At 65.4% G+C, this 455,095-nt stretch carries 402 protein-coding genes, 3 tRNA genes, 4 pseudogenes and 1 riboswitch (2 of these 410 only partly in view); of the genes and pseudogenes, 211 read left to right on the top strand and 198 right to left on the bottom strand.

What is annotated here, in order from left to right:
- From ACOEQ1_RS11820 to phnG, 11 genes are all read right to left on the bottom strand, one after another.
- On the bottom strand, window positions 1-167 hold the start of the coding sequence (locus ACOEQ1_RS11820; protein WP_419759450.1) for a phosphate-starvation-inducible PsiE family protein. Its footprint begins 364 nt before the window's first position; the window shows 167 of its 531 coding nt (coding positions 1-167); its start codon is at window positions 165-167; its stop codon lies beyond the left edge, outside the window.
- 74 nt (window positions 168-241) lie between these two features.
- Window positions 242-1,252 carry an alpha/beta fold hydrolase gene (locus ACOEQ1_RS11815; protein WP_419759449.1) on the bottom strand — a complete coding sequence of 337 codons (1,011 nt, stop codon included), beginning with the start codon at window positions 1,250-1,252 and terminating at the stop codon, window positions 242-244.
- Between the two features lie 85 nt (window positions 1,253-1,337).
- The gene (locus ACOEQ1_RS11810) at window positions 1,338-2,267 is read right to left on the bottom strand and encodes an alpha/beta hydrolase (protein WP_419759448.1); all 930 of its coding nucleotides are present in this window, start codon (window positions 2,265-2,267) and stop codon (window positions 1,338-1,340) included.
- 30 nt (window positions 2,268-2,297) lie between these two features.
- Entirely contained in the window at window positions 2,298-2,855 is a 558-nt protein-coding gene (phnN, locus tag ACOEQ1_RS11805; protein WP_419759447.1) for a phosphonate metabolism protein/1,5-bisphosphokinase (PRPP-forming) PhnN, read from the bottom strand.
- Window positions 2,852-4,003 carry an alpha-D-ribose 1-methylphosphonate 5-triphosphate diphosphatase gene (locus tag ACOEQ1_RS11800; protein WP_419759446.1) on the bottom strand — a complete coding sequence of 384 codons (1,152 nt, stop codon included), beginning with the start codon at window positions 4,001-4,003 and terminating at the stop codon, window positions 2,852-2,854. Before ACOEQ1_RS11800 ends, phnN begins: the two co-directional genes overlap by 4 nt.
- Complete coding sequence (gene phnL, locus ACOEQ1_RS11795) at window positions 4,000-4,701, bottom strand: phosphonate C-P lyase system protein PhnL (protein ID WP_419759445.1); 702 nt, start codon at window positions 4,699-4,701, stop codon at window positions 4,000-4,002. Before phnL ends, ACOEQ1_RS11800 begins: the two co-directional genes overlap by 4 nt.
- Window positions 4,698-5,501: a phosphonate C-P lyase system protein PhnK gene (gene phnK, locus ACOEQ1_RS11790; protein ID WP_419759444.1), complete on the bottom strand. Its 804-nt coding sequence runs from the start codon at window positions 5,499-5,501 to the stop codon at window positions 4,698-4,700. Before phnK ends, phnL begins: the two co-directional genes overlap by 4 nt.
- Complete coding sequence (locus tag ACOEQ1_RS11785) at window positions 5,498-6,349, bottom strand: alpha-D-ribose 1-methylphosphonate 5-phosphate C-P-lyase PhnJ (protein ID WP_419759443.1); 852 nt, start codon at window positions 6,347-6,349, stop codon at window positions 5,498-5,500. The genes phnK and ACOEQ1_RS11785 overlap by 4 nt, the downstream gene beginning before the upstream one ends.
- Window positions 6,346-7,449, bottom strand: a complete 1,104-nt coding sequence (locus tag ACOEQ1_RS11780; RefSeq protein ID WP_419759442.1) for a carbon-phosphorus lyase complex subunit PhnI — start codon at window positions 7,447-7,449, stop codon at window positions 6,346-6,348. Before ACOEQ1_RS11780 ends, ACOEQ1_RS11785 begins: the two co-directional genes overlap by 4 nt.
- 2 nt (window positions 7,450-7,451) lie before the next feature.
- Entirely contained in the window at window positions 7,452-8,024 is a 573-nt protein-coding gene (gene phnH / locus ACOEQ1_RS11775) for a phosphonate C-P lyase system protein PhnH (RefSeq protein ID WP_419759441.1), read from the bottom strand.
- Window positions 8,021-8,497, bottom strand: a complete 477-nt coding sequence (gene phnG, locus ACOEQ1_RS11770; protein ID WP_419759440.1) for a phosphonate C-P lyase system protein PhnG — start codon at window positions 8,495-8,497, stop codon at window positions 8,021-8,023. Before phnG ends, phnH begins: the two co-directional genes overlap by 4 nt.
- 105 nt (window positions 8,498-8,602) lie before the next feature.
- Here phnG and ACOEQ1_RS11765 point away from each other — a divergent pair, with 105 nt between their 5' ends.
- Window positions 8,603-9,742: an alpha-D-ribose 1-methylphosphonate 5-triphosphate diphosphatase gene (locus ACOEQ1_RS11765; protein ID WP_419759439.1), complete on the top strand. Its 1,140-nt coding sequence runs from the start codon at window positions 8,603-8,605 to the stop codon at window positions 9,740-9,742.
- A 10-nt stretch (window positions 9,743-9,752) separates the two neighbouring features.
- On the opposite strand, the gene phnE is transcribed toward ACOEQ1_RS11765, so the two are convergent.
- The 4 genes from phnE to ACOEQ1_RS11745 form a co-directional block, all read right to left on the bottom strand.
- A complete protein-coding gene (gene phnE, locus ACOEQ1_RS11760) occupies window positions 9,753-10,583 on the bottom strand; it encodes a phosphonate ABC transporter, permease protein PhnE (RefSeq protein ID WP_419759438.1) in 831 nt (276 codons plus the stop codon).
- Complete coding sequence (locus ACOEQ1_RS11755) at window positions 10,580-11,347, bottom strand: phosphonate ABC transporter ATP-binding protein (protein WP_419759437.1); 768 nt, start codon at window positions 11,345-11,347, stop codon at window positions 10,580-10,582. Before ACOEQ1_RS11755 ends, phnE begins: the two co-directional genes overlap by 4 nt.
- Window positions 11,344-12,252, bottom strand: coding sequence for a phosphate/phosphite/phosphonate ABC transporter substrate-binding protein (locus tag ACOEQ1_RS11750; protein WP_419759436.1), 909 nt, complete (start codon window positions 12,250-12,252; stop codon window positions 11,344-11,346). Before ACOEQ1_RS11750 ends, ACOEQ1_RS11755 begins: the two co-directional genes overlap by 4 nt.
- A 145-nt stretch (window positions 12,253-12,397) precedes the next feature.
- Window positions 12,398-12,979, bottom strand: coding sequence for a TMEM175 family protein (locus ACOEQ1_RS11745; protein ID WP_419759435.1), 582 nt, complete (start codon window positions 12,977-12,979; stop codon window positions 12,398-12,400).
- A gap of 137 nt (window positions 12,980-13,116) precedes the next feature.
- Between ACOEQ1_RS11745 and ACOEQ1_RS11740 the strand changes: the two genes are divergently transcribed.
- Window positions 13,117-13,620 carry a GAF domain-containing protein gene (locus ACOEQ1_RS11740; protein WP_419759434.1) on the top strand — a complete coding sequence of 168 codons (504 nt, stop codon included), beginning with the start codon at window positions 13,117-13,119 and terminating at the stop codon, window positions 13,618-13,620.
- 180 nt (window positions 13,621-13,800) lie between these two features.
- Here the strand turns inward: ACOEQ1_RS11740 and ACOEQ1_RS11735 are convergent, their stop codons facing one another.
- Entirely contained in the window at window positions 13,801-15,627 is a 1,827-nt protein-coding gene (locus ACOEQ1_RS11735; RefSeq protein ID WP_419759433.1) for a methyl-accepting chemotaxis protein, read from the bottom strand.
- Window positions 15,628-15,971: 344 nt separating this feature from the next.
- Entirely contained in the window at window positions 15,972-18,236 is a 2,265-nt protein-coding gene (locus ACOEQ1_RS11730; protein ID WP_419759432.1) for a methyl-accepting chemotaxis protein, read from the bottom strand.
- 155 nt (window positions 18,237-18,391) lie between these two features.
- Between ACOEQ1_RS11730 and ACOEQ1_RS11725 the strand changes: the two genes are divergently transcribed.
- Window positions 18,392-18,847 carry a YbaK/EbsC family protein gene (locus tag ACOEQ1_RS11725; protein WP_419759431.1) on the top strand — a complete coding sequence of 152 codons (456 nt, stop codon included), beginning with the start codon at window positions 18,392-18,394 and terminating at the stop codon, window positions 18,845-18,847.
- A gap of 17 nt (window positions 18,848-18,864) precedes the next feature.
- Here the strand turns inward: ACOEQ1_RS11725 and ACOEQ1_RS11720 are convergent, their stop codons facing one another.
- The 3 genes from ACOEQ1_RS11720 to ACOEQ1_RS11710 all read right to left on the bottom strand — a co-directional run bounded on the left by ACOEQ1_RS11720 (window position 18,865) and on the right by ACOEQ1_RS11710 (window position 21,657).
- Entirely contained in the window at window positions 18,865-19,899 is a 1,035-nt protein-coding gene (locus ACOEQ1_RS11720; RefSeq protein WP_419759430.1) for a trans-3-hydroxy-L-proline dehydratase, read from the bottom strand.
- Between the two features lies 1 nt (window position 19,900).
- A complete protein-coding gene (locus tag ACOEQ1_RS11715; RefSeq protein WP_419759429.1) occupies window positions 19,901-21,007 on the bottom strand; it encodes a cis-3-hydroxy-L-proline dehydratase in 1,107 nt (368 codons plus the stop codon).
- Window positions 21,008-21,129: 122 nt separating this feature from the next.
- Window positions 21,130-21,657, bottom strand: a complete 528-nt coding sequence (locus ACOEQ1_RS11710) for a GFA family protein (RefSeq protein WP_419759428.1) — start codon at window positions 21,655-21,657, stop codon at window positions 21,130-21,132.
- Window positions 21,658-21,803: 146 nt separating this feature from the next.
- Window positions 21,804-21,964, top strand: a riboswitch (TPP riboswitch).
- A 68-nt stretch (window positions 21,965-22,032) separates the two neighbouring features.
- Here ACOEQ1_RS11710 and thiC point away from each other — a divergent pair.
- Both thiC and ACOEQ1_RS11700 read left to right on the top strand, forming a co-directional pair.
- Window positions 22,033-23,859, top strand: a complete 1,827-nt coding sequence (thiC, locus tag ACOEQ1_RS11705) for a phosphomethylpyrimidine synthase ThiC (protein WP_419759427.1) — start codon at window positions 22,033-22,035, stop codon at window positions 23,857-23,859.
- A 41-nt stretch (window positions 23,860-23,900) separates the two neighbouring features.
- On the top strand, window positions 23,901-24,689 hold the full coding sequence (locus ACOEQ1_RS11700; RefSeq protein ID WP_419760686.1) for a methyltransferase domain-containing protein: 789 nt from the start codon (window positions 23,901-23,903) through the stop codon (window positions 24,687-24,689).
- 38 nt (window positions 24,690-24,727) lie between these two features.
- On the opposite strand, the gene ACOEQ1_RS11695 is transcribed toward ACOEQ1_RS11700, so the two are convergent.
- Complete coding sequence (locus ACOEQ1_RS11695) at window positions 24,728-26,335, bottom strand: L-lactate permease (protein WP_419759426.1); 1,608 nt, start codon at window positions 26,333-26,335, stop codon at window positions 24,728-24,730.
- A gap of 182 nt (window positions 26,336-26,517) precedes the next feature.
- Here ACOEQ1_RS11695 and ACOEQ1_RS11690 point away from each other — a divergent pair, with 182 nt between their 5' ends.
- The 3 genes from ACOEQ1_RS11690 (at window position 26,518) to ACOEQ1_RS11680 (ending at window position 28,920) form a co-directional block, all read left to right on the top strand.
- Window positions 26,518-27,156: a TetR/AcrR family transcriptional regulator gene (locus ACOEQ1_RS11690; RefSeq protein WP_419759425.1), complete on the top strand. Its 639-nt coding sequence runs from the start codon at window positions 26,518-26,520 to the stop codon at window positions 27,154-27,156.
- A gap of 60 nt (window positions 27,157-27,216) precedes the next feature.
- Window positions 27,217-27,786 (top strand): DUF2852 domain-containing protein, encoded by a 570-nt coding sequence (locus ACOEQ1_RS11685; RefSeq protein ID WP_419759424.1) that lies wholly within the window; start codon window positions 27,217-27,219, stop codon window positions 27,784-27,786.
- Window positions 27,787-28,017: 231 nt separating this feature from the next.
- The gene (locus ACOEQ1_RS11680; protein WP_419759423.1) at window positions 28,018-28,920 is read left to right on the top strand and encodes an alpha/beta fold hydrolase; all 903 of its coding nucleotides are present in this window, start codon (window positions 28,018-28,020) and stop codon (window positions 28,918-28,920) included.
- Between the two features lie 34 nt (window positions 28,921-28,954).
- On the opposite strand, the gene ACOEQ1_RS11675 is transcribed toward ACOEQ1_RS11680, so the two are convergent.
- From ACOEQ1_RS11675 to ACOEQ1_RS11630, 10 genes are all read right to left on the bottom strand, one after another.
- Window positions 28,955-29,449, bottom strand: coding sequence for a chemotaxis protein CheW (locus tag ACOEQ1_RS11675; RefSeq protein WP_419759422.1), 495 nt, complete (start codon window positions 29,447-29,449; stop codon window positions 28,955-28,957).
- Between the two features lie 145 nt (window positions 29,450-29,594).
- Entirely contained in the window at window positions 29,595-29,945 is a 351-nt protein-coding gene (locus ACOEQ1_RS11670) for a hypothetical protein (protein ID WP_419759421.1), read from the bottom strand.
- A gap of 14 nt (window positions 29,946-29,959) precedes the next feature.
- A complete protein-coding gene (locus tag ACOEQ1_RS11665; RefSeq protein ID WP_419759420.1) occupies window positions 29,960-30,535 on the bottom strand; it encodes a chemotaxis protein CheD in 576 nt (191 codons plus the stop codon).
- Window positions 30,532-31,566, bottom strand: a complete 1,035-nt coding sequence (locus ACOEQ1_RS11660; RefSeq protein ID WP_419759419.1) for a protein-glutamate methylesterase/protein-glutamine glutaminase — start codon at window positions 31,564-31,566, stop codon at window positions 30,532-30,534. Before ACOEQ1_RS11660 ends, ACOEQ1_RS11665 begins: the two co-directional genes overlap by 4 nt.
- Window positions 31,563-32,435 (bottom strand): CheR family methyltransferase, encoded by an 873-nt coding sequence (locus ACOEQ1_RS11655; RefSeq protein ID WP_419759418.1) that lies wholly within the window; start codon window positions 32,433-32,435, stop codon window positions 31,563-31,565. The genes ACOEQ1_RS11660 and ACOEQ1_RS11655 overlap by 4 nt, the downstream gene beginning before the upstream one ends.
- A complete protein-coding gene (locus ACOEQ1_RS11650; RefSeq protein WP_419759417.1) occupies window positions 32,432-32,893 on the bottom strand; it encodes a chemotaxis protein CheW in 462 nt (153 codons plus the stop codon). The genes ACOEQ1_RS11655 and ACOEQ1_RS11650 overlap by 4 nt, the downstream gene beginning before the upstream one ends.
- Before the next feature lie 12 nt (window positions 32,894-32,905).
- Window positions 32,906-35,017: a chemotaxis protein CheA gene (locus ACOEQ1_RS11645; protein ID WP_419759416.1), complete on the bottom strand. Its 2,112-nt coding sequence runs from the start codon at window positions 35,015-35,017 to the stop codon at window positions 32,906-32,908.
- Between the two features lie 15 nt (window positions 35,018-35,032).
- The gene (locus tag ACOEQ1_RS11640; RefSeq protein WP_419759415.1) at window positions 35,033-35,398 is read right to left on the bottom strand and encodes a response regulator; all 366 of its coding nucleotides are present in this window, start codon (window positions 35,396-35,398) and stop codon (window positions 35,033-35,035) included.
- A 5-nt stretch (window positions 35,399-35,403) separates the two neighbouring features.
- The gene (locus ACOEQ1_RS11635; protein ID WP_419759414.1) at window positions 35,404-35,772 is read right to left on the bottom strand and encodes an STAS domain-containing protein; all 369 of its coding nucleotides are present in this window, start codon (window positions 35,770-35,772) and stop codon (window positions 35,404-35,406) included.
- A 274-nt stretch (window positions 35,773-36,046) separates the two neighbouring features.
- Window positions 36,047-36,418 carry a response regulator gene (locus ACOEQ1_RS11630; protein ID WP_419759413.1) on the bottom strand — a complete coding sequence of 124 codons (372 nt, stop codon included), beginning with the start codon at window positions 36,416-36,418 and terminating at the stop codon, window positions 36,047-36,049.
- A 394-nt stretch (window positions 36,419-36,812) separates the two neighbouring features.
- Between ACOEQ1_RS11630 and ACOEQ1_RS11625 the strand changes: the two genes are divergently transcribed.
- A complete protein-coding gene (locus ACOEQ1_RS11625; RefSeq protein WP_419759412.1) occupies window positions 36,813-38,024 on the top strand; it encodes a flagellar motor switch protein FliM in 1,212 nt (403 codons plus the stop codon).
- Window positions 38,025-38,069: 45 nt separating this feature from the next.
- Here ACOEQ1_RS11625 and ACOEQ1_RS11620 read toward each other — a convergent pair whose 3' ends face one another.
- The 19 genes from ACOEQ1_RS11620 to ACOEQ1_RS11530 form a co-directional block, all read right to left on the bottom strand.
- Window positions 38,070-38,534 (bottom strand): hypothetical protein, encoded by a 465-nt coding sequence (locus ACOEQ1_RS11620; RefSeq protein ID WP_419759411.1) that lies wholly within the window; start codon window positions 38,532-38,534, stop codon window positions 38,070-38,072.
- Entirely contained in the window at window positions 38,531-38,827 is a 297-nt protein-coding gene (gene flgM / locus ACOEQ1_RS11615; RefSeq protein ID WP_419759410.1) for a flagellar biosynthesis anti-sigma factor FlgM, read from the bottom strand. The genes ACOEQ1_RS11620 and flgM overlap by 4 nt, the downstream gene beginning before the upstream one ends.
- Window positions 38,824-39,210 carry a flagellar protein FliS gene (locus ACOEQ1_RS11610; RefSeq protein WP_419759409.1) on the bottom strand — a complete coding sequence of 129 codons (387 nt, stop codon included), beginning with the start codon at window positions 39,208-39,210 and terminating at the stop codon, window positions 38,824-38,826. Before ACOEQ1_RS11610 ends, flgM begins: the two co-directional genes overlap by 4 nt.
- A gap of 11 nt (window positions 39,211-39,221) precedes the next feature.
- Complete coding sequence (fliD, locus tag ACOEQ1_RS11605) at window positions 39,222-40,622, bottom strand: flagellar filament capping protein FliD (RefSeq protein ID WP_419759408.1); 1,401 nt, start codon at window positions 40,620-40,622, stop codon at window positions 39,222-39,224.
- Window positions 40,623-40,726: 104 nt separating this feature from the next.
- Window positions 40,727-42,235, bottom strand: a complete 1,509-nt coding sequence (locus ACOEQ1_RS11600) for a flagellin (RefSeq protein ID WP_419759407.1) — start codon at window positions 42,233-42,235, stop codon at window positions 40,727-40,729.
- A gap of 75 nt (window positions 42,236-42,310) precedes the next feature.
- Window positions 42,311-43,021 carry a flagellar basal body P-ring formation chaperone FlgA gene (gene flgA / locus ACOEQ1_RS11595; protein WP_419759406.1) on the bottom strand — a complete coding sequence of 237 codons (711 nt, stop codon included), beginning with the start codon at window positions 43,019-43,021 and terminating at the stop codon, window positions 42,311-42,313.
- Between the two features lie 28 nt (window positions 43,022-43,049).
- A complete protein-coding gene (locus ACOEQ1_RS11590; RefSeq protein WP_419759405.1) occupies window positions 43,050-46,487 on the bottom strand; it encodes a hypothetical protein in 3,438 nt (1,145 codons plus the stop codon).
- A 10-nt stretch (window positions 46,488-46,497) separates the two neighbouring features.
- The gene (gene flgL / locus ACOEQ1_RS11585) at window positions 46,498-47,718 is read right to left on the bottom strand and encodes a flagellar hook-associated protein FlgL (RefSeq protein ID WP_419759404.1); all 1,221 of its coding nucleotides are present in this window, start codon (window positions 47,716-47,718) and stop codon (window positions 46,498-46,500) included.
- Window positions 47,719-47,806: 88 nt separating this feature from the next.
- The gene (locus ACOEQ1_RS11580) at window positions 47,807-48,235 is read right to left on the bottom strand and encodes a hypothetical protein (protein ID WP_419759403.1); all 429 of its coding nucleotides are present in this window, start codon (window positions 48,233-48,235) and stop codon (window positions 47,807-47,809) included.
- Window positions 48,232-49,602, bottom strand: a complete 1,371-nt coding sequence (locus ACOEQ1_RS11575; RefSeq protein WP_419759402.1) for a FliI/YscN family ATPase — start codon at window positions 49,600-49,602, stop codon at window positions 48,232-48,234. Before ACOEQ1_RS11575 ends, ACOEQ1_RS11580 begins: the two co-directional genes overlap by 4 nt.
- Entirely contained in the window at window positions 49,599-50,282 is a 684-nt protein-coding gene (locus tag ACOEQ1_RS11570) for a FliH/SctL family protein (protein WP_419759401.1), read from the bottom strand. Before ACOEQ1_RS11570 ends, ACOEQ1_RS11575 begins: the two co-directional genes overlap by 4 nt.
- Window positions 50,279-50,539, bottom strand: a complete 261-nt coding sequence (locus tag ACOEQ1_RS11565) for a hypothetical protein (protein WP_419759400.1) — start codon at window positions 50,537-50,539, stop codon at window positions 50,279-50,281. Before ACOEQ1_RS11565 ends, ACOEQ1_RS11570 begins: the two co-directional genes overlap by 4 nt.
- 38 nt (window positions 50,540-50,577) lie before the next feature.
- A complete protein-coding gene (locus ACOEQ1_RS11560) occupies window positions 50,578-51,516 on the bottom strand; it encodes a flagellar motor protein MotB (RefSeq protein ID WP_419759399.1) in 939 nt (312 codons plus the stop codon).
- Window positions 51,513-52,316, bottom strand: coding sequence for a MotA/TolQ/ExbB proton channel family protein (locus ACOEQ1_RS11555; RefSeq protein WP_419759398.1), 804 nt, complete (start codon window positions 52,314-52,316; stop codon window positions 51,513-51,515). Before ACOEQ1_RS11555 ends, ACOEQ1_RS11560 begins: the two co-directional genes overlap by 4 nt.
- Complete coding sequence (locus tag ACOEQ1_RS11550) at window positions 52,304-52,882, bottom strand: sigma-70 family RNA polymerase sigma factor (RefSeq protein ID WP_419759397.1); 579 nt, start codon at window positions 52,880-52,882, stop codon at window positions 52,304-52,306. Before ACOEQ1_RS11550 ends, ACOEQ1_RS11555 begins: the two co-directional genes overlap by 13 nt.
- Window positions 52,875-54,980, bottom strand: a complete 2,106-nt coding sequence (locus ACOEQ1_RS11545) for a flagellar biosynthesis protein FlhA (protein ID WP_419759396.1) — start codon at window positions 54,978-54,980, stop codon at window positions 52,875-52,877. Before ACOEQ1_RS11545 ends, ACOEQ1_RS11550 begins: the two co-directional genes overlap by 8 nt.
- Complete coding sequence (locus ACOEQ1_RS11540) at window positions 54,973-55,236, bottom strand: flagellar biosynthetic protein FliQ (protein ID WP_419759395.1); 264 nt, start codon at window positions 55,234-55,236, stop codon at window positions 54,973-54,975. Before ACOEQ1_RS11540 ends, ACOEQ1_RS11545 begins: the two co-directional genes overlap by 8 nt.
- Window positions 55,233-55,592: a FliM/FliN family flagellar motor switch protein gene (locus ACOEQ1_RS11535; RefSeq protein ID WP_419759394.1), complete on the bottom strand. Its 360-nt coding sequence runs from the start codon at window positions 55,590-55,592 to the stop codon at window positions 55,233-55,235. Before ACOEQ1_RS11535 ends, ACOEQ1_RS11540 begins: the two co-directional genes overlap by 4 nt.
- Before the next feature lie 33 nt (window positions 55,593-55,625).
- Entirely contained in the window at window positions 55,626-56,081 is a 456-nt protein-coding gene (locus tag ACOEQ1_RS11530; RefSeq protein ID WP_419759393.1) for a flagellar hook-length control protein FliK, read from the bottom strand.
- Here ACOEQ1_RS11530 and ACOEQ1_RS11525 point away from each other — a divergent pair.
- Window positions 56,080-56,451: a hypothetical protein gene (locus ACOEQ1_RS11525; RefSeq protein WP_419759392.1), complete on the top strand. Its 372-nt coding sequence runs from the start codon at window positions 56,080-56,082 to the stop codon at window positions 56,449-56,451. The two genes, ACOEQ1_RS11530 and ACOEQ1_RS11525, sit on opposite strands and share 2 nt — an antisense overlap.
- 903 nt (window positions 56,452-57,354) lie before the next feature.
- On the top strand, window positions 57,355-57,786 hold the full coding sequence (locus ACOEQ1_RS11520; RefSeq protein ID WP_419759391.1) for a hypothetical protein: 432 nt from the start codon (window positions 57,355-57,357) through the stop codon (window positions 57,784-57,786).
- Between the two features lie 724 nt (window positions 57,787-58,510).
- Here ACOEQ1_RS11520 and ACOEQ1_RS11515 read toward each other — a convergent pair.
- From ACOEQ1_RS11515 to ACOEQ1_RS11505, 3 genes are read right to left on the bottom strand one after another with little or no spacing between them, the layout of a single operon-like run.
- Window positions 58,511-59,509, bottom strand: coding sequence for a flagellar motor switch protein FliG (locus ACOEQ1_RS11515; protein ID WP_419759390.1), 999 nt, complete (start codon window positions 59,507-59,509; stop codon window positions 58,511-58,513).
- A 7-nt stretch (window positions 59,510-59,516) separates the two neighbouring features.
- Window positions 59,517-61,076: a flagellar M-ring protein FliF C-terminal domain-containing protein gene (locus ACOEQ1_RS11510; protein ID WP_419759389.1), complete on the bottom strand. Its 1,560-nt coding sequence runs from the start codon at window positions 61,074-61,076 to the stop codon at window positions 59,517-59,519.
- Window positions 61,076-61,378 (bottom strand): flagellar hook-basal body complex protein FliE, encoded by a 303-nt coding sequence (locus tag ACOEQ1_RS11505; protein ID WP_419759388.1) that lies wholly within the window; start codon window positions 61,376-61,378, stop codon window positions 61,076-61,078. Before ACOEQ1_RS11505 ends, ACOEQ1_RS11510 begins: the two co-directional genes overlap by 1 nt.
- Before the next feature lie 350 nt (window positions 61,379-61,728).
- Here ACOEQ1_RS11505 and ACOEQ1_RS11500 point away from each other — a divergent pair, with 350 nt between their 5' ends.
- From ACOEQ1_RS11500 to ACOEQ1_RS11410, 19 genes are all read left to right on the top strand, one after another.
- Window positions 61,729-62,091 carry a flagellar basal body rod protein FlgB gene (locus ACOEQ1_RS11500; RefSeq protein WP_419759387.1) on the top strand — a complete coding sequence of 121 codons (363 nt, stop codon included), beginning with the start codon at window positions 61,729-61,731 and terminating at the stop codon, window positions 62,089-62,091.
- A gap of 1 nt (window position 62,092) precedes the next feature.
- Entirely contained in the window at window positions 62,093-62,566 is a 474-nt protein-coding gene (gene flgC / locus ACOEQ1_RS11495; protein ID WP_419759386.1) for a flagellar basal body rod protein FlgC, read from the top strand.
- Complete coding sequence (locus tag ACOEQ1_RS11490) at window positions 62,566-63,273, top strand: flagellar hook assembly protein FlgD (protein WP_419759385.1); 708 nt, start codon at window positions 62,566-62,568, stop codon at window positions 63,271-63,273. Before flgC ends, ACOEQ1_RS11490 begins: the two co-directional genes overlap by 1 nt.
- Complete coding sequence (locus ACOEQ1_RS11485; RefSeq protein ID WP_419759384.1) at window positions 63,270-64,682, top strand: flagellar hook protein FlgE; 1,413 nt, start codon at window positions 63,270-63,272, stop codon at window positions 64,680-64,682. Before ACOEQ1_RS11490 ends, ACOEQ1_RS11485 begins: the two co-directional genes overlap by 4 nt.
- 3 nt (window positions 64,683-64,685) lie before the next feature.
- On the top strand, window positions 64,686-65,429 hold the full coding sequence (locus ACOEQ1_RS11480; RefSeq protein WP_419759383.1) for a flagellar hook-basal body complex protein: 744 nt from the start codon (window positions 64,686-64,688) through the stop codon (window positions 65,427-65,429).
- Between the two features lie 9 nt (window positions 65,430-65,438).
- Complete coding sequence (flgG, locus tag ACOEQ1_RS11475) at window positions 65,439-66,230, top strand: flagellar basal-body rod protein FlgG (protein ID WP_419759382.1); 792 nt, start codon at window positions 65,439-65,441, stop codon at window positions 66,228-66,230.
- Entirely contained in the window at window positions 66,227-66,937 is a 711-nt protein-coding gene (locus ACOEQ1_RS11470; protein WP_419759381.1) for a flagellar basal body L-ring protein FlgH, read from the top strand. Before flgG ends, ACOEQ1_RS11470 begins: the two co-directional genes overlap by 4 nt.
- The gene (gene flgI / locus ACOEQ1_RS11465) at window positions 66,901-68,022 is read left to right on the top strand and encodes a flagellar basal body P-ring protein FlgI (RefSeq protein WP_419760685.1); all 1,122 of its coding nucleotides are present in this window, start codon (window positions 66,901-66,903) and stop codon (window positions 68,020-68,022) included. The genes ACOEQ1_RS11470 and flgI overlap by 37 nt, the downstream gene beginning before the upstream one ends.
- Entirely contained in the window at window positions 68,022-68,903 is an 882-nt protein-coding gene (locus ACOEQ1_RS11460; RefSeq protein WP_419759380.1) for a glycoside hydrolase family 73 protein, read from the top strand. Before flgI ends, ACOEQ1_RS11460 begins: the two co-directional genes overlap by 1 nt.
- Before the next feature lie 64 nt (window positions 68,904-68,967).
- Window positions 68,968-70,923 (top strand): FlgK family flagellar hook-associated protein, encoded by a 1,956-nt coding sequence (locus ACOEQ1_RS11455; protein WP_419759379.1) that lies wholly within the window; start codon window positions 68,968-68,970, stop codon window positions 70,921-70,923.
- 82 nt (window positions 70,924-71,005) lie between these two features.
- Window positions 71,006-71,485, top strand: coding sequence for a flagellar basal body-associated FliL family protein (locus ACOEQ1_RS11450; protein ID WP_419759378.1), 480 nt, complete (start codon window positions 71,006-71,008; stop codon window positions 71,483-71,485).
- A 2-nt stretch (window positions 71,486-71,487) separates the two neighbouring features.
- Window positions 71,488-71,793 carry a flagellar biosynthetic protein FliO gene (locus ACOEQ1_RS11445; RefSeq protein ID WP_419759377.1) on the top strand — a complete coding sequence of 102 codons (306 nt, stop codon included), beginning with the start codon at window positions 71,488-71,490 and terminating at the stop codon, window positions 71,791-71,793.
- Window positions 71,790-72,554: a flagellar type III secretion system pore protein FliP gene (gene fliP / locus ACOEQ1_RS11440; RefSeq protein ID WP_419759376.1), complete on the top strand. Its 765-nt coding sequence runs from the start codon at window positions 71,790-71,792 to the stop codon at window positions 72,552-72,554. Before ACOEQ1_RS11445 ends, fliP begins: the two co-directional genes overlap by 4 nt.
- Before the next feature lie 6 nt (window positions 72,555-72,560).
- Window positions 72,561-72,836 (top strand): flagellar biosynthetic protein FliQ, encoded by a 276-nt coding sequence (locus ACOEQ1_RS11435; protein WP_419759375.1) that lies wholly within the window; start codon window positions 72,561-72,563, stop codon window positions 72,834-72,836.
- Entirely contained in the window at window positions 72,827-73,594 is a 768-nt protein-coding gene (locus tag ACOEQ1_RS11430; RefSeq protein WP_419759374.1) for a flagellar biosynthetic protein FliR, read from the top strand. Before ACOEQ1_RS11435 ends, ACOEQ1_RS11430 begins: the two co-directional genes overlap by 10 nt.
- Window positions 73,587-74,708, top strand: coding sequence for an EscU/YscU/HrcU family type III secretion system export apparatus switch protein (locus ACOEQ1_RS11425; RefSeq protein ID WP_419759373.1), 1,122 nt, complete (start codon window positions 73,587-73,589; stop codon window positions 74,706-74,708). Before ACOEQ1_RS11430 ends, ACOEQ1_RS11425 begins: the two co-directional genes overlap by 8 nt.
- 488 nt (window positions 74,709-75,196) lie before the next feature.
- A complete protein-coding gene (locus ACOEQ1_RS11420) occupies window positions 75,197-76,492 on the top strand; it encodes a hypothetical protein (protein ID WP_419759372.1) in 1,296 nt (431 codons plus the stop codon).
- Entirely contained in the window at window positions 76,489-76,833 is a 345-nt protein-coding gene (locus ACOEQ1_RS11415) for a hypothetical protein (RefSeq protein ID WP_419759371.1), read from the top strand. Before ACOEQ1_RS11420 ends, ACOEQ1_RS11415 begins: the two co-directional genes overlap by 4 nt.
- 152 nt (window positions 76,834-76,985) lie before the next feature.
- Window positions 76,986-78,014 carry an NAD-dependent epimerase/dehydratase family protein gene (locus tag ACOEQ1_RS11410; RefSeq protein ID WP_419759370.1) on the top strand — a complete coding sequence of 343 codons (1,029 nt, stop codon included), beginning with the start codon at window positions 76,986-76,988 and terminating at the stop codon, window positions 78,012-78,014.
- Window positions 78,015-78,064: 50 nt separating this feature from the next.
- Here ACOEQ1_RS11410 and ACOEQ1_RS11405 read toward each other — a convergent pair whose 3' ends face one another.
- Window positions 78,065-79,102 (bottom strand): LysR substrate-binding domain-containing protein, encoded by a 1,038-nt coding sequence (locus ACOEQ1_RS11405; RefSeq protein ID WP_419759369.1) that lies wholly within the window; start codon window positions 79,100-79,102, stop codon window positions 78,065-78,067.
- Window positions 79,103-79,974: 872 nt separating this feature from the next.
- Here ACOEQ1_RS11405 and ACOEQ1_RS11400 point away from each other — a divergent pair.
- The 4 genes from ACOEQ1_RS11400 (at window position 79,975) to ACOEQ1_RS11385 (ending at window position 84,367) form a co-directional block, all read left to right on the top strand.
- Entirely contained in the window at window positions 79,975-80,739 is a 765-nt protein-coding gene (locus ACOEQ1_RS11400; RefSeq protein ID WP_419759368.1) for a LuxR C-terminal-related transcriptional regulator, read from the top strand.
- A gap of 404 nt (window positions 80,740-81,143) precedes the next feature.
- The gene (locus tag ACOEQ1_RS11395) at window positions 81,144-81,866 is read left to right on the top strand and encodes a LuxR C-terminal-related transcriptional regulator (protein WP_419759367.1); all 723 of its coding nucleotides are present in this window, start codon (window positions 81,144-81,146) and stop codon (window positions 81,864-81,866) included.
- A 625-nt stretch (window positions 81,867-82,491) separates the two neighbouring features.
- Window positions 82,492-83,238 carry a LuxR C-terminal-related transcriptional regulator gene (locus ACOEQ1_RS11390; RefSeq protein ID WP_419759366.1) on the top strand — a complete coding sequence of 249 codons (747 nt, stop codon included), beginning with the start codon at window positions 82,492-82,494 and terminating at the stop codon, window positions 83,236-83,238.
- Window positions 83,225-84,367 carry a glycosyltransferase family 4 protein gene (locus ACOEQ1_RS11385; protein WP_419759365.1) on the top strand — a complete coding sequence of 381 codons (1,143 nt, stop codon included), beginning with the start codon at window positions 83,225-83,227 and terminating at the stop codon, window positions 84,365-84,367. The genes ACOEQ1_RS11390 and ACOEQ1_RS11385 overlap by 14 nt, the downstream gene beginning before the upstream one ends.
- A 22-nt stretch (window positions 84,368-84,389) precedes the next feature.
- On the opposite strand, the gene ACOEQ1_RS11380 is transcribed toward ACOEQ1_RS11385, so the two are convergent.
- Entirely contained in the window at window positions 84,390-85,262 is an 873-nt protein-coding gene (locus tag ACOEQ1_RS11380) for a glycosyltransferase family 2 protein (RefSeq protein ID WP_419759364.1), read from the bottom strand.
- Window positions 85,263-85,554: 292 nt separating this feature from the next.
- Here ACOEQ1_RS11380 and ACOEQ1_RS11375 point away from each other — a divergent pair, with 292 nt between their 5' ends.
- The 5 genes from ACOEQ1_RS11375 to ACOEQ1_RS11355 all read left to right on the top strand — a co-directional run bounded on the left by ACOEQ1_RS11375 (window position 85,555) and on the right by ACOEQ1_RS11355 (window position 91,766).
- Window positions 85,555-87,765: a GumC family protein gene (locus ACOEQ1_RS11375; RefSeq protein ID WP_419759363.1), complete on the top strand. Its 2,211-nt coding sequence runs from the start codon at window positions 85,555-85,557 to the stop codon at window positions 87,763-87,765.
- Between the two features lie 6 nt (window positions 87,766-87,771).
- Window positions 87,772-89,238 (top strand): hypothetical protein, encoded by a 1,467-nt coding sequence (locus ACOEQ1_RS11370; RefSeq protein ID WP_419759362.1) that lies wholly within the window; start codon window positions 87,772-87,774, stop codon window positions 89,236-89,238.
- The gene (locus ACOEQ1_RS11365) at window positions 89,235-90,326 is read left to right on the top strand and encodes a glycosyltransferase family 4 protein (RefSeq protein ID WP_419759361.1); all 1,092 of its coding nucleotides are present in this window, start codon (window positions 89,235-89,237) and stop codon (window positions 90,324-90,326) included. The genes ACOEQ1_RS11370 and ACOEQ1_RS11365 overlap by 4 nt, the downstream gene beginning before the upstream one ends.
- Window positions 90,326-91,099 carry a transglycosylase SLT domain-containing protein gene (locus tag ACOEQ1_RS11360; RefSeq protein WP_419759360.1) on the top strand — a complete coding sequence of 258 codons (774 nt, stop codon included), beginning with the start codon at window positions 90,326-90,328 and terminating at the stop codon, window positions 91,097-91,099. The genes ACOEQ1_RS11365 and ACOEQ1_RS11360 overlap by 1 nt, the downstream gene beginning before the upstream one ends.
- A 64-nt stretch (window positions 91,100-91,163) precedes the next feature.
- Complete coding sequence (locus tag ACOEQ1_RS11355) at window positions 91,164-91,766, top strand: polysaccharide biosynthesis/export family protein (RefSeq protein WP_419759359.1); 603 nt, start codon at window positions 91,164-91,166, stop codon at window positions 91,764-91,766.
- A gap of 189 nt (window positions 91,767-91,955) precedes the next feature.
- Here ACOEQ1_RS11355 and ACOEQ1_RS11350 read toward each other — a convergent pair whose 3' ends face one another.
- Window positions 91,956-93,317: an outer membrane beta-barrel protein gene (locus ACOEQ1_RS11350; RefSeq protein ID WP_419759358.1), complete on the bottom strand. Its 1,362-nt coding sequence runs from the start codon at window positions 93,315-93,317 to the stop codon at window positions 91,956-91,958.
- 930 nt (window positions 93,318-94,247) lie between these two features.
- Between ACOEQ1_RS11350 and ACOEQ1_RS11345 the strand changes: the two genes are divergently transcribed.
- From ACOEQ1_RS11345 to ACOEQ1_RS11335, 3 genes are all read left to right on the top strand, one after another.
- Window positions 94,248-95,618, top strand: a complete 1,371-nt coding sequence (locus ACOEQ1_RS11345) for an exopolysaccharide biosynthesis polyprenyl glycosylphosphotransferase (protein WP_419759357.1) — start codon at window positions 94,248-94,250, stop codon at window positions 95,616-95,618.
- A 29-nt stretch (window positions 95,619-95,647) separates the two neighbouring features.
- Window positions 95,648-96,940, top strand: coding sequence for a hypothetical protein (locus ACOEQ1_RS11340; protein ID WP_419759356.1), 1,293 nt, complete (start codon window positions 95,648-95,650; stop codon window positions 96,938-96,940).
- A gap of 230 nt (window positions 96,941-97,170) precedes the next feature.
- Window positions 97,171-97,572, top strand: a complete 402-nt coding sequence (locus tag ACOEQ1_RS11335; RefSeq protein WP_419759355.1) for a helix-turn-helix transcriptional regulator — start codon at window positions 97,171-97,173, stop codon at window positions 97,570-97,572.
- A 57-nt stretch (window positions 97,573-97,629) separates the two neighbouring features.
- On the opposite strand, the gene glf is transcribed toward ACOEQ1_RS11335, so the two are convergent.
- Window positions 97,630-98,832: a UDP-galactopyranose mutase gene (glf, locus tag ACOEQ1_RS11330; RefSeq protein ID WP_419759354.1), complete on the bottom strand. Its 1,203-nt coding sequence runs from the start codon at window positions 98,830-98,832 to the stop codon at window positions 97,630-97,632.
- 417 nt (window positions 98,833-99,249) lie between these two features.
- Between glf and ACOEQ1_RS11325 the strand changes: the two genes are divergently transcribed.
- Window positions 99,250-100,584 (top strand): oligosaccharide flippase family protein, encoded by a 1,335-nt coding sequence (locus ACOEQ1_RS11325; RefSeq protein ID WP_419759353.1) that lies wholly within the window; start codon window positions 99,250-99,252, stop codon window positions 100,582-100,584.
- A gap of 457 nt (window positions 100,585-101,041) precedes the next feature.
- On the opposite strand, the gene ACOEQ1_RS11320 is transcribed toward ACOEQ1_RS11325, so the two are convergent.
- Entirely contained in the window at window positions 101,042-102,259 is a 1,218-nt protein-coding gene (locus tag ACOEQ1_RS11320; RefSeq protein WP_419759352.1) for a glycosyltransferase, read from the bottom strand.
- 394 nt (window positions 102,260-102,653) lie between these two features.
- Between ACOEQ1_RS11320 and ACOEQ1_RS11315 the strand changes: the two genes are divergently transcribed.
- A complete protein-coding gene (locus ACOEQ1_RS11315; protein WP_419759351.1) occupies window positions 102,654-103,595 on the top strand; it encodes a hypothetical protein in 942 nt (313 codons plus the stop codon).
- On the opposite strand, the gene galE is transcribed toward ACOEQ1_RS11315, so the two are convergent.
- A complete protein-coding gene (gene galE / locus ACOEQ1_RS11310; protein WP_419759350.1) occupies window positions 103,563-104,585 on the bottom strand; it encodes a UDP-glucose 4-epimerase GalE in 1,023 nt (340 codons plus the stop codon). The two genes, ACOEQ1_RS11315 and galE, sit on opposite strands and share 33 nt — an antisense overlap.
- Window positions 104,586-104,716: 131 nt before the next feature.
- Between galE and ACOEQ1_RS11305 the strand changes: the two genes are divergently transcribed.
- Window positions 104,717-105,388, top strand: a complete 672-nt coding sequence (locus ACOEQ1_RS11305) for a cysteine hydrolase family protein (RefSeq protein ID WP_419759349.1) — start codon at window positions 104,717-104,719, stop codon at window positions 105,386-105,388.
- Here the strand turns inward: ACOEQ1_RS11305 and ACOEQ1_RS11300 are convergent.
- From ACOEQ1_RS11300 to ACOEQ1_RS11290, 3 genes are all read right to left on the bottom strand, one after another.
- Window positions 105,385-107,052, bottom strand: a complete 1,668-nt coding sequence (locus ACOEQ1_RS11300) for a VRR-NUC domain-containing protein (protein WP_419759348.1) — start codon at window positions 107,050-107,052, stop codon at window positions 105,385-105,387. The genes ACOEQ1_RS11305 and ACOEQ1_RS11300 overlap by 4 nt on opposite strands.
- 294 nt (window positions 107,053-107,346) lie before the next feature.
- Entirely contained in the window at window positions 107,347-108,441 is a 1,095-nt protein-coding gene (locus ACOEQ1_RS11295; RefSeq protein WP_419759347.1) for an NAD(P)/FAD-dependent oxidoreductase, read from the bottom strand.
- 40 nt (window positions 108,442-108,481) lie between these two features.
- Complete coding sequence (locus ACOEQ1_RS11290) at window positions 108,482-108,751, bottom strand: HU family DNA-binding protein (protein ID WP_419759346.1); 270 nt, start codon at window positions 108,749-108,751, stop codon at window positions 108,482-108,484.
- Window positions 108,752-109,310: 559 nt separating this feature from the next.
- Here ACOEQ1_RS11290 and ACOEQ1_RS11285 point away from each other — a divergent pair.
- From ACOEQ1_RS11285 to ACOEQ1_RS11240, 10 genes are all read left to right on the top strand, one after another.
- A complete protein-coding gene (locus ACOEQ1_RS11285; protein WP_419759345.1) occupies window positions 109,311-110,333 on the top strand; it encodes a dihydroxyacetone kinase subunit DhaK in 1,023 nt (340 codons plus the stop codon).
- Window positions 110,330-110,983: a dihydroxyacetone kinase subunit DhaL gene (gene dhaL / locus ACOEQ1_RS11280; RefSeq protein ID WP_419759344.1), complete on the top strand. Its 654-nt coding sequence runs from the start codon at window positions 110,330-110,332 to the stop codon at window positions 110,981-110,983. The genes ACOEQ1_RS11285 and dhaL overlap by 4 nt, the downstream gene beginning before the upstream one ends.
- Window positions 110,984-111,045: 62 nt before the next feature.
- Window positions 111,046-112,149 (top strand): MDR/zinc-dependent alcohol dehydrogenase-like family protein, encoded by a 1,104-nt coding sequence (locus ACOEQ1_RS11275; protein ID WP_419759343.1) that lies wholly within the window; start codon window positions 111,046-111,048, stop codon window positions 112,147-112,149.
- A 27-nt stretch (window positions 112,150-112,176) separates the two neighbouring features.
- Complete coding sequence (locus ACOEQ1_RS11270; RefSeq protein WP_419759342.1) at window positions 112,177-113,205, top strand: sugar-binding transcriptional regulator; 1,029 nt, start codon at window positions 112,177-112,179, stop codon at window positions 113,203-113,205.
- A 33-nt stretch (window positions 113,206-113,238) separates the two neighbouring features.
- A complete protein-coding gene (locus ACOEQ1_RS11265) occupies window positions 113,239-113,895 on the top strand; it encodes a DUF2291 family protein (RefSeq protein WP_419759341.1) in 657 nt (218 codons plus the stop codon).
- A gap of 2 nt (window positions 113,896-113,897) precedes the next feature.
- Window positions 113,898-115,421: a sugar ABC transporter ATP-binding protein gene (locus tag ACOEQ1_RS11260; protein ID WP_419759340.1), complete on the top strand. Its 1,524-nt coding sequence runs from the start codon at window positions 113,898-113,900 to the stop codon at window positions 115,419-115,421.
- Window positions 115,421-116,587 carry an ABC transporter permease gene (locus ACOEQ1_RS11255; protein ID WP_419759339.1) on the top strand — a complete coding sequence of 389 codons (1,167 nt, stop codon included), beginning with the start codon at window positions 115,421-115,423 and terminating at the stop codon, window positions 116,585-116,587. The genes ACOEQ1_RS11260 and ACOEQ1_RS11255 overlap by 1 nt, the downstream gene beginning before the upstream one ends.
- A 35-nt stretch (window positions 116,588-116,622) precedes the next feature.
- A complete protein-coding gene (locus tag ACOEQ1_RS11250) occupies window positions 116,623-117,585 on the top strand; it encodes a D-ribose ABC transporter substrate-binding protein (RefSeq protein ID WP_419759338.1) in 963 nt (320 codons plus the stop codon).
- 54 nt (window positions 117,586-117,639) lie between these two features.
- The gene (locus ACOEQ1_RS11245) at window positions 117,640-119,283 is read left to right on the top strand and encodes a dihydroxyacetone kinase family protein (RefSeq protein ID WP_419759337.1); all 1,644 of its coding nucleotides are present in this window, start codon (window positions 117,640-117,642) and stop codon (window positions 119,281-119,283) included.
- A gap of 83 nt (window positions 119,284-119,366) precedes the next feature.
- The gene (locus tag ACOEQ1_RS11240) at window positions 119,367-119,840 is read left to right on the top strand and encodes a ribose-5-phosphate isomerase (RefSeq protein ID WP_419759336.1); all 474 of its coding nucleotides are present in this window, start codon (window positions 119,367-119,369) and stop codon (window positions 119,838-119,840) included.
- 114 nt (window positions 119,841-119,954) lie between these two features.
- Here ACOEQ1_RS11240 and ACOEQ1_RS11235 read toward each other — a convergent pair whose 3' ends face one another.
- Complete coding sequence (locus ACOEQ1_RS11235; protein ID WP_419759335.1) at window positions 119,955-120,464, bottom strand: molybdopterin-dependent oxidoreductase; 510 nt, start codon at window positions 120,462-120,464, stop codon at window positions 119,955-119,957.
- Window positions 120,465-120,825: 361 nt separating this feature from the next.
- Between ACOEQ1_RS11235 and ACOEQ1_RS11230 the strand changes: the two genes are divergently transcribed.
- The 10 genes from ACOEQ1_RS11230 to ACOEQ1_RS11185 all read left to right on the top strand — a co-directional run bounded on the left by ACOEQ1_RS11230 (window position 120,826) and on the right by ACOEQ1_RS11185 (window position 133,498).
- Window positions 120,826-121,395, top strand: coding sequence for a class I SAM-dependent methyltransferase (locus ACOEQ1_RS11230; RefSeq protein WP_419759334.1), 570 nt, complete (start codon window positions 120,826-120,828; stop codon window positions 121,393-121,395).
- 503 nt (window positions 121,396-121,898) lie between these two features.
- Window positions 121,899-124,382: a putative bifunctional diguanylate cyclase/phosphodiesterase gene (locus ACOEQ1_RS11225; protein WP_419759333.1), complete on the top strand. Its 2,484-nt coding sequence runs from the start codon at window positions 121,899-121,901 to the stop codon at window positions 124,380-124,382.
- A gap of 112 nt (window positions 124,383-124,494) precedes the next feature.
- Window positions 124,495-125,475, top strand: coding sequence for an aldo/keto reductase (locus ACOEQ1_RS11220; RefSeq protein ID WP_419759332.1), 981 nt, complete (start codon window positions 124,495-124,497; stop codon window positions 125,473-125,475).
- Between the two features lie 76 nt (window positions 125,476-125,551).
- On the top strand, window positions 125,552-126,082 hold the full coding sequence (locus tag ACOEQ1_RS11215; protein WP_419759331.1) for a (2Fe-2S)-binding protein: 531 nt from the start codon (window positions 125,552-125,554) through the stop codon (window positions 126,080-126,082).
- Window positions 126,079-129,594, top strand: a complete 3,516-nt coding sequence (locus ACOEQ1_RS11210; protein WP_419759330.1) for a molybdopterin cofactor-binding domain-containing protein — start codon at window positions 126,079-126,081, stop codon at window positions 129,592-129,594. The genes ACOEQ1_RS11215 and ACOEQ1_RS11210 overlap by 4 nt, the downstream gene beginning before the upstream one ends.
- 17 nt (window positions 129,595-129,611) lie before the next feature.
- Window positions 129,612-131,066, top strand: coding sequence for a 6-hydroxynicotinate reductase (locus tag ACOEQ1_RS11205; RefSeq protein ID WP_419759329.1), 1,455 nt, complete (start codon window positions 129,612-129,614; stop codon window positions 131,064-131,066).
- Window positions 131,063-131,959: a UPF0280 family protein gene (locus tag ACOEQ1_RS11200; protein WP_419759328.1), complete on the top strand. Its 897-nt coding sequence runs from the start codon at window positions 131,063-131,065 to the stop codon at window positions 131,957-131,959. The genes ACOEQ1_RS11205 and ACOEQ1_RS11200 overlap by 4 nt, the downstream gene beginning before the upstream one ends.
- Window positions 131,926-132,510, top strand: coding sequence for an amino acid synthesis family protein (locus ACOEQ1_RS11195; protein WP_419759327.1), 585 nt, complete (start codon window positions 131,926-131,928; stop codon window positions 132,508-132,510). Before ACOEQ1_RS11200 ends, ACOEQ1_RS11195 begins: the two co-directional genes overlap by 34 nt.
- Window positions 132,507-133,085, top strand: coding sequence for an amino acid synthesis family protein (locus ACOEQ1_RS11190; RefSeq protein WP_419759326.1), 579 nt, complete (start codon window positions 132,507-132,509; stop codon window positions 133,083-133,085). The genes ACOEQ1_RS11195 and ACOEQ1_RS11190 overlap by 4 nt, the downstream gene beginning before the upstream one ends.
- Complete coding sequence (locus ACOEQ1_RS11185) at window positions 133,085-133,498, top strand: MarR family winged helix-turn-helix transcriptional regulator (RefSeq protein WP_419759325.1); 414 nt, start codon at window positions 133,085-133,087, stop codon at window positions 133,496-133,498. The genes ACOEQ1_RS11190 and ACOEQ1_RS11185 overlap by 1 nt, the downstream gene beginning before the upstream one ends.
- On the opposite strand, the gene ACOEQ1_RS11180 is transcribed toward ACOEQ1_RS11185, so the two are convergent.
- A complete protein-coding gene (locus tag ACOEQ1_RS11180) occupies window positions 133,495-134,391 on the bottom strand; it encodes a LysR family transcriptional regulator (RefSeq protein WP_419759324.1) in 897 nt (298 codons plus the stop codon). The genes ACOEQ1_RS11185 and ACOEQ1_RS11180 overlap by 4 nt on opposite strands.
- Window positions 134,392-134,489: 98 nt before the next feature.
- On the opposite strand from ACOEQ1_RS11180, the gene ACOEQ1_RS11175 reads away from it, so the two are divergent.
- Entirely contained in the window at window positions 134,490-135,320 is an 831-nt protein-coding gene (locus tag ACOEQ1_RS11175) for an SDR family oxidoreductase (protein WP_419759323.1), read from the top strand.
- A 7-nt stretch (window positions 135,321-135,327) separates the two neighbouring features.
- Here the strand turns inward: ACOEQ1_RS11175 and ACOEQ1_RS11170 are convergent, their stop codons facing one another.
- Complete coding sequence (locus ACOEQ1_RS11170) at window positions 135,328-136,284, bottom strand: fumarylacetoacetate hydrolase family protein (protein WP_419759322.1); 957 nt, start codon at window positions 136,282-136,284, stop codon at window positions 135,328-135,330.
- A 13-nt stretch (window positions 136,285-136,297) separates the two neighbouring features.
- On the bottom strand, window positions 136,298-136,513 hold the full coding sequence (locus ACOEQ1_RS11165; protein ID WP_419759321.1) for a hypothetical protein: 216 nt from the start codon (window positions 136,511-136,513) through the stop codon (window positions 136,298-136,300).
- A 142-nt stretch (window positions 136,514-136,655) separates the two neighbouring features.
- On the opposite strand from ACOEQ1_RS11165, the gene ACOEQ1_RS11160 reads away from it, so the two are divergent.
- From ACOEQ1_RS11160 to ACOEQ1_RS11130, 7 genes are all read left to right on the top strand, one after another.
- Entirely contained in the window at window positions 136,656-137,648 is a 993-nt protein-coding gene (locus ACOEQ1_RS11160; protein ID WP_419759320.1) for a sugar phosphate isomerase/epimerase family protein, read from the top strand.
- A 20-nt stretch (window positions 137,649-137,668) separates the two neighbouring features.
- Window positions 137,669-138,538: a MurR/RpiR family transcriptional regulator gene (locus ACOEQ1_RS11155; protein WP_419760684.1), complete on the top strand. Its 870-nt coding sequence runs from the start codon at window positions 137,669-137,671 to the stop codon at window positions 138,536-138,538.
- Window positions 138,535-139,464 carry a PfkB family carbohydrate kinase gene (locus ACOEQ1_RS11150; RefSeq protein ID WP_419759319.1) on the top strand — a complete coding sequence of 310 codons (930 nt, stop codon included), beginning with the start codon at window positions 138,535-138,537 and terminating at the stop codon, window positions 139,462-139,464. Before ACOEQ1_RS11155 ends, ACOEQ1_RS11150 begins: the two co-directional genes overlap by 4 nt.
- 67 nt (window positions 139,465-139,531) lie before the next feature.
- Window positions 139,532-140,557 carry a substrate-binding domain-containing protein gene (locus ACOEQ1_RS11145; protein ID WP_419759318.1) on the top strand — a complete coding sequence of 342 codons (1,026 nt, stop codon included), beginning with the start codon at window positions 139,532-139,534 and terminating at the stop codon, window positions 140,555-140,557.
- A gap of 69 nt (window positions 140,558-140,626) precedes the next feature.
- Window positions 140,627-142,111, top strand: coding sequence for a sugar ABC transporter ATP-binding protein (locus ACOEQ1_RS11140; RefSeq protein WP_419759317.1), 1,485 nt, complete (start codon window positions 140,627-140,629; stop codon window positions 142,109-142,111).
- The gene (locus ACOEQ1_RS11135; RefSeq protein ID WP_419759316.1) at window positions 142,104-143,102 is read left to right on the top strand and encodes an ABC transporter permease; all 999 of its coding nucleotides are present in this window, start codon (window positions 142,104-142,106) and stop codon (window positions 143,100-143,102) included. Before ACOEQ1_RS11140 ends, ACOEQ1_RS11135 begins: the two co-directional genes overlap by 8 nt.
- Complete coding sequence (locus ACOEQ1_RS11130; RefSeq protein WP_419759315.1) at window positions 143,099-144,148, top strand: ABC transporter permease; 1,050 nt, start codon at window positions 143,099-143,101, stop codon at window positions 144,146-144,148. Before ACOEQ1_RS11135 ends, ACOEQ1_RS11130 begins: the two co-directional genes overlap by 4 nt.
- Window positions 144,149-144,463: 315 nt before the next feature.
- On the opposite strand, the gene ACOEQ1_RS11125 is transcribed toward ACOEQ1_RS11130, so the two are convergent.
- From ACOEQ1_RS11125 to ACOEQ1_RS11095, 7 genes are all read right to left on the bottom strand, one after another.
- Window positions 144,464-145,867 carry an amidase gene (locus ACOEQ1_RS11125; RefSeq protein ID WP_419759314.1) on the bottom strand — a complete coding sequence of 468 codons (1,404 nt, stop codon included), beginning with the start codon at window positions 145,865-145,867 and terminating at the stop codon, window positions 144,464-144,466.
- Between the two features lie 294 nt (window positions 145,868-146,161).
- On the bottom strand, window positions 146,162-147,583 hold the full coding sequence (gene glgA / locus ACOEQ1_RS11120) for a glycogen synthase GlgA (RefSeq protein ID WP_419760683.1): 1,422 nt from the start codon (window positions 147,581-147,583) through the stop codon (window positions 146,162-146,164).
- A gap of 5 nt (window positions 147,584-147,588) precedes the next feature.
- A complete protein-coding gene (glgC, locus tag ACOEQ1_RS11115) occupies window positions 147,589-148,860 on the bottom strand; it encodes a glucose-1-phosphate adenylyltransferase (RefSeq protein ID WP_419759313.1) in 1,272 nt (423 codons plus the stop codon).
- 95 nt (window positions 148,861-148,955) lie between these two features.
- Window positions 148,956-149,567, bottom strand: a complete 612-nt coding sequence (locus ACOEQ1_RS11110; protein WP_419759312.1) for a lipocalin family protein — start codon at window positions 149,565-149,567, stop codon at window positions 148,956-148,958.
- Between the two features lie 25 nt (window positions 149,568-149,592).
- Entirely contained in the window at window positions 149,593-150,624 is a 1,032-nt protein-coding gene (locus ACOEQ1_RS11105; protein WP_419759311.1) for a sugar-binding transcriptional regulator, read from the bottom strand.
- Window positions 150,625-150,887: 263 nt separating this feature from the next.
- Window positions 150,888-152,336, bottom strand: coding sequence for a class I SAM-dependent methyltransferase (locus tag ACOEQ1_RS11100; RefSeq protein WP_419759310.1), 1,449 nt, complete (start codon window positions 152,334-152,336; stop codon window positions 150,888-150,890).
- Between the two features lie 39 nt (window positions 152,337-152,375).
- Window positions 152,376-153,821 (bottom strand): NAD(P)-binding domain-containing protein, encoded by a 1,446-nt coding sequence (locus ACOEQ1_RS11095; RefSeq protein ID WP_419759309.1) that lies wholly within the window; start codon window positions 153,819-153,821, stop codon window positions 152,376-152,378.
- Window positions 153,822-154,020: 199 nt separating this feature from the next.
- Between ACOEQ1_RS11095 and ACOEQ1_RS11090 the strand changes: the two genes are divergently transcribed.
- Window positions 154,021-155,523: an alkaline phosphatase family protein gene (locus ACOEQ1_RS11090; protein WP_419759308.1), complete on the top strand. Its 1,503-nt coding sequence runs from the start codon at window positions 154,021-154,023 to the stop codon at window positions 155,521-155,523.
- On the opposite strand, the gene treY is transcribed toward ACOEQ1_RS11090, so the two are convergent.
- Window positions 155,501-158,080 carry a malto-oligosyltrehalose synthase gene (gene treY / locus ACOEQ1_RS11085; protein ID WP_419759307.1) on the bottom strand — a complete coding sequence of 860 codons (2,580 nt, stop codon included), beginning with the start codon at window positions 158,078-158,080 and terminating at the stop codon, window positions 155,501-155,503. The genes ACOEQ1_RS11090 and treY overlap by 23 nt on opposite strands.
- A gap of 444 nt (window positions 158,081-158,524) precedes the next feature.
- Here treY and ACOEQ1_RS11080 point away from each other — a divergent pair, with 444 nt between their 5' ends.
- The 5 genes from ACOEQ1_RS11080 to ACOEQ1_RS11060 all read left to right on the top strand — a co-directional run bounded on the left by ACOEQ1_RS11080 (window position 158,525) and on the right by ACOEQ1_RS11060 (window position 170,295).
- Window positions 158,525-161,026, top strand: coding sequence for a glycogen/starch/alpha-glucan phosphorylase (locus ACOEQ1_RS11080; RefSeq protein ID WP_419759306.1), 2,502 nt, complete (start codon window positions 158,525-158,527; stop codon window positions 161,024-161,026).
- An 8-nt stretch (window positions 161,027-161,034) separates the two neighbouring features.
- Window positions 161,035-163,266 (top strand): 1,4-alpha-glucan branching protein GlgB, encoded by a 2,232-nt coding sequence (glgB, locus tag ACOEQ1_RS11075; RefSeq protein ID WP_419759305.1) that lies wholly within the window; start codon window positions 161,035-161,037, stop codon window positions 163,264-163,266.
- A 90-nt stretch (window positions 163,267-163,356) separates the two neighbouring features.
- Window positions 163,357-164,838 carry a glycogen synthase GlgA gene (glgA, locus tag ACOEQ1_RS11070; RefSeq protein WP_419760682.1) on the top strand — a complete coding sequence of 494 codons (1,482 nt, stop codon included), beginning with the start codon at window positions 163,357-163,359 and terminating at the stop codon, window positions 164,836-164,838.
- Window positions 164,835-169,124 (top strand): glycogen debranching protein GlgX, encoded by a 4,290-nt coding sequence (glgX, locus tag ACOEQ1_RS11065; protein ID WP_419759304.1) that lies wholly within the window; start codon window positions 164,835-164,837, stop codon window positions 169,122-169,124. The genes glgA (ACOEQ1_RS11070) and glgX overlap by 4 nt, the downstream gene beginning before the upstream one ends.
- Window positions 169,125-169,230: 106 nt before the next feature.
- The gene (locus ACOEQ1_RS11060) at window positions 169,231-170,295 is read left to right on the top strand and encodes a lipid A deacylase LpxR family protein (RefSeq protein WP_419759303.1); all 1,065 of its coding nucleotides are present in this window, start codon (window positions 169,231-169,233) and stop codon (window positions 170,293-170,295) included.
- A 3-nt stretch (window positions 170,296-170,298) separates the two neighbouring features.
- Here ACOEQ1_RS11060 and ACOEQ1_RS11055 read toward each other — a convergent pair whose 3' ends face one another.
- Window positions 170,299-170,994, bottom strand: coding sequence for a uracil-DNA glycosylase (locus tag ACOEQ1_RS11055; RefSeq protein WP_419759302.1), 696 nt, complete (start codon window positions 170,992-170,994; stop codon window positions 170,299-170,301).
- A gap of 100 nt (window positions 170,995-171,094) precedes the next feature.
- Here ACOEQ1_RS11055 and folK point away from each other — a divergent pair, with 100 nt between their 5' ends.
- The 4 genes from folK to acpS all read left to right on the top strand — a co-directional run bounded on the left by folK (window position 171,095) and on the right by acpS (window position 174,844).
- Window positions 171,095-171,607: a 2-amino-4-hydroxy-6-hydroxymethyldihydropteridine diphosphokinase gene (gene folK / locus ACOEQ1_RS11050; RefSeq protein ID WP_419759301.1), complete on the top strand. Its 513-nt coding sequence runs from the start codon at window positions 171,095-171,097 to the stop codon at window positions 171,605-171,607.
- A 109-nt stretch (window positions 171,608-171,716) separates the two neighbouring features.
- A complete protein-coding gene (rpoZ, locus tag ACOEQ1_RS11045; protein ID WP_419759300.1) occupies window positions 171,717-172,121 on the top strand; it encodes a DNA-directed RNA polymerase subunit omega in 405 nt (134 codons plus the stop codon).
- Window positions 172,122-172,127: 6 nt separating this feature from the next.
- Window positions 172,128-174,440 (top strand): RelA/SpoT family protein, encoded by a 2,313-nt coding sequence (locus tag ACOEQ1_RS11040; RefSeq protein ID WP_419759299.1) that lies wholly within the window; start codon window positions 172,128-172,130, stop codon window positions 174,438-174,440.
- Window positions 174,440-174,844, top strand: coding sequence for a holo-ACP synthase (gene acpS, locus ACOEQ1_RS11035; protein ID WP_419759298.1), 405 nt, complete (start codon window positions 174,440-174,442; stop codon window positions 174,842-174,844). The genes ACOEQ1_RS11040 and acpS overlap by 1 nt, the downstream gene beginning before the upstream one ends.
- Here the strand turns inward: acpS and ACOEQ1_RS11030 are convergent.
- The 3 genes from ACOEQ1_RS11030 to ACOEQ1_RS11020 form a co-directional block, all read right to left on the bottom strand.
- Window positions 174,841-176,319: an FAD-dependent monooxygenase gene (locus ACOEQ1_RS11030; RefSeq protein WP_419759297.1), complete on the bottom strand. Its 1,479-nt coding sequence runs from the start codon at window positions 176,317-176,319 to the stop codon at window positions 174,841-174,843. The two genes, acpS and ACOEQ1_RS11030, sit on opposite strands and share 4 nt — an antisense overlap.
- A 75-nt stretch (window positions 176,320-176,394) precedes the next feature.
- Window positions 176,395-177,861 carry a diguanylate cyclase domain-containing protein gene (locus ACOEQ1_RS11025; RefSeq protein WP_419759296.1) on the bottom strand — a complete coding sequence of 489 codons (1,467 nt, stop codon included), beginning with the start codon at window positions 177,859-177,861 and terminating at the stop codon, window positions 176,395-176,397.
- Window positions 177,862-177,880: 19 nt separating this feature from the next.
- The gene (locus tag ACOEQ1_RS11020) at window positions 177,881-178,771 is read right to left on the bottom strand and encodes a sulfotransferase family protein (RefSeq protein ID WP_419759295.1); all 891 of its coding nucleotides are present in this window, start codon (window positions 178,769-178,771) and stop codon (window positions 177,881-177,883) included.
- 79 nt (window positions 178,772-178,850) lie between these two features.
- Here ACOEQ1_RS11020 and ACOEQ1_RS11015 point away from each other — a divergent pair, with 79 nt between their 5' ends.
- Window positions 178,851-180,548, top strand: coding sequence for a thiamine pyrophosphate-binding protein (locus ACOEQ1_RS11015; protein ID WP_419759294.1), 1,698 nt, complete (start codon window positions 178,851-178,853; stop codon window positions 180,546-180,548).
- Window positions 180,549-180,596: 48 nt separating this feature from the next.
- Here the strand turns inward: ACOEQ1_RS11015 and ACOEQ1_RS11010 are convergent, their stop codons facing one another.
- The 3 genes from ACOEQ1_RS11010 to ACOEQ1_RS11000 all read right to left on the bottom strand — a co-directional run bounded on the left by ACOEQ1_RS11010 (window position 180,597) and on the right by ACOEQ1_RS11000 (window position 184,979).
- Window positions 180,597-181,613 (bottom strand): fatty acid desaturase family protein, encoded by a 1,017-nt coding sequence (locus ACOEQ1_RS11010; RefSeq protein ID WP_419759293.1) that lies wholly within the window; start codon window positions 181,611-181,613, stop codon window positions 180,597-180,599.
- Window positions 181,614-181,779: 166 nt separating this feature from the next.
- The gene (locus ACOEQ1_RS11005; RefSeq protein ID WP_419759292.1) at window positions 181,780-182,457 is read right to left on the bottom strand and encodes an SIMPL domain-containing protein; all 678 of its coding nucleotides are present in this window, start codon (window positions 182,455-182,457) and stop codon (window positions 181,780-181,782) included.
- Between the two features lie 14 nt (window positions 182,458-182,471).
- Window positions 182,472-184,979: a GcvT family protein gene (locus tag ACOEQ1_RS11000; RefSeq protein WP_419759291.1), complete on the bottom strand. Its 2,508-nt coding sequence runs from the start codon at window positions 184,977-184,979 to the stop codon at window positions 182,472-182,474.
- A 181-nt stretch (window positions 184,980-185,160) separates the two neighbouring features.
- Between ACOEQ1_RS11000 and ACOEQ1_RS10995 the strand changes: the two genes are divergently transcribed.
- On the top strand, window positions 185,161-185,640 hold the full coding sequence (locus ACOEQ1_RS10995) for a hypothetical protein (RefSeq protein WP_419759290.1): 480 nt from the start codon (window positions 185,161-185,163) through the stop codon (window positions 185,638-185,640).
- On the opposite strand, the gene ACOEQ1_RS10990 is transcribed toward ACOEQ1_RS10995, so the two are convergent.
- The 16 genes from ACOEQ1_RS10990 to tpiA all read right to left on the bottom strand — a co-directional run bounded on the left by ACOEQ1_RS10990 (window position 185,535) and on the right by tpiA (window position 200,908).
- Entirely contained in the window at window positions 185,535-187,007 is a 1,473-nt protein-coding gene (locus ACOEQ1_RS10990) for an amidase (RefSeq protein WP_419759289.1), read from the bottom strand. The genes ACOEQ1_RS10995 and ACOEQ1_RS10990 overlap by 106 nt on opposite strands.
- Window positions 187,008-187,083: 76 nt before the next feature.
- Entirely contained in the window at window positions 187,084-188,715 is a 1,632-nt protein-coding gene (locus ACOEQ1_RS10985) for a CTP synthase (protein ID WP_419759288.1), read from the bottom strand.
- 73 nt (window positions 188,716-188,788) lie between these two features.
- A complete protein-coding gene (gene secG / locus ACOEQ1_RS10980; RefSeq protein WP_419759287.1) occupies window positions 188,789-189,157 on the bottom strand; it encodes a preprotein translocase subunit SecG in 369 nt (122 codons plus the stop codon).
- 89 nt (window positions 189,158-189,246) lie between these two features.
- The gene (dksA, locus tag ACOEQ1_RS10975) at window positions 189,247-189,660 is read right to left on the bottom strand and encodes an RNA polymerase-binding protein DksA (RefSeq protein WP_419760681.1); all 414 of its coding nucleotides are present in this window, start codon (window positions 189,658-189,660) and stop codon (window positions 189,247-189,249) included.
- 173 nt (window positions 189,661-189,833) lie between these two features.
- Window positions 189,834-190,802, bottom strand: a complete 969-nt coding sequence (locus ACOEQ1_RS10970) for a carbohydrate kinase family protein (protein WP_419759286.1) — start codon at window positions 190,800-190,802, stop codon at window positions 189,834-189,836.
- A 68-nt stretch (window positions 190,803-190,870) separates the two neighbouring features.
- Window positions 190,871-191,818, bottom strand: coding sequence for a 2-hydroxyacid dehydrogenase (locus tag ACOEQ1_RS10965; RefSeq protein WP_419759285.1), 948 nt, complete (start codon window positions 191,816-191,818; stop codon window positions 190,871-190,873).
- A gap of 6 nt (window positions 191,819-191,824) precedes the next feature.
- A complete protein-coding gene (locus ACOEQ1_RS10960) occupies window positions 191,825-192,730 on the bottom strand; it encodes a glycosyltransferase (protein ID WP_419759284.1) in 906 nt (301 codons plus the stop codon).
- A gap of 14 nt (window positions 192,731-192,744) precedes the next feature.
- The gene (gene grxD, locus ACOEQ1_RS10955; protein ID WP_419759283.1) at window positions 192,745-193,086 is read right to left on the bottom strand and encodes a Grx4 family monothiol glutaredoxin; all 342 of its coding nucleotides are present in this window, start codon (window positions 193,084-193,086) and stop codon (window positions 192,745-192,747) included.
- A gap of 10 nt (window positions 193,087-193,096) precedes the next feature.
- Window positions 193,097-193,330 carry a BolA family protein gene (locus ACOEQ1_RS10950; protein ID WP_419759282.1) on the bottom strand — a complete coding sequence of 78 codons (234 nt, stop codon included), beginning with the start codon at window positions 193,328-193,330 and terminating at the stop codon, window positions 193,097-193,099.
- 25 nt (window positions 193,331-193,355) lie between these two features.
- Window positions 193,356-195,545, bottom strand: a complete 2,190-nt coding sequence (purL, locus tag ACOEQ1_RS10945; RefSeq protein WP_419759281.1) for a phosphoribosylformylglycinamidine synthase subunit PurL — start codon at window positions 195,543-195,545, stop codon at window positions 193,356-193,358.
- A complete protein-coding gene (gene purQ, locus ACOEQ1_RS10940) occupies window positions 195,542-196,237 on the bottom strand; it encodes a phosphoribosylformylglycinamidine synthase subunit PurQ (protein WP_419760680.1) in 696 nt (231 codons plus the stop codon). The genes purL and purQ overlap by 4 nt, the downstream gene beginning before the upstream one ends.
- A 16-nt stretch (window positions 196,238-196,253) precedes the next feature.
- Window positions 196,254-196,397 carry a hypothetical protein gene (locus ACOEQ1_RS10935; RefSeq protein ID WP_419759280.1) on the bottom strand — a complete coding sequence of 48 codons (144 nt, stop codon included), beginning with the start codon at window positions 196,395-196,397 and terminating at the stop codon, window positions 196,254-196,256.
- 18 nt (window positions 196,398-196,415) lie between these two features.
- Window positions 196,416-198,872: a putative bifunctional diguanylate cyclase/phosphodiesterase gene (locus ACOEQ1_RS10930; protein ID WP_419759279.1), complete on the bottom strand. Its 2,457-nt coding sequence runs from the start codon at window positions 198,870-198,872 to the stop codon at window positions 196,416-196,418.
- Window positions 198,873-198,978: 106 nt separating this feature from the next.
- Complete coding sequence (gene purS, locus ACOEQ1_RS10925; RefSeq protein WP_419759278.1) at window positions 198,979-199,218, bottom strand: phosphoribosylformylglycinamidine synthase subunit PurS; 240 nt, start codon at window positions 199,216-199,218, stop codon at window positions 198,979-198,981.
- Entirely contained in the window at window positions 199,215-199,979 is a 765-nt protein-coding gene (purC, locus tag ACOEQ1_RS10920; RefSeq protein WP_419759277.1) for a phosphoribosylaminoimidazolesuccinocarboxamide synthase, read from the bottom strand. The genes purS and purC overlap by 4 nt, the downstream gene beginning before the upstream one ends.
- Window positions 199,980-200,182: 203 nt before the next feature.
- On the bottom strand, window positions 200,183-200,908 hold the full coding sequence (gene tpiA / locus ACOEQ1_RS10915) for a triose-phosphate isomerase (protein ID WP_419759276.1): 726 nt from the start codon (window positions 200,906-200,908) through the stop codon (window positions 200,183-200,185).
- Between the two features lie 130 nt (window positions 200,909-201,038).
- Here tpiA and ACOEQ1_RS10910 point away from each other — a divergent pair, with 130 nt between their 5' ends.
- The 6 genes from ACOEQ1_RS10910 (at window position 201,039) to ACOEQ1_RS10885 (ending at window position 209,220) form a co-directional block, all read left to right on the top strand.
- Window positions 201,039-202,946, top strand: a complete 1,908-nt coding sequence (locus ACOEQ1_RS10910; RefSeq protein ID WP_419759275.1) for a peptidylprolyl isomerase — start codon at window positions 201,039-201,041, stop codon at window positions 202,944-202,946.
- Between the two features lie 28 nt (window positions 202,947-202,974).
- Window positions 202,975-204,495, top strand: coding sequence for an anthranilate synthase component I (gene trpE / locus ACOEQ1_RS10905; RefSeq protein ID WP_419759274.1), 1,521 nt, complete (start codon window positions 202,975-202,977; stop codon window positions 204,493-204,495).
- 198 nt (window positions 204,496-204,693) lie between these two features.
- Complete coding sequence (locus ACOEQ1_RS10900) at window positions 204,694-205,503, top strand: transglutaminase-like domain-containing protein (protein WP_419759273.1); 810 nt, start codon at window positions 204,694-204,696, stop codon at window positions 205,501-205,503.
- 87 nt (window positions 205,504-205,590) lie between these two features.
- Window positions 205,591-206,697 (top strand): GlxA family transcriptional regulator, encoded by a 1,107-nt coding sequence (locus ACOEQ1_RS10895; protein WP_419759272.1) that lies wholly within the window; start codon window positions 205,591-205,593, stop codon window positions 206,695-206,697.
- 40 nt (window positions 206,698-206,737) lie between these two features.
- Window positions 206,738-208,081, top strand: coding sequence for an aromatic ring-hydroxylating oxygenase subunit alpha (locus ACOEQ1_RS10890; protein ID WP_419759271.1), 1,344 nt, complete (start codon window positions 206,738-206,740; stop codon window positions 208,079-208,081).
- Window positions 208,081-209,220 carry a 2Fe-2S iron-sulfur cluster-binding protein gene (locus ACOEQ1_RS10885; protein WP_419759270.1) on the top strand — a complete coding sequence of 380 codons (1,140 nt, stop codon included), beginning with the start codon at window positions 208,081-208,083 and terminating at the stop codon, window positions 209,218-209,220. Before ACOEQ1_RS10890 ends, ACOEQ1_RS10885 begins: the two co-directional genes overlap by 1 nt.
- A 14-nt stretch (window positions 209,221-209,234) precedes the next feature.
- Here ACOEQ1_RS10885 and ACOEQ1_RS10880 read toward each other — a convergent pair whose 3' ends face one another.
- The 3 genes from ACOEQ1_RS10880 to ACOEQ1_RS10870 all read right to left on the bottom strand — a co-directional run bounded on the left by ACOEQ1_RS10880 (window position 209,235) and on the right by ACOEQ1_RS10870 (window position 213,095).
- Entirely contained in the window at window positions 209,235-211,265 is a 2,031-nt protein-coding gene (locus ACOEQ1_RS10880) for an ATP-binding protein (protein WP_419759269.1), read from the bottom strand.
- A gap of 43 nt (window positions 211,266-211,308) precedes the next feature.
- Window positions 211,309-212,121: an alpha/beta fold hydrolase gene (locus ACOEQ1_RS10875; RefSeq protein ID WP_419759268.1), complete on the bottom strand. Its 813-nt coding sequence runs from the start codon at window positions 212,119-212,121 to the stop codon at window positions 211,309-211,311.
- Window positions 212,122-212,246: 125 nt separating this feature from the next.
- Entirely contained in the window at window positions 212,247-213,095 is an 849-nt protein-coding gene (locus ACOEQ1_RS10870; protein ID WP_419759267.1) for an oxidoreductase, read from the bottom strand.
- A 179-nt stretch (window positions 213,096-213,274) separates the two neighbouring features.
- On the opposite strand from ACOEQ1_RS10870, the gene ACOEQ1_RS10865 reads away from it, so the two are divergent.
- The 3 genes from ACOEQ1_RS10865 (at window position 213,275) to ACOEQ1_RS10855 (ending at window position 216,092) form a co-directional block, all read left to right on the top strand.
- Window positions 213,275-214,216 carry an AEC family transporter gene (locus ACOEQ1_RS10865; protein WP_419759266.1) on the top strand — a complete coding sequence of 314 codons (942 nt, stop codon included), beginning with the start codon at window positions 213,275-213,277 and terminating at the stop codon, window positions 214,214-214,216.
- Between the two features lie 125 nt (window positions 214,217-214,341).
- Window positions 214,342-214,635 carry a hypothetical protein gene (locus tag ACOEQ1_RS10860; RefSeq protein ID WP_419759265.1) on the top strand — a complete coding sequence of 98 codons (294 nt, stop codon included), beginning with the start codon at window positions 214,342-214,344 and terminating at the stop codon, window positions 214,633-214,635.
- A 512-nt stretch (window positions 214,636-215,147) separates the two neighbouring features.
- Window positions 215,148-216,092: an acetamidase/formamidase family protein gene (locus tag ACOEQ1_RS10855; protein WP_419759264.1), complete on the top strand. Its 945-nt coding sequence runs from the start codon at window positions 215,148-215,150 to the stop codon at window positions 216,090-216,092.
- A gap of 36 nt (window positions 216,093-216,128) precedes the next feature.
- Here ACOEQ1_RS10855 and ACOEQ1_RS10850 read toward each other — a convergent pair whose 3' ends face one another.
- Window positions 216,129-216,797: a peroxiredoxin-like family protein gene (locus ACOEQ1_RS10850; RefSeq protein WP_419759263.1), complete on the bottom strand. Its 669-nt coding sequence runs from the start codon at window positions 216,795-216,797 to the stop codon at window positions 216,129-216,131.
- 144 nt (window positions 216,798-216,941) lie between these two features.
- Here ACOEQ1_RS10850 and ACOEQ1_RS10845 point away from each other — a divergent pair, with 144 nt between their 5' ends.
- Window positions 216,942-217,865: a LysR substrate-binding domain-containing protein gene (locus ACOEQ1_RS10845; protein ID WP_419759262.1), complete on the top strand. Its 924-nt coding sequence runs from the start codon at window positions 216,942-216,944 to the stop codon at window positions 217,863-217,865.
- A gap of 118 nt (window positions 217,866-217,983) precedes the next feature.
- The gene (locus tag ACOEQ1_RS10840; RefSeq protein ID WP_419759261.1) at window positions 217,984-218,652 is read left to right on the top strand and encodes a DsbA family oxidoreductase; all 669 of its coding nucleotides are present in this window, start codon (window positions 217,984-217,986) and stop codon (window positions 218,650-218,652) included.
- A gap of 9 nt (window positions 218,653-218,661) precedes the next feature.
- Here ACOEQ1_RS10840 and ACOEQ1_RS10835 read toward each other — a convergent pair whose 3' ends face one another.
- The gene (locus ACOEQ1_RS10835) at window positions 218,662-218,874 is read right to left on the bottom strand and encodes a hypothetical protein (protein WP_419759260.1); all 213 of its coding nucleotides are present in this window, start codon (window positions 218,872-218,874) and stop codon (window positions 218,662-218,664) included.
- A 79-nt stretch (window positions 218,875-218,953) separates the two neighbouring features.
- Here ACOEQ1_RS10835 and ACOEQ1_RS10830 point away from each other — a divergent pair, with 79 nt between their 5' ends.
- Entirely contained in the window at window positions 218,954-219,292 is a 339-nt protein-coding gene (locus ACOEQ1_RS10830; RefSeq protein ID WP_419759259.1) for a DUF1491 family protein, read from the top strand.
- Between the two features lie 48 nt (window positions 219,293-219,340).
- On the opposite strand, the gene ACOEQ1_RS10825 is transcribed toward ACOEQ1_RS10830, so the two are convergent.
- Together ACOEQ1_RS10825 and hemF are read right to left on the bottom strand one after the other, a co-directional pair.
- The gene (locus ACOEQ1_RS10825; protein WP_419759258.1) at window positions 219,341-221,356 is read right to left on the bottom strand and encodes a beta strand repeat-containing protein; all 2,016 of its coding nucleotides are present in this window, start codon (window positions 221,354-221,356) and stop codon (window positions 219,341-219,343) included.
- 200 nt (window positions 221,357-221,556) lie between these two features.
- Window positions 221,557-222,435, bottom strand: a complete 879-nt coding sequence (gene hemF / locus ACOEQ1_RS10820) for an oxygen-dependent coproporphyrinogen oxidase (protein WP_419759257.1) — start codon at window positions 222,433-222,435, stop codon at window positions 221,557-221,559.
- 113 nt (window positions 222,436-222,548) lie between these two features.
- Between hemF and ACOEQ1_RS10815 the strand changes: the two genes are divergently transcribed.
- The 5 genes from ACOEQ1_RS10815 (at window position 222,549) to ACOEQ1_RS10795 (ending at window position 228,427) form a co-directional block, all read left to right on the top strand.
- Window positions 222,549-223,457: an S-methyl-5'-thioadenosine phosphorylase gene (locus ACOEQ1_RS10815; RefSeq protein WP_419759256.1), complete on the top strand. Its 909-nt coding sequence runs from the start codon at window positions 222,549-222,551 to the stop codon at window positions 223,455-223,457.
- A gap of 46 nt (window positions 223,458-223,503) precedes the next feature.
- Complete coding sequence (locus ACOEQ1_RS10810) at window positions 223,504-225,168, top strand: Na+/H+ antiporter (protein ID WP_419759255.1); 1,665 nt, start codon at window positions 223,504-223,506, stop codon at window positions 225,166-225,168.
- A 366-nt stretch (window positions 225,169-225,534) separates the two neighbouring features.
- On the top strand, window positions 225,535-227,229 hold the full coding sequence (gene leuA / locus ACOEQ1_RS10805) for a 2-isopropylmalate synthase (protein ID WP_419759254.1): 1,695 nt from the start codon (window positions 225,535-225,537) through the stop codon (window positions 227,227-227,229).
- On the top strand, window positions 227,226-227,996 hold the full coding sequence (locus ACOEQ1_RS10800; RefSeq protein WP_419759253.1) for a methyltransferase domain-containing protein: 771 nt from the start codon (window positions 227,226-227,228) through the stop codon (window positions 227,994-227,996). The genes leuA and ACOEQ1_RS10800 overlap by 4 nt, the downstream gene beginning before the upstream one ends.
- Window positions 227,997-228,220: 224 nt before the next feature.
- Window positions 228,221-228,427 carry a hypothetical protein gene (locus ACOEQ1_RS10795; RefSeq protein WP_419759252.1) on the top strand — a complete coding sequence of 69 codons (207 nt, stop codon included), beginning with the start codon at window positions 228,221-228,223 and terminating at the stop codon, window positions 228,425-228,427.
- Window positions 228,428-228,693: 266 nt separating this feature from the next.
- Here ACOEQ1_RS10795 and ACOEQ1_RS10790 read toward each other — a convergent pair whose 3' ends face one another.
- Window positions 228,694-229,068, bottom strand: coding sequence for a hypothetical protein (locus tag ACOEQ1_RS10790; protein WP_419759251.1), 375 nt, complete (start codon window positions 229,066-229,068; stop codon window positions 228,694-228,696).
- Window positions 229,069-229,484: 416 nt separating this feature from the next.
- On the opposite strand from ACOEQ1_RS10790, the gene pdhA reads away from it, so the two are divergent.
- From pdhA to ACOEQ1_RS10750, 8 genes are all read left to right on the top strand, one after another.
- Window positions 229,485-230,444: a pyruvate dehydrogenase (acetyl-transferring) E1 component subunit alpha gene (pdhA, locus tag ACOEQ1_RS10785; protein WP_419759250.1), complete on the top strand. Its 960-nt coding sequence runs from the start codon at window positions 229,485-229,487 to the stop codon at window positions 230,442-230,444.
- A gap of 5 nt (window positions 230,445-230,449) precedes the next feature.
- Entirely contained in the window at window positions 230,450-231,808 is a 1,359-nt protein-coding gene (locus ACOEQ1_RS10780; protein WP_419759249.1) for a pyruvate dehydrogenase complex E1 component subunit beta, read from the top strand.
- A 12-nt stretch (window positions 231,809-231,820) separates the two neighbouring features.
- Window positions 231,821-233,146 carry a pyruvate dehydrogenase complex dihydrolipoamide acetyltransferase gene (locus ACOEQ1_RS10775; protein WP_419759248.1) on the top strand — a complete coding sequence of 442 codons (1,326 nt, stop codon included), beginning with the start codon at window positions 231,821-231,823 and terminating at the stop codon, window positions 233,144-233,146.
- Between the two features lie 19 nt (window positions 233,147-233,165).
- A complete protein-coding gene (locus tag ACOEQ1_RS10770; RefSeq protein ID WP_419759247.1) occupies window positions 233,166-233,654 on the top strand; it encodes an N-acetyltransferase family protein in 489 nt (162 codons plus the stop codon).
- Between the two features lie 18 nt (window positions 233,655-233,672).
- The gene (lpdA, locus tag ACOEQ1_RS10765) at window positions 233,673-235,070 is read left to right on the top strand and encodes a dihydrolipoyl dehydrogenase (protein WP_419759246.1); all 1,398 of its coding nucleotides are present in this window, start codon (window positions 233,673-233,675) and stop codon (window positions 235,068-235,070) included.
- Between the two features lie 142 nt (window positions 235,071-235,212).
- Window positions 235,213-236,181, top strand: a complete 969-nt coding sequence (gene lipA, locus ACOEQ1_RS10760) for a lipoyl synthase (RefSeq protein ID WP_419759245.1) — start codon at window positions 235,213-235,215, stop codon at window positions 236,179-236,181.
- On the top strand, window positions 236,181-236,654 hold the full coding sequence (locus tag ACOEQ1_RS10755) for a type II toxin-antitoxin system RatA family toxin (protein WP_419759244.1): 474 nt from the start codon (window positions 236,181-236,183) through the stop codon (window positions 236,652-236,654). The genes lipA and ACOEQ1_RS10755 overlap by 1 nt, the downstream gene beginning before the upstream one ends.
- A gap of 66 nt (window positions 236,655-236,720) precedes the next feature.
- Entirely contained in the window at window positions 236,721-237,074 is a 354-nt protein-coding gene (locus tag ACOEQ1_RS10750) for a hypothetical protein (protein WP_419759243.1), read from the top strand.
- Window positions 237,075-237,171: 97 nt separating this feature from the next.
- Here ACOEQ1_RS10750 and ACOEQ1_RS10745 read toward each other — a convergent pair whose 3' ends face one another.
- A complete protein-coding gene (locus tag ACOEQ1_RS10745) occupies window positions 237,172-237,306 on the bottom strand; it encodes a hypothetical protein (protein WP_419759242.1) in 135 nt (44 codons plus the stop codon).
- Between the two features lie 31 nt (window positions 237,307-237,337).
- Window positions 237,338-238,660: an energy transducer TonB gene (locus tag ACOEQ1_RS10740; protein WP_419759241.1), complete on the bottom strand. Its 1,323-nt coding sequence runs from the start codon at window positions 238,658-238,660 to the stop codon at window positions 237,338-237,340.
- Window positions 238,661-238,817: 157 nt separating this feature from the next.
- Between ACOEQ1_RS10740 and ACOEQ1_RS10735 the strand changes: the two genes are divergently transcribed.
- Together ACOEQ1_RS10735 and eutC are read left to right on the top strand one after the other, a co-directional pair.
- Window positions 238,818-240,194 (top strand): ethanolamine ammonia-lyase subunit EutB, encoded by a 1,377-nt coding sequence (locus tag ACOEQ1_RS10735; protein WP_419759240.1) that lies wholly within the window; start codon window positions 238,818-238,820, stop codon window positions 240,192-240,194.
- A 7-nt stretch (window positions 240,195-240,201) separates the two neighbouring features.
- Window positions 240,202-240,981: an ethanolamine ammonia-lyase subunit EutC gene (eutC, locus tag ACOEQ1_RS10730; protein ID WP_419759239.1), complete on the top strand. Its 780-nt coding sequence runs from the start codon at window positions 240,202-240,204 to the stop codon at window positions 240,979-240,981.
- Here eutC and ACOEQ1_RS10725 read toward each other — a convergent pair.
- The 10 genes and pseudogenes from ACOEQ1_RS10725 to ACOEQ1_RS10680 form a co-directional block, all read right to left on the bottom strand.
- Entirely contained in the window at window positions 240,978-242,684 is a 1,707-nt protein-coding gene (locus tag ACOEQ1_RS10725) for an EAL domain-containing protein (protein ID WP_419759238.1), read from the bottom strand. The genes eutC and ACOEQ1_RS10725 overlap by 4 nt on opposite strands.
- 171 nt (window positions 242,685-242,855) lie before the next feature.
- Entirely contained in the window at window positions 242,856-243,746 is an 891-nt protein-coding gene (locus ACOEQ1_RS10720; RefSeq protein WP_419759237.1) for a Pnap_2097 family protein, read from the bottom strand.
- Window positions 243,746-245,020 carry an MSMEG_0569 family flavin-dependent oxidoreductase gene (locus tag ACOEQ1_RS10715; RefSeq protein WP_419759236.1) on the bottom strand — a complete coding sequence of 425 codons (1,275 nt, stop codon included), beginning with the start codon at window positions 245,018-245,020 and terminating at the stop codon, window positions 243,746-243,748. Before ACOEQ1_RS10715 ends, ACOEQ1_RS10720 begins: the two co-directional genes overlap by 1 nt.
- 5 nt (window positions 245,021-245,025) lie before the next feature.
- Window positions 245,026-245,313 (bottom strand): MSMEG_0570 family nitrogen starvation response protein, encoded by a 288-nt coding sequence (locus ACOEQ1_RS10710; protein WP_419759235.1) that lies wholly within the window; start codon window positions 245,311-245,313, stop codon window positions 245,026-245,028.
- On the bottom strand, window positions 245,306-246,454 hold the full coding sequence (locus ACOEQ1_RS10705) for an MSMEG_0565 family glycosyltransferase (protein ID WP_419759234.1): 1,149 nt from the start codon (window positions 246,452-246,454) through the stop codon (window positions 245,306-245,308). Before ACOEQ1_RS10705 ends, ACOEQ1_RS10710 begins: the two co-directional genes overlap by 8 nt.
- An 8-nt stretch (window positions 246,455-246,462) precedes the next feature.
- A complete protein-coding gene (locus tag ACOEQ1_RS10700; RefSeq protein ID WP_419759233.1) occupies window positions 246,463-247,425 on the bottom strand; it encodes a sll0787 family AIR synthase-like protein in 963 nt (320 codons plus the stop codon).
- Entirely contained in the window at window positions 247,425-247,964 is a 540-nt protein-coding gene (locus ACOEQ1_RS10695) for an MSMEG_0567/Sll0786 family nitrogen starvation N-acetyltransferase (RefSeq protein ID WP_419760679.1), read from the bottom strand. Before ACOEQ1_RS10695 ends, ACOEQ1_RS10700 begins: the two co-directional genes overlap by 1 nt.
- Complete coding sequence (locus ACOEQ1_RS10690) at window positions 247,964-249,067, bottom strand: MSMEG_0568 family radical SAM protein (protein WP_419759232.1); 1,104 nt, start codon at window positions 249,065-249,067, stop codon at window positions 247,964-247,966. Before ACOEQ1_RS10690 ends, ACOEQ1_RS10695 begins: the two co-directional genes overlap by 1 nt.
- Before the next feature lie 11 nt (window positions 249,068-249,078).
- Window positions 249,079-250,065 (bottom strand): annotated as a pseudogene (locus tag ACOEQ1_RS10685) (Nit6803 family nitrilase); the annotation flags it as partial.
- A gap of 31 nt (window positions 250,066-250,096) precedes the next feature.
- Complete coding sequence (locus ACOEQ1_RS10680; protein WP_419759231.1) at window positions 250,097-250,579, bottom strand: MSMEG_0572/Sll0783 family nitrogen starvation response protein; 483 nt, start codon at window positions 250,577-250,579, stop codon at window positions 250,097-250,099.
- Window positions 250,580-251,004: 425 nt separating this feature from the next.
- On the opposite strand from ACOEQ1_RS10680, the gene ACOEQ1_RS10675 reads away from it, so the two are divergent.
- Complete coding sequence (locus ACOEQ1_RS10675; protein WP_419759230.1) at window positions 251,005-252,387, top strand: PLP-dependent aminotransferase family protein; 1,383 nt, start codon at window positions 251,005-251,007, stop codon at window positions 252,385-252,387.
- Between the two features lie 81 nt (window positions 252,388-252,468).
- Here ACOEQ1_RS10675 and ACOEQ1_RS10670 read toward each other — a convergent pair whose 3' ends face one another.
- Together ACOEQ1_RS10670 and ACOEQ1_RS10665 are read right to left on the bottom strand one after the other, a co-directional pair.
- A complete protein-coding gene (locus tag ACOEQ1_RS10670) occupies window positions 252,469-254,460 on the bottom strand; it encodes a TonB-dependent receptor plug domain-containing protein (protein ID WP_419759229.1) in 1,992 nt (663 codons plus the stop codon).
- 36 nt (window positions 254,461-254,496) lie between these two features.
- Window positions 254,497-255,045: a hypothetical protein gene (locus ACOEQ1_RS10665; protein WP_419759228.1), complete on the bottom strand. Its 549-nt coding sequence runs from the start codon at window positions 255,043-255,045 to the stop codon at window positions 254,497-254,499.
- Between the two features lie 460 nt (window positions 255,046-255,505).
- Here ACOEQ1_RS10665 and ACOEQ1_RS10660 point away from each other — a divergent pair, with 460 nt between their 5' ends.
- A complete protein-coding gene (locus ACOEQ1_RS10660) occupies window positions 255,506-257,461 on the top strand; it encodes a methyl-accepting chemotaxis protein (RefSeq protein WP_419759227.1) in 1,956 nt (651 codons plus the stop codon).
- A 102-nt stretch (window positions 257,462-257,563) separates the two neighbouring features.
- Here ACOEQ1_RS10660 and ACOEQ1_RS10655 read toward each other — a convergent pair whose 3' ends face one another.
- From ACOEQ1_RS10655 to ACOEQ1_RS10630, 6 genes are all read right to left on the bottom strand, one after another.
- Complete coding sequence (locus ACOEQ1_RS10655) at window positions 257,564-258,562, bottom strand: ABC transporter ATP-binding protein (RefSeq protein WP_419759226.1); 999 nt, start codon at window positions 258,560-258,562, stop codon at window positions 257,564-257,566.
- Complete coding sequence (locus ACOEQ1_RS10650) at window positions 258,555-259,553, bottom strand: ABC transporter ATP-binding protein (RefSeq protein WP_419759225.1); 999 nt, start codon at window positions 259,551-259,553, stop codon at window positions 258,555-258,557. The genes ACOEQ1_RS10655 and ACOEQ1_RS10650 overlap by 8 nt, the downstream gene beginning before the upstream one ends.
- Window positions 259,534-260,451, bottom strand: a complete 918-nt coding sequence (locus ACOEQ1_RS10645; RefSeq protein ID WP_419759224.1) for an ABC transporter permease — start codon at window positions 260,449-260,451, stop codon at window positions 259,534-259,536. The genes ACOEQ1_RS10650 and ACOEQ1_RS10645 overlap by 20 nt, the downstream gene beginning before the upstream one ends.
- Entirely contained in the window at window positions 260,448-261,431 is a 984-nt protein-coding gene (locus tag ACOEQ1_RS10640; protein WP_419759223.1) for an ABC transporter permease, read from the bottom strand. The genes ACOEQ1_RS10645 and ACOEQ1_RS10640 overlap by 4 nt, the downstream gene beginning before the upstream one ends.
- Before the next feature lie 76 nt (window positions 261,432-261,507).
- Complete coding sequence (locus ACOEQ1_RS10635; protein ID WP_419759222.1) at window positions 261,508-263,178, bottom strand: ABC transporter substrate-binding protein; 1,671 nt, start codon at window positions 263,176-263,178, stop codon at window positions 261,508-261,510.
- Between the two features lie 35 nt (window positions 263,179-263,213).
- A complete protein-coding gene (locus ACOEQ1_RS10630) occupies window positions 263,214-264,002 on the bottom strand; it encodes an SDR family NAD(P)-dependent oxidoreductase (protein WP_419759221.1) in 789 nt (262 codons plus the stop codon).
- A gap of 139 nt (window positions 264,003-264,141) precedes the next feature.
- On the opposite strand from ACOEQ1_RS10630, the gene ACOEQ1_RS10625 reads away from it, so the two are divergent.
- The 3 genes from ACOEQ1_RS10625 to ACOEQ1_RS10615 are packed head-to-tail and all read left to right on the top strand — an operon-like array spanning window position 264,142 to window position 267,372.
- A complete protein-coding gene (locus ACOEQ1_RS10625; protein ID WP_419759220.1) occupies window positions 264,142-264,996 on the top strand; it encodes a DeoR/GlpR family DNA-binding transcription regulator in 855 nt (284 codons plus the stop codon).
- A 24-nt stretch (window positions 264,997-265,020) separates the two neighbouring features.
- Window positions 265,021-265,818 (top strand): BtpA/SgcQ family protein, encoded by a 798-nt coding sequence (locus ACOEQ1_RS10620; protein WP_419759219.1) that lies wholly within the window; start codon window positions 265,021-265,023, stop codon window positions 265,816-265,818.
- 12 nt (window positions 265,819-265,830) lie between these two features.
- A complete protein-coding gene (locus ACOEQ1_RS10615; protein WP_419759218.1) occupies window positions 265,831-267,372 on the top strand; it encodes an FGGY-family carbohydrate kinase in 1,542 nt (513 codons plus the stop codon).
- Here ACOEQ1_RS10615 and ACOEQ1_RS10610 read toward each other — a convergent pair.
- Complete coding sequence (locus tag ACOEQ1_RS10610) at window positions 267,324-267,917, bottom strand: helix-turn-helix domain-containing protein (protein WP_419759217.1); 594 nt, start codon at window positions 267,915-267,917, stop codon at window positions 267,324-267,326. The two genes, ACOEQ1_RS10615 and ACOEQ1_RS10610, sit on opposite strands and share 49 nt — an antisense overlap.
- Before the next feature lie 328 nt (window positions 267,918-268,245).
- On the opposite strand from ACOEQ1_RS10610, the gene ACOEQ1_RS10605 reads away from it, so the two are divergent.
- The 13 genes and pseudogenes from ACOEQ1_RS10605 to ACOEQ1_RS10545 all read left to right on the top strand — a co-directional run bounded on the left by ACOEQ1_RS10605 (window position 268,246) and on the right by ACOEQ1_RS10545 (window position 280,930).
- A complete protein-coding gene (locus ACOEQ1_RS10605; protein ID WP_419759216.1) occupies window positions 268,246-269,829 on the top strand; it encodes an ABC transporter substrate-binding protein in 1,584 nt (527 codons plus the stop codon).
- A gap of 9 nt (window positions 269,830-269,838) precedes the next feature.
- The gene (locus ACOEQ1_RS10600; RefSeq protein ID WP_419759215.1) at window positions 269,839-270,171 is read left to right on the top strand and encodes a hypothetical protein; all 333 of its coding nucleotides are present in this window, start codon (window positions 269,839-269,841) and stop codon (window positions 270,169-270,171) included.
- A complete protein-coding gene (locus ACOEQ1_RS10595) occupies window positions 270,168-270,782 on the top strand; it encodes an ABC transporter permease (protein ID WP_419759214.1) in 615 nt (204 codons plus the stop codon). Before ACOEQ1_RS10600 ends, ACOEQ1_RS10595 begins: the two co-directional genes overlap by 4 nt.
- Window positions 270,779-271,594, top strand: a complete 816-nt coding sequence (locus ACOEQ1_RS10590) for an ABC transporter permease (RefSeq protein WP_419759213.1) — start codon at window positions 270,779-270,781, stop codon at window positions 271,592-271,594. The genes ACOEQ1_RS10595 and ACOEQ1_RS10590 overlap by 4 nt, the downstream gene beginning before the upstream one ends.
- Window positions 271,595-272,581, top strand: coding sequence for an ABC transporter ATP-binding protein (locus ACOEQ1_RS10585; RefSeq protein ID WP_419759212.1), 987 nt, complete (start codon window positions 271,595-271,597; stop codon window positions 272,579-272,581).
- 69 nt (window positions 272,582-272,650) lie between these two features.
- Window positions 272,651-273,352: pseudogene (locus ACOEQ1_RS10580) on the top strand (ATP-binding cassette domain-containing protein); the annotation flags it as partial.
- Window positions 273,295-273,573, top strand: coding sequence for an oligopeptide/dipeptide ABC transporter ATP-binding protein (locus ACOEQ1_RS10575; protein WP_419760678.1), 279 nt, complete (start codon window positions 273,295-273,297; stop codon window positions 273,571-273,573). The pseudogene ACOEQ1_RS10580 and the gene ACOEQ1_RS10575, both read left to right, overlap by 58 nt.
- A complete protein-coding gene (locus ACOEQ1_RS10570; RefSeq protein WP_419759211.1) occupies window positions 273,563-274,819 on the top strand; it encodes an NAD(P)/FAD-dependent oxidoreductase in 1,257 nt (418 codons plus the stop codon). The genes ACOEQ1_RS10575 and ACOEQ1_RS10570 overlap by 11 nt, the downstream gene beginning before the upstream one ends.
- Before the next feature lie 22 nt (window positions 274,820-274,841).
- Window positions 274,842-276,245, top strand: coding sequence for an amidase (locus tag ACOEQ1_RS10565; RefSeq protein ID WP_419759210.1), 1,404 nt, complete (start codon window positions 274,842-274,844; stop codon window positions 276,243-276,245).
- 12 nt (window positions 276,246-276,257) lie between these two features.
- The gene (locus ACOEQ1_RS10560) at window positions 276,258-277,544 is read left to right on the top strand and encodes a C69 family dipeptidase (protein ID WP_419759209.1); all 1,287 of its coding nucleotides are present in this window, start codon (window positions 276,258-276,260) and stop codon (window positions 277,542-277,544) included.
- A complete protein-coding gene (locus ACOEQ1_RS10555; RefSeq protein ID WP_419759208.1) occupies window positions 277,541-278,359 on the top strand; it encodes a M55 family metallopeptidase in 819 nt (272 codons plus the stop codon). Before ACOEQ1_RS10560 ends, ACOEQ1_RS10555 begins: the two co-directional genes overlap by 4 nt.
- 19 nt (window positions 278,360-278,378) lie before the next feature.
- Entirely contained in the window at window positions 278,379-279,197 is an 819-nt protein-coding gene (locus ACOEQ1_RS10550; protein ID WP_419759207.1) for a M55 family metallopeptidase, read from the top strand.
- 116 nt (window positions 279,198-279,313) lie between these two features.
- Window positions 279,314-280,930, top strand: coding sequence for a carboxylesterase/lipase family protein (locus ACOEQ1_RS10545; RefSeq protein ID WP_419759206.1), 1,617 nt, complete (start codon window positions 279,314-279,316; stop codon window positions 280,928-280,930).
- Between the two features lie 4 nt (window positions 280,931-280,934).
- On the opposite strand, the gene ACOEQ1_RS10540 is transcribed toward ACOEQ1_RS10545, so the two are convergent.
- Entirely contained in the window at window positions 280,935-281,255 is a 321-nt protein-coding gene (locus tag ACOEQ1_RS10540) for a cupin domain-containing protein (RefSeq protein WP_419759205.1), read from the bottom strand.
- A 59-nt stretch (window positions 281,256-281,314) separates the two neighbouring features.
- Complete coding sequence (locus ACOEQ1_RS10535; protein ID WP_419759204.1) at window positions 281,315-281,743, bottom strand: organic hydroperoxide resistance protein; 429 nt, start codon at window positions 281,741-281,743, stop codon at window positions 281,315-281,317.
- A 354-nt stretch (window positions 281,744-282,097) separates the two neighbouring features.
- Here ACOEQ1_RS10535 and ACOEQ1_RS10530 point away from each other — a divergent pair, with 354 nt between their 5' ends.
- The 3 genes from ACOEQ1_RS10530 to ACOEQ1_RS10520 are packed head-to-tail and all read left to right on the top strand — an operon-like array spanning window position 282,098 to window position 285,426.
- The gene (locus tag ACOEQ1_RS10530) at window positions 282,098-283,459 is read left to right on the top strand and encodes an efflux RND transporter periplasmic adaptor subunit (protein ID WP_419759203.1); all 1,362 of its coding nucleotides are present in this window, start codon (window positions 282,098-282,100) and stop codon (window positions 283,457-283,459) included.
- Entirely contained in the window at window positions 283,456-285,063 is a 1,608-nt protein-coding gene (locus tag ACOEQ1_RS10525) for a DHA2 family efflux MFS transporter permease subunit (RefSeq protein WP_419759202.1), read from the top strand. The genes ACOEQ1_RS10530 and ACOEQ1_RS10525 overlap by 4 nt, the downstream gene beginning before the upstream one ends.
- A gap of 54 nt (window positions 285,064-285,117) precedes the next feature.
- On the top strand, window positions 285,118-285,426 hold the full coding sequence (locus ACOEQ1_RS10520) for a hypothetical protein (RefSeq protein ID WP_419759201.1): 309 nt from the start codon (window positions 285,118-285,120) through the stop codon (window positions 285,424-285,426).
- On the opposite strand, the gene prfB is transcribed toward ACOEQ1_RS10520, so the two are convergent.
- From prfB to ACOEQ1_RS10505, 3 genes are all read right to left on the bottom strand, one after another.
- Window positions 285,423-286,554, bottom strand: a protein-coding gene (prfB, locus tag ACOEQ1_RS10515; protein WP_419759200.1) for a peptide chain release factor 2 whose coding sequence is annotated in 2 segments (ribosomal slippage) — window positions 285,423-286,484 and window positions 286,486-286,554 — 1,131 coding nt in all. Because the reading frame shifts where the segments join, the coding sequence is not laid out codon by codon here. The genes ACOEQ1_RS10520 and prfB overlap by 4 nt on opposite strands.
- Before the next feature lie 6 nt (window positions 286,555-286,560).
- Window positions 286,561-289,212 carry a penicillin-binding protein 1A gene (locus ACOEQ1_RS10510; protein WP_419759199.1) on the bottom strand — a complete coding sequence of 884 codons (2,652 nt, stop codon included), beginning with the start codon at window positions 289,210-289,212 and terminating at the stop codon, window positions 286,561-286,563.
- Between the two features lie 112 nt (window positions 289,213-289,324).
- Window positions 289,325-290,008: an N-acetylmuramoyl-L-alanine amidase family protein gene (locus tag ACOEQ1_RS10505; protein ID WP_419759198.1), complete on the bottom strand. Its 684-nt coding sequence runs from the start codon at window positions 290,006-290,008 to the stop codon at window positions 289,325-289,327.
- 790 nt (window positions 290,009-290,798) lie between these two features.
- Between ACOEQ1_RS10505 and ACOEQ1_RS10500 the strand changes: the two genes are divergently transcribed.
- The 5 genes from ACOEQ1_RS10500 to ACOEQ1_RS10480 all read left to right on the top strand — a co-directional run bounded on the left by ACOEQ1_RS10500 (window position 290,799) and on the right by ACOEQ1_RS10480 (window position 299,140).
- Window positions 290,799-294,347: an Rne/Rng family ribonuclease gene (locus ACOEQ1_RS10500; RefSeq protein WP_419759197.1), complete on the top strand. Its 3,549-nt coding sequence runs from the start codon at window positions 290,799-290,801 to the stop codon at window positions 294,345-294,347.
- Window positions 294,348-294,792: 445 nt separating this feature from the next.
- On the top strand, window positions 294,793-295,854 hold the full coding sequence (locus ACOEQ1_RS10495; RefSeq protein ID WP_419759196.1) for an acyltransferase family protein: 1,062 nt from the start codon (window positions 294,793-294,795) through the stop codon (window positions 295,852-295,854).
- A gap of 35 nt (window positions 295,855-295,889) precedes the next feature.
- Window positions 295,890-297,203 carry a proline--tRNA ligase gene (proS, locus tag ACOEQ1_RS10490; protein ID WP_419759195.1) on the top strand — a complete coding sequence of 438 codons (1,314 nt, stop codon included), beginning with the start codon at window positions 295,890-295,892 and terminating at the stop codon, window positions 297,201-297,203.
- A gap of 10 nt (window positions 297,204-297,213) precedes the next feature.
- On the top strand, window positions 297,214-298,467 hold the full coding sequence (locus ACOEQ1_RS10485; RefSeq protein ID WP_419759194.1) for a lipoprotein-releasing ABC transporter permease subunit: 1,254 nt from the start codon (window positions 297,214-297,216) through the stop codon (window positions 298,465-298,467).
- Window positions 298,460-299,140, top strand: a complete 681-nt coding sequence (locus ACOEQ1_RS10480) for an ABC transporter ATP-binding protein (protein WP_419759193.1) — start codon at window positions 298,460-298,462, stop codon at window positions 299,138-299,140. Before ACOEQ1_RS10485 ends, ACOEQ1_RS10480 begins: the two co-directional genes overlap by 8 nt.
- Before the next feature lie 202 nt (window positions 299,141-299,342).
- On the opposite strand, the gene ACOEQ1_RS10475 is transcribed toward ACOEQ1_RS10480, so the two are convergent.
- On the bottom strand, window positions 299,343-299,588 hold the full coding sequence (locus ACOEQ1_RS10475) for a hypothetical protein (RefSeq protein ID WP_419759192.1): 246 nt from the start codon (window positions 299,586-299,588) through the stop codon (window positions 299,343-299,345).
- Between the two features lie 195 nt (window positions 299,589-299,783).
- Between ACOEQ1_RS10475 and dnaE the strand changes: the two genes are divergently transcribed.
- The 3 genes from dnaE to ACOEQ1_RS10460 all read left to right on the top strand — a co-directional run bounded on the left by dnaE (window position 299,784) and on the right by ACOEQ1_RS10460 (window position 304,650).
- On the top strand, window positions 299,784-303,209 hold the full coding sequence (gene dnaE / locus ACOEQ1_RS10470) for a DNA polymerase III subunit alpha (protein ID WP_419759191.1): 3,426 nt from the start codon (window positions 299,784-299,786) through the stop codon (window positions 303,207-303,209).
- Window positions 303,210-303,448: 239 nt separating this feature from the next.
- The gene (locus tag ACOEQ1_RS10465) at window positions 303,449-303,934 is read left to right on the top strand and encodes a hypothetical protein (RefSeq protein ID WP_419759190.1); all 486 of its coding nucleotides are present in this window, start codon (window positions 303,449-303,451) and stop codon (window positions 303,932-303,934) included.
- A gap of 74 nt (window positions 303,935-304,008) precedes the next feature.
- On the top strand, window positions 304,009-304,650 hold the full coding sequence (locus tag ACOEQ1_RS10460) for a hypothetical protein (protein ID WP_419759189.1): 642 nt from the start codon (window positions 304,009-304,011) through the stop codon (window positions 304,648-304,650).
- 246 nt (window positions 304,651-304,896) lie between these two features.
- On the opposite strand, the gene ACOEQ1_RS10455 is transcribed toward ACOEQ1_RS10460, so the two are convergent.
- The 3 genes from ACOEQ1_RS10455 to ACOEQ1_RS10445 all read right to left on the bottom strand — a co-directional run bounded on the left by ACOEQ1_RS10455 (window position 304,897) and on the right by ACOEQ1_RS10445 (window position 306,536).
- Window positions 304,897-305,202 (bottom strand): type II toxin-antitoxin system RelE/ParE family toxin, encoded by a 306-nt coding sequence (locus ACOEQ1_RS10455; protein WP_419759188.1) that lies wholly within the window; start codon window positions 305,200-305,202, stop codon window positions 304,897-304,899.
- Complete coding sequence (locus ACOEQ1_RS10450; protein WP_419759187.1) at window positions 305,199-305,465, bottom strand: ribbon-helix-helix domain-containing protein; 267 nt, start codon at window positions 305,463-305,465, stop codon at window positions 305,199-305,201. The genes ACOEQ1_RS10455 and ACOEQ1_RS10450 overlap by 4 nt, the downstream gene beginning before the upstream one ends.
- Before the next feature lie 180 nt (window positions 305,466-305,645).
- A complete protein-coding gene (locus ACOEQ1_RS10445) occupies window positions 305,646-306,536 on the bottom strand; it encodes a LysR family transcriptional regulator (RefSeq protein WP_419759186.1) in 891 nt (296 codons plus the stop codon).
- Between the two features lie 95 nt (window positions 306,537-306,631).
- Between ACOEQ1_RS10445 and ACOEQ1_RS10440 the strand changes: the two genes are divergently transcribed.
- Window positions 306,632-307,426, top strand: a complete 795-nt coding sequence (locus ACOEQ1_RS10440; RefSeq protein ID WP_419759185.1) for an SDR family NAD(P)-dependent oxidoreductase — start codon at window positions 306,632-306,634, stop codon at window positions 307,424-307,426.
- A 232-nt stretch (window positions 307,427-307,658) separates the two neighbouring features.
- Here the strand turns inward: ACOEQ1_RS10440 and ACOEQ1_RS10435 are convergent, their stop codons facing one another.
- The 7 genes from ACOEQ1_RS10435 to ACOEQ1_RS10405 all read right to left on the bottom strand — a co-directional run bounded on the left by ACOEQ1_RS10435 (window position 307,659) and on the right by ACOEQ1_RS10405 (window position 314,140).
- Window positions 307,659-307,895: a CsbD family protein gene (locus ACOEQ1_RS10435; RefSeq protein WP_419759184.1), complete on the bottom strand. Its 237-nt coding sequence runs from the start codon at window positions 307,893-307,895 to the stop codon at window positions 307,659-307,661.
- 69 nt (window positions 307,896-307,964) lie between these two features.
- Window positions 307,965-309,398, bottom strand: coding sequence for a cryptochrome/photolyase family protein (locus ACOEQ1_RS10430; RefSeq protein ID WP_419759183.1), 1,434 nt, complete (start codon window positions 309,396-309,398; stop codon window positions 307,965-307,967).
- 264 nt (window positions 309,399-309,662) lie between these two features.
- Entirely contained in the window at window positions 309,663-309,851 is a 189-nt protein-coding gene (locus ACOEQ1_RS10425) for a hypothetical protein (protein WP_419759182.1), read from the bottom strand.
- A gap of 115 nt (window positions 309,852-309,966) precedes the next feature.
- A complete protein-coding gene (locus ACOEQ1_RS10420; protein ID WP_419759181.1) occupies window positions 309,967-310,725 on the bottom strand; it encodes an SDR family oxidoreductase in 759 nt (252 codons plus the stop codon).
- Between the two features lie 24 nt (window positions 310,726-310,749).
- The gene (locus tag ACOEQ1_RS10415; RefSeq protein ID WP_419759180.1) at window positions 310,750-311,736 is read right to left on the bottom strand and encodes an aldo/keto reductase; all 987 of its coding nucleotides are present in this window, start codon (window positions 311,734-311,736) and stop codon (window positions 310,750-310,752) included.
- A gap of 93 nt (window positions 311,737-311,829) precedes the next feature.
- Window positions 311,830-312,756: a LysR family transcriptional regulator gene (locus tag ACOEQ1_RS10410; RefSeq protein WP_419759179.1), complete on the bottom strand. Its 927-nt coding sequence runs from the start codon at window positions 312,754-312,756 to the stop codon at window positions 311,830-311,832.
- 127 nt (window positions 312,757-312,883) lie between these two features.
- Complete coding sequence (locus ACOEQ1_RS10405; RefSeq protein ID WP_419759178.1) at window positions 312,884-314,140, bottom strand: PA0069 family radical SAM protein; 1,257 nt, start codon at window positions 314,138-314,140, stop codon at window positions 312,884-312,886.
- Window positions 314,141-314,456: 316 nt separating this feature from the next.
- Between ACOEQ1_RS10405 and ACOEQ1_RS10400 the strand changes: the two genes are divergently transcribed.
- The 4 genes from ACOEQ1_RS10400 to ACOEQ1_RS10385 are packed head-to-tail and all read left to right on the top strand — an operon-like array spanning window position 314,457 to window position 318,551.
- A complete protein-coding gene (locus tag ACOEQ1_RS10400; RefSeq protein WP_419759177.1) occupies window positions 314,457-315,596 on the top strand; it encodes an ABC transporter substrate-binding protein in 1,140 nt (379 codons plus the stop codon).
- 39 nt (window positions 315,597-315,635) lie between these two features.
- Window positions 315,636-316,592 carry an ABC transporter permease gene (locus ACOEQ1_RS10395; protein ID WP_419759176.1) on the top strand — a complete coding sequence of 319 codons (957 nt, stop codon included), beginning with the start codon at window positions 315,636-315,638 and terminating at the stop codon, window positions 316,590-316,592.
- A 16-nt stretch (window positions 316,593-316,608) separates the two neighbouring features.
- Window positions 316,609-317,463 (top strand): ABC transporter permease, encoded by an 855-nt coding sequence (locus ACOEQ1_RS10390; protein ID WP_419759175.1) that lies wholly within the window; start codon window positions 316,609-316,611, stop codon window positions 317,461-317,463.
- Entirely contained in the window at window positions 317,463-318,551 is a 1,089-nt protein-coding gene (locus tag ACOEQ1_RS10385; RefSeq protein ID WP_419759174.1) for an ABC transporter ATP-binding protein, read from the top strand. Before ACOEQ1_RS10390 ends, ACOEQ1_RS10385 begins: the two co-directional genes overlap by 1 nt.
- A 15-nt stretch (window positions 318,552-318,566) precedes the next feature.
- On the opposite strand, the gene ACOEQ1_RS10380 is transcribed toward ACOEQ1_RS10385, so the two are convergent.
- Window positions 318,567-319,217: an endonuclease/exonuclease/phosphatase family protein gene (locus ACOEQ1_RS10380; protein ID WP_419759173.1), complete on the bottom strand. Its 651-nt coding sequence runs from the start codon at window positions 319,215-319,217 to the stop codon at window positions 318,567-318,569.
- 158 nt (window positions 319,218-319,375) lie between these two features.
- Here ACOEQ1_RS10380 and cysE point away from each other — a divergent pair, with 158 nt between their 5' ends.
- From cysE to ACOEQ1_RS10345, 7 genes are all read left to right on the top strand, one after another.
- Window positions 319,376-320,239, top strand: coding sequence for a serine O-acetyltransferase (gene cysE, locus ACOEQ1_RS10375; RefSeq protein WP_419759172.1), 864 nt, complete (start codon window positions 319,376-319,378; stop codon window positions 320,237-320,239).
- A 1-nt stretch (window position 320,240) separates the two neighbouring features.
- Window positions 320,241-321,173: a cysteine synthase A gene (gene cysK, locus ACOEQ1_RS10370; RefSeq protein WP_419759171.1), complete on the top strand. Its 933-nt coding sequence runs from the start codon at window positions 320,241-320,243 to the stop codon at window positions 321,171-321,173.
- Window positions 321,174-321,188: 15 nt separating this feature from the next.
- Complete coding sequence (locus ACOEQ1_RS10365) at window positions 321,189-322,358, top strand: iron-containing alcohol dehydrogenase (protein WP_419759170.1); 1,170 nt, start codon at window positions 321,189-321,191, stop codon at window positions 322,356-322,358.
- 131 nt (window positions 322,359-322,489) lie between these two features.
- A complete protein-coding gene (locus tag ACOEQ1_RS10360; protein ID WP_419759169.1) occupies window positions 322,490-323,506 on the top strand; it encodes a sugar ABC transporter substrate-binding protein in 1,017 nt (338 codons plus the stop codon).
- Window positions 323,507-323,524: 18 nt separating this feature from the next.
- Window positions 323,525-325,012 (top strand): sugar ABC transporter ATP-binding protein, encoded by a 1,488-nt coding sequence (locus ACOEQ1_RS10355; RefSeq protein ID WP_419759168.1) that lies wholly within the window; start codon window positions 323,525-323,527, stop codon window positions 325,010-325,012.
- Window positions 325,013-325,032: 20 nt separating this feature from the next.
- Complete coding sequence (locus tag ACOEQ1_RS10350) at window positions 325,033-326,019, top strand: ABC transporter permease (RefSeq protein ID WP_419759167.1); 987 nt, start codon at window positions 325,033-325,035, stop codon at window positions 326,017-326,019.
- Window positions 326,020-326,092: 73 nt separating this feature from the next.
- Window positions 326,093-326,782 (top strand): cysteine hydrolase family protein, encoded by a 690-nt coding sequence (locus tag ACOEQ1_RS10345; RefSeq protein ID WP_419759166.1) that lies wholly within the window; start codon window positions 326,093-326,095, stop codon window positions 326,780-326,782.
- Window positions 326,783-326,850: 68 nt separating this feature from the next.
- On the opposite strand, the gene ACOEQ1_RS10340 is transcribed toward ACOEQ1_RS10345, so the two are convergent.
- On the bottom strand, window positions 326,851-327,786 hold the full coding sequence (locus ACOEQ1_RS10340) for a hypothetical protein (protein ID WP_419759165.1): 936 nt from the start codon (window positions 327,784-327,786) through the stop codon (window positions 326,851-326,853).
- Between the two features lie 292 nt (window positions 327,787-328,078).
- Here ACOEQ1_RS10340 and ACOEQ1_RS10335 point away from each other — a divergent pair, with 292 nt between their 5' ends.
- Entirely contained in the window at window positions 328,079-329,308 is a 1,230-nt protein-coding gene (locus ACOEQ1_RS10335) for a putative DNA modification/repair radical SAM protein (protein ID WP_419759164.1), read from the top strand.
- On the top strand, window positions 329,305-330,783 hold the full coding sequence (locus ACOEQ1_RS10330; RefSeq protein WP_419759163.1) for a UdgX family uracil-DNA binding protein: 1,479 nt from the start codon (window positions 329,305-329,307) through the stop codon (window positions 330,781-330,783). Before ACOEQ1_RS10335 ends, ACOEQ1_RS10330 begins: the two co-directional genes overlap by 4 nt.
- A 45-nt stretch (window positions 330,784-330,828) precedes the next feature.
- Here the strand turns inward: ACOEQ1_RS10330 and ACOEQ1_RS10325 are convergent, their stop codons facing one another.
- Window positions 330,829-331,215: a response regulator gene (locus tag ACOEQ1_RS10325; RefSeq protein ID WP_419759162.1), complete on the bottom strand. Its 387-nt coding sequence runs from the start codon at window positions 331,213-331,215 to the stop codon at window positions 330,829-330,831.
- A 284-nt stretch (window positions 331,216-331,499) separates the two neighbouring features.
- Window positions 331,500-332,819, bottom strand: a complete 1,320-nt coding sequence (locus ACOEQ1_RS10320; RefSeq protein ID WP_419759161.1) for an AGE family epimerase/isomerase — start codon at window positions 332,817-332,819, stop codon at window positions 331,500-331,502.
- Between the two features lie 154 nt (window positions 332,820-332,973).
- Here ACOEQ1_RS10320 and ACOEQ1_RS10315 point away from each other — a divergent pair, with 154 nt between their 5' ends.
- The 3 genes from ACOEQ1_RS10315 to ACOEQ1_RS10305 all read left to right on the top strand — a co-directional run bounded on the left by ACOEQ1_RS10315 (window position 332,974) and on the right by ACOEQ1_RS10305 (window position 335,194).
- On the top strand, window positions 332,974-333,648 hold the full coding sequence (locus ACOEQ1_RS10315) for a DUF1345 domain-containing protein (RefSeq protein ID WP_419759160.1): 675 nt from the start codon (window positions 332,974-332,976) through the stop codon (window positions 333,646-333,648).
- Between the two features lie 188 nt (window positions 333,649-333,836).
- Window positions 333,837-334,013, top strand: coding sequence for a hypothetical protein (locus tag ACOEQ1_RS10310; protein WP_419759159.1), 177 nt, complete (start codon window positions 333,837-333,839; stop codon window positions 334,011-334,013).
- 101 nt (window positions 334,014-334,114) lie between these two features.
- Window positions 334,115-335,194 carry an AI-2E family transporter gene (locus ACOEQ1_RS10305; RefSeq protein ID WP_419759158.1) on the top strand — a complete coding sequence of 360 codons (1,080 nt, stop codon included), beginning with the start codon at window positions 334,115-334,117 and terminating at the stop codon, window positions 335,192-335,194.
- A 75-nt stretch (window positions 335,195-335,269) separates the two neighbouring features.
- Here the strand turns inward: ACOEQ1_RS10305 and ACOEQ1_RS10300 are convergent, their stop codons facing one another.
- Window positions 335,270-337,921, bottom strand: coding sequence for a glycosyltransferase (locus tag ACOEQ1_RS10300; protein ID WP_419759157.1), 2,652 nt, complete (start codon window positions 337,919-337,921; stop codon window positions 335,270-335,272).
- Window positions 337,922-338,052: 131 nt separating this feature from the next.
- The gene (locus ACOEQ1_RS10295) at window positions 338,053-339,783 is read right to left on the bottom strand and encodes a Hint domain-containing protein (RefSeq protein ID WP_419759156.1); all 1,731 of its coding nucleotides are present in this window, start codon (window positions 339,781-339,783) and stop codon (window positions 338,053-338,055) included.
- A 268-nt stretch (window positions 339,784-340,051) separates the two neighbouring features.
- Here ACOEQ1_RS10295 and ACOEQ1_RS10290 point away from each other — a divergent pair, with 268 nt between their 5' ends.
- From ACOEQ1_RS10290 to ACOEQ1_RS10265, 6 genes and pseudogenes are all read left to right on the top strand, one after another.
- Entirely contained in the window at window positions 340,052-341,005 is a 954-nt protein-coding gene (locus tag ACOEQ1_RS10290; RefSeq protein ID WP_419759155.1) for a hypothetical protein, read from the top strand.
- 674 nt (window positions 341,006-341,679) lie between these two features.
- On the top strand, window positions 341,680-343,482 hold the full coding sequence (locus tag ACOEQ1_RS10285) for a cation:proton antiporter (protein WP_419759154.1): 1,803 nt from the start codon (window positions 341,680-341,682) through the stop codon (window positions 343,480-343,482).
- A gap of 24 nt (window positions 343,483-343,506) precedes the next feature.
- Window positions 343,507-343,773, top strand: a pseudogene (locus ACOEQ1_RS10280) (DUF2721 domain-containing protein); the annotation flags it as partial.
- Between the two features lie 619 nt (window positions 343,774-344,392).
- Complete coding sequence (locus tag ACOEQ1_RS10275; protein WP_419759153.1) at window positions 344,393-344,683, top strand: hypothetical protein; 291 nt, start codon at window positions 344,393-344,395, stop codon at window positions 344,681-344,683.
- Window positions 344,684-345,203: 520 nt separating this feature from the next.
- On the top strand, window positions 345,204-345,857 hold the full coding sequence (locus tag ACOEQ1_RS10270) for a hypothetical protein (RefSeq protein ID WP_419759152.1): 654 nt from the start codon (window positions 345,204-345,206) through the stop codon (window positions 345,855-345,857).
- A gap of 360 nt (window positions 345,858-346,217) precedes the next feature.
- On the top strand, window positions 346,218-346,601 hold the full coding sequence (locus ACOEQ1_RS10265; RefSeq protein WP_419759151.1) for a transketolase-like TK C-terminal-containing protein: 384 nt from the start codon (window positions 346,218-346,220) through the stop codon (window positions 346,599-346,601).
- Between the two features lie 77 nt (window positions 346,602-346,678).
- Here the strand turns inward: ACOEQ1_RS10265 and ACOEQ1_RS10260 are convergent, their stop codons facing one another.
- From ACOEQ1_RS10260 to ACOEQ1_RS10250, 3 genes are all read right to left on the bottom strand, one after another.
- A complete protein-coding gene (locus ACOEQ1_RS10260; RefSeq protein WP_419759150.1) occupies window positions 346,679-347,560 on the bottom strand; it encodes a LysR family transcriptional regulator in 882 nt (293 codons plus the stop codon).
- A gap of 583 nt (window positions 347,561-348,143) precedes the next feature.
- Complete coding sequence (locus ACOEQ1_RS10255) at window positions 348,144-348,527, bottom strand: nuclear transport factor 2 family protein (protein ID WP_419759149.1); 384 nt, start codon at window positions 348,525-348,527, stop codon at window positions 348,144-348,146.
- Window positions 348,528-348,616: 89 nt separating this feature from the next.
- Window positions 348,617-349,477: an alpha/beta fold hydrolase gene (locus ACOEQ1_RS10250; RefSeq protein ID WP_419759148.1), complete on the bottom strand. Its 861-nt coding sequence runs from the start codon at window positions 349,475-349,477 to the stop codon at window positions 348,617-348,619.
- A gap of 411 nt (window positions 349,478-349,888) precedes the next feature.
- Here ACOEQ1_RS10250 and ACOEQ1_RS10245 point away from each other — a divergent pair, with 411 nt between their 5' ends.
- Both ACOEQ1_RS10245 and ACOEQ1_RS10240 read left to right on the top strand, forming a co-directional pair.
- Window positions 349,889-350,563: a DUF7002 family protein gene (locus ACOEQ1_RS10245; RefSeq protein WP_419759147.1), complete on the top strand. Its 675-nt coding sequence runs from the start codon at window positions 349,889-349,891 to the stop codon at window positions 350,561-350,563.
- Window positions 350,564-350,747: 184 nt separating this feature from the next.
- The gene (locus ACOEQ1_RS10240) at window positions 350,748-351,134 is read left to right on the top strand and encodes a nuclear transport factor 2 family protein (protein ID WP_419759146.1); all 387 of its coding nucleotides are present in this window, start codon (window positions 350,748-350,750) and stop codon (window positions 351,132-351,134) included.
- Window positions 351,135-351,509: 375 nt separating this feature from the next.
- Here the strand turns inward: ACOEQ1_RS10240 and ACOEQ1_RS10235 are convergent, their stop codons facing one another.
- From ACOEQ1_RS10235 to ACOEQ1_RS10225, 3 genes are all read right to left on the bottom strand, one after another.
- Window positions 351,510-352,448 (bottom strand): alpha/beta fold hydrolase, encoded by a 939-nt coding sequence (locus ACOEQ1_RS10235; protein ID WP_419759145.1) that lies wholly within the window; start codon window positions 352,446-352,448, stop codon window positions 351,510-351,512.
- A gap of 48 nt (window positions 352,449-352,496) precedes the next feature.
- Complete coding sequence (locus tag ACOEQ1_RS10230; protein ID WP_419759144.1) at window positions 352,497-353,303, bottom strand: MOSC domain-containing protein; 807 nt, start codon at window positions 353,301-353,303, stop codon at window positions 352,497-352,499.
- A gap of 137 nt (window positions 353,304-353,440) precedes the next feature.
- On the bottom strand, window positions 353,441-354,373 hold the full coding sequence (locus tag ACOEQ1_RS10225; RefSeq protein WP_419759143.1) for an alpha/beta fold hydrolase: 933 nt from the start codon (window positions 354,371-354,373) through the stop codon (window positions 353,441-353,443).
- 523 nt (window positions 354,374-354,896) lie between these two features.
- On the opposite strand from ACOEQ1_RS10225, the gene ACOEQ1_RS10220 reads away from it, so the two are divergent.
- Window positions 354,897-355,802, top strand: coding sequence for a LysR family transcriptional regulator (locus ACOEQ1_RS10220; RefSeq protein WP_419759142.1), 906 nt, complete (start codon window positions 354,897-354,899; stop codon window positions 355,800-355,802).
- Window positions 355,803-355,883: 81 nt separating this feature from the next.
- On the opposite strand, the gene ACOEQ1_RS10215 is transcribed toward ACOEQ1_RS10220, so the two are convergent.
- Together ACOEQ1_RS10215 and ACOEQ1_RS10210 are read right to left on the bottom strand one after the other, a co-directional pair.
- Window positions 355,884-356,156 (bottom strand): hypothetical protein, encoded by a 273-nt coding sequence (locus ACOEQ1_RS10215; protein WP_419759141.1) that lies wholly within the window; start codon window positions 356,154-356,156, stop codon window positions 355,884-355,886.
- Window positions 356,157-356,191: 35 nt separating this feature from the next.
- Complete coding sequence (locus tag ACOEQ1_RS10210; protein ID WP_419759140.1) at window positions 356,192-357,157, bottom strand: hypothetical protein; 966 nt, start codon at window positions 357,155-357,157, stop codon at window positions 356,192-356,194.
- A gap of 391 nt (window positions 357,158-357,548) precedes the next feature.
- On the opposite strand from ACOEQ1_RS10210, the gene ACOEQ1_RS10205 reads away from it, so the two are divergent.
- Window positions 357,549-358,091, top strand: a complete 543-nt coding sequence (locus ACOEQ1_RS10205; RefSeq protein WP_419759139.1) for a fasciclin domain-containing protein — start codon at window positions 357,549-357,551, stop codon at window positions 358,089-358,091.
- Window positions 358,092-358,321: 230 nt separating this feature from the next.
- Here the strand turns inward: ACOEQ1_RS10205 and ACOEQ1_RS10200 are convergent, their stop codons facing one another.
- From ACOEQ1_RS10200 to ACOEQ1_RS10170, 7 genes are all read right to left on the bottom strand, one after another.
- Window positions 358,322-358,885 carry a hypothetical protein gene (locus ACOEQ1_RS10200; RefSeq protein ID WP_419759138.1) on the bottom strand — a complete coding sequence of 188 codons (564 nt, stop codon included), beginning with the start codon at window positions 358,883-358,885 and terminating at the stop codon, window positions 358,322-358,324.
- A complete protein-coding gene (locus ACOEQ1_RS10195; RefSeq protein ID WP_419759137.1) occupies window positions 358,882-360,417 on the bottom strand; it encodes a TolC family protein in 1,536 nt (511 codons plus the stop codon). Before ACOEQ1_RS10195 ends, ACOEQ1_RS10200 begins: the two co-directional genes overlap by 4 nt.
- Window positions 360,410-362,569, bottom strand: a complete 2,160-nt coding sequence (locus tag ACOEQ1_RS10190; RefSeq protein ID WP_419759136.1) for an FUSC family protein — start codon at window positions 362,567-362,569, stop codon at window positions 360,410-360,412. Before ACOEQ1_RS10190 ends, ACOEQ1_RS10195 begins: the two co-directional genes overlap by 8 nt.
- Complete coding sequence (gene mdtN, locus ACOEQ1_RS10185; RefSeq protein ID WP_419759135.1) at window positions 362,566-363,591, bottom strand: multidrug transporter subunit MdtN; 1,026 nt, start codon at window positions 363,589-363,591, stop codon at window positions 362,566-362,568. Before mdtN ends, ACOEQ1_RS10190 begins: the two co-directional genes overlap by 4 nt.
- Window positions 363,592-363,604: 13 nt before the next feature.
- Window positions 363,605-363,853 carry a YtcA family lipoprotein gene (locus ACOEQ1_RS10180; protein ID WP_419759134.1) on the bottom strand — a complete coding sequence of 83 codons (249 nt, stop codon included), beginning with the start codon at window positions 363,851-363,853 and terminating at the stop codon, window positions 363,605-363,607.
- Window positions 363,854-364,314: 461 nt separating this feature from the next.
- A complete protein-coding gene (locus ACOEQ1_RS10175) occupies window positions 364,315-367,422 on the bottom strand; it encodes an ATP-binding protein (protein ID WP_419759133.1) in 3,108 nt (1,035 codons plus the stop codon).
- Window positions 367,423-367,448: 26 nt separating this feature from the next.
- A complete protein-coding gene (locus tag ACOEQ1_RS10170) occupies window positions 367,449-369,074 on the bottom strand; it encodes a LuxR C-terminal-related transcriptional regulator (protein ID WP_419759132.1) in 1,626 nt (541 codons plus the stop codon).
- A gap of 294 nt (window positions 369,075-369,368) precedes the next feature.
- On the opposite strand from ACOEQ1_RS10170, the gene ACOEQ1_RS10165 reads away from it, so the two are divergent.
- On the top strand, window positions 369,369-369,803 hold the full coding sequence (locus ACOEQ1_RS10165; RefSeq protein WP_419759131.1) for a MucR family transcriptional regulator: 435 nt from the start codon (window positions 369,369-369,371) through the stop codon (window positions 369,801-369,803).
- A 147-nt stretch (window positions 369,804-369,950) separates the two neighbouring features.
- Here the strand turns inward: ACOEQ1_RS10165 and ACOEQ1_RS10160 are convergent, their stop codons facing one another.
- From ACOEQ1_RS10160 to ACOEQ1_RS10135, 6 genes are all read right to left on the bottom strand, one after another.
- Window positions 369,951-370,784, bottom strand: coding sequence for a carbohydrate ABC transporter permease (locus tag ACOEQ1_RS10160; RefSeq protein ID WP_419759130.1), 834 nt, complete (start codon window positions 370,782-370,784; stop codon window positions 369,951-369,953).
- A 5-nt stretch (window positions 370,785-370,789) separates the two neighbouring features.
- Window positions 370,790-371,713: a carbohydrate ABC transporter permease gene (locus ACOEQ1_RS10155; protein WP_419759129.1), complete on the bottom strand. Its 924-nt coding sequence runs from the start codon at window positions 371,711-371,713 to the stop codon at window positions 370,790-370,792.
- A gap of 6 nt (window positions 371,714-371,719) precedes the next feature.
- Window positions 371,720-373,024: an ABC transporter substrate-binding protein gene (locus ACOEQ1_RS10150; RefSeq protein ID WP_419759128.1), complete on the bottom strand. Its 1,305-nt coding sequence runs from the start codon at window positions 373,022-373,024 to the stop codon at window positions 371,720-371,722.
- Between the two features lie 20 nt (window positions 373,025-373,044).
- Window positions 373,045-374,232, bottom strand: coding sequence for an aminotransferase class I/II-fold pyridoxal phosphate-dependent enzyme (locus tag ACOEQ1_RS10145; protein WP_419759127.1), 1,188 nt, complete (start codon window positions 374,230-374,232; stop codon window positions 373,045-373,047).
- Window positions 374,225-374,935 carry a FadR/GntR family transcriptional regulator gene (locus ACOEQ1_RS10140; protein WP_419760677.1) on the bottom strand — a complete coding sequence of 237 codons (711 nt, stop codon included), beginning with the start codon at window positions 374,933-374,935 and terminating at the stop codon, window positions 374,225-374,227. Before ACOEQ1_RS10140 ends, ACOEQ1_RS10145 begins: the two co-directional genes overlap by 8 nt.
- Before the next feature lie 468 nt (window positions 374,936-375,403).
- Complete coding sequence (locus tag ACOEQ1_RS10135) at window positions 375,404-376,240, bottom strand: phosphoenolpyruvate hydrolase family protein (RefSeq protein ID WP_419759126.1); 837 nt, start codon at window positions 376,238-376,240, stop codon at window positions 375,404-375,406.
- Between the two features lie 308 nt (window positions 376,241-376,548).
- On the opposite strand from ACOEQ1_RS10135, the gene ACOEQ1_RS10130 reads away from it, so the two are divergent.
- The 4 genes from ACOEQ1_RS10130 to ACOEQ1_RS10115 all read left to right on the top strand — a co-directional run bounded on the left by ACOEQ1_RS10130 (window position 376,549) and on the right by ACOEQ1_RS10115 (window position 380,975).
- Window positions 376,549-377,124: a TetR/AcrR family transcriptional regulator gene (locus tag ACOEQ1_RS10130; protein ID WP_419759125.1), complete on the top strand. Its 576-nt coding sequence runs from the start codon at window positions 376,549-376,551 to the stop codon at window positions 377,122-377,124.
- 263 nt (window positions 377,125-377,387) lie between these two features.
- Window positions 377,388-378,947, top strand: a complete 1,560-nt coding sequence (locus ACOEQ1_RS10125) for a sugar ABC transporter ATP-binding protein (RefSeq protein WP_419759124.1) — start codon at window positions 377,388-377,390, stop codon at window positions 378,945-378,947.
- On the top strand, window positions 378,944-379,960 hold the full coding sequence (locus ACOEQ1_RS10120; RefSeq protein WP_419759123.1) for an ABC transporter permease: 1,017 nt from the start codon (window positions 378,944-378,946) through the stop codon (window positions 379,958-379,960). The genes ACOEQ1_RS10125 and ACOEQ1_RS10120 overlap by 4 nt, the downstream gene beginning before the upstream one ends.
- 67 nt (window positions 379,961-380,027) lie before the next feature.
- Window positions 380,028-380,975, top strand: a complete 948-nt coding sequence (locus tag ACOEQ1_RS10115; RefSeq protein ID WP_419759122.1) for a substrate-binding domain-containing protein — start codon at window positions 380,028-380,030, stop codon at window positions 380,973-380,975.
- A gap of 497 nt (window positions 380,976-381,472) precedes the next feature.
- Here ACOEQ1_RS10115 and ACOEQ1_RS10110 read toward each other — a convergent pair whose 3' ends face one another.
- From ACOEQ1_RS10110 to glpX, 4 genes are all read right to left on the bottom strand, one after another.
- Window positions 381,473-382,387: an acyltransferase family protein gene (locus tag ACOEQ1_RS10110; protein ID WP_419759121.1), complete on the bottom strand. Its 915-nt coding sequence runs from the start codon at window positions 382,385-382,387 to the stop codon at window positions 381,473-381,475.
- 794 nt (window positions 382,388-383,181) lie between these two features.
- Window positions 383,182-383,257: transfer RNA gene (locus ACOEQ1_RS10105), tRNA-Glu, on the bottom strand.
- 136 nt (window positions 383,258-383,393) lie between these two features.
- Window positions 383,394-385,154, bottom strand: coding sequence for a single-stranded-DNA-specific exonuclease RecJ (gene recJ, locus ACOEQ1_RS10100; protein ID WP_419759120.1), 1,761 nt, complete (start codon window positions 385,152-385,154; stop codon window positions 383,394-383,396).
- A gap of 100 nt (window positions 385,155-385,254) precedes the next feature.
- Window positions 385,255-386,241: a class II fructose-bisphosphatase gene (gene glpX / locus ACOEQ1_RS10095; RefSeq protein WP_419759119.1), complete on the bottom strand. Its 987-nt coding sequence runs from the start codon at window positions 386,239-386,241 to the stop codon at window positions 385,255-385,257.
- Between the two features lie 290 nt (window positions 386,242-386,531).
- On the opposite strand from glpX, the gene ACOEQ1_RS10090 reads away from it, so the two are divergent.
- Window positions 386,532-388,373: a methyl-accepting chemotaxis protein gene (locus ACOEQ1_RS10090; RefSeq protein ID WP_419759118.1), complete on the top strand. Its 1,842-nt coding sequence runs from the start codon at window positions 386,532-386,534 to the stop codon at window positions 388,371-388,373.
- Window positions 388,374-388,470: 97 nt separating this feature from the next.
- Here the strand turns inward: ACOEQ1_RS10090 and ACOEQ1_RS10085 are convergent, their stop codons facing one another.
- From ACOEQ1_RS10085 to ACOEQ1_RS10070, 4 genes are all read right to left on the bottom strand, one after another.
- The gene (locus ACOEQ1_RS10085) at window positions 388,471-389,301 is read right to left on the bottom strand and encodes a hypothetical protein (protein ID WP_419759117.1); all 831 of its coding nucleotides are present in this window, start codon (window positions 389,299-389,301) and stop codon (window positions 388,471-388,473) included.
- A 586-nt stretch (window positions 389,302-389,887) separates the two neighbouring features.
- A complete protein-coding gene (locus ACOEQ1_RS10080; protein ID WP_419759116.1) occupies window positions 389,888-391,180 on the bottom strand; it encodes a homoserine dehydrogenase in 1,293 nt (430 codons plus the stop codon).
- Window positions 391,177-392,436, bottom strand: a complete 1,260-nt coding sequence (locus tag ACOEQ1_RS10075) for an LL-diaminopimelate aminotransferase (RefSeq protein WP_419759115.1) — start codon at window positions 392,434-392,436, stop codon at window positions 391,177-391,179. The genes ACOEQ1_RS10080 and ACOEQ1_RS10075 overlap by 4 nt, the downstream gene beginning before the upstream one ends.
- 95 nt (window positions 392,437-392,531) lie before the next feature.
- Window positions 392,532-393,740, bottom strand: coding sequence for a hypothetical protein (locus tag ACOEQ1_RS10070; RefSeq protein WP_419759114.1), 1,209 nt, complete (start codon window positions 393,738-393,740; stop codon window positions 392,532-392,534).
- A gap of 121 nt (window positions 393,741-393,861) precedes the next feature.
- On the opposite strand from ACOEQ1_RS10070, the pseudogene ACOEQ1_RS10065 reads away from it, so the two are divergent.
- From ACOEQ1_RS10065 to ACOEQ1_RS10025, 9 genes and pseudogenes are all read left to right on the top strand, one after another.
- A pseudogene (locus ACOEQ1_RS10065) lies at window positions 393,862-395,666 on the top strand (PHA/PHB synthase family protein).
- A 19-nt stretch (window positions 395,667-395,685) separates the two neighbouring features.
- Window positions 395,686-396,999, top strand: a complete 1,314-nt coding sequence (locus ACOEQ1_RS10060; RefSeq protein WP_419759113.1) for a DNA recombination protein RmuC — start codon at window positions 395,686-395,688, stop codon at window positions 396,997-396,999.
- Between the two features lie 120 nt (window positions 397,000-397,119).
- Window positions 397,120-401,001 (top strand): glycosyltransferase, encoded by a 3,882-nt coding sequence (locus ACOEQ1_RS10055; protein WP_419759112.1) that lies wholly within the window; start codon window positions 397,120-397,122, stop codon window positions 400,999-401,001.
- 417 nt (window positions 401,002-401,418) lie between these two features.
- Window positions 401,419-402,219 (top strand): hypothetical protein, encoded by an 801-nt coding sequence (locus ACOEQ1_RS10050; RefSeq protein WP_419759111.1) that lies wholly within the window; start codon window positions 401,419-401,421, stop codon window positions 402,217-402,219.
- A 107-nt stretch (window positions 402,220-402,326) separates the two neighbouring features.
- The gene (locus ACOEQ1_RS10045; protein WP_419759110.1) at window positions 402,327-402,566 is read left to right on the top strand and encodes a DUF2188 domain-containing protein; all 240 of its coding nucleotides are present in this window, start codon (window positions 402,327-402,329) and stop codon (window positions 402,564-402,566) included.
- Between the two features lie 115 nt (window positions 402,567-402,681).
- Window positions 402,682-403,845 (top strand): DNA-methyltransferase, encoded by a 1,164-nt coding sequence (locus tag ACOEQ1_RS10040; RefSeq protein ID WP_419759109.1) that lies wholly within the window; start codon window positions 402,682-402,684, stop codon window positions 403,843-403,845.
- Between the two features lie 629 nt (window positions 403,846-404,474).
- Window positions 404,475-404,837, top strand: coding sequence for a DOPA 4,5-dioxygenase family protein (locus ACOEQ1_RS10035; RefSeq protein WP_419759108.1), 363 nt, complete (start codon window positions 404,475-404,477; stop codon window positions 404,835-404,837).
- 74 nt (window positions 404,838-404,911) lie between these two features.
- A complete protein-coding gene (locus ACOEQ1_RS10030; protein WP_419759107.1) occupies window positions 404,912-405,637 on the top strand; it encodes a glucosamine-6-phosphate deaminase in 726 nt (241 codons plus the stop codon).
- On the top strand, window positions 405,634-406,119 hold the full coding sequence (locus ACOEQ1_RS10025; RefSeq protein ID WP_419759106.1) for a hypothetical protein: 486 nt from the start codon (window positions 405,634-405,636) through the stop codon (window positions 406,117-406,119). Before ACOEQ1_RS10030 ends, ACOEQ1_RS10025 begins: the two co-directional genes overlap by 4 nt.
- Window positions 406,120-406,159: 40 nt before the next feature.
- Here the strand turns inward: ACOEQ1_RS10025 and ACOEQ1_RS10020 are convergent, their stop codons facing one another.
- The 4 genes from ACOEQ1_RS10020 to vapB all read right to left on the bottom strand — a co-directional run bounded on the left by ACOEQ1_RS10020 (window position 406,160) and on the right by vapB (window position 408,209).
- A complete protein-coding gene (locus ACOEQ1_RS10020; RefSeq protein WP_419759105.1) occupies window positions 406,160-406,609 on the bottom strand; it encodes a hypothetical protein in 450 nt (149 codons plus the stop codon).
- Window positions 406,610-406,640: 31 nt separating this feature from the next.
- Window positions 406,641-407,192 (bottom strand): HPP family protein, encoded by a 552-nt coding sequence (locus ACOEQ1_RS10015; RefSeq protein WP_419759104.1) that lies wholly within the window; start codon window positions 407,190-407,192, stop codon window positions 406,641-406,643.
- A gap of 388 nt (window positions 407,193-407,580) precedes the next feature.
- Window positions 407,581-407,985, bottom strand: coding sequence for a tRNA(fMet)-specific endonuclease VapC (gene vapC / locus ACOEQ1_RS10010; protein ID WP_419759103.1), 405 nt, complete (start codon window positions 407,983-407,985; stop codon window positions 407,581-407,583).
- Window positions 407,985-408,209, bottom strand: a complete 225-nt coding sequence (vapB, locus tag ACOEQ1_RS10005) for a type II toxin-antitoxin system VapB family antitoxin (RefSeq protein WP_419759102.1) — start codon at window positions 408,207-408,209, stop codon at window positions 407,985-407,987. The genes vapC and vapB overlap by 1 nt, the downstream gene beginning before the upstream one ends.
- Window positions 408,210-408,755: 546 nt before the next feature.
- Between vapB and ACOEQ1_RS10000 the strand changes: the two genes are divergently transcribed.
- A complete protein-coding gene (locus ACOEQ1_RS10000; protein WP_419759101.1) occupies window positions 408,756-409,649 on the top strand; it encodes a hypothetical protein in 894 nt (297 codons plus the stop codon).
- Window positions 409,650-409,830: 181 nt separating this feature from the next.
- Here ACOEQ1_RS10000 and ACOEQ1_RS09995 read toward each other — a convergent pair whose 3' ends face one another.
- From ACOEQ1_RS09995 to ACOEQ1_RS09980, 4 genes are all read right to left on the bottom strand, one after another.
- Window positions 409,831-411,246, bottom strand: a complete 1,416-nt coding sequence (locus ACOEQ1_RS09995; protein ID WP_419759100.1) for an aspartate aminotransferase family protein — start codon at window positions 411,244-411,246, stop codon at window positions 409,831-409,833.
- A 9-nt stretch (window positions 411,247-411,255) separates the two neighbouring features.
- Entirely contained in the window at window positions 411,256-412,062 is an 807-nt protein-coding gene (gene phnX / locus ACOEQ1_RS09990) for a phosphonoacetaldehyde hydrolase (RefSeq protein WP_419759099.1), read from the bottom strand.
- Window positions 412,059-413,177, bottom strand: coding sequence for a TIGR03364 family FAD-dependent oxidoreductase (locus tag ACOEQ1_RS09985; RefSeq protein WP_419759098.1), 1,119 nt, complete (start codon window positions 413,175-413,177; stop codon window positions 412,059-412,061). The genes phnX and ACOEQ1_RS09985 overlap by 4 nt, the downstream gene beginning before the upstream one ends.
- 40 nt (window positions 413,178-413,217) lie before the next feature.
- Window positions 413,218-413,304 (bottom strand) — tRNA-Leu (locus tag ACOEQ1_RS09980).
- 152 nt (window positions 413,305-413,456) lie between these two features.
- Here ACOEQ1_RS09980 and ACOEQ1_RS09975 point away from each other — a divergent pair.
- From ACOEQ1_RS09975 to ACOEQ1_RS09960, 4 genes are all read left to right on the top strand, one after another.
- Window positions 413,457-414,398 carry a complex I NDUFA9 subunit family protein gene (locus tag ACOEQ1_RS09975; protein ID WP_419759097.1) on the top strand — a complete coding sequence of 314 codons (942 nt, stop codon included), beginning with the start codon at window positions 413,457-413,459 and terminating at the stop codon, window positions 414,396-414,398.
- A gap of 191 nt (window positions 414,399-414,589) precedes the next feature.
- Window positions 414,590-414,817, top strand: coding sequence for a hypothetical protein (locus ACOEQ1_RS09970; protein ID WP_419759096.1), 228 nt, complete (start codon window positions 414,590-414,592; stop codon window positions 414,815-414,817).
- An 88-nt stretch (window positions 414,818-414,905) separates the two neighbouring features.
- Window positions 414,906-416,093, top strand: coding sequence for a multidrug effflux MFS transporter (locus ACOEQ1_RS09965; protein ID WP_419759095.1), 1,188 nt, complete (start codon window positions 414,906-414,908; stop codon window positions 416,091-416,093).
- 188 nt (window positions 416,094-416,281) lie between these two features.
- On the top strand, window positions 416,282-416,779 hold the full coding sequence (locus tag ACOEQ1_RS09960) for a ferritin-like domain-containing protein (RefSeq protein ID WP_419759094.1): 498 nt from the start codon (window positions 416,282-416,284) through the stop codon (window positions 416,777-416,779).
- Window positions 416,780-416,835: 56 nt separating this feature from the next.
- On the opposite strand, the gene ACOEQ1_RS09955 is transcribed toward ACOEQ1_RS09960, so the two are convergent.
- Together ACOEQ1_RS09955 and ACOEQ1_RS09950 are read right to left on the bottom strand one after the other, a co-directional pair.
- Entirely contained in the window at window positions 416,836-417,126 is a 291-nt protein-coding gene (locus tag ACOEQ1_RS09955; RefSeq protein WP_419759093.1) for a hypothetical protein, read from the bottom strand.
- 188 nt (window positions 417,127-417,314) lie between these two features.
- Window positions 417,315-417,388, bottom strand: a tRNA-Gln gene (locus ACOEQ1_RS09950).
- A 126-nt stretch (window positions 417,389-417,514) separates the two neighbouring features.
- Here ACOEQ1_RS09950 and ACOEQ1_RS09945 point away from each other — a divergent pair.
- The 7 genes from ACOEQ1_RS09945 (at window position 417,515) to ACOEQ1_RS09915 (ending at window position 428,040) form a co-directional block, all read left to right on the top strand.
- Window positions 417,515-419,011, top strand: a complete 1,497-nt coding sequence (locus tag ACOEQ1_RS09945; protein ID WP_419759092.1) for a PfkB family carbohydrate kinase — start codon at window positions 417,515-417,517, stop codon at window positions 419,009-419,011.
- 13 nt (window positions 419,012-419,024) lie between these two features.
- The gene (locus ACOEQ1_RS09940; RefSeq protein WP_419759091.1) at window positions 419,025-421,175 is read left to right on the top strand and encodes a malate synthase G; all 2,151 of its coding nucleotides are present in this window, start codon (window positions 419,025-419,027) and stop codon (window positions 421,173-421,175) included.
- A 130-nt stretch (window positions 421,176-421,305) separates the two neighbouring features.
- Window positions 421,306-423,135, top strand: coding sequence for a methyl-accepting chemotaxis protein (locus ACOEQ1_RS09935; RefSeq protein WP_419759090.1), 1,830 nt, complete (start codon window positions 421,306-421,308; stop codon window positions 423,133-423,135).
- A 106-nt stretch (window positions 423,136-423,241) separates the two neighbouring features.
- Entirely contained in the window at window positions 423,242-424,741 is a 1,500-nt protein-coding gene (locus ACOEQ1_RS09930; RefSeq protein ID WP_419759089.1) for an ABC transporter substrate-binding protein, read from the top strand.
- Between the two features lie 61 nt (window positions 424,742-424,802).
- Window positions 424,803-425,750 (top strand): ABC transporter permease, encoded by a 948-nt coding sequence (locus ACOEQ1_RS09925; RefSeq protein WP_419759088.1) that lies wholly within the window; start codon window positions 424,803-424,805, stop codon window positions 425,748-425,750.
- Window positions 425,747-426,559, top strand: coding sequence for an ABC transporter permease (locus ACOEQ1_RS09920; RefSeq protein WP_419759087.1), 813 nt, complete (start codon window positions 425,747-425,749; stop codon window positions 426,557-426,559). Before ACOEQ1_RS09925 ends, ACOEQ1_RS09920 begins: the two co-directional genes overlap by 4 nt.
- Window positions 426,556-428,040 carry an amidase gene (locus ACOEQ1_RS09915; RefSeq protein WP_419759086.1) on the top strand — a complete coding sequence of 495 codons (1,485 nt, stop codon included), beginning with the start codon at window positions 426,556-426,558 and terminating at the stop codon, window positions 428,038-428,040. The genes ACOEQ1_RS09920 and ACOEQ1_RS09915 overlap by 4 nt, the downstream gene beginning before the upstream one ends.
- Here ACOEQ1_RS09915 and ACOEQ1_RS09910 read toward each other — a convergent pair.
- The 3 genes from ACOEQ1_RS09910 to ACOEQ1_RS09900 all read right to left on the bottom strand — a co-directional run bounded on the left by ACOEQ1_RS09910 (window position 428,033) and on the right by ACOEQ1_RS09900 (window position 431,224).
- Entirely contained in the window at window positions 428,033-429,034 is a 1,002-nt protein-coding gene (locus ACOEQ1_RS09910) for a P1 family peptidase (protein WP_419759085.1), read from the bottom strand. The genes ACOEQ1_RS09915 and ACOEQ1_RS09910 overlap by 8 nt on opposite strands.
- Window positions 429,034-429,942 carry an agmatinase gene (gene speB, locus ACOEQ1_RS09905; protein WP_419759084.1) on the bottom strand — a complete coding sequence of 303 codons (909 nt, stop codon included), beginning with the start codon at window positions 429,940-429,942 and terminating at the stop codon, window positions 429,034-429,036. Before speB ends, ACOEQ1_RS09910 begins: the two co-directional genes overlap by 1 nt.
- Window positions 429,943-430,090: 148 nt before the next feature.
- A complete protein-coding gene (locus ACOEQ1_RS09900; RefSeq protein WP_419759083.1) occupies window positions 430,091-431,224 on the bottom strand; it encodes a Hint domain-containing protein in 1,134 nt (377 codons plus the stop codon).
- A 400-nt stretch (window positions 431,225-431,624) separates the two neighbouring features.
- Here ACOEQ1_RS09900 and mutS point away from each other — a divergent pair, with 400 nt between their 5' ends.
- The 4 genes from mutS (at window position 431,625) to ACOEQ1_RS09880 (ending at window position 438,547) form a co-directional block, all read left to right on the top strand.
- Complete coding sequence (gene mutS, locus ACOEQ1_RS09895; protein ID WP_419759082.1) at window positions 431,625-434,318, top strand: DNA mismatch repair protein MutS; 2,694 nt, start codon at window positions 431,625-431,627, stop codon at window positions 434,316-434,318.
- Window positions 434,319-434,320: 2 nt separating this feature from the next.
- Window positions 434,321-437,107 (top strand): [protein-PII] uridylyltransferase, encoded by a 2,787-nt coding sequence (locus ACOEQ1_RS09890; RefSeq protein WP_419759081.1) that lies wholly within the window; start codon window positions 434,321-434,323, stop codon window positions 437,105-437,107.
- A 25-nt stretch (window positions 437,108-437,132) separates the two neighbouring features.
- Window positions 437,133-438,008: an SMP-30/gluconolactonase/LRE family protein gene (locus tag ACOEQ1_RS09885; protein ID WP_419759080.1), complete on the top strand. Its 876-nt coding sequence runs from the start codon at window positions 437,133-437,135 to the stop codon at window positions 438,006-438,008.
- 152 nt (window positions 438,009-438,160) lie between these two features.
- The gene (locus tag ACOEQ1_RS09880) at window positions 438,161-438,547 is read left to right on the top strand and encodes a hypothetical protein (RefSeq protein ID WP_419759079.1); all 387 of its coding nucleotides are present in this window, start codon (window positions 438,161-438,163) and stop codon (window positions 438,545-438,547) included.
- 23 nt (window positions 438,548-438,570) lie between these two features.
- On the opposite strand, the gene ACOEQ1_RS09875 is transcribed toward ACOEQ1_RS09880, so the two are convergent.
- From ACOEQ1_RS09875 to ACOEQ1_RS09865, 3 genes are all read right to left on the bottom strand, one after another.
- Window positions 438,571-439,131: a GNAT family N-acetyltransferase gene (locus tag ACOEQ1_RS09875; RefSeq protein WP_419759078.1), complete on the bottom strand. Its 561-nt coding sequence runs from the start codon at window positions 439,129-439,131 to the stop codon at window positions 438,571-438,573.
- Between the two features lie 63 nt (window positions 439,132-439,194).
- Window positions 439,195-439,809, bottom strand: coding sequence for a 30S ribosomal protein S4 (rpsD, locus tag ACOEQ1_RS09870; protein WP_419759077.1), 615 nt, complete (start codon window positions 439,807-439,809; stop codon window positions 439,195-439,197).
- Window positions 439,810-440,086: 277 nt separating this feature from the next.
- On the bottom strand, window positions 440,087-440,815 hold the full coding sequence (locus ACOEQ1_RS09865) for an orotate phosphoribosyltransferase (protein WP_419759076.1): 729 nt from the start codon (window positions 440,813-440,815) through the stop codon (window positions 440,087-440,089).
- Between the two features lie 201 nt (window positions 440,816-441,016).
- On the opposite strand from ACOEQ1_RS09865, the gene ACOEQ1_RS09860 reads away from it, so the two are divergent.
- Together ACOEQ1_RS09860 and ACOEQ1_RS09855 are read left to right on the top strand one after the other, a co-directional pair.
- On the top strand, window positions 441,017-441,256 hold the full coding sequence (locus ACOEQ1_RS09860; RefSeq protein ID WP_419759075.1) for a hypothetical protein: 240 nt from the start codon (window positions 441,017-441,019) through the stop codon (window positions 441,254-441,256).
- A 20-nt stretch (window positions 441,257-441,276) separates the two neighbouring features.
- Window positions 441,277-442,152 carry a glycerophosphodiester phosphodiesterase gene (locus ACOEQ1_RS09855; RefSeq protein WP_419759074.1) on the top strand — a complete coding sequence of 292 codons (876 nt, stop codon included), beginning with the start codon at window positions 441,277-441,279 and terminating at the stop codon, window positions 442,150-442,152.
- A gap of 96 nt (window positions 442,153-442,248) precedes the next feature.
- Here the strand turns inward: ACOEQ1_RS09855 and gltA are convergent, their stop codons facing one another.
- From gltA to ACOEQ1_RS09840, 3 genes are all read right to left on the bottom strand, one after another.
- Window positions 442,249-443,556, bottom strand: a complete 1,308-nt coding sequence (gene gltA / locus ACOEQ1_RS09850) for a citrate synthase (RefSeq protein ID WP_419759073.1) — start codon at window positions 443,554-443,556, stop codon at window positions 442,249-442,251.
- Window positions 443,557-443,776: 220 nt separating this feature from the next.
- Entirely contained in the window at window positions 443,777-445,351 is a 1,575-nt protein-coding gene (locus tag ACOEQ1_RS09845) for a CHAD domain-containing protein (protein ID WP_419759072.1), read from the bottom strand.
- A complete protein-coding gene (locus ACOEQ1_RS09840; RefSeq protein WP_419759071.1) occupies window positions 445,351-445,881 on the bottom strand; it encodes a SixA phosphatase family protein in 531 nt (176 codons plus the stop codon). Before ACOEQ1_RS09840 ends, ACOEQ1_RS09845 begins: the two co-directional genes overlap by 1 nt.
- Window positions 445,882-446,189: 308 nt before the next feature.
- Between ACOEQ1_RS09840 and ACOEQ1_RS09835 the strand changes: the two genes are divergently transcribed.
- The 4 genes from ACOEQ1_RS09835 (at window position 446,190) to ACOEQ1_RS09820 (ending at window position 449,419) form a co-directional block, all read left to right on the top strand.
- On the top strand, window positions 446,190-446,891 hold the full coding sequence (locus ACOEQ1_RS09835; RefSeq protein WP_419759070.1) for a DUF6134 family protein: 702 nt from the start codon (window positions 446,190-446,192) through the stop codon (window positions 446,889-446,891).
- A 9-nt stretch (window positions 446,892-446,900) separates the two neighbouring features.
- The gene (locus tag ACOEQ1_RS09830) at window positions 446,901-447,566 is read left to right on the top strand and encodes an MBL fold metallo-hydrolase (RefSeq protein WP_419759069.1); all 666 of its coding nucleotides are present in this window, start codon (window positions 446,901-446,903) and stop codon (window positions 447,564-447,566) included.
- Window positions 447,563-448,024, top strand: coding sequence for a cupin domain-containing protein (locus ACOEQ1_RS09825; protein ID WP_419759068.1), 462 nt, complete (start codon window positions 447,563-447,565; stop codon window positions 448,022-448,024). The genes ACOEQ1_RS09830 and ACOEQ1_RS09825 overlap by 4 nt, the downstream gene beginning before the upstream one ends.
- Window positions 448,025-448,192: 168 nt before the next feature.
- Window positions 448,193-449,419, top strand: coding sequence for an MFS transporter (locus ACOEQ1_RS09820; RefSeq protein ID WP_419759067.1), 1,227 nt, complete (start codon window positions 448,193-448,195; stop codon window positions 449,417-449,419).
- Window positions 449,420-449,434: 15 nt separating this feature from the next.
- On the opposite strand, the gene ACOEQ1_RS09815 is transcribed toward ACOEQ1_RS09820, so the two are convergent.
- Both ACOEQ1_RS09815 and ACOEQ1_RS09810 read right to left on the bottom strand, forming a co-directional pair.
- The gene (locus ACOEQ1_RS09815; protein ID WP_419759066.1) at window positions 449,435-450,181 is read right to left on the bottom strand and encodes a sensor histidine kinase; all 747 of its coding nucleotides are present in this window, start codon (window positions 450,179-450,181) and stop codon (window positions 449,435-449,437) included.
- Window positions 450,178-451,116, bottom strand: coding sequence for a patatin-like phospholipase family protein (locus tag ACOEQ1_RS09810; RefSeq protein ID WP_419759065.1), 939 nt, complete (start codon window positions 451,114-451,116; stop codon window positions 450,178-450,180). Before ACOEQ1_RS09810 ends, ACOEQ1_RS09815 begins: the two co-directional genes overlap by 4 nt.
- 224 nt (window positions 451,117-451,340) lie before the next feature.
- Here ACOEQ1_RS09810 and rpmH point away from each other — a divergent pair, with 224 nt between their 5' ends.
- The 6 genes in view from rpmH to argB are tightly spaced (at most 43 nt apart) and all read left to right on the top strand, a layout consistent with a single transcriptional unit that may run on beyond the window.
- Window positions 451,341-451,475 carry a 50S ribosomal protein L34 gene (rpmH, locus tag ACOEQ1_RS09805; RefSeq protein WP_419759064.1) on the top strand — a complete coding sequence of 45 codons (135 nt, stop codon included), beginning with the start codon at window positions 451,341-451,343 and terminating at the stop codon, window positions 451,473-451,475.
- Between the two features lie 43 nt (window positions 451,476-451,518).
- Window positions 451,519-451,911, top strand: coding sequence for a ribonuclease P protein component (gene rnpA, locus ACOEQ1_RS09800; RefSeq protein ID WP_419759063.1), 393 nt, complete (start codon window positions 451,519-451,521; stop codon window positions 451,909-451,911).
- A 5-nt stretch (window positions 451,912-451,916) separates the two neighbouring features.
- Window positions 451,917-452,231 carry a membrane protein insertion efficiency factor YidD gene (gene yidD, locus ACOEQ1_RS09795; RefSeq protein ID WP_419760676.1) on the top strand — a complete coding sequence of 105 codons (315 nt, stop codon included), beginning with the start codon at window positions 451,917-451,919 and terminating at the stop codon, window positions 452,229-452,231.
- Complete coding sequence (yidC, locus tag ACOEQ1_RS09790; protein ID WP_419759062.1) at window positions 452,231-454,027, top strand: membrane protein insertase YidC; 1,797 nt, start codon at window positions 452,231-452,233, stop codon at window positions 454,025-454,027. The genes yidD and yidC overlap by 1 nt, the downstream gene beginning before the upstream one ends.
- 11 nt (window positions 454,028-454,038) lie before the next feature.
- Window positions 454,039-454,722: a ribosome biogenesis GTP-binding protein YihA/YsxC gene (yihA, locus tag ACOEQ1_RS09785; RefSeq protein ID WP_419759061.1), complete on the top strand. Its 684-nt coding sequence runs from the start codon at window positions 454,039-454,041 to the stop codon at window positions 454,720-454,722.
- 29 nt (window positions 454,723-454,751) lie between these two features.
- Window positions 454,752-455,095: the beginning of an acetylglutamate kinase gene (argB, locus tag ACOEQ1_RS09780; RefSeq protein ID WP_419759060.1), read on the top strand. It continues 559 nt past the right edge of the window; only the first 344 of its 903 coding nucleotides appear in the window; its start codon is at window positions 454,752-454,754; its stop codon lies beyond the right edge, outside the window.

Here is a 455,095-nt window from a genome sequence, read left to right as displayed (position 1 = left end):
AGGTGATAGGTGGCGAAGCCGATCAGCACCACGATGATGACCGTGAGGATCAACATGACGATGTGCTCGAAGGTCTCGTAAAGCGAGGACCCGATGAACCGGCGCAGGCTTGGGCCCATCTTCCCGAGGCTGAGGTTCACGGGATTAGCTTCCAAGTTGGGTTTCATGGCGGCGCGACCTCCTCAGGGCCCACGACACTCGGGGCCCCGCTCCTCAAGATCGGCTTATCCGCCAGGAGTGTTCAGCGGTCGAGCCAGGCTCGCACCTCGCTCTTCAGGAAAGCATAGTCCTCGGGAATTTTGGCCGGCGCGCCGGCGACATGCCCCCAGATGCTGGGGATCGGCCGGAGCTCTCCGGCTTTCAGATGGCGTAGCTCGTCCGCGTTGTCGGCGACCGGGAAATAAAGGTCGGTTTCGCCCGGCATCAGAAGCACCCGCGCCCGGATCGCGCCGAGCGCCGCAAAAAGGTCGCCGTGGTAGAGGTCGTTGGCGCTGATGTCGCCCGCGTACCAGGTGCGGAGCTGGGCGTAGAGGTCGGCGGCCGCGAGCGTGAAGCCGGGCCCCCAGTGATTGTCGAGGAACTCGTCGAGCGTCGTGGCGCCGGTGCTGCTGAGATGAAGCCCCGCGCGGTACCAGTCCTGGCTCATCGCCCAGCCGGCATAGTTGCGCGTGAAGGCGCGGCGGGCGGCGAGAGGCTCGGCCGAGAAACGGCCTCCCCCGAGATGCTCGGGCGCGGCCTCCAGCACCGCCAGCAAGGAAAGTAGGAAGACCTGATTGTGCGGAGAGGTCTTGGCGCTGCCGCAAACCACGATGGCACGCGCGACGGCCTCGGGTGCCAGCGCCGCCCAGTGGTAGGCCTGCTGTGCACCCATCGAGAAGCCATAGACGGCGGCCACCTGCTCGACGCCGAAAACTTCCCGCAGCAGGCGCCGCTGCGCGAGGACATTGTCGGCGCTGGTCACGAGGCCAGGATAATCGGGCGTGTTCGACGGGCTTGAGGAGAGGCCGTTCCCGAACATGTCCGGGATCAAGATGAACCACCGGTCCGGGTCGAGGAGGCTGTCGGGTCCGATCGCCCACTCCAGCCCCGGATGCTGCGCGCCGTAGCTTGTGGGATACACAACCACGTTGTCGCGCGCTGGCGACAGCGTTCCGTGCGCCTTCCACGACAGCTTCGCGTCGGGAATCCGCTCGCCGGACTGAAGCGCGAGATCGCCGAGGGCGAGTATGCCGCTTTGCGTGGGCCAGCTCATGGGCGCTCCTGTTCTTCCGGTGAATAGTCGCGGGAAGCATCGCCCGAAACTTGGGCGAGGGTCCAGTGCTGGAAGAGCCCGGCGGCTAGGTCGCGCCGCTCAGCGTAGTCATCCAGGTGGCGTAGAGCGCAGGCCATGCCGCCACCTCACTCCCGACGGCACCGAGACCCCAGCCGTGGCCGCCCTGCCGGAAGATGTGCATCTCCGGTCGCGCGCTGACCCGCCGGAGGGCTTGAAACATCAGGATGCTGTTTTCGACGGGCGAAACCGGGTCATCCGATGCCTGTGCGAGAAAAACCGGCGGGCAGCCCGATGTGACTTGCCGCTCGACCGAATAGGCCGCGCAGGCAGCGCTGGATGCGCCCTTTCCGAGGAGACGCCGGAAGGACTGCGTGCCGTTCCAGGGCGGCATCATGGTGAGCACGGGATAGATCAGGGCCGCGAAGCTGGGCAGAGGTGACAGCGCATCTGCCGCATCGACCGGCGCATAGGTGCCGGGAGCGGCACCCACGGCCGTCATTCCCGCCAGATGGCCGCCCGCGGAAAAGCCGAGGAAGCCGAGGCGATCGCCAGAGAAGCCAAGGCGGCCGGCCTCTGCGCGCGCCACCCGGAACGCTCGCTTTCCATCGGCAAAGGGAGCGTCCCGAGGCCAGCCGTCATCCGGAAGACGGTAGATCAGCTCGAAGGCAGTGACGCCCTGGCCGGCCAGCCAGCGGGCAGTCGGGCCGCTCTCGGACCGGCGGTCGATCGTGTGATAGCCGCCGCCACCGGCGACGATCACCGCCGTGCCGTTCGGTTGCGCCGCACGATGAAGAATAAGCCTTGGCGTCCGGACATCCATGACCTGTCCCTGACGCCCTGCATGTTCGGTCGCCGTGGGGCCGGTGCCGCCGTCAGGAGGCGAGGCGGGCCACAATGGGATGTCCTCGGGCGCCGCCTCGGCCCGCGTCATCATCATAGGGCTTGCAAGCAGGCTGGCGACGAGCGGAATTGCATCGCGGCGGAACACGGCCATAGGGATGCTCCCATATCCGGGCAGGCCGGCCTACTCGGCGTGATCCTCGACCGTCACGCTCAGCAGGAAGTCGGCGAAAGCCTCGATGCCATCCGCCACCGTGCCGTCGTTCACGATGGTGAACACCGGGAGCCCCTGCGGGATGGGAATGTCCCGCAGGAGGCGCGCGGTGACCTGTCCGGGCGCCTCCCGCGCGCGCTTGCGCAAGCGGATGGCGCGGACCCAGTCGGACACCGTGATCTCAATCACGAGCGTCGGAAACTGCGCGGCGGCCTCGGCCAGCACGGCCCGGGAAACATTGGCCACGACCACCCGGCCAGCATTCACCTCCTCGGCGATGTCGGCGGGGATCCCATACTGCAGGCCATGAGCCTCCCAGTGGAGCGCGAAGCCGCCGGAGTCGCGGCGGGCTGCGAAAGCCGGCTCATCGGCCACGACCTCGTGGTCCTCCGCCGCCTCCGGACGCGTCACTATCCGGCGGACGAAGCGAAAACGGGGATCATCGATGAGAGCCCTGGCCGCACCTGCCATCAATGTGTCCTTGCCGGAGCCGGATGGCCCGACCACCAGCACCAGAAGGCCGGTCATGCGACTCGGCGGCCTTGGCGCCAGACGGCCAATGGTGCCGTCAGCCCCTCATGACGCCGCGCGCGCAGCAGGTCCGCGCGCAAGCCGACGGCGAGGCGTCCGCGATCGGTAAGCCCCGCAAGCCGGGCCGGACCCGAGGTGACAAGCGCCACAGCGCGCGGCACCGGGAGGCCGGCATCGGCGGCGGCGAAGGCCGCCTCGATCATGGCTGGCGGCACGTAATCCGAAGCGAGGGCATCGACCGCGCCCGCCGCCAGCAGATCGGCCGCCGAGACGTTCCCGGAATGCGAGCCGCCGCGCACGATGTTGGGGGCGCCCGCAATCACAGCCATACCCCGCGCCTTGGCCGCCCGCGCCGCCGCGAGCCGCACCGGGAATTCGCTGATCGTGATGCCGTCGGCATGATTCTCCTCCACCTCTTCCAGCGTCTCGTCGTCATGGCTCGCCAGAACGATGGCGCGCCCGCTTTCACGTGACGAACGGACCATCTCCAGCAGCCGGCGGCGCTGCGGCGTGCGGAGTTCGAGCCGTCTCGCCTGCAGCTCGGCGATCTGGACATCGATCTCGGCCAGTTGCAGCCCGTCTACCCCCTTACGCAGCCGGAAGCGATTCAGATCAGCATATTGGCCAATACCCGGAGTGTGATCCATGAGGCTGACCATGCGGGTCAGCGGATGCGGGATAACCGTTTCGACCAGGCCAAGCATGTTCTCTGCGGGCATCTCACACCGCAGATGCAGGAAGTGGTCGGATTTGAAGAGACCCGACGCCGCCAGCACGGTGAGGTCGGCGACCCCCTCGCGGAAGGTCCTCACCCGGTCGTCGATGTCGAAGTTGAGGTTGCCGACGCAGAGCGCGTCGAAAACGGTGGTGACCCCCGCCGCCGCGCACTGGCCGTCATGGGCGAGGAAGGCGGAGCGGGAGGGCCAGCGCGCGCCGGGCCGGGGCTGCACCTGACGCTCGAGATTGTCGGTGTGGAGGTCGACGATGCCGGGCATCAGGATGTCGCCATCGAGATCATCGGCGCCGAGGGCGCTGGTGCGGCCGTCGGCGATGTCGGCGATCAGCCCGTCCCGGATGACGAGCGTGCCGCGTACAATCCGGTCGTCGAGGACGAGATCGGCGTTGGTGAGGATCGTCTCGCTCATGCCGCTAGTCTGATCGGGGTCAGCTGGAACAGCCGGTCGGCTATCGCGTCACGCGTCGGCGCGTCGTGCACGATGCCGAGGATGGCGGTGCCGGCGGCCTTCGCCTCCTGGACCAGAGCCACCACCGCGTCGCGGTTTGCGGCGTCGAGCGATGCGGTCGGCTCGTCGAGCAGCAGGATCGGGTGACCGCCGATGAAGCCGCGCGCGAGGTTGACGCGCTGCTGCTCGCCGCCCGAGAAGGTCGCCGGCGGCAAAGCATGCAGCGGCTCCGGCAGGTTCAGCCGCATCAGCATTTCGCGTGCGCGGGCGAGTGCCTCCTCATGGGACGTGCCGCGGAGGGTCAGCGCTTCGGCGACGATCTCCAGTGTGGACACGCGGGGCACGACGCGGAGGAACTGGCTGACGTAGCCGAGCGTCTCCCGCCGCACTTCCAGCACGAGGCGCGGGTCGGCGTTTGCGAGATCCACCCAGGTGTCGCGGTGCCGGACGAGGATGTGGCCGGTCTCCGCACGGTAATTGCCGTAGAGGCTGCGCATGAGGGTGGACTTGCCGGTGCCCGACGGGCCGGAGAGCACGACGCACTCGCCTGCCGCGATGGCGATGTCAACGTCGCGCAGCACCGGAATGCGAGCGCCGTCCTGCAGGTGCAGAGTAAAGGATTTGGACAGACCCTCGGTCCGCAGCATCGTCGTTGTCATGCCTGCAAAACCGAGCTCACGAGAAGCTGTGTATAGGGATGCTGCGGATCGTCCAAGACCTGGTCGGTGAGCCCGGATTCGACGACCTGACCGTGCCGCATCACGAGTATCCGTCCGGCAAGCAGCCGCGCGACCGCGATGTCGTGGGTCACGAGCACCATGGCGATACCCAGCCGCCCCACCAGCGAGCGGATGAGGTCGAGCAGGCGCGCCTGAACCGAGACATCCAGCCCGCCGGTCGGCTCGTCCATGAAGACGAGGCGCGGGTGGGTGGCGAGCGTGCGGGCGATCTGCAGGCGTTGCAGCATGCCGCCCGAGAAGGTGCGCGGGAGGTCGTCGATCCGGTCGGGGCTGATCTCGACCTGCCGCAACCAATCAATCGCGTTGTCGCGAATCGAGCCGTAGTGCCGTGCGCCCTGTGCCATCAGGCGCTCGCCGACATTGCCCCCCGCCGACACGCCCATACGCAGCGCGTCGCGCGGATTCTGATGGACGAAGCCCCAGTCGGAGCGGTGCAGCGCCCGCAACTGCGGGGCGGGCATGGCATGGACATCGTGCAGGGCGTGCTCGGGATCGCGGTAGAGAACCTGCCCGGCGTCGGGACGGACGCGTCCGGAGAGGACGTTGAGCAGGGTCGTCTTGCCGGAGCCGCTCTCGCCTACGATGGCGAGAACCTCGCCGGGCCAGAGCATGGCGTTCACCCCGTCCAAGGCGTGGATAGAGCCGAAGGAGAGGCGGAGGTCATGAGCCTCGAGCAGGGGCGCGTCGGCCAGGCCTCTCTTGGTCAAGGTGGGGCTCATGCGGCTTCTCCCGCGCGCTCGGCGGTCTCGCGCCGTCCGGCGCAGTAGTCGGTGTCCGAGCAGACGAACATGCGGCCGCCGCGATCGTCGGTGACGACCTCGTCGAGGTAGCTGTCGCGGGCCCCACAGAGCGAGCAGGCGTGGGGAGCGCGCACGAGCCGGAAGGGATGGTCGTCGAAATCGAGCGGCCGCACCGAAGTATAGGGCGGGATCGCGTAGATGCGCTTCTCGCGCCCGGCGCCGAACAGCTGCAGCGCCGGCATCCGGTTCATCTTCGGCGTGTCGAAGGCCGGGATGGGCGAGGGCGACATCAGGTAGCGCCCGTTCACCATCACCGGGTAGTCGTAGCTGATCGCGACATGCCCGAAACGCGCGATGTCCTCGTAGAGCTTCACGTGCATGAGGCCGTATTCAGCAAGCGCGTGCATCTGGCGGGTCTCGGCGCGGCTCGACTCGAGCTTGGAAAGCGGCTCCGGCATCGGCACCTGATAGACGAGGATCTGGTCGGCCCGCAAAGGCGTCTCGGGAATCCGGTGGCGGGTCTGGATGATGGTCGCCTCGGTGGTGCGGGTCGTGGTTTCGATGCCGGCCGTGCGGGCGAAGAAGCGCCGGATGGACACCGCGTTGGTGGTGTCGTCGGCGCCCTGGTCGATGACCTTGAGCACGTCCTCCGGCCCGAGGATCGCCGCCGTCACCTGGATGCCGCCCGTGCCCCAGCCGTAGGGCAACGGCATCTCCCGCCCGCCGAACGGCACCTGATGCCCGGGGATCGCAATCGCCTTGAGGATCGCGCGGCGGATCATCCGCTTCGTCTGTTCGTCCAGATAGGCGAAGTTGTAGCCGCTCATGGCGTCTCTCCTTCAGCTCCGTCGACGGACGTGCCTGCCGTTTCGCGCATGCGCCTAATCGTTTCGAGCTCACTTTGGAAGTCGACGTAGTGGGGCAGCTTGAGGTGCTCGACGAAGCCGGTCGCCTCGATGTTGTCGCTGTGGGACAGCACGAATTCGATGTTCTGCGCCGGGGCGGTCAGGTCCTCGCCAAGCTCCCCCGCGCGCATGGCGCGGTCGACGAGCGCCATGCCCATGGCCTTGCGCTCGCCGTGGCCGAAGCAGAGGCCGTAGCCGCGCGTGAACTGAGCAGGCTCGGTCTTCGAACCGCCGAACTGGTTCACCATCTCGCACTCGGTCAGGGCGATGCGGCCGATCTCGATCGGAAAACCGAGTTCCGGCGGCACGATCTCCACCGCGACGCTGCCGGCGCGGATTTCGCCGACGAAGGGATGCGTGTTGCCGTAGCCGCGCTGAGTGGAATAGCCGAGGGCGAGGAGGAACCCTTCGTCGCCACGCGCGAGCGCCTGCAGGCGCACATCACGCTCCGCCGGGAAGGCGAGGGGCTCGCGCGTCAGATCGCCGGGCGTCACGTCGCTCGGCTCCTCGGCGGCCATGAGCCCTTCCTGATCGAGCAAATCCATCACGCGGGGCATCAAGGATGCATCAACCGCCGGGGGAGAAGGGACGGACGGCGACGGTTCATGGCCTTCGGCGGCCAGCGAGAAGTCGAGCAGGCGGTGGGTGTAGTCATAGGTGGGCCCCAGCACCTGCCCGCCCGGCAGATCCTTGTAGATGGCCGAGATGCGGCGGCGGATGAGCATCGCGGATGTTTCGACCGGAAGCGAGGCTGCGAACCGGGGCAGGGTGGTCCGGTAGGCGCGCACCAGGAAAGCGGCCTCGATGAGATCGCCCTGCGCCTGCTTGACGGCGAGCGCCGCGAGATCCGGGTCGTAGCAGGCGCCCTCCGCCATCACCCGGTCGACCGCCCGGCCAAGTTGCCCGGCGATCTGGGCGGTGCCGATTTCAGGAACCGAGGGATCCCCGCGCCGGTCGCGCGCGAGCCACTCGTGAGCGGCGTCGATCGCACGCTCCCCGCCTTTGACGGCGACATAAGCCATTGTTAGCCCTCTCCGATCCTCACGCTGCGCGGGAGAGCCAGGAAGGCGCCCCCGGCGCAGAGCAAAAGGTCCACGCCGCGCGGGAAAAGCCGGTGATTGCCCTCCCACTGCGTAACAAAATCCGCCGGCAGGCCTTGCGGCGCAATGACGGCCGGCGCTTCGAGCCCCGGGCCATAAAGCGTCAGCCGGGGACCGTCCACCAGCGCCGGCACCTGTACAATGACAGTGGCGGCGTTTTCCGGCGCGGCGTCGGTGCCGGCGAAGACATCCGCAAGCGGCGGCAGCGTGGTCACGCAAACGAAAGCAGCCTCGCCGAGGCTGGGGGCGCGAACGACGCCCGCATGGAAGGCGAGCCAGTCCCAGCTCGGCGACAACGCCTCGTCCAGCCAGAGCGTGACATCGGCATCCACGAGCGTCAGCAGCACGGAGGCGGTCGCCGGGTCGAGCGGCGGTGCGGCGATGCTGTGGGACATCGCGACGATCCGGCCGGGGCGGGACATCGCGCTCAGAACCGAGCGGAAACAGGCTTGCGCCTCGGTCACCGGGTCGGTGAAGCCGGGTTTGTCGAGGGTCATGAGCGCATCGTCGCCAGGGTGAAGAAATCGACGCGCGTCGCTTCCGCCTTGGCATGCAAATCGGCATCGGCGGCGGCCAGCGCGGCGGCGAGCGGCAGGATGACAGCCTGCTCCAAAGCCGGACCTTCCTCGGGATCCTGCAACGCGGCATCGAGGCTGGCCACGAGTTCCGCCTTCCGGGGATCGCGGCCCGCGATATAGGCGTGGCCGATACGGCCGCCCTCGTTGTGGACGGTGCAGCGCGTGACGGTCATCTCGCCGAGATTGAAGGGCGCCCCGCTGCCGCCGGCGCGGCCCTGCACCATGACGAGCCCGGTCTCGGGACCACGCAACCGGCGATGAGCGGGCAATGGACCCTGCGCCGACAATCGCGCCTCGATTGCGGTCCTCTCGGCGCGCGCAAGGATGGCGAGCCATTTCTGGCGGCGATCCTGAAGGCCGCCTGGAAGGGTGGAATGCTCTGGATTGGACATCGTCACCTGATATTCATCTAGATGTCTGGACTGTAGAAGTGATTGGTTTAGTGTCAATTGCATTCGGCACAGGGCCGCTGCACGGACACGAACGGGAGTTACAGAATGAGCGTGAACTTGATAGGCGGTCGAACTTTGCTTCCCGACGACGGCATCGTCTTGGCAGACATCTATACAACTGACACGCTGATCGGGCAGAGCAACAGCGATGGGCGGCAGTTCGACGCATCGGGGCTTATCGTGCTGCCGGGCATCGTCGATCTGCATGGCGATGCGTTCGAGCGGCAGGTGCAGCCTCGCCCTGGCGTCGACTTCCCGATGAACCTGGCGGTGACTGAAACCGAGGCGCAGCTTCTCGCCAACGGCATCACCACCGCCTTCCATGGCGTGACGCTCTCCTGGGAGCCGGGTCTGCGGAGCGCGCGCGCCTTCTCGGCTCTGCTCGCGGCGCTCGCGGCGAACCGCCCGAGCCAGCTTTGCGACATGCGGGTGCATCTGCGCTGGGAGGCGTTCAATCTCGAGGCGCTGGATATGGCGCTCGCCGCGATCGCCGAGGGCGAGGTCCATCTGCTGGCCTTCAACGACCATACTCCCTCCATCCTGAGGAAGATGGCCGATCCGATCACGGGGGCGAAATACAGCGACCGCGCCGGGATGAGCCTGGAGGATTTCCGCACCCTCGCGACCGGTGTCGCTGCCCGCGCCGCCGAGGTGCCGGCGGCAGCCGATCGTATCGCCGCCGCCGCGCGTGCCAAAGGGATCCCGATGGCGAGCCATGACGATGTGAGCCCCGAGAGCCGGGCGACGTTCCGGGCAGAAGGCGCCCGCATCTCCGACTTCCCGATGAACGAGCCGACGGCCCGCGCCGCGACCGAGGCCGGCGACTGGGTGGTGATGGGAAGCCCCAACGTCGTGCGCGGCGGCTCGCATATGGGCTGGGCCTCGGCGGCCAGCATGGTGGAGGCCGGGCTCTGCCAGATCCTCACCAGCGACTATTTCTATCCGGCGTTGCTGCGGGCGGCGTTTATCCTGGGCGAACGCGAGGGTGGGCTGGCGCGCAGCTGGGACCTCATCTCCGCCAACCCGGCGGCGGCGGCGGGCCTCCACGATCGCGGCCGCATCGAACCCGGACGCCGCGCCGATCTGGTGGTGGTGGCGGAGAGCCCGCAGCCGCATGTCGTTGCCACCATCGCGGGCGGGCGGATCGCCTATCTTTCCGCCGAAGGCGCGTCCCGCCTGCATTGATCGGGCGCCCTCAGGCGATCCGCTGCCGGAGCCAGGCGGAAATGCGCTCGGCACCCATGACGATGATGAAGGTGATCACGAGCAGCATGGAGACGGTTCGGTACTGGAAGAGGTTCATGGCGGTCAGAAGCTGGAAGCCGATGCCGCCGGCGCCCACGAAGCCGAGGATGAGGGACGAGCGGATGTTTTCGTCGAGCCGGTAGAGCGTGATGCCGAGCAACGAAGGCAGCACGCTTGGCACCACGGCATGGGTGAAGACGGCGAGGCGGCCGGCGCCCGTCATGGTCAGCGCCTCGACGGGGCCCATGTCCATGTCCTCGATGACCTCCGAGAACAGGCGGCCCATCATGCCAACGCTGTGCACCACGATGGCGAGCGCGCCCGGGAAGGGGCCTAGCCCGACTGCGGTGACGAAGATGAGCGCCCAGACGAGATCGGGCACCACGCGGCAGAGCGCGATGAGCACGCGCGTCGCATAGTAGAAAGGACGGGCGGGCGTCGTGTTCCGGGCGGCGAGGAGGGCCACCGGCAAGGCGAAGATCACCGCGACGCTGGTGCCGAAGAGCCCCATGTCGATGGTTTCGAGCGCCGGCTCCAGCGCGCCGGGCAGCTGGGAGAAGTCGGGTGGCCAGGCGCGATGCAGGATGTCGGCGATGCCTGCCGCGCCGGTGATGAGGTCCTGCGGCCGGGCCTGGACCACCACCGCCGCTTGAATGAAGAGGGCGATGCCGAGGAAGATCAGCACGAAGGAGAGGGCGCCGCGACGCTTCGGCGTGCCGTCGCCGCGCGACCCCGCGCCTGGTGAAGGCGAGGGCGCAGTCTTGATCGCGATCCCGTTCATGCGGCGAGCGCCTCCGGCGTCTTGACGTAGAGGCCGGCGACCTCGGTCTCCTGCACTTCGGCGGGCTTGGTGTCGAAGCGGATGCGGCCATCCTTCATGCCGAGAATACGGTCGGCAAAGCGGCGCGCCAGTTCCGGCTGATGCAGCACGCAGAGCACGCCGAGCCCGTCCTCATGCGCGAGATGCCGGAGCAGGCCCATGAGTTCCTCGGCGGCATCGGGATCGAGGCTCGCCACGGGCTCGTCGGCGAGCAAGGCGAGGGGCCGTTGCGCGAGCGCGCGGGCCACCGAAACGCGCTGCGCCTGACCGCCGGATAGCGTGCCGGCGCGCTGCTCGGCAAAAGCGGTGAGGCCAACCTGGTTGAGGCATGTCATCGCGAAGGGGCGCTCGCTCTCGGGCAGACGGCCGAGGGTGACGGCGAGACCGCGATGGCGGCCCAGCGTGCCGGTGATGACATTGGCGATGACGCTGCGGCGGCGCACGAGGTGGGCGTTCTGGAAGACCATGCCGAGCGCCATGCGGGCATCGGCGAGTTCCCGGCCTGCGAGGCCGCTGATCCGGCGGCCGGCAACCTGGATGTTGCCGGCGGTCGGCGTCAGCATCCCCGCGATGCAGCGGAGCATGGTGGACTTGCCGCAACCATTGGCGCCGAGGATGACGACGAGCTCTCCGGCCGCCAGGCTGAGGCTTGTATCCGTCAAGGCCATGCGCCCCGTGGGGTAGCGCATGGCCAGGTTGGACACTGCGATGAGCGGTTCGCTCATGAACCCATCTTGGAGAGGTTCAGGTGCAGCACCGACACGAGGCTGCGGATGCCGTCGTAGTCGGCGTCCTTCGCCGGAATGTAGCCCTTGCCGTGCAGGCCGATGATCTTGGCTTCATCGGGCGGGATGCTGCTGAGGTCGAGATGCGCGAGCACCTCGGAAAGTTTCGCCTTGAAGGCGGGCGGCAGGTTGCCGCGCACGACGATCGGATCCTGCGGGATCGGCTGGCTGGTCCAGAGGGTGACGAAGTCCTTCGGGTTGTAGATGCCCGCGACCTGCGCCGAGGCGATCTCGGGGCTGTTCATCTCGCCAGCCTGAACCTTGTGGTTCAGCAGAGCTTCGTAGCTGGCGGTGTGACTGCCGGCGTAGATGGCCTTCACGCCGTGATCGGGGTCGATGCCGGCCGATTTCAGCGCGTAGGCGGGAAAGAGATGGCCGGAGGTGGAGGCCGGATCCGAATAGGCGAAGGTATGGCCGGCGACGCCCTTGAGCGTGGTGATGCCCGAGCCGGGCCAGGTCACGATGCTGGCGGTGTAGGTGTCGGGCGTGCCGTCGGCTTTGGCGTAGGTCGCGACCGCCTGAGCGTCGGCGATCTGGTGGGCGAGAACGTAGCTCAGCGGGCCGAACTCGGCGGCATCGATCTTGCCCGCGCGCATAGCCTCGATCGTCGCCGTGTAGCTCGTGCCGATCTCGACATCGACCGGGCAGCCGAGCTTCGCGCTGATCAGATGGCCGATCTTGTGATACAGCGGCACGAAGCCAGCCGAGGCGTCGGAGGGGATGACGCCGTAGTGCAGCGCGCCGTGTGGGCAGTCGTTGGCGGCCAGAGCGGCGCTGCCCGTACCGATAAGGGCCGTGAAGCCGATGAGCGCCTGAATGGCGGCTCCCTTTAAGAGCTTGCGCATTTGAGAGTTCCTTCGCGATTGCCGTGGCGACCTCGCCCGGCGCGTGACGCGAGGGTCTAACGCACACCGCCCCGGTAACTTTTGACATCTAGATGAATTTGGGATGACCAAACCAAGTCGCTTGTCACGCGCGGGCCCGTCGGGGTTAGTCGTCCTTGGGCATCGCCGCTTCGATCCGCCGGTCGGGCAGCAGCCACATCAGGGCGACCAGGCCGTACACCGCCTGGCTGACGCCGGTGTCGACGAAGGCGATGCCGATGCCCAGCAGGTAGAACAGCGGCGCCAGCTTGCCCTTGAGGTCCCGGCCGATGGCCGCCGCGAGCGGGGACCCTTTGCCCTGAGCCGAGATGATGGCGGTCTGCATGATGTACCAGGCGAGCGCGGGCATCAGCAGCGACACGCCGTAGACGGCGGTCGGGGCGGCGGCCTCCGGATGGATGCCCAGCCAGCCCGTCGCGAACGGGATCAGCGACAGCCAGAAGAGCAGGTTGAGATTGGCCCAGAGAATTCCGCCGGTGACGCGCGGAACCAGCTTGAAGAAGTGGTGGTGGTTGTTCCAGTAGATCGCGACATAGATGAAGCTCAGTGCATAGGCGAGCAGCTTCGGACCAACCGGGAGCAGCCCGGCAAGGGACGCGCCCTGCGGGGCCCTGAGGTCGAGAACCATGATGGTAATGATGACGGCGATAACGCCATCGGTGAAGGCCGTGAGCCGCTCGCTTCCCATTGCGGCACTATTGCTCTCCAGAGTGAGAGGCTCAAGCGCCGCGCGCGGCAGCCAGATTTCGACAGTCCGTTCACGGACCCGAAAGTATAAATTAAAGGCTTCTCTGTAATTTGGTTCCGCATTGCCAGGAGCAGAGGATGTCCGAGACCAAGTCTACCGAGGCGGAACGAATAGAGCAGCTTCATCAGCTTGGGTTGCTCGATACGAGCGACGAGACGCGGTTCCGGTGCTGTGTCGTGGAGGCGCTCAAAATCTTCCCGGGCGCCACGATTGCCGCCGTAACGATGGTCGATGTCGACCGGCAATGGTCCAAGAGTATCATCGGGTCAGACGTGAGGGAAAGCCCGCGCAGTTCCTCATTCTGTTCGCATACGATCGAAGGTTCCGGGGTGATGGTCGTCGAGGATGCAAGCGTCGACCCGCGTTTCATCGCGAACCCCTGGGTCACCGGCACGTCCCACCTGCGGTTTTACGCGGGTGTGAAGCTGGTCCACCGGGTCGGCGCGCTGTGCGTGATGTCGGACGTGCCGCGGCGAGCCACAAAGGCTGAGGTCGGAAAGCTGCTGACGCTGGCACGCTTCGTCGATATCCAGCTGCTCGCATTCGGAACATTGCATAACCTCGGGGCTGCTTCAGCCTGAGGGATCCGGTTGAGGGCGACCGCCGGTTATTACGTGCCGATTGGCGGCCGGCGTCTAAGCCTGCGTCTGCGGTTGAAAATCCGGCACGGGAGGATGCCGATCAGGCGTCCGTCTCTTGTCGCGGCGCGTTGCCCGGCAGAGGGCGCGTCTGCCCTTACCGTGCAGCGTGGAACACCGTTGTCAGGCCAACTTCAGCATCGCCCGGTTGCCGGGCGGACGGCTGATCCTCGCCGGGGAGCCGGCCGCTTCAGTGCGAAACTGTTTTGTAAGCTCGACAAGTTCGGCGGTCTCCTGGTCGAGCGCATGGCTTGCCGCAGTGCTCTCCTCGACCATCGCATTGTTCTGCTGGGTGACGCGGTCCATGTGATTGACGGCGGCATTCACTTCGTGAAGGCCGGTGGCCTGCTCCTGCGCCGACTGCGCCATCTCGGTGACGGAGATCGTGATGTCCGAAACCTGCGAGACGATCCGGTCGAGCGACTTGCTGGCCTCGCCGACGAGATCGACGCCGATGCCCACTTCGCCAGTGGATGTCGCGATCAACGTCTTGATCTGCTTGGCTGCTGCCGCCGAGCGCTGGGCAAGCGCCCTCACCTCGCTCGCCACGACCGCAAATCCGCGACCCGAATCCCCGGCGCGCGCCGCCTCGACGCCGGCATTCAATGCCAGCAGATTTGTCTGGAAGGCGATTTCGTCGATCACGCCGATGATCTGGCCGATCTCGCTGGATGACCGCTCGATGTTGCCCATGGCGCCCGTCGCCTTCCTCACGACCTCACCGGTTTGCTGCGCGTCCGTTTTGGTGCGCGCAACGACGAGGCTGACCTTCATCGCGCTCTCGGCGGTTTTGCGAACCGTGGTGGTGAGCTGCTCCAGAGCCGCCGCACTTTCTTCCAGGCTCGCGGCCTGTTGCTCCGTCCGCTTGCTCAGATCATCCGCGCCCTGTGCGATCGCGGTACTGCCGTGGCTGATGGACCCGGTGATGGCGACGATGTTGCGCACCAACGTGGCAAGCTGCTCCATGGCGCCGTTGAAATCGTGCCGGAGCTTCTCGTACGCGTCGGGCAGCATGGTCGTCAGACGGAATGCGAGGTCGCCACTGGAAAGCGCCTCCAACCCCTTGCCGATCGAGCCCACGACCATCGTGGCGGCCGCCGCCTCGGTATCGCGCCGCACCTGTTCGTCTTCGATCGCGCGGCGAGCGCTCGCTTCGCGCTGCTCAAGCTCAAGCGCCCGCGCCCGCAACGCATTGTCCTTGAAGACCTGCACCGCCTTGGCCATGGCGCCGACCTCGTCGGTGCGATCCTGCCCGGTGATCGTCGTCGTCAGGTTGCCCTGCGCCAGCTCCCGCATGCTGTTCGAGAAATTCGTCAGCAGTTTGGAGAGCGACCGGCGGGTGAGGAGGGCAAGCACAAGGAAGATCACGAAGATCGGCAGGAAAATCGACCCGAGCCAGATGGCGCGGCTGATGAGCGCGTCATTGATGTCATTGGTATAGAGGCCGGTGCCGACCACCCAATGCCACTCCGGTATCTCCATCCCGAACGATGCCTTGGGCTGCGGCGTGCCGCCCGGCACCTTGGGGAAGTAATAGAAATGGAGAGCCGGCGCACCGGCCATCGCCACAGCGATGAGGGGCGCGAAGATGGGCGTGCCGAACGGGTCCTTGAGATCAAGCTCGTTCTTGCCGATCAGCGCCTTGTTCGGATGCGTAATCATCACGCCCTTGTCGGTGATGACGAAATAGTAGTTCACTCCGTCGTAACGAATGGCGCTCAAGGCGGCTAACGCTTCATGCTGCGCCGTCGCAACGGGCATGGCGCCGCTCTCGGCCTGCTGCGTGAAGGCTTTGACGATCGTGGCGCCAACCTGCGTCAGGTGCCGCACCTCATCCTGTCGCGCCTGCTGCGCCTGCCCGTAGGCACCGTACAGGGTCAGCGCCATGCCGCAGACGGCGAGGAGCACACCCGACAACGCGATGAACGTGAATTGACGTGAGATGGACATGGCGCCCAGCGCCGTCCAGTGTCGCGCGCGGCCAGGAATTCGATCGGATGCCGTTGCCATATTCAGCCTTCGTCGGTGCAATGTGGAGACGCCATCCGGCCAAAAGCAAAGGCAGCCGCGCAGGCCTTGGACACAAATTGACTTGAACCGCTTTAAATCCGGTTAAGAGAGAGATCGTCAGCGCCTTGTCCGCTCGCCGAGGCAGAACCGAGCCCTCGAACGCTCGACAGCGTCCTGCGCGCTCAGATCGAGAAGCCTGTCCGTCCGGACAAGGGGGACAATCTGCTGTTGGAGCCGTGGCGACGCGTCGCCGGCTACGCTGTGACCAAACGCGGATCGTGTGGTCATACGACCTTCAGCATCGCCCGCTTACCGGACGGGCGGCTGATCGTCCTCGCCGGGGAGCCGGCGGCTTCAGTGCGAAACTGCTGCGTAAGCTCGACAAGCTCGGCGGTCTCCTGGTCGAGTGCGTGGCTCGCGGCCGAGCTTTCCTCGACCATGGCGGCGTTCTGTTGGGTGACGCGGTCCATATGGTTGACGGCAGCGTTCACCTCATGAAGTCCGGTCGCCTGCTCCTGCGCCGACTGCGCCATCTCGGTGACCGATACCGTGATGTCCGAAACCTGCGAGACGATCCGGTCCAGCGCCTTGCCGGCTTCATCAACCAGACCGACGCCTATGCCAACTTCGCCGGTCGATGTCGCGATCAGTGTCTTGATCTGCTTGGCCGCTGCCGCCGAGCGCTGCGCGAGCGCCCTCACCTCACTTGCCACGACCGCAAAACCACGCCCCGCGTCGCCGGCGCGTGCGGCCTCAACTCCGGCATTGAGAGCCAGCAGGTTCGTCTGGAAGGCGATCTCATCGATCACGCCTATGATCTGGCCGATCTCCTGTGACGATCGCTCGATGTTGCCCATGGCTGCCGTCGCCTTCTGCACGATCTCGCCCGAATGCTGCGCGTCCACCTTGGTGCGGGCGACTACGAGGCTGACCTTCATCGCGTTCTCGGCAGTCCTACGAACAGTGGTGGTCAGCTGCTCCAGAGCCGCGGCGCTTTGTTCGAGACTGCCCGCCTGTTGCTCGCTTCGTTTGCTCAAATCTGACGCCCCGCGCGCAATCTCTGTGCTCCCGGAGTTGATCGACGCGGTGATGATGACGATCTTGCGCACAAGATCAGCGACGTGCTCCATGGCGGCGTTGAAATCGACCCTGAGCTTCTCGTAGTCTTCCGGAAGCGCCGTGTTCAGACGGAAGTTAAGGTCGCCATCCGAGAGCGCCTCCAACCCTCTGCCGATCGAGCTGACGACCATCGCCGCCGCGTTCAGCGCCTCGGCACGGTCACGATCGTTACGAGCCCGCGCGGCGTCAGCCAGCTGGCGATCGGCCTCTGCGCGAAGCTCATTCTTTCGCTTCTCGATCAAGGCGTCGCGAAACTTTGCGAAGGCCCTTGCCAAGCCGCCAGCCGGGCCGCTGAGTTCAGCGCCCGGAAGGACATAGGTGTCGTCTCCTCCCGCCAGCCGGGCAAGCGCCGTCGCCGCGCGGGCAACGAGACGCGCATTCCGATCAATCAGCCAAATGACGAGAACCGCAACAAGCGTCAGTAAAACGACAACCGAGTATGCGCCGACCTCGAACGTTTGCGCCGCGCGAACATCTGCGCGCTTGTAGTAGGCCGCATTCGGAACCTCTGCCCAAAGGCTCCACTGCGCTCTGGGGTCGTGGATCGGGAGCGGAAAAACCTCGGAGTAGATCAGGCGCGGATCGGGTTCCGCATGGCGGGCATAGTTCCGCGCGGCCGCGTCGAGCACTTCACGGGGCGACAGCAGAAACTCGTTATAGGTTGGGCTGACCAACGCGAAGCCGCGGATTGGGAGCACAGCGCGGACCGCCTTGAGGCGGATGATCGCCGAGACGGTCCCTTTCAGGCGACCATCCGGTGCGAAGAACGGAACCGAGAAGACCATGCCGGTCCTGTCGCTATCGTTGAGGGTCGAGTTATAGACCGTGTTGTCACAGGTGACGACCTGTCCGCCGGAGATCATCGGAACGTCGACGCCGTGCGTCGACGCCATTGTCGGTGTGTGGACAGCGAACCACGTCATCTGGTGGCGCAGGAGATGGTACTCGTAGATCTCCGCTTCAAAACGTTTTACAATTGTGCCGCCACCCGCATCGTCCGCTATCAGATCGTCAAAGCTGATGATCGGCTTTTCGGGGGCGCTCGTGGCGGGATCGATCAGATCAGCGTTGAGCGAGCGCGGAACGATGTAGACTTCCGAAATTGCCACGCTGCTGGCGAGGTTGTTGTAAAGCTCCTGTATGGTCGATGTTGAGTCCTGAGTAAGTGTCGTGCCCTCGCGGTCGACGCTGCGAACACTCGGCAAACGGCTGATGGTTCGAATATTGTGATAGATATCTTCGAACTGATTTTGCGCGAGATTGGCTGCGGCCAGCGTCGCCGCGTGCGACTCAAGCCGGAAACGATCCTTCGCGGAACCGTAATCGATCGCCGCCTTCTGCCGAACGGCAAACAGGCCCAGCAGACAGATAACAGCAGTAACCAGATAGGCTTGCGTGCTTCGTCTTTTAGCAAAGCGACCGAGTGCCAACGCGAGTCTCCTCTGAGCGGGGTCAACACGTTGACAATGCCGTTCCGGATCACCAGTTCGTTACTATTACGCTGAAGCTGGTTAACGCCGCGTGAAGTCGCTTCGCCAGCGAAAGCGTCGTTCCGGACTGGGAACTGTCGAGGAGAGTCATGCCCATGAGCCTTGAGTCGGTCCGCGCCTTTCTGGCCGCAAACGCTCCCGATATCGCCATCATCGAGTTGGAAAGCAGCACCGCCACGGTCGCGCTCGCCGCCGAAGGGCACGGCGTGCTGCCCGCGCAGATTGCGAAAACCCTCTCGCTGCGGGTCGGTGAGCGCAACCTGCTGGTGGTCACGCGGGGCGACGCTCGGCTCGACAACCGGAAGGCGAAGGCGGCCTTTGGCGGCAAGCCGCGCATGCTGAGCGCCGAGGAAGTGGTGGCCGTCACCGGACACCCGGTCGGCGGGGTTTGTCCGTTCGGATTGGCGACACCGCTCGCCGTCTACTGCGACATCTCGCTGAGAGCGTTCGACGAGGTGGTGCCTGCGGCAGGCTCCACGCATAGCGCGGTGCGGATCGACCCGGTCCGGATGGCCGAACTGGTCGGCGCCGAGTGGGTCGACGTGTGCTAGGAAGCCGCCTGAGCGGCTTACCGGGCGATGCGCGGCCAGGTGTCGGACAGGCGGTAGCCGGTGGGCCAGGGATCGTCCGGGTCCAGCATCTCCTGCCGCGTGCCCGTGACCCAGGCACGCCCAGAGACCGAGGGGATGATCGCGCGGCGGCCGGCGAGCATGGTCGCCTCCTCGATGCGGCAGGCGAACTCGGAGCCGATGATCGAGCGGGCGAGATAGCGGTCGCCCACGGCCATCTCGCCGCGCGCCTCCAGTACCGCCATGCGCGCCGAACAGCCGGTGCCGGTGGGCGAGCGGTCGATCTTGCCGGGCTGGATGACGACGGCATTCGCGCCTGTCAGCACATCTCCCTCGCGACGGACCGGGAGCGCGATCTGGCAGAAGGAGATGTGGTTCCACTCCGCGTTCACGGGGTGGGTGAAGCCCAGCTGCTCGTTCGCCGCCTTGGTGATGCGGATGCCGGCCTGGGCGATGTCGTGCGCCTCGTCGGGCACAATGGCGAACCCTAGCGCCGCGGCGTCCGCGATGACGAAACTGTCGCCGCCATAGGCGGTGTCGACCGTCAAGGTGCCGAGGCCCTCGACCTCAATGTTGGCACCCAGCCGGTCGGCGAAGCTCGGCACGTTGCGGACGGTGATGCGCTCGGCCTTCCCGTTGCGGCAGAGCGCGGTGACCTCCACCGTGCCGCCCGGCGCCTCCAGCACGAGGCGCGTCTCCGGCTCGACCATGGGGATGATGCCGGTGTCGAGCAGCACCGTCGCCACACAGATGGAGTTGGAGCCGGACATCGGCGGCGTGTCCTCGGGCTCCATGATGATGAAGCCCATCTGGGCGCGCGGATCCTTGGGCGGCACCAGCAGGTTGACGTGACGGAAGACGCCGCCGCGCGGCTCGTTGAGCACGAAGCGGCGGAGCGTCTCGTCCTGGGCGATGAACCGCGACTGCGCCCAGAGCGTGTCGCCGGGCGGCGGCGCGACACCGCCGACGATCACGTCGCCGACCTCGCCCTCGGCGTGGCAGCCGACGATGTGGATGATCTTGGTCGTTCGCATCTCAGCCGCCGATGCTCAGGGCCGGCGCGCCGAAACTTTCGATCAAGGGTGTGACGCCGAGGCCGGGCGCATCGGAGGCGGTCATGAAGCCATCGAGGCGGCGCGGCGCACCCGTCGCGATGTCCCGCGTGCCGTAGCTGTTGAAGTCGGTGGCGGAGAAGCAGAACTCAGCCGGGGTCGAGCGAGCGAGGTGGGCGATGGTCGCGGTCACGATGTCGCCGCCCCAGGTGTCCTCGATGGTCATCGGGATGCCGCTCTCGACGCAGAGGTCGCGGATGAGCCGCGCCTTGGTCAGGCCGCCGACCTTGGAGATCTTGAGGTTGATGATGTCCATCGCATCCTCGGCGAGGCCGCGAAGCAGGGCTTCAACGTCGGTGATGACCTCGTCGAGCACGAAAGGCAGCGCCGTGCGGCGGCGCACCGACAGGCACTCCTCGAAGGAGGGGCAGGGCTGCTCGATGTAGACATCGAGGTCGGATACCGCCGCGACCACGCGCGCGGCCTCGGCCCGCGTCCAGCCGGTGTTCGCGTCCGCCACCAGCACGTCGCTGGGGTGGAGGATGTCCCGGCAGGCGATGATGCGGGCGATGTCCTCGTCGGCATTGCCACCGACCTTGAGCTGGAACTTGGTGTAGCCCTCGGCCCGGTAGCCGGCGACGGCGCGCGCCATCTGCTCGGGCGGCTGCTGGGAGATGGCGCGGTAGAGCGCGACCCGATCCTGGGCCGCGCCGCCGAGCAGCGCATGGACGGGCAAGCCGGCGACCTTGCCCAGAATGTCCCAGCAGGCGATGTCGATGGGCGCCTTGACGAAGGCGTGGCCCTTGAGGGCGGCGTCCATGCGGCGGTTCATCTCGCCGAGGTTCGTGGGGTCGAGGCCGATGAGCTTCGGCGCGATCTCGGCAAGGCCCGCACGGACGCCGGCGCCGTAGGCGGGGAGGTAGGCGGAGCCGAGCGGGCAGCACTCGGCATAGCCCGTCACGCCGTCATCGGTTTCCACCGCGACCACGGTCGCATCGAAGACCTCGACGAAGTTCCCGTTGGACCAGCTGTAGCGGCCCTCCTTCAGGGGCAGGTCGACCTGCCAAGCCTTGATGGCGGTGATCTTCATGTCTTGGTCTTTCCTCGTTGGCACTAACCGAGCGGTGGGGCGGGCGGGGACAACGCACTCCCGCGTTGCGCCGCCGTTCGCTAGGTCAAACCTTCCACACAAAGCGCCTTGGGGGGAACCGTCTACGCGCCAGGCCGGATCCCGCTGCTCGCGAAGGCCTGACGGATCGGACCCGGATCATCGAATTCGGTCTCGTAGCTGAACTGAAGCTGCTTCAGCGCCCAAGGCAGCGCGCTGCGGGTGAAGATCTGGGCGATCGGCCTGAACCACCGATGATCGTCGAGCGAGCCTGGCCTGACGATGGTGAAGGCGGCGGCGCTGTCCGCCTCGGTGTAAAGCCAGGTCGCGCAGGCGGCGCAGGTGAACTGCCGGCTCTCCTTGCCGCTGCCGCCGGTCTTGCTCCAGCAGCGAAGCGCATCGCGCCCATCCGTGATGACGTGGCCGCCTCTCGGCACGACCATGCCCAGAGAGAACGCGCTTGCCGAAAGGTGCTGACAGTCGGTGCAGTGGCAAGCCAGCGTGAAAACCGGCGCCTCCGTCACGCGGTAACGCACGCGGCCGCAGCGGCACCCGCCAGGCTGAGGCAGGGGGAAGCCTCGTTCGCGGTTCGTGGCGTGCAGAGCGGCGGCGACGCGAACGGCTTCGGCCATGGCTTGATCCTCATAAGGCTCACGCGACAGCAGATGCCGTCCGGCGGAGGATTTAAAACCGGGCTCGCCGCTTCTTGTCGGGCGTTGCACCGGTTCGTGTGACCGATTGGCGCCGGTTGACAGGGAGCGCGCCCAGCCGCAATGCTGGCTTCACCAAGGGGAGCCCCGGCAAGGGGCTGAGATACCGCTAGGTCATCTTTGGATGACGCGGCGCGGTGACCCTGCCGGCAACAGGCCTCTCGCGAGGCGCTGTCCGGGGAACCTGATCCGGATCATGCCGGCGGAGGGACTGGTACGGAAGAGGTCCCCGCTGCGGTTTTCAGGGGCTCCGCGTTCTTCCGCCCCCATCTCCTGTGCCCGGCGAGGAGATGTGCAATGCCCGATAACCTTTCCGCCCCCATTCCCGTCACCGTCACGACCGGCGCAATCACCGGCTCGCGAAAGTGCTATTCCGCGCCGGACGGCTTTCCCGGTCTGCGGGTGCCCTACCGCGAAATCGCGCTCGATCCGTCGGCCCGGGAAGAGCCAGTGCGGGTCTATGACACCTCCGGCCCATTTACCGATCCCGAGACGACGATCGACCTCGCCGCGGGCTTGCCCTCGGTCCGCGGGGACTGGATCGCGCGGCGCGGCTTCACGACCGTCACCCCGCGCGTGGTCCAGCCCGGGGATAATGGCTTCGTGTCTCCGGCCGGCCTCGTTCAGCCTTGTCCCGCAGAGCGCGCCGTGCTCGCCGGCGTCGATGGCCTGATGGTGACGCAGATTGAGTTCGCCCGCGCCGGCATCATCACCGAGGAGATGCGCTACGTCGCCCATCGCGAGAACCTGGGCCGCGTCAAGGCCGCCGAAGGCGCCGCCGAACGCCGCGCCGATGGCGAGGACTTCGGCGCCAGCATCCCGGACTTCATCACGCCCGAATTCGTGGCGGAGGAGATTGCCGCCGGTCGTGCCATCATTCCGGCCAATATCAATCATCCGGAGCTTGAGCCCGTCATCATCGGGCGCAACTTTCTGGTCAAGGTGAACGCCAACATCGGCAATTCCGCCGTCACCTCCTCGGTCGCGAACGAGGTCGAGAAGCTGGTCTGGGCGACGCGCTGGGGCGCCGACACGGTCATGGACCTGTCAACGGGGCGCAACATCCACAACATCCGCGGCTGGATCCTCCGCAACGCCGCCGTGCCCATCGGCACCGTGCCGATCTACCAGGCGCTCGAGAAGGTCGGCGGCGAGCCCGAGAAGCTGACCTGGGACATCTTCCGCGACACCCTCATCGAGCAGGCGGAGCAGGGCGTCGACTACTTCACCATCCATGCCGGCGTGCGCCTGCAGCATGTGCCGCTGACGGCGCGGCGCGTCACCGGGATCGTCTCTCGGGGCGGCTCGATCATGGCGCGCTGGTGCCTCGCGCATCATCGGGAGAGCTTCCTCTACGAGCACTTCGGCGAAATCTGCGACATCATGCGCCGCTACGACGTGTCCTTCTCGCTGGGCGACGGCCTGCGTCCGGGATCGATCGCCGACGCCAACGACGCGGCCCAGTTCGCGGAGCTGGAGACGCTGGGCGAGCTGACGAGGATCGCCTGGGCGCGCGGTTGCCAGGTCATGATCGAGGGGCCGGGCCATGTGCCGATGCACAAGATCAAGGTGAACGTGGAGAAGCAGCTGCGCGAATGCGGCGAGGCGCCGTTCTACACGCTCGGGCCGCTGACGACCGACATCGCGCCGGGCTACGACCACATCACCTCGGCGATCGGCGCCGCGATGATCGGCTGGTTCGGGACAGCGATGCTCTGCTACGTCACGCCGAAGGAGCATCTCGGCCTGCCGGACCGCGACGACGTGAAGACCGGCGTCATCACCTACCGCATCGCCGCACACGCGGCCGATCTCGCCAAGGGACATCCGGCGGCGCGGCTACGGGACGACGCGATCAGCCGGGCACGGTTCGAGTTCCGCTGGCAGGACCAGTTCAACCTCGCGCTCGACCCCGACACGGCACGCTCCTTCCATGACGAGACGATGCCCAAGGAGGCGCACAAGACCGCGCATTTCTGCTCGATGTGCGGGCCGAAATTCTGCTCGATGCGCATCTCCCACGATCTGCGCGCGGATGCCGCGCGGATTGCAGGAATGGAGGGGAAGAGCGAGGAGTTCCGGGCGAGCGGCCACGTGCTCTACGTGCCGGCGCCCGCGGAATAGCGTAGTCTCATCCGCTTATGGCGGTGAGGTTTGGCGTGACGATGATAATCGAGGCGGTGCCTTTTCAGCCCAGGCGTTTCCGGACGGCGGCCCACCACTACCTCGCCGGCCGGCCGGGCTACGCTCCACGCGCCATCGAGCGCGTCATCCAGCTGTGCGAAGTGACGCGCGAAGATCGGGTGCTCGATCTCGGCTGCGGGCCCGGCCAACTGGCGCGCGCCTTCGCGCCCTTCGTCAGCGAAGTGGTCGGCATCGATCCTGAGCCGGAGATGCTGCGGCTCGCGCGCGGGGGCGGCCCCGAAAATGCGTTGTGGATCGAGGCAAGTTCCTACGACATCGGACCTCACCTCGGCCGCTTCGGTCTGGTCACGATGGGGCGGTCCTTTCACTGGATGGACCGGGTCGACACGCTGCGGAGACTGGATGAGATCGTGGAGCCGGACGGATCGGTGGTTCTGTTCCGGGATAGCCATCCGGACGTGCCCGAGAACGCTTGGCGCAAAGAATACAGCGCCGTGATCGAGCGCTATGCCGAGGACGAGGAACGCCAGCGCCGGCGAGGGCCCGGGTGGATATCCCATACCGCATTGCTGCTGAGGTCCGCGTTTTGCCGGATCGAAGAGATATCGGTGATCGAACGTCGCCGGCTGACCGCGGCGGGTCTGCTGAACCGGGCGTTATCGATGTCCTCCACCTCACGCGGGCGGCTCGGCACGCGGGCGGACGACCTCCTGCGGGAACTGACCGACCTCATCGGGCGGCTGGCTCCCTCAGGGAACCTGGGCGAGGTGGTGGCGACGACCGCGCTGATGGCCCGTCGCCCCGGGTAGATGTCTCCGACCAGAGCCGCCCGCCAAGCCGTCAGGTGCTAGTGGCCTGGAATCATCCACGGCAGGACGTACTGCTGCAGCAACGCCAGGATGCCGACGAGCAGCGTCAGGAAGACGCTGTGCTTGAAGGTTCGCCTGAAGACCGTGCCCTCCTGGCCGACGAGATCGGTCACGGAAACGCCGGTGGCGATGTTCTGCGGCGAGATCATCTTGCCCATGACGCCGCCCGACGAGTTGGTCGCCGCGAACAGCACCGGGTTGAGCCCCAGCTGATTGGCGGCGACGACCTGGAGGTTGCCGAAGAGCGCGTTGCCGGAGGTATCCGAACCCGAGAGAAAAACCGCGATCCAGCCGAGGAAGGCGGAGGCGATGGGAAACAGGATGCCGCCGAGCGAGGCGACCGCCTTGCCGAGCGTGTAGGTCATGCCGCCGTAGTTCATCACGTAGGCGAGGGCGATGATGAAGGCGACGGTGACGATGGCGAAGCGCAGCTGCACGAAGGTGCGGAGGAAACAGCTCAAGAAGTCTCTCAGACTGACGCGGAGGAGGAGCGCCGTGAGCACCGCCGATACGAAGATTGCGGTGCCGGTCGCAAGCGGCTGGAAGTCCCAGACCGCGCCATAGGGCTTGTTGTAGAGCGTGATGAAGACCGCGTTGTTGAGGCCCGGCCAAGGGATTTTATGCTCGGCAATGGCGAAGATCTTGAAGCTCGTCCAGACAATGACGACCGCCGAGACCAGCGCCCAGGGAAGCCAGCCCTGCCAGCCCGAGATCGTCGACAGGCGGCCCTGCGCGGAATCCAGGTGCTTCATCGCAAAGCGCGGATCGGGGACCGGACGCCACACCTGGAGGAACCCGATCGACAGGATGAGCGATACCAACGAGGCGAGGACGTCCGTCAGCCGGTAGTCGATGAAGTTCGCGGTGATGAACTGCGTGATCGCAAAACTCCCGCCGGCGACGAAGAGAAAAGGCGCCAGCGCGCGCAGGGACCGCATGCCGCCAAACACGAACATGACATAAAAAGGCAGGAAAAATGCAAAGAGCGGCAACTGGCGCCCGACCATCTGTGCGAGCGTCACATCGTGCAGATGGGTGACGGTGCCGAGGACCGTGACGGGCACGCCGAGCGCTCCGAAGGCCACCGGCGCGGTGTCGAAGATCAGCGTGTATGTCAGAGCCTCGAGCGGCGCCCAGCCGATCATGATGAGGACGGAGGAGATGATCGCGATCGGCGTTCCGAAGCCGGCGATGCCCTCCAGCAGGGCGCCGAAGCAGAAGCCCAGCACGATGAGCACGACGCGCCGGTCGTCGGGGAGATGCTCCAGGATCCAGTCCCGGAAGGCGTCGAAGCGGCCGGAGACGACAGCGACGTTGTAGATCGTGAGGGCGGCGACGACGATCCACATGATCGGCCAGAGGGCGAAAACGCCGCCGGCGACCGCGGCGTCGATCGCGATGCCCGCGGGCACGTGCCAACCGATGATCGCGACGAGCAGGCCAACCACGAGACCCGCCAGAGCCGCCTGCCAGCCGGGACGGCGCAGCACGCCGAGCAGCACCAGCACGACGATGATCGGCAACGCGCCTATGACGAAAGACAAGCCAAGGCTGCCGCCGATGGGTGTCAGCAACTGGTGGAACATCTGCGGCTCGTCTCCTCGGCTGCCGCATCCGGATCGGCGCGACTCTTCTTGGGGCTCACGGCGTGCGCCTGGAGCGACGATACAGACTGCCGCCCACTCCGCAAGCGCATGCGCAAGGATTGCGTGCGCGGGACGTGGATGTGGGGGATGTAAAACTCCTTCACATGGCTTAAGCGCATTCCATGAGCTGGACCGGACAGAAGCGCGGCTACCACCACGGCAACCTGCGCGAGGCGCTGGTGGAAGCCGCGATCGCGCTGATCGCCGAGAGCGGCCCGGCCGGGTTCACCATCGCGGAGGCAGCGCGCCGGGCCGGGGTCAGCCCCGCCGCCCCCTATCGCCACTTCCGCGATGCCGAGGCGCTGGTGGCGGAAGTAGCCCTGCGCGGCTTCGATGCGCTTAGCCTGCGCCTTGCCCAGGCCTGGCGGGACGGCAAGCCCGAGCCGATCCAGGCGTTCGAGGATATCGGCCGCGCCTACCTCATCTTCGCGCGCACCGAGCCGGCCTTCTACGCCGCGATGTTCGAAGCGAGGATCAATGCGGAGGCACATCCCGGCTTGCTGACCGCCAGCGAGCGCGCCTTCTCCGTGTTGCGCGGCGCCGCCGAGACAATTGCTTCGGCGGCTCCCAAACCGGGGCGTCCCCCCGCCCTGATGGTGGCGCTGCACGTCTGGGCGATGGCGCATGGCATCGCATCGCTCTTTGGACGGGGGGACGCCGGCCGGCGCAAACTGCCGATGTCGCCGGAAGACCTGCTGGAGGCGGGCGTGCTGCTTTATCTCCAGAGCCTGGGCCTGGCAGGAAGCACGCATTCCCCTTGACGAAAATCCGCCGCCCGCCTTAGATGTAAATGTGACTTACATTCACATAGGGAAACCAAGATGTCCGGCGCGGCTAATCAAGGGGCCTACGGTCAGTCAGGAATGGGTCAACCAGGAATAGGCCGGGGGCCATGGGGCGGCCGGCGGTCGCCAGGCGGCCCGGCGTTCGAGGATGGAGAGCGGTTCGGCGGCTCCGGGCCGGGGCAGGATTATTTCGGACTGTGGTCGATCTCGCGACCGCTGCTCATCGCGGCCACGATCACGGGCTTTATCGTCTGGTGGCCGGTGGGCCTGGCGCTGCTTTTCGTGACAATCTGGAACAGGAAGATCGGGCGATACATGTTTGGACGTGAACGAGCGGGGCAAGGCTTCGCGAACTTCGCCGGTTGCGGCAGTTGGGGTGGGCGCCGAGGCGGGTGGGGCTCACGGTCATCGCAGTCCAGCGGCAACCGGGCCTTCGATGAGTATCGGGCCGATACTCTGCGTCGACTGGAAGAGGAACAGGGTGAGTTCGCCCAGTTCCTGGATCGCTTGCGTTTCGCGAAGGACAAGGCGGAATTCGACCAGTTCATGGCCGAGCGCCGGCCACGGCCCTCGCAACCCGAGCCCAACCGCACTCCGGAAGGCTAAGAAACCGGGCCGGATGAAGAAGGTTACCTGACCTTCATCCGGCCAACGGCTCTGTGACAGTTTCGTGTCATGTTCGTGCTTTCCGAAATGGCTGCCCGATGGTAGCCATGACGGACGATGATTAACTACAACCGTCAAGATGATCCGGCCCCCAGCAACGCGAGTATCCGGGGCCCGCACATTTCCCCTCCACAGAAGAAACGGCGATCCCTCGGCAAGCATCGGGCGTTGGTGCCGCGCGCCATGGGCGGCACCTTCCAGATGGCGGATGGAGCCAGTCTTCCTTATCGCGAATGGCTGCCGGCGGGTGAACCCGCGACGGTCGTGCTCGCGCTCCACGGCATCAATGACAGTGCCGACGCATGGGAGGCGCCCTCGTCGCAACTCGTGGATGCCGGGATAGCCTTGATCGCACCCGATCAGCGCGGCTTCGGCGCGGCCGCCGGCCGAGGGCGCTGGCACGGGACCGATGTCATGGTAACCGATGCCTTGACCATGGTGACACAGATGCGCGTCCGGTTTCCATGCGCCCGGCTGTTCCTGGCCGGCGAAAGCATGGGTGCGGCCGTGTTGATGGTGCTGGCCGCTCGGCACGAGGGCCTGGACGTGGATGGCTATATCCTCAGTGCACCTGCCGTTTGGGGAAGGCGAGAGATGGCGGCGGCCTATCGTCTGTCGCTGTGGTGGGCGAACAAGACCGTGCCATGGCTTCGGTTGAGCGCGCATCGCCTCGGCATCAAACCGACTGATAATCACGCGGCCCTCCGGCGGGTGCATCCCGAAGTCCGGCGCCAGTCGGCCAGCATCACGGTATTGAACGGCCTGACGGATCTTATGGATGCGGCCCTCGCAACGGCGGGCCAACGGCGGGCTCCGACGTTGTTCCTCTACGGCGGCAAGGATCAGCTGGTTCCGAAGAGAGCGATGGCTGCCTGCTGGACCCGCGAACGTGCGGCAAACGAGTGCGAACAGTCTTTCGCCTTCTACCCCGATGGCTATCACCTTTTGCAGCGGGATGTGGCTGGCGCGGTCGTCACCCGGGATGTCGTGCATTGGCTTGGCAACCCGGCAAAGCCGCTGCCTTCCGGTGCGGATCATCACGCGGCCCATTGGCTGGACGCCCAGGCCGCGTAGGATCCTCCACAGCGATCGGCGCTGCGTTTTTGGCTCAGGCGTTTTCGAGTTCGAGACGCATCGCCGGTTCCTGCGGCATGACCATCGGCAGAGATAGGATGCCGATGATCCGCTCGTTGATCATGATCAAGCTCTCGACATAGGCGCGGGATGTCGCGTCCCCGGTGTCGGGCGTCATCTGCCGCATATCCTCAGTCACGGTGATGATGTCCGATACGGCGTCGACGAGGAGCCCAGCCACCTTGTCGCCCATTTCTATGACCACAACGACCGATGCAGCGGTTGGATCACGGGTCTGTAGCCCCAGGCGCACAGCGAGGTCGATGATGGCCAGAACGCTGCCCCTGAGATTGATCATGCCCTTGATATAGGACGGAGCATGGGGGAGGGGCGTGGAGGCGATCCATCCACGGATCTCCCGGATCGCCATGATCGTCATGGCGAATTCCTGGTCGCCCACGCGTACGGACAGAAGTTGATTACCCCTGTCCACTGCGGTGCTCGGAGCTCCATAAGTCAATGCCGGCATCAGAAAGCCCCCAATGGCTGATCGCGTGCAAAACGATCAAACTTTATGCATAGATTGAGTTGCCGACACCTTAAAGCAGAGGTGACATCAACCGGAATCCGGATCATGGCGGCTGCACAGGATTGCAGCTTCCAATTGTCGGTTGCTAAAAAAGATCGACATCGCCTGAGTCGCAGTAGGCCGGCATCTGCTCCTCCGAACCCGTCAGACGCTGAGCCAAAGCAGAAAGCTTGACCTCGCTCAAGGCAGAGGACGAGTTGACCAGGCAGGTCTCCGGTATGGAGAGGTTGAGCGAGAAGACGAAGGCCGAGATCGCCGTAAGCCTCTGCGACATCAGGTCGAGCGTCTGCACATTCCTGACGTAGTCGGCGTTCTTGGCGATCTCGTACATCGCTGGGCTGAGCGTGGTCTGTAGCTCGTCCAGTTCTATGCCGAGATCGGAAATTTCCTCGGCAATGGCGTCGAGGATGTTAACGAGTGGTGTCGAGTGATTCATGAATGCGGCTTTCGCTAAAACAGTTCGACTGCACCCGTCTGGGCAGGCGGCTTCGACGCCGAGACCTGGAACTCGGTCTGGAAAACGGTGAGCGTGTCCGGCCGGAGAAGAACCTGCCGTGCGCGCCCCCCGACTGGCCAAAATTGAATGCGGCGGCCCTGGTTGCCGCGTAGGCTTCCACCCACGACCGGAATACCCTCGGCCTTGAGAAAACGCTCGGCGAAGGTAGCGTTCATCTCCCCGATATCGGTCAGGCCGCGGATCATCCGCCCGCCGCCGAACAACTTGGCCTGCAGGCTCTCCCGCCGCGCGCCACGCCGCAACAGGGCGTTGACGAGAAGTTCCATCGCATGAACTCCGTAGCGCGCGGAACTTCCACCCGCATTGGCCTCCGGAACCTGATTGTCTTCTCCCGGCAGCAGGAAATGGTTCATGCCGCCAAGGCGACGGACAGGATCCCACATGCAGGCAGCGATGCAGGATCCAAGGATCGTTGTCAGCATGGCCTTGGGATCGTTCTCGACGTGCTGTTCACCTTGCACGACATGGATGCGAACGGAGCCCGCAGCATCGGCTTCGAGTTGGCTCATGCGCGTTGCATCGAGGTTTGATGGACATTGGCTAGCCGGACCAGCGCCTCGCCGATCCGCTCGAGCGACAACTGCTTCGACACCGCGCCTATCTCGTACGCGACCCTCGGCATGCCATAGACCACGGAACTCTGTTCGTCCTGCCCGATCGTCTCTGCGCCCGCCTGGCGAAGTGCGAGCAGACCTTCAGCGCCGTCACGCCCCATGCCCGTCAGGATCACGCCGATCGAGCGGCTGCCGACAGCACGCAGGACGGACCTGAACATGACGTCGACGGAAGGGCGGTGGCCATTGACCTTCGGACCGTCGCTGAGACGGCAGCGGTAGGTGCCTGCACCGCTCACCTCGAGATGAAAGTCGCCGGGTGCCAGATATATACGCCCGGCCTCCATCGGCGCTCCCTCCGTGGCTTCGGAAACCGATGCCGCACAGAGGTTGTTCAACCGCGAGGCGAAGCTGCGGGTGAACGTCGCCGGCATGTGCTGGCTGATGACCGTCGGCGGGCAGTTCGGCGGGAACTGCGACAAAATGGCGATGAGAGCCTCCACGCCGCCGGTCGACGCGCCGATCGCGATGATCCGGTCATCGGGCATGAACGATGCGTCGGCTCCTCGTCTCACCGTGTCCTGACGGCGGGACCGGCGACGGGAGTTCGCCGCCGCCTTCACCTTTTCGACAAGCGTGTCGAAATCATCCGACGAGCCGCCGGTGGGCTTGGCGATGCAATCGAACGCGCCGATCTCGAGCGCTTTCAAGCTCACATCGGCGCCGCGTTGCGTCAGCGTCGAGATCATGATCACGGGTGTTGGGCGGAGACGCATTATTTTGTCGAGAAACTCAATCCCATCCATGTTCGGCATCTCGATGTCCAGCGTGATGACATCGGGGTTCAGCTTCTTGATGGCCTGCCGGGCGTCGTGCGGATCGGAAGCCTGACCTACGACCTCAATCATGGGATCGGCCCGCAGCCGGGCTGTGATCAGACCCCGCATGGTGGCGGAGTCATCGACAACGAGAACACGAATTGTCATGATGCGGAGGCCCCTCGCGCGATGGAACGATAGGTCGTGACGCCATCGCTGCGCAGCATCTGCTCGGCAGACCCCGATATACGCTCCGAGTGTCCAATGTAGAGTGCAGCACCCGGTTCAAGTAACGGCACGAAGCGGCTCCAGACTTTGGCCTGCGTCTCGGCGTCGAAGTAGATGACGACGTTGCGGCAGAAGATGGCGTGGAAGAGCCCCTGCATCGGCCAGTTCCCGATCAGGTTGAGCTTGCGGAACGTGACGAGTGCACGCAGCTCCTCGTTGGCGCGGACCGAGCCAGACCCCGCGTTGACGAACCACTTGGCACGCAGGGCTGTGGACACAGACTCCATGGCCTGCTCGGGATAAACGGCTTCCTGCCCCTCGCGGAGGATGTTCGGATCGATGTCGCTCGCGAGTATTTTCACATCGTAACGCCCGGCATCAGGCATGAGGGAAAGAATGCTCATTCCGATGGAGTAGGGTTCCTGACCGCTGGAGCAGGCAGCGGACCAGATCCGTACGCGACCGCCCTGCTTGGCTTTCTGCAGAAGCGGCGGCAGAACCGAAGTCTTGAGATGCTCGAAATGATGCGGCTCGCGAAAGAACCGGGTCACGTTGGTCGTCAGCGCGGCGATCATCGCCTGCCGCTCAACCCCACCATCATGGCCCGTAACGAGCTCGCAATACTCCTGGAAACTGTCCAGACCCAGCACGCGCAGCCGCTTGGCGAGGCGCGAATAGACGAGGTGTCCCTTGTTGTCTCCGAGAGCGATCCCGGCTTCATCGTGAATGATTTTGGCAATGGTGTTGAAGTCGGCGGCGCTGAGGTGGAATTCCCCGTCCGTGACTGCGTTCCCCTGCGATCCCATCATGCGGCCGCGGCGTCAGGCGGTAGGACATTATCGAGCGCGATAAGACTGATCATGCGACCTTCCACCGGAATGAGGCCGCGCAGGAAGCTCGTCACTGTTTCCGAAGCGATGTCCGGCGTTGGCTGGATCTTGTCGCTATTGAGGGTCAGAATGTCCGAGACGGCATCGACCAGCAGGCCGATCTGCTTCTGCTTGACCTGCACCACGATGATGACGTTGCGCGCCGTCGGTTCTGTCGCGGGCAGACCGAGCCGCACCGCGAAGTCGATGATGGGCAGCACGGCGCCGCGAAGGTTGATCACGCCACGGATGTAACGGGGCGCCTTGGGAAGCTTCGTCGCGGAAGTCCAGCCGCGGATTTCTCGCACCGACATGATGTTGATGCTGAACTCCTGGCGGCCCACGCGGAACGCGATGAGCTCCCGGATTTCGGAATTGGCGTTGATCACGTCGGTCACGATGCGCTCCGCCTAAAGGGCTTGTAGACTGGATCGGGAAAAGTCCGTCCGCGCCGAGTCCCGCGTCACGGAGACGATGGCGTCGACATCGAGAATGAGCGCCACATGGCCGTCGCCCATCACGGTTGCCGCAGCAATGCCGTAAACCGCCCGATAGTTGGCTTCGATGCTCTTGATGACGACCTGCCTCTGCCCCTGGATTTCATCCACCAGCAGAATGGCGCGGCTGCCGCCCTCGCTTTCCACAAGAAGAGCCACCGATTGCTCGGGCACGCTGCTCCTCTGTCCGAACTCCAGAACCTCGGCGACATCGACGATCGGAACGTAGCCGCCGCGCAAGGCAAGAACGGAGGTGCGACTGTCGAGCGGGTAGATGTCCGCGGTATTGGGCCGCAGCGTTTCCAGCACGGCGCCAAGCGGGATGATGAGCGTCTGCTCGCTTGTTCTGACGACCATCCCATCGAGCACCGCCAAGGTCAGCGGCAGGCTGAGCGTGAAGGTGGAGCCCTGCCCCGGACGCGAGGCGATCGTGATGCGCCCACCCATGGCCTGAACCGAGCGTCGCACAACATCCATGCCGACGCCACGGCCTGAAATGGATGAAACGGTGTCGGCGGTCGAGAAGCCCGGCAGGAAGATCAGATTGTCGATCTCGTCATCGGTGAGCGGCGCATCCGCGCTGACCAGACCACGCTCGATCGCCTTGGCGCGCACCCGCGGACGGTTGATGCCCGCCCCGTCATCGGCCACTTCGATCACGATGCGGCCCGAACGATGAAGCGCCACGAGCCGGACCAGCCCCTCGGCCGGCTTGCCCACCGTGACCCTGTCCGCCGGTGATTCCAGCCCATGGTCGATCGCGTTGCGGATCATATGGGTCAGCGGGTCGGAGATCCGCTCGATGACGGTCTTGTCGACCTCGGTGCCTTCGCCCTCCATGACCAGGCGAACCTGTTTGCCGGTCTGGATCGCGAGTTCCCGCACCAGGCGCGGCATGCGCTGGAAGACCGAGCGGACCGGCTGGGCGCGGATTGCCATGACGCTGTCCTGGATCTCGCGCGTCAACGCCTCGAGCTCCTCCAGGGCCATGGCGACGGCCGAGGTGCGGGCGAGGCCGGCTTCCAGCACGCGCTGGCTCAGCATGGCCTCGGTGATGACCAACTCGCCTACCAGATCGATCATACGATCGACGCGGTCGAGATCGACACGGATGGTGGCGCTGACCGACGATGAATTCTCGGCCTGGGCCGCCATGACATCGACGGGATGAGGGGCGGCTGCAGTCTCGGCCTCCGGGTGCGCCAGCGTCTCCTCCGGCTTGATCCTGACCGGCGGGATTGCGGGCGCGACCTCCTCAGCCACGGGCTCAGGCGCCGGATCGTCGAAAAAGTTGAACTCGGGACGCTCGAAAACAACAAGTTCGCAGTCGTCCTCGACAAATTCGAAGATCTCGCGAACCGCAGCGGCATCCCGGTCGGTCGTCAGCGTAATCGTCCAGGTGAGATAGGCGCCCTCCGGGTCAAGATCGCTGAGGCCGGGCAGCTGGCTGGTATCGATCTCGACTTCCGCTTCACCCAACCTCAACAGCTCGCGGAGAAGCAGCGCCGTTTCGTTGCCCTTAGCGTAGAGAGCCGCGTTCGGCGTCAACCGGACGATCCAGGTGCGCTTCGGCGTTTCCGGAGCGATCGGGGGTGGCGGGGCCGCGGGCGGGGGAGCGGCCGCCGCAGGCTTTGCACCACCGCTCGCGGCGAGGGCGGCGAACTCGGCCACCAGACCCTGCGTGCGGCTCTCAGGAACAGTTTCGCCTTTACGGGCGGCCTTCACCAAATCCATCAGGACATCGGCCGCCCGCAACAGCAGCGCCATAACGTGCGGCTCGGCCTGCATCTTGCCGCTGCGAATGGCGTCGAGACTGGTCTCAAATACGTGCGCGAAACGTACGAGACCATCAAGCGCAAAAATGCCAGCGCCACCCTTGATCGAATGGACGGCGCGGAAGACGGCGTTGACTGTCTCCGCATCCTTGGTCCCGGCCTGCATCTTGAGCAGTCCGGATTCGAGTTCCCCAAGCTGCTCTTCGCATTCCTGGAAGAAGACCTCGCGAATCTCCGCCATCGGGTCCATTGATCTGGCCTCTCCTTAGGACGCGACGCGGCGGATGGCATCCACCAGCTTTACGGGATCGAACGGCTTGACGATCCAGCCCGTTGCGCCGGCGGCCTTGGCGCGGCTTTTCTTCTCCGCATCCGCCTCCGTCGTCAGCACCAGAACAGGCATGCCGCGCTTGTCGACATCGCGCCGCACGGCCTCGATGAAGCCGAACCCATCAAGGCGCGGCATATTGATGTCAGTGACAACCACATCCGGCGTCTCGGTCTTCAGAACCTCCAGGCCGTCGATGCCGTCCTCCGCCTGCAGAACCCGGAAGCCGGCAGCAACCAAGGAATGCTTGAGCATGTCGCGCATAGTGCGGGAGTCATCAACGGTGAGAACGGTGAGGGCCACTGGCGTTATTCCTCTCGATAGTTCAGTGCAAGCGGCGTCAAGCCAAAGGTGCCAAGCACCGCCGTGAGTTCCGACGATACGTCGTCAAGCATGAAATCCTGCCGGTCCTCAGCCCAGGCGGTCCGCGCCGCGATCAAAATCTGCAGACAGAGGCCGCCCAGCCGTTCGACCCGGCTTGCATCGACGCGCAATGCGGTTCCCCGCCGCCCGACAAACTGTTCCCGGAGCGAAGATGCTACCTTGAGATCCAGCACCGACGGAAGCTGATAAGTTTCTATAAGCTTTCTCCACAATACCCGACCTCGACTGCAGATCGGCAAGCAGCCGCTCCGACGCGACGTCACTCTATTCGTCGTGAGGAGAAGTGATTTCATGCTCCGCCTCAGTCATCGCTTTATACTTTGCTTGTTCCTAATTTTTTCTGAAGCGAGGACAGCGGATTCGTCGAGCCTCGCTATGAGGGGCTGGGACCTGGTGCCCGCATCGATCAACGCATCGTCGATCCGTCGTTTGGCCCGGTCATACCGGGAACGATCCAGAGCCATTTGAAGGGTGGCAACACCGCTTGCTGCCGGTCCGGCAGCTTGGCATCAACGGCGTTCCGAATCCGAGGAAAAGCGAACGCGAGGAAGCGTTCCCGCGCGATCGCTATTTGGTGGGAAGCAGCTGCTTGACGACATAGAGAAGCTGGTTCGGCTGAGGCGGCTTGGTGAGCCAGCCGGAGGCGCCAGCAGCACGGGCCTCATCGCGCTTGCGTCCGTCCGAGTCACCGCTGAGAACGATGATAGGGGTGAATTTCGTTGCGGCCGATTTGCGGGCTTCCTTGATGAACTCGATCCCGTCCATCTCCGGCATGTTGAGGTCAGTCAGAATGACCGTTGGCTTGAGGCCGTTGGTAAGCTCGACTATCCCCTCCTTGCCGTTGCCGGCCGTGGTGACCTCATAACCGGCTTTTGCCAGAATTTGGGCGAGGTTCATCACCATTGCTGGCGAATCGTCTAGGATCAGTATCATCGCCATTGGCTTGGTGCCTCTTTACCGCTGTTTCAAAGCCTCAGCGCGGCAGCTGCTGACGCCGTGCTAGTTACATCATTAATTGTGAAAATACTGTGCCGGTGATCCGGAGAATTAAGCAGACTCATTTTTGAGAGTCCATTAATTTTCGCTAACGCAATATAAATTGCGTCGGGGCAACGTTAGGATCTCGTTCATACGATCATGGTAACCGATAGGAGCACGATATTTCCGCTGCGAGATAAGCTTTTGCAGCGGTGAACGTGCCAAACCGTCCTGACAGTTTCTGATGAAGTCAGTCCAGACTTCGCAGCTACGACAGGTCCGCATATGAGGGCGAAGACAGCCATCATATCTTCGCCTTGTCCCAACGCGTGCAGCCGGGAGGCAGTCAACCAACATGGCGTTTCTTACCGACTTAGCCGAAATGACCGACATCGATTTACTGGACTCGGCGCGGACGCCCCAGCTCCGGTCAACCCTGATGGAGGGGCTTTCCGATCCGATCATGCGCAAGATCGCGTACACGCTCTCGCAGCGGATGCGGTGCCCGGTGCAAGTTCTCAGCTGCATCAACGGCGTGATCAGCCATGACTCTGCGCTCTCAGCGCTGCCGGACCTGATGCTGGCCGCTATCATCGAGCTCAAGCCGCTGCACAGCCGCATCATCATCGCGGTCGAGGGCGACCTCGTCGGCGCCGTCGTCGACGCCATGTTCGGAGCGACGAGTTCGGATGACCTTACGCGGCGGGAGCTTTCAACGATGGAGCAACGCATAGGCAAGCAGATGATCGAACTGACCATCGCCGGCCTGTCGGAAGTCCTGAACAGCTTCATGCCTCTGCAATGGACGATCCTGCAGTACGAGATGGCAGTGGGGATGCTGGCCATCGCAGACCATGGAGACTGGATGATCTCGACTACCGGCATCTTCGAGACGTCGCTTGGCATCGGGTCGATCCGCGTCATCGTTCCCTATGCGGCCTTCGAGCCCTTCGAGGCCCGGGTGAACATGCAGACTTGGCTGCTCGGTCAATCCATGGTGGACAACCGGTGGGCCGCAACCATGGAGCAACTTGTCGGAGCGACGCATGTCGATGTGCAGTTCGATGTCATGCGCGGGCACGTGCCGATCGGGTTGGTGGACCGTATGACGATCGGTCAGATCTTGCCGCTGTTCATCCTGCCACAGGCCATCGGCTTCGCAGGCGGCATCGATCTGTTCTACGCCGATTACGGTCAGAGCGATGGCTTCGTCTGCTGCCGCCCGAGCGTATCCACCTCCGGTGAGAGTCTGCTGACAAGATTGCCGCGCGAAACGGAAGCGAAGCCTGCCACCGCCCTCGACAAGCGGCGCTCGGCAAACGCGACAACCGGAGACTTCCGCGCCTCGGTCATCGACCGTGTGCGCGTCGGCCTGACGGTTCGTCTTGGCTGCACCAGCCTGTCGGTTGCCGCTCTGTCGGAACTGCGTATCGGCGAGGTCATCCGTCTCGAACAGACGCTTGAAGAGCCCCTCACGATCACAGTGGGTGGTGACGTGCTGGGCTATGGTCAGGTGGTTTCTCTTCCGGGCCAGCGCTGCGGTATCAAGGTGACAGGTCTTGCCTGAAGCGTCGCGCCGCCGGAAGTGTTGGGGGGGGGGGAGCACGGCCAGTCAGGCTGCTGCGATCAGCCGCCCGTTTCCGGCCACACCAAGGGCGTGAAGTGTCCGAAGCGACGCACTCAACCCCCGGACAAGACCTTGGGCGCGACGGTGGCTCGCTTCGTTGCGCTGGGCGAACCGCCTAAGCGCCGACCGGAAGGTGTCGACCGCCGCCGCTACCACCGCCTGATCCGCGCGGCGTAGCCGGTGCGCCGCATCCTGCAGCCGGACTGCGCCAGCTGCCTCCAACGCCAGTGTGATCCGCCGGAAGGTAGGTTCCGCCATGAACAGCGACATTTCCATGGCCTTGGCCGCATCGGCAATTGCATGGGGAGGCCCGGTTAGCACCAGAGCATCGAGAGCCTCGAGGCTGCGCTCAAGGTCGGCGACCGCCGCCATGCCACCCTCCAGGGCGTCGCTGAACCCAGCGAACTCCTGACGGTCAGCGCCAGTTTCCACATCGATGTCCGTCATCATGAGCGTGTTTCCGTATTGGCGGCGAGGATCGATGCCGCAAGGGTTTCTGGAGACACCTCGTAAGTGCCCGCGCCCATCTGCGCCTTCAGGGATTCGACGGCGCTGTGGTCTACGCCCGAAGCTGTACGCGCAGCCTCAAGAAGATCCGCAGAGATTTGGGCATCGGAGGTCAGCGTGACCTCTTCGCCCGCCGGGACGGCGGCGGCCGTGGATTCCGGAGGCTTGGTGACGGACGACAAGGCCGTGTCGGGCAAGGACCGGCTTTGCAAATAGGAGCTGATAGGGCTCGTCATCGAGGGGTTGCTCCATGTTTCGAAAGGTTAAGAAATTCTTTATCGATCGTTTGCAGCGCCTTGTCGTAGTCGTCAAGCGCGGCGCAGTCGTTCCTGACATTGGCTTTCCACAGGCAGAACCGAAGCCTGTTGTAGATGCTCATCATGGCAGGCCCGAGTGTCGTTCCAGGACTCGTATCCAGGATGCCGGACATGATCGTCAGCAGGCGGTCCGCGCTCAGGATCATATTGGCTTTCAGAAGCGTGTCGCCCGCTTCTATCGCCGCCTTCGCATGCTGCCCGTAGAGCCTCAGGCTCAGCCATCCTGGCCGCAGCCATCCGATGCCGGGCTCGCCGTCGAACAGGCCGGCGCGATATCCGGCGGTGAGATCTACTTCAAACATGACGTTGCTCCCTAGCCGCTACCGGACGATGACGGGTTCGTAATGAGACCGAGGTAGTCCTCGGTGATCGAGGCGTTCTGCGCCGTGGACTCTGCCCTCGCATATTCCGCGACCAGAATTTGGAGAGCCTGGTTGTTGTCCTTCGTGATTCTCGCGACCTCGGACGTGACCGAGGCGATGTCGGCGTTCAGCGCGGAGGTCTGGGCGCCGAGCGCACCGCCGGTCGTGCTGTTGGCGCTGCCCAGCGCACCGTTCGTGATGCCCTTCAGCGTCGCGTAGATGTTGGCGACCAGCTTGTCGACCGCCGCCGGATTTTTGGCGTAGGCGGTGTTGAAGGTGGAGCCGCTGAAGGTAACGGCGCCTGCACTGCTGATCGTCAGCCCGATGCTGTTCGCGCTGACGCCGCTCGCGTACGCGCCGCTCACCGCCGTCAACAACTGGCTCTGCAGGCTGGTGGCGGTGAAGTTGCCGATCAACGGGCCGACCTTGGCCGCGGTGCTGCCGGAGGCGCTGGCCGATTTGACGGCCGGCTGATACTTGATCTCGCTCGTGATCCCGGCGATCGCTGAATTCAATGACGATACCACCGAGGAGAATGCCGCGGTGATCCCGGCGGTCGAGTTGCTGACCTTGATGGTGGTGCCGGTGGGGCTGGAGGCGGCGAGGTTGAACGTCAGCCCGGTGACCGCGCTGCTCAGACTGTTGGTGTTGTGCGTCACCGGAACGCCGTTGATGTCGAGGGCAGCGTTCTGCGCGAGCGAGGTATTGGTGAAAGACCCGCTGGGGAGCGCCGGCGGCGTCGGGATCGAGGCCGACGGCGAATAGGAGAAGCGTGCGAGGCCTCCCGTGCCGGAGACCTTGAAGGCCTGGGAACTTCCGGTCGCGCTGCTCTGCAGAACCAGCCGCCCTCCGCCCTGCGTCTTCACCACACTCGCCTCGACGCCGCCGCCGGCTGCGTTGATGGCCTTGGCGACGCCGCTCGCGGTCAGGCTGCCGGTGCCGACATGCACAGACTCGGTCTTTCCGTTCTGCACGAAGGTCAGGGAACCGGCGCTCGCGCCGACGTTGGCACTGCTGGTCAGGATTCCCGAGTAGATGATCTGCGGCTTCGCCAGGACGACGTCGGTGATGTTGTAGGTGCCGACGGCCGCGCTGTTGGCGACGGTCGCGGTGGCGACGCCGCTGCTGGTGGAGGTCGCCGAGCGGCTGTTGAGGGACGCAAGATCGTCGATGCCCGCGAGTGCGCTCGAAAGCGACGATACCTTGCCTTTGATCGCGCCCCAGGCGGAGATATCGGCCTTGTCCGCGGTCTGCTGATTGGTGAGCACCGTGATCGGCGCGTTCAGCCGGGCCTGATCCTGGGCGAGCTGGCTCTGGATGCCGGCGGAACTCAACGAACTGATCGTGCTCATGATGACACCCAAACAAATTCATTCCGGAGCGACCGGCGGAGGACCGCCGGCCGGCCAGATCTTCAGTTCCGGCCGCCGGCGACGCCGCCGGCCGGGTCTTGGCTTTAGCCGAGCAGCGAGAGGTAGGACTGCTGCAGCGTCGTCGAGTCTTTCAGAGCCGCCACGCCGGCCTGCGCCTGGATCTGCGATTCCGTCAGCGAGTTGCTGACCTGCGGGATGTTCGCATCAGCGACCACGCCCAGTGCCGTGTTCACGTTCTGGCTGGTGGTGTTGAGGTTGTTGATGGTCGCTTCGAGCCGCTGCTGAACGGCGCCGATCTGACCGGCCTGGTTGTTCAGACCCTGCAGAGCGAACTTCACCACGTTGATGGCGGTGTTCGCGCCAGCCGTCGTCGTCACGTTGATGTCGGCGAGTGAGGTGAGCGTGGACGCCTTCGTGAGCCCGACTGCGCTGCCGTTGTTGAGACCGAAGGCAGCGCTGGACTGGAAATGCACGGTGCCCTGGATAAGGCCGATCTGACCCGCGGCGGTGCCGAAGGTCGTGGCCGTCTTCTGGACGGTCGCGCCGGCAGCGAGCGAGCCTGACGCCGCAGCGGCGCCCGAGGCGGTCAGGATGATGTTCTTGCCGTTGGCCTGCGTCAGGGTCAGCGTGCCGGTGGTTGAGTTGGAGCTGCCGGTATACGTGGCCGAGATGCCGGTGATGTTCGTGTCGCCGTTGACCTGAGCCGCCACGGCGGAGAGGGTCGAGGCGTTCACGGTTGTATTGTCGGCCGTGCCGCCGCTGCCGGCGATCTTGAACTTGAAGCCGTTGGTGCCGCCGGTAGCGGTCAACGTGCTGGTGTTGGTCGCCGAGGCGGTCAGGCTGGTGCCGGCCGTCTTGTTGATCGAGCTGGCGACGTTGTAGGCGGAGCCCGACTGGGTGATGGCGACGCTGCCGGTCACGCCGTTCGTGCCGGTGTACTGGACGGTCTTGGCGGAGTATGCGCCGACTGAGCCTGCCGTGAGCTTGGCCGCGCTGGCGCCGCTCGACAGAACGCCGCCTGCCGTGGTTGAGGTGCCGGTGTAGATGCCGCCGGCTGAAGCCTTCGACTGGTTCAGGCCGAGCGAGTTGGCGCTCGTGTTCTCGATGGAAAGGCTGATGGTCTGGCCCTCGTTGGCGCCGACCTGGAACTGTGTGCCCGAGAAGCTGCCGTTCAAGAGGTTGATGTTGTTGAACTGGGTTTGCGTAGAGATCGTCGTGATCTGGCTGGCGAGCTGAGTGACCACGTTCTGCAGCGACTCGGACTCGGATGGGTCGTTCGTGCCGTTGGCGGCCTGAACGGCAATGGAGTTCAGCGACTGCGAGACGCTGATCTGCTGCTGGATGGCTCCGTCGGCGACGCTGAGCAGGCTGTTGCTCTCGTTCGCGTTCGATGTCGCCTGGACCAGCCCGTTCTCCTGCGAGGTGAAGCCCTGGGCCGTGATGTAGCCGGCGGGATTGTCCTGAGGAGAATTGATCGCCAGGCCGCTCGACAGCTCCTGCTCGAGGTTGTTGTTCGTGGTCGAGGTATTGCTGATGGAATTGAGGGCGTCGAGAGCGCCCTGGTTGGTCAGAATGGATCCTACGGCGGACATCTTCAGCTCCTTGGTTGTGGTTGCCGTGGAGGTTTATTCGCAGCGTTGACGGAGACTTTGCCAACGGGAAGCAAATTAGGACCCCAGCTGCACCAGCGCCCCGGACCGGGTGACGACGGCAGGAAAACGTCGTCCGCTCGACGGGTTGGTGACGATGATGGTGTCGCCGAGACGGCCAGGCTGCTCCGCAGTGCCCGTGATCGAGATGTCGACGCCGCCGCTCCTCGCATCCACGGTGATGGATTGCCCCGCTTGCACGACGAGCGGCTCCTCAATGCTGCTCCCGGTCAGGATCGCGCCGAGCGGAAGGGACATCACGGCCGTGGCGCCCACAGCATCCTCAGCCTGATAGAAGACGCTGCGGCCGGCATAGAGCGATATCGGCTCGTCCCGCAGGGCGAGATCACCGCTCTCCAGGGTTTGTCCGGCCGTGATCGGCCGGGACGCAACGACGACCGCCATGTGAGCGTCGACCGTCACGCTCACGTAAAGGATCCAGACTGGAGCGCCGCAATGAGCTGTGGCCTGGAGATACGGCAGGGTCCCGGTAACCGTCACCGTGAGAGGGCTGGTGCAGGCCCGCATGTAACGCGCACCCAGCACCGGCCCGAGGGCAATGGTGGCGTTGGCGGGTGCCGTGGCAGCGACGGCGCGCCGGACGGCATCGGCGACGGGCGCCGGATCCTGCTGGGCCGCCCGCCCAGGCTGCGGGGCCAGAAGGACTGCCACACCCGCCAAAGCGGCAAAGTGCCGGACACCGGGCCGGACACGCCCGGCTTGTCTCATCCGGCCGCTCTCCGTTCCATCCGCCCGTTCATTCGGCCGCTCGTTGAGTGGCCACTTGTTCGGGTGGAAGTTCGGCCCAGGCCGGCGGCCCTTCCTCGATCGAAGGCAGAGCCAGACAGGCTTCGCGGCTCTGCTTGCCACGTTGAAGTGTTCCGGGGAGGTCGCCCAGAGCCTGCTTGATCGCCCGCTGCCAGGCCGCGAGGCGGTTCGGCAGCACGACGGCGGCCAGTGGTTCCGGCACGTCGAGCCGGTCGTCGACCAGCAGGTGGCAACCGACGGCCGCGGCCATCAACGCCTTGTAGTGATCGGCGTCGGTCTGCCGATCCGCCGGCCGCACCAGGATATGCGGTGCGAGGCCTGCGAGTTCGGCCGCCCAGCCCTGCTCCGTCGGAGGCGGCCGGAGCCGCGTGACGGCGCCCTCATAGGCGCCGCCCGGACGCTCGACGATGATCCAGAGCGCGTCCGCCATCGTCTCGTTAATGAGGTCGGGCAGCCAAGCCGGCTCGAAGCCTTCGTCGATCCAGAGAATACGCGGACGGGTGTTGATCCCGCCGCCGATGGTCAACTCCGACCAGACCGGCCGCGACAGCGCCGGCCGCCAGAGCGGCACATAGCTGCCAGGCGGAAGGAGCTTGCGGACCTGGGCCACCAGCGCGGGGGAGGTTCCATAAACCTGCGTGGCTGCGGCGAGAGCGGCTTTCGCTTCAGGCTTGGGCGTATTCGAGACGATGGCGATGTAGGGGTCCATGTGCGGCAAGGCAGCTGTTTCCGGGTTCAGCCTGATCCAGGAGGTCGGCGCACGGCGGCCGATCTCTGCCGCGGTGACGTTTTCCGGCGCCCAGCTGGCTTCGACGACGCCCATGGCGCGCAGCGCCCTGGCGCCATTGATCGCGCCCATGGCGAGTTCCGCCGGTCCGGTGAGCAACAGGCTCCGGGGATCGGCGGGAGCCGCCCGCACCAGCCCGAGCCGTGGCTCGGCCTGAAGGATATCGCCGCGCAGCGACAGGGCCGGGTGATGGAAAGGATCCTGCCAGGAAAGGGCGCGGGCGGCATCGCTGCCCGTCCTGAACAGGCACTCGGCGTCGAGGCGGAGCAGCCCCGCGTTCATCAGGAAGGACACGTCCGGTGTCCACACCACGGCGCCGCCGGCAGCTCGAAGCTGACCGCAGATGTCGATCCAGAGCGCATCGCCCGAGAGGCTGGGAATGATGCAGGCGGCAAGCGCGCCGCGGCGGCCGATGAGCCCAGGAGGCGCCACGGCGCTGACTTCCTGATCGACGACCAGCCACCCGCCCGGCCCCGGATCATCCATGAAGTGGCCAGTCCCCATGCGCGCCTGCGCGCCGATGACGATGGGTCCCTGAACCACGAAACGCGCCTTGTCCTGCGCCGCGGCCACCATGGTGCGGGCTCCGGCCAGCGCCACGCGCGGGTCGGCAAGCCGCTGGCGCAACGCCGCCTGCCAATCCGGCGTCACCGACTTGCCACGCGCGTCGACGATCGCGATGTGCTCGGTCGTGGCCAGCAGGATCGCCGCGCGCAAGGCGTCGCCGGTCTGGATGCCAATCTCGGGAGGGACCGCCAGCACCTTGTTCTGCAGCGTCTCGGCCTTGGCGATGACCTGGCTCAGGTAGGTTGTCAGCTGCGGGGATAAATCGGCGCCTGCCAGGATGATCGGCCCGCTCAGAACGCTCGTGCCCAGCAGGTCGCGGAGCCAGCCGTCGAGTTGCGGCACGTCGGCGCCGTCGCAGAGCAGGATGACAGATGTGCCGGGATCCTCTGTCTCGCGCAGGTGGCGATAGAGGCCGAGATGCTGGCGCGGCTCCACCTTCGCCGGGATGCCGGACCGGTCGAGATGGCCCGCGATGGCTTCGGCCGCACGCTGGATAAAGACGGTCGAGGGAATATTGTCGCGCCGGCTGAGGCTCGTGCGCGTGAACAACGTCTCCGGCAGGCGCGTGATCCGTGCTCCTGCCTCGGCGAGGCGTAGCTGATAATCATATTCCTCGGCGCCCGCCAAGGCCGCGTCGAAGCCGCCAAGCCGGAGCAGCGTCTCCGCGCGATACCAGACCCAGTCGCCGAGGAAGGGCGCCTGGCGCAGGCGCGTCACGTCCCAGGCCGGCTTGTGGCGGATCCAATCGCCGCCGTCGCGCGGCACGACCTCGTCGCAATAGATGAGGTCGGCCAGGCTGCCAGCGGCTTCCAAGGCGAAACGAAGAACCGCGTCCTTCGCCACCCCGTCGCCCGCGTTGAGGATGGCGACGTAATCGGCGCGAGTGGCGGCGAGCGCCACTTCCTCGCAAAGGGCGCGGGTGAGGGCGCCGGATTCGGAGGAGACACGGATCACCGTGTGCTCCGGGATCTCCACCGGATCACTGGTGATGATGCGGATGCTGTCGGGCGCATGCCATTGCTCGCTGAGCGCCTGCAGCGTGTCATTGACCGCATGGGCGCGGTTGGGTGGTGCGGCGATGAGGATGGCCAGGCTGGGAAGCGCGCCCGCAGCCGTGCGCAGAGCCTGCAGCCGGTTGCGGGCGCCACTGTCGAGGCGCTCCGCCGGGCGTCCACCCGCCACGGTATCAGACTCTCCGGGACCGGCCGACTTGATGACGGTGGCGAGCCAGGGCAGCACAGCGCCGCGGCTGAGGCCGAGCTCCTCGACAAAACTGGTCAGCTCCTTGGTGGTGACACCGAGATCGTCCCAGGTGCCGGGCGAGAAGTCCCGGTCCTGGATCACCTGCCACATCGTCTCCACCAGCCTGTGCAGAGGCCTGAGCAGATCCTTGGTAGAAACGGGCGCGCTGCGGTCGAGCTGGGAGGTGAGGAAGGCGCTCGCGTCGCGCAGGCCGTTTGGCACGCGGCGGCTGAGGTCGATGCCAAGTTCCTGCTCGATCCGCCTGATCTCGATGGTGGGCTGGCTGAGCAGGTCCTTGTAGGTCAGCCAGGTGCGGGTCAGCCCGCGGGCGCAGCCCTCGGCCGAGACCAGATAGGAGGCCCAGAGCAGGAGCGCGTGCGCCCGCGAGAGGCCGTTCTTCTTCTGCTGGCTGGCGGCGACCGTCCATGGATCGCGGCAGATGTGGATCACGCGGACCTGCTGGTCGGCCTGACGCGCCGCGCGCTCGTAGATGGGGAAGAGGCGGCACATGTGCGGGTGCTTGACCGCCCAGATCGCCTCCTGGCCGAATCGGCGGCGCAGGATCTCCCCGAGGCGCGAGAGGAAGGGCGCCATGTCGGCGCGTTCCCACCAGCCGTGCTCGAGGTTGCGCACATCCTGCCACTCGACGCGCAGCCGGTTGAACAGTTCGGAATCGAACTCGATGAGCTCCGGAATTTCATAGAATCCGAGAGGGTTATGCTCGTTGGCATCGGCGTCGTTGTGCAAGACGACACCGAGACGCTGGAGCGTCCCCGACAGGGCCGAGGTGCCGCTGCGGTAATAGCCGACGACGAATATGGCGTCCGACAAGGCGACCCCCTTAAAGATACTTGAAAAGGCTTAGGCTCTGTGCAGCGCTGAAAGCTTTCTCGGCGGCCTCGACCGCGCTGATCGTTTCGTCGAGCGTCGTGATCGCCACCGGCTGGTTGACCGCGATGCTGTTCTGCACGGTGGCGGCGAGCGCCGTCTGTTGATTGGCATCGCTCCTGCCGGCATTGCTGATGGCCTGCAGGGTCACGCCGTTCTGAGCCTGAGCGACGAGGAGCGCCTGCTGGTATTGAGCGAGCGTCGAGAGGTCGCCGTTGATCGTCTGCGTTGTAAGCGCATCGCTAGAGGGCGAGCCCGCGCTCGCGCCCAGTGTGACCGCGAGGTTCTGCAGCAGCGCGAAAACGGTCTGCGGCCGGCTCGGGCTGATCGTGAAGCTGTCGCCGGCGGCGGGGACGCCGTTCAGCAGAAAATCCTGGCCAGCCAACTCGATCGTCGTGCCGGTGGCAGCCTCGGGCGGCACGTTGCCCGTTGCTATGGTGTTGCCGCTCTGGCTGGCGGTGTAGGTGAGGTTGCCGACCCCGCTGCTCGCGAAGCTTATCGTGATTGGCGCGTTGCCGGTCTGGAAGGCGGCGGCGGTGGCGGGCGTCAGGACGCCTTCCGACAGCAAGGTTCCGTCCCCGGTGTTGCTGGCACCCGCTGAAACCGTGCTGTAGCCGTCGCCCGCGAGAGCGCTCGTGAACACCTCGCCGTTGGCGACGCTCGAGGATGTCGTATCCGGAGAGACCTGCGACTGGCTCTGCCCGGCATCGCCGAGATACACGACGTTGCCTGCACTGTCGGTCTGGAACGGCGTGAGGTTGGTGCGCGTGCCGCCGAAGAGATAATTGCCGTCCGGAGCCGTCGTGTTGGCGAGCCCCAGCAGCTGCTGCGCGGCCGAGCTGATCTGCGTCGACAGTGTCTGCAACTCCTTCGGGCTGGTCGCACCATTCAGACTTTGCTCGATGATCGACTGGACGTTGTTGTACAGCGTGGAGACGGCGGAGTAGGTGCTGGTGACGCTGTCGAGCTGGGTCGTGATCGAATTCTGCGTTGCGCTGTCGTTGTCGAGGCCGCTGATCTGATCGCTGGCGATCGTCGCGACTTCGAAGGCGGCCGGATTCTGTTCCGGCGTCTGCACCGCGTAGCCGGTGGAGATCTCCTCCTCCAGAGTGTTGATCAGCGAATCCTGTGAGGCGATGCTTGCGGTGAAGTTCGTGTAAAGGGAAGCGCTCATCCTTGGGTGTCCTGCGCGAAATGATAGTCAGTAAGAATAAACGGCTTCGTTTGAAGCCGTCCCGCGCCGTCGCTTTGACGGGCCTCGGTCACGCCGACCGCCAAGGTTTCGGCGGCGTCGGTGGCTGCGCGCGCTCCAGCCGCTGGGCGGTCGTCCGCTCATCCGCACGGACGACCGCCTGCTTTGCCGCCTCCAGAGCGCGCCGGCGTTCCTTTGCCTCCACGAAGCTCTGTTGCGCGATTTCGAGTTGTTGGTTGGCTTGACGCTCCGTCTGCTCAATCTGCTGTTCCGCCCGGGCCGAGGCACCAACGAAATCAGCTGCGCGCTTCGCCGCTCCGGCCTCGAGCACGGAGCCGCTGCGCCAGCTCTGCCGCAGCTTTTCCTGGTAGGAGGCGAGCAAACGGCGCTGTCTGGCGACCTGCTCCAGCGTCCTGGTGTGCCGTACGATTTCGTGCAGCCACTTTGTCTCGCCGATCTCGGCGATGAGGTCGAGCCGTTCGATCATGCGGGTCTTCACGGCGCTATGTCCGCCATCGCCGCTTCCAGCAAGGCGCGGCTCGCACCCAGTGAAACCGCCTCATGCGCACTCTGCCGCACGACCCGGTCCATCGCTGGGGCGCGCCGGATCGCCTCGTCGAGCAATGGATCGCGGCCGGGCGCGTAGGCCCCGAGGTCGATAAGGTCCTGCTTTTCCTGCCGCCGCGCCCAAAGCATACGGAAGCGCGAGGCGAGGCGATGATGCGCGGGGCCAACCAGCCCAGGCATCGGCCGCGACAATGACGCCGAGACATCGATGGGCGGATATTGTGCCGCCTCCGCCAGGCTTCGCGACAGCACGATGTGTCCATCCAGCACCGAACGCGCGGTGTCCGCGACCGGGTCCGCGACATGGTCGTCGCCTTCGACCAGAACCGTATAGATGGCGGTGATGGAGCCCTGACCGTCATGGCCATTGCCGGCACGCTCGACATAGGCCGCAAGAGCGCCGAACACCGAGGGCGGATAGCCCTTGGTGGCTGGCGGCTCACCGACGGCGAGGCCGATCTCGCGCAGCGCCATCGCGACGCGCGTCAGGCTGTCGATCACCAGCAGGACATGATGCCCCTGCTGACGCCAGTATTCGGCGATCGCGGCGGCGCGGTAGGCCCCGTGCAAACGGCCGAGCGCGGTATCGTCGGCGGCCGAGGCCACGACCACGCTACGGTTGCGCGCCGGACCGATATGGTCCTCGACGAATTCACGGATCTCGCGGCCGCGCTCCCCGATCATGCCGACAACGACCATGTCGGCCCGGGCATGTTGCGCCATCATCCCCAACAGCGTGGTCTTGCCGACGCCGCTGCCCGCGAAGAGGCCGATCCGCATGCCGCGCCCCATGGTCGCGAGCGCGTTGATCGCGGACACCCCGACGTCGAAGGGCATGGTGATGCGGGCGCGGTTCATCGGGTTGATCGGCAGCCCGAACAGCGGCCAGGAATGGGTCAGATCGGGCACCGGGCCGCCATCGAGCGGCATGCCCCGCGCGTCGATGACGCGTCCGAGCAGCGCATCGCCCACAAGCGGCGAAGGGGCCCGGCTTTCCACATGCACACGGGCGCCACGCATCACGCCGCGTGTGCCCTGCTCCGGCATGACGAGCAGCGACCCTGCATCGAAGCCGACGACCTCCGCAGCGCGCTGCTCCGAACCTTCGGTTTCAATCAGGCAGCGCGACCCGATCGGCGCCCGGATGCCGCTGGCATGCAGGATCTCGCCGTTGGAGCGCACGATGCGGCCGTAACGGCAGACGGGATCCGAGGACAAAGCCTCTCCGACGCGGACGGCGGCGGCGGCACGCAAACCTTCCACCGTGAGCATGCCGCCTGCCGGCGGTGGCGTGATCATGCCGCCTGCCGGCGGTGGCCGTCCTCCTGGTCGAGCCCCAGTGTCGTCCTGACGGTCGCCAGCCGGCTTTCGATCGTCGCATCCCACTCGACCTTGTCGATCGGGTCCCCGTCCGCGTCGATCAGCTCGACGATGGTGCCGCCGCGCGTGATCTGCGCATCCGGCAGAAGATGGGCGTGCTCGATCATCGTGCAGGGCGCGAGCAGCGCATGATCCTCCGGATGCAACCGGATGACGATGCTCTGATGTGCGGCCCGCGTGCGGGCCGCTTCCGCCACGAGACGATCGACCAGAGGCTTGATGCTCTCGGGGCGCAGCTCGATCTCCAGGCCGACGATGTGCCGCGCCAGAACGAAAGCAAGTTCCGTCACCAGCTCCGCGATTGCCTCCTCCTTCTGTGCGAGGGGCGCGATGAGCTGTTGCCATGCAGCATCCAGTGCCGTGACGGCCAACGCGATGGCCGCTTCTTGGGACGCCTGCGCCGCCTGCGCGATGCGATGCGCCTCGGCCTCGCCACGGGCCCGGCCCTCGGCTTGGGCTTCGGCTCGCAGCCGGTCGACCTCGCGCACAATCCGGGCGTCTGCGTCCGCCTCGACCGCGGCGAGGCTCAACGCAGCGGGTAGTTGCGAAGCGGCAACTACGGCTTCGCTCGCCACCTTCCTGACGACGACGAAGCTCAACGAGGGTCCTCGGCCTTGGGGGCCTGGCGCGGCACGCCCTGCAGCAGCAGTGAAATCCCGAGCTTTATCAAAGGTAGCAGGAAGGCGAGGGCGGCGCGGGCCAGGATCGCGATCGTCAAGGCGCCGAGCACCCAGATGATCGTGGAGGACAGCGTAAATCCAGCCGGCTGGTTGTCCGCCGCCCAGAGAATGGCCGCGGCGACCATCAATGGGCCGGGACGGACCAGCCGCTGCGCATTGCGTTGACCCGACGACATTCTCTGACCATTGCTTGCCATGTGGCGCTCTCGTTTTCCTAGGGGTTCTTGACGTCAGGGGCACGAATAACGATGACGACGCGCCGGTTCTTCGAACGGCCGGCTGCCGTTGAATTTTCGGCGATCGGCGCATACTGGCCGAAACCTTCGGCCGCCAGCCTTCTGCCATCGAGACCCTGTTCCACGAAGAGTTCGGTGACGCTGACGGCTCGCTCGACGGAGAGCGACCAGTTCGACGGAAACTGCGCCGTACGTATCGGCTGATTATCTGTGTGACCATCCAGGTGAATGGTGAAAGGCTCGGGCAGCGTATTCAGGCTTGTAGAAACGTGAGCGAGAAGCTTGGACGCCGCCGGCAGCAGAGTAGCTCGCCCGCTGTTAAATAAGACCGAAGCTTCGAGGCTGATTGTGAGCGTCAGCGGCGTGCTGTCGATCGTCACCTCGTGCTTGCTGATCTGGGTCTGCAGAAGGGCTTCCAGCTGCTCGCGGACCCGTTCCAGAGACATCGCCTCCGCAGCAAGCTGCTGCGACAGCTGATAATTCAACGGTGGCTGAGGCGGCAGCGGAACCGGCGGCGGCGTGGCCGGCGTCGCCGGCGCGGCCGGTTGATGGACCACCTCCTGAACCTTGCGCGGCGACAGGTTGGGTTGGGCCTGCGGCGCCGGCCGCGTATTGAGCTTCGGCAGATGCGGGACCTGCGGCGCCGGATGTTCCAGGGGCTTGGGAACCGGCGAGGGTTGATGGTGCATGATGCCCTGCTCGGAAGAGTGCAACTGGATAACGCTCGGCGATGAACCGCGGAACGCCGCAACCAGGCTGCGCACCTCCTCCTGCATCTTGAATTTGTTCTGCGTCGAAGAGGCGTAGAGGACAACGAACAGAGCCAGAAGCAGCGTCATGAGGTCGGCATAGCTGATCACCCAGCGTTCATGGTTCGGCTTCTTCTTCTCCTCTGGGCCGCCATGTCCCGAGCTCATGCCGCCTGTCCGGCCGCTTCACCGAGCTTGCCTTCACTGCCGGCGTCCGCGGCCTTCGGCTTGCTTTCGGTCAGGAAGCTCTGCAGGTTCTGGCGAATGAGAGTTCCGGATTTTCCTTCTGATAACAACACGAACCCTTGAACGACGATCTGTCGATCGCGGTTGCGGGCGGCCGCCGCGCTGGCGATGCGTGCGCCAAGCGGAAGGAAGACGAGGTTGGCGGCACCGACACCGTAGATGGTTGCGGTGAAGGCAGTGGCGATACCCGGCCCAAGCTCCGCCGGATGATCCAGCCGCTGCATGACGGCGATGAGGCCAAGAACCGCCCCGAGCACGCCGATTGTGGGCGTGTAGCCGCCGGCGGCTTCCCAGACATCGGCGCCGATCATGTCCTGACGGTAGGCGTTGTCGGAGAGAATGCCGAAGATCGAGCGGAGGTCATCCTGGCTCGTGTTGTCGATGATCATCTGCAAGCCTTTCTTCTGAAAGGCATCGGTGGTCGAGCCGAGTACGGACTCCAGGGATAGGGACCCCTGGCTGCGGGCGAGATTTGACCAGTCGGCCACCTGGTTGATGAAGAGGGCAATGTTCGACGGCGGCGGCTTGACAAGCGTGATGATGGCCTTGACCGCCTGCAGCATAGCCTTGGGGCCATACTGGGTAATGATGGATCCAAAGGTTCCCCCGAGGACGATCATGGCCGAACCCGCGCTGAGCAGCGAAGTGATGCTGTCGCCGCCAGTGATCACGCTGAGGATAATGAACCCGATCGAAATCAGGACACCAATTACTGCGGACACTGGACAGTCTCTCCCTTCATGAGCTCGGTTAGGCGCACAGCCATGATATCAAGTGCACGCTTTCGAATTCGCGAAGCATAACCTTCACTGATCGCAAGGATGGCGGCGATTTCACGGTTGTTCATCTCGTCGTAGAAATGCAGCGCCAACACCCGGTATTCGAGCGGCGGCAGGCACTGTAACGCGACGACCAGCAGCTTTTTGTTGTCCGATCGCGTGAGCTGCGTGAATGGATCTTCGGGCGAGTCGCCGCTGATCAAGGCGGCCGTGTCGATCTTGTCTCCGTCGAACGGCGCCTCTCCGCGTTGCAGCGCGCCTTCGCGGCGCAGCCCGTCGATCATGGCGCCACGGATGCGCCGGCTGCAGAAGGCCTGAAAGTCGACGCCGCGCGTGCTGTCGAACCTCTGCAGCGCCTCAAGCATTCCGACGGCCCCGAGTTGCAGCAGTTCATCAACATCGGCCCACGGCATCCGCGACTTCAGCATCAGCGCGGTCCGCTTGATCCAGCTGCCGTAGAGCTTGCGAAGTTCCACATCATCCGGCTTCTTTTCCTTGATCTCAGACATCGTTCTGCCCCGGCGCCGCGTTGTAGACGACCTGCAGGGGCATGCTCTCGGGGATCTCTTCGAGCGCGACGACAGGGATGATGGAACCGATGATCCGCGCCACTGCCCGGCGCAGCCCACCCTGGATGACGAGCACCGGCTTGCGTCCTCGCGCCTTCATTGCACGAACGGCCTGTTCCGCCGCCTGCCGGAGGTGCGTCGCCGTATCGGCCTCGATTTCCTGGCCGATGCCGGACTCGCGCCCCGCGCGCAGGCTCTTGCTCACCAGCTCTTCGAGCCGGTGCTCGAGGACCGCCACGCGCAGCGTCGCGTCATTGCCGATGAACGGGGTCACGAGGTAGCGGCCGACGCGCAGCCTGACTGCCGCCAGCAGACGCTCGACATCCTTGTTCGAGCCGTCGGAGGCATCGACGAGCGCTTCCGCGATGCGCTCGAAGTCGCGGATGGAGACTTCTTCCGCGAGCAGCGCCTGCAGCACCTGGCGGATGATGCCGACCGGGAGGTTGGTCCGAAGATCTTCGGCCAGACGTGGCGTTGTTTCGGCAAGGCGGGTGATCAACCCCTCGACCTGGGACCGCCCGAGCAGTTCCGCTCCGTGCCGCTTGAGGAGCTCCGCGAAATGCGTGGCGACGGCGCTCGGCGCGTCCACCACCGTGTAGCCGCGCTCCTCGGCCAGCGGGATGGCGGTCTGTGCGATCCAGACGGCGGCCTGTCCGAAGGCAGGGTCGCGGACCGGCCGCCCAGCCGTCAGCTTTTCGGTCACCAGCGGGCCTTCCAGAGCGAGCCATTGGCCAGGCCAGACATCCCCCTGGCCCACGACCGCACCACGCAACGTGAAGCGGTAGCCGTGCGCCGAGACCTCGCTGCTGTCCCGGATGTGCACCGGGGGCACCAGGAACCCCATCGTGCGGCCGTAGCGCTGGCGCACCGCTGTCAGCCGGTTGAGCAGCTTTCCTTCTCCTGGCGAAACCATGGGCGTGAGCGCGTAGCCGATGCTCATGCCGACGGGATCGACGCCGGTGACATCGGCGATCGCGTCGGCCTTCGGTTCGGCCGCGGCGCCGGGCTTGCCCTGTCCGTCCGCCTGTCCCACCGGCGCGGCGCTGTCCAGCTGTGGCTCACGTTGCCACAGGCGCCAGGCGCTTATGCCGAGTGCGGCGGTGATGATCAGGAAGGGCAGGTGGGCCATGCCCGGCATCAATCCGATCGCGCCGGTGATGGCGGCGGCGATGGCCAGCGCTTGCGGATAGCGGCTGATCTGGGCCTTGATCTGCTGGCCGAGATTATCGGTGGAGGCGACGCGGGTGACAACCAATCCGGCGGCGATCGAGATGGTCAGCGACGGGATCTGTGCCGCGAGGCCGTCGCCCACTGTCAGCAAGGTATAGGTGCGCGCCGCGTCCGCCAGCGGCAGGCCGGCCTGCAGCGTGCCGATGATAAGGCCACCCAGCATGTTGATGGCAAGAATGATCATGGCCGCCACCACGTCTCCGCGGACGAACTTCGATGCGCCGTCCATGGCGCCGAAAAAATCTGCCTCGCGCCGGAGGCTATCGCGCCTTTTCTCGGCCGCTTGCGGCGTCAACATTCCGGCGTTGATCTCTGCATCGATCGCGAGCTGCCGCCCGGGCAGGCTGTCGAGCATGAACCGGGCGCTGACTTCGGCGACGCGGCTGGCGCCTTTCGTTACGACAACGAAGTTGATTATGATGAGGATGACAAAAACAATGCCGCCGACAACGTAGTTGCCGCCGACCGCGAACTGTCCGAAAGACTCGATGACGCGGCCAGCGGCACCCGGTCCATTCGAGCCGTTGAGCAGGATGGCACGTGCGGTTGCGACGTTGAGCGCGAGGCGCATGAGGGTGGTGGCGAGAAGCACCGACGGGAAGGCCGAGAACTCGGCCGGGGACGCGATATAGAGGCTCGCGCCCAGGATCACGAGACCGGCTGAAATATTCAGCGCGAAGAGGAACGAAATTGCTGCCGGCGGCAGCGGCACGACGAGCATCACCAGAACGAGCACAATGACGATCGGGCCAGAGAGCTCGCCGACGCTCAAGCCTCTCGGGCGTCCGAGTGCGATTGCGTCAGCCATGGATAAGGCTCGGGATCGCAAGGATCAGACGGGCTGTGTAGCGGTCGATGCCGCTCATGAGGAAAGGGCCGGCGACCGTCGTGAGCGCGGCGAGGCCTGCCATCTTGAAGATGAAGGGTATCGCCGCCTCCCGCATCTGCGTCGCGGTCTGCAGTATGCCGATACTCACGCCGATCAGCAGCATCAGCAGCATGATCGGTCCGCAAAGCTGTCCGAAGGCCAGCCAGGCGCCGATGCTGAGGCCGGACGAACTCATGCGCCCTCCTCCGCGGGCTGATCCGATTCTTCGGCGAGGGCGATGACGCGAACGCCGTATCGCTCCTGGGCCACCGAGACGACTTCGCCCGAGGCCAGGCGCTGCCCATTGGCAAAGATGCCGAAGGTCTCGCCGACAACTTTGTCGAGTCCGATCACCTGACCCTTGCGAAGGTTTTTGAGGTCCTTCACCGAGACGGTCGTGCGGCCGAGTTCCACTGTCAGCACGACGGGAAGACGTTCCACGATCTGACGGGTGGAAATCGCCATCGCTTCGCTGGCGACTGCCTGCAGCTGTTCGAGTTCGACGCGTTCGCCCGCGGATGTCTCCGGGGAAGGAGTCTGCGCAGCCGGCATTCAAGGCGTCCTTTCGTGGAATGGCAGCATGGGTCAGGCAACGGCGCGTGCCCCCCGGATTGCTGTTTCGGCGAGCGTGGGGTCGGCCAGCGCTAGTTCGGCCGGTGCGGCCGCCGTGACCCGGCTGGTGGTGCCGGGCTGGGGCTGCGGATTGCCGCCGCTCGCCCCGCCGCCGGCGCCTCCACTGGCGCCGCCGCCAATCTGGACCTGGCCGAGGGTCAGGCCGGACGTGGCCATTGCCTGACGCAGGTCTCCGAGCCCGCTCTGCAAAAGATGCGCGGTCTGCGCGATCGCCGGGACGAACAGCACGTTGACGTTCGAGTTGCCGCCGAGCGCCAGGTGGACCGAAACGGTGCCCAGGCCGGGAGGGTCAAGGCGAAGCACGAGGCTCGACTGGCCGCTACGGCACATGGCGATGATTGAGGCGGCCATCGCGTCCGGTGTCGCGGGCACGGAGGCATGGGGAGTGGCCGTCGTGGCTGCAGACATGATTGGGCCGCCGCCGGCCGAGGTCGCGGCCCCGCTTGCCAGGGCGCCGGCGGTCGCGCCGATCGCGGGCGGGAGCGTGGCCGCGACCACAACGCCCGTAACAGCGGGCGCGCTGGTAGAAGAAGCACTGCCTGGCGTCACTGTTCCGGCTAGAGCGGCTTTGCTCACCACCGGAGTGGAGGTGAGTGAACTGGTCGCACCAGGAAGCGGTGGTGACGCCGTCGCAGCCGGCGTCCGCGGCGGATCGGCCAGGCCTTTTGTCGGCGCGGCTGCGCTCCCGCTCGCGACGGTTTTGGCGGCTCCGGAGGACGCCGTTACGCCTGTCGTCTCTATGCTCAGAGGCACGGCGCTCTGCGGCCCCGTTCCCTGAGGCCCCATGCCCTGAGGCCCCGTGCCCTGAGGCCATGTGCCCTGAGGCCCTGGTCTGAAAGTTCCTGCGCTGGCAGGTGGCGTGGACGCATCTGCAAAAGGTGCGGAAACAGCTGCGATGATTGTCCCTGCGTCTACCGCGACGGCTAGGGTGGCGATGGCTTGTTGGCTGCTCGCGCCGCCCGTCTCGGCCTGCGCTCCGTTAGCCGGGATCAAAGCCGGGGAACCGTTTCCCAGCGCCGGTGGGGCGTCCGTGGTGTTCGCGGGAGTGGGATGGCCGGCCGCATTCCCAGGCGCATGTTCGGGCAATGGAGCGGCGCTTGCCTTAATGATGTGTTCCGGTGCTGGACTTGTGGAAGGCGCAGCCGCATGGACCGTCGCATCGTCGGGCTGCAGGGCCGGCGCCGTTATCGTGCCTGGACGACTTGTCGGCGCCGTCGATGGCAGAGGGGCGACGACAGTGGCGAATGAGTTCTCGGTTGGTGCCTGAGCCGTGCTTCTGTCGTCACGATCGGCACCAGCGCGTGCCCCCGCCTGTCCGGTCGCTGGCGCCTGAGACGACGTGACATCGGCTGCGGCAACGGACGGCGATACTCCGGCTGATCTGGCAGGCGGCGCCGTACCGGGAGGTGAGGGCGCAGAGGCGATCGCTGGCGGCTCGGCTGAGGGCCCCGGTTGCTCCGCGGTTGGAAGCGCGCGCTTGTGCGGTTCCAAGGTCGAAACGGACTGAACAAGCCCAAGCGGGCGGTCCATCCCCGCCGCCGGCGACGGGGATTGAGACGGCGTGCCGAAGGAGGCTGAGCCGCGACTTTCGGCCCAGGCTTCGAAAGGCCGCGCAGCCTGCGTGGTGGCGACAGGATGGCCGCCCCCAACCACACGGGGCTGTGGCTCAATGGCGGCCAGGTTGCCTCGTCTCGCCGCGCCGAGCGTCGGAGGGCGTGCGGCGGCACTGGCGGGAGCGGTTGGCGCGCTGCTGACGCCGGACGTTGTTGCCGGCGCCGGGCTGGTCGCAGCGGTCGATGACAGGTCCGCCGCGGTGTCGGTTAGCGTCGGCGCGGCGGCGCTAACCGTAGCGGTCATCGCGTCGCCGGAGCCGGACATCACTGTGGGCGCGCTCTGTGGCGGGTGGTCTCCGCCGGTCGATGACGTGGCCGCCGGAAACGGGGATGCGCCGGCATTATCGGCAGGCGGTGTCGTCATTGTCCCGCCGTTGCCCCCCGTTGCCGATGAGCCCGCGATTGACTGCGTCAGGAGCCCAGCGGGCGCCGAGATGGCCGCCAGGACCGTTACGGTTGGTGAGGCGGCTGGTTGCTCCAGAGGCGCGTGCTGCGGTTGAACTGCAGGCACCACCATGGCCGCGGCTGCTGGCTGAGGTGCCGGGGTGCCGGCGGCACTGGCTTGCTGCATGCGTGCGGTCATGGTCTTGCGGCCGGTGGCGCCGGTTTTCGCCGAAGGCACGGCGTCCTTGGCAGCCGACTGCCGGTTGGCCGTATGGCTGCGGCCGAGGGGCCCAGGCGCCTGGTCCGCGTCCGATCTTGCGGGCAACGCAGTCTGAGGCACCAAGGCCGTCCGTGGCGCGGCATCGTCTTTTGGAGACAGGTCTGCAGCCGGTAGCGCGATCTTCCCGCTTTGGAAGGCGCCTGTCGCTCCGCGGCTGGATGCTGAGGAGGCATCTTTCGCGGCGACGCCGGACATCGGCTGCTGTGACGGCAAAATGAGTGGGCTTGTAGCGTCATCCGCCTCGGCCGGGGTTTGGATGTCGGCGTTTCCGGAGCCGGCGTCGACGGTAGCGGCTATCGTCCCTGAGACCTCCGCCGCGGCCCCGGTGCCGGCATCGGCAACCGGAGCTTCGTCGCCGGACGCGATGCTTGCGTGTTCCCGCCCGACGATCGGGATAGACTGCGCCGTCGGCGCCGGATTGCCTGTCCGCTGTCCCTGTGGCGCCTCTGCGCCGGACATTGCCTCCGCCCATTCCGCACTTGCAGTCGTAGGCAAACGATGGGCGTGCGCGGTGACGTGGCCGGCGGCAGTCGTGGAGCCCTGTCTGAGAAGCGGGTCCATCAGATAAGCTCTTCAGTCGAGTTGATAACAATACGACCTTCCCCCGCAAGGCGGAGTGCGGCTGCGACAACCTCGTTCTGAGCCGCCAGCGCCTCCGACCTTCGCAAGGGCGGCCCGTTGGTCAGCTCCTCCTTCATCAGATCCACCGTGCGGCTGGACATGTTGGTGAAGAATTTCGTGCGGACCGTCTCGTCCACGAGACGAAGTGCGGCGATGAGCCGGTCGCTCGGAACTTCGCGCAACAGCACCTGAATGGACCGGTCGCTGAGCTTGCTGAGATCAATGAAGGTAAAGAGGTTTTCGCGGATTTTGTCGGCGGTCTCGTTGTCGCGCTCCTCGATCGCGCTCAGCATCCGGTCCGAAAGGCCGGTCTGAAGGAGATTGAGAATGTCGGCCGCGTGACGCGCGCCACCGAGGTTGGCGAGCTGCCGTCCACCGCCTGCATTGCTGGCCATGATTTCGCCGATCATCTCGCGTAGCTCCTTCACCGCACCAGGTGACACCGCGTCGAGCAGGGTGAACCGATACAGGGCACTCGCCGCCAGCGGCTCCGGAAGGTACGAGAGCATCGACGCTCCGGTCTCGTGCGGAACATGCGCAAGCAACAGGGCAATCGTCTGCGGCCGCTCCGTCGACATCTGGATCGCCAACGTTTGCGGGTCGATCTTATGAAAGGGCGACTGCCGGTCCGTCTTGCTCAGCGCATCGATGATAAGGCGTGCCTGCGTCTCACCGAGGGCGGATGTGAGCACCTGCGTGATGAATTTCATCCCGTCTTCGCCGATGTCGGATACGCCGAAATCCTTGGCGAAGCTGGTAATGACATCCTGCCGTAGGTCGTAAGAAAGCTTGGGCAGCGTCGTCATTGCTACAGAAATCTTGGTGATCGCCTGCTCATCCATCTGGCGCAGAATGTCGATTGCGAGCCCCTCGCCCAACTCACGCAGAACGAGGGCAGCGCGCTCTGCGCCACTCAGCGGTCTTTCGGCGGGTGTCATGTTGCGATCACTCAAGTTCGTCCACCCAACTCTGCAAAAGCCTTGCTACACCAGGAATATTCTTTGCTGCCTGCTCACGCAGGGAATGAAATTCTAGCGGCGGCGGCAGCTCAGCCGTGAGGTTGACCGCAGCCGGCCGCGGCGCGGGAACAGCGATGACCCGGCGGGGGATTGCCATCGTGCTGATGCGCCGGCCCATAGGCAGGGCGGCTCCAAAGAGCAGGGCAATGGCCGCCAGAACTTCGAGGATCGCATGGGAAAGCGGACCCAGCGCCTGTTGAATCAAAGTCTGCCCCAGGCCCGGCGGTTGAGCGAAGGGTGCGGCGAGAACGGTAACGGTGACATGCGGGTAGGAAAACGCGCCGGCGATGGCGGCCTTCACCTGGTCGATCGTCATGCCGCGCAAAGCCGCTTTGTCCAAAACCGCCGAGATGGCAATCGCTTTGACCGACCAATCAGGCATGGTCATGTCGCGGTCGCTCTGGTCGGTGAGATACGTCTGGCTGGCGTTGCTGCTGCTGCGCTGCGGCTGTGGTTGCGCCGGTGTGGCGGACGGTGCCGGTGCGGCGCCTGTGCCGCCAGCTCCCGCGCCGGTCGTACCCGGCGCCGGAGCGGGCGGCACCGCCGCCGTGGTCGCGGCCGGCGGCTCGTTCGAGAGCGCGCCCGGTATGCCCATGGCCGAGGACTGAGTGCCCGTCTGCGTGCTCTGGCTGCGGTCCTGATGCGAGATGATCTGATTAGGGCCGTAGCTGATCTGGTGGACCTGCTCATGCGTGAAATCGAGATCGGCGGAGGCACCGACACGAAAATGCCCCATTCCGACGAGCGGGAGCAGCAAAGTTGTCACCCGCGCAACGGCGAGATTCTCGATCGTGCTGATCTCGGCGAACTGAGAACCGATCGTCAGCTGGCTCCCGGTAGGGAAGACCTTCGTTCCGGATGTGGTCGTGACCGTCACTTGCGGCGTCTGCAGTCCCGGCACCGCGCCGGCGACAAGGCTTGCAATTGCAGGGCCGTCAGACATCGCATCGACGTCCTTGGCCGCTATGATGACCGAAGCGGTCGACTTCGGCTGATCAGCGAGAAACGGTGTATCCTGCGGCATGGCCAGAAATACCTGCGCCGAACTGATCCCGGAGAGACTATCGATGGATTGCTCGAGAGACGCCTCTAGCGCCTGATCCGCCATTGTCGTCTGTGCGAGGTCCGACGCCGTCATCGGCGCGTTTTCTACCTTGTCCCAGCCATTCGTAGCGGTCGTGCCGGGAACTTGCGCCGCGCCGAGCTGCAACCGCGCAGCGGCCAACTGCGACTGCGGCACAAGGATTACATCGCCGGCCGCCTGAAGCTGATAGGGAATGCCCAGCTTCTGTAGCTGGGCGATGACGGCCCCACCATCCGCCGGCGACAAACCTTCTTCGAGCGCGACATAAGGCGGAGCCCCCGTCTCCAGATAAAGCGCGACGCCGAGGGAAAGACCGATGACCCCGGCGGCAGCCCACCCCACTGTCGGAACGCGGGCAAGCTGCCCACGCCCTGCGCTCAAATATTTCTGCCAGTCAGGCATCAGAACTGCATGCTCATGACTGATTGGTAAGCAGCAACGACCTCATTGCGGACCGCAACCGTGGCGTTCCAGGCAACCTCGGCCCGGTCGCTGGTAACCAGCGCATGGCCGAGCGTCGCACCCGGGGCGCCGACGGTGTAGCCCGATTCAGCCGCCGACGCCGCGCTTTGCGTATCACTGACGCCGCGCAACGCCGTATCTATGAGGCTGAGGAAGTTACCGGAGCCGGGCGAGGACGCAGCCGAGGCCCCCGCGGTATCGGGGAAGAGGGACTGGACAGACGTTAATGCACTGACCGCCATGTAGGATCACCCATAACGATGTGAGTAGAAGGAACAGATCCCGGCCGCGCTCGCTGCGAATGCCGTGATCTTGGCTGTGTACGCTGGTGTACCTAACGCGACATGAACCGTTCTAATTTGCTCAAGATGCCGATCGCGCCGGCCATCTCCCCATAGCCCGGCAAAGATTAACAAAACGTTTTGAATGAAACTTCATCACAAATCAGTTGCGATGATTGGGGACTTCACCTGTCCACAATGATGATGAATGACAATTAGTGTTTTATAAAGCACACCACTGTTACTAGCAGCTTCAATGAGTTTGGCTGGACGAACGGGTTTGATGGATCTGAAGCGGGGGCAGGGCGAGAATGCAGGTGGGATTTCTTAATTTCTATGGCTCGGTTCTTGATGTGGCGCAGCAGCGGGCGGCACTGATCGCGAACAACATCGCGAATTCGGATACGCCGGGCTTCAAGGCGCAGGACATACCGTTCGATATGGCGATGAGTGCCGAGCTGGCGTCATCTCCGGACGCGGATGCCATAGCGGCGGCGGCGCCCGGTTATCGGGCCGACGATACGGTGGCATTGGACGGCAACGATGTCGCGCCTGACAATGAACGGCTGGAAGCGGCGGAGAATGGTGAACGCATGATCGGAGCCACGACCTTTCTGCACCAGTCGACAGCGGATCTGGTAACAGCCTTGCGGCCGAACCCGAGCGGGAGCTGACATGGCCGATATATTTTCGATCGTTGGCAGTGCACTCGACGCGCAGAACACGCGGATGGGCGTCATCGCCTCCAATCTCGCCAATGCCGATTCCGTCACGCCTCCCGGTGGCACCCCTTATCGAGCGCATGAAGTGGTGTTTCAGCCGACGCCATTGGATGGTCCCAATGGAGAGGACGCGGATAGCGGCCAGATCGCGACAGACAGCTCCAGCCCCGATGCGGCGTCCGCCGCGCCGGATCTCGGCGTTCGCGTCGTCGGGACGGTCCTGAGCAATGCAACGCCCGCCAAAAATTACAATCCCGGCAGCCCTTACGCCGACGCCACTGGCTACGTCACCGGCTCCAATGTTTCGCAAGTGGGGCAGATGGTCGATCTGATCGACGCATCCAACAGCTACGGAGCGGCCGTTGCGGTTCTGCAGCAGGCAGGACGCGTCGATCAACAGATGCTCTCAAGCTTCGAGGTTTCCTGATGACCAACCTTGCCGTTCCAGCTTCAACCGCCTCCGTATCGGCCGCAGCCTCGACGACGGCGGGCACCGGCGCCACGACCTCCGGGACCACGGGTAGCGCGGGATCCGCGGCGGCGCTGACGCAGACCGACTTCATCCAGCTTCTGACAGCTCAGCTGAAATATCAGTCGCCGACAAACCCAGCCGATCCGACGCAGCTTGCCTCCGAATTTGCTCAGATCTCCACGGTCAACGGGATCAATCAGCTCAACACCACGGTGAGCGGCATCGAGACCGGCGGCGCAGCGTCCCAGCTCGCGCAGGCTTCGTCTTTGGTCGGGAAACAGGTGACGGTCGCGGGCAACGACCTGATCCCGAATAGCGCGGGGGTGGCGACCGGCGCCTTCAGCCTCGCCAGCGCCGCCCAGAACGCGACGGTCACCATTCTGTCGCCGTCGGGCATCGTCGCCGGCACGAAGCAACTCGGTCCTCTGGCTGCCGGCCAGAACAGCTTTACCTGGGGCAACGGCACAGCCGGCACACATTACACCTATCAGGTCACTGCGAACGGCACCTCCGGTGCCGCAGTCTCGGTGACGCCTTCCACCGTCTACACCGTCGACGGCGTCAATGTGTCGGACGGCACGCAGACCTTCAGCGTGCAAGGCACATCGACCGCCGTCCCCGTCTCATCCATTCAATCGGTTCTTGGAGGCACCACGTCATGAGCATTAACACGGCAGCTGCGGGTCTGACCGCCGCACAGACTGGACTTAACGCGACATCGAACGATCTCGCTAATGCGAGCACCGACGGTTTCAAGAGCCAGTCGCAGTTGTTCGCGGATGTCTACGCCGCCAACCAATCGGGCGTCCCCGGGATCGGCGTGCAGTCTGCAGGATTAGACTCGAACCTCACCCAAGGCAGTCAGGTCGCCACCGGTAATTCTCTCGATGCCCTGGTTCAGGGCAGCGGCCTTTTCGTCATCAACAACAACGGCGAGCAGCAGTACACCCGGGACGGCGCCTTTCAGCTGAACTCGTCCGGCAACCTGGTGACGACGGCCGGGAACCATGTGCAGGGCTATCCGACGAACAGCACGGGGACCGTCACCGGCGGCCTCGGGCCGATCACGGTCAATACAGGCGCCCTTGCGGCCAAGCCCTCGGCGAGCGTCGGCGTCGTGACCAACCTCAACTCCGGCGATGCGATCATCGCCGCCGCAGCGGCCCCGTCTTACACCACGACTGGCTATGCAACCTCGACGGCGGCCAATTCAGGCGCCTCGAGCGCGGGCAGTCCGGCGGCCGGCACGTTCAACGAAGCGACCTCCGCCGTTGCCTATGATTCCCAGGGGAACGCGAATTCGGTCAATCTCTATTACACGCAGACCGCGGCGAACTCCTGGAATGTCTACGCCCTGCCTGCGACATCGACCGGATCCTCCGTCGGTGTCAGCGCAACCGTGGGCGCGGCACCGTCGGCGCCATCGGCGTCCAACGACGTTTCGGTGTCCAGCCCGAACCCACCCACGGCGGTCGGCCAGGCGGTCACCACCACGACGACGCCACTTCTGCTGACGACGCTCACGTTCAACTCGGCCGGAACTCTGGCATCGAGCAGCAATGCCGACACAACGGCGGGCGCGGGCGTGTATACGGCGCCCATGACCGTCAACTGGGGCAACGGCACCGCAAACTCGACGCTCACCTTCGACTTCAGCGGCTCCACGCTCGGTTCGCAGAACTTCGCAATCGCCGGAACGACGAACGACGGTTACTCTCCCGGGAACTACACAGGGACGACCATCGCCTCGACCGGCGCGGTGACCGCGAATTACAGCAACGGCCAAACTTCGGTCGCCGGTAAGCTCGCAATCGCGAACTTCATCAATCAGGAGGGTCTCCAGTCGATCTCCGGCAATCTCTATGCCCAAAGCACGAGCTCGGGCACGCCGGTCATCGACACGCCGGGCGCGGGGCAGGCGGGCACAATTCTGAGCGGCAATCTTGAACAGTCGAACGTGTCGACCTCGACCGCTCTCGTCGATCTCATCCAGTATCAGCAGGCCTACGAAGCGAACGCGACGACAATCCAGACGGAGCAGACCGACTTCACCAGGCTGTCGCAGATCTAAGCCATGAGCATTGACGCCTTCTACACGACGATGGCCGGTCTGCAGGCCGTGGGCGCTCGGATGGAGGCTTTGTCCTCCAACCTCGCCAACCTGCAGACGCCTGGCTACTCTGCCGTGCAGGCGCTCACGGAGGCCGCGCCCTATGCAGGTGGCGCGGCGCCTGCGGGGGCGGACGTGGTGGCGCTGACGCCCGGCGCCGACACCAAGGCAGGACCGCTGACGCATACCGGGAACCCGATGGACGTCGGCCTGACCGGTAACGCCTGGCTCGAGGTTCAAACCGCGAATGGGCCGGCGCTGACGCGCAATGGCGCCGTGCAGGTTACCTCGGACGGCATTCTTGCCGACAGCGATGGCAACCCCGTGATGAGCGTCGGCGGCAGTCCCATCAGCCTGCCAAAGCTGTCGAGTCTCTCGATCGGCTCGGATGGAACCATCTCCGGCGTGCCGGCGTCTCAACCGGGCGCGCAGTCGCAGACCTATGGCCAGATCAACCTTGTGGCGACCCCGTCTGCTGCGATGACCTCGCTGGGTGGATCGCTATTCGCGCCGGCCGATCCGAACGCGCTCCAGCAGTCGCAGAACGGGTCCGTCAGCCAGGGATACCTGAACGCGAGCAACGTGAACCCGACCAGCGAGATGGTCGAACTGGTCGATGCAAGCAGATCCTACCAGCTTCAGACGGAGTTGATGAAGGCTCAATCCGGCAACGGGCAGCAGCTGAATACTTTTCTGGCGCAAGGATAGGGACGATCGATGGATCACGCACTCGACACGATGGCGACGGGCCTTCAGGCCAGCCAGACGATGATGGACACGATCGCGGACAATCTGGCGAACGTCAACACGACAGGCTTCAAGTCCGAAATGCCGCAGTTCCAGACGCTGCTGTATCAGGATGGCATCCAGCCCGGCGCTCAGTCCACAGGGCAGACGCAGTACCCGTCCGGCCTCGAACTCGGAACGGGCGTCAAGACGGCCGCTATCTCGGATGTGCTGACGCAAGGGTCGCTCACCAACACCGGCAATCCGCTCAACATGGCGATCAACGGCTCGGGCTATTTCCAGGTCGTGCTGCCAAACGGCAACACCGCCTATACCCGTGACGGCAGTTTCCAGCTCAACTCCAACGGGCAGCTCGTGACCTCGAGCGGCTACCAGGTGCTGCCGAACATATCCATCGCGGCCAATGCGACCAGCGTGACGATCGGAACCGATGGGACAGTATCGGTGACGCTGCCTGGGTCGCAGAAGGCCAATCAGGTGGGGCAGGTGCAGCTCGCAAACTTCGTCAACCCTCAGGGCCTTCAGCCGCTGGGCGACAATCTTCTCGAGAACACATCATCCAGCGGTGCGGCCATCAGCGGGGCGCCGCAGACCAACGGGCTAGGCTCGGTGAACCAGAACTATCTGGAATCGTCGAACGTGGATGTCGTGCAGTCCATGGTCAGCATGATTGCGGCGGAACGCGCCTACCAGCTTGGTACGCAGGTTGTGTCTGCGGTGGACAATCAGCTGAACTACCTGGCGCAGGCGGCGCAGGCGTGATCCTGACCGGCAGCATCGCAAGCTGGCGCAGCGTGGGCGGCATCGTCTGCCTGGGCCTTCTCGGTGGCTGCGCGACGAAGGCGCCGGGCTCGCAGGCGCTCGTGCCCGCTTCCGTCTTCCCGATTTCGGTGTCGCGCGGTCCCACCGCCGAAGATGGCTCGGTGTTTCCCTCGGCAAGCTCGGGTTCCATCTACGAACCGAAGCGAGACTGGCGGGCAGGGGATCTCGTCGCGATCGATATCGTTACCAGCACGACCGCAGTCAACAACGATGCGGCCTCGCTCAAGCGCGAAGGCACGATCGCCAACAGCGTGACCAGCTTCTTCGGCGTTCCGCTGAATTTCGGAAGCCTCGCCGGAACACCGTTCTCGCCGACGATCAACACGTCATCAAGCAACGCATACGACGGAACCGGAAGCGAAACCGCCTCGAATAACATCACCGGTGAGGTCGAAGCGGTTGTGACGAGAGTCGATCCCAACGGTACTCTGGCTCTCGAAGGCCGAACGAACGTCAACGTGAACGGTAACGTCAACGCGATTGTCGTGACCGGCTACGCCAGTCCGGATGATATCACGGCCAACGCCACCATAAGTTCCAACAACGTCGCCGACATGAACGTTCAGTATGTCGGCAATGGTCCCATCAACGATGCGCATCGGGTGCCGCTATTACAACAAATCCTCGCCAAAATCTGGCCGTTCTAGCTCTCCTGGGGCTGATCGTCCTCGCGCCGGCCACGCCACGCGCGGCAGAGTCGACGACGATCGGCGGCCTGGTCACTGTGGCAGGAGCGCCGGCGAACCAGCTCTACGGGTACGGGCTGGTCGTCGGCCTGCCTGGAACCGGTGATCAGACAACGGAGGTGCCCTACACGGAGCAGAGCATCCTCAATATGCTGCGCAACATGGGGATCACATTGACCAACGTGTCCTTCATGCAGCCGAACGATGTTGCATCGGTGATGGTGACAGCGGAGGTCCCACCGTTCTCAGCCGCCGGTCAGCGCGTGGATGCGATCGTCTCCGCTGTCGGCAATGCCAGTTCTCTGGCTGGTGGCGTACTGCTGCCGACGCCATTGCGAGGCGGCAACGGGCAGGTTTTCGGTCAGGCCCAAGGCCCCTTGCTGGTCAGCGGTTTTGCCGTGAGCGCGGGCGGGAGTTCGCAGACCACGAACATCCCGACCGTCGGCTCCTTGCCAAGCGGCGTCATCCTCTCGGTCGCCATCCCAGCAAGCTTCTCGCAGGATGGCATGACCCGGCTCATGGTCAACACGCCGAGCTACCAGGGGGCGCAGCAGATCGCCGACGTCATCGACCGGACCTACGGTCCCGCTGCCGCCTCCGCCGTAACGCCGGGCGAGGTCGATCTTCCCGGTGGTGGCACCAACTCGGTCCGCTTCATGGCGGGAGTGCTCTCGCTGCCGATCATCCCCGCCGATCAGGAACCAACGATCGTGGTCGACGCGCAGAGCGGCACGATCGTCATGAATGCGGGAGTCGAGCTTGGGCCGGCCGTCGTGTCGCACGGCAACCTCACCGTCAGCATTCAAACGATCAACGGGGTAAGCCAGCCGGCGCCCTTCAGCAGTGGCGTGACGGCAGGCGTTCAGAACACGGTTGTGAGCGCGAAGCAGGGCAAGGCGGACGTGATCTATCTGCCGCACCGGGCAACTTTGGCAGAGGTCGCGCAGGCCCTCGACGCCGTGGGTGCGACGCCCGCGGATCTGGTGGCGATCGTGCAGGCGCTCAAACTTGCCGGTGCCATCACCGGTGTCGTGAAGGTGATCTGATGACGGTCCAGGCTTTGAATGCCGCAGCCGCTCAGGAGGCACGCCCGAGCGGCGGGAGCGAGGTCCGGAAGATGGAAGGGCTGATGTGGTACAACATGCTCTCCGAAATGAACAAGAATGGGCTCGATGCCGATACTCTCGGGGCCGGCTCGGATGCCTACCAAAGTCTGTTCTCATGGGACATCGCTGAACATGACTTTGGAAAATATGACACCGGGCTCACCTCGGCAACGCTGCGCCAGATCGGCGGCCGCGCGTCATCGCCGCCGGCCTTGGCAGGGGCCGGTCCGTCCCCGGCGGATGCAACCGCGGTGGCGGGCGGGCCTGCCGCGGCGATACCTGCCGGCGCGGCCAGCGGACCAGACGACGCCGCCGGTAGCGAGGCGAGCGGCGCCGCGAGCAGCGCAGTGCTTGTGGCGCATGCGGCCGAGCTTGCGCGATCCATCTGGCCTGCCATTCGGGTCGCAGCGTCCGTTCTCGGCGTGCCGCCCGTAGGTCTTCTCGCGCAAGCGGCGTTGGAGACGGGCTGGGGGAGCGCCGTGCCCGGCAACAACATGTTCGGCATCAAGGCGGCGGCCGGCCAAGCCTCCACGGTCCAGGCCACACACGAAATGATAAATGGGTCATTGGTGCCGCGAACCGCGAGTTTCCGCGATTACAGCACGCCCGCAGCCTGCGTCACGGATTACATCCGGCTCATCCAGTCGAATTTTCAAAATGTTGTCGGCCACGGGTCGGTCACGAGTTTTGCCAATGCGTTGCAGGCGGGCGGTTTCGCCACGGACAGCAACTATGCGTCAAAGATTATCATGATATCGCAGTCTCCGATGATGGAGCAGATGCTTCAGGCGGTCGGCGCGGAGACCGCACCCGCCGACTGATGATGAAGACAAGCTCCTAGCTCTTCCTTCGAATAGCACTTCAGCAGGCAACAGGGTCTTATAGATGAGTGGGTTGGTCGGAGCTGTTAACACTGCCCTAGCGGGCATCGAAGCATTTGTAGACGGCATCAGCACTGTTTCAGAGAACATTGCCAATCAGACCACGCCCGGCTATGCCGAGGAAAATCTCGATCTTACGACCGTGGATGACGGCACCTCGGGTTCGTCCGGCGACGGCGTGCAGGGCCAGGTGACGCGGGTGGCTGACGGGTTTGCCGCCGGCGTGCTGCGCACGGCCAACAGCGCCAGTTCGGCTGCAAGCACAACGTCAGATTCGCTAAGCAACATTTCGGATGCGCTCGGGAATAACGGCGACGTGCAGAGTGCCGCGAACCAGTTCTTTCTCGATGTCGGAACCTTGGCTGCAAATCCGACCAGCGATGCACAGCAGCAGACCGTGATCTCGGATGCCACGTCGGTAACGGGCGCTTTTCGAAGCGCTGCGAGTTCCATCACAGCGGTCCAGACCGGCGCCACGACCGCGCTCGGCGACGAGGTCAGCACAGCCAACAATCTTCTCGGTCAGTTGCAGGCCATCAATCAGGGCCTCGTCGACAGCCCCAACAACGTGAGCCTGCTCGATCAGCAGGAGGCGGCACTGGCGTCCCTATCGAACGTGCTGTCGGTCAATATCGTGCCGATTGGCTCGGATGGCGCGGTTTTGCTGGCCAGTGGCGGCACCGTGCTGCTCGATCAGGCCGGTGCGCAGTCCCTGGTGCTGACAGGCGGCAGCAAGTCCGTGGCGCCGACGGTCACCGTCGGCAAAAGCGGCGTGAAACTGCCCTTGGCCGGGAGCGACGGCGAGATCGGCGGCAACCTTCAGACCTGGCAGTCGGGCGCCGCCGCCTTGCACAGCTTGGATGCGCTCGCGGGTATCTTTGCGTCGCAGACCAACACGGCTCAGGCGCAGGGCCTTACGACCGCGGGTGCGCAAGGGTCCGATCTTTTCTCGGTGCCCGCTCCGACTGCGACGGCTAGCAGCGCCAACACAGGCAGCGCTTCGTTGACCGCCACGATCAGCGATGCCGGTGCGCTACCGACCGATGGCGGCCCATTCCTCTTGAGCTACTCCGGCGCACCGGGCTGGAACGCGGAGGACGAGGCGACCGGCAAAAGCTACAATGTCACCTCCGCCGGCAGCAACGTCTCCTTCGCCGGTCTCAGTGTCGCGGTCGCGGGAACACCGCAGGCGGGCGACAGCTTCGTTGTGGAGCCGGCTCCGGGAGCAGCCACTAGGATTTCGGTCACCACTTCCCTGGGAAGTTCGGTAGCGGCCGCTGACCCCTATGCCGCTACACCAGGCTCGCTGCAGCCTGATGGATCGATCGCAGACACGAATGCAGGCTCTATCGTGGCCGGTACAGCCAGCGTCACCGGCACGCCGGTGGCCGGAGCCACTGTTGTCCCAGCCGGCAGCTACGGGCAGTCACTGCAAGTCGTCTTCACCTCCGGCACGGCCTACAACATAACGACGACAGCCGATCCGACGACGATCATTGCCAGCGGGACTCTATCCGGCAGCGGCGGCGCCGCGACGATCGCCATCGCCTATCCCACAACGGGAAGTGCCAGCGGGACCTATTGGGAACTGCCGATTTCCGGCGCGCCGGCAACGGGAGATACGCTGACGCTCACGGCAGGCGGTAGTGGAAGCGGCAGCAATGCCACGCGGATCCAGGCGTTGTGGACGACGACGGCCTCCACCACCGCCGGCACGCTGCAGGAGGCGGTCGTCGGTCTCGGGACCTCGCTCGGCGCCAATGCGCAGCAGGCAAAGGACCTTGCGACCGGCACATCCTCACAGGTTACAACGGCAACGACCAACCTGCAGACGCTTGCCGGGGTTTCGCTCAATCAACAGGCTGTGCTGCTGACGCAATACCAGCAGGCATTTCAGGCGGCAGCGCAGGTGATCACGAGCGCCAAGGCGATGTTCGAGTCTCTGCTTCAGGCCGTTTAGCGGTGACACCCAGAATGCGCGGTCAAAACGGCGGCTTTCGTCGCACGCTTGTCATGTTCCGATCCGAAGGTCGTAAAGTCTGATGGTCAAAATTCTGCTGATCGTTCTCATCGTTATACTCGCAATCGCCGCCAGTGTTGGTGGCACGCTGGGCGTGACCGAATATCTGCATCATGCCAGCCCGACCGTCGCCTCCGGCCAAGCGCCCAAGCCACCACCGCCCAAGCCCGTCTTCTTCGCGACGCTGGCCGACGTGACGGTGAGCATACCGCCCCAGGCCGGGACCGCGGCCACTTCGTATGTCGATTTTTCCGTGCAGTTCTCCACCCTTGATCAGGCGGCCCTCGTGACGTTCGAGGAACTTCAGCCGATTATCAAGGCCGCGGTCATCACTCTTCTAATGAACGAAACCAGCCAGAGTCTGCAGGATCCGCAGACGCGGGTCGATCTGACAAAGAGCTGTTTGCATATCGCAAATGAAGTGCTGGACCGCAATGCGAGTTACACCCCGGCCAATCCGTTCGCCTCTGCCTACATCACCAATCTTGTCGTGCAGGATTGACGATGAGCCCAGTGGGCGGCATGTCGGAACTTGTCTCGGTCGTCTTTTCGCTGGTCGTCATTCTGGCGTTCCTGCTGACTGCGGCTTACCTCGCGCGCCGGTGGCGGGTCACAGGCCGTATCGGTAGCCAAAGCGGTTCGGCCCCGATTAGGATCGTTGCATCGCAGGCGGTGGGGTGGCAGTCGAGCCTGCAAATCGTGGAAGCTGACGGGCAGCGTTTTCTTATTGCAGCAGGACGCGGCGGAGTTACTTCCATTGGCCGCCTTACGCCGAGCGGCAGCGAGCGCAAATCGGGATCCGGCACGTGAGGAGCCGCCGCCGCACCATCTCGGCCTTCATTGTCACGTTAAGCCTTTGCCTACCTGCGGCCGCCCATGGCCAAGCCGCGGACGGCCTCGCCCTGCTGAGCGCAGCGCCCGCCCATGGCGGCGACGTCTACTCGCTGAACGTGGAAACACTCCTGCTGATCACGGGCCTTGCCTTCCTCCCCGGCATCCTTCTGTTGATGACCGCCTTCACCCGCATCATCATCGTTCTGGCGGTGCTGCGGCAAGCGCTTGGGTTGCAGACGACGCCCCCCAACATGGTGCTGGCGGCGCTGGCCTTGGCATTGACCATGTTCGTCATGCGCGGCGTGATCCAGCAGGAACAGGACAAAGCGATCCAGCCCTATCTCGCCGGGCAGATCAGCTTCCAGAGCGCGGTCGCGGCGGCGGAGCCACCGATCCAGGGCTTCATGCTTGCGCAGACCAGACGGGACGCATTGCATCTTTTCGTCGACCTCAGCGGCAGCCACTACAACTCTCCTCAGGATGTACCGCTGACAGTGCTGGTGCCGGCATTCGCCACCTCGGAACTGGAGACCGCGTTCCAGATCGGTTTCCTCATCTACATCCCCTTTGTCCTTATTGATCTTGCCGTGGCTTCGGTCCTCATGTCCCTCGGCATGATCATGGTGTCGCCGACGCTCATCTCGCTGCCGCTGAAACTGCTGATGTTCGTCTCGATCCATGGGTGGGTTCTGGTACTCGGTTCCGTCGCGAATAGCTTTGTTCATGCGGGAGCGTGACTGCGCATGCCGCTCTATCTGAAGCTGCTCCATGCCGCGCTTGCCACAGAGGTCGAGGCGGTGCTGCCGATCATTATGCTACTACTCATCGTCGGCGTGACGACGGCTACGCTGCAAGCGATCTTTCAGATGGAAGACACAGCGCTCAACCTGTTGCCGAAGACGGTCGTTATGATTCTCATCGGTATCTTCGGCGGCTTCGGCGCCCTCGACCTGTTTAAATCGCTCATCGTCGCCTGGATCGGCAATGTGGGCTTGCTCGTTCATCAATCGTGGTCGTAACCGACGGCCAGGTGCTGACCTGGCTCGGGCGCTTCGTCTGGCCTTTCCTGCGCATAACCGGGCTCTTTCTGACCGCCCCTTTTTTTGGTTCTGCGCTCATACCCATGCGGGTCAAGGCAATCCTGGCGGCCGTTTTAGCCGGAGCCCTTGCGTTCTGGCTGCCCAATCTGCCGGCTTTCCCGGGTGACCCGATCACTGCGGTCTACCAGGGCATCATCCAGATCGGTTTCGGAGCGGCCATCGGCGCGGTCATGCAGATTGTGGTTGCATCGATCGCAAGCCTCGGCGAAATCGCGGGCCTCGCCATGGGATTGAGCTTCGCCGAACTGCAGTTTCAGGATGTACCGGGCGAGACGCAGGTTCTCTACGACATCATGTCGTGGGCGGCTCTCATGGGCTTCATCGCGGTCGGCGGTCCGATCTGGCTCTTCGCGGCGATCGCCCATTCTTTCCAGGGCGGCACCGCCGGTCTGGGTGCGGCGGCGCTGCCGGCCTTGCTTGCATTCGGCAGCTCCGTCGTCACGACGGCGGTCATGCTGGCAGTTCCCGTGATGGCGATCTCGCTCGCCATCAACGTGACCGTCGGCCTGCTCACGGTGTTCTCGCCCCAGCTGAATTTGTTGACTATCGGCTTTCCTCTCCTGATCCTCGGCGGGTTGTCCATCCTCACCGCCTCGCTGGGCGATCTGCCGGGCAGCATCGAGCATCTGCTCAATACGGCAGTCCGAACCATCGCGATCATGGTGCCGATTGGCTGAAGGTTCGGACGACCACGATAAGAAGCACGCGCCGACCGAGAGGCGGCTGCGCCAGGCTGCCGAGCGCGGCGACGTGGCTCGCTCCACGGATCTGCCGAAAGCCGCTGCCATCGTTCTGGTGACAACCATTGGTCTGAACGCGGCCGCCGATTTCGGCAGTCGTCTGGAGAATATCTGTGCAACGGCACTGACGCTTTCGGGAACCGGTGACATATCTCTGGCCTCTGTCTCGAGCCAAGCTTTCATCATCGAGACGGCACCGCTACTCGTCCTAATCGGGGCACTGTCAGCGCTTGTCGGCGTTCTGTTCGGCGGCTGGACGTTCTCCGTCACCGCCTTGATGCCGGACTTCTCGAAGCTGTCGCCTTCTCATGGGCTGGGCCAGCTCTTTTCCGTATCCGGTTTCACCGACACGCTGAAATCCATGGCCAAGTTCCTCATCATCGGCGGCGTCGGTGAAACCACGATCCGCAACAATTGGTATGCATTTGCCGCTCTCGGCATGCCGGTGCAATCCTCCATCGGCGCGATGACCGCTCTCTGTCTGCATATCCTCGCCAATATCTGCGCCGCCATCATCGGCATCGCGGGGGTCGATATGGGCGTGCAGTTCTGGCTGCATCGTCGGCGACACCGGATGTCCGACCAGGAAATGCGTGACGAAATTAAGGAGGTTGTCGGCAACCCGCAGGTCAGGCAACGCCAGCGTGCCATCGCTAGACGGATGGCGCGGTCACGCCAGATGCGACGGGTTCCGGAAGCCTCCGTCATCATCACCAATCCAACCCACTTTGCGGTTGCCATCCGCTTCCGGCGTGGGGTTGATCCCGCACCAATTCTTTTGGCGAAAGGGGCGGGACTGCTGGCCGCCGAGATCATAACGCAAGCGCGGAGCCATGGCATTCCCATCGTCGAAGCGCCGCCGGTAGCCCGCGCGATCTACCGTTACGTGGAGCCCGATGACCCTATCCCGGTGGCCCTCTACCGAGCCTGCGCTGAAATCCTCGCCTATGTCTGGCGACTACAGCAATGGCGAGCGTCACGTGAGACGCGGCAGAAGCCCCACTTGCCGAAAATTTCTTCTTTTGAGATCGGACATAGAACAAGTGACTGAGAAAATCCCGAATATACTGATGAACACGAGAGAGTTCGAGAGCAACGGATGGCAGCGTTAAGCAAGTCTTACCTGTGACCAAACGTCCTGCAGATTGTCTCTTTTAGCTGGCATGCGTTCAGGGAGCAGATCATGGGAGTAGTACGGAAGTCGTCAACCGGCCAGAGAGGGCGTCCAGCGAAAGCTGCAGTAGTCTCTCCGAACAGACCAGACCCGGAGGTCGTGGGGAAGGAAAGTCTTATTAGCTGCACTGATGACGATGCGCTGCATGAGGAGGGTCAGGAGGTGATCCGCGGCCGCCGCCTGCGGCAGGGCGTGGCACAGTTTCCGATGCAGATTCTGGTCCCGGAGGAGACGCGGGAGGCACTTCGTCAACGGTCGGAGGATACCGGTGCGTCGATTCGTCATATCATCCTGCGATCGCTTGCGGCAGATGGCTTCCCTGTGCCCAGGCTGACGCGCCGACGCAGCTGATGCAGCAGCATAGCTTGGCGGTCGCGGCCTTTCTTGACCGCTTGCGGTCCGAGCCGCAGCACCTGGAGTCCCTGCTGGGGCTTGGATCACTTGCATTGGCGGCCGGGCGGCGCGATGCGGCTCGGACGCTTTTTGCGCGGGCGACGCAGCATCACCCGAAGGATTTGGCTCCCTGCGTGACGCTCGGGAACATGGCATTGGAGGATGGCGAGGCCGGAACGGCCCGCAGCCATTTCGAGGCAGCCCTTGCCACGGATGCGGCGTGCATCGAAGCGGCGCAAGGCATGGCGCGCACGCTGGCGATGTTGGGCGAGCACGCTGAGGCGGAGCGGTTCTGGCGCGCCGGCTTCGTTGGCCATGCCGTGGCTCCTCGGCGGCATCGTGGTACAGGGCTGGCGCAAGAGGTGCTATATCTTGCCTCCGCTCGCGGCGGAAACGTGCGCCTGTGGCCCTGGCTCGACGACCACCGTGCTGCAGTGACGGTCATCTACACCGACTACGCCGATCTCTCCGCTCGCCTGCCGCACCATGACTTCGTCGTCAATGCAATCGGCGATGCTGACGCTGCGCCTCCAGCGCTGGTGAATGCAGAATATCTGGTCTCGACGACCGCTAAACCCGTCATCAACCACCCGGCCCGGGTCAGGCGGACGGGGCGCTGTAATCTTGGCAGTCTCTGCCGGGATATCGACGGTCTGGTGGCGCCGCTTATCCGGAGGATGGAGCGCGCCGCCATTCAACCGGTACAGTCCCGGGAGTTCCCCTTGCTCGTTCGTTCGGCAGGATTTCACACCGGGCGGCATTTCCATCTCGTCGAAACACAGGATGACTTCGCGGGCGCGGTGGAGAGCATGCCGGGCGATGAGCTTTTCCTCATCCAGCCGCTGGATGCGCGCGGGGCGGACGGCAAGGTGCGCAAATATCGTGTCATGTTCGTGCGCGGCCGAATTTATCCGTGGCATTTAGCAATTTCTTCAGATTGGAAGGTGCATTATTTCTCTGCGGACATGGCGGAGCATGAAGCCTACCGTCAGGAAGAAAGTGGCTTTCTCAATGATATGTCAAATGTCCTTGGGAAGCGGGCGATGGCTGCGCTTGAACGCCTCGGACAGCGGATGGGCCTCGACTACGCCGGTGTGGATTTCGCTCTGGCGCCTGATGGGTCTGTTCTGGTCTTCGAGGCCAACGCAGCGATGACCATAAACGATCCTCCACCAGATGCGATGTGGGACTATCGGCGATCAGCGGCCGCGGCGGTTCAGAAGGCAGTGACCCGGATGCTGGCCGGAATAGAGGGAGACGAGCCGTGAAGAGATCAGGCGCCGCGTTTTTAAGTGTCTTTGTCGGTGTGCTAACGGCCCACAATGCATATGCTCTTGAAAGCATGACCTGCGGACAGGCGATTGCGCTGGTAGCAAACCATCCCAGTATCGAATCTACCAGCATTATCAGCTCGGTTGTCGACCAGTGGGAGGCGATGGACCGAAGGACGGCCGCTGGGGGCCATACGCCGATCGCGCAGCAGATGCTCACGTCACCCGAGGCAATCAACGCCCTCAGTGGACAATGTATCGCCAATCCAAGTCAGACTTTGGGCGCGGCCGCCGCGCAGGTGTATCGCGTGGCGCGGGAGCAGCTCGACGGGTTCTAGTAGCCGATGGAGCTGCTTGTCTTGAACCGGCTGATTATCCTCTTCTTTCGTTCTTGCCTTCGATTGCCCCCATGACGTGGCCGGGGTAGACGCGATCAGCGCGGGCGCTCATCGTGCGCCGTCACCGCGTCATAAGCGGCCGGAGCATCGCCATGACTTTACTCGTCACCGGAGCCACCGGCTTCGTCATGAGCGTGTTTGCCCGCCACTGGCTGGAGACCTATCCAACCGAGCATCTCGTGGCGCTGGATCTGGCGCCCATGGACGCTGCCGCCCAGCGATATTTCGCGCCGGTCGCCGACCGGCTGACCACGATCGTGGCCGATGTCACCCAGCCGGAGACGTGGCGGCCTACCCTCGAGGCCCATACCGTCACCTATGTCGTTCATGGTGCGAGTGTGACGCCCATCTCCCGCGGGACAGTGGCGGAAGCAAAGCGGGAGCCGGAATCCGAGGCCCCGGCTCGCATAATCGACGTGAACATCATGGGCACAGTGGCCATGCTGGAGTGGGCTCGCAGCCTGCGGAGCCTCCGTCGCTTCGTCTATGTCAGCTCCGGTTCGGTCTACAAGCATCACGGGCCGGATCGCCCCGGGGAACCGCTGCCCGAAGACGGCTACGTCATGCCCCGTCGCCTCTACGGCATTGCGAAGCTGGCTTCCGAACTGATCGCTGAGCGCTACGGCGATATGTTCGGGTTCTCGGCGGCGTCGGTGCGGCTTTCCTCGGTTTACGGACCGATGGACCGGGAAACCGGCAGCCGGAACTTCCGTCACGTCCCGAACCGGATCGCCCATAAGGCGCTCGGTGGCGACCCGGTGGTGCGGGTCAACACGATGGATGGAGTTGGCGACTACATCCAGGCGGAGGATGTGGCCTCGGGCATCGCAGGGCTGCTTAAGGCGCCGCTGCTGCGCTTCGGCACCTATAATATTGCGGCGGGCGAAACCACGACGGTGGGCGACATCGCATCCTGGGCAGCGGAGCGTGTGCCAGGCTTCAAAGCCGAAGTCGTCCCGGCAGCGCATGCTGACATCGTCCAGGATGCGGCGCTTACCGGCGGAATGTGGGGTGCCTACGATATTTCCCGGATTCTGGCCGATACAGGTTGGAAGCCAAGACCGACGCGCGAAGCGTTTCTCGCCTACATGGATTGGCTAAGCGCAGAGACGGCCAGATAAGGTCGCCGCGGCCGGCGCTTTGCCGTCGCCTGCCGCCATGCACTACTCGATCAATGGGACGGCCCGGCGCCGGGCTCGCCTTCAAGGGCGTGGCTACCCTTGGCGAGCAGCCAGTTTCGGAACAACCGTGCTTGCCGCTTCAGAGGATGATCGCTGGGTGTGATGAGGTGGAACATCCCCGGCGTCGCCAAGCCCGGCATGAACGGCCTTACAAGCCGCCCCTGCTGAAGCAACGGCAAGACCAGCGCAGAGTGACCCAGCGCGACCCCGATGCCCTGCTCTGCCATGACAAGAGTTGTCACTCCCGAGTCGGCCTGCAGCAGCCTGGCCCCGTCGGGCAAGACCGCGCCCGCCACATGGAACCACTCGCTCCAGCCGTGACGGTGCCCGGTGACATGCAGAAGGCGCTGATGCAGCAGGTCGCACGGCTGCCGCAGAGCCTGGCTCAGGCTCGGATGGCAAACCGGGAAGACAGTTCCGCCCACGAGCACGGTTGCGTCGACGCCTCCCATCTGCGTGCTCTCGTACCGAACCTCCATGTCAGCCGTGCTCCAGTCGTTGTCGATGCCGCCGATCGCTACGGAGACCTGGAGCAAGATGTCAGGATAGGCACCGAGGAAGTCCTGCAATCGCGGAGCCAGCCAACAGTCGATGAAGCCTGGGTCGGCGCGTAGACGCACCGAGCCTTCGCGGCCTGCACCGAATAGATCCGAGGTGCCGGCGCGCAGCCGCTCGAGGCTTTCACGAACGACGGGAAGATAGGCTTCGCCGGCATCCGTAAGCCGCACCGCTTTGGAAAGCCGGAGAAACAACGGCTCACCCAGTTCCTGTTCCAGCAGGCGAACATGTTGACTGATAGCCGCTTGTGTAAGCGCCAGTTCCTGAGCCGCTTGAGTAAAGCTCAACAGTCGAGCTGAAGCCTCAAAGCTTCTAATCCAGTTAAGGTTGAGGGAGCGCCTCGGCATCGCCCGACCAAGTGTTGTTTGTTTGTTACGCCCGTCAGGATTTCCAGATGCGTTTCTCAGGCTAAAAAAGGAGCAAGCCGAGCGCCAGGACTTCGCTTCGAAATGCGGAACGGCGTCCGCCACGCGCGCGACACTGCAAGGACCTTCAACTTCTGCGAGGGAGGGATCAAGAACAAGGCGCGCCTGTCTCGCACATTGGCGCCGTCGTAATGTCGCAACTGCTGCAACGCCACGAATTGGTGCCGCGCGAGCGACGTTGTTCCAGCACTGACCAAAAGGACGTAGCAGATGACGAGCAAGCTGCGACCTTCGACGCGCTTAGCGGACGATCGGATCGGTCACGCGCAACCGCCGCGCACAGAATTCCCGACGAGACAGACTGACCTCACGGATTCTTGATATAAGGCCGCGTCGGCCGGTTTGACCTCGCCTGACTGCCCGCCCGCAGACGCAACTAGGTCAGTTCTGGCGTTGATACGTCTAAGCCATGCCGCATAAGCTCGCGAGTTCGTGATACCAGATTTGAGACGCCGCTACCCTAAAGAGGGGCGCCTTAACACGGAGATATCACAGTTCGATCCAACCAATTGTAAAACATCAAATTACGTATAGCTGACAACCGCTGCTTTAGCCTGCCGAACCTGGATGATTGACCCGGTGTCATCTGCATCAGCCGCCGGCTGCTACGCCCAAGGGTGTAGTCAGCATTACCGTTCCGAACATTGAAGGAGCCATTCAGTTGATTTGTGCATCCCATAGGACCGGATAAACGTGCGGTTAACTCCTGAGGTGCCGACCGGCATCTTAAGGACGAGGTAATCAAGATAGCGTGTTTTGCGGAAATAGCCCCAAATGAGGCTTCCGAATGACATACCAAGCGTTGAGGAAGGAGGTTCATTGGAACCGATCTACACCAACAAGCTAGGTGAAACTGAGTACGGGGCAGCATCGAGCTTGCCGTTCAGTCTAGGGATCCGAGTGTTGTGAGTTCTAAAATGGCCCATACCACAGCTACCCTGAGCCCTCCACCGAGACTGACAAACGCGCCTGCCGAAGCGGCCCGCACGTCGGGCGAACTCTGCATTGGCTGGATCGATGTTTCTCAGCTGACGCGAGAGTGTCTGACGAGTTCGGTTGCCAGGCTGCAGCCGCTTTTCGTGATCATTCCGTTCGAGTCGGTCCGGGACTGCGCAAAGCACACGGGTAGAGCGATCGACCTGATCGTGTACCACTCGCATGAGAATGACGCGGACACCGATTGGCTCGAGGACATCGCCGCTCTGCGGGAGGCCTTCACCTCGGTTCAGATCGTCGTCCTCTCTGATGTTTCCGCGATCGAGCCGGCGATTGTCCGCGAGGTTCTTAATCGTGGAGCGTCCGGTTTCGTGATGACCGACAGCACGAGCCTGCAGATGGTCGTCTCCGCAATCAGCCTCGTGGGGTCCGGGGGCACTTTCGTGCCGAGAGACTTTCTCTTCATGGACCGGGAGCCGGCGCCGTCTACGGTCTCGCGTCCTCTGTCGGAGGTTGGGCGTCTGACGCAGCGTGAGATCGCTGTCCTCGCGCTGATGAAGCATGGGAAGCCGAACAAGATCATCGCTCATGAACTCGGCATGAGTGCGAGCACCGTGAAGGTGCATGTCCGGCACATCATGCGGAAGATGGGTGCCGCCAACCGCACTCAGGCGGCGCTCAATGCGGACCGGCTTCTCGGTATAGCCGGTGACACCGGTGACCGGTTGCGCGGGCAAGGGGCGTGACGCGAGGAACAGAAAATCCTCGCACTGTTCTGCCTATTATCGAAGCTTACAAAGTGGGACTGCAGATCGCGATGTGCAGGCATCCGGGAAGCTGTGCTGATCGCGCTGCGTCCACGCGCGTCGAGGCAGCTTTAGGTGGCGCGTCATCCTTCGATCAGTTGAGCCCGCCAAATCGGACTTACGCTCATCCACTTAATCCCCTCAGCCTTCCTCGGTAGTTCTTTGCAAAAAAGGTTTAAGTTCCAAATTTGATTAGTAACCGTGACGAAGTTCGAATTATTTATACTGCAAGCATTCCTACGGAGGCTGGATAGATGGATCAGACGTTTCCCGTTGTTAACCATGACTTTTACCACGCTGACAAATTGGCAAGGAGCCATTCGCGTGAGGAAGCAGGCTTTGCCGTGGAGCGTAGGCCCGAGTCCGGTTCCACAACCGGCTACTCGGAAGATTCGGATCTCGGCGCTCTTCGCATCGCCTGGATCGATAGCTACGCGCTCACCCGGGATTGCATCTTGCGCGCGATCCTGGAGTTGCAGCCGACGTTGAAGGTGTCTCCGTTCATCTCCGTGGCCGAGTTCGTTCGTACGGGTAATGACGGGTTCGACCTCATCATTTTCTATTCTCATGCCTCGTATGACATTTGCCTGCAGGAGATTGCGGCGATCCGCCAGGCGCTCGAGGCCGCACCGCTGATCATGCTGTCGGACCTGGAAGACAGTCATCAGCTAAACACCATCCGCGGGGCACTGCGGGCCGGCGCGAACGGGTTCATCTCGACCCGGAGCACCGGTCTTGCCATGACCCTGTCGGCGATCCGGTTCGTGCAGGCGGGCGGTACGTTTGCACCGCTGGAAATGCTCCTTTCGGATGCGAGCGCACCCCCTGCGGGTCAGCCGGTCGCCGCTTCACCCTATCGGCTGACCACGCGGCAGAAGGCGGTCCTGGCACAACTTCAGCAGGGCAAGGCCAACAAGATCATCGCGCACGAGCTTGGCATGAGCGAGAGCACGGCGAAGGTTCATATCCGCAATATCATGCGAAAGATGGGTGCGACCAACCGGACACAGGCAGCGTTCAACGCGCTGAAGCTCTGTTCGGAGCGTGGTGAAGCCGTAGCCATGTAAGGCCGTGGCCACTCCATGATCCGCTACATATGGAGAGAGGCGGTCGCTGCGTGTCCGACCGCTTCCTTCGCGTAGCCTGAAACACGCCGACGAGCTTGAAGTACATCCTGCCTTTCGCGAGGCAGCAACGTCGGATTTAATAGCTGCCTGCGCTATGTTTCTGCGCTTGGCGCGCGTCTGACGTGTGCGCGCCCCATCCTCTTCCTCGTGTTGTTTGCGTTTATTGTCTCCCCACGAGCCAGTCCGGGGGAGAACGCCAGGCATTGCTGCACGGTTAGCCAAGTCGACAGCCGATCGCAGTAACTCATCTGATCGAGCGGAGGACTATTGATCTAGCTATAGTGTGTATGCGTCCAGCCGTTGGCGTTCTGTACAAAACGTAATAGGCAAGCGGCACATATCAGCGAAGGCAGCCGAATGGTTGGCGTTGTCACAGTCGGAAACGGCTCACTGAGATCCGGGCTGGGACCTGCGAATAGCACCCAGACTCACCCTGGCGGTTCGATCTCGTGAAGGATCGGCGGTCCAATATCGTGAAGGATCAAGCAGTTGCCGATCGGCAAAGTTTTATGGCTCTGGCGCTAGGCCATCCAGCTATACTGCGCCTGAAGGGCGGACGATCCTGATGAGTGACGAGATTCGCGTAGCCTGGATTGATAGCCATCGCCTCATTCGCGAATGCATGAGCGCGGCGCTCGCCGCGACCCATCCGTCCTTGACGCTCGCCGGTTACGAGAGCGTCGAGGAATGCGTCAGTGGAAGCGTCGGTGCCACGGTCGATCTCGTTGTCTATCATGTCCACGATCTCGGCTCTGGATTGGTTGACGAGGTTTCGGCGCTGCAGCAGGCCGTGGACGGCCGGCCGATCGTCCTCCTGTCGGATGCCGAGGATGCCAACCAGATCGCCGCCATCCGGGACGCGCTGAAAAGCGGCGCCAACGGCTATGTGTCGACGCGGACCAGCACGATTTCCATGGCGGTCGCTTCGCTGCTGTTCGTGCAGGCCGGGGGTACCTTTGCTCCACTCGAGCTTTTGCTGAGCGAAGAGGCGGCTGGGTCGGCCGTGCGGGAGCAACTGCCGTCCGACCGGTTGACCGACCGTCAGATGACGGTGCTCGCGCAGGTCAAGCAGGGCAAGGCAAACAAGACGATCGCGCGCGACCTCGGCATGAGCGAGAGCGCTGTCAAAGTGCATATTCGGAGCATCATGCGGAAAATGGGTGCGGCCAACCGCACGCAGGCCGCGTTCGCTTCGATCGAAGGCCTTGGCCACGATGACCCCGCGGTGAAGCAGGCTGCGGATCTTGCCGGTAGGGCGTCTCTGACCTCCGGCGCGCCGGATCAGGAGAGCGACGAACGTGACCCCGGCTAGCCTGAAGCAATCGCTGCGCTCGACCTACTTGCTGGGCAGCGCGCTTCTGACGCGGCAGCTGCTCGCCGGCTCCTCCGGCGCGCGGCGCTTCGACCGGATCGTCATCGTTGCAGCGTTGGCCAAGCACAACGGCATCAGCCGAGGCGCCGTGCTGCAGTGGCAGGCATTGCGGAGCCTCGGGGTCGAGGCGGATCTTGTCGATGCAACACCGGCGCTTCGCAATCCGCTGTTCCGCGTCAAGCACGAGGCTGGCTCGGCCTACATCTTCCATTCAGGTGGGCCGCAGACGGCCAGCCTGATCGGCAGTGTGCTGCCTGCCGCCGCTCGCGCCTACCGTATCGGCTACTGGGCGTGGGAACTGCCCGATCCGCCGCAGGATTGGCGAAACTGCGACCGGACAGTCGACGAGGTCTGGACGCCCAGCCGCTTCTCCCGCGATAGCCTGACGCGGTTGTTGCGGAAGCCGGTCGAGGTCGTGCCGCACTATCTGCCGACCGAGGCTCGCCGTTACCGCGACGTCAACGGCCGGTTCACCGTCCTGGCTATGGCGGACACCCGCTCGAGCCTGGCGCGCAAGAACCCGGCCGGCGCCGTCCGCGCCTTCGCCGAGGCTTTCGGCGAAGGGCCCGCAGCGCGCTTGTTGCTCAAGCTTACCGGCCCGGATGACGCCGTCGCGGCGTTCAAGGCATCGCTCGGTGGTCTCGCGTCGCACGGCAATATCGAGATCATCCGGGACCACCTGGACGATGCGGGGTTGTCAGCGCTCTACGCCCAGGCCGACGTACTCCTGTCGCTGCATCGCGCCGAGGGCTTCGGTCTGCCCATGCTGGAGGCGCTGGCCCGGGGCATTCCCGTGGTGGCGACCGCCTGGTCCGGCAATACGGATTTCACCGGCAATGGCAACGGCGTGGACGTGCCGTACCGGCTTGTCCCGGTTGAGGATCCGGCCGCGATCTACAGCGGCAGCAACTGGGCGGAGCCGGACATCACCGCCGCGGCCGCCGGGTTGCGCCGGCTCGCCGACGACACGGCGTTCTACGACCAACTGGCCGAGCAAGCTTATCGCGGCGTCTCCACCGCGAGCAGGCAATTCCCGCTGACCACGCGGCGGGCCGCTTCGGCGGCCTGAAGGCCGCCTTCAAAACGAAACGTCAGAGCTCGAGTACACGCTCAGGCGCCATACGCTTGCGGATGAGGTCCGCCATCGCGAGCAAATTACCGCGCAGCCGGCCGCGCCGGTCGACATACGGCTCCGGCCGCGGTGCATGCACGATGTTCATCGCCACGTTGCGCCCGATATGTTCCAGCGCGCGCAAGACCGGGTAGCCCGAGCGCTTGCCGGCGAGATAGAGCGGATTGGCGACCTGGGAGTAACCCAGGCGCACGCCGGAATTGCGCCCTTGCTTGACGCCAAGATGAATGCCGAACGCCGCATTAACCTTCACGACATTTCCGAAGGCGGCGAGACGGCGCGACAGGTCGACATCCTCCTGCCAGCCGTAAAGCGGCAGCCGCTCATCGAATAGAAGGCCGTGCTGCCGCATCGTTGTCAGGCGGACCGCCATGTTGCAGCCGTAACCCGAGAATACCGGCGTGATGTCGGCTCTGGCCGGACGCGGAGCGCGGAGGCTCTCTTTCGCCTCCGTGATTGCAAGGCCAGGACCGCCTATACCATCCTGAAGCACCAGACCGGTGGCAACCACGGTTGCGGGGTCGTCGGTCATGTGTTTCTCGATAGCCGCCAAGTAATGCGGATCCGGCAGAAAGTCATCGTCGAAGAACAACATGATGTCTGCGTCCGGCGCCGCCGCGATCAGCGCGTTGCGCTGCGCCGGAAGACCGGGTTTCGCCAGAAGAACTTCGGTCGCGCCGATGTCGGCCGCGCCGGTTACGTCGCCTTCCTTCGTCCCGCACACGAGAACGCGATCCGCCTGCCGGGTTTGCAACGCGAGCGCGCGCAAGGTCTCCCGCAGGATAGGAGCGCGTCCGACGGTCGGGATGCCGATGACGATATTGAGCGTCATGGAAACACTCCTTTTGCCAGAGTCGGAGCCGAAGACTTTGCTGCGGCGAGACTGTATTGCGGGCTTGTTGGCTAGGGTCCGGCCATTGGCAAGTCGATCTAGCCAAATGGGTTAATTCAGGCGGGGCAACCCTTCAACCACAGGTATGAACCAGCCCTGGCCGGCGGAAATGCTAAGACCCGTCATCATCCGCCGTGATCGAACGGGCGGTCAGTTTGAGGTATATCGGCTTATGCGTGATGAACAGTTTCAGCGGCCGCAAGAAGTGACGCGTCCACGGACCGTTGATCTAATGAGCGGCCCTCTCGATCCCACGGCTGCGGTGGAACCCATCGCCGTTCCCATCAGCCGCTTGCTATCTACTCTGCGCCGCCACCTCTGGGTTCTTCTGCTGACCGTCGTCGTCGTTGTCGGAGCGACCGCGTTCGTCCTGCAGGGCATGCCGAAGCAATACACGGCACAGGCGGCTCTCATTATTGAGCCGCAACGAACACAGGTGAGCGACCTGCAGGCGATCTCCTCCGACACCGAGAACGACAGCACCTTGATGCGGACGCAAATCGGCATTCTCAGCTCGCCCGCGCTTGCGCTCGGCGTCGTCGAGGCGCTGCATCTGACGACGCTCCCCGATTTCACGCCCGGCGGTGGTCTCAAGGCGACCATCACCGAGTGGCTGGAGAAGCATCACGTCATTGACGCGCCGGACACGGCTCCGCTGACCGAGGCGGATCGCGCCAACATCGCGGCCGGCATTCTCAGCAACAAGCTGACCTTCTCCAATGATCCGGAGTCTCGTCTGCTCGGCATCGCGGTGAGCACCCGCAGCCCTGTCCTCAGTGCGCGCATCGCCAACGAGGTTGCCCGGCAATACCTCGCCTTCAAGGTGCAGGAGAAGTTCGCGGCAATGCAGCGCGCCCATGATTGGCTTCAGGGGCAGGTCGCATCCCTTGCGGCTCAGGTTAAGACCGATGACGCCGCGGTTGAGGCGTATCGTCTTTCGCATGGCCTCGGCGAGGAACTTCCCGATCAGGCCGGCAATGCCGGCGGCACCGGGCAGGTGCAGACGGTCAACCGTCAGCAGCTGGATGACATCAGCACGCAGCTCATCAGCGTCTCGCGTGATCTCACCGAGAAAGAGGGCGAGCTTGACCAGGCGAAGGTCGCGCTGACTGGCGCCACGTCGACGAACGATCTGCCGGCCGTGCTGGCCTCTCCGATGGTCGCGCAACTGCTTGACGAGGCAACTCAGGCTTCGGGCCGCGCGGCGGAGCTGGCCAACACGGAAGGACCTGGCAATCCGGAGCTGGCATCGGCCCGGGCGCGCGCCGCTGAACTTGAAGCCCGCGCTCGTGGCCAGATGGGGAACGTCGCCCGCAGCCTGCAGGTGGAAGTGGACGCGGAGCGTGTGCAGCAGGCGGCGTTGCAGCACCAGATGCAGCAGCTTCGTGGCGCCGTCAGCGGCGAGAATGCCGCCGAACTCGGGCTCAGCACGCTTGAGACCCAGGCGCGGGCCACCCGCAACATCTACGAGAGCTTCCTCAGCCGGGCGGCGCAGCTCGCCAACGTCGCCGGAATTCAGGAGGCCGACGCCTCGCTCGTTTCCAGCGCTGAAGTCCCGCTTGGGCCGTCCGCTCCTCAGCCGGTGCGCCTGCTTGCCATCGCCGGCGCTCTGTCGGTCGTGTTGGGTGGCGTGTTTGCGGTTCTGCTGGAGCGGCTCCGTGGCGGCTTCAGCATGCCCGAGCAGATCGAGAGCGTGGTCGGGCTGCCGCTCGTTGGCATGTTGCCGCGGGTCAGGCAGACGCGCATCGGGCGCCGCCGCGGTGGCCGCGCCGAGATCGCGATGACCGCTTCGCTCGACCGCCTGCGTGGACAGATGCGCGTCCTCGGGGAGGCGCGGCCGCGGCTCCTGATGGTCACCTCCGCGCTGCCGCAAGAGGGCAAGTCCGTCTTCTCGGTGGAGCTTGCGCGTAATATGGCCGCCGCCGGCTGGCGCGTGCTGCTGCTCGAATGCGACTTCTGCTGCCCTTCGCTGGCCGGGTATCTGGGCGTGCCGTCCGGCCCGGGTCTCTGCGAAATCCTGTCGGGCACGGCGCTCGGCGCCACCGAGAGCCTCATCCGGCGCCCGGTGAGCAACCTCGACGTGATCCTCGCGGGCAAGATGCGGGGCGATAGTCAGGAGATGCTGGCATCCCGGCGGATGAGCGCGCTGCTCGACGATGTGCGTCAGCGCTACGATGTCGTCATCATGGACACGCCGCCTGTCCTGCCGGTCGCGGATGCGCTGGTTCTCGGGCGGCTCGCGGATGCGACCATCGCCGTGGTTCATTGGGAGAAGACGCCGCGGGATGCCGTGATGAACACCGTCCGGTTGCTGCGCAACAGCGGCTCCTCGGTCATGGGCCTGGTCATGACACGGGTCGACATGCGCAAGGCTTCGATGGGTGGCGGTCGCATGTCCTATGCCTTCCGGCATTACGACGGCTACCACGCGGCGCGCGCCTGATCCCTCATGAGTGTCACCGTTCTTGGCCTGATCCTGTTGCCGCTCAGCCTGTTCTGGGCTGGCAACCCCATCCGGCTGCTGCAGCTTGCGATCGTCGCCGCGATCTTCGAAGCGGGAGCCGCCCTGGTTCTGGGCGGCAGCTTCGGGCTGCAGCCGGCGATGGTCCCCGGCCTCCTCTTCGTGATGTATGTGGTCGCGCAATACGCCGTCGGCATGCGCTACCCGGGCGAGGGACGCGTGTTCTGGGCACTGACGCCGCTCTTTGCCCTGCTCGGCTACGCGCTGCTGTCGATCTTCGTGCTGCCGCAGGCTTTCGAGGGCCGCGTGATGGTCTGGCCGCAACGGCCCGACCTCATCGATCCCGGCTACGTGCCGCTGGCCTTCACCTCCGGCAACGTGACCCAGTCCCTCTACCTGGCACTGAACGTCATCGTCGCGACCTGCGCGGCCCTCGTGGTCACCCGCGTGGCGATTCCCTATCGTTCCCTGCTCAAGGCCTACCTGGTGGGTGGCTACCTCGCGGTCGGGCTGGCCTTCTGGCAGTTCGCCTATCGCGTCGCCGGCGTCTGGTTCCCGACCGAGGTGATCCAGTCCAACCCAAGCTGGGCGATCGTCAAGCAGTCGATCGGGCCGGTTCCCCGCATCCAGGGCACCTTCTCGGAACCCGCGGCGCTCGCCTTCTATCTCTCTGGCCTGTTCTTCTGCTGTCTTTGGCTGAACGCCCAGGGCTATCGCATCATGCGGGTGAAGCTCCTGCTCGGCCTCGCCATTCTGGCCATGCTCTGTTCGACTTCGACCACGGGTTTGGCGACACTGGCCGCCGGCATCCCGCTGGTGATGATCTTCGCGGCCCTGCGCGGCGACACCGCCGCCGTCGGACGGCTGATGAGGACGACGGCCGCCATTCTGGTCGCCGGGGCGGTCATCATCGGGCCGATCTTCGTCCTCAAGCCCTCGTTGCAGAATTCGGTGGAGCAGGTCGTCGCGTCGACCATGTCGAAGGGCGACAGCCAGTCATACGAGCAGCGGAGCGGGCTCGATGCCGCAGCGGTCGCGACCGTGGGTCAGACGGACGGCCTCGGCGTCGGCTGGGGCAGCTTCCGCGCTTCCAGCCTGATCCCGAGCTTGCTCGCCAACGCCGGCATCTTCGGCGTCGCCATGGTCGCCTGGCTCGTCTGGCGCATGACGGCGCTCGTCAACTCGGCGGGACGGCGCGCGCCGGGCCACCCTGGGCGCATCGTCGTCGACGGCTTCATCGCGGCCATCTGCGGGCAGCTTGCCGCGGCCTTGCTGTCGTCGCCCACGATCGGCTCGCTCGCCTTCTTTCTCCAGCTGGGCTGCGCCACGGGCGTGGCCGCGCGCATGGCCAGTGAGGCGCGGCCGGCCCAGGCACGGCCGGCCCAGGCGCGGCCGGCTGAAGCGCGGTCGACTCCCATCCACAGCCCTGAAACCCAGAGGGGTCAGCTCGCATGATGACGGGACCAGTCTTCGTCAATGGTCGTTTTCTCTCGCAGCCCGTCACTGGCGTGCAGCGCTTTTCCTCCGAGATCGTCGGCGCCATCGACGCGCTGATGGCGCAGGGCGAGTGGCCGGAGACATCCTTGCTGACCCCCCACCTTGACGGAGAACGGCCGTCCAAGCCGGCCGGTGCCTCCGGACGCCTGAGCGAACGCGCCGTAGGCGACAGGCATGGCCATCTCTGGGAGCAGTTCGATCTGCCTCGGGCAGCGCGCGGCGGCGTTCTGGTGAGCCTCGGCAACACGGCGCCGCTGCTGGCGGGGCGCGGGCAGGTGGTGGTGATCCACGATGCCGGCGTGTTCGACACCCCCGGCTCCTACTCCTGGAAGTTCCGCCTCTGGTACAAGGGCCTGCAGCGCGGGCTGGCGACGGCGGGGGCGCAGATCGCCACCGTCTCCGAATTCTCCCGACAGCGCATCGCCACTTGCCTCGGCATCGATCCTGCCCGTATTTCCGTCATCTACGAAGGGGCCGACCACATCCTGCGCACACCTGCCGACCCGGAGACGCTCGCGCGCCACAACCTGCGCGCCGGAGAATACATGCTCGTCGTCGGCAGTCGCGTGGCGCACAAGAACCTCGCGGCCTTGTCCGAGGTAGCGCAAGCCTTAGAGCGCCGGGGCATGGTCATCGCGATCGCCGGCGGCGGCAACAAGGAGGTGTTCCAGGCGACCGGCGACGTGTCGGCCGCGCGACGACTCGGCCGGACCACGGATGGGGAGTTGCGCGCGCTTTACGAGAACGCCGCGTGCCTGCTGTTTCCGTCCCGCTACGAAGGCTTTGGCCTGCCTCCGGTGGAGGCGATGGCCTGCGGTTGCCCCGTCATCGCCTCCCGCGGCGGCGCGGTGGAGGAGGTCTGCGGAGACAGCGCCCTCTATTTCGATACAGATGTGCCGCAGTCGGTCACGCTGGCCGTCGAGCGCCTGCTGGATGAGCCTGGACTTGCCGAAGACCTGCGGGCACGGGGCGCGCAGCGGGCCGGTTCGTTGAGTTGGGTGGCTTCCGCACGGAAGCTTGGGGATGTCGTGCGGGGGCTATCGTGATGAAGCGGTTACTGATCGGGCTATTCCTTGGGGCAGCCGCAAGCGTGGCGGCCGCCGGTGGTGCCTCTGCGGCTGGCAAGGGCAATCGAGGCGGCTTCTGCGGCGAAGCCATCCAGGCGGCTCAGGAGCGCCACGTGGTGCCCGATGGCTTGCTATTCGCCATCGGTCAGGTCGAGTCTGGCCGCTTGGACCCGGTCACGCATCGCGTGGTGCCATGGCCTTGGACGGTCCAGGCGCAGAACCAGAGCTACTACTTCGACACGAAAGCGCAGGCGGTAGCGTGGGTCCAGGCGGCTGAGGCGCGCAACATCCTCTCCATCGACGTGGGATGCATGCAGATCAATCTGATGTATCACCCGGCCGCGTTCCAGAACCTGGACGAGGCTTTCGACCCCAGCGCGAACGCGGATTACGCGGCCCGCTTCCTGGTGTCGCTCCACGGCGCGACCGGGGACTGGCAGAAGGCGGCAGGCCTCTATCATTCGCAAACGCTAGCCCTTGCCATTCCCTACGCACAGAAGGTCGAGGAGGCGTTGACCGGGAAATTGCCGCCCGCCATGGCGCCGGCCGCTCCGAAACCGACCATGCTGACGATGCTGCAGGCAGCATGGGGCGCCACGCTCGACAACCCGCCGGCCATAAATCCGGCCGCAGCTCCGAGCCTGTCTCCCGAGGTGACACTGAGCGTTTTGGCGCCGCCGCCGCGGCGGTTCAGCCGGTTTCGCCGCTCGCGCATCCGGCAGTCGCCGGTTCTACTGAGTTATGAGCATTGACAGGTCTTGAAAACCGAACAGATTACAGTCGAGTGATCGTTCCTACACACTAGCGGTGGTCGTAATGACAATTCTGCGTACCTTTACCGGCAATCTTCTTTTCGCCCGGAGGCGAAGGTCAGCGGCGATTGCTTTCGCCGCATGTCTTTCGCTCTCGGCCTGCGAGCCTGGCTCAAGCCTGCCTCCTTTGCCCGAGACCGCCGCTACCCCGTATACGCTTGGGCCTGGGGAAACGGTGCGGGTCGTGGTCTTTGGACAGACCCAGCTGACTGGCGAGTTCATCGTCAGCGATCGCGGATTCGTCTCCATACCTTTGCTAGGCGACGTTCCCGCAAACAACGAGACGGCTGATCAGCTTGCTCAAACCATCTCGAGCGAGCTCGTGGACAAGAAGCTGCTTCTCAACCCGAGCGTTTCGGTGGAGGTGGTCAAGTATCGCCCGGTCTTCATCCTCGGCGAAGTACAGAAGCCCGGTCAGTATCCGTATGAGCCAGGGATGACTGCACTCACCCTGGCGGCGATCGCCGGTGGATTCACCTACCGCGCACAAACAGGATATGTGTCCGTTCTGCGCAAGACCGACGGCCACGTCGTCGAAGGGCGTGCGCCGCGCGGCGAGGAAATCCAGCCGGGCGATGTGGTAACGGTCTACGAGCGTTACTTCTGAGGATTTAAAGCCAGCCGGAAACCGCTTGATCGGTTTCCGGCAGGCTGGTTCCGCCGCGCGGCGGAACCAGCCTGTCGTACATGAGTTGATAGCTAGCGGGTTGTCGCGCGCTCCGTGTGCACTGCCGGCTGTTAGGTTACGAGTCGTAGCGCCCGCACACTACACCCGATCTCTCGACCCGATCTGGGCTTACAGGCCGAGATGCAGGCTGAGCAGCAGTATGTTCTGGGTGTAGGCGCCGCTTAGGCCGGTGATGCCTTCGTTGTTGAAGTTACCCTCGTTGCTGCCGGGCGACGCCTGATTGGTGTAATCGTCATTCACCGAAAGCCGGACGTTCTGGTTGAGCAGCCACGTCACGCCACCCCCGACCGTTTCGTTGTTCTGCGAGCTGCCCTGGATGTAGTCCGCATTCTGAAATCCAGCCCGACCTTCGAGCAGGACATTGCGCAGCAGCTCATAGTCGAGGATGAGGTTCACCTGACTGAGCACGAAGCCGCTGTCGCCCGTGGTATCCGTGTCCTGAACGCTGCGGGTTGCACTGCCTGTCACTGTCAGCACGCCGGTCGGTGTGTAGACGACATCGGCTGAGACGATGGGTGCCGTATAGGTGCCGTATTGCGAGGCTGTGAAGTGCGTGCTCTCGACACCGACGAGCAGACTATAGCGCCAGATCGCTTCCGACTGATAATCGAGCCCCGCCAGGAACAGTACGCTGCTCGAGTTATTGCTTACCTGGCCCGGCTGCTGATCGATGTAGTCCGAGCTTGTGCCGCGCGCTACGAACAACAAGCCGGCCGCGCCGGTCAGTTCATATCGTGTGACGACGCCGCCGGCGATGACGTTTCGGTTGAGATTGGTCTGGCTGATCTTGGTTCCACCAGCCGTGATAGGACCGAAACGATAGGCGCTGAGGTCGAGCGTCGGCGTTACTGCGAACCGCCCCAAGTTGAAGCTATAGCTAAGCTCCCCGGTATCCGTCGTATCGAGCGCGGGGATTGAGGATTGCTGAAAACCGATGGTCGTGCCGAGCTGATTGTAGCTGGAATGGGAATAGCTGGCTGTAAGCTCACTGTCGCCGATCGTGTAGCCCCCACCGAGGCCGACGTTCCAATTGGTGTAGCTTTCGCTCGGAAGCGCGAAGAACTGCGTGCGGTCGACGCCGGCGGACGCGTTGAGGCTGTTCCGATCCCAGTCGGAGCCAGCCGAGATGCTGGCCGCGGTGTCGGAGCCCCAACTGCCACCGCCCGAACCGGAGGTGCCGTTGACGTTCGTATTATCGAAAATCGACTGGTCGAGGTCCGGACGAACGGTGAAGGAGCCGAGCTGGACGCCCTGCTCCTGATACCCCGAACGGATACGGGACAGAACCGTCACACCCAAATCCTGATCGTAGCCCGAGATGCCGACCGGGAAATAAGCGTTCGAGGTTGTCTGCGCCTTGGCCGGGCTGGCGTAGGCCAGCACCGCGGCCGTACACAGGAGGGCCCATTTCCAATTGGGACATCCTCCACGCAACCTGCGGTCGAACTGTAGCGACAGAGTCTGTCTCAAAGGCTGATCCGTCCGAGCGCCGGCGTTGCAAATATGGTCCAGGTTCGCCATCCTGAAGTCCGTAAGTATGGGCGGCAGCCCCCCCCGCGAACTTCCCCCGGCGCGAAGATCCCTAAAACGAGGGTCCATGCGAGGCGAAGCCACGGTCACGAGCTACACGAGCAAATGACTGATTTCAATGTGCCTTTTGATTTTGAAGTTGGCAATGCCCTGACCGCGCACGGTATCAGCCGTTTACCCTGGCCCATGAGTGGCGACATCCCGATACTCTCAACCTTCTGCTGCAGCGCCTAAGCCCACGTCAACCCGGAAGTGGCACTGAGCAAGCAGCCCTCAGTGCCAGTCCATCGAGGTCTGAAGATTACCCCCGAGTCATCTAACCCTAGCGGGTAAAGAGGGATTCTAGCAAGAACCGCGGGCGGCCGGTTGCCTGATCGATGGTCAACGGGTGGAAGCTCCGCCACCGAATCAATCCTGATAGGGAGGTCTGCCCACCTAGGCAGGGATGATCGGGCCTTGGCACTTTCCGACATCAGCCGGAGGATCGGTTACGCGCAAAACATGATCCGCAATGATGAAAAGTAGGATCTCTTTTCATCGCCCGACTTAGTTCGGTTGTATTGCGACTGCCTTCCGGACACGGCGAAATTCGCCTCGTTTCTAATCTTCTCGTTCCCGGAGTACTGCCAAGGGCGCTTAGTCATCATCCGTTACGCGCAAAAATTAGCGTTTTCACTCAACCGGGTGCGTCCGAACTGCGACATCTCCGCGGTGGTGCAGCGCAACTAAAAATCTCCCCACGCAGTTGATTGTCGTTGGGAGAGTGCGTTGGCAGTACCGAAGAGTCATGACGTTGCTGAAGCTATGGCGGCGGTTCGGCAGGATGCTCGGTCGAGGCGACAGGATGCCCGGTCAAAGCCGGCCCCGGGCGTGTCGCCCATCACCTGTATGGTTTCCATCCTCGCCGCCGACTTCTTTGCTGTCGGGCTTGCCGCCGCGCTCGTGTTGAGCGGCTTCAATCTCCTGCCCGGAGGAGCGCGGCTGGCCAGCGCCACGAACGGCCTCCACGACGTGGCGATTCTCTTCGGGGCAACGGTGACCTACCTCGCGATCAAGGGTCGCTACACCGATCGCATCCCGTTCTGGGCGGAAGTGCAGCTCATGTTCGGGGCGAGCTTCTGGGCATTTCTTGCCGAGGCCCTGGTCGGCGGCTTGAACCACGACTTCCTGGCTCGCCTGCCGGCCATGCTGACCATGATGCTTTTCCCGATCATGGCAACGATCGGAAACGCCGTCGCCAAGTATCTCCTTGTGCAGGTCGGTGCATGGCGGCTTTCCGTCGTCCTGGTGGGCGGCGGCGAGGGTGCCATCGCGGTCGAGGCTGCCTTGGCCTCCGATCCCGGCCTCGGTTACGCCGTAGTCGGACGGGTCGAGCCGCAGGCTCTGGTGGTCCGGCAGGAGGGTCCGCGCCTCTGGCCGCTGCTCGAGCGCTTTAACGGCGACCGTATTCTTTTGGCGCTCGATGGTGACCGCGCGCTTCAGCGCCAGTTGATCGAGTGCGCCTTGCGGGAGCGCGTTCCCTTCGCAATCGCACCGGAGCCGCATGCATTCCCGGCGTTCGGCTGGCAGGCGACGCGTTTCTTCAGTCATGATGTCGTCATGCTCTCTGCCCGGGACGGGATGTCCCGGCACGCCTCCCAGGTCCTCAAGAGCGTGATCGACGTTGCTGCCGCGGCCGTCCTGCTCCTTTTGTCGAGCCCCGTGTTCCTGCTCGTCGCCCTGATGAACCTCGGCAGCGGTGGGCCGATGTTCTTCGCTCATCGGCGCATTGGCATCGGCGGCAAGCCGTTCTACTGCCTGAAGTTCCGCACGATGGTCATCAACGGCGACCAGATGCTGAAGGAAGCGCTGGAGCGCGATCCGGCCCTCGCCGCGGAATGGCATGCGACGCAGAAGCTGAAAAACGATCCGCGGGTTACGTCCATCGGCAAGTTCCTGCGCAAGACGAGCCTCGACGAGCTGCCTCAGCTGATCAACGTTCTACTGCGGCAGATGAGCCTGGTGGGGCCCCGCCCGATCGTGGAGAGCGAAGTGCGCTTCTACGGAGAGGACATCGCCCACTACTATAATACGCGCCCCGGCGTGACAGGGCTGTGGCAGGTCAGCGGGCGGAGCAACACCTCGTACACCCGCCGCGTCCAGCTCGATGTCTGGTACGTCAACAACTGGACGGTGTGGCTGGACATCGCGGTCCTTCTGAAGACACTCCCGGCTGTGTTGGGACGTACTGGCGCCCATTGAGGGTGGTCCGCCTTAGACGCCTCGGACGCTTGGTCTGTGCGCTGGCCTTCCTTCTCCTGCCGGAGGGAGCCAGCGCCGCGGGCGAGACGAGGCCCGTGTTCACGCGGTCGGTCAGTGCCGCGACGTTCCTGAATTCCCTCGGCGTGAATACCCATGTCGATCAGGGTTACAACTCGACAAGCTATATCGACCCGCTGCGCTACCTCGGCATCCGCGAGGTCCGGGATGGTGAGCGTCACGCCGACGGCGAGGTTGCCATCGCAAAGGCGACCGGGGTCCATTTTGTTATAAACGGCGGCGGTGATCTCGAAGGACTCGTCGCCTCAGCCGCGGTTCTGGCGAAGGCGGGGGCACTCCTGGCGGTCGAAGGGCCCAATGAGCCCAACAACTTTCCCATCACCTACAAGGGCGAGCAGGGCGGAGGCTCGGGACATAGTTGGTACGCCGTCGGAGCTTTCCAGGCGGCCTTGTACTCCAGCATGAAGGCCAGCCCGCTGCTGGCGCCCTATCCCGTTTTCGGAGTGTCGGAGACCGGGGCCGAGACGGATGATGTCGGCCTGCAGTATCGGACGGTGCCTGCGGGTGGCGGCACGGTATTCCCGCCAGGAACCCGGTTTTCCGATGCTGTAAACATCCACAACTACGTCTCCGGAGTTCATGGAGGGTACGGCGACAACCAGGCGTGGAGTGCGGCGGACCCCATCCTGAACGGGCGCTGGGACGGCCTGTATGGTAATTGCGGCCTAACCTGGTTCAGGCATTTCCAGGGATACAAGATCGCACGCCTGGTTAGCGTGCCGAAGGTCACTACCGAAACGGGATGGGATTCCGTTTCCGATCCGGGAGGCGAAACGGTTCAAGGCAAGGTGCTGACCAATACCTACCTGGCTCAGTTCAAGCGCGGCTGGCGCTATACCTTCATCTATGAATTGCGCGACGGAGAGGGCGGGCAAGGCCACCAGGGCCTTTATCATGACGAAACGCCTAAACCGGCGGCGGTCGACATCCATAACCTCACAACGATCCTCGCGGATGACAAGGCGCTTCCTCACCCGGGCGGGCTTAGCTACGCGCTGCAGAACCAGCCGCCGACAGTTCACGACCTCCTGCTGCAAAAGAGCGACGGGGAGTTCGATCTGGTCGTCTGGGACGAGCGGGTGCATGGATCCGACCCCGTGACAATCACGTTCGGCAGCGTTCATCGCACCGTCGCAACCTACGATATCACTGCGGGAACCAACCCCCTCGAAACCCTCCAGGGCGCCAGCCGGGTTCAGCTGTCGCTCTCCGATCACGCGGTCATTATAGCATTGCTGAACTGACGGGCGGTCGGGTCCTTGGCCAATACTTGCTTGGCGCGGCCATTTGTCTCGTTTAAATCATCTAACGCCGAAGTTGCGGCTTCGTCACTTTTAGGTGGCAATTTGAGCACGATTGTGACATGTGTAGCGAGGCGTAACTACGAGCCTTCCTGGATGGATCGGATCTATAGGATGTTTCAGACGTGATGAACGCTCCGCCTCATCCCGCTGACTTCCTTAATGAAGTGCTCATGCCTGCAACCGGGCGGAGCGACGGGGAAGTGGCCCGGCTTCTCGGCATCTCATTGCAGGTCTTCTACACGATCCTGACCCGCGAGAAACCGATCTCGGCGAGCACAGCCGGAATGCTCGGCCGTCTGTTCAAAACCGGCGACGAGTTTTGGCTCAAGATGCAGGCTGACTACGATCGTTTTGTCGGGCCACAGAACCTGGTGGATGCCCGCGCAATTCCGGCCGAGGCTTCCGCTCGGCCCGCATCCCTCGGACAAGGGATGGCCATGCGGCGTCTGGCCAAGTCTTCGCCGGCTAGCGTTCCAGACGCGGTGGAACTTCCGGCGAGCGACTTCCCGCCGCATGACGTGGCCTCATGGGGCCGGCCTGTCGACGGGGACGGGCGCACCAGCATCGGCTGAGCGCCGCCTCCTGGGCTCAGGCCAAGGAAGAGGCGCGCCCCGACCGCGAGTATTGGGTCAACTCGGCGCGCGGTTGGTGCTCCCGGCGGCGACAGGACCTGCAGCGGTATTGAAGCGGGGCTTGATCGCTCTCTCGAAGATCGAGAGGGCGGCGCCGATGGCCTGATGCATATCCAGATAGCGATAGGTCCCGAGCCTGCCCCCGAAGACCACCTTGGTCTCGGCATCCGCCAATGCCTGATATTTCTCATACATATCCTTATCCCCCTCTCGGCCGATCGGGTAATAGGGCTCGTCCTGAGCGCCGGCGAAGCGCGAATACTCCCGGAAGATGACTGTCTTGTCCTCGGCGTATTGCCGCTCCGGGTGCATGTGCCGGAATTCGAGAATGCGCGTGAAGGGCACGGTCTCATCCGCATAGTTGATGACGGGAGCGCCCTGGAAATCCTTCTGGGCAAGAACCTCTCGTTCGAAGTCGACCGTGCGCCATCCCAGCTCGCCAAACCGGTAGTCGAAGTAGCGGTCGATGGGACCGCTGTAGAAGATCAACTTACCCATTGCCTCGATCTCGGCGCGGAGGGTGAAGAAATCCGTGTCCAGCATGACCTGGATGTCGTCGCTGGCCAGCATGCGGTCGAAGATCCGGGCATAGCCATCTGTGGGTAGGCCTTCATGACGATCCTCGAAGTAGCGGGTGTCGAAGGTCAACCGAACGGGCAGCCGGGTTATGATCGTCTCCGGCAGGTCGCGCGGGTCCGTCTGCCACTGCTTGATGGTGTAGCCGCGAATGAAGGCCTCGTAGAGCGGCCGGCCGATCAGCGATATGGCCTTTTCTTCAAGATTGCGGGGGGCGCGGCCCGCCATCTCCGCACGCTGCCCCTCGATCAGGGCCCGGGCTTCGGCAGGCGTCATGTACTTGCCAAAAAACTGGCAGATCGTGAGCAGGTTGATCGGCATCGCGAAAACCTGGTCGCGATGCACCGACAGCACGCGATGCTTGTAGTCGGTGAAGCTCGTAAAACGGTTGATGTAGTTCCACACATCCTTGTTGCCGGTGTGGAAAAGGTGGGCGCCGTACTTGTGGACCTCGATGCCGGTGTCGGGGTCGGGCTCCGAATAGGAGTTGCCGCCGGCATGTGACCGGCGTTCGATGATGACACTGCGGAGACCGAGCTCGGAACTGCAGCGTTCGGCGATGACGGCGCCTGAAAAGCCGGAACCGACGATCACTACGTCGCAGTCGCGGATCAGATCGAGCATAGGCATTCACTCCACGGAACAAGTTGAGGTGACTTCTGTTCAGGCGGGCCTACGAAGCACGGGTCGTCAAAAAAGACGAGTATTTTTCGTCCATCGCCCCGCGCTACGCCGGGCTCCATCGAACCTATCGGAGTTCCGGCGATTCCTTGCATCACGACCTCATTTTACTCGGATAGACGGCGCAGTTTTCCTGGGAGCGGCAACGGCGGCCTTTCGGTGCGCGAGGCTGTCGTCTGGTGCCGTCCCGCGGCAGAGAGAACGGCGCCGGTTTCGCCCGTTCTCTCACCTATTCAGCTGAGAGAACCGCTCCAATGAGGTACTTCTTAGCCGAACTTGACGCTCCTATAGCCTTCGACGGTGCGAATGGCGACCCAGCCGTTCATGGCGAGGCTCCTAGAGCCATTCCACGAGGTAATGATGCCTGATCCGTCTTCCGCGAAAGGGTTCCTCCGGAATCTTGCGTCTACGACCGTCTTCCAGGCGAGCGGCTACATCCTGGCCCTGATCAACGTGCCATACCTCACACGCATGCTCGGCGTGGCGGATTACGGCGTGCTGGCCTTCGTGATCAGCATCAACGCCTACCTTTTCCTGGTCATCGACTGGGGCTTCTCGCTCGGCTCGACCCGTGACATCGCTCAGGCCAATGGCGACATCGCGACGATCCGGCGCATCTTCTGGCAGACTATGGCCGCCAAGGCCCTGCTGTCTCTTGGCGCGACCTTGGTGCTCATCGCGGTCATCGGCCTGCATCGGGTGCCGAGCCCGATCTACCTCCTGCTGCCGGGGATTTTGAACATCGTCGGCGCGGTCTTCAGCGTCGACTGGCTTATGCAGGGCCTCGAGCGGATGGCGCTGTTTACGTTGTACTCGGTTGGCGGACGCGCCCTCGGCGTTGTCCTGACCTTCGTTCTGGTGCATGGACCTGCCGACACCTGGATCGCCTGCGCCTTGCAGGGTGTTGGTTCGATCGCCGGCGGCCTTGCGGGGTTCTTCATAGCCTGCAGGGTCCTCGACATGGGCAAACCGCAGCTGCACATCGGCGCCGCGGCCCGTCAGATCTGGGACTACCGGCACTACTTCCTGTCGCAGAGCAGTTGGATCGCCTACTCCACCGCGGCGCCGCTATTTCTCACCTTCGCCTCAGGTGCCACGGCAGTCGGCCTCTTCGCCGGCGCCGACCGCATCGCCCGCATCGTCATGGCGCTCATCGTGCCGCTCAGCATGGTCATGTATCCGCGGGTCAACGCCCTCATGGCCCGCTCGCGTGAAGCGGCGGCCCGTGTCGCCGGGCCGTTCCTGGCGGTCCAGATCATGTTCGCCCTGCTGCTCACCGTAGTCTTCTTCTTCGGCGCCGTCCCGATCGTCACGCTGGTCCTCGGCCCGCGCTTCAGTGAATCGGCGGAGGTCCTGCGCTGGCTTTCGGCCTTGCCGCTGCTGACCGGCGTGGCGGGGACGCTCTCTCGCCAGTTCCTCATTCCCCTGGGCTGGAATCGCGCGGTTTCCCGGATCACGCTGGTCTGCACGGCGATCTATCTTGTGCTGCTGGCGGTGTTCTGTCGCGCCCTGGGAGCGCCGGGCGCCGCCATCGCCCTTATCCTCACGGAAGCCATCCACTGCGCGGCGTTTTTAATCTTCCTGTACAGGAATGAGCGCGTGTTCACGACCAATGCGTTCCGTGCGGTGACGAAGACGCCTCGGCAGGTTGTGGATGTTTTCGGAAGCCTGGTCGTCAGGCTTCGTTCAAGCTGACGACCCCCAGCCCCTCACCAGAAGCTACGTTCGAGCTGACGACCCCCAGCCGCTCACCAGGGGGTGCGTTCGAGCCGACCACCCCAAGCCGCTCATTAGGTTGTGCGTTCAAGCTGACCACCCCCAGCCGCTCACCAGGGGGTGCGTTCAAGCTGACGACCCCCAGCCGCTTGTCGGGCTGGGTTCAAGCTGACCACCCCCAGCCGCTCGCGCGGCTACGTTGCTAGATAGTAACGCCAAGCAGCCGCCGCGCAGCATCCGAGCGGGTAAGGGAGGCGGTGGCCGGGCTGGGTTTGATCTGGCGGAGTGGCCAAGCGCTCTAAGGCGCGCGCCTTTAACCGGCTGCAGTTTCCTGCAGCCGGCCTGCCTTTGTATGGCTAGCGTCTAGTGATATGGATTGAGCCTGGAAGATGGGGTCGGAGGCGCCCCAGTCGGGGCGCCTCCGCACGGCGCGGCTTCAGCCGAGCGCGATCTCGACGAAGTTGCGGATCTCTGTGCGGAACCGAGACCGCGAGAACCGCAGCGCGTTGATCCGGCAAGCGTCCGGGGTGATCGTCTGACGAATGCGGTCGAAGCGCGACAGCGCGTCCAGCACGGAGTCCACCTCCTGGCGATCGAACAGAACACCGGTCGGAGAGGCGCCTTCAGCATCGATAATGTCCGTGACACCGCCGCGACCGAACGCGATCACAGGCGTGCCGCACGCTTGCGCTTCCACCATCGTAATGCCGAAATCCTCTTCGGCGGCGAACAGCGCCGCGCGCGCGCGCTGCATAAGATCGATAAGCTCGGATTTTGCGACTTTGCCACGGAACTCGATGTTCGGCGCACCACCGGCGGCTGCGCGCACGCGAGCGGCTTCCGGTCCGTCACCGACCACGATCAGCTTGCGGTCCGGCTGCATGCGGAAGCTCTCGACGATGAGGTCCGCGCGCTTGTAGGGCACGAGGCGTCCCGGGAGCAGGTAGAAGTCATCCTTCTTGGAGCCCAGGCCAAAACGGTCGAGATCGACCGGCGGGTGGATGATGGTCGCATCCCGGCCATAGGCCTTCTTGAGACGGCGTCCGATATAGCCGGAGTTGGCGATGAAGTAGTCGACATGCTGGGCGGTTGACACGTCCCATTGCCGAAGCCGCCCGAACAGCCAGCGGATATACAGCGCCTTCAAGCCCCAGTTGAGGCCCGACTGCTTCAGATACTGGTGTTGCAGATCCCAGATATAACGCATCGGCGAATGGACGTAGCTGATGTGGATCTGGTCCGGTCCTGTCACCACGCCCTTCGCAACCGCGTGGTTGCTGGAAATGATAACGTCGTAACCGGACATGTCGAACTGCTCGACCGCCAGCGGCATCAGCCCGAGATAGCTGCGGAACATACGCTTCGCACCGGGCAGACGTTGAATGAACGACGTCTTGACCGGCCGTCCCTGCAAAAACTGCCGATCCTCCGGCTTCAGGAAATCCACGACCGCGAAGATGTCGGCGTCCGGGAAGCAAAGCAGCAGTTGCTCGAGCACACTTTCCGAACCTGCGAAGGTTTCGAGCCAGTCATGAACGATCGCGACCCGCTTCCCACGCAAACGGGACGGCGCATATTCTTGTCTGACGGAGGCGCTCACGGTGGCGAGAGGCCCGGGCACAAGATCAACAGGCTCTGCCTCGACACACGACATTTCGAAATCCTTCATCACCGTACTGGCGATATTTGTGCAACGCGAAATTATGGCAGCACCGTTAAGATGCGATGGTGGCTTTAAGACGTACACCTGTCTCCACGCCGTCGACGTGTCCGAGTGTGCGGGCTAAATCACGCAAGAAGTTTCGCGCTCAAAGCGCCGGAGCCTCAACTGCCAAAAGTGGATAATGGCTCTACTTCGAAAGGATGAAACCTCAAGGCAACTTGCCAAGTCATTGTGCTGCATTGCGAAAGAAGTTGCCGAGAAAGAGGATGCAGCACACCGCGATCCCGTCGGGAATACGGAAATGACCCATGTGTGCAGGATGAAGATGTCGGCTTTGGAAGATTCCGCTGCAGCGATCGCTTTCCGGCAGCCAAAGGCGCCGGCGGTGCGTCCATCCCTCTCATCCCGGGCCTATGGTTTGCTGAAGGGAGGCGTGGTCGCAGCCCAGACCTATTCTAAGCTGAATGACCGCTTCACCTTCGACGATCGCCGGACGGGCGCGCGCACTGTGGTCGCCATGTTGGCAGGCTACAAGGAGGACCTTTGGCCATTGGTCCTTCCGCGGCTCAAGGCGGCACTGCCTGAGGCCGATGTCTGCCTCATCTCCCCTGGGCTGCGCCATCAGGCTCTGTCGGAGCTTTGCGCCAGGGAAGGGTGGAGCTATCTCAGCACGGCGACCAACGATGTTTCGCTGGCGCAGAACGTTTGCTTCCGCCTGCACGACCGGGCCAAGATGATCGTGAAGCTCGACGAGGACATGTTCGTCCTGCCGAACACGATCACGGATCTCCTGGCCGAGTACAGGCGGATCAAGATCGAAGGCACGGTCGATCCAGGACTGGTTGCGCCGATGATCCCGCTCAACGGCTTCTGCTACCGCTATCTCCTCGAGATGCTCGGTCTTCTCGAGGAGTATGAGGCGACGTTCGGCACGGCCCGGATTGCGACGGCGGGGCTTCCTCTGCATAAAAGCCCCGCAGCGGCACGGTGGATCTGGGAGCGCACGGCGCCGCTGGAGGGCCTCGCCGCGCGTCTTCAGGGCATGAAGCGCCGGGAGCTGTTAAGCCCCATTCAGTTCAGCATCGGGATCATCGCCTTCGAGCGCGAGTTCTGGGAGCAGATCGGTTATTTCGCTGTTCCCCGGCACAAGCACGTGGCGAAGATGAGCACGCTCGGCGGTGATGAAGCCTGCCTCTGCGCGGCTGCGATGGTGCATTCGCGTCCGATCGTTGTGACAACGGCAGTCGTCGCCGGCCACTTCTCCTTCGGTCCGCAGTATTCGGCGATGCGCGATCTACTTTGCAGCAATCCGGAGATCTTCGCCTGACGGCCCGTAGCCGCCGGGATGAGCCTCCCGCCAGCGGAATGCGGTCTCGACGACCTCATCCACATCCGTGAAGCGAGGCGCCCAGCCCGTATCGGTGCGCAGCGCCTCGGCGCCGGCAATCAGCATGGGGGCGTCGCCCATCCGGCGCGGCCCCAGCTCGGCCGGCACCGGCCGCCCCGCGATCCGGCCGACGGCCTCCGTGATCTCCTTCACTGAGTAGCCACGGCCCGTGCCGACATTGTAGCGCACGCTGCGATCGTTGAGTTGACCGAGCACCCGGATGTGCGCGTCCGCGAGGTCGGTGACATGCACGTAGTCGCGGATGCAGGTCCCGTCGGGCGTCGCATAGTCAGTGCCGAAGATCGCGAGCGGCGGTCGCCGGCCCAGGACCGCATCGATGGCGAGCGGGATGAGGTGGGTTTCAGGGTCATGATCCTCGCCCAGACGGCCTTGCGGGTCGGCGCCCGCCGCATTGAAGTAGCGCAGGCACGCGCTTCGCAGGCCGTGGATCTCGTTCGCCCAGAACAGCGCGCGTTCGATCATGAACTTGCTCTCGCCGTAGGGTGAGGCCGGATCGACCCGCACCCCCTCGTCGATCGGCATCCGTTCCGGCGTCCCGAACAGGTTGGCGGTGGAGGACAGCACGAAACGCGGCACCTGATGACGCACGCAGGCCTCGATGAGCCGGATGCCGTTCACGCCGTTCTCGAGCAGGTATTTGAACGGGAGCCGCACGCTCTCGCCGACCAGTGAGAGGGCGGCGAAATGGAACACGGCGTCCCAAGGTCCGGCGCCGACGACGCTGTCCATCGCGGCCTGGTCGGCAAGGTCGCCGACGACGAGTTGCGCGCCTGGCAGCACCGCTGCCCGATGGCCGATCGAAAGGTTGTCGAAGACGACGACCTCGGCATCGCGCTCCAGCAGAGCGGCAACGATATGGCTGCCGACGAAGCCGGCGCCGCCTGTCACAAGATAACGTGCTCGAGGCATGGACGCGGTCACCTGTTCGCTATGGGCAGACGTCAGGAGGCGACCTCTACAGTTCCGCGCCTCGGCCAGTCAACGCTTGCGTCGAAAGGCAAGCTCGTCAAAAACTTCCATCAGCTGAGAGGGCAGAGGATATGATCAAGGCCGACCCCTACGACTGGCCCTTCGACGGCGTGATGACCCCGGCGGATACCGCGCTCATCATTATCGACATGCAGACGGACTTCTGCGGCGAGGGTGGCTACGTCGACGCCATGGGCTATGACATCGGGCTCACGCGCGCGCCTATCGCGCCGATTGCCAGCGTTCTCGCGGCAATGCGCTCCGGCGGCTATCACATTTTCCACACGCGGGAAGGCCATCGGCCTGATCTCGCTGATCTCCCGGCCAACAAGCGCTGGCGGTCCCGCCAGATCGGTGCGGGCATCGGCGACCCTGGCCCCTGTGGCCGCATCCTCGTGCGCGGCGAGCCCGGCTGGGAGATAATACCCGAACTGGCGCCCGTTGCGGACGAACCGATCATCGACAAGCCCGGGAAAGGCAGCTTCTACGCCACCGACCTCGAGCTGCTGCTGCGCATCCGTGGAATACGCAATTTAATTCTGACCGGCATTACCACCGACGTCTGCGTCCACACCACGATGCGGGACGCCAACGACCGTGGTTTCGAATGCCTGCTGCTTGAGGACTGCTGCGCCGCGACCGACCGCGCCAATCACGATCATGCCATCAGGATGATCAAGATGCAGGGCGGCGTCTTCGGCTCGGTTTCCAACTCCGGCGCCGTCCTCGCAAGCCTCGCCTAAGCTCGCTGGACGCGGTCCAGCGATACGGCGATGCCCGACGCGTCGAGGAACCTGAGCCATTGGTACTGCGCGGCCGAAAGCTGGTCGTTCTCGGACTTGACCTCGACGAACCGGTAGTCGGTGTCGGTCCATAGGAACAAGTCGGGGAAGCCCCTCGACCGGCCTTTGGTGTCCTGCGCGAACCGGCGCAGCACCGCGCTTAGCCCAGTCGCGGGCAGGCGGTCGATGACGATGCGGATCAGCGCCAGCAGATCTCCATGCCAGGACACGAACGGGTTCGCGATCCCACGCTTCTCGTCATGGTGCTTCGCCATAACCGCGAAGCTCCCAGCCGGGTCATCCAGCAAGGCGAGCCGGCCCTCGATGCGCGCCTTTCGCCGCTCGTAAAATTCCGGAGCATGAAGATCGGCAGGGGCGAATTGCAGCGGCGAGTGGAACGCGCCGACATCCGGATCGTAGATGATGTCCCAAAGCAGCAGACCGAAGATCGCGTTCCAGAGCCAGTTCTCGGAATGCACCCCATTCCACCCGGCCTGGCGGTAGTGCCCAAGTGTCGCGGTTTCAACAGTGAGCCCAGCCTCCTCCAGCATGATGCGAGGGCTGTTCTGCTGATATTGCCGCGCCTCGCTGCGTCGGCTGGTTTTCGCGAGCCGTGCCAGAAGTTGGCGCGCCACATAGGCCTCCTCGCCATCGGCCCCGTCGGCCGCCATCGTCTGGAGCAGCCCGATCGCCTCGTCGCGCTGGCCCTCCTTGAGCAGCAGGCGCGCCCTCCGTTCCCGCGCGGGCGGCGCGGGGCTCGTGGCGTAGACGCTGAGCGCCTCCGCAATCGCGCCGTCACGCTCCAGACGCCGGCCGAGCCGATCCACCAGACGATCGAATGTCGTCACGCCAGCGGCCAGCGCCGAACGGTCGATCGCCTGGGCATGCCACCAATGCCACGTCTCCATAATGGGCTGAGCGTCCCGCAAGGCGCGGAATTCCTCGTAGAGACGGGCCATGCGGTAGGCGTCCAGGGCGGCCTGCCGCGTTTCAAATTGCGCGCGGAGCTTATGCGGCTCCACGATCTCGGTCACGAAGTGACCAAGTTCACGGGTCACAAAGTCGGAGAGGTTGTCGCGCAACTCACCGAAGAACAGAAAGCGGAGGAACGGCCAAGGGTCACGCTCCGGCAGACGCAGCACAGGATTCCGGGAAAGCAGCCCCGCGAGCCACTCGGCGCCGCCCTCCCATGTCTGCAACCATACGAGGAGGTCCGCCTTCCGAGCCGGGCCCGGCCGCCGGTGCCCAGCCAAGCTCGCCCGGAGTTCGGCGAGCGTGAAACAGCCGTACAGCCTTGGACTGAATGCCGCTGACAGGCTCGACTCGCAGGGCACGAGAAGGTCTTGCGCCACAAGGTCCGCGACGGCGGTGTCGAGCGCCGGGATCTCCGGGTAGGAGAGGCGGTCGCGCCGGAAGCAGGGACCTTTGCGGTTCACAAGCCTCGCATAGAGCATCTGCGCCGGCGGCCGGAGCGTCTCGATACGGCTGATATGCGCGTGCTCCGCCGGGTCGAGGAGAAAGCCGTAGCGCTGGCGGACCGCCTCGAGCACCTGCCGGAAATGGTCGAGATAATAGGCGGTGCCGTCAGTCGTTTGCGGAGGTGACGAGATCAGCATGAGGCGCATCGTAATCGCCGCACTTAAAAGAGAAAAGCCAAGCACTTCTTCCTGCAAACTCCTGCAAGCACACGCGCATGATCCTTAGGCCCCGGCCCACTCTCTTCGGCTTGCTCTTCATCCTGCGGGGCCCGATCATCACCGCAACTCCCGGCAGAGGAGACAACCCAACGCCAGCTCGTGTTGCGCTCAATCGCCTTCGCCCATGCGGTGCGGGCGCAATTGCGCGGCGAGGATTTTGCCACGGCGGCCGGGTGGCTGCGCGCTGAGGGCCAAGACGCCGCTGCCGCTGCTGCCGCAGGATTACGTGCTGCTCTGATCCTGCGCGGCGAACCGGCCCATGCCATAGGGGGCGAGAAGCGGGTTGCGCTGCCCGGTCAGCAATTCCTCGGCGGCGAATTGTCCGATGGCTGGCGCAAGCGTAATCCCGGAGTGGGTGACGGCTGCATAGAGGCCCAGTAACCCGGCGGTGCGTCCGACCGCCGGAAAACCATCCCGCGGGATCGACCGGTAGGCGACGGCGTGGGTTCCCGGCGCCAGCGTCGACCCGGTGTCGACCATGCCTTTTACGGCCGCGAACAACTCCGAGGCGCTTTCGTCGACGCGGCCCTCCGCCTGACCGTCCTCAATTTCGCCGACCGCGAGGAACCGCCCCTCCGTTGTCTGCCGCAGTTCCATTGTCGGCGTGATGAGAAGGCCGTTCAGGGTCGGGGGATGCGGCGCCGTCGCCACGACGAGCCCGGGAGAGGTCCGCATCGGCAAGGACACGTCCGCGGTTGCCAGAATACGGGATGAACCGACGCCGCCCGCCACCACGACCTCATCGGCCTGAAGCAGTCCGCTATCGGTATCGACGCCCGTCACTCGGTTCCCGGCGCAGATGAGCGAGCGGACACGCCGGTGCGCTATAACTGTCGCGCCCAGGTGCTGCGCGCCGGCGAGAATTGCTTGCGCGGCGACGAGCGGTTCGACCACGCCTTCCTCAGCAACATGGACTGCCATTTCAGGCGGCGAAACGAGATGCGGTTCGATCGCCGCCGCTTCGGCGCGGGAGACGCTTCGGACGCCATAGCCCCAGGCGCCGTGCTCCGCGGCAAATGCTTCGAGTTCAGCCGGTGGCCGACCCCAGAACAGGCTGCCGGTTCGGGCGAGGCCAACGCCTGGGACTGCGGCCGCAAGCCGATGCCATTCCTGCATGGCATGCCGCCGAAGCCGGAAGTATGGCTCGGGATTCCCGAAGCTCGCATTGATCCAGGCCCAGGAGACCCGGGTCGCGATGCCGCCCGGCTCCTGCGCGTCCAGGACAGTCACCCGCGCGCCGGCTTCGGCGAGATGCCAGGCGACGGAAGCGCCGATGATCCCGGCACCGACGACGATGACATGGCGCCGGCTTTTCATGGCGCCGTCAAATTACTGGCGATTCGAGGATGCTGATGGTTCAGACATCTTTCTTGAGCGACGGGCTGGCCTTGAAGCGGACCGTCTTGCCGGCCTTCACCTTGACCGGTTCGCCCGTGCGCGGATTGAGTGCCTTCCGTGCCTTGGTCTTACGAACAGTGAAGGTGCCAAAAGACGGAAGCGTAAATCCGCCTGTCGTCTTCAGCTCATGAACGATCGCGTCGATCAATGACGCAGCGGCACGATTAGCGGCGACGCCCGTGCATTCTAGCGAGTCTTGAAGAACCGAAGCGATAAAGGCTTTACTCATAACTGGATTCCTGAAGCATGGGGGTCTGCCGCCCCTAATGCAGTTCGTTCGCAGTTGCAAGCCCCGCGATCATCTTCATTCTTTCCAGAACTGTCTGCCGTTTAAGCTTTAAATTCTATAAGTCGATTTGTGCCAATGCCTATCAGCATGTTATGCAGCCTTCCCAGAAGAGGCCGGTATCAAGCCGGCTCAAAAGCTCCGCTTCGTCAGGTTGTCCGGTCAATAACGCCCCGACGAGCGCGAAGCAGGCGCCCAGCGAAACAAATCCCTGGCTTTGTCATTATCATGTAAATGTGAAGAGCGAAAATTCAGCCGGGTGCTCATTAGATCGCGGTAGAACGGCTTCATGAGCAGTCGCTCGGCGTTAATCCAGCTCCGATTACACCGATAACCGGATTTTACGGGGAAAACCGGCTCCCTCGCCAAATTGCGACAATCTTTCGCCGTTCGACGCGGCTGCGCCGTTGCTCGCGGCCATTGACAATTGCTCCGGTGGGGACAACATTCGGCCAACAAGAAGAACCGTTGGGAGCGACATCATGAAGGATAGCCGCAGCGCATGCCGAGGCCTGCTGTCGTGAACAGGATCATCAACGATCCGGAGCAGGTGGCAGACGAGGCCATCCGAGGCGTCCTTCTGGCCTACCCCGACATTCTGATGCCGACCGAGCATCCTCGTGTCCTCCGCGCCGCGAAACATCGCGGAGCGGGCAAAGTTGGTATCGTTACGGGCGGCGGTTCCGGCCACGAGCCCGCTTTTCTCGGCTTTGTCGGCGCTGGGCTCTGCGATGCGGTTGCGTGCGGTGAGATCTTTGCGTCGCCCACTGCCAAAAGCTTCCATGAGGCCTTCAAGGCGGCTGATCAAGGCGCGGGCGTCGCCTGTCTCTACGGCAACTATGCCGGGGACAACATGAACGTGAAGATGGCGATGAAGCTTGCGGCAAAGGACGGGCTCACCATCCGCACCGTCGTCGCCAATGACGATGTTGCTTCTGCGCCGCGCACCGAGCGCGAGAAACGCCGCGGAGTCGCAGGCGAAATCATCATGTGGAAGGCCGCGGGCGCCTGCGCCGACGAGGGCGGGACGCTGGACGAGGTGATCGCCGTCGCCCAGAAGGCGATCGACAACACCGGCAGCGTTGGCATCGGTCTCTCCGCCTGCACAATTCCGGCGGCGGGCAAGCCCAACTTCACCATCGCGCCGGGCATGATGGAAGTCGGCATCGGCCACCATGGCGAGCCCGGCGTTGCCGTCATGCCCATCCAGTCTGCCCATGACATGGCGAGCCTCATGATGGAGCGAATTCTAGAAGACACAGGTATCGCCGGCGGCGAGGATGTCGCCGTGCTCATCTCCGGTCTCGGCGCCACGCCGATCATGGAAACATACATACTCTATGGACATGTCGACGCCATCCTGCGCGAGCGCGGCATCACCGCGCGCCATCGCTTCGTCGGCAACTACTTTACGTCGCTCGAAATGATGGGTGCCTCCATCACCGTTACCCGCCTCGATGCAGAACTTGACCGGCTGCTGGCGACGCCTGCGCATTCCCTCGGCCTCACGGTCATTGCGCGATGAGCCGCGATAGCGTCAGCCTCGTCGAGGCCGGACCAATTCTATTCGATCTTGTGGATGTCATCGTGCGCGAGCAAGGCAAGCTCAGCGAAATCGACGGCCAGACCGGTGATGGCGATCACGGCGTCAACATGGGCAAGGGCTTTCGCATGGCGGGCGAACGCCTTCGCGCCATGGGCGACTTTACTCTGCCGCAGGGGCTGGCGACGCTGGGCGACACGCTGTTGAGCGACATCGGTGGGTCGATGGGACCGCTCTACGGCACCTTCTTCACCGATATGGCCGAGGTGCTGGACAACACGGACAGGCTGGATGCGGCGCATTTCTCCGGCATGCTGAAGGCCGGCCTCGCCGCGGTGCAGGGCCTGGGCGAAGCCAAGCCGGGTGATAAGACGCTCGTCGATGTGCTCGTCCCGGCCGGCGAGGCGTTCGATGCATCGCATGGCGGCAGCGAGACGTTTGCGGAGTCGCTTCTGGCGATGAAGACCGCCGCCGAAGCCGGGCTTGAAGCCACACGCGGCATGATTGCCAAAGTTGGCCGTGCGAGCCGGCTTGGTGAGCGGTCTCGGGGGACATTGGACGCGGGTGCCGCCTCCTGCACCATGATCCTGTCGGCGCTCGCTGATGGGCTTGTTCAGCGTTTGAGCGCCTAAGCGGATCGTTCTCGCAAAAAGAACCGACGGAACATTCGAACAATACAAGGGAGTCCCGCTCGATGAGCAGCACGACACTCCGTAACGATCTCCCGGCGACGATGGATGCCGTCGTTGCCTACGCACCGGGTGACTACCGCTTCGAGCAGGTCGAGGTTCCTCGCGCCGGGCCTGACGACATCATCATCGAAGTCGAAGCTGTCGGCATCTGCGCCGGCGACATCAAGTGCTACCAGGGGGCGCCGTCCTTCTGGGGCGACGACAAGGGTCAGCCGAAATACGTCAAGGCGCCGATGATCCCGGGCCACGAATTTCTCGGCCGCGCGGTGGAGGTCGGCGAGAACATCGAGCGCGCCGGCCGCTTCAAGGTCGGCGACCGGCTCATCTCCGAGCAGATCGTGCCATGCGAGAACTGCCGATACTGCGGGCGCGGCGAATACTGGATGTGCGAGAAGCACGACCTCTATGGTTTCCAGAACAACGTGAACGGCGCCATGGCCCGCTACATGCGGTTCCCGAAGACCTCGCGAACCTACCATGTGCCGGAGGGCCTCGCTCTTGACGCTGCGGCGCTCATCGAGCCATTCGCCTGCTCCGTCCACGCCGTCAACCGGGCCAAGATCGAACTCGACGACATCGTGGTGCTGGCGGGCGCCGGCACGCTCGGCCTCGGCATGGTCGGCGCCGCGCGGCTGAAGAACCCGACCAAGCTCATTGTGCTCGACACCAAGCCCGACCGGCTGGCGCTCGCCAAGAAGTTTGGCGCGGATCTGGTGATGAACCCGCTCGAGGAGGATGTCGTCGCCCGCGTGAAGGAGATGACGGAAGGCTACGGTTGCGATGTCTATATCGAGGCGACCGGCCATCCCTCCAGCGTGCGGCAAGGCCTGCAGATGATCCGCAAGCTCGGCCGCTTCGTCGAGTTCAGCGTCTTCGGCGAGGAGGTAACCGCCGATTGGAGCATCATCGGCGACCGCAAGCACCTCGACATCTATGGCGCGCATCTCGGGCCCTACTGTTACCCGTTCACGATCGCTGCCATCGCCGACGGCCGTTTGCCGACGGAGGGTGTCGTCACCCATACGCTGCCTCTGAAGGACTTCCAGAAGGGCTTCGACCTGATGAAGAAGGGCGAGAACTCGATCAAGACGATCCTGATACCATAGGCCGGGGATCGGCCGGGGCGCGGACAGATGGTGCAGACGGCACGACGGCCCTGGCAGCCGCCGCGGCTCGATGAGCTGAAGGATGCGGAGCTCGATATCATCGCCGATATCGCGGGTCTCTATTATGCTGATCAGGTCACGCAGGAGGAGCTGTCCCACAAGTTCGGGATGTCGCGGGCCAAGATCGGCCGTCTGCTCAAACGGGCACGCGAGGAGGGCATCGTCGAGATTACGGTGCGGCCGCATCCGGGAGTGGCTGCCAAGATCGAGCAGGAGTTCATCCGGCGCTTCGGCATCGAACGCCTGATCGTGGCGGTCGATCATCGGGACCAGGAGACCCAGCGTGTTGCCTTGGCAAGCCTCGTTGGAGTCTATCTGAACCGGCAGCTGCAGGATGGCATGATTGTCGCTGTCGGAATGGGGCGAAACATCGGGGCGGTCGCCGATGGTCTCGTGTCGCCGAACCAGCGCGCGGTCACCTTCGTTTCGGCCATCGGCGGTTCGCTGCGGGCGGGCGAATTCATGAACCCGGACCATATCTGCCGCCGCCTCGCCGCCCGCTTCGGGGGCGAAAGCGAGACGCTGTATGCACCGGCGCTCGTCGACAATCCGGAATCGCGCCTGGCGCTGATGCAGAATGAGACTGTGCGGCAAACGCTGGATCGAGCCCGGAGGGCCGACATCGCACTCATCGGTGTGGGTGATCTCAGCGAAGACAGCAACATGGTCCGGATGGGCTGGTTCACGCCCAAGGAAGTCACCGAGGCAAGGCTCTCCGGCACGATTGGCGACATGATGGGGTATGATTTCTTCGACATTCAGGGGCGGCCGAGCAGCCTCGGGATGCAGGGCCGCATCATCGGTCTGACCACCCCGGAACTGCGACGTATCCCTAACGTCATCGCGGTGGCGAGCGAAAACACCAAGGCAGCGGGCATCCTGGGCGCGCTGCGTACGAGCACCATCAACACTCTGGCGACCAGCCTCAGCAACGCCCACACGCTGTTGGGCCTGGACGATGCAACGCGGCTCCAGCGCCCGACCGCTCTCAACTAGCCTATCCAACAGCAAGCGACAGGTCGTCCTTTCATGAGTACATCGGTGGCTACCGACACGCGCAGGCAGGCCAAGCCCAAGCTTCGGGCTGTATGGGCGGCGGTTGCCGTCATCGTGCTTCTCGTGGCGATGGGCTTGAATACAAAGGTTGTCAGCCTCCGCTCGCAGGTCGCGGCCCAGCCCGGCGCCTTCGATCCCGCCGCCTATGGCGAGGCCGAGTTCCCTAAGATCCAGTCGCTGATCGAAAGCCACGCCGTCGATGCCGCAACCTTGGCCGCCGCCATCGCCAAGGACTCCGCGGCCGCGGGAACCAAATATGGCGTTCCTGGCGAGATCGGGCCTGAGTTCTCGGTCAAGTTCACCGGGGTCGCGGGCAAGGCGATGTTCGGCGTCTACACGATCAACGTTCCCGGCGTCTCGCCGGGGGTCACGGTGCGGGTGCAGACGGGGCCGGCGATCAACGGGACCGATGTGCGCGACGCCACCGGCACCATCAACTTCGGCCAGTTCACAAATCAGATCGACTACCAGAATGCCGGTTCCGCACTCAACAACGAGATCAAGAGCCAGGTTCTGGCGAAGGTCGATACCGCCAAGCTGACCGGCAAGACCGTCTCGGTCGTCGGCGCCTTCCAGCTCGTCGTACCGAATAGCTGGCTCATCACCCCGGTCAAGCTGCAGGTGCAATGAGCATGTTGCCAACCGCCCCGGATGCCGTCCTCTCGGCGCGCAACATCACCAAGATCTACGGCAGCACGCACGCGCTGAAGGGCGTCAACTTCGATATCCATCGTGGCAAGGTCACGACGCTTTTCGGCGAGAACGGCGCCGGGAAGTCGACGCTCATGAAAATTCTCTCAGGTGTGGCGACCCCGACCGCCGGCACCATCCTGCTGGACGGAGAGGTGGTGAGCTTCGCCAGCGCCGCCGAGGCGAGGGATCGCGGTATCTCGATCATCCATCAGGAGCTGAGCCTCGCGCCAAACCTCAGCGTCCGCGACAACATCTTCATGGGGCGCGAACTCCGCACCCCGACGGGGATCGACTTTGCCGAGGAAGCCCGTCAGGCCCGCGCGCTGATGACGGATCTCGAGGAGGCGATCGACCCGATGACGCTCGTCGAGGATCTGCGCCTCGGCCAGCAGCAGATCGTCGAAATCGCCCGCGCCCTGTCGGTCAACTCGCGCATTCTCATCATGGACGAGCCGACCTCGGCCCTCAGCGCCTCCGAGGTCGAGGTGCTGTTTCGGGTCATCCGCGACCTCACCAGCCGCGGCGTTTCGATCGTCTATATCTCGCACCATCTCGAAGAGGCGTTGCAGATCACCGACTATGCCGTGGTGCTGCGGGATGGCGCGATGACGGCCAATGCCGAGGCGCGCGATATCGACCTCGAATGGATCGTCCGCAACATGGTGGGCGAGAACTTCGATCTCGGTTCCCCGCCTACCGGCTATGCCTTCGGCGAGGTCGCACTCTCGGTGCGGGATGTGAGTGTCGCCGATGCGTCCGGTGGCGAGAGTTTTGTCGTCGACCGCATGTCGCTCGATGTTCGCGCGGGCGAGATCGTCTGCATCTACGGGTTGATGGGCGCTGGCCGCACCGAGCTTCTGGAATGCGTCGCCGGACGGGTGCCGATGGCGGGCGGCCAGGTTCTGCTCGAAGGCGAGGACGTGTCACGCCTCAGCATCGCGGACCGCATTGCGAAAGGCCTCGCGTTGGTCCCCGAGGATCGGCAGCGGGACGGTCTGGTGCAGACGATGTCGGTCGGCGAAAACCTGTCGCTCGCCAGTATCGGCGCGTTCGCAAGACGATTGCTGCTTTCGCCCGCGCGGGAAAAGAGGATGGTCACGGAGACGATCCGCAGCGTTCACGTGAAGACGGCGGGCGGCGACGCGCCGATCGGCTCGCTGTCGGGCGGCAACCAGCAGAAGGTCGTCATCGGCAAGATGCTGACGACAGGTCCGCGCGTCATCCTGCTCGACGAACCCAGCCGCGGCATCGACATCGGAGCCAAGGGCGAGGTCTTCCGCCTGCTCGCCGAGCGCGCGGCGCGCGGCCTCGCCGTCATTTTTTCGACTTCGGAAGTCGCCGAGTGCCTGAGCATCGCGCATCGCATCATCGTCATGCGCCGCGGCCGGATTTCGGCGCAGTTCGGGTCCAACGTCACCAAAGAGGAAATCATGGCCGCCTCCGGCGAAGCCGTGATCGCCTGATGAGCAAGAAGAGCGGAGTTCCCCCGACCATGGCCGAAACCAGCGGCAATCTGACTGGCTCTCGCCCGGCGGCGCTCAGCGAGGGATTCGAACTGGGCCGGCTGTTGCTGAAGGGCCGCGCGTTTTTCGCGCTCATCGCCATCATCATCGTCTTCTCGATCCTGTCGCCGTATTACTTCTCGCTGAGCAACTTCCTCACGATGTCGTCGCATGTGGCGATCTTCGGGATTCTCGCGATCGGCATGCTGCTCGTCATCCTCAATGGCGGCATCGATCTGTCGGTCGGGTCGACGCTCGGCTTCTCCGGCGTCGTCGCCGGCTTCCTGATGCAAGGCGTCACGCTCAAGGCTTTCGGTGTCGTGCTCTACCCATCCGTCTGGGTGGTCGTGGTGCTCGCGGTCGCGCTCGGCGGATTTGTAGGCCTCGTCAATGGCGTGCTCATCGCGCGCTTCAAGGTGCCGGCCTTCGTCGCGACCCTCGGCGTGATGTATGTCGTGCGCGGTCTGGCGCTGCTCATGACGAACGGCCTCACCTACAACAACCTCGGTGGACAGGCGGATCGTGGGAACACCGGGTTCAACTGGCTCGGCTTCAACCGTCTCTTTGACGTCCCGATCGGTGTCGTTGTCATGATCGTCATCGCGGGCGCCGGGAGCCTCGTGTTGAACCGCACCGCCTTCGGCCGCTGGCTCTACGCGTCCGGCGGTAACGAACGCGCAGCCGAGCTTTCCGGTGTGCCGGTGAAGATGGTGCAGGTTCTGGTCTATGTCTGCTCCGGCATGTGCGCGGCCGCCGCCGGGCTCATCCTGGACAGCCAGCTCACCTCAGCGGGCCCCACCGCCGGCACGTCCTACGAACTGACAGCGATCGCCGCCGTGGTCGTGGGCGGTGCCGCCCTCACCGGTGGCCGCGGCAATATCCGCGGCACGCTGCTCGGCGCCTTCGTCATCGGCTTCCTCTCGGACGGGCTCGTCATCATCGGAATCTCGTCCTACTGGCAGACGGTTTTCACCGGCGGGGTCATCGTGCTCGCGGTGCTGCTCAACGCCGTTCAATATCGCCGCCGCGTCAAGCGCCCTGGCGCTGCCGACGGCCAATCGCCTTCTCAGGTAACGGGGGGCCGCGCGACGATCGCCGAGCCCGCGCGTGAGAGGACTGCCGGGTGACCGGTCTCAAAGACTCATTCAGAGGGAAACGACCTATGTCCAACAAGACGAGACGTCTCTTGCTCGCGGCCTGTGCGATGGCACTTCCGCTGGTTGGCGGCGTCACCACGCGGGCCTCCGCTGCCGGCGGCCTGATCTCGATTATCGTCAATGATCCGGCAAACGCCTACTGGTACACCGAGGGCAAGGTTGCCGCCGCCGAAGCTGAGAAGCTCGGCTACAAGGCGACCGTCGGCGCCTCCAAAGGCGATACGAACACCGAGAGCAACCTCATCGACACCGCGATCACCAACAAGTCCGTGGCGATCATCCTCGACCCCGCCAATGCGAGCGGCTCGATCGGTGCCGTCAAGAAGGCCGTCGCCGCGAACATCCCTGTTTTCCTGGTCAACGCCGAGATCAACCAGCAGGGTCTGGCCAAGGCTCAGCTTGTTTCCAACAACGCGCAGGGCGCGGCGCTCGGCGCCGAGGAATGGGTGAAGGACGTCGGCCAGCAGGGCAACTACGTCGAACTGCTCGGCAACCCGGCCGACAACAACGCGGCCACGCGCTCCAACGGCTACGAGACGGTGCTGAGCCAGTATCCAGGCCTCGTGAAGGTCGGCTCGCAGGTGGCGAACTGGGACCGGACCCAGGGCCACGACAAGATGCAGAGCCTGTTGCAGGCGCACCCGAACATCATCGGCGTCATCAGCGGCAACGACGAGATGGCGCTGGGGGCAATCGCGGCGCTGAAAGAAGCCGGCAAGCTGTCGGGCATCAAGGTCGGTGGTTTCGACGGTTCGCCTGATGCCGTCGCTGCTATCAAAGCCGGCGAGCTGCAGTACACCGTTCTCCAGCCGGTGGCGGTCTTCGCGGCAAAGGCGGTGGACGAGGCGGACTCTTATCTGAAAACCGGCAAGACGGGTGCCGCGAGCGAGAAGCAGCTTTTCGATTGCGTGCTCCTCACCAAGGCTAATGTCGGTGACTACACGGCGCCGTTCACGCTCAAGCAGTAATGACGATCGGGGGGAGTGTCCGAGCGGGCACTTCCTCCTTAGGTTCATATAACGATGACTCATCTTCTTGACGCGCCCGAGGCGTTCGCAGAGCAAGCCCTTCAGGGCTTCTGCGCCATCCATCCGCGGCTGGTGCGCGCCGTCCCCGGGGGTGTTCTGCGCGCCACGGCAACACCCGCGGGCAAGGTCGCCGTCGTCATCGGCGGCGGCAGCGGTCATTACCCGGCCTTTGCCGGCTACGTCGGGCCCGGCTTTGCCGATGCCGCCGTCGCCGGCGATGTCTTCGCCTCGCCATCGACGCGGCTGGTGCACGATGTCGCCGCCCGCGCCCATCGCGGTGGCGGCATTCTCCTGGGTTTCGGCAACTACGCCGGCGACGTGCTGAACTTCGGTGCCGCCGCCGAACGGCTGCGTAGCGAGGGCATCGACGTCCGCGTGCTGCCGGTGACCGATGACATCGCAAGCGCCGCCACCCACGAGATCGCGCGCCGCCGCGGCGTGGCCGGCGACGTGGCTGTATTCAAGATCGCAGGCGCCGCCGCCGAGGCGGGCCTCAGCCTCGACGCCGTCGAGCTTGTCGCGCGGGCTGCGAACGACCGCACGCGGTCCTTTGGCGTGGCTTTCGGCGGCTGCACTTTGCCGGGAGCGGCGGGGCCCCTGTTTGCGGTCCCCGGCGGCCAGATGGGGATTGGCCTGGGCATTCATGGCGAGCCCGGCATCGGCGAGAGCCCCATCGTCCCGGCGTCCGAACTCGCGGCGCTGCTCGTGCGCCGGCTTCTGGAAGAGGCGCCCGAGGGCGCAGGCTCGCGTGTTGCCGTGATCCTCAACGGTTTGGGCAGCACCAAGCAGGAGGAGCTGTTCGTGCTCTGGGGCTCGGTCGCGGCGGAACTGCGAGAGGCTGGCCTTACCGCCGTCGCGCCTCTTGTGGGCGAGTATGTGACCAGCCTCGACATGGAGGGCTGCTCGCTGACCTTCACTTGGCTCGACGACGCGCTGGAAGCCTTCTGGCTTGCGCCTTGTGACACGGCGGCGCTCCGCATCGGTGCGGTAGGTGAGGTCGCGCCTGCCGAAGAGACCGAAGCCGAGCGGGGTTTGGCCGGCCCGTCCAGCCTCCCGCTTTGGCCTGCCGCTTCGCCGCAGTCGCAGGCGAGCGGACGGATCATCGCGGGCGGGTTCGCCCGTCTGGCCGCGGCGTTGAAGGAGGCCGAGGCCGATCTTGGCCGCATCGACGCCCAGGCCGGCGACGGCGACCACGGACAAGGAATGGCGCGAGGCTCGGCGGCCGCGGCGGCGGCGGCGCAGGCGGCCTCCAAGGCGGGCGCGGGTGCGGCTAGCGTTCTCGCGGCAGGGGCAAATGCCTGGGCCGACCGTGCCGGCGGCACTTCCGGGGCAATATGGGGTTTGGGGCTACTCGCCGCCGCCCGGGCCCTGAGCGACACTGCAAGTGTGACTGCCGATCGGGTGAGGCTCGCGGCCGAGCAGGCGTTGGAAAGCGTCATGACCATCGGAGGCGCTAAACCCGGCGACAAGACGCTGGTCGATGCCTTAGCGCCCTTCGTGGCCAGCCTGTCGGCGGAAACCTCGGCGGGCTGCGGCGCTGCCTTGGCTTGGCGCCGGTCGGCCGAAGTGGCTGCGAATGCGGCTGAGGCCACGGCGCAGCTGCGGCCGAGGCTGGGGCGCGCGCGTCCCCTTGGCTGAGCGCAGCATCGGCCATCCGGATGCCGGTGCCGTTTCCTTCGCCCTCTGCGCCCGGGTGCTGTCTAACCTACAAGGAGAGACCCATGACTGAGTCGAAATTCACCATCGTGATCGGTTGCGACGACGCCGGAACCCGGATGAGGGACGTGCTGGCGAGCGATCTACGCCACGACGAACGGGTCGCCGAGGTCATCGACGTTGGTGTGGCCGCAAACGAGACGACGGCTTATCCCCACATCGCGGTAACGGCGGCTCGCATGGTGGCCGAGGGCCGCGCGGATCGGGCCTTGCTGATCTGCGGCACAGGCCTCGGCGTCGCCATCAGCGCCAACAAGGTGCCCGGCATCCGCGCCGTGACGGCCCATGACGTTTATTCGGTCCAGCGCGCCATTCTCAGCAACGATGCCCAGGTGTTGTGCATGGGCGAGCGGGTCATCGGCCTTGAACTGGCTCGTGCATTGGTCAAGGAATGGCTGTCGCACCGGTTCGATCCGAAGTCGTCGTCGGCTGCCAAGGTCGCGGCGATCAGTGCTTATGAGGCGACGCAGCCGCAATAAGCGACCCGACGGCTTCCATGCTGGCGGTGACCCTATGGCGGCTGCGCCTGCCTGGGCTACGCGCGGCAGGCGGCTGTGACGGGCGCCCGGGCGGGACGCTCGACGGCGAGCCGGTCAGGTGATGACCATGCTCTGCATTTGCCAGATGCACCGGGCATACATGTCGTTCTTCAGCCATTCATGATGCTTGGAGAAGTTGTACATGACGAAGAGGGGGCCGTAATGGGCCACCGGCATGTATTGTCCATTCATCTTCGTCGCGAGCAACGGACCGTCCTCCGACATATCGCCTAGCGGTATTTCGACGACGTAGTCGTTGAGGGCGTAGGCGAGGGCCGTCTTTCCGTGGCCCCCCACCCTCTGCAACAGTTTCGTGAACAACACCCCGGTGAAGTCCGCCCGCGGGGTCCAGGGATTGGCCGTCGTAAACCCGTCCTGAGCAACCGCTTCGAGCGTGGCCATATCGAAAGCGACCTTGCTGCCCATGTTGTGGGCCGTGATCTTTCCCGAAATCGTTAGGATGATCGGCCCTTTAGGAACCGGGACAGGGGCGACGCTGTCGGCGAACGCGCTTGGACGCCCGACCGCCATCGCGGCTCCGGCAATGCCGATGCCGGCAATCACCTGACGGCGTCCTAAGCTAGCTACTCCAACCATTCATTCCTCGCTCTGTCTCACTAATGACCGATACCGTTCGGCTCTGGGATGACATGGCCGCGCTGCCGTTCTATACCCCACCCTGACCTAATGGAGTATAAAATTCTGAATGGTTATGACAGAATGCAAGATTTGTGGAGGATCAAGCAGATCTTTCGCAACGGTGTCGTCCGGGAAGCATTGCAATCTTCAGCTCCCGCCTCCCGGGACTTCGTCTGGCGAGCCCGTCGAGTATTTCCGGTGTGAAGATTGCAGTTTCATCTTTACATCCTTTCTGGATACTTGGTCCGCTGAAGAATTGAAGCGAAAGATTTACAATGAAGATTATGTGAAGTTCGATCCCCTCTATCCCAGGATCAGGCCGCAGAACAATGCCCGCTTTCTGAGGGCTGTGCTGGAGCAATCTTTCCTTTCAGGAAAGCGCCCCAAGGTGCTGGACTACGGTGCCGGGAACGGGCTGCTTTCCCGGTTGGTCTCGGGTGATTTCCCAATCGAAAACTACGACGCGCTCAACCCTGACTTCAACATCCTTCCGTGCGGCCCGGTCGACGTGATCTTTAGCGCCGAGGTGGTTGAACACATGCCTTTCCCAAAGGTGTTCGTTGAAGACTGGAGCGCCTGCCTCGCCCCGGCCGGCTGCGTCATATTCTCGACGAAGCTTCAGCCCGACGACATCGATGTCATTCGTGGAGACTGGTGGTATGCCGGGCCACGAAATGGACACGTCAGTCTGTTTTCCCAGAAAAGCCTGCGTAACCTCTGCGCGCTTGCCGGCCTGCGTTTCGAAAGCATTACGGAGGACTGGCATATCGCCTTCAAGGGGCCGCATCCCAGGGTCGAGGTGGAAACTCTACGGGATAACGTCGCACTGCTGCCGACGGGGTTCATCATGGTGTGACCCCTGCGTTGCGGAACCAGGGGCGGCGCAGGTGCGGCTGGCTCCGCAACGCAGGGGTCATGCACTCAACGATTGCCACCGAAAGTAGCAGTCTTCGGGGGTGCGCCTACCATGAGCTGCTCGCTTTAAGGTGCCGTTACCGGTTCCGACTGCATAAATGACCTAGCGGGAGCCGTGAAGAACTCCCTCGGCCGTCTGATTAAGCGTAGAGCGCGGGTCCCGCCGCAGTACAACCCTTGGCTCACCGGGTAGATTGTATAAAACATTGACTGGAGGCGCGCGCCCTGCCTACTCCGAAGGGTGTAGCTGTCGTCACCCTCCTCTGCGGGAGGGTTGGCAAACGTCGAGAGAGGTCGCGCGGCATGGGTGGGGCGGCGGAGTTTTTCCGGACCCGGTTGGAGAAACGGTTCGCACCAGTGTTTGCCTTGCCGTCAGTTACGTCTTGCGCCGGACGGTCGTGCTCCTGTAGGCGGCCCGCAGCCGGCGCACGAACGTCTTAGTTGATGTCGCGGCGAAGCAAGACCACCCGCGAACTCAGGCGCGAAGCCAGACTTCCGCTATTTGCCGTCCTGCTGCTGTTCGCCATCGCCGCGGCTTCTACGTCGTTCCTGACCATTCAGCAGGACACGACGGTCAACCGGCTCGCGAGCTACGACGATGCCTTTGACGCCGGGCAGGGGGCGATCGAGCTCCTGCGCCTGCAGGACGCCGTGGGCGCGTTCGCCCTTAACCGGCCGGACGCCTCGGCAAGTATCGTCGCGCTTCGCTACGAGATCCTCCAGAACCGTCTGGACGTGCTCAACCGGCCGTCCTTCCTCCGCTTCATCTCCGGCCATGTCGAGACGGACGGCGTCGTCCAGGTGCTCACGCAGAACGTCGACGCGATCGGGCCCCTGCTTCCGAAGCTCGGACAGGCCGGCGTCGCGGACCAGATCGGCGACCTGCTCGCCCCGCTCGATGCCGGGATGACGCGGCTGACCGCCGTCACCAGCACGCTCGTCAGCAATCAGATTGAATGGGATCAGGACCGGCTCAGGCGGCTCCATTTCATCTCCTCCGCAGTCAACTTCGGCCTGATCGCGATCGGCGTTCTCCTGATCATCCTGTTGCTCCGCGACAACCGGCTGATGCTGAGAGCCAACGAGAGGCTCACCGCGCTGGCGGATGATCTGCGCCGCACAAGTTCCGCGCTGAGCACGGCCCACGCCGCCGTCGCTGCTGCGAACGAGAGCCTGGCTATGCAGAACGCGACGCTGCGCGGGCGCGACGAGGCCCTGCGGATCCAGAACGCCCGCTTCGATGCTGCCCTGAACAACATGTCGCAGGGTCTGCTGATGGCAGGCGACGACCGGCGGCTGATCGTCTGCAACAAGCGGTTCCGCGAGATGTTCGGGCTGCGGCCGCAGGAGGTCGAGCCAGGAGCCGGGCTGGACGAGCTCCTCCATGTGACGATGGAGCGGCAGGCGCAACCGCTGTTGTTGATCAGCGAAATACATCAGCGCCTGTCCGGCATCTGGTCCGCGGGGGAAGGCGGGCAGTTCTATGCCGAGACCGATCACGCCTCGATCCAGGTCGTCTATGTGCCGATGTCGGAAGGTGGCTGGGTCGTCACCTACGAAGACATCAGCGAACGCCGCAAGGTCGAGGCCAACACGGAGTATCTGGCGCACCACGATGTCCTGACCGGTCTTCCCAACCGGCTCGCCTTCACCTTGCGGCTGAACCATCTTCTCGCCAACCGGGTCAACCGGCGGCGTTTCGCGCTTCTGTTCGTCGATGTCGACGACTTCAAGGACGTGAACGACACGCTCGGACATCTCGCCGGGGACATGCTTCTGGTCACGATCGCGCAGCGTCTGAGAGCGTCGGTGCGGGAGGAGGACCTCGTCGCCCGCCTGGGCGGCGACGAATTCGCCATCCTGCAGATGATGCCGCGGGACCGGACCGATACTCTGGCCCTGGCGCAACGTCTCGTCGATAGCATCGACCAGCCCTATGACCTTGAGGGGCGCCGTATATCCTCGAGCATCAGCCTCGGCATCGCGGTCGAGGACGAGGGGACGACCGACGCCGAGCATCTTTTCCGCAACGCGGACATGGCGCTCTACCGGGCGAAGGCCGCCGGCCGCAACACATGGCAGTTCTTCGAGCCGGAGATGCAGCAGGAGGTGCAGACGCGCAGCACCATCACCGCCGATCTGCGCACGGCGCTCAAGGAGGATCAGTTCGAGATTTTCTACCAGCCGGTTGTCCAGGCGGAGACGGGGGAGCTCGTCCAGTTCGAGGGCTTGCTGCGCTGGAACCACCACAGCCTCGGCAGTGTCGCGCCGGGGCGTTTCATCCCTATCGCGGAGGAAAGCCGGCTGATCGTGCCCATCGGCGAGATGGTCCTGCGGCGGGCCTGCGCCGAAGCGACGCGTTGGCCCTGTCAGGTAAGGCTTGCCGTCAACCTCTCGCCCGTGCAGTTCGCCGGGCGCGGGCTGGTCGGGATCGTCGAGTCTGCCCTGAATGACGCAGGGCTCGATCCATCCAGGCTGGAGCTTGAAATCACGGAAGGGGCTCTGCTCCGCGACAGCGAGCAGGTGTCGGTGGTTCTTCGGCAACTCAGGTCGCTTGGCGTCACCATCGCGCTCGATGATTTCGGAACCGGATACGCATCGCTCAGCTATCTGCGGCAGTTGCCCTTCGACAAGATCAAGATCGACCGGTCGTTCATCATGGGTCTGAACAAGAAGGACGATGCGATGCCGATCATCGAGGCGGTAGTGTCGCTGGCCCGGAACCTCAGCATGACGACGACGGCCGAGGGCGTCGAAACCGAGGAACAGTGGCGGTTGCTGGCCGCGATGGGATGCACCTACGTGCAGGGATATCTGTTCGATCGCCCCCAGTCGGCGGCCAGTGTCCGGCACAAGATCGCGACCGGCGAATACATCGTGCCGAGCCTTCCGGCCTCGGAAGAGCCCGTCGGCCTTGGTATCCGTTAGGCGGCCCAGAACACTCTACTGTGTCCCTGCGCGAGTGGCGCGCCGGTGATGGGCAGGGTTATGGTCCCTGCGGCCGCACGGATCAGGGCAAGGCCGCTACAGGAGACAATCAATGGATTATGTGAAACTAGGCCGGACCGGCCTCGATGTGTCGCGCATCTGTCTCGGCTGCATGAGCTACGGCATCTCGGAGCGCGGCAACCATCTCTGGACGCTGAGCGAGGAGGACAGCCGCCCCTTCATCAGGAAGGCGCTTGAGGGAGGCATCAACTTCTTCGACACCGCCAACGTCTACTCGGACGGCACCAGCGAGGAGATCGTCGGCCGCGCGCTGAAGGACTTCTCGACGCGGGACGAGGTTGTCATCGCCACCAAGGTTCATGGCCGCATGCGGCCGGGGCCGAACGGCGCCGGGCTCTCGCGCCGTGCCATCATGAGCGAGATCGACGCCAGTCTGCGCCGCCTCGGCGTCGAATACGTCGACCTGTACCAGATCCATCGCTGGGACCCGGCAACGCCGATCGAGGAAACAATGGAGGCGCTGCACGACGTGGTGAAGGCCGGGAAGGCGCGCTACATCGGCGCCTCCTCGATGTACGCGTGGCAGTTCGCCCAGGCGCTTGCCGTCGCCGAGCGTCATGGCTGGACGCGCTTCGTCAGCATGCAGAACTACGTCAATCTTCTTTATCGGGAGGAGGAGCGCGAGATGCTGCCGCTTTGCCGGAAGGAGGGGATAGGCGTGATCCCGTGGAGCCCTCTGGCGCGGGGCAGACTTACCCGTGACTGGGATGACCGCAGCGCGCGCTCGGAGACCGACGAGTTCGGCAAGACGCTCTATGCGAAGACCGCCGATGCCGACCGGGCCGTGGTGGAGCGGGTCGCCGCCCTGGCGTCCGAGCGTGGCGTTTCCCGGGCTCAGATCGCGCTCGCCTGGTTGCTCGGCAAGCCGGGCATCACGGCGCCGATCGTCGGCGCCACGAAGCTGAACCAGCTCACCGAGGCCTTGGCGGCGGTCGAGATCAAGCTCTCCCCAGCCGAAGTGGCACAGCTTGAGGAGCCTTACGTCCCGCATGCCGTGGCCGGCTTCTCATAAACCTGAAACCCGTTGACAGCGGGGCGCCGCCGCACCCAAAGTCGTATGTGTACAAACGATCGGATGTCGGCGCGCGATGGGTCTGGAAGGCCAGCACCTGACAGGCGAGGGGCTCAAGGGCGTCGGGCAGGCGCATTCGTCCGCGCGCCTGCTTAGCCTCCGCGTCAACGGCGGGACCCACTCTCTCGACATCGCGCCCGAGACGCCGCTCCTGTTCGTTCTCCGCAACGATCTCGCCCTCAATGGCCCGAAATACGGCTGCGGCCTCGGCGAGTGCGGTGCCTGCACAGTTCTCATCGACGGGGTTGCGGCGCGATCCTGCTGCATCCCCGTCGGCATCGTCGGCGAGCGAGAGATCACGACGCTCGAAGGCCTCGGCACCCCCGAGCGTCCTCACCCGGTGCAGGCCGCCTTCATCGCCGAGCAGGGCGCGCAATGCGGGTACTGCCTCAACGGGATGATCATGACGGTCGCCGCACTGCTGCGGCGTGATCCTCACCCGGCCGAGGCCGCCATCGCCCAGGCGCTCCGCTACAACCTCTGCCGCTGCGGCGCGCATGTCGAGATCATGCGCGCGGCGGTGCGAGCGGCGGCGGCGGCGGCATGAGCGCCACGACCCAGGACTACCTGAGCCGCCCCGACCAGCTGCTGGTCGTCCGCGACATACCCGGCCCCGTGGCCTTGGAAATCTTCGTCATCGTCGGTGCCGATGGCCGCGTCACGGCCTTCAACGGTCATGTCGATCTTGGCACCGGCATCGGCACCGCGCTCGGCCAGATCGTCGCCGAGGAACTCGATGTCCCGTTCGACCGCGTGACGGTGGTGCTGGGCGACACGGGGCGCACCCCCAACCAGGGGCCGACCATCGCCAGCGAGACTATCCAGGTGACAGCCAAGCCATTGCGTCAGGCGGCGGCTACGGCGCGGCAGGCGCTGACCGCTCTCGCGGCCGAGCGCCTCAGCCTGCCCGCGGCCGACCTCCGCATCGAGAACGGCGTGGTGATCGCGCCGCCGCCTGACAACCGCGCGCTCTCCTTCGGCGAACTCGTCGCCGGCGAGCGCCTGATCGTCCGCATCGACCCGGACGCGCCGCTGAAGCCGGCCGAGGGCTACCGGATCGTCGGCCAGCCTGTTCCGCGCGTCGATCTGCCGGCGAAAGCGACCGGCGGCCTCGTCTATGTCCATGACATGCGGGTGCCCGGGATGCTGCACGGACGCGTCGTCCGCCCGCCCTACGCCGGGCTCGATGCTGGGCCTTTTGTCGGCACCAGCCTCGTCGCTGTCGACGAGGCGTCCATCGCCGGCATTCCCGGTGTCGTCGCCACCGTCGTCATCGGCGATTTCATCGGGATAGTCGCCGAGCGGGAGGAGCAGGCGGCGCTCGCCGCAGAGCGGTTGCGGGTTACCTGGAAGCCGACGCCGGCGCTGCCGGACCTCACCGATATCCCGACCGCGCTCCGCGCCAACCCGAGCACGCCGCGCGAGCTTCTGCACCGGGGCGATGTCGATGCCGCCCGTGCGGGCGCGGCAGTGCCGATGGACCGCACCTATATCTGGCCCTACCACCTGCACGGCTCGATCGGGCCGTCGTGCTCGCTCGCGGATTACAGGCCGGAGGGGCTGACGCTCTGGTCCGGCACCCAGAACCCGCACATGCTGCGGGCCGATGTCGCCCGGCTGCTCGGCATGGACGAGGCCGCCATCACCATCATCCGCATGGAGGCCGCCGGCTGCTATGGCCGCAACTGTGCCGACGATGTCGGTGGCGACGCCGCGCTGTTGTCCCGCGCCGTCGGGCGTCCGGTGCGCGTACAACTCACCCGCGAGCAGGAAACCGCCTGGGAGCCGAAGGGCACGGCTCAGCTCATGGAGGTCCGTGGCGGGTTGACCGCGCAGGGCGATGTCGCCGCGTACGACTTCTCCGTGCGTTACCCGTCGAACGGAGCGCCGCTGCTGGCCTCGCTGCTGACGGGCGCCATCCCGCCGGTCCCGATGGTCTTCGAGATGGGCGACCGCACCGCGATCCCGCCCTACAGCTACGACACCATCCGGGTCACCGCGCACGACATGCCGCCCATCGTCCGCGCTTCCTGGCTGCGCGGCGTCTCCTCGATGCCCAATAGTTTCGCCCACGAATCCTGGATCGACGAGGCGGCGGCCGAGGCCCATGTCGATCCCATCGAATACCGGCTGCGCTATCTGCATGACCCGCGCGCCGTCGATCTCGTGCACGCCATGGCCGATCGGGTCGGCTGGGTGCCGCATACCGAACCCGGAAGCCTGGGCGGCGAGGGCGATATCCTGCGAGGCCGCGGCTTCGCCTACGCCGTTTACGTGCACGGCAAGTTCCCCGGCGTTCCCGCCGCCTGGTCGGCCTGGGTCGCCGATGTCGAGGTCAACAAGACCACCGGCGATGTCGCTCTGACGCGCGTCACCGTCGGGCAGGATTCCGGGCTGATGATCAATCCCGCCGGGGTCCAGCACCAGATCCACGGCAACGTCATCCAGTCCGTCAGCCGCGTGCTGAAGGAGCAAGTGACCTTCACCTCGACCGCCGTCGCGACGAAGGAATGGGGCGGCTACCCCATCATCACCTTCCCCGAGGTGCCGCCCATCGACGTGATGATGGTCCCGCGCCAGGACCAGCCGCCGCTGGGTGTGGGCGAGTCCGCCTCCGTGCCGAGTGCCGCCGCCATCGCCAACGCGATCTATGACGCCACCGGCGTGCGCTTCCGTGAGCTGCCGTTCACGCCGGAGCGCGTCCGTGCCGGGCTCCAGGCCGCCGGTATCGCGCCTCCCGCCGAGGCGCCCCCAGTCAAACGCAGGCGCGGCTTCTGGGCTGGTCTCGGCCTCGGCATCGCAGGGATGATGACGCTCGCGGTGACGGCAATGCCCTGGCGGCCGTCGATCAGCGCCGTTTCCCCGCCCGATCCGACGCTCTACTCCGCCGCCACCATCGCGCGGGGCCGGATGCTGGCGGCGCTCGGCGATTGCGCGGTCTGCCATACTGCACCGGGTGGCCAGCCTTACGCCGGCGGGTTGGGTATCGAGACCGATTTCGGCACGGTGTACAGCCGCAACATCACGCCGGACGTGGAGACCGGGATCGGCGCATGGTCCTACGCGGCCTTCGAGCGCGCCATGCGCCATGGCATCAGCCGCAGCGGGCGGCATCTCTACCCGGTCTTCCCCTATACCGACTTCACCCGCACATCGGATGACGACCTGCAGGCGCTCTATGCTTACCTCATGTCTCGTCCCGCCGTTCGCTTCGTGCCGGCAAAGACCGATCTCGCTTTCCCCTTCAACCTCTGGCCGCTCATGGCGAGCTGGAACGTCTTGTTCCACCGCCCCGGCGCCTATCAACCCGATCCGGCCCGCTCGCCCCTGTGGAACCGGGGCGCCTATCTGGTGGAGGGGCTCGGCCATTGCGGCGGCTGCCACACGCCGCGCAACGGTCTCGGCGCCGAATCCGCATCCCGCGCCTTCGCGGGTGGCTGGGCCGAGGGCTGGGAAGCGCCGCCGCTCAACGGCCTCTCGCACGCCCCTATCCCGTGGTCTGAGGCCGAACTCTACACCTATCTCCGCACCGGCTACTCGGCGCTGCACGGTCCGGCGGCCGGTTCGATGGGACCGGTGGTGCGCGAGATGGCGGCGCTGCCCGACGCCGACCTCCGCGCGATGGCGCACTACCTCGCCTCACTGGGTCCGGCCGTGACGCCCGAGACCGAGTCGCGGCTTGCCACCGCAATCACGGCGCGGACGCCGGACGCCATGCTGGCCTCGGCGGGGTCGGGCGCGCGCATCTATCAGGGTGCCTGCGCCGCCTGTCATGAACCGGGGGCTCTGCCGCAATTCGGCGTGCAGCCTAACCTCGCCTTCAACACAAACCTGCAAAGCGCCCACCCGGATAATCTCATCCGCACCATCCTGGGCGGCATTCAGGCCCCGGCGCGGGACGAACTCGGCGCGATGCCCGGCTTCGCGAACTCTCTGAACGACGACCAGATCGCCGACCTCGTGGGCTTCCTTCGCCGCCACTACGCCCCCAACCAGCAGGCTTGGGCCGACCTGCCGCAGACGGTCGCGCGCCTCCGCAACGCAGGGTCAGGCTCATGAACGCGAATGGAACGCCCATGGCTGATCCGACGGCTACCGTCCGTTGCGATGCCTGCCCGGTGATGTGCAACATCCGCCCAGGCCTCACCGGCGCCTGCGACCGCTACGCCAATGCAGACGGCGAACTCGTGCGCGTCGATCCCCTCGTGCTGCTGGAACGGACGATGGCGCAAGGCGGCCCGCTCGTCGCATTCCAGAGCCAGCCGGATTGGGACGGCCAACTCGTGCGCGGCGCAGAGACTTTCGTCACCGCCATCGGCGCGGGCACGACCTACCCGGACTACAAGCCCGCACCCTTCATCGTCTCCACCGAGGTCGATGGCGTCGACATGGTCACCGTCGTGACCGAGGGCGTGTTCAGCTATTGCGGCGTCAAGGTGAAGATCGATACGGACCGGCATCTGGGGCCGGAGCGCGCCCTCGTGCGCGCCCAGGGCGAGCCCGTCGGCCATGTGACGACGGGCGAATACGGCTCGCAGATGCTGTCGCTCGGCGGCGTCGGGCACCTCACCGGCGGCACCAAGAAGGAGGGCCGCGTCACCTGTGAAACGCTGCTCGCACTCTCCAACGCGCAACCGGTCGAACTGGCGATCGATGACGGTGCAACCGTCATCGTGCGGGCGGGCGCCGCGCCGATCGTCAACGGCGTCGCCGAGACGAAGATGCGGGTGGGCTGCGGCTCGGCCACCATCGGCATCTTCGCGCCGCAATGGCTCGGAAAGGTCGATGAGGTCGTGGTGGTCGACGACCACATCACCGGCGTGCTGTCGGAGCATCAGGCCGGCAAGCTGCTCGATATCCCGCCGACCGGCATCCGCATGCGCGGACGGCGCTCGACGCCGGGGCGCTACTTCCAGGTGGCGCATCCCGGCACCGGCTGGGGCGGCACCGACATCTCCGATCCGCTCTCCATCCTCGACCCATTCGACCCGAAACATGCGCGGCCCGGCCTCACCATGCTCATGGTGAGCACCACTGGCGAGCATGCCGGCTATTACGAACTCGATGAGGCCCTGCGCCCGGTAGCGCGGCCGTTGCCAACACTGCTTGCAGACTCCGTCGCGCGCATCTCCGAGAACTGCGAGCCCGCCCTGTGCAGCGTCGTCTTCATCGGCGGCGCCGGCGGCTCGCTCCGCGCGGGCGTCACCGACAATCCCGTGCGCCTCACGCGGTCGGTGTCGCACGGCGTGACGCGGCTGACCTGTGGTGGCGCGCCGGTCTATCTCTGGCCGGGCGGCGGCATCACCTTCATGGTCGATGTGACGCGGCTTCCGGAGAACGCCTTCGGCTACGTGCCGACGCCCGCCCTCGTGGCGCCGATCGAGTTCACCATGCCCCTGGCGCAGTACAAAGCGATGGGCGGCTACATGGATCATGTGCGGCCGGCGGCCTCGCTCGATCCTGCCGCACCGCATCGCCGGTTGGGTGCCGATCCGGATAATCCCTGGCCGCTGACGCCTCTGTCGCCATGAGGGGCGTTCGAGCATCGGCGCAGTTGCTGCCGGGAGCGTCGCCGCGTCTCCATCTACAAGACGGCCCGATCGACATCATCCTCCTCGCCGACGGTGCCGCCGACGCGGTCGACGCTGCGTATCGTGCCGCCAGCGACAGCTTCGCCGCCATCCTCGACGAGCTCTGCGCCGAACTGCCGCTTCTGCGCGCACCGGCAGGGTTCGGCTCGCCGTGGCCAAGCGGCCCTATCGCGCGGCGCATGCGCGCGGCGGTCGAGCCCCTGGCGCGGTTCGGCTTCATCACGCCCATGGCGGCGGTCGCCGGAGCCGTCGCGGAGGAAGTCCTCGCCGCGATGCTCGAAGAGGCGCCGTTGCTGCGAGCCGCCGTTAACAACGGCGGCGACATCGCGCTCCATCTGGCGCCGGGCCAGAGCATCCGCATCGGCATGGTCGCACGGCCCGAACTTGGCGCCGTCGATCTTTTCGGCAGCCTCACCATCAGCCACGGGGACCGGGTGCGCGGCCTGGCCACCAGCGGCCGCCATGGGCGCAGCTTCTCGCTCGGCATCGCCGATGCGGTGACGGTCCTCGCCCCGACTGCGGCCGCCGCCGACGCCGCCGCGACCGTCATCGCCAACGCCGTCGATCTGCCCGGCCACCCCGGCGTTCGCCGCTGCCCGGCGCAGGAGCTCCAGCCCGACAGCGACCTTGGCGAAATGCCCGTCACCCGCGACGTGTCGCCCCTGACCGCTGCCGAGATCGATACCGCCTTGACGAGCGGGTTACGCCGCGCCGAGCAACTCCGCGCCGAGGGGCTGATCGTCGGCGCCGCACTGCATCTTCAGGGCGAGACAAGAACACTGTGGAAGGGAACGAACCCATGCCTGACATCGAACTTCGCAAGCGCCTGCTGACGGTCGAGGAGATCTTCCACGAGGGCGGCCCCGTCGCCTCCGTGCCGCTCCGGCGCGCGGCGGCCATCAGCGTGATCGCCAACCCCTTCGCCGGCCGCTACGTCGAGGACATCGCCTTCTTCATGAAGACCCTGGAGCCGCTCGGCCTGGACATGGCGCAGCGTCTGGTGGCCGCGCTCGGCGGCGACCCCTCGGTGGTGCAGGGCTACGGCAAGGGCGCCATCGTCGGCGCGGCGGGCGAGCTGGAGCATGGCGCGCTCTGGCATGCGCCGGGCGGATACGGCATGCGGGCGGTGCTGGGCGACGCCAAGGCCATCGTCGCTTCGGCCAAGAAGGTCGGCGGACCCGGCACCCGGCTGGACGTGCCGGTGACCCACATCAACGCCTCCTACGTCCGCAGCCATTTCGACGCGATGGAAGTCGGCGTGCCGGATGGGCCGCGCGCCGACGAACTCGCCTTCGTGCTCGTCATGACGACCGGCCCGCGCATCCACGCCCGCATGGGCGGTCTTGCCGCTGCCGACATCCGTGGCGAGGACGGGTTGCGATGAAGCTCCGCAAGCTCGTCACCATCACGGACGAGGTTCTGGTCGAGATGGGCCAGCCGGTCGCGCCGCCCACCCGCCGCGCGGCGGCGATAGCGGTCATCGCCAATCCCTTCGCCGGCCGTTTCGAGGCCGATCTTTCCGTCCTCACCGATATCGGCGCAGCGCTTGGAGAGCTTCTGACGCAGCGTGCGGTGGCGGCGCTGGGCATCGCGCCCGAGGCCGTCGAGAGCTACGGCAAGGCGGCGATCGTCGGCGAGGCGGGCGAGATCGAGCATGCGGCGGCGATCCTGCATCCAAAGCTGGGTGCGCCGATGCGCGCGGTGCTGGGTGGCGGTGCGGCTCTGGTGCCGTCGGCCAAGAAGCGCGGAGGCATGGGCGGGGTCATCGACGTTCCGCTCGGACATCGCAACGCGGCTTATGTCCGCAGCCACTTCGACGCGATGGCGGTCACCATCGCGGATGCGCCGCGTGCGGACGAAATTCTCGTGGCGGTGGTGGTGACCGACAGTGGCCGGCCGCTGGCCCGCGTCGGCGGATTGTCGAAGACGGAGATCGTCGGCCAGGATGGGCTGCGCTAGTGACAAGCTACGTGCTGGACGACCAGATCGGCTTCCTGTTGCGGCAGGTCACCCAGCGCCACACGACGATCTTCTCGCAGCTGATGGGCGACGGGCTGACGCCCATGCAATGGGCGGTGCTCGCCAAGCTGCTCGAGATCGGACGGACGTCGCAGACGGCGCTAGGTCGCGCCGTTTACATGGACGCGGCGACGGTGAAGGGCACGGTCGATCGTCTTGTGGTGCGAGGTCTGGTTCTAAGGCTCCAGGACGCGGAGGACCGGCGCAAGCTGATCGTCGATCTGACGGAGCAGGGGCGGGAGACGACGCTCCGCAATCTTGATGCGGCGGGCGCGATCACCCGTGAGACCTTGGCGCCTCTGGACGACGAGGAGGCCGGGCAGCTTTTCGCGCTGCTGGGAAAGATGCGTTAGTCTCTTGCTGTGCCCTTCAGCACGTCGATGAAGGCGCGGAGAGCCGCTGGCACGTGACGGTTGCCGGGATAATACAGCGCGAGACCCGGAAAAGGCGGACACCAATCCGGCAGCACCCGGACAAGCCGGCTGGAGCGCAAACCCTCTTGCGCGAAGGCTTCCGGGACGTAGGCAATGCCAAGGCCGTCCATCGCCCCCTGCACCATGAGGTCGTTGTCGTCCAGCGTCAGCAGGCCGGGCGGGTCGATCACGAGCTCCTCACCCCGCCTGTTGAACTCCCAACGATAGCGTTTTCCGCTCGGCAATCGTTGGCGGATGCAGCGGTGTTGGTGGAGATCGTCGGGCGTCTTCAACGGTGGGCTGTCCATCAGGTAAGCCGGAGACGCGATCGCAACGAAACGCGCATCGCCACCAAATCGCACAGCCACCATGTCGCGCGGGATCGTCTCGTAAAGCCTTACTCCGGCATCGAACTTCTCCGCCACGATATCGACGAGCCGTCCATCTGATACGAGATCCAGCTCCACACGGGGATGGCGGGCGAGAAACTCAGGCACGACCTGACGAAGCAGGAAATGCGCCGGCCCCTTGCTGGCGTTGATCCGCAACGTGCCGCTCGCCTCGCCCCGCTCTCCGGCGACCTCATCCAAAGCAGCGTTAAGCCCTCTCAAGATTGGCGCAAGCCGCTCCAGAAGCCTTGATCCGGCATCCGTCAGCGAGACGCTGCGGGTCGTTCGATTGAACAAGCGGACGCCCAGGCGCTTTTCGAGTCCGCTGACGGTATGGCTGAGCGTAGAGCGTGAGCACCCGATCGTGTCGGCGGCCTTCTGGAAGCTCAGATGGTGCGCGAGGGCTGCAGAGGCCTCAAGCTCGTTTAGCGTCGGTTTCACCATTGGTGAATAGTTCCACACTAGGCTGGTTGAACTTCAGCTTCTTATAGCACCAATCTCTTTTGCTTATGTGCAGGGAGCACAGCAACAGGACCGTTCCCATGAAAAAGACCTGGTTCATTTCCGGCGCCTCCTCCGGCCTGGGGCGCGAGATGACGCGCCAGCTTCTGGCGCGTGGCGATGTCGTTATCGGAACGGCACGCCGCGAGGGCGCGCTGACGGATCTCAAGCAAGATCACGGCGACAGTCTCCATGTCCTCAAGCTTGAACTTACGGATACCGAAAGCATCCGTGCCGCCATCGACAAAGGATTCAGCCTGGGCACCATCGACGTCGTCGTCAGCAACGCCGGCTATGGACTTGTGGGCGCCGCCGAGGAACTGACGGACACGCAGATCGATCAGCAGATCGCGACCAATCTCGTCGGTTCCATCCAACTTATTCGGGCCGCATTGCCCCATCTGCGGGCACAGGGCGGCGGCCGCATCCTTCAGGTGTCATCGGAGGGCGGTCAGATCGCCTACCCCAACTTCAGCCTCTACCACGCAACGAAATGGGGCATAGAAGGCTTCATCGAAGCCGTCTCACAGGAGGTCGCGTCGTTCGGCATCGATTTCATCATCGCCGAACCGGGGCCTACCGTCACGAACTTCAGGAATGGCTGCGTCGTGGCGGAACCCATGGCCGTCTATGGCGATACGCCTGCGGGCGATGTTCGTCGGGCAATCAGCAGCGGCGCTTTCGTGCTCGCGGGTGATGCCGCACGCACCGCGGCTGCCATGATCGCCGCGGCTGACGAAACGATCCCGGCGCTACGGCTCGCGCTCGGGAGCAGCGCATTCAACTCGATATCGAAAGCCCTGGGGCAGCGGCTCGCCTCTGTCGAGGGCCAGCGTGAGATCGCTTATTCCGCAGATCGGTCCGGCGTATAGCCCGTGCTCAACTCGCCTCCAACAAGCCCCGCCCAGCGAGGTTCCGCATCAACGCGCCGATCCCGAACACCCAAGGCGCGGCTTCCTCGGCATAGGTTACGATATTCACCAGCGTCCCGAGCGGTGCCGCCGCGATCTCCACCCGGTCGCCTGTCTTGTGCGTGAAACCCTGGCCGGGCTGGTCGCGATCCTGAACCGGCGCGAACAACGTGCCCAGAAACAGCACGAACCCGTCCGGATACTGGTGATGCCGCCCAATCGTATGCTGCACCAGCTCCGTCGGGTCGCGGCTGATCTCCCGCATCGAGCTTGACCCCTCAAGCACATAGCCATCGTCCGCGCCGCTGACCTTCAGCGATAGTTCGAGGCCGCGGACATCGTCCAGCGTGAACGACGCATCGAACAGCCGGATGAACGGCCCGATGGTGGAGGAGGCGTTGTTGTCCTTCGCCTTGCCAAGCAACAGCGCGCTGCGCCCCTCGATATCGCGCAGGTTTACGTCGTTGCCGAGCGTCGCGCCGAGGATCTCGCCACGGCTGTTGACCACCACCACCGCTTCCGGCTCTGGATTGTTCCAGACCGACTTGCGCAGGATCCCGATCTCGGCGCCGAGCCCGACGGACGACATGACCGGCGCCTTCGTGAAGACCTCCGCATCCGGGCCTATGCCGACTTCGAGATACTGAGACCAATAGCCGGCCTCCATCAGCACCTCCTTCGCGTGCGCGGCTTCGGGCGAGCCCGGCTTGAGGTCGCGCAACTGCCCACCCACGGCGTTACCGATCTGCTCGCGGATGGCTGCCGCCGCCCGGAAGTCGCCCCGCGCCCGTTCCTCGATCACGCGCTCCACCATGGATCGGGCGAAGGTCACGCCGCAGGCCTTCACCGCCTGCAGATCGCAGGGTGCCAGCAGATGCGGCTGGTCATGCCGCCGCGCCATGCTGTTTTCCAGCACCTCGGCCACGGGCCAGCTCCGCTCAGCCGGAACGGCCTCGAAGAGCCGCCACCGGATCCGCGCCTTCCAGAAGCGCCGAGACCGTTGGGCCCGCGCCCGTCACATCGACCAGCACATCGCCGCGCAGGTGCACGATGCAGGGACCGCCGACAGCGGGGTCGAAGACCCGGCCGATCAATGTCGCGCGCTCCCGATCCTTGGGCAAAAGATTCTGGGGCAGAAGGTCTTCGTAGGTCATGGCGGCTGTCTCCCTGTAGGCCGAGCTTGGGAGGCGTCGCCGCTTCTGGCAAGACCGCAGAAGTTCACTTTACTTTCGGTCTCCGTTGAGTAAAGTCGCAGCAAGGCCGGACCTCAAGATCGGCCAAGGGAGATGTCGTCTCGTGCTGTTCGCGACACGCCTCAACTCGTTTGCATCGCGGCCTGAGCTGTACTGGCCAGCCGGATCGGGCAAACCCGGCACGCGCCAGCTCATGGCGCGTGCCGCCACGGTCGAGGGATTATCCGGCGTCGACCTCAACTATCCCGACCATCTCGGCAGCGGGCCGCCTGGTGAGGTGGCAAAGCAGGCCGCCGATCTCGGCCTCGCCCTCAACGGTTTCGCCATGCGCTACTACGGCGACCCGGCGTACAAAGCGGGCGCCTTCACCAATCCGGACCCTATGGTAAGGCGGCGCGCCATCGACCTCACGAAGCGCGGTCTCGACGCGCTGGCCCAATGCGGCGGAAATCTGATGACCGTCTGGCTCGGGCAGGATGGCTTCGACCATGCCTTCGCCGCCGATTATGGTCAGCTTTGGGCGCTCGAGATCGCTGGGCTCGCCGAGGTCGCGGCCCACAATCCGCAGATTGCCGTCAGCATCGAATACAAGCCCGACGAGCCCCGTGCCCATGCGCTGCTCGCCGATATCGGCACGACCTTGCTCGCCATCCGCGAGATCGGGCTACCCAACATCGGCGTCACGCTCGACTTCGCCCATGTGCTCTATGCGGGCGAACAGCCGGCGTGTTCGGCGGCTCTCGTGGCGCGTCATTGCCGCCTGCTCGGCGTCCATTTGAACGACGGCTACGGCAAGCGCGACGACGGGCTGATGGTCGGCGCCGTCCACACTGTCCAGACCATCGAGCTGCTGCGCCAGATCCGGCGCGACGGCTACGAGGGCGCCATCTATTTCGACACTTTCCCGGACATCAGCGGCCTCGACCCGGTCGCCGAATGTTCGGCCAACATTGCGACCGTCCGCGGCATGCTGACCGTCGTCGACCGTCTCGAGGCCGATAACCGTCTCCCGGAGGTGCTCAACCGGCAGGATGCGGTGGCGGGACAACGCATCATCCAGGAGGCGCTGCTCGGCCCATCGCGCGCCCCTCCTTGAACGGCCATCCGTTGAACCAGATGTCGCTCCGCGATCCGCGGCAGATCGGCCCGGCGATCCGCTCTCGCCTGCCGGAACTGACGGCGTTGGAGACGCGCATCGTCGACCTCATGCTGACCGACCGTCGCTTCAACGCCGAGACTGCCTTGGCCGATGTGGCCCGGGATGCCGCCGTCTCCGAGGCCATGGTGGTGAAACTCGCCAAGAAGCTCGGCTTTGCCGGCTTCCGGGAGATGCGTAGCCAAATCGCCGCCTATAACGAGCTGCCGACCGCCGAACTTCACGAGCAGCTCATGGCGGGCGACGATGCCGCCACAATCCTCAAGAAGGTCTTCCGCACCGCCGTGCAGGCGCTGGAGGAGACGCTCGCCATCCTCGATGTCGGCGCTTTCACCGCTGCCACCGATCTGCTGGCCGGTGCCCGGCAGCGGGATTTTTACGGCCTCGGCGGCTCGGCGCAGATCGCCCGTGATGTGGCGCACAAGTTCCTGCGCGTCGGCGTGCGCGCGGCGGTCTTCGACGACACCCATATGATGCGCATGTCGGCGTCGCTGCTCGCTCCTGGGGACGTGGCCGTCGGCTTCTCGCACTCGGGGGAAACCGAGGCGATCATCCGCGCCATCGCGCTGGCCCGAGCGAATGGCGCCGGCACCATCGTCATCACAAACCACGCGGCCTCCCGCCTCGCGCGTATGGCCGAAGTGGTGCTCGCGTCCACGGCCCAGGGCTCGCCGCTGACGGGGGAGAATGCGGCGGCGCGCATTGCCCAGCTCAACATCCTCGACGCGCTCTTCGTGGCCGTCGCCCAGCGCGATCTGACAACCACCGAGGCCAATCTGCGGCGCACGATGGCATCCGTCTCCCCGTCGCGCGGGCGGCACGCGACATGAGCGGGCACCCGGTGGACGTTGTGGTTTTCGGCAGCCTGCATCTGGACATCATGGTCCAGGCCCCGGGCCGGCCACGGCTTGGCGAGACCATGGTCGGGCAGGGCTGGTCGCTGAAGGAGGGCGGGAAGGGCGGCAACCAGGCGGTGGAGGCCGCGCGCCACGGCGCCCGCACCGGCATGATCGGCGCCGTCGGCGAGGATGACTTCGGCCGCCGGCTCATCGGGCACCTCCAGCAGCAGGGGGTGGACACGCAGGCGGTGCGGGTCGTGCCCGGTGCTTCCTCCGGCGTGAGCGTGGCGCTGGTCGAGCCGCATGGCGACTACGGCGCCGTCATCGTCTCCGGCGTGAATCTGTCGCTCGGAGGCGAAGCGGTGGCGGCGGCGGCAGCGCTCATCGGTGGCGCGCATTGGCTGCTGCTGCAGAATGAGGTGCCGGAGGCGGCCAATGTCGCAGCGGCCGAGGCGGCGCGTTCGGGTGGCGCGCGCGTCATTCTCAATGCCGCGCCGATGCGGGAGCTGCCGCTGGCGTTGCTCACGCGGGTCGACATTCTCGTCGTCAATGCGGTGGAGGCCGAGGCGCTCTGCGGTTCTCCGGTGGAGAGCGCGGCGGGCGCCGCTCATGCGGCTCGCGCGCTGCTTGGCTTGGTGCCCTGCGTGATCGTCACGGCCGGCGGTCATGGTCTGGCTATCGCGGAGCGGGATGGCGCGCATGCCACTGTCCCGGCGCATGATGTTGTGGTTTGTTCCACTCATGGCGCGGGAGACGCCTTCGCCGGTGCCCTCGGCGCCCGTCTGGCCGCCGGAGACCCTTTGCGCGACGCGGCGCGGTATGCGAATGCCGCGGCTGCACTTGTGGTGGCGACGCCGCCCGAGGAGCGCGCCGGGCTGGGGCCGCAGGCGGTCGAACGATTGTTGGCGGAGGTGTGACGACAGAGAAACTTCCGTGCCTGGACAAGATAAAAAGATCGCAACGATCACACAGGGAAGCCAAGTTATGAAGACAATCATCGAAATGCCGATCAGCCGTCGCCGCGCGGCGGGAATTCTGGGTGCCGGCGCTCTCGCCGCCGCCGGCGTGCCGCGCCTCGCGCGTGCGGCTGCCGAGAAGAACATGACCACCGTCGTCAAGATCCAGGGCGTGCCGTGGTTCAACTTCCTCAACGAGGGCCTCGTCGAGGGCGGGCAGAAGTTCGGCATCAACACGTCGATGGTAGGGCCGGTCAACGTCGATCCCGCGCAGCAGGTTCGCCTCGTCGAGGACCAGATCGCCAAGAAGGTCGATGTGCTGGGCCTCGTGCCGCTCGACGTGAAGGTGCTGGCCCCGGTGCTGGCGCGCGCGCAGCAGGCAGGCATCATCGTCATCACCCAGGAAGGCCCCAACCAGGACGGCCGCACCTGGGATGTCGAGCTGCTCGATTCCACCGTCTTCGGCGAGATGCAGATGAAGGCGCTCGCCGGCGACATGGGCGAGAAGGGCGAATACGTCATCTATGTCGGCACGTTGACGACGCCGCTGCACAACAAGTGGGCCGATGCGGCGATTGCCTACCAGCTCAAGAACTATCCGAACATGAAGCTGGCGACGTCGCGTTTCCCGGGCGCCGATGAGATCGACACCTCGGAGCAGGTGACGTCCCAGGTCATCGAGGCCTATCCGAATGTTCGCGGCATTCTGGGCTTCGGCTCCAACGGGCCGATCGGCGCCGGCAACATCATTCGCCAGAAGCACCTGCAGCATAAGATTTCGATCGTCGGCACGATCATCCCGTCGCAGGGCAAGCCGCTGATCGAGGCGGGCGTTATCCGCCAGGGCTTCCTGTGGAGCCCGAAGGATGCCGGCTACGCGATGGTCGCCGTCGCCAGCCTTGTGCTGACGGGCGCCAAGATCGAGACGGGTATCGAGATCCCGGGCATGGGCAAGGCGACGGTGGATGCGCCGAACAAGCTCATCAGCGTCGACCGTATCCTTTCCTTCGACAAATCGAACATCAACCAGATCATTGCCCAGACCGGGCTCTGAAACCGGGCTTTGATGGTGAAACAGCGAGGGCGGATCATGCCGCCCTCGCTCGACATGAGGGCCTGACGCTTGCCCATTTTCATCGAGATGACCGGCATCTCCAAGCATTTCGGCGGCGTTACGGCGCTGGCGGATGTTGATCTGACCATCGACGCCGGCGAGGTGCATTGCCTCGCCGGCGAGAACGGTTCCGGCAAGTCGACGCTGATCAAGATCATCTCGGGCGTGCAGCCGCCCGATTCCGGTGGCGTCATCATGATCGACGGTGTGGAATATCCGCATCTGACGCCGTCCGACAGTACGCGCATCGGTATTCAGGTCATCTACCAGGATTTGTCGCTGTTCCCCGATCTTACGGTCGCCGAGAACATCGCCTTCGCCCAGCATCTGAACGGGCTGCATGGGGTCAATCGCCGTCGCATCCGCGCCACGGCTGTGGCCGCCATCGAGCGCATCGGCGTGTCGCTCGACCCCGAGGCGAAGGTCGGCGACCTCTCCATCGCCCAGCGCCAGCTCGTCGCCATCTGCCGTGCGCTGGCGGCCGAGGCGCGGCTTGTCATCATGGATGAGCCGACGGCCTCGTTGACCCGCACCGAGGTCGACACGCTGCTCGGCATTACCCGCGAACTGAAGCGGCGCGGCATCGCCGTTGTCTTCGTCAGTCATCGCCTCGACGAGGTGCTGGAGATCGCGGAGCGCGTCACGGTGTTGCGCGACGGGCGCAAGCTTGGCACCTGGGACGCGCAGGAGATGACGCCGCGCCGGCTGGGCTCGCTGATGACCGGCCATGAATTCGACTACAAAATCGCGGTGCCGGATCTCTCAGCCGCGCCCGTGGTGCTCTCCGTGCGGAATCTTTCGCGGACGGGAGATTTCGAGGATATCAGCCTCGACCTCCGCCAGGGCGAGATTCTCGGCGTCATCGGGCTGCTGGGTTCGGGCCGCACCGAGCTTGCGTTGTCGCTGTTCGGCATGCGGCCGCCCGACAGCGGCGAAATCCGACTCAACGGCTCGCCGGTTGCCCTGCACTCCAACCGCGCGGCGATCGACCAGGGCATCGCCTACGTGTCCGAGGACCGGCTTTCGCTCGGGCTGGTCTTGGAGCAGCCGATCGCCTCCAACATCGTGCTTTCGATCCTCGAGAAGCTCGCGGGGCCGCTCGGCCTGTTGCGCATGGACCAGAAGCGGAGCGCGGTCGCGGACTGGATCGAGCAACTCGGCATCAAGGTGTCCGACCCCGAGAACCCGGTGCGCACCCTCTCCGGCGGCAACCAGCAGCGCGTGGTGCTCGCCAAGTGGCTGGCGACGCAGCCGCGCGTGCTCATCCTCGACAGCCCGACGGTCGGCGTCGACATCAACGCCAAGGACGGCATCTACGCCATCGTCAAGCGGCTGGCGGCGAGTGGCATGGCGGTGATGATGATCTCGGACGAAATTCCCGAGGTGCTGTATCATTCGCACCGCATCCTGGTGATGCATGGCGGGCGTCTCCGCGGCGAGTTCCAGCCCGCGCAGATCTCCGAAACCGCTCTGCGGGAGGCCATCGATGCCTAAGATGTTCAGCGGTCTTCTGCACAGCCATGAGGGCAAGCTCCTGCTTGTCGTCGTCGCGCTCGTCGTTTTCCTGTCCATGACGACGCGGTCATTCCTCACTGCCCAGAACATGCTTGATCTGCTCACCTCGTACGCCTTCTCGGGCATGTTGGCGGCGGGGCTGCTGGTCGTGCTCATCGCTGGCGGGATCGACATCTCCTTCACCGCCACGGCCTCGGTCGCGCAGTACATCGCGATGACCGTCGCCAACCACTACAACGTCGGCTGGATCGAGGTCATCGCCATCTCGGCCGTCATCGGCATCGCGTGTGGGCTGCTCAACGCGCTGCTCATCGGCACGCTCGGTCTCTCCAGCATCATCGTCACCATCGCAACGCTCAACGTGTTCTTCGGTCTGCTCATGTTCTTCACGCACGGCAACGAGATCTTCCAGTTGCCGGACTGGTTCGTGAACGGAGCGAACTGGGTCGTCTATACGGACGCGCAGCAGAACCCGTACGTGTTCAACCTGCAGATGATCGGGCTCATCGGCGCATTCGTGGTGACCGCCGTTCTGCTCACCCGCACCAATATCGGGCGTCAGATCTATGCGCTCGGCAGCAACGTGGAGGCGGCCAAGCGCGTCGGCATCCGGGTCTTCCGTCTCAACCTGCTCGTCTATGGTTACATGGGGTTCGTCGCCGGCATGGCCTCGCTGATCCAGGCGCAGTATGCGCAGTCGGTCTCGCCCAACGCGCTGGTGGGTCGCGAACTCGATGTGCTGGCCGCCGTCGTGTTGGGCGGCGCGAGCCTCACCGGCGGCGTCGGGACCGTCTTCGGCACCATTCTCGGCGTCATGCTGCTCGCCTTCCTGCAGAACGGGCTGCTGCTGCTCGGCGTGCAGTCCTACTGGTCGCAATGCTTCACGGGCGCCGTCATCCTCATCGCGGTGAGTGCGCTCGCGGTCGAGCGGCAGCGTCATCGCGCTTCGGCGCGGAGGGTCATGGCATGAATTCGGAAGCTATTACCCGCGCCCCGCCTCCGGCGCCGGTCAAGACGGGCGTGAGACGCGTCGCGCTGAGCCCGGTGCTGCTGCGGCTCCTGACGTTGCTCGCCGCGTTGCTGGTGCTTTTCGCGTTGCTGCTCGGCGACAGGCTGTTCAACGGAGCAGCCGTCCGCTCGATGGCGTTCCAGTTGCCGGAGCTCGGCGTGCTCTCGCTCGCCATGATGATCCCGCTGCTGTCGGGCGGCCTCGATCTCTCGATCATCGCGACCGCGAACCTCTCGGCCCTCGCCGCCGCCTACGTCTTCACCCATTTCGGCCTGAGCGGCGGCGGCGCGAGCATGTTGGCGTGGCACATCGCGGCGCTGGCGGCGGCCTTCTGCGTCGCGGGCGCAATCGGCCTGCTGAATGGTGTGGTGATCGCCTATCTCGGCGTCTCGCCCATTCTGGCGACGCTCGGCACCATGACGATGGTGAAGGGCATCGCCATCGGCCTCACCCATGGCGGCGTCATCGCCGGGTTCCCGCCCTTCATGGTGTTCATCGGCAACGGCTCGGTGTTCAGCGTGCCGATGGTGGTCATCGTCTTCGTGCTGGTGGCGATCCCGGTGGGGGTGCTGCTGACGCGCACGCCCTTCGGCAATATCGTGGCGATGCTGGGCTCGAACCTGCAGGCGGTGCGGTATTCCGGCATCGACACCCGCCGCGTTCTGGTGAAGGTCTACATGCTGTCGGCAGGTCTGTCGGCAATCGCTGGCCTGCTCATGATGGCGCGGTTCAACTCGGCCAACGCCGCCTATGGCGAGAGCTATCTTCTCATCACGATCCTGGCGGCGGTGCTGGGCGGCATCGACCCTGCCGGCGGCTTCGGCAAGGTCAGCGGCTTGGTGTTGTCGCTGGTCATTCTGCAGCTGGTGTCGACGGCGGCCAACCTGCTCAACATCAGCCAGTTCCTGAGTTTAGCGTTGTGGGGTGCGATTTTGTTGAGCGTGGCCGGCGTCGGCCGCACCTGGGCCTGGCTGAGGCCCTACCTGCCGGCGCGCGCAGGAAGGTAATAGGTGCTTTCGGAACCTTTGCTGAGATCGTGATCTGGCGGCTGCCGCGCAATCAGAGCCATGACCAGCGGCGAGCGGCGATTTCCCGCGCCGTCGCATCGGGAGTCGCCGAGCCGGCTGCCCGGATCGATTTCGACCGGCTGGAGGACGCCTGGAAGCTGATCTCCGACAAGCGCTGGGGGATCATCCAGGCAATGACCGGAGTGGGGCCGCTGTCGATCCGCGAAATCGCGCGCCGTGTCGGGCGCGACGTGCGGGCGGTCCACAATCCAGCTCGACTTTACCTTCGCCGCCCGCCAGCTCGCGTAGGTCGCATCAAGCCGCCAATGCCGGCCGGCGCGTGTGCCAGTCGGTCACCGCCTGGAAGGCATAGCCTGCGCGGCACAGCAGGTCCTCGGCGCAATGGCGGCTCACAAGCTGCATGCTCAGCGGCATCCCTTGCCTGTCGATCCCGTTCGGCAGCGTGATCGTCGGGCTCCCGGAGAAATTGAACGGCGCCGTGAAGCGCAAAATCCGCAGCAGCAGATTCGGGTCCTTTCCATACTCCCCCATCTTGGCGAGGCTCGGCGTCGGCACCGGCATCGTCGGCACCAGGATGAGGTCGACATCCTCGAACACGTCCTTCAGCGCACCGGAAAACGCGAGCCGCTCGTGGTAGATCTCACCGAGTTCCAGACCGCTCACCGCATGCCCCTGCTCGATGAGCGCCGCCAGATCCGGCCCGTATTCGGCGCTCCGCTCCGGATAGGTGCCTCGGTGCGCCAGCGCCGTTTCGACCGAGCAGAACGGGATCCAGCCGCGCACGAGCTTGTCGGTCGGCGGGAAGGCGATCTCCCGGATGCGCGCGCCGAGGCTCACCAGCACCCGCTCGGCTTCGGCAACGGCGGCTACGACCTCCGGGTCGATCTCGTCGCTGATGAAGCGGCGGTCGATGCCGATCGTCACGCCGCGGATCGTGTCGCCGATCCACCCGAGGTAGTTCGGCACCGGGTTCTGCAACGTCGTCGGGTCCGTGGGGTCGGCGCCCGCGATCACCCCCAGCAGGGCCGCGCAGTCGGCAGCGCTCCGCGCCATCGGGCCGACATGGTCGAGCGAGGCGGCGAGCGGGAAGACTCCGTGCCGGCTGACGCGGCCCCATGTCGGCTTGATGCCCGTCAGGCCGCAGGTCGCCGAGGGAAAGCGGATGGAGCCGCCGGTATCCGACCCGAGCGACCCGAAACAAAACCCGGCGGCGGTCGCGACACCCGAGCCGGTCGAGGACGAGCCGACCCAATGCGTCTTGCTCCAGGGGTTGAGCGGGCCGGGGTTGTCGGGATGGTGGCTCGTATAGGCGCCCTCGGTCATGCCGAGCTTGCCGAGGATCACGGCGCCGCCTTGTTCCAGCCGGTCCACCACGGTCGCGTTGTGATCGGGCGTCCAGTCCCTGAAGATCGCGGTGCCGGCGCCAGTCGGGGCAAAACTCGTGTTGCACAGATCCTTCACGGCGATCGGCACGCCATGCAGCGGGCCGCGCCAGATGCCCTGCGCTGTTTCGCGGTCGGCCGCCTCGGCCCGCGCCATGGCCCGCTCCGCCAGCACCGTCGTGTAGCTGCGATAGGTGCTGTCGAGCGCCGCGATCCTGTCGAGCGTCGCCTGCGTCGCGGCTAGGGACGTTACCTCACGCCGGCGGATCCGGTCGGAGATCGACGTAAGCTGCTCGAAGGCAATAGGGTCCGGCATAGGCTTCTCCTGGCAGGCGCTGGCGCTCCATCCTGGATGAGGTCTCATCGCGCCGCAAGAAACCGCCACACGAACCACCGGATGCGTTGGTTCGTCCGCCGCCTCCGTGGAGAGCACTGGCTCTTGCCGCGATACCGGTCGGGGCATCTCCAACAGGCGCGCGGCACCAACTCAACGTCTTCGTCAGCAACCTGCTCAAGCCGTAATCCAGAACACCGGGAGCTGTCGTCCGGGAGCCGCATGCGCGCCACGGTGGCGGGGACATCGCCAGGGTCGTGGTGCGGCTGAAGTAGCCTACACCAGCTCGCGAAACAGCGCGGCGTATTGCGCCGCCGACCGCGCCCAGCCGACTTCCGCCTTCATCGCGTTCCGCTGCATCCTTTCCCAGGCCTCGAGGTCCTCCCAAACCGTCGCCACGCGCTCCAACGCGAGGTCGAGCGACACCCTATCGGCCGCGGGCATCTGGAAGCCGGTCGCAACTTCCGCCGCAAGGGCCGCCTCGTTGGCGTCGATCACAGTGTCGGCCAATCCGCCCACCCGCGTCACCACCGGGAGGCAGCCGTAGCGCATCGCGCAGAGTTGGGTCAGTCCACAGGGCTCGAAGCGGGACGGGATGAGCAGGGCGTCCGTTCCGGCGTAGATCAGGTGGGCGAGGTTCTCGTCATAGCCGAGGACGAGCCCCATCTCGCCCGGCCGCGCCGCGGCCTGGATTGCCTGTTCCAGCTCCGGCTGCCCCGCGCCCAGGATGACGATGCCAGCGCCAAGGCGCCTCAGGGTCGGCAGGCTTGCCGGTAGCAGGTCGAGCCCCTTCTGCGTCGTCAGCCGGCTGACCACGCCGAACAGCAGCGCGTCCGGCTTCAGCCCGAACCGCGCACATAGCGCCGCCTTGTTCGCCTCTCGCTTCTCCAGCGTCTTGCGTGTGAAGGTCTGCGTCAGCGCCGTGTCTTTCCCCGGGTTCCACACGGTCGTGTCGATCCCGTTGAGGATGCCGCGAAGATCCGACCCGCGCGAGCGCAGCAGGCCGTCCATCCCGACGCCCCCCTCCTGCGTGCAGATCTCGCGGGCGTAGGTGGGCGATACCGTCGTCACGCGTTCGGCGAGCCGCACCCCGGCCTTGAGGGTGCCGATTCCACCCCAGAACTCGACACCATCAATGGTGTAGGACGACCAGGGCAGGCCGAGCGCGGGCAGCAGCGCCGCCGGGAAACGGCCGCTGAAGGCGAGGTTATGGATCGTCATCACAAACGGCGCGGCGCGGCCTTCTGTGAAGCGCAGATAGGCGGGCACGAGCCCCGCCTGCCAGTCATGCCCATGCACCACATCGGGCTGCCAGCCGGGGATCAGGCCGCGGACGAGGTCCGCGCCCACCCGCGCCAGCGCCGCGAAGCGCTGGGCGTTGTCGGGCCAGTCCGCGCCGCGATCGTCGAGATACGGGTTGCCGGGGCGCCCATAGAGATGCGGCGCGTCGATGGCGATGATCCGCGCGTCGCCCGCCCGGCCGCTCACCAGCGTCGCCGGGCCGCCGAAAAGGTCGTCGATCGTCCGCACAGGCTCCGCTGAGGTGAGCCCCGCCAGCACCGCCGGATAGCCCGGCAGCAGCGTGGTCACCGTCACATTTTCCTCCGCCAGCGCGCCGGGCAGGGCGCCGGCGACATCGGCAAGCCCCCCGGTCTTGATGAGCGGATAGAACTCGGAGGTGACGGCCAGGACCTGCAGCTTGCTCATCGTTCGAGAGCGTCGATCATCGGCTGGGTGATGAGGCAGATGCCCGACGCCGAGCGCCGGAACCGCCTTGCGTCAAGCTCCGGGTCCTGGCCGACAACCAACCCCTCCGGGATGTTTACTGCGGCGTCGACGATGACATTGGTGAGGTGCACGTTGCGCGCGATGTTGGCGTATGGCAGCACGACGCCGCCGTCGATCGTCGAGAAGGAGTTGGCGCGCACCCCGGTGAACAGGAGCGATCGCCTGACCCGCGAGCCCGACACGATGCAGCCGCCCGAGACGAGTGACGCGACCGCCTCGCCGCGGCGTTCCCCCACGTCATGGACGAACTTCGCCGGCGGCGTCAGTTCGGCGTAGCTCCAGATCGGCCAGCTTGCGTCATAGAGGTCGAGCGGCGGCACCACGTCGGTGAGGTCGATGTTCGCCTGCCAGTAGGCGTCGATCGTGCCGACATCCCGCCAGTAGGTCTCGGACTGCGCATCCGTCCGCACACACGAGGCGTTGAAGCGGTGAGCGTAGGCGCGGCCGTGCTCGACCAGGTACGGAATGATGTCCTTGCCGAAATCCCGGCTCGAGTTTTCGTCCGCCGCGTCCCGCCGCAGCTGCTCGAACAGAAACCGGGTCCTGAAGACATAGATGCCCATGCTCGCGAAGCACATCGCCGGGTTGTCCGGCATGGTCGGCGGGTCCTTCGGCTTTTCGAGGAAGGAAATGATCCGGTCGTCGCCATCGACACCCACAACGCCGAAGGCCGAGGCGTCGGCCTTGGGCACTTCCAGGCAGGCGACCGTCACATCCGCGTTGTTGTCCTCATGCTCCTGCAGCATGGGCTCGTAGTCCATCTTGTAGACGTGATCGCCCGCGAGGATCACAATGTGCTCCGGCGGCCCGTAGCTTTCGATGATGTCGATGTTCTGGAACACGGCGTCGGCGGTGCCGGCATACCATTGTGTCTCGCTCACGCGCTGGCTGGCGGGCAGGATGTCGAAGCTTTCGTTCCGTTCGGGGCGGAGAAAGTCCCAGCCGCGCTGCATGTGGCGGATCAGGCTGTGCGCCTTGTATTGCGTTGCAACGGCGATACGGCGGATGCCGGAATTGAGCGCGTTGGACAGCGCGAAGTCGATGATGCGGGATTTGCAGCCGAAGTAGACGGCAGGTTTGGCCCGCCGGTCCGTCATTTCCATCAGCCGGCTGCCGCGCCCGCCTGCCAGGACGTAGGCCATGGCAGTACGCGATAAAGGCGATACCGGCTTTACCTTCTCGAGCATTTTCTATTCCTCCCCTTACGCCAGCTTAATGTGTGTAAGGGAACAGAAGGCTGCATGCAGCGCAAGCATGGCTCCGGAGGGGTCCGATAGCCCGATCAGCCAGGGGGCTGCTGCGTCAGATGGAGTATCGCGGTGTCATAGCCGAGGCCTCCCACGCGCTCGATCAGCATGGCCTGGACATCGGTTTCCGGCACCGGCGCGCGGGTCAGGATCCACAGGTAGCGCCGCGACCCTTCGCCGACGATGGACCAGCTGTAGTCATCGGCGTGGTCGAGCACCCAGTAGTTGCCGATGAAGAACGGACCGAAGAAGGCGACCTTGAGGCGGGCGTCGCCGGAACCAGGCACCACCCGCGCGCGCGCCTCCGCCCAGCGCAGCCGGCCCGTCGGGCTGCCTCTCCGGCTCGCGTTGACGACCCGGATCAGCCCGTCCGGCCTCAGCGAATACTCCGCCGTCGCGCCCTCGTCGTCGTGCTCGAACCAGGTGTCGTAGCGCGCGAACTCGTACCACTTGCCGAGATAGCGCCCGAGGTCGACGCTTTTGGCCGGCACGGGCGGCGGCAACTTTCGCGACGGCGGGCGGCGGTTCGATCGCCGAATGCTGCTGACGACACCGAGCCCCGCAATGAGCAAGGCGAGCGCGGCCACAGTGAGTTTCGAGGTCCTGCGGGTGGCCGCGGCCCGCGGCGCTGCGGACCCGCCCATCATACGGAAGCTCGCATTTGGCACTCCATCATGCCGGGCCGCAGCGCCTCGCCAGCACCTGCGCGGTATCGCCGTCGATAATGAGGCCGCGAATGAGGCCGCTGCTCAGCACTGCCTGGATGGCGTCGATCTTCTCCAGCCCGCCGCTGAGCAGGACGATGTCGCGGCCTCGGATGGCCTCGATGTCCACGGCGATGGCGCGGCTGTTGATGGCGTGGTCGATGGGGCGGCCATCCCGGGCGAACAGCTTGCCGAGCGTGTCGCAGACCGCGCCGCTATCGCGTGCCGTCTGCAACTCTTCGGCGGTGATCATGTCCTGTGTGCGCAGCGATGAATGCTCGGTCAGTTCACCGATGCTGACGATGTAGAGATCGGCGGTGCGGGCGATGCTGAGCGCGTCGGCGACCGTCCGCTGAGACATCAGCACGTCGCGGTCGGCTTCGGAATCGGCGATGAACGGCACCGGCAGGAAATGGCCTTCGCCGCCGGTCCGCGCGGCGAGAGCCTGCACGACCTCGAACGGGTTGGAGGCGGAGTTCCGCGTCAGCGAGCCCATCAGCGAGACGAACCGCGCCTCCGGGTTACGCACGCCGGAGAGGTGGAGCGCGACCTGCTCGATGGTGCGCCCCCAGCTCACCCCCACCGTGATCGGCCCCTGGGAGAGCTTGCCGCGGAGGAAATTGGCGCCGGCGCTGCCGACGGCGCGGCGGCTGATCATGCCCTGCGCGGTCGCGAGCGAGGGATTGGAGCCGATGTCGTCGAACCCGATCCGCGGCGTCGCCAAGCAAAAATCGAGTCCGTAATAATGCGCGATATCGTGCTCGGTCTGCAGTTCACGGGCGCTGTCGTGCTGGATCGTAATGCTCACCAGACCGCGCTCTCGCGCCTCTGCCAGCAGCCGGTTGACCCGCGTGCGATGCAGACCAAGCCGTGCGGCGGTTTCCTCCTGGTTAAGCCCGGCCATGTAATACAGCCATGCGGTCCGCACGATGAGGGAGTCGTCCGACTCATGAGCCAGATTAACGGTCAGAGGCACTGACTTGGAACTATCGCTTTTCATTCTACCTGCTTTCCTGAACTGGCCGCGAGCGGCGCCGCAATGAGCTTATCTGGCTGAGCTAGGAAGCTGTCCCGGTGCCTCATCCCGCCGCGGCAGCGGGCAAACTTGGTCGCCCCGCGCAGGCGTCCGCATCGTGGCATCGCCGCCACAAATGCGCAACGCGTTAACCCCAGCCTTGGAGTTCAGCCGCAAGCTATCCGGTTTTGGAAGTCCGGGAGCGCCGCAAAACGCCGGACTTCGGCGCTTCGACGCTGCGGCGAACGTCAATGCCGGCGTGACCGGATGCCAAAACCGCCGCGTGATGCTGCCGGCCCCGTTTTCACGGCGGCGAGCGGTTCGGCGGCGGCAAGCAGATCGGCCATCTGGCCGTCCCGCAGACCGATTTCAGCCTGAAGCCGGACGGCTTCGGCCCGGCCCTCCTCGCGGATCGACTTCGCATCCGCCCGCGCCGCCGCCAGATTGCCCCGGAGGACATCGATCTCGGTCCGCTGGCGCCCGAGCTCTCCGGCATCCTTCAGCATTTGCGCCTCGAGGCGGCCGATCGCGTTGTCCCGTTCGCCGATCTGCCGCTCGCGGTCCCGCACGTCCGCCTCCAGCCGGTCCGACTGATCCCGCAGTTCCGCCTCGAGCCGAGCCACCTGATCCCGGGCATCCGCCTCCAGCCGGACGAATTTCTCAGCTGCGGCCGCGTCCAGCCGGCCAGCCTGGCGCCGGACATCGTCGAGCGTTGCCTTCGCCTCGTGCAGCGCCGAGCGGAGGCTGGTGATCGTGGCCTCCTGCGCCGGCAGGCGCTGTTCCGCCTGCGCCTTCTCCGCCAGCAAGGCGTCCCGGTGGCTCAGAACTTCGCTGAGGCTCCGGCGCAGGTCCTCCACGAGTGCGTCGCGCCCTGATGCCTCCCGCCGCAAACGCTGCTCATGCCGCGCGGTCTCGGCCAGCGCGCAATCCAGCGCATGCACGCGTCCGAGGGTCGCAAACCGGTCGCGAAGGACGGCCGCGGCCGGTGACGTTCCGATCGTGCAAAGGCGGCGGAGCGCCGGCGGCGTCTCGCGGCCGACCGCCAGAACCCCGAGCCCGTGGCCATGCAGGAAAGCGAACGATGGGAATTGCCCCTCGAGTTCGGCCCAGAAGCGCGCAACGCCGAAGCCTCGCTCCAGCACGTTGATGTCGTGAAACAGCACGACCGCCCGTGTCGAGAGCTTCGGCAGCCATCCCTCGAAGTCCTGGCGGACGGCGTCGTAGCTGTGAAACCCGTCGATATGCAGCAGGTCGACGGAGCCATCGGCGATCACGTCGCGGGCCTCGCTGAATGTCATCCGCAGCAGTTCGGAGAAGGCGCTGTAGCGGCCGTCGTGAAACTCGCGAAGCTCGGTGTAGACGCGCCCGTCGTAGTGGCCGGCGTGATCGTCTCCCGCCCAGCTGTCGACGGCATAGCAGCGCGCGGCCAGTCTCTCCTGCAGGACGGTCTCGCAGAAGGCGGCATAGGAGACGCCGTTATGGGTGCCGAGTTCGACGATCAGCGCCGGCCGCGTGGCCGCGACGAGCCATTGCGCGAAGGGCACATGGGCATGCCAGGCGCTCGCTATGCCAGATCGCGCCTGGGGGCGGAAAAGCGGCCCAAGGCTGCTATCCGCCAGCAAGGCGAGGGCTATGTCACCGTCTTCATCGTCCGCCTGCTCGGGTTCGCCCGCCGCTACACCCGCGTCCGTCCGCACTCGCGCATCCTCCGTCGCGTTAATGTTCCGACGGTAGATTTATTCTGCTGCCGTAGCAAGTTTGCTCAGGGGCTCGCCGATGCCTCCGTCGGGCCAGGAGGCGGCTGTGAGTTCATGTTCGTCGTAGCGCAGCAGGCTGAGGTAGTGCGTCTCGGCGTCTTCAAGGAAGAAGTCGCGGGAGATCGCGTCCACCAGCCGGCGCACGCCGAATTTCAGCCCGCTGATGGAGGCGCCCGAAAGGCCCATGCTGGGTGTCGCGCCGAAGGTGAAGTTGTGCAGGTTGGCGAGCCCCGGGGCCGTGCCCGGCTCGCGTTCGGTGAAGGCGAAGCTGCGCGCGAGGTAGGGGTAGGAGGCGAGGGTCGCGTTCTCCTCGCCTGGTGGCGGGGTGAAGCGGTCTCCCCACTGGGCAATGAAGGGGGCGAAGGCGCTAAGCTCCGGTCTGCGCGCCGGGTCCAGCACGAAGCCGGCGCCGATGATGACGTAGTCGAAGGCCAACTCGCCTGCAGGCGTGGTGATACGGATCTCGTCGCCCTCCATGCGCGCCCCCGTCCAGGCCGTTCCGGGATGGGCGGAGAATTGCGGGAAGGCCGCGCAGCGCGCGACCGTATCGGGCGGCGGCGGTTGGTTCATCGTGAAGATATGGCGCATGAAGCGCCAGCGCATGAGGTCGGGCAGGTCGGCGAACTGTCCGAGGAAGCCTGCGGATTCCATCCAGCGGTAGGGGTTCACCCGCGGCAGCAGCTTCCTGCGCACGCAGAGCTGGACACGCCCGGCGCCGGCTTCGAGAGCGGTCGCCGCGTTGTCGAAGGCGGAGGCGCCGGCTCCCAGCACGCCGATGCGCTTGCCGGCCAAAGCCTGGAAGTCGATCGTTTCCGAGGTATGGCCCCACCGTTCGCGGGGCAGATTGTTCTCGATGAAGTCCGGAATGTGCCAGCTCCCACTGCCGGCAATGCCGGTCGCGAGCACGATCTTCCGCGCGAGCAGCACCTCGCCGTTATCGAGCGTCGCGGCCAGCAACGTGCCATGGGGCTCGATCGCCACGACGCCGGTCCCGTTCCGCACAGGCAGGTCGAGCACGTGGCGATACCAGTTGAGATAGTCCTGCCAGCGTTCGCGGGGGATTTTGCCGAGCCCCTCCCAAGCGGCCGCGCCGAAGCGCGCCTCGTACCAGGCGCGGGGGGTGAGGCTGCCGATGCCGAGATCAGGTCCGCAGACGTGCTTCGGCGTACGCAGCGTGATCATGCGGGCGAAGGTGGTCCATACGCCCTCCTCGCCGCGCGCGGCGCGATCGACGACCAGGATGTTGGTGATCTTTTCGCGGAGGAGTGCGAAGGCGGTGGCGAGGCCGCCTTGGCCCGCGCCGACGATGAGCACGTCGAGCACCGTCTTTCCATCGTGGAGGCGCGCGGGCACCCAGGGGTGCGCGGGGTAGTCGAGGCAGGCGAGATCGGCATGGACGCGCGTTTCGAGGTCCGTCAGCGTCATGAGCGCACCTTGGGGGAGGGGAGAGACACCGGTCATCGTGGAACGATGCTGCCTTGTGCGCTGCGGTGCAAGCAACAGCTGACGACCGCCGTCGCCTAACGATCCGCCGCGTGTCCGCACACGACCGCCGACGGCAACGGCCTGGACTAGCCGGGCGCGCGCCCAGCCCTAAATCTGGTGCGGAATATCAGGAGCCGTCATGCCGCAAACCAGCGACGATGCCACGCCCGGCCGCCCGATCGAGCATGTCGTGGTGCTCATGCTGGAGAACCGCTCCTTCGACACGATGCTGGGCTGGCTCTACCCGGGCCGCGAGGATTTCGACGGACTGACGGGGAAGGAGGCCAACCCCTGGCACCGTCCCTCCGAGAAAGTCATGGTGCCGGTGTGGTCCGATCCGGGCCTCAGCCGCGCGCGGGCGGCCGGTCCCGATCCCGACCCGGGAGAACTCTTTCATGACATGGAGGAGCAGTTCTTCGGCGCCTCGGGCATGACGCCGGACGGGCAGGGACACGGGCCGCCGACGATGGACGGGTTCGTCGACAACTACATGCGCCAGTCCCGCAGCCCGGACGACGCCACTCCCGATCCGGCGGCGATCATGCAGTGCCACACGCCGACGCAACTGCCGGTGCTCAGCGAGCTTGCCCGTTCCTTTGGCGTCTCGGACCGGTGGTTCGCCTCGGCGCCCTGCCAGACCTGGCCCAACCGGTTTTTCGTCCACACCGGCACCGCGGGCGGTTGGGTCAACAACGATCCGCCGCATTTCCCCTACCGGATGCCGAGCCTGTTCCAACGCATGTCCGAGCGCGATCAGGACTGGGCGGTCTACTTCCACGATCTGCCGAACACCGCGCTGCTCACGGACATCTGGAAGCGCCTGCCGACGCTCAACTTCCGCCTCTACGAGCATGAATTCGAGCAGGACGCCCGAAACGGCATCCTGCCCGCCTACACGTTCATCGAGCCGCGCTACTTCGTCAGCCGTTTCCGGTCCAAGGTTCCGAACGACCAGCACCCGCCGACCAACCTCATCCACGCAGAGCAGCTTATCGCCGACACCTACAACGCGCTGCGCCAGGGGCCGAAGTGGACCAAGACCCTGTTCATCATTGTCTACGACGAGCACGGCGGCACCTTCGACCATGTCCCGCCGCCGGCGGCGACGCCCCCCGGGCCGCCCTACCCCGAGGGCTTCACCTTCAACCGCTTTGGCGCCCGCGTGCCGGCCGTCATCATCTCGCCGCTCATACCGCCGGGGAGCATCATCCGTCCGCCACCTCCGGCGGATCAGGCCGATGTCGAGGGTCAGGCGACCTCACCGGAGGGCACGCCGTTCGACCACACCTCCATCATCAAGACGGTGCAGGAGTTGTTCGATCTAGGGCCGCCGCTGACCGCCCGCGTCGCCGCCGCGCCATCCCTGCTGCCGGCGCTCAGCTCCGACGCTCCGCTGAACATGGGACCGGAGCGCATCGTCTTCGTGCCGGCGCCTCCCACGCCCGACGAGGTGACCCGGCTTCGCAAGACGGACAACGCCGACGGCCTGCAGTTCAGCATGAGCGGCGTGGCGGCGACGGTGCTTGGCACCATCGCGCGCATATCGGCTCATTTCCGCCACGGGGTGCGGCGGACGGGCCATCGGGCTGGCTTCGTCCGCCCCCGTCAGCGCAGACCGTTCAGGACCGGGTTGCCACGATGAACGGAAAGGAGGGATCGACGCTGGTGACGCCTTCCGTCGAGGCGTCCGTCAACACGGACCTCCACTGGCCGCCGGCGGGCGCCTTTGGCAGGCTTGGCCAGTTTCCGGTCGCGAGCTTGGCCGTCGGCACCACGACCAGCAGCGCCGCCTGGCCGTCGCTACGGGTAAAGCCGAGCCAGCCTTGGCCGAGTTGCAGCGGTGTGTAGTCGCCCTTCGTGAATAGCCCGGGCTGCTCGGTCCGCAGCTTGAGCAGCCGGTGGGTGACGCCGAGCTTGGCGGTGCCCTGGTCATCCCTGGTCAGTTCCGGCGCGGGGCTTCCGGCCAACGCGGCTGCCCGCGCTGCGTAGTCCACGGGGCGGCGGTTGTCGGGGTCGACGAGGCTGAAATCCCAGAACTCCGTGCCCTGGTAGATGTCCGGGTTGCCGGGCAGCGTGATCTGCAGGATCGTCTGGGCGATCGCCTCGACGCGGCCGAGGTGATCGAGCCCCGCCACCACTTCTTGCAGCTCGCGGCGGAACTCAGCCGACCCTTCATCCTCGATCAGTGCGCGGGCAAAGTTCTGAACCGCGTTTTCGTAGGGCTCGTTCGGGTTGTCCCAAAACGTCCGGCGTTTTGCCTCGCGCATCGCCTTGTTCAGGTATTCCGCCATCCGCTCCGTCGAGATCGGCCAGGTGCCGGCGAGCGTCTGGTAGATCAGCCACTCGTCGATGATGTCCGGCGCGGCCTCGTTGCCGCCATTCGCGGCCATGCTCTCCCGCAGCGGCGCGTTCATCTCGTGCCATGTCTCGAAGCGCGCGATCCAAGCCTCCGCATCGTGAGAGATGGCGTTGATCCGCGCCCGCGTCTCCGGTCCACGCTTGGTGTCGTGCGTCGCGAGCGGGATGAGGTCCTGCCGGCCCTCGGCCGCGCGCTCCGCGAACACGGCGTGGAACTCCGCGGTGTCGCGCCAGGGGTGGGCGAGGTCGCCGCCGACTTCATTGACCGAGGTCAGCGCGACGCTGCGATAGAACTCTGTGTCCTCCAGCCCCTTGGCCATGGCGGGGCTGCTGAGCTGCTGGAAGCGCCGCATGAACTCCTCGCCGGGCGAACCCGGGGTCGTCTCCGCCAGCCGTGCAACCAGCCGGCGCGCCGCCTCGGCGACCCAGGGATTGTCGCGCGCCGCCACGCGCTCGAGCGTCGTCTCCCACAGAGCGTGGTCCGCCGGGTCGCCAGCCGTGTTGGGCCCGTAGCTGCGATAGACCGGGAAGCGGATGAGCAAGGCGAGCACCGTCTCCCGCAGCGTGCCTGCATTGAACTCCATGTCGGCAGGCGACTCATGACAGAGGGCGAGCGCCAGCTGGGTGAGCTTCTCGACCTCGCCCATGAAGCTGTTTCGCAGCACGAAGGACTTGGCTGTGGCGAGACGGGTCTCGAGATCCGGGTCCAGCACATGCTGATCCGAGAGGTAGCGGTCGAGCGTCTGCCAGCCGTCGTGGTTCACGAAGAGGCCATTGATGTCGTCCAGCCGCTCGTAGCCGGTGGTGCCGGTGATCGGCCAGGGGCGGAGCGGCTCGCCCAGCCCGAGGATTTTCTCCACCACCAGGATGGCGTCCGGTCCCGCCTCCTCCCGAAGCTTGGTGCAATAGCCGGTAGGGTCGGCCAGCCCGTCGACATGGTCGACGCGCAGCCCATCCACCAGGCCTTCCCGCAGCAGGCGCAGCGGCACCGCATGGATGAGATCGAAAACCGCCGGATCTTCGATCCGCACGCCGATGAGGCCCGAGATGTTGAAGAATCGGCGATAGGTGAGGCTGTCGTTCTCGATGCGCCAGTGCCCGACGCGCCAGTGTTGGCGGCGCAGCACGGCGGTCACATCCATCCGCGACAATGCCCCATCAACCAGAGCGCGCTTGCCGGCGTCAATCGCGCTCAGCGCCGAGCGGGCTTCCGCGATCGCCTCCGATCTGACCGGCTGCTTCTCCTCGAACGCCTCCCACCGATGGCTCAGGCCGGCGAGCGAGCCCTCGTCGCGCTCATCCGCCATCTGCAGGGCGGCGGCCACAGTTTCAGGACGCAGCGGCCAGGTGTTGTCGAAGTAGGCGGCGACGAAGCGCCCGGCGGACCAGTCGGCCTTCAGCTTGATCTCGCCGTCGGCGATCGCCTGATGCAGCGTCTTGCCGAGCGCCGCAAGGACGACCGGTCCTTTCGCCCAGTCGATGTCGAACACCTTGCCGGCCGGACCTTGGGGGCCGAACTCCAGCGCCTCCATCCAGAGGGGGTTGGCGCTGTCCACCGCGAGGTGGTTCGGCACGATGTCGAGGATGACCCCGAGGCCGTTCGCCCGGCAAGTCTCGGCAAGCTCCGTGAAGCCTTCCTCACCGCCAAGCTCGGGGTCGATGCGGCTGGGGTCGGTGCCGTCGTAGCCATGGGTCGAGCCGGCCCGCGACATCAGGATCGGCGATGCGTAGAGGTGGCTGATCCCCAGGCGGGCGAGGTAGGGCACCTGCGCGCGGGCGTCGGCGAAGGTGAAGTCGCGGTGGAACTGCAGTCGATAGGTCGCGCGGAGAGGGACGGCCATGGCAGGATCTTTCAGATGACGGGGCGGGTCGCGGCGAGCGGCGAGAGGGAGAAGCGGCTTGAGACGCCTCTTAGTTGGGACCTTGCGCCATTTGGTCCAGAGATGTCCGCGCCTTGGCCGCGCGGTTACTCAGTTCGTGAGGTTGGCGTTTTCCGGTTGAGCGCACTCCGCGCGGGAGGCCGCGCCGTGCGCCTGTCGCCACATCATCGTCACGGGCGGCTCGCCGAAAGGCTCTTTTCATCGCGTGGGAACCTGCGCAAGCTACACGCCCGCGTGAGCCTTGCCGCTTGATCGTGCCCCTCAGTCTATGACAGGACCGGAACCGCCGGACAAAGGCCAGCATTCGCCCGTTGGCGGCCTAGCCGCTGACCTCCCAATTGCTGAACGGCCCGATTGCTGAACGGCCTAATTGCTGTACGGACTAAGTCCGCTGAGGAGAGACCAATGACGCTCGAGGATGAAGGCCCGGCCGCCAGCAACGGACCGGAAGAGGAAAGTCCGGCTCAGGTGCGTTCGCGCGATGTGGCCGCCATGCGGGAGAGCATCGAGCAGAAGCTCTACTATCAGGTCGGCAAGAACCGCATCGCCGCCAACAACCGCGACTGGTACGTGTCCACCGCGCTTGCCGTGCGGGACCGCGTGGTCGACGGCTGGCATCGCAGCACCGACACGACCTATGCCTCCGGCGCCAAGCGGGTCTATTACCTGTCGCTCGAATTCCTCATCGGCCGCCAGCTGCGGGACAATCTCTCGAACCTCGGCCTGTATGAGACCGTCCGTGCGGCGCTCGAGGAACTCGGCGTCGATTTCGACGCCATCCGCGCCATGGAGCCCGATGCCGCCCTCGGCAACGGCGGCCTTGGACGGCTCGCGGCCTGCTACCTCGAGAGCATGTCGAGCCTCAAAATCCCCGCCATCGGCTACGGCATCCGCTACGACCACGGCCTTTTCCGCCAGATCGTGAAGAACGGATTCCAGCAGGAATACCCCGAGGATTGGCTAGAACTTGGCAACCCCTGGCAGTTCGAGCGGCCCGAGATCACCTTCGTGATCGGCTTCGGCGGGGCGGTCGAGATGGTGTCGGAAAACGACTCCCTGGTGGAGCACGTCTGGCACCCGGCCGAACGTGTTTCCGCCATCGCCTATGACATCCCGATCGTCGGCTGGCGGGGCCGCCACGTCAACGCGCTGCGTCTGTGGTCGGCCCGCGCCGTGGACCCCATCCGCCTCGACGCCTTCAACCTCGGCGACCACGTCGGCGCCATCAGCGAGCGGGCGAGGGTCGAGGCCATCTCCCGTGTCCTCTACCCCAGCGACGAGACCCCGGCCGGGCAGGAGCTGCGCCTGCGGCAGGAGTATTTCTTCGCCGCCGCCAGCCTGCAGGACCTCATTCGCCGGCACCTGAAGTCCTTCAAGACGATCGAGAGCCTGCCCGACAAGGCGGCCATCCAGCTCAACGACACGCACCCGTCGATCGCGGTGATCGAGCTCATGCGCATCCTCGTCGATGTTCATAAGGTCGGCTGGGAGGAGGCGTGGTCCATCACCCGCAGGACGTTCTGCTACACCAACCACACCCTGCTGCCCGAGGCGCTGGAGACCTGGCCGGTGCCGCTGATGGAGCGGCTGCTGCCGCGCCACATGCAGATCATCTACCTGCTCAACCTCATGTTCCTCGACGAGGTGAAGCACAAATACCCCGACGACGTGAGCTTGATGACGAGCCTCTCTCTCGTGGACGAGACCCATGGCCGCCGCGTCCGCATGGGCAACATCGCCTTCCTGGGCTCGCACAGCATCAACGGCGTGTCGGCGCTCCACACCGACCTCATGCGGCGCACCGTGTTCCGCGACTTCAATGCCATGTTCCCCGACCGCATCAACAACAAGACCAACGGCATCACCTTCCGCCGCTGGCTCTACCAGTCCAATCCCGGGCTCACGGCTCTGCTGGTGGAGACGGTCGGTCCCGAAATTCTCGACGATGCGAACCAGTTCGCAAAGCTCGCGAGCTTCGCCGATGACGCGGCCTTCCAGGACCGGTTCGCCGCCGTCAAGCAGGAGAACAAGCAGGCGCTCGCGCGTCTGGTCCGGGAGCGTCTCGGCGTCCGGCTCGATCCGCAGGCCATGTTCGATGTGCAGATCAAGCGCATCCACGAGTACAAGCGCCAGCTGCTGAATATCCTGGAGACCATCGCGCTCTACAACGCGATCCGCGCCCAGCCGATGCGGGACTGGATTCCACGCGTGAAGATTTTCGCCGGCAAGGCGGCGCCGAGCTACCGCCGCGCCAAGCTCATCATCAAGCTCGCCCACGACGTGTCGCGGGTCATCAACAGCGACCCGACCCTGCGCGACGCGCTCAAGGTCGTGTTCCTGCCCAACTACAACGTCAGTCTGGCGGAGGTGGTGATCCCCGCCGCCGACCTGTCCGAGCAAATCTCGACCGCGGGCATGGAAGCCTCGGGCACCGGCAACATGAAGTTCGCCCTCAACGGGGCGCTGACCATCGGCACCCTGGACGGCGCCAACGTCGAGATGCTTGAACGGGTGGGTTCGGACAATATCTTCATCTTCGGGATGACGACGGAAGAGGTGGAGGCCCGGCGGCGGCAGACGATCGACAGTTCGGACGTGATCGAGCGGTCGAGCGTGCTGCAGGAGGTGCTGACGGCGGTGGAAAACGGGAACTTCAGCCCGGACGATCCAGGCCGCTACCGCGATCTCATCGAAGCCATCCGCTATCACGACTACTTCATGGTCGCGGCCGATTTCGACGCCTACTACCAGCGCCAGCGGGAGGTCGCGTCGACATGGCGGCGCGGCGCCGATTGGCGTCGTTCGGCTGTCCTCAACACGGCCGGCATGGGTTTCTTCTCCTCGGATCGGTCGATCCGTGAATACGCCTCCGAGCTTTGGAATGTGCCGACATGGCCGAACCGGTGACCGACTAAGTGGCGACGATCGAACGGGGGCTGAGGCGCGTACTCGACTGGCGGGTTCCGGGCTCCGATCTCAGCGCGATTATCGGTGCGCGCCACGGCGATCCCTTCAGCGTGCTTGGCCTGCACATGACGGATGCGGGCCTCGCCGTGCGCGCTTTCGTGCCGCATGCCGAGACGCTCGATGTGGTCACGACGGAGGGCGAACTCCTCGGCGCGCTGACCCGCAAGCACAGCCACGGCTTCTTCGAGGGCCTGGTCACGGGTTTGTCGCTCGGGGAACTCTACAAGCTGCGGGCACGGAATGCTGGCGGCACCTGGGAGTTTTACGACCCCTACGCCTTCGGGCCGGTGCTCGGGCCGGTCGACGACTACCTCTTCGCAGAGGGCACCCATCAGCGCGTTCATGAGCGTCTCGGGGCCCATATCATCACCCATGCCGGCGTGCCTGGCGTCCACTTCGCCGTGTGGGCTCCGAACGCCCGGCGCGTCGCCGTCGTCGGCGACTTCAACGGCTGGGATGGCCGCCGCCACCAGATGCGCCGCCGCCTCGGCGTAGGCATCTGGGAAATTTTCGCCCCCGAGGTGCCGGAGGGTGCCGCCTATAAATACGAGATCGTCGGACCGCAGGGCGAACTTCTGCCGCTGAAGGCCGATCCGGTCGGGTTCTCGGCCGAGTTGCGGCCCTCCACCGCCTCGCTCACAGCGCGCATCGATACCTTTGTCTGGAACGATACGGCGCATCTTGAGCGGCGTGCCGAGGGCGATCCGCGCCGCAAGCCGATGGCGATCTACGAGGTGCATCTCGGCTCCTGGCAGCGCGGCGACGGCAACCGGTTCCTGACCTATGACGAGCTGGCCGACCGGCTCATTCCCTATGCGGAATGGATGGGCTTCACCCATCTGCAGCTGATGCCGATCAGCGAGCATCCGCTCGACATCTCCTGGGGCTACCAGCCCATCGGCATGTTCGCGCCGACGAAGCGCTTCGGCGATCCGTCGGCCTTCGCCCGTTTCATCGACCGCGCCCACGGCGCCGGGTTGAGCGTGTTGCTCGATTGGGTGCCGGCGCATTTCCCGGTCGATGCGCATGGGCTGGCCCGCTTCGACGGCACCCACCTCTACGAGCACGAGGACCCGCGCCGCGGCTTCCATCCCGACTGGAACACGGCGATCTACAACTTCAGCCGGCGCGAGGTGTCCGCGACCCTCGTCTCCAACGCGATGTACTGGTTCGACGTTTTCCATGTCGACGGGCTGCGTGTCGACGCCGTCGCCTCGATGCTCTACCTCGACTACTCGCGGAAGCCGGACGAATGGATCCCCAACGAGGACGGCTCGAACGACAACCGGGAGGCGGTCGCCTTCCTGCGCCGCGTCAACGAGTTATCTTACGCGACGCATCCGGGCACGACGATGATCGCCGAGGAATCAACCGCCTGGAAGGGCGTCTCGGCGCCGACCTATGCCGGCGGGCTCGGCTTCGGCTTCAAGTGGAACATGGGCTGGATGCACGACACCCTGGACTACATGGCCGAGGACCCGGTGCATCGGCAGTGGCACCACGACCGCATGACCTTCGGCATGGTGTATGCCTACACCGAGAACTTCGTGCTGCCGCTCTCACACGACGAGGTCGTGCACGGCAAAAAGTCCATCCTCGGCCGCATGCCGGGAGACGACTGGCAGCGTTTCGCGAACCTTCGCGCCTATTACGGCTTCATGTGGGGGCAGCCCGGCAAGAAGCTCCTGTTCATGGGACAGGAGTTCGCCCAGGAGCATGAATGGAAATCCGACTACAGTCTCGACTGGCATCTGGCCGATCAGGGCGGCTTCCACTCCGGCGTGCAGTCTCTGGTCCGCGACCTCAACCACTTGTACCGCGATCATCTCGCACTGCATCGCAGGGACTGCGAGCCCGAGGGGTTCCAGTGGATCGTGAACGAGGACCGGGCTCAGTCGGTGTTCGCCTGGCTGCGCTGGGGCGGCGAAGCGGCAATCCCGCCCGTTGCCGTGGTTTCTCATTTCACCCCGGTGCTGCGCGAGGGTTACCGCATCGGCTTGCCTTTCGCCGGGCGGTGGCGCGAGATCCTGAACACCGATGCGGGCGTCTACGGCGGCGGCGGGCAGGGTAACCGCGGCGTGATCTGGGCCGAACCCATTCCATGCCACGGTTTTCCGGCCTCCGCCGTCATCACCGTGCCGCCCTTGGCGACGCTTTTTGCCGAATATGATCCAGCTTAAAGCCACAGAGGATTCCCGGTCCTTTTCTGCGGGAAAGGACGACTTTCGTTCCGTGGTCATCATGTCAGAATCGAGGGACCGGTGAAGCCGATAGCCGTTCTCTCGGTCGTCTCGGAGATTTATCCGCTTATCAAGACCGGCGGCTTGGCCGACGTCGCGGGTTCGCTTCCGGCTTTCCTCAAGCCCGAGGGCATCGCGATCACCACGCTCGTCCCGGGCTATCCGCGGCTTCTCGCGAAGCTTGGCAAGGCGGAGGCGATCCACAGCTTCCCGGATCTCTTCGGCGGCCCGGCGCGGCTGTTGCGGGCGGAGGTTCGCGGGCTCGACCTGTTGGTGATCGACGCGCCGCATCTCTATGACCGTCCCGGCACGCCGTATCTCACGCCCGAGGGCGAGAACTGGCCCGACAATCCCATCCGGTTCGCGGCCCTCAGCGCTGTCGGCGCGGCCCTCGGGCTCGGCGAGGTGGCGGCCTACTGTCCCGATGTCGTCCACGCCCATGACTGGCAGGCCGGGCTGACGCCTGCTTACTTGCATTACCGCAGTGCCGGCCGCCCGCGCGCCGCGACGGTGATGACGATCCACAACCTCGCCTTCCAGGGCCAGTACGGTCCCGAGCTTCTCCCGGTCCTCGGACTGCCGCCGGAATCCATGGGTTTCGATGGCGTCGAGTATTACGGCGGCATCGGGTTCCTCAAGGCGGGCCTCCAGTTCGCCGATCGCATCACGACCGTTTCCCCGAAATACGCCGAGGAAATCTGCACGCTCGAAGGCGGCATGGGCCTTGGCGGCCTGTTGCGGGAACGTATCGGCGACCTGCAGGGGATCCTGAACGGCATCGACGAAAGCGTCTGGGATCCGTCCGAGGACGAATTGATTGCCGCGAAGTTCGATCGGCTGCATATCAAGCCGCGCCGTATCAACAAGCTCAGGCTGCAACGCCGGGTCGGTCTGCGAGAGGATACGGATGTGTTGCTGCTCGGCGTCGTCAGCCGGCTGACCTGGCAGAAGGGCATCGACATCCTGCTGGATGCCTTGCCCCTCGTCCTCGGCACCGGCGCGCAGGTGGCGATCATCGGCCAGGGCGACCGCGCCATGGAGCGGTCGGTCCGCGATGCCGTCGCGGCCTATCCGGGCCGGGTCGGCTGCGTCATCGGCTACGACGAGGAACTCGGCCATCTGATGCAGGCGGGCGCGGACGCGCTGCTGCTGCCTTCGCGCTTCGAGCCCTGCGGCCTCACCCAGCTCTACGCCCTCCGCTACGGCTGCGTGCCCGTCGTCGCGCGGGTCGGCGGCCTCTCCGACACGGTCATCGACGCCAACGAGATGGCGCGCGCCGAGGGTATCGGCACCGGCATCCAGTTTCATCCGCCGACCGTCGAGATGCTGGAAGCGGCGGTCCTCCGCGTGGCCGCCCTGTGGCGGAAGCCAGCCCTCTGGCGTCGCATCCAGCGCAACGGCATGCGCACGGACGTGTCCTGGCGGCGCTCCGCCCGCCTCTACGCCGAGCTTTATCGGGAGCTTACCGAAGGCCCATCTACCGCCGCGACGCCTCTCGCGCTGCGCGCATGAGCCGGAGACGCGTCACCAGCGGCAGGCCCGAGCCCCTCGGCGTGACGCTCGATGCCGACGGCATCAACATCGGCGTGTTCTCCGCCCATGCGACGGCGATCGAGCTCTGCCTGTTCGACGAGGCGGGCAACGTCGAAACCGACCGTATCCTGCTGCCCGCGCGCAGTTCCGACGTGTTCCACGGCCACATCGGCGGCATCGCGGCCGGCACCCGCTACGGTTTGCGCGCCTACGGACCTTGGGCGCCGAGGGAAGGCCATCGCTTCAACCCGTCCAAGCTGCTCATCGACCCCTACGCCACCGCACTCGACCGGCCTTTCGTGTTGCACTCCTCGATGTTCGACTGGCCGCCCGGGACGGAGATGTTCGCGGCCCCTAATCAGGCCGACAGCGCGCCCTTCATGCCGAAGGCGATCGTCGAGCCGCCGGGGGCGCTCCAGCCTGAGTCCGATGTTCGTCTGCCTCCGGTGCCGGAAGCGGGGCAGGTCATCTACGAGATGCATGTGCGCGGCTTCTCCAAGCTGCGGGCGGACATCCCGGAGCCCCTGCGCGGCACCTACGCGGCGCTGACCGAGCCTCCGTTGCTCGACTACCTGCGCGGCCTCGGCGTCGGCGCGGTGGAGTTCATGCCGTCCTCGGCCTGGCTCGACGAGCGTCATCTGCCGCCGCTCGGCCTCACCAACTACTGGGGCTACAACCCCGTCGCCTACATGGCGCCCGATCCGCGGCTGGCCCCCGGCGGTTTCGCCGAGATCCGCGCCGCCACGGATGCGCTGCGGGCCTCGGGCATCGGCGCGATCCTCGACGTGGTCTACAACCACACGGGCGAGGGGGACATGATGGGCCCCACCGTCTCGTTCCGCGGGCTCGATCATCGCAGCTACTACAGGCTCGACCCGCAAAATCCGGCAGTAATGGTCAACGTCACCGGCTGCGGCAACACGCTGGCCGTCGATCATCCCATGGTGCTCCGGCTGGTGATGGACTCGTTGCGTCTATGGGCGCGGCGGGCGGGCCTCTCCGGCTTCCGGTTCGACCTCGCCGCGACCATCGCGCGGAACCCGTCCGAGTATGACGTGCGGGCGCCGTTCCTTCAGGCTGTGGCGCAGGACCCGGAGCTGCGCGATCTCTCGATGATCGCCGAGCCGTGGGACATCGGCATGGGCGGCTATCAGCTGGGCCGGTTCCCGCCGCCCTGGACCGAGTGGAACGACCGCTACCGGGACACCATGCGGCGCTTCTGGCGCGGCGACGGCGGCATCATCGGGGAGGTGGCGACCCGCTTCGCCGGCTCCTCCGATCTCTTCGGCGGGACACCGGGCGCGGTGACCCGCAGCGTCAACTTCATCACCGCGCATGACGGTTTCACCCTCGCCGACCTCGTCTCCTATTCCGTGAAACACAACGCGGCGAACGGCGAGAACAACCACGACGGCACGACCGACAACATCTCCTGGAACCACTACATCGAGGGGCCGAGCGATGACCCGGCCATCGTCGCCGCGCGTCAGGGGGAAGTGCGCGCCATGCTCGCCACCCTGATGTTGTCGCGCGGGGTGCCGATGCTGGCGGCGGGCGATGAGCTGGGCCGCAGCCAGGGTGGCAACAACAATGCCTACGCCCAGGATACGCCCGTCTCCTGGATGGACTGGGCAGCCGTGGACCATGACCTCGCGGCATTCGCCAGCCGCCTCATCCTTGCCCGGCGAGCCTGCCCGGCGCTGGCCGATCTTTCCCACCTCACCGGCCAGCCGGTGGACGGCTCCCTGCGTCCCGACGTGGTGTGGCGCCGGCCAGATGGCCGCGCGATGGAATGGGGCGACTGGAACAGCGCCGAGAACCGCACGCTGATCGCCGATCTCTATCGTTCGCCGGCTGAGGGCGCCGCCGCCGGTAGCCGCGCGCTCGTCGTGCTCCATGCCGGTTGGGCGGGCTTCCGGCTGACCCTGCCGGAGACCCGCCCGGGACAGACCTGGCGGCGGGTGATCGACAGCGCCGCGCCCGCCGCCGAGCCTGCCGTGACGCAGGGTGTCGTCGATGTCGCGCCGCGCAGCGCGATGCTGTTCGTGGGCGAGTTCGCGCTTGCGGTGCCGGCGGTCATTCCCGAGGGCGGCGTCGCTATTTCGGGCACCGACGCCTCGGCCCGGCTGGCGCGGCTGGCAGAGGCTGCCGGGCTCGGCCATGACTGGTGGGACATCTCCGGCGTCAATCACGTCGTCCCCGACGACAGCAAGCGCGCTTTGCTGCGCGCCATGCGGCTCCCGGCCGATACATCGGCCGACATCGATGCCAGCCTGTACAGCCTCAGTCTCACCGGCGTCTTTGCGGCCCTGCCGCCGAGCCTCGTGGTGACCGAAGGAAACCTCATCGGCCTGCCCATCGGCCCCGATCTGAATCTTATCGGCCGCGCGATCGCGCTCGACGTGTTCCGGCAGGATGGCAGCCGCGATCGCCTCGTGGTCACGCCGCAAACCGGCGCGCTCGGTATCGCGACGGCGCCGGACGGACGCACCGCCACCATCCGCACGGTCACGCTCCCCGCGCAGCCTCCCGGGCGGCATCGCATCGTCTGCCAGGACGGACCGACGCCGGTGACGTGTCTGCTGACGGTCGCGCCCGCGCGCTGCTACCTGCCGCCGGGGCTGGGTCATGGCGGCCGCAGGTTCGGCCTGGCCGCGCATCTCTATACCCTGCGCCGGGCCGGGGATCAGGGCATCGGCGACTTCTCGACGCTCGCCGCGATCAGCGCGCTCACGGCGGACGAGGGCGGCGCCATCATCGGCCTCAACCCGCTGCACGCGCTTTTCCCCGAGAACCGCGAGCACGCCAGCCCTTACTCGCCCTCCGACCGTCGCTTCCTCGACCCGATCTACGTCGATGTCGCAAATATTCCTTTCCTCGCCGACCGGCCCGAGGTCCGGGCCGCCCTGGCGGCCGAGGCGCCGGCCTTCGCCGACCTGCGGCGGATGAGCGCCGTCGACTACCCTGCCGTCTGGGCGTCCAAGCGTCGCGTGCTGGCGGCGGCGGCGGCGGCAATGTCCGCTCTGCCCGCTGGCCATCCGGCCGTCGTCGCCTTCGGGCAATTCGTGGCAGAGGGTGGCGACAGCCTGCAGCGCTTCGCGACGTTCGAGGCGATCAGCGCTGCTTACCCAAAAGGCTCCTGGCGCGATTGGCCCGAGATTTTCCGCGCGCCTGACAGTGCGCCGGTGCGGGATTTTGCGGCCGGAAACGCAGCCGCCGTGCGCCTCTCGGGTTTCATGCAATGGGTCGCCGATCATCAACTCGCCGAGGCCGATGCCAGCGCGCGGTCCGCTGGCCTCAGCCTCGGCTTCTACCGCGATCTCGCGGTCGGCACGGCGCCCGTCGGTGCCGAGGCCTGGTCGGAGCAGGACCTGCTGATGACCGGCGTTTCCATTGGCGCGCCGCCCGATCCATTCTCGATGGAGGGGCAGAAATGGGGCCTGCCGCCGCCCAACCCGGTTGCCATGATCGCCGAGGGCTTCGCCGGTTTCGGCGCCCTGTTGCGCGCCAACATGCGCCATGCCGGGGCGCTGCGGATCGACCACGTGCTCGGCCTCAACCGCCTGTTCCTCATCCCCGACGGCGCCCGCGCGACCGAGGGCGCCTATCTCGCCTATCCGCGATCGGACCTGCTCGGCATCACCGCGCTCGAAAGCCAGGCGGCGGAGTGCCTTGTGGTCGGTGAGGACCTTGGCACCGTCCCCGACGGCGTGCGCGCCGCGATGGAGGCGCATGGCCTGCTCTCCTACCGCGTGCTGTGGTTCGAGCGTGACGGCGAAGCCTTTCGTCCGCCGTCCGCCTATCCGGGCCTTGCCGCCGCCTGCGTCTCGACCCACGACCTGCCGACCCTCGCCGGCTGGTGGATCGGGGCGGATATCGATGAGCGGTTGGTGCTTGGCCTGTCGGATGCGGCCGAGGCGGCGGCGGGCCATGCGGCGCGGCGGCGGGAAAAGGACGGCATGCTGGCCGCCCTCGCGGGTCAGGGGCTGATCGCCTCCGTGACGGCCTACGATCCGGAGGCGCCGCTCGCTCCGGCGCTCGCCGGTGCCATCCACGCCTTCATCAGCGCGACGCCGTGCCTGCTGGACCTCGTGCAGGCGGACGACCTCGCAGCCGAGACGGTGGCGGTCAATCTGCCCGGCACCGACGCCGAGCGCGCGAACTGGCGCCGCCGTATCGGCATCGAGGCTTCGGCTCTATGGGGCACCCCAATCGGAACCGCCGTTCTCGAAGCCGTAGGTGAGCGTTCACGCACGGTTTCGTGAACGGACAGATACAAATCGGCCAATTACCTTTCAGTTTCCTAATTTTCCTTCATTATCCGGGCTGTCCGCCTTGTCTTGGACAAGCCCTCGCGCTGAAAGACATCTGATGACGAAACGCATTTCTTCAGCGCGGTCGCCTCTACGCCGCCGTGTCGCCTGGCTTGGCGGTGCCGTGGCGCTGGGAACTGCCTGGGCGGCGCCCGGTGCTCAAGCGCAAACGGCCGCTCTGCCGCCGCCGGATGACGGCAGCATCTACACGATCCGTCTCGAAAACGATGTGACCGGCGATACCGACGAATACTACACGAGCGGCGAGCAGGTCGGCTGGACCGGGCCTACCGGCGAGGTTCCGGATTTCATCGCCAATGCCGGTCACGCGATCCTCGGCGCGGGCGACCAGCGCCTCAGCATCGACATCAGTCAGTCGATCTACACGCCGTCCAACACGCAGATCAATCCGCCCGATCCAAACGATCGTCCCTATGCCGCCACCTTGCTTCTCACCGGCCAGCTCATCCAGGACACCGACCTTTACCGGACACGCGTCGGTGTTCAGGCGGGTGTGCTCGGTCCGGATGCCGGAGGCGAGATCGTGCAGAACAGCTTCCATTCCGTCATCGGCAATACAAGCAACAAGGGCTGGGACGACCAGCTCGATAACCGGCCCGAGCTCAACTTCTTCGTCGACCGGACCTACCGGCTGCCGCTCGTCAATCTGGTCAACCTGCCATTCCTGAACACGGCGCCGGTCGGCATCGACGTGCTGCCGGACGTTACCGGCTTCGTCGGCACCGAGCAGATCTATGCTCAGGCGGGGGCCATTTTGCGCCTTGGCCAAGGGCTTCAGGATGATTTCGGCGCCGGCAAAATCATGCCCGGCACGAGCGGCGGCGACGCCTACAACCCTGATTCCGGGTTTGCCTGGTACGCGTTCACCGGGGTGGATGGGCAGGCCGTCGCCTACAACACGCTGCTCGCCGGCAATTCCTTTTCCAACAGCGGCCCGAGCGTCGGCACGAAGCACATCGTGGGCGAGTTCGAGGCGGGTCTCGCGATCATCTGGCACGGCGTCCGGATAACCGCCACGCAGACCTGGCAGAGCCACGAGTTCACCAGCCAGCAGGGTGGCTGGTTCGACTACGGGTCGGTCGCGGTCTCCGCCCGCTTCTAACTGTTACGCGGCAGGTTCCTGCGCGCGAGCGCAAACCTCCCGCATCACGGCGTTGAACATGGCGTCCGTCAGCCGGCCGGTATTCGTGTTGTAGCGCGACACGTGATAGCTGTCGCAGAGCAGCAGCCCATCCGGCAGTTCGTGGATCGCGCCGTGGCGGAAACGCACGTGGCTCTGCGGGATGCCGCAGGCCTTCAGCACCGCGGCATGGGCCAGCACGCCGAGCGCCAGCGCGACCCGCAGGTTGGGCATCCGCTGCAGTTCCTTTGTCAGGAAGCGGTTGCACGTCTTGGTTTCGGCCGGCGTCGGCAGGTTGGCCGGCGGCACGCAGCGCACCGCGTTGACGATGCGGCATCCGGTGAGGACGAGGCCGTCATCCGGACGCGCCTCATACGTCCCCTGCGCGAGGCCGAACTCGATCAGCGTCTTGTAAAGCAGAAGCCCCGCATGGTCGCCGGTGAACGGCCGCCCGGTCCGATTCGCGCCGCGCACGCCCGGCGCCATGCCGATAACGACGACCGGCGCGTCGATGGGGCCAAAGCTCGGCACCGGCGCGTTGAACCAATCGGGGTTCGCGGCCCGGTTGGCGTGCCGATACTCCACCAGCCGCGGACAAAGCGGGCAGTCGGGGGTGGGCGTGGCGGGGTCGACCGCCGCTGCGGTCAGGCTCTCGGTGCTCATCGCGTTCTGCATACCCATGCGTATCTTCCTGCTCGTCGCCTCGCCGGCATGGGCACGCGGGATGGGGAGCGCCCTTTTCAGCCTTGCGCCCGCGCCGAGGCCAGGGCAGGGAGCGCCCATGATCCTCATCGCCTTCGGCGCCAACCTGCCCGGACCCGACGGCTCTCCGCCGCAGGAGACCTGCCTGCGCGCAATCCCCGCCATCGCCGCCATCCCGGGGCTCGCCCTCGCTTCGGTGTCGCCCCTCTATATATCGGCGCCGGTGCCGATATCTGACCAGCCGCCCTACATCAATGGCGTCCTCCGTGCCGAAGGCGTGATCGACCCCGCGGAGCTGCTCGCCCGGCTGCTGGAGATCGAGAGCCAATTCGGCCGCCGGCGCACCGGCCTCAACGCCGCCCGCAGCCTCGATCTCGACATCATCGCGATGGGGCCCGTGGGGGATCTGGTTCGCGCCGCGCCCGATCCTGTCCTGCCGCATCCGAGGGCGCACGAGCGCGCCTTCGTCCTGATACCTCTTGCCGATATCGCGCCCGAGTGGCGCCACCCGATACTTGGTCGGACGGCGGCGGAGCTGGCGGCGGCACTCCCGCCTCAGCCGATCGAGCGGGCGGACCGGCCGGCCCGCTGACCGGGCGTGGTCCGCGAGCCAGCCATGCCGCCTCGCGGAAATCCTTGCGTCACCGGGTGGGAGCGGCTAGCTACCGCGTTCACTCATCTTTCACGGGGAGATTGAGCGGATGGCGCGTGTCACCGTTGAAGATTGTATTGTCCAAGTACCGAACCGCTTTGAACTGGTGCTGCTCGCAGCCCAGCGGGCCCGGAACATCGCTCGCGGCGAGGAGCTCACGCTCGATCGGGACAACGACAAGAATGCCGTCGTAGCACTGCGCGAGGTCGCCGAGGAAAGGGTCGATCTCGACCGGCTGGAGGCCGATCTGGTGCGCTCGCTCTCCCGCGCGCCCGAGCCGGAGCCGGCCGACGAGGAGGTCATGGACCTCATCCCGACCGACCAGAACATCTTCGGGTTGCAGGATGTTTCGGCGGACGAGGAGACAGCCGCCATGTCGGGCCGGGACGATCCGTCGCTGACCGATCTGGAAGCGGCGATCGAAGCCGAACTCGGCGGTCGCGGCCGGCGCTAAGCCGCCATGGTGACTGGACGACGGGAACACGCCGTCCATCGCCTGTCCGGCCCTGCCCGCGCGCCCGATGGGGCGGCGTCCCGTCAAAGCCTGGCCGAAGTGCTTGGCGCTCTTCCGTTCGCCGATCGCGAGCGGGAGCTGACGCGCCGGGTCACATCCTATGACCCGCGCGCCGACACCACCCTGATCGACGCCGCCTACGTGCTCGCCTCGGACGCCCACGCCCGGCAGCTGCGCGACAACGGCGACCCCTACATCACCCATCCGCTGGCGGTCGCCGAGATCCTCGCCGGCTACAGGCTCGACATCGGCAGCATCGTCACCGGTCTGCTGCACGACACGATCGAGGATACCGGAACCAAGCTTCCCGAGATCGAGCGGCGCTTCGGTCAGGACGTTGCCGGGCTGGTCGATGGCGTGACCAAGCTCACCCGGCTCGAATTGCAGTCGGACCGCACCAAGCAGGCCGAAAACTTCCGCAAGCTCGTTCTCGCCCTCAGCCGCGACATCCGCGTGCTCCTCGTCAAGCTCGCGGACCGGCTGCACAACATGCGGACGCTTCATTTCGTCGAGAATGAGGATCGCCGGCAGCGCATCGCGCGCGAGACGATGGAGATCTACGCGCCGCTTGCAGGCCGTATCGGCATGGACGCGATCAAGAGCGAGCTGCAGAGCCTGTCCTTCGCGCAGTTGGAGCCGGAGGCGTTCGACAGCATCCAGGCGCGGCTGAACTTCCTGCGCGGCCAGGGCGCCGACATCATCGAGGAGGTGCGGCAGGAACTCATCCGCGTCTGCCGCGCCGCCGGGCTGGACGGTATCGAGGTCACCGGGCGCGAGAAGTCGCCCTACTCGATCTGGGAGAAGATCCAGCACCGGAACATCGCCTACGAGCAGCTGTCGGACATCATGGCCTTCCGCGTGCTCGTGCCGACGCGCGACGACTGCTACATGGCGCTCGGCGCGATCCATTCGGCGTTCCCGGTCATCGCCGGCCGCTTCAAGGACTACATTTCGACGCCGAAGGCCAACGGCTACCAGAGCATCCATACCGGCGTCACGCTGCGGGAGCCGCGCAACCAGAAGATCGAGGTCCAGATCCGGACCTTCGCGATGCACGACGTGGCCGAGAACGGCGTCGCCGCGCACTGGTTGTACAAGGATCGCGAATCCTCGGTCGCCTCCGACCTGCAGCGGTTCCGGTGGGTGCAGGACCTGCTGGAAATTCTCGAGAACAGTCAGGCGCCGGACGAGTTCCTCGAGAACACCAAGCTCGAACTCTACCGCGACCAGGTCTTCTGCTTCACGCCGAAGGGCGAGCTCATCCAGCTGCCGCGCGGGGCGACCTCGGTCGATTTCGCCTATGCCGTGCACAGCCAGGTCGGCGACACCTGCGTCGGCGCCAAGATCAATGGCCGGCTGATGCCGCTGCGCTACGAGCTGGAGAACGGCGACCAGGTCGAGATCATGACGGCGCGTGGCGGCACGCCGTCTCCGCAATGGGAACGCTTCGTCGTCACCGGCAAGGCGCGGGCGCGCATTCGCCGCTTCGTCGCCCAGCAGCAGCGGACGATCAATCGCGAGCAAGGCCGCGCGGTTCTCGCCAAGGCCTTTCGCCAGGAAGGACTGGATGGCTCCGAGCGCGCTTTGGAGCCGGCTCTCAAGGCGCTGAAGTGCCTCACGATCGACGATCTGTATGTCGCCGTGGCGAGCGGCCACATCGGACCGAAGGACGTGGTTCACGCGGCCTATCCGGAGATGCGCGAGACGGCGCGTGCTCCGCGCCTGCTGCCCGGCATGGGGTTGCCGCCGCGTCCGGCGGGCGCGCGTCCGGGTTCCAAGGCCGACGGCAGCCCGGCGGGCGCACCGATCCGCGGCATCATCTCGGGCATGGTGGTGAGCTATGCGGGATGCTGCCATCCGCTGCCCGGCGACCCTATCGTGGGCATCGTCGCGACCGGCCGGGGCGTCACCATCCACACCCGGGACTGCGCGCAGCTGCAGAGCTTCGCCGCGACGCCCGAACGGTTCCTCGACGTGGAGTGGGACGACACGCTGCCGCCGCAGGCCCGCGGTGGCCAAGCCTATTCCGGCCGGATCAGCATCATCGCCACCAACGAGCGCGACCTGTTGCCCAACATCTCCAACGCCGTGACCAAACATGATGGCTCGGTCCTCAACCTGCGCGTCGGCAGCCGGCAGCAGGATTTCTGCGAGATCCTGCTCGACGTGGAGGTGCGCGACCTGCGCCACCTCTCGACCGTGATGGCGGGCCTCAGGGCGACGTCGGGCATTACCCAGGTAGAGCGGGCGAAGGGCTGATGATCATCGGCATCGGGTCGGACCTCTGTGACATCCGGCGGGTGGAGCGCGCCATCGACCGCTTCGGCGACCGCTTTCTGGAGCGGGTCTTCACCGAAACCGAACGCGCCAAGGCGATGCGGCGCATGGAGAAGCTGCGGGCGCCGACCTTCGCCAAGCGGTTCGCGGCCAAGGAGGCTTGCGCCAAGGCACTCGGCACAGGGTTCAGCGGCGGCGTGTTCATGTCCGATCTTGGCGTGGTGAACAGGCCCTCGGGCCAGCCGACGTTCCTGTTGACGGGCGGCGCCGCCGCACGCCTCGCGGCGCTGACGCCGCCGGGCATGGTCGCCGATGTCGCGCTCACGATGACCGACGAATACCCCTACGCCTTCGCCCAGGTCATCATCTCCGCCGTATCAGGCTAACGGGCGAGGGCTCGCAGGTAGTCGTGTGCCGCGTCCCAGTCCGCGGCCCCCGCCGATAGGCCGATATAGCCGTCGGGGCGGACAATCAGCAGCCGGTCTGGGCCGGGCGGGATGCGCGGCTCCAACTCGAGCAGCGACGGGTAAGCCGCCGCGCATGCCAGCGCCTTCGCGCCCTCCGCGAACAGGACGAAGCGCGGTTCGCTCCCGCTGCCGGGCGGGACGCCACTGTAATGCTCGGGCGGCATCCGCTCACCCGGCGCGAAACCATACTGGGCATGGCGTCCTCCGGCCGAGAGCGGACTGTCGCCGTAGGCGATCCCCGTTTCAGCCATCTGCGTCGCCATCCGGTCGCGGACCGTATGCAGGCCCATCACGAACCGCATCGCGAGGTTCCGTACAGCCTGGGCCGCAGGGTTGGAGAGCGTCGCCATGTCGGTCAGCCGGGTGGCATTTCGCAGCACCATGTCGCCGACCGCGCTGCGCTCCGGGCTGTAGCTGTCGAGCAAGCTTGGAGCCGCCGCGCCCTTCTTCACCAGGGCAAGCTTCCAGGCCAGGTTGATGGCATCCTGCATGCCGGTGTTCATGCCCTGACCGCCGGCCGGGCTATGGATATGCGCGGCGTCCCCCGCCAGAAACACCGACTTGTGGGCATAGGCGGCCACCTTCCGCTCCTGCACCCGGAAGGTCGAAAGCCATTCAGGGTCCGTCACCTGGAACCCGCCCGCGGTCCTCTCGTCGGCGAGGACCTGGACCCCGTCGAGCGTCGGGTCCGGGCGAGGGTGGTCGGGGTCGGTCTTGCCGACGGTCGCCACGATGCGCGAGCGCCCGCCCGGCATCGGAAACACCACGAACAGCCCGTCCCGGTGCAGAAAGACCGTCACCTCATCCGCGGGCGGCGCGCCTTCGCCCTCCAGCCGGACATCCGCCAGGAACCAGTCGTCGCCCTGCGGCTTGCCGTCGAAGTTCACCCCGAGAAGGTGGCGTATCGTGCTGTGCGCGCCGTCGCAGCCCACCAGCCAGCGGGCCTCGACCGTCTCCTGCCGGCCGTCAGCATGACGCAGCGTCGCCTCGACATGGTCAGGCTGATTGTCGAAGGCGGTCAGTTCGACCTCGCGCTCGACACCGACACCGAAGGTGCCGAGGTGACCCGTCATCAGCCGCTCGGTATCCCTTTGCGGGACCATGAGCCCGAAATTGTAGGTGCTTGGGATGCTGTCGAGCCGCGCCGACGCCAGAACGATCCGGCCGTGATGCATCGAGACGCCGTGCGAGCGGATGCCGGCGGCTAGAAACGCCTCGGTGCAGCCCATCCGGTCGAAAAGTTCGAGCGTGCGGCTCCAGACCACCAGCGCCTTGGAGGTCGTGCTCGCGTGCGGCGCCTTGTCGATGAGGCGGACGCCGAGGCCATAGCGGGCGGCTTCCGCCGCCATCGTGAGACCCACCGGCCCCGCGCCGATCACAATAACGTCTATCATTGCGACCTCCCTGGATGCGCGGCCCGGATGAGCTTCGCTCAGGCCGACGGAGGTACGCAACAGCTTATCAGGTAATCAGGCCTCCACAGTTAGGGCCTCCACCCTGTCCCGACCTTCGCGCTTGGCGGCGTAGAGGGCGTCGTCCGACTCCCGGATCAGCTCATCGGACCGCATGCCCGGCTTGGCGAGGCCCACGCCGATGCTCACGCTGACGATCGAGGTCGTCGGGCTTGCCGCATGGTCGAGACTGAGGGCACGGATGCCCGCAAGCACGCGCTGGGCGATATGCCGCGCGCCGTCCAGGCTCGTCGACGGCAGGATCACGGCGAACTCTTCGCCGCCATAACGCGCGGCGGTGTCGCGCGGGCGGCGGATCGCGCCGACGATCGCCTGCGCCACCTGATGCAGGCATTCGTCCCCTGCCAGATGGCCGTAGCGGTCGTTGAACAGCTTGAAGTGGTCGATGTCGATGAGCAGCAGGGCGGTGGCTTCATTCCGCCGCGCCGCGTCCCGCAGCGTGAGATGGAGCTGCCGGTTGAAGTGGCGCCGGTTGAACAGCTCCGTGGTCGCGTCGATCGCGGCCTGTTCAGCCAGCCTCTCGTTCAGGCGGAGGACACGGGCGTAAAGCAGTGTGACCTCGCGCAGAAAGACGATGAGCACCGTGACGGCGGTGACGACGGAGATCGCGCGGGCGATGTACCAGCCGATTGAAAACCGGATGCCGGCCTTCAGGGTCAGGGCCGCGTCGAGCGTCGAGGCGAGCACCGCGAGGGCGATGCCGAGGTCGAGCACGGTTCGCCCGCGGGTCACCCGAAGCACGACGACGAGGGCGGCGAGGTTCAGCGCGATGACGACGTGCCCGGCGATCGAGTGCGTGAGACCGCCATAGCTGACGCCGCTGACGAGGACGGGAAGGTCCGCGTGGAACCAGGCGACGAGGACAACCAGGATTGCCGCCAGGCCCAGCACCAGTGCCGCCATTGCGACACAATGCGCGGTCCTCGGCCTCGCAAGGCCGGTGGCGCCCTGTCTCTGCCGCCAGCTCACGGCCATGGCCGCCATGACCATGGCCGGGAAGCCGCTATGCCAGAAAATCCAAATCCATACGGAGCCCTGTGGACCCGCGCGGAACAGCCCGGACAGGGAAAGCGCGCCCGGCAGAACAATCAACTGCCCGCACGCCATGGCGCTGCTGAACAGGTAGGCGCCGGCGACCCAGAGGAGGTCGAAGCGGCGCGACAGAGGCGTATGAACGAACAGCAGGTAGGCCGTTATCAGCTCGGTCACGATCACCGAGGTGATGTAGCTCGGGATGAAGGCAGGCAGCGGCGTCATCAAAGCGTCGGCGTGGATGTAGGTGATCGCGAAGATCACGCACAAAGCGGCAGCGAAGCCGAGAAACGTCAGGCGGTGCCGTAGCGCAACCACTTCGGTCCCGAAGCCCTCGCGCAGCCTGTCGCGAATGTCGCGGCCAGTGATGAAATCGGGCGGCGCCGAACGCCTGATGCCGACACTAGCCTGTGCTACTGAGCTATTATCCATGCGCCATCATCTATATGATCTATTGGTCACCCAAAAGGCTTACAGCAGTAAATGGGCTTTGGATGCGATAATCATATGGACAGGCATCATTTAGGGCAGATTTCGCCGCCCTGATTGCGGTTGCGAGATCCTGCTGTCGCGGGGCCTGCGGCGCTGCGGAGACGAGAGCCGCGTGCAGCGCCTCGAACGCCGGGCGTGCCCCGCCAAGGGCGCCTTGGTGATGGCGCAGATTTGGGTCGATCAGTGCGGCGATCGGCGGTACCAGTCCCGGCGCCCGTGCCCGCGGTAGTCCCAGCACCTCGCGGAGGTGGCCCGCGATGGCGTCGGGCCTCGTGAACCAGTCGTCGTAGTCGATGACCGCCGCCAGTTCGTCGCCAACCTGCCCGAGGACAGTGATCGTGTTCGCCGCCCACATCGCCTCCGCGCTGTCGCGCCGCAAGCGGTTCCGCCGCATGAGGGAGGCGGCAACGGCGGCGGGTGCCCGAGCCGCCAGGATGAACACGGGGTCGAGCGAAAGTTCCGCAATGATCTCCCGCCACAATGGCAGGAAGCAGAGGGTGCGCGGGTCTTTGAAGCCCCACAGCCCGTCGGCCTCGGTGATCTCCCGCTTCACGATCGCCATCAGCCGCCGCTTCGCCATGTGCGTGTCGCCGCTGGCAAGCCAGCCTTCGGGGAGGGCACGCCGCCCGTTCGGCCCGTGCCACGTCCGGTCGAACCCATCGAGCAAGGCCTCATGGATGTGGACGATCTCAGCCTGTTCCCAGTAACCATGAACGTTGTCTCGGCGCCCGCGATTGAGCAGGGTGACGCCGAGCGGCAAGCCTTCCGCGGCAAGCAGCCGCGCGAGCATGGAGGTGCCGCTTCGATGCATGCCCATGATCAGGACGATGCGACCGCGGCTTGTTGTCATCGGTAGGTTAGCCGGATCATCGGGCCAGATTGCTACGATTCCGGAACGAATGCAAGATATCTCATGAGGAGCTCGGCCGATGACGCAAAGTCCGATTACCGCGATCGACAGCCCGCGGTCGCGCCGGGGCGCCGACGTGCTTCTGGAGATTCTGCGCAGCGAGGGGGTCGAATACATCTTCGGCAATCCGGGCACGACGGAGTTGCCGCTGATGGACGCGTTGATCGGCGAGCGGGACATCCAGTACATCTGGGCGCTGCAGGAGGCGAGCGCCGTCGCCATGGCAGACGGCTACGCGCAGGCGGCGCGGCGGCCGGGCTTCCTCAACCTGCATACGGCGGGAGGCCTCGGCCACGGCATGGGCAATCTCCTCAACGCCCAGGCATCGCAGACGCCGCTGGTGGTGACCGCTGGCCAGCAGGACAGCCGCCACACCATCACCGATCCGCTGCTGTTCGGTGACCTCATCCAGATTGCGCGCCCGGCGGTGAAGTGGGCGCAGGAGGTGGCGCACGCCGACCAACTGCCGATCCTCGTCCGCCGCGCCTTCCATGATGCGAACGCAGCGCCGGCCGGGCCGGTGTTCCTCTCGCTGCCGATGGATGTGATGGAGGAGATGAGCACCGTTGCCATCGCCGACCCCTCGAGGATCGACCGGCGGACGGTTGCGGGTTCGCTCGACGAGTTGGCCACGCGGCTGGCCGCGATCGAGCCGGGGCGGCTGCTCATCATCGCCGGCGACGAGGTCTATGGCGCGGAAGCGGCGGCAGAGGTTGCGCGCGTCGCCGAGATGCTCGGCGCGCCGGTCTATGGGTCGTCCTGGCCGTCCAGATTGCCGTTCCCGACCGCGCACCCGCTCTGGGCGGGCAACATGCCGAACAAGGGCCGCGAGATTTACGACAAGCTGACGCAGTACGACGCGATCTTCGCGCTGGGCGGCAAGTCGCTCATCACCATCCTTTACTCGGCGGGTCCGATCATTCCCGCAAGTTGCGCGGTCTACCAGATGTCGACGGATGTGCGCGATCTCGGCCGCACCTACTCGACGCAGCTTTCGGTGGTGGGAGACATCCAGGCGTCGCTCCGCGCGCTGATGCCGTTCCTGGCAGCGGCCACCGCCCCGCGCGCCGACGCGTACGCGGCGCTGCTCTCCCAGGCGGCGCTGGACCGGACGCGCAACCGGGCGGAGCGCGAGGCGCGGGCCGAGCGGGAATGGCCGGCTCCCGTGATCACGCCCTTCGTCGCCGCGCGGGAAGCGGCGCGCGCGATCGGACCCGATATCCACATCGTGGACGAGGCGATCGCGACGGCATTGCACCTGCGTGGGTTCCTCAACAGCCAGTCCGCGACGCAATATTCCTTCCTCCGAGGCGGCGCGCTCGGTTGGGGAATGGGGGCGGCGGTGGGCTGTTCGCTGGGACTGGGGCGGCAGCCGGTGGTGTCGCTGGTCGGTGACGGCGCCGCGCTCTACTCCCCGCAGGCGATGTGGACCGCGGCGCATGAGAAGCTTCCGGTGACGTTCGTCGTCATGAACAACCGCGAATACAACGTGCTGAAGAATTTCATGAAGGGGCAGGCGAACTACCTGTCGACGCGGAGCAACCGCTACATCGCGATGGACATCGCGGAGCCCGCGATCGATTACGTGCTGATGGCGCAGTCGATGGGGTTGCCGGCGCGACGGGTGGAGCGCGCGGGCGATGTGGCGGCCGCGATCGAAGCGGGCATCGCCTCGGGGCAGGCCAATCTGGTCGAGGTCATCATCGGCGTGGAATGAGGCGCACATCCGGGTGGCCGGGGCAGGAAACGCGGACGACTGCCAAGGCTACCGAGGAAAATCGACCATCCGGCGCAGGTTCTCGTCCCACAGGGCGAATGACGGCGCCCGGAAAGCATCGCGCAGGCTGAGGGTGTGCGCCATGCCGGTGACCTCGGGACAACCGTCCTGGCAAGCCTGCAAACGGTAGTTCGGGATGCCTGGGCGCAGGTGGTGAATATGATGCAGCCCGATGTTGCCGCTGAACCACTGGAGAACAGCCGGGAGCTTCAAATGGGATGCTCCGTGCAGCGACGCCTCGCTGCTACTCCAATCCTCGCCGGATGACCATAATGCGTCCTCGAACCGGTGCTGAACCGAAAACAGCCAGATGCCTATGATGGCGGCGAGGCACAGGGGTGGCGCGTTCACGAGCAGAACAGCCTTGATGCCGAAAAGATAAATGAGCAGACCTGCGACCGCGACGAGCGCCAAATCCAGAGTAGCGACGCTCAACCGCTCGCGGCGACAAATCGCGGGCGTATCGAACGGGATGCGATATAGAAGAATGAAAACCACGGGCGGCAACAAGAAATGCATCAGCGCCGGATGATGCGTGGCGCGATACAGCCATCGCCGGACACGTCCAAGATCGGCGTATTCGGAAACCGTCAGACAGTCGGAGAAGAAGTCGGCAGGAACGCCGCGCGTATCGAGGTTGTTCCAGCTTCCGTGGTGCCGCGCATGAAGCCGTCTCCAATATGCGAAGGGCGTCAAAGTGACCAGGCTGCACGCCAGACCCACCAAGCCGTTTATCCGCTTCGATGGAAACAGGGAACCGTGGCCGCAATCGTGCTGCAGCATGAAAATCCGCACGATCAGCCCGCTGACCGGCAGTGCAAGGACCAGCGTCAGCCACACGGAAATACGCAGACTCTCATACGATGCGGTCAGAGCCGCGATGTAGAGCAGGAACGTGGATGCGGTCTGCCACGAGGCCTGTCCCCATAGAGGCGCCTGATAGGTCCTCAGGCTCCCCAGTTGAGACGGCTCCGGCATCGAGCGATGCGAAGATGTCGGCGTCAAGCAGTTCGCTCCAGCGGTGATCCGTCCTGAGCCAGGCCGCATAAATCATTTCGCAGCGCTGGCGCTTATGCACCGCTTCCGGATCAATCACCACCTCGTAATAATACGTAGAAGACGCTCATTCGCTATCATTGACGGTAGTCGGCGAGCTACGGCATGAGCCGAGTCACGGCGCTTGCACCAGTCTGGCATCCCCGGAGACAGTGGCGGAGACCGTCACCGCATCCGCCTGCGCGCTCGGCGGCGGGGCCGCGGTCGCCGCCATCGTCATCATGCGTGATTGCCCGAGGGGGCGCACTGGCGGCCCCGCGTCTTCGCCGACCGTGACGCTTTGGAAGCCTTGCAGAGTGAGGTGGAGCAGGCGGGCCACCGTCGTCGCACGCCGGGTCAGCAGATCAACGGCGTGACCCATCGCCTGCTCGTAGCTTTTCTCGGTGGTGGCGGGCGAAAGCTGCCAGCCGAGGTCACCGACCGCCAGCCCCTCCTGTTGCAACGTGCCGACGAGCGTCAGCAAGATCCCGCCGTCCGTGGAGCGCAAACCGACGCCTTGGCTCGCATGCCAGACATCCTTGGGGTCCGTCTCATGCCAGACGGAATACTGCGCGGTGCTGGCGGTGACGGCCGAAGGGCCTTTCGCGGCGCCGAGGGCCGTTTGCACCATCTTGTTCACCTGTGCTTGCGCGGCGCCAGCCGTCTGCGCGTCCGCATTCGCGGTAAGTTGCGCCACCAACTCATCCGGCATGGCGGAGACGGAGGCAGTCACGGTGAGGTGCAGGATGGTGCCGGCGTGCGCCGCCGGAACCGCTGCAAACGCCAGCAGCGCGATCACGGCGGCACGTCTCATGACGCCGCTTTCCCTCAGCTCTTGAGGGCTTTGTTCGCCGGGTCGAAGGGACTGTCCGCGATCACCACCGCACGGTGCCGCTCGCCAAGGATCGTCACCTCCAGCGGCTGGCCGATGACCGCCAGATCCGGCCGCACCATGGCAAGTGCGAGGGACTTGCCCGTGCGCCAGCCGAACCCGCCTGAGGTTGTCCGCCCAACGAGGTCGTTGGCGATATAGATCGGCTCCGATCCCCTCGCGTCTGCGTCTGTCACGTCCTGTACCTCGAGCGTCACGAAGGCATTCGCGAGGCCATCGTCGCGCCAGGTCAGCGCCGCGTCGCGGCCGAGGAACTCGCCCTTCTTCAACGAGATGAAGCGGTCGAGGCCAGACTCGTACGCGCAATACTCGATCGACATCTCGCGCGGGATGATCTTGTAGGATTTCTCCAGCCGCAGGCTGTCCATCGCCTTGATGCCGAAGGGCTTGAGGTCGAATTCGGCTCCGGCCTCGAACAGCAGGTCGAACAGGTAGTTCTGCATCTCGATCGGGTGGTGCAACTCCCAGCCCAACTCGCCGACGTAGTTCACGCGCATGGCGAGCGCCGTTGCGGCACCGACCGAAAGCATCTTGCCGGTGAGCCAGGGGAAGCTGGCGTTGGAGAGATCCGTCTCGGTGAGCTTCGCCAGCAGGTCCCGCGACCGCGGTCCCGCCAGCACGAAGACGCCGTATTGCGTCGTCACCGTCTCGAAGGTGACGCTGCCGTCAGTCGGCAGCAGCTTCATGAGGTAGTCGCGGTCGTGCCGTTCCAGCGCGCCCGCAGAGACGAGGTAGAAGCGGTTCGGCCCCATGCCGAAGACGGTGAACTCCGACCGCACGCCGCCGCGCTTGGTCAGAAGGTAGGACAGCGACACCCGCCCGGGCTTCGGCGTCTTGTTCGTCAGGATGCTATCGAGCCATGCGGCGGCCCCCGGCCCCGAGACCTCGAACTTCGCGAAGGCGCTCATGTCGAGCAGGCCGACCTTCTCGTGCACATGGCGGCATTCCGCCCCGACATGCGGGAAGGCGTTGGAGCGGCGGAAGCTCCACTTCTCGCGGATGACACCCTTCGCGTCCGGCTCCGCATGGTTCTCATTGAGCAGAACATCGGTTTTGGCGAGGTCGGCCTCGGTCAGCGCATAGTCAGCGGGCGCGAACCAGCCCGGACGCTCCCAGCCATAGACGGTGCCGAACACGGCACCTTTGGCGGCCATGCGGTCGTAGCAGGGCGAGCGCTTGAGCCCGCGCGCGGCGCCGCGTTCTTCCTCCGGGTAGTGGACGGAGAAGACCTTGGCATAGGCTTCCTCGGTCTTCTGCCGCAGGTAGCCGCGCCCGGCATAGGGGCCGAAGCGGCGCGGATCGACGCCCATCATGTCGACGGACGGCTCGCCCTCGACGATCCATTCGGCGAGCTGCCACCCCGCGCCCCCGGCGGCGGTGATGCCGAAGCTATGGCCCTCATTGAGCCAGAAATTCTTGAGGTTCCACGCTGGCCCGACGATGGGGCTGCCATCGGGCGTATAGGCGATGGCCCCGTTATAGACCTTCTTGACGCCGACTTCGCCAAACGCGGGGACGCGCTCGATGGCGGTCTCGATATAGGGCGCCAGACGGTCGAGATCTTCCTGGAACAGCTCGTATTCGGACTGGGGCGAGGGACCGTCGACATAGCAACAGGGCGCGCCGACCTCGTAAGGTCCGAGCAGCAGCCCACCCGCTTCCTCGCGCATATACCAGGAGCTGTCGGCTTCGCGCAGCACACCCATCTCGGGCAGGCCGCGGGCGCGCCGCTCCATGATGAGCGGGTGCTGTTCCGTCACGATATACTGGTGCTCGACCGGGATCACGGGAATGTCGAGGCCGACCATCTCGCCGGTCTTGCGCGCGAAGTTGCCTGTGGCGGACACAACGTGTTCGCAGGTGATCTCGCCGCGGTCGGTGGTGACGAGCCATTCGCCGTTGGGTTTCTGGCTGATCGCGGTGACGGTGGTGTTGCGGTATATCTCGGCGCCTCGGTTGCGCGCGCCACGCGCCATCGCCTGGGTGAGGTCGGCGGGCTGGATGTAGCCGTCCTCGCGGTGCTGGATGGCGCCGATGATGCCGTGCGTTTCCATCAGCGGCCAGATTTCCTTCACCTCGATGGGCGTCAGGAACTCGACCGAGACGCCGATGGTGCGCGCGATGCCGGCGTAATACTTGTATTCGTCCATCCGGTCCTGTGTGCGGGCGAGCCGGATGTTGGAGACGTTGCTGAGCCCGGCATTGAGCCCGGTTTCCTCTTCCAGCGACTTGTAGAGGTTGACCGAGTATTTGTGCAGCTGGCCGACCGAGTAGCTCAGGTTGAACAGCGGCAGCAGGCCCGCGGCGTGCCAGGTGGAGCCGGAAGTCAGCTCGCGCCGTTCGATGAGGACGACGTCGCTCCAACCCTTCTTCGCGAGGTGGTAGAGCGTGCCGACGCCAACCGCGCCTCCGCCGATGACGACAACGCGCGCCTGGGTCTTCATGAGGCTACCTTCGGGCTGGTGGTATCAGCGCCGCAGGATAGGGAGTGGGCACGGCCGCGCAACAGAAGCTTTTCGCCGGGGAATTTGAAGGTTTGCGCCGCTGTCGAGAACGTGTCGGTCAAGCTGATGGAAATCGAGCCGGACGTGCGGTAGCCCCAAAGAACAGTTCAAAGGAAAAGACATGCTCGCATCGTTCCTGATGGGCCTGGTCGGCGGTCAGCGCTCGATGACGCCGCTGGCGACGGTCTCGGTCGCGTCGTCGCTGGGCGGCCTTTCCACCGATAGTGGTGCGCCGCGGATCATCGCCCATCCACTTGTCGCCTGGGCCACATTGGGCCTCGCGGCCGCCGAACTGGCGGGGGACAAGATGAAGACGGCGCCCGATCGCATCATCCCCATCGGGCTCGCCGCGCGCTTCGTCACCTCGGCCATCGCAGGTGCGGCACTTGCGCCATCGTCACGGCGCTGGCTTGGCGCGGCGGTCGGGGGCACGACGGCGGTCGCGGCCTCCTATTTCGGCTGGTGCACCCGGAAAGCGTTCATGCCGCGCTACGGTCAGACTCCAACCGGCCTGGTCGAGGATGCCATCGTCATCATCGGCGCCATCGCCATCATGAGAGCCGGTGGCACGCGCTCGGGCCAGCGCGTTGCCAGGTCATAGGCGTGGCCGATCTGCAGGCAGCTCAACTCACCCTGCGGACGGCCGATGATCTGCATTCCCATCGGCAGGCCAGCTGACCCGAACCCCACCGGCACGTTCAGCGCAGGCAGCTGCGCCATGGTGGCGGGGATCACCACCTCCATCCAGCGATGGTAGGTGTCCATCGCTCGCCCCGCGATCGTCCGGGGCCAATGCAGCTCTGCCGGAAAGGGAAAGACCTGCGCCGTCGGCAGCACGAGATGGTCGTAGCGCTCGAACAACCCCAGCATGTGCAGATACCATCGCGTCCGCACGGCCAGGGCCGCCGATATCGCCGAGCCGGAAATGTCCAGCCCGCGCGCGATCTCCCACTGCGCCTCGGGCTTGAGCAGATCCCGCCGCGCCGGATCGGCATAGGCCTCACCGAGATTGGCGGCGACACCCCAGCTGCGTAGCGTCGTCCAGGCCTCCCACAGCTCGCCCATCGGAAACCCGATAGCGACCGGCTCGATGGTGGCGCCCAGCAGCTCGAAGACATCGAGGGCGCTTTCGCAGAGCGGCAGGATGCCGGGCTCCACGGCCAGATAGCCGCCGAGGTCGCCGAGCCAGCCGATGCGCCGGCCCGCGACCGGCGCGTCCAGCGGCGCGGTTATGCTCGCCGCCGTCTGCCGGATCGAGAGCGGCGCGCGCGGATCGGGCCCCGCCTGCACCGAGAGCAGCAGTGCGAGGTCCTCGACGCTTCGTGCCATGGGTCCGGCCACGGTGAGGGAGGCGGCGAAGACATCCGCCGCCTCCGCCGGCACACGGCCAAAGCTCGGGCGGAAACCGAAGACATTGTTGAAGGCCGCCGGGTTACGCAAGCTGCCGGCATGATCCGAGCCGTCGGCGAGCGGCACCATTCGGGTTGCGAGCGCCACTGCCGCGCCACCGCTGCTGCCGCCTGCCGTGCGGCTCTGGTCGTAGGCGTTCAGCGTGGTGCCGAAGACCGTATTGTAGGTATGGGAACCGAAACCGAACTCCGGCACGTTCGTCTTGCCGATGAAGATCGCGCCCGCCGCTCGCAGCCGGCTGACCATGATGGAGTCTGCGCTCGCGATCTGATTGCGGAGCAGCGGCGAGCCCATGGTTGTCGGCAGGCCGGCGACCGCCTCCACATCCTTGACTGCGAAGGGCAGGCCGTGCAGCGGCCCGCGGGGCTCGCCCTGGTCATACTCTTCTGCCTGGGCGAGCAGGGTGGGGCGCTCGACCCGCGATACGATGGCGTTCACCGCCGGATTGATCGCGTCGATGCGATCAAGAAACCCCGTCATTACGTCAACGCAAGAGAGCTTCCTGCTTGCGATCAGTCTTGCGAGGTCAACAGCCGGAAGCAGTGTCAGATCGGTCAAGGCGCGGTTCCATAGACGAAAGTTTCTCGGTTCTTTTTTCCAGAAAAGAACTCGCGCCCTTTTTTGGAAATGGTTCCTACACCAGTCGCGCCTGGCGCACGCAGGCGCCGATGAAGCCGCGAAACAGCGGGTGAGGCTCGAACGGCTTCGACTTCAGCTCCGGATGATACTGAACGCCGATGAACCACGGATGGTCGGGGTATTCGATGATCTCCGGCAGAATGCCGTCCGGCGACAAACCCGAGAAGCGCAACCCGGTCCGCTCCAGCGCCTCCCGGTAATGGATGTTGACCTCGTAGCGGTGGCGGTGGCGCTCCTCGATGGATGGCGCGCCGCCGTATACCTCGCGGACAAGGGACCCGGCGGTGAGGCTCGCCGGATAGGCGCCGAGCCGCATCGTGCCGCCGAGATCGCCGCCGGCTTCCCGGCGCACCAGTTCGTTGCCCTGCGCCCACTCCGTGAGCAGGCCGACGACCGGCGTCTCGCAGGGGCCGAACTCGGTCGAGGAGGCCAGCGGCAGCCCGGCGAGGTTCCGCGCCGCCTCGATCACCGCCATCTGCATGCCGAAGCAGATGCCGAAGAAGGGCAGGCGGCGCTCGCGGGCGAAACGGACGGCTTCGATCTTGCCCTCGCTGCCACGCTCGCCGAAGCCGCCGGGGACCAGAATGCCATCCACATTCTCGAGCCTCTGCACCGTATCCGGTTGCTCGAAGACCTGGGCATCCACCCATTCCAGCCGCACCCGTACGCGGTGGCTGATGCCGCCATGGGCCAGCGCCTCGGCCAGCGACTTATAGCTGTCGAGCAGGTTGGTGTATTTGCCGACCACTGCGACCCGCACCTCGCCCTCGGGCTGGCGGATGGCGGACATGATCCGGTCCCAGCGCCGCATGTCGGGTTCGGGCTCGGTCGGCAGCCCGAAATGGCGCAGCACCTCGCGGTCCATGCCCTCGGCGTGGTAGCGCGCGGGCACCGCATAGATGCTGTCCACGTCGAGCGCGGGAATGACTGCCTCGGGGCGGACGTTGCAGAACAGCGCGATCTTGCGGCGCTCGTTCTCGGGGATGGGGCGGTCGCAGCGGCAGAGCAGCATCTGCGGCTGGATGCCGACGTTGAGCAGCTCCTTGACCGAATGCTGGGTCGGCTTGGTCTTCAACTCGCCGGCCGAAGCGATGTAGGGCACCAGAGTGAGGTGCACGAACATCGAGCGGGCAGGCGTCAGTTCGTTGCCAAGCTGACGGATGGCCTCGAGGAACGGCAGGCTCTCGATGTCGCCGACCGTGCCGCCGATCTCGATGAGGACAAAGTCGAGCCCCTCGGTCTGGTTGAGCACCATGTCCTTGATGGCGTCGGTGATGTGCGGAATGACCTGGACGGTGCCGCCGAGATAGTCGCCGCGGCGCTCGCGGGCGATGACCTCGGAGTAGATGCGCCCGGTGGTCGCGTTGTCGGCCTTCGTCGCATGGACGCCGGTGAAGCGCTCGTAGTGGCCGAGGTCGAGGTCGGTTTCGGCGCCGTCGTCGGTCACGAAGACCTCGCCGTGCTGATAGGGGCTCATCGTCCCCGGATCGACATTGAGGTAGGGATCGAGCTTGCGGAGTCGCACGGAGTAGCCGCGGGCCTGGAGCAGCGCGCCCAGCGCGGCGGCGGCGATTCCTTTGCCCAGAGAGGACACCACGCCGCCCGTCACGAAGATGAATCGCGTCATGGGCGTTCCTCATACAGGGTCATGCCCGTCCGGGGGAACCCCGAACAGGTGATTTGGCTGGTCGGCAAAGGGTTCAAGGCGTGGCGGGGACGGCGGGCTTGGCCGGCGCTGCAGGACCTGCGGGCGCGGGTGCGTGAGCGCCCAGTGGCGTCGTCGTTGCGGGCGCGGTCGTGGAAAGCGGCGGCGCGTCGAAGATGGCGCCGGCGCTGGTCGTTGTGTTCCGCGTCATCAGCGCGAGGAGAAGCGACAGCGCGAGGAACACGGTGGCCAGAATGGCGGTGGTGCGGGTGAGGAGGTTGGCGGTTCCGCGCCCGGTCATGAAGCTGCCCATGCCTTGTCCGCCGCCGATGCCGAGGCCGCCGCCTTCGCTGCGCTGGATCAGGACGACGCCGATCAGTGCCAGCGTGACGAGGACATGGATGACGAGCAGGACGGTGAACATGCGCAGCCTTTATGCAGGGCCGGAGTGAGGATGGCCCGCGCGCCTTCTACCGAAGGCGCGCCCGGATGCAAAGCGCAGCAGGCCTGCGCTCAGTCGTCCCGGTGAACGCGCTCCATCCGCTCGTGGCGCTCCTGCGCCTCGATGGAAAGGGTCGCAATCGGCCGCGCCTCCAGCCGCCGCAACCCGATGGGCTCGCCGGTGTCCTCGCAAAAGCCGTAGGTGCCGTTCTCGACGCGTTGCAGCGCCTGATCGATCTTGGAGATCAGCTTGCGCGCCCGGTCCCGCGTGCGTAGCTCCAGCGCGCGGTCGGTCTCGACGCTCGCCCGGTCGGTGATGTCGGCTTCCATGATGCCGCCCTCCGAGAGGCTGAGCAGGGTGCCATTCGCCTCCCTCAGCAATTCATCCTGCCAGCGGAGGAGTTTGCGGCGGAAATACTCCACCTGGAGAGGGTTCATGAACTCTTCGTCCTCGCTCGGACGGTAGTCTTGAGGCAGCGTAATCATCATGCGGCAAGGCTCTCCGCTAACTCGCTCTGACCCCGGATGGGCGCCAGTCGGTGGCGCCGGTCGGGGCGATCGGCCCGGCTTATAGCGTCACGTCCGGAAGACGCCAAGCGGATTGCAACAAGTTCAAATGGCTGCAACGAACGGTCATATTGACAGCCGGATCAACACCGCTACTGGAACGTTTTCGTCAAGAACGCCGCAACCTCATCCCGCGTCGGCATCGCATCCATGCCGCCCGGCGCGGTCGCGGTGATCGCCCCGGCGGCGCAGGCAAAACGGCCGATCTCCGCCAGGTTGTTGGCCGAGAGGTTCATGTCCCCGTCGGGCAGACCCGTGTCGAGCAGGCCGGTGAGGAACGCCGCCATGAAGCTGTCTCCGCAGCCCGTGGTGTCGACGACCTTCACCGCGACGCCCGGTACGCTCACATTCGCCGAGCGCGTGAGGATGGCGGCGCCTTCAGCCCCCCGCGTGACGGCAACCACCTTCAGCTCCTCGTGCCAGATTGCGTCCAGCGCCGCCGTGGTGTCGGCGATGCCCGTGATGATCCGAAGCTCGTCCTCGCCGATCTTGAGGATATTGGCGACCGCCACCACCTCGCGGGCCGCCGCGATCATCGCCTCCCGGCTGCCCCAGAGAAGCGGCCGCAGATTGGGATCGACCGAGATCAGGATGCCTGCCGCCTGGGCCACGGCCATGGCATGCCGCTGCGCGCTTGCCGACACCGGGCTCGCCAGCACGAGGCTGTTGACGTGCAGGATGCGCGCGCCCCGGATGAGATCGGCGCGCACTTCGTCCGGCGCGTAGTTCACGTCGGCGCAGTCCTGCCGGTAGAACAGGAAGTCGCGGTCGCCGTGGGCGTCGAGGGTCACCACGGCGACGCCGGTCAGGTGCTCGGGCGACACCACGATGGCCTCCACGGATGCGCCCGAGGCGGCGATAGTGGCAGTGAGCAGGCGCCCGAAAGCGTCATCGCCGACTTTGCTGAGCATGGCGACGGAGCGCCCGAGCTTGGCGAGCCCGACGGCGGCGTTGCCCGGCGCTCCACCCGGTTTGGCGGCGAAGTTCAGCGCGCCGGGCGGGGCCGGCAGCGGCACCATGTCGATGAGCAGCTCGCCCAGCGAGACGACATCATAGGCCATGCGGTTCCATCCCCTTCGCGTATTGCCGCGTTATTGTCATGAACCGGGGATGGCGGCCAAGGGCATCCTCAGTAGCCCCGTGCCCGATCCACCTCGTGCAGCAGCGGCAGGCCGGCACGGTCGCGGCGGATGTTCTCGGCGATCGCGGGCACTGCCGTCCGCGGCTGGGTCAGCGCGGCGATATGCGGCACCACCGTGATCCGATCATGCGCCCAGAAGGGATGCCCGGCCGGAAGCGGCTCGACGGCGAACACATCGAGCGTCGCGCCCGCGATCTGGCCCAGGTCCAGCGCCGCCAGCAGATCCGCCTCCACGAGGTGCCCGCCGCGCCCGACATTGATGACGTAGCCGCCGCGCGGCATGGCTGCGAAGGCCTCGGCATTCAAAATGCCGGCCGTCTCCGGCGTGAGCGGCAGGAGGCAGACGACGATCTCGGTGCGGGCGAAGAAGCGCGGCAACGCCTCGGGTCCCACAAAGCCCGTCAGGCCTGCGACCATCGGGCGGGGCGTGCGCGACCAGACCGCCACGTCGAAGCCCAGGCGGGCGAGAACCTCCGCGCAGTGCGCGCCCAACTGGCCATAGCCGAGGATGCCGACCTTGCGGTCCTGCGCCACGGGTGGCCGCCTAGCCTCCCAAAGCCGTGCCCGCTGGTTTGCCGCCACCTGCGGCATCTCGCGATGGTAGTGCAGCACCTGCATCAGCACGAACTCGGCCATGCCTGCGCCCAGGGATGGATCGACCATGCGGATCAGCGGCGTGTCGCGGGGTATCTCGGGGTTTGCCAGCAGGCTCTCCACCCCTGCGCCGAGCGAGAAGATGACCCTCAGGCGCGTCAGGCGGGGGAACAGGCCGGCAGGCGGATGCCAGACGAAGGCGTAGTCGACTTCCGCCGCATCGCCGATCTCCGGCCACAGACGGATCTCGATCTCCGGCAGGAGGCGGGCAAACTCCGGAACCCAGATGTCGGAGGGCACGGTCGGGCAGGCAAACAGAAGGATGGGCCTGTCACCCCGCATCGGCGATCACCTCCCTTTAGCGAAAGCCAGCGCCAGGACGGCAAGGCGTTGCGGGCGAGGGCGGCCCCAGACGCCGCGCCAGAGCAGCGGCCGCGCACTGGCAGGATCGCCGCGCCGAAGCATCTCGCGGCCGAGCGTCCAGGCCAGTTCAAGCTCCGACTGGCGCAGCAGCCGGGCAAACAGCGGTCGGCCCAGCCGATGCGCGATGGCCGCGTTTGCCGCGACCGCCGCCAAGGCGGGACGGTAAGCCTCCATGCGCGTCGCAGCGCCATGCATGAGGCTGCCGGTCCGGCGGCGGACGAACAACAGGGGCGGCCCGTCCACAGCCAGAAACGGCCCCTGCAGCGCCAGCCGCAGCCAGAACTCCCAGTCCTCGGCAAAGGTGAGATTTTCGCAGAAGGGTCCCGCTGCCGCCCAAGCTGCGGTTCGGATGAGAACATGGCCGCCGTTGACGAAGAGATTGCCCAGCATGAGCGACGTGAGCAGGTCGCGCGTAATAGGCGCCGACCGCCGGTCCGGACGGCCGGGCGCCGCGGGGGTTGCCCCGGCCGCCACAAACGCGAAGGGTCCATGCGCCGCCACGGCCTCGGCATCCTGGACGAGCGCGGCCGTCAACCGCTCCAGCGCATCCGGCGCGAGCCAGTCGTCCCCATCCAGAAACAGCAGCGCATCAGCGCCAAAATCGTCGCGGGCGCCTCGGTTGCGGGCGCACGACACCCCACGCCCATCCTCGCCGATCAGCTGCAGGCGGTCGTCTTGGAATTCCGCGACAATGTCGCGTGTACCGTCCACTGAGCCGTCATCGACAACCGTCAGCGTCAGGTCCGCGTGTCCCTGCGACAGCACGGACTGGACGGCGTCGCCGATGAACGGCGCGACATCCCGGGCCGCGACAACAACCGCGACCCTCATTCAGATGTTGTTGGCTAGGCGGCGACCGAGTGGGTGATGCCGTGCTCGTTGAGCAGCGTCGACAACTCACCGGTCTGATACATCTCCGTCACGATATCGCACCCACCGACGAACTCGCCTTTGACATAAAGCTGTGGAACGGTCGGCCAGTTGGAAAACTTCTTGATCCCGTCGCGCAGCTCCATGTCCTCGAGAACATTTGCCGTCTTGAAGGGCACGTTCATGTGGCTGAGGATCTGCACCACGCGAGCGGAAAAGCCACACTGAGGGAACATGGCCGTCCCCTTCATGTAGAGCATCACCGGGTTCTCGGTGATATCCTTGGTGATACGCTCGGCGACGAGGTCTTGAGCCATGATTATCTCCTTATTCGGGCGCCGAAGTCTGCAGGGCGAGTGCATGAAGCTCCCCGCCCATACGTCCCTGTAACGCCGCGTAGATCATTTGATGTTGTTTCAGCCGGGACAAGCCGCGAAACTGTTCACTCACCACTGTAGCAGCATAGTGATCGCCGTCACCGGCCAAATCCTCGACCGTCACCCGCGCGTCAGGAATGGCGGCACGGATTAGGCTTTCGATCGCGCCGGCGGACATCGCCATGCCGTCTCTCTCCCAATTCCCAACGTCAGCCCATCCAGCTGGCGAAGAAGCGCTCATGCGCTTCCCGTAGCTCGTTCAGGGATATTGAAACTATCCCCGGGCATGTCAATTCATTCCCTCCGCTACGTCCGAGAAGCCGCGCGGGCACGCCCGCCGTCCGCGCCGCCGCCAGCAACCCGCTGGCGTCCGCCGCCGCGATCACGTAGCGGGACTGGTCCTCGCCGAACCAGAAGCCGGTGGCCGAAACGCCGTCCGGCGGCTCCTCGAGCGCACAGCCGACGTTCCCCGCCAGCGCCATCTCCGCCAGCGCCACGAGCAGCCCGCCATCGGACACGTCGTGGCAGGCGTGGATGCCGCCTTCCGCGATCTGGTGGCGGACAAAGTCGCCGTGGCGTCGCTCGGCGACAAGGTTGACCGGCGGGGGCGCGCCCTCCTCGCGGCCGGCGATCTCGCGCAGCCAGAGGGACTGGCCCAGCCAGCCCGTGGTCTCGCCGATCAGCACGAGGTCGAGCCGCGGGGCGAGGGCGATGCCGCGCGCGAGCCGCGCATCCTCGATCACGCCGAGACCGCCGATCGCCGGAGTGGGGAGGATCCCACGGCCTTCGGTCTCGTTGTAGAGGCTGACGTTGCCGGAGACGACGGGGAAGTCGAGCGCGTTGCAGGCCGCGGCCATGCCTTGGATCGCGGCGGCGAACTGGCCCATGATCTCGGGCTTCTCGGGGTTGCCGAAGTTCATGTTGTCGGTGATGGCGAGCGGCCGGGCGCCGGTCGCGGTGATGTTGCGCCACGCCTCTGCGACCGCCTGGCAGGCGCCCATCTTCGGGTCCGCCTGGCAGTAGCGCGGCGTGCAATCCGTGGTGAGCGCCAGCGCCCGCTGGGAGCCGTCGATCTTGACGATGGCGGCGTCCGCGGCACCGGGCCGCTTGACGGTCTGGCCGCCGACGACGGCGTCATACTGGTTCCAGATCCAGGCGCGCGAGCAGAGGTCGGGGCTCGCGATCAGCTGCAACAGCGCGCGGTCGACCGGCATCGGGCTCTCGATGGCCGCATGGTCCAGCGGTTCGGGGGGCACCGGCCACTGGACGGGGCGGCGATAGAGCGGCGCCTCGTCCGACAGCGGCTGGAGGGCGATGTCCGCCTCCAGCACGCCCTGGTGGCGGATGACGATGCGGCCGGTATCGGTAATCCGTCCGATGACGGCGAAGTCGAGGTCCCACTTGTCGAAGATGGCGCGGGCGAGGTCCTCGGCGCCGGGACGCAGCACCATGAGCATCCGCTCCTGGCTCTCCGACAGCATCATCTCGTAGGCGGTCATGCCCGTTTCGCGCTGGGGCACGGCGTCGAGGTCGAGTTCGATGCCGACATTGCCCTTGCCCGCCATCTCTACCGCCGAGCTGGTGAGGCCGGCGGCGCCCATGTCCTGGATGCCGACGATCGCGTCGGTGGCCATCAGTTCGAGACAGGCCTCGATGAGCAGCTTCTCGGTGAAGGGATCGCCGACCTGCACGGTCGGGCGCTTCTCCTCGGAGTTCGCGTCGAACTCGGCGCTCGCCATGGTCGCGCCGTGGATGCCGTCGCGCCCGGTCTTGGAGCCGACATAGACGACGGGGTTGCCGATGCCCGCCGCGGCTGAGAGGAAAATGCGGTCTTTCTGAGCGATCCCGACCGTCATCGCATTGACCAGCGGGTTGCCGTCATAGGCCGCGTGGAAGTTCACCTCGCCGCCGACCGTCGGCACGCCGACACAGTTGCCGTAGCCGCCGATGCCGCGCACCACGCCATCGACCACACGCTTGGTGCGCGGGTTCTCGGGGCGGCCGAAGCGCAGCGCGTTGAGGTTCGCGATCGGTCGCGCACCCATCGTGAACACGTCACGCAGGATGCCGCCGACGCCGGTGGCGGCGCCCTGGTAGGGCTCGATGAAGCTCGGGTGGTTGTGGCTCTCCATCTTGAAGATGGCGGTGAGCCCGTCGCCGATATCGACGACGCCGGCATTCTCGCCCGGGCCATGCACTACCCAGTCGGCCTTGGTAGGAAGCTCCTTCAGCCAGACCCGGGAGGATTTGTAGGAGCAGTGCTCCGACCACATGACGCTGAAGATGCCGAGTTCGGTGAGGCTCGGCACGCGGCCCATGATGGCGAGGACGCGCCCATACTCCTCGGCGTTGAGCCCAAATTCGCGGGCGAGTTTCTCGTCGACGGAACGGCCACTCATGCTGCCAGCGCCTCGACCAGCCCCTGGAACATCGGCGCGCCGTCCTCGCCGCCCATCAGCGCGTCCACGTAGTCTTCGGGGTGGGGCATGAGCCCCATGATACGGCGATCGGCCGAGGTGATGCCCGCGATGGAGCGCGCGCTGCCGTTGGGGTTGGCGTCCGGCCCGATCTCGCCGCCGGCACGGCAGTAGCGGAAGGCGACGTGGCCTTCGCCTTCCAGCCGGTCGAGCGTGTCCGCGTCCGCCACGTAGTTGCCGTCGCCATGCGCGAGCACCACCCGGATCACCTGGCCCTCGGCGTAATTGCGGGTGAAGACGGTGTCGGTTCGCTCGACACGGAGATGATGGTCCTGGGCGAGAAACCGCAACCCCGCGTTGCGGAGCAGCGCGCCCGGGAGGAGCCCGGCCTCGGTGAGGATCTGAAAGCCGTTGCAGACGCCGAGCACGTAGCCGCCTCCAGCCGCGAAATCCTGGACTGCGCGCATGACGGGGGACTGGGCGGCCATGGCGCCGCAGCGCAGGTAATCGCCGTGGCTGAAGCCGCCGGGCAGCACGACGAGGTCGAGCGGCGGCAGTGTCGCGTCCTTGTGCCAGATCATGACCGGCGCCTGGCCGCCGCTGGCGCGGGTGAGCGCGATCGCCATGTCGCGTTCCCGGTTGGTGCCGGGAAAGATAACGATGCCGGCCCGCATACTCATGTCAGAGGACTCATGTCAGTGCACACACAGGGTAGAGCGCCACGCAAGCAGTAGCGTTCACGTCGGTGGATAGCACCTGTTCATCGGCAAGGCACCCCTCGGGGGCGACGACGGTGCGATGCGGTGGCGCCGTGGAGCCCGGCTTCAGCGGCATGACGGCCGCCGAACCGCGCTAGGTCAGCGAATGAGCCAGCGGAAGGGCGGCCGCGTCGCTTGCGACAGACATTCGCAAATCAGCCCCAGGACGGCAGGACGCCCGCAGGAAGGTCGTCGCACGCTCGGCATCCACCGGCTTCAGGAAAAAGTAGCCCTGACCCCGCGTGCAGTTCCACTGGCTCAGCATCTCGGCCTGCTCGGCGGTCTCGATACCCTCGCCGGTGACATCGAGGTTGAGCGACTGCGCGAGCGACAGGATCGCCTGCACGATCGCGCTGTCCTCGCGGACGCTGCCGATGCCCTTCACGAAGGACTGGTCTATCTTGAGGACATCCAACGGCAGGCGCTTCAGATAGGCGAGGGACGAGTAGCCGGTGCCGAAATCGTCCACCGCGAGTTTTACCCCGATCTTTTTCAGCTTGCCCATCATCGCGATGGTCCACTCGACATCGTCCATGATCACGCCCTCGGTGATCTCCAGTTTGAGGCAACTGGGCGGCAACCCGGTCCGGCGCAGCACCTCTGCCACTTCGAGATCGAGGTTGAGCTGCTGAAACTCCCGCGGCGAAATATTGACGCTGATGGCGATCGGCGGATCGATCGGCAGGGTCTTCGCCCATTCGGCCGCCTGACGACAGGCATTTTCGAGCACCCAGCGGCCGAGCGGTATGATCAGGCCCATCTCCTCCGCGACCGGGATGAATTCGCCGGGCGACACCAGCCCGCGCACGGGATGCTGCCAGCGGACCAGCGCCTCGGCCTCCACGATCCGGCCCGAAGCCATGTCGACGATGGGCTGGTAGTGGAGGCGGAACTCATCGCGCTCCAGCGCGTGGCGCAGATCCTCTCCGAGATCCAGCCGTGCGAGGCTGTCGCGGTGCATGCTCGGGTCGAACACGACGAGCTGGCCCTTGCCGCTGGCCTTCGCGCGATACATGGCGACGTCCGCGTTGCGCAGCATAGACTCCGCAGTGTCACGGTCGGGGTAGCCCAAGGCCAGGCCTATGCTGGCAGTGACCACCACGTCCCGCCCGTCAAGTGGGAATGGGCAGAGGAACTGCCTGGCGATGTGTTCCGCCACGTCGGCGGCATCCGCCTCGCTGACCAGCTTGTCGATCAGCACCACGAATTCGTCTCCGCCAAGGCGGGCCACCGTATCCTCGGCACGCCCGCAGGCCAGCAGCCTCGCAGCCGCCTTGATCAGCAGATCGTCGCCTACGGTGTGACCGAGGCTGTCGTTGATGAGCTTGAAGTTGTCGAGGTCGATGAACAACAGGGCGATCGCGCGCCGGTGCCGCGTGGCACGGACCAGCGCCTGTTCGAGGCGGTCATGCAGCAAAAGGCGGTTGGGCAGGCCGGTCAGCGCATCGAAGAAGGCGCGCTGCGTCATCTGCGTTTCGAAAGCCTTGCGGGCCTCGATGTCGCGGGCCGTCATGACGATGCCTGCGACCGCCGGTTCCTGCATGAGGTTGGTCAGGATGAGTTCCACCTGACGCCAGGACCCATCCTGGAGGAGCGCCCGGCCCTCCATGTTGCCGGCCGCGCCCTCGCTCAGCGTTATCAGGTGCCACAACTCCTCGAACACGGTCCGGTCGTCCGGGTGGATCAGGTCCGCGACCGGCAGGCCGAGGAGACGATCGTCGGCGTAACCCCAGAGCTGAGCGGCGGTCGTGCCCCAGTAGGTAATGATCCCTTCGGCGCTGCTGACGAAAACCACGTCCAACGAGTTCTGCATCAGCGCGGACGAACGCCGCTCACTCCGCGCCAGGGCGGCGGCTTCGCGAGCCGCACCTTGCCGGTCGCGTCGTCCCTTGGCCCATATCAACAGCAGCACGGCGGAGACCAGCGTCACGTCGATGCCGAGCACCAGGGGTGTCGCGATCAGGACGTCCCGCTGGATTTGCCGCTCGCGGTCGTCGAAGACAGCCTCCCGGTCTAGCGCGGCCAGCGTCGCCATCCAGATGCCAGCCTTGAGCCGGTCCAGCAGAAGGGCGCCTGGAACAGGCCCGATACCGCCCGCCGGTGGAATGCTGGGCGCCAGGGCGCCCGCAACTTCCGCCCGATATTGCTCCTCGATGACCTCCAACGCCTTGATGGCGCGGGCCGGGGCAGGTTCGGCCAGCGCGCGAGCCAGCTCGAGGTCGACTGCCACCTCCTGCGCTTGCCGGAGGGTCCGCAGGCGGAGAGCGGGACTGGGCGCCACTGTGAATGAGAGCCGCAACAACTCCTGCTGGACGGCAGAGTAGCGGGCTTCCTCCAGCAGATCCGGAAGCCCGGCTGCCTCTGCGGCCAAAACTCCCGCCTGATACCCGGAGATCGCCGCCCAGAGCGCGAACATCGATGGCCCGAGCAGAGCAGCCCCGAGAATGATCGGCACCAGACGATTATATTTCAGAGCCCCGCGTGCCGTGTGGACGCCGGCCCCGACTAGACGCTGAACGCCGTCGAGTGAACTCTGCAGAGGATGTGACACGCTGACACCGATTCCGATTACGCATCCTTTAACCGGAAGTGTCTTAATTCGATCTTACGAACCTCAGAAAACGGTCTTGCCGCCGGGGTTCGTCCGTTGGAGCGCGCTACACCACCTCGACGCGGAAACTCTCGATGACTGTGTTGGCGAGCAACTTGGACGCCATTGCCTCGGCGCTCGCGCGTGCCCGGGCCGCGTCCGTCTCGGCGAGATCAAGCTCGATGACCTTGCCGGCGCGAACCTCACCCACGCCCGCGAAACCGAGCGTTTCCAGCGCGTGGCCGATGGCGCGGCCCTGCGGATCGAGCACGCCCGGCTTCAGCATGACGGTGACGATCGCCTTCATTGCATGATCTCCGGCCCCTTGAGGTCTCGCATCCCGGCCTCGGGCAGGATGCCGAGCCGCTTGGCCACCTCCTGATAGGCCTCCTCGACCTTGCCGAGGTCGCGGCGGAAGCGGTCCTTGTCCATCTTCTCGTTAGTCTTCGTGTCCCACAGGCGGCAGTTGTCCGGGCTGATCTCGTCGGCCAACACAATCCGCATCTCCTCGTTCTCCCAGAGCCGGCCGAACTCCAGCTTGAAGTCGACGAGGGTGATGCCGACGCCGAGGAACAGGCCGGTCAGGAAGTCGTTGATCCGGAGGGTGAGGGAGACGATGTCGTCCATGTCCGCGGGCGCCGCCCAGCCGAAGGCGGTGATGTGCTCCTCGGCCACCATCGGGTCGTTCAGCCCGTCGTTTTTGTAATAATACTCGATGATCGAGCGTGGCAGGCGGGTGCCCTCCGGGATGCCGAGCCGCGTCGAGATGCTGCCGGCGGCGACATTGCGGACCACGACTTCCAGCGGGATGATCTCGACCTCGCGGATGAGCTGCTCGCGCATGTTCAGACGCCGGACGAAATGGGTGGGGACGCCGATCTCGCCGAGGCGGAGCATCAGGAACTCGCTGATGCGGTTGTTGAGCACGCCTTTGCCGGTGATGACGCCCTTCTTCTGGGCGTTGAAGGCGGTGGCATCGTCCTTGAAGTACTGCACGAGGGTGCCGGGTTCCGGCCCTTCGAAGAGGATCTTCGCTTTTCCCTCATAGAGCTGTCTGCGGCGGGCCATGGCGCGATCCTTGGGTATCTCTGCGGGCACGAGGCCACGCGGCAACTCGCCAGGGAGGCGCCAGGAGGCTTACGTGTTGCGGTGCGCTATAGCAGCGGCGACCGGTTGTAGGTAGGGCGGATCGTCAGCGGTCAGCTACCCCGGCGCATTCGTGGGCTGCGCGACGGAGCCTGAACGGCCTTGGCCGGGCTGCCCTACCACGATCAGGCGGCGGCGATGATCCTCAGGAAGTCGTCGGCGACAAGGCTGGCGCCGCCCACCAGCGCGCCGCCGACCTCGGGCACCGCAAGTATCTCCGCCGCGTTCCCCGGCTTCACCGAGCCGCCATACAATATCCGTGTGCCTGCGCCCTCCGGCTGGAGCCGCACCAGCTCGGCCCGGATGAAGGCGTGCATTCCCCTGATGTCCGCGACAGTCGGCACCTTCCCCGTGCCGATGGCCCAGATCGGCTCGTAGGCGACGACGCCCGCGAACTCCGCGCCCAGGCTGCCCGCCAACTGCCCGCCAACCACCGCTTCCTGCTGACCCGCCGCGCGCTGCGCACCGGTCTCGCCCACGCAGACGATCGGGATGAGCCCGGCCGCGACCGCGGCCTTGACCTTCGCGGCGACCATGGCGTCAGTTTCGCCCTGGTCGGCCCGGCGCTCCGAATGGCCAAGGATGACGTAGCGAGCCCCGAGGTCTCGCAGCATGGTCGCCGAAATCTCTCCGGTGTGGGGGCCGAGGGGCGCCGGATAGAAGTTCTGGCCGCCGACGGCCACGCCGCTGCCCTCCAGGATGGCGGCAACAGCCGCGATCTGCGTGAAGGGCGGGCAGACGAGCACCTCCGCGGAAAGATCGCCGAGCCCGGCCCTGATCCCGCGGGCGAGGGCGGCGGAGTCCTCCGTCAGCCCGTGCATCTTCCAGTTGCCGGCGATCAGTGGGCGCATCATCCCTCCCATGTGGCTCTGAAGCAGCCCGCAGTTAGCTGCCTCGCCTTAATCGGATAGGCGGCAACTGGCAAACGGCCAACGGTCTGCTAAGTGTGCGCCCCTTCATTGATCAGGTTGTACTCGCCCGATGCTCGCTCTGCTCCGAAGCTCGCTCAACACCTGGCCCGTCCGCATCTTCTTCATTCTGCTGATCGCGGCATTTGGGCTCTGGGGCATCGGCAACGTCCTGCCCGACATCCTGGGGAGCGACAATTCCGCCGCCCGCGTTGGCGGGGTCGCCATCAGCCCGCAGGACGTGCAGACCGCGTTCCGTCAGCAGATGCAGCAGGCGGCGCAGCAGCTCGGCAGCCCGGACCAGATCACGCCCCAGATGCGGCTGATGCTCGCCGAGCAGTCCGCGGCCCGCCTGGTGGCGCAGACGGCAACCGACCAGATGGCCAACCGCATGGACCTGGCCGCGCCCGATGCCGATGTCCGCCGCGAGGTCTTCGCCATGGACGCCTTCCAGAACCAGAACCACCAGTTCAGCCGCACCCAGTTCGACCAGCTGCTGCAGGCGAACGGCCTCAGCGAGACCGAGTTCCTGCACCTCATGCAGGCGCAGATCATCCGCAACCAGCTGCTGGATTCGGTCCGCGCCGCCGCCACCGCGCCCGCCGTGATGGTGAAGACGGTCTATGCATTCGAGAACCAGACCCGCATCGCCGACCTGGTGCAGCTGCCCTTCGCGGCCGCCGCGGCGCCAAGCCCGCCCGCCGACGCCGTGCTGCACCGCTGGTACAGCAACCACCCCACGGAGTTCAGCGCCCCCGAATATCGCCGCATCACCCTGGTGATCCTCAGCCCCGACGTTCTGGCGCGGGATATGCCCGTCCCCGAGGCCGATATCCGCGCGGCCTATGACCGCATGGTCGCCAACTCGCCGGCGCTGCCGGAGAAGCGCACGGTCGAGGTGGTGGTGGCGCAGGACCAGGCCGCGGCCCAGGCCCTCGCTCGCCAATGGACGGGCGGCGCCGATTGGGGCGCCATCCAGAAAGCCGCGACGGCTGCGGGCGCGACGGCGCTGCTGCTGCCGAACATCACCGCCTCCGAACTGCCGAGCGCCGCCTTGGCCCAGGCCGCCTTCAAGGCGCCCGCCAATACGGTGACCGGGCCGATCGCCAACGGCGCGGGTGGTTGGGCCGTGCTGGACGTGACCGCCGTCACGCCCGGCGGCGCGGCGCAGACCTTTGCCCAGGCAGCGCCCGCGCTGCGCCAGCAAATCGCGCGGCAACGCGCGATCGCCCTCGTCAACCAGCGCGTCGATGCGCTGCAGGACGCGCTGGCCGGACGGACGCCCCTGGAACGTCTGCCGGGCAACCTCGGGCTGGCGGCTCTGGAAGGCTCGATCGACAGCAACGGCCTCACCGAGCAGGGCCAGCCGGCGCCCATTCCCGGCACGCCGGCGCTGCATCAGGCGGTCGTCGCCCAGGCCTTCAAGCAGGCCGTCGGACAGCCGGCAGCACTCATCAATGGTCCCGACAACAGCTACTTCGCGCTGACCGTGGACGGCATCACCCCCGCCACGACCAAGGCCTATGCCGACGTGCAGCCGCAGGTGCTCGCCTCCTGGACGGCGGCGCAGATGCAGCGGACACAGGAGATGACGGCGACCAACATGCTGCAGGCGCTGAAGGGCGGCCGCACGCTGCAAGGGGTCGCCGAGCCGCTCGGCCTGCAGGTGACGACAACGCCGCCGCTGACCCGTAGCGGTCAGGCGCCCGCCGGGGTGCCGGCGAACCTCATCGCTCCGCTGTTCAGCCTCAAGCAGGGAGAGAGCACGATGATCGAGACGCCGAATGGCTTCGTCGTCGCTCAGCTCGCGCAGATCCAGACACCGAACCCGGATGCCGATCCCGTCGGCTATCAGCAGCTGAAGGCGTCGCTGAGCGGCAACCTGGCGGACGACATGCAGGCGGTGTTCGCCGGGGTGGTGACGGCGCGGGCCAATCCGCGCATCAATCAGGCCGTCATCCAGCAGATCGCCCAACCCTGATCTTGAACCACTGAAGGACAACCGACCGATGATCGCCGACGGACCCGACAGCCGCTTCCGCGCCGCTTACGAGGCAGGACAGGGCGCGCTGGTCTGGCGCGACAGCCCGGCCGACCTCGAAACGCCGGTCGGCGCCTTCCTCAAGGTGGCGCACGGCCAGCCCTTCTCGTTCCTGCTGGAAAGCATCGAGGGCGGGGCGTCACGCGGACGCTACTCGATCATCGGCATGGCGCCAGACCTCATCTGGCGCTGCGAGCGCGGCCGCGCCGCCATCAACGCCGATGCCCTGACCACGCCCGATGCCTTTGTCCCGGAAGAGGCGTTGCCGCTGGACAGCCTGCGCGCGCTGCTCGCCCGCAACCGGCTCGACCTGCCGCCGGGCCTGCCGCCGATGGCCGGTGGCCTCGTCGGCTACCTCGGCTACGACATGGTGCGGCTGATGGAGCGGCTGCCCGAGAAGAACACGGACGCGCTCGGCGTGCCCGAGGCGATCCTCATCCGCCCGACCGTCTTCGTGATCTTCGACAACGTGCGCGACATGCTGACGCTCGCGGCGCCTGCCTATCCCACCGAGGGGATCTCGGCCGAGGCCGCGCACGAGAGCGCAGTCGCGCGGCTGGATGCGGTGGAGAGCGCCATGATGCAGCCGCTGCCCCTGCCAGCGGCGGCGATCGAGCCGATCAGCCTCGGCGAGCCGCAGTCGAACATGCCGAAAGGCTACTTCCTGGAGATGGTCGAGCGGATGAAGGAGTACATCGCCGCGGGCGACGCCTTCCAGGTGGTGCCGAGCCAGCGCTTCTCGGTGCCGTTCCCGCTGCCGCCCTTCGCACTCTATCGCGCGCTGCGGCGGATCAACCCCGCGCCCTTCCTGTTCTTCCTCGACTTCGGCGGCTTCGCGGTCGTCGGCAGCAGCCCGGAAATCCTCGTTCGCCTGCGCGACGGACTGGTGACGATCCGTCCCCTGGCCGGCACCCGGCCACGCAACGCCGACCCCGCCGAGGATGCGAGGCTGGAAGCGGAACTGCTCGCCGACCCCAAGGAACGGGCGGAGCATCTCATGCTGCTCGATCTCGGGCGCAACGACGTCGGACGCGTCTCGGAACTGGGGAGCGTGAAGGTGCTGGAGAGTTTCGCCATCGAGCGGTTCAGCCACGTCATGCACATCTCGTCGACCGTGCAGGGCAAGTTGCGCCCGGGGCTGACGGCGCTGGACGCGCTGGCGGCGGGATTTCCGGCGGGCACGCTCTCCGGCGCGCCGAAGGTGCGGGCGATGCAGATCATCGAGGAGCTGGAGCCGACGCGGCGCGGCATCTATGGCGGCTGCATCGGATATTTCGCGCCGGATGGCACGATGGACACCTGCATCGGGCTGCGGACCGCCGTAGTGAAGGACGGCGTGATGCATGTGCAGGCGGGTGGGGGCGTGGTCGCCGACAGCGTGCCGGAGCTGGAATACGAGGAGAGCCGGCACAAGGCGCGCGCCCTGTTCCGCGCGGCGGAGGAGGCGGTGCGGTTTGCCGCCGCGCCCAAACGCAACCGGCTGAGCTAAACCGCTCGGAACGCGAAGGCACCTTTGCCCGGATCTTGCATTCGCTGAGGGCGGACCGCCGCAACGCCGCGGGGGTCCGTGCCTGATCGTCAGAATGCCGGTTTACTTGGCCGGAACGAAGGCGATAATCCGGCTCTGCCCGGACATTATTGGGAACCAGGCGGCGCCGACCCCCGCCCGACACGGAAAGAGAGCTCCATGCTTATCAGGATCGGCTACGAAATTTCCTTCCAGGTGCCGCAGCCGACGCCGATGGTCCTGATGCTGAACACGCGCCCGGAGCGGGCAGCCGATCTGCTGGCGCCGGATTACATCCACTCCAACCCTTCGCTGCCCATCCACCAGTACTACGACCTCTTCGGCAACCTGTGCAGCCGCGTGATGGTGCCGCCGGGCGAGACGACCTTCCACGCCAACACGGTCATCCGCGATCCCGGAGTGCTGGACGATTACAATCCCGACGCCATTCAGCATGCGGTCGAGGACCTGCCGCCCGACACGCTCGTCTATCTCCTCGGCAGCCGATACTGCGAGACCGAGAAGCTGCTCGACTTCGCATGGTCGCAATTCGGGCACCTGCCGGATGGCTGGGCAAAGGTCGCGGCGATCGTCGAGTGGACGCACAACCATATCACCTTCAACTACCAGGCGGCGCGGAGCACGCGGACCGCGTACGAGGGCTGGCAGGAGGGCACCGGCGTCTGCCGCGACTTCGCGCATCTGGCGCTCACGCTGTGCCGCTGCATGAACATTCCGGCGCGCTACTGCACCGGCTATCTCGGCGATATCGGCGTCCCGCCCGATACCGCGCCGATGGACTTCAGCGGCTGGTTCCAGGCGTTCCTCGGCGGCCGCTGGTACACGTTCGACGCGCGGCACAACAAGCGCCGCATCGGCCGCATTCTCATCGCGATCGGCCGCGACGCGGCGGACGTCGCCATCTCGACGATCTTCGGGCCGAGCATTCTCAAGACCTTTATCGTCATCACGCAGGAGGAGCAGGGCTGACGCCCTCTCACTGATGCAACGCGAGGACACGGGAGAGGAGGGGCGGATACCGCTTCGCGAAACGGTCCCGGAACGGTAATAGAACCAATGGTCGCTGATCTCTACCGGGGCAAACTGGCTGAAGACGGCAAGATGGCCGGGCTGCGAGCCCGTCCGCCGCTCTCCGTGGGCTTCATCCTGGCGGACAACTTCACCCTCTCGGCGTTTTCGCTCTTCATCGACTTCCTGCGCCTCGCCGCCGACGAGGGCGACCGCAGCCGCCGCATCCTCTGCCGCTGGACCATCATGTCCAGCCGTCAGATCGCGGTGCGGGCCAGCTGCGGCGTCAACATCACGCGGGACAGCGGCTTCCTCGACCCGAAGAACTTCGACTACATCGTGGTCGTCGGCGGCCTGCTTCACGCCGGGCCGCAGATCGACGACGAGACGAACGCCTACCTCGCCGCCGCCGCGCGCGACGGCGTGACGCTCGTCGGCCTCTGCACCGGCGGTTTCATCCTATGCCGCGCCGGGCTCATGAAGGGCCGGCGCGTCTGCGTGAGCTGGTATTGCTACCAGGATTTTCTGTCCGAGTTCCCCGACCACCGCGTCATCGCGGACCGCATGTTCTTCGTCGACGGGAACCGCATCACCTGCTCGGGGGGCGCCGGGACAGCCGATCTCGCGAGCTTCCTCATCGAACGGCATCTTGGCCGCGCCATTGCCCAGAAGGCGCGGCACATCCTGCTGCTGGACCGGGTGCGGTCGGGCAGCGAGGCGCAGCCGCACCCTCCCGCCGCCGACGAGGTCATCGGCGACGAACGCGTCCGCCGCGCGCTGCTGCTCATGGAGCAGCATGTCGCCGACCCGCTGCCGATCGCCACGCTGGCCGCGCGGCTCTCCATTTCGCCGCGCCAGCTCGAGCGCCTGTTCCAGAGCGTGATGGGGGTGCGTCCGGCGCAGCATTACCGGCTGCTGCGGCTGCGCTACGCGCGCTGGCTGCTCGACCATACGGACCTTTCGATCACCGAGATCGCGCTCGATGCCGGGTTCGCCGACTGCGCGCATTTCTCGCGCAAGTTCAAGGCGCTGCACGGCTTTACGCCGACGGATGCGCGGGCGCGCGAACGAGCCGTGGTGGCGGACCACATGCCCGGGCTGCCGACCATTCCCCCGCCGGACGCCCATCTGGCAGCGATGCGGATATTCGAGTAGCGCGCGGGAGCCGGATTCAGGCAAAGCCGGTGTCGCATCCGTGCCACGTCCGGCGGACGCCGCCGCAGAGGATGCGGCCACGCGGCAGAAGGAGATCGAGGCCATGACAACCTTGGGACGAACCGGCCTGAGTGAGGGAACGGTCGCCGCGCTGCGTTCGCTGATCGCGCGGCGCCAGCCGGGCTACAGCCTTGAGGCTCCTTTCTATACCAGCGAAGAGGTCTTCGCGGCGGATATGGAGATCATCTTCGGCCGCCACTGGATCTATGCCTGCGTCGAACCCGAAGTGCCGGAGCCCGGCGACTACGTCACCGTCTCACTCGGCCGCCACTCCGTCGTCATCCTGCGCGACGACGACATGGGCCTGCGCGCCTACCACAATGTCTGCCGCCATCGCGGAGCAAAACTCGTGCACGAGGAGAGCGGCGCGGTCGGCAACATCGTCTGCCGCTACCACCAGTGGACCTACAACCTTGAAGGCCGCCTCATCTACGCCGAGCATATGGGCGCCGATTTCGACACCAGCTGCTTCGGGCTGAAGCCGGTCCATGTCCGCTCCATCGCCGGGCTCGTCTTCATCTGCCTCGCGGCCGATGCGCCCGCCGATATCGACGCGATGGACGCCGCAATGACGCCCTATCTCGCGCCGCACGACCTGCGGAACTGCAAGATCGCCGCCTCCAACGACCTCATCGAGCGGGGCAACTGGAAGCTCACGATGGAGAACAACCGGGAGTGTTATCATTGCTCCGGCAACCACCCGGAGCTGACCATCCCGCTGTTCGCCTACGGCTTCGGCTTCGCACCCGGCCAGATGGACGAGGTCGAACTGCAACAGGCGGCGCGCTACGAGGACCTCGTGGTGCAGTCCACGGCGCGCTGGGAGAGTTGCGGCATCCCCTCGTCCGAGCTCGACCACCTCGACGACCGCATCACCGGCTTCCGTACGCAGCGCCTGCCGATCGACCAATCGGGCGAAAGCCAGACTCTCGATACGCGCGTGGCGTCTAAGCGGCTGCTCGGGCAGCTCACCGACAGCAAGCTCGGCGGCCTCTCCTTCTGGACGCAGCCCAACTCCTGGCACCATTTCATGAGCGACCACATCGTGACCTTCACGGCGATCCCGATCGATGCCGAGTCAACATTGGTGCGGACCAAGTGGCTGGTTCACAAGGATGCGCGCGAGGGGATCGACTACGATGTCGAGAACCTCACCGGCGTCTGGAACGCCACCAATGCCCAGGACGCGGCCCTGGTGGAGATGGCGCAGGCGGGGGCCCGCACCCCGGCCTACGAGCCGGGACCCTATTCGCCCTACACCGAGATGCTGGTCGAGAAGTTCGCCAAATGGTACCTCGGGCGCCTGTCGGCTGGTTTAACCTGATGTCGGCCTCCCCTACGGCGGACGAAGCGCGCATCCTCTCGGCCCGGCGGCTGGGAGTGGCGACGGAACTCGATGACCGCCTGCCGGAGTGGAACGCCGAGGAGGACGATGTGCTCGTCTGCCGCGCCGTGCGCCAGGAAACGCATGACGTGAAGACCTTCGTGTTTTCCGGGCGGGCGCCGCGGCGCCACAGCTACAAGCCGGGGCAATTCATCACGCTCGACCTCGTCATCAACGGACAGGCGATCAACCGCTGCTACACGCTGTCCTCGTCACCGACGCGGCCGCATCTCATCGCGGTCACGACGAAACGATTCGCGGGCGGGATCGTCAGCCCCTGGATGCATGAGACCATCAAGCCGGGCGTCGAGATCCGGGCGATGGGGCCGATGGGCGAGTTCAACTGCGTTGATCACGCATCGCCGAATGGCAAATATCTGCTTCTGTCCGCCGGGAGCGGCATCACGCCGCTGATGTCGATGGCGCGAAGCTTTCATGATCTCGCGCTGGAGACGGACGTGCTGTTCCTGCACAGCGCGCGGAGCCCGGCGGACATCATCTTCCGTGACGAGCAGGCGCTCATGGCGCGCTCGACCGGCTTCCGCTCGGTGCCGATCTGCGAGGGTGACAGCCCGACCGAGAGCTGGACCGGCCTGCGTGGGCGGCTCAGCCTGCCGATGCTGGAACTCGCGGCGCCCGACTTCCGGGAGCGGGAGGTCTTCGCCTGCGGTCCGGCGCCATACATGGCCGGCGTGCGGGCGATGCTGGCAAGCGCCGGTTTCGATATGTCCCGCTATCACGAGGAGAGTTTCAAGTTCGAGGATCTGGCGCCGGTGGATGCGGCGGTGTCGCCGCCCGCGAATACCGATGTCGTGCCAACCTACAAGGTCGAATTCACCCGCAGCCGCCGAACGATCGAGGTTTCGGCCGACACGCATGTGCTGGCGGCGGCGCGGGCGGCGGGGATGCGGCTGCCCTCGTCCTGCACGCGCGGATTATGCGGCACCTGCAAGAGCAAGCTGGTGTCCGGCGAAGTCTCGATGCAGCACCAGGGCGGCATCCGGCAGCGGGAGATCGACCAGGGCATGGTCCTCATCTGCTGCGCCAAGCCGTTGAGCGATCTGGTCATCGACCGATAGGCGAAGCGCCCGGCCTAGATCTCGATCATGGAGCGGACGCGCGCGACCATGGTTTCGACCGAGAAAGGCTTCGTCAGAACGGTCATGCCCGGCTCCAGATGGCCGCGGCCGATCACCGCATTTTCAGCGTAGCCGGTGATGAAGAGCACCTTCAGGCCCGGACGAGAGACGCGTCCCGCATCGGCCATCTGCCGGCCGTTCATCCCGCCGGGCAGGCCCACATCGGTGATGAGAAGGTCGATCGGCACGTCCGACTCCAGGACCGCAAGCCCCGCCGCACTGTCGGCGGCCTCGATCGCCCGGCAGCCGAGGTCGTCCAGGATATCGGTCAACAGCATGCGCACTGTCGGCTCGTCGTCGACCACGAGGACCGTCCTGCCTTGCTCCCCCCGCGCAACGACCGAGGCCGGCGACTGATCCTCGTCTTCGGCGACGGGGCCGTCGTGACGCGGAAGGTAGATGCTCACGGTCGTGCCGCGCCCAAGCTCCGAGTAGATCCGCACCTCGCCGCCCGACTGCCGCACGAAGCCGTAGATCATCGACAGGCCCAGGCCGGTGCCCTCGCCGATGGGCTTGGTCGTGAAAAACGGCTCGAACACGCGCGCGACGAGCGACGGCTTCATGCCGACGCCCGTATCGGTCACGCTGAGCGACACGTATTGGCCCTCCGGCAAGTCGTGCTGGCGCGCCGCCTGGGCGTCCACGATCCGGTTGGCGGTTTCGATGGTGATGCGTCCGCCATCCGGCATGGCGTCGCGCGCGTTGATGCAGAGGTTGAGGAGCGCGTTTTCCAGCTGCGGCGGATCCACCAGCCCCGGCCACAGTCCGGGAGCGCCGACCACCTCGATCAGCACGCCCGGACCCACCGCACGCTGGATCAGCTCCTGCATGCTCGCCACCAGGCGGTTTACGTCGGTGGTCTTGGGATCGAGCGTCTGGCGGCGCGAAAAGGCGAGCAGCCGATGGGTGAGCGCGGCCGCGCGGCGGGCGGCGCCCTTCGCCGTGGCGAGGTAGCGGTCGACATCCGCGAAGCGCCCCTGGGCGATGCGGGATTCCATCATCTCGAGCGAGCCCGAGATGCCCGCCAGGAGGTTGTTGAAGTCGTGCGCGAGACCGCCGGTGAGCTGCCCGACCGCCTCCATCTTCTGGGCCTGCCGGAACTGCTCCTCCAGCAGCCGTTGCTTGGTCATGTCGACGCCCACGCCCGTGCGGCGAACGGGAGTGCCGCCCTCGAAATAGGTGTGGCCGCGCGACAGGACCCAGCGGACGGAGCCATCGGCATGCCGGATGCGATACTCGAGTTCCAGATCGCCCGGTTCGGTAAGGCCCCGGCTCATCGTCGTTCTCAGGGGCAGGATGTCGTCGGGGTGCAGGTGCTGCAGGAACTCGGCCGAGCTGTAGCCTGCGCTCCCGCGGCCCGGTTCCAGCGCATAAAGGGCAGCGATGTTGTCGTCGCAGACGAACCGGTCCGCCGCGACATCGTAGGTCCAGACACCGACGCCGCCGACGGCCCCCAGAGCCAGCCGCGCGAAGTCCATGGTGTCGCGCAGCTCCCGGGTCCGCTGCTCCACCCGATGCTCGAGCGTCTCGTTCAGCTCGCGCAGAGCGTCCGCCGTGGCGCGCGACCGTTCGCGCGCGGCGATCAGTTCGCGTTCGTAGGATCGACGGTCCGTCGCATCGACGACCAGCACGCGCAGTCCGGCCACCGCGCCCTCATCGTTCCGGATCGGCCGCCAGTCGATGAGCACCGGAACCTTAGCCCCGTCCGAGCGGGCAAAATCCATGGTGATCTGCCTGACCACGCCTTCGCGGCGCAGTCTCAAGGCGCAGTGGGTTTCGTAGAAGATGCGCGCGCCCTCGGTGAGCAGCGCCTGCAGACGCACCCCGACAACCTCCTCGCGCCCGCGGCCAAGCCAATCCAGGAAAGTCGTGTTGACGCGCGTGATCGTCCCGGAAAGCGTCGTGGTCAGGTAGCCGCAGGGCGCGCGGTCATAGAGTTCGTCGAGCGTCTCCTCGGGCAGGGCCGCTCCGTCAGCTTCGTCCACCGGCCTCATCGGGAGGAGCGCTGCCAATGGCGCGACCGGACCATCAGAAGGCCAGGAAGCGCTTGATGGCCGCGATCGTTTCCGCAGGCGCGCTCATGTGTGGGCAGTGGCCGCTCGCCTCCATGACGACAAGCTCGCCGCGGGGAAGGTTGTCACGCATGTAGTCGCCGACCTGCAACGGCGCGATCATGTCCGATTGCGTCTGCAGGATCAGCGTCGGCACATCGAGGTGCGGCAGATCGGCGCGAAGATCGGAGAGAAAGGTGACCCGCGCGAACGCCTTGGCGATTTCCGGGTCCGTCCGGCAGAAGCTGTCGGCGAGCGCCTCGCCGAGTTCGGGACGCTCGCCGTTCCCCATCATCTGGGGCGCGGTCGCTCTCGACCAAGCGAGGAAGTTGCTCTCGAGCACCAGCAGGAGATCGTCGATGTCGGCCCGCGAGAAGCCCCCGACATAGTCCCCGTCATCGATGTAGCGCGGCGAGGGGCACAGCATGACCATGCGGCCAATCGACACGGGTGACTTTACGGCCGCCAGCATCCCGATCATCGCCCCGACCGAGTGGCCGACGAAGACGGTGTCCCTGAGCGCGAGCGTGTCGGCGAGTTCCACCACGTCCTCGGCGTAGCCGTCGAGGCTGGCGTATTTGGCGGCGTCATAGGCCGAGCTGTCCGAAAGACCGGACCCTACATGGTCGAAAAGAACCACGCGGGCCTCATTCTCGAACGCCGGTGCGACATCGGCCCAGGCAGTCTGGTCGCAACCGAACCCGTGGGAGAAAATGATCGTAGGGTCGCCGTGGCCTGACACCCGCACGTTGTTTCTCAGCAGGGGGTCTGAACCTGGGGCTCCGGACATACTCATCTATCTATACGGCGCGCAGCCGGTTTGATAGCGCCCTTAACGAGCCAGGATCGCGGGCGATTTTGGCCTTGTCAGCAATGGGCCGACCCGGGGGCGCACGATCCGCCCCCGGTGTTCTCTCATTCCTTCGGGAAGTCCGTCGCCAGACCGACCTCGCGCCAGGCTTCGACCTCGGCCAGCCGCTCGCGCAGCTTGTTCTCGACCGCGTTCACGCCGAAGCCGCCCAGGACCAGATGACGCGGCGGATTGGCCTCCTCCGTCACCCGGATCATCGCCTCGCCCGCCCGCACCGGGTCACCTGCCTGCGTGCCGCTGATTGCCGCCGTCGACGCCATCCGGGCGGCCGCCGTGTCGGCGTAGTCCGCGATCTTGCTCTTGGTCTGCTTGAGGGACCGGCCCGCCCAATCGGTGCGGAACGGACCCGGCTCGATGCAGGTCACCTTGATGCCGAGCGGGCGGCCTTCGGCTGCGAGCGCGTCCGAGAAGCCCTCCACCGCGTGCTTGCTGGCGGCGTAGTAGCCCGAGCCCGGAAAGCCGATGAAGCCGGCGACGGACGTGATGTTGAGCACGTGTCCCCGGCGCCGAGCCCGCATGCCCGGCAGCACCGCGCGCGTCAGCGCGAACAGCCCGAACACGTTGGCGTCGAACTGAGCCCGGATCTCGGCGTCGTCGCCCTCCTCGATCGAGGATTGGTAGCCGTAGCCCGCGTTGTTCACCAGCACGTCGATGCGGCCGAAGCGCGCCTCGGCCGCCTCCACCGCCGCCGTCACCTGGGCGCTGTCGGTCACGTCCAGGCTGAGGGCGAGCGCGTGGTCCTCGGCGCCTTTCGCGAGATCGGCGACCCGCAAGCTGTCCCGCGCCGTCACGACCGTCGGCCAGCCCCGCGCGAGCGTCAGCTTCGCGAGTTCCAGCCCGAAGCCGGTGGAGCAGCCGGTGATGAACCAGACGGGGGAATTTTCGGATGCCATGGATTGTCCTTTCTGGCCTGTCTCAATGCTCAGACCAATACCGTCAGCCGGGGTACGGGACCGCGTGACAAAAGCGTGTGCCCACTGCGTCTGATCGGCGCGTCTGCTCGCAAGCGGTGCCCGCCGGGACGGCCCGCGCACAGGTTGGACCGCAACGCCGGGTCTGGCTATCCAGGCGCATGCTCACCACCGTGCTGGTCGTCCTGCCCATCTTCGCCCTCATCTTCCTGGGCTTCGGCTGCCGCCGTGGCGGAGTTCTCGGCCCGCATGCCACGACGGAGCTCAACCGCTTCGTCGTCTATCTGGCGCTGCCCGCGCTGCTGTTCGACATCATGGCCCACGCCCGCTGGGTGACGCTCGACCAGCCGGCCTTCGCCGCCGTCTTCACCCTCAGCACCTTCATCGTCTTCGCACTCACCGTGCTGCTGCGGTTGCGCGGCGAGCGGCACCTTGCCGATGTCAGCATCGACGGCCTGAACGCGGGCTACGGCAACACCGGCTTCATCGGCTTTCCGCTCAGCCTCATCGTGTTCGGACGGGGCATGCTGGGGCTCACCACCGTCGCCGCGATCATCACCGTCTGCCTGCTCTTCGCCGTCGCGATCGTGCTCATCGAGGTCGGGCTCCAGACAGAGGCGAGGCCGGCCCATCTGCTGCTCAAGGTGGGGCGCTCCCTCATCCGCAATCCACTGCTGGTGGCGCCGGTGCTGGGTGCCGCCTGGGCCACGACGGGCCTGCCTATCCCCGCGAGCGCCGAGACCTTCTTCCGGCTGCTCGGCGATGCGGCCTCGCCCTGCGCGCTGGTGGCGCTCGGTCTTTTCCTCGGCGAGCGGCGGGCTGCGGTGCCGTCGGAGGCGAGCGTCTTGGGGAGCCTGCTGCTGGTCGGGCTGAAGCTCATCCTGCAGCCGGTCCTCGCCTGGGTGCTGGCGACGCAGATCTTCCGGCTGGCGCCGTCGCTCACGCACCTCGTCGTGGTGCTGGCGGCGCTGCCGACCGGCACCGGCCCGTTCATGCTCGCGGAGTTCTATGGGCGGGAGGCGACGACCACCGCGCGTTCGATCCTGCTCTCGACGATCGGCTCGCTGCTGACGGTGTCGGCCTATCTCGCCTGGGTCGGGTAGCGCGGCGGTGACCTGAATACTGCCGATTTTAGCGGACACGGCTTGCCGGTGAGGCATAGATTGAGGCTGCGGCCTCAGGCGGACGAAAACAAAAAAGACGAGGCCGAAGCAGGGAGGGCCGCGTCATGCCCAAAGGCTTTGTCATCGTCCTGTGCCTGATGCTGGGCGCGTCCAGCCCGGCGTTCGCGCAGGCGAGCCCCGTCTCCGTAGGGCCATTGGGGACGCCGATCACGCCAAGCGATCTCGGTGGGTGGAGCGCCTCCACGCCGATCAGCGCCGCCGAAGCCGCGCGGGATGCGCGAGAGCAGGGCTTCGGCAAGGTCGCCGGGCTGCGGAAGGACGACTACGGCAACTGGATAGCCCACAGCCGGAAGGGCGCCCTCATCATCTTCCCGGACGGCAGCGCCTTTCCGCTTTGACGACTGCGCGGAACGTCGTCGCGAGAGTGCGGCGTTCGACGCCCGCTGCCGTGGCCGCCGATCCCTTTGCCCGGAAAGATCCTTGCGCCTCCAAAATATGGCGGTGGAGGAAATGTTCGCGGCGGGATTCGAACCCACGGCCCCAGGATTCAATCCCACTTCGGCTTTCGCCGCCGCCGGCCGGGCAAAACCTGGCGGGCGTTCGTGGTCTGGACTGTCCCTTCGCCATAGACCTCGGCCGAGGCCCTTAGGCGCCACCCATCCAGTCTCTACACCTTCCCGGCTTTCGGCCGGGCTTGGCTCGGGATTGGCACAGGCGCCAGATTGCGCCCAAGCTTTCCCCGACTTTGAGCAGATCCGCCGCGCCGTTTCCCTGCGCGACGCCCAGTTCTACCAACAAGGAATCCTGTGCTCTATCCTGCTGAGCTACGCGAACACACCGCTGGTCTCTTACCGAACCGAACTCTCACGGGCAAGCACCGCCCGCACTCAGCACCTGAAGGAACCTGCCCATGTGCCTGAAATGCGACTTCACGATCCACGCGGCGCAGCACCATTTCGGATGGGACAACAGCTTCACGCCCGTGCTCCGCACCGAGCCCGGCCGTTCCATCGCCTTCGAATGCAACGACGCCTCGGCCGGCCAACTCACCGCCGCCAGCACCACCGCCGACGTGGCGACGCTCGATTTCAGCCTCATCAACCCGGTCACCGGACCTGTGTTCGTCGAGGGCGCCGAACCGGGCGATATCCTGAAGGTTTCGATCCACGGTTTCACGCCCTCGGGTTTCGGCTGGACCGCCAACATCCCGGGCTTCGGCCTTCTCGCCGAGCAGTTCACCGACCCCGCGCTCAAACTCTGGACCTATGACGCCCGCACGCTCGACCCGGCGCTGTTCTCGGATATCGCCCGGGTGCCGCTGAAGCCGTTCGCGGGCACCATCGGCGTGGCGCTGGCGACGCCCGGCCTCCACTCCATCGTTCCGCCCCGGCGTGTCGGCGGCAACATGGACATACGCGACCTCGCCGCCGGCACCGTGCTCTACCTGCCGGTGGAGGTGCCCGGCGCGCTGTTCTCGATCGGGGACACGCACGCGGCCCAAGGCGACGGCGAGGTCTGCGGGACGGCCATCGAGAGCCCGATGAACCTGACGCTCACGCTCGACCTCATCAAGCAGACGCCGCTGGAGACGCCGCGCTTCACGACGCCTGGGCCGGTGACCCGGCATCTCGACGGGGCAGGCTACGAGGTGACGACCGGTATCGGCCCCGACCTCATGGAGGGCGCCAAGGCTGCCGTTTCGCGGATGATCGACCTGCTATGCGCCGAGCATGGCTTATCGGCGACCGACGCCTACATGCTCTGTTCCGTGGCTGGCGATTTGCGGATCAGCTGCATCGTGGACAAGCCGAACTGGCTGATGTCCTTCTACTTTCCACGCATCGTCTTCGACTGAAGACGATTGGTCCGTTTGCCGAACGGACCGTTTCCTTCAGGCGCTGACCATGGCCTTGGTGAGCCCGCGCAGCGCCGCCAGCGCCTCCCGCGGTTCCGTCCGTTCGTAGGAGACCGGCGACACATGAGCCATGCGGATGACGCCGTCCCGGTCGATGAGAAATTCCGAGGCGCGGGGCAGCATCCAGTCCTCGGCGTTGTTCTCCTCCGGGATGTTGCAGCCGAGCTTGCCGAAGACCTGACGCGTCATCGGGCGCGCCTGCCCGAGCACGCCGTAGTCGGTCGCCACGCGGTTGCCGCAGTCGACGAGGATCGGGAAGCTGACGCAGTTGCTTTCCTGGACCACGGCGGCGCGGCTCGCCTTCTGCGGCGACAGCGCCAGGATGTCGCCTCCGGCCTCGCGAATATCCGTTGCGATATCTTCATAGGCGCGCAGCGTCAGCGTGCAGTAGGGGCACCAACCGCCACGGAAAAAAAGAAGCAGGACAGGGCCACGCATCAGATGTTCGGCCAGACGGTGCTTGGCGCCCACCGCATCCGTCAACGCGAAACCGGGCGCGCGATCGCCGACCGCCAACGGATGGGCAGAGGCCGCGTCGGCGCGATATTCGGCTTCCGCCTGCACCAGCGCTCGCGCGGTTTCCTCATCGGCACGATCGAGCACCGACGTCTTGAAAGCGCGAAGCTGGGCGTTCAACGATTTCATGGCAGCACCCGAAAATTCCCGATCCAATGCGTTTATCGCAGGGCAGAGGTCGAATTGTCCACGTCTCGAATCATAAATGGTTCATGCTTTCATTATTGGTAATACGGTTTGACCGGATATCATTCATGCAGTCGGATATGATTTATGGATTTGCTGGCTGGCTTCCGGTGTTTTGTGCGGGTGGCAGAAACTGGATCGTTTTCCGCGGTCGCGCGGGAGGTTGGGTCGACGCAGCCGGCGGTGTCCCGGCAGATAGCGGCCCTTGAAGCGCATTTCGAAGTCAGGCTGATCCAGCGCACGACGCGCAGCCTTACCTTTACGCAGGATGGCATGGATCTTTTGGCTCATGCCCGCCGCGTGCTGGATACGGTGGATGAGACCGAGGAGATCCTCGGGAAGCGTAGAGCCTCGCCTTCCGGCACCGTCCGTATCGCTTCGTCGACATCGATGGCGCGTCTGCAGATCATTCCGCGTATCCCCCGGCTGTTGCAGCGCTACCCGCAGCTGGAGGTCGAGGTCAGCATTTCGGAACAGGCGCAGGATCTGGTGGCGGAGAACATCGACCTCGCCATCCGTGCCGGTGCGATCGCGGATAGCTCGCTGGTTGCCCGCCATCTCGGCTCCACGGGCCGTGGCGTTCTCGCCGCCACCGAATATCTCGAGAAGCATGGAGAGCCGCAGAACCCGCAGGAACTGATGGCCCACTCCTGCCTCGTCTACACGGGCGCATTCGGTCGCAACACCGCCCACCAATGGGAGTTCGACGGACCGGACGGCAACACGACGGTCGAGGTGCGGGGCCGCTTCCGCTGCGACAGCATCGAGGGGATCAGCGACGGGATACGCGCCGGCCTCGGGGTAAGCCGGTTGCCGACCTGGATGTTCAACGACGACATCGCCCAGGGCCGGGTGCGCGCCATCCTGAAGGATTGGCAGCCCCCTCGCGTGCCCATCCACGCCGTCTACCCTTCGCGGCGCCACCTGGCGCCCCGCGTTCGCGCCGTGATCGACTATTTCGTCAATGAATTCCGGCTCGATCCTGTCGTTTCGGACTACGCCGCCATCTGAACCAACATGTTACGGTCGAGCGAAAGGAAAGCTGCGGCGGACCGCCGCGCGTGCTATAAGGCAGTTTCGTGTCGAGCGGCTGGCGAGGACGGGGAGGGGCCCGAAGCGGCATAACAGCATGAACATGCTTGCTTTTTCACGCGCGCCGCTGCCGATCGAGATCGTCTACGATCTCGTTTGTCCCTGGTGCTTCATCGGCACCCGCCGCCTCATTCGTGCGCTGCGCCGCCGCCCTGAACTGGGGATGAACCTGCAATGGCGCCCCTTCCTGCTCAACCCGGACATGCCGCGCGCAGGCATGGCGCGGACCGACTACGTGGTCCGGAAATTCGGCGCCGAGGACCGGGCGCGGCGGCTCTTTTCGTCCATCTCGGACATCGGCCGCGGGGAAGGCATTCTGTTCCGCTTCGACCGGATCAGGCGGACGCCGAGCAGCGTTGACGCGCACCGTCTGGTTCGGTTCGCGGCCAGCCTTGGCCGGGCCGAGGTTGTGGCGGATGCGATCTTCACCGCCTATTTCACCGACGGCCTCGATATCGGCAGCCTCGACGTGCTGGTGACGATCGGGCGGCAATGCGGCCTGGAGCCATCGGCCACGCGCCCCTACCTGTTGAGCGACGAGGCGGTGGAACACGTCCATGGCGATAACTTGCGCGCGCACCGGCTCGGCATCAACGGCGCGCCCTGCTTCATCGTCGGTCGCCGTCACGCGATTGCAGGCGCTCAGGAGCCCGAGGTGCTGGAGTGCCTGCTGAACGTGGCGGCGCTCGACCTCGCCGATGGCTGAGCTTCCTCGCTAGCGCGACTTTTCCTTCAGCGGCTTATGGGCATGGTCGAGAAGGCGGGAAAAGAAGCCCGGAGGCTTGGCGGGCTCGGCGGGTTTCTTGGCGACGGTCGCCTGCTGGCGCTCACGCTCCTTCGAAGCGAGCCATTTGTCGAGGCTCATGCCGGCCTTGGCCGCGCGCTTCTCCTCATAGGCACGTTGTGACGCAGTCATCTTCCGGTCCATGGGGGCACTCCTCGTGTCGCCGCTCATCTGGCATTCACGGGGTGCCGTGTCGAGAGACAGACAGATCGGGAACCGCCAAATGATGGAACCACGCGTAAAGGCCCAGCTTTGGGTGCAGATGGCGTTGCGCCTGGGCGACCGCGACGGCCGGCCCGGGATGGTGCTGCGCCGAGGCGACGCCGACGCGGGCGGCGTTCTGGTGGTTCTGCGCGACCGCGATGGCGGCGTCTCCGTGCTTTCCCAGACGCGCGGGGAGGGCGGGGAACTCGCCTGGCTGCGGTCCACCGGTGTCGAGCCGGTCGACCAGGCGAAGGCCGACGCCTATGTGGCGCGGCAGCTGAAGTTCGACCCGGATCTTTGGGTCATCGAGTTCGAGGCGCCGGACATGCTGCCCCCTTTCGAGGGCAAGATCGTCTAGCGTGAGATCACGCCCGATGACCTGCGCCGAGCCCTCGATCGTGCCGGCTCAGCTGTGCGTGATCAACGTGCCGCCGTGCCCGTCGGCGATCATCCCGAAGCTCGACTGGCTATACGTGCCGGAGAATGTCAGCGAGAGGGCGGCGCCCCCGCTCTCATGCACCGTGAGCGTATGACCGCTATACGCGAGGCTTTTTGCAACGACCTTCGACAGGTCGATCGTGTCGCCCTTGATGAAGTCGTAGATCGTGCTGTGGAACGATGCCGGCGCTCCAAGAACAAGACGGCCCGTGGCGGCCTCGAATTTCGTCTCCTGTCCGGAACTCGCGCTGCCGCTCAGGCTCAGCGTCGAGCCCGCACCGATCTCCAACGTGCCCGCGCCCGTTATGCCGCCGATAAAGTTCAGCGTGCCGCCGCTGGCCTGGACCGTCGCCGCGTTGATGATGCCGAAGGCCTCTGCGGTGCCGTGCCCGCTCAACGACTGCCCCGCAGCCAGGGTGAGCGTCCCGGCAGCATCGAACGTCCCACCGTCGAGGTGGATCGTGCCGCGACCAAGGTCAGCGGAGCCACGTGTCGTCACGTGCCCACCATCGGCGACCGTGAGCGACCCGGTGCCCGCGCCACCGATGATGAACTCGCCGGTGTTCGTCAGCGTCGAGCCGGCGCCCGTGATCGTCGCCGCGCCCGAGCCTCCCGACTGCTCTCCGAGCACAAAGCCCACCGCACTGTCGGAACTGCCGGTCTCGAGCCTGGCTCCGGCCGCCACCTGCACCGTTCCGGTGCCGTAATTCCCGACGGTGAATTCAGTCGTCGCGGTCCAGTCCGATCGGGCGCCGTCGATGCTGACCGATCCGGTCTGGAAGTTGCCCACGGTCACAGCCTGACCGGAAGCGCCCGAGGAGCGGATTTCGCCGCCTGACTTGATGGTGATCGATCCGATGCCATCGTCACCCACGATGAGAGACGCCACGCCGGTATTCAGGACCGATCCTTGACCGGAAACCGTAATGCTCCCGGTGGAAGAGCCTTCCGTGCCCACGACATCCACGCTGTTGCTGTCTTGCAGCACCCGAGCACCCGAGGTGACTTCGAGTGATCCTGAATCATGGGTGTACAAACCGCCCCGGTCGACCTGAGACTCGCCCAGAGTAAGACCGCCGCGGATCTCCAGCGTTGATCCGGCGCCCTTGACCGACACGCTGTTGGTGCCAAAGACACCCGGCGCGCCGATTTGCAGCGAGCCAACTTGCGCGAAACCTCCCCGGGCGATCGTGAGCGAGCTTGTGCCGGGTTCACCGCCGATGCTCGTGTTGCCGGTGGTCAGCCGCGACCCCACGCCGCTGACCAGAACGGAGGCGCTTTCGCCCGTTGCGCTTTCAATGGTGAGGCCGACCGATGAGACGTCCGCCCCGTTCAGGAGCGCAAGCCTGCCTTGCTCAACCTGGATTTGCCCTGCCGCCATGAGCGCGGACAGCGGTCCGGTCACGCTCAGTGTTCCCTGACCTCCAGCCGTGCCGCCGAGGATCACGTCCCCCACATCAGTCTGTAGCTGGGCTCCATCACGGATCGTCATCACGCCGCTGCCCGCGCCACCGATGATGGCATCGCCCTGTGCCAACTCAACCTGTGTCCCGAACCCGTTCAGGTCGAAGGTTGCCTGGTCACCGCTCGATCCCGCGACAGCCAACGCGGCGGTCCCCGCGCCAGCGGCAGGCGAGATGAGCATATCGCTGCCGCCGCTCATGCTGACGGTTGATTTGCCGACTTGTTCAACGCCGCCGGCGACGCCGTAGACGGTGCCACGGGTGAATGCCACGCGGCCCTCAAGCTCGAGTGTCGTGGCTGCGACATCCTGGCCCGTTGCCGTCAAGGTGCCGTCGCTCCCATCGAGAACGAGCGCGCCGACATCGGCCGTTCCGGTAATTCGTCCCGCTGTGGAGACGAGGGCTGTATCGGTCGGTCCGGGTGGTCCCGGAGTTGTCGGGCTGGTTTCATCGATCCAGTTGGGTGAAGATCCGAAACTCCCCGATCCATCAGCATTTATGAATTCGTAGGTATTGCTCATGGATGCGACTCCGAGGATCGGTATTTCCGAAAGGAGTAAGGTGCAATTTCTCGCCTACGACAATGACGGTCACACAGCTTATGCCGATCAATCTCATGGCCATCCGCCTAAGTGATGCGCCGCAAGCGTGAGGCTTACATCCGCAAGTGGAGTCCGCAACAACAGGAGGGCGCTTCTTTTGTGCGGATGGCGGGCGCGGTTCAGGGCCAGCGCGCTTCCGGCGGCAGGCTCATCAGGATCGCCTCGATGTTGCCGCCCGTCTTCAGCCCGAACAGCGTACCGCGATCGTGCAGCAGGTTGAACTCCACGTAGCGGCCCCGCCGCACCAGTTGATGGTCGCGATCCGCCTCGGTCCAGGGCGCACGCATCCGGCGCCGAACGATAGCCGCGTAGGACTCCAGAAACGCCGTCCCGACATCGCGCGTGAACGCGAAATCCGCCTCCACGTCGCCGGTGCTGTGCTGGTCGTAGAAGATGCCGCCGAGCCCGCGCGGTTCGTTCCGGTGCGGCAGGTAGAAGTAGTCGTCGCACCATTTCTTGAAGCGGGCGTAGAAGTCCGACCCATGGGCATCGCAGGCGCCGCGCAGCGCCGCATGGAAGCTCGCCGCATCCTCGAGCGATTCCGGCGCCTCCATCCGCATCGGGGTGAGGTCGGCGCCGCCTGCGAACCAGCCGTGGCGCGTGATCAGCATGCGCGTGTTCATGTGGACGGCGGGCACGAGCGGGCTCTGCAGATGCGCGACGAGGCTGATGCCGGAGGCCCAGAAGCGCGGGTCCTCCGCCGCCCCCGGCACCATCGCGCGGAACTCCGGGCTGAACTCGCCCCAGACGGTCGAGACGTTCACCCCCACCTTCTCGAACACGCGGCCGTGCATCACGCTCATCACGCCACCACCGCCTTCCACACCCTCGGGCGTCGGGCGTGTCCAGCTCCGTCGCTCGAACCGGCCGGCCGGCCTGTCCGCGAGCGGCCCCGTCTGCTCAGCCTCGATCATCTCGAAGGTGCCGCAGATACGATCGCGCAACGTCTCGAACCACGCCTGGGCGCGCGGCCGCAGGAGGACGTGATTGTCGGACATAAACATATCCTTATGTCTATAGCGGTTTCTTGAGGGTCTTCGCCCGCTCTCCGGCTTGTTGCCAGGGATCGGCGGCGGCTTCTAGTATCACGCGTCTCCAGAGGAGTTGCCTCGTGCCTGAAACTTCGTCCGAGCCTGACATCACGATCGAGCCTCTCCTCGGCATCATCGGCGGCTCCGGCCTCTATGACATCCAGGATCTCGAGGAGAAGGAGTGGCGGCGGGTCGAAACGCCCTGGGGCGCGCCGTCCGACGAGCTGTTGTTCGGCCGGCTGCACGGCCTGCGCTGCGTCTTCCTGCCGCGCCACGGCCGCGGCCATGTGGTGTCCCCGACCGACCTCAACTACCGCGCCAACATCGACGCCATGAAGCGCGTGGGCGTGACAGACCTCATCTCGCTGTCCGCCGTCGGCAGCCTGAAGGAGGAGCTTCCGCCCGGTCATTTCGTGATCGTCGACCAGTTCATCGACCGGACCTTCGCCCGCCAGAAGAGCTTCTTCGGCGCCGGCTGCGTGGCGCACGTCTCCGTCGCCAACCCCGTCTGCACGCGCCTGGGCGCCGCGCTCGAGGAAGCCGCGCGCGCTCTCGGCCTGCCGGTGACGCGCGGCGGCACCTATCTCACCATGGAGGGGCCGCAGTTCTCGACCTATGCCGAGAGCGTCCTCTACCAGTCCTGGGGCTGCAGCGTGATCGGCATGACCAACATGCCCGAGGCCAAACTCGCCCGCGAGGCGGAGCTTTGCTACGCGACCGTTGCCATGGTGACGGACTACGATTGCTGGCGCGAGGGCCATGACGCGGTGACCGTCGACCAGGTGGTGAAGACGCTCTTCGCCAATGCCGATCATGCGCGGGATCTCGTTCGTGCGATCCTTCCCGTTGTCGGTCAGCCGCGCGGGCTATGTTCCTCGGGTTGCGACCGCGCGCTCACGCACAGCCTGATCACGGCGGTCTCGCACCGAGATCCAGCGGTGGTGGCGAAGCTGGATGCGGTGGCGGGACGCGTGCTCCACGCTGCCTGAAAAGAAGTTTTTGCTTCTTTTCGTAAAAAGAAGCGCTTGCTAACCCATGCACCTGACCACGACGATTCTGATCCTACTCTTCGTCACCGCCATGACAAACCTGGCGGTCACGGTGGTGCGAGTGCCGTTGCCCTTGCTCCAGATCGCGGTCGGCGCATTGTGCGATTTCGCCGGCTTCCACGTGTCGTTCGACCCCTCTCTCTTCCTGCTGCTCTTCATTCCGCCGCTGCTCTTCGCCGACGCCTATCGCATCCCCAAGCGTGAACTCGGTGAGGTCGGTGTTCCAGTCATCGCGCTTGCCGTCGGGCTGGTGTTGTTCACGACCGTCGGTGTCGGTTTTTTCGTCCATTGGCTGCTGCCGTTCGTGCCGCTGGCGGCGGCCTTCGCCCTGGCAGCGGTGCTGTCGCCCACCGATGCGGTCGCCCTCAGCGGCATCATGAGCGGCCGCAGCATGCCGCGCCGGTTCATGCACATCCTCCAGGGCGAGGCCCTGCTGAACGACGCCTCGGGCCTCGTCTCCTTCAACGTCGCGGTCAGCGCCGTCATGGTCGGGAGCTTTTCCCTGTCCCAGGCGGCATTGAGCTTCGTCATCGTCGCGGCCGGCGGGCTCGCGGTGGGCGGAGCCTATGGCTGGGGGTTCTTCCAGCTCGACCGCTACGTCCTCGCCCGGCGCTCCGAGGAAGCCTCCATCTACATCCTGCTTATTCTGCTGCTGCCCTTCGCCTCCTACCTGACGGCGCAGGCGCTCGATCTCTCCGGCATCCTCGCGGCTGTCGCGACCGGCGTGACGCTGAACCTGATGGACCCCTTCGGCGGGACGCATGGGGCAATCCGGCGGCGCACCTTCGCTATCTGGAGCACGCTCGAGTTCGCCTTCAACGGCCTCATCTTCCTGCTGCTGGGCCTCCAACTACCTGCCATTCTGGCCCAGGGGGTGCGGATCACGGTTCATGCCGGGCACTCGCCCTGGGATCTTCTCCTGCTCACGGGCACCGTCCTGCTCGTTCTGGTGGTGCTGCGCTTCATCTGGGTCGTGCTGGCCACGACCGTCCGGTCGGGTGTCAGCCGCGCCCGAGGCAGACATGTTCCCATTCCCGGCTTTCTCGCCATCTGCGCGACCTCCGTCGCAGGCGTGCGCGGGGCGGTGACGCTCGCCGGCATTCTGTCGCTGCCTCTGCTGCTCCCCAACGGAAAGGGGTTCCCGAACCGCCCCCTGCTCATCTCGACCGCGGCCGGCGTCATCATCCTGTCGATGCTGCTCGCGGTGCTGACCTTGCCGTGGCTCATCGGGCGAATGCCGCTGCCCGACGCCAATCGGGTCGATGACGAAATCGAAAGAGCCCGGCGGCAGATGGCGGAGGGCGCCATCCGCGAGATCGAGGCGCGGCTTCCCGCGGCTCTCGACCGGCGTCAGGGAGCGGCGCGGGCGGCCTATGAAGAGGCCGCGCGCCGGGTGCTTGCGGATTATCGCCTCAAGCTTCAGGGCCGGGACGACGATGACGAACACCAGGAGCAGGCGCAGGAGGATCAGCGGGCGGAAATCGCGCTGCGTCTGCGCGGCGTGCGGGCGGAGCGGGCCGAGATGCGCTCGCTGCGCCGGCGCCACGCGATCAACGACGAGGCGGTGCAGCTTCTCATCGAGGAACTGGACCTGGAGGAGGAGACGCTCAGCCACATCGCCCGCACATTGCCCCAGAAGCAGGTGATGTAGGCGGCGCCGGGGACAGGCTGCTCCGGCGGCATGGGACCGTTGCGCCAAGGCGCGCTTGTGGCGCGCGGCCGATCCGGGCACGGTCCGCCTCGTATGGCGACACATGGCATCATTCCGAGCGTCACCGCGCTCCTTGGGCGACTTACGACCGCGGCCCCCTGAGGGTCGTGCCCGCTCCGGCGCCTATCGCGCCTCGCCTCAAGTGTCTCGACGAGTTCGCCCAGAATGATCCGCCACAGCCAGTTCTCGCTCCCCCTCGGGCTTCGACTTCGGTGCGGTCGCGCCCGCTGACGGCCCGCGCGCGACCGTAGCCTTCCAGGCCGACTTCCCCATTCGCACGCCACTCGAGAAAGAAACGAGCGCCCCATGATGCTGAGCGCCCCCGCCGGTAAATACCGGCCCTTCGCAACCATCGACCTGCCGGACCGGCAATGGCCCAGCCGCCAGATCACCCATCCGCCACGATGGTGCTCCGTCGATCTTCGCGACGGCAACCAATCCCTCATCGATCCCATGGACGGAGAGCGAAAGAGCCGCTTCTTCGATCTGCTGGTGAAAAGCGGCTTCAAGGAAATCGAGGTCGCATTCCCCTCCGCCTCCCAAACCGACTTCGATTTCGTCCGCGGCCTCATCGAGGGCGGGGTTATTCCCGAGGACGTCGCCATCCAGGTGCTGACGCAGTCCCGCGAGGAACTCATCCGCCGCACCATCGACAGCCTGAACGGCGCCAACCGCGCCATCGTTCACCTCTACAACGCGACCTCCGAGCTGTTTCGCCGCCTCGTCTTCAACCAGGACCGCGCCGGCACGATCGCGCTGGCAGTGTCTGGCACCAAGCTCATCAAGCAACTCACCGACGAGCGGCCCGGCACGATCTGGACCTATGAGTATTCACCCGAGACCTTCAGCTTCACCGAACTCGACTTCGCGCTCGAGGTCTGCGAGGCGGTGATGGATGTCTGGCAGCCGACGCCCGAGCGCCCGATCATCCTCAATCTGCCGGCGACGGTCGAGGTTGCAAGCCCGAATGTCTACGCCGACCAGATCGAGTGGTTCTGCCGGCACATGACGCGGCGAGATTGCGCAGTCATCTCCGTGCATCCGCACAACGATCGCGGCACCGGCATTGCCGCGGCCGAGCTCGCGCTGATGGCGGGCGCGGACCGCGTCGAGGGCTGCCTGTTCGGCAACGGCGAGCGCACCGGCAACGTCGACATCGTGACCATGGCGCTCAATCTCTATACGCAAGGCGTCAATCCCGGTCTCGACTTTTCGGATATCCGGAAAGTGGTTCAGACTGTCGAGCACTGCAACCAGATCGCCGTGCATCCGCGCCACCCCTACGCCGGCGAGTTGGTCTTCACCGCGTTCTCGGGCTCGCATCAGGATGCGATCAAGAAGGGCTTCGCCGCCCGGGCGGCGCAGAACGACGGTGTCTGGGAAGTGCCCTACCTGCCCATCGACCCGCAGGACATCGGCTGCACCTACGAGGCGGTGATCCGCGTCAACAGCCAGTCGGGCAAGGGTGGCGTTGCCTGGCTGCTGGAGCAGGATCAGGGGCTTCGCCTGCCGCGCCGGCTCCAGATCGCCTTCAGCCGGGTTGTGCAGGAAATCGCGGACCGTACCGGGCGCGAGTTGACCACCGCCGATATTGTCGCCGCCTTCCGCCGGACCTACGGGCTCGAGGGCACGCCTCACTTTACGTTGCTCGACTACACGGTATCTGGCGCGGATCGCGCCGGCACCGCGCGTGTGTTCAACGGGCGGGTCGAGGTCGATGGGCACAGCCGCACCATCACCGGCCAGGGCAACGGCCCGTTGTCGAGCTTCGTCGACGCCCTCAGGCAGGGCTGCGGAGTGGCGCTCGACATCGTCAACTATGACGAGCACGCCGTCGGCCGCGGGTCGGGCACCCATGCGGCGGCCTATGTGGAATGCGTGCTGCCCGACGGGCAGTCCGTGTTCGGCGTGGGGATCGACGTGGACAGCGGCGAGGCCTCCATGCGGGCGGTGCTGAGTGCCGCCAACAACGCGGTTGCCATTCAGGGAGCGATGGCATGAGCGGGATCGATCAGGCACACGTGGTCGAGGCGCAGTTCGGACCCCGCGCCGAGGCGTATCTGCAGAGCGCGGTGCATTCGCAAGGAGCCGACCTCGAAGCCTTCGCAAGCCTGCTGGCGGATAGTGCCGGCGCACGGCTGCTCGACCTCGGCTGCGGCGGCGGTCACATGGCCTTCACCGCCGCCCCGCACGTGGCGGAGGTCGTCGCCTATGATCTGTCATCCGAGATGCTCGCCGTGGTCGCCCGCTCGGCGGCCGAGCGTGGGTTCGGGAACATCGTGACCGAGCAGGGCAGCGCCGAAGTCCTGCCCTTCGTCGACGGCAGCTTCGACTGGGTCGCATCCCGCTTCAGCGCTCACCACTGGAGCGACTGGCGAGCGGGCCTCAGGGAGGCGTTCAGGGTGCTCAGGCCCGGCGGCCGTGGCGTCTTCATCGACGTGATCTCTCCGGGCACGCCGGCGCTCGACACGTACCTTCAGGCAGTCGAAGTGCTGCGGGACACGTCGCATGTGCGCGACTATGCCCGGGCCGAATGGGAGGCGGCCTTGGCGGATGCCGGATTTGTGACAGGAGCGTCGCGGATGCATCGGTTGCGGATGGAGTTCGCAAGCTGGACGCTCCGGATGCGGACGCCGGTTGAACTGGCGACGGCGATCCGCTGGTTGCAGGCGAGCATGGCGAAGCCGGTGCGGCGGCATTTCGCCATTGAGGAGGACGGTAGCTTCATGATCGACGTGGCCACATTCGAGGTCGCGCGTCCTCTGTGAGGCGAGTGGGCTAGCCCGCATCGTGTGGCGTCTCCACCGAATGGTGGGGCGCCATCACCCGTTTAGGCCCTTCAGCCGCCCCGCCTGGGTAGTGAATTCCCCTGGATTGTTCTCGCGGGGCGGATTACTTACTAGTTTAAGTCAGACCAGCGGAATTACAGACCTGATCTCCTACGACTCAAGGCGAACAGCCTAATTCGGCTTCTTATTGTGAGAGATGGAAGATGGTGGAAAAGCGTGACTTTGTTCCGCAATCAGACACAGAAGGTGCGTCTGATGTCCTCGGGATGAGGATCGGGATAAAGCGCGCTGGCAACACCGTCCAGATCAGCTTGCAATGCGAGGGTGATTATCAGGCTATCGAGCTTTACGATCGTCTTGTTGATGCTGCACAGAAGGGCAAGGTAACGATCGATCTCAAAGCGAAATAGTGTCGTCGCTGGACGTTCGACTTGCGTTGTAAACTCTTCGGCTGGAATCTGACCGCGCCTCAAGCCCCGTCCGACCTCACCCAATCATCTTTTCCACACGGCATTCGTTTCATGGAATGCTGGTTCTTCTCTTGCCGCGGAAGCCGTCGGCCCGATGCGATTGAAGCAGCCGTCGCCGCGGGCCAAGGCGGCACCGGCCTCACCCTGATGGCGTCGAGATGCTTCATCCCGGCCCGTGCTGCCGAGAGCCCGGCCGACGTCGGCCACTACATCGAGGGATCCACATCTGCCGGCGGCGGCAAGAGCCGGTGGAGCCATCGGGGCCGCATGTCCGGCGGAGGCGGGAGCTGCGCCTGCGGCGGCGGCACGACTTCGAGGAGCCGGTCGGGGAAGTCGTCGCGCAAGCGCTGGACCGGAGCGGCCTCGGGCTGTGGCGCTTCGTGCGGCGCGAAGACGGCCCCGGGTTCAGCCTCGGGCAACGGCGTTGGGTGCGAACGCGGCACGAACGTCGCTGCGAAGGTCACGAACCCCGGATGTGCTGCCATCCACTCCAGAGGCGGCGGGTTCCCCTTCGGAACAAAGACGAACGGGACTTTGAGGAAGCTCGGGTAGGGAAACTCGTTGTCGCCGAAATTCCACATGATCCGCACCCGGTGAGTTAGTCTTACTAACACGGTCAGATCGAGTCCGCAATCAATTCTCTCGTCCAGATAGCGACATGCCGCCGCCGGTACGGCTCGGACGGCTCCCGCCGTAATACATCGCCCTCGGGAGGCGCTCTGGCGGCAACATCCAATCTAATTCAACACTCTTCGGGTAATCTCAGGCGTTATCGGATCATCTTCGGACAGAACGTTCAGGCACTTAACCGCGATCCGGTTAAGGGTGCATATTGCATTGCAACATAAGGGTTTTTCGCCGCTCGACTTGTCGAGATTGGCCGGAGTGGCTAGGTGTCCCCCAGTGTTTCCGATCACGCGGCCACCGCCGAGACACGGAGTTTGGAATGGCCCTCGCAGCGGCTTCCCGCAAACGGACCAAAACCCCCGAGGTATCAATGGGTAAGGACGACCTTCTGCGCGCCTATCACGACATGCTGCTGATCCGGCGCTTCGAAGAGAAAGCCGGGCAGCTCTACGGCATGGGGCTGATCGGCGGCTTCTGCCATCTCTATATTGGACAGGAGGCCGTCGTGGTGGGCGTGCAATCCGCCCTCAAGCCCGGCGACGAGGTTATTACCAGCTACCGTGACCATGGCCACATGCTTGCGACGGGCATGGAGCCCCGCGGGGTCATGGCCGAACTCACCGGCCGCGCCACGGGTTACTCGCATGGCAAGGGCGGCTCCATGCACATGTTCAGCAAGGCGAAGGGGTTCTACGGCGGCCACGGCATCGTCGGCGCGCAGGTGTCGATCGGCGCGGGCCTCGGCTTCGCCAACTGGTATCGCGGCAACGACAACGTCTCCGTGACCTATTTCGGCGAGGGCGCCTCCAACCAGGGGCAGGTGTTCGAAAGCTTCAACCTTGCTGCCTTGATGAAGCTGCCGGTCGTCTTCGTCATTGAAAACAACCGCTACGGCATGGGTACCAGCGTCGAGCGGGCATCGGCCTCCAAGGATCTTTCCAAGAACGGCGCGCCTTGGGGCATCCCCGGGCTGCAGGTGGACGGCATGAGCGTGATCGCGGTGAAGGAAGCCGCCGAGCAGGCCATTGCCCATTGCCGCGCCGGCAAGGGGCCCTTCCTGCTTGAGATGAAGACCTACCGCTATCGTGGCCACTCGATGTCCGATCCTGCCAAGTACCGGACGCGGGAGGAGGTGCAGAAGATGCGGAGCGAGCGCGACTGCATCGAGAGCGTTCATCACCTGCTAACCGAGCAGGGTGTGGATGAGGCCGAGATCAAGAAGATCGATGACGAGGTGAAGGCCGTGGTGCAGGAGGCTGCCGACTTCGCGCAGTCGAGCCCCGAGCCGGAGCCGGGCGAATTGTGGACCGATATCCTGGTGGAGGCCTGAGCGCTATGGCGACCCAAATCCTGATGCCGGCCCTCAGCCCGACCATGACGGAGGGTAAGCTCGCCCGCTGGCTGAAGAAGGTCGGCGAGGAGATCAAGGCCGGCGACGTCATCGCCGAGATCGAGACCGACAAGGCGACGATGGAAGTCGAGGCGGTGGATGAGGGCAAGCTCTCCTCCATCCTCGTCGAGGAAGGCACCGAGGGCGTCGCCGTGAACACCCCGATCGCCGAGATTGGCGGCGGCGAGGGAGCGGCTGCCACTCCCCAGAAAGCCGAGAGCGCGCCGCCGGCGGCCGAGGCGCCTCCTAAAAGTGCACCGCAGGCGGTGGCGCCATTGCCGATCGCGGCGTCGGCCGCCACGCCCGAGCCCGATCGCGATTGGGGTCCGACGAAGGCCATCACCGTGCGCGAGGCGCTGCGGGATGCGATGGCGATGGAAATGCGAGCCGACGCCGATGTGTTTCTGATGGGTGAGGAAGTCGCCCAGTATCAGGGCGCCTACAAGATCAGCCAGGGACTGCTGGACGAGTTCGGGCCGCGCCGGGTGATCGACACGCCCATCACCGAACATGGTTTCACCGGCATGGCGGTGGGCGCCGCGATGACCGGCCTCAAGCCTATCGTCGAGTTCATGACCTTCAACTTCGCCATGCAGGCGATCGACCAGATCATCAACTCGGCGGCCAAGACGCTCTATATGTCCGGCGGCCAGATGGGCGCGCCGATCACCTTCCGCGGCCCTAACGGCGCCGCCTCCCGCGTCGCGGCGCAGCACAGCCAGTGCTACGCCTCCTGGTACGCGCACTGCCCGGGGCTGAAGGTGGTGGCGCCGTGGTCCTCCGCGGACGCCAAGGGTCTCCTGCGCGCCGCCATCCGTGACCCGAACCCGGTCATCGTGCTGGAAAACGAGATCCTCTACGGTCACAGCTTCGAGTGCCCGACGGCCGACGACTTCATCCTCCCCATTGGCAAGGCCAAGGTCGAGCGGACCGGCGAGCATGTGACCATCGTCGCTTTCAGCATCATGGTCGGCGTCGCCATGCAGGCGGCCGAGGCGCTCGCCGAGCAGGGCATCAGTGCCGAGGTCATCAACCTGCGTTCGCTGCGCCCGCTGGATACGGCCACGATCGTGGAGAGCGTGAAGAAGACCAGCCGTCTGGTGACGGTGGAGGAGGGCTGGCCCTTCGCCGGCATCGGCGCCGAGATCGCCATGCAGATCATGGAGCACGCCTTCGATTACCTGGATGCGCCGCCGGTGCGCGTGCATGGGCTGGACGTGCCGCTGCCCTACGCCGCCAACCTGGAGAAGCTTGCGCTGCCGCAGGTCGCCTGGGTCGTGGATGCCGTTCGCAAGATCGTCTGAGGGAGCACGCCGATGCCCATCAATATCCTGATGCCCGCGCTGAGCCCGACGATGACCGAGGGCACGCTGGCGCGCTGGCTGAAGAAGCAGGGCGAGTCCGTGAAAGCGGGCGATGTCATTGCCGAAATCGAAACCGACAAGGCGACGATGGAGGTCGAGGCGGTCGACGAGGGCGTGCTCGGCCGTATCCTTGTCGCCGACGGCACCGAGGGAGTGAAGGTCAACGCGCCCATCGCGATCCTGGTGCAGGAAGGCGAAGCCGTGCCGGACAGCGCGTCGCCGGCTCCAGCTGCCGCCGCGTCCGAGGCGGCGAAGGTCGCCGAGCAGGACGCCCAGGCTCCAAAGGCCAGCACAGCGTCGACGGGCGCTTCTCCCGCTCCTGGCGCCAACGGCCACGACAAGGGCGAACGTCTCTTCGCGTCGCCGCTGGCCAAGCGGGTGGCGAAGGAGATCGGCGTTGACCTCAAAGCCATCAACGGCTCCGGCCCGAACGGACGCATCGTTCGCGCCGATGTCGAGGCCGCCAAAGCCGCACCCGCCGCGGCGCCCGCCGCGGCCGCTCCGGCACCGGCGCCGGTTGAGGCGCCCGCCGCCAAGCCCGCGCCGGCGCCTGCACCGACGAAGGCCGCATCCATCACCGCGCCGCACAGCCTCGTGCCGCATACCTCCATGCGCCGCGTCATCGCCAAGCGGCTCACCGAGAGCAAGCAGAGCGTCCCGCACTTCTATCTCACGATGGATATCGAGCTGGACGCGTTGCTCAAGCTGCGTGGCGAACTGAACGCCCGCTCGGCCAAGGATGGCGCCGGCTCCTTCAAGCTCTCGGTCAATGACATGGTCATCAAGGCGGCGGCGATCGCGCTCCGCCGCGTGCCCAAGGTCAATGCGAGCTTCACCGAGGAGGGCGTCGCCTTCTACGACGACGTGGACGTTTCCGTGGCCGTCGCGATCCCGGACGGGCTCATCACGCCGATCATCCGGCGGGCTGACCAGAAAGGCTTGGCCACCATCAGCAACGAGATGAAGGACCTCGGCCTGCGCGCCCGCGCCGGCAAGCTCAAGCCCGAGGAGTTCCAGGGCGGCGGCTTCTCGGTATCCAACCTTGGGATGTTCGGCGTTAAGGATTTCCAGGCCATCATCAATCCGCCCCAGGCCGCGATCCTGGCGGTCGGCGCTGGCGAACAGCGCCCGGTCGTGAAAGATGGCGCGCTCGCGGTCGCGACGGTGATGAGCGCGACGCTCAGCGTCGATCATCGGGTAGTGGATGGAGCGCTGGGGGCGGAATGGCTACAGGCATTCAAGGCTATCATTCAGGAACCGCTCAACCTGATGCTCTGACGCAGGCTGGATGGCTGGCATGACGGACAGTGGCGCGGTTCTCCGCGTGGCGACGGTCGAGGATGTTCCAACTCTGCTCGGCTTCATCCGCGCGCTGGCGGCATACGAGCGGCTGGAGGACGAGGTTCTGGCGACAGACGCCGACCTCAGCCTCTCCCTGTTTGGAACGCCGGCCAGGGCGGAGGCGCTGCTCGCCGAGATCGATGGAACGGCCGTGGGTTTCGCCGTCTGGTTCTACAACTTCAGCACGTTCCGTGGCCGGCCCGGGCTGTTCCTCGAAGATATTTTTGTGCAGCCCGCCCATCGCGGGGCAGGCATCGGGCGGGCGATCTTCCGTTTTCTCGCCGAGCGCGCCATAGCGCAGGGATGCGCGCGCATGGATTGGGACGTGCTCAACTGGAACGGCACGGCCATTCGCTTCTATCGCTCCCTTGGCGCCCGGCCGCTCGATGGCTGGACACGCCAGAGGCTGACCGGGCGCGCCCTTGAAGCCCTAGCCCGTTCCTAGACAATAAGGAAAACCTGCATGGCCGAGCAATCATTCGATCTCGTGGTCGTCGGTGGCGGCCCGGGCGGCTATGTCGCCGCGATCCGCGCCTCCCAGCTCGGCATGAAAACCGCCGTCGTCGAGCGCGAGCATCTCGGCGGCATCTGCCTGAACTGGGGCTGCATCCCGACCAAGGCCCTGCTGCGCAGTTCGGAAATCTCGCACCTGCTGCATCACCTCGACGAGTTCGGCTTCAAGGCGGACAACATTAGCTTCGACCTGGAGAAGGTGGTGAAACGGTCGCGTGGTGTCGCCAAGCAACTGGTCACCGGGGTCGGCTATCTGCTCAAGAAGAACAAGGTCACGGTGTTCGACGGGCGGGCGAAACTCACTGGGAAGGGCACCCTCGCGGTCGAGAAGGACGGCAAGCCTGTCGCGACGCTCAAGGCGCCGCACATCATCCTGGCGACCGGCGCCCGCCCGCGCGAGCTGCCCGGCATCGAGGCCGACGGCAAGCTAATCTGGAACTACAAGCACGCGATGGTTCCGACCATGATGCCGAAGAGCCTGCTGGTGATCGGCTCGGGCGCCATCGGCATCGAGTTTGCGAGCTTCTACCTCAACATGGGCGCGAAGGTGACCGTGATCGAGGTGATGGACCGCGTCCTGCCCGTGGAGGACGAGGAAATCGGCGCCTTCGCACGTAAGGCCTTCGAGAAGCAGGGCATGGTCATCCACACCAGCGCCGCCGTGAAGGGCGTGAAGAAGGGCACGGATAACGTGACCGTCACCGTCGAGGCCGGCGGGAAAGCGCAGGAGATCACCGTGGACCGCGTCATCTCGGCGGTCGGCATCGTCGGCAACGTCGAGAACCTCGGCCTCGAGGAGGCGGGCGTGAAGGTGGAACGTACCCACGTCGTGGTCGACGGCTTCGGCCGCACCGGGGTCGAAGGCATCTACGCAATCGGAGACCTCGCTGGCGCGCCGTGGCTCGCGCACAAGGCGAGCCATGAGGGCGTCATCTGCGTCGAGGCGATCGCTGGCAAGCATCCGCATCCGCTGGATATCGCCAACATTCCCGGTTGCACCTACTGCCGCCCGCAGGTGGCCTCCGTCGGCATGACCGAAGCCAAGGCGAAAGCGACGGGCCGCGCGATCAAGGTCGGGCACTTCCCGTTCATCGGCAATGGCAAGGCCATCGCGATGGGCGAGCCCGAGGGCATGATCAAGACGATCTTCGACGCCAAGACTGGGGAGCTACTGGGCGCGCATATGGTAGGCGCCGAGGTGACCGAGATGATCCAGGGCTACGTGATCGCGCGGACGCTGGAGACAACGGAGGAAGAGCTGATGCACACGGTGTTTCCGCATCCCACCGTCAGCGAGACCATGCATGAGGCGGTGCTTGACGCGTACGGGCAGGCAATCCACTTTTAGTTCTGAACCGGCCGAAAGTTTTCTGGTTCTTTCGCAAATAAGAACCAGACGAGGCGCTTCCTTTTGTAATCCTGGCCGGGGCTACTAGCTCGGCGCCCTGGCTAGGAGCGAAGAAGCAAAACTTCCTTCAGATGAGGCGACCATGGCGACGCGTGTGCTCATCGATCATCGCCACCCGGAGAAGGCGCACCGGCCGGACAACCCGGTGGCGCGCAAGCCCGATTGGATCCGTGTGAAGGCGCCGAACCACCCGACCTATCACGAGACCCGCAATCTGATGCGGGAGAACAAGCTCGTGACCGTGTGCGAGGAAGCGGCCTGCCCGAACATCGGCGAGTGCTGGTCGCAGCGCCATGCGACGATGATGATAATGGGCGACACCTGCACCCGCGCCTGCGCCTTCTGCAATGTCCGCACCGGAATGCCCGGGGGGCTCGACGCTGGCGAGCCCGCGCGGGTCGCGGATGCGGTGGCGAAGCTGGGTTTGCGCCATGTCGTCATCACGTCGGTCGATCGGGACGATCTGGCGGATGGCGGTGCGCGGCATTTCGCGCGCGTGATCGGCGCCATCCGCACGGCGGCGCCCGGTACGACCATCGAGGTGCTGACGCCGGACTTCCTGCGCAAACCGGGAGCGGTGGAAATCGTGGCCGAGGCCGCCCCGGATGTCTTCAACCATAATCTGGAGACGGTGCCGCGCCTCTACCCGACGATCCGGCCGGGAGCGCGCTACTTCCAGTCGCTGCGGCTGCTGGATCAGGTGAAGATGCTGAACCCGGCGATCTTCACGAAGTCGGGGCTGATGGTGGGGCTGGGAGAGGCGCGGCCGGAGATCGGCCAGGTGATGGACGATCTGCGGATAGCGGATGTTGATTTCCTGACCCTTGGCCAATATCTGCAGCCGACGCCGAAGCACGCCGCCGTCGCGGGCTTCGTGACGCCGGACGAGTTCGCGGACTACGCTTCAACAGCACGGGCAAAGGGCTTTCTGATGGTTTCCGCAACGCCTTTGACCCGGAGCTCCTATCACGCGGACGCCGATTTCGAGGCGTTGAGAGCGGCACGGGCGGCATTGCTCGCGGTGTCGGCAGAGCGGGTTGTTTCCGTCTGATGCCGCGGTATGCGGAGCAGAAGCGGGTTCCCTATAGACCCGAGCAGATGTTCGATCTGGTCGCGGACGTGGGGAAGTATCCGCAGTTTCTCCCTTGGTGCGTCGGCGCGCGCATCCGGACGCATACGGAGGAGGAACTGGTGGCCGACCTCACCATCGGCTTCGGGCCATTCCGGGAAAGCTTTACCAGCCGGGTCACGCTCGAGCACTCGCACACGATCGTGGTCCATTACGAGAACGGGCCGTTCAAATACCTCAACAACCGCTGGCGGTTCCAGCCCGACCCGGGCGGTTGCGTGATCGATTTCTTTGTTGATTTCGAGTTCAGGAGCAAGGTGTTGCAGATGGCGATCGGTTCGGTGTTCGCCGAGGCGGTGCGCCGGATGGTCTATGCCTTCCTGAAGCGGGCGCGCGACGTTTATGGCCCACCAGCCGCGACGATGGGCGTGGTGCCGGTCGCCGCCAAGGGCTGAGAGGCGCGTTAGCCGGACGTTCAGAAATCGGGCACTAATCTGAGGGAGAACCTGGACGGATCTCCTATGCGCCTGATGACTGTTTTGACCGGTATCATGATCTGCACGACGGCCCCATTGGCCTGGGCCGGGGGGCCTGTCGGCCACTATGCCGTCGATGGCACAAGCGTGGGCAGCGGCCCCTATACGGGCACGGTCGAGGTTACGCCGACCGGCGACACCTACCGCGTCGTCTGGAAGATCGGCAGCGAGACGTTTATCGGCACTGGCATCGGGAACGATTCGTTCATGGCCGTGTCCTACGCGTCCGGCAGCACCACCGGCCTGGCTCTTTATTCGTCAGAGAACGGCGACTGGTCCGGCATCTGGGCCTATGGCGGCGGCACCACCATCAGCACCGAGAACTGGACCCGCCGATAGGCTGCGCGGGATCAGCCCATGACGTAGGGCGGATACGCCGGCTCCCATACGGTCGCGTCGACCCGGGCCGCGATGCCGGCCTCGGTCGCTGTGGGGATCAGTCCCTCGGCAGCAGGCCGTTGAGGCCGAACAGGGTGCGTTCGTCCTCGGCGAAGCTGTTGCACTTGTTGAGGATCGGCTCGTCGATCAGCTGGGACCCTCGCAGGGAGACATGCTTGGGCGCAGCGCTCATGGTCGGCTTCTCCGGCCGGTGACGACAAGTTTCAGCGAATGATCTCGAAGTGCATCGAGGCCGTGATCCTGGCGGTGTTTGACTTGGCGTCAGGCGGGAAGGGAGGCAGATCGGCGTCCCGGAACAGCCCGAGCCAAGCCTGATCGAGGAGCGCATAGCCGGTGGGCGAGACCATTTCGAGGCCGGACACGTGCCCGGCCCGGTCGACCGAGAAGCGGATGACGACAGTGCCCTGCTGGTTCAAATCGCCGGCCATTTCCGGATAGTATTTGTGCTCGTTGACCCACTGCTCGAGTTCCGCAATCCAGTTCGTGCCGACATCGCCCTGCACGGAAAGGTCGGAACCGGAACCGGGTTGCTGCGACTGGGGCAGCGTGAGGTTCATGCCATGCGTGAAGCCGCTGCTGGGGCTGCCGCCGCCGCTGAAGGATAGGCCGTTCATCACCATCGCGCCGCCGAGCGCGCGGCTCTGAGACCTTGAGGTGCGGTGCGCCAGCCGCGGCGGTGCGGGCGGCAGGGGTGGCGGTGGAGGCGGTAGCGGCACCGGCGCCAGTTCGGGCATCGGCGGCAGATTGAGGTTCATCTCGGCCTCCGAATCATCGACCGGCGGCACAGGAGGCGTGGGGACGGGTACCGGAACAGGTGGCACCGGAACAGGTGGCACCGGAACGGGTGGCGTCGCCACCGGTGGCGCGGCCGGCGGCGGCGGCGGCAGGTTGATCTTCGGCAGCGGCGGCGCTGGCGGCTTGGGCGGCACAGACTTGGGCGGCACAGGCTTGGGCGGCACAGGTTTGGGCGTCGGCGGCGGCTTGGGTTGTGCAGGCTTGGGCGCCACAGGTTTCGGGAGAGGCTTCACCACCGCCGGCGGTGGCCTCGGTGCGGGAGGCGTCACCGGCCTGGGCGGGGTCGGCAGTGGCGGTGTCGGCAGCGGCGGCGTTGGCAGCGGCGGCGTTGGCAACGGCGGTGTCGGCAGTGGCGGTGTCGGCAGTGGGGGCGCCGGAGGTGCAGGCGGTGTCGCCTCAGCGACCCGCGGCTGCGTAGGCGCCCTCGGTCCTGGCCTGCCTGCCTGCTGCGCCTTCTGCGGCGGTCCTTTCTTCCCGGCCGGCGAGGCGGCGGTTTTGGCGCCGGGCTGGAACACCACCTCGACGCTCGGCGGCGCGGCCGCCTCCTGCGGCGGCGGCTTGTTGGGGAAAACGATGATCATGGCCGCGATCAGCGCGACATGCACCGCCGCCGAGAATGCCGCGGCCCATGCCAGCCGGTTGCGGTCCAGCACGACGCGACGGCGAGGCACGAGCGGGATGCGGCGGCCTTGCGTGCCGCCAAGGGTCGGCATCCGCCGTGGGCTTATCATGCTGTCCGACGCGAGCCTTCAGAGACCGGAGGGCTCCGCATAGCATGGTCTCGATCAAGGATTAAACGGCCCTGCCATCGTGAAGCTCGTTTGCGCTTGGCAGTTGCAATGCGTAACCCAGGCTTGGAGAGTGCCTCCGGAACAGGAGGACACCGCCATGTATGCGAGCGCCGTCGGCGGAACCCGCTACAGCTTCCCGGACCTTCGCACGCTCATGGCGCGCGCCACCCCGCATCGCTCGGGCGACGTGCTCGCGGGCGTCGCCGCCGCCACCATGGCGGAGCGCGTGGCCGCGCAGATGGCGCTCGCCGATCTGCCGCTGCAGACTTTCCTCAACGAAGCCATCGTGCCGTATGAGGCCGACGAGATCACCCGGCTCATCATCGACACGCACGACGCGCGCGCCTTTGCCCCGGTGGCGGCCCTGACCGTCGGTGGTCTGCGGGACTGGCTGCTGTCGGACGAGGCGGATGGAGCGGCGCTTGCCGCGCTCTCGCCCGGACTCACACCGGAGATGGCGGCGGCGGTCGCCAAAATCTGCCGCATCCAGGATCTCATCCTGATCGCCGCCAAGCGCCGCGTGACGACCCGGTTCCGGGATACGATCGGCCTGCCCGGGCGGCTCGCCTCCCGCCTGCAACCGAACCACCCGACCGACGACCCGAAGGGTATCCTCGCCAGCATCGTCGATGGCCTGCTGCTCGGCTGCGGCGATGCGGTGATCGGGATCAACCCGGCCTCCGACAGTCCGCAGCGGGTGCATGACCTGCTCTGCATGCTCGACGATCTGCGCCAGCGGCTGGAGGTGCCGACGCAAAGCTGCGTGCTGACCCATGTAACGACGGCAATCGGCCTCATGGCAGGCGGCACGCCGGTCGATCTCGTCTTCCAGTCCATTGGCGGCACGGAAGCCACGAATACGAGCTTCGGCTTCGGCCTCTCGACGTTGAAGGAGGCGCATGAGGCGGCGCTGAGCCTGAAGCGCGGCACCGTCGGCGCCGACGTGATGTATTTCGAGACCGGGCAGGGCAGCGCGCTCTCCGCCGACGCGCATCATGGCTGCGACCAGCAGACGATCGAGGCGCGGGCCTATGCGGTCGCACGGCAGTTCTCGCCGCTGCTGGTCAACACCGTCGTCGGCTTCATCGGACCGGAATACCTCTATAACGGGCGCGAAATCATCCGGGCGGGGCTGGAGGACCACTTCTGCGCCAAGCTGCTCGGCGTGCCGATGGGCTGCGACGTCTGCTACACGAACCATGCGGAGGCGGATCAGGACGACATGGACGTGCTGATGACCGCGCTGGCGGCGGCGGGGCTCACCTTCATCATGGGCGTGCCGGGGGCGGATGACGTGATGCTCGGCTACCAGAGCACCTCGTTCCACGATGTGCTCGCCCTGCGGCAGATGATGGGGCTGAAACCCGCGCCGGAATTCGAGGCCTGGCTCGACCGCGTCGGCCTGACCGACGAGGCCGGGCGGGTTCGGCCGCTCGCCATGCCTGAGCGCTTCCAGCGGCTGCTGGCGGCCTGATATGGCGATGCCGGATCGTTTCGCCGGGCTTCGCCCCTATACCGTGGCCCGTATCGGGCTCGGCCGCAGCGGGCCGGGGATCGCGACCGCCGACCATCTCGCCTTCCGCGCCGCCCATGCGCTCGCTCGGGACGCGGTGCATGCGAGCCTCGACCTCGATGCGATGGAGGCCGCTCTGGCGCCGCTCGGGCTTCCGGTGCTGCGCGTCGAGAGCCGGGCCTCCGATCAGTCGAGCTACCTGACGCGACCGGATCTCGGCCGCCGCCTCGCCGACCCGTCCGTGGCGTTGCTGCGGGAGCGCGCGCCGGGGGAGGAGATCGCAATCCTGGTCGCAGGCGGCCTTTCGGCGCGGGCGACGGCGAGCCACGCCGCACCTCTGCTCGCGCTGCTGGTGGCCGAACTTCAAAGGTCGGGACGCCGGGCGGGGCCGATCTGCATCGCCCCGCGCGGGCGGGTGGCGCTCGGTGACGAGGTGGGGGCGCTGCTCGGCGCGCGGCTGATGCTCGTGCTGATCGGCGAGCGGCCGGGGCTGAGTTCGCCGGACAGCCTTGGCGCCTATGTTACGATGCGTCCGGCAGTCGGGCGGACGGATGCGGACCGCAACTGCGTCTCCAACATCCGGCCCGAGGGGATGGCGCTGCCGGAGGCCGCCCGGCGCATCACCTGGCTGATAGATCAGGCGATGACGCGGAACATCAGCGGCGTGACCCTCAAGGATGACAGCGACAGGGTGCTGGTGGCAGGGCCGGCAGAGGCGAAGGCGCTCCCGTCATCCATCGATAGCTAGGCGGAGGCGCCCATTCCGGCATCCGGCGTCCAGGCCCGGAACCAGGCGGCGAAGTCCTCCGCCGGCAAGGGCTGCCCGAAGAAATAGCCCTGGGCCTCGTCACAGCCCGCCTCAGCCACAAGATCGAGCGCCTCCTGCGTCTCCACACCCTCCGCCACGACGCGGTAGCCGAGATCGTGGCATAGCGCGACCGTCGCTCGGACGACCGCGAGGTTGCCGGCCTCGTTGGCCAGGCCCCGGATGAAAGACTGATCGATCTTCACCGTCTGAGCCGGCAGCCGCTGCAGGTAGGACAGCCCGCTGTATCCCGTGCCGAAGTCGTCGATCGCGAGCCGCACCCCGCTGCCCGCTATCGTGTTCAGCATCGACAGCACGAGATTGGCCTCGCCGATGAGGGCGCTCTCGGTCATTTCCAGTTCGAGCGCCGCAGGGTCGAGGTGGTGCTCGGCGAGCCCGGCCGCCAGACGTTCGGCAAAATCCTGCTCGAGCAGGTTCATGGCCGAAACATTGACGGCGAGATCGAGCCCCAGACCCACGGCGCGCCATGCCGCCAGCTGCCGCATCGCCATTTCCAGCACGCGCGCGGTGACGGGGCGGATCATCGCACTCTGTTCGACGAACGGCATGAACTCCGCCGGGGAGACGCCGCCAAGCGTCGCACTTCGCCAGCGCAGCAAGGCCTCCGCCCCGCAGCACGCGCCGGAGCCGAGGTCGATCCTCGGCTGATAGGCGAGGCTGAGTTCCTCCGGGTGGTCGAGCGCGTAATCGAAGGCGGCCAGGATGGCGAAGCGGCGCCGGTGAACGGCGTCGTGGGCGGGCGAGTAGATCGCCACCCGGCTGTCGGTCAGCCGCGCATCCTGCGCCGCGTTGTGAGCCATGCGAAGCACATCCAGCGGGTTATCCTCGCCGAGGATGAAGGGAGCGATCCCGAGCGCGGTCGTCGCGACAAAACGCGACTTCGCAAGGGCGCGCGCCTCCTGAAGCTGGATGGTGACGAAGTCCCGGTAGGCTTCCTCGGTCATTCCTGCGGGTGCCAGACAGGCGAACTGCGTGCCGGTGACGTGATAGGCGGTCTGCCCCGGGCCGATCATGTTGCGAAATCGCCTCGCTGCATCGAGCACGAGCGCATCGAGGTATCCCGTGCCCATCACCCGGACGGAGCTGATGAGCTGCTCGGGGCTGGCAAGATCGATCATCGCCGCCAGCCGCCGCTGCTTTGGCGTCTCGCGTGCCAAAGCCTCCAGATCCGCGACGAACTGCGCGCGGTTGGGTAGGCCGCTGCTCGCGTCGATGCGCCCGATGCCGGGATGCATCGCAACCTGAACCATCAGCATCGCGGCGAGATCGGTGAGGCCCTCGGCTTCCGCCGCGGAGACCACGCGCGGCGCCCGGTCGAACACGCAGAGCGCGCCGATGCTTTGGCCGTCCGCGGTGACGAGTGGCGCCGCCGCGTAGAAGCGGAGGCCGGCTGCGGCGAGTTCGCCCTGCGCATAGCCGCTGTTCGCCAGATCGGAGATAGAGGTGAAACCCCGGCCCGTCGCGTCTGCCGCCAGCGGTAGCGCGCGTTGGGGAATGCTCTCCAGGCTCAATCCGATGACCGACCGGAAGCTGTAACGGTCCCGGTCGATCATCGCGATGGCGGCATGGGGAACATCGAACAGCTTGCAGGCTGTGCGGGTGACGCGGTCAAATCCATTCTGCAACGAGTCCCGCGGCTCCAGCTGAGGCCGCGGGCGGTGGCGAGCTTCTTGAGTCGGGCGGGGCATCGATACTCCGGGCGGCGTCAACACCAGGCAGCAGATACACCCCGACCGTCGCATCGAGCTGTCGATCTTTAGGACAAGCGAAATCCTCGTCGGGTAGTGGCCGAACGATCAGAGAACGCTCAATGCCCTGGCTGTAAAGATATCCGCCAATATTGCGCGCCCGCTTTCTCGTGTCAGCCGGCACCAGTGGGTGAGGGAGTGGTCATCCCTCACCACGGCCAAAAGGCTGATGACGACCCGATCTCCCACGTCGATATTACCGCGATAGATGATGTCGCGACGCCGGGTGACAACGGCCAGATCGGTAATGCGGAAGAAAGACCATTCGGCGCGATCGACGAACGCCTGGAACATCGCGCAGTACAAGTATCCGGCCCCGTTGAAGTCCTGGGCGGGACAGGCGTCGATTATGAACTCCGCCTGGGCATGCCCCGCACTGCGCTCGAAACCGAAATGCGCCTGCCAGCGCTCGGCGCGCAAGGCCGAGGCCTCGGCGGCGAAGCCTGTCAACGGGGCACGGCGGATGAGCGGCGGCAGGCCGAGAGGCGTGGCCGCGGCGGCCGAGCGGTTCACGCCCGCCGTCATCCGCTTGACGAACGTCGAGATGACTTCGACCTCGGCCACCGGACGGCCCTTCACCGAGAGGCGATGGACCGAGCGGAACTGCGTGTTGGAGAGGCGGGTGAGGTCGCTCGCCACGTCGAGCACCGCGTTCGCCCGCGCGGCGCCTAGGTCGCCGTGCCGCAGGGAAACGGCGTTGAACGCGGCATGGACGGCCGCGCCGTGCGCATCCTCGAACTCGGGCAGCGACAGGCCGAGCGCGTAGGCCAGCAACGTCCAGTGCCGGTGACCGATATCCTTGAGCAACCAGGTTTCGGAGAGGCCGTCCCGGCAAAGCTGCGGCATGCCCAAGACGATCGAGCGCGCCATGCCGTCATAGGGCGAACCGACAGTGGCGAGCGACGGCAGCGGCCACGCCTCAAGCGCGTCCGGTGTCATCAGCCGGCTGCCCTGAGCCGGTGGGAGGCAAGGCCGAGATGCTCCCCGATACGCTCGGCGAGAAAGCCTGCATCCCGGCCGACGCCCACGAAGCGGCCTGACCCCCAGGTATGAAGCCAGGGCAGGCCTAGAACATAGGCGCCAGCCATGCCGGTGACGCCGCGACGATGCACGGGATAGCCGGCGCCGTTGAAGATGGGCAGTTCGACCCATGACCAGTCGGGGCGGAACCCGGTGGACCAGACGATGCTGGTGATGCCGGCAGCGACGGGATCGAGCGCAGCCGGGGCCACGTCAGGCACCCAGACCGGCTGGTAAGGCTCGCCGGCGGGCGCCTCGATGCCGTGCTCGGCGATATGCTTGTCGATGAACGCGCAAATGCCGTTGTAAACGGCGTCGGCTCCATCGAGGTTTTTTGCCAGGTCGTCCTGAAAGCGGAGGATGCCGTCCTCCACGGTCTCCAGGCGGCCGTAGAGCCGCATCCCCTCCAGCGCGAAGCGGCGCAGATCGATGTCCCGCCCGCCATCGCGGCCTGTGAGGTAGTGGTTGGCGCGGCGGCGCACGGCGTCACCCGCCGGATGCTTCTCCACCGGCAGATCATACTGGCCGAGATCGGCGAGCCAGTCGACGGCGTCTCGCCCGCGATAGACGCGCGGGCAACGCGGCGCGGTGCCGACGACGAGATGCACGGCGCGTCCGGCGAGATGCAGATCCTCGGCGATCTGGCAGCCGGATTGTCCGCTCCCGACAACGAGCACCTCGCCTTCAGGAAGTTGAGACGGGTTGCGGTAGGCGGACGAGTGAAGCTGATGAATGCCGGGCGCGATGCGTTCGGCAATGCGGGGGATCTGCGGCACATGGTAGCCGGAGACGGCGAGCACGACGGCGTCCGCTGTAAATTCGCCCTCGGAGGTCTGCACGGCAAAGTTGTCCGTCGCGGTCTTCGCGACCCGCCTGACGACGACGCCCTCGCGCACCGGCGCCTCGATCAGCCGGGCATAGTCTTCGACATAACGAACGATTTCATCCTTGAGCATAAAGCCGTTGGGGTCGTTGCCGGGATACGGGTAGCCTGGCAGCTGGCACTGCCAGTTGGGGGTGACGAGGCAAAAGCTGTCCCAGCGCTGGGTCGCCCATGCATGGGCAATGCGGTTCTTCTCGAAGATCACATGCGCGATGCCCTGTGCCTTGAGGCAATAGCTCATCGAGAGGCCAGCCTGGCCGCCGCCGACGATGATGACGGGAACGTGGTTGGAGCCGGGTGAGGATGACATGACGCTCATTCTCTGAAAGCAAGGACGTGGACAACAGGATCGGGCGTGCCGGCAAAACTTGTCGCGCGGGCTTCGAGACGCGCGAGTTGCGCCATCGCCCGAGAGCAGGGGAAGCCGTACTTCGCCTCCACGCGCTCGCTGGCAATCCCGAGCGCCGTGCGGCAGCGGGCGACGAATTCGGGCAGCGGGTATGCGACGCCGACCGCGAGATGTTCGCGCACCACAAGGGACGGCGAGTAGCAGGCTTCCGTGGCGTCGTCCGGCCAGCGGATGTCGAAGATCATTTCAGGCATGGGCCTGCTCCAGCATGTTTGCGTAAGCGTCCAGATGACGGGTCGCGACCTCGGCCCAGGAATGAGACGCGGCTCGGATCAGGCCGCGCGCGGCAAGCAGAGCCCGCCGCCCTGGCTGCATCGCGGCTTTTATGCCGGCTGCAATCGATGATGCGTCGTGCGGATCGCACCAGACGACATCGTCCTCCTCGAGATAATCGGTGAACGGCTGCATGAGGGAGGTGAGAACCGGCACACCCGTTGCCATGGCCTCCAGCACCACAAGGCCGAAGCCCTCCTTCACCGACGGGAAGAGCAGCAGCGTCGCCGCCCGGTAGAGCGCCGGCATGAGCCGTTGCGGCAACGGACCGGTGACGATGACCGCATCCTCCGGAAGCCCGCTCGCGGCCAGCGTTTGGGTGAAGGCCGCCTGGTAACTGCCGTGGTCGAGCAGCGAGGCGCCGCCGGCGACGACGAGCCGTGCCTGGGGGTGATCCCGGCGGGCGATGGCGAAGGCTTCGAGAATGCGGACGGTGTTCTTGCGGCTCTCGACGCCGCCGACGGAGAGGAAGACCGGGACATCGCCTGAGAGCGCAAGGTGCGCGCGCAACTCCGCATCCGCCGCGTCCGTCCGGCTGGAGAAACGGCCGAGGTCGACGCCGTTGCCGACAACGGGGGCGTGGCGGCCCAACTCCATCGCGAGCCAGTCCCGCCAGAGCGGGCTCACCACGAACAACTGGTCGGCGGCGGTGATGGCCGTGCGCTGCATGGCCGCGAGACCAGGATCGGCGAAGCTGTCGACGTGATGGACGGTGCGGGCGAAGCCGGGGATGCGGCGGGAGCGCTTCAGCGCGGCCAGCGCATTGCCGGAAATGCCGTCCTGCGCGTGCCAGACATCGAAGCCTGCCGTCCCGGCGGCTTCGAAGTGGCGCAGGTAGTCGGCGACCCGGATCTCCACCATCTGCCGCGTGTCGGACCCGGCGGGCGAGGCGGGCACTTGAACCGTGCCGCAGATCGTCTCGCGGAAAAAACCTTCACCGGAGACATCAGGTGCGTGCACAACCGCGTGATGACCGAGGCGCGCGAGGGCGTCGCCCAGCTCCAGCGCATGAACGACCCCACCACGCGGATTGGTGGAGTGGGCAAGGATGGCAACCCGCAAGCACCGGCTCATGCGGCACAGCCGATCAGGGGTTGCCGGGCGAAATCCCAAACCGTCTCCCGCGCGCTGCCATCGAGGATCTCGACGACCGAGCCCGCAGTGACCGCACCCACATCCGCCGCCGCGATGCCGCGCGCCGTGAAGCGGCCGACCACGTCATCGACATGGAACGGAGGCACGGCGAGGATGTAGCCGAAGCTAGGGAAACTGAGCAGCCAGCGGTCCAAAGGCACGCCCTCGGGGCGCGGCACGCCAGCGAGGTCGATCGACAGCCCGACGCGCGAGCACTCCGCGAGCATCATCGCCGTGCCGACCAGCCCGGCCTGGCTGATATCCTTGCCGGCCTTCGAAAGACCGGCCTCGGCGATGAGCGGCAGCAACTCGATGTCGCCGCGCAACCGGTGCGCGGGGGCGTCGGTCGCGGCCTCCCAGTTCGGGAAGGGCTCGCGGTAGCGGCCGCGCAGATCGATCGCGGCCACCAGACGGTCGCCGGGGGCGGCATCGAACGAGGTCAGCAGCCGCTGCGCGCGGCCGAGGATGGCGACGGAAAGCTGCTGCGTGTCCGTCCGCAGATTGGTGTGGCCACCGACGATGGGCACGCCGAAAGCCGCAGAGGCGTCGCGCAACCCGTCGAGGATCGGGTCGCAGGCGTCTCCGGGAGCCCAGAGGGCATCGACGACGGCGACCGGCCGCCCGCCCATCGCGGCGACATCGGAGATGTTCACCATCACTCCGCACCAGCCGGCGAACCAGGGGTCCGCCGCCACGAAGGCGCTGATGAACCCCTCGATCGCCAGCAGCAGAAATCCGTCGCCGTCGGGGATCGCCGCGCAGTCGTCCCCCACTGCGATCGCCGAGGCGCCCGACAGGCCGAGGCGCGCGGCGGCGGTCGCGATATCCGCCTTGGCCGCGAAGGACCGGCTGGACCGGAGCGTCTCCGCGATCGTGGCGAGGGCGGCCGACCCCAGCATCAGGCAGCGCGCTTGAGGAAGGAGGAGAAGCCCGTCTCGGCATCGAGGATCGGCGGATAGTGGCCGAGGTCGGCGCGCATATGGTGGTGCGGCCGGCCGTGCAGATCGACGATGCCGAGCGTCTGCCAATGCAGGCGCTGGAACAGCAGCGCGTTGCGGCTCTGCACATAGGCGTAGAACTCGGAGGCTCCCCGGGCATGGGCGGAGCCGACGGCGAGCTTGATGAGCGCCGCGCCGAGCGCACCGACCCGCCGGTAGTCATGGGCGACGGCAAGGCGCGACCCCCACCAGATGCCGGGCTCCGGCTGATGAATACGCACCGTGCCAACGACCGCATCGGCAACGATGCCGAGCGAGGAGAGCGCCACGATCGGGATTGCCACGTCATCGATCGCGTCCCGGTCGTCAGCCTCGAAGATACCCTGCTCGGCGCAGAAGACGGCGCGGCGCAATGCCGCGGCGCCGTGCCGCTCCCACGCCTCGGTCGCGAACTTGACCCGGTATTCGGGGGAGAGAAACGGCGGGAAGGGCTCGAACATCACGCGACCAGCCTCCGCTCGTAGGTGGAGAGCGCCGAACACGCGCCGCACTTGCCGCAGCCGGCTTTGCTGTCGCCTGCACGGAGGCCAGCGCCGACGAGCATCTCGGCGAGCGGACCGAGCACACTGTGCATGAAAGCGGCAGTCGGCGCGGGGTGGTTTTCCAGCGGCGTGCCGGAGATCGGCACGAAGGGCACCACGAAGGGGTAGACGCCGAGGGCGACCAGATCGCGGCTCATGGCGAGGATCGCTTCAGCCGTGTCACCAAGTCCGGCCAGTACATAGGTGGAAACCTGGCCACGGCCGAACACCGCGACGGCGGCCTCGAACGCGCTCATGTAGCGGCTCAGCGGCACTTGCGCCTTGCCCGGCATGATCCGCGCCCGGACCTCCGGCGTCACCGCCTCCAGATGCATGCCGAGCGTGTCGACACCGGCTTCGCGCATGCGGGTGAACCACGCGTCGTCGTCGGGCGGCTCGCATTGGCCTTGGATTGGCAGGTCAACCGCCGCCTTTATGGCCTCGGCACTCTCGGCGAGAATGGCGGCGCCGCGATCCTTGCCCGGAGGCGTACCGGTGGTCATCACCATATGGCGGACGCCGTCCAGCTCCACCGCCGCTTTTGCAACTTCGGCGAGCTGAGCAGGCGTTTTCCGCTCCGTCGTGCGCCCGCCAGCGAGCGATTGGCCGATGGCGCAGAACTGGCACGTCTTGGTGCGGTTGACGTAGCGCACGCAGGTTTGCAGCACCGTGGTCGCCAGAACATCACGCCCGTGCAGCACGGCGAGCTTCGAGTAGGGAATGCCGTCCGCCGTGCTGAGGTCGTAGAAGCGCGGGCGGCGGGGAAACTGCACCTCGCCCAGCACCGTGTCGCCGTGGCGGACGCGGCTGCGGCCGGCGCTGTCGGGCGCCTCGACCAGATACGGGCTGCCGTGAGCCGGCGCCGTATGAACGGGCACCATCACCGTCATGCCGTCGAGCGTCAGCGCCTTGTGGTCGGACGGTCCCGCACCACCGCGACGGCTATCGGCGCCGGCGTTCGGGTCGACCAGCCGGGCGCCGAACGTCTGCAGCTCGTTGATGAGCTGCTCAGTCGGCAGCATAGGCGACGGAGGCTTGCGTCATCATCGGAACTCCCGAGGGCTGGAAGGGGAAAGGGCATGGCGTCCGCCGTCGTGCGCATCGGCGCCGTTGCCCGGTTGTCGAGATTGAGGCTGAGCAGTCTCCGGCCGGGCGTAGTGGCCCACGCTATCCATCATCCGCTTGCGCTTGGTGATGAGCGCCAAGTCGAGATCGGCCACGAGCATGCCTTCGCCCTGGGTCAAGGCGGCACCAGATGATTGCCCTCCGGACCCACGATCGCGGTCATGCAGCCGCCTGTGAGCGCGCGGCGTAGCTTCTCGTCCGGGCTGATCCTGGCCATCTGCGCGTCCGTCAGCCAGCCAGTGGCGTTGACGACAAAACAACCGCTCTCCAGCGCATGGTGGCGGATGGTCACCTCGATCTGATCGGCGAAGATCTGCCCGACCATGGAGCCGGGGAACTGGCCGACGTGGATTTCCTCGTGCTGCGCCATCAAGGCGTAGCGGGCGAGTGGGTTGTAGTGCTCCCAGCAGGCGAGCGCGCCGACGCGGCCGACGGCGGTTTGCACCACGGTGAGGCCCGAGCCGTCGCCCTGGCCCCAGATCATGCGCTCATGGAAGGTCGGCGTGATCTTGCGGCGCTTGAGCAGGATGGTGCCGTCGGCGTCGAAGATGATCTGCGCGTTGTAGAGCGAACCATGGTCGCGCTCGTTGACACCCAGCACGACGACGATGCCGTGCTGGCGTGCGGCCTCGGCGACCGCATCCGTGACCGGACCTGGCACCGTCACCGCATGCTCGTAGAGGCGGAGATGCTCGGCGCCGGTGACGACAGGCGGATGGACGAAGGAGAAGTATGGGTAGTAGGGCACGATGGTCTCGGGAAACACGGCGAGACGCGCGCCACGGCCCGCGGCCTCGGCAATGGCGCCGAGCACGCGTGTGACCGTGTTCGCCGGGATTTCGATGTCCGGCGAAAGCTGCACGGCGGCGACGCGGATCGTGCTCGGCTGGGCCATGGCTCTTCTCCTTGTCAGCGCATCCGCCCGTTCAGAGCGTCCAGGTGTGGAGCATGAAAGCGTTGTCCCGGCGGTTGATGAGGATGAGATCGAGCACGTCGAGCGGGCTGATCGGGCGGATGCCGGGGAGCAGCGCGCCCTCGCCATGGCCGTACAGCATCTGCAGCGCGAACCGGCAGCAATAGACCTTGCCGCCCTCGGCCATGAATTTGGTAAGCTGGGCGCTGAAGTTTTGCGCGCCGGGAAAGGCCTCGTCGCCAAGCTTGGGGAAGCCGCGCTGAACGCCGAGGGTGACACCCGGGCCATACAGCAGGATCGCGGTCTCGAAGCCTTTGCGTTGCAGGCGCAAGGCCTGGAGAATGTTGACGAGGCCGATCGAGCCTTCGAAGGCCACGGTGTGGAAGGTGACGAGCGCCTTTTCACCCGGCTCGGCCTTCACATCCTCAAAAACCTTCTCTTCGTAGTCGACGAGGAAGTCGCCTTTCTGATGGGCGGGGGCGGTGACAGTAGCCATGGTGTTTTCCCTCTCTGACGGTCTGGCGACGGCCGACGGCCGCCTGACGGAGACACAGCAAGCTGCATGCCAAACCGACTGGAAGATTGATTGGCGATTGATAGGGCTCAGATCCTGTCAATCGTGACGTCAATTCAGATTGTGTCCGGCGTCACTTAAGCGTTGAGATAATGCCGACAAAGTTGGCAATGATTGCACGTAATTTAGGCAAATCACGCCTCGAAGCGTCAACGCGACAATGCCTGTCTCTCTGGGGTGGCACAAGAAAAAGCCTCGGCCAGCAACGCTTCGTCGCGTGGTCGTGAGGATGCACGCTCGGCCGTCATCGAATTGGAGCTTCAAACCGCCCTTGGCAGGTCCTGCGTGCAACAATATACAGTCAATCGGATTGCATCCCGCCATCCCTCAACCTGCTGGGATACAGCATGACCGACTGGAATCCTGATCTCTCGCGCTCGGACCGGCCGCGATATCTCGCCATCGCCGATCTGCTGGCGGCGGATATCGAGCGAGGGCATCTGACGGAGGGTGACAGGTTGCCCCCACAACGACGCCTCGCCTCGCGCCTCGGTATCGACTTCACAACGGTCGCGCGTGGCTACGTGGAGGCGCAGAAGCGCGGGCTGGTGCATTCGCGTGTCGGCCAAGGCACCTTCGTGCGGGCCGCCCCTAGAACCGGGCGGGGATTGCGGGAAACGCCAATCTACGGCGTTGACCTGTCCATGAACCTGCCGCCGGAGCCGAATGACCCGGCGCTGATCGAGCGCATGCAGGCTGGCCTTTCCGAGGTAGCGCGCGATCTTGTGCCGCTGCTGCGCTACCAGGGCTTCGGCGGATCGCAGCTTGACAAGGTCGCGGCATCCATATGGCTGGGCCGCCGCGGCCTCATTCCGGTGCAGGAGCGGATTTTCATTGCGCCCGGCGCTCACCCAGCCTTGCTTGGAATTTTCGGCGCTCTGGCGAAGGCGGGCGACACGATCCTGTCGGAGGCGATCACTTACCCCGGCATACGCTCCATCGCGGCGCAGCTCGGCCTCAACCTGGTTGGGCTGCCGATGGATGAGCAAGGCATCCACCCGGACGCATTGACTGATGCTTGCAAGCGCCTCAACCCGCGTGCGCTCTACCTCAACCCGACGCTGCAGAACCCGACGACGCTGACGATCCCGGTGGGCCGCCGCACGGATATTGCCGAAGTGGCCCGGCGGCTAAGGCTGCCGATCGTAGAGGATGACGCCTACGGTTTCATTCCGCCGCACGCGCCTGCACCGTTTGCGGCGATCGCGCCGGATATCACGTGGCACGTCGCGGGACTGGCAAAGTGCATCGGCGCCGGGCTGCGCGCAGCCTATGTCGTAGCGCCGAATGCGAAGGCGGGTTGGCCTTTCGCCGCAGCGGTTCGCGCCGCCACCGTCATGGCGTCGCCGCTCACGGTTGCCTTGGCCACACGCTGGATCGAGGATGGGACCGCCGACGCCATCCTGCATTTCATCCGCGGGGAGATGGGGGCGCGGCAACGCCTTGCGGCCGAGGTTCTGCCCATAGGCAGCTACACCGCCGATCCGCTGAGCTTCAACCTGTGGGTGGCGCTGCCGCCGGCCTGGACACGCTCGGCCTTCGTCGGCCACATGCGCTCGACCGGGATCGGCGTGGTGGCGAGCGACGCCTTCACCACGGATGGCAACCCGCCCGAGGCGGTACGCGTCTGTCTGGGCGGTCCCGCCGACCGAGCTTTGGTGCGTGGTGCGCTGGAATATATGGCGCACGCGCTGGACGGATCGCCTGAGATGGCGCTGACGTTTCTGTAGAGCACGCACCTTGCTAAGTGGGAGACAGCTTGGCAGAACGCGACCGCCAGGAGATGGCGGTCGCGCTCTGCTAGACATGCACTAGAAATGTGCAGTTAGGCTCGCGATACCTATGTGCTCCACCAGGCTGCCTGTCGGCTTGAAGAGCGCCGAAACATCATACTGTTCGCCGACCACGGCGGCAGTGAGATTTTGCGTTATCTGGTAGGCAACGCGGGCGTTGTAGGACACGTAATCCATCATGTAGATCGGCTGGTAACCCTCGTTGCCACGCGTGTAGTCGGTGAAGCGGGATTGCCACCTGCCCTGCGCATCCAGTTCCCACCGGCCATGGTTGTAGCCGGCACCAAGAACAACGGAGTGTTGCGGCGTGCCATTGTCGTAGCGGGTCGTGGGGCTTGGCGGATACTCACTCGAAATGTCGTCGGAGATCAAGGCGAAGCTGTAGCTCGCGTTCCAGCGAAACCCGCCGTCTGTCGCGCCGCTCAAACCGATTTCGGTGCCGACCTCATTGCTCGACCCGACATTGGCCGCAGTACTGCCTATGATGCCGCCGCCAACCGGAACGAACGGCGTGTCGCCGAAGGACGCGAGTAAGTTCGTGTTGCGCTGAAAGAACACCGCGGTGTTAAGGGCGCTGTTGAACGTCGGGAGCGCGCGGTCATAGGCCGCTTCTGTGTTCCAGACCGAGGTCGGCACGAGCGTCGGCGAGCCGAGCAGATAGATGCCACCGATGTTCACTGATGTGGCATAGTCCTGCAACGAGGGAACCTGTAATCCCCGCGCGGCGGTCAGGCGTATCGTGTCGACATCCGAAAGCTTGATAACCAGACCGGAATTGAAGCTCGGTTGCGTGATCGTGGCGTTGTTGTAAGCCGCGAGCGTCCGCCCCGGGATCGGCAGTAGCGCTCCTCCATAGCTCAGCACCAGGTGATCGAGCCGCACCGCGTTGGTGAGGTCCAGACTTGGTGCGATCTGCCAGTCCCACATCCCGTCGACAGAGTAGACGTTGTACGCGATGCTGCCTCCGACGTTGGCGCTGCCGCTGGCACGATTGTTCCGGAACTCCAACCCGATCCGTACAGTATTCGCGGCATTTAGTTTGACCAAGTCGTCGATCTTGGCAACCATCGTATTGTTCTGAAAGCTGGTGGCGCCCCCGAATTTGTCGTCGGCCGTGTTGGCGTAGACATCGGCATCCACGGTGCCGATCTTGGTGTTCGAGGCTGCCCCAAGACGCAAGTAACTCGTTCGCTCGGCAATACTTGCCAGTTCTGAGCCGAACACGTCGCTCGGCGCGTGGGCGGCGCTATGCCCGGCGGACAGCCGTAGCAGGGTGTCCGGATTGACCTGCCAATGACCATCGATGTTGACCGTGCCGGTGACCGGACGCGGTTCCCCCGTGATGGCAGACTCGCCAGAGAACTCCTGTTCTGTAAAACCGCCGGCCGAGACGCGCAGGCCCGCTGTGGTTCCAACATGGGCAGTTCCAACCGCGCTGAGCATGCCGAACGATTGCGTGCCGCCCTCAATCTCAGCGGTATTGACCTTGTCGAGAAGCGGATCGAAAGTGACAATATTGATGACGCCGCTGGCGGCGTTGAACCCGAATAGGGCGGAGTTTGGACCTTTGACGATCTCGATCTGCCGGATCTCCAGGAGCTGGACCGGCAAGTCATTCCAGGACACGCGGCCGTAGTCGTCAGAGTAGACCTGCCGCCCATCGACCATGACCAGCAGCCGTGGGTTGAGCGGAGCGTCGTACCCCCGAATGCTCACCTCCACGTCACCATTTCCATAGTGCCGCACGTCGATGCCCGGAACATACTGCAGGACATCCGGGACACTGGTGGCGCCGGATCGGCGGATATCGTCTTGCGTGATGATCGTCAGGTCACCCGGTACCTCGGAGGCAAGCTGCGGCTTGCCAGTCACTGAAGTTGTGATCGGCTGGCCGAACATCTGCTCCAAAGTGGAGTAGTCCACGCTTTGAGCATATGCAGCGGCAGGCAGCAGCGCACCGAGCGCGGTGCTTGCTAGCAACAGCCTGCCGAGAAGAACGCGATACGTCATAACATGCCCTCTATGGGTTGCTGGCTCGGCTTGCTGCTAGATCTCATGGATCAGCATTCGGAACGCTGGGGAGAAGACGACGCCGGCAGCCGACGCTGCGTCGTGATTGACTGTGATCTGAAGCTTCGGATCAGATTGCACTGTCATGATGCACTGCCCGCCCTGAACCGTCGCGAGGCTTGCGGTTATGCAGGGGATATGGTGGGCTTTGGCTGCCGTTATTCCGGCGTTGCCGTCGACACCTGCTGCCACGATAATGCCAATATAGCCTGTCCCGTCTCCCAGTGATGCAGCATCAACCGCTTTCGCCTGCATGCTCCCGCCCTTCGAACTCACGCCATCCCCAAAAGACGCAACGATTGCGTCGGCGTCAGCCTTGGACGCGGCACTTGAACCTGAGTAGATCACTGCGATGTTCCCACCCGGTGACGGCGGGTCGAGAAACCCCAGGACCACGCCGACGATCCGCACATCCTTGGTGGACAAAGAAGCGGCGGAGGCGGCGGATGGCTGCAGCAGGAGCGCACTGGATAGTGCCAAACCGACAAGGGACGCTTGGCGGAGCACGGGAAAGGCTGACAGCATACCTTGTCTCACTATCGTTATATCTTTTAACGGCGCTAGAAACACGCTGATGAACCGTTCTTACGGGTCCAGTGGTGAAGGACCCGTAAACCCAGGAAACCGCCGAATATTGCTTTGGAAAGGACGTTACATTCTGAGGCCAAAATAAGATCCCCAGAAGACCTTCAAACGATCTCGGCCCCGCCTGTGGAAGTTTGCCGCACGCCGGGTGCTGCCAACCAGGGATCATTGATGATGTGAAAGCAGCACGTAATGCGCCGCCCGCAGAGCATTAAGAAGTCTGCAATACTTAGGAATGTAATTTGCCCGCGATGAGCCGGATCGCGAGACTGCTCTAATGTTCCGGACAGAGCCGTCGCGATCGTCCAGCCAGACGACCTCACCCGCCACGAGATCGTCTCATACCAGACCGTCCGGAGCGCCAGCAGGCGCTTCGCTGAGAGCGAAACAGGAAATGTTGATGATCAAGTCGATCTGGAGCCTCTCAGACTGGCCTTTTCGGCTTAAATTGATCTCAGGACCGGCTTTGGCCTTAGTTGCGTTGACACTCCTGGCCTGGTTCGGCATCTTCGGGTTGACCCAGCAGTCTCGGATCGTGGCGCACGTCGCCGACAGTCAGGCAGCGACGCGGATGCTGACGCAGGCAAGTCAGGGCATCCAGGAGATCAACGGCCGCCTGTATCGTGTGTTGTCGCAGCAGGCCGCTCATACGAGCGGATTGAATGCATCAGCCGATCTGGAAGCGCTTAAGATCAGCGTTGACGCTGTCAGCAAAATCCTTACAGGCTACAGAACTGAGTATGCCGGGCCTGAAAAAGCCGTGATGATCAACGGACTGATCGCGGATGTCCAGAAGTACAAGGGCGCGCTCGATTTCGAGGAGCAGATGCTCGACGTAGACTTTTCCTCCGCGGTGTCCTTTCTGGGTCCTTTCGATCATAACTATGAATCTCTCAAGACACGGTTGTCTCAGCTGGAGATTGACACGGCGCAGAGTGCTGCTGTTCAGGTCGCTCAAGCGTCGAAGGCGGCAGCCGAGGGCAGGCGCCTTTTCATAGGGCTGACACTGGCAGTTTTTCTGTTGGTGATGGCCATAACGTTGTTGATTGCAGAAGTGACGGTCCGTTCGATCAAGAGGATTGCGTCGGCGACGCTGGATCTGGCGCAGGGCAGGACGGATGTCGCGGTGGAGCGATTGCAGCGGCGCGACGAGCTTGGCGCGATCGTGCGGTCCCTCGATGTGTTCAAGAACAATCAGGAGCGGCTCGGCGCGGCCCAAGCCGAGCAGGTGCGTACAGAGCAGAATGCCAGCAAAGAGCGGGCGATCGCCGCGTCGGCTCAAGCTGAAGCGCAGCGCAAGGCGCAGGCGGTGGTAACCGGGTTGGCGGGGGGATTGAGCAAGCTTGCGGCGGGTGACCTCACCGGGCGGTTGCTCGCAGCTTTCAGTGAAGAATACGAACAGCTTCGCGCCGACTTTAACGCCGCCGCCGAAAGCCTCGAAGAGGCAATGTGCATGATCTCCCTCTCGACGGGCACTCTTTACGCCAGCGCCGACGGGATCGCCGCCGCGTCGAGCGACATCTCACGTCGCTCGGAAGCGCAGGCGGCCACGTTGGAGCAAACAGCAGCCGCGCTGACGCAAATCACCGTCGCCGTGAAGAACAGTGCATCCGGTGCGCGAGAAGCGGCAAACCTGGTGACGGAGACACGTGCTGGGGCGGAGGTCTCTCGCGAGGTGGTCGACCAGGCAGTCGTTGCGATGCAGCGGATCGAGAATTTCTCCACCCAGATCGGGAATATCGTTGGCATCATCGAGTCGCTCGCGTTCCAGACCAATCTTCTGGCGCTCAACGCGGGGGTTGAGGCTGCGCGCGCGGGTGACGCTGGCCGGGGCTTTGCCGTTGTGGCGCAGGAGGTGCGCAGTCTTGCGCAACGTTCCTCGGAAGCCGCGAAGGAGATCAAGGGTTTGATTTCCTCCTCATCCGAAGCAGTGAGCGGGGGCGTGAGCCTCGTCGGACGGACCGGCGAGGGGTTCATGGGAATCATCAACCGGGTGACCGCAATCGACACCTTGGTAAGGCAGATTTCGTCGTCGGCGGGAGAACAGGCGGCCGGTATATCCGCAGTGAGTGATGCGACGACGCAAATGGATCAGGCCTTGCAGCAGAATGCGTCTCTGGTGCATGAGGCGGCTGCCTCCGCCCATGCCCTAAAAAGTGAGGTTGGAAAACTCAACGCCCAGGTCGGTCGGTTTAAGATTAACGACCGGACCTCACCTTCGACAGTAGTCACTCGAAAGCTCCCGCAGCGCCCAGCCGCGGCCAGTCCGCGCACGCCAACTAAGACGTCGCCGGTCAATTCCCAAAAGGGCAATCTGGCCGTCGCAGCCCATTCCGAAGAGTTGGAGGAATTTTAGCCTCCGGTCGTTCCAAACGGCGATTTCCTAGTCGCTCTCGCAGAGTTCGTCACCCGGTGTTTTCTGCCCATGGCCAAATTGCGCGTGCACCCGAGGATGGGCTCATGAAGCCATATGTCGCGCTGGTGCTGTGACGTGACAGGCGGCGGCATGGCCGCGAGCGGTCTCCGCAAGTGGCGGCGTCACCTCGGCACATCTGGCGATGGCCAAAGGGCAGCGCCAGCGGAAGCGGCAGCCTGCACCGGGGTCGACCACACGCGGCGGCTCGCCCGTATCGGCGGCGGTTATGGTGATCGGCGCCCGCGGATCCGGTACCGCCGACAGCAGAAGCCGAGTATAAGGATGCACCGGGTGGTGCAGAACCTCCTCTGCAGGACCGCTTTCCGCCACACGTCCCGCATACATCACCATCACCCGGTGCGAAACATAGCGGGCGCTTGCGATGTCATGGGTGATGTAGAGGAATGAAATACCTTCTTCCTCGCACAGCCGCGCCATCAGATTAAGAACCCCGATGCGGATGGAGACATCGAGCATGGAAACCGGCTCGTCGGCGAGTACGAGCTTCGGGTTGTAGGACAGCGCCTGCGCGAACCCCACCCGCTGGCGCTGTCCGCCGCTCATCTCATGCGGATATTTCGCAAGCACCTGCCGGGCAGGTGAGAGCCCTACGGCATCCAACGCCTGGCACGCGGCCGCCTCGCGGTGGGATGGCGAGAGCTTCGGCCGGTGCAATGCCAGCCCCCGGTCCAGCGCGTAGCCGATGGTATGGACCGGGTTGAGCGAACTGAAGGGATCCTGGAACACCATCGGCACCTGTCCGCGATAATCCAGCAGATCGGCGCGTGAGCGCACATCCCGCAAGGACCGGCCACGGAACAGAATGTCGCCGCTTGTCGGCTCATAAACCTTGGCCAGCAGCCGGGCGATGGTGCTTTTGCCACTGCCGCTCTCGCCCACAACGGCCAGGATCTCGCGCGGCCTGATGATGAGGTCGAGGTCGTCCACGGCATGCAGCCTGGCGCGCCCGAAGATGCCGCCGATGCGGAAGTGCCGGGCAAGGGCTCGGGTTTCGATGAGGGGCGCGGTCACGTCAGCCATGCGGCGTCTCGTAGAGCAGGCAACGCACATCAGCTTCGGCGGCAGGGTAGAGGGCAGGCTCAACCTCAGCGCAACGCGGCATCACATCCGGACAACGTGGGCGGAAGCGGCACCCGCTCGGGAGGTCGGCAAGATCCGGAGGCGCCCCGGGAATGCCCTCCAGATGCACCTTCGGCCCATGCACGGAAGGGAAGGAGTCTAAAAGCCCGCGCGTGTAGGGGTGCTGGGGGTTGGCGAACAAAGGCCGCGTTGGCCCGATCTCGACGATGCGGCCGGCGTACATCACTGCCAGACGGTCGGAGAAGTGACCGACCAACGACATGTCGTGCGTCACGAAGATCACCGCGAAGCCGAGGCGACGCTGCAACTCCTTCACCTGCACCATCAGCGAGCGCTGGGCAACCACATCGAGCGCCGATGTCGGCTCATCCATCACGATGAGATCAGGCGACAGCAGAAGCGCCATCGCGATCATCACCCGTTGACGCATGCCGCCCGAGAGCTGGTGCGGATAGCTCTTGAGATGCACGGCATCGATGCCGACGAGCGCCAGCACCTCGCGCGCCCGGGCACGGATCTGCGTGGTGTCGCCAATGCCATGTGCCCGCATCGCGTCATCGTATTGGGCGGCGACCGTCATCACAGGGTTGAGCGCGTTCATGGCGCTCTGCATGACGACAGAGTAGTCGCGCCAACGCAGCGTGCGGAGCGCCTCACCCGTCAGCCCAACCATGTCGCGGCCCTTGAACGTCACGCGGCCGGCGACGAGCTGAGCAGGAGGGCTCAACAACTGGGCGATCGCGAAGAGCAGAGTCGACTTTCCGCAGCCGGACTCGCCGACAATGCCGAGGAATTCACCACGTGAAAGCTCGAGGCTGACCTGGTCGACGGCGCGCGCTGGCTTACCCGATGTGCCGTATTCGACGGTGATGTCGGAGACGTTGAGGATAACATCCGTCATGATGGCGGCGTCAGGAACTGCGTCGGGCACGGCGCTTCCTGGCCGGCCGAAGCACGGGGTTGCTGATTTCATCGAAGGCGTAATTGAGGAGTGCGAAGGCGCCCCCGAGCGCGGCGATGCCGAGGCCCGGCGCAATCGCCCACAGCGGGACACCGGCCTGCAACGCTTCGTTGTTCTGCGCCCAGTAGAGCATTGTGCCCCAGCTATCGACGTTGACGTTGCCAAGCCCCAGGAACTGTAGCCCCGCCGCCGTCAGGATCGCATAGACCGAGGCGCCGAGAAAATTCGCGACCAGCAGCGACGTCATGTTGGGCAGGATTTCGGAGACGATGATCCGCCAAGTCCGTTCGCCACGAAGGCGCGCGGCTGTGAGGAACTCGCGGTGCCGCAGGGAGAGGACTTGAGCGCGCAATTGCCTCGCGCCGTAGGACCAGCCGGTCAGCACCAGCACGGTGATGATCATGGCGTTGCCGCCCGTCTTGGAATAGGCGGCGATGACGACAACGAGGGGGAAGGCGGGGATGACAAGGAAAACGTCTGTCACCAGCGAGAGCAGGCCATCCGCCGTGCCGCCGAGGTATCCGGCGGCGACACCGACGAGCGCCGAGATCACCGTGGAGAGCAGGCCGGCAACGACTGCGATGATGAGTGAAGCGCGCGCGCCCCAGATGAACTGGGCGAAGATGTCCTGCCCATAGGAGGTCGTGCCGAGCCAGTTGGCGCCGGTCGGTCCCTGACCGGGTTGAAATACTTCGGCGTTGGGATCGCCCGGCGCGATGAGGCCGGGAAAGAGCGCCATGAACACACAGAGCGCGAGCAGAATTGCGCCCGCCATCGCCTTGCGGTTTGTGAGGATCGCGCGGCCGAGCGTGCGGAACGCGCGCAGGCCGGGCAGACTGCGGCGGGGGGCGGTGGTGGTGATGCTCACCGTCCGCTCCGCGTCCGCGGGTCGAGCAGCACGGTGACGCCGTCAACCGCGAGGATGGCGAGCAGCACTGCCACCGTGATGAAGAGAAAGAGCGTCTGCATGAGAGGATAGTCTTCGTTGAGGACAGCTTGCAGCATCATGTAGCCGACACCGGGATAGGAGAAGACGTACTCTACGAGGATGGCGCCGCTGACGACAAAGCCGAGAGACATGCCGAAGCCGCTCAGGTTGGGGAGGATGGCGTTGCGGCCGGCATAATCGAACATGATGCGCGCTGCCGAAAGGCCCTTCGCGCGCGCCATACGCACGTAGTCCTCGTTCAGCGTCATGATCATGTTGTTGCGCATGGTCAGAATCCAGCCGCCGATGGAGGTGAGGATGATCGTGAACGCGGGCAGGACAGCGTGCTGGAGCACATCCCAGGCGAATGCCCAGGTGAAGGTGATGGCGCTACCGGTCGTGTAGCCGAAGCCGATCGGCAGCCAGTTCAACGTGATGCCGAAGACGAGGATGAAGACCAGCGCAATCCAAAAATAGGGGAAGGCCGAGAGCACGATGAAGATGGGCGGCAAGATGCTGTCGAACCAGCCGCCGCGCCCCCAGGCCCCGATCATGCCGATCAGCGTGCCGAGGATGAAGGCGATGATGGTGGTCACGCCCACCAGGCCGAGCGTCCAGGGCAGGGCCTGGAACACGACCTGGCTGACGCTGTCGGGGAAGAAGGTGAGCGAGCGGCCGAACTGCCCGGTAAAGCTGTCGCGCAGATACCCGAAGTACTGGGAGACAAGGCCCTCGTTGGCGTTGACGCCGAAAGCGATTTCCATGGCGTGCAAGGCCCCGCCGCTCAACCGTCCGTGGAAGCGAGCGATCATGGATGTGGCGGGGCTTCCCGGCATGAGACGCGGCAGGAAGAAGTTGACCGTCATCGCCGCCCAGAGCGTCACAACGAAGAAACCCAGGCGGCGAAGGATGTAGCGCATGTCTCAAGCCTTAGTGGAAACGCACAGAGAAGCGCCGTTCTTCATGAGAACCGAGAAAACTTCATTCAGGGGCGTGTCACTTCTCGTGCAGGTGGAGAACGATGATCGCCCAATCCGGGAACGTGTAGCCGGCCAGAGGCTGCGCATAGGGGTCTTTCGGCGTCGGCCAGCCGACGAACTGCTTCGTCGAATACTGATCCCAATCAACCTGCTCCGTCACTGGGATCAGCGGCACGTCATCGAGCAGAATCTTCTGCAGCTTCGACATGATCGCCATTTGCTGCGCGGTGCTCGTCGAGGTCGCGTAGCTCTCGATCAGGGCGTCGGTATCCTTGTTGATGTAGCGCTCCCAGTTCGTCGAGGCTGACTGGCCAATGGCAGCAGAGGCGGGGCTGTAGAGCCACTGGCGAAATTCGTAATAAGGCGTCGGGCCGCCAGCCTCATAGCCATAGGCGAGGTCGAACTGCCCGTTATCCAGCTTTGCGTTGTAGTCGTTGCCGGCGAGGTTCGCGACGTTCAGCTTGATGCCGACGGCCTGGAACTCCTGAGCCACAACCTGCAAGGCCGCCACCCAGTCGGTGTAGGCGCTCTGGTTGATGATTGTGAAGGACAGCGGCTTGCCGTCGGGCGTGGTGAAGATGCCGTCGGCGCCCTTCTTGTAGCCGGCCTGTTGGAGGATCGCCATCGCCTTGGCCGGATCGTACTTGTAGCCCGCTGCTGTCAGGGCGGGTTTGTCGAGCCAAGGCGCGAAGGTGGGGGTGACAATCCCCGCCTGATTGGCGGGCGGCTCATAGCCATACTCGCCAATCATCGCGACCCGCGCGTTGTTGACGGCGAAGGCCATGGCTTTGCGTACCGCCACGTCCTTCAGGATGGGATTGGTCTGGTTGATGAAGATCGCGACGTTGACGGTCGGCGGAAACCAATAGTGGTTAAACTTGCTTTTCGACAGATACTCAGCCTTCATATTGGGGATGAACTGACCACCCCATTGCGCCTGACCGGTGGAGAGGATTTCGTTCGCCGGCGGATTAGTGGTGAAGGCGGGATACTCCATTCCGGCGATCTTGGGCAGCCCCGGCTGCCAGTAGTTCGGGTTGCGCGCGTAGCTCACATCCTGCGGTGTGCAACGCGAGATCGTAAACGGCCCGGTGCCGACAGGTTTTGCGTCCTGATACGTCGTCGGGTCCTTGGCCGTCGACCAGACATGCTCCGCAACAATGCCGACCTGATCGGCAATATAATAGAAGTACGGGACCGCCGCAGTCTTGAAGGTAAAGATGACCTTGTCATCGCCTTGCGCGGTCACGCTCGACAGCACCGCCCAGACCGTGTTGAGGTCAAGCGCCGGATACTTCTTGAGCATGTTGAACGTGAAAGCGACGTCGGCGGCGCTGAAGGGCGTCCCGTCCGTCCACTTCACGCCGTGGCGCAGTGTGAAGGTGATGACCTTGTTGTCGTCGCTCCAGGCGTAGGAGGTCGCGAGCCACGGCGTCGTCTTCGCATCCTGCAGCGTGTTCACGAACATCAGCGTTTCGTAAACCGGCCCCACGGAGAGAAAGTCCGAGTTCGGGTTGAAGGGGCTGAATCCGCAGGTCCAGAGAAACTGCGCATCCGAGATTGTGAGGGTGCCACCAGCGTCCGCTGCCTGCGCGGCTTTCGGCGTCCCGCCCAGTGCGCCGCCGATCCCGAGGCCGGCCATCAGCCCGACCATACAGAAACGAGTGATCCAATTACGCTTCGCCATGGTATCCTCCAGAGGTCACGCGTTGCCGCAAATCATCATGTCATGTAGACGCCGCCGGTCACGTTCACGGCCTGACCGGTCATGAAACGGGCAGCGTCCGATAGTAGAAACACAACGAGCCCGGCAATATCCTCGGGCTCCTCGATGCGGCCGAGCGGCGTCAGCGACACATACTCGTCGAGCACAGCCTGTGGCGTCATGCCGCGCAGTTCGGCTTCCCAAATCACTTCGCGGGACTGCATGCCGGTGCGCACGAAGCCGGGGCAGACCGCGTTGACGCGGATACCGTGCCGGGCCATCTCGCGCGCCAGGGCCTGAGTCCAGCCCACTACCGCGAATTTGCTCGCCGAATAATGCGCGAGCAACGGCGCGCCGACCTTGGCCGCCAGCGAGGCCGTGTTGCAGATGGCGCCCTGGATGCCGCGTTCCAGAAAATGCCGGCACGCGACCTGGTCCGTGAGGAACACGCCCCGCGCATTCACGTCGAAGTTGAAGTCCCAGTCGGCATCCGTCAGATCGAGCGCGGGCCTCATGTTGGAGACGCCGGCGTTTGCGACAACGCGGTCGATCTGACCGAAGGCCGCGACCGCCTCCGCAAATCCGGCCTCGACACTGGCCCGCTTCGTCACGTCCATGGTGATCGCGATGGCGTCACGAGAAAGGCTCGCAGCGGTGGCCGCGGCGGCGGCGGGATCGATATCGGCGATCGCCACGCGAACATCATGCGCGTTCAATGCGGTAGCGATAGCACGCCCGATCCCCGTCGCGCCGCCGGTGACGAGCGCAGTCTTGCCAACGAGGTCGCCGCCGATCCTCCCGTTCACTTCCTCGCCCACCCTCGAACCATGACCTTACGGAACCATAACAGCGGCAAGAGAGCAGTCAAACAATTTCGCACACTTTGATGAGCGACTATGTTCGATTGTGTTGTATGACGGCCGAGGGGCGCGTTATAGTCGGCCAATGAACGATAAGGCAGAGTTTGCGCGTTCACTCGGGGATGGGGCGGACAACCTGGTTCCGGCAGCGCCCGCGGGGGCGCGCCGTGCTGCGCTGCAACGGCTGATCGCGGAGCGCGGGTTCATAGCGGTCGGCGATGTCGCGCGGGAGATCGGTATCTCGGAAATGACGGTGCGGCGCGACCTCGAAGTGCTGGAGCGCGACGGCGTGATCCAACGGTCGCACGGCGGCGCGGTGCCGGCACCACCGGCGGCTAACGCAACCGAACCCTCCTACGCCGCCCGACGTGACCTCAACCGCGAGGCGAAGCAGCGCATCGCTCTGACGGCGGCCGGGCTCGTGATGCCGGATCAAGCGATCGGGCTCGATGTGGGGTCGACGGTTGCCTGTCTCGCCGTCGAACTGGCAGGTCGCTCCACGATAGAGATCGTGACCAACAGCCTCCAGACGGTTCTGGCGATGCCGCAACCGGTCATGCCGGAGGTATTTCTGCTGGGCGGACGGTTGCGCCCGCGCGAGGGTTCGCTCTGTGGCGGCATCACCCGTCATCAGCTCTCCGGACACTGGATGGACCGCGTGTTCATCGGCGTCGCCGGCATCGACGAGAACGGCCTCTATGACTACTCGCCCGAGGAGGCCGAGATCAAGATCGCCTTCATTCAGCAAGCGAATACCGTCACCGTGCTCTGTGATGCCAGCAAGTTCGGGCGGCGGTCTTTCGTGCGTATCTGCGGCTTCGACGCGATCGGGAGCATTGTCACCGACGCGCCCGCGCCGCCGGACATAAAGGCCGCCGCTGCTGCGGCCCGAGTGCAGATCATCGTCGCCGAGGCTCGTCCCGAAACCAGGGACGTTTAGGCGCCTTACAACCGAGGAACAGCAATGTTTGATTTCTTTGACGGCAAGAAGAAGGTCGTCATCGGCATGGTCCATATCGGTGCCCTGCCGGGGACGCCGCTTTATGACGAGAAGGGTGGCATGAACACCCTTATCCAGAAGGCGGCGATGGATCTGGAGGCGCTGCAGGATGGCGGCGTCGATGCAGTCATGTTCGGCAACGAGAACGACCGGCCGTATTCTCTGAGGGCACCCGTGGGCTCAGTCGCGGCGATGAGCGCGGTTGTCTCCTTCCTCACCAACCGCATCCAGTTGCCGTTCGGCGTGAATTATCTGTGGGATCCTGTGGCAAGCGTCGCCATCGCCGCCGCCACGGGCGCCAAGTTCGTGCGCGAGATTTTCACCGGCGTCTATGCATCGGACATGGGGCTATGGGTGCCGGATTGCGATGGGGCGCTCAAGGCGCGGCGCGACCTTGGCGTACGCAACCTCAAACTGCTTTTCAACATCAACGCGGAGTTCGCGGCGCCCCTGGATACCCGGCCGCTGGGCCTGCGCGCCCGCAGCGCAGTCTTCTCATCGCTTGCCGACGCGATCCTGGTTTCCGGGCCCATCACCGGGCAACCGACCGAACAGTCGGCGCTGACCGAGGTCGCCGAAGCGGTCAAGGACGTACCCGTGTTCGCCAATACCGGCGTCAACCTCGACAACGTCGCCGACGTGTTGAGCGTTGCCGATGGCTGCATCGTCGGCACCCATTTCAAGGTCGGCGGCAATACCTGGAACGCGGTCGACCCCGCGCGGGTTCGGGCGTTCATGGAGAAGGTCGCAACCCTGCGCTGAGGGGGACAGATCATGCCCGCGGTTGTCGGCATCGATATCGGCACGACCTCGACCATCGGCATCCTCATCGACCTGCCGGACCGCATCGTCGCCGTTGTCTCGCGCCCCGTGGAACTCGTCTCTCTCCATCCCGGCTGGGCGGAGGAGGACCCGTTGCAGTGGTGGCGCAACACCTGCGCCATCACGCGCGAGCTGCTGGAGATGGCGCCGGAGCTGGCCGGCTCGCTTTCGGGCATCGGCGTTGCAGGCATGGTGCCGGCGGTCGTGCTGCTTGACGGCGAAGGTCAGTTGCTCCGCCGCAGCATTCAGCAGAGCGACGGGCGTTGCATGAGGGAGGTTGAGGAACTTACGCGTGAGGTGGATGGCGCGTCATTTTTGCGCCGGACCGGCAATGGCATCAATCAGCAGATCGTCGCCGCGAAGTTGCGCTGGATCGAGCGCCACGAACCGGAGGTCTTCGATCGTATCGGCACCGTCTTCGGGTCCTACGACTTCATCAACTGGAAGCTGACCGGCCAACGGGCGATCGAGCACAACTGGGCGCTGGAGGCGGGGTTCGTCGACCTCGCCGATGGACACGTGGCGCCTGACCTCGTGGCGCTCGCCGGCATCCCGCTCCCGGCGCTGCCTCGCCTCGCCGAGAGCCACGCCATCATCGGGCACGTGACGGCGGCAGCGGCGGCGGAGAGCGGCCTGCCGGAGGGGCTGCCGGTGGTGGCAGGTGCTGCCGATCATGTGGCCTCGGCCTATGCCGCCGGTGTCGTCGCGGAAGGCGACGTGCTGCTGAAATTCGGTGGTGCGGGCGACATCCTGATCGCGGCGGAGACGGCGCAACCGGATGCCCGGCTGTTCATGGATCACCACGTGATCCCGGGGCTCTTCATGCCGAACGGTTGTATGGCCGCGACGGGCGCCATGTTGAACTGGCTCGTCAAAGGCTTTGCAGCAGGTGCCGTCATCGGCGAGACCAACCCGCATGCCGCGCTCGACATTCTGGCGACGGGCGTTCCGGCGGGAAGTGACGGCGTGTTCGTGCTGCCTTATCTTCTTGGCGAGAAAAGCCCAATCCATGATCCGCTCGCGCGTGGCACGGTGACGGGCCTCAGCCTCAACCATGGCGTTCCGCATCTATGGCGTGCGGCGCTCGAGGGCGTGGGCTACGCTTTCCTGCATCATATCGAGGTGTTCCGGGAACTCGGCTATCCGGTGCGCCGGCTACTCGCATCGGACGGCGGGTCAGGCAGCGTCGTCTGGATGCAGATCGTGGCGGACATCATCGGACTGCCGGTGCAGCGGTTGGAGGGACACCCAGGGTCGTGCCTCGGCGCGGCCTGGGTTGCGGCCATCGGCACCGGGGCCAGCACGGATTGGGCCGGTGCGCGCGCACTGGTCCGCTACGGCGAGACGCTAGAGCCCAACGCGGCCAATGCGGCCGTGTACGCGCAAGGCTACATGCGGTTCCGGGAGCTCTATCGTTGCCTCGCCCCCTGGTTCATGGAGACGGGTCAACCATCGGCGGGAGCGGTTCCGAACGGTGCCCCGGTGCCGGCATAGACGGAGAGGACGCGAGCCTGAACGTTGTCAAGCGCGACCATGGCATGACCCATGCCGGAGTCGATATAAATGCTGTCGCCGGTTTTCATCACGAGTGGAACATAAAGATCCGTATGCAGCGCAACGCTGCCCGAGAGTACATACATCCACTCCTCGCCCTCATGACGGCTGAGCGGACCCCACTCCTCGACGTTTTGCACGTCGACCGTGGTGATCATCGGCACCATCCGCTTCCGCCGGAGTTCGGTCGCGAACAGCTCGTAGCTGCGGTTTATGGAGGGAATGCGCAGCGCCGTGCCTGCGGCGTTGACGGCACGCCGGCCGGTCGACAACGCAGGCGCACGCCGCGCGCCAGTCAGCTCGTCAAGGGTCAGAGACAACGAGCCCATGATCTTCATTGCTGTCTCGAAGGAAATGCCGGTCTGATTGTTCTCGATCTTGGAGAGCACCGGCACGCTCACTCCCGTCTCCTCGCTCAGGGTCTTCAGCGTCCAGCCTCGGCTCTGCCGGAGCTCGGCCAGAGTGCGGCCGATGTTCTGGCTCATTTCCCCTGCCGCCATGAACGGCAACCTCCAGTTCTCTGTCTGCGTTGATCCCCGTGTTTCTGAGGAGAAACATAGCCCGGTGGAAACTACAATGACAAGCGAGTGCGTCGAGCCGTAACGGCACAGACCATTGCTGCCTCATAAAGCATCAGTCCAATGCGATATTCCCTTGCGATGCAGGGGCGCGGTGGTGAAACAGGCTGCCTCCGCCTTGATCATTCTGCACAAAAACTATCGGAAATAATTTTTCTTGACAGAAAATTTTTTGCGAGCGGGAATTACCTCCAAGCGTCGAAACATCACCTCTTCACATCATGAGGATCAAGCAATGAGCCGTCATCCTGGCCAGCCCCTTCCTATGGCGCTTTCCCGTCGACGCCTCTTGCAGAGTTCGGCGCTCGGCCTCGCGGCGACCGCCCTGGCTGGCGCCGGTTTTTCGGTGGCGGCCCGCGCGGATGAGACGCCGAAGCGCGGCGGCATCCTCACGATGGCGCGGACCGGCGACGTGGTGTCCTTCGAGCCCGTCGTCCCCTCTGACAACATGTCGATCTGGGCGAAGCTGCTGGTCTTCCAGTTGCTGATCCGCACCAACCCGACCGGCGACGGCGTCGTGCCTGACCTCGCCACGAGCTGGGACATCTCGGACGACAAGCGCACCTATACCTTCCACATCAATCCGAAGGCGACCTTTTCGGATGGCACGCCGGTGACGTCCGAGGATGTCGAGTTTTCCTTCGGCCGTACGATCTACGACAAGGATTCCCCCTGGGGCTCGATGTTTCCGAAGCTCAGCATGGAAACGCCGGACGTGCACACGATCGTCTTCAATCTGCATCAGGACTGGGCGCCGTTCATGGCCGTGGCCTCGCTGCATGGCGCGGCCATCGTGCCGAAGGCCTACTTCAACAAGGTCGGTCTGGATGTATTCGGCAACAAGCCGATCGGCTCCGGCCCATTCATGATGACCGATTGGAAGAAGGGCGACAGCATCACCTTTGCCCGCAACCCGCACTTCTGGGACCCGTCGCGCCCGTATCTGGACGGCATCGTGCTCTCGATCGTCGCCGACGACAACGTGCGCATGCTGAAGGTGCAGTCCGGCGAGATCGACATCGGCACGCAAGTGCCCTTCAACCAGGTCAACAAGCTCAAGACCGCGCCGGGCCTCGACATCCAGATGGTGCCGTATGACCGCATCGACTGGATTCAGTTCAACGAGAAGCTGCCGGTCTTCCAGGACGTGAAGATCCGCCAGGCGATGAACTACGCCGTGGACAAGGAGGCGATCATCAAGGCCGTGCTGTTCGGCTACGGCGAGGTTCCGACCTCTTTCCTGCCCAAGATGTTCATGACGGACACGACGGACAAGCCATATCCGTACGACCTCGCGAAAGCGAAGCAGCTGATGTCGGAGAGTTCGATGCCGAACGGCTTCAGCGCAAAATGCACGACCTACAGCGGCGACACGATCTTCGCTCAGGTTGCCGAAATCGTGCAGCAGATGCTGCTGCCGCTGGGCATCAAAATGGAGATCGTGCCGGAGGAGATGAATACGCAGCTGGCGCAGGTGAGTGCGGCGCAATACGAGATGGCGCAAGGCTACATGACCAGCGACATTTTCGATCCATCCGAATTGGTGGCTTTCGCCGGCGCGGGCGATGAAGGCAGCGATTCCGTCTGGACCTACTACAGCAACCCCAAGGTCAATGCGCTGGCGAAGCAGGCGCTGGGCGAGCTGGATGAGGCCAAGCGCCGCGCGACATATTTGGATATGCAGCGCATCATCTTCTCGGACGCCCCGTATCTTTGGCTCTATTGGACGCCGGCCATCACCGCCATCCGCGACAACGTCCACGGCTTCATGGTCCTGCCGACGGGTAACTATTGGCTCGAGGATGTCTGGAAGAGCTGAGACCGGCTCTTGCTGAACTACATCATCCGTCGCCTGCTGCTGATGATCCCGGTCGCCTTCGGGATCACGCTCGCGGTGTTTCTCCTCGTGCGCCTGATCCCAGGCGATCCTGCGCGCGCTATCCTCGGCATCCACGCGACGCCCGCGCTGATGGCCGCCGTTCGCGCGCGCCTGGGGCTCAATCGCGGCATCGGCGTGCAGTATCTGATCTACCTCAAGCACCTCGTACAGGGCGACTTCGGCATCTCCTACTATTATGGCCAGCCGGTGTCGCAACTCGTCTTCGGCCGCATGGTGCCGACGCTGGTGCTGCTGCTCTACAGCACGATCATTCGTTGGTGATTGCCATCCCCGCCGGCCTGATCGCAGGCACGCGGCAAGGGCGTGGCGCGGATCATGCGTTGCGCGTCATCGCGACGGCGGGCCTCGGGCTGCCGAGCTACTGGACGGGGTTCATCCTCATCCTCATCTTTGCCGTCACCTTCCATATCTTTCCCATCGCGGGTTACGGGAACACCTGGGGCGCGCGGCTCTACAACCTGTTCCTGCCCGCGCTCACCTGCGCGCTCAATGTGGCGCCGCTCGTCATGCGGGCGCTCCGGACGAGCCTCGGCGAGGCGCTCGGCGCCGGCTTCATCGACACCGCCCGCGCCAAGGGCCTGCCCGGCTACGTCGTGCTTCTCAGCCACGCGCTGCGCGTCGCCATCCTGCCGGCGCTCAACGTGCTCGGCCTCAACATTGGGTTTCTGGTGGGCAACACTGTGCTCGTGGAGAACGTCTTCGCCGTTCCTGGCCTCGGTCAGCTCATGATCAACTCCATCGGCACACGCGACTACCCGACCATTCAGATGGTGACGCTGATGTTCGGCGTCGTTGTCGTGCTCATCTATCTCTTGACCGACCTGGGCCAGATCATGCTCGATCCGCGCGTGCGGCGGAGTGAACTCGGTTGAAACGGTGGCCGCGCAACCTCAAGCTCGGCGTCGGACTCATGATCGCCTGGGTGCTCATCGCCGTCTTCGGCCCGATGCTGCTGCCGGGCGACCCGACAACGATGGACCTGATGAACTCGCTGCATCCGCCGAGCCTCGCCTTTCCCTTCGGCACCGACAACCTCGGTCGCGGCGTATTCACCCGCATCGTCTACGGCAGCCGCATCGATCTGCAGATCGCGCTGTTCTGCGTCGTGCCGGCCTTCATCATCGGCACCATGGTCGGCATGTCGGCAGGCTACTTCGGCGGCACCACGGATGTGGTGTCGATGCGGCTCGTCGATGTCGCCGTGGCGTTTCCGTTCTTCGTCGCTGTCATCGCAATCGTCGCCGTGCTCGGCCCTGGCCTCAAGAACATGTATATCGCCGTCGCGGCGGTCGGCTGGGTGAGCTACGCCCGCATCACCCGCGCCGAAATCCTCGTGGTGAAACAGACGGATTACGTGCAGGCGGCGCGTCTTCTCGGCTTCGGCGATGGACGCATTCTCGCCCGCCACATTCTGCCCAATGTCATCGTGCAGGCGCTGGTCTACGCAACCTCGGACGCCGTGCTCGACATCTTCCTCGGCAGTTCGCTCGGCTGGCTCGGCCTCGGCGCGCAACCGCCGTTGCCGGAATGGGGCCTCATCATCGCCGACGGCTATAGCTTCGTGAGCCAGGCGCCGTGGATCAGCGGCTTTCCCGGCCTCGCCATCGTGCTGCTCGCGGTCTCGCTGAGCCTGCTCGGCGACGGGCTTGCGGATGCGCTGCGGCCCGAGCTGGGGCGCGCGTAGATGGCGGAGCTTCTCACCGTCGAGCGCCTCGGCATCGGCATCCCGAAAGGGGAGGGCACCGTCGCGCTCGTCGAGGATGTGTCGTTCACCGTCCGCGCGGGCGAGGCTTACGGCATCGTCGGCGAATCCGGGTGCGGGAAGAGCACGACGATCCGCGCCATCATCCGGCTGCTCGCGGGCCGTGCGCGGATCACTCAAGGCGCGATCCGCTTCGAGGGCGAGGATCTCGCAACCGCCGACGAGGCGCGGCTGCGCCCGCTGCGCGGAGCCGGCATCGGCATGATCTTCCAGGATCCGCTGACGGCGCTCAACCCGGTGATGACGGTGGGCCGGCAGATCGCCGAGGGCCTGCGCTACCATGGTGCAATTGCTCCCTCCGACCGGCGCGCCCGGATGCTGGAGGTCATGCGGCTGGTCGGGCTGCCCGACCCCGCGCGCATCGCGGCGTCCTTTCCGCATGAGCTGTCGGGTGGCCAGAGGCAGCGCGCGGCGATCGCCATCGCGCTCGTGTGCTCGCCGCGCCTGCTGCTCGCGGATGAGCCGACGACGGCGCTCGACGTGACCATCCAGGCGCAGATCCTCAAGCTGCTCAGCGGGCTACGGACGCGGCTGGGCATGGCGCTGATTTTGGTGACGCACGACCTCGGGGTGGTGGCGCAGACCTGCGACCGCGTGGCGGTCATGTATTCCGGACGCATCGTGGAGGAGGCGCCGATCGCCCGCATCTTCGCGGCTCCTCGGCACCCGTACACGGTGGCGCTGCTCAACTCGATCCCGCGCGGCACGCGGGCGAACCATCCGCTGCACCCGATCGCGGGGATGCCGCCGGACCCCGCGCAACGGCCCTCGGGGTGCAGCTTCGCGCCGCGTTGCCCGCACAAGCAGCCAGACTGCGAACGCGCCTTCCCCGGTTGGACCATCTCGGCGGGCGGCGGCGGTTTTGCCTGCTACCACCCCGCTGCCGTCGGCGCGCATGCCGATGTCTGAGCAACCGCTTCTCGCCGTCGAGGGGCTGAACAAGTATTTCATTCTGCGGCGGTCGCTCATCGCAGGGTCATGGGCCGCCCGCACCGGCGCGTGCAGGCCGCGAAGAGCGTGAGCTTCGCCATCGCTCGTGGCGAGAGCTTCGGCCTCGTCGGCGAGTCCGGCTGCGGCAAGACAACGCTGGGACGCCTCGTGCTGGGCCTGCTCGCCGCCGATGACGGCGCCATCCGGTTCGAGGGGCAGGACATCGCGAAGGCCGAGCCCGGCGCCCGTCGCGCACTCCGTCGGCAGATGCAGATGGTGTTCCAGGACCCGTATTCCTCGCTCAACCCGCGCATCCGCATCGGGTCGGCGATCGGCGAGCCCATCCGCCTGCACGGCATCGTGCCGCCGGGAGAGGTGCAGTCCGAGGTCGCGCGGCTGCTGGAGCGGGTCGGTCTGCCGGCCTCGGCCGCGACGCGCTACCCGTCGGAGCTCTCGGGCGGCCAGCGCCAGCGGGTAGGGATCGCGCGGGCGCTCTCGGTGCGGCCCAAGCTGCTCGTGGCCGATGAGGCGGTCTCGGGGCTCGATGTCTCGGTGCGGGCGCAGGTGCTCAACCTGCTGTCGGACCTCCGTCGCGATCTGGGTCTGACGCTGATGTTCATCTCCCACGACCTCGGCGTGATCGAGTACCTGTGTGAGACTGTCGGCGTGATGTATCTCGGCACCATGGTGGAATACGGCCCTACCGCCAGCGTCTTCGCCCGCCCGGCGCATCCCTACACGCGCGCTCTGCTCGCCTCCATTCCGCGCGCCGACCCTTCGGCGGCGGCGGACATGAGACGCCGCTCGCGGGCGAGCCGCCGAGCCCCGTCGATCCGCCGTCCGGCTGTCCCTTCCGCACAAGGTGCCCGTCGGCTCAGGCGGTGTGCGAGACGCCGCCGCCAAGGGTCGCACTCTTGGGGGGCCGCTGGGCCGCCTGCCACTTCGCGACGGAGTTCGTGAATGCCCAGTAGCGAGGACACCGATGTCGTCGTCCTCGGCGGCGGCATCGTCGGCGTCTCTATCGCCGTCCATCTGCAGATGCGCGGGCGGCAGACGGTGCTGCTGGACCGGCAGGGGCCGGGCGAGGCGACCTCCTTCGGCAATGCCGGCCTCATCCAGCGCGAGGCGGTCTATCCGCACCTCTTCCCGCGCAACCTCGGCGACCTGCTGCGCTACGCCGGCAACCGCACGCCGGACTCCTACTACCACACACGCATGCTGCCTCGGCTCATGCGGCCCTTCCTCGGCTACTGGTATCACTCCGCCCCTGAGCGCTACGCCGCCATCTCCCGCAAGTATGCGCGGCTCATCGAGCATTGCGTCGATGATCACATGGCGCTGGCCGATGCCGCCGATGCGCGGGACCTGCTGCGGCCCGGCGGCTGGACCATGGCGCATGAAACGCCGGCGTCGCTCGCCGCCGCCGTGACGCTTGCGGAGAGTGGCCGGCGAGAGTTCGGCGTGGAGTATCGCGCGCTCGACGCGGCCGCGCTGGCCCGGGAGGAGCCGCATCTGCGCGAGGGGCTCGCCGGCGGGCTGCAATGGACGCAGCCGGTCGCGGTGATCGACCCGCATGCGCTGACGGTTGCCTACACGGCGCTGTTCGAGCGTCTCGGCGGGCGGGTGCGGATCGGCGATGCACGGAGCCTCGCCCGCGCCGGATCGGGATGGCAGGTGGCGGGCGAGGGTGGCCAGGTCACGGCAAGGGAGGCCGTGGTGGCGCTGGGCGCGTGGTCCCCGGTGGTGACGAAGCCGCTCGGCTACGACCCGCCGATTTTCGTCAAGCGCGGCTACCACATGCACTACAAGCCGGATGGGAATGCAGGGCTCAACCACGCGGTCTTCGACGTTGCGAACGGCTACATGCTGGCGCCGATGCGGCGCGGCGTCCGGCTGACCACTGGCGCGGAATTCGCTCATCGGGACGCGCGGCCGACGCCGGTGCAGCTTGGGCGCGTCGAGCCTTCGGCGCGGCGGCTGATGCCGGGCCTGGGCACGCGGCTGGACCCCGCGCCCTGGGTCGGCGCGCGGCCCTGCACGCCGGACATGCTGCCGATCATCGGGCGCGCGCCGGGACAGCCAAACCTCTGGTATGGGTTCGGTCATGGCCACCAGGGGCTGACGCTGGGCCCGACCACCGGCCGCTTGCTGGCGGCGATGATGACCGGCGACGTGCCTTTCACCGATCCGGCCGATTACCGCCCGGATCGATTTTGACGCAGCACAAGAGGGACCGACGATGACCGAAACCGATCTCGCCTATCTCGAACTGACCGAGGTCGCTGGCCTGATCCAGGCGGGCGAATTGTCCTCGGTCGCGGTCACGCAAGCGATGCTCGACCGGATCGAGGCGCTCGACGTGACCCTCGGCAGCTACGCGCTGGTGCTGCCGGAACTCGCACTGGCGCAGGCCGCGCGCGCGGATGCGGAAATCGCAGCCGGCACCCTTCGCGGCCCGCTTCATGGCGTGCCATTGGCGGTGAAGGACCTCTGCTGGATGGAGGGCGTGCCGACCGCCGCCGGCATGACGCTCTACGCCGACTTCAGGCCGGACGAGGATGCAACCGTCGTGACCCGCCTGCAGGAGGCCGGCGCCGTCATCCTCGGCAAGCTGCAGCTCACCGAGAGCGCCTACGCCGATCATCACCCGTCGGTCACGCCACCCAAGAACCCCTGGAGCGCGGAGCACTGGCCCGGCGCGTCCTCCAGCGGCTCGGGTGTCGCGACAGCGGCGGGGCTCTGCTACGGCTCGCTCGGCTCCGACACCGGCGGCTCGATCCGCTTTCCCTCGGCGGCCCAGGGCCTGACGGGCCTGAAGCCGAGCTGGGGCCGTGTCAGCCGTTATGGCGTCTTCGAACTGGCGGCGAGCTTGGACCACGTCGGCCCGATGACGCGCAGCGTCCGCGATGCGGCGGCGATGCTCGGCGCGATCGCGGGCGCCGACCCGAAGGACCCGACGGCGCTGCAGACGCCGGTGCCCGATTACCTCGCGGCGCTCGAGGGCGGCGTGGCGGGCTTGCGTATCGGCACCGATCCGGCCTGGATGGGCGGGTCTGCCGATGCCGAGACGCAGGCGGCGGTGGCGGCGGCGCTGGAAGTCATGCGCGGCCTCGGCGCCGAGATCGTGGAGGTGACATTCCCCGACATCCGGCAGGCGGTGAAGGATTGGTTTCCGCTCTGCGGGGTCGAGACGGCGGTCGCTCATGCCCGCACCTTCCCCTCGCAGCGCGACGCCTACGGGCCGGCGCTCGCCGGCATCATCGAATTGGGCCGCTCGGTCTCGGGGCTCGACCTGCAGCGCATCCTCCTGCGGCGGGAGGACCTGCGTGGCCGGGTCAATGCGCTGATGACCGGGATCGACCTGCTGCTGATCCCGGCGATGGGCTTTGCCGCGCCGAGCCTTGCGAAGATGGGAACGCTCGGCACGGACGATGCTCTGATGAACAGCCTGCTCGGCTTCACCTGCCCCTTCGACATGACGGGCCATCCGTCGCTGACGCTGCCCGGCGGCTTCACGCCTGCCAGGTTGCCGGTGGCCTTCCAGATGATCGGCGCGCATGGTGCGGAGGCTCTGCTATGCCAGGCGGGCCATGCCTTTCAGCAGGCGACCGACTGGCACAAGCACCACCCGGCTTTGGGCTGAGGAAAACGATCCATGTGCGACACCATCGTGGCCCAGCCCGAGGCAACCGCCGACGGTGTCATGCTCCTCGCCAAGAATGCGGATACCGAGGTCAACGAGGCGCAGCAGATCCTGAGTTTCCCCGCGCGTGACTATGGCGCCGGCACGGCGTTGCGAGTGACCCATCTGACCATCCCCCAGGCGCGGCACACGCACGAGATCATTCTCGAGCGGTCCTTCTGGGCCTGGGGCGGTGAGATCGGCTGCAACGAGCATGGCGTCGCCATCGGCAACGAGGCCGCCTTCAGCAACCAGACTGAGGCGAAAGATGGCGTCATCGTCCTCGATCTTCTGCGTCTGGGGCTCGAGCGGGGCGCGACCGCGCGCGAGGCGGTCGAGATCATCGGCGCGCATGTCGTGGAATACGGGCAGGGCGGCAACGTCCAGATGATGGGCAACTACCAGTTCGACGGCGGGCTGCTGATCGCCGACCGGCGCGAGGCTTGGATCATCAACTGTGCCGGCCGGCACTGGGCGGCGCGCCGCGCGCGGAGCACGGAGGCGATCTCCAACCGCTATCAGATCGGCGCCGACTGGGAGCTGTCCTCGCTGCCATCCGGTGGTGAGCGCGCCGACTTCCGGGCGATGTTCGCCGACCCGGTGCGCGAATACGAGGCTGGCGCGAATGAGCGCGAGAGCTGCGCCGCCGGGCTGCTCGCCGCGCGCCACGGCCAGATCACCATGCACGACATGGCGGCCGTGCTGCGCGATGTCGGTGACGAGTCAACCTACGACGTGACCGCCGACAAGCGGTCGGTTCGGGTCTGCATGCATGCAGGGCCGACACCGTTGCGCTTCTGGCACGCGACGGGCGCGATGATCACCGAGACGCGGCCCGATAGCGTCGTTGTCTGGATGACGGGGACCTCCGCCACCGATCTCTCGATCTTCAAGCCTCTGTTTCTTGGAGTTCCGCTCCCGGATGCCGGGCTGCAACCGACGGGCATCGATACCGAAGGCACGCTTTGGTGGCGTCACGAACGGCTGCATCGCCGCGCGATGGCGCACTACCGCGAGGTGAAGCCCGAAATCCGCGCCGAGTTCGACGCTCTGGAGCGGCAGTTCCATGCGGCGTCCATCTCCGCGCGCACCGCCTCGCCGCGGGTAAAGGCCGCGTTGGTCCGCTGGTGCTGGCATGCGGCGTCGCTCGCCACGGAGCGGTGGATCGAGAAGCTTTCCGCGCGCAGTTACGGCTTCAGCCACACCGGCTATGCCGCGATGTGGCAACGCTTCAACGCCGAGGCCTCGCTGTCGCTGTGAAGATCTTCATCTCGGTCGACATCGAGGGCGTGGCCGGCGTCGTCCTGCCGGCGCATGGTCAGCCCGGCAACCTGGAATACGAGGATGCGCGCCGGCTGATGACGGAGGAGGCGAACGCCGCCATCGCGGGCGCCTTTGACGGCGGCGCCGTCGAAGTGCTGGTGAACGACAGCCATGGGCCGATGATCAATCTTCTGCCGGACCTGCTCGACCCCCGGGCGGAACTCATCCGGGGCCAGATCAAGCCGGGAAGCATGTTCTCAGGGCTGGATGACACCTATGCCGGCGCCATGTGCGTCGGCTACCACGCGGCGGCGGGGGATCATGGCGTGCTCGCGCATACCTACAGCACGCGTGACTTCACCGGTGTCCGCCTGAACGGCGTGGCGGCCTCCGAGGCAATGTTCTTCGGCGCCTATGCTGGCGCCATGGGCGTGCCTGTCATCCTCATATCCGGCGACGACGTGACGGCGCGGACCTGCGGCAGCCTTTTCGCGGGCGCCGAGGTGGTGCAGGTGAAGACAGCACTGGGGCAGCGGGCGGCACGTGCGGTGTCTCCGCACGAAGCCCGCAAGCGCATCCGCGAGGCCGCGGAGCGCGCCGTGCGTGCGGCGGGCACCATGAAGCCCTTTCGCGTTATCGAACCTTGTGATGTCGCATTCGATCTCACCAGCGCCACCCGAGCGGACATCTGTGCGACTATCCCTGCGGCCATTCGCTACGCACCGCTGACGGTCGGTTTCAAGACGGAAACGGTTGCCGACGCGATCCGCTGGATGGCCGTCTGCGCGATGCTCGGCAGCCACGTGACGTGACGAAGTCTGGACATCCAGCATGAAGATTTACATCTCCTCCGATATCGAGGGCGTTGCCGGGGTGGTATTGCCGGCGCATGGCGCGCCCGGCAATGTCGAATACGAGCATGCGCGCCGGCTGATGACGGAGGAGGTGAACGCCGCCATCGAGGGCGCCTTCGCCGGCGGCGCGGTCGAGGTTCTGGTGAACGACAGCCACGGGCCGATGACGAACCTCCTGCCCGATCTGCTCGATCCGCGCGCCGAACTCATTCGCGGCAATATCAAGCCGGGCGCCATGTTCGCGGGGCTCGACGACAGCTATTCGGGGGTCATGTGCCTCGGCTATCATGCGGCGGCAGCGGAGCATGGCGTGCTCGCCCATACCACGAGCTCCTCGGCCTTCGCGGCGATCCGGCTGAACGGCATGGCGGCGTCGGAGGCGATGTTCTACGGCGCCTATGCGGGCGCCATGGGCGTGCCGGTCATTCTGCTCTCCGGGGACGACGTGACGGCGCGCACCTGCGGCGGGCTGTTCCCTGGGGCTGAGTTCGTGCAGGTGAAAACGGCACTGGGTCAGCAGGCGGCGCGAGCCCTGTCTCCGCATACGGCCCGCAAGCTGATCCGCGAGGCCGCCGAGCGGGCGGTGCGGTCGGCGGGAACGGTGAAGCCCTATCGGCTGTCGGAGCCATGCGACGTGGTCTTCGATCTTACGAGCGTCACGCTCGCCGATATCTGCGCGACGATTCCGGCGTCGATCCGCTATGCCCCGCTCACGGTGGGGTTCAAGGCCAATACCATTCTCGACGCGATCCGCTGGATGCGCGTGTGCTCGATGCTCGCGAGCCATCTGCGTTAGGCGCCGCGCATCGCGACCCTGTGATAAGGGACGAGGGTAGTGGTGCCAGAAACTTGGCGTAGGCTCAGGAAAAGGCTCGGAAGGTGAGCCGTCATCCTGGGGAGGCGTGCGTGGGCTTGAGACAGCACCTGATGAAAGCGGCCGCGGCCTTTCTGGCGCTTTCGGCCATGGCCTCTCAAAGTTGGGCCGCCGGTCAAGCCTCTGGGCAGGGCGATTTGGTCGTGCAGACCGATGGCGGGGCCGTGCGGGGCGCGGTCGCTCTTGGCGTAGAGAACTTTCTCGACATTCCCTATGCGGCACCGCCCGTCGGCGCATTGCGCTGGCAACCGCCTCAACCCCCTGAGGCCTGGAAAGGGATCAGGTCGGCAGCCACCTACGGGCACTACTGCACCCAGCCGAAGAGTTTCGACTCCCCGGCGGGCGCGGCACTCAACGAGGATTGCCTGGACATCAACGTCCAGCGCCCGATCGGCACCCGCGCCGACGCCAATCTTCCCGTCTACGTCTACATCCATGGCGGCGGCTTCGTGACCGGCAGCGGCGTGAAGGATGGGCAGGACAAGATCGTCCGCCTGAATGGCATCGTCGGTGTCACCATGAGCTATCGCCTCGGCGCGATGGGCTTCCTTGCTCTCCCGTCGCTCGCAACGGCCTCCGGCGAGACCGGCGATTACGGCCTTCTGGACCAGCAGGCGGCGTTGCGCTGGGTGCAGCGGAACATCGCGCGCTTCGGCGGGGACCCCCGCAAGGTGACGATAGGGGGCGAGTCTGCAGGCGGATGGTCCGTCTGCACGCATCTGGTGGCTCCGGGATCGCGGGAGCTTTTCTCACAGGCCATCATCGAGAGCGGCGCGTGCGTCAGCGTTCCGCTTGCAAAAGCTGAGGCTGAGGGTGCGGCTTTTGCGGCGAAGCTCGGCTGCGGTGCGGCTTCGGGCCAAGCCGCCTGCCTGCGTGCGAAGCCGGTCGCGGCTATTCTTGCCGCTCAGGCGCCGGTCTATTTTCCCAAGCGCGACACGCCGTTCCTGCCGATCGACACCTGGCATGCGATTCAGACCGGCAATTTCGCGCATGTGCCGGTGATCGTCGGTTCAAACCGGGATGAGGGCCGCTCCTTCACCCATGCCGATGTCGGCTGGAGTAAAGCGCAGTATGAAGCCTTCGTGCGCGCGTCTTTCGGCGCGCAGGCAGGTTCGGTGCTGAAGCTTTATCCCTATCCGGCTGGGGACCATGATCCGGCTGCCGTCGCGTATCAGGTCGCGGCGATCAACACCGATGACGGAACGCTCGTCGGGCAGGGCGTTGTCAATGCCGAGATCGGCGGCTGCGGCAACCTCGCGCTGACCGAAGCCCTCGCACGCTACGTCCCGGTCTACGCCTACGAGTTCGAGCATCGGGCGGGTCCGGGATGGTTCGCGACCCCGGGTTACCAATGGGGCGCCGGTCATGCGGCGGAGCTCACATATCTCTATCCACAGCATGACGGCGGCAAAGGCTACGCCGGCTTCACGCCGGCCGAGGTTGCATTGTCAGATGAGATGGTGCGCTACTGGGGCGATTTCGTGAAGCGGGCAGACCCCAACGGCGCGGGGCAGCCGAACTGGCCCGCGTATTCGCAAGGGCAGTTCCTCTCGCTCGATGTCGGCGGCAAGACAGCCGCTACAGCCAACGCGGCTTTCGTGAGCGAGCACCATTGCACGTTCTGGAACCGCCTGACCGGGACCACCATCAAGTAGTCAACTAGACCCCGACGGACGGCGTCGCCGCCAGATTGACCTCGAGCAAAAAGGTGTCGGTCTCGAAGACAGCGCTATGCCAGTCGTCCGTTGCCAAGTGGATGACCACACCCGGTGCGAGCAATACACGCCCTGATTCGCGCTCCAGCACTCCGCCGCCCGCGACGACGTAGAGGAACTGTTCGAACGGGTGGCTGTGGCGCGCCGCCACAAGTCCCGCGGGCGCCCGGACCTGGCGCAGCGTGGCACCGGTCCCTGCGAGTTCGGGCAACGCGGCTGCCACCGACGCGTCCGTCGGCCAGGCCAGATTATCAGGCAAGCTCATGATGCGATTCCTCTTCGCGGGAGTTGCCGCCGGGGCAGCGTAGCCCCGGCGGCACTGCCTCAGACCACCGTCAGCTTTACGTCGACGTTATTGCGCGTGGCGTTCGAGTAGGGGCAGACCTCGTGCGCCTTGTGCACCAGTGCCTCGGCCTCCTCCTTCGGCACGCCCGGAAGCGAGACCGCCAGCGCGACCTCGATGCCGAAACCGCCCTCCGACCGCGGGCCGATGCCGACCGTCGCCTTGACCGTCGCGTCGTTCGGCACCTTCGCCGTGCCGCCCTGGGAGGCGACGAACTTCATCGCGCCGATGAAGCAGGCCGAATAGCCGGCCGCAAAAAGCTGCTCGGGGTTGCTGCCGTCGCCGCCGCCGCCGCCAAGTTCCTTCGGCGTCGATAGCTTAACGTCCAGCGGGCCGTGCTCGACGGTAGCGCGCCCATCACGGCCACCGGTCGCGGTGGCGCTGGTCGTGTAGAGAACCTGTGTTGGCATTGTCTGTTTCTTTCGTGTCTGGCGGAACCCTGGCATGGGTCGGCGAACTATGAGGCGCACGGGCTCCCCTGTCACTCAGGCCTGCCCGGATCCTTGACTGCCCGGCCAGCCCAGCGCGCCTCCCTTTACGAAGCTGTGATCGTCCCCATCAGCCGAACAGACTGGTGCGCTCGACGCGGCCGACCAAATGCGCTACCGCTGACCGATCGGTCAGCGGCGGGCTATCCCGTCCTCCGCAGCCGGGCGTTGCAGTACAGGACCCAGAATGGCCGATCCGAACCCTGACGAGCCCCGCCGGACGGCGACGCGCCTCGTCGTCATGATGCCACCGGCCACCCAGGATCTCGCGCAGTCATGAGCGAGCACACCGAGACCCCGCTGCCCAACGGATCGGCCGCAGGCCACACGATCGTCAACAGCGGTGGAACGCAGATCGTGCCGAGCCAGGGGCATACCGGCAGCACGACGGTGAACGCCGGCGGCACGCAGATCATCTCCGCGCGGGAGGGTGACGGAGAACAGAAGGACAAGCAGGCCGAGAAGCCGAAGCAGGAAGACGGCAACAAGGGCGGCAACGCCAATGATGGCGGCGGCGGCGGCAAGGGCGGCGGCGGGCAGGGCGGCGGCCACAAGATCCGCAATCGCCTCATCTTCCTCCTCGTTCTGTTGGTCGTCGCGATTGGCGCCTTCATCTACTGGTGGACGGGCCGGAACTTCGTCGACACCGACGACGCCTACACCGATGGGCGTGCCGTCTCCATCGCCCCGCGCGTCTCAGGCCAGGTTGTGGCGCTCGACGTGAACGACAACGAGCCCCTCAAGAAGGGGCAGGTGATCATCCAGCTCGATCCGCGGGACTATCAGGCCGCGGTCGACAAGGCCGCGGGAACACTGCTGCAGGAGCAGGGGCAGCTGGAACAGGCCGAGATCAATCTGGCCAAGGCCAAGACGACCTTCCCGGCCAACCTGCTAGAGGCGCAGGGCAACCTGGAGCAGGCGCAGGCCAACCTGCTCAATGCTCAGCAGACCTATAGCCGGCAGCACAGGGTAGCGCTCGCGGCGACAACTCAGCAGCAGATCGATCAGGCGAATGCAGGCGTCGGCCAAGCGGAGGGCCAGCTCAAGCAGGCGCAAGGGCAGCTGCAGGTCGCCCAGCTCGTGCAGGAAAATATCGATCAGGCCGCCGCGCAGGTGAAGCAGCTGCAGGGCCAGGTCAAGAACGGTCAGGCGCAGCTTGACCAGGCGAAGCTCAACCTCTCCTATACGACCGTCCGCGCGCCCCAGGACGGCTGGGTGACGATGCGCAATGTCGAGGTCGGCTATTACCTCTCCGCCGGCCAGTCGATCATGGACCTCGTCGTGCCCGAGGTCTGGGTGACGGCCAACTTCAAGGAAACCCAGCTCTCCCGCATGCGGCCGGGCCAGACCGTGACCATCGCGGTCGACGCCTATCCGAGCCTGCACCTCAAGGGGCATGTCGGCAGCATCCAGATGGGGTCGGGCAGCCGCTTCAGCGCCTTCCCGGCGGAGAACGCCACCGGCAACTTCGTCAAGATCGTTCAGCGCGTGCCGGTGAAGATCATCATCGACAGCGGGCTGAAACCCGGCTTGCCGCTGCCGCTCGGCCTCTCGGTCGAGCCCACGGTCGATCTGGTTCAAACCACGTCGAACCCGAACAATGGCGGGTTCGAGAACGAGGCGCCGACGCAGCCATGAGCGCCAGCGCCACCGCGGCGGATACCAGGGCCGACGCCGACTGGAGGCCCAAGACGAACCCCTGGCTGGTGGCCATCGTGGTCACCATCGCGGCGTTCATGGAGATCCTGGACACCACCATCGTCAACGTCGCGCTGCCCCACATCGCGGGCTCGGTGTCGGCGAGCTATGACGACGCCACCTGGACGCTGACCTCCTACCTCGTGGCCAATGGCATCGTGTTGCCGATTTCCGGCTTCATCGGCCGCGTCATCGGACGCAAGCGCTACTTCATGCTCTGCATCGCGGGCTTCGTCGTCTTCTCCTTTCTCTGCGGCACGGCGACATCGCTCGGCCAGATCGTCATCTATCGCCTCTTCCAGGGCTTTTGCGGCGGCGGCCTGCAGCCCAATCAGCAGGCGATCATCCTCGACACCTTCGAGCCCAAGAAGCGAGGCTCGGCTTTCGCCGTGGTCGCGATCGCGGTCATCTTCGCGCCCGCCATCGGGCCGACGGTCGGCGGCATCCTGACCGACAGCTATTCCTGGCGCTGGATTTTCTGGATCAATATCCCCATCGGCATCCTTGCCCTCTTTGCGGTGGCCGCCCTCGTCGAGGACCCGCCTTGGGTGAAGCGGCAGAAGGCGCGCATGATCGATGCCGACTGGATCGGCATCGGTCTCATCGCCATCGGCATCGGCTGCCTGCAGATTTTCATGGACCGCGGCGAGGACGAGGACTGGTTCGGCTCGGGGTTCATCACGATGATGTTCGCCTTCGCCATGGTCGGCATCTCAGGGGCGGTCGTCTGGCTCACCACGGTCGACAAGCCAGTCGTCAACCTGAAGGTTTTCCTCGACCGCAACTTCGCGCTCGGTTCGCTCATGATCGGGGGTGTTGGCGCGGTGCTCTACTCGGGCGCGGTGCTCGTCCCGCAGCTCGCGCAATCGGAGCTTGGCTACACCGCTACCTGGGCCGGGCTCGTCCTGTCCCCCGGCGCGCTCGCGATCGTCGTGCTGATCCCCTTCGTGACCAAGGTGCTGATGCCCAACGTGCAGACGCGCTTCATCATCGCGTTTGGCTTCATCCTGATCGGCTGTTCATATTTCTATTCCAGCCTGATCGTGGTCCCGACCGTCAGTTTCTCGACGCTCGTCTATACCCGCATCTTCCAGGTGCTGGGCCTCGCCTTCCTCTTCGCGCCGGTCAGCACAATCGCCTACACGACGCTGCCACGCGCCCTCAACAACGATGCAAGCTCGCTTTTCGTGATGCTGCGCAACGTGATGGGTTCGATCGGCATCTCCCTGGCGACGGCCGGCGTCACCCAGCGCTCGCAGACCCATCTGTCTTATCTTCAGCCCTTCATGACGCCGCTCTACGAGCCCTACGTGCAGCTTGAGCAGCGGATCCGGGGCACGATGACGAGCCTCGGCTACAGCGCGGCGCAGATATCGAGGATGCTGCCGGGGGAGATCTACCAGATGTTCCAGGGGCAGGCCGCCCTGCTCGCCTACCGCGATCTGTTCGTCTATTGCGGCATCGCCGCCTTCGCCGTCATTCCGCTGACCTTCCTGTTCTCGCCGAGCAAGGCCGGCGGCGGTGGAAAAGGCGGCGGCCATTGACCATGCCGGTTGGAGAGCACAAACCTCCAACCGCAATCAGCGGATGATCCGGCTATGAGCGACGATGTGAACTCTCCCGCCACCCGCGCCCGCTCGCTTGCCGAGCGTCTGCGCGCGGAGGGGCACGATACCCAGGCCGATCATATCGAGGCGACGCTCGGCCAGCATGACGCGGCTGCGGATGACGGCTCCGGGCACGGCTTTCTGCACGCTCTGCGCGATGCCTGCCAGACGGTGCTGACGGCGATCGAGGCCATCGATCCGTCCTCCGGCACCGCAATCGAGGAACTTCGCCTCGAGGTCGACAAGCGGCTCATGCCGCATGGGGTTCCGGACGCCGAGCCCGAGGAACCGATCCGTTAACGCGCCGCGGCGCTTGCTTCGCTGCGGGTGGCGCCGACGCGGGCCGCGAGAGCCGCGGCCATGAATTCGTCGAGATCGCCGTCGAGCACCGCCGCCGGGTTCCCCTTCTCGACGTTGGTCCGCAGGTCCTTGACCAGCTGGTAAGGCGCGAGGACGTAGCTGCGGATCTGGTGACCCCAGCCGATATCGGTTTTGGAGGAGGCCGCATCGGCCGCCGCCTCCTCCTGCTTCTGCAGCTCCCGCTCGTAGAGCCGAGCCTTCAGCATGGCCATCGCCGTGGCGCGGTTGCGATGCTGGCTGCGATCGGTCTGGCAGGCGACGATGATCCCTGACGGGACATGGGTGATGCGGATGGCGCTTTCGGTCTTGTTGACGTGCTGACCGCCCGCGCCCGAGGCCCGGTACGTGTCGACCTTGAGGTCAGCCGGATTGATCTCGATTTCGATCGTGTCGTCGACCACCGGATAGACGTAGACGCTGGCAAAACTGGTCTGCCTGCGCGCGGCGCTGTCGAAGGGGCTGATGCGGACCAGCCGATGGACCCCGGCCTCGGTCTTCAGCCAGCCGTAGGCGCTCGGTCCGGACACCATGAGCGTCGCCGACTTGATGCCGGCCTGCTCGCCCTCGGACGTATCCATGATCTCGATCTTGTAGCCGTGCTTCTCGGCCCAGCGCATGTACATGCGCTCCAGCATCTCGGCCCAGTCCTGGGCCTCGGTGCCGCCGGCGCCGGCGTTGATTTCCATGTAGCAGTCGTTGCCGTCGGCCTCGCCCGAAAGAAGGCTCTCGATCTCGCGAAGCTTCACCTCATCCGCCAGGCGCTTGAGGGTCGCGATGGAGTCGGACACCATGCCGGCATCGCTTTCCGCCTCGGCCATCTCGACGATGTCGATCGTATCGGCAACCTCTGCCTCGATACGGCGCACGGCGTCGATGTTGGTAGCGAGGCGGGTACGCTCGCGCATCATCGTCTGCGCAGCGCCGGCGTCATTCCACAGGGCGGGGTCTTCGGCTCGCTGGTTCAGCTCGTCGAGGCGGGTCGTCGCGACATCCCAGTCAAAGATGCCTCCTCAGCAGTGCGACGGACTGCCTGATCTGTTCAGCGAGAGCTTCGGTTTCAGCGGACATCGCGGGCTAATACAGGCCGCCTACCGCGTTGTCGAGCCCACCGGAGCCCGAGCCGGAGCTGGAGGCGGAGCCCGTCGGCGCCGGGGTGGAGGCGTTGCCGTCGCCTGCCGTGACGCCCCCCGCGCTGGCCGCGGCGGCGTCTTCGGCGTCAGTGCCCGCGGGCGCGCTACTAGCGCTCGCAACATTCGTCTTGAAGGCTTCGGGCACGCCGCCGGTGTTGCGGATCACGATGCCGGGCGGCTGCGCGAATGGAACCTGGGGCTCGTTCTTCAGCGCAGCCGTCATCACCCGGTTCCAGATCGGCCCCGCGACCGTCGCGCCCTGCTCGTTATCGCCAAGGCTCTGCGGGTTGTCGAAGCCGACCCAGGTGGAGGTCAGCCGCGTGGGCGTGAAGCCGGTGAACCAGGCGTCCTGGAAATCTTCCGTGGTCCCGGTCTTGCCGGCCGGCGTCCAGCCCTGAAGCCCGAGGTCGGCGACGCGCCCGGTGCCGCGTGTCATCACGCCCTGCATCATGGTGACGAGCTGGAACGCGCTCTGCTGGTCGGCAAGCTGGCTGCCGGCATAGGCGAGGACGGGAGGCTGATCCGGAGCCGGGTTGGCGCAGTTGCCGCATCCGACCTCCGGTGCGCGATAGAGGACGTTGCCGGCTGAATCCTCGACGCGGTCGATGAAGCTCGGCGTGACCTGCCGGCCCATCTGGCTGAAGCCGGCATAGGCGCTGGCCAGACGCAGCATCGTCGTGTCGATCGCACCGAGCACCGCCGGGTAGATAAGGGGCATCTTGTCGACGACCCCGAAATCCACGGCCGTCTTGGCGATGGGAGCGAGACCGATGCGCGCCGCGAGATGCAGCGTCGCCAGGTTGATCGACTGTTCCAGAGCCTCGTGCAGAGGGATCGGCCCCAGGAAGTTCGCCTCGTAGTTGCCCGGGCGATATTGCGAGCCATCGGACATGTTGACGACAAAGGGCGCGTCCAGCACCGTCGCGTCGGGCGGGATGTTCTGCTCCATCGCCGTCAGATAGACGAACGGCTTGAAGCCGCTGCCGGGCTGGCGCTCGGCCTGGGTCACCCGGTTGAACTGGCTGAGCCCGTAGCTCCAGCCGCCGGACATGGCGAGCACACGGCCCGTCAACGGGTCCATGGTCATCACCGCGCCCTGCACCTGCGGAATTTGCCGCAAGGAGACATCGCCGTTTGCGGAGGCGTTCGGTTCGACCATCACCACGTCGCCGGCCGTCACGACATCATCCATCCGACGCGGGGAAGAGCCGAGATCGGCGCCGAAATTCTTGGCGTGCCGCGCCCATCGCACAGTCGACAGGCTGAGCGTGCCGGTCTCGGTCGCGCCGATCGGTCCGCCGCGCCGGCTGGGCCCAAGCCAGCCGACATTGGCGGTCGTCGGCGTCGTGCTCAGCACCACCGCGAGGGCCCAGTTGGAAAGCATCCCCGGTGGCGGCGTAAGCGCACCGAGGGCCGTCTGCCAGCTGCCGGTTGAGAGATCGATATGAGTGACGGGTCCGCGCCAGCCATCGTGGCCGCGATCGTAGTCCATCAGACCTTGCCGCAGGGACGTATCGGCCGCCGCCTGCAGACCGGGATCGAGGCTGGTGAAGACGACGAGGCCGCCATCCGTCGTCCGCTTTTCGCCGAACAGCTGCACCAGCTGTTGCCGCACGGCATCCGCAAAGTAGCCGGCGCCGGGCACCGTGGCAGGGCGAGGGCTCGCCCGCGTCAGCAGCGGCTCGGCCTTGGCGGTCGTCGCCTGCGCCGCCGTGATGGCGCCGTCATCGGCCATGCGGTCGATGACCCAGTTCCGTCGCGCCAGGGCCGCCTGCGGCTCGCGATAAGGGTCGTAGTTGTTCGGCGCCTTGGGCAGCGAGGCGAGCATCGCATCCTGGGCGATCGTCAGCGTGTCGAGCGGCTTGTCGAAATACGCGGAGGCGGCGGACGCCACACCGTAGGACTGCTCGCCGAGATAGATTTCGTTGAGGTAGATCTCGAGCACGCGCTGCTTCGTCATCGCGCGGTCGATGCGGATGGCGAGGACCGCTTCCTTGATCTTGCGGACCAGGTTGATCTGGTTCTGCAGCAGGATGTTCTTCGCCACCTGTTGGGTGATGGTCGAGGCGCCGATCGGGCGGCGGCCGTTGCCGAAATGGGCGAGGTCGGTCAGCCCGGCACGGACGATGGCGAGCGGATCGATGCCCGGCTCATGCCAGTAGTTCTGATCCTCGGCCGAGACGAAGGCCTGCGCGACCAGCGGCGGGATATCCTCGAACGGCGTGTAGATGCGGCGCTCGGTCGCGAGCTCCGAGATGAGCTGCATGTTCGACGCATAGACGCGGCTCATGACCGGCGGCTGGTAGGTGCGGAGCACGTCGATGCTCGGCAAGTCGGAGGTGTAGTAACGGAACGCGCCATAGGCCCCGAGGCCGCCGGCCACCACCACCACGGCGGCGAGGCCGAACAGCCCGGTGATGGCGCGCGCGGCAATGACCCCGGCGCCGTTGCGCCGACGGGCGGCACGGCGCTCCCGGCGGCTCGGCTTGCGGTTCTGGGGGTTCCGCGGCGGCGGGTTGCCGCCACCGCCACCGCGTCCACGATCGCCGGCAGAGGGCCGCGCCATCGGGTCGCTGGCTCTCAAAGGCCCAGGCATTGGTCGCTGTTCCTTGTCATTCACAAAGATCGGTCATCCACACGGGGCGCGCCAGATGGCCGCGAATACAGGCGGATTTAGGGCGCCTCGTCTGTTCCGCTAGTGTGCTGGACTATCCCGCCATCCGGGCAGACTGTCGCGCAACATACCAAGCATCGACAGCATTGGCCATCGACTGGGTTATTCTGGCGCGGTGCGCCTGTTGCCGCAGTTCGGTTTCGTCCTTGTAGTTGGACATGAAGCCCATCTCGACCAGCACGCTGGGGATCTCGGTGGATTGAAGAACCGCGAAGGCGGCGTGGCGAGCGGGGCGGGGCAGCATCTCGGTCGCCGCGCCCAGGTTCTCGACCATATCCTGCTGAAGCTGGGCGGAATCGACGCGCGTTTCCCGCCCGACGAGGCTCGCGAGGATACGGGCGACCTCCGGCGAAACGCCGGTGAAGCCGGGACCGCCGAAGCGGTCGGCATTGTTCTCGCTGATGGCGAGCGCCGCCGTCTGCCGGTCGGAGGCGGTGGAGGCCAGCGTGTAGACGCTGGCGCCGCGAACATCGTGGTCCGTCACGGAATCGGCGTGCATGGAGACGAAGAGGTCGGCGCCATGATGCTGGGCGATGGCGACCCGGTCCTCGAGCGGGATGAAGCGGTCGGTCGCACGGGTCATGGCGACGCGGTAGCGGCCGCTGGCCTCGAGCCGCTGCCGGAGATCATGGGCTGCGGCGAGCGACACATGCTTCTCATAGGTGCCGGCAACCCCGATGGCGCCAGGATCCTTGCCCCCGTGCCCGGGATCGAGCATGACCAGCGGAGCCGCATGGCCGCCGGCGGTTCCGCTGCCGTGCAGGTCGAGCGGCCGCCGGTGATGGTGCCTTGTCCGCTGCCCAGGCGATTGCCGGACGCAGCCAGTTCGGCAGCAGGACAGTGGCGCTGACGCCCAGGCCGAGCAGCAACCGGCGCTCGGTCATTCGCTTGTTGAGCTCGTCGCTCATGTCCAGTGGTCCGGTTCCTGACAGTCGGTCGACACAGCAGCGTCTTGACACGAGAGCTTCGAGTAATCCTGTTCGCGATTGATTTGCAAGTAAATTTGGGGTGGTCGAAGAGGCCTCGCCGAGGCGACGATTGGCAGTCGCAGGCTGGAATCGGGCCGGTAACTGCCAATCGGTGGGTCTTGCGCCCGGCGCTATTGCATGTCCGGGGCGATTAGGTCATTTTCCTGTTCGAGACCTGAAGTGGGATGAGCCGGGTTATGTCGGCCCCAACTTCATGTATCCGACGCATTCGTCTTGCCGGGTTGCGACCCGGCCATCCCCGAGATCTTGCCCCGGCGACAACGCCGGCCGGACGGGTGGGGGCGAGCGCGAGGCGCTACTCTGTTTAACTGCCGCACTGCCTGCAACCGGGCGTGCCCTCCATCCCGATAGGAACCTGTTCGAGCCCCATGATCGTTGTCTCCCCAAAAGCGAACCAGTCGCTGGCGAGAATTCGGTCATCCCGCTTGTCGAACACGGGACCATCGCTTCCCCCACTTCAAATCCGCCGCCAGATGGCGGCCGCGCTCCCTCAGGGAGTGCGCCGGAGTCCCCTTCCACATGACCAAGCGCATGCTGATCGACGCGACACACGCGGAGGAAACCCGTGTCGTCGTTCTTGATGGTACTCGTCTAGAAGATTTTGATGTCGAGACCTCGACCAAGAAACAGATCAAAGGCAACATCTACCTTGCCAAGGTCATCCGGGTAGAGCCGAGCCTGCAAGCCGCCTTCGTCGAGTACGGCGGCAACCGGCACGGCTTCCTCGCCTTCAGCGAAATCCACCCGGACTATTACCAAATCCCCGTCGCCGACCGGCAGCGGCTTCTAGAGGCCGAAGCAGCCGAAGCGCGCGCCGAGGCCGAAGCCGAAGACGCCGAGGATGCGGCGCAGGAGCAGGCGACGAGCGGCGCCGGAAACGCCCCCCGGCACCCGGTGATCTCCGAGGTCGACGCGGCCGAGCCGGCCTTCGAGGCTGCCGTGGAAGCCACGGGGGATGAGGCGGCGACGTCGGCGTCGCCGACCTCGGCCGACGAGGTCCCGGAGCCCGCGGCGGCGGACGAGGGTTCTGAGCCCGTCAAGCCGGCGGCCGATCAGGCTTCGGCTGACGCGGAAGCCCCCCACCACCCGATCACCTCCGAAGTCGACGCATTCGAGCCTGCCTTCGAGGCGGCCGAGGCGGCGGCACAGGATGACGCCGGGCCGCAGCCCGAGAACGATGAGCGCCCGCATCCGCGTGCCCAGGCGATCGAGATGGTGCGGGAGATCGTGATCGGCAGCGAGCCGCCGCCAGCGGATGAGACGACGCCCGAGGACGCTCCGGCCGAGGAGCTTCCAACGTCGGAAAGCCGTTTCGTCGCAGTGCCCGTCATGCCCGAAGAGGACACGGGTGACGACCGGGGCGAAGACCGGAGCGAAGAGGGCGCGCCGGAAACCTTCGGGGGCACCGACCCCACCGAGGAGAACGGCGTGCGCCGGCAGCCGCCGCGCTATGCCCGCAACTACAAGATTCAGGAGGTCATCCATCGCCGCCAGATCATGCTGATCCAGGTGGTGAAGGAGGAGCGCGGCACGAAAGGTGCGGCGCTGACCACGTATCTATCACTTGCCGGCCGCTATTGCGTGCTCATGCCGAATTCGCCGCGCGGTGGCGGCGTATCGCGCAAGATCACGTCGGTCTCCGACCGCAAGCGGCTGCGCGAGGTGATCAAGGAAGTCGACATGCCGGCCGGCATGGGGCTGATCGTCCGCACCGCCGGGGCCAACCGTCCGAAGCCCGAGATCCGCCGAGACTGCGAGTATCTTCTTCGCCTGTGGGACGACATCCGCGAGCACACGCTGAAGTCGGTGGCGCCGGCGCTGATCTACGAGGAGGCGAGCCTCATCAAGCGCGCGATCCGGGACGGCTACACGCGCGACATCGAGGAAGTGCTGGTGGACGGCGAAGCGGCCTGGAAGGCCGCGCGCGACTTCATGCGCATGCTGACCCCGCAGCACGCCTCCAAGGTCCAGCTCTGGCGCGGCAGCGACATGTCGCTGTTCGCCAAGCAGGGCGTGGAAGCCCAGCTCGACGCCATGCTGAGCCCGACGGTTCAGCTCAAGTCCGGCGGCTACCTGGTGATGAACCAGACCGAGGCGCTGGTCGCGATCGACGTGAACTCGGGCCGCTCGACGCGCGAGCGGAACATTGAGGAGACGGCGCTCCGCACCAATCTGGAGGCGGCGGACGAGGCGGCGCGACAGCTGCGCCTGCGTGATCTCGCCGGCCTCATCGTGATCGATTTCATCGACATGGAGAGCCGCAAGCACAACGCGATGGTGGAGCGCCGCCTGAAGGACGCTCTCCGGAACGACCGGGCGCGGATCCAGGTCGGGTCGATCAGCCACTTCGGGCTGATGGAGATGAGCCGTCAGCGGCTGCGGCCATCCCTCGCGGAGACCGCCTTCATCACCTGCCCGCATTGCCTGGGCACTGGCACCGTCCGCAGCGTCGAAAGCTCGGCCATTCACGTGCTGCGCGCGATCGAGGACGAGGGCGCGCGCCGCCGCTCGGCCGAAATTCATGTGCATGTCGCCGGTGCGGTGGCGATGTACATCCTGAACCAGAAGCGCGAACGCCTGATGACGATCGAGCGGACGCACGGCATGCAGGTGATCCTGCTGGCCGACGACAAGCTCGTGCCGCCCCAGATCAGGCTGGATAAAATTCGCCCCTACGTCGCGGCGGAGGCTCCGGCTCAGAACGGGGCTCATACCGGCGCGCCGATCGCCATGGATTATGCGACGCGCGAGGAGCCCGAGGACGACGACAGCTTCGTGCCGGAGGCGCGGGTCCAGCAGGCGCGTATCGCTGCGCCCATCGCCGAGGAAGTCGTCGCCGCGACCTCGACCGTTCCCGCGGCAGTTGCCGCTTCTCCCGCGGCCGACGAGTCGGGCGAGCGGAAACGCCGTCGCCGTCGCCGTCGCCGCGGTGGCAGGCGTGAGGAGAATGGCGATTCGCTCTTCCAGGCGGCCACGGATGGTGCGGCCGATAGTGAAAGCGAAGGCGACGAGTTCGAGCCGTGGAACGGCGAGGGTGAGCCGGATGGTGCGGCAGAGACCATGATGGGTGCGCCCGATCCCACGCCGGCGCCGGGCGAGCCAGCCGTTCCCCCGATGCCGCCTTCGCCGCAGCCACCGGTACCAGGACCCGGACCCGAGTTTCCGGAAGAGCCCGGGCGCGGCCCCGAATTGCCGCCGCCGAACGGGCCCGAGCCAGAACTGCCGGGCGAACCCGATGCCCCGGGGCCTGACATCATGCCGCCACCGGAGCCGTCGCCCGAGATGCCTGCGCCGGTCGCATTGGGCGACGGCGAGGGGCGCGGGCGCAGCCGTCGTGGCCGGCGTGGTGGTCGCGGCCGGTCCGGACGTGTCGCCGAAGGCGATCTCGGGCTGGAGGTTCCGGTCGTGCCGGCTTATCGCGGGCCGACGCCGGCTGATCCCTACGCCGGCACGATCGACGCCCTGTTCGCGGTGATGGATGCGGACGCGGATGTGGAACCGGTGCCGCCGGCGCAGGTGCCGCCGGAAGCGCCGCCGGTCGTGACGGCGCCTGTCGCGGCGCCGGCCGTTACCGTTCCGGAGCCCGAGGAGCCGGTGATCGAGCCGGTCGCCGCGCCGGAAGATGTGGTGCAGGCGGCAGATGCCGAGCCAGAGGCGCCAGCAGCTATGCCGGCCAAACCGGTGCGTGCGCCTCGTGCGCGGAAACCGAAGGCGACCGCCAAGGCAGCCGATCCGGTTGAGGTTGCAGCATCTGCCGGTGAAACGCTGCCGGCCGAAGCTGAGCAGGCCGAAGCGCCTGCTGCGGAGGCTAAACCTGCTCGTCGTCGCTCGAGCAGCCGGACCAAGGCGCTGCCGGCTGAGGCGCTGCCGGCTGAGGCGCTGCCGGCTGAGGCGCTGCCGGTTGAGGCAGGTGCAGGTGAGGTGCCGGACGCTCCGCCGCTGCCAGCGCCGGAGCCTGCGCCAGCTTCCACAGATGCTGAGCAGGCGGCGTCATCCGCCATCAAGCCGCTCGTAATCGGGGTCGATGCCCCGGCGGCTTCGAAGCGCCAGGGTTGGTGGAAGCGCTGATCCGCCATAGACGTGGAGACGAGGCCGGGGGCATTGCCTCCGGCCTTGCCACGATCACTTGGCGTGCAGCACCGACAGCCACTAACGGATGACAGGCGCCGAGCGAGGTGTGCCTACTTATTAATCAAGGTTCCGAACTTGCTCGATGAAGAGGCATGATTGTGCCCGGAAGCCCAATAATCTGCCTTTTAAACCCGGATTTATTGTGGACGGCTCTCAGGAGAGCTTCCATTATCCAGTCACGGACGAGGTTGATCCTCGTTTCGCCGTGTGACTGGCGTTTCCTCCCTAAACTTGGCCCGCGGCGCCCTCGGCGCGCGGGCCTTTTCTTTAGCCATGCGAATTAGCCGTGTCACGCGTTATTATTGGCTCGTCCAATAGTAATTTGTTAATAACCACGACATTTGTATTTGCGAATCCTTGAGCTTATAGCGAAGAGCTGGTTGTGACGCGGTTCGACCAGCGTGACGCTGTCCTATCCGATCTGACTGCGGTTCGTGGCTTGCTCGCGCTTTGGGTCTTCGCCTACCACGCAAATCTGCACCTGCAATTCGCGGGCTTCGGCAGCCTGATCGGCCGGGGCTATCTCGGTGTCGACGGGTTCTTCATCCTGTCCGGCCTGGTTCTGGCGCACCGGCATCCAAATCCATCTCAAACTTTTGCCGCCTATGGTGGATTCTGGTGGCGGCGCCTCGTCCGCCTCTACCCGACCGCGGTCGCCATGCTGTTGCTCCTCGCAGCCGGGCTTATGGTGGCGCGCTTCGGAGGCGTGCGTCCGCACGATGCCTACCGCGCCGACGGGCACGAGTTCACGCTCCAGCTCCTGATGCTCAATGGCTGGGGCTTCAGTCATGGCTGGACCTGGAACTACCCATCCTGGTCGATCAGCACCGAATGGGCCGGCTACCTGCTGTTCCCGCTTCTGGCGGTGATCGTTTCCCGCTGCGACGGCCCTGCCGTGGCTTTGGGCTCGGTCGCCATGGGAGTCGCCCTTCTGCTGCTGTCCAGCCTCTCCGCACCCGGCTTGAACCTCACCTATCAGGGCGCCCTGCTACGGTTCTTCCCCGAATTCTTCGGCGGGATACTCCTTGCCCGTCAACTCCGTCTGGGTCTGCCTTGGCCGCTTTGGCTTATGGCGGCCATAGGCATCGGAGTGCTGTCTCTCGGCATATGGCTGCGGGCGATGACGACGGCCGGCGACGCCGTGACCACGATCGGGTTGTGGCTCATCATTGGAACGCTGGCTGCCGGCCAGCAGCGGGTGTTCGGCCGCCTGCCTGCGCTGCTGACGCTCGGGGCGATCTCCTACCCGTTCTACATGGCGTACGCGCCGGTGGAGCTGATCTTCTCCCGCGCATGGGGGCACTGGCATCTGGACCCGACGCGTTGGCCATATCTGTGGCTTATGCCCATGTTCGCGTGCGTCCTCGCGCTGAGCTGGGTCACGGCACGGCTGGTGGAGCGCCCTGCGCTTCGCTATCTGGCGGGGCATCATCAGGACCGGTAGGGTCCGGCCCGCAGAAGCAGAAGAGTGCCACCCCGATGCGTCTATCCCAGAGCCTCATCCCGACCCTCAAGGAAGTGCCCGCCGAGGCGCAGATCGCCTCGCACCGGCTCATGCTGCGGGCGGGCCTAGTACGGCAGACGGCGGCGGGCATCTATGCTTGGCTGCCGGCGGGGCTCCGCGTGCTGAACAATATCGCCGACATCGTGCGGGAGGAGCAGGACGCCGCGGGCGCTCAGGAAGTGCTGATGCCGACCATCCAGCCGGCGACGCTGTGGCAGGAGAGCGGCCGCTACGAGGATTACGGGCGCGAAATGCTGCGCATCCGGGACCGGCATGAGCGCGACCTGCTGTACGGACCGACCAACGAGGAGATGATCACCGATCTCTACCGGCAGTCGATCCGCAGCTACAAGGAGTTGCCGCAGATCGCCTACCACATCCAGTGGAAGTTCCGGGACGAGGTTCGGCCGCGTTTCGGCGTCATGCGCGGGCGCGAGTTCCTCATGAAGGACGCCTACAGCTTCGACATGGACTACGAGAGTGCTGTCGTGAGCTATCGCCGCATGATGCTGGCCTATATGCGCACCTTCCAGCGCCTGGGCGTGAAGGCGATCCCGATGGTGGCCGACACCGGCCCCATCGGCGGCGAACTCAGCCACGAGTTCATCATCCTGGCACCGACCGGGGAGAGCCAGGTCTTCTACGATGCCGCCTTCGAGGAACTGGATTACAGCGCCGCCAACTTCGACATTGCCAGTCGCGACGACCTCGGTCGTTTCTTCGAGACGATGACCAACAACTACGCGGCGACGGAAGACAAGCACGACTTGGAGGCCTGGGAGCAGGTCGGCGCGGATCGCCGCCGCGAGGGGCGGGGGATCGAGGTCGGCCATATCTTCTACTTCGGCACAAAGTATAGCGCCGCGATGAACTTCGCCGTCACCGGAGCGGACGGCCAGAAGGCCAACCCTGAAATGGGCAGCTACGGCATCGGCGTGAGCCGCATGGTCGGTGCGCTCATCGAGGCGAGCCATGACGAGACCGGGATCATCTGGCCGGACAGCGTGGCGCCGTTCAAGGCGGGCATTTTGAACCTCAAGCAGGGCGATGCCACCACCGATGCCATGTGCGAAACGATCTACGCGAGGCTTCGCAAGGTGGCGCTCTACGACGACCGCACCGAACGCGCGGGCGTGAAGTTCGCCGACGCCGACCTCATGGGGCATCCCTGGCAGATCATCGTCGGTCCGCGCGGAGCGGCGGCGGGCAGGGTAGAGCTCAAGCGCCGTGCGACGGGCGAGCGCGAGGAACTCACCATCGAGGATGCGCTGGCGCGCGTCGGCGCTTGAAGCGCATCTGATGTTCGGTCCCTTTGAACGTGCCGTGGCGGGGCGCTACCTGCGCGCCCGCAAAGGCGAACGTTTCGTCTCCGTCATTGCCATATTCTCGCTGGTCGGCATCGCCCTCGGGGTCGCCACCCTCATCATCGTGATGAGCGTCATGAACGGCTTCCGGCAGGATCTGCTCTCGCGCATCCTCGGCCTCAACGGCGATCTCGGCGTCTTTGGCGCGGGCGGCACCCAGATCGCCGAGTACGACGCCATGGCTGGAACCATCCGCGGCATCCCGGGCGTGATCCAGGCGTCGCCGGTGTTCCAGGGCGAGGTGTTGCTGACCGGCAGCCAGGGTGGCGCGATCGGCGGTGTGGTGCGCGGCATCAGCCAGACGGACCTCGAGGCGCAGCGGTCGGTCTCGTCGCACATGCTGATGGGATCGATCAACGCGATGGCGGGCGACAACGCCGTCATCGTCGGCTCGGGTCTCGCGCAGTCGCTGGGGCTGACGGTCGGCTCCAACATCACCTTCGTGTCGCCGCAGGGCAACGCGACCGCCATAGGCACCATTCCGCGCATCCGCGCCTACAAGGTCGTCGGCATCTTCAACGTCGGCATGCAGGAGTATGACGCGACCTTCGCCTTCATGCCGATGCAGGCGGCGCAGACCTTCTTCTCGGCGCCCGGGCGGGCGACGCAGATCGAGGTGACGGTGCAGAACCCGGATCAGGTCGACGCCGTCAGCCGCCGCATCCGCGAGGCGCTACCGGGCGCGCCGATCGCGGTCATCGACTGGCAGCACTCCAACGACAGCTTCTTCGAGGCGGTGACGGTGGAGCGGAACGTGATGTTCCTCATCCTCACGCTCATCATCGTGGTGGCGGCGTTCAACGTCATTTCGTCGCTCATCATGATGGTGAAGGACAAGACGCGGGACATCGCGGTGCTGCGGACGCTGGGGGCGGGACGCGGCGCGATCATGCGCATCTTCCTGATGGCGGGCGCGTCCATCGGGGTGTCGGGCACGCTGATCGGGTTCGTTCTCGGCGTGGTCTTCTGCGCCAACATCGAGCGGATCCGCGAATTGCTGGAGCACATCACCGGCACGACGCTGTTCGACCCGACGGTCTACTTTCTCGAGGAACTGCCGGCGGTGCTGGATTGGAGCGAGGTGACGGCGGTCCTCGTCATGGCGCTTGCGCTATCTCTGCTGGCGACGCTCTACCCCTCCTGGCGGGCGGCGCGTACCGATCCGGTGGAAGCGTTGCGTCATGAGTGACCCGCTGGTGATGGAGGCGGTGCGGCGCAGCTACCGCACCGATGCCGGGACGCTGGACGTGCTGACATCGGTCGATCTGGCGCTGAAGGCGGGCGAGATCGTGGCGCTGGTGGCGCCCTCGGGCTCCGGCAAATCCACCTTATTGCATCTTGCCGGGCTGCTCGACCGGCCTGATGCCGGGCGGGTGCTGATGGATGGGCGCGACGCAGGCACCTTGCCGGACGGCGCGCGGACGGCGATCCGGCGGGACCGGATCGGCTTCGTCTACCAGTTCCACCACTTGCTGGCGGAGTTCACGGCGCTCGAGAACATCGTCCTGCCGCAGATGATCGCGGGCGTCGCACGCAAGCGCGCGGAGGTTCGTGCCGGCGAGTTGCTGACGGCCTTCGGCCTCGGCCACCGGCTTAAGCATCTGCCCGGCAAACTCTCGGGCGGCGAGCAGCAGCGCGTGGCGATTGCGCGCGCTCTGGCGAATGGCCCGAGCCTGCTGCTGGCGGACGAACCCACCGGCAATCTGGACACGGCGACGGCCGATATCGTCTTCAACGAGTTGCTGTCGGCGGTACGGGGCCAGGGCGTGGCGGCCTTGATCGCGACGCATAATCCGGATCTGGCGGCGCGTATGGATCGCCGGGTCACGCTGCGCGAAGGACGGGTGATGGAGATGGCCTGAGGCGGCAATCGCTGCGTCAGGCCGTGACGGACCGTCGTAAAACGGCTCGATGAACGGCCCGGACGCGGTGCTCACGTTGCCGGAGACCGGGATCAGCATCCCGATGTCCGAGCTTTACGCGGAGCTTGTCTTCTCCGATGCGGACGGCGAGGCGTGACCTGCTACAACTTCAACACGTCGCCTTCACGCGTTCTTAAGCTGGTCAGGCCCAGAGACTGATCTCCGAACCCGATGCCTCTATCGTCGACGTTCCGTAGATCGTGTCGAGTGTGCCGCCGGTCGCGTTCGTGATGACCGTGGTTTCGACACCATCGGCCGTGGTCGTTCGCGTCTCTGTATTGCCCGGCGGCAAGACAGCCGTCACATTTTTGCTGATGACGGCGTAAGGCGGTGTCGCTGCGGGGCTGACAGGCCCGGCCACGACGGAGGCGATTGGGTCAAGGCTCACGCGAGTACTCCCTGTTGGAGGCACGGATGAGGCGGTTGAAACAGAGGCGTCGGCGCGGCGCTCCTCAATGAGGGCCACCACCTATTCGTAAATCGGCTCCGGAGTTTTCCAGGACAAGCGCACGGCCTCGCGCCTGCCTCCACGAAAGGCCACGGCGGATTTCTCGACTCGGCTGCTTCGCCTATAGTCTCCTTCATGCAAGCTGAAGTTTTCGTTCACCTCCACGCTCACTCCGCTTATTCTTTGAGTGAGGGTGCCATCAAGGCCGACAAGCTTGCGGCCCTCGCGGCGGCGGACGGGATGCCCGCGGTGGCGCTCACCGACACCAGCAACCTCTTCGGTGCGCTGGAGTTCAGCCAGGCCGCCATCGCAAAGGGCGTGCAGCCGATCCTCGGCTGCCAGATCGCCATCGGGCGGCGCGATCAGCCCCGGCTGGCCCCCGAACCCGTCGTCCTCCTCGCCCAGACGGAGGTCGGCTACGCCAATCTCCAACGGCTCTCCTCGATCACCTACCTCGAGACCGACCCCGGATTGCGCCCGCAGATCGCCCTCGACCGTCTCGGTCAGCACGCCGAGGGGCTGTTCCTGCTGACGGGCGGAACGCTCGGCCCCATCAACCGCCTGCTCGCCGAGGGCCAGCGTGTGGAGGCCGCCCAACTGCTGGCCCGCTTCGCCGAGATGTTCCCCGACCGGCTGGCGGTCGAACTGCATCGCCACGGCCTCGCGATCGAGCAGGCGATCGAACCCGGCCTGGTGGCGCTGGCCGATGAGATCGGACTGCCGCTGGTCGCCGCCAATGACTGCTACTTCGCCACCGCCGGCATGCATGAGGCCCATGACGCGCTGCTCTGCATCGCCGAAGGCCGCGTGCTCTCCGAGGCGGATCGCCGCCGGGTGACGCCGGAACACTGGTTCAAGCCCGCCGCCGCCATGCGCGCGCTTTTCGCCGACATGCCCGAGGCCTGCGACAACACGCTCGCCATCGCCCGCCGTTGTGCGGTCATGGCGGAAACGCGCAAGCCGCTGCTGCCCGTCTGCCCCAAGGTCCGCGAGGGCGCCTCCGAGGAGGAGACCGTGTGCCAGATGGCGGCCGAAGGGCTCGACCGGCACCTTGCCCTCATGCAGGCCGATGCCGAGACGGCGCGCGTCTACCGCGACCGGCTCGACTACGAACTCGGCGTCATCGCGCGCATGGGCTTCGCCGGCTACTTCATGATCGTCGCCGACTTCATCCAGTGGGCGAAGGCGCGCGATATTCCTGTCGGTCCGGGCCGCGGTTCGGGCGCGGGCTCGGTCGTCGCGTGGTCGCTCAGCATCACCGCCCTCGACCCCCTGCGGTTCGGATTGCTGTTCGAGCGCTTTCTCAACCCAGAACGCGTGTCGATGCCCGACTTCGACATCGACTTCTGCCAGGACCGCCGCGACGAGGTCATCGCCTATGTGCGCGGCGAATACGGCGCCGACCGCGTGGCGCAGATCATCACCTTCGGAAAGCTGCAGGCCCGCGCGGCGGTGCGCGATGTCGGCCGTGTGCTTGGGCTGCCGTTCGGGCAGGTCAACCGCGTCGCCGAACTCATCCCCAACAATCCGGCGAAACCGGTGACGCTGGCCGAGGCCATCGCCGGCGAGCCGCGCCTGCAGCAGATGCGCGAGGATGACGAGGCGGTGCGCCGGCTGATGGAGATCGCGCTGCAGCTGGAGGGCCTTTACCGCCACGCCAGCACCCATGCGGCGGGCGTCGTCATCGGTGACCGGCCTCTGCACGAGCTTGTGCCGCTCTACAAGGATCCGCGCTCGGACTTTCTCGTGACGCAGTATTCGATGAAATACGTCGAGCAGGCGGGTCTGGTGAAGTTCGACTTCCTTGGCCTCACAACGCTGACGATCCTGCGCCGGGCGACGACGTTCCTGACCAAGCTCGGGATCACCGTCGATATCGACCGGCTGCCGCTGGATGACGGGCCAACCTACGAGATGCTGCAGCGAGGCGATGCGGGCGGGGTGTTCCAGTTCGAAAGCCAGGGCATGCGGGACGTGCTGCGCCAGATGCGCCCCGATCGCTTCGAAGATCTGATTGCCGGCGTGGCGCTGTACCGGCCGGGACCGATGGCGAACATCCCGGCCTATTGCCAGCGCAAGCATGGCGAAAAATGGGAAGCGCCGCACCCGGATATCGAGGACATCCTCGGCGAGACCTACGGCATCATGGTCTATCAGGAACAGGTGATGCAGATCGCCCAGCGCCTGGGCGGCTACAGCCTCGGCGCCGCCGATCTTCTGCGCCGCGCCATGGGGAAGAAGATCCGCTCGGAGATGGAGGCGCAACGGAAGATCTTCACCGACGGCGCCGTGGCGCAGGGCATCGACGCCGCCAAGGCCGGCGACATCTTCGACCTGATGGCGAAATTCGCTGATTATGGCTTCAACAAATCGCACGCGGCGGCTTACGCGCTGGTCGCCTATCAGACGGCGTGGATGAAGGCCAACCATCCGGTGCCCTTTATCGCCGCCTGCATGAGCCTCGCCATCAGCAATACCGACAAGCTCGCGGCCTTCCGGCAGGAGGCGAACCGCATGGGCATCGCCGTGCTGCCGCCCGACATCAACCGCTCGGCCGCCGACTTCACCGTCGAGCGCCAGCCCGATGGCAGCCTCGCCATCCGCTACGCGCTCGCTGCGGTCAAGCGCGTCGGGCAGGCGGCGATGGAGGCGGTGGCGGACGCGCGGGGCGACCGGCATTTCGCCGATCTTGCCGATTTCGCCGAGCGCATCGACCCGAAGCTGCTCAACAAGATGCAGCTGGAGAACCTCATCAAGGCCGGAGCCTTCGACGAGCTCGATGCGAACCGCGCGCGGCTGTTCACGGGTTGCGAGATGCTGCTCAAGCGCGCGCAGGCGACGGCGGAGGATCGCGGCAGCGGCCAGATCGGGCTGTTCGGCGGGCTTGGGGCGAAGCCTGAGCCGCTGCGCCTCCCTGAGATGATGGACTGGCCGATGCTGGACCGGCTGGGCTTTGAGGCGGAGGCGATCGGCTTCCACCTCACCAGCCATCCGCTCGACAGTTTCGGCTCGACCTTGAAGCGCCTCGGCGTGATGTCGAGCACGCGGCTGGAGGCGGCGGCGTCCAACGGGACGGGGCGGGTGAAGGTGGCGGGCATCATGATCGGGAGCCCGAAGATCCGCCCGACGCGCACCGGCGGGCGCATGGCGTGGATCCGGCTCTCGGACAGCGGCGGCAGTTTCGAGGTCACCTTGTTCAGCGAGGTGCTCGCGCGTTCCGGTGAGTTGCTGCGGGAGGGCACGGCTTTGCTGGTGACGGTCGATCTGCGGCTGGAGGGTGACGCGCTGCGTATCACGGCGCAGGATGTGGCGCCATTGGACAAGGCGGCGGCGGGGGCCGGTGTTGGGTTGCGCGTCTGGCTGACCGAGACGGCGGCGGTGGCTCACATCCGGATGTTGCTGACGCAAGAGGGGCAGGGGCGGGGCGAGGTCATTCTGTGTCCGAGGTTGGACGCGCATCGCGAGGCGGAGATCAAGCTGCCGGGCCGCTTCAACGTGTCGCCGAAGCTGGCGGCGGCGTTGAAGGTGATGCCGGGGATTTCGAGCGTCGAGGAGATCTAGGGGGTGTTTTTGAGCTAACTCAAGGTCCTATCTGTTCAATGGCAGCGAGCCGGCGGCCAGGAGGTCTCTAGGGGAGCAACCAGCTTAGGCAACTCTGCTTCTTAGAGCGTCCAACGCTTGCACCAGCGACGCGTGATCGTAATCACAAGCCTCGGGAGTTGTTTAGACTAGACGAGGAAATTTCTCTGCGCCTAATCACGGTCGGCATTAGAAATATGCTGTCAGGGGAACATTCGAGTGTGATGCTGCGGCCTGGACGCGTCAAAAAGAAATTTGTCCAGCAGCTTGAGCTGGATTTTCCAGTTGAGGCAGCTGATGTTTCGACGATCATTTTTGGAATGTTCGGGATCTCCATCCTTGTTGTGACTTACGCGGCAATCGCTCTCTTAGGCGGAATTACGGTTTACGAAGCTTCGAGCAAGCTAGCTCACTCAGGGCTAAGGCCGGCAGTGCAGATGCTCTTAGTTGGGTCTGTTATGACTGGGGTTCCAGGTTGGCTAGGGATATGGTTGGCCAACGGGGTGATGCTGCAGAAAAAATTGCCGACTGCTACAGTTGTGCTAGTCGGAGCCTTTATTGCCTATCCACACTCCCCTCATCTGACTGAAAGCCACTCGCCGCACACTGCATCGGCATCAGTTGTCCTATCAATAGTGATTTGCACCTTCTTGGTCGCTTTAATAACTGCATTTTATATGTCGCGCGGGAAGCGCCGTAAACTATGACATTAACTGCCTGGTGTAACTTAATCCTTAAAGCCGTGACTGTATGGTTCGATTGCCTGATGCACCCGGTTCAGATGCTGAACGATGTCAATCACTCCGGTGGAAAAAGCAAGCTGTCTCAAAAGGCCTTAAAGGTGTGGCTTTTTTCCACGCTAGTCGGGACCATCGTGGCGTGGCCAGTTCGGAGGCTCTATGGCATTAACTGGGATGACGTTGGCTACTACGTCCCAGATCTGCTAATTAATGACCTCTCGGTTCTGAGCGGGGCGGCGACGCTGCATCTGTTCTTGAAATTGCACAAGCAACAAAGCGACTTTTGGGGGACCGCATCTACTTATATGGTCGCAGCAGCAGCTTACACGCCGCTAGTCAATTTGATGAATCTCCCGAATTTCCTCAGAAGACTAGAGTTTGAAAAACTTCAGCTAGATGAACATGTATCGGGAATAACGGCTGTCCAAAATATCTTCACACCAAATCTAGCGCACGCCACTAATTGGACTGGACCAGTTGCCGACGCGACAAACAACATTTCACTAGCTATTAGCACTTTTTACGTAGTGGTTTTCGCAGAATTCCTCTTCATGAAGGATGGGAGGACCAGATTGGGAGTGTATTCTGCTCTGGCGTGCTCGGTCATATCATCACTTGTCATATGGACTCTCCTGCTATCTCCTCTCCAATATATCAACGAATATTCCTCGATCCATCCATAGAAGATTGTGCAGTCACAGGGGCGTGCTCTTCAACTACCTAGTTGCCGGTAGCCATCGAAGTATCAGCTTGAGTGCATCCCACCGTTACCGCTTCAATGGTGCCAGGCTGCGCTGGTGTAGAAGAACCGTCCAAGCCTGGCCGTGACGATGATACAACCATGTAAGCTGTGCTCGCTGCATCTCACCCGCCGCGACCGGAGCCGCGCGTAGCCCCGGTTCAACACGGGAAGCTCCCACGGGCCTGCGCTATAAAAGCGCGTTCGTGTCCTGTTTTCCATGAAGGACCCGCACCACGACGAGCAGATCCGGTTGCAGCAGGTAGTGAATTCGGGAAGCCTCGAAACGCTTCTCCGACCAGGAGCGCAGACCGACCAGCTGCGGATCGGACGTGTGTCGTGGCGATCCAATATCCGGGTTTTCGATGAGAAAGGTCAGGCTCACCACGACGCTGGCGCTGAACCGGTGCGCGATCTCGGATAGTCCCTGCTCGGCGTAGTACTCGATCTGATGCAGAATGTCGTGCTCGGCGGCTTCCTGGACGAATAGTCTCACGAACGCTTGCGGTCTTTGTATTTGTCCACGAGCTCTGCCGTCTTCGCTTCGATCCCTTTCAGGAATTTGGCATCGAGAGGCAGGCGCTTCGAAGCCAATCCTTCCACCAACAAAGCCTCCAGGCGGGCCTCCTCTTCCCTAGCCTGGGCTTCGCGGAGCAAGCTCCGAAAGTATTCGCTGACGTTGCCATAGCCCTTGGTCGCGAGCTGAGCGTCGATGAACGCTTTTAGCGAGTCCGGCAGGGAGATAGTCAAAGTGGTCATCGTGGCCTCCGTCCAATCCGCCCATAATAGCAGTGATAAGAACAATTGTTAATGGATAAGAGATCGAGCCGCCAAAACGGATGGCTGGCGACTGGTCGGATACGAACCGGAAGCAGCGTTTGCGTCTTTGCCGCCAGCCGTGAAACATCAGGCTGAACCGCCGGGTCGTTTCAACATGTCTCAAACGCATTCCGGGATGGCCTTCGCGAAGAACTCGGTCACGCGCTGCACACGGGCCGGGACGAATCTGCGTCTCGGCCAGACAAGGCTGATGTCTCTCACGCCTCTTACAAAATCATCGAGCACCGTCATGACATCGCCCTGTGAGAGCTCACCGGCCAGCGAGACCTTGGTGAAAAAGCCGATGCCGAGGCCAGCCAGCACGCCTGCGCGGATCGTCTCCACGCTGTTGGACGACAGCGTTCCGCGAACGGCCACGCTCATCGCACCCTGCGGCCCGACAAAGGGCCAGTTCGTCGAATCCTCAAGCCCGCCATAAATCATGCAGTTATGATGGACGAGGTCAGCCGGGGTTTGCGGGATGCCGTGCTCATCGAAGTAGCGGCGAGCCCCCACGCACACCAGCGGTGTGGACGCCACGCGTTTCGCGACGGCGTCAGGTTCGTGGACAGAACCTAACCGGATCGCGAGATCGATCCTGTCCTCCACCATGTCTCGCACGAAGTCCGAAAGAACGAGATCGACCTCGAGCCCGGGATACTGTGACAACAGCCGAGGGATCAGCGGCAGGATATGCAGGCGCCCGAAGGTCGCTGGCACGCTGATCCGGACAAGACCTGACACGCTCAACGCGCTGTTCGTCAGTTCGTTGTCGGCGTAGGCCAGCTCCTCGACGAGCGGTTTTGTGCGATCAAGGTATCGCTGCCCCTGATCCGTCAACGTCACGCTGCGTGTGCTGCGGTGGAACAGTGCCACGCCGAGGCGCTTCTCGAGGCTCGCGATGGCCTTGCTGATCGCGGGTTGGGGTTCGCCGCTTCGCCGGGACGCCGCCGAGAACCCTCCGGCTTCGGCGACGGCGATGAAGGCGTTCAGTTCCTGAAGCCGGTCCACACTATTCTCCGTTGGCATTAATCCTATGGAACTCTGGCCCATTATCCCACGCAGTAGAATGCGTATTATTCCAGCCACCGAACAGGAGCCACACCATGAACATCGATCTCAAGGGCCACAGGGCCATCGTCACAGGGTCTACCGCCGGCATCGGCCGTGCGATCGCGGAGGGGCTTGCGCGAGCCGGCGCCGCTGTCGTCATCAATGGCCGTGGGGAGGCGCGGGTCTCTGCCGCATTGGCGGAGATGCGCGAGCTTTTCCCGGAGGCCGACATCACCGGCTTCGCCGCGGATCTGGCGACCGAAGCGGGCTCCAAGGCATTCACGGACAAGGCCGGCGATGCCGATATTCTTGTCAATAACGTCGGGACCGGCGCCTTCAGATCGTTTCTAGACGTGACGGACGACGAGTGGCGGAGTTTGTTCGAACTCAACGTGATGACCGGCGTCAGAATGACACGGCATTACCTACCGGCGATGACGAAGCGTGGCTGGGGCCGCGTCGTGTTCATCAGCAGCGAGGCGGCGCTCGCGATCCCGAAGGACATGGTCGATTATGCCATGACGAAGACCGCGCAACTCGCGATTGCCAGGGGCGTTGCGGAGTCTGTCGCGGGAACCGGGGTGACGGTTAATTCGGTCTTGCCAGGACCGACACGTTCGGAGATCCTGTCCAACTGGATGAAGTCGCAAGCGGAGGCCGAAGGCATCACTCAGGAGCAGGCGGAGCAGAATTTCCTGAAGACCGCGCGGCCAACCTCGCTTCTGCAACGCTTCACGACCACCGATGAGGTCGCAAACATGGTCGTCTATGTCTGCTCCGAGCAGGCATCCGGCACCACCGGCGCGGCGCTGCGCGTGGATGGCGGCGTCCTGCGGCAAATCGTGTAGCGCCACTGTCGGCATCTCGCGCGGCTGAGGGTTCGGGTGCCGTTCCGGCCGATTGCCGCGCCGAGCCAAAGCACGACGAACAGATGCCGGCGTGACGTGTGGCCAGAATAACCGAAGGCCCTCCGCCATAGATCGCCGTGAACTCCACGGCGAGCCATAACCGGAGGGCCCACTAGCGGCAGGCTCGGTTCACGCGCTCACGCTCATCGGCGGCGCGTCAAACCTTCAGGCGTTAGAGGATGCGGAGGCGTCCGATGATGTAGCCGATCGCGAGGATCGCGAGGCCCGCCATCAGCGGCTGCTCGCGGATGAGTTCGGCGGCGTCACCCATGGCGCCCTCGGCCTGGCCGCGGGCCTGGTTGTACTTGCCTTTCGCCTGCGTCTGCGCGTCGCCTACGAAGTCGCCGACCGTGTCCTGAATGCGGCCGGCAGCCTCACGGGCGGCCCCTGTGAACTGGTTCTGGCTCATTGTCTGGCTCCTGTTGTGAACGTCACTCTCAGGTGGGGTCGGCGCCTCCGACGACAAGACAAGCCTCCTTCAGGCGGCGGCGCGGCCGGTGGCCTTGCGCAGGACCGCGAGCGCCCGTGCCCGGCCCTCATCCAGGTCGATCAGCGGCGCCGGATACGTCTGGCCGATGGTGATGCCGGCGCTCTCCAAAGCGGAGCGCGGAGCCGCCCAGGGATCATGGATGTAGCGGGTGTCGAGAGACGCCAGTTCCGGCACCCAGCGGCGAACGTAGTCGCCGGCCGGGTCAAACTTCTTGCCCTGCAGCACGGGGTTGAAGATCCGGAAGAACGGGGAAGGGTCGGCGCCGCATCCTGCCACCCACTGCCAGTTCACGCTGTTGTTTGCCAGGTCGCCGTCGACCAGCGTGTCCCAGAACCAGGCCTCGCCCTCGGCCCAGGACACCAGCAGATGCTTGATCAGGAACGAGGCGGTGATCATCCGCACGCGGTTGTGCATCCAGCCGATGGACCATAGCTGCCGCATCCCGGCATCGACGATCGGCACGCCGGTCATGCCCTTCTGCCAGGCCCGCAGCCCCGCGGCATCCTGACGCCACGGGAAGCTCTGGAACTCCGGGCGAAGGGGCTCATCGGGCAAGGTCGGGTGATGCCACAGAACGTGGCTGGTAAATTCCCGCCAGATAAGTTCGCGGCGGAAGGCGGTCACGCCGGCGCCGGGCTTTGCCTTCTCCAGAGCCGCCCAAACCTGCCAGGGCGAGACCTCTCCCCAGTGCAGGTGTGGCGAGAGCGAGGAACTGCCCTCCTTCGCCACCTCATTGCGTCCGATGTCGTAGTGCTCGGCGGCCTCGGCCACGAAACGGGCGAGCACATCGGCGGCGCCCGCCTCGCCGGGGTTCCAACGGCCAGAGAACTCGCTGTCCCAGCCGATGGTCGGCAGCAGCTTCCAATCGGCGAGCGCGTCGGACTTCGGCAGAGACGCCTTTGGCAGGTGCTTCGGTGCAGGCGCAGGCGGCGAGGGATGAACGGCGCGCCCGAATGCGTTGGCAAACGGCGTGAAGACGCTGAACGGCTTGCCAGCCTGCGTTGTGATGGCATCGGGGTCGTGCATCAGCGCGGTCGGGTGCCGGTGGAAGGTGCAGGTGCCATCCTTCAGGGCCGTGGCTACGGCGTCGTCGGCTGTCTTCTCCCAAGGCTCAGGCATGATGCCGGTGTGGATGGCGGATGCGCCGACCTCCCGCGCCAGAGCGAGGACGGTGGCCGCGCTGTTGCCTCGGCGGAGCACGAGGCCGCTGCCGGCGCGTCGCAAGCCGGAGGCCAAGCTTCCAAGGCTATGATGTAGCCACCAGCGGTGGGCGCCCCCGGCTTTCCAGGCGCCTGCCTCGTCATCGTCCAGGACGAAGACCGGGATGACGGGGCTTGTGCTTTCAACCGCGGCTGCGAGAGCCGCCTGGTCGGCAATGCGGAGATCGCGGCGGAACCATACGATGACGGGAACGTTGCTCATGAAGTTTGTGGTGCTTCTGCAAAGGAAGAAACATGGTTGAAGCTTCCTTCTGAAAAAGGAGCAAAGGGACAGTGAGGTGTTAGGTCTCTTTGTCCTGCCCATCTTCGTGATGCATCGACCCGCAGGACCGGCCGTTTCCGTGGCGGATCACGCTTCGATCACAAAAGTTTCACAAGGCGGCATCTTGGAGGCGTCAGAAGCGTACGGGCAACTTTGGCGAAAGGACGATCGCGCCCTCGATGAGCGCGACCGACCGGTAGCTTCTTACGGCGCGCCGGCGCCGCCGCTGGGGCCGTTCTGGTCACCAGCGCCAGCGGCGCCCGGCTCCTGCGCGCCAGAACCACCGCTGACCTTGTGCGCCGACGCGAAGTGCGGAGGCTTGTTCTGCGCGCAACCCGCCACTGTCAGCGACAATGCAATCAAGCCGAAACGAAACAGGTTCGGGACACTCATAGCAAGCTCCATTTGTGAGGTTGAACGCGTTATTGCAGCGGTTAATGGACCTGTCCACTAGGCGGCCGGACGCGTCAGGAGCCGAGAAAAGCCGTCTTGAAATGCCATTCTGCGGTCAGTGTGCGGTGAACCCGCCATCGACCGGCAGTGCCACGCCCAGCACGAGGCTCGCGCCGGGGCTGCAGAGCCACAACACGCAAGCCGCAACTTCCTCAGAGCGGCCCATCCGTCCGATGGGCTGGTCTTCCAAGAACCGCTGCATCGCCTCGGGGTCGATGCCGGCCCCCATGGGCGTGTCGATGCAACCCGGGCAGACGGCGTTGATCCTTATCCCCTGCGCCGCGTACTCCATGGCCGCGCTTTTGGTGAGGCCGATCACGCCATGCTTGCTGGCATGGTAGGCGGCGCGGCCCGCAAGACCGACCAAGCCGCCCAGCGACGAGCAGTTGACGATCGCGCCGCTGCGCTGTTTCCGCATCTGCAGCAGTTCGTGCTTCATGCAGGCCCAGACGCCACGCAGGTTAACGGCGTTGACCTGGTCGAACGCCGCGGCCGTTTCATCCGTGACATCGCCCATCGGGCCGAGGATGCCGGCGTTGTTGTAGGCCATGTCGAGCCGTCCGAACGCGGCGACGGCGCGTGCGACCATGTTGGCAGCCCGCGCCTCGTCGGAAACATCGGTGGCAATGGCGATCGTGCTGTGCCCCTCCGACTGCAGCTTCTCGGCCGCTGCATCCAATGCGGCGCCCGGCAGATCGGCCAGCGCCACCGAAGCACCCGCCTCGGCAAAGGCTCGGGCAGTGGAAAAGCCCATACCGGAGGCCGCGCCGGTGACAAGTGCCACCTGGCCTTGGAAGTCATAGGTCGGGTTCATGTCTTGCCTCTCATATCTGTGGTGTTACAGGCCGGTCATCGCCTCGACCTCGTGCGGGTAGCGGTCGCCCTGGATCGCGATGCGGGCCGCGGAAGCCTCGATGTCCCGCACCTCGGCGGTGGTGAGTTCCAGGCTTGCCGCGCCGATATTCTCGTCGAGCCGGCCGGGCTTGGTGGTGCCCGGGATGGGGACGATCCACGGGCGCTGGGCGAGCAGCCAGGCCAGGGCAACCTGCGCCGGCGTAGCGCGCTTTGCGCTCCCGATGTCCCGCAGCAGGTCGACGAGCGGCTGGTTCGCGCGGCGCGCCTCCACGGTGAAGCGGGGCAAAGTGCTACGGTTGTCGTTGCTGTCGAAGGTCGTGGCGGGGTCGATGCTCCCGGTGAGGAACCCCCGCCCGAGCGGGCTGTACGGCACGAAGCCGATGCCGAGTTCCTCACAGACCGTCAGCACCTCCGCTTCCGGGCGCCGCCACCATAGCGAATACTCGCTCTGGACGGCCGTGACGGGCTGAACCGCATGGGCGCGTCGCAGCGTCGGCGCTCCCGGTTCCGACAGGCCGAAATGCCGGACCTTCCCGGCGACGACGAGATCGCGCACCGCGCCCGCCACCTCCTCGATCGGCACGGCCGGATCGACCCTGTGCTGGTAGAGCAGGTCGATCGTCTCGACGCGGAGCCGCCGCAGCTGGTCCTCGGCGACCTGCCGGATGCGGTCGGGACGGCTGTCGACGCCACCTTGGCCGCCAAGGCCGAGGTCGAAGCCGAACTTCGTGGCAATGACTACCTGCCCGCGGAACGGCTCCAGTGCCTCGCCGACGAGGCTCTCGTTGGTGAACGGGCCATAGACCTCCGCCGTGTCGAAGAACGTGACGCCGCGCTCGACCGCCGATTGGATCAGCGCGATCATCTCGCGCCTGTCGGGGACGACGCCGCGGTGATGGTTCATGCCCATGCACCCGAGGCCAATGGCCGAGACGGTGGGCCCTCTGCTTCCAAGCTTGCGCTGTTGCATGATGTCGCTCCAGAGATTTCTGAGCGACATCTAGGCGGGTCGATTAGGCGCGATTAGTGCGGCAAACCCGCATGAACCTAGAAGGCTTGCTTATCACTGTCCTGGACCGGCGTGACGGGCCGTCAGCGGTGGCCTGTAGTGCAGTGCCTCGACCAGCAGGGCGAAGGCGGGCGTCGGTTGGCGCCGGCTCGGGTAATAGAGGTGATAGCCCGGATAGGGTGGGCACCAGTCGGCGAGCACGCGGATGAGCCGCCCATCCGCGAGATGATCCTGCACCGTCTGCTCGGGCAGGTACGCCAGCCCCAGGCCGGACAGTGCCGCATCCAGCATCATGGCGCTGCCGTTGGAGACGAGCTGCCCCTCGACCCTCACCCGCAACTCGCGCGTGCCCTTCGCGAACTCCCAGGCATAGAGGCCGCCATGGGTCGGCAGCCGCAGGTTGATGCAGTTATGGGCGGTCAGATCAGGGGGCGCCTTCGGTTTCGGCCGGCTGGCGAAATACGATTGCGAACCAACGACCGCCGAGCGCAGGTCCGGGCCGATGCGGACGGCGACCATGTCTTTCGCCACCATCTCGCCGGTTCGTATGCCGGCGTCGAAACGTTCGGCCACGAGGTCTGTCAGCCCATAGTCGATGACGATCTCGACGTTGATGTCGGGATATTGCGGAAGCAGCGTCTCGAGCGCCGGCAGTAGTGCGGAACGTGCTGCGTGATCGTGAGCGGTGATCCGTATCGTGCCGGATGGCTTTTCACGAAGCGCGCTCAGTGCGGCCAGCTCCGCCTCGATCTCTTCGATCCGCTGTGCAACCCCCTGCAGCAGGCGCTCGCCGGCTTCGGTGGCAGAGACGCTGCGTGTCGTCCGTGTCAGCAGGCGAAGCCCGAGCCGGCCTTCGAGGCCACGAACCGTCTGGCTCAGCGCGGATTGGGACACTCCGAGGCGGGCTGCGGCCCGAGTGAAGCTGCGCGCCCGGGCGACGGCGATGAAGGCAGCGATGTCATCGAGGGTCGCGCGGGGCATTGAGAAGATCAGCTTCTAGGTTCCTGCCGAGCCTAGCGGCTAATCGCACATCGCTGCAGGGTCTAAATCATGCCGCAGCCTCTGCCAGCGGCAGGTCCCCTTTTCGTCCTGCGGGCCTACCCGCCCGCTAGAACAGAGACATCTGCGCTTCGGCCATCGCAGCCGGAGCGCTCGGCACGAGGAACTGCGTCACGTCCATCTCGGTATGGCGCGTGTTCAATCCCAGTTGACGCGCCGCCCGCTCGAAACGCTGCGACAGCAGATCAGCGTAAGGGCCGGTGCCGACGAAGCGCTGCCCGAACGTCGCATCGTTGAGCGCCCCTCCGCGCATCTGCCGGATCAGGCTCAGGACGTGGTTGGCCCGCTGCGGCATGTGTTCGCGGAGCCAGGCTTCGAACATCTCGCGCAATTCCAGCGGCAGGCGCAGCAGCACATAGCCGGCACGCTCCGCGCCGGCTTCCGCGGCAGCCTTGAGGATCGCCTCCAGCTCGGCGTCGTTGAGGCCCGGGATCATCGGGGCGGCCAACACGCCCACGGCCACTCCCGCCGCCTGCAGCGCGGAAACCGCCCGCAGCCGCAGAGCCGGCGCCGAGGCCCGCGGCTCCATCACCCGCGCAAGCGCCGGATCGAGCGTCGTCACCGACAGATACACGTGGAGGAGCCTGAGCTTCGCAAGCTCTCCCAGGATGTCGAGGTCGCGCACGATGCTCGCAGACTTGGTCACGATGCTCACCGGGTGGCGGAAGCGCAGCAGCACCTCGAGCACTTGCCGTGTAAGCTTGAGCCGTCGCTCCACCGGCTGGTAGGGGTCGGTGTTGGAGCCCAGCGTGATCGGCTTGGGCTTGTAGGACGGCCGCCGCAACTCACGCTCCAGCAGGCTCGCGACCTCCGGTTTGAACAACAGCTTCGTCTCAAAATCGAGGCCTGGGGAGTAGCCGAGGTAGGCGTGCGTCGGCCGGGCGAAGCAATAGACGCAGCCGTGCTCGCATCCCCTATATGGGTTGATCGACCGGTCGAAACCCACATCCGGGCTCGTGTTGCGCGCGATCGCGGTCCGGCTGTGATCGCGGATGAGCACCGTCTCCAGCGGAGGCAGCGACGCGAAGCCGTCCTCGAGCGAGCCCCAGCCGTCATCGCACGGCACTGTCGCCTGCGTCTCGAACCGGACCGACGGGTTGGTCGTCGCTCCGCGACCCGTACGGGCCAGAGAAGGCGTCGGATCAGCGCCCTCCTCGACCGCGTTGCGCTCGATCGTGTCGCCCTCCGCGATGTCCGCGGCAGCAGGACGGGGAGCGCGCGCGGACGGCTTGACGCTGGCGATCCGCACCTGACGGAACACCATGCGCGGCTTCGCGGGCACAGATGCGGCTTCGATCGGCTTCATGGCGATCTCCTTCGATCGCGAGACCATCGCAACATGAGCCTTCAACGTCAAGAACAAACCAAGAACACAAGCGGGCCGCTGCAATTATTACTCAGCGTGTCGGCTGCAGGCGGCGGAGGTGGCGGGGCTGTTCAATCACCCTCAGGGGTGATTTAAGCTCGACTAACGAACCTGTGATCGAAGCATGAAGTGTCACACAAGTGACGTTGTTCGGTCTTCGATCCGGCTGTATCGCCCAAATCGTCGGGCAGTTCCGCCTTGATCCTGCCCTCGCCCGCATGGCCTCTTTCACGATCTCGTATCAGGAGCATCCTCGATGCCGTCTCATATCCCTCTTCTCGGTCGCCGCGACTATGCGAAGCTTGGGGCGAAGCTCGGTCTGGGCGCCGTCGCCGGTGCGGCTCTGGCCTCCGTCCCCGGCATCCGTCCGGCCCGCGCCGCGGATGACATGGATGCGCTCGTCGCCGCCGCCAAGAAGGAAGGCAAGCTCAACGTCATCACCCTGCCGCGGGACTGGGCCAATTACGGCGCCATCATGGACGGCTTCACCGCGAAGTACGGCATCACCATCGACGACGCGAACCCCGACGGCTCCTCGGCCGACGAACTCCAGGCCGTCAAGAGCCTGAAAGGTCAGGATCGCGCGCCCGACGCGCTCGACATCGGGCCGTCCTTCGCCTCAATCGGCGTCAAGAGGCACCTCTTCACGCCGTACAAGGTCGCCACCTGGGACACGATCCCGGACGGCATGAAAGACGCCGACGGCCTCTGGGTCGCCGACTATTTCGGCATCGTCTCCATTGCCACCAACACCAACGTCGTGAAGAACGCGCCCACGACCTGGGCCGATCTGAAGAAGCCCGAGTACAAGGGCATGATCGCGCTGAACGGCAGCCCGCTCGGCGCCGGCGCCGCCTTCGCCGCGGTGTTCGCGGCCTCCCTCGGCAACGGCGGTTCCTATGACGATATCGCGCCGGGCGTCGCCTACTTCGGCGAGCTCGCAAAGATCGGCAACCTCAGCCCCGCCGCGGCCACCGGTCCGGCGCTGCTCGTCAGCGGCCAGGCGCCGATCGTCATCAACTGGGACTACCTGACGCTCGGCTACCGCGACATGGCCGTCGGCAAGGCGAACATCAGCGTCGTCGTGCCCGAGGGTTCGACGCCGTACGGCAGCTTCTACTGCCAGGCAATCCCGGCCGATGCCGCCCATCCGAACGCCGCCAAGCTGTGGCAGGAATGGCTGTATTCGGATGAGGGCCAGCTGCTCTACCTCGCCGGCTACGCCCATCCGGCGCGCTACGCCGACCTCGCCAAGCGGAACCTGATCCCGGCCAGCCTCTCGGCCAAGCTGCCGCCCGCCGGCCCCTACGCCGACGTGAAGTTCGCCACCCAGGCCCAGGTCGCCAAGGCCCAGAAGACCCTCGCCGAGCTGTGGCCCCGGATGGTGAAGATCTGACCACAGGCGTCCGCCAACTTTAACTGATTGAGGTTCCCCGTGAGCCAGTCTGGCGAGACCGTCAAACCTCAACCAGACGTAACAGCGAGACCGAGCGGGGGGCCGAGCGTCCCCCGAGCCGTCGCTTCCGCCGGTAGCGGCGGTGTCAGCGCTCTCGTCGGGCGCACGATCCCCTGGCTCTTCGTCGGCCTGTTTCTGCTTTTCGTGCTCGCCTTCCTGATCGCGCCGACGGTCGTGCTCGTCGTGCAGACCTTCATCGGCGACAACGGCTTCACCCTGTCCTACCTGGCAGGTCTCTGGGACTATCAGTATCGCATCGCCTTCGAGAACTCGATCATCCTCGGCGTCGCCTCGGCGTTCGTGGGCCTCGTCGGCGGCACGTTCCTTGCCTACTCAACCTTGCAGCCCGGCGCGCCGCCGATCCTGCGGTCGATCGTGACCAGCTTCTCCGCGGTGGCGACGAACTTCGCGGGCGTCCCGCTGGCCTTCGCCTTCATCAGCACCCTAGGCAGCCTCGGGTTGGTGACGCTCGGGCTGAAGCACATCGGCATCAACATCTATGCGATGGGCTTCTCGCTCTATTCCTTGACCGGTCTTACCGTCACCTTCGCCTATTTCCAGATCCCGCTGATGCTCATCATCATCACGCCGGCCATCGAGGGGTTGCGTGCGCAATGGCGCGAGGCATCCGATGGATTGGGCGCCACCAGCTTCCAGTATTGGCGGTTGATCGGGCTACCGATCTTGTTCCCGTCGCTCCTCGGCGGCTTCCTGCTGCTGTTCGGCAGCGCCTTCTCGGCTTTCGCGACGCCCTACGCGCTGACGGACGGCAACATCGCGCTTGTCACCATCGACATCAGCAACGTGCTCTCGGGCAACGTCATGTCCGACCCGCAGGTGGGTGCGGCGCTCTCGACCGGCATGATTCTCGTGATGGCCGTCGTCCTGATCATCTACAGTCTCACCGCGCGCTATGCCGCGCGGTGGCGGCGCTAAAGGCGGGAGCAAAATCATGAGCGCCGTTGTCACCGCCGAATCCCAGGCCGTCAAAGAGGCCGTCCAGGCGCCGCGTCCTCGCAAGCCGTACGGCGCGCGGACGAGGCTCAGCCTCTTCAACTGGATCATTCTCAGCCTCGGCGGCATTTTCTTTTTCGTGCCGCTGATCGTCACGGCGCTGTTCAGCCTCTGGCAGGGCGGCAACAGCTATGGCTTCTCCGCCTACAGCGCGATGCTTCATACGGCCGGTTTCTGGAACAGCCTGTTCCTGTCGTTGCGTTTGGCGGTCGAGACGATCCTGCTCAGCTTCATCCTGATGGTGCCGGCGATGATCTTCGTGCACCTCAAGGCGCCGAAACTGAAGCCGCTGTTCGAGTTCATCTCGAACCTGCCCTTCGTCATTCCGGCCATCGCGCTGATCGACGGCCTGACGACGCTCTACACAGGGCCGACCTGGTTGATCAGCACGCCGAACTACCTCGTCATTCCGTATTTCTTCCTGGCGCTGCCCTACGCCTACCGGTCGCTCGACGTTGGCCTCTCCACGCTCGATGTGCGCACGCTGACGGAAGCCTGCCAGTCGCTCGGCGCCGGATGGGGACAGATCATTTTCATGGTGCTGCTGCCCAATCTGAGGACGGCGCTCGTCGGCGCCATCCTGCTCATCCTCACGACTGTGATCGGCGAGTTCACCTTCGCGAGCGTGCTGCTCTTCCACACCTTTGCCGTGTTCATCAACGACACCGGGCAGAATGCGGTCACCGAGGCGTCGGCGCTCACGATCTTCGCCTTTCTGCTGGTATGGCTCTTCATGCTTGGCGTCATCTTAACCGGCCGCAAAAGCGCGGCCACCGTCGGAGGGGCGCATTGATGGACAGCACCGCGCACATCGCGATGTCGGGGGTCACGCTCTCCGGCATCCGCAAGACCTATGGTGTCCGCACCGTGCTCCAGCAGATCAACATGGAACTGGCGCAGGGCGAGTTGCTTTGTCTCCTTGGCCCCTCGGGCTGCGGCAAGACGACGCTGTTGCGCATCCTCGCGGGATTCGAGGTGCCGGATAGCGGGCAGGTTCTGCTCAACGGCCAGGATGTGACGCATCTGCCGCCGAACAAGCGCCGCATGGGCATGGTATTCCAGGCCTACAGCCTGTTCCCCAACATGACGGCGCTGCAGAACGTCCGCTTCGGGCCTCGTGTCCGCGGTCTTGGCGATGCCAAGGCCCAGGCGGTGGAGGCGGAGCGGCTGCTCGCGATGGTCGGGCTCGCCGCGCATGTGAACAAGTTCCCGCATCAGATGTCGGGCGGCCAGCAGCAACGCGTGGCGCTGGCGCGTGCCCTCGCGGTCAAGCCGGACATCCTGTTGCTCGACGAGCCGCTGTCGGCGCTCGACGCCAAGGTGCGCACGCAGTTGCGCTCCGAGATCAGGCGTATTCAGCAGGAGACCGGCATCACCACGGTCTTCGTGACGCATGACCAGGAGGAGGCGCTGTCGATCTCCGACCGCGTCGCGGTGATGAGCGAGGGCCATGTTCTGCAGATGGCGCCGCCGCACGAGATCTACGGTGCGCCGGCGGATGGCTTCGTCGCCCGCTTCATCGGAGCCGGCGGCGTGCTGGCGGGGCAGGCCGACGCGCAAGGCATCCGCATGGGGAACATCTTTCTGCCCGCGCATGCCGCAGCTCGTTTTGCTGCGGGCACGGAGGTCGATCTGTTCCTCCGGCCCGAACATGTCACGCTGACGGGCGCTGATATGGCGGCACCGGCGGGCGCGGTTTCGGCCGTGGTGCAGGAGATGACGTTCTTCGGATCGCTGACGCGGATCAAGCTCGGCCTGTCTCAGGCGCTCACCGGCGAGATCTGGGCGGATGTTCAGAGCGAGGCCGCCGGCCGGTTCACGATCGGCATGCCCGTCTGGGCGTCGTGGAGCCCAGAGTCGCCACGAATACTGGCGCGATAGCGACAGTTCCGCCGCTCACCTGAAAAGCGGCCGGCGCATAAGCGGGCGTCTGATGGGATGGCCGGCGCCTTCGCCGGGCGCGGCAAGTTCGACCATGATGGGGCGATGGTCCGAGGTTCCGCGGTCCAGCACATCGGCCTTCAGGCAGACGAGGCCGCGGATGAGGCAGCGGTCCAGCCGCAACGGCACGAGGTCGCTCATCCGGTGGGTGGCGTGGCGCGGCCCGACATCCCGAAACCCCGGCACCAATGGCGGCCCGACGAGATTGTAGTCGCCGAGCACTGCGGCGTGCAGCGGCAGGTGGCCGACGACGCTCCGCAACTGCCGGCGATTGAGCAGCTGGCCTTGCGAGAGATGGACGTTGGCCGCGCTGAACGGGCCGAAATCGACGATCTGGCAGATGCGATGGACGACGGCACCCGACGGCAGCGGGAAGATGCCGGGCGGCTTCGCCGTCGGCTGCCGGGTCCAAACCGCGAGGCCGTGGCGTCGGCCGGGCAGGGGCGTCTGAGAATAGAAGCCGCCGGCCAGCCGCGGCAGTGCGTCGAACGCGGTTGTCACCTCCTGCATGAGGAGTGCATCCGGGTGGTGCTGCTCGATCAGCCGGGCCACGTCGGCCAGGGCGGCACCGTCGCGGTGAAGCAGGTTCCAGCTGATAATCTTCATCCGGCGAGAATAACCGCCTATGCTGAGAGGTCTATGCCTTGGTCCGGGCCTTCGCGCTCATTGCCTGCTGATTTGGCGGCAGCCCGCGAACCTGCTTAGATACCATGCGACGATGCGTCCGGTTCCGGAGATGACGCCAGCCGTCGCGGGAGGCCGCCTTGATCCGCTCGACCCATAACTATCTCGCCGTCGTGCCGCGCGCGGAGACGGACGAGCTCGACGACCCCATCTGGCAGCGGCTCCGCCGCGAGGCCGAGGAGGCCTACGATAAGGCGCCGGCGCTCGCCACGCTCTTCTTCGACAGCATCATAAATCAGCCCTCGTTCGAGGCTGCCGTCTGCCACCGGGTATCCTCGCGGCTGAAGAACGATGTCGTCGCCCTGCCGCTGATCGTGCAGGCCTTCCACCGCGCGCTTTCCTCCGACCCCGCGATCGGCTGTGCATTCAAGGCCGACCTCGCCGCCGTGCAGGAGAGGGACCCAGCCTGCGACCGCTTCATCGAGCCCTTCCTCTACTTCAAGGGTTTTCACGCCATCCAGTCGCAGCGCGTCACCCACTGGCTGTGGAACAATGGCGAGCGCGACTTCGCACTCTATCTGCAGAGCCGCGCATCGGAGGTGTTCCAGACCGATATCCATCCGGCGGCGCGCTTCGGTCAGGGCATTTTCCTCGACCACGCCACCGGGCTTGTCGTGGGCGAGACCGCGGTCGTCGAGGACGACGTTTCGCTGCTCCAGGACGTGACGCTTGGGGGCACCGGCAAGGAGGCTGGGGACCGGCACCCGAAGGTCCGCCGCGGCGTGATGATCGGCGCGGGCGCCAAGGTTCTCGGCAATATCGAGATTGGCGAGAACGCGCGGATCGCGGCCGGCTCGGTGGTGCTGCGTTCGGTCCCGGCCAACGGTCTCGTTGCCGGCGTTCCGGCCAAGCTCGTGCGGATCGCGTCTCCCGGCGCGCCGGCGCGCGGAATGGAGGAGGTGCTGGCGAGCCTCGCGTACGATGCTTTCGACTGGACGATCTGACATGAGAATCGCACCGGACATCACGACCCTCGTCGGCAATACGCCGCTGGTTTCCATCCGCACTCTGGCGCCGGATGCGCCGGGCCGGATCGTCGCCAAGCTGGAGTATTTCAACCCTGGCCACAGCGTGAAGGACCGGATCGGCGTCGCCATGATCGACGCCGCCGAGAAGGCGGGGCTCGTCGGGCCAGAGTCCATCATCGTCGAGCCGACGAGCGGCAATACCGGCATCGCCCTCGCCATGGTCTGCGCCGCGCGGGGCTATCGCTGCATCCTGACGATGCCCGAGACGATGAGCCGCGAGCGCCGCATCCTCCTGCGCGCTTACGGGGCGGAGCTGGTGCTCACGCCGGGGCCGGAAGGCATGGGCGGCGCCATTGCGCGGGCCGAGCAGATCGCGTCGACAGGTCCGCACTACTTCATGCCGCAGCAGTTCAAGAACCCGGCAAACCCTGAAATCCACCGCACCACCACCGCCGAGGAAATCTGGCGCGACACCGACGGCGCGGTTGACTATCTGGTGGCCGGCATCGGCACCGGAGGCACCATTACCGGCGTCAGCGAGGTGCTGAGGGATCGCAAGCCGTCCTTCAGGGCGATCGCCGTGGAGCCGGATGCTTCCCCAATCCTCTCGGGCGGCAAAAAGGGGCCGCATCCCCTGCAGGGCATCGGCGCCGGTTTCGTGCCGGATGTGCTCGACACGGGGGTTTATGACGAGGTGGTGCGCGTCACCAACCAGGATGCGTTCGACATCGCGCGGCGGGTTGCGAGGCAGGAGGGCCTGCTGGTGGGCATCTCCTCCGGCGCGGCGCTATGGGCGGCGGTTCAGATCGCGAACAGGCCCGAGAGTGCCGGCAAGCTCATCGTGACCATCATCCCCTCCTACGGCGAGCGCTATCTCAGTACGCCCCTCTACGCCGACCTCATCGACTGACCGGCGATCCGCCGGATGTCCAAGGCGCTCGGCGCTTTCGAGTTTAGAACCGTTCCGGCCATAGCGGTCGAATGGTCGGGCGCCCAGCGCCTGGGCGATATTCTGGCACCGCGCTTCCCGGCCCGCCGGGCGTTCCTGGTGACGGATGCGGGCGTGCGGCGCGCCGGCCTGCTCGATGCCGTGCTAGCAAGTCTCGCCGCGCACGGTTTCAGCGTGACGATCTTCGACGGTGTCGTCGCCGATCCGCCGGAGGCCGTGCTTCATTGCGGCGTCGCGGAGGCTCGCGCGGCAACGACCGACATCGTCATCGGCCTCGGCGGCGGCTCGTCGCTCGATGTCGCCAAGCTCTGCGCCGTCCTCATCGGCTCGGAGCAGCCGCTCGCGGAGATGTACGGCATCGGCTGCGTCGAGGGCAGCCGTCTGCCGCTGGTGCTCATTCCAACGACTGCCGGCACCGGGTCCGAGGTGACGAACATCGCCATCATCACGACCGGCCAGACCACCAAGATGGGGGTCGTCTCGCCCCAGCTCTACGCCGACTTCGCGCTCCTGGACGCGGAGCTCACCGTTGGTTTGCCGGCCACCCACACGGCGGCCACCGGCATCGATGCGATGGTCCATGCGATCGAAGCCTACACGAGCAAGCTCAGGAAGAACCCAATCTCGGATGCTTTGGCGCGAGAGGCTTTGCGCCTGCTGGGCGGCAACCTCATCACTGCCTGCCGGGATGGTGCGAACCGGCCAGCGCGGGAGGCGATGCTGCTCGGTGCGGCGCTCGCCGGCCAGGCTTTCGCCAACGCGCCGGTGGCGGCCGTTCATGCCTTGGCCTATCCGCTCGGCGGCCACTACCACGTGCCGCACGGGCTTTCGAACGCGCTCATGCTAGGCCCCGTGCTGCGCTTCAACATGGGCGTGGCCGCGCCGCTTTACGCCGAACTCGCCGATGTCCTCGTCGGGCCGACGCCAGACCGGGAGGTGTCCGCCCGGTCACAGGATTTCGTGGCCGAGATGGAGCGCCTCATGACTGAAAGCGGCGCTCCGCGCAGGCTGCGGGATGTCGGCGTGACCGACAACTCCCTCGCCTTGCTCGCCGGCGACGCCATGAAGCAGTCACGGCTGCTGGTGAACAACCCAGTGGAGGTGACGGAGGCCGATGCGCTCGCCCTCTATCGTGAGGCATACTGAACCCACTCGCGTTCATGATGATAACGCAACTTAGAGCCGCCGCGGGCCGGGCTGCCTTGACGGTTTCGGGAGGCCCCCACTAGTCTCCGTGCCGGCTCAATAAAAGCAATCTCAGGGAGCGAAAAGCCACCATGTCCGCATTCCGGAAACACCTCGCGGCCACGCTGTCCGCCGCATGTCTGGCGCTGACGCCGCTCCTCGCCCATGCCGCCGACTACACCGTCGGGTTGAGTGTCGCGACCCTCGCCAATCCATTCTTCCAGGGCATGACGAGAGGCGTAAAAGACGGCATCGCTCAATATCCCGACCTGCGCCTCATCAATACCAGCGCGAACGGGGACGCCAACACGCAGACCAACCAGGTCACGGACCTCATCAACCAGCACGTCGCGGCCCTGATCCTCAACCCGATCAACGCGGATGCGATCGTGCCGATCGTCAAGGAAGCCAACAAGAAGGGCATTCCGGTCTTCACGCTGGATCGCGGCGCCGCCTGCGGGTCCTGCCAGGTCAACTTCCTTGAGACCAACAACGTGCAGCTCGGGAAGGAAGGCGCGGATTTCATCGCGGGTCAGCTCAAGCAGCGCTACGGCACCATCAAGGGCAATGTCGTCGACCTCGAAGGGCTGCTCGGCACCACCGCCGGCGATGAACGCGAGCAAGGCTTCTCGACGGAGTTCGCGGCTCTGCAGAAGGACAATCCGGGACTGAAACTGATCGCGCGTCAGGCGGCGGATTTCGATGCCGACAAAGGCTTCAACATCACGACGCAGCTGCTCGCAGCCGATAGCCAGATCGACGCGATCTTCAACGGCAACGACGACAATGCCGTCGGCGCCATCCGCGCCATCCGGCAGGCCGATCGCTTCTACCCCATCGGCAACCCCAAGCACATCATCATCATCGGCATCGACGGCACCGAGCAGGGCCTCAGCGCCATCCGCAAGGGTCAGATGGATGCCACGCTCTCACAGAACCCGCTGACGATGGCAAAGCAATCCGTCGCCTATGTCGAGGACTATCTGCACGGTGAGAAGTCGAAGATCCCCGCCCATCAATACTGGCCGCATATGCTGCTGACGAAGGCGAACATCGATAGCCCCGCGGCCAAGGCCTACGGCCTCTGGGGCGATGAGGTGAGCCAGTGAGATCAGGCATCTAGCGCGATGGCGCGTCTGCTGGAGATGCAAGGCATCTCCAAGCACTTTCCCGGTGTCAAGGCACTTTCCGATGTCAGCATCTTCCTTGATCGCGGGGAGGTGCTCGGCATTGTCGGCGAAAACGGCGCCGGCAAGTCGACGCTGATGAAGATCGTCGCGGGCGTCTACACGCCGGATGCCGGCGAACTTCGTCTCGGTGGCGATGCCTTCACGCCCCGTCAGCCGCGTGACAGCCTCGATGCCGGCATCATCGTCATCCATCAGGAACTCAGCCTCGTGCCCGATCGCTCGGTGGCCGAGAACATCTTCCTCGGCCATCTTCCGCATGACTGGCTGGGCGGCGTGCGGCGCAAGGCGCTCAACCGTCGCGCGAAGGAGCTTCTCGCCCGCGTCGGCCTCGACATCTCGCCGCAGACGCGGGTCCGCAATCTTGGCATTGCCCAGCAGCAATTGGTCGAAATCGCGCGGGCGCTGTCGCGGGAGGCGCGCGTCATCGTCATGGACGAGCCGACCGCGACGCTCACCACATCCGAACAGCAGATTTTGTTCGCGACCATCCGCGCCTTACGGGCTGCGGATGTGGGGCTGGTCTTCATAAGCCATCATCTCGAAGAGGTTTTCGAGATTTGCGATCGCGTCGTGGTCTTGCGGGACGGCGCGGCCGTCGACATGCGCCCGACCAGCGAGTGGACCGAGGCGTCGCTGATCCAGGCGATGGTCAACCGGCCGATCGACGCCCTGTTTCCAGCACGCCATGCGACGGTCGGCGACGTGCTGCTGGAGGTCGAGGGCCTGTCCTCGCCTGGCCGGTTCGAGGAGGTGTCGTTCCAGCTAAGCGCCGGCGAGGTTCTCGGCATTGGCGGCCTCATCGGCGCTGGCCGGACGGAGGTGTTGAAGGCGATCTACGGCGCCTTGCCCATCAGCCGCGGCCGTATTCGCGTGCAGTCCCGCGAGGTCACCCTCCGCTCGCCGCGAGATGCGATCGCTGCGGGCGTCGCCCTCGTGCCGGAGGACCGCAAGGGCGAGGGGCTGGTGATGGCCTTCCCGGTCCGCTCCAACATCGCCATGTCGACGCTGACACGGGTGTCCTGGCTCCGCACCATCCTCGCGCAGGGCCGCATCGACCGTCTGGCGGACGAGGCTGTCCGCGAGCTTCGCATCCGCACGCCGAGCATCCGCCAGCGCGTGCAGTTACTGTCGGGCGGCAACCAGCAGAAGGTGGTTCTGGGCCGGGCGCTGACGACCAAGCCGCGCGTGTTCCTGCTCGACGAGCCGACGCGGGGGATCGACGTGGGCGCCAAGGTCGAGGTCTATCGTCTCATCAATGCGCTCGCCGAACAGGGCGCGGCGATCCTCGTCGTCTCGTCGGACATGATCGAGTTGCTCGGCCTGTGCGACCGCATTCTCGTCATGCGCACGGGACGTATCGCAGGGGCCGTGCCCCGCCACGAGTTCAGCCAGGAGCGCGTCATGCATTTCGCGGCTCTGGGCTAGCCCAACAATCAAGGCTTTCAATGGCAACTTCCGAAACGCCCGCGCCCAAGAACCACCGGTTCGGGTTCACCTCCCTGGTGAGCGCGGTGAACGAACTCACCATCGTCGTGGGCTTTGTCGCCATTTCGGTTTTTCTGGCGGTCACGACGCCGACCTTTCTCACCTCCGCCAACATCCTCTCGATCCTGCTGGCCAGTTCGCTGATCGGCATCGTCGCGGTCGGCGAGACCTTCGTCATCGTGACGGGCGGCATCGACCTGTCCGTCGGCTCCGTTGTCGCCTTCACCGGCGTCATGGCGGGTCTGGCGCTGAACGCGCATCTTCCTGTGCCGGTCGCAGTGCTCATCGGCATCGGCATCGGCGCGTTGTCGGGCGCGTTCATCGCCTTCGCGGTCACGATGCTGAACATGAGTCCATTCATCGTCAGCCTCGCCGTGCTGGCCATGGCGAGAGGCCTCGCCTTCATCGTCACCAACGGCAATACGATCTTCTCGTTCCCTGACGCGTTCGACAACATCGGCGGCGGCAATCTGGGGCCCTTTCCGGTCGCGGCGCTCATTACTCTGGCTGTGTTCCTGGTGGCAGGTCTGGTGCTGCAGCGGACAGTATTCGGCGCGGAGGTCTATGCCGTTGGCGGCAATCGCGATGCGGCGCGTCTCGCCGGCATTCCGGTCACGCGGACGCTCGCCTGCGTCTACATCATCAGCGGGGCGCTTGCGGGCCTCGGTGGCGTCATCCTCGCCGGGCGCCTCGACAGCGCTCAGCCGATTGCGGCCACTGGGCTTGAACTCAATGCCATCGCGGCCGTGGTCATCGGCGGCGCGTCGCTCTTCGGCGGCAAGGGCAGCATTCTCGGCACTCTGCTTGGGGTTTTGATCATCGGCCTCATCAATAACGGACTGACGCTCAAGAATGTGCAGCCCTTCTGGGTGCAGTTCATCCAGGGCGCGGTCATCTTCGGCGCCGTGCTGATCGACAGCCTCAACCAGAAACGCCGCCGGACCTAGGGCTCGACCAGGGCGATTGCACCGCTCCGGGGCACCCGATAGGGTATTGCGTCGAGGTCTTGAAGGGCAGCCCGTGGATCAAACACGTCCCTCGTCCGGTTCGGTCGAGGCTGAACCCTACCCATTTCCGCTCGCGGTTGCGGCCACTGCGCTCGTCGTCATCGACATGCAGCGCGACTTTCTCGAGCCGGGAGGGTTCGGAGATGCGCTGGGCAACGACGTTTCGCTGCTTCGCGCGACGATCGATCCCCTGGCAGCGGTGATTGCGGCGGCGCGGGCGGCGGGCATGGTCGTCGTCCACACCAGGGAAGGGCATCGCGCGGACCTTTCGGACCTCTCACCGGCAAAGCACCGGCGCGGCAACTTCGCGCTGAAGATCGGTGATAGCGGACCCATGGGACGCATCCTGGTGCGCGGGGAGGAGGGGCACGACATCATCCCCGAGCTTGCGCCCATTGCCGGCGAACCGGTGATCGACAAGCCCGGCAAGGGCGCCTTCTATGCGACCGACCTTGAGGCCATTCTACGTAGCCGCGGGATCGCCCGTCTTGTCGTCTGCGGCGTGACGACTGAGGTGTGCGTCCATACGACCGTGCGCGAGGCCAACGATCGCGGCTTCGACTGCCTGGTGCTGTCGGACTGCACCGGTTCCTACTTTCCGCATTTCCATGAGGCCGCTCTTGCGATGATCAAGGCGCAGGGCGGCATTTTCGGTTGGGTTGCGTCATCATCTGCGCTGCTCGCGGCCTTGTCCGGCGCGTAAAGCGCACGCGGCCTCCCTGTCTGCGCCGTCGGCAAACAGGGTTCCAGGGCTTCGTCAGGAAGCGGGCCTTAGAAGACCTTGTGGTCGATGCCGAGAAGGACAATCGTTGTGCCGTCTCCAAGCGTGATTGTGTCGGAGCCGCCCGTCACTTGCTCGGTCAGTGGCGTGGTATAGCCGGAGAAGAGCATGTTGTCCTGAGCGTTGAAGCCCAAGATGTACTCGCTGCCGCCGGCATGGCCATTGACGAAGCCGAAGACATCGGGGCCAGACCCGGCTGTGATAATCGAGGAGCCGCCGCCGCCGATGACCGTGTCTGCGCCGCCGCCGAGCAACGCGACCAGCGTTCCGCCGCCGTTCGGGTTGGTGTCGATCTCGAAGTTGCCTGTCGTGGTCGTGGCGTTCACGATGGTGACGGCGGGGTTAGGCGGACTGCCCGTGCCTCCTATGATGTGATCGCCCGTGGAGGCGCCCGTGAGGTTGATGAACGTCCCGCCGGAGCCGCCGATGAGCGTGTTGCTGCCGCCGGTCCCCGCATTCAGCGTCTCCATGCCGGACCCGGCCGTAATCGAATCGTTGCTTGAAGTGCCTCCCGTAAAGGTAAGGCTGCCGTAGCCGCCCACGACTGTCGTGGACCCGCTGCCGGCGTTCACGGTTGAGGCGCCGTTGCCTCCAATGACCGTGGAGGGCCCGGATCCCTCGTTAAGAACGGAGGAATTGCCGAGCAGCGACATGTAGGGCGCACTACCGCCAGCCGACACCGTATCGTTCAATCCGTTGAATGAGATCAGGCTTGCGCCCGAGACGGTCGTTTGTATGTTATCGGCAGTCACCGCGGCGACACTCGGATAGACCGTGGATCCACCGACACTAAATGCCCCAAGGCCAAAAATGGATGTGACGGTCGTTCCGGCGTTGAAATCGTTGGAGAAGGTCGTCTGTCCGGGCCCGCTGGTGAAGTTGCTCGCAATGGTGCTGCCGTTAACTGTGGTTATGCCGCTTACCATAGGCCGCTTAATCCTCTGTTCGGTTCAGGAGCATATCGATCACTCCGCATATTTCGTTTACAACACATAACGAAATGTAGTCCACGAGTTTATGTTTCGGTAAACACATTATTTCGTAAGTGTGTTTTCTGGGTCTCGCGGTGGCCCGGGACTGCCGCCCTGGCCCGCCTGCAGGCGTTTGGCGGGCGGAAGCTCCGGGTTGTGCGGCCCTGGCGGTGACAAAGGTGTGCAATCTTGCACCTTGACCTGACCGCCCAGGAGAACAAAGTGCCAACCTGATGGGGAGTGGGCTATGCAGACGGTTCTGGAGAAACTGGCCATCCTGGCGGACGCGGCCAAATATGACGCCTCGTGCGCCTCATCCGGCGCCGAGAAACGCAATTCCCTCGCGTCTCGCGCCATCGGGTCGACCGAGGGCATGGGTATCTGCCACGCCTACGCGCCCGACGGCCGCTGCATTTCGCTGCTCAAGGTTCTGCTGACGAACTACTGCCAGTTCGATTGCCACTATTGCGTCAACCGCGTCTCCTCGAACGTCCCCCGGGCGCGGTTCTCGGTGCAGGAGGTCGTCGACCTCACGCTCGGCTTCTACAAGCGGAACTACATAGAGGGCCTTTTCCTTTCATCGGGGATCATCAGGTCGCCGGATTATACGATGGAGCAGGTGGTGCGCGTCGCCGAGTGCCTCCGCCACGACCACGCCTTCGGCGGCTATATCCACCTCAAGACCATCCCGGATGCCGACCCTGCCTTGCTCGATCGCGCCGGGGCGGTCGCCGACCGGCTCTCGATCAATGTCGAACTGCCGCAGGAGGCGAGTCTTGCCCGGCTCGCGCCGCAGAAGAACCCGGCACGTATCCGGCGTGCCATGGGGGGCATCCGCCTCAAGATCGAGGAGGCAAAGGAGGCTCGCCGGGAATCTCGCAAGGCGCCGCGGTTTTCTACCGGGCAGAGCACGCAGATGATCATCGGCGCGGACAGCGCTGACGATCTTGCCATTCTCGGCACCGCGCGCACGCTCTACGGCAATTACAAGCTGTCGCGCGTCTATTACTCTGCCTTCAGCCCCATCCCCGATGCGAGTAAGATTCTGCCGCTAACCCGGCCGCCGCTGATGCGGGAGCATCGGCTTTACCAGGCGGACTGGCTGCTCCGCTTCTATGGCTTCGAGGTCGAGGAGATCGCGGACGGCAGCAGCGGCGGCATGCTCGACCTTGGCATCGACCCGAAGCTTGCCTGGGCATTGCAGCATCGGGGCCAGTTTCCGGTGGATGTGAACACCGCGGCGCGGGAGGTTCTGCTGCGCGTTCCGGGGTTCGGAACGAAGTCGGTGAAGCAGATGCTGTCGTCCCGCCGTTGGCGGCGGCTGCGGCTCGAGGATATCGCCCGCCTCTGCCGGGGTGTGAAGACCTCGATGCCCTTTATCGTGACTGAGGATTGGCGTCCCGCCGGTGGTCTCGACCGGCTCGATTTGCGGGACCGTCTGGCGCCTCCAGCCGTTCAAGGCGAGCTGTTCGCGTGAATCGTGTTCGCCTCGCGCACCAGACGGATTTCACCGGATGGCGCGATGCAGCCCGGCAGGCGCTTCTGGCCCGGGTTTCCCCCGACATGCTCGATTGGCGTGTCGAGGGGGAGGACGCACCCGATCTGTTTCTGGCAGAAGGCGTAGAGGCGGCCCCTGTCGCACCGGGCGCCGCCGTAATGCAGCCTAGCGGGCCGCGGGTGCCGCGCGCCTTCATCAGTCTCGCCGAGACCGTCATCCTGCATCGCGACCCTGGCCGGTTCGCGCTTCTCTATCGTCTGCTCTGGGGAATGCAGCGCCAGCCGAAGCTGCTGGAGGATGCAAGCCATCCGGATGTGCATCTCGCCGAGCAGGTGGCGAAGGCCATCCGCCGGGACATCCACAAGATGCACGCCTTCGTCCGCTTCCGGGAGGTCGAGACCCCCGACGGCGCGGCCCACTTCATTGCCTGGTTCGAACCCGACAACTTCATTGTCGAGGCCGCCGCGCCATTTTTCGTCCGTCGCTTCACCGGCATGCTCTGGACGATCCTTACCCCGGACCGCACAGCGTCCTGGGATGGCGAGCACCTGACCTTTGCCGCCGGCGCCAGACAGGAGCAGGCGCCGACGAGCGATCGGCTCGAGGTTCTATGGCGCGCCTACTATGCCAATATCTTCAACCCTGCGCGTCTGAAGCTCGCGGCGATGACCCGCGAGATGCCGAAGCGCTACTGGAAGAACCTGCCGGAGGCGGAGCTGATCGGCCCGCTGACAGCGCAGGCCGCCGCGCGAGAGGATGCCATGGTCAAAGCCAGCCCTACCGAGCCACCTCTGTTCGCGGCGGTCGAGGCGCGACGGCGTCCGGACGCGCCTGTTCCGGCCGATACGGGCGAGCGCCCGCAGACGCTCGGCGAGGCACGGACGGCCGCGGCGGCCTGCCGGCGCTGCCCGCTCTGGGAGAACGCGACCCAGACGGTGTTCGGGGAAGGGCCGGAGGGCGCGCGGCTCATGTTGGTCGGTGAGCAGCCCGGGGACCGCGAAGACCTGGCGGGGAAGCCATTCGTCGGCCCGGCGGGCGCGATGCTCGACCGCGCGCTTGCGGAGGCGGGAGTTCCTCGGGCCGAGGTGTACGTCACCAATGCCGTCAAGCACTTCAAGTTCGAGCCTCGGGGGAAGTTCCGGCTGCACAAGACGCCTGAGACGCCGGAGATCACGGCCTGCCGCTGGTGGCTGGACACGGAGCGGGCCCTGGTGCGGCCTCGATTGACGGTCGCACTCGGCGCTTCGGCGGCACAGGCGCTGCTGGGCAGGCGCGTCACCATCGGGCGGGAGCGGGGGCGTCCGGAGGAATTGCCGCAGGGCGGAGCGTTATGGATCACGGTCCACCCGTCATATCTTCTCCGGCTGCCGGATGAGGCGGCCAAGACCCGAGAGTATGGGAAGTTCGTGGCAGATCTCGCCGGCGCCTGGGATTGGCTAGGCGCCGCCGGCTAGGCGCCGCCGGCTAGGCGCCTAGGCGCCTGGGGTAGGCGCGGCCGGTCAGGCGCCTCGGGGTAGGGCGGCCCCGGCCAGAAACGCGCTGCGGACCGCCTCGATCAGCCGGCTCGGCTTATAGGGTTTGACCAGGGTGAGAACACGCCCGCCAGGCAGCCCGGCGCGATCCAGCGCATCCGGCCGCCCTGTCGTGTAGATGATCGGCATGCGCGGGAAGCGCTCACGCACGATCCGTGCGAGGCAGATGCCATCGGTCTGGCCGGGCATATGAATATCCGTCACAAGGACGTCAAAGCTGGTTTCAAGAGCGCCGAGTAGCTGAAGGGCCTCGTCCCCGGTTTCGGCGGCAATCACGGAGAACCCTGCATCCTCCAACTCCTCGCCCATGATCGTGCGTATGAGCCACTCATCCTCGACGAGAAGGATGCACATCAGCCAGACACCATTGCGCGTTCGCAATCAAAAGTTGTTAGATCGTCGATTGATACGACCATTTTTACTCGTGGATGGTTTGTAACCCCATGGCAAGTCCAGTTGTGCTCCGGGCGGGGAAAATTCCGTTCAGGGCAAGCAAAGTTGATCGGTCGCAGTCTGATCCGCCCGCGGAACCGCATTCCGGCGAGCCTCAAACCGCTACTCAACGTTGGCTTGACTATGTGGCCAAGCACCGCAAGGTGCGTCCGCGGATCGCCCGACAGCGAAAACGTTCCAGTTACTTAAGGATCGGGTAAGACCACTGAATCCTGGACGGCAGAGGTATCGCCTGCCGCTCGCCTCACCATTTCGCCCAGGCTGCCTGCCGCCGGATAGAGCGGTATCAGGAAGCTCTGCAGCAGGTGGTAGATATCCGGCTTGCCCTTGAAGAAGCGCGGTCGGGGCGTGAGGCTGTCGTCGAGTTCCGGATGCCAGCCGCCCTGCGCCACATCGGCCATATGCGTGGTCATCCAGTTGAGCACGCGCCGGTACCACGCCTCGTAGAACGGGTCGCCGCTTCTCGCGCCCAGGAAAGCAGCGGCGGCAATGGCCTCGCAGCAGGGCCACCAGAGCCGGTCGCGGATGAGCGGAGCGTTTGCGTAGTCGAGCGTGTAATAGAAGCCGCCGGCTGTGTGGTCCCAGCCGTCGGTGACGGCTTGCCGGAACAGCCCTGAAGCGGCTTCGGAAAGCCAGGCCAGCCTCTCCGAACCCAGCACGTGCAACTGCGACAGCAACCGCGACCATTCGAGCGCATGGCCCGGCGTGGTGCCGAACGGGCGGAACATGTCGGAGCCGCGATAGTCGAGGTCCGGTTCCCACGCCGCGTTGAAATGCTCCATCACGTGCCAGCCATGGGCGCGCGCCACACGCCCGATGACGAGGCTCGCGATGCTTTCCGCGCGGTCGAGGTAGGTTCGGTCGCCGGTGGCCTCGTACGCCGCCATCAAGGCTTCGGTCAGATGCATATTGGCATTCTGGCCGCGATAGCCGCTGATCGGGCTCCAATCCTCGGCGAATTCCTCGGCGCTCGCACCGTGCTCGCTCTCCCAGAAACGCCGTTCCAACACCTCGCTCACATCCCCGAGGAGGCGGTCGGCCTCGGGGAAGCCCGCCATTTTGGCGGAAGCCGCCGCCAGCAGTACAAAGGCATGACCATAGGCCTGCTTGGAGGGCTCGCCTCCGGTGCCGGCCTGCCAACGGTAGCCGCCGTGGGCAGGGTCGCGGTGCAGCGTCCATAGCGAATTCAGACCGTGACGGACGATTGTCTCCGCCCCCGGAAGCCCCAGCATATGGGCGATGGCGAAACAATGGACGACGCGGGTGGTGGTGACGAGCTCGCGCACCGAGGTGTCCCGGCGAGGCTGGCCGGCGCTGTCGAGGTCGAAGAAACCACCCGCCGGATCGATCGAGGTGAACTGGAACTGGCGCCACAGGGCTTCGGCCCGGTTCTCCAGCCATCGACGATGGAAGGGGCGCGTTGTCCAGGGTGTGCCGAGGCCCTCCTCCGGCAAGACGGTGGCGTCGTTGCCCGCGTTGGCGGTCGGGTTCGTGGCTGGCGCCATTTCCGCTTCTCCCTCTTTGTCTCGCTCGGTTTCCCACGCTCCAGTCGCAGACCCGGCGGCGCCAGGCAAGGCACCTCCCCGCGCCGAGGCCACCGCTTGCCGTTCACGCCAAGGCGTGGCCTCTCCAACCCATGCCGCCCGTGAGGACCCTCCAATGCAACGAGTCGCTCTGTTCATCTCCAGCCGCAGCCACCTGCTGATCGGCATTCTCGCCGGCATCATCGCGTCGCTTGTGATCCCGGTGCGGGCTCTGCTCGTGCTTCCCGGCAGCCAGGCGCACATCATTATGAGCTGGGATGTGGGCGCGGCCGTGTTCCTCGTGCTTTGGGCGGCCACCATGATCCGCACCCCGATCTGGGACATGCCGAAGCGGGCGATGGCCCAGCAGGATGGCGAGTGGACCGTGTTCGCGCTGACGCTCGCCGGCATCGTCGCCAGCATCGTCGCCATCGTCATCGAATTTCGCGACATCGCCAATTTGAAGCACGAGGCCCGCGCCGTTCATCTCGGTTTGGTCATCGCGACATTGCTGGTCTCATGGCTGACCATGCAGCTGGTCTTCGCCTTGCGCTATGCCCACGAATACTACTCGGTGTCGGACGGTAGCGGCAGCATGGATGGAGGGCTCGACTTCCCGAAGGAACCGGAGCCCGACTACTTCGACTTCTTTTACTTCGGCATGGTGTTAGGGATGACCTTCCAGGTGTCCGACGTGAACATCACGTCCCGGAAGATCCGCCGCCTCGCTACATTGCACGGCTTCATCGGCTTTGTCTTCAACACGGTCATCCTGGCCCTGACGGTCAATATCGCCGCCGGGCTGCTCTGACGCTGCTTCGGAAATGGCTTTCGGAAGCCCCGATGAGGCTATTTCAGGGCAAACCGTGACACCCTTGTAACGCTTTGGCCTCCCCATCTTGACGCAGGCGGCAAGTCGCTCATTTCTCAACAAACTGAAGATCATCCCGGTCTCGGTGGAAGCAAAGCGGCCCAGGCCGTCTAAGAGGAGACACTAGCATGATGTTGAGGCTTCGGTCAGCGCGCGGTATCGTCATGGCGATTGCTTTGGCGGCCGCGTCATTCGGTGGCATCGCCTCCGCGCAGGCGCAGTACTACTATCACGGGCACCACTATCATCACCGGCATTGGGTCCATGATCACGCTCACCCGCATGGCTACTACGGCTACAACTGAGCAGTAGTCCGCGGCCACCGCGACCAAGCGGTGGCCGCCCGTCTGCTACCGTGACGCTTCTGGCGGTTGCACAATGACGGGCGGGGTGGGAGATAGCGCCGATGACGCTCCCGACAACCGCTCCCGCTGCTCCACCCGCCACACGCGCGCAGACCGTTGCTTTCGGTGTTCTGGCTCTTGGCTTCCTGTTGCTGGGCCTCCTTACCCTCAAGAACTTTCTCGACGCGCTCGCCTGGGCCGGCATCTTTGCCATTGCCCTATGGCCGCTTTACGAAAAGGCCGTCGCCCGCTTCCCGCCGGGCCGGCACAACATCCTCATGCCGAGCGTCTTCACCCTCGGCGTTGCCTTTCTGTTCATCCTGCCGCTCGGCGTTGTCGGCGTTCAGCTCGCAAGCCAGGCCGACAAGGCCCAGGACTGGCTGCAGGATGTGCGGGCCAACGGCATCGCGGAGCCAGCGGCGCTCGAACACCTGCCGTTTGGCCAGGCCCAGCTCGACCACTGGTGGCAGCAGAATCTCGGCACGCCTGCCAATGCACAGAAACTCGTGCAGCAGGCCACGCGCGGCCATGTCGCGCATGTCGGGCAGCTGGTCGGCGAGCAGGTGATCCGGCGGCTGACGGACTTCGTCTTCACCCTTCTCACGTTGTTCTTCCTGTTCAAGGAGGGGCACAGCCTCACCCGGCAGACGCGGCGGGTTGCCACTCGCGCCTTCGGGCTTGGTGGCGAGCGGATCGGGCGGCAGATCATCGCCTCGGTGCATGGCACGGTGAACGGCCTCGTGCTGGTGGGGCTGGGCGAGGGCGTGCTCCTCGGCATCGTATACGCGGTGGCCGGGGTGCCTCAGGCAACCGTGCTCGGCCTGCTGACGGCGGTCGCCGCCATGGTGCCCTTCGCGGGTTCGATCATGTTCTCGATCGCGGCTTTGCTGCTGCTGGCGCAGGGTTCGATCATCTGGGCGATCATCGTCTTCGTGACCGGCATGATCGTGATGTTCGTAGCCGACCATTTCATCCGTCCGGTGCTGATCGGGGGCGCCACCCGGCTGCCGTTCCTCTGGGTGTTGCTGGGCATCCTCGGCGGCGTCGAGGTCTGGGGGCTGCTGGGTCTGTTCATCGGCCCCGCAATCATGGCGGCGCTCATTCTGCTATGGCGGGAATGGGCGGGCGAGGGCCCGGTCTGATCTGGCCCACGCGACGAAGCTCGGCCTGGTCGGCGAACCGGATTTCGCACAAGTGGTTCAACGCAGCGCGAGACCCTACGCGCTTAGCCTCTCTGGCCGGCTCTGAGACCCGGCATATGCTGTTTTCAACCAATGTTTTCCGAGCCTCTTGTGAGAAGTTCGACAATGGATCGCGACGTGCGACCAGATCGAGAATTCGTCCAGCACATGGATCCGGTTGAGATATTCACGCCAGCCATCACCGGCTTCCGCCATATCCGCGACGAAGGCCCGGCTGAGCAGGCCCGGTCCGGTTAACATCCAGACCTTGTCTCGGTCGCCGCGATTGATCGCGTTCACGGCGGCGACAAGTGCCCGCCGCAGAATCGGATGACCAGCTTTCGCAGCCATCAAGTTGTTGCATAAATGTCCGGTGTTTTCCTGCCAGAAGAAGGCTTCTGCCTCGTCGGGAATAATCTCGGACAAGGGTCGGATGCAGCGGTCATCCATATCAACCCAGACCCCGCCGTCATGGTCGAGGAACGCAAGCCGGAACAGGTCGGCTTTAGTCGTGGCGTCCGTGCAGTGGAGGTAGGCCTTGACGACGGCTGCTGGAAAATGGGCCGCCAGATAATCCCGTGCACTCTCTTCATTGAACAGCATGTGGCGGTAACCTGGGTTTCCGTCACGCCAGGTCTTGCTGAGGTCCGACAGGTCAGGGGGCGGGATGATGGCATCCCAGAATTGGCCGATGATCCTGGGGATGTTCGTTGTCTGCTTGACAGCCGGACCCGCTCCGACCGGCGCATTGAAAAAGCCTTCCTCGCGCAAGGCTACAAGAATCATGGCAGCAGTAGGGATGTGATCAGGCCGCTTTTTCGCAAGCGAAAGCAGCGCTGAAATGCGGTGGATGGGATCGAGGGCCTTGAGTGCCATGAGTTCGGTCAACGCGCGGCGGTCGATCAGAAGATCGTTCAACATCTGCCCTTCGTGCGACTGCGAAGCGTTTGTTGTGGTTCCACGGATCTGCCGAGCCGGTTTATCGAGGGCTGTTATCAGCACGTGGCAAGCCACTGCCTTGTCGATATCGAGCGTCTTGACGTGCTGCGAGAACAGAGTGTTGAGAACGCCCCTGTCATTGGGCAGCAGACGCAGCGCCTGCTCCAAAAGCATGATCCCCTGTTTCTCGTCATAGATGCGCAACGCGAGACGTGCCTTCGCAGCCAGATGTCTCACCTCCTCGTGGCAGGTCTGCACCGGTGCCTGATCAAGGCATTTCAGCACGACATCGATTGATGAGAGTTTGAACTCCAGGTCGAAGCAGTCTGCCCAACGACCGAAATGCGCGGGGTAGGCATTGTGCGCCTGCCGAGCCTCTGCGAGCGCCTGATGAAGCTCGCCCGTTTCCCGCAGGATACGGATACGCGCACCCCAGACGTCCGCGGTGCGGCTGAAACGAGATTCCGTAGCCTGATAAAGACGGTGCGCTTCCTCTGTCTCACCAAGGTCATAGAGAAGCTGCATTACACGAAGGTGATGCCCGGCGTGATCTGGGGCGAGCGCCTGAACACGCTGGAAATGGCCTAGTGCAGTTTCTCTGTCTTCCAGCGCGTTAGCCTGTTCTCCGGCTTCGGTTAAAACGGCAACATCGTCGGGTCTGCGCGTGAGAGCGGTTTCAAGCGTTCTCCGAGCGGCTGCGCCGTTACCGGTTGCGCGGTAATGCCGCGAGAGCATGGTCAAGATGCCGACATCCGCCGGCTGGAGCACTGCCAACTCCTGTAGCACCGATAGGCATTCCTGCTCCTCCCCGGCGGCCTTGAAGGTGTCGACATGGCAGCGTAGGGCAGCGACCTTATGCTCCGGTCCTATGGCGCCCAGTTGATCCGCAGCGGCATGGGCCGCCGCGAAGTCGCGCCGATCAACCTCGATCTGCACCATACGCCGAAGAGCGTCGGGTTTTCGCGGTTCCTGAGCCCGCGCGGCGGCAGCGTAACGGAGCGCCGCGGCGTGATCCCGACATGACAGCTCAAGATCGCTCAGCACTAGAAGAAGCGTGTAGGTGGCAGGGCGGTCGAGAAGAACGGCACGGGCTTCGTCCAGCCTGCGGAGCTGCCTTAACTCCCGTGCGAGATCAGCGGCGCAGGCTTCCGAATGGGCATGTGGCGGAAGATCAACCCCGGTCCGCAACGCCTCTATCGCGGCCTCCCTCTCTCCGGCTGCACTATGTATCTGTGCTTTGAAATGCCAGGCCAGAGCCTGGTGCTGCTTGTCGATGCCGGCAAAGCGGTCGACCAGGGCGAAGGCAGTGGCAAAAGCCCCTTGGCGGCGATGGAGGCTGATTAGCTTCTGGAGCGGTAGATCGGCTTTGGCGTCAAGCTCATGCGCGGCCTCATAGCAGGCAAGTGCAAGCTGATAGTGCCCCTGCCTCTCATCCAACTCCCCCAACTTAATCTGCAGGAGGAGAGTCTTGGGGCTCGCGGCCAGGAGATCTCGCGCATCCCCCAGTTTTCCCAGATGCCACAAGGCTTCGCTGCAGGCGATGGTGCCTGCCTCATCGGTCGGCCCGGCCGCAATTGCCGCGCCGATGGATCGAAGAGCACCTTCCTGGTCGCCTTCCAGGCTGGCGCAATAGCAAAGGCCAATGAGCGCATGAAGGTGTTGTGGCGCACTCTGAAGGATGCGCTTGAAATTGTCCCGGCTGCTTTCAAGCTTGCCTTGGGCTTGAAGCGACTGCAGCCGGTTCAGCATCCGAAAACGCTTCTTCTAAATGCGGCAAGAGAGTTGATGGCGCTCCGACCGATCCACTTCGGAAGACTGCGCCAAGCGTAGCAACGAGGAAGGTCGCTGGCGCAATAGTCTTGCCGGTCGACAGTCGGCGATCAGGCGACCTGCTGTGAAGCCTCCCCAAATAGCATTTCACCGCGCTCCACGACGCGTTTCTGAATCTCGATCGGCACCTGCCGATACGACTGAGCGCGGGGGAACTGCATCTCCCTGATGGGGCTTTCACCGTAGAGCGCCTCATGTTCGTGCCAGTTGTCGAACGCCATGCGGTGAATGTTGTCGACAAAGCTCTCGGCAGGCAGGCCCTCGGCAAGGATCAGCGCGTGCTCGATGAGTTCCACATGGTAGTAGGTGAAGACTTCAGGAACGTTCCGCTCCCGTATGATCGACACGCCATTCACCAGAGCCGCTGCTTGCACCAGGATATCGTCAACCAGCACCGCGTGCTCGGGTGAGACAAGCAGATCGCGTTCGGGCTGGTTATCGCCCAGGGCGCCTGCCCGTATACGGATCGGTAGCACCCGCAGCGGGTCGGCGAAACGGGTCGAGACGGTGTTGCGCCCGATCCACCGGATAGACATCGTAGCTCCAGCGAAGGTCACGACATCGTCGCCGATGGCGAGTTTCTCCACGGGTACGTCTCCGGACGGTGTGCGGATCAACGTCCCGGGAAAATAGCAGACTGCGAGCACAAGGCTCCCGTCGGATGCGGCATTCAGCTTGTAACCGCCGGCAACCGCGTTGGCTATGTCAAGGGCGTAGGTGTGACCGCCGGCCGAAACGGTCACGATGTCCCCTGCCACGGTATATTTATCGCCCGCGGCGGAGGTCAGAAAGCCGAAATCGAAACTATCTCCGCCAACGAAGCCGCTGATGAGCGTCGTTGGCACCGAGTGACTATCCACGATGTCGATAATGCTGCCGGTTTTGGCCAGATCGATGCCGGAAGTGGCGACGGCTCCCCCCGCCAGTTCCAGAGTGCCCCCTGAAACGAGAGTGTGAGCAGTGACGCCGCCCGACACGAACTCTACGCCGCCTGTCGCGATGGTGGTGCTGACGGCCGAGCCTCCGGCCACGACGGTTTCCGTGCCACCTGAGTCGACAAAAGTCTTTGTCGACTCAGCTCCCGAATTAATTGTTTCAATACCGCCCATTTTGACGGTCGTATTGGCAGCGGTGCCCCCTGAGAAAACCCGCTGGCTGCCGCCGGCCGACACGATCGTCTTGGTTGCGTCCCCGCCCTTGAGGACGTACTCGATAGCGCCTCCGCCAACCGTCAGTCCCGTGGCTTCCGCCTTGGTATCGGACGTGAATCCAGAAAGAGGGTCGTAGAGCGCGATACCGGTCGACATCACGACGGAGCCGGCTTGGACCGCTGGGGGGTCCAGTATGCCACCTGGCAGTACGACCACGAACCCGCCGCTGAGAACCTCCGTATCGCGTGCGACTGCTCCTGCGGAAACCACCTCGCCCGCCCCGGCACGTACTTCCGTCTCAATGGATGAGGCGCCGGAATTTAGGAACTGGGCGCCTGAGTCATCAGTTTTGGATACAACCCCACCAGCGCCGACAACTTGCTCCGCGCCCGAATTGCTTAACGTGGTCGCGGTCGCAGTGCCACCGGACAACACCGCCTCTTCGCCATCGTAGAAGATAGTAGCGCTGGTGTCATGTCCGTAGACGGAGATGGTTCCGCCTGGGATGCGATAGGCTGCAGAGAGATCGATCCCGGAGCCTCCCGAAAGGATGACGATCGAGCTGCTGCCGACCACGTCTTTTCCCGAGAGGGTGTAGCCGCTTGACACAGTCGTGGTTGTAGCTGTCACAAAAACGATCCTTATCGGTTAACAACATCAGGGGGATTAGTACCCAAGGGATTACGATCCCTCGATACAATGCAACGCGTTCCAGGCTTCGTTTTGAACGTTATCTCGTGAAAGCATCAGCATTGGTCTACATCATCGCGAGATAGCAAGGCTATTCGTTACGCTAAGTTCTTGCGTAAACCCTAATCTCATGGTTACGGTATGAGCACAATGTCTAATTTTGGTTGCAGTGGTCTGATGGAGGTCTAACGTAACGAGGAGTGGCATCTTGGAACTGCTCGGGCTTGCAGAATGGAGAGAAGGAAAGGCAGCGACAGCTTGCCGGCCAAGTAAGGTCGGTAGAGTTCCAGGTGAATGCCAATCGATCGAGGACGCCGGCTTCTGGACGATCAGAAGCGACGCGGTCGTTGCATTAACGGAGCAGAAGAACTTCAGCACCGCGACACTCGCCCACGCCGTGGCACTGGTTGACCAGCAACGCGGCAACTGGGTCCTCAACCGGGTCATCAATGACCGCGGGCAGTTCAACGGCGCGTTGACCATGCTGGATCTTCATCTTTCCAGTGGCGGGGCAGGCTTCGCGCTGACGGACCTTCGGAAGGAAGTAAAGAGATACGGGTTTGGGAGCCCCAACCGGGTAACGGCGTTAGCGGGTGTCCTACTCTCCGGCCATTTCCTCACGCCTATCCCCGCGGCAGACTTGCGCTTGCGGAAGCTTGCGCCGACCGGACCGTTCATTACGTTTTATCGAGAGCGTGTCCGTTCGCAGCTTCAGGCGCAGACGCTGGTTAGTCCCGAGATGCGGCCAGTCATCGGAGCCCTTGCGGAGCCGTCCTTCCTGGCCAACTTCCTTCACGGACATCTGACGCTTTATCGCTCGGGAATGAAGGAGACGAGGAACGACCCGGGCCTCAGCGCACTTGCCGAGCGTGCCAATGCCCTGGTGATGCTGTACGCCATCTACGTGGCCGAAGCGCATGGGACATCGGCGGCGACCTCGGCACTCGCTCGAGACTTCGCGGTCGCCCGGAGCCACGTGGTATCGGTCATGAAAGAGGCGGAGGGTTACGGGCTGATCGTGCTTGACGGGTCGACCCGTTCATTCCGCCCAACCGCATTGCTGCGCCGTGCCCTTGATCTGGTGTTTGCCACCACTTTTCTGGTGCATGCGAAGGCCAATGAATTCGCACTCAAGCGGCAGATCCTGTTCTATCCGCGTTAGATGACCTTCATGGAAAGGCATCTGGATTCGGGCGCTCAAGCCACGTGATAGGGCGAGCAGATGAACACGGCGAACGGCTTGGCGCAGTGTGTTCTTGCGACGGCTCTTTTCGTGGGCACTTCGCAAGCCGATGGCAGCGGAATCTTCTACCGGGAAGCGGGGCCTTAGAACGCTCCGGGGGTCATGCTCACGCCAGACAACAAGGGTCGGCGGCTGCTATTTTTTACGCAGGATCTTCTGTTTAGCGCGTCATTCTGCCGCGTGCTTCTCCGCTAGCTGATCTTCAGAGGATGCAGCCTCTTGCCTTCTCAGCAGGCTCCATCGGCGTTGGCCCTGCCGCACGCTGCGGCACAAGCAGGCGCAGCTTTGGCGATTGGCGATACCGACAAGCTCTCCATTCCATGCACAAAAGGCATGGAGTCTTCCCGCCGGGAGTGACTATAGAGCTTGCGTGGCTGCGCCCTGAGGGATGCGACACTTTGGTGAGAGGCAAGTGCGGGTGCGGTGCGGCGATCGCGTCCGACCGGCGGCCCGACTGAGGCTCCCGCCTCTGGTCGGATGGTCGGCTTAAATCTTGCCGGATGTTGTTCCATGTCAGCGCAAGTTTCAGGTCGGATTCACCACAGGCCAGGGGCCACCGCGCAGCGCCGGCGTTCGCCGTTATGGGGCGTCATATGTGCCGGCCGATCAGGCCGGACTTGCGCCCGCGGTGCAGGGTGGAAGAAGCGCTTGGCGCTGTAAGGTACCTAGTCTTCAGAAAGGGCGAGAACTTCGTGATGGACGCCACCGTGCTGCGGGCGCTCGTGCCTGTTATTCTATTGTTGGCACTTGGTGTCGCCGCCGCGATCTTGAGCCGGTCGATGCGGCTCAGCCCGATCGTCGGCTATTTGCTGCTCGGAATCCTGTTGCGGGCGAGCGGCGCCTCGGCTCTCGTTGACACTCATACTGTCGGCGTGCTCGCAGAACTTGGTGTGGTGTTCCTTCTGTTTGACATCGGGCTGCACTTTTCTCTGACCCATGTGCGCCGGCAGGTTCAAGACATCTTCGGCTTCGGACCACTGCAAATTCTGTTTGGTGCGGTGCCGCTTGGCCTGCTGGCCCTAGCAACGGGACTGACGCCCGGCCCCTCGGTCCTTGTCGGCTCTGTTCTCGCCCTAAGTTCGACTGCCGTCGTCGCGCCTCTCATCGCGGAGCGGCACCAGCAGAATTGCCCGGTCGGACTGACGGCGACGGCGATCCTCGTGTTTCAGGACGTAGCCGCGATCTTCCTCCTCATTATCGCGGGCTCCTTGAGCGGGGGCGCCGTGTTGCCTGTGGCTGCGGGCGCGCTGGCGAAAGCCGCCATCGCTTTCGCGGTGGCCGTGTTGCTGGCGCGCTTCGCGATAAAGCCGCTGTTCAGGCAAATTGCCCTTAGCGGGCAGGAGGAAGTGTTCACGGCGACGGCTCTTCTCATTGCGCTGGCCGCGGGATGGGCGACAGGGCGCATTGGCCTGTCTTTGACGCTCGGTGCATTCCTCGGAGGCATGTCGATCGCGGAGACCCCCTATCGGCCGGTCATCCAGGCGGAGATCAAGCCTTTCAGAGGACTGCTGCTCGGTTTCTTCTTTATTGCGGTCGGCTTGTCCCTGGATGTCGGCGCATTGATAAGACAATGGCCGGGCATAATCGGCGTTGCCGCGGCGATGGTCTTGGTTAAGATTCTGACCAACGCATCCGCCAGTCTCGTATTTCGCTGGTCGGTGCCGGGCTCGCTGCAGCTCGGCTTTCTCCTCGCCCAACGCTCGGAGTTTGCGTTCGTCATCCTGAGCCTGCCGGCGGTGCGCGCGCTGGTGGGTCCGACCAAAGTCTCCGTTCTGGTCGCTGCCGTCGCCCTCAGCCTCGCGGTCACGCCCAATCTGGCGGAGGTGGGAAGACAGGTCGCGGGGAGACTGCGGCGCCAGGCGGCCAAAGAGGATGATCCCGAGATTCTGCTCCAGGGCACCGCTGCGCCGGTTCTGATCGTGGGTATGGGCCACGCCGGACGCACCCTCGCTGACGGGCTGCACGCCTTCGACATCGGCTACAGTGCCGTTGAGCGCGACCCGCGGCGCCTCAGCGAGGCAATCGCCGACGGTTACGCTGCGGTCTTGGGCGATATGGCCGACCCACGGATTTGGAATTTGGTCGCGGCGCCTGGCCGCAGGATAAATGCGTTCACCGCCGTGACGCTCGACATGGCACGCGATCTCATGCCGTTGGGGCTTAGGCTTTACCCGGACCTGCTGCGTTTCACGGTGGCTACCGACGCGGCTGAAGCGGAGCAGTTCGAAGAGCTTGGCATGCGGGCCGTGATTGACGCTGGCGGCCCGCCGGGGCTGGCGTTCGCTGCCGCGGTGCTCGGCGAACTCGGCATTCCGGAAGCCGCGTTGCAAGACTGGGCGCACCGCCAGCGCCACCGCGTGATGCGCGGATCAGGAGAACCCATTGTGGCCGCGTGAGCTCCAACGGCGGATACGCATGCGCATCTGGTGCGCCTGGCGAGGCGTCGGCTTATGCTCGACGCCTCCGTAGCGTTCGGCGCCATAGGCGGGGGCTCGACCTGCGCCGCCGCCTTTGTTCTTTTTCTGGGAAGCGTGCGGGAAGCCGCCATAGCCAACTGGTTGATTGGCCTCTTTGCCGTCGCGCTCGCCTGCACCGTGGCATCGCTGCTGACACTCCTGGGCGATAGCCTGCTTGCCTGGCATAGCTTGCGCCGCGAGTGGCCGTTGCCGCCGACGGCGCAACAGTGACCAACAAAAGCACCGTGTCCAGGCCAATTTGCCGCCGCGCGGCAGAGATGCTTCTGCGAGAAGCCACGCCTTTGGAGGTTCGAAACCATGCGTCACCATCATTAGACTGATCGGAGCGGCGATCCGGTTATGCGTCGCCGGCGCTGATCGGCGTTCTGGGATACCATCTTCATTGGAAGGGCATCCTGCTCTTCCTGCTTTGGCGCGCTCCTATCGTGCCGGAGCACCATTGCAGGCTCATAATGCCGCCCTGCGCCATTCGCGCCATTCCACCGAACAAGTGTGGGTCCCGCTTGAAAGGGCATGCACGATCATTGAGGGATTTGTAGCGGACGTTATGCCCGTATGCACTTGCGTGAAGCATCGCACTTCGCCGTCGCCCTGGAGCGACTCCGCGGGCACATCAAGGCCACGAGCAGTCTTTGGTTCTGACCAGAGAACGTGTTGAAACACGCCAGAGAACCTAATTCGATGCCTAAAAGGCATTGGCCTCGGAGCACCTCTACCTTCTATCCACCGAAGCGACGGGAGCGAAGCTGTTGTCCCCAAGGCGCTTGTCGACCCGCACCGAAACCTATTGCGTCGCATAGATAACGTGTCCAGGAAAAAAGGTAGTGTGATGTCTTTGACCAAAGCTCTTATTATTACCATCGGATTTGCGGTATGCGGCGGCCCTGCATTCGCTCAGGCGCCACAGACCTGCACACAGCAAGATATAAAGTTGAAGTATACGGAGATCGGACAGCTCGTCAGAGCGGAAATGGCGGGTGATCTCTCCTTTGCGTCGCAGATGATGGACCAGATGCACGCGATCCAGGACCAGATGACCTCGGGTGAGATCAACTCTTTCCAATTCTGTCGCGAGTACGACGCTCTGATCCAAGAAATGAAATATCACAGCGGTCACTAGGACTTGAATCAGGTGGCGTCAGGTTGTCGCAAAACTCTGTCTCCTCTACCAATGTCGAACGGGTGGTTGCTGACACGTTGCTGACGGTTCACCGCTTTCCTCATCGGTCCAGACGTTAGCAGAGGTTCGAGCGCTGATTGATACTGCTTCCAATAATTTGGGATAGTGATGGGTTCGTTGTTGCGACGTAGCCGCTGAACAGTCTTGCAAGACTGTTCATTCTTGCGCTGTTTGGAAGGGGAGGAGGACGAGGGTTCCCTTCCGGATCCGCGTTTGAACGATCGTTGATCGGCAGGCTGACGATGTCGTGGATATGGAGCCCACGCGTTCGGTAGAACGTGGAGTTCTGTTGCAACTTATGCCGCAAGTGGTTCTGTAACGTCTTTGGACGCCGCTGTTTTTAATCATCATGTTGAAACTTGGTCACATGAAGTTTCTGACTGTGAGCGTCGGAGGGTTCCGTTAGCGAGATGACAATGACGCATTCCGTCGGTTCTCATCACGTCTCAAGGTAAGAAAAATGGCCGATAATCCGATCCACACGTTTTTTCAATTCTTGACGGGAGGAATTCCGGATCAGGTCCACCTCGGGGGACTCCGCTGGTTCACGGTCGCGCTCTACTGGGCGATCCTGCTCGGCAGTGTCGCTATTTTCTCGATTAACTGGCGACGCGACCCACGTCAGCGCACTGTCACTCACGTCAGCATCTACGGTATGCGCGTGCTGATCGCGGGTATGTGGTATCTGGGCACGCTGTGGAAACTGCCTCTCCCGGTCTCGGCAGGCTTCCACTACTGGCTTGGCGCCAGTGTCAAATACAGCTCGTTCACCTGGCATGCCGCCATCATGCAAATTTTTCTCAATCACATCGCGTTGATTCAACCCGTAGTCTATCTGCTTGAGGTGTTCTTTACCGCCTCCCTGATGCTGGGCTTCATGGTCCGTCTATCGGGAACGCTTGCCGCGCTGTTTACGCTGAATCTGCTGATCGGTCTGTACAACGACCCGACCGAGTGGCCGTGGACCTATGTTGGTATCATCTGCGCGCACGGGATGTTCGCGGCGACCCAGGCCGGCCGAAGCTTCGGCATCGACAACCTGCTCGCCAAGCGGCTCGTCACGGGTATCCGCTATGACGGACCTGTGGCCCGTGCTCTCGCTCTCGCGTCCTGACACGTGAGCGGCCTTGGCCCATCAAGGCGACCGAACGGGGGGCAGGCCGCGATCGGAGTCCATCCCCTGATCTCTCATCACGAGGTCCGGCGTGCGGCAAGGCCGACATGGTCAGCGGCGGAGGAAAAATGCAACGGCGGCATAGGGATCGTCACTTGCGCTCGCTCGCTCGGAGTGACCTTCTCGAGCGATACCGCAGCGCCCACTCCGCCCTTGCGATGCCAACGAAGTTGGCGAAGCCTGGCGCGTCATCCTGAAGGCGAACCCCAGCCGGCCCGCCTTATCCCAAGCCGACAGGCGCTGCCGACGCTCGATCGCATCCGATTTTCCTCCGCCGCCGGCCTAACGCGTGGCGTTTACGTGCTCGTCGATCTGGGCGGAAAAAGCCCGAAGGTCATCCTGATCGGAACTGGGAGTGAGGTCTCGCTTTGCATCGCCGCCGCCGAGCGGCTCGCGGCCGAAGGCATCGCCGTCCGCGTGGTCAGCATGCCGCCCTGGAAGCTCTTCAAGCAGCAGGATGCGGGCTACCGGGCGGAGGTGCTGCCAAACTCCATCACGGCTCGCGTCGCCGTTGAGCAGGCTTCTGCGATGGGCTGGGAACGCTATGTCGGCCGCCGAGGCGCGATCGTCGCGATGCACACCTTCGGTGCCTCCGCGCCCCTGGAAGGCCTCCTGACCAAGTTCGGGTCTACGCCCGGGCATGTCGTCGCCCTGGCCCGCGAGCAGGTCGCGAGGCAGGGCTGAGACTTTGGCCGAACACCTTCGCGGCGTTCAGGGACTGTGCGGTCCTTTGCCCGGCTGCGTCTCCTCCACATGATCGGCTATGACCACAACCTCGCCCGGGCAAGCTTGATGAAGGAGGTTGCCGCGGCGGATTTCGGCCGACCACCGACTGTTTCTATAACAACATCTTGCTTGAGATCAGGCTCGTTAAGAGGTCGCGCCACGAGATCGTGCGGAACGATCCAGGACGACAACCCAAGGCTCAAGCCAAAACCACTTCGAACCAGCTGGAGTGATGTCTCCCAATTGTCTGCTCGATGAGGAGTAGCGGGGCGTCGTCCTAGGGTTCGCGCCAAGCGCGTCAGGAGCACCTCGGGCAGAGCGTCTGCGTCAAAAGCTCCGAGCATGGTCGCATCCACCAGATCGGTGGCGCGAATTTCACCGACAGCGCCGATGACGTGACCATGAGGGAGGAACAAAGAAGTCGCAGCGGAAAAGAGGCGCCATTGGTTGAAACGCGCGGGGGGACTATCGCATTGCAGACCAATAAGAACGTCCAGTTCGCCCTGTAACATGCGGTCTCGAAGAGCGGGCTCCTTGTCAACGGTGACACTGAATTCAACCGTTTTCACCGTGCGAACAACCTCTGCGAGGATTGGACTGATCAGGGGCAGGGCAAGCCATGGGCTGAACCCGAGGTGAAGTGGCGCACTCTCATGCGAACGGAACTGTCGCGCTTCGGCCTTTGCAGTATCAGCAGCTGCCATAATTTGTTCGAGCAACGGCAGCATCGCCTGCCCAAATTTGGTGAGCTGCGTAAGAGAGCGTTCTCTGAGCAGGAGGTCACCGCCAAGCTCAAGTTCCAGCCGACGTATGGACCGGGAGAAAGCAGGTTGCGTGATGCGGCACTCCTCCGCTGCCCTCGTAAAGTTCAGCAGTCGTGCAACGGCCAGAAACTGGCTAATCTGCTGGAGATCCATAGCGCAGAATCCTTGGAGCCCGCCATATACTCTGCGGTGGCGGAAGCGTGGATTGGAGGCTCATATGGCGGTCGATACACTCGGCCATCTGCTCGCTCGGCATGTGACCGCCGCCGCGGTCGAAGGGATAAAGCTCGAAGTCCTCAAGCGGCCCGATGTCAAAGCGAGGCTTCGTGCTTCTGCCGGAGGCTATGGGTTGTCGAGAGATCCTTTGCCTGCGCCAACCATTGCCTCAGGCTAGCCAAGGATTACGAGCCCTACACCGTGACCCTTGCCGAATTTCCCGAATAACCTGCGAAACCGGTCGTGTGCTCATCGACAACACGGATTGATCTTTTCGGCTCTCCGCGATGCTGAGCATATGGCTGACCGGAAGCGCTTGCCGAGACGAAGTAGGACGAGTTTGTCTTGGAAAGGGCGCTTCCCAAACAGGAATCGATCTTCGTCCCGAATTTGATCGTCGCTTCGAACTCTGCCTAACGCTCGCGCGTGCCCCGTGCGCTTTGTACGGCCTTGACCGCCGGGCTGATGACGACCTCGCTGCCGGGATTTATCGCAACACCTTCACCATGGACGCGGCTCATCAGAGCCGTGCCTCGGCGACGGCCAGAGTGTCGATATACTGGCGGAAGCGGGTGATCTTGCCGTCTCTGACAGTCCACACATGGGCGTAGCGGGCTTCGGCAGTCTTGCCCGTCCTGCCGTGAACGCCGGTGAAATCGCCCAAGGACACCACCGTGTCGCCCTCGGTGATGAACTCGGTCGGAACGAGCGCGAAGCGCGACCATTCCGCGACCAGCGGCTTGAAAAGGCCTTCGGCGACGCGCTCGGGTCCGCGACCGTCAACCTTGTAATGCCACATCGTGATCCATTCGATGTCGGGCGCCATCAGGCCTAACGCGCCGGGAGCGTCTCCGGTGGAAAGCTTCTCATAGAAGCTGCGGACGATGTCGGTGGGCGTGTTCATGGTCGGTCTCTTTCAGGGGTGGCGACGGCCGCGCGATGGTCCGGGTATGGAGGGAGGAGCCGGGCGCCTGCGACGCCCGGACGCCGGCATCAGCCGACGTGCTTGGCGAGAAACGCGCGCATCGCGGACCCGATCTCCCGTGCGTGGGTTTCGAGGGCGAAGTGGCCGCTATCGACGAACCGGACCTCTGCCGAGGGGACATCCCGTTTGAACGCCTCCGCGCCCGGCGGGATGAAGAACGGATCGTTCTTGCCCCACACTGCCAGAACAGGGGGCTGATGCTGGCGCAGATAGGCCTGGATCGCGTCGTAGAGCGCGACATTCGATTGGTAGTCGAGCAGCAGGTCGAGCTGGATCTCCGCATTGCCCGGCCGCGCCAGATAGAAGTCGTCCAGGTTGCGGCCGTCGGGAGACACCAGGCTGGGATCGGCAACGCCATGCGTGTATTGAAACAAGGTCGTCTGCGGCGCCAGGAAGCCGCGCAGGGCGTCGCGATTGGCCTGCGTCGGCTCCTTCCAGTAGGCCTGAACCGGCGCGAAGGCATCCGACACGCCTTCGAGATATGTGTTGCCATTCTGGGTGACGATGGCGCTGATCCGCTCGGGATGCTTTACCGCCAGGCGGAAGCCGACTGGGGCACCATAATCAAAGACATAGACGGCAAACCTGGCCAAGCCGAGGACTTCGGTGAAACGGTCGATGACGTTGGCGATGTTCTCGAAGGTATAGTCGAAGGCGTCGCGAGCCGGCTGCTCGGTCATGCCGAAGCCAGGAAGGTCGGGCGCCACGACATGGTAGCGTTCTGCCAGTTCCGGTATCAGATCTCGGAACATGTGGCTCGCGCTCGGGAAGCCGTGGAGCAACAATATCGTCGGGGCATCGGGATTGCCGGCCGAGCGGTAAAATATCTTTAGGCCATCCACGTCGATAGTTTTGAAACGAGTGGTCATGTTCTAATTTCCTGGATCTCGCGGCATCCGCCGCCGCGAACTGTGATTGTCTTTTCACTCTTCCCGGCCGTGCCGGGCAGCGTCTATGTTTGGGAAGCGACCTTCCATGGGGCGGAAGGCGCTGACGCATGGCCGGTCGGCCCTTCGCACCAGAGCAAGTAGACGGCGATCATGCTCCTAGGACTTCCATGACGTGAAAACCGTAGTTGACCGACTTGAAGCACGCTCGCTGGTGCTGGCCGCCCCCTCGCACGCGTTCGACGTTAAGCTCAATCCGCTCGACCTTGTTCACGGGGCGCGAGGCCAGCGGCCGCTCCAGGATATGAGAGTGAACCCGGGCGTCAGTGGTCATTATCCTCGAGAGGACCCGCGTCGCGTCGCGGTGCGCGGTCCAAACGCGGGGGCGGTGCGATGAGCCTGGACGAGCCTGGTGAAGCAGGGAAACCGGGCGCCGCGCCCGCCGGCGCTGGGGCGATGCCGCGCCAGGATCGGCGCTTCTCGCGGGTGACACGCCTGTATCATCTCGCGGAGGCCGACAACCTCGACTCGATCCTCGAGCATGGCCTGCTCAGCACCGAGAGGTTGCTGGAACGGGCTGGACTGCCGGTCGCGGAGCGCGCCGAAGCGATGCGTCGTCACCGCCCCGTTCATGTGCGCTTGCCGACTGGAACCCTGATCCGGGATCAGGCTCCTATGCCCCCGTCCGCTCTGGCGTCGGCGCTGGACGACGGCATGGAGCCCGGAGACTGGTACGCGCTGTTGAATAGTCACGTGTTCCTCTGGCCCGACCGAGCGCGCCTGGAGCGGCAGCGCAAGGCCTGCGGGATCCGCCTCCAGTTCATGCTGACGTTCGACGCCACGGCACTCCTCGCCCGGTTTGGCGAGCATGCCTTCGTGTCGCCGATCAACAGCGGCAATGCGCGCCGCAAGCCCGCTCGACGCGGACGCAAAACTCTGCTCGCCTACCAAAGCTGGGACCGGGCCGGGTGGCCGACCGGGCAACGAAGCCGGCCGCCCGCGGAGTTCCTGTTCAGTTGCGCGGTGCCAGCCGCCGCGCCCTATTTGCTGGGTGTCGAGGAGATCTGAGACACGCGGCGTATCCTCCATTCAGGCGGGCAGCGACCATCCAGGTGTTGGAAGGGTCGCTCTCATATTGCGGGGCTGTCCCATCAGACACCAGGTGGGCAATCTGACTCTGGTCTGTATGGCCGCGGCCGGCGGAGGATTTTCCCTCCCTCGATGAGCGGCGCCAAGGCAAGGGACATTCTCCATGACGACACCGACTGATGTTGTTCTTGCACTCTATGCCAGACTCACCGCAGGAGATGCGCGCGGCGCTCTGGCTTTGATGACCGACGATATCGAGTGGATTCCGATGATGGACTACACCGTCGACGGCCGGGGGCCGCAGAAGGTGCTGGAAGGGATGCTCATTCCCGCGATGACCGAATGGGAAACCTTCACCCTGACACCGAGCGAGTTTGTCGCTGAGGGACACAAGGTTGTCTCCATCGGCCGCTTCCGCAGCCCGCATCGGACCACGGGCAAATCAGCGGACGTCAATTACGCTCATGTCTGGGAGGTGCGAGACGGGAAGATCTCTAAGTTCCGCCAATACATCGACACCGCTGCAATCGAGGCTGTGCGCCACAACTGACGCCTTGAACATCGACATGCAGATGCGGGCCGCGTATCCCCGGTTTCGCATTCCCGTGGTGCCCACTTCGGAGGCGTGCCGATGGACGGTCCAAAGTCGGAGGTTCGATCGGAGATGCCCTGCGGGCCGGCGCCCGGATCGCGGGGAGTCTTGTAAGGGTGGCAACGACGCCAGGATAAGAAGTGGGAGGTTCGATGGATATCAGGACGTGTCGGGGAAGCGCGGTCACAGCGTTTGTCTTTGACGCCCACGGAACTCTGTTCGATACAAACTTAGTCCGAGATGGACTCGAACTGGCATTCCGAGGTCAAGGTGACTGTCTCACCCGGATTTGGCGCCACAAGCAGCTCGGATACGGGCAAACAAGCCGTGCCGTCAGCCTGGATGCCGGGCCATGAAGTCCAGGATCAGGCGCGCGATTTCGTCCGTCTTCTCATCGAGGGCAAAATGACCGGCGTCGAGCAGATAGATCTCGGCGTTGGGGAGATCACTCTTGTATGCCGACGCGCCTGCGGCGATGAACGAGGGATCGTTGCGGCCCCAGACCACAAGGGTGCGCGGTTTGTGCGCACGCAGCCAAGCCTGCCATTTGGGATAGGAAGCAACATTGGTCCGATAGTCGTATAGCAGGTCCGACTGGATTACCCTCTGCCCCGGTTGTGAAAGGTGGGCGAACTCATCGGTCCAGGTGTCCGGATTGTAGCGATCAGGATGCGTTGTGCCGGCAATATGACGCTGTTCAGTCGCGTTGAATGACATGAAGGCATCGACGACCTCCGGATGCGCCTTTGGATCAGCCCAATATTCGGCAATCCTGTGCCATTTAGGGCCGAGGCCGGCCCTGTAGATGTTGCCGTTCTGGATGATGAGGGCGTGCAACCGCTCAGGGTGCGCGAGAATGATTCGAAACCCTACCGGCGCACCGTAATCATGGAGATAAAGAGTATAATCCTTGATCTTCAGACTCGACAGAAGATCGTCGATCGTCGTTGCGAGATGATCGAAGGTATAGCTGTAAGCCGACGGCGGTGGTGAGTCGCTCTGACCGAAGCCCGGATAGTCCGGTGCGATCAGATGGTAGCGGGTGGCGAGCAGGGGAATGAGCGTTTCGAACTCGCGGGAGGAGGACGGGAAACCATGCAGCAGCACGATTGTCGGCGCGTCCTTCGGGCCCGCCTCCCGATAGAAAATTCCCAACCCGTCCACATCGACGCGGTGATATGTGGTCGTAGCGTCAGTCGAAGGGAGAGACGCGGCCTGCGCCGTGCCTGCGAACAGGATAGCTGCGAGGATATATCGCAAGAGTTGGACCATTCGAACGGTTCTCATTGTCTGAAGTGCTATTGCGTCATCAAATCCGACTCAAGCGAGATGAGGCTCGCCCGGCGCCTCTTGCTGATCATCCATCAGATGGAGTACGTCGCCCGGCGCAAGCCGACCGCCTCGAATGATTTCCGCATAGACTCCGCAGTCATTGTGGCCGCGATAGTCGAGTATGGACCGCGGAATGTTGAGGTCACGCACCCCGCGTTCGACATCGACGCTGGTGGCCGGACAACGCCGCGTACGCCGCACGACTCTGAGCAGCGCCTCGCCGGAGCGAAGCGTTCTGCCGACCCAATCCAGTTCAGACCATGCCGGGCAGCCATCGAAATAGACGTTGGCTCGAAATCGCCGCGGATCCAGTTTCTGGTCGATATGATCCCCGAGATCACGAACCGTCGCGAGGTTTATGAGCGATATGCTCCGCATCAGCGCTGCCGAGTGGACGCTGATGTCGGTGAACTGATGCCCGTCGGCCCGGACCACCTCGGCCTCACCGCGTAACGGCTGACCAAGGAACTCCGTAAGGAAATCGGCCAAGGCTTTGCACCCGTCGGCGTTCCTCAAAGCAAATGTGTGCCGGGCATCATCTGTCCTGATCTCGAGATGGTGGGTATCGGTGTCGAACAGGCTCTTCAGCAGCGCTAGGCGTTCAAAGCGCGCAAGCATCAGGAAATGCGTCTTAGGCATCGGAACGGGCTTGGTCCTGTCGAAGACGAACGAGCCATCGGTGACGGCATAGAGACGGTCAAAGGCGAAGCCCTTGCCGGCCTCGACATCGACGGAGGAAAGCTTCTCTGGGGACAGACCCTTGAGAGGGTAACGGAAAAGGCTATCGATCTTCATCACGATCACCTGCAGGCACGGGTTTTCCACTTTTGGTCATCGAGGCTTGATGAGTCTAGCGTCGAACCTCATTCCGATTATTTGCTGCGCCTGCATGTGTGCAAGCCACATAACGTTCTCACACAACCTAGCGCAGTTCATTCGGGATGCCGAGACATGAAGTTCAGGATAATGCTGGCGATCTCGTCGGTCTTCTCGTCCAGGGCGAAATGGCCCGCATCCAGCAAATGGATCTCAGCATCCGGTAAGTCACGCTTGAACGCTTTGGCCCCGGGTGCAGTGAAGGACGGATCATTCGCGCCCCAGACCACCAGGGTCGGCGGCTTATGGTCGCGCAGCCATGCCTGCCACTTCGGATAGCAAGCCACGTTGGTTCGGTAGTCGTAGAGCAGGTCCGTCTGGATCTCACGCTGCCCGGGTTTCGACAGATGGGCATATTCGTCTGTCCAGGAATCTGGATTGTAGCGGTCGGGATGCGATGTGCCGGCGGTATGACGTTGTTCTGTCGCCTCGAAGGACAGGAATGCATTGACGACCTCGGGATGGGCCTCCGGGTCGGCCCAATATTCGGCGATCTTGGCCCACTTGGCGCCCAAGCCATCCTCGTAGATGTTGCCATTCTGGACGATAAGAGCGTGAAGCGGTTTCGGGTGAGCCAGGATCATGCGGAAACCAATTGGCGCGCCGTAGTCGTTGAGATAGAGCGTGTAGTGGTTGATATTCAGCGCGGCCAAAAGATTGCCAACCGTCTGGGCAAGATGATCGAACGTGTAAGTGTAGGTTGATGGTGGCGGCGCGTCACTCTGACCGAAGCCGGGATAATCCGGCGCGATCAGATGATAGCGTGTCGCGAGCAAGGGAATGAGTGTGTCGAACTGGCGCGACGACGCCGGGAAGCCGTGCAGCAGTACGATTGTCGGCGCGTTCGGCGGGCCAGCTTCGCGATAGAAGATTTCTACGCCGTCCACCTGTACGCGGTGATAGGTGGTCGTCCTCGACATGGATTCCACGGGTGCGGCTTCCGCAGAGCTAAGAGCGGAAGAAGCCGCCATGACAGTCGTGTCTTTCAAAGACGTCTGCTCCTGAGGCAATGGTTCAAACGCGGCCATGCGTCTGGGCGAGGTGCAGGGCGGCCTCGTTGGCGCATTCAAGATCGCCGGCCCGGTCCTGGGTCAGCACCGTCGGCTGGAAGCGCAGCTCGTCGCTCTTTGATACGCCGGCCTGATCCAGCTACGCGCGCAAATAGGGATTGGTAGTCCAAAACGAACGGCGGCGGCCGAAAGTTCGGAGCATAGGCGCCGGACATCCCGACCAGTGTTGCCAGCCCCGGTATCAGGCCGCGGAACATCTGGCGGCTGGTCGGCAGACCTCGAAGCAGCAAACTCGGTGTGATCGCTGGCTTCATCTCGACCCTTTACTTCGGCGGCCTGGTAGTAGGTTCGCGTGGTCATCAAGACTGCTCCCGAGGCGTGATGGACGCCTCAGCCGCTGAGCCATGGGTTTTAGTCGTTACTATCCTCTTTTAGGGGCTTCCCATGATTACGGGGCAGCCGCTAGATTTGGGAGGCAACCTCTCAATTCATGGAAGGCCCTTTGGACCGTCTTGACGCCATGTCGGTACTGATCGCCGCTGTTGAGAGCGGTAGCCTGTCGAAAGCGAGCCGCAATCTCCGGCTGCCGTTGGCGACGGTCAGCCGTAAGGTGGCCGACCTGGAGGCGCATCTTAACTCCACCTTGCTGATACGGTCGGGAAAGGGACTGGAACTGACACCGGCGGGGCGCTCCTACGTCACCGCTGTGAAAGCCATCCTGGAGCAGTTGACCGAGGCGGAACGCGCCGCCGCCGGCGAATATACCGAGCCCAGGGGAGACCTGGCGGTCACGGCGCCGATCATGTTTGGCCGGATGCACGTGCTGCCTGTGGTGGCGCGCTTTCTTTCCGCTTTTCCCGACGTGGCGGTGGCATTGGTGTTGACCGACCGGATCACGCACTTCTTGGATGACCAAGTTGATGTCGCGCTCCGCATCGGTGTGTTACCGGATAGCAGCCTGATCGCCACAGGCTTGGGGTCGATCCGGCGGCTGGTTTGCGCAAGCCCCGGCTATCTGGCGACGAACGGCGTCCCCACGACCCCCGACGACTTGGCGCGGCACAGTGTGATCTCCTTTGGAGGCGTCTCCTCGCCCACCACCTGGACCTTCGAGTCCAAAGGGGTTGCGGTTACCGGGTCGTTTCGATCCCGGCTCAGCGTCAATACGATCGACGCGGCAATCGATGCCGGACTGTGCGGAATGGGTCTCATCCGGGTGAACTCGTATCAGGTCGTGGACCACGTGCGCAGCGGGCAGCTGGCGGTCGTTCTCGAGGACTTCGCGCCCGCGTCGCGACCTGTGCATCTCGTCTACGACAAGCAAAACCGGCTCCCGCTGAAGCTGCGCGCGTTCGTCGATTTCGTGGTCCCCCACCTGCGCGAACGATTGGCGCAGGCAGCACTCTAGAGCGGCTCGGGCGCTGCCACCGAGCATCTTAGCTCCCCCAGCGCCGCCGCCGTTTATCCGTGAGTCGCTCGTTAAGCACGTCTAGCGGCGTGCCCTTTTGGCTTTGGCTATCGCAGATCGCGCTTCCTTCGGAAGGTCGTTTGGAATTGCGGCGGCATGGGTCGTGCGCCGACGGTGGGTGACCGGTTGGCCCTCGATAGCCTTCTTCGTGTCGGCGATCAGCTGGTAGGCATAGGCGCGGTCGATACCCTGATGATGAGTGCTGCCGATGTTGAGTGGCTTGCCCTCCGATTCGCTTATTGCATTAACAATATCCCGGACGAAGGCTTCGGAGCTGTACAGTTCCATCGGCATGGAAATTTCCTTTTGAGATTAAAGCGCCAAGAGAGTTACAATAGCTTCCAGAAGATAATTGCCAGGACGATTAGCGTGCCGGCAATGAGGAGAGTTCCCTTCGCATCGTTTCGACGCTGATCGGGTACGCGGGGGTTGAGCCACCACAGGAAGCCATTGTTGGTCCAGGGCACCAGCCAGTTTAGCAGCACGATACTCGCAACATTGCCGATGAGCAGAGCAAAGGAGAAAGGAATGCCTAGCCGCTCTTGCAACAGCGGAACCTGCACAAAGGTGCCGAACAAGAACACCACCGGAAACAGCATGAGCAGAACGATCATGTTCTGCTTCCAGACGGCGGGAGCTTTCGTCCCTTCCTTAGGGATCGGAAACCACTGGTCAAATCCCGTGCGGGCTACGCGGTAGTGGAATTCCTCCGTCAGGTCAGCCGCCTCTGCCAAAATTCGCGCACGAATGGGTGAATCGAGCCAAGCTTGAAGGTTTTCCTGCGTGTCGAAGCGCAGAATGGTCAGCCAGTCCGCCTGCACACCCGCGATCGGCGGCTCGAAACGATAACCTTGCAACCCTTTGGCTGCGGCCTGCGTCACGGCAACCTTCTGCTCCCACCTCCGATAGGCCTCTTCGCAACCTGGCTTCACCCGTGTCGAGATGATTGCGGAGACGGGGCTTGGGGCGGGAAGGTTGGACATGCCGCGAACGACGTGGACATCGGCGCGACCGGTCAACAGAGGCTGGACCAAGGTCAGCCGCTCCAGCCGCTTTGACGAGCGCAACCATCCGATCGCGGAATCCGAATCTGCGAAACGCTGCAGGATTACCCAATCATCCTGAGCAGGAGGGCTTGGCGGAAGCATCGTCTGCTTGAGGAAGCCCGGGAAAGTGGCGATGATCTGGCTGGTTTCGGTCTGCCAAGCTTCGAAGGCGACCGTGCTGTCCGAACGGACGCTGGTTTGAGTCACAATCGTGACGGCGGTGTCCCCTTGGGTCTCAGAAATGGTCATGGCACCTTGCTAATCGATTCGGGACAATGCTCAGTTGAATATACTCCGGGAGTTCAGTCTACCCCTAAGGATGATCCGACAGGCGTAGATCGGTATTCCCCCCAACTTTCAGATCTGCTCGATCTCGCCCACTGAAGCGTCGAGGTGTCGCGACGGCTAGCCGTGGGCTGGCCGTAGGCGCGCACCATCGTGCTCGTTGCGCACCCCCGTAGGACGCACCGCCGCGCCCCCAGCCGGGGGATTGCCGCTGGCCGCGCTGGAAGTTGATCTTGCAAGCGGTGAGGCTCTTCGCGCTGCGGTGAGCCGCGCTGGCGACCGGCTGCTGCGGCACCCGAAATGCAGACGTGACCACGAGCGACTGAAACATCGAACAGAGACGGAATCTTAACATATGCGCAGCATCGTAAAATCCCTTCGCCGCCGTACACGGCCGTTCATGGCGATCGCGGCGCTTTCCATGGCCGGTGGCGTTGTCACCGCACACCACGCCTTTGCCCAGAACGCCTTCGCGGTGATGGCCTCCAACGCCGACCTCAGCGACTGGCTTGGTCTTGTGGAATCAGCCGGCCTCGGGGGCGCCGCCGGCAACAACGAGTATACGGTGTTCGCCCTGACGAACGATGGCTTCGACCAACTCAACGCGCTCCTCCGGGGTAAGCTCACTCAGGCGGGCTCCAACCGGCCGGTCGATCCGCAGCTTCTGCAGGAGGTGGTACGGACGCATGTCATCCTCGGCCTGCACCCAGCATCGGAATTCGCCGGAAAGACCGTGACGCTGACCACAGCCGCCGGCGACCCGATCACGGTCGACGGCACCGACCCGACCTCGCTCAAGCTCACGATGCGCTATGCAACAGCACATGAGGTCGCGCCGCCGATCGTTGCGGACAACGCGATCATCATCCCGATCGTCGACGACAACGCGCATTTTTGAAGCTCATGCCGTGATGCGCGCCTGCACACGCATCACGGCCTCCAGCCGGTCAGACAAGTCGCAGCGCAATCAATTCGTTGCGGCAGCACCGCAGATTGCCGATGGCATTGAGGCTGCGATCCTCTAGCCGCCGCCGTACTTCCTCCCTCGCAAGCCGCGGCTTCCGGTCGAGGTGACGACAAACTTTATGGCGCGCTCTCCGCTCGATACCCGAGGATGCGTCGCGCTCGTCATCCCCTCAGCTTGGTCCAGATGAAAACAAGTAGCAGCAGGCCAACCATGGAGAGGCCAAGGACGGCACGCAGCCGCAGCCCGAAGTTGAGCGATATCCGGGTGGCGCAGCGAAGATCGTCGCCCGACATCACAATGATCGTTAGCAGGACGAGGCCGCTGAGCCATGTTGCGTCGGACCGCCACGGCAAGCTTGTGAAGACGCCGGAGACCAGCGAAAGCGCGGTGGTTGTCGCCGCGGCAGCGCTCAGGCGGTTTGCCGCCCATTGCAGCGCTCGGTCTTCGGCCGTTGCCGCGTCGGCAATGTCGGCCGACTGATGCCACCAGATCGCTGACAGAAAGCCGAAGAGAACGGAGAGCAGCAGGCCGAGATCGACGAAAGATTGTCGTGCGCCGGGGGCCGCGAGGCCAGAGCGCGCGCCCAATGCCGCGACTGCCAGGATCGCCAGGGCCAGCAGCAACCCGGTAGGTGGATGAAGGCCGGCTCCGCGCCGCTGGACGACGTCCAGCCGACGCACGGCGGCTGCCCCGCGGGAAGCGGCCGGATCTGCGTCGTTGCTCATCGCCCTGCCGCGGCCGGGCCGCCCGCCACGGACCCAGAGGTGAAGGCGCTGCCCGAGGTTAGCATCCCCGTTGCAAAGGCAAGCGCAGCCGCGTTGATCAGAAGCTGTGAATGCGCGCGTGCGAGGGCGCTTCTTGCCGAGGTCAGCGCCGACTGTGCATTCTGCGCATCGGTGAAGGTCCCCACGCCTTGGCTATAGGCACCACTGGCCGCGGCGGCCGCGGTCTCGGCAGCCGACTGCAAGGCAACCGCCGCCTGATACTGGCTGAGGCCCGTCTCCACCTGATCATCGGCCAGCGCGACCTGCCGTAGCGCCTGCTCGCGATCCTGGGCCAGCGCATCCGCCGCCGCCGCGTTCTGAGATTGCGCGAGAAAGAGGCGGTTGCGCAGTAGCCCACCCTGGTAGAGCGGCCAGTCGAAATTCAGGAAAATGCCGGCCTGCGGCTGCTCCACATCCTCGTAAGGTGCGTCATCAACGCTGATCCGGCCGATGTTGCCCTGGACGTTCGCGCTGATCGCAATCTTTGGATAGAACTCCGACCTGGCCTCGGCGATTGCTGCCTCGCTTGCACGCAGGCGCCCGAGATCGGCAAGCAGATCCGGTCGCCGCGCGAGAGCTTGACGCATCATCGCGTCAACTGTGTTGCTGGCGCCAGAAAAGATAGTTGCAGCACTGCCGGCAATCCGCAGATGCGTCGTCGGCGGCAGGTCCATCTCCGTCAGCAGCGCATAGGTTGAGTCATGCTGTGCCGCGGTCGCCGCCGCAAGGTCGTAGCGCGCCTGGGCGGTATTGCGCCGGGCGAGCGCCACGTCGACGCTGGTGCCGAGGCCCTGAGCCGCCATCGCTTCCGCCGACTTCTGTAGAAGTTCCGCGCTCGCCAGCGTCTCCCGCGCGGCAGCGCGCTCCGCATTCGCCCCGTCGAGCGTGAAATAGGCTCGGGCAACGCCGAAGATGAGCGCCTGATGCGCCGCGGTGAATTGCGCGTTCGCCGCGAAGGAGAGTGCGCGGGCGCCCTGCACCGTGGACGCGCGGGTGCCGAAATCGAACAGCAGGTAGCGCACCGCGAGTTCGGGGAGAAACTCCTCCCCGTTCGCGGTGATGTAGCCTTGCTGCACCAGATCGGGCGGGAAGGGCGACGCGATGTGCTCATAGCCCGCGAGCGCGGTCGCGGTCAGTGCCGGCAGATAGGCGGCTCGCGCCATGCCGACCCGGATCGCCGCCTGCCGCGCCTGCTCCCAGGCGAGCCGCGTCGTCTGGTCGCGCCGCTCGGCGATGTCGATGAGCTCCGCCAACCCGTATGCATGGGCGGGATCGACCTCGGCCGCAGTCTCGACGGGCGGTGAGAGACCGGTGCTGACCGGTGCCGCGAAGTTCGCAGACGGCGCCGCCGTGCCTGTCTCGGCGACGGGCTGCCAAGGTGTGTCCGGCGTCGCGGGAGCGAGATTGCGCGTGTCGTTGCAGCTGGCCAGGAGCAGGGCGACGAGGCTCGGTAGAAGAAGACCCAACAGCGAAAGGCGGGGCACGTCATCCATCCCCAGCGACCTCCGGCGGCACCGCCTGCAGGCCGACCAGGTCGAGTATTGCCACGATGTCCTGACGCAGCAGTCGGTACCAGGCGTCGCGGGCCGCGAGGTGAGACAAGACCGCATCCGAGGTCCCGTCAGCGGTGTGAAGTTCCGGCGTCGCGGGCAGACTGGCGGCGACGGCGAGCGATCCATTCCCGCTCTCGACCCAGGCTGCACAGCGCTGGAGCCACGCGGCCAACGCAGCGTGGTGGGCCGCGATGACAGCCCGTGGCGTTACAGGCACTGCCTGCCAAACCGGATCGGCGGTCATGTCCAGAATAACGGAGAGCGGGACGATCAACCCCTGCACCCGTGCGAGCAGTGTTGCATCGACCCGCCGCCGGCCGTCGGCAGACTGAGCGCTGAGCACCTCCAGCCGATCGTTGACGACAAGCGCACGCGCCTGGCCGATCGCTTTGGCGACGCCCTGCTCAGCCGCGCCGCGCGCTGTGGCGGGCGCGTTCGCGTCGATGGAGAGGAGCGCCGCGAAGTGGCCAAGCGCGGTCGCCAGCCCGTGCCGCACGAGGGGCGCGATGCGTACCGGCCAGATCGTGGTGAAGACGACGTAGACGGTGATGTTGCCGATGAGGATGCCGACGATCCGGTCGCGCGCCGTCTCCATGTCGAGCGTCGGCCCGTAGCCCTGGAGGACAACGAGATAGAAAGCGAGCGCCGTTTGCCAGCCGGCGTAGGAGATGCGCGGGCTACCTGTCGCGATCCAGGCGGCGAGGAGCGTCACCACCAGGACCACGGCCAGCAGTTCGCCAAGATCCGTCATCAGCGGCATCAGCAGGAGGATGGTGCCAAGTCCGAGCGCGGCGCCGATGAGGCAGCCGGTGATGCGCAGCAACGCCTTGTGCAGCGTGTCGCCGACGGTATCGAGCGAGACGAAGAAGCAGGTGATGATGCAGGTGTGGATGCCCGGCCAGTCCGTCAGATTCTCGCCGAGGTAGCAGAGCATCACCGCGAGCGTGACCTTGAAGGCGAAGCGCCGGTGAGCAGGGCTGGTGAAGGCGTCCGGCACCAGTAGCCGACGCGGCGCCTTCGGGGCTTTGGCCTGCGCGGCCGAAGCCGGGGACGCGGCGCTGTCCATGGCTGCGAGGCATTCCGACAGTGCCCGCTTCAAGGGACCCGCGACAGCCGAGGGCGGCGGCGCGACGGTGAGCGGCGTGACCGGAGCGGCATGGCCGCTCCTCAGGAGTTCCGCCGCGCGTGCGCAGGCCGCGGCCGCCGGCTGCAACTGCGCGCGCGGCGCTTCCTGCTCGGGAAGCCTTCCCCAGGCCAGCAGCACGCGGCCTAGCCGGTCAAGCGCCGCAACCAATGCGCCTGCCCCCGGCAAAGGCGGCGCGCGATGCAGAACGCTTGCCAGATGCTGGAGTTTCAGAAGCCCGGCCGTGCCTTCGCGGGCAAAAGCCGCAAGCCGCGCGCCCGCGCCCGCCTTACCGCGGCAGAAGTCTTCGGCGGCAGCCATGCGGTCGAGCAGTTCGGCGCGCAGCACTTGACCCGGGTCGCGGCCGAACAGGATGTTGGCGAGGATCACGAGCCCAATCGGAATCGCGACGATGACCCCGAGCCAGAGCAGGAAATGGACCAGCGCCTCCTCGGGCGGGATGAAGGCGAGCTCGGGCAGGCCCGGCTTCGTCGTGTCGCCAACAGTCACTGGTGCAAGCGAGAGCTGCAGCACGTCGTCCCCCAGCGTCAGGCCATAGGCGAGGATGAAGCCCGCGGCGAAGACGATCGGGCCAAGGCTCGAAGCCCGGGCGAGGAACATGGCGAGAAAGGTGAAGAGCGCGATGAGGGGGATGCGCAGGGCGGGTTCGGCCAGGCTGAGCATGAAAACGATGATCGTGACGCCGATGGCGGCGAGGACGGCCATGCCGGCGAAAGCCGCCGAGAGGATGGTGGAGCTCGCCTCCTCATGTGAGACGAACAGCACGACGTAGGCGGCGAGGGCCGCCTCCGGCAGCCTGAAGACTTCCGAAATACTGATCGAGATCAGCACCAGCACGGTGATCCTGAGCGTGTTGCCGAGCCGACCGGGAGACGGCGCCATCTCCTGGAGCAGCCGGGCGAGCGTGCCCGGTGGGTTGTCTTCGTCCACAGCCAGCGCGGCGCTCACGGCCCGGCCACCCGCCGGCTGACTACGATCGAGGCCGAGGCGCCCAGCCGTAGAAGCGCCGCGGGCGGCGAGGTCAGCCGGATGCGGACGGGAAAGCGCTGTGCGATCCGGACCCAGTTGAGGCTCCGCGGCACGTCCGGCAGCCCGCCGAATGTCGCGCCCTCGTCCGGTTCGACGCCCCAGCCCAGGCTGTCGACGGTGCCGTGTATCGGTTGATCCGGCGCCATCAGCACGTAGACGAGCGCTGGCGCACCTGGCCGGATGGCGGGCAGATCCGTCTCGCGGAAATTGCCGACGGCATACCATTGCTCGGTGTCGATGATGGTGAAGAGCGGCACGCCCACTGTCGCGAACTCACCCGCCGCGATGTCGAGCGTGGTGATGCGGCCGTCGCAGGGCGCCCGCACGGTGGTAAGCCGTAGGTCGCGCTCGGCGAGCGCGAGCGCCGCTTGGCTCGCGACAAGCGCCTCCTCATCCGGCTTGACGCTGCTGATGCCCTGGTGCGCCTCCACAGCCTGCTGCCGCGCCTGGTCAAGCGATACCTGCGCCGTCCTCTGCGCCGTCCGCGCTTGGTCAACCTGCTGCGCCGTCACGAAGCCGCGCCCGAGCAGGGGTTCCAGCCGGTGCAGCGTGCTGGTGGCGAGCGCAAGCTGCGCCTGCGCCGAGCTGATGCCCGTGCTGGCGACGCCCGCCTTGGAGGTTTGCGACGCAACCTGGTTCGCCGTCACGCCGATCGTCGCCTGTAGGGCGCGGACATTGGCAGCCGCCTGCGTGACGCGCAGCCGGTACGGCTCCTGATCGATGCTGAACAGCACCTGGCCCCGGCGGACAAGCTGATTGTCCTGCACGTCAAGCTCAACGATGCGTCCGCTCACGTCGGGGGCCATGTGGACGAGGTCGGCCTGGAGGTAGGCGTCATTCGTGCGCGGGCTCGCCTGCATGCGCGCGGCCGCCGCGAAGCCGAGCCAGATGAGACCGGCGAAGGCCGCCAGGCTGACGAGGATCCCGAGGATGTGGCGCACCGACCGATGACTTTCAGTGCCCAAACCAGATCAGCCAGATGAGCAGGGTCATAGCGATCGCGACTGCGATGAAAGTGAGTGCCGGCAGCGGCACGAAGGCTGCGAGCCCGACGGCGCCGAGGACGAGCCGGAGGATGACGGCGGCAGCGATGCCGATCACCGCGCAGAGCATCCAGGCGGGAAAGAACGACCCGAGTATATCCTGGGCGGGTGCCGTGCTGCAGGCGGAGAGCCCCCCGACAAGCGCCAGGTCTGCGACCATCGCCGAGGCTATCCGGGCTGGAGCGGCCTTCGGACGGGCCGCCCGTCTGGCCAAGCTGCCGCAGTCATCGAGGGAGTGGGCTGCCTCCCGCGGCGCAAGATCGTGAAGCCGCACGAGAACTGCACCGAGAACAACAAGCCGGGACAAGGCTGCACCGCAGAAGGTTGATAACGAGCCCACGCAAGAGCGAGAGCGCACCAGAGCGCGAAGAGAACGTTGTTGTATCAAAATCGGCGTGGAGTGCCGGACGGCAGGCTTCGTCATCGGGTGAAGTCTTGCAAATCAAAGCAGCTTTCAATAAAGCCATAGGCGGAATGATACGGTCCCAGCGTGACCGTGATGTTCGGAGACGGGGCTCAGGCTCGAGGGTCCACGCCGGGCAATGGCGCGCGCGCCCGGCCTCAGGCTGATTTCAGCATCGGGCGGGTCTCGGCCCAATCCCCCAGGTGGGGGGGTGACGGTCACGATCGAGGGGATTTAGTCGCTTCCGCTCCAGCTGTCGTGTCACCCACCGCCAGACGCATCGTCCGGGCAAGCGCCTCACGCCGCGGATCGCTGTCTTCGAAGGTATCCAGCAAGGCTAGGCGCGCATGCAGGCTCATCTCCGCTCGCGCCTCTCCTTCGGCCTCATTGCAGAGCGCCCGATGGACAGCCGCAGCCGTCGCATGCAAGCGCCATGTCGCAAGCGGCGTCTCCGAGCCGGGCGCCACAGCCTCCGCTTGTTCGATGGATGCCAGCGCGTCGATGGGCGCCTGTTGCAAAAGTTGCGAGCGTGCAAGTGCGACGAAGGCAAGCCGTCTGAACGTCGGCTCCCGCGACTGCTGTGCTGCCTCTACGAAACGATCGGCCTGCGTTCGCGAGCGTTGTGCGTCGCCCTGGTGCAGAAAGAGGTCCACCATGGCGTGGTCCAGCAACAGCTGCCAGTACCAGTCTAGTTGATGGCGGCTGCGCGCCATGGCGTCCTGGACGGCTGCGTAATGCATTAGAGCCTGGCGCTCGTGACCGAGGCCCATCTCCGCCATCCCCGAGAGAATTCGATGTAGCCTTCCCTCCCGCGTCACGAGCCTGGGAGGCTCGTGCATGTAGTCCGTGTCGGAGGCCCTCTCAGCCGTCTCGCAGTCCTGCAGCGCCGCCTGGAAGTCGCCCAGCGTTATGCGGAGCCACGCCCTGAAGAGCAGCAAGGTTCGGCTGCCGTAGCCATTGCCGTTATCGCGCAGCAGCGCGATGGAGGCATCGAGTTCTTCCGCGCATCGGGCGAACTGGCCGGAGAAGAGGAGTGCCCAGGGCGAGATCAGGCGCGCGATCAGCAGCAGAGCGGGAACGTTCGTCTCAGACCGGGTGATCATGTTGGCGATGACGATCCCGATGTTGTCCTGAACCGTCGCATGCGCCTGCTGGTAGCGGCCGGACAGCACCTGCAGCTGGCTCGCCTGGATGCCGGCCCATGCGGCGATCAGTGCATCGGGACCCGCCTGCAGACGCTCGAGCGCCGTCTCACAATGCGCGGCACGTTCGTCCGACCAGCCCATAACCATGATGAACCCGAGATAGCAGCTTAAGACGGTTCGCGCGCGGGGCTGCCCGGCCGTCTGCCTCGCGCTCCTGCGCAAGGCATCCTCAAAAAGGGCGACGCTCGCTTGCGCGTCGGTCCAGCCGATTGCCTGGGCCAGCCCGATCAGCGCGCGCACTTCGACATCCACGAGGTTTCCCGCCTGCGCCATCGTTGCGAGATCGCGATAAGCCTGTGCCGCCCGCTCGTCACGCATCGAAGCATAGAGCGCAGCGCGGCCTTCCAGGAACTCCATCTCGGCCGCCATCCGCTCGTTCTGCGGCAGGTTGCGGGCAAACGTGCAGCCCAGGTCGAAGATCACCAGGGCGTCGCGGTAGGCCGACCGACGCTTAGCCGTCTGCAGCCCTTCGCGCAGACAATCGAGCGCCCGCACCCACTCTCCTGCGCCGGCGAGATGCTGCGCCAGACGAAAGGCGACCTGCCCTCTCAGTGGCACAGGGTAGAGCGTTTCCAGATCATCCGCGATGGCGAGGTGGAGCTTTCGCCGCCGCAACGGGCCCTGGCGCGCGTAGAACTCGTCGCGGTAGAGCGAATGTTTGAACGCGTAGGTCGCTGTCTCGGTCCCGTCGGGCAAGGTGAGGGGCGTCCGTCTCTCGACGAAGCGCTCTTCCTGGACGAGGGACTCGCTGACATCCTCGAAGGCGACCACGTCCATCTCGCTCGCGCGCGCGGTCATCATCGCGTTGAAGTCGACGCCTGCCACACTCGCCGCTTCCAGCGCGCGCCGCTGCGACGGGTCGAGCTGCATCGCCCGCGCCCAGATTACCTGGGCGAGGCTGGACGGAATTTCCAACCGGATGTCATCGATCGGAACGCTTAGGCTCCAGCCTTCGGCGCTGTGGGTGATCAGCTTCCGCTCGGCAAGATTGTCCAGGATCGTGAAAAGGAAAAGTGGATTGCCGCCCGACTGGTTAACGAGAGCCCTCGCCAACTGCAATGCGCCGACATCGCTCTCCCTTGCGCCAAGGATCTCGGCCACGATGTCCCGGCCAATGGGCGCCAGAACGAGCTCACGACAGAGACCCTGAAGCAGAAGCTCATGGTGCAGACGGCGCACCGGGTGATCCTGACTTGCGGCATCAGCAGGACGGTAGGTGGCGATGACAAGGAAGCGCCCATTGCTGCGCCGCCGGGCGAGAGCTGACAGCACGTCGATCGTCGAATGGTCCGACCAGTGCGCATCCTCCACCATCAGAACTATTGGTCGGCGCTTGGAGATGTTCTCGACCAAGTCGGCAAATTCACGAACCATACGGCTCGCGGTTGAAGTGACGCCGACCGGCGGTGGCACGGCCCTTCCTGCGGCTGAAGGCACGCCCGGCAGTTGGGCGGCCCATGTCGGGGCAATGGTCAAAAGCGCTTCCAGGACGACCTCGCCGTCGACGCCGCGCAGCAGTCGGTTCAGAGCCTCGAGAAGCGGGTAGTGAGGTTCGATCCCGCCGTAGCCTTCAATGCACCGGCCAATCGCGACCAGAACCCCGGGGCGCGCCGCGACCGTGTTGGCAAACAGGTCAAGCAGGGCAGACTTCCCGATGCCCGCTTCGCCGGGCATGAAGACGAGCTGGGGCGTGCGGGCGGTTGCCAACTCAAGCAGGTGGCGGAGGTCGGCGAGCGGCTGTTCGCGACCGTAAATGACGCGGCCTCCATCGCCAGCGCCACGGGCGGCTGCATCTGCCTCGCCACGGCGTGGCGCCGCGATGAACTTGTAGCCGCGGCTGCGGATCGTCCGGATGTAGCGTGGATCGCGCGCCGTGTCGCCAAGCGCCGTCCGGATGGCGAGGATGTGGCCCTTGATGACCTCCGGTTGCACATGCACCTCGGGCCAGAGCGCGTCCAGCAGCTCCTCATGGGAAACGATGCGGCTGCGGTGCTCGGCGAGGTAGCGCAGGACCGAGAAGGCCTTCGGTGTTAGTGGGACCGGGTGATCGGGCTCTCCGGGCGTCGACCGCCATACGCATTGATTAGGCGTGTCGATCCTGAACGGCGGGAACTCGATCATCGATCCTCAGTATTCAGCTTTCTGGCTCAGATGAGGCCGAGATGCTCAGCCTTCTGGACCGCTTCAGTCCGCGATTGCGCGCTCAGCTTAACAAAGATGTGCTTGGCATGCGACTTGACCGTTTCCGGCGAGATCGTCAGCTGTCTCGCTACTCCCTTGGTTGATTCGCCACGCCTGTACAAGCGAAGAATCGTGCATTCCCGGGGGCTGAGGCACCCGCTCGATTTCAGGGACTTCACCAGGCGGCGCTCGCCATCAACTGACCGCCAGCCGCTAAGGATGCTTTCGACATAAAGTCTCAGGTGCTGCCGATCCTCCTCTCCTTCACCAGATTGGTCGAGAAAGCGAGCTAGCAGCCGTCCGATAACAGGGCCTCCATCAATGAAGGATTGGTAGAGGCCGGCGCTGGCTCCCAGATCGAGGCATCGTGCGAGTGTTTCCGAAGCTTCGGCTGTCTCTCCGGTGGCCTCCAGCGCCTCCGCCACGCGAATCGCGAGCCGGAGGGCAAGATAAAGGTCGCCCCCGGCAGCAGCTTCATGGTGCAGCAGCCTCAGGTTTAGAACAATGCCGGCCGATGGTGCGGTGGCGAGGGCGATGCGGGCGCCTGCCAGATGAAGGTGCATATGCACCGCTGGCCGTGCCGGACGGCTGACCGTGTCAGGCGCCAGCCAAGCGACTGTGCGCGCGAGACAGTCCTGGGCTTCGTCGATACGTCCGCAATGCACCAGAACCTCGACGCACTCCTGCACGCATGCGGCGACGAGCCGTTCCCAGCCCCGGCTCCGGCCCAGCGCTTCCCCCTCTCGCAAGATCAGCAGGGCGTAATCCGTGTGCAGGCGGTGGGCCTCCACCTTGGCCAGCAGAATGAACAGGCGGATGGCTGCTTCGGCCGGGCCGGTTGCCTTGAGCACCGACAGGGCTTTGCGGCATGTATCCTCGGCCTCCGGCAAATCACCGCGCTCATAGTGAAGCTGAGCCTGCAGAACCACCGGAAACAAATCCGTCGCAGCGATCCGACGGCGGCGCGCCCGCCTCGTCAAGCTCAGCGCCTGCGATGCCAGGATGCCGGCGACGCCAAGCCGCAGCCGTTGCAACTCGGAGGCGGCCTCGATGCTGCGATCCAGCACAAGAAGATCCGCTCCGCGCGGGCCCGCAACTTCGGTTGCGTGCGCTTTCATTGCGTAGAATGGTCCGAGATGCCCAAGCTTCCAATGGGCCAGCCGGCACAGGATGACGGCGATAGAAGGCCCCGGCGCGGCACCGCGCCCAGGCAACGCGCGTTGAGCGAAGGCAAGAGAAGTTGCAAAATCATCAGTCCATGCCGCAGCCGCCGCGCGGATGATCGTGATCCTAGTCCTAAGCTCCGCCGACAGCGGCGCCTCGACCCCGCTCAGGTCGAGCTCCGCAAGCCTGACGAGGGCGATCGCACCCTCAACATCCAAAGCAAGAAGACGGCCCCAGGCACAGGCAATCCTTCGCCTTATGCTCCTTGCATGGCCGAGGGCGGGACGGCTTTGGGTCACGGCGAGCACCTTGGCCAGCGACACCGTTCTGACGATTGACCTGTCGCCGCACGTCCAGTCTGGAACCGCGCGGTCGGTGCCCGTCTCGGCTGACCGGGAGGCCACGGCTGTGGCACGGCCTGTTATCATGTGGTACGCACTCCCGAGGCGAGATACCGAAGCGCCGCCGTCGGCGGTCGATCACAAGGGCAACCTACGGCAAGCTGCGATCGTGTTCGTGAGGATTGGGTTCTGGTTTGGTATAGTTTTAGTGCTCCTTGTATAATCGCACGATCGCCGACGCCGTTTCGCGGCTAATCAGATTGCTCGTCTCACGCGGGTGACTTCCCCTAACAGGGTGATTGCGATGCCTTGTTCACGACGTAGGGTTGTTGACTGAGCACGCGGCACGTCCTGTAGTCAGCGGCAACCAGCACGAGGACAATGCGACCGCATCACGCGTCGCCGAATAAAGACAACAGCGGCCCCGGCGCGGGCGTCGAAGAGGTGCTCGCGCGTGACCTGACAGGGCTCACCGCGTGGGTGGTCGCCAGCTTTGTCTCTCGCAACCCGATCGCTGCGCAGGATCTTCCTCAGCTCATCAAAGGCGTATTCGCGGCGCTCGCGGAGCTGGAGCCTGATCGCACCGGCCGGCCTTCAAAGCCGAACCCCGCCGTTCCGATCGACCAGTCCGTGACGCACGACTACATCGTGTGTCTTGAGGACGGGCAGCATCTGAAAACTCTGAAGCGGTATCTTTGGCGCAAATACGCACTGTCGCCCGAGCAGTATCGATCGCGTTGGCAGCTGCCGGATGATTACCCGCTCATCGCCCCCGCTTACACGGCTTTACGTTCCCGGCTCGCCCGGCGCAGATGAGCAAGGGGCGTGAAACCGAGTTTTGAGTGCGATCAGGCGGCGACGTTCAGCTGACCGGCGCGGAGGCGCCCATCGATCACGGCGATGCGCGCCTGGAGGACGCGATGGACGCTTAAACGACGGAACCGGAAATGAAGTGACTGCGGTTCAGCCTTTGACGGCTCCGGCGCTCAGCCCAGCGACGAGATAGCGTTGCAGAAGCACGAAGAAAAAACAGGCCGGGATCAGGCCGAGCATCGAGGCCGCCATCATCTGCCCCCAGTCGACATCGAACTTGCCGATAAAGGTCAAGAGACCGACCGCAAAAGTCTTCTCGTTGTCGTCGTCGATCAGCATGAGCGCGAAGAGCAGTTCGCTCCAGGCGGCGGTGAAGACGAAGCCGACGGTGGCCGCCATCCCCGGCAGGGTCAGTGGCAGAATGACGCGCGTCAGGGCTTGCAGCCGGGTGCCTCCATCGATGAGCGCAGCTTCCTCCAGCTCCCGGGGGACCCCATCGCAGAAGGACTGCATGAGAAAGGTGGCGAAAGGAATGTTGAAGGCAACGTAGATGATCACGAGGCCCGTCAGGCTGTTTGTGAGGTGGAGGCTGCCCATGATGCGGTAGATCGGCGGGATGACCATCACGAGCGGAAAGGTCTGGGTGAGGAGCAGCATGAAGGCAACCACCTGCTTGCCGCGAAAGCGGAAGCGCGAGAAGGCATAGCCGGCGGCGGAGGCGATGATGGTCACGGCGAGGGAGGTCGACGCCGAGACCAGCGTGCTGTTGAGGAAGTAGCGGGGGAAGTCGGTGCTTTCTAGCACGCCGAAATAGTTTTGGAGCGTCGCGCGGGCGGGCCAGCCAGTGACCCCCTGTGAATACAGCAGGTCCGTCGGCGTCACCGAAATCTTCAATGTCCAGTAGATCGGGAAAAGCGCGAACACGACGAAGGCGAGCACTGCCGCGTAGAGGCCGATGTCGCTGAGCAGGCGGCGGCGTTTCAAGCGGCTTATCCTTGCGGCAGCAAGCGGCGGCGCATGCCGATCAACACCAGCGCGTAGACAATCAACAGCACCAGAAGCAGCACGGCGACGGCGGAGGCATAGCCCTTGTCCATCGCGCGGAAAGCGCTGACGTAGACGTAGGTGGCGATCGTGTTCGTCGATCCGGCTGGGCCGCCGCCAGTCATGACGAAGATGAGGTCGGCGAAGGTCGCGATCCAGATTGTTCGCAGCATGATGGTGATCGCGATGGTGGGCGCCAGAAACGGGATGGTCAGGCGGGTAAACCTCTGCCACACGCCTGCGCCATCCAGCGCCGCAGCCTCGTAGAGGTCAGTCGGGATGGATTTGAGAGCCGCCAGCAGCGTGATGGCGAAGAACGGCACGCCAAACCACACATTGGCGATGATCGGTCCCCACATCGCCGTGCTGGGGTTGGCCAGGATGTCGCGGGGCTGGGCCTGAAGCCCGATCGCCGCCATCCAAAACGGCAGAGGACCGATCACCGGGTTGAAGAGCCAAGCCCAGGTGAGGCCGGCGAGAAAGCTCGGCACCGCCCAGGGCAGAAAGACGATGGCCTGCACGATCTGCCGGCCGCGGAAGTCCCGGTTTAGAATGAGGGCGAGGCAGAGCCCGAGCCCGAACTGGAAGAACAGGCTGCCGGCGGTCCACCACACCGTGTTGAACAAGGCTTGGCCGAGGGCCGGGTCGTGCAGCATCGTGCGATACTGATCGAGCCCGACATACTCCGAGCGGAAGGCGGTGAAGCGACGGAAGGAGTAGCCGATGCCGACGATCAGCGGCACGAGCAGGACGACGATGAGGATGACGAGAGCAGGGCTTATGTAGAGCCACGGCTCCACCATCCGAGCGACGGACCGGCCCGTCGGGCGGCGGGAGACGCCGCCACGTTCTGCGAGCGAGACGGACATCGTGGCTCAGTCCGCGTTTTTATTGGCCTTGTAGGCCTTCAGCTGCGCCACGAGATAGGCGGCCCACTGATCGGCCACGTCTTTCGCCGTGCGTTGTCCCAGCAAGACCTGCTGGAAGGTCTTGATCGAGATATTGTCATAGAGATCGCCGAAGCCTTCGAGGTAGGTCGGTGGCGTCACCAGATCATACTTCGCCGGATCGTTCAGCTCGGTGAACCAGCCCTTGAACTTGTCAGTCTGGAAATAGGCGTTCTGCTCCGCGTTCTTGTAGATCGGCAGCGTGCCGACGACCTTCGACCAGGAGAGGTTGTTTGCCGGCGAGACCATGAACGAAAGCAGGCTCCATGCTTCGTCCTTGTGCTCGGAGTTGGCAAAGATCGCCCACCCGCCATAGCCGAGCGTCGGGAAGGCCTTACCACTCGGCCCCACGGGAATGGGCGCCACGGCAAAGGCGCTCGGGTCCATCTTGCCGGCAATGCCGATGAGGGCATCGGGATCCTGGTCGAGCATCGCGCAGGTGCCGGAATCAAAGCCCGCGACGATTTCGTTGAAGCCCCAGTTGACGCTGTCGGGGGGCGCCGAACCATCCTTGTACATCGTCTCCAGCAGCTGCAGGCCCTGGATCGCGCCCGGGTCGCTGAGCGTCGAGCTGCCGTCCGCCTTAAAGTAACCGGGCTTGCCGTCCATGGTGTTCATGAACATGGTGATGCCGGAAAAGCCGCCGGGGCCGCCGCGCAGGCAGTAGCCATATTTACCGGGGAGGGCGGAGATCTTCTTGCTGTCTGCGACGAACTCATCCAGCGTCGCTGGTGGCGCCGTCAACCCTGCTTTCGCGAACAGCGTCCGGTTCCAGAACAGACCGCGCACATAGAAGCCGTAGGGAATTTCATACAAGGTGCCGCGCACGGCGGACCCGAATTGCAGCGCGCGGTCGCTCAGATTGGCGAGATCCGGCGTCTTCCTGAGGTAGCTGCCGAGATCGGCCAACTGCGCGTTATTCGCGTAGAGGCCGAGCCAGCGATCCGGCATCTCCACGACGTCCGGCGTGTCGCCGGCCTGGACCATGTTGAGGAACTTCTCGAAAGCCTCACCCCAGGGCAGCGAGGTGAGCTGCACCTTGATGCCGGGATGGCTCGCCTCGAAGGTTGCGAACTCCTGCTGCAGCAGCGCAGTGCGGGCCGGGCTCGGGATCACCTCGACGACCTTGAGCGTCGTATCTGCCCAGACAGGCGGCGTTGCCATGCCAAGGAGCAGCGCGGCTGCGGCCGTCTTGAGCAGCCATCCGGAAATGATGTTTTTTGTTCTGGCCATTCGATCCTCCTCTTTTTTGTTCAGCGGCGGGCTTTGGTGAGGGCTTGTTCGAGATCGGCCCAGAGGATGGCGGGATCCTCCAGTCCGATATGCAACCGGATGAGGCGCGCACTGACGCCGAAGTAGGCCAGCGCGTTGTAGTCGGGTGTCTGCCGCAGCGTCGCCAGGGCCGGCACGACGAGGCTCTCATGGCCGCCCCAACTGACGCCGATGCGAAAGACCTTGAGCGCATCGACGAAGGTCGGCACGTCAATCGTCTCGTTGACCTCGAAGGAGAAGAGGCCGGTCGAGCCGAGGAGCGTCGCCGTGCCGGCATGGTTCGAGAAGCCGGGATGGAAGATGCGGACGATATCGGCGTGATCGCGCAGACGCTCGGCGATGGTCAGCGCGCTCGCCTCATGCCGCGGCAGGCGGAACGGCAGCGTGCGCAACCCGCGCAGGAGCAGCCAGGCCTCAAACGGCGCGAGTTTCGCGCCGAACATCGAAAAGGTGTTCTGGTTGATTTGGCCCACGAGTTCGGCGCTGCCGGCAACCACGCCCGCCACTGTGTCCGAGTGCCCGCCGATATATTTGGAGGCCGAATGCAGCGACAGGTCGATGCCATGCGCGAGAGGCTGCTGAAACAGCGGTGTCGCCCAAGAGTTGTCGATGATCGTAATCACCCCCTCGGCGCGGGCGAGTGCTGCGAGGCGCGGCAGATCCTGCAGCTCGAACACCATAGAGCTTGGGCTCTCGAGATAGAGGACCCGCGCGCCAGGCAACCGCGCGGCCACAGCCTCCACCTCGGTTGCATCGACATACTCGACCGTAATGCCGAAGCGCGGGAGCAGCCTTTGGAAGAGCCGGAAGGTGTCGCCGTAGATATGCCGCGTCGAGAGGATGCGGTCGCCGCGCTGCAGGAAGGCAAGCAAGGTTGCGCTGATCGCGCCCATGCCGGAGGAGAAGGCGCGTGCCTCTGCCGCACCTTCCAAACCGGCTATGCGTTTTTCAAATTCCATGACCGTCGGGTTGTCCCCACGGCTGTAGACGGGGCGGCGTGTGCGGCCGCTGAAGGCATCCTCCATCTCGCCATAGCTGCGAAAGGTGAACAGCGACGTCTGGTAGATCGGCGGCACGACAGGGTCGAAGGGCAGGTTGCCGTCATGCGCCAGATAGGTCGCGGCGCGCTCCAGAACCGCCGCGCGATCGAGCTTCGGGATGTCAGACATTGGCTTCTCCCTTGGTCGCACCGCGCAGGAGGTCGCCGCGAACGGTCTCGAGTAGTTTCAGGGTTTCCTGCCGTGCTTCACCGGCGTCGCCACGCGCGATCGCCTCCACCACCGTGCGGTGGAACGGGAAACTCGCATGGCCAAAATCGGTGATGCCAAGCGGCTGCTCCCAGAATCGGTGCATGAGGTCGCGCATGGCGTCGAGCATCTGCGTGATCAACGGATTGGAAGCCGTCTCGATGATCGACCGGTGAAAGGCCCAGTCCGCTTCGGCCGAGATGGTGACGTCCCCGAAGAACACAGGCTCCATCGCCTCAAGACGAGCGCGGATGACGGCGATCTGCGCTGCGGAGGCGCGTTCGGCACAGATGGCGGCGGCCTCCGCCTCCAGGGCGCGGCGCACTTCCAGCATGTGCAGCAGGCTCGGCAGATCCGACCCGTCCAGGGTCAGCGGCAGATGCAGGCTGTCGGGCGAGATGGAGCGGAGCAGATAGGTCCCGGAGCCCTTCCGCATGCTGACGATGCCGAGGCTTTCCCAGCGCTTCAGCGCCTCGCGGATGGTGCCGCGACTGACGGCGAGTTTCTCGGCGAGCATGCGCTCCGTCGGCAGGCGCTCGCCTGGCTGGAGGCTGACCGAGGCGGTAAACGCGGCAAGCGCCTTCAGAACGGCCTGGTCGCGAGTTTGCGTCTCGATCGGGCCCATGCTGGACAACTACGTTTCCATCTTTAATTGGTCCGACAACCCGACCAAAGCAGAATTGTGGTGGAGACGTCAATGGGAGGTGGCGCATCTTTTGAGGCAGCCGGAAGGGCCGTTCGATGACGGGTTGTCGGGCAGAAGGTTGAGTAGAGCCTGACGCTAGCCGAGGACCAGGAAGCTCGGGCGCCGGCGCGATAGCCGGACCCGGAAGCGCCATACGCTGTTCGGCGCCTTTACCGTTGGCGCGCCTCGGATCCGCATGTGCCCATGCAGATGTCCGGCGACATCCGGGAGGGCAGCGGTGAGCGGATGAGCATTAAGTTCGGCATCCCCACCTGGATATCGCCTCTGCGGATGCTTGAAGAAATGGGTGTTGCCGCGGCACAGGTCGCCGACATCGTCCTTGCCAGATGCAAGGCAACGGTCGGAGCAAAGTCACATTGGCGGGCCAGCCTCCGAACCAGAGAAGCTCTATCTGCCAAAGCTTATGTTTTTAAAATCGGACGCTTGTTTCGTGATTGCCGATTCAGCTGGGAGTCGCTCCAACGAGCTTGCTCCGTAGAAGCCATGGCAAACGTCCGCGCGCCGCAGCACATATTCGGCATCCGCCGGCATGGCGATCGGCCCGCCATGGCAAAGCACGATGCTATCGTTGCGCACGCACCGCGCGGCAGCCGCGATCACGTTGATCTCCTCGACGCACTGGTCGAGGGACTTTCCGGTTTTGGCGCCAATTACGCCGCCCGTAGTCACGCCCATATGCGCCACGATGATGTCCGCCCCGGCCTTGACCATTGCGGCGGCCTCGTCCGCATTGAAGACGTACGGCGTGGTGAGTAGGTCAAGCGCATGCGCTGCGGCGATCATATCAACCTCAAGGCCGAAGCCCATTCCGGTTTCTTCAAAGCTCACGCGCATCGAGCCGTCAAACAAACCGACGGTAGGGAAATTCTGGACGCCTGAGAAGCCCATCTGCTTCAGCTCAGCGAGGAATTGCGGCATTAGGATGAATGGGTCGGTGCCGTTCACACCAGCGAGGACGGGGGTGTTTCGCACCACGGGCAGAACCTCGACCGCCATTTCCCGCACAATCTCGTTGGCGTTGCCGTATGCCAGCAAGCCGGCGGCCGAGCCACGCCCAGCCATGCGGTATCGACCCGAGTTATAGATGACAATGAGATCGATTCCGCCGGCTTCTTCACACTTGGCCGAAAGTCCCGTTCCGGCCCCGCCGCCGACGATGGGGATACGCTGGTCGATCATGACGCGGAGCTTCTGGAGGATCGATGCGCGAGCAATGGCAGGCATGGTCAGTCTATCCTGATTACGGGTTCGGAAAGGGCTCGGTTATGAGTGCGTGGAAGGACGCGCAGCCATAGAATGCGATTGGGCGGTGTTGCAGCGCAACGAGAAGCCAGGCTTTTGGCCTTCTGGCAGGCTTCATGCCTTTCCACGATCTGTGACATTGCCTGACAGCCCCCCCGTATTTGAAGCACAAAAAGACCGTTGATCTTAATTTGAGACGTGCGTATCATAATGACATGACTGTCTCACGCAGGCAAGTAACAGCTGTCGCTGCCGAAGCGCGAGGCGCCCGCGCCCGGACCATGCGGCTCATGCTTGAGACGGCAATCGAGCTGATGCAGAGCGGTGAGAATCCGTCGGTCAGTGATGTCGCAGAAGCAGCGGGCGTTTCCCGCGCCACGTCGTACCGTTATTTCCCCAGTCAGGCTGCCTTGGTCGATGCTGTCGTCGATGCGGCTCTCGGGCCGATCCTGGACTGGCAGCCCAAAACCGTTCAGGCCGATGAACTCGTGGCCGATCTGATGCGCCTGTCGCTGCGCCGTATCGGCGAGTTCGAAGCGACCTTCCGCGCCGCACTGCGGCTGTCGCTCGACCACTGGGCGAAGAGCAAGGCGGGCACGCTGGGCGCCGAGGCCGTCATCAGCCGCGGCCATCGCGTGAGCCTGCTGCAACAGGCGGTGGCGCCGCTGCGGCACAAGGCGGCCGAGCAGGACCTGGACCGCTTGACCAAGGGGCTATCGCTCGTGTTCGGCATCGAAGCCTTTGTCGTTCTCAAAGACATCTGGGGGATGAAGCAAGAAGACGTCGAGGAGATCATCAACTGGGTGGCGCAAGTCCTGATCTCCGCCGTCGCAGACAAGGCTGGCACAACACTGACATCCGCCTAGGCGGATGCCGTCTATGGGAGCAAAGCCGCCGGACGGTGAATGATGCGGCTTGCTGACGCACTTGGGGCTGACCCCCGGGATGAGCGGCAGGTTGATACGGGAGAGGACTTGCCACTATCCGTCCACGGGCGGTTGAAGGCATCGGGAGGAGAACGAATGCACGATCGGCCGATAACGGCTCTGAACGCCCGCACTGCGGCGAGCGACCTTAGCTGCGAGCAAAGCGCCTGCGCGGATCGGCCCGCGGGCCAGCCGAGGCGCGCTTGAGCGGCGCCTCCCTCCTCGCCGGGCCGGGCGACGGGCGCGCGCTGGAGGCTGTTGGCCTCGCCAAATCCTTCGGGCCGGTGCAGGTTTTGCACGACCTGTCGCTCGACGTCCGGGCGGGCGAGGTGCATGCGATCATCGGCGAGAACGGCGCCGGCAAGTCGACGCTGATGAAGCTCTTCGCGGGCCACCTGCAGCCTTCCGCGGGCGAGATCAGAATGGACGGCAAGCGGGTGAGCCTGCCGAACCCCGTCGTTGCGGAGTCACTGGGGATTGCACTCGTCCACCAGGAAATCCTGCTGGCGCCGGACCTCACGGTCGCGCAAAATCTCTATCTCGGCCGGGAGCTCCGCCGTGGCGTGATGATGAACGACCGCGTGATGCGCGCGCGGGCGCGGGCGGCTATGGCGGATCTCGGCGCCGACATCGACCCCGACGCGGTGGTGCGCCGGCTGTCGATCGCGCAGCGGCAGCTGGTGCAGATCGGGCGTGTGCTGCTGGTGCCGCATCGCGTGGTGATCTTCGACGAGCCGACCGCATCGCTGACGCCGTTCGAGACCGACGCGCTGCTGCGGATCGTGCAGAGCATTCGCGATAAAGGGGCGGCCGTCCTCTACATCTCGCACCGGCTGCCCGAGGTGAAGACGATTTCCGACCGCATCAGCGTGCTGCGGGACGGGCGGCTGGTCGCGACGCAGCCGGCGCACGAGATGGAGCCCGTGGACATGGCGCGCCGCATGGTCGGGCGCGACATCGCGAAGCTCTATCCCGACCGCGTCCACAACAGCGCCGAAACCGTGGTGCTCGAGGTGCGGGACTTCACCGTGCCGAACTACGCGCGGGGGGCGAGCTTCACGCTGAGGCGCGGCGAGATTCTGGGCTTCGCGGGTCTGGTGGGCGCGGGACGCACCGAGCTGATGGAGGGCGTGGTCGGGTTGCGGCCGGGCCGGGGCCACGTTCGCCTGAACGGGGAGGTGGTGCATTTCCCGACGGTGAGCGACAGCCTGAAGGCCGGCATCGTCTATCTGAGCGAGGACCGCAAAGGAAAGGGCCTCCTCCTCGATCGCAATCTGCAGGTCAACCTCACCCTCGCCTCGCTGTCGCGCTTCATGCGCGGGGTCGGCATCAACCAGGCGGCGGAAGCCGCCGCTCTCAACAAGGCGATCGGCGATTTCGAGATCCGCACGGGCCGCAAGGACATTCTGGCGGGGCAGCTCTCCGGCGGCAATCAGCAGAAGCTGTTGCTGGCGAAGATGATGATGCTCGACCCGAAGATCGTCATCATCGACGAGCCGACGCGCGGCATCGACATCGGCGCGAAGCAGCAGATCTACAACTTCGTCGCCGGGCTCGCGCGCGAGGGCCGGTCCATCATCGTCGTCTCCTCCGAGATGCCCGAGCTGATCGGGCTATGCGACCGCATCCTGGTGATGCGCGCTGGCCAAATCGTGGGCGAGGTGACGGGCGAGCGCATGACTGAAACAGACATCGTGGTCCTGGCAACCGGCGCGGACGGAAAATCGGCCGCCAGAATGACCTCGCGGGGAGAGGCTGCATGAGTGGGGAAAGCGTTGCACAGGATGCGGGCGGCCGCGGGCGCATCCGCCGGCCGGCGAGCCTCGATCTGAGGGCGGTCGCGCCCTTCGTCGCGCTCGCCTTGCTGCTCGTCCTCGGCGCGGTGTCGAGCGACCGCTTCCTGACCTTGGGCAATATGCTGAATGTCGCGACGCAGAGCGCCTTCATCGCCATCATCGCGGTGGGCGCGACCTTCGTCATCACCGCCGGCGGGCTCGACCTCTCGGTGGGCTCGATGGTCGCATTCGTCGCGAGCCTCATGATCCTTTTTCTCAACACCGGCCTCATCGCGAGCCCGGCGCTGTTCCTTCTCGTCGCGGTCGCGATGGCGATGGCGATGGGGGCTGCCTGCGGCTTCGGCAACGGCATCATCATCACCAAGGGCGGCATCGAGCCCTTCATCGCGACGCTCGGCACCATGGGCATCTTCCGCGGGCTGACGACCTGGCTTTCGCAGGGCGGCGCGATCTCGCTGAATTCGATGGACATGCAGAACATCCTGCGCCCGGTCTATTTCGGCAACGTGGCCGGCGTGCCCGTTCCAGTCATCATGATCTTCGTCGTGGCCGGCATCGGCGCCTTCCTGCTCAACCGCACCGGCTACGGGCGGCACGTGGCGGCCGTTGGCTCGAACGAGGACGTGGCGCGCTATTCCGGCATCTCGGTCAGCCGCGTTCGCATCATCACCTATGTGCTGCAAGGTCTCTGCGTCTCGATCGCCGTCATCCTCTACGTGCCGCGCCTCGGCTCGACCACGGCCACGACCGGCCTCATGTGGGAGCTGCAGGCGATCACCGCCGTGATCATCGGCGGCACCGCGCTGACGGGCGGCGTCGGCCGGATATGGGGCTCGATCTGCGGCGCCTTCATCCTCGAGATCGTCGGCAACATCATGGTCCTGTCGAATTACGCCAGCGAGTATCTGATCGGCGCGATTCAGGGGACGATCATCATCATCGCGATGCTGGTGCAGCGCTCGCTGATCCGGAAGTCGTGATGGGGAGACCGAGCGGAGCAGGACTTTCGGTTGCAAGAACAAACCTGCGTCAGTGGAGAGAGAGAGCATGAGAAAGAGACTTATGGCCTGCGCGGTCGCGGCTATGGCCGTCACGGCCACGGGCCACGCCAGGGCCGCGAGCTACACGCTCGGCGTGTCGGTGCCGACGGCGGACCACGGCTGGGCCGGCGGCATCATCTTCCAGGCCGAGCGGGTGGCGAAGCTGCTCGAGGCCGAGCATCCGGGGCTGCGGGTCATCGTTAAGACCTCTGCCGATCCGGTCAGTCAGGCCAACGCGCTGGAGGATCTCACGACCGAGGGCATGGATGCGCTCGTCATCCTGCCGATCGACCCCAACCCGCTGGTCAATGCGATCAAGGAGGTGAAGTCCCACGGGACCTTTGTCGGCTTGGTTGACCGGTCGCCATCGGTGAACGACAGCACGGTGCGCAACTTCTACATCGCGGGCGACAATTACGGCCTCGGCGCCGCTGCGGGCGAATACATCAAGGCGCACAACCCGGACGCGAAGGTCGCGGTGATCCGCGGTCTGCCGATCCCGATCGACCAGGAGCGGCAGAACGGCTTCGACAATGCCATCAAGGGCAGCAACATCGACATCCTGGCGAAGCAGTACGGCAACTGGAGCCGCGACGACGCCTTCAAGGTGATGCAGGACTACCTCACCAAGTTCCAGCACATCGATGTCGTGTGGTGTCAGGACGACGATATGGGGGTTGGCGTTCTTCAAGCAATCAAGCAGTCGAAGCGCACCGACATTAAATACATTATCGGTGGCGCTGGGTCGAAGCAGTTCATCAAGAAGGTGATGGACGATGACAAGATGGTGCCTGTCGACATCCTCTACCCGGACACTATGGTGGCGACTGCCATGGAGATCACCGTCGCGCATCTCTACGACAAGGTGACGGTTGCGGGGACCTACAAATTGGATGCCACGTTGGTCACGCCTCAAAACGCTAAAGACTACTACTTCCCCGATTCGCCGTTCTGAAATTTGAAGATTCTATCGGCTCCGCACGTGCGGAGCCGATACGCAACGATTCTCGGAAGATTGGGTCAGAAGAATGCGCCAAGCGCATAAAGAACAGGATAGACAACCTTGCTCGTGGGATGGTCGGCATGCCACGCGAGGCACCGATACTTATCCGGATGGACGGGCGGCTCTACCGGCTTTCGGGCGTGGCGCCCATATCGTGCGGGACATTCCCGGAACGTCGAGCGAGCCGCCCATGGCGACGAACCAGGGCGTATACACTATCGTGCTTGAAGCCGGGGATGAGGTGGGGATTTAAGGCGCGCTCGGCTCAGCGGCAATGGACGTGCGACGCCGCCCCAGCCACCCGCGTATGGCCCGCCGTGAGGGGCGCTCCACAAATCGGAACGCGAGCGCGGCAAGGGCGATGACTGCGGCGAGCGTGATCACGCAAGCCACCGGCCACGACAGCCACCGCGACAGAGCCGGCGTCCACTGAGCCACCGGCCAGTGGATTAGGTAGATGGCATAGGACCATTGGCCGAGCGCATAGGGCACCCTGGCCCCAAGGGCGCGCGCGAGTGGGGAGGTGTCGGTACAAATCTGAGGATGAGCAGGGGGAACAGCACGACGATCGCGACATCGGCGTCAGGCACCAACCAGAGCGCGGTGAGTGCTCCGAGGAGCGCAAGATCCATGCCCAGACCTCGTTGGGCCGCGGCAATCCTCAACGACACGCGATACGCGACGAGCCCCAGCATAAAGCCGGCGAGGCACCGGATGAGCGGCCACGCCGGCGCATTGCCTGAGAAGATGTTGAGGAGTCCGGCACCCCGGGTGCTGTTCGGCACGATGCAGAGTGCGATCAGCGCGACCACGCTGGCAGCAGCGGCTGCGTAGCTGGCGGTTCGCGACCGGAAGAGGGCAATTGACACCAAGACCGGGAAAAGCAGATAGGCCGCAGCCTCGGTGCTGATGGACCAAGCGGGGGCCAGCAGGTTGTCGCCACATCCGGCGCACGCCCAGCCAGCGCCGAGATTCTGCACCATCAGCGCGTCGCTGAGGAGAGCACGTCCGGGTTCAATGAAGCCGTGAAAGACGTAGTGGACTTGCAGAAAGGCAACCACGGTCGCGATCAGGTAGAGCGGATAGACCCTGGCGAACCGAGCGCCGAGGAACTTGCCATAGGCCGCGCGGGTCATCACCGGCCTGAAAAGGCGAGCGTAGGTCAGCGCCATCACGAACCCAGACAGAACGAAGAACAGGTCAACGGCTAGGTAGCCGTGAGCAAGCAATCGGGTCGGCGGCTTGGAGAAGGCGACATGGAAGAGGTCGAAGTGGTAGAGAACCACAAGAACCGCGGCAACGCCCCTGATCCCGGTGAGTGCGCGAATCTCGCCCGTTGCCCGAGCAGTGGTAGCATCAGGCATTGAGCCTCGCCCTCTTGTTGTTCGCCTATTGCGCGACCGCCCATGAGGGTCAAGCTGTCCAAGATGCTGACGAGAGAAGGATAGTTCCGACCGTCTGACGTTTCCGAATGATGACTCCACAAGGCCTGCGTTGCCGCCATAGGCTCCCTTACGCCGCCGTTAGAGCGGCTACTCAGGGAGGGCTACGATGCGGAGCGCTATTCTTGGTGGGTTTGGCTTGATGCTGTCGGCGACGATGTGCCTGGCACACGGCTACGGGGGTCATGGGGCGCACGGATGCCACGGCGGATACGGCCGGGGATACGCCTCCCGGGGCACCGCTTCTAGAGAAGCGCGGGATGAGCGGGCTGTGGAGCGCGCGCAGGAAGCCGTGAATCGTGCCGAAGCCCGGTATTCCAAAGCGATTGGCAGGTTCAACGACCAGCGAGAACTCGCCGCGGCTGAGAATGTTGGCGCTGCGGAAGCCGCCGCGGAGAAGGCCGGGACGTTCAGCCCGTAGGATTCACAAACGGGCGGGGATGGCTGCGATTTGTAGCCATCTTTGACGCATGGCGATCAGGCAGGCAGAAGCCGGCCAATGGGGCGCAAGAAGTTATAGGCTGATAGGATTCTGGCCGTTCTGGCGAGGGAACACTTGAGCGCATCGCCGGCGTTTTGCGCGACGGAGAAGACCGGACGGAGTTTGTGCGCAAAGCAACCGAGCAGGAGATTAACCGTCGTAGTGTTCCCCTGTCGTAGTGTTCCTCTTGGGACCACTACCGAAAACTGAACCTCGCCGAACTTGGGGAACAGGCTGGTATCCCGTACGAGATTCGAACTCGTGTTACCGCCGTGAAAGGGCGGTGTCCTAGGCCTCTAGACGAACGGGACGAGCAACTCCTACCGCACCGCAGATAAACGGCACGCCAGGGCGTGCTGGGTAGCCGAGCCTCGGTTCCGAATCAACCCCGGAACCGGCAATCCACCCTCGCAAACCTGCCCGCCTAGCCCCACGCACGGCCGCACCTCAGCCGTAGGCCGCGTCCTGCACCATGAAGCTGGCGCTGACGGTTCCGTTCCACTCCTCGGCCCGCAGATAACCCGCAAGGTGCAGAGGCCGCCGCCCCGGGTCGAGCATAGCCTCCGCCAACGCGCCGGTTTTCGCCCGGAACAGCACCGCCTTGAGCCGGCCGCCATCCTCGCCCTCCAGAAATGCCCGCACGGTCGCGCTGTCCTTCCCGACCCGCTCGGCCCGGCTCACCCTTGCATAGCTCAGCACCAGGAGCGGCTCGTCGTTGCCCTGGCCGAAGGGGGCCAGCCGCGCCAGATGCTCGGCCACCGGCACCGTCGCCCCGCGTACCGTCAGCACGCCGTCCACCGCCAGAGCAGCCGCGCCCGGCATGGCGGATGCCGCCGCCAGCCGCTCGTCGAGGAAGGCGTGCAGCGCCGGCACGCTCGCCTCGGCCAAGGTGAAGCCCGCCGCCATCGCGTGCCCGCCGCCGCGCTCGAGCAAGCCCTGCTGACGCGCCGCCAGAACCGCGGCGCCGAGGTCCAGCCCCGGCACGGATCGTCCGGAACCCGTCGCCCGGCCGTCGGCGATCGCCATGACGCAGGCGGGGCGGTTGAACTTCTCCTTAAGCCGGCCCGCGACGATGCCGACCACGCCGGCATGCCAGCCGGCTCCGCCCACCAGCAGCACGGCATGCCCCGCCGCCACCTGCGCCTCGGCCAGCCGCATCGCCTCATCCATGACGCCGAGTTCGATCTGCTGGCGCTGGCGGTTCACGCTGTCGAGGATCTCGGCGATCTCGCGCGCTTCCTCGGCATCCTCGGTGAGCAGCAGCCGCAACCCGAGGCCCGCATCGGCCACGCGGCCGCCGGCGTTGATGCGCGGCCCGAGGGCGAACCCGCAGGTGACGGTCGAGGGCACGCCCTTCGCCTGTGCCACCTCCAGCAGCGCCACGATCCCCGGCCTCGCCCCGCGCGCCATCACGCGCAGCCCCTGGCCGACGAAGGCGCGGTTGAGCCCGGTCAGCGGCATCACGTCGCAAACCGTTGCCAGCGCCACGAGGTCGAGCAGGGCCATCAGATCGGGCTCGGCGCGCTCCGGCCCGAAGACGCCGTCGCGCCGCAGATGGCGCAGCAATGCCACTGCGGTGAGGAAGGCGATCCCGGTGGCGCAGAGCATCCCCTGGCCCGAGGCGCAATCAAGCCGGTTCGGGTTGACCGTCGCCAGAACCGGGGGGGGCGGCCCTTCCGCCTTGTGGTGGTCGAGCACGATGACTTCCGCGCGCCCGGTGAGGCACGGAAAGGTCTCATGCGCCGCGGTGCCGCAGTCGACGCAGATGATCAACGTCGCGCCCTTGTCCGCGAGGCCGCACAGCGCCGGCGCGTTGGGGCCGTAGCCTTCCGTCGCTCGGTCGGGGATGTGGGTATGGACCACGAGGCCCAGCCCCCGCAGCAACTGCGTCACCAGTGCCGCCGAGCAGGCCCCGTCCACGTCGTAGTCGCCGAAGACGCCGACGGTTTCGCCCTCGCGCACGGCGCGCGCCATCCGGGCCGCCGCCACGTCCATGTCGATGAGGGTCGAGGGGTCGGGCAGCAGGGCGCGCAGCGTCGGCGTGAGGTAGTGCGTGGCCTGCTCGATCCCGATGCCGCGCAGCGCCAGCAGGCGGCCGACGATCTCCGGCACGTCGAGGCGCTGGGCGATGCCGAGGCCCAGCTGCGATGCGGTTTCGGCGCTATTGACCCGCCACAGCCATCGACGGCCGCCGAGGCTGCGCTCCACCCCCAGAACCGCGTCAGGCGGCTCCGGCTCCGGCTCCGGCCGGGAGGCGAGGGCGCTCAGCGTCCTAGGCCCGGGACCAGTGTTTGCCCGTCCCGTGCGCTCACGCGCGGGACCAATGCTTAATGGTGAAGTCGTGATGTGCTTCCACGAAACGGACAGTGCCGGATTTGCTCCGCATTACGACCGAGTGGGTTACCGCGCCGTTGCCCTCGCTGCGCAGCACGCCGCGGAGCATCGGCCCGGTGGTCACGCCGGTTGCGGCGAACATCACGTCGCCACCGGCAATTTCGTGGATGCCGTATTTGCGGTGCGGGTCGGTGAGGCCCATGCCGCGGGCGCGCTCGATCTGGCTGTCGTCCTCGAACAGCAGGCGGCACTGCATCTGGGCGTTGACGCAGCGGAGCGCCGCCGCCGCGATCACGCCTTCGGGCGCGCCGCCGGAGCCGAGGTAGATGTCGACCCCGCCCTCGGGTCTGCTGGTGGCAATGCAGCCGGCCACGTCGCCCGCCGAGATGAGCATGATGCGCGCGCCCGCCCGCCGGCACTCGGCCACGATCTCATCGTGCCGCTCGCGGTCCAGCAGGCAGACGACGAGGTCCGAGACATCCACTTTCTTCGCGCGCGCCAGATTGCGGAGATTTTCGGCGGTCGGCGCGTCGAGGTCGACCACGCCCTGCGGCAGGCCGGGACCGACGGCGATCTTCTGCATGTAGATGTCGGGCGCGTGGAGGAAGCGGCCCTTGTCGGCCAGCGCGATGACCGCCATGCCGTTCGCCGCGCCCTTGGCGACGATTTCGGTGCCTTCGAGCGGATCGACGGCGATATCCATCTCAGGGCCGCCCTGGCCGACCTTCTCGCCGATGTAGAGCATGGGCGCCTCATCCATCTCGCCCTCGCCGATGACGACGGTGCCGGAGATGGAGACGCTGTCGAAGGCATGACGCATGGCCTCGACGGCCGCGCCGTCGGCGGCGTTCTTGTTGCCGCGGCCGGTCCACTGTGCGGCGGCGATGGCAGCCGCCTCGGTGACGCGCACGAGTTCGAGGGCGAGGTTGCGGTCGGAATGCTGCGGGGTCTGGAGGGCCATGGGTGTCCTCGTGTTCTGGTCCGTGGGGCGGCGATGCGAGAGCCTACCCCAGGCGCGCCCGATTCGGAACCGAGGCTCGCTCTCGTGCGCCGCCCGGAGCCAGCCTCAGCGGATGGGCACCGCGGCCTCGCTATGATCGGCCGGCACGCTTGTCCGGTTCAAAGCGCCGGTTGGCCAACACGATCAAGGGTTCGTTAATTTCTATGGTTTATCGGGAGACGACCGTCCGCATGCGCGCAGAAGGGCCTACTGCCCGGGAAACTGCGCAGTCCGAACGGCAAGGACCCAGCATGTTCTCTCGTGTTTCGATCACGCGGCAGCTTATCCTGATATCGTGCCTCGGCGTGTTACTGGCGATCAGCGGCATGGCTGTGGCGCTGAACCAAAGCTACGGCCGGTCTGTTTCAGACCGACAGGCGGAGGTTGAGCGGATTGTCGAAGTTGGTGTCTCCGTTGCAGAATCCTTCGTGCAGGAAGCAAAAGACGGCACCTTGACGACCGCAGAGGCACAGCGGCGCGCGCTCCATGCCCTTGCCACGACCCGCTATGACGGGAAGAATTACTACTTCGTTATGACATATGGATCGATGGTGCTTGTGCACCCCAACAAGAAGCTGGTGGGCACCAACTGCGCCAACTACAAGGACCCTTATGGCACGGTCGTCTTTCAGCCGATGATCCTCGCCGCGGCTGCAGGGAAGCCGGCTTTCCACCATTATTATTTTCCAAAGACTGCTGGCGCCAAGCCGGAACCCAAAATCTCTTACGCAATGGCCGTGCCGGAATGGCAGTGGGTCATCGGGACGGGGCTCTATGTCAGCGATCTCAACGCTGAGCTGGCGACGAGCGCGATCCATCTTGCCTGGATTTTCGTCCCGCTTCTGCTCGGGCTCATCGCGTTAAGTTTTCTCATCTGCAAATCGGTTTCAAAGCTCGTTGCGGCGCTTTCGAAGACCATGCGGAACCTGGCGGACGGCGATCTGGACGTAAGGATCGCGGGCCTCGATCGCACGGACGAGCTTGGCGCGATGGCGGGCGCCGTGCAGGTGTTCAAGGACAACGCCATGGAACGGCGAAAGCTCGAACTGGCCGCCGCGGAGTTTCACAACGAACTGGATACCAAACTTAGGGACGTGGCAGCCCGCTTCGAGGCCTCCGGCCTTGACCAGCGCCTGGTGGTTGGGGCGCTGGCGAAGGCCTTGATCAGTTTCGCCAATGGCGATCTGACGTGGCGGATCACCGAATGGTTCAGCAACGACTTCAAAGGGTTGCGGATGGATTTCAACCAGGCCTCAGCCAAGATGGACGGGACCATTCGCCGTGTCATGATCAGTACCCGCACGGTGGAAACGAACATCAATGCCATGCAGGAAGTTTCCGCCGACCTGGCAGCGCGGACCGAGAAGCAGGCCAACCAGTTGAAAAGTGCCGCCGCGACCTTGAACGACATCACGGGAACGGTCGGCAAGACCTCCGGGAATGCCGGTAGTGCGGCGAAACTGGCGGCGGCGGCGCATGCGGATGCCACCGCCTCGGGCAGCGTGGTGCGCGATACGGTAGAGGCGATGGCGGGCATCGAGAAATCATCCGAACGCATCTCCGCCATCATCGGCCTGATCGACGAGATTGCGTTTCAGACAAATCTGCTGGCGCTCAATGCGGGGATCGAGGCGGCGCGGGCGGGTGATGCCGGTCGGGGTTTTGCGGTCGTGGCAACCGAAGTGCGAGCGCTGGCCAAGCGATCCGCGGATGCCGCCAAGGAGATCAAGATTATCATCTCCGAATCCAGCGACCAGGTTGGGAAGGGCGCTCAACTTGTGGAGGAAACCGGCAGGACGTTGCACCGCATCACCGGCCAGATCAGCCAGTTGACGGATCTGGTGGGCGATATTGCCGCTTCGGCGCAGCAGCAGGCGACTGCCCTGGCTCAGGTCAACATGACGGTCAGCCAGATGGATCAGGTAACGCAGCAGAATCTCGGCATTGTCGAGCAGGCGGCGGCCGAGAGTTCGAGCCTGCGCTTGGAGGCGTTCGCGCTGAGCGGCTTGGTGAGCGAATTCAAGATCACAGATCCCGAACAAGAGACGCCGGCGCGTCCGGCGGAACGCGCTTTGGCCGCTCTGCCCGCATAGGCAAGCGGGGAGATCTGGCAGGCCGGTCGAGCGTGCGAATGGGGTCAGGCGTTCGGACAACTCACCGCTGTCGTCAAGGCAGACACCTGTCTTCAGCTCACCTTTTGCTGGCCGGAATGAGACGGATAGGCCAAGGGAGGACATCCCGCCACAACGCGCTCGCGCGCTGCTCGGACGACAGGCCTCCGATCAGCTGCATGATCTGCGCCCGCGACAGCCTTGAGCGTTCGCAATAGAACGGGTTGCGGGGAGGCCGGGCAAAATAGCCGTAGAAGATTGCAGCCCGGTGATTGCTCGTGGGCGGCTTCCCTCGGTGATAGAAACGCCCGGTTTCCGCGAAAATAAGCGTTCCGGCGCGTCCCGTGCAGGTGACCGTCTCCATCGAGTTCGGTTGAAGACCAAGCAGACGTTCGAGCGTCGCGGTGGCGACCACGGGATATTTGAAACGCCCGTCGGTATTCTGCGGCATCCGCGGAAATATCTCGAACGGTCCGGTTTCCTCATCAACGTCGTGGAGGTATAGCGCCACCTTCACGACCCGGCGATCCTCCCGGTCGAGGTGCCATTTCCGGGTTCCTTCCTCCGCCTTGTTGGCCTCGGTGTAGAACACGATCGGGCCATCATACGCCACCGGTTGGCGCAGATAACTCTCGACGATACGCAACAGCGTAGGGTGAAGGCCCCAACGGTATATCATCGGGTTGGCGAGCAGATCGCCGGGCTGGTTGCAGATGGCGGCGGGATGGGGCGTATTCGGCGCGTCCGCGCGGTTCGCCAGCACCTCGCTGATCCTCGCGCCGCTCTCCAGGATGGGGACGTTCTCGGCCTCCGCTACACCCAGATTCTCCAGAGAGGTAACAAAGAAACCGTCCCGATGAAGGCCGTCCACGACCTCGGCCTCACGAGGACTGAGAGGGCTTGCACCCATATATCTCTCTTCGAGAGCCGTCCGGCGCTGATCGAGATATGAAGAAACGGGAGCCACGTTGGTCATGCCCAAAGCAATGTCGGAGGGTAGACTTGCAACGCGACGCCAAATTCTACCGGATAAGTTAATCAATGAACGTACTCCTGCGCACGCCACTTAACATATTGCGGACCGATACTGCCCAACGGGAGCACGACCCGGGTTCATCGTGAACAACCATTCCAAAAAGATCCAACATCGTAATGGTAAAGATTACGAGGCTTAGGAGAAGCGCAAACCATGCGAGCAACGTCTTCGCCGATCATTACAAGCTTAGAACGCAAAGTTGATAGTTCCACGTACGGGTAGCCTGCGACCTATGCCAACGGTAGCGGACCTCCGCCTCGTTTTGATCGAACACCGGCTTTCGGTGGAGGGGCTTGCTCCACATCGTCAGGGGGCTCGTCCATTGTGATCGTCGCAGACATGATGCTGCAACGCACTGGAGATCGCACGCGTCCTGCTCTGGTGCCCCGGGTACGTGAGCCCGCGCCACGCGCCGGGCTCGGCTGTCGCGGTCGGCGCGGCGGAGACTTCGGGCTGCTGGTTAAGCCGAGCCGATCCTGATGAGCGCCGGCGGCTCCAGCACGGCTGGCAGCGCCGCGATCTCGGCGAGGGCCGTCATCATCGCCGCCTCGTTCGTCTCGTGCGTCACCAGCACGATCGGCACCGCCTCGCCGGGCGACCGTCCGTGCTGCAGCATAGACTGCAACGACACGCCCGCATCCCGCAGCACCGCCGTCACATCGGCGATCACGCCCGGGCGGTCGAGCACCATGAGCCGCAGGTAGTAGGCGCCGTTATGCGCCGCCATCGGCAGCGCCGGCAGCGTTTCCAGGGCAAAGCCCTCGGCGCCCCAGATCGGCGTCAGCCGTCCGCGCGCGATGTCGATGAGGTCCGCCACCACCGCCGAGGCCGTGGGTCCGGCTCCGGCTCCGCGGCCCATCAGCATGACGCGCCCGGAAAAATTACCCTCCGCCACCACGGCGTTGAAGACGCCGTCCACCTGCGCGATCGGCTCGCCCTCCGGCACCATCGCCGGATGCACCCGCATCTCGACCCCGCCATCCTGCCGCTTCGCGATGCCGAGCAGCTTGATGCGGAACCCCAGCTCCTTGGCGAAAGCGATGTCCAAGGCGCTTACCCGCCGGATGCCCTCGACATGCAGCGCCGCGAAGTCCACCGGCCGCCCGAAGGCCAGCGCGGCCAGGATGGCGAGCTTGTGCGCCGCATCGACGCCGTCGATGTCGAAGGCCGGGTCCGCCTCGGCGTAACCCAGCGCCTGGGCATCGGCGAGGACCTCGGCGAAATCGCGCCCCTGCTCGCGCATCACCGTCAGTATATAGTTGCACGTCCCGTTGAGAATGCCGGAGATCGCGCGGATCTCGTTGGCGGCAAGACCCTCCCGCAGCGCCTTGATCGCCGGGATGCCGCCGGCCACCGCCGCCTCGAAGGCGAGGGGCACGCCGGCCGCCTCGGCCTCGGCGGCCAACTCACCGCCATGCAGCGCGAGCAGCGCCTTGTTCGCGGTCACCACCGGCTTGCCCGCGGCGATTGCCGCCCGCACCACCGCGGGCGCCACGCCCTCGCTCCCGCCAATGACCTCGACCACGACATCGACAGCCGCGTCCGTCGCCAGATCGAGCGGGTCGTCGTGCCATGTCAGGCCCTCGACCGAGACGCCACGGTCGCGGCTGCGGTCGCGCGCGGAGACCGCGGTCACCGTGACAGGCCGGCCGGCACGCGCGGTCACAATCGCCGCATTCTGCCGCAGCAGCGCGAGGGTTCCGGCGCCGACGGTTCCGAGCCCGGCCAGCCCGACCCGTAACGCTTCCGTCATGCCGGCACCTTCGACGGGGACGCTTCGGCGCCCCCGGCTTCCGTCACCCCCGATGCTGACGGCAGAGGCGGCTGGTTGCCGTCATTGCCGAGGAAGGTGCGGATGTTGCGCACCGCCTGCCGCAGCCGCTGCGTGTTCTCGACCAGCGCGATCCGCACATGGCCGTCGCCGTGTTCGCCGAAGCCGATGCCGGGCGCGACCGCCACCCGGGCGCGGTCGAGCAGCAGCTGCGCGAAATCGAGGCTCCCGAGATGCGCGTAACGGGGCGGGATCGGCGCCCAGGCGAACATCGAGCCGCGCGGGCTCGGCACCTCCCAGCCGGCGGCGGCCAATCCCGGCACCAGCACGTCCCGCCGCTCGCGATACAGGGCCCGCATCTGGTCGACGCAGTCCTGCGGGCCGTTCAGCGCCGCGACCGACGCCACCTGGATCGGCGTGAAGGCGCCGTAGTCGAGGTACGATTTCATCCGCGCCAGCGCCGTCACCAGCCGCTGGTTGCCGGCGGCGAACCCCATCCGCCAGCCGGGCATCGAGTAGGTTTTCGACAGGCTGGTGAACTCCACGGTCACCTCCCGCGCGCCCGGCACCTGCAGCACCGAGGGCGGCGGCTCGCCCTCGAAGAAGATCTCCGCATAGGCGAGGTCGGAGAGAATGAAGAACTCGTGCCGGCGGGCGAGCGCCACCAGTTCGCGGTAGAAATCGAGCGTCGCGAGATGCGCCGTCGGGTTCGAGGGGAAATTGACGATCAGCGCGGTGGGCTTCGGCACCGAGTGCCGCACCGCGCGGTCGATGGCGCGCAGCATGTCGTCGTCGGGCGTGGCCGGGATGCTCCGCACGGCGGCGCCCGCGATGATGAAGCCGAACTGGTGAATGGGGTAGGAGGGGTTCGGCACCATGATGGTGTCGCCCGGGCTGGTGATCGCCGCCGCCAGGTTCGCCAGACCCTCCTTCGAGCCGAGCGTCGCGATGACCTCGGTCTCGGGGTCGAGCGTCACGTCGAAGCGCCGCTGGTAGTAGCCCGCCAGCGCCCGGCGCAACCCGGCGATGCCGCGGCTGACGGAGTAGCGATGGGTGCGCGGGTCCTGCACCGTCTCCACCAGCTTGGCGACGATATGCGGCGGCGTCGGGCTGTCGGGGTTGCCCATGCCGAGGTCGATGATGTCCACGCCTTCGGCGCGGGCCTGGGCGCGGGCCTTGTTGACCTCCGCGAACACATAGGGCGGCAGGCGGCGGATGCGGTGGAACTCTTCGACCATGGCAGGCGATCCGGTTGGAGGTGAAGCTGGAGGTGGAACGATGCGGCGGAGCAGCCGTTAGGCCCAATTCCCCCGGCGCTCAATCCACGACAGGCTCAATCCGTCAGTTGAGCGAGGCCCCCGCTGCCGAGCGCGCGCGCGCCGGCGCTGATCCCATGCGCGGTGAATCCGTACGTCATCAGTTGAACCACGATGGCGCGGGCGCGTTCCAGGGCAAGCGGCATGGCGGCGGCCTGCTCGGTAATCGAGTCGCTGCGTGCGTCGCCGAAGCCGGTGACGGCAATGCGGGCGCCTGCGCCGGCCTGGATCAGATGCAGCAGCACCTGCTGCATCGGCGGCGTGAGGACGGCCGAGTGCGGCGCGAACTGGATGGGCACCGGCGCGACCGGCGGCAGCGGCGCGGGCGGCACATAGGGGGCTGGCTCGGGCAGGGGGACCGGCGCCACGTAGGTCGAGGGGACCGCGGGAATGGCGAAGCCGGGGACCGTGGGGGGCACCGGCACGCTGGCCGGCACCGGCGGCGGATGGGCTTCGTCGGGCTGTTCCACCGGGCTCAGCGCGCCGGGAATGCTGAGGCCGTTGGTCGGATCGAAGTAGCTGACGTGGGTCGCCGCGGCGGCGGCGCTGGCGGTGGGCGAGCCGGCATCGACGGGCACGCTGCGCGGGCCGGAGGTGTGCGATGAGGCGCTCGGCCCCTGGAAGGTCAGGCTCGAGGCGCCGGAGGGGTTGGCGGCGTTGGCGGTCGCGGTCGCGACGGCGGCGGCCGATGGCGGCGGCGCGGCGCTTCCGGCAGGGCCGGGGGCTGCCGCCAGCCGCTGGATTTCGGCGACCGTCGCTGCGGATTGCCCCGTGTCCGCCGGGGGCGTGGCGGAGGAGGCCGCCGGCGAGGGGACGGGTGGCGGCAGGGCGCGTGCCGGCGCTGGCCGGTGCATGGCGGCCGGGGCTGCCGGTGGCTGGGCGAGGGTCGGGATCGGGTTCTGCGCCGCGTAGGCCTGTGCCTCCGCCCGCTGCGACGCCAACGTGGCGCTCAGCTGGTTCCATTCCCAGTCGGGCATCCCGGCCGGCCGCGTCGGCTGGTCGGCGATTTTCGGGAACGGCGCGTTCGGGTTCGGCGGCGGCGGCCGGTTCTGCGCGATCGCGCCGCCCTCCAGGTGATGCCACCAGGTCACCGGATCGTCCCGGCCGGGCAAGTTGCTGCAGCCGCCGAGCATGAGCACCAGGCCAAGCCCGAGCGTCGCGCCCGGATGCAGGCCCACAGCCGCCGCCCGGTTGCCGCGCTTCGCGCCCGGCTGATGCGGGATCACGGCGGGTTGAACCCGGCGCCACCGGGCCCTACCCTCTTTATCGGTTAGCAACATCCCGCTTACGTCCTTGATAGCGGCGAGACATCTAGCCCAAGCACGGAATGCCGGAAAGGATAGCGTCATGGCCGACAGCGAAAAACCTGAGGCACAGGACATCCGCCTCCCTGACCCGGAAGTGGTCAGGCGCACCATGACCGACATCGCCGAGCGGTCCCAGCGGATCATGCTCGGCTGGCTGAAGCGGCAGAGCGCGGAGCAGCCGGAGGCCCGGGGATCGGCCGACCCCTTCAACATCGGCGCCGCCTTCATCGAGATGACGACGCGCCTGATGTCGAACCCGGCGCGTCTGATGCAGGCGCAGATGGGCCTGTGGCAGGACTACATGGCGCTCTGGCAGAACACCACGCGACGGATCATGGGGATGGAGAGCGCGCCCGTCATCCAGGCCGACCCGCGCGACCGGCGCTTCAAGGACGGCGCGTGGCAGGACAACGAGATCTTCGACTTCATCAAGCAGAGCTATCTGCTCTCGGCCCGCTTCGTGCAGGAGGTCGTGAAGGATGTCGACGGGATGGACCCCAAGGTCGCCCAGAAGATCGATTTCTACTCACGTCAGTTCGTCGACGCCCTGAGCCCGAGCAACTTCGTGCTGACCAACCCCGAGGTTCTTCGCAAGACGGTCGAGACCGGCGGCGAGAACCTGCTCAAGGGCCTGACCAACCTGCTGGCGGATCTGGAGCGGGGGCGCGGCAAGCTCCGCATCCGCATGACGGACACCGAGGCCTTCAAACTCGGCGACAACATCGCCACCACGCCCGGCAAGGTCGTCTGGCAGACGCCGCTGATGCAGCTCATCCAGTATGCGCCGACCACGGAGACGGTGCTGAAGCGCCCGCTTCTGATCGTGCCGCCCTGGATCAACAAGTTCTACATTCTCGACCTTCGCGCGAAGAACAGCTTCGTGCGCTGGGCGGTATCCCAGGGCCACACGGTCTTCGTGGTGAGCTGGGTCAATCCGGACGAGGAACTCGCGGCCAAGGACTTCGGCGACTACATGCAGGAGGGCATCCTGGCGGCGCTCGACGCGATCGAGGCGACCACCGGCGAGAAGTCGATCAACGCCATCGGCTATTGCCTCGGCGGCACCTGCTCGCCTGCACGCTCGCCTGGATGGCGGTGAAGAAGGACCGCCGGATCAAGTCGGCCACCTATCTGGTGACGCTGCTCGATTTCGCCGAGGCCGGCGAACTGGGCGTGTTCATCGACGAGCATCAGATCCAGGCCATCGAGGACAAGATGAGCAAGCGCGGCTATCTGGAGGGCAGCGAGATGGCGCAGACCTTCAACATGCTGCGCGCCAACGACCTGATCTGGTCGTTCGTGGTCAACAACTACCTGCTCGGCAACGAGGCGTTTCCGTTCGATCTGCTCTACTGGAACAGCGACAGCACCCGCATGCCGGCGGCGATGCACAGCTTCTATCTGCGCAACATGTATCAGCGGAACCTGCTGAAGGACCCTGGCGGAATCACTTTGAAGGGCGTGCCGATCGACCTGTCGCTGGTCAACGTCCCCACCTACATGCTGGCGGCGCGGGAGGATCACATCACGCCCTGGAAGTCCACCTATCGCGGCCTGCAGTACATGAAGGGCACCAAGCGCTTCGTCCTCGCCGCCTCGGGGCACATCGCCGGCGTGGTCAACTCCCCAGACTCCGGCAAGTACAGCCATTGGGTGGCAACCTCCACTCCGGCCGATCCCGATGTGTGGGAGGCGGCGGCGACGGAAATGTCGGGCTCCTGGTGGCCGGACTGGCAGCGCTGGGTGTCGCGCCTCTCTGCCGAAACCGTGCCGGCCCGCGCGCCGGGCGGGGAGGTTCCGGTGCTCGAGGACGCGCCGGGGTCTTATGTATCCGTGATGGTTTGACCGCCGGATACTGACCGCGATGACCGCCGCCGCTCTCCTCCCCCTTCTTCTCGGGCTGATCTCGCTCGCCCTCGGCGCCTTGGCCATCATCATCGCGCGCGCGAGCGTGCGGGCGCGCGATGATGCGGGCGACCATCTCCGCCTCCAGAACGAGCAGTTGCTGGCGGGCCTGCGCGCCGAAGGCGACACCACCCGCACGCAGCTGGCGGCAACCGAGCGCGGGTTGGCAGCCGCCATTCAGTCCGGCACCACCGGCGCCCTTACCCGCGCCTTCGAGCAGATCACGGCGGCGACCACCACGGTTGCCACGTCGATGGACGCGCTTCGTGCCTCGGCCGCCGAGGAGCAGAGGCGCATCGGCGCCACTCTCGACGCGCAGCTCACGCTGATGCGGGAGGGCAATGAGAAACGGCTGGCCGAGATGCAGACGGTGGTGAACGAGCAACTCCATGCGGCGGTCGAGAAGCAGATGGAGCAGAGTTTCGCCCGCGTCGTCGATCAGTTCACGGCGGTGCAGAAGGCGCTCGGCGACGTGCAGGCGGTGACGGCGCAGATCGGCGACATCAAGCGGCTGTTCAGCAACGTCAAGACGCGCGGCGGCTGGGGCGAGGCGCAGCTGCGCGCGATGCTCGAGGACGTGCTGCCGATGGGCAGCTTCGAGGCCAACTTCAAGCTGCGCGACGGCCACGACGAGATGGTCGATTTCGCGGTCGCCATGCCGATGCGGGGCGGCGAGCGTGTCTGGCTACCGGTGGACGCGAAGTTCCCGGTCGAAGACTACGAGCGTCTGGTGGCCGCCGCCGAGGTGGGCGATGCGGAGGGCGAGCGCGCGGCGCGGCGCGGGCTCGAGCGTCGGCTGCGCGAGGAGTGCCGCAAGATCCACGAGAAATACATCAATCCACCGGTCACGGTGGAGTTCGGCGTGCTCTATCTGGCGACGGACGGGTTGTATGCCGAGGCCGCGCGCACTCCTGGGCTGTTGGAGGAGATGAGCCGGGAATTCCGGGTCATGATCCTGGGGCCGAGCCTGTTCCCGGCTTTGCTCCGCACTGTGCAGCTGGGTCACGTCACCTTGGCGCTCGAGGAGAAGGCGGATCAGATCCGGGAGCTGCTCGGCGCGACCAAGACCGAGATGGGCCGCATGGATGTCGTGCTTGGCAAGCTGGAAAAGAACGCGTCGGCGATGACAAGCACGATTGCCAGCGCCCGCACCCGCGCCCGTGCGGTGGGTCGCAAGCTGCGGACGCTGGAGGCGGTGGAGGGCGCGCGTGCCGAGGCTCTGCTGGAGCTCGAGGCCGACATCGCGAGCGCGATCGATCCGGAAGAGACTTAAGGGCTACACGCCATCGTTAGGGCGCGGCGGCTGTACCGGAGCCGTGTCGGGTTTCGGGTCCGAGTCTTGCCTGAAGGCGCCCATGTCCGTTTCGCATGCGTTAAGTTTTTGCCGGTCGCTATGCTGGGATGGCATCCAACCCATGCGATAGCACCGGAGGCGGCCCTGACACTTCAGCCCGAGGCCGCCGCGCACGATCCGGAGGCGCGCTATTTCGACCCCGAATACTACTGCCGCACCTATCCGGACGTCGTCACCGCCGATGTCGACCCGCTGCATCACTACCGCCACTGGGGCGCTCTCGAAGGTCGCAACCCCAACGCCTTCTTTGCCGCCGACTGGTACCTGCTGCAGAATCCGGATGTGCTCGAGGCGGGAATCAACCCGCTCCACCACTATGCCGCGTTCGGCGCGAGCGAGGGCCGCCACCCCCATCCCCGCTTCGATGTCAGCTTCTACGTCAATCAGGTGCCGGAAGCTGCCGCCGACCCGCTGCTGTATCACCTCCGCACCGGCCGCACCCTCGGCCTGCCCACCGAGCGCCGGTTCGACATCACCGGCGGCACGCCGCATCCGGCGCCGAGCGGCATCCGGGTCGATGTCGTCATTCCGGTCTACCGGGGCCTCGACGCCACCCGCCGCTGCCTGCGCAGCCTGCTGCGGGACCCGAAGCCCGGCCTCCGCAGCCCGCTCCACCGGATCATCGTCATCGACGACGCCTCGCCGGAGCCCGCGCTTTCCCGCTATCTCGACCGTCTGGCCGCCCGGCGCTTCATCCATCTGTTGCGCAACCCGGCCAACCTGGGCTTCGTCGCCTCGGTGAACCGTGGCATCGCCGAGGCCGGCGCGCGCGACGTGGTGCTGCTGAATGCGGATACCGAGGTGCCGGCGGACTGGCTCGGCCGCCTCATGGGTCACGCCTACAGCCACTCCAGGGTCGCCACGGTATCGCCGTTCTCCAACAACGCGACGCTCTGCTCCTACCCGGCGGTCGAGGGCGGCCCGCTGCCCTTCGGCGAGACGCTTGCCCGGATCGACGCCGCCTGTTTGGCCGCCAATGCCGGGCGCTCGGTCACCGTGCCCACGACCGTCGGCTTCTGCATGTACCTGCGGCGCGATGCGCTCGACGAACTCGGGAATTTCGATGCCGATACGTTCGGGCGCGGCTACGGGGAGGAGAACGACTACTGCATGCGCGCCAACGCCGCCGGCTGGCGTCATCTGCTCGCCTGCGACATCTTCGTCTATCATGAGGGCGAGGTCAGCTTCGGCGGCAATGCGCCGGAGCGCGTGGCGAGCGTCGCGCCGCTGGAAGCGCGCTGGCCGGACTACCGGCGTCGGGTCGGCATTCATGTCAGGCTCGACGAGGCGCGGCCCTTCCGCATCGCCGCCACGCTGCAGCTTTTCGCGACCAATGGCCTGCCCACCATCCTCACCGTTCAGCATGCCTATGATGGCGGCGTCGGCCAGTATGTCCGCACCCTGGCCGATCAATGCCAGGGGGTCGCCAACCTCCTGGTGCTGCGCGCGACGATGGACGGGCAGGGGGTGCGGCTGGGCGCGCCCGCCGTCCGCCGCCATCCGGAACTCCTCATTCCGCTTCAGTTTCCCAAAGCCGAAGACGACAAGGATGACGCGGAGGCCGCCCGCCCTGGGCATAAACAGGTAGCGGAGGCGGGCCTGCTCGCCGATGTGCTGACGTTGCTCGCCCCTCTCCGGATCGCGCGCGTCCATGTCCAGCACTGGGTCAATCTCCGGCTCGACCTCCGCGCCTTGATCCAGGCGCTCGACGTGCCCTTCGACCTCACCATCCACGACTGGTTCGCGATCTGCCCGCGCATCAACCTCCTGCCTGTCGCCGATGGGCCGAGCTGCGGCGAGCCCGCGCCCGCCGTATGCGACCGCTGCATCCAGGCGCGCGACGACACCGCGGCGCATGACATCATCGGCTGGCGGGCCGAGCAGGCCTGGCTGCCGCGCCTCGCCGACCGTGTGCTCTGCGCGACGCAGGACAGCATCGACCGGCTGGCGCGCCATGGGCTCGCGCGCCGTGCGGTGCTGGCGCCCCTGGAGGCGATGCCCGAGGCCATCCCGTCGCGGCCGCTCATGCGGCCCGAGCCGGCGCCGCTCGGCGCGGCAGCCCAGTCCCGCCCGGTGCGAGTGGCCGTGCTGGGCGTGCTGGCGGACCACAAGGGCGCGCCCATGGTGACTGCGCTCGCCGAACTGGCGACGCCGGAGCAGTTCGCCATCACCCTCATCGGCAAATCCGAACGGGCCACTCCGCCGGAGGCGCGGCCTTGCCTCAGCGAAACGGGCGCCTACGAGCCCGCCGAGTTGCCGGACCTCATCGCCCGCGTCGATCCCGATGTGATCTGGTTTCCCGCCTCCTGGCCGGAGACCTGGAGCTATACGCTGACCGCCGCCATCCTCTCGGGGCGGCCGATCGTCGCCTCCGACATCGGCGCCTTCCGCCAGCGCCTGGCGGGTCACCCGCGCGCGCGTCTGGTCAGCCCCCAGGCGTTCCCGGAAACATGGATGGAGGCGCTTGCCGCCATGGCGCGTCCCGAGGCGGGCGCTCCTGCCTCACCTAGCCGGCGTGCGCCGCGGCCCCCTGAGGCGCGGCCCCCTGAGGCGCGGCCCCCTGAGGCGCGGCCGGCCGAGGCGCGGCGGCCAAACTTCTATGAGGGCGCCTATCGCGCCCCGCTCGCCGCGTCAGCGCTTCTGCTCGCCCGCTCCCGCGGCCTTACCGATTTACGAGCCCCGGGCAAGCGTGCCGTCGTCCTGGTGCCGGAGCGGCTCGATATCGGCGTGCTCAGTCCCTGCGCCTACATCCGGCTGCTGTTGCCGCTGTCTCATCCCGGTGCCGGACGCGAGATCGAGGTTACCCTCGCCACCGCCGAGCAGGCGCTGTCTCTCCAGGCGGATCTGATCGTCACCCATCGCTACGCGGTGCCGGACCAGGCCGCGGCGGCGGCGTTACTGGCGCATGCCGCCCGCACGCGGGTGCCGCTCGTTTTCGATCTGGACGACAACCTGGTTGAGTTGCCACCCGAACATCCGGAGTCCGAGCGGCTCGGTCCGCGCGCGGAAACGGTGATCGCCCTGCTGGCCGGCGCCGACAGGATCAACGTGAGCACGCCGTTGCTCACCGAGCGCCTCCTGCCGTTCGTGCGCGGCGGCATCGACCGGATCCGCGTCATCCCGAACGGGCTGGATGAGCGGCTGTGGTCGGAACCGGTTGAACCGTGGGCTGGCGCCGGGTCGGCAAGTGCGGCGGGCTTGGCGGAGGCTCTGGCCGAGGCCGGCGTCACCCCCGGCCCGGTGCGCATCCTCTATATGGGTACCGCGACCCACGGTGCGGATCTCGGTCTCGTGCTGCCCGCGCTCGCCCGCCTGCACGAAAGTTTCGGAGACCGCATCGCGATCGAGATCGTGGGCATCACGGGCCCCGGCATCTTGCCGCCTTTCATTCGGCGGGTGGAGGTGCCTGCGCGCGCCGGCCTTTCCTATCCCGCCTTTGTCGCCTGGCTGACCGACCGGCAGCGGCGCCAGCCCTGGTCCATCGGCATTGCGCCGTTGGCCGACACGCCCTTCAATAGATGCAAATCCGCAATAAAAATGCTGGACTACGCGGCGCTTGGCTTGGCCACCGTCGTCTCCGACATGCCGGCCTATCGCGACGTGTCCTATGGCGACTTCGCTCAACCCTTGGAGGTTGAGGGAGCAATCGCCGGCGGCTATCTGGCGCAGACCTCGGCGCAGTGGTTCCACGGCTTGGCGCGCCTCGTGCGCCGCCCCGCTCTGCGGCTTGCCATGGCTCGGCTGGGTCATGCGGCGTGGCGGCGATCGGGCACTCTTTCCGCCCAGGCGGAGATGCGATCCGAAGCCTTGGAGAGCAGCCTGACCCCGCGCCGGAACACGACGCGCCGGGAGATCCGTGGTGGTTTCGGCGCCGAAGGAGCGGCTCGGTTAGCCGAGCGGCTCCTGACGGCGAACCGCTGAGGACTGGGCTCGCGGGGGCCGGGCCACGGCCTGATGTCGAAGAAACGACCTCCCGAATTTCTAAGGCCTTAGGCTTATTTCTCACCAGAAAGAATAGGCGGCCGCAAGCACAAGAAGCATGTTGAACTTGCTTGACCGCGTGGTAGAGCGGTCAAGCCGGAATAAAGACAGAAAACCGGGAAGTATGACATGTTCGCTTCGATTGCGGGTACACGCTGCCGTCGAAGATTCTTGTGATTGTTACTCGGGTATAAAATCAAACGCTGCTGGGAGTCTGCCGTGCTTCATATTATCAGCCGGTCGTATTGGGGCGAAAACAAGAAGGATAGGCCGGACTATTACAGCAAGCGTCTTTCGCTCCTGTCCCTGATCCACTCCTTTCAGCAACTCGTTCCAGGGACTGCTGAACTTATCTTTATGAACGACGGCCCGATACCCGAGGATCGCCTTGAGCTGATGAAGTCGTCCGGCGAGGTGCTCATGCGGTCGGATTTGGGTGCGATCGGTTCTGCAAGCGCAACTTTCGACCTGCCGATAGCGCGCAGATGGCCCAAGGATGATTTGGTGTGGTTTGCCGAGGACGACTACCTCTATCTTCCGCGCGCGTTCCCTGATCTCGTGGCGGCGGCGGCGGCGTTACCGGAGGCCTCTTACTTCGGACTTTATGCGCTGATTGGAACGCGGCAACCTAACGGTGTAACGTTCGACGACGTGCATCGGGTACCGAGCGGATGGTCCGGCTCCGACGTGACCTTGGTCAACGGACACCCCTGGCGGCGCGCCCTCAGCACAACAGGAACCTGCGGCGTCCGCATGAAGGCGCTCGTCGAGGACTGCTCCATGATGAAGGTGGCGATGCGCTCCGGCGGTGCCTGGGACCACACGATATCCCTCATGTATCAGGGCTTCACACCCTATCCCGTGAAATCCTTGCTTCAGGCGCTGCTTGGCACGGGTGGCTCGAAGTCGTTTCCGCATCGTGCGGCGATCTGTGGCGCACGGATGGGCTTGAACCTCTACAATCTTGGCCGGGCAATGAACCCGTCCAGGCACAGGATCCTGGTGGCGCCCGAACCTGCCCTCATCACGCATATGGAAACCGAACATATGGCGCTCGGAACGGACTGGGAGGCGTTTGCTGCTCAACTCACGACGGAGGCCGCTGAACCTGCCCAACCCATCCCACAGGAGGTTCCCGCTCTTCAACTCGCGCTGTAGCCCATACCGGCCGCCTCGGAGGAACCCACCTCCAGCACCGCCATGGCACCGGGCGTTGACCGCTGGTAAGAAGCCCGCGCCGGAACAGACAGCGAGGAAGACAGGACATGGCGCGGATCCACTACAAGGTCGTACAGCACGACGGCGGTTGGGCGTATACCGCCGACGGCGTCTTCTCCGAGCCCTTCGCCACCCACGACCAGGCGCTGGCGGCGGCGCGGCGGGTGGTCGCGGAGCAGCGTCAGCCCGACGACACCCATGACATCGAGTACCAGGACGCGGATGGCGTCTGGCGCACCGAGACCGCTCGCGGCGATGACCGGCCCGAGGTGGACGTGTCCGGCTAGCCACCCCGGATACCCACCCCCGAACCCTCAGACCGGACGCCCACCAATCGTCCACGACCGGCGTGCTTGACGTCCAGACGTCGCAACCCTAGGCTTCGCGGCCTCAGGAGTCGCTATGTCATTGCCGCCGGGATTGATACGCGACGCTGTCACAAGCTACCTCGCGTCGCTGGCCGGCGAGGCGACGCTCGCGGAAATCACCGCCGCCGTCTCCGCCCGCCTCGGCGAGGTGTCGCCATCCTCGGTGCGGTCCTACCTCAACCTCAACGTGCCCGAGACCTTCCTGCGCGCCGGCCGTGGCCGCTACCGTCTCGCCGGCACTGACACCGCGAAGCCAACCCCCCGAGGCCCGGCGCTCGCCGAGGGTCAGGCGGTGCTCTACCACGCCGACTGCTTCGACTGGCTGGCGCAATGCCCGCCTGCCTCGATCCACGCGGTCATCACCGACCCGCCCTACGGGCTCATCGAATACAGCGCCCTCGAGCAGAGCAAGCTGCGCGCCGGCCGTGGCGGCGTCTGGCGCATCCCGCCCGCCTTCGACGGCCACAAGCGGGCGCCGCTGCCGCGCTTCACCACGCTGAGCGCCGCCGACCGGCTGCGCCTCCACGCCTTCTTCCTGCGCCTCGCGGTGCTGCTCGGCCGCGCCGTCGTTCCCGGCGCCAACATCATGGTCGCCAGCAACCCGTTGCTCTCCCACATCGTCGCCTCCGCCATGGCCGAAGGCGGCCTCGAGGTTCGCGGCACCCTCATCCGCCTCACCATGACGATGCGCGGCGGCGACCGCCCCAAGAACGCCCACACCGAGTTCGAGGATGTGAGCGTCATGCCGCGCTCCATGTGGGAGCCGTGGGTGCTGCTGCGCCGCCCGCTGGAGGGCCGCGTGCAGGACAACCTCCGCCGCTGGAAGACCGGCGGCTTCCTCCGCCTTGGCGCGGACCGGCCCTTCGGCGACGTCATCCGCTCCGGCCCCACCTCGCGCGCCGAGCGCCTCATCGCGCCGCACCCCTCGCTGAAACCCCAGAACTTCCTGCGCCACATCGTCCGCGCCGCGCTGCCCCGGCAGGAGGGCGTGATCCTCGACCCCTTCGCGGGTTCGGGCTCGACCCTCGCGGCGGCCAACGCCGTCGGCTACCAGAGCATCGGCGTCGAGCTAGACGAAGCGTATCTCCGTCTGGCGCGGACGGCGGTCCGCGCTCTCGGCGCGCTGCCGCTTGTAGACCCAGCCGGCGCGCAGTTTCAGGATGCCGGCCCGGTCCAGCGTCGCCGTGCGCGTGCCTAGTTCCCCGCGCGCGTTGCGGCGGAAATCCGTGGTCTCCACCCGCGCCAGATACACCTCGGTGAACCGCAGCGCCTGCCGCGCCTGAGCGGGCTCGGTTGTGTTGTCCGTCTCGTAGACGAACACGCACATCCACTGGTCGCGCGCGCCATGCGTGTCGACCGCGCCGCCCCGCTTGCGCGTGGTCTTGATCTCCACCCCGTCGAGCCCCGCCTGCGCCGCGTTGCGCGGATACCGCCCGCCCACCACCAGATCGGGGTGGCCGTTGAAGTGCGTGTTCTGCACCAGCGACCGCGAATGCTTCGCGAGGCTCGCGGTGAGCATGTCCGACAGCATCCCCGACAGAATCGCCGGACGCAGATTGTCATCCAGCCGCGGCAGGCCCTTCGCCTCGAACAGCAGGTTCACGTCGTAGAAGAAGTCATACACATCCTGCAGCGCCAGCTCGAAGTCGGCGAGGCGCAGCTGGAACGGCAACTCCAGGCTCGTATTGAACGCGCTCCGGTCCAGCGTCTCTCTGATCGGCATCGGCCTCCCTCGTGTTGCTGCGCGATGGATGACGCGCCAGGGCGTTTCGCGCTACCCTCCGCCGCGCGACGAAGGATCGCCGAGCGGGAAGGAACTCAGCACCGATGCAGCCGGAACTCTCCGACATCCGCGATTTCCACGCCCATGTCTATTACGAGCCCGGCGTCACCGAACCCGCCGCCGCCCGCCTGCGGGAGCGCGTGGCCGATCTCTTTCCGCGCGCCGTCCTCGGGCGCTGGCACGCGGTGCCCATCGGGCCGCACACCTGCGCCATGTTCCAGATCGCCTTCCCGGTCGACCTCTTCGCGACCCTCGCCCCCTGGCTCATGCTCAACCGCAACGGGCTCGACATCCTGCTCCACCCCGAGACCGGCGACGATCCCCGCGACCATACCGTCCACGCCGCCTGGCTCGGCGAGAAGCGGCCGTTGCGGATGGAGGCTTTCGCTGGCGGGGATGACGATTGACCCCTGGGTTTGATGCCTGCCACCGGGCGGCGGTAGAAGGCGCTCCACCCGCATGGGTTAGACAGGAGTGTCCGATGCACCTCGAATGGACCGACAGCGGCGACGCCTTCGCCGACCGCGCCGCCGCGCATGTGGCCAGCCTCCTCGCCGAGACGCCGGACGCCGCCATCGCCCTCCCCACCGGCTCGACCCCCATCGGCCTCTATGCCCGGCTCCGGACGCTCGCCGAGGCCGGCGACATCGCGCTGGTCGGCGCCCATTACTTCAACCTCGACGAATACGTCGGCATCGCCCCCACCGACCGGCACAGCTTCGCGGCCTTCCTCCGCCGCCACATCCTCGACGAGGTGGACATCCCCGCCGACCACATCCGCCTGCTGCGCGGCGACGCGCCCGACATCGCGGCCGAGGCGGCGGCGCACGACGCGGCGGTCGCGGCGCAAGGGGGGCTCGACCTCGCCATTCTCGGGCTTGGCAGCAACGGCCACATCGCCTTCAATGAGCCCGGCGCCGCCTGGGATGCCGGCACCCACGTCGTCCCGCTCACGGAGGCAACCCGCATGGCCAACGCCGCCTACTTCCCCGACGGCTTCCACGTCCCGAGCCACGGCCTCACCATGGGCATCGGCATGATCCGCGCCGCCCGCCGCGTGCTGCTGATGGTGTCCGGCGCGGCCAAGGCGGAGGCGCTTGGCGCGCTGCTGGACGGCAAGCCCGACCCCGGTTGGCCGGTGACGGCGCTCGTCGGCCATCCCCACCTCACCGTTGTCGCCGATCAGGTGCTGAGGGCCGGCCGATGAGGGCGCTGCTCGCGGCTCTCTCTGTGCTGTCGCTGGCCTCGGCCGCCGGCGCGTCGGTCGCCCACGCCGCGTCGAACAGGCTCACCTCGCCCGAGGCCGTTTGCGCCCGCATCGGCACGGATGACGCGCTGCGGCCTCTGTCGCCGTCGCTGGTCGGCCCCGCGACCCAGGCCTTCGGCTACACCGGCGTGACCGCCGCCGAGGTTGAGCACATGACGGTCTTCCGCTGCATGGACGGCGCGGTGCTCATGTGCAGCTGGGGAGCCAATCTCGCCTGCGGCAAGGCGGAGACATCGCCCACGCTGCCCTCTGCCGCCAACTGGTGCGAGGGCAACCAGAACGCCGCCTCCATCCCCGCCTATGTCACCGGGCACGACACCATCTATCGGTGGAGCTGTCACGACGGGAACGCCGTCGCCAGCAATCCGGCGCCGCTCGACGCGCGCGGGTTCTTCCAGAGCTATTGGGTGCCGGCTCAGTAGAGAAGATCCGTTCTTTCTTGAAAGAAAGAACCTAGGAACTTCATTCGCTGGGGGTGGTCGCCAGCGGCCCGCAGAGTTTCGCCAGCTCATCTTCGGGGTTGTAGGTGTAGGGCGCTTCGGTACCCTTCGACGCCTTGGTGGTGAACTCAACGAAGAACGGCCGCCACGCCGTCATCTGATCGTATTTGTTCCGGTAGGTCACCTGACCGCAGATGGCGATGCTCTTGCCCGTAGACTGGAACTCGTTCTGGAATTTGACGCTGCTCGGGTGCTCGACCTCGCGCGAGATATAGGCCTCGGCGAGGTCCTGCAGATCGGCGCGAGCCGGCGCGTGGATGGTGCGCGCCTTGAACGCGGCGACATCCTCGGCCGAGGCGGTGAACGGCGCGCCTTTGCCGATATAGGGCTGCGGATAGAGCTGCCCGTTGCCCGCGCAGGCGGCGAGCGGCACGAGGACGGCGAGGCAGGCGGCGCGGCGGATGATTCGCATGCGGTCATTCCGGCACAGGCCCCGTCGCCGGTCAATCCGCTGCCGCCTTGGCCTCGGCTTTGGCGGGGGTTTTGTCCTGGCGCAGGATGAGCATCCGGCACGGCTCGCCGAGGATCGTCACCAGCACGATGCCGATGCCGAGCAGCAGCGCGCCATGCCAGGTCGGCGGCGTCGTGCCGAGCGCCACCAGCAGCGCGACGGCCCCGCCGGCGGGGCAGGTGGCCTTGAGGGCGCGCTGGGCGAGGATGGTGAGGATGACGGCGATGGCGACCGCCACCAGCCGGCTGGGCTCCAGGGCATGGCCGGAGAGGAAGGCGGGGGCGGCATTGGCGCCGGAGACGAACACGGCGATGAAGCCGGCGGGGAGTGCGACGAGCTGGCCGAGGAGCGTGCTCCAGAGGCTGGCGCTCGGTTCTTTGGGTGTCATGACCTGGACGAAGATGGCGGAGCCGAGGCTTGGGACAAGCCAGGCGTCAGTGGCTCCGATCCCGAGCGCGCCGATGGCGCAGAGGACGATGGCGGCGGCGATCGGTGGCATGACCCAGTGTGCGAGCGCTGAGTTGGGTTCTGCGGGGCCTGGCACGGTGCGTCTCCTCGGGGTGCCGCGCGGAGATGGGGGTGGTGCGGGCGCAGGGCGAGGAGGTGGCGAAACTTTAGCTTGGCGGTAAGGCCGTGGCGTTTGGCAATGTTCCGGCTAGACGAGAGGGCGTGCTCGTCCTTCCAGCTAACGCCCTGAATATGCATCAGCCTAGTCAGTCAAAGCTGATTAAGTGTCCCTCATCTTCAGTCTGGGTCGGGCCATGACGCGTACAAGTCGCTGTCTCTGGAGTATAAGGATGCTCTAGATCATTTATCTGCTCAAGCACGCTGTTAGTCATTTGCTGCCCCAACCAAAAGAACGATCAAGCTAAGAATCTAGTTACGATATAATAATAGATTGCTGGTTCTTGAGCAAGCCTCAGGGTTGAGCATTATGCTGCCAGCCAATCCTCGCATCTTAGGCCCTGGACGCGCTGGAACTCGCCGAGGTTGCCGGTGACGATGATCAGTCCCCGGCTCCGGGCATGGCCGGCGATCATCAGATCATACGGGCCGATCACGCAGCCGCGTCCCTCAAGATCCGCGCGAATGTCCGCCGTATGCGCCGCCGCTTCGCTGTCGAAGGGGACAACCTGCAACCGGGCCGCGAAGTGCTCCACCTCGCGTCGAATGCGCGGAGGATCGTTTGATCGCTCGGCCCCGTAAAGCAGTTCATAGAGCACCACGTCCGAGAGGCACAGAGCCTCCGCATTCGCATTGAACGCCGCTCGCACACCGTCCGGCCGGTCGCGCAGGACACGGATGCAGAGGTTCGTGTCGAGCGAGTAGCGCAGCATCAGAGGCGCTCGCGCTCCTGCATCGCGGGTTGCTCACGTGGCGCTAGGTCTGTTCCAGGCGCGTCGAAGAAATCGTCCCATGCTGCCTCGGCCGGCGCAATGATACGACGCGGACCATCCGCGACGATGACCACATCCCGGACATTCTCCGCGAAGGCGACCGCCTTCGGCAGCCGGACGGCCTGTGATCGGTTGGACAAAAACAGGGATGTGCGCGTAAGCATGGCGGCCTCTAACGTATATCCAAGAGGTATATACGCTCGATCGGGACCTACTTCAACCGGGAAGCCACCTGCATTCTGCGACATTCGCTTGGCGGAACCTGCTTGTGCGGTGACGCAGATTGTCCTGCCAGATGAGACTACGGTCATGGACAGGGGAGAGACCGCACACGAACGTCCGCATCATGATCTGGACGAAGTCCGCCACAACAGCTAGAGCCCTCGCGTTAGAGCGAGTAAAGCTCGCTCATCATGCATACCTGAGGATGGGGTTCCAGTTTGGGTCCGGCTTTGGTCACTGTGCTCAAGCGGGTTCTTGAGGCTTTGGAGCCAGCCGGCCTGTTCGGGAAGATGCCCCGGAAGATGCGGCCTGAGCGCCGTTTCGGCGCGGTCGTCGGGGATGGTGCGGCGGAGGCCGCCGTGCGGTCGTTAGCCGCGACGACGCGCAGGCGACGCGCGCATTCGATGAAGCGAACGGTCAAGCTTCCGCCCGTCGTGGTTGCGGCGCTGCCGTAGTCGCCCGGCAAACCTGTTTATCTGGAGATTGCAATGCCGACGCCGGTCGCAACATTCTGGTCTGGAGCGCGGATGCCTGCGCTGGATCAAGCCTGTTTATCATCGTTTGCCTCCGACGGTCACGATATCGTCGTCTACAGCTTCGAGGAATTCGACGGGCTTCCACCCGGCATTGCTCGCCGGGACGCCCGCGAGATCACGCAGGTCAGCGATCTAGGGGCCTTTCTCTACAAGGGGGTTCCGAACACGTCGCATTTCACTGACTATTTCCGCTATAAGATGTTTCAGCATACAGATAGCACCTGGATCGATACGGACCTCGTGGCGTTGCGTGATTGGCCGGCCGGCGAGACCGACACGCTTCTTGCACGGGAGACGGAGGTAGGGCTTTGTGGCGCAATAATGCGGCTTGATCCGAAAGCGCCGTATTTTCCCAGGCTGTTGGAGCAGACGGAACGCCTGAAAAACACGGATCTTGTTTGGGGCGCGACGGGTCCGCGGTTGCTCACGAAGTTGATCGGGCGGGAGACCGTCGTCAGGAACTCCTATCCGCCGTCGAAGTTTTTCCCGATTCATTTCGACGCGTTCTGGAAGCCGCTTCTGCCGGAAATGAGGCAGGAGTGCGAACAGCTGTGCAGCGAAGCGTACACGCTCCATCTGTGGAACAACATCGTCGTCAACCTCGGCTATTGGAAAGAGCTTGCGCCGCCGAAGGATTCCTATTTGTGGAGTATCTTCGCAAGCAAGAACCTGTTGCATCTGTTCCGGGACGAGTATCCCGCCGACGTGATGAAGCGCATGGTGACGAACTGGCACTACCGGAAAAGCGGCGGCGACATCGGCATCATAAAGGTTGCGAAGCAGTTCATTCCCAGCATTGGAAGAACGGTCGGCCCGCGCCTGCGCGCAATCCGGCAGCTGCGCTGAACTGTCGGCGCTACCGATGGCTTCAACCCCGATGGGAACCGGCTGCGTGATCCAGTGTCCGTCCGGAGAAGCCGTGTTCCACTCCGCATCGGCATCTCCCCGGCATGCGCACCCGCTTCAAAAAGTTGCTAAATCACAACAAAAAACTGGACAGACGCCCCGGATTATGCCATGACCTCCGCTAACATCTCGCTGAAACCGTCCGTTCCTCGGCCCCGATCGCCGCCTCGATGATATCGAGCGCCTGCGTCATCTGAGCCTCGGTCACGATGAGCGGCGGAGTCAGCGTCAGCACGTTCCCCATCGTCGTCTTGAAGCTCAGCCCCGCATCCATCGCCCGGTACATCACCGCCTCGGCGGCGTCCGGCGCAGGCGTCTTCGTCTCGCGGTCCGATACCAGCTCCACGCCCAGCAACAACCCGCGCCCGCGCACATCGCCGATCAGCGGGTGCCGCGCCTTCATCTCCTGCAATCGCGTCAGCGCCGCCGCACCCACGCGCGCGGCATTTTCCACCAGCCCCTCGTCCTCGATGATCTCGATCGTCGTCAGCGCCGCCCGGGCCGTCACCGGGTTCTTCTCGTGCGTGTAGTGGCCGAAGGCGTAAGCCCCGGCGACATCCAGCCCCTCCCGGCACAGCACCGCCGCGATCGGCAGAATGCCACCGCCCAGCGCCTTGCCCATCACCAGAATGTCCGGAGTGACGCCGTCATGCTCACAGGCGAACATACGGCCCGTTTTGCCGAGACCCGTCGGGATTTCGTCAAAGATCAGGAGCGCTCCATGCTTCGCGCATTCCTCGGCTACAACGCGCCAGTAGCCGGGCGGGGGGAGGAAGGGCACGGCCCGGGCTGGTTCGGCGATGACGGCCGCAACGTCGCCCTCGCGGCCCAATGTATAGCCCAGGTAGTTGGCACACGTCATGCGGCACAGGTCGAGGTCCGGCCCGCCGTCGAGGTCGGGGTAGCCGTAGGGGCAGCGGTAGCAGGCGAAGGGCGCGACGTGCTCGGTGCCCACCATGAGCGGCCCGATCGGTCCGCTACGGAACATCTGTTCTCCGCCGACGCTTGCCGCGCCGAAGCCCGCGCCATGGAACGCATCCCAAAAGGATATCGTTTTGAACCGCCCCGTCGCCGCACGAGCGAGCTTGATCGCTACCTCGACGGCATCGCTGCCGCCCGTCGTAAAGAGCGCCTTGCTGAGGCCGCCGCGTGCGTCGCGAGGCGCGATGCGGCCAAGCTTCTCCGCGAGGAGAACCGCCGGCTCGCAGGTGAAGCGCCGCGGCGCAAACGGAAGCTCGTCCATCTGGGCGGCGATGGCGGCCTTGAGGCGCGGGTGTCCATAGCCGATGTGGTGGACGTTGTTGCCGTGGAAATCCATGTAGCGGCGGCCGGCGACATCCTCGATCCAGATGCCCTCGGCGCGGGCGATGGCATTGAGGCAGGGGGTGGAGACCGACTGGTGGAGGAAGGCGTCCGCATCGCGGTCGATGAGGTCGCGGCTCGCCCCGCCGATGTTCTCCGCCGCCCAGGCGCGCCGCCGCGGCGAGTGGTTGACATCGCCTTCGCCCGCCGCCGGCCGCGTGTCGATCTTGTTCATGGGACGAGCCTAAGGCGCTTCGCCGCGCGCCATGCGCGTCTCGATCTCGTCGAGCACCGGCATGAGGTCGGCAATGCTGTCGATCACGAAATGCGCGCCCGCGCCGAGCAGCTGCGCCTCGGCATGCGCGCGGAGGGTTGCCTGGTCCTCTTCGGGCGTCGCGGCCCATTCCTCGGCCGAGAGGCCGACGCAATTGCCGGAGATGCTGACGCCCACCGTCCAGGTGCCGGCGGCGAGGCCCTCCAGAATTCCCGGCTCGGTATCGTCGATCTTCACCACCGCCGAGGGCGGATAGACACCGAGATCGGCGAAGCAGCGATACATCATCAGCGGCGTCGGGCGTCCGTCGGCGAGGTCTCCGGCGCAGACGAGGTTGTCCGGCTGGTAGCCTTGCGCGGCGGCCAGCGGCAGCACGCGTTCCATGATCGGGCGGACGTATCCGGTGGTCGAGCCGAGCTTCATGCCGCGCGCCCGCACGGCGTTTGCCATCTCAACCGCGCCGGGGATGAGGGTGCAAAACTCGGCGACCACTTCGGTATTGAGCGGCACGAACACGTCGTAAAGTTGGTCGATCTCCGTCTCGCCCGGCGGGGCGCCGTGTTGATCCGCCCACCGCCCGGCGATCGCGGGTTCGGCCATCAGCGCCGCGATATGGGCGCGTTTCGGCAGCCCCATCGGCTTGCGGGCTTCAGAGACGGAGATGTCAACGCCGAAGCGCCGGTAGGCTTCCACGAACGCGCCCATCGGTGCCCGCGAGCCGAAGTCGATGACGGTCCCGGCCCAGTCGAAGATCGCCGCGCGAAGATGCGTGGTCATGCGCAAAGCTCCTGGATGACTTCCTCGCCGATGGCGAAGGAGGTGGAGGCGCCGGTGCCGCTGGTGACGACCACGAGCCGCACCCGGTCCATCGGCGTATCGATGAGCACGAGCCGGTCATGGGCTGCGGCATAGGTGCCGATCCAGCGCTCGGTGACCTCATAGTCGACATGGGGGAAGACGGCGCCGAACTCCTCCAGCACCAGCTCGTCGAGCGCGTTGTCGGAGAAGGGGTCCATGGTGTCGCCATAGACGTGGGTGTCGCCGACGACGAGCGTGCCGTCCGCCGACTGCACCGCGATGAGATGCACCCCGCCGGCGAGATGGGCGGGCTGTTCGGAGCGGAGCCGGGAGAGCAGGGGCCGCGCCTCGGGGAGTTCGGAGTAGCCGAGGTAGCGCACCAGCGAGAGGTCGGTCATCACCGCGCAGTTGAGGTGCAGCGGCTTGAGGGGCCTCAGCCGCATCATCTGCAGCTTCGAGCGATGGACGCCGTAATGGGCAAGGCGGTCGGGGAAGAGGGTGGCGAGGTCGTCGCCGGGGCAGACGACGACGTGCCTGGCTTCCACCACGCCCCCGGAGGTCACCAGTCGCCCGCTATCGACGGCGTGGACGGCCAGGCCGCGCCGGATGGTCACGCCGTGGGCGCTCTCCAGGAAGGCCGCCAGGCGAGGGATGGCGTCGCGCGACTCCACACGGCGGTCGTGCGGGCTGTAGAGCACCGCCTCGGCTTCTCCGGTGATCCAGGGGAAGCGCGCGCGGCCCTCGGCTGGGGAGAGCAGTTCGCAGTCCTCGCCCATGACCGGGTGGTTCCGGAACGCTTCCAGCACCGAGGCGGCCTCGGGGCGGCGGGCCACGACGGCGAGGCCATGTTGCAGCACGCAGATGCCGGCGGCCGGCGCGATCTCTTCCCAGATGTCGCGGGACCGCATGGCGCGGCGCCAGCAATCGCCATTTTGCTGGCCGGTCACGGTGACGAAGCCGAAGTTGCGGATGGAGGCGCCGACGGCGCGCTGGTCGCGGTCGACGACGACGACGCTAAGGCCGAGGCGCGACGCGGCCAGGGCGTGGGCTAACCCGAGGATGCCGGCGCCGACGATCGCGATATCGTATGTCACCGGGGGTTCCTCGCAGCCGAAACAAAAGCCGGGGAGGCGGTGGTGCCCAGAAGAAGACTCGAACTTCCACGACCTTACGGCCACAGGTACCTGAAACCTGCGCGTCTACCAATTCCGCCATCTGGGCACAGCTGCGGTGGGCGGGGCATGTAGACTGCTGCCACCCCGGCGTCAACTGCGGGCTCCGTGCCATCATCACACGGCCGCGCTTGCTCTTGAGGGCTGCTCTGCCGCCTCGTAATGCTGTTTCGAGATAACGCTGAACGGACGGACACCAGCATGGTCACCCAGACACGGAAAGTCGCCACGGTATTTGGCGGGGCGGGTTTCATCGGCCGCTATCTGGTGCCGCACCTCGTCCGCCAAGGCTACGTCGTTCGCATCGCCGGCCGCGACCCTGAACGCGGCGCGGGCCTCAAGCCGCTCGGGGCCACCGGCCAGATCGTGCCCCTATACGCGCCGGTGACGGACGCCGCCGCCATCGGCCGCGCCGTCGTGGGCGCCGAGGTCGTCGTCAACCTCGTCGGCATCCTGGCCGAGCGCCGCGCCGGCGACTTCTCGAAGATCCAGGGCACCGGACCGCGCCTGATCGCCGACGAGGCCGCCCGGGCCGGTGTTCGGCATCTGGTGCATGTGTCGGCGATCGGCGCGTCGGGCACCAGCCGCAGCGGCTATGGCCGCAGCAAGGCTGCCGGCGAGGCGGCGGTGACTGCGGGTTTCCCGGATGCCGTCATCCTGCGCCCCTCCATCGTCTTCGGCGCCGAAGACCAGTTCTTCAACCGGTTCGGCGAGATGGCGCGCCTCTCGCCCGTCATGCCGCTGATCTCGGGCGCCACGAAGTTCCAGCCGGTCTATGTCGGGGATGTGGCGGATGCCATCATGGCGGCGCTCGCCCTGCCGCCCGAGGCGCCGCGCGTCTATGAGCTGGGCGGCCCGAGGACGTGGACCTTCCGCGAAATCCTGACCTACATCTTGAAGGAGACGCGGCGGAAGCGCCTGCTCGTGGCCGTGCCGCCCGGCATCGCGCGGCTGCAGGCGACGATTCTGGAGCGGCTGCCCGGCAAGCTCCTGACCACCGACCAGCTGGAGATGCTAGGTCAGGACAATGTGGTGAGCGGCACGCTGCCTGGGCTGGCGGCGCTTGGCATTACGTCCAAGCCGGTGGAGCTGATCGTGCCCACCTATCTCGACCGTTACGCGGACCGCCGCAAAACCCTCTGAACGGCGGCACGCGGCTTTGCGGCCAAATTCCGGCCGCGCGGGCGCGGCGGAGTGGCTGGTCCCGCAATTCACGCACGGGCTTATTGCCGTTTTGCAATCTTGCCAAATCTTCGGCCCGCACAACATCGCCTTTTACTTGTTTTCAACTGGTTGGGTCCCTTCGGGCTCGCCGCGATTGTTGGGAGGTTGCCGTGCGTTTTTGTTCGATGCGTGTTGTCATCCTTAGCCTGACCCTTGGTTCGGCTGCTCTGTCGCTCTCCGCCTGCGGCCATTCGCCGCTGACGAGGGCGCTCACCGGCGGCGCGATCGGTGCCGGCGCGGGTGCGGCAGTCGGTGCGGCGACCGGCGGCAATGCCGGAACGGGAGCCTTGGTTGGCGGCGGCGTCGGTGCCGCTGGCGGCGCTCTGACGGCACCGTAAGGATCGTTCGGCCCTGCCCCGTATCCGGCAAGGCTGATACGGGGTTTTCAGGGCTGCCTTGCGGCCATGGCTGTGCCAGACAGGGCCGATGAGCTTTCCTGTCTGGCTGCCCGCCCTTCTCGGCTTCATGACTGCTGTCGGTTCGGTCTCGATCGACATGTATCTGCCGGCTTTCCCGGCAATCGCGCGGGAGCTTGGCGGCATTCGCGGCGGCGCCCAGATGACGCTCGCGGCGTTCTTCATCGGTCTCGCTATCGGGCAGCTGGTGTTCGGGCCACTGGCGGATAGAGCAGGGCGCAAAGTGCCGCTCCTTGCCGGCATGACGCTCTACACCATCGCGACTGTCGGCTGCGCGCTCTCGACCGGCCTCATCTCGTTCTCGGTCTTTCGCTTCCTGGCAGCGCTCGGTGGGGCTTCGAGCGTCGTCGTTCCGCGCGCCGTCGTTCGCGATCTGGCGACAGGGCAGGCGGCAGCCCGGATGATGGCGCAGCTGATGCTGGTCATGGGTTTGTCGCCGATCCTGGCCCCGGCGCTGGGCGGGTTCATTCTGCAATGGGCCGGATGGCGCTCGATCTTCTGGGTCCAGGCCATCTATGGCGTCACCAACATGATCCTGGTGGGCTTCTTCCTGCCCGATACGTTGCCGCCGGAGCGACGGGTGAGGCTGGGCCTGATCAGCGTCCTCCAACGTTACATCCAGGTCGGGCGGGACCGCAGCTTCCTGCCCGCGGCGCTTACCGTCGCCTTCGGGAGTGCGACCCTCTTCGCCTATCTCGGCGGGTCCCCCCAGGTTTTCGAGGCCGGCTTCCACGTCAGCCCTGTCCTCTATGGCTGCATCTTCGGCCTGAACGGCTTCGCCCTCATCATGGGCAGCCAGTTGAACGGCCGGATCGTGATGGCGCGCTTCGGGCTGGACCGGACCTTGACCAGCGCCGTGCGGGTCATGTTGGCCGCGACCGCATACCTGGCGGTCATCGCGATGTGCGGCGTCGCCAGCCTGGCCGGCACGCTGGCCGGGCTCTTTGTCGTGCTCGGGTGCCTCGGCTTCGTCTTCCCCAACGGGACGGTAGCGGTCATGGCGCGACACCATGCCAATGCGGGCGTCGCCTCGGCGTTGACCGGGACATTACAGTTCACGGTCGGTGCCGTCAGCGGCATGTTGGTGGGCGAATTCGGCGACGTGACCCCGCGGGCGATGGCGCTGATCATGCTGGTGACGGCCTGTTGCGCTACTGTCTGCAATCATCTCCGTCCTCGTGGAGTGCCCGGAACCTGAGCCCGGAACCGGCGCAACGGCGCAACGTGCAGGCGCCGCATCGTGCGGAAAAGCAGGATGAACGCGATGATTTGAAGGGCGGGCGACAACTATCGTCTTTAACGACGGGATATCGGCCGCAGATGGAGGGCTGACGCCGTCTCACCGCACGGTGGGCTCAGGCGACACCACCCATACAGGAGAGTTTCATGTCCGGTCCCGACAGCCTTAAGGAAATCTACCACGATGAGCTAGCGGACCTTTGGTCGGCAAACGACCAGATGGCGAAAGTCCTCGGCAGGCTTGCAGGCAAGGTTCAGGACGAGACGCTCAAGGATCTTTTTGAGAACTCCGTCTCGGGCATCTCGGGGCATACGGCCACCATCAAGGCGTTGCTGGAAGCGGGCGGCGGGGAAGTCGCCAAGGAGCACTGCAAAGGCATGGAAGGTCTCGTAAAGGAAGCGATCAAGCACGGCGAAGAGGAAGCGCCCGAAGACGACGATCTGCAGGCGATCGTCCTCATCGCCCAGTATCAGCGTATGTCGCACTACGGTATCGCTGGCTTCGGCTCAGCATCGGCCTACGCCGCGGCGCTCGGCCGGCAGGACGATGTCAAGAAGCTCAAGGGCATCGTCGCGGACATCTACAAAGCCGACAACTACACGAGCAAGCTGGGTGAGAAGCTGGCCAAGACGGCTGGCAAGTAGCCTGCAGCGACGTTCGCGACCAAGGTGGCCGCCCGATGTGGGCGGCCACCAAACGCCTAGCGCACGGTATCGGCGGCGTCGAAGTAGGTTTTCCATTCTTCCTCGGCAGCCCGTGCTTCATGTTCGCGGGCAGCTAGAAACTCAATCCCGGCCTTGGTGGAAACCGCGTTCGCCTTGCCGAACGCGCTTCTGATTGCCGAAAGCAACGCATCGGCGTCAGGCGGGAGCCCATGAAGTTCAGTCGCGGCAGCCATATTTCGCAGGGACGTGCTCAGAGAGTCGGCGTATGCCCGCGCGACAACCGCTTCGAAAGCGGGATCGCTCGCATCCGTCTTGCCGTCGTTCAACTGTGCCGCCACGCTCGTTCCGAGCCCCCAAGTGTATAAAATAGTATTGGAAGCGGTGCACGTCTACGAGCGCCGACGGCACCTGAAGCACCCGTTGACCGCCCGCGATGATTTGGCGGGTCCTCTAACGTTGTGGCTCTGAATAAGGCGCCCGCATCCAAGGTGCTCGGGCAGCGCGCTCGGGCCGGTGGCTGGGGGACCTGGATTCGAACCAAGGCTGCCCGGGTCAGAGCCGGGAGTTCTACCGCTAAACTATCCCCCACCAGGACAGGGCGCGGCAGTTACCACGCCTCTTGTCATCGATCAACCTGCTCCGACGCCGTCCCCGATCGGCTCCGGATGCCAGAGAGCACTACCCGCCCCAGGGAATTGAGGCTATTTCACTTCTATGACGGATCCCTTGCCCACGCCTCGTGTCTGGCAGGAAGACGCGGCCGCCGAACTCGCCGACGCGGCACGCCAGCTAGGTCGCGGCTCCGTCCTCGTCGTCGGGGACGCGATGCTCGACCGCTACGTCTACGGCGAGGCGACACGCATCAGCCAGGAAGCCCCGGTTCCCGTTCTCAGCCTTCAGCGCGAACTTTCGCTCCCGGGCGGTGCGGCCAACGTCGTCCGCAACATCACAGCCGTTGGTGCCGCCGCGGCCTTCGTCGCCGTTGTCGGGGACGATATGGCGGGCTCCGATCTCACGGCCCTCATTGGCCGCCAGAGCGGCGTCGAACCCTGGCTGCTCGTCCAGGGTAGCCGCGTCACCACCGTGAAGACCCGTTTCCTCGCCCAGGGCCAGCATCTGTTGCGAGCCGATACGGAGGATCCGGGGCCGCTCCATCCCAAGATCGCGGAACGGCTGCTGCGCATAGCGACCGATGCGATGACGGCGACGACCGTCACGATCCTGTCGGACTACAACAAAGGCGTGCTGGCCGGAGATATGCCGGCCCGGCTCATAGAGGCCGCGCGTCAGGCCGGGCGTCCGATCATCGTCGACCCCAAGGGCGTCGACTACGCGCGCTACGCCGGGGCCAATGTCATCATGCCCAACCGGCGCGAACTCGCGGCCGCCACCGGCCTCTCCGCCGAAACCGACGAGGAGATCGAGGCCGCCGCGCGCTCGATGCTGGCCCGCCACGGGATCGGCGCGGCCCTGATCACCCGGTCGGAACACGGCATGAGCCTGGTGACGCCCGTGGAAACCTGGCACTTCCCGGCCGAGGCTCTCGACGTGCACGACGTCTCCGGCGCCGGAGACACCGTCGCGGCGGTGCTTGCGGCGGGCATGGCGGCGCGGCTGCCGCTTCCCATCGCGGCACGGCTCGCCAACGTCGCGGCGGGTATCGTGGTGGGCAAGGTCGGCACCGCTGTCGCGCGGCAGGACGACATCCTCGGCCGTCTCGCGCCCGTCGCCGGCAACCGCGCCAAGATCGCAACCCGCGAGGCCGCCATGGAGCAGGCGGAACGCTGGCGCCGCCGCGGCTGGCGGGTGGGCTTCACCAATGGCCGGTTCGACCGGCTGCACCAGGGGCACGTTCATCTTCTGGAGCAGGCCCGTGGCGCATGCGACCGGCTGATCGTGGCGATCAGCGGCGACGCCACGGCGCGGACCGCCCGGACCGGGGCGCGGCACATGCGCCCCGAGGCGGATCGCGCCGCCGATCTTGCCGCCCTTTCGGCGGTCGACCTCGTCTGTATTCTGGATGAGGACAGTCCCCTCAGCATGATCGCGGCGTTGCGGCCGGACCTGCTGGTAAAGGGTTCGGACCATGCCGTTGCCGACATCGTCGGTGCCGACATGGTGACGGGCTGGGGCGGCACTGTGCTGCGCGCGGAGCTGCTTCCGGCTTCCGCGCGTGCCAGTGGCGCGGTAGCCTCCACCATCGCCGATTAAGAGAGCCTTGAGCATGCAATACGTTGACGCTGGCGGCCTGCGGGTCGCCCAACCCCTCCATGACTTCATCCGTGATGAGGCTCTGCCGGGCACCGGGCTCGCTCCGCAGGACTTCTGGGCCGGGTTCGCGTCCATCATCCATGACCTCGCCCCGGCGAACCGGACGCTTCTGCGGAAGCGCGATGAGATGCAGGCGGCGATCGACGCCTGGCACAGGCAGCACACCGCCCGTCCGGTCGATGCGGCGGCCTACCAGGCCTTTCTCACGGACATCGGTTATCTGTTGCCGGAGCCGCCGCCGTTCTCCATCACGACCACAGGCGTCGACGCCGAGATCGCGACCCTCGCGGGACCTCAGCTCGTGGTGCCGATCACCAACGCCCGGTATGCGCTCAATGCCGCCAATGCCCGCTGGGGCAGCCTCTACGATGCGCTCTACGGCACCGATGCGATTGCGGAGACCGATGGCGCGGAGCGTGGCCGCGGCCTCAACCCTGTGCGCGCTGGCTTGGTCGTCGCGCGCGCCAAGGCGATCCTGGACGAGATCGCGCCGCTGGCCGAGGGTTCACACACGGAGGCCACGGGCTACGCGGTGCGAGAAGGGGCGCTTGTGATCTCGGGCCAGGGCGCGCTGCGCGATCCGGCGCGGTTCGCGGGGTACCGTGGCCCGGCCGAGGCGCCCACCGCGATCCTCTTCCGTCATCACGGCCTGCACCTTGAGCTGTTGATCGACCGCGCCCATGCCATCGGACGCGGCGACCCGGCAGGTGTCGCGGACATGATCCTCGAATCGGCGCTGAGCACGATCATGGACTGTGAGGATAGCGTCGCCGCCGTCGACACCGAGGACAAGGTTGCGGTCTACCGCAACTGGCTCGGCCTCTGCCAAGGGACGCTCGCCGCGCAGTTCGAGAAGGGCGGCCGGACAATGGAGCGCCGGCTCGAGCCTGACCGCATCTACACGGCGCCGGACGGCAGCGAGCTGGTGCTGCCGGGCCGCAGCCTCATGCTCATCCGCACGGTCGGCCACCACATGATGACCGACGCGATCCTCGACCGCGACGGACAGGAAATCCCCGAGAACCTGCTTGATGGTGTCGTCACATCATTGATCGCTCTGCATGACCTCAAGAGCGACCGGCCGATCCGCAACAGCCGCGCGGGTTCGGTCTACATCGTGAAGCCGAAGATGCATGGGCCGGAGGAGGTCGCCTTCGCCAACGGGTTCTTCGACCGCGTCGAGGATCTGCTTGGAGTTGCCCGCAACACGCTCAAGATGGGCATCATGGACGAGGAGCGGCGGACGAGCGCCAATCTCGCGGCCTGCATCCACGCGGCGCGCGGGCGGGTCGTTTTCATCAACACCGGCTTCCTGGACCGCACGGGCGACGAGATCCACACCTCGATCGAGGCCGGACCCATGGTGCGGAAAAACGCCATGCGGAGCACCGCCTGGATCAAGGCCTACGAGGACCGCAACGTCGATATCGGCCTCGCCAGCGGGCTGCGCGGCCGGGCGCAGATCGGCAAGGGCATGTGGGCGGCGCCCGACCGGATGGCCGAGATGCTGGAACAGAAGGTGGGTCACCCCCGCGCCGGCGCCAGCACGGCCTGGGTGCCGTCGCCCACCGCCGCCACCTTGCACGCGTTGCACTACCACGAGGTGGATGTCGCCGCGCGGCAGCAGGAGATTGCGTTGCGGGCTCCGTCCTCACTCGACGCGCTGCTGACGATCCCCTTGGCGGACGGCGTCAACTGGTCGGCCGAAGAGGTCGCGCAGGAGATCGACAACAACGTCCAGGGCATCCTCGGCTATGTGGTCCGCTGGATCGACCAGGGCGTCGGCTGCTCCAAGGTTCCGGATATTCATGATGTGGGTTTGATGGAAGACCGAGCGACCTTGCGCATCAGCAGCCAGCATATCGCCAACTGGCTCTTGCACGGCGTTGTGTCGGCCGAAGACGTGCAGGCGGCAATGCGCCGCATGGCGGTGGTCGTGGATGAGCAGAATGCGGGCGATCCCGCGTATCGGCCGATGGCGCCCGGTTTTGACGGGCCAGCCTTCCAGGCGGCGTCCGACCTCGTCTTCAAAGGCCGCGCGCAGCCGAACGGCTACACCGAATTCGTGCTGCACAACTGGCGGCGCCGCGCCAAAGCCGAATGATCAGGCGGGGCGCTTAGCCGGGAGTTAACCCCCTTCATGCATAACGTTTCCGAGCGCCGCGATCAGGGGATCAGGCGAGGTAGGAGATGTCATGTTTCGGCCGTTTCAGCAGGGCAAAAATAGACGCTTGATGTCTCTGGACGCACTGCGCGCCAAGGTCATGATCGCTGACGTGCATTTCAACGTTGTCTATCTCAATCCGGCGCTGCGGGAATTTTTGGATGAGGTCGAGGACGATCTTAAAAGAGAACTTCCGCGCTTTGACATGGCGAAGATGATCGGCAGCAACATCGACATCTTTCACAAGAACCCGGCCCACCAGCGTACGATACTCAGCGAGCTAAAGCAGCCGCATAGTGTAACGATCACGGTCAGTTCGCATGTCTTCGACTTGCTGGTGACACCCCTCATGACCGGCGGCAAGCGCGCCGGTTATGTGATGGAATGGGCCGACGCGAGCGAACGCCTGGCCAACCTCGATTTTTCTGGAAAGATGGCCGCCATCGGGCGCGGGCAGGCCCTCATCGAGTTCAAGCCCGACGGCACCATTCTGACTGCCAATGATAACTTCCTTAAACTGATGGGTTATACGCTCGACGAGATCAAAGGCAGGCACCACAGCCTGTGCGTCGACCCGTCCGAGCGCAGCACGCCCGAATACGCCCATTTCTGGGAGGAATTGAGAGCCGGCAGGTTCCAGGCTGCAGAGTTCAGGCGTCTCACTAAAAACGGTGCATACGTAACGATCCAGGGTTCCTACAATCCCATTCTCGACGACAAGGGCAACGTCTTTAAGGTCGTTAAAATCTGCAGCGACGTGACAAACCGGGATCGGTCGATCACCGAGATTGCAGGCGCGCTTTCCGCACTTGCCGATGGTGATCTCGAGCGCCGGATCGCGGAACCGCTCACGATCGAACTCGACAAGCTCCGGATCGATTACAACCGCGCCGTGGACAAGCTTCAGGAAACGATGAAGTCCATCACGGCCAACGCGGATGCGGTGCGTGAGGGTGCAAAAGAAATCACCATTGCCTCGGATGACCTTTCGCGTCGCACGGAACAGCAGGCGGCCAGCCTGGAGGAAACCGCGGCGGCGCTCGACGAGATCACCGCGACGGTCCGCCGGACGGCGGAAGGGGCCGTCGAGGCCCGCAGCGTCGTGAGCACGGCGAAGGAGGACGCTCAGCGCTCCGGCGCCGTGGTCGACGAGGCCGTGACCGCCATGCAGGCGATCGAGGGCTCGTCCAAGAAGATCGAGAACATTATCGGCGTCATCGACGAGATTGCGTTCCAGACCAACCTTCTGGCGCTCAATGCGGGGGTGGAGGCTGCGCGCGCGGGTGACGCCGGCCGTGGGTTCGCGGTGGTCGCGACCGAAGTTCGGGCGCTCGCCCAGCGTTCGGCGGATGCCGCGAAGGAGATCAAGGCCCTGATCTCGGCATCGGGCGAGCAGGTGGGGTCCGGTGTGCGTCTCGTCGGCCTGACCGGTCAGGCCTTGGGCCGGATCGTGGGGCATGTCGACCAGATGAGCGGGTTGATGACGGAGATTGCCTCTGCGGCCCAGGAACAGGCGACAGGCCTCGCCGAGGTGAACTCAGCCGTCAATCAGATGGACAAGGTCACGCAGCAGAACGCCGCGATGGTGGAGCAGGCAACCGCGGCGAGCCATAGCCTCACCAGCGAGGCCGAGGAACTGACCCGTCTGGTCGGGCAGTTCAAGACCGGCGGCGAGCAGCAAAGCCGTACATCGCGCGGGGGCGGGGCAGCCAAGGCTCCCTCCACGCCGCGCGCCGTCGTGACCCGTCCTGCTGCGGATCGTCCTCCCGCGGCTCGGCCTCCTGCCGCGGATCGTCCTGGTCCGAACCGAAGCCTTGCTGCTCCGCCGCGCGAGAGCGCCGCGCCTGCTAAACGCCCTGATCCGGTTCAGAGCCAGGAGGACAACTGGTCGGAGTTCTGACACAGCCGTGAGCGGTGCGGCCGGTGCGTCCGGGCGCGCACCCTGTTGGCATCTGTCCCTGGTGGTGGTCTTCTGCACTGCAGCACACCACCGCGAGGTTCAGCCGTTGAATAAACAGCACACGAGGCGCTTTAACATCCTGCTTGCGGCGAGCGTGCTGACGATCCTGCCGGTTTTCCGCGCTTTGGCCGGGCCGCCGGACACCCTGACGATCGGCCTTCCGCTCGAGCCGCCGGGTCTCGACCCCACCGCCGGCGCCGCTTCGGCCATCCGGGAAGTGACCTATGCCAACATTTTTCAGGGGCTCACCCGGATCGATCGATCCGGCGCGGTCGAGCCCGGCCTCGCCAAATCCTGGACGATCTCGCCCGACGGGCTGACGTATAGCTTTACGCTCCAGAGCGGTGTCACGTTCCAGGACGGAACGCCCTTCGACTGCTCCATCGTTCAGTTCAGCTATGCACGCGCGGCGGCACCGGACAGCATCAACGCCCAGAAACAGCTCTTCGCGCCGATCGCAAAGGTGGCCTGTCCGACCCCGGCGGAGGCCGTGGTAACGCTCAGGCATCCGACGTCGACTTTCCTCTACGACATGGCCTGGGGCGACGCGGTCATGGTGGCGCCGCAAACCGCCGCCACCGACAAGACCCATCCGGTCGGCACCGGGCCCTTCAGCTTCAGCCGCTGGGTTCCCGGCGACCGCATCGAACTCGTGCGCAACCCGCATTACTGGGGGCCGGCGCCGAAGCTTTCGGCGGTCACCTTCCGCATCATCGGCGACCCGGCCGCCGCCACCGCGGCCCTTCTGTCCGGCTCGCTCGACGCCTACCCGAACTTTCCGGCGCCCGAGACGGTGCCGAAATTCCGGCATGATCCGCGCTTCACCGTCGACATCGGCACGACCGAGGGCAAGGTCATCCTGGCCCTGAACGACGCCCGCAAGCCGTTCGATGACGTGCGTGTGCGGCGTGCACTCGCTTATGCGCTCGACCGTCGTGCGATCATCGAGGCGGCGTATTCGGGTTTGGGCACGCCGATCGGCTCCCACTACACGCCAGGGGATCCGGGCTACGTCGATCTCTCGAACACCTACCCGTACGATCCCGCCAAGGCTCGCGCACTGTTGCAGGCCGCGGGCATCGCTCCAGGGACGAGTTTCACCATCACTCTGCCGCCGCCGAGCTACGCCCAGCGAGGTGGCGAACTCATTGCCGCCTATCTTGCGCAGGTGGGGCTGAACGCAAGGCTGTCATCCGTCGAATGGGCCAAGTGGCTCACCCAGGTCTTCACCCAGTCAGACTTCAGCGCCACGGTGATCGCGCATACAGAGTCGCGCGATCTCGATATCTATGCCCGTCCGCACTACTACTTCAACTACGACAGCCCGGCCTATAAGGCGCTGTACGCAGAATATATCGCAGCGACCGACCCCGCCCGGCAGACGGCGCTGGTGCAGGAGTTGCAGCGTCAACTTGCGACCGACGAGCCCAACGTCTTTCTGTTCGCATTGCCGAAGATCGGCATCTGGAGCGCGCATCTGCGCGGGATGTGGTCGAACGATCCGATGCCCATCAACGACGTGACGGGCGTTTCCTGGGCCCCATGAGGATGGGAGTTTTCCGGTTCTTTGGGCGGCCCATCCTGGTCGCGAGAAAGAACCGCCTGCGGTGACTGCTTTTCTTTTGCGCCGCTCCATCGCACTGGCGGTGGCGCTCGTCGTCGCGTCCCTCGTCGTCTTCGTCGTGCTGCAGATCCTGCCCGGCGATCCGGCGCTCGTCATCCTCGGACCGGACGCCCAGCCGGATACGCTCGCCGCGCTCCGGCATCAGCTGGGCTACGACCTGCCGGTGTGGCTGCGTTATCTGCGTTGGGCCGGGCACCTGATGACGGGCGACTTCGGACGCAGCACTGCCTATGATGCCTCAGTCGCATCCCTCATTCTGCAGCGCATCGGCGTCACGTTGCCGCTCGCCGTCATGGCGATGCTGCTCTCGACGGCGCTTGCGATCCCGCTCGGCGTCTATGCGGCGTCCCGGCGCGGCGCCTTGGACGGCGGCATCATGGCGGTCACCCAGATCGGTGTCGCGGTGCCGGATTTCTGGCTGGCGTTGTTGCTCGTCCTCGCCTTCGCCGTGCATTTCACCTGGTTCCCGGCAGGCGGCTTTCCCGGCTGGTGGCATGGCGCCGGCGCCTCGCTCAAGGCGCTTGTGCTGCCAACGATCGCCCTCGCGATCCCCCAGGCGGCGATCCTCGCCCGCGTCACACGTGGCGCCGTGCTGGATATCGGCATCAGGGAGTTTCTCCGCACGGCGCGCGCCAAGGGTCTTTCGGAAGGCGGCATCCTCTGGCGCCATGCGGTGCCGAACGCGCTCATTCCCGTCATCACCCTCATGGGTCTGCAGTTTTCCTTCCTGCTCGCCGGCACCATCATCATCGAGAACGTCTTCGCGTTGCCGGGCCTCGGCTCGCTGCTCTTTCAGGCGATCGGCCAGCGCGATCTCGTGCTGGTCCAGGACCTCGTCCTGCTCTTTGCAGCGCTCGTCATCGTCATCAACTTCATCGTCGACCTAGTGAACGCGACAATCGACCCACGGCTGCGAAGCCGGGAAACATGAGCCTCCTCCGCATCATCGTCGGGGGCGGCATCACCGCCACCGTGCTGCTCATGGCCGCCGTCTCCCTCCTCTGGACGCCCTATGCGCCGACAGGGATCGACATTCTCCATCGCCTCGCGGGACCATCGTCCGCCCATCCCTTCGGCACCGATCCGTTCGGCCGCGATGTGCTGTCCATGATCATGGTCGGCGCCCAGAACTCCCTCGTCGTCGCGGCGGTCGCGGTGGCGCTGGGCTGCGTCATCGGCGTGCCCGTGGGGCTGATCGCCGCCGCTCGCCGAGGCTGGACGGAGGAGGTGCTGATGCGGGGCGCCGATCTCGCCTTCGCCTTTCCGGCGCTGCTCACGGCGGTGATGCTGACGGCCCTGCGAGGTCCCGGCGCTTATACCGCGATGGTCGCCATCGGCATCTTCACCGCGCCGGTTCTGGCCCGGGTGACCCGCGCCGCGGCCTCGGTCATCTGGGTGCAGGATTTCGCGCGCGCTGCCCGCGCTTTGGGCCGCGGCAAGCCGGGCGTGACCATGGTCCATATCCTGCCCAACATCACCGGCGTGCTGATCGTGCAGATCACCATCCAGCTTTCGCTCGCAGTTCTCGCCGAAGCGGCGCTCTCGTTCGTGGGGCTGGGCGCGCAGCCGCCGATGCCAAGCTGGGGCCGGATGCTGAACGATGCCCAAACGTACATCTATACGGCGCCACTCCTGTCGGTGTTTCCCGGTTTTGCGATCGCCGCGGCTGTCCTCGGCCTGAACATGCTCGGTGACGGGTTGCGCGACGTTTTTGACCTGAAGCGACGGAGACGGGCATGACCGCGCCTTGGACGGTGCAGACGCTGACGGCGGCGCTGGCAAAAGGCGAGATCACGGCGGAGGCTGTGGCCAGGCAGTCGCTGGCCCGGATTGCGGCCGAGGATGGGCGGCTCCGTGCCGTCATTACGCCAAACCCCGACGTGCTCGCGGACGCTCAGCGGATCGATGCCCGCCGGGCGGCCGGTCAGCCGGTGGGGCTGCTGGCCGGGGTTCCGGTTCTGGTCAAGGACACCATGGATATGGCGGGGCTGCCGACCACTGGCGGCTGGTCGGTGCTCTCCGCCCGTGCGGGTGGTCTCGATCTCATCCCCGCGCGCGATGCTCCGGTCGTCGCCCGGATGCGCCGGGCCGGCGCTCTGCTGCTCGGCAAGACCAATGTGCCGGTGATGAGCGCCAGCGGCACCAACGCCAATAACAGCTGGGCAGGGCCCACGTTGAACGCGATCGCGCCCGACCGCGCGCCCGGCGGCAGCAGCACCGGCAGCGCCACGGGCGTCGCCGCCGGCTATGCCGTTATCGGACTTGCGGAGGAGACCGGCGGCTCCATCCAGAATCCGGCGGCGGCGCAAGGGCTGGTCGGCATCAAGCCGACCTTCGCGCTGGTGCCCAACTCCGGCGTCATGCCGCTCGCCAACAGCACGCGGGATGTCGTGGGGCCTGTGGCGATGACGGTGGCGGACGCCGCGATCGCGCTCGATGTGCTTGCGGGCTACTCCGCCGACGATCCCAAGACGGTCGCGGCAATCGGCCGTCGTCCTTCCGGCGGCTATGTCGAGGCCCTGGTTCCGGGCGCTCTGCAGGGCAAGAGGATCGGGCTCTACGGTCCCGGCTGGCGCGCGGCGGCGCTCCACCCGGCCACCGAGGCGCTGTTCGCCCGCGCCTGCGAGGGGCTCCGCGAACTGGGGGCCGTGCTGGTGCCCGATCCCTTCGCGGGTTCCGGCTTCGCCGAGATCGCGCGCTTCGTGAGCGCCATGCAGTATGACGCGCGGGGCGAGGAGAGCGTGGTCTACGACTTCGACCGCTACCTTGCGGGGCTCGGTCCGCAGAGCGCAGTCCACTCGCTCGAGACCCTCAGGCAGCTGACCCGCGCCGACCCGTTCGATCGTGCGGGTCCGCTTGGCTATCTGTGGGACAACAAGGGATTCGCGGACCTCTGCGCGGATTACACGCACCCGCCTGATCTCACCGATTTTCTCCGTGTTCGGGAGGAGTATCTGGCGGTTTTCGACCGCGTCATGAGCGCGCATCGCCTCGATGCGGTGGCGATGCCGCAGACGCGGTCCGAGCCGCCGCTGCTCTTCTCGCCGGATCAGATTCAGGAAACCTCCGTATCGGAGATCAACATCGCCGGCCTGCCAGGCGTGACGGTGCCGGCCGGTCTCTATCCGTCAGGTGTGGGGTTCGGCCTGCTCTTTGTAGGCCGGCTGTGGAGCGAGGGCGCGTTGCTCTCCTACGCCGCCGAATACGAGGCCATTACCTGAAGAGCGTGCGCCAATCGGGCTGGGCATCCGGATAGGGCAGGGCGGTTGCCTCGAAAACGCCGCGTGCGACCGCGCGCGCGGTCACCATGGTTGCGGCATGGCAGAGCAGCGTAAGCTGGAGCGCATCGACGGCTGTCCCCTCGCCGGTCGACGCGGCAAACATCGTGTCGCCATCGAATGGAAGATGCGCGGAAAGTATGGCGCGGGCCACACCATCCTGCGCCGCAATGGCGAGGCGCTTCGCCTGCGCCTTGGTCAACGGGGCGTCAGTGACGACGAGGCCTATGGTGGTGCCGGCTTCCGGCGTGGGATCGGGCAACCCCTTGAAGCGCGGGAGCAGGGCCTCCGCCGGCAGAGGCGCCGGTGGCCAGCCCAGGCCCCCGAACTCCCGGTTCTGCTCGAAGGGCGCCGACCAGAAGTGCGGCCCGGTCCCGATCAGCGGATTGCCGACGGCGTTGGTGACGGTGAGCGCCGCGATGCGGAAGCCGTGAGCCGTGAGGTCACTGGCCGAGCCGATGCCGCCCTTGACGAAGGCCGTCGTGGCGCCCGTTCCGGCGCCGGCCGTCCCCAGCGCGAAGGACTGCGCGCGAGCGGCCTCGGCGGCGGCGTAGCCCAGTTCGCGATAGGGCGAGAAGCGCCCCCAGTCCTTTTTGCCGCCGTTGCGCAGGTCGAAGATCATCGCGCCGGGCGCGATCGGCACCCGCACCGGGCCGAAGACCAAGCCGCGGCCCTGCTCCCGTAACCAGGCCTGCACGCCGCCGCCCGCGTCCGCGCCGAACGCCGAGCCGCCCCCGAGCGCGATGGCATCCACCCGCTCGACGGTCATTTCGGGGTCGAGCATGGTGGTGTCGCGGCCGGCCGGCGCGCCGCCGAGCACGCTGACGGAGGCGATGGCCGGGCGCTCGAAGATGATCGCGGTCACGCCCGAGCCGAGGGCGAGGTCGGTCGCGTGGCCGACCAGGATGCCGGGAATGTCCGTCAGCAGGTTCAGCATCAGTCGGATGCGGTCGGCCGGCCCAGGAGTGCCAGGTAGTCCCACATCACCGTCGCGGCGGCGAGGGCGGTGATCTCGCTCACGTCGTGCGCGGGCAGCACCTCCACCACATCCATGCCGACGAAGGAAATGTTGGTCAGGCGCCGGATGATGGCCTGTGTCTGCCAGGAGGCGAGGCCGCCGATCTCGGGCGTTCCTGTGCCGGGCGCGAAGGCAGGGTCGAGGCAATCCACGTCATAGGTCAGGTAGGCGGGCGTCTCGTGCCCCACCACCGTGTGCACGCGCGCGGCGACGCGGGCGACACCGATCTCATGCACCTCCTGCGCGCTGATGATCGTGACGCCCTGATCGATCGTCCAGTCCCAGACGTCGCGCTGGATCGGCGAGCGAATGCCGATCTGGATCATGCGCCGCGGGTCCACGAGGCCTTCGTTGATGGCGTGGTAAAAGACGGAGCCGTGCCCATAGACCTGTCCGAAGCTTTCATCCCAGGTGTCGGCGTGGGCGTCGAAGTGGACCAGCGCCAGCGGCTCTCCGAGGTGCTTGCGGAGGGCGCGGAGCAGGGGCAGCGTCACGCCATGCTCGCCGCCCATGGCGAGGAGATGAGGGATCGGCGCCGCCTGTTCCTCGATGAGCGCCAAGCTGCGGGGGAGGTCGCCCAGCGCGATCTCGAACTCGCCCATGTCGGCGATCGCCATACCGCCGATGTCGGTCCAGAAATGCGGATGGTCGCCATCCACGAGCATGCGGCTGGCCTGGCGGATCGCGGCGGGCCCGGAGCGTGCGCCCGCACGGTTCGTGACGCCGATGTCGAGGGGAATGCCGGCCACCGTGAAGCTTGGCCCGATGCCGGAAAAGCGCCGCCCGAGAAAGCCCGGTCCGGTCGCGAAGGTTGGAACGCCCGCCATGTGGTGGCCCTTGCCGGTCTCTGGCCCGGCGCGTTCGCCGTGGCCCGTGGCCTCTCCATAGCCCAGCCGGAGCAGGCTGACGACCGCAGAAGCGACCCGAGCAGGCGGATGAGCGTCCGCCGGGACCGTCCCGGGTTGGCGCTTGCCGTCAGGCCAGCGTCACGGACTTCGGAAGCTTCAGACGGCGGGGCCTCTCGCCGGTACCTGCGGCGAGCGTCTGAACCGCGGATAACGGGGCTGGGGTCGCGTCCGCCGAACTGGTCAGCAGGGCGTGCAGCTTGACCGCTTGTTGTTCAAGCCAGTCGAGCACCCAGCGCTTCTCTGCGAGATCGGCATGTTCGACCATCGCCGCGAGGTCCAGGCTGGCGAGCGCGCTCGATGGACGATGCGCCGGAAGATCGAAGGGGCAACCGGACAAAGCCAGGCCATCGGCCGCGCGGCGAATGACGAGGTGATGCGCCAGTTGCGGGTCGAGCGCCCTGGGGAGTTCGACGTTGAAGGCATGATGACCGTCGCCGATGCCTACGCGGAGGAGGTCACTGCGAAACCTGTCGGCAACCGTGACCGCGATCACCTTGCCCCGGTCGAGCACTTCGAGCACCACGGGAACCTTGGGGTGATCCGTCAGCCAGGCCCAGCCGGAGATGACCGTGCAGTCGACCCATTCCAGCTTGCCGAGCAGGGGGCCGCTCTGCGGACGGTCCATTATGCCCTCGGGCGTCATTCCGGCGCGCCAGGCGAGGCGGGCACGGATGCGTTCGATCAACGGGCCGCTCTGAACGACCGGGGCGCAGGAGGTCCAGGATTTGGTCGGCTCCGAGCTGTCCGGCGCACGCCCGGTGCCGCTGAGGAACATGCCGCGGTTGCCGCGGTCGACATAGCTTTCTGTCGGCATGCCTTCGGCGAGCACGACCGCATGGACCGGCAACTCGATGTGGTAGTAGGCGATCGGGTCCATGTCGTGGCACGTCAGGATGCTGATTCCGTTCACGAGCAGCGCTACAGGTATCAGTGCCCCATCGATGAAGACGTTGTGCAGAGGCGAGATGCAGAGGTCGCGGGCTGGAACGCCGTCATCGATGGCCCCTGCTTTGATCACAACCGGGATGCTGTTGGGGTTCATGCGCGCGAAGGCGCGCCCGTAGATCCGTTGGCCGATCCAGCGGATCGGCAAGGCTTCGCCTGACACAGTGAGGGCTTCATCGCCCAGGCGCAGTTTTTCGACCCGCACACGTCCGCGTACAGTCGAAATCCGCGTGCCGGCACAGAAACTCGCGCACATTGTGCGTCACCTCCTGAATTGGTTTAGCCTTATGAAGACGAGGTGATTGTGCCAGGACATCGGTCGGAGCATTTGCCGGCCGCAGTCAATCCATTTCTCACAAACTGTTAATACCATAACCTGGGGTTAATACAAACAAAGATCATAAGCGACCCGAGGTAACCAACTTTTGGATCAGCGAGGCCCATCAACAGGCTTTTGCGAAGCCAAGCTTTCCAGCGTGGGAGAGTTTAACCAAAATCGTTTCTAGCGCAGACTGTATTTTGGAACCCTCGCCAGGGCATGCCGGCGGGTAGGGTCAGCTCCTGATTGCAGGCTTGCGGCGTCTCGCCCGGGAACGCACGCCCGCGCCTCGCGCGCCCCACTTCGCGCAGGCGGCGCGGCCCGCTACGCTATAGCGATGCAGACACCAAGTGCCGACGGCGCGTCGCCCTCCATGTCCCAATGGTTCGCCATGAAGGCGGACCACCCGAACGCCTTGCTTTTCTTCCGGATGGGCGACTTCTACGAGCTGTTTTTCGCCGATGCCGAGGCCGCGGCGGCGGCGCTCGACATCGCGCTCACCGCCCGTGGCGAACATGGTGGCGCACCCATCCCGATGTGCGGCGTGCCTGTTCATGCGCGCGACGCCTATCTCGCGCGTCTCATCCGGCGCGGCTTCCGCGTGGCGCTCGCCGAGCAGATGGAGGACCCCAAGAAGCGTACCGGCCGCGGCCCGCTCAAGCGCGAGGTGGTGCGCATCATCACCCCGGGCACGCTGACCGAGGAGGCGCTGCTCGATGCGGCGGCCCCCAACCTGCTGCTGGCGCTGGCTGAGGCTGCGACCTCGCGTGGCGGGGGGCGGCAGTCGCCGCCGCCGATGCTGGGCGCCGCCTGGCTCGACATCTCGACCGGCCAGTTCGAGACCGCCTGTCTGGCGAAGGCCGATCTGCCGGCGCTGCTCGGGCGGCTCGACCCGGCTGAGATCGTGGCCGACGCCGCCATCCATGTCGGCCCGTGGGATGAGCGGCGGGCGGCCGATGCGCCGGCGACGGCGCCGCGGCCCGAGGAGGCGCGGCACCGGCTCGCCGAGGCATTCGCGGTCGCGAGCCTCGACGCCTTCGGCAGTTTCGAGGACGTGGAGGCGGTGGCGGCGGTCCTCGCGCTCGATTACGTGCGCCGCACCCAGGCCGGCCGCCTGCCGCACCTTTCCCGGCCGCAGCCGCAGGGCGCGCGCGGCGTGCTGGCGATGGATGCCGCGACCCGCGCCAGCCTGGAGATCAGCGAGACGCGTACCGGCGAAACCGGCCGCCACACGCTGCTGGCGGCCATCCGCCGCACTGTCACCCCCGGGGGCGTGCGCTTGCTCGCCGGGTGGCTGCATGCGCCGCTTACCGACCAATCGGCGATCGTCGCCCGGCAGGATGCCTGGGACTTCCTGCTGTTGCAGGGTGCGCTCACGGAGCGGCTGCGGGAGCGCCTGCGCGCGGCGCCCGATCTGGCCCGGGCGCTGGCGCGTCTGGCCCTGGGGCAGGGAACGCCGCGGGACCTCGCGGCGACCGCCGACGGGCTGAAGATCGCCGATGAAATTGCCCAGTGCCTGAAGGACGAACGCTTGCCGGAGGCGCTGCCGCCGCTGCTGGCGGAGGCGCGGACGGCGCTGGGCGCTCTGCCGGATCTCGCGGCTTATCTGGCCGGCGCACTTGCCGATCCGGTGCCGGTGCGGCTGGAGGATGGCCGCGCCATCGCGCCGGGCTTCGACGCCGAACTCGATGCGGAACGCGGCCTCCGGGACGAGCAGCGCCAGATCCTCGCCCGCGTGCAGCTCGACTATGCCGAGCGCTACGGGGTCGCGAGCCTCAAGATCAAGCATCACGCCCAGCTCGGCTACGTCATCGAGGTGCCCGCCGCTGCGGCCGAGAAGCTGCGGGACCGGCCGGAGCTCGTGCTGCGCCAGGGGCTGGCCGCGGGCGCACGCTTCACGAGCACCGAACTCAGCGAACTCGATCGCCGGATCGCCGCGGCGGCGGACCGGGCGGCCGCGCGGGAGCGGGTGGTATTCGACCATCTCGTCGCCCGGACGCTGGCGGAGCGCGCGGCCATTTCGGCCTGTGCGGCCGCCCTGGCGCGGGTCGATGCCCTGCAGGGGGCGGCGCGGCTGGCCGAAGCCGCCGGCTGGTGTCGCCCGCTGATCACCGAGGACGAGGCGTTGCAGATCAGCGGCGGGCGGCATCCGGTGGTGGAGGCCGCGCTCTCGGGCAAGGCCGTCTTCGTGCCGAACGACTGCGACCTGTCGCCTCCTCAGCGCCTCATGCTGCTGACCGGCCCCAACATGGCCGGGAAGTCCACCTTCTTGCGGCAGAACGCGCTGATCGTGCTGATGGCGCAGGCGGGCCTCCCGGTGCCGGCGTCCTCGGCCAGCATCGGGATCGTCGACCGGCTTTTCTCGCGCGTGGGCGCGGCGGACGATCTCGCCCGCGGGCGCAGCACCTTCATGGTGGAGATGACGGAGACGGCGGCCATCCTGCACCAGGGGGGTCCGCGCAGCCTGGTGGTGGTGGATGAGATCGGCCGCGGCACGGCGACGCTGGACGGGCTCGCCATCGCCTGGGCGGTGTTGGAGGCCTTGCACAACACGATCCGCTGCCGGGCGATCTTCGCCACGCATTTTCATGAACTAGCCCGGTTAACCGGCATCATGCCAAGGTTGCAGCCCGCGACGATGCGGATCAAGGACTGGAAGGGCAGCGTCATTTTCCTGCACGAGGTGACACACGGCGCGGCCGGGCGAAGCTGGGGGGTGCATGTCGCCGCCCTGGCCGGGGTGCCGGCGCCAGTGGTGAAGCGGGCGGCTCATCTGCTGGCGACGCTGGAAAAATCCGGGCCACTCACCGTATCGGCCGAATTGCCCTTGTTCGCGGCGGCGCAAAAGCAACATGATGACGCTGATACGGAAACGGGAGAAAGGGCGGCGACACCGGCCCCCGATGTTCTGCGCGAGGCTCTGGCGGAGATCGACCCGGAGCGTTTGACCGCGCGCCAGGCGCTGGAGAGCCTCTACCGTTTGAAGGAATTGGTTTCTGGCTCTCCCGCCGCGGATTCTTTAGCATCGTGATAATGTCGCACACCGCCGATAGCCCGAGTTTGACAGATGCCCTGGCGGAGCTAGCGGCAGAAGGCGCGCTGCCGCCGCCTCGCGATGCGGTGCTTGCGGCCTTCCGGCGGCACCTCGCCCGCATGCAGCACCAGCTGCAACATGCCTTCGAGCGGGACGAGCTGTCGGGACTGGCCGCTGCCGCCACACTCGCCTCTCATATGGATGGCGTGATCGCGGCGCTCATCGAATACACCGGCGCGGCGGTTTTGCCTGTCGCGGCCGACCGCATGGCAGTTGTCGCGACCGGCGGCTATGGGCGCGGCTACCTCGCGCCCTTCAGTGATATCGACCTGTTGTTCCTGACCGCGGCCGATCCTTCGCCTCAGTCTCTCGCGGCGGTCGAGTTCATGCTCTACTTCCTGTGGGATCTGGGGCTGAAAGTTGGTCATGCCACGCGGTCGATCGAGGAGTGCCTGACGGAGGCGCGCGCCGATGCGACCATCCGAACGACGTTGCTCGATGCCCGCTGCCTCGTCGGCGACGAGGCGATGTTCCTGGAATTCCGTTGCCGGTACCGGGCCCAGTGCGCCGAAATGGGCGCTGCCGATTTCATCCGGGTCAAGCAGGCCGAGCGCAGCGCGCGCCACCGCCGCTATGGCGACAGCCCGTTCCTCGTCGAGCCGAACGTCAAGGAGGGGAGAGGCGCGCTGCGCGACCTGCACTTCCTCCATTGGATCGCGAGCTACGTCTTCGATACCGACGACATTCGCGACCTGCTCACCAAGGAAGGCCCGTTCGGGCCGATGCTGACGCTGCGGGAGGCCCGTCACTTCAACCGCGCCTCCGACTTTCTCTGGACGGTGCGGTTCCATCTTCACTATGTCGCCGGGCGGCCGGAGGAGCGCCTGACCTTCGATCTGCAGCCCATCGTCGGCGCCCGTATGGGATACACGCGCCACGGGGTGCAGGATGGCGTCGAACGGTTCATGCGCCACTATTTTCTGACGGCGCGGGATGTGGCCCGCCTCAGCCACGTTCTGGAGCCCGAGCTTGTGCGTGTGGCGCGCGGCTCACCCGCCGTGGTGGCGGCGACAGACGAGGCGCTGCGTCAGGCTGGCCTCACGCTCGCGGACGGCCAGCTCATCTGCGTTGACCTCGACGCGGCAGCTCAGCATCCGATGATCATGTTGCGGCTCATGCAGTTCGCGCGCGACCGGCACCTGAAGATCCATCCGCTCGCCCTGCGCTCGATGATCCGTAACGAGCGCAGCACCATCAGCCTTCGCCGCGATCCGGTGGCGATGGCGATGTTCCTCGATCTGCTCTGCGGCAAGGATGGCGAAACCGGCCGGTCGGACGGCGCGCGCTGGATGTCCCTGATGAACGAAACGGGCATCCTCAGCCGGCTGGTGCCGGACTGGGCGCGCATTGTCGGCCAGATGCAGTTCGACACCTATCACGTCTTCACTGTCGATGAGCACACAATCGAAGCGCTGCGCGTCGTGTCGTCGCTGGAGCGCGGCGAACTCACCGATGCGGCGCCGGTCGCGTCGAGCATCGTCGATCACCTGCAATCCCGCCGCGCCCTCTACACGGCCGTTCTCTTGCACGACATCGCCAAGGGCCGCGGCGGCGACCATTCGGTTTTGGGCGCCGAGATTGCGCTAACACTCTGCCCGCTGTTCGGCCTCTCCGCCGAGGAAACCGAGATGGTGTCCTGGCTGGTGCTGCATCACCTGCTGCTCAGCCAGACCGCCTTCAAGCGCGACATCGACGACCCCAAGACGATCCTCGACCTCGTCGATACGGTGCAGTCGCCCGAGCGGCTGAAGCTGCTGCTGGTGCTGACCGTCGCCGACATGCGAGCCGTGTCGCCGAAAGTCTGGAACGGCTGGAAGGCGACGCTACTGCGCGAACTCTACACCCGCGTCGCCGAGGTGCTGGCTGGAGGGCTTGCCACCACGGAGCGTGACGTGCGCGTGGCGCGCGCGAAGGAAGCGGCGGCCGAGCGCCTCAGCGACTGGACCGCCGAGGATATCAACGCCTTCCTCGATTTGGGCTACCCGGCCTATTGGCTGAGCTTCGATCCGGCGACGCATGAGCGTCATGGCCGCCTGGTTCGGGATGCGCGGCACGCCAATGCGCCGCTGAGCGTGCAGCATGAGGTGCTGCACAACCGGGCGGTGACCGAGGTGACGGTGTACGCCGCCGACCACGCCGGGCTGTTCAGCCGTATCGCGGGCGCGTTGGCGATCGCGGGCGCTTCGATTGTCGATGCTCGCATCCACACGATGACCAACGGCATGGCGCTCGATACCTTCTGGATTCAGGATGCGGCAGGGGGCATCTTTGCGTCGCCGCAGCGCCTGGCGCGGCTTTCGGTCCTCATCGAGCAGGCCTTGTCGGGCCGCCTGAGGATGGCGAGCGAAATCCGCAGCCTGTCCGATGCGTTGCTCGGACAACGTATGCGGGCCATTCATGTCCCGCCGCGCGTCGTCATCGACAATCATGCATCCAACACGCACACGGTGGTCGAGGTGAATGGCCGCGATCGCCCGGGGCTTCTGCATGACGTGACCGCGGCGATCACCGACCAGGGCATGCAGATCGCCTCCGCCCATGTCAGCACCTACGGCGTGCGGGCGATCGACGTCTTCTATGTGAAGGACGTCTTCGGGCTGAAGATCCAGAACGAGCGGAAGCTCGAGAACCTGCGTCAGGCCATTCTGCAGGCGCTGACGGGCGGGGACCAAACGACGCCCGAGCCGGATGCCGAACGCGGCCGGGCGAAGGTCACCGCGGCCTGATAGCCGCCGACATGAAGGAGCGACCGTGACCCGCGCATCCCCCCAACTTGTCTGGGACTGTCACTGTGGAACCGGAGAAACGCCGACCTGGGACGATCAGGCCGGAGCGCTTTACTTCTGCGACATCCCTGGCGGCCGCCTGCATCGCTTCCATCCCGCGACGGAGGAGAAGACCTCCTGGCAGTTGCCGGAGGTTCTCGGCAGTTTCGCGCTCTGCCGCTCCGGGCGCATTCTCGTCTGTCAGAAGCAGAAGCTCATGATGTTCGACACTGTGACGCAGACGCTCGAGCCCTTCGCACAAGTTGTGGAGGCGGACACGAACCGGCTCAATGACGGCAAGGTCGGCCCCGACGGCTGCTTCTGGGTCGGCACCATCAACGAGGGATCGGATGGATCGCCAAGCGGCCACCTCTATCGCGTCACGCCGGCGGGGGAGGTGGAGGTCAAGGTCGAGGGGCTGAAGAACGCCAACGGCCTCGCCTGGACCGCCGACGGGCGCACGATGTTTCACTCCGATACGCGAGGACCCTGGATCGACTGCTGGGACTTCGACCCGGCCACCGGCGCCATCTCCAACCGCCGCCGCTTCGCCGATGTTTCGAACGAGGAAGGCCGCCCGGATGGAGGCGCGCTGGATGTTGAGGGCTTCTATTGGTCCGCCGGCTCCGGCATGAGCGTGATCAACCGCTTCGCGCCCGACGGACGCCTCGTCGAGAAGGTCGCCATGCCGGTGCCCAATGCGACCATGCCAGCTTTCGCCGGCGACCGGCTGTTCATCACGTCCGCGCTACCCAAGGACGAAGAGGCGCGCCGGAAGTTTCCCTTGGGCGGGGGCCTTTTCATGATGCCGGTGGAGGTTCGCGGCGTTCCAATCGGCCGCTTCGAAGACCTGAGGGGTTAGCTGACCCGCGCCATTGCGGCGGCTTTGTGCAAGCTCTGCCCTACAACGGACGCAACCACCGTCTAACTAGCAGCGTAAGCAATGCATCGGGCAGATCCGGTAATCATCTGGTTACCTTTCGGCCTTAAATCCTGCGTTGAAAGGAGACAAACATGTCTATTTTCTCGCGTTTCCGCTTCTTGCGTGGCTTTGCGGCTGCGGCTTTGGTCGCCGGCATCGCGACACCCATCGCTCTGACGGCTCCAGCGGCTCACGCCCAGAACTGGCACGGCGGCTATGGCGGTTACCATGGCGGCTACGGCGGCTATCACGGGGGTTACGGTGGCTATGGCGGCTATCATGGGGGCTATGGTGCAGGCGCGGCTGTCGCCAGCGGCATTCTAGGCCTTGCAGTTGGCGCTGCCGTCGGCAGTGCGCTGGCTGCCCCGGTTTACGCGCCACCGCCGGTTTATTACGCGGCTCCGCCCGTCATTTATGCGGCTCCGCCGCCGGTCTACTACGCGCCGCCACCGCCGCCGGTCTATTACCAGGCGCCGTAACGGCCAAGGGCTGCACCATCCGCCTAATCGTGATCAGCGGGTCGAAGCGTCGATCCGCGGATCTGGTTTCTGGATGACCAGCCGCCCGGCGTGAGGAGGAGGTAGACACTGTCAGTCCACAGGTCCCCCAGTAGAACGGTGTCCTTCTCGGAACCGTTATAGCGGAACCCGAGCTTCTCAAAGAGACGGATAGACGCCGCGTTTCTGGGGTCGATGTCGGCGACGATATGGTCGACGCCTTGGCCGAATGCCCGTTCTATGACGGCTGCCAAGGCTTCCGACGCCAAGCCTCGTCCCCAGGCTTGCCGTGCCAGGATGATGCCGATTTCGTGGCTCCTCCACAGGCCTGCTTTGCCGATGACGGTATCGTTCAGCAGCACCGCGAAGTCATCGCCCTCACCTGCGGCCACGCTGGCGATTGTGCGGCCGATCCATTCCTCGGTTACCGCCAGATCACTATGGGGCAGAGTGGACCAATAACGCATGGCGTCCGGGTCGCTCAGGACCGCATGCATACTCGGCGCGTCGTCCAGGGTCATGCGCCTGAGAACAAGGTGCGGCGTCACGAGATGCGGACCGGACATCGCCACCTCATACGAAAAAGGGCGCCTCGCGGCGCCCTCCGTTCAAACCTCGTGAGATCCTGATCAGCGCGAGTAGAACTCGACGACCAGGTTAGGCTCCATCTGCACCGGGAACGGCACATCGGCCAGCTTCGGCGCACGGAGGTAGCGGCCCTTCATCGCGCGATGATCGACCTCGAGATACTCCGGGATGTCGCGCTCGCCGCTTTGCGAGGCATCGAGCACCACGGCCAATTGCTTGGACTTGTCGCGGACCTCGATCACGTCGTCGTTGGCAACGAGATACGACGCGATGTTCACCCGCCTGCCGTTCACCATCAGATGTCCATGGGACACGAACTGCCGGGCGGCGAAGGGCGTGACGGCGAGTTTCATACGGTAAATCACGGTATCCAGGCGGCGCTCCAGCAGCTCGATCAGGTTCTCGCTGGTGTCGCCCTTACGGCGGACAGCCTCCTGATAGTACTTCTGGAACTGCTTCTCGCTGATGTTGCCGTAGTAGCCCTTCAGCTTCTGCTTCGCCATCAACTGCACGCCGAAGTCGCTCGGCTTCTTGCGGCGCTGGCCATGCTGACCGGGACCGTAGTCCCGCTTGGAAATGGGGGACTTCGAACGGCCCCACAGGTTTACGCCGAGGCGGCGGTTGATCTTGTACTTACTCTCGAGGCGCTTGGTCACGCGCGGCTCCTTCTCGTGTTGCGCCAGTAGTCCATCCCGGCCCCCGACGATCGAAGATGCGTGCGGAGACAGCGAAAGGGCGGCACCACCAGCCTCCGTCTTAACGACTGAGGCAGGGGCATCCGCCCGATTGCGCTTTGGGTGGCGGGGCGATCCTCGGAAGGCCTTGGATCGTCCACGTTCCCGGCAATGGCGGGCTTCTAAGGATCCGTTCCGGCCGTGTCAAACCGCGGCAGCCATGCGCGACCGAGCGCATGCCGCGGGGGTGGCCCGGCAATCACTCGTCAGGCTTGCCCTTGTTGGACGTGGCCCCGCCGCGTGCCGCCGACCATGCAGCCGGCGCCTCGAGGAACCGGTGGACTTCCGCCATCGCCTCCTCCGAAAAGTAGGGGCGCTCGCGGCAGGCCTCCAGCACGTCCCACCACGTCGCCAGGTAGTGCAACGCGATGTCGTTCTCGGCGAGCGTCTCCAGGCTGCCCTCGAAGACGCCGTAGAAGAAGACGACGAAGGCGTGGTGGCAGATGGCGCCGGCATCGCGGAGGGACTGCGCGAAGCGGATCTTGGACTGTCCGTCGGTCGTCAGGTCCTCGACGAGCAGGGTCTGGCGGCCCTCCGGGACATCGCCTTCGATGAGGGCGTTGCGGCCGAAGCCTTTCGGTTTCTTCCGCACGTAGGACATGGGGAGGCCCATGCGGTCCGAAATCCATGCGGCGTAGGGGATGCCGGCCGTTTCGCCACCGGCGATTGCCTCGACCGACTCATAGCCGATGTGGCGCTGGATCTTCTCGACCGCCAGCTGCGAGATTTTGGTGCGCGCCTGCGGGAAGTAGATGATCCTGCGGCAGTCGATATAGACCGGGGCCTTCCAGCCGGAGGTGAAGGTATAGGGTTCCTCGGGCCGGAAGTTGATGGCTTTGATCTCAAGCAGGATGCGGGCGGTCGTCATGGCCGCGTCGCGATCCCAGTCGCTCGCATGTCCGGCGAGTTTGCGGGATAAGGCCGTCATTCGTCGCTCCGATCCAGATCAAGGCTCAATCTCTACCGGATTGGACCAGCCCCGCAAGGCGCACCTTGCCCAGGCGCGACCGCAGCTGCGCCTTTTGCCTGCCTTGAATGAGCAGCCGCATGGCGCTAATGGATGAGGGTCGCTATGGCAACCCGGATCGCGGGCAGTCGTGTGCGAGAGGCAAGCAGGAGCTTTTGCAGGATGGGGCGCGAGTTCAGCACCATCGCTCGCCGTTGTGAGCGCGCTGTCGTTACCGCGTATCGCGAGCTCAGGGTTCATGGCAACGGGGACCTGGAGTCGTTCCGCGCCTGCACGACCCTCTATCGGATCCACCACCCGGAATCCTCCGTGGATGAGGCGCGTCGTCTGGTTGCCGAGTGGATCGACCACCACGTCATCCGCGCCGATGCCGGCCCCACGCCCGGATGCGACTGCGACTAGCCTGACGATCTTTTCGCGCGATGCCGCGCCCGTTTGAGCTGCACGGTCACCGGGGTGCGCGCGGCCTATGGCCAGAGAACACTCTGGCAGGGTTTGCTGGAGCTTTGGCGCTTGGCGTGACCGCGATCGAGATGGACGTCGCTCTGACGGCCGATGCGGTTCCCGTGCTCAGCCATGATCCATTTCTCGATCCGCTGCTGACGCGCGACCCCGACGGATCGTGGATATCGTCGCCCGAGATTCGGCTCCGCGATCTCGATTACGCCGACCTGGCGGGATTTGATGTGGGCCGCATTCGACCGGGCTCGGCCCAGGCGGAGGCCTTTCCCGAGCAGAGGGCGATGGATCGCGTGCCGATGCCTCGCCTTGAGGACGTTGTCGCTTTGGGTTCGCCGTCGATGCTGGCGATCGAGTTGAAGACCTTCCCGGATCATCCGGAGTGGACAGTGGCGCCGGAGGCGATGGCAGACGCCGTTCTCTCCGTTCTGGACCGCGCGGGCGCTGGTGCGCGGGCACGCATCACCTCCTTCGACTGGCGCGGCCTGCGCTATCTGCGCCGCATCCGGCCAGACCTCAGTCTCGGCTTTCTGACGGACGCTGACACTTTCGCGAGCGCGCGGCTGTGGTGGGACGGCCCGTCGCCGGCAGATTTCGGTGGATCGGTGCTACGGGCGGTTGCTGCCGAGGGCGGCACGGTCTGGGGCCCGGATTTCACCACGCTGACCGAGCCCGAAGTTGCCGAGGCGGCTGCTCTGGGCGTCCTGGTCAACCCGTGGACTGTGAACGACCCTGGAGACATGGCGCGGCTGATAGGCTGGGGCGTCGGCGCCCTGACGACGGACTACCCGAATCGTGCGACGGCGGTCATGGCGAAACTTGGAGTTCCGGCGGCTTAAGCTCTCGTTGAGTAGCGCTTCTCGGTACTGCCACGCCTTCGGCAGGCACGGCGATATGCGCGACGCCGGAATGGACGCCGCGCATTATCCGCGAAGCTACCCGCGCGCGCTCGCTGGCAAGTAGTCGCGCTGCGCGGCGCCCGTGTAGATCTGGCGCGGGCGGCCGATGCGGTTCGCTGGGTCCTCGACCATCTCCTTCCACTGGCTGATCCAGCCGACCGTGCGCGCCACCGCGAACAGCACGGTGAACATGCTCGTCGGGAAGCCCATCGCCTTCAGGATGATGCCCGAATAGAAATCGACGTTTGGATACAGCTTCCGCTCGACGAAGTAAGGGTCGGTGGTTGCGATGTGCTCCAGCTCCATCGCGAGGTCGAGCAGCGGCTCGTTCTTGATCCCCAACTCGTTGAGAACCTCGTGGCAGGTCTGCTGCATGATCTTCGCGCGAGGGTCGTAGTTGCGGTAGACGCGGTGGCCGAAGCCCATCAGCCGGATATGGCTCGTCTTGTCCTTCACCTTGGCGATGAAGTCCGGAATGTTGTCCTTGTGCCCGATCTCGCCGAGCATCTTGAGCACCGCCTCGTTGGCGCCGCCGTGGGCGGGACCCCAGAGCGAGGCGATGCCGGCGGCGATGCAGGCGAAGGGGTTGGCGCCCGTCGAACCGGCGAGGCGCACCGTGCTGGTCGAAGCGTTCTGCTCATGGTCGGCGTGCAGGATAAGGATGCGGTCCATGGCGCGCGCCAGGATCGGATTGACCTCAAACGGTTCGGCCGGAACGGCGTTCATCATGTAGAGAAAGTTGGCCGCGTAGCCGAGGTCGTTGCGCGGGTACATGAAGGGCTGGCCGATCGAGTATTTGTAGGCCCAGGCGGCGATCGTCGGCAGCTTCGCGATCAGGCGGAAGGCGCTGATGCGGCGGTGCTCGGGGTTATTGATGTCCAGGCTGTCGTGGTAAAAGGCCGAGAGCGCGCCGACGACGCCGCAGAGCACCGCCATGGGGTGCGCGTCGCGCCGGAAGCCCTGGAAGAAGCTGCGCAGCTGCTCATGCACCATCGTGTGGTGCGTCACGCCGAGGTGGAAATCCTCCATCTCCACCGCCGTCGGCAACTCGCCATTGACGAGCAGGTAGGCAACTTCGAGGAAGGTCGAATGCTCCGCGAGCTGTTCGATCGGGTAGCCGCGATGCAGCAGCACGCCCTCGTCGCCGTCGATGTAGGTGATCTTGCTGTCGCAGGCGGCGGTGCCGCCATAGCCTGGGTCGAAGGTGAAAATGCCCAGATCGCTGTAAAGCTTGCGGATATCGGCAACCGGCGGCCCGATGGTGCCGTGTATCAGCGGAAGAACCGCCGTCTTGTTGGAGGTTCCTAGCGAAACCGTCACCGCGTCCTTGGCCGTGTCACTCATTCCGCCGCCCTCATGCTCAGGTTGTGCGTGTGACCGGTGCTCCGGCGGTCCGCGACGAACCACAAGAGGACCGGATCAGAGAAGCCTTGACATAAGCTGGACCTGCAGTCGTGGCAACGTTCGCGCCTGCAGCATGAACCGGTAAGCGCGCGGGGCAGATCCGATCAGAACAGCCGGGCAGATTGCGCTGTCAGAACCGACCGGATCAAAATCGGAGGTGTTAAAACGGATCGTGCCGCACGAGTTTGCGCCAGGCCTGCATCACCGCTTCACGACTGTCGCGGGCATGACCTACACCATAGCCTCGGATGAGGCCGATGGCCTCAGCCGCCAGTACGTGGTCAGTGGCTTCATTCTGCCCGGCGGGGCGAAGGCTACGCACCAGTTCCGTCGCGACCGCGCCGTCGTTCAGCATCCCCATCGTTTCCTGCGCCTGGGAAAGCCGCTTGATCAGCCGTCGGCCGCTTTTCCCCGGCACCACATCCAGGAACATCTCGGTCTGGTAGCGGAGCTTCTTGCATTTGATGCGCAACCCGTGGAGTTCCGGCGGCGGCATCTCCGCCAGTTCGTGAGTTGGCCGCGCCGTCTTTTTCCAGCGGTGCTCGAGGCACTTCAGAGTGTATGGCCCGATCAGGTTCGGCGCTTCGTCAGCTGTCGGCGCCGCCGCCACCGTGGCGGCATCCGGCTCGGCCACATTTTCCAGTGCGGGCGCCGCTTCCGGCAGGCGCCAGCCATGCCCCAGGCTTAGCCCGATGAGCCTCAAGGCAAGATCTCGGAAGGCGGGCCCCTTCAGCCAATCATTCAGGGCGAGGTAGGCCGCATCGCGGCGCAGGACCGCCGCCTGCTTTAGCCAATCGGTCACCGCATCGGCCGCATCCAGGCTGCGGGCAAGCGGGTCCACCGTCTCGGACAGGAACACGTCCCAATCCCGGGCAGGCCCCAGGACCTCCTTGAGGTTGGCGAGAGGCGGCTTGAGCGTTACCTCGATGTCGCGCAGCACCGGGCGGAAGGCCAGCATCAACGCCCGCAGGCGGCGAAGCGTCACACGGGCCTGATGGACAGGCTCGGCGCCGGTTCGCGCTTCGATCTGCCCAAGCCGGGTGAGGAACGTCGACACCAGCCCGGAGGTCAGGATCGCCAACGCCTCGTCCGTTGGCATGGCAGGGTCGAGCGCCGGCGCCGGCAGCGGGCGCAGCTTGGCCCCCGCCAGCAGCAGAGCTTCCTGCGGCAGCGTGACCAGGCTGGGTGTCGCCGGCAGGTCGCGGGCGACGGTTCGGGCGAGTGCCAAGGCGGCGGCGAGCGGCCCCTCGATCTCGATGCGCAGGATGGCGCGCTCGGGCGCGTCAGGACCATGATGCGTCATGGCCGCGAGGGTTCCGCTGAGGATGCGGCAATCCAGGCGCACGCCCTCATGGGCGGGGGTCAACCGCCGGATCTGGCCGGTGAGGCGCGCGACCGGCTGCAGCGGCCCGGGCAGGTCGATGCCGAGCTTTTCCTCGAGCGCCGCCGGATGGATCGCAGACGCCAGCACAGGCAACGCCGTTCCGGGACGCCGCGGCCAGCCAAGGCCCACGCGTCCGATGCGCCACTCGCCGGCGATCTCGGCCAAGGCGAGATCCTGGCGAGCGCACTCATGTTCCGCGGTGTCGTACCACGTCTGCCGCAACGCCCGCGGACGCGGCCGGCGCCCCGCGGCCTTGAGCGCCGGGTGTCGCTCGAGCGCGCCCACCATGTCCGCCGGGCAAACCAGCTCCAGTGTCACCACCGGATTGGCGCAGGAAACATCGTCGGACATCAGGTTGCTGCCTGCTCTAGGTCATGCGGGGTGACGAACCGGATCAGCCGCGCACCGTCCGGCAGGCTCCGCCAATCGCCGGCGACCGAAAATTCGGCGAGAGCCGCTGTCGGGAAGCTGCGGGCGAGGCGTCTGCTCCCCGAGTGGCCAAGGCTCATGGCATGCGCCCCCGCGAGCATCATCGCCAGGTCGTGCAGGCCAGGGTTATGCCCGATGATCAGGATGCTCGTCGTGTCGGCGGACACCTCCGCCACCGCATCGAGAAGCTGGCGCGGGCTGGCGAGGTAGAGGTCGGGCAGGCGTCGGACGCACGGCCCGCTCTCCAGCGGCTCCAGCAGCTCCAGCGTTTCGCGCGTGCGGCGGGCCGACGATACCAGGACGAGCTGAGGCATGAGGCCGAGCCGCGCGATGGCTGTCCGCACGGCTTTCGCGGCGGACTGACCTTCCGCATCAAGCGGCCGGTCGTGGTCGGTGAGGTTGGCGTCCTCCCAACTGGACTTGGCGTGGCGCAGAAGTAAAAGCTGGCGCATGCACGGATTCTTGCACGAAAAGCGCGGCGTGTCGCCAGTGTCCTCGGCATGCGGCTCACCGTTTTGCGATGGGGCAGCTGCATCCGGAAGCAGCGCGATTGGTTATCAGGGGCATGTCCGGGACGCAGCGGAGCCTGTTTCCGTGCGCCGCCCGAAGACGCTGGGCGCTGCATTCGCGCGTCTGACGACCGCATGGTCCAGAGGGAGATAAGCCTGATGAGGATGGATAAACGCCAGCGTATCGGCGGTGGAGAAGGCTGGGCGGCACTGGTCGCCAGAGATCGAGGCACCGCGACGGAAACGTCCGCATGACGGGGCGCCTTCCCTCCATGCGACCGCAGGGCCGGCGGGTGATCCTGGGCGGCGCGGCCAAGATGGCGGCCGGGGGCGCTGCTCTGCTGCTGACGCGCGGGCAGGCTTTCGCACAGACGGTGCCGCCGGGTGGCCGTCTCGCCTTCAACATCATCCGCCATGGCAGCGTGATCGGCCAGGAGACGCTCACCTTCCAGCAGGAGGGGAGCCGGCTCACCGTTTTCGTCGATGTCTCGATCAGGGTGACGCTCGCGATGATCCCGGTCTATCGCCTGCATCACCACGAGACGGAGAGCTGGGAGGACGGGCAGCTCCTCAGCTTCGCGGCAACCACGATCAAGAACGGCTCGCACTATTACGCGCAGGGTTGGCGCAACGGCAGCCAGTTCATGGCGCGCGGCTCGGCTCGCCCCGACACCTATGTTGCCCCGCGCAACGCTTTGCCGACCTCGCAGTGGAACCACGCGATGCTCAACGGGCCGATGATCAACACGCAGGACGGCAAGCTGATGCATCCCGTGGTGACCGATCTGGGTCCTGCCGGAGTTAAGCTCGCGGATGGCAGCGCGATCCGCGCCAACCGGTATCATGTCAGCGGCGACCTGCACTTCGACACGTTTTTCGACGACAGCTTGAACTGGGTGGGCTTGTCTTTTCCCGCGCCAGACGGTTCGGTGGTGACTTACCAAAAGTTGTGAGGAGGATCCGTGCCCCAGCTGAAGATCGCGATCGAGCCGGTCACGCCGTTCCGCCAGAACTGCGCCTTCATCTGGGACGATGAGACGAAGCATGGCTCGGTGATCGATCCGGGCGGAGATGTCGATCGTCTGTTGGAGACGGTGAGCAAAGTCGGGCTGCATGTCGACCAGATCCTGCTGACCCATGGCCATATCGATCATGCCGGCGGCGCGGCGCAGTTGCGGGATGAGCTGACACTTCGGCAGGGCGCTCCCGTCGCGATCTGGGGACCGGACGAGCGTGATCGCTTTCTGCTCGACGGGCTTAAGACCACCGGCGAGGGCTACGGCATCGTCGATGCGCGGCCGTTCGTGCCGGATCGCTGGCTGACGGAGGGCGATCAGGTGGACATTGCCGGCCATCGCTTCGAGGTGCTGCATTGTCCGGGGCATACCCCTGGGCATGTTGTCTTTCTTGATCGCCAGATGGGCTTCGGCATTTTCGGCGACGTGCTGTTCCGGGGATCGGTGGGACGCACGGACTTTCCTTACGGTGACCCTGAGGGTCTCCTCAGCGTGATCCGCGAGAAGCTCATGGTGCTCGACGACCGCACGGTTTTCATCTGCGGCCATGGCGCGCGCTCGACCATCGGGGAGGAGCGGCGGTCCAACCCATTCGTCGGGAAGGCGGCATGACCGGCGCCCGCTGGCGCGACGACGGAGTTCAGGTCATTCGCGGCGATCAGCTCGATCCGAACACGGCGCAGACGCCGGGCATGGAGCGGGCAGCCGCCATCAACGCGGCGCGGGTCGGCGCGCAGAAGATCTGGGCCGGCACGGTGAAGATCGCGCCCGACGCCAAGACCGGGGCGCACCATCACGGCGATCTGGAGAGCGTGATCTACGTGCTGCGCGGGCGCGCCCGGATGCGCTGGGGCGAGGCGCTCGAGTTCGTCGCCGAAGCGGGTCCGGGCGACTTCATCTTCGTGCCGCCCTTTGTGCCGCACCAGGAGATCAACGCCGGCGCCGGCGAACCGCTTGAGTGCGTGCTGATGCGGAGCGGCGGCGAGGCGGTTGTGGTCAATCTCGATATCGAGCCGGTGGAGAAGCCGGAGGCCGTCGCCTGGATCGACCCCATTCACCGTCACCCGTAAGGGTGCCGTGGCGTCGGGGGTTCTTCTCGAACATTGTGGAACCATAACGGAAGCGGCCTGGCCGGTTGGCTTGGCAAGCCCCTGCAAAGCTGACACGATACCGCTAACACAAACACGCATGGGCGCCGGATCGCCCACGCCATAACGGCCGGTCGAAGCGGGGAGCAGATGTCGGATATACGGAACGCCCGGAACGTCGTGGTGGCGGCCTATCTTGGCTGGACGCTCGACGCTTTCGATTTCTTCATCATGATCTTCGTCTTCGATGATGTGGCCAAGACCTTCGGCGTCGGACTGACAGTCGCCAGCCTCGCCATCACGCTGACCCTGCTCATGCGCGCCGTGGGCGCGTTCATCTTCGGGCGTCTGGCTGACCGCTATGGCCGCCGGCCCGTCATGATGATCAACGTTCTTCTCTTCTCGTTTCTGGAACTGCTCTCCGGCCTGGCGCCGACGCTGCTGGCCTTCATGGTGCTCCGCGCGCTTTTTGGCGTCGCGATGGGCGGCGAATGGGGCGTCGGTTCATCGCTGACGATGGAGACTGTGCCGGCGAAGTGGCGCGGTTGGGTGTCGGGCCTGCTCCAGGCCGGCTATCCCAGCGGCTACCTGCTGGCGACGATCGCCTACGGCGTGCTGTTCCCCTACATCGGCTGGCGCGGGCTGTTCATCGTGGGCGCGCTGCCCGCGCTGCTCGTCCTCTATATCCGGCGGAACGTGCCCGAGAGCCCCGACTGGCACGCGCGCCAGCTCGCCCCGAAGCCCCCGATCATGGACATCCTCCGCCGCCACGCGGGTTTGACCGTCTATGCCGTCATCCTGATGATGGCCTTCAACTTCTTCAGCCACGGCACCCAGGACATCTATCCCAAGGCGTTTCTGAAGGTGCAGCACGGCTTCAGCCACAACACGATCACCATCATCGCGATCATCTACAATATCGGAGCGATGCTCGGCGGCCTCACCTTCGGTTCGATCTCGCAGAGGATCGGACGGCGGCGCGCGATCGTCACGGCTGCCCTTCTGTCGCTACCGGTGATCCCGCTCTGGGCCTTCTCGAACTCCCCCTGGCTGATCGGGCTCGGCGCGTTCCTCATGCAGTTCATGGTCCAAGGCGCCTGGGGCGTCATCCCGGCCCATCTCAACGAGCTGTCGCCCGGCGCGATCCGCGGGACCTTTCCGGGCGTCGTCTACCAGCTCGGCAATTTCCTCGCCTCCTACAACGCCACGCTGCAAACGGCGATCGGCGCGCGCTATCACCACAACTATAGCTACGCGCTCGGAGGCGTCGCGGGCGTGGTCGCCGTGGTCATCGCCCTCCTGGTAGGCTTCGGGGTCGAAAACCGCGATATGCAGATGAACTCCGATCCCAATCTGCGGACTATCCCGCCAGACTGAACCTGACCGGGGCGATCAGGCCGGCAAGGTGAGGACGATGCAGGTGCTCTGCTCGTCCTCGGCGCCAGTTTGCACCATCCTCGTCCTGACCGTGATCGCGCCGCCATGGGCTTCGATCACGTCGCGGGCGATGACAAAGCCCAAGCCGGTGCTGCCGTAGCGGAACGCGCCCGAGAAGGGCCGGAACACGCCGGTGGCGGCCGCGCTTTGGAACGGCCGGCCGTCGTCGGTCAGCACGATGGCGAGGACGCTGGCTTCGTGCTCCACATGCACGGCCACCCGCCGCGCCTCAGCCTTGGCCGCGCTTCGCAGCAGATGGCCTATCGCGCGCGCGAACTCGGGCCGATCGGCCTCCAGATGAAGATGATCGGGCGTCCCATTCTCGACCGTCACGTGACCATGTTCGGCACGAAGCTCTTCGGCGAGCTCGGCGATAAGGGCCGAGAGGGGAAACCGGCTCCGTGCAAGCAGCGGTGCCGCCTCGGTGGTGAAGGCCTGAGCAGCGGCGATGAGGGCGGTCGCCCGCTCGATGGAGCCGACCAGCAGCGAGCCCGCACGGCTGACTTTCGGATCGGCCGATCCCTGCAGCCGGTCGGCCAGCATCATGGCCGAGGTCAGGAGATTGCGGAGATCGTGGTTTATCTTCGCCTGCGCGACACCGAGTTCGGCCAGGCGGCGCAGACGCCAGACATCCGCACCAAATGCCGACTGCAGCGCGGCGATCATGGCCGCGGCGTCCTCGGGCGCATCCGGCCCGTTCATGTGCGGCTGCCGGCGGACGCCAGGGTTCGCCCGGCCGCCTGCCGTCCAGCCTGGAAAAGTTCCATCAGAAACGGCGCATCCGTGTTGAACTTGCTGGAGATCGGCAGATCGGCGAGCGCCGGGTCGGCATCCACCGCCAGCAGCCGCAGGCCCGCCGGAAGCGCGCTCAACTCCGTTTCCAGAACGGTGTGGCAGGCGATCTCATTGAGCCGGTTCATGATCTCGGCGGGGGTTCTCGGCACCCCGCGACGGCGCTCCGGCTGACCCCGAATCAGCACGAGGTCGCGGGGCATGGGTGTGAGGAGCGGCCACAGCGGCGGGTTGCCGCTGTATGCGCCGTCCCAATACGCGCGGCCGCCGATCTCGACCGCCGGAAAGATGAGCGGCAGGCATGCCGATGCCAGCAGAACGTCCACCGTGATCTCGGCGCCGGAGAATATAACCGGGGCACCGGTCTCCACGTCCGTGACACCTACATAGAGCCGCGGCGCGCCCGGGGTGCGCAGCAACTGCGGGCGCAGCATGTCCTCCAGCAGCGGCCGCAGGGGATTGTGCCCGAGCGGATTGAGCTGGTGCGGGCTGAACAGACGCATGGTCGTCTCCAGCCCCGCCCACATGACGTTGCTGCTCAGGTCGGAGCCGTAGATAAATCGCTCGAGCGGAGAGCGCTGCACGAGGCTCATCGCCCCTGCCGCGCCGATGCTGTCCCACAACCGGCGCATCGCGGCCCGCGCGCCGGAGGTGCCATTCTCCACAAACCCCTGGACCATGGCCACCGCGAGAAACGCCCCGGCCGAAACGCCGCAGACGGCGTCGAACCGCAGACCGGCCTCCAGGAAACGGTCCAACGCGCCCCAGGTGAATGCGCCGTGGGCTGACCCGCCCTGCAAGGCGAGCACGGCGCCGGCCGCTTCCGTCGCGGATTCAGAACGCATCGAGGGGTGTGCGGTCGCCATGATCCCATAAATGAGGCAAAGCGGCTTTCTGACAACGTCTGTTTGGGCGTTGACGCCTGTGCGGCCCGAACCCTATATCGCGCTCTCTCGCGGGGCTCCCGTCTCAGGACGAAGGGGGCGTCCGCTGCTGTGTTATAGCCTGTCATTGCCGATGGACTTGGTTGGGTCACGCCCGCCGAAGGCCGAGAAGTCTGGAGAGTATCGTGAAGCGCACCTATCAACCGTCCAAGATCGTCCGTAAGCGGCGGCATGGCTTCCGCGCCCGTATGGAGACCGTCGGCGGCCGCAAGGTGATCGCCAACCGGCGCGCCAAGGGCCGGAAGCGCCTGTCGGCCTAAACACGGTTCGCCTTGAAGGTGCGGATGTGGCGATGACGCGCGCATGAGCCAGCCGCCCCTCCTCAAGCAACGGCGCCTCAAGAAACGTGCGGAGTTCCTGGCGGTCGCCGGCAAGGGCGCGAAGGCGCCGATGCCGGGCCTCGTCATGCAACTCATGCCGCGTGCCGATGATGCACCATTTCGCGTCGGCTTCACCGTGACGAAAAAGGTCGGCAACGCCGTGGTCCGCAACCGGACCAAGCGGCGGTTGCGGGAGGCTGTCCGCCTGGGCCTCGACACCGAGGCGTATCGCGGCTTCGACATGGTGGTGATCGGACGGGACCGGACAGCCGCGCGCCCGTTCACCGACCTCATGGCGGATGTGCGCCGCGCCGCCGCCAAGGCCCGGCAGGCGGCCACGCCGGCAGACGCCGGCAAGTCCGGGTCGGCGACATGAACGACATGCTGGCGACATTTCTGCGCGCCCTTCTCATAGGCCTCGTGCGTAGCTACCAACTCGTCTTGCGTCCGGTTCTGGGGTCCAACTGTCGCTTCACGCCCAGCTGCAGCGACTATGCATTGCAGGCCGTGCGGGAGTATGGGGCGGTTCACGGCGGCTATCTGGCCGTCCGCCGCATCCTGCGGTGCAACCCCTGGCATCCGGGTGGCGACGATCCCGTGCCGCCTCGTGACCCCTGCGACCACGACCATGCCTACGAGAACGGGGGCACGCCGCCGGGCGACGCTCTGCATTTAATTTGGGACCCTGTCGGCTGATGGAACAGAAGCGCCTTTTCATTGCGATCGCGGTTTCCCTCGCGATCCTGCTCGGCTTCGAGTTCCTGGTGCAGCCGCATCTGCCTCATCCGCCGCCGCCCCCCGTCGTTGCTGAAAACAACGCGGCTCAGAATACCGGCAGCGCCGTGCCCGCACCGACATCGTCTCCCGGATCGACAACCGGGCTCAGCGCGCCAGCCGTGGCCGCCGCCGCGACCATCAACTCGCCGACTGTCGCCATCAAGGCGCCGAGCCTGGACGGCACCATAAGCCTTCGTGGCGCCTTGCTCGATAACATCGTGCTGACGAACTATCACGAGACGATCGACCCGAAGTCCCCGCTGGTTCAGCTGCTGGAGCCGACCAGCGAGGCGCAGCCCTACTACGTCCAGTATGGCTGGACGGCGGCCCCTGGCGCCACGATCGACGGCGCGCCGGTGAAGCTGCCCGACTCCGCAACGCTCTGGACGGCGTCCGAGCAGACACTCGATCCCGACCATCCGCTGACGCTTTCCTGGGCCAACGGCCAGGGGCTGAACTTCTCGATCAAGCTTGCGATTGACGAACACTACATGTTCACGGTCAGCCAATCCGTCGCCAGCACCGCCAAGCAGACCGTGGCGCTTTATCCATGGTCCCGCATCCGGCGCGACTATCAGCCGCCGACATCGGGCTACTACCTGCTCTATGAGGGCCCGGTCGGCGTCTTCCAGGGCACGCTGCACGAGATCGGCTACAAGAACGTGAAGAACACAGGCGCTCATGCCGACGGGCTCGGCTACTCGGAATCGAGCGATGGCGGCTGGCTGGGCTTCACCGACAAATACTGGCTGACGGCACTGATCCCCGATCAGAAGGACGATGTCAGCGGTCAGGTGCGGTCGATCACGGTCAATGGCACCCAAGGCTATCAGGCCGACTTCCTCGCGAACCAGCCTGAGACCCTTGCCCCCGGTGCCACGGTGACCACGAGCAGCCGGGTCTTCACCGGCGCCAAGGTCGTGCGCCTGCTCGATCATTACGAGAGCGAATACGGCATCCCGAGCTTCGACAAGGCCGTCGACTTCGGCATCTTCTACTTCCTGACCAAGCCGATCTTCTTCGCGATCGACTACCTCTATCGGGTGCTCGGCAACTTCGGCCTGGCGATCATGGTCTTCACGCTGGCCGTGAAGCTGCTGTTCTTCCCGCTCGCCAACAAATCCTACAAGTCGATGAGCAAGATGAAGCTGCTCGCGCCGAAGATGCAGGAGGTGCGGGAACGCTTCAAGGACGACCCGGCCAAGCAGCAGAGCGAGATCATGGCGCTCTACCGGGCCGAGAAGGTCAACCCGGCATCGGGCTGCCTGCCCATGGTCATCCAGATCCCGGTGTTCTTCTGCCTCTACAAGGTGATCTTCGTCACCATCGAGATGCGGCACGCGCCCTTCTTCGGCTGGATCCACGACCTTTCGGCGACCGACCCCACCAACGTCTTCACCCTCTTCGGGCTGGTCCACTGGGACCCGACGGCGATCGCCCCGTTCCTGCACCTCGGGCTCTGGCCGCTCATCATGGGCTGCACGATGGTCCTGCAGCAGCGGCTGAACCCGCCGCCGCCTGACCCGACCCAGGCTCGCCTGTTCCAGCTGATGCCGATCATGTTCACCTTCATGCTCGCGCGTTTCCCGGCCGGCCTCGTCATCTACTGGAGCTGGAACAACCTGCTCTCGTGCGCGCAGCAGTGGTTCATCATGCGCCGCACACGGCTGGAGCGGCCGTCGCGCATGCTGAGGACCGCCCGCAAGGGCGCCTGAGGCCAGCGCCAGTGGCGGCTCGGGGGGACGACACGCCGGATGGCCTCCACCTCGACGTGGAGCCGCCGACCGACGAGACGATCGAGGCGGCGCGCGTCCTCTTCGCATCGCCCTGCCGCTTCTTCTTCGCCGCCCAGCGGCTGGATCAGCTGCCGCCGCCGGCGGGGATCGAGATCGCTTTCGCCGGTCGGTCCAACGTCGGCAAGTCCTCGCTCATCAACGCGCTGACCGGGCAGAACACGCTCGCCCGCGCCTCCAACACGCCCGGACGCACGCGCCAGCTCAACTTCTTCGATCTTGGCGGGCGTCTCACGCTCGTCGACATGCCGGGCTACGGCTATGCCCAGGCCGAGAAGAAGGTGAAGGAAGACTGGCAGGGGCTCATGTTCGATTACCTGCGCGGGCGGCCCAATCTACGGCGGGTCGCGCTGCTGCTGGACGCGCGGGTCGAAATCAAGGAATCCGACGAAGCGGTGATGGACCTGCTGGACAAGGCGGCGGTCACCTTTCAGATCGTGGTGACGAAGGCCGACGGGCTGAAGCCTCCCGGTCTCGCGCGCAAGGTGGCGGCGGTCTCCGCACTCGCGCGCAAACATGCGGCGGGCTTCCCCGAGGTGCTGGTGACGAGCGCGCGCTCAGGCTCCGGCATCCCCGAGGCAAGAGCGGCTTTCGCGGCTCTCTCCGACGGATGGTGAACCTCTACAATTGACGGAAGGATGAGTGGATGAGCTTTGCGTCTGAACGCTACCGGCTAGCGGCCGAGCAGGCATCCACCGTCTCGCGCGCATTGCCCTATCTCCGGCGCTACGCCGGCGCGACGATCGTCGTGAAGTACGGCGGCCACGCGATGGGCGACGAAAAGCTCGCAGCCGGGTTCGGGCGGGACATCGCGGCGCTGAAGCAGGTCGGCATCAACCCCGTGGTGGTGCATGGCGGCGGCCCGCAGATCAACACCATGCTCAACCGGCTGAAGATCCAGTCGACCTTCGTCGACGGCCTGCGCGTCACCAATGCCGAGATGGTCGAGGTGGTGGAGATGGTGCTCGCGGGCTCGGTCAATAAGCACGT

Source organism: Acidisoma sp. (genome assembly GCF_965199065.1).
GTDB lineage: Bacteria > Pseudomonadota > Alphaproteobacteria > Acetobacterales > Acetobacteraceae > Acidisoma.
The sequence above is the reverse complement of the archived record's forward strand: the minus strand, read 5'-3'. Positions and strand labels throughout refer to the sequence as shown.

What these genes read in the sequence shown, in the direction of transcription:
- ACOEQ1_RS11815 (WP_419759449.1), bottom strand. Translation starts at nt 1,252, where the DNA reads ATGAGCTGGCCCACGCAAAGCGGCATACTCGCCCTCGGCGATCTCGCG.
- ACOEQ1_RS11810 (WP_419759448.1), bottom strand. Translation starts at nt 2,267, where the DNA reads ATGGCCGTGTTCCGCCGCGATGCAATTCCGCTCGTCGCCAGCCTGCTT.
- phnN (WP_419759447.1), bottom strand. Translation starts at nt 2,855, where the DNA reads ATGACCGGCCTTCTGGTGCTGGTGGTCGGGCCATCCGGCTCCGGCAAG.
- ACOEQ1_RS11800 (WP_419759446.1), bottom strand. Translation starts at nt 4,003, where the DNA reads ATGAGCGAGACGATCCTCACCAACGCCGATCTCGTCCTCGACGACCGG.
- phnL (WP_419759445.1), bottom strand. Translation starts at nt 4,701, where the DNA reads ATGACAACGACGATGCTGCGGACCGAGGGTCTGTCCAAATCCTTTACT.
- phnK (WP_419759444.1), bottom strand. Translation starts at nt 5,501, where the DNA reads ATGAGCCCCACCTTGACCAAGAGAGGCCTGGCCGACGCGCCCCTGCTC.
- ACOEQ1_RS11785 (WP_419759443.1), bottom strand. Translation starts at nt 6,349, where the DNA reads ATGAGCGGCTACAACTTCGCCTATCTGGACGAACAGACGAAGCGGATG.
- ACOEQ1_RS11780 (WP_419759442.1), bottom strand. Translation starts at nt 7,449, where the DNA reads ATGGCTTATGTCGCCGTCAAAGGCGGGGAGCGTGCGATCGACGCCGCT.
- phnH (WP_419759441.1), bottom strand. Translation starts at nt 8,024, where the DNA reads ATGACCCTCGACAAACCCGGCTTCACCGACCCGGTGACCGAGGCGCAA.
- phnG (WP_419759440.1), bottom strand. Translation starts at nt 8,497, where the DNA reads ATGTCCAATCCAGAGCATTCCACCCTTCCAGGCGGCCTTCAGGATCGC.
- ACOEQ1_RS11765 (WP_419759439.1), top strand. Translation starts at nt 8,603, where the DNA reads ATGAGCGTGAACTTGATAGGCGGTCGAACTTTGCTTCCCGACGACGGC.
- phnE (WP_419759438.1), bottom strand. Translation starts at nt 10,583, where the DNA reads ATGAACGGGATCGCGATCAAGACTGCGCCCTCGCCTTCACCAGGCGCG.
- ACOEQ1_RS11755 (WP_419759437.1), bottom strand. Translation starts at nt 11,347, where the DNA reads ATGAGCGAACCGCTCATCGCAGTGTCCAACCTGGCCATGCGCTACCCC.
- ACOEQ1_RS11750 (WP_419759436.1), bottom strand. Translation starts at nt 12,252, where the DNA reads ATGCGCAAGCTCTTAAAGGGAGCCGCCATTCAGGCGCTCATCGGCTTC.
- ACOEQ1_RS11745 (WP_419759435.1), bottom strand. Translation starts at nt 12,979, where the DNA reads ATGGGAAGCGAGCGGCTCACGGCCTTCACCGATGGCGTTATCGCCGTC.
- ACOEQ1_RS11740 (WP_419759434.1), top strand. Translation starts at nt 13,117, where the DNA reads ATGTCCGAGACCAAGTCTACCGAGGCGGAACGAATAGAGCAGCTTCAT.
- ACOEQ1_RS11735 (WP_419759433.1), bottom strand. Translation starts at nt 15,627, where the DNA reads ATGTCCATCTCACGTCAATTCACGTTCATCGCGTTGTCGGGTGTGCTC.
- ACOEQ1_RS11725 (WP_419759431.1), top strand. Translation starts at nt 18,392, where the DNA reads ATGAGCCTTGAGTCGGTCCGCGCCTTTCTGGCCGCAAACGCTCCCGAT.
- ACOEQ1_RS11720 (WP_419759430.1), bottom strand. Translation starts at nt 19,899, where the DNA reads ATGCGAACGACCAAGATCATCCACATCGTCGGCTGCCACGCCGAGGGC.
- ACOEQ1_RS11715 (WP_419759429.1), bottom strand. Translation starts at nt 21,007, where the DNA reads ATGAAGATCACCGCCATCAAGGCTTGGCAGGTCGACCTGCCCCTGAAG.
- ACOEQ1_RS11710 (WP_419759428.1), bottom strand. Translation starts at nt 21,657, where the DNA reads ATGGCCGAAGCCGTTCGCGTCGCCGCCGCTCTGCACGCCACGAACCGC.
- thiC (WP_419759427.1), top strand. Translation starts at nt 22,033, where the DNA reads ATGCCCGATAACCTTTCCGCCCCCATTCCCGTCACCGTCACGACCGGC.
- ACOEQ1_RS11700 (WP_419760686.1), top strand. Translation starts at nt 23,901, where the DNA reads ATGATAATCGAGGCGGTGCCTTTTCAGCCCAGGCGTTTCCGGACGGCG.
- ACOEQ1_RS11695 (WP_419759426.1), bottom strand. Translation starts at nt 26,335, where the DNA reads ATGTTCCACCAGTTGCTGACACCCATCGGCGGCAGCCTTGGCTTGTCT.
- ACOEQ1_RS11690 (WP_419759425.1), top strand. Translation starts at nt 26,518, where the DNA reads ATGAGCTGGACCGGACAGAAGCGCGGCTACCACCACGGCAACCTGCGC.
- ACOEQ1_RS11685 (WP_419759424.1), top strand. Translation starts at nt 27,217, where the DNA reads ATGTCCGGCGCGGCTAATCAAGGGGCCTACGGTCAGTCAGGAATGGGT.
- ACOEQ1_RS11675 (WP_419759422.1), bottom strand. Translation starts at nt 29,449, where the DNA reads ATGCCGGCATTGACTTATGGAGCTCCGAGCACCGCAGTGGACAGGGGT.
- ACOEQ1_RS11670 (WP_419759421.1), bottom strand. Translation starts at nt 29,945, where the DNA reads ATGAATCACTCGACACCACTCGTTAACATCCTCGACGCCATTGCCGAG.
- ACOEQ1_RS11665 (WP_419759420.1), bottom strand. Translation starts at nt 30,535, where the DNA reads ATGAGCCAACTCGAAGCCGATGCTGCGGGCTCCGTTCGCATCCATGTC.
- ACOEQ1_RS11660 (WP_419759419.1), bottom strand. Translation starts at nt 31,566, where the DNA reads ATGACAATTCGTGTTCTCGTTGTCGATGACTCCGCCACCATGCGGGGT.
- ACOEQ1_RS11655 (WP_419759418.1), bottom strand. Translation starts at nt 32,435, where the DNA reads ATGATGGGATCGCAGGGGAACGCAGTCACGGACGGGGAATTCCACCTC.
- ACOEQ1_RS11645 (WP_419759416.1), bottom strand. Translation starts at nt 35,017, where the DNA reads ATGGACCCGATGGCGGAGATTCGCGAGGTCTTCTTCCAGGAATGCGAA.
- ACOEQ1_RS11635 (WP_419759414.1), bottom strand. Translation starts at nt 35,772, where the DNA reads ATGAAATCACTTCTCCTCACGACGAATAGAGTGACGTCGCGTCGGAGC.
- ACOEQ1_RS11630 (WP_419759413.1), bottom strand. Translation starts at nt 36,418, where the DNA reads ATGGCGATGATACTGATCCTAGACGATTCGCCAGCAATGGTGATGAAC.
- ACOEQ1_RS11625 (WP_419759412.1), top strand. Translation starts at nt 36,813, where the DNA reads ATGGCGTTTCTTACCGACTTAGCCGAAATGACCGACATCGATTTACTG.
- ACOEQ1_RS11620 (WP_419759411.1), bottom strand. Translation starts at nt 38,534, where the DNA reads ATGATGACGGACATCGATGTGGAAACTGGCGCTGACCGTCAGGAGTTC.
- flgM (WP_419759410.1), bottom strand. Translation starts at nt 38,827, where the DNA reads ATGACGAGCCCTATCAGCTCCTATTTGCAAAGCCGGTCCTTGCCCGAC.
- ACOEQ1_RS11610 (WP_419759409.1), bottom strand. Translation starts at nt 39,210, where the DNA reads ATGTTTGAAGTAGATCTCACCGCCGGATATCGCGCCGGCCTGTTCGAC.
- fliD (WP_419759408.1), bottom strand. Translation starts at nt 40,622, where the DNA reads ATGAGCACGATCAGTTCGTTGAGTTCCGCCGGCATCCAGAGCCAGCTC.
- ACOEQ1_RS11600 (WP_419759407.1), bottom strand. Translation starts at nt 42,235, where the DNA reads ATGTCCGCCGTAGGATCCATTCTGACCAACCAGGGCGCTCTCGACGCC.
- flgA (WP_419759406.1), bottom strand. Translation starts at nt 43,021, where the DNA reads ATGAGACAAGCCGGGCGTGTCCGGCCCGGTGTCCGGCACTTTGCCGCT.
- flgL (WP_419759404.1), bottom strand. Translation starts at nt 47,718, where the DNA reads ATGAGCGCTTCCCTTTACACGAACTTCACCGCAAGCATCGCCTCACAG.
- ACOEQ1_RS11575 (WP_419759402.1), bottom strand. Translation starts at nt 49,602, where the DNA reads ATGATCACGCCACCGCCGGCAGGCGGCATGCTCACGGTGGAAGGTTTG.
- ACOEQ1_RS11565 (WP_419759400.1), bottom strand. Translation starts at nt 50,539, where the DNA reads ATGTCGTCGGGTCAACGCAATGCGCAGCGGCTGGTCCGTCCCGGCCCA.
- ACOEQ1_RS11560 (WP_419759399.1), bottom strand. Translation starts at nt 51,516, where the DNA reads ATGAGCTCGGGACATGGCGGCCCAGAGGAGAAGAAGAAGCCGAACCAT.
- ACOEQ1_RS11550 (WP_419759397.1), bottom strand. Translation starts at nt 52,882, where the DNA reads ATGTCTGAGATCAAGGAAAAGAAGCCGGATGATGTGGAACTTCGCAAG.
- ACOEQ1_RS11545 (WP_419759396.1), bottom strand. Translation starts at nt 54,980, where the DNA reads ATGGCTGACGCAATCGCACTCGGACGCCCGAGAGGCTTGAGCGTCGGC.
- ACOEQ1_RS11540 (WP_419759395.1), bottom strand. Translation starts at nt 55,236, where the DNA reads ATGAGTTCGTCCGGCCTCAGCATCGGCGCCTGGCTGGCCTTCGGACAG.
- ACOEQ1_RS11535 (WP_419759394.1), bottom strand. Translation starts at nt 55,592, where the DNA reads ATGCCGGCTGCGCAGACTCCTTCCCCGGAGACATCCGCGGGCGAACGC.
- ACOEQ1_RS11525 (WP_419759392.1), top strand. Translation starts at nt 56,080, where the DNA reads ATGATTGGGCCGCCGCCGGCCGAGGTCGCGGCCCCGCTTGCCAGGGCG.
- ACOEQ1_RS11530 (WP_419759393.1), bottom strand. Translation starts at nt 56,081, where the DNA reads ATGTCTGCAGCCACGACGGCCACTCCCCATGCCTCCGTGCCCGCGACA.
- ACOEQ1_RS11515 (WP_419759390.1), bottom strand. Translation starts at nt 59,509, where the DNA reads ATGACACCCGCCGAAAGACCGCTGAGTGGCGCAGAGCGCGCTGCCCTC.
- ACOEQ1_RS11510 (WP_419759389.1), bottom strand. Translation starts at nt 61,076, where the DNA reads ATGCCTGACTGGCAGAAATATTTGAGCGCAGGGCGTGGGCAGCTTGCC.
- ACOEQ1_RS11505 (WP_419759388.1), bottom strand. Translation starts at nt 61,378, where the DNA reads ATGGCGGTCAGTGCATTAACGTCTGTCCAGTCCCTCTTCCCCGATACC.
- ACOEQ1_RS11500 (WP_419759387.1), top strand. Translation starts at nt 61,729, where the DNA reads ATGCAGGTGGGATTTCTTAATTTCTATGGCTCGGTTCTTGATGTGGCG.
- flgC (WP_419759386.1), top strand. Translation starts at nt 62,093, where the DNA reads ATGGCCGATATATTTTCGATCGTTGGCAGTGCACTCGACGCGCAGAAC.
- ACOEQ1_RS11490 (WP_419759385.1), top strand. Translation starts at nt 62,566, where the DNA reads ATGACCAACCTTGCCGTTCCAGCTTCAACCGCCTCCGTATCGGCCGCA.
- ACOEQ1_RS11485 (WP_419759384.1), top strand. Translation starts at nt 63,270, where the DNA reads ATGAGCATTAACACGGCAGCTGCGGGTCTGACCGCCGCACAGACTGGA.
- ACOEQ1_RS11480 (WP_419759383.1), top strand. Translation starts at nt 64,686, where the DNA reads ATGAGCATTGACGCCTTCTACACGACGATGGCCGGTCTGCAGGCCGTG.
- flgG (WP_419759382.1), top strand. Translation starts at nt 65,439, where the DNA reads ATGGATCACGCACTCGACACGATGGCGACGGGCCTTCAGGCCAGCCAG.
- ACOEQ1_RS11460 (WP_419759380.1), top strand. Translation starts at nt 68,022, where the DNA reads ATGACGGTCCAGGCTTTGAATGCCGCAGCCGCTCAGGAGGCACGCCCG.
- ACOEQ1_RS11455 (WP_419759379.1), top strand. Translation starts at nt 68,968, where the DNA reads ATGAGTGGGTTGGTCGGAGCTGTTAACACTGCCCTAGCGGGCATCGAA.
- ACOEQ1_RS11450 (WP_419759378.1), top strand. Translation starts at nt 71,006, where the DNA reads ATGGTCAAAATTCTGCTGATCGTTCTCATCGTTATACTCGCAATCGCC.
- ACOEQ1_RS11445 (WP_419759377.1), top strand. Translation starts at nt 71,488, where the DNA reads ATGAGCCCAGTGGGCGGCATGTCGGAACTTGTCTCGGTCGTCTTTTCG.
- ACOEQ1_RS11435 (WP_419759375.1), top strand. Translation starts at nt 72,561, where the DNA reads ATGCCGCTCTATCTGAAGCTGCTCCATGCCGCGCTTGCCACAGAGGTC.
- ACOEQ1_RS11410 (WP_419759370.1), top strand. Translation starts at nt 76,986, where the DNA reads ATGACTTTACTCGTCACCGGAGCCACCGGCTTCGTCATGAGCGTGTTT.
- ACOEQ1_RS11400 (WP_419759368.1), top strand. Translation starts at nt 79,975, where the DNA reads ATGGCCCATACCACAGCTACCCTGAGCCCTCCACCGAGACTGACAAAC.
- ACOEQ1_RS11390 (WP_419759366.1), top strand. Translation starts at nt 82,492, where the DNA reads ATGAGTGACGAGATTCGCGTAGCCTGGATTGATAGCCATCGCCTCATT.
- ACOEQ1_RS11380 (WP_419759364.1), bottom strand. Translation starts at nt 85,262, where the DNA reads ATGACGCTCAATATCGTCATCGGCATCCCGACCGTCGGACGCGCTCCT.
- ACOEQ1_RS11375 (WP_419759363.1), top strand. Translation starts at nt 85,555, where the DNA reads ATGAGCGGCCCTCTCGATCCCACGGCTGCGGTGGAACCCATCGCCGTT.
- ACOEQ1_RS11370 (WP_419759362.1), top strand. Translation starts at nt 87,772, where the DNA reads ATGAGTGTCACCGTTCTTGGCCTGATCCTGTTGCCGCTCAGCCTGTTC.
- ACOEQ1_RS11365 (WP_419759361.1), top strand. Translation starts at nt 89,235, where the DNA reads ATGATGACGGGACCAGTCTTCGTCAATGGTCGTTTTCTCTCGCAGCCC.
- ACOEQ1_RS11360 (WP_419759360.1), top strand. Translation starts at nt 90,326, where the DNA reads ATGAAGCGGTTACTGATCGGGCTATTCCTTGGGGCAGCCGCAAGCGTG.
- ACOEQ1_RS11355 (WP_419759359.1), top strand. Translation starts at nt 91,164, where the DNA reads ATGACAATTCTGCGTACCTTTACCGGCAATCTTCTTTTCGCCCGGAGG.
- ACOEQ1_RS11335 (WP_419759355.1), top strand. Translation starts at nt 97,171, where the DNA reads ATGCCTGCAACCGGGCGGAGCGACGGGGAAGTGGCCCGGCTTCTCGGC.
- glf (WP_419759354.1), bottom strand. Translation starts at nt 98,832, where the DNA reads ATGCTCGATCTGATCCGCGACTGCGACGTAGTGATCGTCGGTTCCGGC.
- ACOEQ1_RS11325 (WP_419759353.1), top strand. Translation starts at nt 99,250, where the DNA reads ATGCCTGATCCGTCTTCCGCGAAAGGGTTCCTCCGGAATCTTGCGTCT.
- ACOEQ1_RS11320 (WP_419759352.1), bottom strand. Translation starts at nt 102,259, where the DNA reads ATGTCGTGTGTCGAGGCAGAGCCTGTTGATCTTGTGCCCGGGCCTCTC.
- galE (WP_419759350.1), bottom strand. Translation starts at nt 104,585, where the DNA reads ATGCCTCGAGCACGTTATCTTGTGACAGGCGGCGCCGGCTTCGTCGGC.
- ACOEQ1_RS11305 (WP_419759349.1), top strand. Translation starts at nt 104,717, where the DNA reads ATGATCAAGGCCGACCCCTACGACTGGCCCTTCGACGGCGTGATGACC.
- ACOEQ1_RS11300 (WP_419759348.1), bottom strand. Translation starts at nt 107,052, where the DNA reads ATGCGCCTCATGCTGATCTCGTCACCTCCGCAAACGACTGACGGCACC.
- ACOEQ1_RS11295 (WP_419759347.1), bottom strand. Translation starts at nt 108,441, where the DNA reads ATGAAAAGCCGGCGCCATGTCATCGTCGTCGGTGCCGGGATCATCGGC.
- ACOEQ1_RS11290 (WP_419759346.1), bottom strand. Translation starts at nt 108,751, where the DNA reads ATGAGTAAAGCCTTTATCGCTTCGGTTCTTCAAGACTCGCTAGAATGC.
- ACOEQ1_RS11285 (WP_419759345.1), top strand. Translation starts at nt 109,311, where the DNA reads ATGCCGAGGCCTGCTGTCGTGAACAGGATCATCAACGATCCGGAGCAG.
- dhaL (WP_419759344.1), top strand. Translation starts at nt 110,330, where the DNA reads ATGAGCCGCGATAGCGTCAGCCTCGTCGAGGCCGGACCAATTCTATTC.
- ACOEQ1_RS11275 (WP_419759343.1), top strand. Translation starts at nt 111,046, where the DNA reads ATGAGCAGCACGACACTCCGTAACGATCTCCCGGCGACGATGGATGCC.
- ACOEQ1_RS11270 (WP_419759342.1), top strand. Translation starts at nt 112,177, where the DNA reads ATGGTGCAGACGGCACGACGGCCCTGGCAGCCGCCGCGGCTCGATGAG.
- ACOEQ1_RS11265 (WP_419759341.1), top strand. Translation starts at nt 113,239, where the DNA reads ATGAGTACATCGGTGGCTACCGACACGCGCAGGCAGGCCAAGCCCAAG.
- ACOEQ1_RS11260 (WP_419759340.1), top strand. Translation starts at nt 113,898, where the DNA reads ATGTTGCCAACCGCCCCGGATGCCGTCCTCTCGGCGCGCAACATCACC.
- ACOEQ1_RS11255 (WP_419759339.1), top strand. Translation starts at nt 115,421, where the DNA reads ATGAGCAAGAAGAGCGGAGTTCCCCCGACCATGGCCGAAACCAGCGGC.
- ACOEQ1_RS11250 (WP_419759338.1), top strand. Translation starts at nt 116,623, where the DNA reads ATGTCCAACAAGACGAGACGTCTCTTGCTCGCGGCCTGTGCGATGGCA.
- ACOEQ1_RS11245 (WP_419759337.1), top strand. Translation starts at nt 117,640, where the DNA reads ATGACTCATCTTCTTGACGCGCCCGAGGCGTTCGCAGAGCAAGCCCTT.
- ACOEQ1_RS11240 (WP_419759336.1), top strand. Translation starts at nt 119,367, where the DNA reads ATGACTGAGTCGAAATTCACCATCGTGATCGGTTGCGACGACGCCGGA.
- ACOEQ1_RS11225 (WP_419759333.1), top strand. Translation starts at nt 121,899, where the DNA reads ATGTCGCGGCGAAGCAAGACCACCCGCGAACTCAGGCGCGAAGCCAGA.
- ACOEQ1_RS11220 (WP_419759332.1), top strand. Translation starts at nt 124,495, where the DNA reads ATGGATTATGTGAAACTAGGCCGGACCGGCCTCGATGTGTCGCGCATC.
- ACOEQ1_RS11215 (WP_419759331.1), top strand. Translation starts at nt 125,552, where the DNA reads ATGGGTCTGGAAGGCCAGCACCTGACAGGCGAGGGGCTCAAGGGCGTC.
- ACOEQ1_RS11210 (WP_419759330.1), top strand. Translation starts at nt 126,079, where the DNA reads ATGAGCGCCACGACCCAGGACTACCTGAGCCGCCCCGACCAGCTGCTG.
- ACOEQ1_RS11205 (WP_419759329.1), top strand. Translation starts at nt 129,612, where the DNA reads ATGGCTGATCCGACGGCTACCGTCCGTTGCGATGCCTGCCCGGTGATG.
- ACOEQ1_RS11200 (WP_419759328.1), top strand. Translation starts at nt 131,063, where the DNA reads ATGAGGGGCGTTCGAGCATCGGCGCAGTTGCTGCCGGGAGCGTCGCCG.
- ACOEQ1_RS11195 (WP_419759327.1), top strand. Translation starts at nt 131,926, where the DNA reads ATGCCTGACATCGAACTTCGCAAGCGCCTGCTGACGGTCGAGGAGATC.
- ACOEQ1_RS11190 (WP_419759326.1), top strand. Translation starts at nt 132,507, where the DNA reads ATGAAGCTCCGCAAGCTCGTCACCATCACGGACGAGGTTCTGGTCGAG.
- ACOEQ1_RS11180 (WP_419759324.1), bottom strand. Translation starts at nt 134,391, where the DNA reads ATGGTGAAACCGACGCTAAACGAGCTTGAGGCCTCTGCAGCCCTCGCG.
- ACOEQ1_RS11175 (WP_419759323.1), top strand. Translation starts at nt 134,490, where the DNA reads ATGAAAAAGACCTGGTTCATTTCCGGCGCCTCCTCCGGCCTGGGGCGC.
- ACOEQ1_RS11165 (WP_419759321.1), bottom strand. Translation starts at nt 136,513, where the DNA reads ATGACCTACGAAGACCTTCTGCCCCAGAATCTTTTGCCCAAGGATCGG.
- ACOEQ1_RS11155 (WP_419760684.1), top strand. Translation starts at nt 137,669, where the DNA reads ATGTCGCTCCGCGATCCGCGGCAGATCGGCCCGGCGATCCGCTCTCGC.
- ACOEQ1_RS11150 (WP_419759319.1), top strand. Translation starts at nt 138,535, where the DNA reads ATGAGCGGGCACCCGGTGGACGTTGTGGTTTTCGGCAGCCTGCATCTG.
- ACOEQ1_RS11145 (WP_419759318.1), top strand. Translation starts at nt 139,532, where the DNA reads ATGAAGACAATCATCGAAATGCCGATCAGCCGTCGCCGCGCGGCGGGA.
- ACOEQ1_RS11135 (WP_419759316.1), top strand. Translation starts at nt 142,104, where the DNA reads ATGCCTAAGATGTTCAGCGGTCTTCTGCACAGCCATGAGGGCAAGCTC.
- ACOEQ1_RS11130 (WP_419759315.1), top strand. Translation starts at nt 143,099, where the DNA reads ATGAATTCGGAAGCTATTACCCGCGCCCCGCCTCCGGCGCCGGTCAAG.
- ACOEQ1_RS11125 (WP_419759314.1), bottom strand. Translation starts at nt 145,867, where the DNA reads ATGCCGGACCCTATTGCCTTCGAGCAGCTTACGTCGATCTCCGACCGG.
- glgC (WP_419759313.1), bottom strand. Translation starts at nt 148,860, where the DNA reads ATGCTCGAGAAGGTAAAGCCGGTATCGCCTTTATCGCGTACTGCCATG.
- ACOEQ1_RS11110 (WP_419759312.1), bottom strand. Translation starts at nt 149,567, where the DNA reads ATGATGGGCGGGTCCGCAGCGCCGCGGGCCGCGGCCACCCGCAGGACC.
- ACOEQ1_RS11105 (WP_419759311.1), bottom strand. Translation starts at nt 150,624, where the DNA reads ATGAAAAGCGATAGTTCCAAGTCAGTGCCTCTGACCGTTAATCTGGCT.
- ACOEQ1_RS11095 (WP_419759309.1), bottom strand. Translation starts at nt 153,821, where the DNA reads ATGACGCTGACGGACCTCGAAACGCGCGTCCATGCCGATCTCGCCTGC.
- ACOEQ1_RS11090 (WP_419759308.1), top strand. Translation starts at nt 154,021, where the DNA reads ATGCCGCAAACCAGCGACGATGCCACGCCCGGCCGCCCGATCGAGCAT.
- treY (WP_419759307.1), bottom strand. Translation starts at nt 158,080, where the DNA reads ATGGCCGTCCCTCTCCGCGCGACCTATCGACTGCAGTTCCACCGCGAC.
- ACOEQ1_RS11080 (WP_419759306.1), top strand. Translation starts at nt 158,525, where the DNA reads ATGACGCTCGAGGATGAAGGCCCGGCCGCCAGCAACGGACCGGAAGAG.
- glgX (WP_419759304.1), top strand. Translation starts at nt 164,835, where the DNA reads ATGAGCCGGAGACGCGTCACCAGCGGCAGGCCCGAGCCCCTCGGCGTG.
- ACOEQ1_RS11060 (WP_419759303.1), top strand. Translation starts at nt 169,231, where the DNA reads ATGACGAAACGCATTTCTTCAGCGCGGTCGCCTCTACGCCGCCGTGTC.
- ACOEQ1_RS11055 (WP_419759302.1), bottom strand. Translation starts at nt 170,994, where the DNA reads ATGGGTATGCAGAACGCGATGAGCACCGAGAGCCTGACCGCAGCGGCG.
- folK (WP_419759301.1), top strand. Translation starts at nt 171,095, where the DNA reads ATGATCCTCATCGCCTTCGGCGCCAACCTGCCCGGACCCGACGGCTCT.
- rpoZ (WP_419759300.1), top strand. Translation starts at nt 171,717, where the DNA reads ATGGCGCGTGTCACCGTTGAAGATTGTATTGTCCAAGTACCGAACCGC.
- ACOEQ1_RS11040 (WP_419759299.1), top strand. Translation starts at nt 172,128, where the DNA reads ATGGTGACTGGACGACGGGAACACGCCGTCCATCGCCTGTCCGGCCCT.
- acpS (WP_419759298.1), top strand. Translation starts at nt 174,440, where the DNA reads ATGATCATCGGCATCGGGTCGGACCTCTGTGACATCCGGCGGGTGGAG.
- ACOEQ1_RS11030 (WP_419759297.1), bottom strand. Translation starts at nt 176,319, where the DNA reads ATGATAGACGTTATTGTGATCGGCGCGGGGCCGGTGGGTCTCACGATG.
- ACOEQ1_RS11025 (WP_419759296.1), bottom strand. Translation starts at nt 177,861, where the DNA reads ATGGATAATAGCTCAGTAGCACAGGCTAGTGTCGGCATCAGGCGTTCG.
- ACOEQ1_RS11020 (WP_419759295.1), bottom strand. Translation starts at nt 178,771, where the DNA reads ATGACAACAAGCCGCGGTCGCATCGTCCTGATCATGGGCATGCATCGA.
- ACOEQ1_RS11015 (WP_419759294.1), top strand. Translation starts at nt 178,851, where the DNA reads ATGACGCAAAGTCCGATTACCGCGATCGACAGCCCGCGGTCGCGCCGG.
- ACOEQ1_RS11005 (WP_419759292.1), bottom strand. Translation starts at nt 182,457, where the DNA reads ATGAGACGTGCCGCCGTGATCGCGCTGCTGGCGTTTGCAGCGGTTCCG.
- ACOEQ1_RS11000 (WP_419759291.1), bottom strand. Translation starts at nt 184,979, where the DNA reads ATGAAGACCCAGGCGCGCGTTGTCGTCATCGGCGGAGGCGCGGTTGGC.
- ACOEQ1_RS10995 (WP_419759290.1), top strand. Translation starts at nt 185,161, where the DNA reads ATGCTCGCATCGTTCCTGATGGGCCTGGTCGGCGGTCAGCGCTCGATG.
- ACOEQ1_RS10985 (WP_419759288.1), bottom strand. Translation starts at nt 188,715, where the DNA reads ATGACGCGATTCATCTTCGTGACGGGCGGCGTGGTGTCCTCTCTGGGC.
- secG (WP_419759287.1), bottom strand. Translation starts at nt 189,157, where the DNA reads ATGTTCACCGTCCTGCTCGTCATCCATGTCCTCGTCACGCTGGCACTG.
- dksA (WP_419760681.1), bottom strand. Translation starts at nt 189,660, where the DNA reads ATGATTACGCTGCCTCAAGACTACCGTCCGAGCGAGGACGAAGAGTTC.
- ACOEQ1_RS10970 (WP_419759286.1), bottom strand. Translation starts at nt 190,802, where the DNA reads ATGGCCTATGATGTCGTCTCGCTGGGCGAGCTGCTCATCGACATGGTG.
- ACOEQ1_RS10965 (WP_419759285.1), bottom strand. Translation starts at nt 191,818, where the DNA reads ATGCGGGGTGACAGGCCCATCCTTCTGTTTGCCTGCCCGACCGTGCCC.
- ACOEQ1_RS10960 (WP_419759284.1), bottom strand. Translation starts at nt 192,730, where the DNA reads ATGAGGGTCGCGGTTGTTGTCGCGGCCCGGGATGTCGCGCCGTTCATC.
- grxD (WP_419759283.1), bottom strand. Translation starts at nt 193,086, where the DNA reads ATGGCTCAAGACCTCGTCGCCGAGCGTATCACCAAGGATATCACCGAG.
- ACOEQ1_RS10950 (WP_419759282.1), bottom strand. Translation starts at nt 193,330, where the DNA reads ATGGCGATGTCCGCCGGCGCGATCGAAAGCCTAATCCGTGCCGCCATT.
- purL (WP_419759281.1), bottom strand. Translation starts at nt 195,545, where the DNA reads ATGAGTGGCCGTTCCGTCGACGAGAAACTCGCCCGCGAATTTGGGCTC.
- purQ (WP_419760680.1), bottom strand. Translation starts at nt 196,237, where the DNA reads ATGCGGGCCGGCATCGTTATCTTTCCCGGCACCAACCGGGAACGCGAC.
- ACOEQ1_RS10935 (WP_419759280.1), bottom strand. Translation starts at nt 196,397, where the DNA reads ATGCCGCTGAAGCCGGGCTCCACGGCGCCACCGCATCGCACCGTCGTC.
- purS (WP_419759278.1), bottom strand. Translation starts at nt 199,218, where the DNA reads ATGAAGGCGATCGTCACCGTCATGCTGAAGCCGGGCGTGCTCGATCCG.
- purC (WP_419759277.1), bottom strand. Translation starts at nt 199,979, where the DNA reads ATGGCCCGCCGCAGACAGCTCTATGAGGGAAAAGCGAAGATCCTCTTC.
- tpiA (WP_419759276.1), bottom strand. Translation starts at nt 200,908, where the DNA reads ATGCGCCCACTGATCGCCGGCAACTGGAAGATGCACGGGCTGACGGAG.
- ACOEQ1_RS10910 (WP_419759275.1), top strand. Translation starts at nt 201,039, where the DNA reads ATGCTCGCTCTGCTCCGAAGCTCGCTCAACACCTGGCCCGTCCGCATC.
- trpE (WP_419759274.1), top strand. Translation starts at nt 202,975, where the DNA reads ATGATCGCCGACGGACCCGACAGCCGCTTCCGCGCCGCTTACGAGGCA.
- ACOEQ1_RS10900 (WP_419759273.1), top strand. Translation starts at nt 204,694, where the DNA reads ATGCTTATCAGGATCGGCTACGAAATTTCCTTCCAGGTGCCGCAGCCG.
- ACOEQ1_RS10895 (WP_419759272.1), top strand. Translation starts at nt 205,591, where the DNA reads ATGGTCGCTGATCTCTACCGGGGCAAACTGGCTGAAGACGGCAAGATG.
- ACOEQ1_RS10885 (WP_419759270.1), top strand. Translation starts at nt 208,081, where the DNA reads ATGTCGGCCTCCCCTACGGCGGACGAAGCGCGCATCCTCTCGGCCCGG.
- ACOEQ1_RS10875 (WP_419759268.1), bottom strand. Translation starts at nt 212,121, where the DNA reads ATGTCCGGAGCCCCAGGTTCAGACCCCCTGCTGAGAAACAACGTGCGG.
- ACOEQ1_RS10870 (WP_419759267.1), bottom strand. Translation starts at nt 213,095, where the DNA reads ATGGCATCCGAAAATTCCCCCGTCTGGTTCATCACCGGCTGCTCCACC.
- ACOEQ1_RS10865 (WP_419759266.1), top strand. Translation starts at nt 213,275, where the DNA reads ATGCTCACCACCGTGCTGGTCGTCCTGCCCATCTTCGCCCTCATCTTC.
- ACOEQ1_RS10860 (WP_419759265.1), top strand. Translation starts at nt 214,342, where the DNA reads ATGCCCAAAGGCTTTGTCATCGTCCTGTGCCTGATGCTGGGCGCGTCC.
- ACOEQ1_RS10855 (WP_419759264.1), top strand. Translation starts at nt 215,148, where the DNA reads ATGTGCCTGAAATGCGACTTCACGATCCACGCGGCGCAGCACCATTTC.
- ACOEQ1_RS10850 (WP_419759263.1), bottom strand. Translation starts at nt 216,797, where the DNA reads ATGAAATCGTTGAACGCCCAGCTTCGCGCTTTCAAGACGTCGGTGCTC.
- ACOEQ1_RS10845 (WP_419759262.1), top strand. Translation starts at nt 216,942, where the DNA reads ATGGATTTGCTGGCTGGCTTCCGGTGTTTTGTGCGGGTGGCAGAAACT.
- ACOEQ1_RS10840 (WP_419759261.1), top strand. Translation starts at nt 217,984, where the DNA reads ATGAACATGCTTGCTTTTTCACGCGCGCCGCTGCCGATCGAGATCGTC.
- ACOEQ1_RS10835 (WP_419759260.1), bottom strand. Translation starts at nt 218,874, where the DNA reads ATGGACCGGAAGATGACTGCGTCACAACGTGCCTATGAGGAGAAGCGC.
- ACOEQ1_RS10830 (WP_419759259.1), top strand. Translation starts at nt 218,954, where the DNA reads ATGATGGAACCACGCGTAAAGGCCCAGCTTTGGGTGCAGATGGCGTTG.
- ACOEQ1_RS10825 (WP_419759258.1), bottom strand. Translation starts at nt 221,356, where the DNA reads ATGAGCAATACCTACGAATTCATAAATGCTGATGGATCGGGGAGTTTC.
- hemF (WP_419759257.1), bottom strand. Translation starts at nt 222,435, where the DNA reads ATGTCCGACAATCACGTCCTCCTGCGGCCGCGCGCCCAGGCGTGGTTC.
- ACOEQ1_RS10810 (WP_419759255.1), top strand. Translation starts at nt 223,504, where the DNA reads ATGCACCTGACCACGACGATTCTGATCCTACTCTTCGTCACCGCCATG.
- leuA (WP_419759254.1), top strand. Translation starts at nt 225,535, where the DNA reads ATGATGCTGAGCGCCCCCGCCGGTAAATACCGGCCCTTCGCAACCATC.
- ACOEQ1_RS10800 (WP_419759253.1), top strand. Translation starts at nt 227,226, where the DNA reads ATGAGCGGGATCGATCAGGCACACGTGGTCGAGGCGCAGTTCGGACCC.
- ACOEQ1_RS10795 (WP_419759252.1), top strand. Translation starts at nt 228,221, where the DNA reads ATGGTGGAAAAGCGTGACTTTGTTCCGCAATCAGACACAGAAGGTGCG.
- ACOEQ1_RS10790 (WP_419759251.1), bottom strand. Translation starts at nt 229,068, where the DNA reads ATGTGGAATTTCGGCGACAACGAGTTTCCCTACCCGAGCTTCCTCAAA.
- pdhA (WP_419759250.1), top strand. Translation starts at nt 229,485, where the DNA reads ATGGGTAAGGACGACCTTCTGCGCGCCTATCACGACATGCTGCTGATC.
- ACOEQ1_RS10780 (WP_419759249.1), top strand. Translation starts at nt 230,450, where the DNA reads ATGGCGACCCAAATCCTGATGCCGGCCCTCAGCCCGACCATGACGGAG.
- ACOEQ1_RS10775 (WP_419759248.1), top strand. Translation starts at nt 231,821, where the DNA reads ATGCCCATCAATATCCTGATGCCCGCGCTGAGCCCGACGATGACCGAG.
- ACOEQ1_RS10770 (WP_419759247.1), top strand. Translation starts at nt 233,166, where the DNA reads ATGACGGACAGTGGCGCGGTTCTCCGCGTGGCGACGGTCGAGGATGTT.
- lpdA (WP_419759246.1), top strand. Translation starts at nt 233,673, where the DNA reads ATGGCCGAGCAATCATTCGATCTCGTGGTCGTCGGTGGCGGCCCGGGC.
- lipA (WP_419759245.1), top strand. Translation starts at nt 235,213, where the DNA reads ATGGCGACGCGTGTGCTCATCGATCATCGCCACCCGGAGAAGGCGCAC.
- ACOEQ1_RS10755 (WP_419759244.1), top strand. Translation starts at nt 236,181, where the DNA reads ATGCCGCGGTATGCGGAGCAGAAGCGGGTTCCCTATAGACCCGAGCAG.
- ACOEQ1_RS10750 (WP_419759243.1), top strand. Translation starts at nt 236,721, where the DNA reads ATGCGCCTGATGACTGTTTTGACCGGTATCATGATCTGCACGACGGCC.
- ACOEQ1_RS10745 (WP_419759242.1), bottom strand. Translation starts at nt 237,306, where the DNA reads ATGAGCGCTGCGCCCAAGCATGTCTCCCTGCGAGGGTCCCAGCTGATC.
- ACOEQ1_RS10740 (WP_419759241.1), bottom strand. Translation starts at nt 238,660, where the DNA reads ATGATAAGCCCACGGCGGATGCCGACCCTTGGCGGCACGCAAGGCCGC.
- ACOEQ1_RS10735 (WP_419759240.1), top strand. Translation starts at nt 238,818, where the DNA reads ATGTATGCGAGCGCCGTCGGCGGAACCCGCTACAGCTTCCCGGACCTT.
- eutC (WP_419759239.1), top strand. Translation starts at nt 240,202, where the DNA reads ATGCCGGATCGTTTCGCCGGGCTTCGCCCCTATACCGTGGCCCGTATC.
- ACOEQ1_RS10720 (WP_419759237.1), bottom strand. Translation starts at nt 243,746, where the DNA reads ATGACACCGGACGCGCTTGAGGCGTGGCCGCTGCCGTCGCTCGCCACT.
- ACOEQ1_RS10715 (WP_419759236.1), bottom strand. Translation starts at nt 245,020, where the DNA reads ATGTCATCCTCACCCGGCTCCAACCACGTTCCCGTCATCATCGTCGGC.
- ACOEQ1_RS10710 (WP_419759235.1), bottom strand. Translation starts at nt 245,313, where the DNA reads ATGCCTGAAATGATCTTCGACATCCGCTGGCCGGACGACGCCACGGAA.
- ACOEQ1_RS10700 (WP_419759233.1), bottom strand. Translation starts at nt 247,425, where the DNA reads ATGCTGGGGTCGGCCGCCCTCGCCACGATCGCGGAGACGCTCCGGTCC.
- ACOEQ1_RS10695 (WP_419760679.1), bottom strand. Translation starts at nt 247,964, where the DNA reads ATGTTCGAGCCCTTCCCGCCGTTTCTCTCCCCCGAATACCGGGTCAAG.
- ACOEQ1_RS10690 (WP_419759232.1), bottom strand. Translation starts at nt 249,067, where the DNA reads ATGCTGCCGACTGAGCAGCTCATCAACGAGCTGCAGACGTTCGGCGCC.
- ACOEQ1_RS10680 (WP_419759231.1), bottom strand. Translation starts at nt 250,579, where the DNA reads ATGGCTACTGTCACCGCCCCCGCCCATCAGAAAGGCGACTTCCTCGTC.
- ACOEQ1_RS10675 (WP_419759230.1), top strand. Translation starts at nt 251,005, where the DNA reads ATGACCGACTGGAATCCTGATCTCTCGCGCTCGGACCGGCCGCGATAT.
- ACOEQ1_RS10670 (WP_419759229.1), bottom strand. Translation starts at nt 254,460, where the DNA reads ATGACGTATCGCGTTCTTCTCGGCAGGCTGTTGCTAGCAAGCACCGCG.
- ACOEQ1_RS10665 (WP_419759228.1), bottom strand. Translation starts at nt 255,045, where the DNA reads ATGCTGTCAGCCTTTCCCGTGCTCCGCCAAGCGTCCCTTGTCGGTTTG.
- ACOEQ1_RS10660 (WP_419759227.1), top strand. Translation starts at nt 255,506, where the DNA reads ATGATCAAGTCGATCTGGAGCCTCTCAGACTGGCCTTTTCGGCTTAAA.
- ACOEQ1_RS10655 (WP_419759226.1), bottom strand. Translation starts at nt 258,562, where the DNA reads ATGGCTGACGTGACCGCGCCCCTCATCGAAACCCGAGCCCTTGCCCGG.
- ACOEQ1_RS10640 (WP_419759223.1), bottom strand. Translation starts at nt 261,431, where the DNA reads ATGCGCTACATCCTTCGCCGCCTGGGTTTCTTCGTTGTGACGCTCTGG.
- ACOEQ1_RS10635 (WP_419759222.1), bottom strand. Translation starts at nt 263,178, where the DNA reads ATGGCGAAGCGTAATTGGATCACTCGTTTCTGTATGGTCGGGCTGATG.
- ACOEQ1_RS10625 (WP_419759220.1), top strand. Translation starts at nt 264,142, where the DNA reads ATGAACGATAAGGCAGAGTTTGCGCGTTCACTCGGGGATGGGGCGGAC.
- ACOEQ1_RS10620 (WP_419759219.1), top strand. Translation starts at nt 265,021, where the DNA reads ATGTTTGATTTCTTTGACGGCAAGAAGAAGGTCGTCATCGGCATGGTC.
- ACOEQ1_RS10615 (WP_419759218.1), top strand. Translation starts at nt 265,831, where the DNA reads ATGCCCGCGGTTGTCGGCATCGATATCGGCACGACCTCGACCATCGGC.
- ACOEQ1_RS10610 (WP_419759217.1), bottom strand. Translation starts at nt 267,917, where the DNA reads ATGAGCCAGAACATCGGCCGCACTCTGGCCGAGCTCCGGCAGAGCCGA.
- ACOEQ1_RS10605 (WP_419759216.1), top strand. Translation starts at nt 268,246, where the DNA reads ATGAGCCGTCATCCTGGCCAGCCCCTTCCTATGGCGCTTTCCCGTCGA.
- ACOEQ1_RS10585 (WP_419759212.1), top strand. Translation starts at nt 271,595, where the DNA reads ATGGCGGAGCTTCTCACCGTCGAGCGCCTCGGCATCGGCATCCCGAAA.
- ACOEQ1_RS10570 (WP_419759211.1), top strand. Translation starts at nt 273,563, where the DNA reads ATGCCCAGTAGCGAGGACACCGATGTCGTCGTCCTCGGCGGCGGCATC.
- ACOEQ1_RS10565 (WP_419759210.1), top strand. Translation starts at nt 274,842, where the DNA reads ATGACCGAAACCGATCTCGCCTATCTCGAACTGACCGAGGTCGCTGGC.
- ACOEQ1_RS10560 (WP_419759209.1), top strand. Translation starts at nt 276,258, where the DNA reads ATGTGCGACACCATCGTGGCCCAGCCCGAGGCAACCGCCGACGGTGTC.
- ACOEQ1_RS10550 (WP_419759207.1), top strand. Translation starts at nt 278,379, where the DNA reads ATGAAGATTTACATCTCCTCCGATATCGAGGGCGTTGCCGGGGTGGTA.
- ACOEQ1_RS10540 (WP_419759205.1), bottom strand. Translation starts at nt 281,255, where the DNA reads ATGAGCTTGCCTGATAATCTGGCCTGGCCGACGGACGCGTCGGTGGCA.
- ACOEQ1_RS10535 (WP_419759204.1), bottom strand. Translation starts at nt 281,743, where the DNA reads ATGCCAACACAGGTTCTCTACACGACCAGCGCCACCGCGACCGGTGGC.
- ACOEQ1_RS10530 (WP_419759203.1), top strand. Translation starts at nt 282,098, where the DNA reads ATGAGCGAGCACACCGAGACCCCGCTGCCCAACGGATCGGCCGCAGGC.
- ACOEQ1_RS10525 (WP_419759202.1), top strand. Translation starts at nt 283,456, where the DNA reads ATGAGCGCCAGCGCCACCGCGGCGGATACCAGGGCCGACGCCGACTGG.
- ACOEQ1_RS10520 (WP_419759201.1), top strand. Translation starts at nt 285,118, where the DNA reads ATGAGCGACGATGTGAACTCTCCCGCCACCCGCGCCCGCTCGCTTGCC.
- ACOEQ1_RS10510 (WP_419759199.1), bottom strand. Translation starts at nt 289,212, where the DNA reads ATGCCTGGGCCTTTGAGAGCCAGCGACCCGATGGCGCGGCCCTCTGCC.
- ACOEQ1_RS10505 (WP_419759198.1), bottom strand. Translation starts at nt 290,008, where the DNA reads ATGCTCGATCCCGGGCACGGGGGCAAGGATCCTGGCGCCATCGGGGTT.
- ACOEQ1_RS10500 (WP_419759197.1), top strand. Translation starts at nt 290,799, where the DNA reads ATGACCAAGCGCATGCTGATCGACGCGACACACGCGGAGGAAACCCGT.
- proS (WP_419759195.1), top strand. Translation starts at nt 295,890, where the DNA reads ATGCGTCTATCCCAGAGCCTCATCCCGACCCTCAAGGAAGTGCCCGCC.
- ACOEQ1_RS10485 (WP_419759194.1), top strand. Translation starts at nt 297,214, where the DNA reads ATGTTCGGTCCCTTTGAACGTGCCGTGGCGGGGCGCTACCTGCGCGCC.
- ACOEQ1_RS10480 (WP_419759193.1), top strand. Translation starts at nt 298,460, where the DNA reads ATGAGTGACCCGCTGGTGATGGAGGCGGTGCGGCGCAGCTACCGCACC.
- dnaE (WP_419759191.1), top strand. Translation starts at nt 299,784, where the DNA reads ATGCAAGCTGAAGTTTTCGTTCACCTCCACGCTCACTCCGCTTATTCT.
- ACOEQ1_RS10460 (WP_419759189.1), top strand. Translation starts at nt 304,009, where the DNA reads ATGCTGAACGATGTCAATCACTCCGGTGGAAAAAGCAAGCTGTCTCAA.
- ACOEQ1_RS10450 (WP_419759187.1), bottom strand. Translation starts at nt 305,465, where the DNA reads ATGACCACTTTGACTATCTCCCTGCCGGACTCGCTAAAAGCGTTCATC.
- ACOEQ1_RS10440 (WP_419759185.1), top strand. Translation starts at nt 306,632, where the DNA reads ATGAACATCGATCTCAAGGGCCACAGGGCCATCGTCACAGGGTCTACC.
- ACOEQ1_RS10435 (WP_419759184.1), bottom strand. Translation starts at nt 307,895, where the DNA reads ATGAGCCAGAACCAGTTCACAGGGGCCGCCCGTGAGGCTGCCGGCCGC.
- ACOEQ1_RS10430 (WP_419759183.1), bottom strand. Translation starts at nt 309,398, where the DNA reads ATGAGCAACGTTCCCGTCATCGTATGGTTCCGCCGCGATCTCCGCATT.
- ACOEQ1_RS10425 (WP_419759182.1), bottom strand. Translation starts at nt 309,851, where the DNA reads ATGAGTGTCCCGAACCTGTTTCGTTTCGGCTTGATTGCATTGTCGCTG.
- ACOEQ1_RS10420 (WP_419759181.1), bottom strand. Translation starts at nt 310,725, where the DNA reads ATGAACCCGACCTATGACTTCCAAGGCCAGGTGGCACTTGTCACCGGC.
- ACOEQ1_RS10415 (WP_419759180.1), bottom strand. Translation starts at nt 311,736, where the DNA reads ATGCAACAGCGCAAGCTTGGAAGCAGAGGGCCCACCGTCTCGGCCATT.
- ACOEQ1_RS10410 (WP_419759179.1), bottom strand. Translation starts at nt 312,756, where the DNA reads ATGCCCCGCGCGACCCTCGATGACATCGCTGCCTTCATCGCCGTCGCC.
- ACOEQ1_RS10405 (WP_419759178.1), bottom strand. Translation starts at nt 314,140, where the DNA reads ATGAAGCCGATCGAAGCCGCATCTGTGCCCGCGAAGCCGCGCATGGTG.
- ACOEQ1_RS10400 (WP_419759177.1), top strand. Translation starts at nt 314,457, where the DNA reads ATGCCGTCTCATATCCCTCTTCTCGGTCGCCGCGACTATGCGAAGCTT.
- ACOEQ1_RS10390 (WP_419759175.1), top strand. Translation starts at nt 316,609, where the DNA reads ATGAGCGCCGTTGTCACCGCCGAATCCCAGGCCGTCAAAGAGGCCGTC.
- ACOEQ1_RS10385 (WP_419759174.1), top strand. Translation starts at nt 317,463, where the DNA reads ATGGACAGCACCGCGCACATCGCGATGTCGGGGGTCACGCTCTCCGGC.
- ACOEQ1_RS10380 (WP_419759173.1), bottom strand. Translation starts at nt 319,217, where the DNA reads ATGAAGATTATCAGCTGGAACCTGCTTCACCGCGACGGTGCCGCCCTG.
- cysK (WP_419759171.1), top strand. Translation starts at nt 320,241, where the DNA reads ATGAGAATCGCACCGGACATCACGACCCTCGTCGGCAATACGCCGCTG.
- ACOEQ1_RS10365 (WP_419759170.1), top strand. Translation starts at nt 321,189, where the DNA reads ATGTCCAAGGCGCTCGGCGCTTTCGAGTTTAGAACCGTTCCGGCCATA.
- ACOEQ1_RS10360 (WP_419759169.1), top strand. Translation starts at nt 322,490, where the DNA reads ATGTCCGCATTCCGGAAACACCTCGCGGCCACGCTGTCCGCCGCATGT.
- ACOEQ1_RS10355 (WP_419759168.1), top strand. Translation starts at nt 323,525, where the DNA reads ATGGCGCGTCTGCTGGAGATGCAAGGCATCTCCAAGCACTTTCCCGGT.
- ACOEQ1_RS10350 (WP_419759167.1), top strand. Translation starts at nt 325,033, where the DNA reads ATGGCAACTTCCGAAACGCCCGCGCCCAAGAACCACCGGTTCGGGTTC.
- ACOEQ1_RS10340 (WP_419759165.1), bottom strand. Translation starts at nt 327,786, where the DNA reads ATGGTAAGCGGCATAACCACAGTTAACGGCAGCACCATTGCGAGCAAC.
- ACOEQ1_RS10335 (WP_419759164.1), top strand. Translation starts at nt 328,079, where the DNA reads ATGCAGACGGTTCTGGAGAAACTGGCCATCCTGGCGGACGCGGCCAAA.
- ACOEQ1_RS10325 (WP_419759162.1), bottom strand. Translation starts at nt 331,215, where the DNA reads ATGTGCATCCTTCTCGTCGAGGATGAGTGGCTCATACGCACGATCATG.
- ACOEQ1_RS10320 (WP_419759161.1), bottom strand. Translation starts at nt 332,819, where the DNA reads ATGGCGCCAGCCACGAACCCGACCGCCAACGCGGGCAACGACGCCACC.
- ACOEQ1_RS10315 (WP_419759160.1), top strand. Translation starts at nt 332,974, where the DNA reads ATGCAACGAGTCGCTCTGTTCATCTCCAGCCGCAGCCACCTGCTGATC.
- ACOEQ1_RS10310 (WP_419759159.1), top strand. Translation starts at nt 333,837, where the DNA reads ATGATGTTGAGGCTTCGGTCAGCGCGCGGTATCGTCATGGCGATTGCT.
- ACOEQ1_RS10305 (WP_419759158.1), top strand. Translation starts at nt 334,115, where the DNA reads ATGACGCTCCCGACAACCGCTCCCGCTGCTCCACCCGCCACACGCGCG.
- ACOEQ1_RS10300 (WP_419759157.1), bottom strand. Translation starts at nt 337,921, where the DNA reads ATGCTGAACCGGCTGCAGTCGCTTCAAGCCCAAGGCAAGCTTGAAAGC.
- ACOEQ1_RS10285 (WP_419759154.1), top strand. Translation starts at nt 341,680, where the DNA reads ATGTGCCGGCCGATCAGGCCGGACTTGCGCCCGCGGTGCAGGGTGGAA.
- ACOEQ1_RS10275 (WP_419759153.1), top strand. Translation starts at nt 344,393, where the DNA reads ATGTCTTTGACCAAAGCTCTTATTATTACCATCGGATTTGCGGTATGC.
- ACOEQ1_RS10270 (WP_419759152.1), top strand. Translation starts at nt 345,204, where the DNA reads ATGGCCGATAATCCGATCCACACGTTTTTTCAATTCTTGACGGGAGGA.
- ACOEQ1_RS10260 (WP_419759150.1), bottom strand. Translation starts at nt 347,560, where the DNA reads ATGGATCTCCAGCAGATTAGCCAGTTTCTGGCCGTTGCACGACTGCTG.
- ACOEQ1_RS10255 (WP_419759149.1), bottom strand. Translation starts at nt 348,527, where the DNA reads ATGAACACGCCCACCGACATCGTCCGCAGCTTCTATGAGAAGCTTTCC.
- ACOEQ1_RS10250 (WP_419759148.1), bottom strand. Translation starts at nt 349,477, where the DNA reads ATGACCACTCGTTTCAAAACTATCGACGTGGATGGCCTAAAGATATTT.
- ACOEQ1_RS10245 (WP_419759147.1), top strand. Translation starts at nt 349,889, where the DNA reads ATGAGCCTGGACGAGCCTGGTGAAGCAGGGAAACCGGGCGCCGCGCCC.
- ACOEQ1_RS10240 (WP_419759146.1), top strand. Translation starts at nt 350,748, where the DNA reads ATGACGACACCGACTGATGTTGTTCTTGCACTCTATGCCAGACTCACC.
- ACOEQ1_RS10235 (WP_419759145.1), bottom strand. Translation starts at nt 352,448, where the DNA reads ATGGTCCAACTCTTGCGATATATCCTCGCAGCTATCCTGTTCGCAGGC.
- ACOEQ1_RS10230 (WP_419759144.1), bottom strand. Translation starts at nt 353,303, where the DNA reads ATGAAGATCGATAGCCTTTTCCGTTACCCTCTCAAGGGTCTGTCCCCA.
- ACOEQ1_RS10215 (WP_419759141.1), bottom strand. Translation starts at nt 356,156, where the DNA reads ATGCCGATGGAACTGTACAGCTCCGAAGCCTTCGTCCGGGATATTGTT.
- ACOEQ1_RS10210 (WP_419759140.1), bottom strand. Translation starts at nt 357,157, where the DNA reads ATGACCATTTCTGAGACCCAAGGGGACACCGCCGTCACGATTGTGACT.
- ACOEQ1_RS10205 (WP_419759139.1), top strand. Translation starts at nt 357,549, where the DNA reads ATGCGCAGCATCGTAAAATCCCTTCGCCGCCGTACACGGCCGTTCATG.
- ACOEQ1_RS10200 (WP_419759138.1), bottom strand. Translation starts at nt 358,885, where the DNA reads ATGAGCAACGACGCAGATCCGGCCGCTTCCCGCGGGGCAGCCGCCGTG.
- ACOEQ1_RS10195 (WP_419759137.1), bottom strand. Translation starts at nt 360,417, where the DNA reads ATGGATGACGTGCCCCGCCTTTCGCTGTTGGGTCTTCTTCTACCGAGC.
- ACOEQ1_RS10180 (WP_419759134.1), bottom strand. Translation starts at nt 363,853, where the DNA reads ATGGTCGCAGACCTGGCGCTTGTCGGGGGGCTCTCCGCCTGCAGCACG.
- ACOEQ1_RS10175 (WP_419759133.1), bottom strand. Translation starts at nt 367,422, where the DNA reads ATGATCGAGTTCCCGCCGTTCAGGATCGACACGCCTAATCAATGCGTA.
- ACOEQ1_RS10170 (WP_419759132.1), bottom strand. Translation starts at nt 369,074, where the DNA reads ATGATAACAGGCCGTGCCACAGCCGTGGCCTCCCGGTCAGCCGAGACG.
- ACOEQ1_RS10165 (WP_419759131.1), top strand. Translation starts at nt 369,369, where the DNA reads ATGCGACCGCATCACGCGTCGCCGAATAAAGACAACAGCGGCCCCGGC.
- ACOEQ1_RS10155 (WP_419759129.1), bottom strand. Translation starts at nt 371,713, where the DNA reads ATGTCCGTCTCGCTCGCAGAACGTGGCGGCGTCTCCCGCCGCCCGACG.
- ACOEQ1_RS10150 (WP_419759128.1), bottom strand. Translation starts at nt 373,024, where the DNA reads ATGGCCAGAACAAAAAACATCATTTCCGGATGGCTGCTCAAGACGGCC.
- ACOEQ1_RS10145 (WP_419759127.1), bottom strand. Translation starts at nt 374,232, where the DNA reads ATGTCTGACATCCCGAAGCTCGATCGCGCGGCGGTTCTGGAGCGCGCC.
- ACOEQ1_RS10140 (WP_419760677.1), bottom strand. Translation starts at nt 374,935, where the DNA reads ATGGGCCCGATCGAGACGCAAACTCGCGACCAGGCCGTTCTGAAGGCG.
- ACOEQ1_RS10135 (WP_419759126.1), bottom strand. Translation starts at nt 376,240, where the DNA reads ATGCCTGCCATTGCTCGCGCATCGATCCTCCAGAAGCTCCGCGTCATG.
- ACOEQ1_RS10130 (WP_419759125.1), top strand. Translation starts at nt 376,549, where the DNA reads ATGCTTGAGACGGCAATCGAGCTGATGCAGAGCGGTGAGAATCCGTCG.
- ACOEQ1_RS10120 (WP_419759123.1), top strand. Translation starts at nt 378,944, where the DNA reads ATGAGTGGGGAAAGCGTTGCACAGGATGCGGGCGGCCGCGGGCGCATC.
- ACOEQ1_RS10115 (WP_419759122.1), top strand. Translation starts at nt 380,028, where the DNA reads ATGAGAAAGAGACTTATGGCCTGCGCGGTCGCGGCTATGGCCGTCACG.
- ACOEQ1_RS10110 (WP_419759121.1), bottom strand. Translation starts at nt 382,387, where the DNA reads ATGCCTGATGCTACCACTGCTCGGGCAACGGGCGAGATTCGCGCACTC.
- glpX (WP_419759119.1), bottom strand. Translation starts at nt 386,241, where the DNA reads ATGGCCCTCCAGACCCCGCAGCATTCCGACCGCAACCTCGCCCTCGAA.
- ACOEQ1_RS10090 (WP_419759118.1), top strand. Translation starts at nt 386,532, where the DNA reads ATGTTCTCTCGTGTTTCGATCACGCGGCAGCTTATCCTGATATCGTGC.
- ACOEQ1_RS10085 (WP_419759117.1), bottom strand. Translation starts at nt 389,301, where the DNA reads ATGGGTGCAAGCCCTCTCAGTCCTCGTGAGGCCGAGGTCGTGGACGGC.
- ACOEQ1_RS10080 (WP_419759116.1), bottom strand. Translation starts at nt 391,180, where the DNA reads ATGACGGAAGCGTTACGGGTCGGGCTGGCCGGGCTCGGAACCGTCGGC.
- ACOEQ1_RS10075 (WP_419759115.1), bottom strand. Translation starts at nt 392,436, where the DNA reads ATGGTCGAAGAGTTCCACCGCATCCGCCGCCTGCCGCCCTATGTGTTC.
- ACOEQ1_RS10060 (WP_419759113.1), top strand. Translation starts at nt 395,686, where the DNA reads ATGACCGCCGCCGCTCTCCTCCCCCTTCTTCTCGGGCTGATCTCGCTC.
- ACOEQ1_RS10055 (WP_419759112.1), top strand. Translation starts at nt 397,120, where the DNA reads ATGCTGGGATGGCATCCAACCCATGCGATAGCACCGGAGGCGGCCCTG.
- ACOEQ1_RS10050 (WP_419759111.1), top strand. Translation starts at nt 401,419, where the DNA reads ATGAACGACGGCCCGATACCCGAGGATCGCCTTGAGCTGATGAAGTCG.
- ACOEQ1_RS10045 (WP_419759110.1), top strand. Translation starts at nt 402,327, where the DNA reads ATGGCGCGGATCCACTACAAGGTCGTACAGCACGACGGCGGTTGGGCG.
- ACOEQ1_RS10040 (WP_419759109.1), top strand. Translation starts at nt 402,682, where the DNA reads ATGTCATTGCCGCCGGGATTGATACGCGACGCTGTCACAAGCTACCTC.
- ACOEQ1_RS10035 (WP_419759108.1), top strand. Translation starts at nt 404,475, where the DNA reads ATGCAGCCGGAACTCTCCGACATCCGCGATTTCCACGCCCATGTCTAT.
- ACOEQ1_RS10030 (WP_419759107.1), top strand. Translation starts at nt 404,912, where the DNA reads ATGCACCTCGAATGGACCGACAGCGGCGACGCCTTCGCCGACCGCGCC.
- ACOEQ1_RS10025 (WP_419759106.1), top strand. Translation starts at nt 405,634, where the DNA reads ATGAGGGCGCTGCTCGCGGCTCTCTCTGTGCTGTCGCTGGCCTCGGCC.
- ACOEQ1_RS10020 (WP_419759105.1), bottom strand. Translation starts at nt 406,609, where the DNA reads ATGCGAATCATCCGCCGCGCCGCCTGCCTCGCCGTCCTCGTGCCGCTC.
- vapC (WP_419759103.1), bottom strand. Translation starts at nt 407,985, where the DNA reads ATGCTGCGCTACTCGCTCGACACGAACCTCTGCATCCGTGTCCTGCGC.
- vapB (WP_419759102.1), bottom strand. Translation starts at nt 408,209, where the DNA reads ATGCTTACGCGCACATCCCTGTTTTTGTCCAACCGATCACAGGCCGTC.
- ACOEQ1_RS10000 (WP_419759101.1), top strand. Translation starts at nt 408,756, where the DNA reads ATGCCGACGCCGGTCGCAACATTCTGGTCTGGAGCGCGGATGCCTGCG.
- ACOEQ1_RS09995 (WP_419759100.1), bottom strand. Translation starts at nt 411,246, where the DNA reads ATGAACAAGATCGACACGCGGCCGGCGGCGGGCGAAGGCGATGTCAAC.
- phnX (WP_419759099.1), bottom strand. Translation starts at nt 412,062, where the DNA reads ATGACCACGCATCTTCGCGCGGCGATCTTCGACTGGGCCGGGACCGTC.
- ACOEQ1_RS09975 (WP_419759097.1), top strand. Translation starts at nt 413,457, where the DNA reads ATGGTCACCCAGACACGGAAAGTCGCCACGGTATTTGGCGGGGCGGGT.
- ACOEQ1_RS09965 (WP_419759095.1), top strand. Translation starts at nt 414,906, where the DNA reads ATGAGCTTTCCTGTCTGGCTGCCCGCCCTTCTCGGCTTCATGACTGCT.
- ACOEQ1_RS09960 (WP_419759094.1), top strand. Translation starts at nt 416,282, where the DNA reads ATGTCCGGTCCCGACAGCCTTAAGGAAATCTACCACGATGAGCTAGCG.
- ACOEQ1_RS09945 (WP_419759092.1), top strand. Translation starts at nt 417,515, where the DNA reads ATGACGGATCCCTTGCCCACGCCTCGTGTCTGGCAGGAAGACGCGGCC.
- ACOEQ1_RS09940 (WP_419759091.1), top strand. Translation starts at nt 419,025, where the DNA reads ATGCAATACGTTGACGCTGGCGGCCTGCGGGTCGCCCAACCCCTCCAT.
- ACOEQ1_RS09935 (WP_419759090.1), top strand. Translation starts at nt 421,306, where the DNA reads ATGTCTCTGGACGCACTGCGCGCCAAGGTCATGATCGCTGACGTGCAT.
- ACOEQ1_RS09920 (WP_419759087.1), top strand. Translation starts at nt 425,747, where the DNA reads ATGAGCCTCCTCCGCATCATCGTCGGGGGCGGCATCACCGCCACCGTG.
- ACOEQ1_RS09915 (WP_419759086.1), top strand. Translation starts at nt 426,556, where the DNA reads ATGACCGCGCCTTGGACGGTGCAGACGCTGACGGCGGCGCTGGCAAAA.
- ACOEQ1_RS09910 (WP_419759085.1), bottom strand. Translation starts at nt 429,034, where the DNA reads ATGCTGAACCTGCTGACGGACATTCCCGGCATCCTGGTCGGCCACGCG.
- speB (WP_419759084.1), bottom strand. Translation starts at nt 429,942, where the DNA reads ATGGCGGGCGTTCCAACCTTCGCGACCGGACCGGGCTTTCTCGGGCGG.
- ACOEQ1_RS09900 (WP_419759083.1), bottom strand. Translation starts at nt 431,224, where the DNA reads ATGTGCGCGAGTTTCTGTGCCGGCACGCGGATTTCGACTGTACGCGGA.
- mutS (WP_419759082.1), top strand. Translation starts at nt 431,625, where the DNA reads ATGCAGACACCAAGTGCCGACGGCGCGTCGCCCTCCATGTCCCAATGG.
- ACOEQ1_RS09890 (WP_419759081.1), top strand. Translation starts at nt 434,321, where the DNA reads ATGTCGCACACCGCCGATAGCCCGAGTTTGACAGATGCCCTGGCGGAG.
- ACOEQ1_RS09880 (WP_419759079.1), top strand. Translation starts at nt 438,161, where the DNA reads ATGTCTATTTTCTCGCGTTTCCGCTTCTTGCGTGGCTTTGCGGCTGCG.
- ACOEQ1_RS09875 (WP_419759078.1), bottom strand. Translation starts at nt 439,131, where the DNA reads ATGTCCGGTCCGCATCTCGTGACGCCGCACCTTGTTCTCAGGCGCATG.
- ACOEQ1_RS09865 (WP_419759076.1), bottom strand. Translation starts at nt 440,815, where the DNA reads ATGACGGCCTTATCCCGCAAACTCGCCGGACATGCGAGCGACTGGGAT.
- ACOEQ1_RS09860 (WP_419759075.1), top strand. Translation starts at nt 441,017, where the DNA reads ATGGGGCGCGAGTTCAGCACCATCGCTCGCCGTTGTGAGCGCGCTGTC.
- ACOEQ1_RS09855 (WP_419759074.1), top strand. Translation starts at nt 441,277, where the DNA reads ATGCCGCGCCCGTTTGAGCTGCACGGTCACCGGGGTGCGCGCGGCCTA.
- gltA (WP_419759073.1), bottom strand. Translation starts at nt 443,556, where the DNA reads ATGAGTGACACGGCCAAGGACGCGGTGACGGTTTCGCTAGGAACCTCC.
- ACOEQ1_RS09845 (WP_419759072.1), bottom strand. Translation starts at nt 445,351, where the DNA reads ATGTCCGACGATGTTTCCTGCGCCAATCCGGTGGTGACACTGGAGCTG.
- ACOEQ1_RS09840 (WP_419759071.1), bottom strand. Translation starts at nt 445,881, where the DNA reads ATGCGCCAGCTTTTACTTCTGCGCCACGCCAAGTCCAGTTGGGAGGAC.
- ACOEQ1_RS09835 (WP_419759070.1), top strand. Translation starts at nt 446,190, where the DNA reads ATGACGGGGCGCCTTCCCTCCATGCGACCGCAGGGCCGGCGGGTGATC.
- ACOEQ1_RS09825 (WP_419759068.1), top strand. Translation starts at nt 447,563, where the DNA reads ATGACCGGCGCCCGCTGGCGCGACGACGGAGTTCAGGTCATTCGCGGC.
- ACOEQ1_RS09820 (WP_419759067.1), top strand. Translation starts at nt 448,193, where the DNA reads ATGTCGGATATACGGAACGCCCGGAACGTCGTGGTGGCGGCCTATCTT.
- ACOEQ1_RS09815 (WP_419759066.1), bottom strand. Translation starts at nt 450,181, where the DNA reads ATGAACGGGCCGGATGCGCCCGAGGACGCCGCGGCCATGATCGCCGCG.
- ACOEQ1_RS09810 (WP_419759065.1), bottom strand. Translation starts at nt 451,116, where the DNA reads ATGCGTTCTGAATCCGCGACGGAAGCGGCCGGCGCCGTGCTCGCCTTG.
- rnpA (WP_419759063.1), top strand. Translation starts at nt 451,519, where the DNA reads ATGAGCCAGCCGCCCCTCCTCAAGCAACGGCGCCTCAAGAAACGTGCG.
- yidD (WP_419760676.1), top strand. Translation starts at nt 451,917, where the DNA reads ATGCTGGCGACATTTCTGCGCGCCCTTCTCATAGGCCTCGTGCGTAGC.
- yidC (WP_419759062.1), top strand. Translation starts at nt 452,231, where the DNA reads ATGGAACAGAAGCGCCTTTTCATTGCGATCGCGGTTTCCCTCGCGATC.